Here is a 443859-nt window from a genome sequence, read left to right as displayed (position 1 = left end):
CAAGGGGACGCAGAACAAGATCATCGCCGACAAGCTGCATCTTTCCGAAAACACCGTGAAGGTTCACGTCCGCAACATCTATAAGAAGATGAACGTCCGCAACCGCACGGAAGCGGCTTCCCGCTTTTTCAACGAGCATCCCGTCGGCGAAGACGACATGTCGGGCGCTCGCTGGCGCAACTGACGCAATGCCCTGCGGCGGCGCGCCTTCTTCAGAGGCGCAAAGGAATGATTCCTTAGATCGAAGTCGATTTGAGGAATCCTGTAGCAGGCTCAGGTCGAGGGACGCGCAAAGCAGCGCGACTTTTGTCCAAAGCCGCTCGGAGAACAGATATAGGGCGCAGAGCCGTGATAGCTTACGACGCCGACCGTTGCCGCAGCCGGACGATCGGCGCGGCTGGCGGGATAGGCGTAGGCCTTCGTAACGCGCGGCGCTTCGGCCACCACGATCTTCTTTTTCGCGATCACGGCGACATCGTCGTCAACGGCCGAGCATGACATCGGCCCGAGCGCGAGAAGCACTGTTCCCCATACGCACACGGCCAAGCGGAGGCGCCGGCCCTTCAGTCGCGTGTCATCTTGATTTTTCAACATACAGAACCCCTCGCACATGGCGTTTCCGGATGCAAGACCGGGGCGCCCCGTCCAGCGCGGCCGACCCTCTCCTCACCTTCGTATATTAGCTTCGTTGAGTGAAGCTGGAGATGAGGACAGAAGGTCTTATAGCAGAAGATCGTTCGGAATGATTAATCATTTGTTACTTTAAAGAATAGTTACGTAATTACTTTGGGTATTTGTAATTTTTAAAGTTGACCGCGGTAACAAACGTCTTATCATTTTAATAGTAAATCAGTTGTGCGAAGAATAACTCAAAAGTTATTCATGCTTTGGGTAGTCGGTAAAATGAATATCCAGGGCGGATAAAGGGGAATTGAGCGCATAACTAAATCAAAAAGACTAATATATGGGAAGGGGTTTGTAATGCGTAGTTTCGTTCCCAGCGAGGGTCATTCTGAAATATCGAGAGTACCGGTGCGTCAGGGGGTACGTACGGTCCTCGTGAATGGCGGGGCCGGCTTCCTCGGTTCCCATCTCTGCGAGAGGCTCCTGCAGCGCGGTCACCGCGTCATATGCCTCGACAATTTTTCCACTGGCCGCCGTTCGAATGTCGATCACCTTCTGTCGAACGCCCGCTTCCACATCGTCGATCACGATGTTCGCCAGCCCTTCGATATCGAAGCATCGCTCATCTTCAACTTCGCTTCTCCTGCTTCTCCACCCGATTATCAGCGGGACCCCGTGGGAACGCTGCTGACCAATGTGCTCGGCGCCGTCAACACCTTGGATTGCGCGCGAAAGTCCGGCGCGACCGTCGTTCAGTCGTCGACCTCCGAGGTCTACGGCGACCCGAACCAGAGTCCCCAGCGCGAATCCTATTGCGGCAATGTCAACCAGATCGGGCCGCGCGGCTGCTACGACGAAGGCAAGCGCAGCGCCGAAACCCTGTTCTTCGATTATCACAGGACTTATGGCGTCGACATCAAGGTCGGCCGCATCTTCAACACCTATGGGCCGCGCATGCGTCAGGACGACGGCCGGGTGGTCTCCAACTTCATCGTCCAGGCCCTGCGCAATGCCGACCTGACGATCTATGGCGATGGCGAGCAGACCCGTTCTTTCTGCTATGTCGACGACCTCATCGAGGGTTTCCTCCGGTTTTCGGCCGCCGGCAGCGCATGCATCGGCCCGATCAACCTCGGAAACCCGCTCGAGATCACTGTTCGCCGGCTGGCGGAAATCATCCTGGATCTGACGAACTCGCGCTCCAGGATCGTCCACCTGCCCAGGGTCATCGACGACCCTCGCCAGCGGCGGCCGGATATTTCCCGAGCCATGACCGAGCTGGACTGGCAGCCCCGCGTCGGTCTCGAAATCGGCCTGGCGCGCACCGTCGACTATTTCGACGGGTTGCTTGCCAGTGAAGAGAAGGCGGAGGCGATATGAGATGCCCCGCTACATTCTCGTCACCGGCGGCGCCGGTTTCATAGGCAGTCATATCTGCAAGGCGCTGTCGCGCGCCGGCATGGTCCCCGTGACCTACGACAATCTCTCGACGGGGCATGCCGACAGCGTCCGCTGGGGGCCGCTCATTCGCGCCGAACTCGCCGATGCCGCCGCGCTGCGCCGCACGATGGCGGAGTTTTCTCCGGATTGCGTCATCCATTGCGGCGCCAACGCCTATGTCGGCGAATCCGTCGACATGCCCAGGAAATATTACCGCAACAATGTCGTCGGCAGCCTGACGCTGCTCGAAGCCTGCCTCGACCAGGATATCGAGAGGATCGTCTTTTCGAGCAGCTGCGCCACCTATGGCGTTCCGGCCACGCTGCCGATCCGCGAGGAAAGCCTGCAGCAGCCGGTGAACCCCTATGGCCGCACCAAGCTGATCTTCGAGATGGCGCTCGAGGATTTCGCTGCCGCCTATGGCATCCGTTTCGCCGCGCTGCGTTATTTCAACGCGGCCGGTGCCGATCCGGACGGGGAGCTTTCCGAGCGTCATTTCCCGGAAACTCATCTCATCCCTCGCGCCCTTCTCGCTGCCGCCGGCAAGCTGGAGAGGCTCGATATCTTCGGCACCGACTACGCGACCGAGGACGGGACCTGTGTCCGCGACTATGTCCATGTCAGTGATCTCGCGCAGGCGCATCTGGCCGCCGTCAATCATCTGATGGCGGGCGGCAGCTCGCTCAGCGTCAATCTCGGCTCCGGCCGCGGCACTTCGGTCCGGGAGATTCTCGAAGCGATCCATCGCACGACCGGCCGTGAAGTTCCCGTCCGCTATCGCTCCCGCCGCGTCGGCGATCCGCCGATCCTCTTTGCCAATACCGCAAGAGCGCAGGCGGAACTCGGCTTCGTGCCGGCTCTTTCGGACATCGATACGATCATCCGCACGGCCGGGCCGACCTTCGGGCTGGAGGTGGGGGCATGAGCGATATCTTGCACATCGGCCATGGCATCAAAACCGCCAAGGCCGCCGCCACGGATATGTTCGATCCCGTCTTTACGGGCTGGAAACGCGCCGCTTATGGCTTCGGCATCCTCTGCTGGCTCGCCTCGCTTGGCTATTTCTGGATCTGGTGGTGCCAGTCCGCCCATATCATTTCCTGGACGGCCTTCGTGCTCATCACATCAGTCCTTGCCTGGATCACGCTCGTGCCGGCTTATTTCATCCTGATCTTTGTCGATGCGAGGACGGTCAGCCCGCTGGCGCGGCTGCCGCAGGGGCGGGTAGCGATGGTGGTCACCAAGGCGCCGTCCGAGCCCTTCGCCGTCGTCCGCACGACGCTTCAGGCGATGCTCAATCAGGTCGGCGTCGATTTCGATGTCTGGCTGGCCGACGAGGACCCTTCTGAGGAAACCAGGCGCTGGTGCGGGGAGCATGGCGTGCTCATCTCCACCCGGAAGGGGGTGGCGGAATACCACCGCACGAGCTGGCCGCGCCGGACGCGCTGCAAGGAAGGCAACCTCGCCTATTTCTACGACCATTTCGGCTATGCGCGCTACGATTTCGTCGCCCAGTTCGATGCCGATCACGTGCCGACTCCGACCTATCTCCGGGAAATACTGCGCCCCTTCGCCGATCCTGAGATCGGTTATGTCTCCGCGCCCAGCATCTGCGACGCCAATGCGAGGACAAGCTGGGCGGCGCGCGGCAGGCTCTATGCAGAGGCGAGCCTGCACGGGTCGCTGCAGACGGGGTATAATAATGGCTGGGCGCCCCTCTGCATCGGCTCTCATTATGCGGTTCGCACATCGGCCCTTCGCCAGATCGGCGGCCTCGGCCCCGAGCTTGCGGAAGATCATTCGACGACGCTCATGATGAATGCCGGCGGCTGGCGCGGCGTGCATGCCGTCGATGCGATCGCCCATGGCGACGGCCCGGCCAATTTCGCCGATCTGGTCGTCCAGGAATTCCAGTGGTCGCGCAGCCTGGTCACCATCCTGCTGCAATATTCCCGCCACTATGTCCCACGTCTGCCCTGGCGGTTGAGATTCCAGTTCGTGTTCTCGCAGCTCTGGTATCCGCTCTTCTCAGCCTTCATGGCCGTGATGTTCCTGCTGCCTGTTGCCGCCTTGCTGACGGGCCATGGTTTCGTCGACGTGACCTATCCGGATTTCCTGCTGCATTTCGTGCCGATATCGATCGTGCTGACACTGTTTGCCTTCTTCTGGCGCGCGACAGGAACCTTCAGGCCGAACAATGCCAAGCTGTTCGGCTGGGAGGGCCTGGCCTTCATCTTTCTGCGCTGGCCCTGGTCGCTCGCCGGCAGCCTTGCCGCCGTTCGCGATCATATCTCCGGCTCCTTCGTCGATTTCCGCATCACGCCGAAGGGAAAGCAGCAGCAGCGTTGCCTGCCGCTGCGCGTCATCGCGCCCTATATCGGGCTCGCCGGCCTTTGCGCCGTAGCCATGTCGCTCGCCGGCGAGGCCGCCGCCGCCCAGGGCTTTTACGTTTTCGCCGCGATGAACCTTTCGATCTATCTGGCGCTGACGGTGCTGATCGTCGTGCGCCACGCGATCGAAAACGATCTGTCGATGCTGCCGCAATCGCGCGGCTTGTGGTTCGCCACCGCCATGGGACTTTCGATCTGCGTTACCGGCGGCATGCAGGTCGGCAATCATGGCCTGCGCAGCCTCGAGGCGCTTTCCCACGGCCAGACGATCGTCAGTTTCAGTCAAACGCAATTTGCCGTGGCCGGGGCCGGCCTCGGCGGCGGCAAGACCAGGATCGTGAAGTTCCGGCTCAAATGGAATGGGTTCGGAAACACGGGACGGGCCGAACAGGGTGTGTGAGCCGGCGGAACCGGCGGGTGTCGAGAAGGAGAATGTAATGAGTATCGGATCGAGACTATATGGCGCAGCTCTTGCGCTCAGCCTGTGCCTGCCGCTGGCGGCACATGGCGCCGAGGCAGCCGGGAAGAAGACGCCGGCGCCGACGCCGCTCAGCGCCTTTGAGCTCTATCGGATCTATGGCGACAGGACCTGGGTCTGGAACACCGGCGGCGGCCGCTTTTTCGACGATGGCCGGCGGTTCGTCGCCTGGACCGACGACAAGGGCAAACAGTCCTTCGCCGAAGGCAAGTGGGTGGTCGACGATCTCGGCCAGCTCTGCATGCGCGCCACCTGGACCAACGCCGAGGGTGCGGCCCGCGCCAGCACCTGTTTCGGCCACCGCAAGGTCGGCAACACGATCTATCAGCGGCGCCAGCCGGACGGCAACTGGTACATTTTCCGTCATGCATCGGTCCAGCAGGACGACGAGTTCCGCAAGCTCGTTCCCATCGATACCGTCAGCGCGAAAGCGCGTGACCTGAAGCAGGTCCTGGCGAACCAGGAAGTAGCCCGAAAAGGAGGGTGAGCCATGAAGAAGCTGATGAACAAAAACCTCTCGACCGCCGCGATCGCGCTGCTTTTCTTATGCGTTGCGGATCTGCCGGGCCGAAGCGAGGTGCAATATGCGGGCATTGCCCCGAACCCGGCGGCGAACGTGCGCACGATCCTCGACAAACGCCCCGTCCTTCATGGCGACGGCATCAAGTTCGGCGCCTACGATCCGCACGGCGATTTCGGCGGGCAGTCGAATGTCTCGACCGAAGCCCTGTTCCTGCCGTGGGAGGACGTCGACCTGGAGACGCTGCGCGTCGCCGACGCCTATGCGCTGGCCAGGGGCCGCAACCTGCTGATCACGGTGGAGCCGTGGTCCTGGGACGTCGAGTGGCGGCTGAGTTCGGCCCAGCTTCGCGCAAAGGTTCTGCGCGGCGACTACGATGTCAACATGCGGGCGATCGCGCAGATGATATCCCAGCTGAAAAGCCCGGTGATCGTCCGCTGGGGGCAGGAGATGGAAGACAAATCCGGCCGGTTTTCCTGGGCCGGCTGGAGCCCGCAGGACTACATCGCGGCCTACAGGCGGATGATGGACATCGTCCGCGAGGAAGCGCCCGGTACCCAGGTCATGTGGTCGCCGAAGGGTGAGCCTGGCCTGCAGGACTACTATCCCGGCGACGATTATGTGGATCTCGTCGGACTCTCGGTCTTCGGGCTGGAGCGCTACGATGAGCTCGCTTACAGCAAGCATCGGACATTCTCCGAAGCGCTGAAGCAGGGCTATGATCTCGTCGCCGGCTACGGAAAGCCGATCTGGGTGGCGGAACTCGGCTACCAGGGCGGCGACGCCTATATGAAGCCCTGGATGGAAACCGCGACGCTGAAGCAGAGCGCCTTCCCGAACCTGCAGGAAGTCGTCTATTTCAACGACCGCGACGTGCATGCCTGGCCGTTCGATCTCGGCCGGCCCGACTGGCGTGTGGTCGAAAGCCTGGCGGCCAACTGATCATCGCTCAAAACGGAAAGGCCCGCCGGGGTTTTGCGGGCCTCTCCTCTCATATCAGGTAACCGATCATCCTTTGATCGTTGCCTTACCCTCTTCGACGAGCCGGGTCGCCGCCTCGGCGGGCGAGGTCCGTTCGAAGGCGAGTTCGTCGCAGATCGGGCGCAGCACCCGCTGGTCGAACTGGGTCGCGCCCATCGGCACCGGCGGCGGATATTCGCCGACCTGATCCTTGAGCAGGTTGACGTATTTGACCGTTTCCTGCTCCGTCGGGTTGAGCTGCGGCAGGATGGCTTCACGCACCGTCGGCGACATCGGAACGCCGCGCTCGACGCCGAGAATCTTGCCGGCCTCGACATCGTTGACGAAGAAATCGATGAATTTCGCGGCCGCTTCACCGTTCTTCGTCGTGGCGCCGACGCTCCAGATCAGCGCCGGACGATAATAGTGGCCGGAGGGGCCGCCCTTCTTCTCGCGCGGCAGCATGGTGATGCCGAGCTTGTTCTTGATGATCAGCTGATAGCCGACCATTTGGTTGGAATAGGCCATGCCGATCACCGATTTGCCGAGACCGAGGCAATTGGTGTCGATGGTGTTCTGATCGAGCGTCTGCACGTCGGCGGCAACCGTGCCGCCCGCCTTGCGCAGCTTCTCCCAATAGTCGAACCATTCCGTCGCATCGTCAGCCGTGAAGCCGAGACCGACGCTTTCCCTGGCGAAGAGGCTTTTGCCGCGCTGGCGCAGCCAGGCGTCGAACACATAGGCGTAGCGCGCCGCATAGGGGCCGCCGCCCTTGCCGGAGGACTTGGCGAGTTCTACCGCAAGCTTGGCATATTCGTCCCATGTCAGGTCGGGTGTCGGCAGGGGAATGCCTGCCTTTTCGAATTCGACCGTGTCGAAGAACATTGAAAACGAGTTGAGACCGAGGCCGACCCCATAGAGTTTGCCGTCGATCGTGGTCAGTTTCAGCATGTCGGCGCCGAAGCTGTCGACCTTCAGCGTGGAAGGGACGAATTCATCGAGCGGCAGGCAGGCGCCGCGCTTCGAATAGTCGGAGATCGTCCCTGGCTCGAGCTGCAAAATATCCGGGATCGCGCGGCCGGCCATCTGTGTTGCGAGCTTCGTCCAGTAGCCGTCGCCCGAAAGCGATTCACCGACGATCGTGACGCCTGATGTCTTCGATTGATAGAGCTTGGCGACATCGAGCGTGCGCTTGGCGCGGTCGTTTGATCCCCACCACATGGCGCGCAGCTGGGCGTCCTCGGCAAAGGCCGGAACGGCGCTTCCCGCGCCGAAGGCAAGGCCGGCGGCCGCACCGGCTGAACCCATCAGGAATGAACGGCGAGTGACCTGCATGATATCCTCCTTGTTCCCAATATGCCCTCTGCCATCCTCCAACGGCGTGCCGGGGCATTTCGGCGGATAGAGTACGCAAAAATATTTCTAATGCAAGAAATAATGAATATCTTGCAAATTTGCATTATTTGCATAATGCTGGCCCCATGAACGATCAGAAAATCAGACGGCCGCGTCAGGCCGATATCGCCACGCTCGCCGGCGTCTCCGTCTCCACGGTATCACGCGTGCTTGCCAATGAACCCGGCATCAGCGAAGCAGTCCGCCGCCACATCTTGCAGGTGGCGGCCGAGCACGGCTATCCGATCAAATCCACCAGTGAAGCCGTTGCCGGCGGGCTGGCGCTGATTGCCAGCGACGGCGTCACGGGCGGGCTCAGCGTCTTCTACGAAGCGATCGTCGAGGGCTTGCGCGCCGGGGCTGCCGAGGCGGGCATGCCCTTCGAAATCCGGCTGGTCCGCGAGGATCGCACAACGCCGGACGCCGTGCGCGAAGCCATGCAGTCCGCCGGCACCGAGGGCCTGTTTCTCGTCGGCATCGATCCGAACGAAAGGCTGCGCGACTGGCTGAAAACCAGCGCGACGCCGACCGTTCTCGTCAACGGCACCGATCCCCAAATGCAGTTCGACGGCGTTTCTCCGGCTAACTTCTTCGGCGCCTATGAGGCGACCGGCCGGCTGACGAAAGCCGGCCATCGCCGGATACTGCATCTGACCGCCTCCCACCGACATACGATCCGCGAGCGTATCCGTGGTTTCGAAGCGGCGATCGCCGCCGTGCCGGGCGCCGAGGGCCGGCTCGTGCCCCTGGTTCTTCAGGGGAGCCCGAGCCGCGAGGCGCATGAGCGCACGGCGGCGATCCTTGCCGAGCATGCCGGCTTCACCGCCGCCTTCTGCATGAATGATTTCATCGCCGTCGGCGTGCTCGAGGCCGCCACCGAGGCCGGCCTGCGCGTGCCGGAGGACTTCGCGATCGTCGGCTTCGACGATCTGCCCTGCGCATTGATGACCAATCCGCGGCTTTCCACCATGCGCGTCGACCGCGCCGCTCTTGGGCGCGAGGCCGTCTCACTGATGCTGTCCCGGTTCCGCAGCAGGACGGCCGCGGCGCGCCACATCTGCCAGGCGGTCGTTCCCGTTCCAGGGGGAACCGTTCCGAATGCCGAACCCGTGAGAGATGCCGATGACCTATGATCCCGCCAGCGCCAACCCGCTTGCCGGCAATCCGCTGGAAACCCGCGCCGATATGAGCCGGGCCCTGCTTTCGCTCTTCGATCCGCTGCTTGCCAGTTTCTCCGAGGGAAATGCCCGCGTCAGGCTCAATGGCGCCGCCGCCCATTTCGACCGTGCGGCGGCCGATCTCGAAGGCTTCGCCCGTCCGCTCTGGGGATTGGCGCCGTTCGGCGCCGGCGGCGGAGACTTTGCCCATTGGCATCGTTTCGCCGAAGGCCTCGCAAACGGCACCGATCCCGCCCATCCCGAATATTGGGGAACGGTCAATGGCCGCGACCAGCGGATGGTCGAGCTCGCCGCTCTCGGGTTTGCCCTGGCGCTGGTGCCGGAAAAGATCTGGGAACCGCTCGATGCACGCGCTCGCGGCAATGTCGTCGCCTATCTCAAGCATGCCAGGCAGTTCGACTATGCCGACAACAACTGGAAATTCTTCCGCATCTTCGTCGATATCGCTCTGGATCGCCTCGGCGCCGATTTCGACCGCGGCCTGACGCGGCAATATCTGCAGGAGCTCGAAGGCTTCTATATCGGCGACGGCTGGTATCGCGACGGAAACGTGCGCCGCGTCGATCACTACATTCCCTTCGCCATACATTTCTACGGGCTGATCTATTCGAAGCTCGTCGACGACGATTATGCGGAACGCTACCGCGAGCGTGCGATCCTCTTCGCTCGGGATTTCCGCCACTGGTTTGCCGCCGACGGCGCGACGATCCCTTTCGGCCGCAGCCTGACCTATCGCTTCGCCTGCGCCGGCTTCTGGTCGGCACTCGCCTTTGCCGATGTCGAGGCTCTGCCCTGGGGCGAGGTCAAGCATCTCTGCCTGCAGCATCTGCGCTGGTGGAGGGACAAGCCGATTGCCGATCGCGACGGCGTTCTGTCGATCGGTTTCGGCTACCCGAACCTGTTGATGTCGGAGAGCTACAATTCCGCCGGCTCGCCCTATTGGGCCTTGAAGGCGTTCCTGCCGCTCGCAATCGCCGGGGATCATCCCTTCTGGACCGCCAGCGAGAAGGCGCCGGCGCCGGCGCCCGAGGTCGTTCCCCAGCATCATCCCGGCATGGTTCTGATGCGGGCGGGTGGCGACATCGTGGCGCTGTCATCAGGCCAGGAAAACCTGCAGATGCGTTTCGGCACTGAGAAATACGCAAAATTCGCATATTCGGCCCGTTACGGCTTCAGCGTCGAGTCCGATGAACGCGGCTTTGCGCTGGCCGCCTTCGATTCGATGCTGGCCTTCAGCGATGACGGCCTGCACTACCGCGTGCGTGAAACGAATGAGGAGGCCCGGCTCGCGGGTGATGTGCTTCATTCGAAATGGTCGCCCTTCCCCGATACCGAAGTCGAAACTTGGCTCGTACCCGCTGCCCCCTGGCATATCCGCCTCCACCGGATCAGGTCGGGCCGGCCGTTGCGGATTGCCGAAGGCGGCTTTGCCATCGGCCGCCGCGACTTCGAGCAAGATAGGCTGTCGGCCTCGGAGGGGGCAGCCTATGCGATCGGCGCAGCCGATTTTACCGGCATTCTCGATCTCGGCTCTTCGGTCAAACGTGCCGGACTTGCCCAAAAGGCCCAGCCCAACACCAATGTGATCGTCGCCAAGACCATCGTGCCGCAACTGCGCGGTCAGATTCCGGCCGGTGAAACCATCCTGGTGACGGCGGTGCTGGCGCTCGACGATCCCGCCGCCGTTTCATCCGCCTGGACGCGGCCGCCGAAAGCGCCTGATATTGCGGCGCTGGAGGCCCTGGTGCGGGAAAAGGGCGCGACCGTCAGCGCCATCGAAGCGCCGGGTCAGATGCCATGAGCCGTCCGGCAATCGTCCTTGCCATGGAGCCGTCGCGCACGGAGCATGTCCTGCCCGATCAGATCCTGCGCCGGCTCGATGCTATCGGCCGCCTGCTCGATCCAGAGCCGCTGCAGCGGTTGGACGACGCGCGGGCAAGACGCCTGCTTTCAGAAGCGGAGATCCTGATCACCGGCTGGGGCGCGCCCTATGTCGGGCCTGAGATTCCGGTTGCCGCGCCACGGCTTCGGCTCGTCGTCCATGCGGCCGGCACGGTCAAGGGTATCATCGACGAGGCCATCTTCGAAGCCGGCATAGCGGTCAGCCACGCGGCCGAGGCCAACTCCGTGCCCGTTGCCGAATTCACGCTTGCCGCTATCCTCTTCGCCGGCAAACGCGCCTTCCGTTTCCGCGATCTCTATGTCGCCGACCGCAACCGCGACCGGACCTATCCGATGCAGCGCGAAGCGATCGGCAATTATGGCCGCACCCTCGGCATCGTCGGCGCCTCGCGCATCGGTAGGCGGGTGATCGAACTCCTGAAGCCCTTCGATTACAGGCTACTGCTGTTCGATCCCATGCTCGATGCCGCCGAGGCGGCCGGACTTGGGGCGGAAAAGGTCGATCTCGACGAATTGATGGGCCGAGCCGATATCGTTTCCCTGCACGCGCCGTCACTGCCGTCGACGCAGCATATGATCGATGCGCGAAGACTGTCGCTGATGAAGGACGGGGCAACGCTGATCAATACCGCGCGCGGCATCCTCATCGATGAAACCGCCCTGCTTTCGGAGCTGAAGACCGGCCGCATCGACGCGGTCATCGATGTGACCGATCCGGAAATTCCAGACGCGGGTTCGGTCTTCTACGATCTGCCCAATGTTTTCCTGACGCCGCACATTGCCGGCGCCATCGGTCTGGAACGGGCGCGTCTCGGCGCGATGGCGGCGGATGAGGTCGAGCGTTTTGTGACCGGCCGGCCGCTGCTCTACCAGATCAGCCGCGAAAATCTCGAAAACATCGCTTGAGGCGTCGCGCCGGCGCTGCGGTCAGCGTGACGTCCGCAACGAATTGGGCGAACCGTCATTGGCAAGCTCGGGCATCAGATCGGCGATATCGACCACCTTGCCGGTGCGCGAACTCGTCAGCGCGGCGATGCCGCAGAGCACGGACATGGCGCCCGCCCGCGTGCCGGCGCGCTGGCCGAGCCGGTCCTCCATATCGGGCTTGAAGATCATGTTGCGCATCCGGTCGTCGCCGCCGTAATGGCCGCCGGTGAAATGCGGCACGACGATGCGCTCCACGGCCTCCCTGCCGTTCGGGAAATTGCGGATGAGCAGGATCGTATCCTGCTTCGGCTCTTCCCAGGGCTGAGCCTCGTACTGGCGGATTTCGATACGGCCCTTCGTTCCGTTGAAGGCGAGATGATGGCCCTCGATCGGCTGGAAGGTATTCAGCGAATAGGAGACATGGACATTGTTTCGGTAGCGGATGGAAACGACCATCGTATCGGGAATGTCGATGTCTTCGCGGAAAACGCAGCCATCGCGGAAATAGCCGTCGATTTCAGAGGGGTCTTCGTAGAGCTGATCGAGGAAGGGATCTTTTTCGAGATCGAGATAATAGTCGCATTCATGCGTATGCGGACAGAGCTTGCAGCGGGGGCCGCGGAACGGGCCCTTGCGGCCGTAATTCTGCAGATCGGCGAAAGAGGTGACGGCCTCGGGATCGCTGTCGAGATACCAGTTCAGCAGATCGAAATGGTGGGTGGCCTTGTGGACGAACAGGCTGCCGGAATTTTCGGTATAGGCATGCCAACGGCGGAAATAGTCGGCGCCGTGTTTGGTGTTGAGATACCAGTGGAAATCGACCGAGGTCACGCGGCCGATCTCGCCGGCGTTCAGGAGTTCCTTGATCTTGGCGGCCGTCGGCGCGTAGCGATAGTTGAAGGAGACGTCGACCCGGCGGCCGGTGCGCTTTTCGGCGTCGAGAATCCGGCGAATTTTCTCGATCGAGGTGGTCATCGGCTTTTCAGTGATGACGTCGATGCCGGATTCCAGCGCCCGCACGATGATATCGTCATGCGTATGGTCGGGCGTGCAGACGATGGCGAGATCCGGCTTCTGCTCGGCGAGCATGGAGTCGATATTGTCGTAAAGCGGCGCATTGCTGCCGATCATGTTGCGGGCGCGCTCGCCGCGCAGCGCGTTCTTTTCGACGATGGCGGTGAGGTCGACATGTTCGCGCCAGCCGGCAAGCAGGTCCTTGCCCCACATGGTAGTGCCGCGGTTTCCGGTGCCGATCAGGGCAAAACGGCGTTTCTCCATCGGATGATCTCCTTCACACGTGATGAAACAAATACTGAAAATCAGATCTGGCAGCAGCTTCGGAAGCGCTCGACGCAGGTGGCGATTACCTCGTCGGCCGGACGCTTCCACCAGTTTTCGGCCGAAAAGATCTCCACCTCCTGCGCGCCGTGGAACCCGGCAGCCTCGATCATCCGTCTTATGCCTTTGAGGTCGATGACGCCATCGCCCATCATGCCGCGGTCGAGCAGCATGTCCTTGGTCGGTGCCAGCCAGTCGCAGATGTGATGGGCGAAGATGCGTTTCATCCGGCCGGCGCGGGCGATCTGCCCGGCAAGATCGGGATCCCACCAGACATGATAGACGTCGATCGCAACGCCGACATCCTCGCCGAGCGGTTCGCACATATCCAGCGCCTGGCCGAGCGTGTTCACGCAGGCCCGGTCGGCGGCATACATCGGATGCAGCGGCTCGATCGCGAGTTTCACGCCGGCAGCCTGCGCATGCGGCAGCACGGCGGCAATGCCGTCGAACACCATCTGGCGGGCCGCGACGATATCCTTCGAAGCACCCGGCAAACCGCCGACGACGAGCACGAGGCAATCGGCGGAAAACGCCGCTGCCTCGTCGATCGCGCGTCTGTTGTCGTCGAGGTTCTTCTGCCAGTCGCTTTCGGTTGCCGCCGGAAAGAAGCCGCCGCGGCAAAGCCCTGTCAGCTTGATGCCGTTCGACTTGACGATGCGCACCGCCTCGTCGAGACCGGCCTTGGCGACCTGGTCGCGCCAGGGCGCGATCGATGTGATGCCATGCTTCAGGCAGATATCGACGGCCTCGGCAAAGCCGCATTGCTCGCGGATCGTCGCCAGATTGATCGAAAGTCCTTCGACCTGCATGTCATTTCCTCCCGTGTCCGCCGGTGCTCAGTGAACGCCGTGGACGGCAAGCACCTGTTTCATGCGATCGGTCGCGAGTTCCGGATCGGCCAGAACGCGGGCCTTGTCGGCCAGCCGGAAGAGTTCGGCCAGATGGGACAGCGAGCGGGTGCTCTGCTGGCCGCCGACCATGGTGAAATGGTCCTGCAACCCGTTGAGATAGGCGAGGAAGACGACGCCGGTCTTGTAGAAGCGGGTCGGCGCTTTGAAGATGTGGCGGGACAAGGGAACGGTCGGCTCGAGCAGGTCGAAGAATTCGTGATTGCTCTTGCGTCCGAGCGCGTCGAGCGCGGCCGAAGCTGCCGGCGCGATGGCGTCGAAGATGCCGAGCAGCGCGTCCGAATGGCCCTCTTCGTCGCCGGCGATCAGTTCGGCATAGTTGAAGTCGTCGCCGGTATACATGCGCACCGCTTTCGGCAGTTGCCGGCGCATGGTCACTTCCTTCTCCTTGGAAAGCAGCGAAATCTTGATGCCGTCGACCTTCGTGCTATTCGCTTCGATCACCTGCAGACACGTTTCCATGGCCTTGAGGTGGTCGCCGTTGCCCCAGTATCCCTCGAGCGCCGGGTCGAACATTTCTCCCAGCCAGTGGATGATGACGGGTTCCCTGACCTGGCGAAGGATGCGGTCATAGACCCTGATATAGTCGTCCGGCCCCTTGGCCGCGACGGCAAGCGCCCGGCTTGCCATCAGGATGATGCGGCCGCCGGCCGCCTCCACCGTTTCGATCTGCTCTTCATAGGCCCTGATGATCGTGTCGACGGTCACGTCGGGACCAGGCGACAGATGATCGGTGCCGGCGCCGCAGGCGATCAGCGCGTCCTTGCGCCCGGCCGCCTCTGCAAGTGCCCGGCGGATCAGGTCGCGCGCCTCCGGCCAGCCGAGGCCCATGCCGCGCTGCGCCGTATCCATCGCTTCGGCGACGCCGAGGCCGAGATCCCAGAGCCGGTGCCGGAAGGCGAGCGTTCGCTCCCAGTCGATCGCCGGCGTCAGCCAGGGATCGTTGTCGGCGAGCGGATCGGCGACCACATGGGCGGCGGCAAAGGCGATGCGCGGAAAACTCTTGGCGTCGCGTTTCTTCAGTTCGATCGGCGTGCCGGCAAGCGTGTAGGGAACGATCTTGCCGTCGAGGGGAAGATTGATCGTCGTCACGGCTTAAAACTCCAACGTGGGAACGTCGAGCCAGCGGCGCTCGGCCCAGGATTTCAACCCGAGTTCGGCAAGCTGCACGCCCTTGGCGCCGGCTTCCAGCCCATAGGGCCACGGCGCATCTTCGACGACATGACGGATGAACATTTCCCACTGCGCCTTGAAGCCGTTGTCGAAGGCTTGCGTATCCGGCACCTCGTCCCAGGTCTTGTAGAAGTCGATGGTCTGCGGCTGGTCGGGGTTCCAGACCGGCTTCGGCGTGTTGACGCGGTGCTGGCTCCAGCATTTCGTCAGGCCGGCGACGGCCGAGCCATGCGTGCCGTCGACCTGGAAGGTGACGAGGTCGTCGCGGCGCACGCGCACCGCCCAGGAGGAATTGATCTGCGCGATCGCGCCGCCTTCCAACTCGAAAGTCGCATAGGCCGCATCGTCGGTGTCACAGTCATAAGGCTTGCCCTGCTCGTCGATGCGGCGCGGAATATGCGTGGCGCCCAGGCAGGAAACGGACTTTACTTCGCCGAACAGGTTGTCGAGCACGTAGCGCCAGTGGCACAGCATATCGAGGATGATGCCGCCGCCGTCGCCCTTGCGGTAGTTCCAGGAGGGGCGCTGGGCCGGTACGCCCCAATCGCCTTCGAAGACCCAGTAGCCGAATTCGCCGCGCACCGAGAGGATCTTGCCGAAGAAGCCGGAATCCCTGAGCAGCGCCAGCTTGCGCAGGCCGGGCAGGAAGAGCTTGTCCTGCACGACGCCGTGCTTCAGCCCGGAGCGGCGCGCCTTGCGGGCGAGATCGATCGCCACCTGCAGGTCGTCGGAAATCGGCTTCTCGCAATAGACGTGCTTGCCGGCGTCGAGCGCCTTGGACAGAAGCTCGGCGCGCATCAGCGTCGTGCCGGCGTCGAAGAAAATCGTATCGTCGGGATTGGCGAGAGCGGCGTCGAGATCGGTCGACCAGCGCTTGATGTCATGCTTCTTCGCCAGCTCTTCCATCTTGGCGCCGTTCCGGCCGACGATGATCGGGTCGATCTCGAGTTTCTCGCCCGATTTCAGCGTGATGCCGCCCTGGTCGCGGAAGGCCAGGATGGAGCGCACCAGATGCTGGTTGTAACCCATGCGGCCGGTGACGCCGTGCAAGATGATCCCCAAGCGTGCCATTTTTTCCTCCCTGCAATCTTTTGCGGCGGGAGTGGGCATCCAGGCCCGGCCCTCCCAAGCCGGTAACTAAACAGTTACTTGATGGCAGAAGAGCGGCGAGCCTGTCAATAGTCAAATCCTGCTTTCTCTGTTCAGCGCTTGATCGAGGCGAGCGTGACGTGGACGATATGCCTTTCCCAGGCATTGAGATGGGCCGGCTCGATCAGGTCGCGGCCGAAGATCGTCGAGAGCGTGTACTGGTTGGAAAGATAGAAATAGCCGAGCGAGGCGATTGTCAGATAGACCTGCAGGGGATCGGCGGTCTCGATGAAAACACCCTGTTTCTTTCCCTGCTCCAGCACTTCGGAAAGCTCGCCGATCAGATGCGAATGCAACTCCTTGAGCCGGATGGACTGGCGCAGCCAGCGGGCGCGGTGCAGGTTTTCCGTTCCGAGCAGGCTCAGGAACTCCGGATGCTGGAGGAAATAACGCCAAGTGAAGAGCGCCAGTTCCCCGATGCCTTCCTCCGGGCTGTGATCGCCGATATGCAGCGCCCGCTCGGCCGTACGGATGCCGACATAGGCCTCTTCGAGCACCTTGAGGTAAAGCTGCTCCTTGTCGCCGAAATAGTGGTAGAGCATGCGCTTGTTGGTGCCGGCGCGCTCGGCGATGGCGTCGACACGAGCCCCGCCCATGCCGTTTTCGGCAAACTCCCGGGTCGCCGCTTCCAGGATCGCGGCGCGTGTCCGCTCCGGATCGCGTTGGCTCGTCCGCTCCTGAGATGGGCGCCGAGGCCGTTTCCTTTCCGCATTCCCCCCGCTGTCGTTCATCGCTCCACCCTCCGTCTTCACGTGTTGCGCTCATAAGCCTTCGGTGCGAAATTGTAAAAACCGAATTTGAAGGCCGGCTCGCGAGCCGACACACCGCTTGACACGCTTGCCGCTTTGCTCGTAGCTTGTAACCAATTAGTTATTTGCGCAAGCAAAACTAGTTTGGAAGCGTGTGGAGGCGCTTCCCTTTGGAGGAGGAAAAAATGACTCTACGTGTAAGCAGACGTAATTTCGTTGCGGGAAGCGCGGCACTTCTGTCGCTCTCTGCGCTCGGAACCAGCGCCTTGGCACAGGAAACGCGCCTGCGTCTCCTGTGGTGGGGTTCGCAGCCGCGCGCCGACCGCACCAACAAGGTGTCGGAACTTTACAAGACGAAGAATGCCGGCACCGCCATCACCGGCGAGTTTCTCGGATGGGCCGATTACTGGCCGCGACTTGCAACCCAGGTCGCCGGCCGCAACGCGCCGGATATCATCCAGATGGACTACCGTTATATCGTCGAATATGCCCGGCGCGGCGCCCTCGCTCCGTTGGAATCCTATATTCCGTCGAAGCTGCAGCTCGAGGATTTCGATCCAGCGCAGATCGAAGGCGGCAAGGTCGATGGCCATCTCTATGGTGTCAGCCTCGGCGCCAACTCGGCCGCAACCGTTTTGAATACCGTGGCCTTCCAGGAAGCCGGCATCGATATGCCGACGCAGAAGACGACGTGGGAAGAATTCGGCAAGATCGGTGCCGAGATGACCAAGGCCGGTAAGCGCAAGGGTTATTTCGGCTTTGCCGACGGCAGCGGTGTCGAACCGGCCCTTGAAAACTACCTCCGCCAACGCGGCAAGGCGCTCTACACAGCGGACTCCAAGATCGCTTTCGGTCCTGAGGAAGCTATCGAATGGTTCGATATGTGGGCTAAGTTCCGCGAAGCTGGAGCTTGCGTCACTCCTGATATCCAAGCTCTGTATAAGGATACGATCGATACCAGCCCGCTCACGGTCGGCAAGGCTGCCTGCGATTATGCACACAGCAACCAATTCGTCGGCTATCAGGCCATGGTCAAGGACAAGCTGGCCCTGACCAACTACATGCGCATCGCCCCGGACTCGAAGGGCGGCCATTACCGCAAGCCGTCGATGTTCTTCTCCGTCTCGGCACAGTCGAAGGTGATGGATCAGGCGGTCGACTACGTCAACTTCTTCGTCAAGAATCCGGATGCCGCGGTGATCCTCGACGTCGAGCGCGGTATTCCTGAATCAAAGGCAATGCGCGACGTCGTCGCCACCAAGCTCGACGAAACCGGCAAGGTGCCGCTTGACTATGTTGCCGGTCTCGGTGATCTCGCAGGCCCGCTGCCGCCCCCGCCACCGACCGGCGCAGGCGAAGGCACTCTCATTCTGCGTAACATCGCCGAGCAGGTCGCCTTCGGACAGATATCTCCTTCCGATGGCGGCAAACAGCTTGTCGACGAAATTACGCAAGTTCTCGCACGAGGCTGATCCCGTATGAGCAATGCGATGCGCACGCCCGCAGGGGCCATCACCGTGGAAAGATATCAGGGGGCCGTGGCCGAAGGACGCTTCCGGCGTCTCTGGAATGCCAATGCTCCCGGCTATCTCTTCCTGCTGCCATGGCTCGTCGGCTTTTTCGGGCTGACGCTCGGGCCGGCCCTGATTTCGCTCTACCTCTCCTTCACCGACTACGACATGCTCCAGTCGCCGCGGTGGATAGGAATGGCGAATTACGTGCGCATCGCCACGGCGGATGCGAAATTCTCGGCCGCCATGCACGTCACCCTGACCTATGTCGTCTTCTCGGTGCCGTTCAAGCTGACCTTCGCCCTGCTGGTCGCCATGGCGCTGAACCGCGGCCTGCGCGGCTTGACCGTCTATCGCGCTATCTTCTATCTGCCGTCGCTCCTCGGCGGCAGCGTTGCGATCGCCGTGCTCTGGCGTCAGCTTTTCGCCAGCGACGGCCTCGTCAATGCCGCGCTCTCGCATTTCGGCATCGAAGGCCCGAGCTGGATCTCGCATCCGAATTATTCGATCTACACGCTGGTGGCGCTGTCCGTCTGGCAGTTCGGCTCGCCGATGATCATCTTCCTCGCCGGCCTGCGCCAGATCCCGCAGGATATGTATGAGGCCGCGAGCCTCGACGGCGCCTCGAAATTCCGGCAGTTCTACAAGATCACGCTGCCGCTTCTGACACCGGTGATCTTCTTCAACGCTGTCGTGCAGACGATCGAAGCCTTCAAAGCCTTCACGCCGGCCTTCATCATATCAGGCGGCACCGGCGGCCCGATCAATTCGACGCTCTTCTACACGCTCTATCTCTATCAGGAGGCCTTCGGCAATTTCCGCATGGGCTACGCCTCGGCGCTCGCCTGGATCCTGGTGGTGATCATCGCGATCTTCACCGCCTTCTCCTTCCTGACCTCGCGTTACTGGGTGCACTACGATGACTGAGATGACCGCTTCCGTCACCGCGGCCCGGCCGCCATCGGACATTACCAAACGCAGCCTGCCGGCTTCGCTCCTCATCCACGCACTGCTGATCGCCGCCTCGCTTCTCATGCTCTATCCGCTTTTGTGGATGGTGTCGGCATCGGTCAGGCCGGAAAACGAGATCTTCTCGTCGACGTCGATCATTCCATCGTCGATCGACTTTTCTTCCTATCTGCGCGGCTGGACCGGGCTCGACGTCAGTTTCGGCCGGTTCTTCTGGAATTCGCTCGTCATTTCGCTGCTGGTGGTGACGGGCAATGTCGTCGCCTGCTCGCTGACGGCCTATGCCTTCGCGCGGCTGCGTTTCGCCGGCCGGAGCTTCTGGTTCGCGATCATGCTCGGCACGTTGATGATCCCCTATCACGTGACGCTGATCCCGCAATATGTGCTCTTCCTCGATCTCGGCTGGGTAAACACGATCCTGCCGCTCGTCGTGCCGAAGTTCCTGGCAAGCGACGCCTTCTTCATCTTCTTGATGGTGCAGTTCTTCCGCGGCATCCCGCGTGAACTCGACGAGGCGGCGATGATGGATGGTTGCAGCGCCTGGCGCATCTATTGGAAGATCATGCTGCCGCTGTCGCTGCCGGTGCTGGCGACCGCCGCTATCTTCTCCTTCATCTGGACCTGGGACGATTTCTTCGGTCCGCTGATCTATCTGAACGACATGAATACCTACACGATCCAGCTCGGCCTGCGCACCTTCGTGGATTCCACCAGCGCATCGGACTGGGGCGGCCTCTTCGCCATGTCGACCTTGACGCTCGTGCCGGTGTTCTTCTTCTTCCTGTTCTTCCAGCGCCTGCTGATCGAAGGCATCGCCACGACGGGCATGAAACGCTGATGGCGGCAATGGGAAAGAGTGACATGAGCATCAAGACGGTCGCGATCGTCGGCTGCGGCATCGGACGCTCCCACATCGTCGAAGGCTACTTGCCGCATTCCGACAAGTTCAAGGTCGCGGCGATCTGTGACCTCAACGAACAGCGCCTGGCTGCGGTTGGAGACGAGTTCGGCATCGAACGCCGCACCACCTCTTTTGCGGAGCTCTTGGCCGACGACACGATCGACATCATCGATATCTGCACCCCTCCCGGCATCCATCTGGAGCAGGTGGTCGCAGCCCTTGCCGCCGGCAAGCACGTCGTCTGCGAAAAGCCGCTGACGGGCTCGCTTGCCGGCGTCGATACGATCATGGAAGCGGAAAAGGGCGCCAAAGGCGTGCTGATGCCGATCTTCCAGTACCGCTACGGCGACGGCATCCAGAAGGCCAAGCGCATCATCGATGCCGGCATCGCCGGCAAGCCCTATACGGCGACTGTCGAAACCTTCTGGCTGCGCAAGCCCGAATATTACGCCGTGCCCTGGCGCGGCAAATGGGCGACGGAGCTCGGCGGCGTGCTCGTCACGCATGCGCTGCATCTGCACGACATGCTGATGCATCTGATGGGCCCGGCGGCAAGGGTCTTCGGCCGCGTCGCAACCCGCGTCAACGATATCGAGGTCGAGGACTGCGCTTCCGCCAGCCTGCTGATGGAAAACGGCGCCTTCGTCTCGCTGTCCTGCACGCTCGGTTCGCAGGAGCAGATCAGCCGGCTGAGGCTGCATTTCGAAAACGTCACCTTCGAAAGCACGCATGAGCCCTATACGCCGGGCAAGGACCCCTGGAAGATCATCGCCGCCAATGACGACGTGCGGGAAAAGATCGACCGGGTGGTCGGCGACTGGCGGCCGGTCGCGCCGCGCTTCACCACTCAGATGGGCGAGTTCCATGCCTTCCTCAGCGGTGAGGGGCCGCTGCCGGTGACGACGAGGGATGCGCGCCGCGCGCTGGAACTCGTCACCGCCATCTACCAGTCTTCCGACAGCGGCGCCGAAGTGCCGCTGCCGGTCGGTCCCGACAGTCCGAAATACGCCGATTGGCGCGCAAGAACGAAGTAACCTGTAAAAGAGAGGGTTTTGAGAAGATGGCAACCAGTGTCGTTCTTCAGAAGGTCGAGAAGCGCTACGGCTCGCTGGATGTGATCCATGGCATCGACCTGGCGATCGATCCCGGCGAATTCGTCGTTTTCGTCGGTCCCTCCGGCTGCGGAAAATCGACCCTTCTGCGCATGATCGCCGGTCTTGAGGAAATATCAGGCGGCGCGCTGCTGCTCGACAGCGAGCGCATGAACGAGGTGGCGCCGGCCAAGCGCGGCATCGCCATGGTCTTCCAGTCATATGCGCTCTATCCCCATATGTCCGTTTACAAGAACCTCGCCTTCGGGCTGGAGACCGCGGGTTACAAGAAGGCCGAGATCCAGCCGAAGGTGAAGCGCGCCGCCGAAATCCTGCAGATCGAGAAGCTTCTCGAACGCAAGCCGAAGGCGCTCTCCGGCGGCCAGCGCCAGCGCGTCGCGATCGGCCGCGCCATCGTGCGCGAGCCGCGCATCTTCCTGTTCGACGAGCCGCTGTCCAACCTCGATGCCGAACTGCGCGTGCAGATGCGCGTCGAGATTTCCCGCCTGCACCGGCAGCTCGGCAACACCATGATCTACGTCACCCATGACCAGGTCGAAGCCATGACGATGGCGGACAAGATCGTGGTGCTGAATTCCGGCCGCATCGAGCAGGTCGGCGCGCCCCTCGATCTCTACAACAATCCCGCCAACCGCTTCGTCGCCGGCTTCATCGGCAGCCCCAAGATGAATTTCCTCAAGGCCCGCATCGAGCGGTTGGGCGAGGCTGAAACCAGCATCAATGTCTGCGGCAATTCCGTTCACCTGCCGCGCCGGCTGCAGGGCGAGGCCGGCCAGGACGTCACTTTCGGTATCCGCCCCGAGCATCTTTCGCTAGCCGGCGGCGCCATCGCGCTTTCGACCGTCAATGTCGATCTCGTCGAAAATCTCGGCGGCGCCACCATGCTCTACACCACGACGCCGGACGGCCAGCTCCTGACCGTGGCGCTCGACGGCCAGCAGAAGGTCGAGCGCGGCACCAACGTCACGACCTTTTTCGATCCGGTCCGCTGCCACGTCTTCGATGCCTCGGGCAAGACGATCTGACAGCCCTGCTTGACAGCCGATCCTCCTCTGTCCCATCATTTCGGTGATGGGCGAGGGGGATAAGCATGACGCCTGAGGATAGGATTCATGCGCTTGGCATCTGGCAGGGCCCGATCGACATTTCGCCGATAACAGGCGGCATCACCAACAGGAATTATCTGGTCAGCGATGCGGTCGCGCGCTGCGTGGTCAGGCTCGGCACCGATATTCCGATCCACCACATCAGCCGGCAGAACGAGCTTGCCGCAAGTTATGCCGCCCATGCGGCGGGCATATCGCCCGCCGTCATCCATCATTCGCCCGGCGTACTGGTGCTCGAATATATCGAGGCGAGGGCGCTTTCGCCGGACGACATCAGGGCGCCGGAGATGCTTTCCCGCGTCATCCCGCTGGTGCGCGCCTGCCATCGCGATATCGCCCGGTATTTCCGCGGCCCGGCGATGATCTTCTGGGTCTTCCACGTCATCCGCGATTATGCCGCCAGCCTGAAGGCATCCGGAAGCGCCTATCTTTCCCTGCTGCCGGAACTGATCGATAGGGCCGAGATGCTGGAACAGGCGGCAGGACCTTTCGAGATCGCCTTCGGCCACAACGACCTGCTCGCCGCCAATTTTCTCGACGACGGCAAGCGGCTTTGGCTGATCGACTGGGATTATGCCGGCTTCAATACGCCGCTGTTCGATCTCGGCGGACTGGCGTCCAACAACGAGTTTCCGCAAGCGGCGGAGCGCGCCATGCTGGAAACCTATTTCGAGCGGCCGCTGACATCAGATCTTGTCAGGCGTTATGCCGCGATGAAATGTGCCTCGCTGCTGCGCGAGACGCTCTGGAGCATGATTTCGGAAATCCATTCCACCATCGATTTCGATTATGCCGCCTATACGGCCGAAAATCTCGCGCGCTTCGAGCGTGCTTATCAAGCCTTTGAACAGGATCGATAAATGACGAGACAATTACCGAAGACGGCAAAAGCCGTGGTCATCGGCGGCGGCATCATCGGCTGCTCGACAGCCTATCATCTCGGCAAGCTCGGCTGGACCGATACCGTGCTGCTCGAACGCAAGAAGCTGACCTCAGGCACCACCTTCCATGCCGCCGGCCTGGTCGGCCAGCTGCGCACCAGCGCCAACATCACCCAGCTGCTCGGTTACTCCGTCGATCTCTACAAGCGGCTGGAAGAGGAAACCGGCCTCGGCACCGGCTGGAAGATGAATGGCGGCCTGCGGCTTGCCTGCAACGAGGAGCGCTGGACGGAAGTCAAACGCCAGGCGACCACGGCCCAATCCTTCGGCCTCGAAATGCAGTTGCTGACGCCGCAGGAGGCTTTCGATCTCTGGCCGCTGATGACGATTGACGATCTCGTCGGCGCCGCCTTCCTTCCCACGGACGGTCAGGCCAACCCTTCCGACATCACCCAGGCGCTGGCGAAAGGCGCGCGAATGTCCGGTGTTTCGATCTTCGAGGATACCGAAGTCCTCGATCTCGAAATCGACAAGGGAAAGATCCGCGCCGTCATCACCGCTGAGGGGCGCATCGAATGCGAGCGCGTCGTCGTCTGTGCCGGCCAGTGGACGCGCGCCTTCGCCGCCCGTTTCGGTGTCAACGTGCCGCTGGTCTCCGTCGAGCATCAATACATCATCACCGAATCCTTCGGTGTGCCCTCTAACTTGCCGACGCTGCGCGATCCCGATCGCCTGACCTATTACAAGGAGGAGGTCGGCGGCATCGTCATGGGCGGTTACGAGCCGAACCCGATTGCCTGGGCGGAAAAAGGCATTCCCGAAGGTTTTCACTACACGCTGCTGGACAGCAATTTCGACCATTTCGAGCAGATCATGGAACAGGCGCTCGGGCGCGTTCCGGCGCTGGAGAATGTCGGCGTCAAGCAGCTCTTGAACGGCCCGGAAAGCTTCACGCCCGATGGCAATTTCATTCTCGGCGAGGCGCCGGAACTCAAGAATTTCTTCGTCGGCGCCGGCTTCAACGCCTTCGGCATCGCATCCGCCGGCGGCGCCGGCATGGCGCTTGCCGAATGGGTGACGAAGGGGGAGCCGCCCTACGATCTCTGGCCGGTCGACATCCGCCGCTTCGGACGCCCGCATTTCGATACCGACTGGGTGCGCACCCGCACGCTCGAAGCCTATGGCAAACATTACACGCTGGCCTTTCCCTTCGAGGAATATGCGAGCGGCCGCCCCTGCCGCAAGTCGCCGCTCTATGACCGGCTGAAGGCGCAGGGCGCCTGTTTCGGTGAAAAGCTCGGCTGGGAGCGGCCGAACTGGTTCGCCGATCTCTTCGCCAATGAGGAGCCGAAGGATATTTACAGCTACGCCAGACAGAACTGGTTCGAGGCGGTCGGCCGCGAGCACAAGGCGGTGCGTGAGGCGGCGGTCATCTTCGACCAGACCTCGTTCGCCAAATTCGTGCTGAAGGGCAGGGATGCCGAGGCGGCGCTTTCCTGGATCGCTTCCAACGACGTCGCAAAACCGGTGGGCTCGCTCATCTACACCCAGATGCTGAACGACAAGGGCGGCATCGAATGCGATCTGACCGTCGCCCGCATCGCCGAGGACGAATATTACATCGTCACCGGCACCGGTTTCGCCACCCATGATTTCAATTGGATCGCACGCAATATTCCGGCGGACATGCATGCCGAACTGGTCGACGTCACCTCAGCCTATTGCGTGTTGTCGCTGATGGGGCCGAACTCCCGCGCCGTGCTGGAAAGGGTGACGGGCAGCGATGTTTCGAACGCGGCATTCCCCTTCGGCCAGGTGAGAACCATCGGCATATCGGGCTGCCCGGTGCGGGCGCTGCGCATCACCTATGTCGGCGAACTTGGCTACGAACTGCACGTCCCCATCGAATATGCGACCACGGTCTATGACGTGCTGATGGCCGCTGGCGGCGAGCTCGGCCTCATCAATGCCGGCTACCGCGCCATCGAGAGCTGCCGTCTGGAAAAGGGCTATCGCGCCTGGGGCTCCGATATCGGCCCCGACCATACGCCTGTCGAAGCCGGCCTCGGCTGGGCGGTCAAGATGCGCAAGAACATTCCCTTCCGCGGCCGCGAGGCGATCGAGCGGCAGCTTGCGGGCGGCGTGAAGAAGCGCCTCGCCTGCTTCGTTCCCGATGATCCCGATACCGTGCTGCTCGGCCGCGAAACGATCTATCGCGACGGCAAACGTGTCGGCTGGCTCTCGAGCGGCGGCTTCGGTTATACGCTGGGCAAGGCGATCGGTTACGGCTATGTCCGCAACGCCCATGGCGTCACGGAGGACTTCGTCCTCTCTGGCTCCTATGAGCTTGATGTCGCGAGGGACCGCATTCCCTGCAAGGTGTCGCTGGCGCCGCTCTATGATCCCGAAATGGCGCGGGTGAAGGGCTGAATTCCGGTATGGCTGAGAAGAGCCCGGTAACCCGAACTCCCTCATTCCTGTGCTCGTCACAGGAATCCAGCCACCGCGCGTCTGCGCGGTGAATGACTACCTGCTACCTGGATAGAGTTACCCGCCCAAGGACTTGGGCGTACTGGATCCCTGTGACGAGCACAGGGATGACGGAGGAGAGGGTATGCCGTGTGGCACGCCCTTTCTTCTGCTGAAGAAAAGATTTCAAGCTCTCAAAACAGCGGCAACCGATCGTCCTGGATCAGAATCTCCAGCTTGTCCGATACATCCTGCGTCCACGCCCGATGTCCTGTCAAAGCTGACGGGAAAAGTCCCGGAAGGGTGAAAAGCGCGGCCGAGAGCGCCGGGCCGGTGCGGGGTACATCGGCGATGAGGGCGGCGATTTCCTGAGCGCGGGGATCGCGCAGTTCGTAGCGTTCGCCATTGCCGTGTTCGCCGATCGCATAGCGCATCCATGCCGCGACGGCGATCGCATAGGTCTCCGCACGGTCGCCATGGGCCAGCGCTTCGCATGCCGGCTCCAGCAGCCGCTGCGGCAGCTTTTGCGTGCCGTCCATGGCGATCTGGTAGGTGCGGTGCGCGATCGCCTTATTTGCAAAGCGTGCTATCAATTCATTGGCGTATTCATCGAGATCGATGCCCGGCACGGCGTCGAGCGTTCTCGCGGCCGCGTGCATGTGGCGGTAGGCCAGGGCGGCGAGGGCCGCATCGTCCATCACGTCACGGATGAATTCATAGCCGCCGATATAACCGAGATAGGCAAGCAGCGAATGGGCTCCGTTCAGCATCCTGAGCTTCATCTTTTCGTAAGCCGAGACGTCCTCGACCATCAGCGCGCCGCGCACCTTTTCCCAGGCCGGCCGGCCATTGACGAAATGATCTTCGATGACCCATTGCGTGAAAGGCTCCGTCTCGATCGCCGCCATGTCGCTGCGGCCGGTCAGCCGTTCGGCATCGGCATAGGTCGCTTCGGTGCTTGCGGGCGTGATGCGGTCGACCATCGTCGACGGGAAGGGCACATTCGTCTCGATCCAGCGATGCAGGTCGGCATCGATGCGGGAGGTGAATTCCAGCACGAGGCGCTTCAGCACCGCGCCGTTGCTCGGCAGGTTGTCGCAGCTGAGCGGCGTGAAGGGCGCGATACCCTTCTGCCGGCGGCGTGCGAGGCCCTCGACGAGATAGCCGATGACGCCGCGCGGCGCATGCCGGTTGGCGAGGTCGGCGACGATATCGGGATGTTTGAGGTCGAGGCCGCCCGTCGCGGGATCGAAACCATAGGCCTTTTCCGTCACCGTCATGCTGACGATACGGATGGCAGGGTCTTCGAGCCGCGCCAGCAGGCCGGCCGGATCGCGCGGCGCCACATGCGCCTTCAGGATCGAGCCGACCACCTCGGCCGCCGTGCCCGCGCTGTCGCGGATCAGCATCGTGTAGAGCCCGTTCTGGGCGGAGAGATTGTCCGCGACATCGGGCGTGCGCAGGCTCGCCACCTCGATGCCCCAGTCGCCGCCTGCGGCTGCGAGCGCAGCATCCGTGAAGGGCGCGAAATGGGCGCGGAAGAAGGCGCCCGGGCCGAGATGCAGGATACCGGCCTTCAGCGCATTCCGATCATAGGCGGGAAGCTTCGCCGTCGGCGCAAGGCCGGTCACGTTCTGCAGTCTGTCGCTCACAGCTTGTAGGCCTTCTTTGCATTGTCATAGGAGAGTTCGCGCGCGACGATCTCGGCTTCCTCTAGGGAAATCCGGTGCTCGGCGGCGAGCTGCGCCAGGAAGCGGCAGACTTCGCGCCGCCAGACGTCGTGGCGGGCAGGAATGGACAGCAGCGCGCGCGTATCGTCGTTGAACCCGGCGAGATTGGCAAAACCGGCCGTCTCCACCACCTGGTCGAGATAGCGGCGGATGCCGAGCGGGCTGTCATGGAACCACCAGGGCGGTCCGATCATCAGGCAGGGCCAATGGCCGGCCATCGGAGCGAGTTCCCGGGCATAGGTGGTTTCGTCGAGCGTAAAGAGCAGGATGCGCAAGCCCGGCGCATGGCCGTATCTGGAAAGCAGCGCATTCAGGCCGCCGACCCAGTCCGTGCGTGTCGGGATATCGGCGCCCATATTGGGGCCGCGGGTCGCAAAGAGCCCGCTGTCGGTATTGCGCCTCGATCCGGCATGGATCTGCATCACCATGCCGTCCTCTGCCGAAAGGCCGGCCATTTCGGTCATCATCTGGCCGCGGAAAAGCTCTGCGTCGGCAGCCGAAAGCGGTCCTTTCAGCGCCTTGTCGAGCAGCGCCTGCTTTTCGGCAAGCGGCAGGTCTGCGGTAAAGGCGGTGGGTACGCCGTGATCGGTCGCGGTCGCGCCGAACTGGCGGAAATAGGCGCGCCGGCGCCGATGCGCCTCGATCAGGCCGTCCCAGCGGGTCACGTCGGCGCCGGTGATCTCTCCGAACTTGACGAGATTGTCGCGGAAGCCGACGGCATCGGGATCGGTGACGCTGTCCGGCCGGTAGGTCGTGCGCACCTTGCCGATCCAGCCGTCCGCCGCCATCTTCTGGTGATGGACGAGCGGGTCGAGCGCGCCTTCGGTGGTCGCGATCGTTTCGATGCCGAATCGCTGATGCAGCGCCCGCGGGCGGAATTCGGGAAGGGCGAGCTGGGCGTTGATGTGGTCGTAGAGCGCGTCGGCATTGTCCGATGTCAGCGGCTCGGTGCAGCCGAGCACGGCCGACATCGCGTGGTCGACCCAGAGGCTCGAAGGCGTTCCACGGAAGAGGTGATAATGCGCGGCAAAGGCCCGCCAGATCGCTCGCCCCTCAGCCACCGGCTTACCGTCGAGCCTGGGAACGCCGAGCTCGTCCAATGTCACGCCGACGCTGTGCAGCATGCGGAAGAGATAGTGATCGGGAATGACCAACAGCGAGGCCGCATCTTCGAAGGGCTTATCGTCGGCAAACCATGAGGGTTCGGTATGCCCATGCGGGCTGACGATCGGAAGACCGCGCACCGTCTCGTAGAGGTCTCGCGCGATGGTCCGTATTGCCGGGTCGGCCGGAAAGAGCCGGTCCGGATGAAGAAAGCCGTTCCCTACATCCATCAGTATTCCTCCCTGATGGATAAGGGCCTATCCCACAACATCAGGCGCGGCAAGGTCTTTTAGTAACCAGATGGTGCATTTTGCGCGGGCCTCGAAAGCATTGACGCGGCGACCTATTTCCGGTTTGGGAGAATCATCTGTTCTGCCGTTCCGGCGAAGGAGGATCGATGTCCGAGGAGACGAACCGCATCACCCGGCTGGAGGAAATGCTGGCCCACCAGGCAAAGACGATCGAGGAGCTTTCCGATCAGCTCGCCGAGCAATGGAAAATCGTGGAGCAGATGCGCACCAAGCTCGATCGCTTGACCGAACGCTTCCTGTCGCTCGAGGAGCAGTCGCTGGAGGCTCCGGCGATCACCCGCCCGCCGCATTATTGACACGCGCAGGAATGCCGCCTGTTAAAATGCTGGAGCGTGCGTCCCGTGAGGGCTCGCGGCGTTCCTGCGGCCGGAAAGCGGTTTCGCATTTTGCGCCTTTGCGCTATAGCGCCAGGGGAAGCATTCGAACGAAAGACAGTCTCATGGCGGCCACCATACGTTATCACGAAGGCGATATCTCCGCGGCCGATGCCGCCCGTTATACCGGCGCGGTCGCGATCGACACCGAAACGCTCGGCCTGGTGCCGCGACGCGACCGGCTCTGCGTCGTCCAGCTGTCGCCGGGTGACGGCACCGCCGATGTCATCCGCATCGCTGCCGGCCAGAAAGAGGCCCCCAATCTCGTCACCCTGCTCGAAGATCCCACTCATCAGAAGATCTTCCATTACGGCCGCTTCGATATCGCCGTGCTCTTCCATACTTTCGGCGTCACGACGACGCCGGTCTTCTGCACCAAGATCGCCTCGCGGCTCAGCCGGACCTATACGGATCGGCACGGCCTCAAGGACAATCTCAAGGAGATGCTCGACGTCGATATTTCCAAGGCGCAGCAATCCTCCGACTGGGCGGCCGAGACGCTGTCTCCGGCGCAGCTCGAATATGCCGCTTCCGACGTGCTTTACCTGCACGCCCTGCGCGACAAGCTGACGGCACGGCTGATCCGCGACGGCCGGTTCGATCATGCCACGGCCTGCTTCGAATTCCTGCCGACCCGCGCCAAGCTCGACCTGCTCGGCTGGGAAGAGGCCGATATCTTCGCCCACAGCTGAGCGAATTGCCTTTCTGCCTGCTGACGATCGCCGTGGATGTGCCTGTCCACGGCTGTTAGCGTTTCGTTAAGGTGTCTTTATTAAAATTCATTTTAATTTTTATGCATTCGATGACGCCGGAATTGCGTCATGCGGACAGGAGGATCTGCGGGGATGCAAGGGACCGGATGAGCGCGGTCCTTTTATAGAGCCTGCTTTCATCGTCACTTTACGAAAGGGCATGCCATGTTGTCTCCCGTTCGTGCAGCGTCCAATGCAAGCTTTTCGTCCCAGGGTCAGACTGCGGCGATCGCCGCGGGCGGTCTCGGCCGATCGGTGATCGCGCCGGCACCCGTCAACGCCGTCGAAGCGGCTGACTTGAATTCCGCCATCGCCGGCAAGCTCAACATTCTGTTGCTTGCCGCGCGCGAGCGCATGGTCGATGCCCTGTTCGATGTCATCGATGCGGCCGGCCGCTCGATTTCGCTGGATCGCGGCGAGGACGAGACCAATCTTGCCTTTGCCTCCCGGCTTGCCGATGCGATACGGCAGCTGCCGGCCGCCAGGATCGACGCGGTCGAGCGCCAGCTGACCGCGCAGGGCCATAGCCTGCCGCTCCGGATGATCGCCGAAGCGCTGAAGAACCCGACAGGGCCGGAAGCCGCCCGCATCGTCGCCTATCTCGAGATCGTCCGCTACAAGGATCGCGATCTCGCCGCCCGCGCCGTCATGCGCTCCTATGGCCAGAACGATGCTTCGCCGATGCGTCCCGAAGCACGTCCCGAAATACAGCTGCACGAGGGCAGCCTGCCGGCCGCCACGCGTCAGCCGGCAGAGAAGGCGCCTGCGCCAGCCGATCCGCTGATCGAGGCCGAAATGAACGCGGCTGCCGAAGAAGCAGTCGTCGCCGAAGCCGTGGAAGCCGCCGATCCGGAAACGCCGCGGCCGGAAAACCGGGCTCAGTCCGCTCCGGTAACGGTAAGGGAAGCGGCCCCGGAGAAATCCGCGACCCGGGAGATCGAAACCCGCGAAGCTCTGCCGACGGAGACGACCGCGGCCGAGGAGATGACGGAAGCGCCTGCCGCCCAGCCGCGCACGACGTCGGAAAAGCTTGATCCCGTCATTCCCAGGAACTGGGCGGGAATTGTCGCCTCGATGACGGAAGAAGTCTCGGAGATGATCGCGACGATCATCCGCGAGCAGGATATCGAAGCCGTGGTGGAGGATGGTCCGGTCGAGGCGGCGGTGGAGATCGATGCGATCCTCGATGAAGCCGTCATCAGCGACGCGACCGAAACCTTGACGCGGCAGCCGGCGGAGCTTGCAATGCCCGATGCGCGCCAACCCGCAGCACCTCGCCCGCCGCAGATGGATATGGACATAGCGGCTGCGGCCGCCCGCCAGCCGAAAGACATCGCCGCACAGCCGGATCCGATGCCGATGCCCGCTCCGGCCGAGGCTCCCTATCTGCCGCTGCAGGCAAGAATGCCCGAGGGCCTTCCCTATGCCCCGCTGCCCTATCAATTCGCCAAGGATATGCCGGCGAATGAGACGGCCGGCGAAACGCACCACCAGCATCAGCATCATCGTGATGATGCTCCGGAGGATGAGCAGCAGGCGCAGTCCGGCGGTGAGGATGCCGAGCCCGATGGGGAAGAGACCGAGGCTCAGCCGGCACGCAGGACGCCGAGGATGATCGACGCCGAGCCGACGCCGCATCAGGCAAGCGCGGTCGCCGATCCTGTCTACGCGCTCTATCAGCGCATGGTCGGCTGGGAATAGCAGGTTTCATCGTCTGAAAATGAAGAACCCGCCGGATCGCTCCGGCGGGTTCTTCAATTCAGAGACGGTTGCGAGGCTTATTCGCCGCCGCGGTTCTTGAGCGCTGCGCCCAGGATGTCGCCGAGCGAGGCGCCCGAGTCGGACGAACCGAACTGAGCGACGGCTTCCTTCTCTTCCGCAATCTCCAGAGCCTTGATGGACAGCATGATCTTGCGGTCCTTCTTGGAGAAGTTGGTGACGCGGGCGTCGACGACCTGGCCGACCGAGAAGCGCTCAGGACGCTGCTCGTCGCGGTCGCGGGCGAGGTCGGCGCGACGGATGAAGGAAGTGATGTCCTCGTGGCTGACGAGCTTCACTTCGATGCCGCCGTCGTTGATGGCGATGACTTCGCACGAAACGACTGCGTTCTTGCGCAGGTCGCCGGAGGCAGCGGCTTCGCCGACAGCATCCTTGCCGAGCTGCTTGATGCCGAGCGAGATGCGTTCCTTCTCGACATCGACGTCGAGAACGACAGCCTTGACGACGTCACCCTTGTTGTACTCCTCGATGACCTGTTCGCCCGGACGGTTCCAGTCGAGGTCGGAGAGGTGCACCATGCCGTCGACATCGCCGTCGAGGCCGATGAACAGGCCGAATTCGGTCTTGTTCTTGACTTCGCCTTCGACTTCAGTGCCGGCCGGATGGCTGCGGGCGAATGCTGCCCACGGGTTTTCCAGCGTCTGCTTGAGGCCGAGCGAGATACGGCGCTTGGACGGATCGACTTCGAGAACGACGACTTCGACTTCCTGGCTCGTGGACAGGATCTTGCCGGGGTGAACGTTCTTCTTGGTCCAGGACATTTCCGAGATGTGGATCAGGCCTTCGATGCCCGGCTCCAGCTCGACGAACGCACCGTAATCGGTGATGTTGGTGACGGTACCGGAAATCTTCTTTCCTTCCGGATACTTGGCCTGGATGCCATCCCACGGATCGGACTCGAGCTGCTTCATGCCGAGCGAGATGCGGTGGGTTTCCTGGTTGATGCGGATGATCTGAACCTTGACCTGCTGGCCGATGTTCAGGATTTCCGACGGATGGTTCACACGGCGCCATGCCATGTCGGTGACGTGCAGCAGGCCGTCGATGCCGCCGAGGTCGACGAACGCACCGTAATCGGTGATGTTCTTGACGACGCCGTCGACAACCTGGCCTTCTTCGAGGTTCTGAACGATTTCAGAACGCTGCTCGGCACGGGATTCTTCCAGAACCGTACGGCGCGAAACCACGATGTTGCCGCGGCGCTTGTCCATCTTGAGGATTTCGAAGGGCTGCGGGTTGTGCATCAGCGGAGTGACGTCGCGGATCGGGCGGATGTCGACCTGCGAACGCGGCAGGAAGGCGATCGCACCGTCGAGGTCGACCGTGAAGCCGCCCTTGACCTGGTTGAAGATCACGCCTTCGACGCGCTCGCCGGCTTCGAACTTGGCTTCGAGCTTGATCCAGCTTTCTTCGCGGCGAGCCTTCTCGCGCGACAGAACGGCTTCACCAAGCGCGTTTTCGATGCGCTCGACATAGACTTCGACTTCGTCGCCGACCTTCAGCGAACCGTCCTTGGCGCGTGCGCCGAATTCCTTGAGCGCGATGCGGCCTTCGACCTTCAGGCCGACGTCGACAACGGCGACATCCTTTTCGATGCCCGTGACGATACCCTTGGTGACATAGCCTTCAGCCAGATCGTTCTTGGCAAAGGACTCTTCGAGAAGGGCCGCGAAATCCTCGCGAGAGGGAGTTGCTACTGACATAAAATCTCCTGCGTGGCCTTCGATAGCTTCAAGGCCCACGTATGCGCCGGTTGGTTCGTGTTGAATGGGCCTGAACCCAGTCCGCCCTCTTTCACGAAGGCAATCCGGCGCTTGGACGGAATTTCAGGCTTGCTTTGCATGAGCGTCCCGCGCACGAAGCGCGGAAAACCGCTTATTTAGGCATTTCGGCTCAAGGCGGCGTCGATGATCGACTTAGCGGCTTGAAACGCGGCCTCTATACTCATTTCCGACGTATCAAGCAAGTGCGCATCATCGGCTGGTTTCAAAGGGCTGTCGGCCCGCCCCATGTCCCGTTCGTCGCGTCGCTTGACGTCTTCGAAGATCGCATCGAAATCCGCCGTCCCCCCCTTGCCGAGGATCTCGTCGTAGCGGCGTCTGGCACGCACCTCCGGCGACGCCGTCACATAGAGCTTCACCGGCGCATCGGGGCAGACGACCGTGCCGATATCGCGTCCGTCGAGCACCGTTCCCGGCGTCTTTGCCGCAAAACGCCGCTGCGCTTCGACCAGCGCCCGGCGCACCGGCGGCATCACCGCGATCTTCGAGGCGGCTTCGCCGATCTCGTGCTTGGACAGCATATCGCGATCCAGCCCCGCCAATTCAACCTCCCGCGCGATCTTTTCCGCCACCGCCTCGTCGTCGAACGGCAGGCCGGCATCGAGCATCGCCTTGGCGGTGGCGCGATAGGTCAGGCCGGTATCGAGGTGATGAAAGCCGTACTGCTCGGCGATGCGGCGCGACAGCGTGCCCTTGCCGGCGGCTGCCGGCCCGTCGATGGCGATGGTGAAAGTCTTCGGTGTCATGCGATCAATCCCTGCGGCGGCTGGTCCGGGCGGTGGCGGGCTTTGGCCGGGACCGAGCGACATTCCAGCAATCCTCTGTAAATGCGGCGTATTTCCCGTCAACCATGACCTGGTCGGCGGCAATCTCGGCGCGGATTCTACCGCTGCCGCGGCTCGTTAACATGAACGTGTCGGCCGGTCATCCGCCGGCATGCGAAAAACCAGCGGCGCCGATCATAAAGTTTGGCTTTGACATGGGAAGCCGCAGCGATTAAGGGGACCGGCTTATAAATTCCGATGGAAAGCCGGCTTGAACGGCATTTGCCGAATCTTGGGTTCGGCCATTCTCACGAGGCTTATAGTGGCGAAAGCGGAACTTGGAACCAAGCGTACCGATCCGGAAACCGGCAAGAAATTCTACGATCTGAACCGGGATCCGATCGTCTCCCCTTATACCGGCAAGTCCTATCCTCTCTCCTTCTTCGAGGAAACCTCGGCGATCGCCGACGTTGCCGAGGAAGACGAGGTTGCGGAAGTCGATACCGAAAACACCGAAGTCGAACTGGTTTCGCTCGAGGACGCCGAGGATGGCGCGAGCGGCGACGACATCCCCGACATGGGCGATGACGACGTCGAAATCGAAGGCGATGACGACGACACCTTCCTCGAAGCCGACGAAGACGACGATGACGACGACATGAGCGACATCATCGGCGTGACCGGCGACGAAGACGAAGTCTGACGGCTGCATTTCGGCCCGGACGATAAAAATTCTCCCGGGCCGATTTTTTAGGCTTGCCATCTGCGAAAACCGCAAGTAATAAGCCGCCACTCCAGAGGAAACGCCCTCCGGAATATCCCAGGACCGGCCCACGCCGGACCACCCTTGATGGGGCTATAGCTCAGCTGGGAGAGCGCTTGCATGGCATGCAAGAGGTCAGCGGTTCGATCCCGCTTAGCTCCACCAAATCTCCCTCCGTTCCTTATTTCCCCACGATAACAATAAGATATTGGTAGGTGTGCTCGCGACAGGTACCCAAAGGAAGTACCCACTCGCCTTTAACCTGCAATGCGGAGCCTTTCGAATCGGCCTTGGAGAAAAATGATTCACCATACGCCAGCATAGAGCCGCAGTTTGGAATGCGATTCCTTGAAGGGTCAACCTTTCATGAGTACATATACGATGCGCTCGGGAGCCTGACATCTATGGCGTCGAGACTACTGTCTCGCCCGGCGTCTACTTTCTTTCTAGCCCAGCCCTGAAGCGGTCACGCGGGTGGTGCACGATGCCGTGACCAGATACGGTGCCGTCTGGCTTAGCCCTAATCCGAGGCTTGATAATCTTCGCAAGGTCCCCATCCTTCGTGGAGTACGCCCGGTGGATTGCTCCTGCCACAAAGTCAGCCAACTGGATTCCTATCGAGTGACATGAGTCCTGTAAGAGAAGACCCTCGATCAGCTTACTATAACCCGATACGTTGATTCCAGATTTCGCAATTAGTGTGTCATGGTGTGCTCGCAGGAGTCGGTCGTCATCACGTCCCCGATGATCTGCGATGATGATCCCTACGCTCTTGCCGTCTTGAAGAAAATACTGGAAGCGCTCAGTCAGTGGCTTGTATGCGAAATGATACAGTTCTCGTTGACTGCTCACCGAGGCATATTCAAACGCCGCCCCAATGTCTGTCACGCAGGCGATTATGGTAAGTGGGCTCTTCGCGATGATCCCCGCCAGTTCTAGGCTCAGCGCCTTCCTTTCCTCTGCGCTTTTGCCAAGCATGGGGTTATCGGACGAGGAGTTGTGGGGAGAGAAATAGCGCCACTTCAGTTCGCCCCTCAGCTTATGCCGAATGGCGAAGCCTCGGACGGCCTTGGCTATTCCGCTCCAGTCTTCGTCTCTGATGATAACAGCGCCCAGCGTGAAGTACGGCTGGTTAGGATTTGGCTTTGATGGCGGAGTTCCGCTTTCATCGATAAAGCATAGATGCATCTAACGCTTCGCCCGACTCAACAATCAACGCATTTTGGAGCTAGCGCCGCATCGAGTCCAGCCGTAGTGAGGGTGAACGGACAGTCACTCACCTAAGCACATCAAAGCGGCGGCGCGTCAAACCCTCGGTCACGGTCTCTCAAGGCCACGACCTTCTGGATGCTGCTGGGTTCCGGTGGAGTTGCGCCGTGTTCTGCGTCAGCTAATAGCTTTTCGATGCGCCCAATCGTTGTCTCCGCGTGCGGATAAAGGCCAGCAGCCGTGCTCCGCCACTCGTGCAGCTTCATGAGCCCAGCCTCCCAGTCCGTCCATGTGCTGGCGTTCTGTATCATCGGCTTGTAGCTCTCAGCCATGGCTTGAAGCTGCTTAGTCTCAGAAAGCATCTTCGCCAACCCCTCTCGGCAGCTGCGGATGACTTCAGGGTATTCGGGAAATGCCGCCGCGAGTCGTCGCTCAATGCCCGGCGTTGTGGAACTAAGGAGCTGGATTGTGCGCATGCATTCGGCATACGCCGCCCGGTTACAGCGACGCTTCCAAGCCTCTTCCGGTCGTCTATCTCTATCACGGCTTCGGCGACACGGTCGGCTCCTGGGTCGAGCAGGGCCGGGCGCCGCAGATCCTCGACAATCTTCTGGCGGAGCAGAAAATCGAGCCGATGATCGTCGTCATTCCGGACACCGAAACCGATGTGCCCGGTGCGATTCCCGAGGATTTCCCCGGCGCCGACCGTCGGAAGAATTTCTATCCCAAAAACGCTGAAGCCGCGGATCGCGAGCTTGTCGAAGACCTCATTCCCTACATGGAAAAACATTATCGGGTGCGCAACGATGCGGACGGGCGCGCGGTCGCGGGACTGTCGCAGGGCGGATATCAGGCGCTCGTTTCCGGTCTTTCACACCTCGGCACCTTCGGATGGATCGCGACATTCAGCGGGGTCAGCACGACCACGGTGCCGAACGAGGCGGTCGAGGCTGCGCTGAACGATCCCGACAGGATCAACAAGGCGCTGCGCGGCTTTACCGTGACGGTGGGAACGAAGGATCAGGTCACCGGCACTGATATAGCCGGCCTCAAGGCGATACTGGACGAAAGGAAGATCGCCCACGACTACCAGGACTATCCCGACCTCCAGCACGAAATGGATGTCTGGCGGCCGTCGCTGATAGCCTTCCTGGAGAAAGCCTTCAAGAAATAGAGGGGCTCGCTCGGCGCAACCTCAGGAGTGGCATGAAACAGGCGCGTCGCAGGAATCACGTTCGTTGCGACGCGCTGGAATTCATGCCGTCGCGCCAAAGCTCACGGCAGCCCGCAGACGCGTATCTCTGGGGCTTTCCCCAAAAGCGCTGCGGTAGATCGCTGAAAACCGACCCGGATGAAAGAAGCCCCAGGTCGTACAGATGTCACGCAGGGTTTGCTGGTTCAGGGGATCGCGCAGCTGGTCGTGAACGGCTTTCAGCCGGATCGTGCGCAGGTAGGCGCCTGGCGAGGTTCCCCGGAAGGTCTTGAAGCCGGTTTGCAGCGCGCGCAGTGAAATTCCGACGTCGTCGGCCACCATCGACATGGTGAAAGGCTCGGCGATGTTGGCGTGCATGTAATCGATCGCGCGTCGGACATGCCATGGGGCAACCGCGGATACTTTCTTCCTCTCGAAATGACCGGAAAGACGGTGCTGGGCGAAGCGGATCACCAGATCGGCCAGCGCCTCGCTCATCGTCGACAAGGCAAGCGGGGAGGAAAGGAGCGGCCCGCCATTGCGCATGCCCTGTATGATCGTCTGCGTCAGGTTGCCGATGAGCCGGCCTGCCGGGGTTGTGAGGTCCACGACGGGCTCGAGGTCGAGCGATTCGAGGGTCGGCGTTTCCAGGAGCGAAAACAGCGTCCGCCTCATCACCTTCCAATCTAGGAAAAGCACGTCCGAGCAATGCGGACCATGGACCACCCGATCGTCGGCCTCATGATTGTTGGCCATGAGAAGCCGCCCCGGTCCGCCGTTGACGCTCTTCTTGCCAACGGTCAGTTCAATGGATCCCGCGTGGGGAATGAAAAATGCAAGATGCTGCGGGCTCTCGTCGAGCGTCCGGATTTTCCAGGATGTCGGATAGACCGAGTGAAGCGATGTCAGCGGCCCGCCGGCTCTCAAGTCCCCCGCCCAGTTGAAGGCTCGCTCGTCACCCAGCGGCTTCGCACCGAAGACTCCGTAACTCGACGTGAAGGCCTGCACCATCGATTCGAAGTCGCTGCCTTCATGGGTCGGCACGAAGCCGTAGTCACGCTCGCGCCGCGAACTATTAGATCTTAACCATACCATACAGCTCGGCTCTTTCCGTTTTCCACAACCCGCCGGTCCAAACGCCCTCTTCTATCTCGGGCGGCATGGTTATATCCTTCCCTTCCAACGCTCAGAATCAGTCTCCCTTTCTCTTCCCCAAATGCTCATCCCGGCTGGCTCGGCCAATCTTGATGCGACAGGCAGGACCTCGGTTTGGCAGAAGCAAAGCACTTCCGACGAGTTTCACACCCCCAGTGTAAATCAAAATGATCCGAAAATGAAGTACGTCCCTCTAGACCATGTCGCACCGCATTTCCTGCGGGACGCTCAGCCTTTGCGGGTGGCCTCCCGCAATGAGCGGGATCTTTTGCGACTGATCTGGAAATCGCCCGGCATCGAACGCTCCGACCTGACCGAGCCGCTCGATCTCACCCAGCAATCGCTGCACAGGATCGTCGGACGGCTCCATGATCGGGGAATGCTCGTCTTGTCGCCATCGGAAAGCCGGCGCCCCGGGCCGCCGAGCCCGGAGCTCTCGCTCTGCAGGGATTGGTGCCTGACGCTCGGCATCTCCGTGAACGTCGGTTCGATCGGCCTCTGCCTCATGGGGTTCGGAGAACCTCTGGAGAATATGGAAATTGCCCAGTCGGGATCGTCGCTGGCCCTGGAGATGGAGCGGATCGAAGCGGCGGTCGAAGACCTTCTCGCCCGCCGCGGCGCCAAACGGCGCGACATTCTCGGCGTCGGTCTCGCGGTCGCCGGCCACCGCATGCTGGAAACGGCCTTCAATTGCCCGCTGCCGCTCGCGCATTGGTCATTGATCGATCTCGCGCCTCTGCTCGGAGAGCAGCTCGGTTTGCCGGTCTGGGCAGACAATGTGGCCAGGACCGCGGCTTTGGCGGAGGCGATTTTCGGTGTCGGCCGCGATGTCGCGGATTTCGCCTATATCGCTCATCTTCACGGATATGGCGGCGGCCTCGTTTCCGGCGGCATGCCGTTTCGCGGCAGCTTCGGCAATGCCGGCGAATATTCCGTTCTGTTCGGGCGTCAGGACTATGACGACCGTCCCGCGCTCAGCGTCTTGCTTCGCGACCTCCATGCCAGGGGCCGTCCCGATTTGACGCTGAAGGATCTGAAAAACGAAAATCTGGTGGAGTGGGACGGCGTTGCCGAGTGGGTCGACCGCGTCACGCCTGCGCACAACCGCACCATCAACGCGATCTGCGCGGTCTTCGACCCGGCATTGATCGTTCTTGGCGGCGAGCTTCCGCATTCGCTGGCAAGGATGCTCATCGAAAGGACCGAATTCAACAACTTGCCTCGCCACGGCGCGTTGCGCGATGTCCCGCGGCTGGCCGTGGCGGAGGTCATCGATGCGCCCGGTGCGATCGGCGCGGCCCTGATCCCCCTGTTCGAGACCGTTTTGTAGCGAGGCGGTGGTGCTCACCGCTCGGCGGTGATCGCCCCTTCGGCAATAAGAACCTCATGGGCGGCCTTGAAGGCCTCCAATCCGGCCGGGATTCCGGAATAGACGGTGGCGTGGAGAAGAATTTCCTTTATCTCCTCGACGCTCACGCCGTTTTGGAGTGCTCCCTTGACGTGCAGCTTCAGTTCCGAAGGTTTCGAGAGCGCCGTCAGCATCGCGAGATTGAGCATGGAGCGGGTCTTGCGGTCCAAGCCCTCGCGGGTCCAGGTGGAGCCCCAGCACCATTCCGTCGTCAGTCGCTGGAAGGCCATCATGAAGTCGTCGGCCCTCTCCATGCTTCTGTCGACATATTCGGCGCCGAGCACGGCGCGGCGCATTTCCAAACCCTTTTCGAAAAGCTCGTTTTCAGCCACGTTATTCTCCTGGATCGAGAGGTTTCGGAGGGGCAGGTTCAGTGGGGCGACGAGATAGTCAAGGAAAAACATCCGGGATCCGGCGGGCTTTAACTGCCGACGGCTCTATGCGGCGCATCTGGCCGAGGCGAGCCGCCTCGGCCAATAACAGGCGGGGCCAGTCTCAGCGGCCGTAGGTGACCTCGAGCGACGCTTTAGCGAGCGTATTGGCCCTGACATAGAAGCCGACCATGGCGCCAGGCGCCGTATCCGGCAGGGGAAGCTTGTCCACCGACAGAGCGTAGACGGTGAACTGATAATGGTGCGGCGCATCGCCGGCCGGCGGGCATGCGCCGCCATAGCCCGAGACGCCGAAGTCGGTGCGGCCTTCCACGGCGCCGTCCGGAAGCTTCTTGTCGCCGCTTGCGCCGGTGGCGATCTTCGAGGCGTTTGCCGGAATGTTGAACACCGACCAGTGCCACCAGCCCGAGCCAGTGGGAGCATCCGGATCGTAGGCCATGATGGCGAAGCTCTTGGTGCCCTCGGGAGCGCCGGACCAGGCGAGATCGGGCGAAACGTTCTTGCCCGAGCAGCCGAAGCCGCTGAAGACCTGCGCGTCGGCCATCGGCTTGCCCTGGGTCAAATCGGCGGAGGTGAGCTTCATTTCCGCCTGTGCGGCGGTGGCGCCGAGAAGGGACGTGGCGAGAAGTGCTGTTACGAAACGCATTTTGCTTTCCTGCGGTTGATGACGCCGCAGAGCTATCGTCACCGGGAAAGCACGTCTGCCCCGCTATGCTCAACTTCTGTCCCGATCCGCTCAAACGGCTCCGATCCGTTGCGCACATGGCGCGGACTGACGCCAAACCGCTCCTTGAACCGCGCCGCGAACTGGGATGGCGAGTCGTATCCGACTTCGAGCGCAACCTGCGCCATGGACAGCGTGGTCGTTTGAACGAGGGCAAGCGCCCGGTTCATCCTTGTATCGCTCAGGATTTCGCTGAAGCCGGTATTCTCTGCCGACAGCCTGCGCCTGAGCGTCGCTTCGCTCATGTTGAACGCGTGCGCCGCATGCCTGAGCGTCCAGCCGAAGGCCGGATCTGTTTCGATCATCTGCCTCAGCCGGTCCTCGAGCCGGGGGCTCCGGCTTTGGCCGAGCACCGCGCCTGACAGCGCAAACCAGGTGACGAGCTCCATCAGTCGGGCCTTGGCGATGGCGACGGGAAGCCTGTCCAGATTGCCGGGCTGACAGCAATAGTCGAACAAATCAGCCGCTTCCGCAGGCATGCCGGAAGCGCGCGCGGGAAGAGGTATCGATGGCACGGCAATCGTGCCCATGCGGGCATAGGCATCCTCGAACACTTGCCGGGGAACGGGAAGGGCGACGGTCTGATACTGCTGCGGCGCCTTTGGAATGTTGTCCATCGTCAGAGGCTGATAATCCGGCAGCAGCCCATAGGCGCCCGCCTCGAGCCGCAAAGGCTCGTCGTTCGCGGCGACGAGCTTCGTTCCCGATTGCACCTGTATCAGCAAGGGGCTCGTATTGACGAGGCGATAGAAACAGGCCCGTCCGCCCTGTCGGATTAAGGCTCCGGTTGGAATGGGAAAATCCTGCTCCATGCTTTCCCCCGCGATACGATGATGGCTCATAAGCTCCGTCTGCCAGATCGCGAGACCGAAGCCAAGATGGCGAAGACCACAAGGGTTGTTCCGGCGATCCGTGTAGAATCTTTCCTGTCAGTCCGCTCACCTTTGCCAATTCCTCAATGAGAGGATTTATCCTTGTCGGCGAATCTCAGCGATTCGGCTTCAGGACCATCAGCCAATGACCAGAGCAAGACGCCGCCGCATCATCCGTACCCGACGAACCGTAACCGGGGTCGCCCTCGTCGGAGCGATCTCCTTTCTTGCCGGCATGACGGATGCGACCGGTCTTCTGCTGACCGGCGATTTCGTCTCCTTCATGACGGGCAATACGACGCGGGCAGCGCTGGCCTTGAGCGACGGCAATCTGCATCACGCGGCGGTGCTGGTCTCGGCCATCCTCGTTTTCGTGCTCGGCAATGCGGCGGGCATCGTCGTTTCCCATGTCTCGCAGCGCCGTATTTTCGTGGTGCTCGGCTGCGTCGGCCTCGTTCTGGCGCTCGCTTCGATGCTGACCATGCGGGACATGCTGATGGTGCGGTTCTACATGATCGTTTTCGCCATGGGCATGGTGAATGCCGCCGTCGAGCATATCGAAGGCCTGCCGATCGGCCTGACCTATGTGACCGGCGCGCTGTCGCGGTTCGGCCGCGGCATCGGCCGCTGGATCATCGGCGACCGCCGCCTCGAATGGACGATCCAGATCGTGCCCTGGGGCGGCATGGTCCTCGGCGCGGTCAGCGGCGCCGTCCTGACCAGGCTGGTGGGCGCGCATGCGCTGTGGCTGGTTTCCCTCTTCGCCATGGCGCTGGCGCTTGCCGCCATGCTGATCCCGCGGCCGCTGCAGCGGCGCTTCAACCATAAGATCGCGCCGCATCGCTCGGCCGCCCCGCATGCGAAATAGAACCGTCGCATTCCTGTTACCGTCGAATCGGATAGGAAGGGCCGCTGCCCATCCGCTGCACGCTTTTGCGCGACATGCTTTAAGGAGTAGGTCTTGTTCGTCATTTCGAAGCTTGTCTGGATTTTTGCCCAGCCGCTGTCACTGGCCTTCTTTCTCGTCTTCTTGGCCTTCGTCGCCGGCCTTCTGCGCTGGCGCAGACTAAGCATCCTCGGTGCGATGGCTTCGGCCCTCATCCTCTTCGTCACGCTCTACACCACGGCCGGCAACCTTATGATGCAGGGTCTCGAGGAACGGTTTCCGAGGCCCGCCGGCGATCCGGATAGCCTGCAATGCATGATCGTGCTCGGCGGCGCTTTCGAAAACGAGGTCAACACGGCGCGCCATGGCATAGAGTTCAACGCCGCCGCCGACCGCTTCGTCGAAGCCCTGCGGCTCGCGCAGAAATTTCCGCAGTCGCGCATCCTGATCTCGGGAGGCGACGGCTCTCTCTCGGGTATCTACGAAGGCGACGCGGCGGCATCCGAGCGCTTCTTCCCGCTCTTCGGTGTCGGAAAGGATCGACTGATCGAGGAGCGGCAATCGCGCACCACCTTCGAAAACGCCGTCAACACCAAGGAATTCCTGGCGAGCCAGGGGCTTTCCAATTGCCTGCTGATCACCTCGGGGTTCCACATGCCGCGCTCCGTCGGTATTTTCCGCAAGCTCGGCATCGATATCGTGCCCTGGCCGACCGATTATCGCACCGACGGTCAGGTGAAGCTGGGCTTCGATTTCACCCAGCCGAACCTCAACGCGCAGAACGTGGCGACGGCGATCCGCGAATGGTACGGCTTGGTCGGCTATTACCTCGCCGGCCGGACTTCGGAGCTCTATCCCCGCTGAGCTACTTCTTTGAAATCGTAACGAATTTCGTGCCACGGACGCGCGCCGTCACGATGCAGGGATCGCCCTCGGTACGGTCGCAGAAACGCGGATGCATCTTCATTGCCAGCACCATGTTGCCGAAGCGCTGGACGAAGTCGTAGCCGTAGATCTGCGCCGTCGCGATCATGAAATAGCCGCCTTCGGCGACCTGCAGATAGAAGTTATAGGTGCAGCCGTCGTCGTTGCATTGCGGCCCTTTCTGCCCGTCGCAGGTCAGCTGGCCTTCGTTGACCACGGCGTCGATCAGCCCGTCATTGTTGATGTCCTGGCGGGTGATGAAGCCGTCGGCGAATTCGGCCGTCTTGCATTGCTCCTGGAAATGCTTCTTCTCGTAGATCTCCGGGTCGGAGATCAGCGATTGCTGGCCGAAGGCGGCAACGGGCATGACGAGCAGCAGGACGATGTTCAGGACGGCGAGCAGCAGCGTTTTCACGGCTTTCCTCTTTTGGATAAGGCTCCCAATGCATGTCGCCCAAAAGTGTACAGCGGTTTTGGGACAACGACATGCATCAAACAAAGACTTCAGCTTTATGGAACCGCCGCCTTGCGCCGCCCTTGCCGCCGTGGTTCTTTCGCTAAAATCTCTGCCGGTTCGGGGGACCGCATGTCTCTGCTCGTCTATCTCGATTATGCCGGCATTGCGCTGTTTGCCGCAACGGGTGCGCTCGCCGCCTCGCGCAAGCAGCTGGACCTGATCGGTTTTCTGTTTTTCGCCATGGTGACGGGAACGGGCGGCGGCACCGTGCGCGATATCGTGCTCGGCCGCGTGCCGGTCTTCTGGGTGCTGAACCCGGCCTATATCCTCGTCTGCTGCGTCATGGGCGTCATCGTTTTCTTCACCGCCCATCTGCTGGAATCGCGCTACCGCCTGCTGATCTGGCTGGATGCGATCGGCCTTGCCGCCTATTGCGTGCTCGGCGCCGCAAAGGGCCTCGCCGCCACCGGCTCGCCGACCATCGCGATCGTCACCGGCACGCTGACGGCGACTTTCGGCGGCATCCTTCGCGATCTGATGGCGAACGAGCCCTCGGTGCTGCTGAGGCCGGAAATCTATGTGACGGCGGCGCTGATCGGCGCCAGCGTCTTCACGCTCGCCAATGCGCTGGAAATGCAGCTCTATCTGGCATCCGCCTGCGGCGTCGCGGCGGCCTTTGCAGTGCGCGGCGGAGCCCTGTGGTTCGGCTGGACCTTCCCGACCTACAAGCACAAGCCCGGCCGGCATCCTGATGATGTCATGTGAGGCGGCTGTGTGTCAGCCTTGCTTCGCCCGCAGGCGGATCACCACGTCGACATGGGCGATCTCCATGCCGTCGGGCGGTTCCGGCAAATTGCCGATCGTCAGGTTGCTGACGGGAATATCGAGGACCTCGTTATGACCCTCGATGAAGAAATGGTGATGATCGGAAACATTGGTGTCGAAATAGGTCTTGGCGCTCTCGACCGCGAGAACGCGGATGAGGCCGGCTTCCGTGAACTGGTGCAGCGTGTTGTAGACGGTCGCCAGTGAAACCGGCACGCCGGCGGCAACCGCCTCCTCATGCAGTTCCTCGACGGTCAAATGCCGGTCGCCCTTGGCAAACAGGAGGTCGCCGAGCGCGACACGCTGGCGGGTGGGGCGCAGGCCCGCGCCGCGCAGCCTTACCTCTATTGCGATCGGGGGTGCACCCGTCATCAAGACCAACTCCGGTTATTCCTGCATAAAGCAATCAGGTTTCTCTTAGCGGTATAACTTTTGAACCGCGGCCTTTCAATAGTTCAATGGGGACAAGAGCCTGATAAACGCGGCAAAAACGGGCTTCTGACGCAAATAGGTCTGGTCGCGGCCCTAGCCTTCCTGTATGCGACCACCAAATATAGGCGAGAGCCTGGTCCGGTGCCATGAATGAAGCTGCCTTGCTCGTGCTTCATTTTCTGAAGAACTTGGACTACACGTTCACATCCATCGGCTTCACGCGGGGGGAAAAGAAACTTTATGACCACCAGACAGTCCAGCTTCTCGTACGAAGAACTCATCGCCTGCGCACATGGCGAGCTGTTCGGCCCCGGCAATGCGCAGCTGCCCCTGCCGCCCATGCTGATGGTTCACCGCATCACGGAGATTTCCGAAACGGGCGGTGCCTTCGACAAGGGTTATCTCAGAGCCGAATACGACGTACGTCCCGACGACTGGTATTTCCCCTGCCATTTCGAAGGCAACCCGATCATGCCGGGCTGCCTCGGCCTTGACGGCATGTGGCAGTTGACCGGCTTCTTCCTGGGCTGGCTCGGCGAGCAAGGCCGCGGCATGGCGCTTTCGACAGGCGAAGTGAAGTTCAAGGGCATGGTGCGCCCGCACACGAAGCTGATCGAATACGGCATCGACTTCAAGCGCGTCATGCGCGGCCGCCTGGTGCTCGGCACCGCCGACGGCTGGCTGAAGGCGGACGGCGAAACCATTTATCAGGCGGCCGACCTTCGCGTCGGCCTATCGAAAGAAAAGACGGCCTGAACCGCATTTTCAAGCGGCTGACGAAAACAACAAAGGTTTGATCAGATGAGACGGGTAGTTGTTACGGGTCTGGGTATCGTGTCCTCGATCGGAAACGACGCGGCCGAGGTCACCGAATCCTTGCGGCAGGCAAAGTCGGGTATTTCCTTCTCCAGCGATTTCGCCGAACACGGCTTCAAGTGCCAGGTTTGGGGCAGCCCCAAGCTGGGTGCTGCGGAACTGGCCGAACTGGTCGATCGCCGCGCCATGCGCTTCCTGTCGCAGGGCGGCGCCTGGAACCATGTGGCCATGAAACAGGCGCTTGCCGATTCCGGCCTGGAAGAGAAGGATTACGCTCAGAACGAGCGCGCCGGCATCATCATGGGCTCGGGGGGACCCTCCACCCGCACGCTCATCGAGGCTGCCGATATCACCGTGAAGAACAACAGCCCGAAGCGCATCGGCCCCTTCGCCGTGCCGAAGGCGATGTCCTCCACCGCATCCGCCACACTCGCCACCTGGTTCAAGATTCACGGCGTCAACTATTCGATCTCGTCGGCCTGCTCGACCTCGGCCCATTGCATCGGCAATGCCGCCGAAATGATCCAGTGGGGCAAGCAGGACCTGATGTTTGCCGGCGGCCACGAGGATCTCGACTGGACCATGTCCAATCTCTTCGACGCCATGGGCGCCATGTCCTCCAAGTACAACGACACGCCCGACAGCGCTTCGCGCGCTTATGACGCCAACCGTGACGGCTTCGTCATCGCCGGCGGCGCCGGCGTGCTGGTGCTCGAGGAGCTGGAGCGCGCCAAGGCGCGCGGCGCCAAGATCTATGCCGAAATCGTCGGCTACGGCGCAACCTCGGATGGCTACGACATGGTCGCGCCCTCGGGCGAAGGCGCCATCCGCTGCATGCGTCAGGCTCTTGCTACCGTGAAGGGTGACGTCGATTACATCAACACCCACGGCACCTCGACGCCGGTCGGCGACAGCAAGGAAATCGGTGCCATCCGCGAGGTCTTCGGATCGAAGATCCCGCATATCCAGTCGACCAAGTCGCTGACGGGCCATTCGCTCGGCGCTGCCGGCGTGCAGGAATCGATCTATTCCCTGCTGATGATGCAGCAAGGCTTCATCGGCGAAAGCGCCCATATCACCGAACTCGACCCGGAATTCGAAGGCGTGCCGATCGTGCGCAAGCGTATCGACGATGCGAAGATCGATATCGCTCTTTCCAACTCCTTCGGCTTCGGCGGGACGAACGCCACGCTCGTCTTCCAGCGCTATAACGGATAATAACATGACTGGAATCATGCAGGGTAAGCGCGGCCTCATCATGGGCGTCGCCAACAACCATTCGATTGCCTGGGGGATTTCGAAAGCTCTCGCCGCACAGGGCGCGGAACTCGCCTTCACCTATCAGGGCGATGCGCTCGGCAAGCGCGTCAAGCCGCTTGCCGCCGAGGTCGGCTCGGATTTCGTGCTGCCTTGCGACGTCGAGGACATTGCTTCCGTCGATACCGTTGTCGATGCGCTCGGCGAGCGCTGGGGCAAGCTCGATTTCATCGTCCATGCCATCGGCTTCTCCGACAAGAATGAACTGAAGGGCCTTTACGCCGATACGACGCGCGAGAATTTCAGCCGCACCATGGTCATTTCCTGTTTCTCCTTCACGGAGATCGCCAAGCGCTGCGCTCCGCTGATGGAAGACGGCGGCGCGATGCTGACCCTGACCTATAACGGCTCGACGCGCGTCATCCCGAATTACAACGTGATGGGCGTCGCCAAGGCGGCGCTCGAGGCTTCGGTGCGCTATCTCGCCGCCGATTACGGCCCGCGCGGCATCCGCGTCAACGGCATTTCCGCCGGCCCGATCCGCACGCTTGCCGGCGCCGGCATTTCGGATGCGCGCGCCATCCTCTCCTGGAACCAGCGCAACGCGCCGCTGCGCAAGACCGTGACCATCGACCAGGTCGGCGGTTCGGCGCTCTACCTGCTCTCCGACCTCTCCGCCGGCGTCACCGGCGAAATCCACTTCGTCGATGCCGGCTTCAACATCACTTCGATGCCGACGCTGGATACGCTGCGCAAGGCGGACGTGGAGTAAAGACTGTCCAGTTGAAACTCGAAGGCCGTGCGCAGATGATGCGCACGGCCTTTTTATTTCCATCGATGAGAAATCGGTGCAAGGCCTAAGCCTTACTTCTTCGCCCAGAGCACCTTGAAGCGTGCATTGCGGCAGGTTTCGCCGCTTTCTCGGAAATTTGCCGTCAGAACCGGCTCGTAGGGCAGCCCGCGATTGGCGACGAGCATCAGGCGGCCGCCGCCGCGAAGGGCGGATGCGGCGGCTTTGATCATCGCCTGGCCGAGCGAAGGTTCGGCCGCATGACCCTCGTGGAAGGGCGGGTTCATGATGACGAGGTCGTATTTGTCCTTGACCGGCTCGCCCGCCAGATCGTGCCAGAAGAAGCGCGCAGGCGCGTTCGGGCAGTTCTCCGCCAGATTGTCCCTGGCGGCCTCCAGGGCCGCGTGGTTGGCCTCATAGAGGTCAAGGCGGGCCAGTCCGCGCGATCTCTGCGCCATCTCGACGGAGAGATAGCCCCAGCCCGCGCCGAAATCGGCGACGTCGCCGGTGAAATCCTGCGGCAGGCGCGACGCGAGCAGTTCCGATCCGGCATCGATCCGGTCATGCGAGAACATGCCGGCGCTCGCATGGAAGCGCTCGTCGACGCGCACCGGCGCCTTCACCAGCTTGGAGGCGATGTCTCCAGCTTCTGCCGGCCGGCCGAACCAGAAGGCGACGCCGTGATATTTCGGCATGTGATCGATGGCGAGGCCGAAACCTTCCATACGCTTGCGCAGCGGCTGGATGCCGTCTTCCTTGGAGCCGGCGACGACGATCAGGCCGCCGGCCCGCGTGCGGGTGATCGCGGCGGCGATGTTAGCCTCGTTCTCGCCCTTGTGTTTGGTACAGAGCACCAGGGCGGCGTCATAGTCTTCGCCGTCGATCTCAGGTGTCGCTTCGATCCGCTGCGCCAGCAGCTGCCGATAGAGAGGACGGAAGCCCTGGACGGCGCTGAGCGAGGCGGCGAAGCCCTCCGGCAGTGCGAAGCCTGCCTCGGCGCCGAGGAAGAGCACGCGCTCGCCCTCGCCGGGCGCCTGGACTGTGCCGCTGGCAAAGGGATGGAACAGGGTCTTCAGCGTCTCGCGGCTCATGGATCTCGTCTCATTTAGAATAGAAAAAGGGCGCGGAAGATTCCCGCGCCCGGAATTAAGCCGCGCATAATCCTTTCCGAAAATCGATTGCGATTGTCGAGGTTATGCGCGGGAAGAGGCGGCTTATTCGGCCGCTTCTTCCTTCTTCTTCTCGTTCGGGATCTCCTGGCCGGTGGCCTGGTCGACGACCTTCATCGACAGGCGAACCTTGCCGCGTTCGTCGAAGCCGAGCAGCTTGACCCAGACCTTGTCGCCTTCCTTGACAACGTCCTGCGTCTTGGCAACGCGCTCGGAAGCGAGCTGAGAGATATGGACGAGGCCGTCGCGGGCACCGAAGAAGTTGACAAAGGCGCCGAAGTCGGCGGTCTTGACGACAGTGCCTTCGTAGATCTGGCCGATTTCAGGCTCGGCGACGATCGAGTGGATCCACTTGCGGGCCGCTTCGATCTCCTTGCCGGAAGAGGAGGCGATCTTGACGGTGCCGTCGTCTTCGATGTTGATCTTCGCGCCGGTCTTTTCGACGATTTCGCGGATGACCTTGCCGCCGGAGCCGATGACTTCACGGATCTTGTCGACCGGGATGTTCATGACTTCGATGCGCGGAGCGAATTCGCCGAGCTGGCCGCGGCTTTCGGTGATGGCCTTGGCCATTTCGCCGAGGATGTGGGCGCGACCACCCTTGGCCTGGCCGAGAGCGACCTTCATGATCTCTTCGGTGATGCCGGCGATCTTGATGTCCATCTGCAGCGAGGTGATGCCGTCGGCGGTGCCTGCGACCTTGAAGTCCATGTCGCCGAGATGATCTTCGTCACCGAGAATATCGGAGAGGACGGCGAAGCGTTCGCCTTCGAGGATCAGGCCCATGGCGATACCGGCAACCGGCTTTGCGAGCGGGACACCTGCATCCATCAGCGCCAGCGACGTGCCGCAGACGGTTGCCATCGAGGACGAGCCGTTGGATTCGGTGATCTCGGAAACGACGCGCAGCGTGTAGGGGAACTGCTCGGCCGACGGCAGCATCGGACGGATCGCACGCCATGCGAGCTTGCCGTGGCCGATCTCGCGGCGGCCCGGGGAGCCCATGCGGCCGGTTTCACCAACCGAGAAGGGAGGGAAGTTGTAATGGAGCAGGAAGCGCTCCTTGTACATGCCGGTCAGGCTGTCGACATACTGCTCGTCTTCGCCGGTGCCGAGCGTGGCAACCACGATCGCCTGCGTTTCGCCGCGCGTGAAGAGCGCCGAACCGTGCGTGCGCGGCAGAAGGCCGACTTCCGAAACGATCGGGCGAACGGTTTCAAGGTCGCGGCCGTCGATGCGGCTCTTGGTGTCGAGGATGTTCCAGCGGACGATCTTGGCCTGCAGGTGCTTGAAGATCGCGCCGACTTCTTCGGCCGTATACTTGGCTTCGCCTTCCTCGGGGAGGAAATGCGCCTTGACCTTTGCCTTGACGGCGTCGACGGCGGCGTAGCGGTCGGCCTTCTGGGTGATCTTGTAGGCTTCGCGGAGTTCGGCTTCGAAATGCTTCAGCATCTCGCCTTCGAGCTCGGAATAGTCTTCCGGCTGGAAGTCGCGCGGCTCCTTGGCGGCGACTTCGGCGAGCTTGATGATCGCGTCGAGCACCGGTTGGAAGCCCTTGTGGCCGAACATGACGGCGCCGAGCATGACGTCTTCGGGCAGTTCCTTGGCTTCGGACTCGACCATCAGCACGGCGTCGTAGGTGCCGGCGACGACGAGGTCGAGGCTCGACTCGTCCATCTCGTCGAGATGCGGGTTGAGAACATATTCGCCGTTGATGTAGCCGACGCGTGCGCCGCCGACCGGGCCCATGAAGGGAACGCCGGAAAGCGTCAGCGCCGCCGAAGAGGCGATCATGGACAGGATATCGGGATTGTTCTCGAGGTCGTGCTGGACGACGGTGACGACGACCTGCGTGTCGTTCTTGTAGCCTTCCGGGAAGAGCGGGCGGATCGGGCGGTCGATCAGGCGGGAAACGAGGGTCTCGTTTTCGCTCGGACGGCCTTCACGCTTGAAATAGCCGCCGGGGATTTTGCCGGCTGCGTAGGTCTTTTCCTGGTAGTTGACGGTGAGCGGAAAGAAGTCCTGGCCGGGCTTCGGCGCCTTGGCCGAGACGACGGTGGCGAGAACGACGGTCTCGCCGTAGGTGGCGAGAACCGCGCCGTCGGCCTGACGGGCGATCTTGCCGGTTTCGAGCTTCAGTGGGCGGCCGGCCCACTCGATTTCCACTGTATGTGTATCGAACATGTCTTGTCCTTTAATGCGGGAGCACGCGCCGTCGCCGATATCGAGGCGCAGCGCACAGTCGACCGCAATCAATGTGACGTATCACGGGCAAGACAACGGGAGGCTTTTCGTTCCAGGTCTCTCGGGACCTGCAGTTTCCCGGGAAAAACTGGCGTTTCCTTGGGAAAACCGGGCCAAAGCCTCGAGAAGCTCTGGCCGAAAGCATCCGGCAATCCTGCCCCATGACAGGTCAGCGGTTGGTTTGGCAGAACCGGCCCATCCGGGTCCGCCGGTCGTTCCACCGCTTGAGATAGGGCGCGGCCGGAACATTTCATCGGAACATCGTCCCGAAACAGATCCGGCGGACGCTCGAAAGCGCCCGCCGGACAATCTTAGCGGCGGATACCCAGGCTGTTGATCAGCTTGGAATAACGGCCTTCATCCTTCTTCTTGAGGTAATCAAGAAGCGAGCGGCGGCTCGAAACCATCGTCAGCAGGCCACGGCGGGAATGGTTATCCTTCTTGTGGTCCTTGAAGTGTTCGGTCAGGTTGTTGATGCGTTCGGTCAGGATCGCGACCTGAACCTCAGGAGAACCGGTGTCGCCTTCGGCGGTTGCGTATTCCTTGATCAGCGCAGCCTTGCGCTCAGCAGTAATCGACATCGGATGATCCTTTCTATGAGAGGAGATGAAGTCGCCAAAAGCCGGGATGCCGTCCAGCTTTGGCCGTGAATGCGAGCAGGCGGACCTGACGCTGGCGCTGCCTATAAACCAAATAAGCACCGATGGAAAGAGGGAGTCGTTCCTGGCGGTTCAACGGCCCGCCATGGCATCCCGGATCATTCCGTCATAGCCCTCCGGATCCTGCAGCATGGCGAAATGGCTGGTATTCCTAAGGATTACGAGTTTGGCGCCCGGAATCTGTTTTGCCATCATTTCCGTATGGTCGAGTTTGACGGCTTCATCGTGATCGCCGATCGCAAGCGTGACAGGAACCGTGATCCTTCCAAGATCGGCGGCCGTCCAGGCCGGCTGGGTCTCCCACATGTGGGAGATCTGGGTGACGAAGGCGTCGTACTCGTTCGGGGTCGGCGAAAGCTTCCGGTACTGATCGCCGGCGACATCGATGTAGGCTTTGAAGGTCTTGTTTTCCATGACGTCGGCCTTGACGCCGTCGGTCGTGACGTTTGCCGCCTGGGCAATGACGCGGGTCAGCTTCTCCGGATGTTTCATCGCCATGTCGATGCCGATGATGCCGCCGTCCGACCATCCCACAAGCGTCACCTTGCCGATCTTCAGATGGTCGAGAAGGGCGGCGTAATCCGAGGTCATCAGATCGTAGCCGAAAGGCTGCTGGCTGCGCGTCGAGCGGCCATGACCGCGGCTGTCGGCGACGATGACCAGATGATCCCTGGCGAAATCGGCGATCTGGTGACCCCAGACGTCGGCATTTCCAAGGCCGCCATGGATGAAGAGGATCGGCTCGCCCTCACCATATTCGGCGTAGTACATCTTGATGTCGTTCACATCGGCCACGCCGCTCACCTTTGGCGCGGGCATCGAAGGAAAGGCCGGAAGCTCGGCCCAGCGCTCGGCGGATCGAGCGCCGGCAGCGGTCAGGATCATCGAAAAGAACGTCAGCATTGCGAAAGCGGTTGCGCGCATGGTCATCCCCTTGTCGGGCCGCCATGGCCCCTCGGGCCGTTATGGCCCGAAAGGAAGATATCGCATCGCTACCGCCTGACAATCGTCAGTGGCAACGGACTCAGGCGAAAACCCTTTTCGGGCGAAATTCGCCCTGGCCGATTTCGCCGATCGCGATCAGCCTGCCGCGTGCCGTCGCATAGGCTTCGCTTTCGGCAATCGGCGCATCGCGGCCGCGCACCAGGATCGGATTGCCCATCTTCAGCCGGTGCGCCTGGTCGTCGTTGATGACGAGATGGGGCAGGGCGGACAACGCTTCGCAGGTGTCGATCAGCAGCGCGTCGAGGGCGGCGAGTCGTTCATCCATATCCTCGATCGCTTCCAGCGCCACGAGGTCCGCGAGCGGCACCATGGCTTCTTCCGCGAAGGGCGCGACGAAGGTGCGCCGCAGCCCCGAAATATGGCCGTAGCAGCCGAGTTCGCGGCCAAAATCACGGGCCAGCGCCCGGACATAAGTTCCCTTGCCGCATTCCACTTCGAAATGCGCGGTATTGGCGTCCGGGCAGGCAAGCAGGGTCAAGCGGAAAATCTCGACTTCGCGCGAGGGGATCTCGACGGCTTCGCCTTCGCGCGCCAGGTCGTAGGCGCGTTCACCCGCTATCTTGATGGCGGAAAACTGCGGCGGAACCTGGCTGATGGTGCCGATATATTTGGGCAGGATATCGCGGATCTGCTGTTCGCTCGGGCGCTCGTCCGAACTTTCAGTGACCTCGCCTTCGAGGTCGTCCGTCGCGCGCTCTTCGCCCCAGCTCACCGTGAACTCATAGATCTTGCGGCCGTCCATCACATAGGGAACGGTCTTCGTCGCATCGCCGAGCGCGATCGGCAGCATGCCGGAGGCGAGCGGATCGAGCGTGCCGGCATGACCGGCCTTCTGCGCCTTGTAGAGCCACTTGATCTTGGAAACGGCTTCGGTCGAGCCGAAATCCACCGGCTTGTCGAGGATCAGCCAGCCGGAAATCGGCCGGCCCTTGGGTTTGCGTGGTTTGGACATCAGTCTCTTCTGTTATTTCTCTTCATCATCGCCGTCGAGGTCGCGGCTCACCTCGGGCGAACGCAGCAGCTCGTCGATCTTCTTGTAGTTGTCGAAGCTGGTATCATCGCGGAAGCGCACTTCCGGCATGTATTTCATCTGCCGAAGCTGCGGCCCGAGTCTGCCGCGGATGAACTTGGCATGGCGGTTCAACGCGTCGATGACGATGCTGTGGTCGGAAACGCCGAGCGGCGTCACGTAAGCCGTGGCGATCTTCAGATCGGGCGACATGCGCACTTCCGAGATCGAGATCACGGTCGCCTCGATGACGTCGTCGCGCACCTCGCCGCGCTGCAGCACCTGGGTGATCGCAGCGCGAACCTGTTCGCCAACGCGCAGCATGCGCTGCGAAGGCGCGGAAGAAGTTGGTCTGGTCATTGTTATCTCTATTTGCCGATGCGGCTGGGAATCGAACCCGTCAAAGGAGAGCGTCCATGACTCTTTTGGCCGAAAAGGTCAAGCCGGCAGGTGCAAAAGCCATCCGCCGGGTGGCGGATGGCTTTTGCAAAGCTGCTGTGACGCCTGGGATCAGAGCGTACGCGTGATATGTTCGACGCGGAAGCACTCGATGACGTCGCCGACGCGCATGTCTTCGTAGTTCTCGAAGGCCATGCCGCATTCCTGGCCCATCGGCACTTCGGAGACTTCGTCCTTGAAGCGCTTGAGCGTCTTGAGCTTGCCTTCGTGAACGACGACGTCGTTGCGGATGAGGCGGACGCCCGCTCCACGCTCGACCTTGCCTTCGACGACGCGGCAACCGGCGACCTTGCCGACCTTGGTGATGTTGAACACTTCCAGGATCTCGGCATTGCCGATGAAGGTTTCGCGGCGTTCCGGAGACAGGAGGCCGGACATCGCTGCCTTCACGTCATCCACGAGATCGTAGATGATGTTGTAGTAGCGGATATCGAGGCCCTGGCGCTCGGCGAACTGACGTGCCTGCGCATTTGCACGAACGTTGAAGCCGATGATGGCCGCGTTCGAAGCTTCGGCGAGCGAAATATCCGTCTCGGTGATGCCGCCGGCGCCCGAATGGACGATGCGGGCACGAACCTCGTCGGTGCCGAGCTTTTCCAGCGCGCCGGCAATGGCTTCGATCGAGCCCTGCACGTCGCCCTTGATGACGAGCGGGAACTCCTTGATGCCGTTGCTCTGCATCTGCGTCATCATCTGTTCCAGCGAGCCGCGCTGTCCCGACTGACGGGCAGCCGCCTTGTCGCGGGCAAGCCGCTGACGGTATTCCGAGATTTCGCGGGCGCGGCTTTCGCTTTCGACGACGGCGAACTTGTCGCCGGCCTGCGGCGTTCCGGAAAGACCGAGAAGCTCGACCGGGGTCGCGGGACCGGCTTCCTTCACATGATCGCCCTTGTCGGTCACGAGCGCGCGCACGCGGCCCCAGACGTCGCCGGCGACGATGATCTGGCCGGGACGTAGCGTGCCCTTCTGGACGAGTACGGTCGCGACCGAGCCGCGGCCGCGGTCGAGCTGGGCTTCGATGACCGTGCCCTCTGCCGTCCGGTTCGGGTTGGCCTTGAGGTCGAGAATTTCCGCCTGCAGCAGGATCGCCTCGAGCAGCTTGTCGATGTTTTTGCCTGTCTTGGCCGAAACCTCGACGTCGAGCACTTCACCGCCCATGGATTCCACGAAGACTTCGTGCTGCAGCAGCTGGTTGCGGACCTTCTGCGCATCCGCCTCGTGCTTGTCGATCTTGTTGATCGCCACGATGATCGGAACACCGGCCGCCTTGGCGTGGTTGATCGATTCGATCGTCTGCGGCATCACGCTGTCGTCGGCCGCGACCACGAGGATCGCGATGTCGGTCGCCTGCGCGCCGCGGGCACGCATCGCCGTGAAGGCGGCGTGGCCGGGGGTGTCGATGAAGGTGATCTTCTGGCCGTTCTGCTCCACCTGATAGGCGCCGATATGCTGCGTGATGCCACCGGCTTCGCCGGCGACCACGTTGGCATGGCGGATAGCGTCGAGCAGCGAGGTCTTGCCGTGGTCGACGTGGCCCATGATGGTGACGACGGGCGGGCGCGAAACCAGTTCGCCCTCTTCGTCGGACACATTGAAGATGCCGAGTTCGACGTCGGATTCCGACACGCGCTTGACCGTATGGCCGAATTCGCCGGCGATGAGTTCGGCAAGGTCGGCGTCGATGACGTCGCCCGGCTTCATCATCTGGCCTTCCTTCATCAGGTACTTGATGACGTCGACGGCGCGTTCGGACATGCGCTGCGACAGTTCCTGAATGGTGATGGTCTCAGGCAGAACGACTTCGCGGGAGATCTTCTCGCGGGTTTCCTGCATCTGGCTGCGGCGGAACTTCTCCTGCCGGCGGCGCATTGCCGAAAGCGAACGGCTGCGGCCGGCGTCCTCACCGTCGACGTCGGCGGTGGTGATCGTCAACTTGCCGCGGCGGCGCTCGTCATCCGTCTTCGGACGCGTCGTTACCGGCTTTGCGGGCTCGGGACGGACGACACGGCCACGGGCCGGACCGCCGCGCGCGGCACCCCGATCGTCGTCGCCATCGTCATCGCGGCGGCCACGGACGCCGGCCGGTGCGGCAGCACCAGGGGCCGGACGGGCGCCGGCAGGCGCTGCGCCATCAGGCCGGCGGGCAGCCGGAGCCGATGATGCCGGACGCGGTGTGTTCGGACGGGCTTCGGCCACTGCTGGGGCCGGTGCGGCCGCGGCGGCTGCCGGTTCGGCGACAGCGGGTGCCTCCGCCTGGCGGGCAGCCTCTTCGGCGGCCCTGCGGGCGGCTTCTTCTGCTTCAGCCGCCTTGCGGATAGCCTCTTCGGCGGCGCGGCGCTTTTCTTCCTCGGCGCGGCGGATCGCATCCTGGGCGTCACGCGCCTGGGATTCGGCGAGCGCGCGGCGGCGGGCGTCCATCTCTTCCGGCGACAGGTGGTTCAGCACGACAGGGCGCGGACGATCGTTCGAGCGCGGCTGCTGATAGGACTGCTGCTGCGGACGTTGGTTGGTCTGGTTGCTGCCAGGCTGATGGACCCGCGGCGCCGGCGCCGGCTGCTGCGGACGTGCCTGTACGGGCGCGGGCGCCGGTTCGGCGGCGCGGACCGGGGCCACCGGGGCGGCAGGCGTGATCGGCTTTTCGTCTTCCGGGCGCATCGGGCGCCGCTTGCGGGTCTCGACGACGACCGCCTTGGTGCGACCGCGACCCATATCCTGGCGAACGGTGCCCTGGCTCATCCCCGATGGTTTCAGGGTAAGCGTCTTCTTGCCCGTTACGCTGAGTGTCTTGTCGTCATTGCTATCGGTCATTCGTTCCCGTTCCTTCGGACAGGGAGCGATGACTAGATCAGACCCTGTCGTTCAAATACTGTCGATCAATGAGAATGGGACCGGCCGATGCCGGTGACGCTCTCATTGCTTTTGCCGGCCAGCGCCGCCCGCTGCCCGGGACTGACCGCCAATACGGTACTGTTCGAGCATCTTTGCGCGCTTCACTACACCTTCACCCGCCTGCCCTGCAAGCACTGCGGCATGGATAAAAGCATTCTGGCCCATCAGGCCTTCCATTTCGCTCTCCGAGAAGAGACGGAAGGAAGGTATCTCCTCCTCGGTCTCCATTCCGAGGTGCCAGGCCTTGCGGGCCTGGTCGATTTTCCGGACGCCGTCGTCCGCTGCTTCAGTCGCGTGGAACACCGCAAGGGCTGCTCCGCTTCTCACCGCGGCATCCACTTTCGAGGAGCCGCTGATGAACTGGCCGGCTTTGCGCGCCATGTTCATCATCTGCATCAATTGCACCGAAAGCAGCCGGTCGACGCTCGCGCCGAGGTCTTCCGCCGCCTTCACGTCCGCTTTCAGGGCGCGGGCGAAGAGCTTCTTCGCCACCGCCTTGTCGACCAGGGACCGGTCGGCTTTCACCCAGCATCCGCGTCCCGGAAGCTCGCGCTTCAGGTCGGCGACGACGGTTCCATCGGGAGCCGCGACGAAGCGGATCAGCTCTTCCGGCGATCCGCTTTCCCGCGTCACGATGCACATGCGTCCGTTCACGTCATAACCTGCAAGATCGTCGTCCTCAGGGAGAGCGTCCGGCTCATGCGCGGTCATCATGCTTCTTGTTCGGCTTCGGTGACCTCTTCTTCGGTCCCCTTCGCCAGGTCCTCTTCCGTGATCCAGCCGGCTGCAAGGCGGGCCTGGACGATCATCTGTTCGGCCTCGACGCGCGAGACGTCGAACTTCGAGAACAGGCCTTCGAACTTCTTCGTTTCGCCGTTCTTGCGTTCCGTCCAGCCAACGAGATCATCGGCGGCGCAACCCGCGAAGTCTTCGATCGTCTTGATGCCGTCTTCGCCGAGCGCCACCATCATCTGGGCGGTCATGCCGTCGATCCCGCGCAGTTCGTCCTCGACGCCGAGCGCCTTGCGCTTCTCGTCCATCTCGGCTTCGAGACGCTCGAGGAATTCGCGGGCGCGCTGTTGGATTTCCTGCGCCGTCTCTTCGTCGAAACCGTCGATCGAGGAGATTTCGTCGAGGTCGACATAGGCGAGTTCCTCGACGGCGGCAAAGCCTTCCGAAGCCAGAACCTGGCCGACCATTTCGTCGACGTCGAGCGAGTCCATGAACAGGTTGGTGCGCTCGTTGAATTCCTTCTGGCGGCGCTCCGATTCCTCGGCTTCCGTCATGATGTCGATGTCCCAGCCGGTCAGCTGCGAGGCGAGGCGGACGTTCTGGCCGCGGCGGCCGATGGCAAGCGACAGCTGCTCGTCGGGAACGACGACTTCGATGCGCTCTGCATCCTCGTCGAGAACGACCTTGGCGACTTCAGCCGGCTGCAGGGCGTTGACGACGAAGGTCGCCGGGTCCTGGCTCCAGGGAATGATGTCGATCTTCTCGCCCTGGAGTTCGCCGACGACGGCCTGGACGCGCGAACCGCGCATACCGACGCAGGCGCCGACCGGATCGATCGAGCTATCGTTCGAGATCACCGCGATCTTGGCGCGCGAGCCCGGATCGCGGGCGACCGACTTCACCTGGATGATGCCGTCGTAGATTTCGGGCACTTCCATGGTGAAGAGCTTCACCATGAACTGCGGATGCGTGCGCGACAGGAAGATCTGCGGGCCGCGCTGCTCGCGGCGGACGTCATAGACATATGCGCGGACGCGATCGCCGTAGCGCACGTTCTCGCGCGGGATCATTTCGTCGCGGCGGATGATGCCTTCGCCGCGGCCGAGATCGACGATGACGTTGCCGTATTCGACGCGCTTGACGGTGCCGTTGACGATTTCGCCGACACGGTCCTTGAATTCGTCGAACTGGCGGTCGCGCTCGGCTTCACGCACCTTCTGCACGATCACCTGCTTGGCGGACTGTGCGGCGATGCGGCCGAAATCCATCGGCGGCAGCGGATCGGCGATGAAATCGCCGAGAGCGGCATCCGGGTTGCGGTCACGGGCGAGTTCCAGCGGGATCTGCGTCGAATAATCCTCGGCCTTGTCGACGACTTCGAGCAGGCGCTGCAGCCGGATTTCGCCGGTCTTCGGATTGATGTCGGCCCGGATGTTGGATTCGGTGCCGTAACGCGAGCGTGCCGCCTTCTGAATGGCATCGGCCATTGCGGCAAGCACGATCTCGCGGTCGATGACCTTTTCGCGCGCCACTGCATCTGCGATCTGCAGAAGTTCGAGCCGGTTCGCACTGACTGCCATTGTCTTGTTTCTCCGTCTTTACCCCGGGGTTCCCGTCCCTGGAGCGGTCTGTTGATCGGTTATTCCTGCTCGTCCGCTTCGTTCTGGTTGGCGGCCTGCGCTTTCGCCAGCTTGTCGGCGCGCAGCGCATCGCGGATCAGATCGTCGGTCAGAATGAGCTTCGCATCGCTGAGCGCCGTGAAGGGAATGGTGACCTTCTGCTCTTCCCCATAGGCAACCTGGTCACGCTCGAGCGTGAAACCATCTGCGTCTGCTTCGACGATCTTGCCGCGGAAGCGCTTGCGGTTGTCGATCATGATCGACGTCTCGCATTTTACCAGGTGACCTTGCCAGCGAACGAAATCGGATTTCCGCACCATCGGGCGGTCGATGCCGGGCGAAGACACTTCGAGATGATACTCTTTATCGATCGGATCTTCCACATCGAGGACCGGAGAAATCGCCATCGAGATCTCTTCGCAATCCTCGACCGTCATCGTGCCGTCGTTGCGCTCGGCCATGACCTGCATCGTCGCGCCGTTCTGGTTCAGCATGCGCACACGGATGAGCCGGAAGCCCAATCCGATGAGAACGGGTTCGATGATATCGGCAAGACGCTGGTCAAGCCCGGTTTCGGTAATCAGCCGCGGCTCAAGTTCGTTGTCTGCGTTCGTCATGTCCGACAAGCGGTGCGCTCCTCGCAATTTCAAGCTGTTCAGGCGATCGAGCTAATAAAAAAGAGCGGGTCCTTGCGGCCCACTCTTCATCAAGCGATCAAGAATTTGAGAGCCATATAGTCGGGTTTGTACGAAATTGCAAGGTCTGCGGCCAATTCCGCCAATTCGCTTCCGGCAAGGCGAACGAGCCTATGGCCAGCGAACGTCTTGCGCATATATTGCGGGGTGGGCGCAATGACAGAGCGGGAGGAAACGTGGCGTATACTTCGTCGACATTGGCGCCGTTGCGGCATGATACCTATCGCGCCATCTGGTTTGCCAGCCTCTCCTCGAATTTCGGCGGGCTGATCCAGGCGGTGGGTGCTGCCTGGATGATGACGACGATCACCGCCTCGGAGGATATGGTCGCGCTGGTGCAGACCTCGACGGCGCTGCCGATCATGCTGTTTTCCCTGATATCGGGCGCGCTCGCCGACAATTACGACCGCCGCCGGGTCATGCTGACGGCGCAGTGCATGATGCTCGTGGTGTCGGCCCTGCTGACGGCCTCGGCCCTTCTCGGCTGGATCACGCCCTGGCTGCTGCTCTTCTTCACCTTCCTGATCGGCTGCGGCACGGCGCTCAACAATCCCTCCTGGCAGGCCTCGGTCGGCGACATGGTGCCGCGCGCCGATCTGCCGGGCGCCGTTACGCTGAACAGTATGGGCTTCAACATCACCCGCAGCGTCGGCCCGGCGATCGGCGGCGCCATCGTGGCGGCGGCGGGCGCTGCCGCGGCCTTTGCGGTGAACAGCCTGAGTTACCTCCCATTGATCCATGCCCTGCTGCGCTGGCGGCCGAGCACGCCGGTTTCGACCCTGCCGCGCGAAGCGCTCGGCAGCGCCATCTTCGCCGGCCTGCGTTATGTCTCGATGTCGCCCAATCTCGAAAAGGTCCTCGTCAGGGGGCTGATCTTCGGCATCGGCGCGAGTTCCATCCTGGCGCTGCTGCCGATCGTCGCTATCGATCTGGTTGCCGGCGGCCCGCTGACCTACGGCTTCATGCTCGGCGCCTTCGGCATCGGCGCGATCGGCGGCGCGGTGCTGAATGCGAGGCTTCGCCAGCTGCTGTCCAGCGAGATCATCATCCGGCTCGCCTTTACCGGCTTCGCGCTGAGCGCCGTCATCGCCGCCTACAGCCCGAGCGCTGTCCTGACCTCCGCCGGCCTGCTCATATCAGGCGCCTGCTGGGTCTCCGCGCTTTCGCTCTTCAACACCATCGTCCAGCTGTCGACGCCGCGCTGGGTGGTCGGCCGGGCGCTGTCGCTCTATCAGACCGTCACCTTCGGCGGCATTGCCGGCGGCAGCTGGCTCTGGGGCGTTGCCGCCGATCGCTATGGCGTCGCCGATGCGCTGCTGATGTCGTCGGTCGTCATGCTGCTCGGCATTGCCATCGGCCTGCGTTTTTCCATGCCGGCCTTCGCCTCGCTCAATCTCGACCCGCTGAACCGCTTCACCGCGCCGGCCTTGAGCCTCGACATCACGCCGCGCAGCGGCCCGATCGTCATCCAGGTCGATTATGAGATCGCCGACGACGACCTTGCGGAATTCATGACGCTGATGGGGGAGCGCCGCCGCATCCGCATCCGCGACGGCGCCCGGCACTGGGCGCTGATGCGCGATCTCGAAAATCCCGGGCTCTGGACGGAAAGCTACCATACCCCCACCTGGGTCGAATATATAAGACACAACCAGCGGCGCACGCAGGCCGATGCCGAAAACATCGACAGGCTTCGCGCGCTCCACCGCGGCGAAGGCCCGCCGCATGTCCACCGTATGATCGAGCGCCAGGCCATCCCGCCAGGCGACGATGTCTTCCATAAAGCGCCGATCGATCTGCATCATTGAGGCTAGTCATGCACAGTTTCAGGCTCGCCCGCCAATCCGATCTCGCCGCCATCGTCCGGCTTCTGGCCGACGACGATCTCGGCGGCGGCAGGGAAATCGTCGCCGATACCGTCGATGCGCTTTATCTCTCTGCCTTTGCCGCGATCGAGGCGGATGCCAATCAGTTGCTGGCCGTCGCCATCGACGCGGCCGGCGAGGTCGTCGGCTGTCTGCAGCTGAGCTTCATTCCGGGTCTTTCCAGAACGGGCATGTGGCGCGGGCAGATCGAAAGCGTGCGTGTCGCAAGAGAGCTTCGCGGTTCGGGTCTCGGCGCGCAGTTCATCGAATGGGCGATCGCCCAATGTGTCGAGCGCGGCTGCGGCCTCGTGCAGCTGACATCGGACAAGACGCGGAAAGACTCGATCCGTTTCTACGAGAAGCTCGGTTTCGTCGCGAGCCATGAGGGCATGAAGCGCAGCCTGTGAAGCCGCCTACTTCAGCTTGCCCTTCATGGCGGCTTCCGGAAAGCAGGTCGGCTTCATGCCGTTTTTCGCCTGCCACTGGCCGATCGAACGCCGCGTCTTGTAGCCGGGCAGTCCGTCGGAACCGCCGACGTCATAACCCTGCCGCTCCAGCGCCTTCTGCATGGCGGCGACATCCGAGCGCAGCATCTTGCCGACGTCGCCCCATTGGCCCGCAAAGGCGCCGCCATTGAAGGCGATCCGGTCGGCTAGATTGCCGATATAGAGTGCGTAGAGGTCGGAGTTATTGTATTCCTTGATGATGTAGAAATTCGGCGTGACGATGAACTCAGGCCCGTCGCGGCCGGCCGGCACCAGCATCATTCCTTGAGCCTTCATTTCCGCCGACGGAAAGTCCTTGCCGGAGATACGCTCGATGCCGAGCGAGGCCCAATGCGACAGCGGCTTTGCCAGATCGGGTCCCTCCTGCGCGCAGGAGACCGCTTGAGGTATCGAGACCTCGAAGCCCCAATCGCGATCGCGCTGCCAGCCCTTCTTGACCAGATAGTTGGCGATCGAGGCGAGCGTATCCGGCACCGAGGTCCAGATATTGCGGTGGCCGTCGCCGTCGAAATCCACCGCATATTTCAGGTAGCTCGTCGGCATGAATTGCGGCTGGCCGAGCGCGCCGGCCCACGAGCCCTTGAACTCCGCTGGCGTGACGTCGCCACCGTCGAGAATATGCAGGGCCGCCACGAGCTCGGTGCGGAACATCTCCTTGCGCGTCGACATGAAGGCTTTGGTCGCCAGCACCTCGATTGCCGAATTCGGGATCTTCGCGGCCCCAAAGCCCGTCTCCCGGCCCCAGATGGCAAGCACGATCGAGCCCGGCACGCCATAGGTCTTCTCGATCCGCTTCAGCGTCGAGCCATATTGTGCGGCAAAGCCGCGCCCCGTTGCGGCAAGCTTTTTCAGCCGGTCCTCGTTGAAATAGGGACCGGGCGAGGAAAATTCCGCCTGCGTCTGTTTCTGCTCCTTCGGCGGCGGGAAACCGGGCGGGGCGAGGTCGGGCAGGTTCCAGTTCAGCGTGATGCCTGAGAAAGCGGCCTTGAAGGTTTTTTCGGAGATACCGCCCGCCTTTGCTTCGGGCCAGAGGTCCTTCTGCACCCAGCTTTCGAACTGCGCCTCGACATCGGCTTTTGATGGGGCTGCGTATGAGGGGAGGGGGAGGAGCGCGGCTGTTATGGCGAGTGCGAATATTCGCAGCATATGCAATCCCCTCATATCACCGTCCGCGCCCGCAGCGCCGCAGCAAGCGTGCCCTCATCGAGATAATCGAGTTCACCGCCGACAGGCACGCCATGCGCCAGCCGCGTGATCTTCACCTCGAGCCCCTGCAACTGGTCGGTGATGTAGTGCGCGGTCGTCTGCCCCTCGACGGTGGCGTTGACGGCGATGATCAACTCGCGGATGCCGCCTTCGCCGATCCGGTCGACCAGCCCGCGAATGTTGAGATCGTCAGGTCCGATCCCGTCGAGCGGCGACAGCGTGCCGCCGAGCACGTGATAGGCGGCGTTCATCGCGCCTGCCCGCTCCAGCGCCCAGAGATCCGAAACGTCCTCGACGACGATGATGACGGATTGATCGCGCTGCGCATCGGTGCAGACAGTGCAAGGGTCGACGGTATCGACATTGCCGCAGCGCGAGCAGATCTTCACTTTGTCATAGGCCTCGCCCATCGCACTCGACAGCGGGCCGAGCAATTGATCCTTCTTCTTGATCAGATGCAATGCCGCCCGGCGGGCCGAGCGCGGCCCGAGGCCCGGCACCTTCGCCAGAAGCTGGATGAGTTTTTCGATTTCGGGGCCGGTGACTCGTTTTGCCATGCGCTGTTCTTAACTGATATGGAACGAAAACGGAATCGCGGAAGGATCGGCCATCCCATGAAAATCCTGGCTCTTTGTATGGGCAACCCGGAAAGGCTGGCCGGCAAGAGCTACAAGACCGGCATCTTCAAGCGACCCGTCAATGGCCCCGTGATGATCGACGCGGAAGGACTGGTCGGCGATGCGATCTGCAACCGCAAGCACCATGGCGGGGTCGATCAGGCAGTGTATATCGAAGGATCGCTGACGCTCGACTGGTGGAGCAGTGAACTCGGCCGGCCTTATGAGCCCGGCACCTTCGGCGAAAACCTGGTCATCTCAAATCTCGACAATCGCGACGTCGCCGTCGGCGACCGGTTCATATCGGGCGATCTCATCCTCGAAGTCACCGCATGCCGCATTCCCTGCGCCACTTTTGCCGCCAGGATGAACGATCCGAAATTCGTCAAGCGCTACACCATGGCCGCCCGCCCCGGCATTTACTGCCGCGTCGTCAGGGGCGGTGTGGCCGAGGCCGGAACGGCGGTCGAGCATCAGCCCTTTTTAGGCGAAAAGGTGACGATGCCGGAGCTGATGAAAACATTCGGCCGGCAGCTTTCGGAGGCGGACCGGTCGCGATATCTCGCCGCTCCCATTCACTACAAGCTGCGGGCGCTGCTGGAAGCACAGTGTTAAGAGTGGCGTTCTGTATGTAGCGCAAGCTCGATAGCATCGGCTATCGGAGCCGCGGCCAAGATGAAGATCGATTGCCTGCTATCAAAACGGCAGCTTGAAGCCGGGCGGGATCGGCAGGCCGGCGGTGAGCGCTTTGGTCTTTTCGGCGGCGAGCGCCTCGGCCTTGTCCTTGGCGTCCTTGTGAGCGGCGACGATCAGGTCCTCGAGGATCTCGACATCGTCCTCCTTGAAGAGCGACGGGTCGATCTTCAGGCTCTTGAGTTCGCCCTTGCCCGAGACGATGACGGTGACGAGGCCGCCGCCCGCCTTGCCTTCGGCGGAGAGCTCGGCGATCTCCGCCTGCATCTGCTCCATCTTGGCCTGCATTTCCTTGACTTTGCCCATCATGCCCATGATGTCGCGCATCGTCTCGCTCCTTCTTGAAACCTTAGAATTCTATGTCGTCGCCCGGCAGGATGTCACCTTCCTCGGATTCGGCGACAGCCGGCGGCTTGACCTCACCTTCGTCTTCCGGTTCGGGCGCCCGCACGCGTACGTCGATGATTTTCGCGCCCGGGAAATGCGCCAGGATTGCCGCTACGTCAGGGTCCTGGCGCGCATCGCTGACGCGCTGCTCCTGCGCCTTAGCTTCCGCCTCCACCATCGTCGGCCCGCCTTCTTCGCGGCTGGTGCTGACAATCCAGTGGATTCCGGTCCATTCCTTGAGCTTGACGGCAAGCTCGTTGAGCAGCGTGTTCGGAGCGCCTTCGGTGAGGTTCACATCCAGCCGGCCGGGCTCAAGACGGACCGGCCGCACGAAGTTGCGCACCAGCGCCTTCAATTTGACGTCCCGCTTTTCGCCCGCGAGATCGACGATATCGGCAATGGAATTGACACGTACGAGCGGCTTCGGAGCCTCTGCGGGCCTGACCTCGGTGCGGCCGATATTCTGCGGCTCCGGATTGGGCACGGCGCGCAGCATGGCGGTCGGTCCTGAGGGCTGCGGCCGTGGTGTTGGCTCCGTCGCACGGGCCGCGACGCTGCTCTGATAGGGAACGCGTGTTCCGTTGCCGCCGCCATTGCCGGAAGGCGGGGAGGAGGGCCGCGACCCGGCATTGTCGCCGGAAAATTCGGCAAGCCGGCGCGCCGCATCCTCGGGCGCCGGCAGATGGGCCGCATGCGCAAGCCGGATCAGCACCATCTCGGCGGCACCCGCCGTCCGTGATGAACCTTCCGTTTCGGGAATGCCTTTCAGCAGCATCTGCCAGATGCGCGACAGCGTCGTCACCGCGACGCCCTTGGCGAATTCCGAGGCCTTCGTGCGCTCGATTTCGCTGAGCGAGGGGTCGTTCGCCGCATCCGGCACATATTTCAGCCGCGTCACCAGATGGGTGAAATCGGCAAGATCGGTCAGCACGACCACCGGATTGGCGCCCGCTTCGTACTGGCTCTGGAATTCGCCGAGGGCGGCGGCCACATCGCCCGCGACGATATGCTGGAAGAGATCGACGATCCGGGCGCGGTCGGCAAGGCCGAGCATGCCGCGCACGGCTTCGCTCTGGACCACGCCTGCGCCATGGGCGATCGCCTGGTCGAGCAGCGACAGGCCGTCGCGGGCAGAGCCTTCGGCGGCGCGCGCGATCATCGCCAGCGCGTCCGGCTCCGCCTCGATGCCTTCCTTGGCCGCGATCGTCGTGAACAGCCCGACGAGATCGGAGGCGCTGATGCGGCGCAGGTCGAAGCGCTGGCAGCGCGACAGCACCGTGATCGGCACCTTGCGGATTTCGGTGGTGGCGAAGATGAACTTCACATGCTCCGGCGGTTCTTCCAGCGTCTTCAACAGGCCGTTGAAAGCCTGCGTCGACAGCATGTGTACTTCGTCGATGATATAGACTTTATAGCGCGCCGAAACCGGACGGTAGCGCACCTGCTCGATGATCTCTCTTATATCGTCGATACCGGTGTGCGACGCGGCGTCCATCTCGATCACGTCGACATGCCGGCCTTCCATGATTGCCTGGCAATGTTCGCCGGGCACGCGCAGATCGATCGTCGGCTTGTCGATATCAGCCGTCTTGTAATTCAGCGCCCGCGCCAGAATGCGCGCCGTCGTCGTCTTGCCGACGCCGCGCACGCCGGTCAGCATATAGGCCTGTGCGATGCGGCCGGTCTCGAAGGCGTTGGTAAGCGTGCGGACCATCGGCTCCTGGCCGACCATCAGGTCCGTGAAATCCTTGGGGCGGTATTTGCGAGCCAGCACCCGGTATCCGGTGCCCGTCGAGGCGGCATCTTTTGACTGTCGCTCGGTGTCGCTCATCGCCCTGCTTGTCGCCCGGGATCGTCGGGCATTTCGTGAAGAGAAGGTGGGAGGCTGGCACGATGACCCGTGCCGGGCTCGTTAGGGCTGCTTCCTTCCGGACCTGACCCGGTTGGCGAGTGGCTCGTCCACCACCAACCTCCCGAGTGCACATATCGGCAATATCGTCATCAAAAGCAAGCCAACATCATAAAAAACTGCTAGTCGTAGGAAAAGACAGGAGGAATGCCCTTGAATGCCTTCGAGCTCGACCCCCGGCTGGAAAACGACAGCGTCAGCATCATGGTCACCGGTCTCTGTGATCTCAGATTGTCGAAGGACGCCCGCTGGCCCTGGCTCATTCTCGTGCCGCGCCGGGCCGGCATTACCGAAATTTTCGAGCTGACGCCACTCGATCAGGTGCTGCTCGCCTTCGAGACGGAACTCGCCGCCAAGGCATTGAAGGAGATCACCGGCGCGACAAAAATCAATGTCGGGGCTCTTGGCAATATCGTCCGCCAGCTTCATGTTCATGTCATTGCCCGCTTCGAAGGCGATGCCAACTGGCCGGGTCCCGTCTGGGGCTTCGGGCGCGCTGAGCCTTACGAGGACGGAAAGAGAGACGAGTTCACAGCGAAGCTGCGGGAAGCCCTTTCATCATGAGTCATTCGCTTTTCGATTCGGATGTGCCGCATCCGGAACCCAGCAACCTCACTGCCTTTGCCGCCAACGACCTCGATCGCGATTCCGAGCACCGCGATGAAAAATCGGTCGAAAAGGCGCTGGCCAGGGAAGGCACCCATATCTTCGCCTTCGCCAAAGACAAGCTGGTGCTGAAGCATGACGGCCAGGTGCTCGATCCGCTCTTCGCCCGCTACGAGCTGCAGGAGCTGCAGCCGGATTGGGACGAGACGGTGCTTTTAGGCTACCGCAAATCAGGCGAGCCGCGTCTTGCCGTTCCGGTCGGCGTCGATGTCGAGGACCTCGCCAGCCAATACAAGCCCGCCGATGGCCGTACCCTGTTTCGCGAGATGCTGATCGACGAGGTGCTGCTCGGCGAATTCGCCCAGGCCGCCAGCCTGATCCGCTGGAACGGCGACAACCGCTTCTGCGGCCGCTGCGGTTCGGCGATGGAGATCCATATCGGCGGCTACAAGCGTGTCTGCACCGCCTGCGAACACATGATTTTCCCGCGCACTGATCCCGTGGTCATCATGCTGACGGTCGACGAGACGCGCGACCTCTGCCTGCTCGGCCGCAGCCCGCATTTCGCGCCCGGCATGTATTCCTGTCTTGCCGGCTTCGTCGAACCCGGCGAGACCATCGAGAACGCCGTGCGCCGCGAAACGCTTGAAGAGTCAGGCATCCGCACCGGCCGCATCCGCTATCACGCCTCGCAGCCCTGGCCGATGCCGCATTCGCTGATGATCGGCTGTTATGCCGAGGCGAAATCCAGTGAAATCAAGCGCGACGAGACCGAATTGGAGGATTGTCGCTGGTTCACCCGCGCGGAAACGCTGGAGATGCTGGAACGCCCAGGCGCCAACGGCAAGGCTTCGCCGCCGAAAGGGGCGATTGCCCACCGCCTGATGCGCGACTGGGTGGAGTGGAAGCGTTAGTGCCATGCCCGTCGCCCGTTCGGAACGGCTGCTGACGCTGCTCCAGACGCTTCGGCGTTATCGCAGGCCGGTGACCGGCACCGTGCTTGCCCAGGAGACCGGCGTCAGCCTGCGCACGCTCTACCGCGATATTGCCAGCCTGCAGGCCCAGGGCGCGATGATCGAAGGCGAAGCCGGCATCGGTTATGTGCTGAAGCCCGGGTTCATGCTGCCGCCGATGATGTTTTCCGAAGAAGAACTTGAGGCCTTGGTGCTCGGTTCGCGCTGGGTGGCCCGCGCCGCAGAGCCGCGTCTTGCCGGCGCCGGCGCCGATGCGCTGGCCAAGATCGCCGCCGTGCTGCCGGCCGATATGCGTGAGACGATCGATTCGGCGACACTCTTCGTTGGCCGCAAGCGCCAGGACGAGGACAAGGCCGATGTTTCGGCCATTCGCAAGGCGATTCGTCTGGAGCGTGTGCTCGAACTGCACTATGGCGACGAGCAGGGCCGGATTTCCCGCCGCCGTGTCTGGCCTTTCGCGCTCGGCTATTTCGAGCATGTGCGCATCATCATGGCCTGGTGCGAGCTGCGCCAGGATTTCCGCCATTTCCGCACCGATCGCATCATCGATATGGCGGTCCATGAGACGCGGTATCCACGCCGCCGCACGGTGCTCCTGAAGGAGTGGCGCGAGACGCAGGACGTGCCGCTGGAGACCTGAAACGCTGCTGCCATAAACTGTCAGCAGACCGCGTTATTATCAGTCTCAATTCACTACAGCGCCGCGCTTCTTTGGACGCGCAAAGGACGCTGTAGCGTCCAGGTTCCGCTCATCGTGTCGATGCGCCAGGAAAGGAGCACTGATCATGGTAACGCCTCCAGTCATTCAGCATGCCGGCAATCGCTTTGCCTCCGATAGTTTTGCAGACATTATTTCGGCCGAAACCTTTGCAGACGCCCGGCAGTCGACGTACTCCGGCCTGTTGCATCTGGCCATGAGCCTTTTCCGGATCTCCGGGCAAAGCCACTCGAAACTCGATGTTGAAGCGGCCCCCGATTATCTGAAGCGCGACGTTGGCTTCATGGATGGGCGCAACCCGCGCCTCCAAGACCGGTTCCCGCTCTAAACATCTGATAGTCCAGCTCATCCACTTGACGAGAACGGGCGTTGCTTTCGCAGCGCCTTTTGTTTCCTGCTGCCACAAATTGGCAGCAGGAAGTATCTCGCACGCCCAACTTACAGCAACGGGAGAACCGAAATGACCAGCCCCAATCTGATAATCCTCTATGTCAAGGATCCGGCCGAAAGCGCCGGCTTTTACCGCAACATCCTGAACCGCGAACCGGCGGTGGAAGCGCCGAACTTCGTCGCCTTCCCGCTCGATGGCGGCTTCACCCTTGGTCTCTGGCGGCGCAGCAAGGTCGAGCCGCAGCCCTCCGCCATCGGCAACCGGGGCGAAGTGGCCTTCATGGTGGCGGGAGAAAATGCCGTTGCCAGGCAATATGAGGACTGGCGCCAGCGCGGCCTGCCGATCGCCCAGGAGTTGACCGAGCTCGACTTCGGCCCCACCTTCGTCGTGCTCGATCCCGATGGGCATCGGCTGCGCGTCTGTGAGCCGGATAAATAATATGCCGGAGGGCGAGGTCTGTTAAAGCAGGCCTCGCATCGCATGCCCCTTGTAGACGCCGAGGATGCGCACCTTCTCGGAGAAGAAACGCAGTTCCTCCAATGCCCGGCGTACGTTCGGATCGTTCGGATGGCCCTCGATATCGGCGTAGAACTGCGTCGCCACGAACTTTCCGCCGAGCTGGTAGCTTTCGAGCTTCGTCATGTTGATGTTGTTGGTGGCAAAGCCGCCGAGCGCCTTGTAGAGCGCGGCCGGAATGTTGCGAACGTTGAAGACGAAGGTGGTGACGACCTTTTCCTCAGCCGAGTTGCGCTGCGCCCATTCCTCGTCGCGGGACAGGATGACGAAACGGGTGACGTTGTTTTCCGTATCCTCGACATTCTCGGCGACGATCTCCAGTCCGTAGAGATCGGCCGCAAGGCGCGGAGCAAGTGCGGCCATCGAGCGATCGCCGGTTTCCTGCACGAGTTTTGCCGCTCCCGCCGTATCGCCGGCGATGACAGGCTTCCAGCCGTGAGCGCGCACGATCTTGCGGCACTGGCCGAGTGCGTGGATATGGCTGTGCACCGTGCGGATCTCGTCCTTGGTGACGCCTGGCAGCACCATCAGCTGGAAGCGGATCGGCATGAAATATTCGCCGATGATATGCAGCCGCGATTCGGGCAGCAGATGGTGGATATCGGCGACGCGTCCGGCAATCGTGTTCTCGATCGGGATCATCGCGATATCGGCATCACCATTGTCGACTGCCGTGAAGGCATCCTCGAAGGTCTGGCAGGGCAGCGGCTCCATGGTCGGAAACATGTCGCGGCAGGCCATGTCGGAATTGGCGCCGAATTCACCCTGGAAGGCGATCCTGTTGGTCTTGATGTTCATGGTGGTCTCGTCAGTTCGACTTTGCGGAGAGGATGCGCCGCGCTTTTTCGAGGTCGGCGGGAGTATCGACACCGAGCGGAACCGTGTCAACGATCTCGGCGTCGATGCGCATGCCGGCTTCGAGCGCCCGAAGTTGCTCCAGCGCCTCGCGCTTTTCGAGCGTCGAAGGACCGAGCGAAACGAACCGCTCCAGCGCCTCGCGCCGATAGGCATAGAGCCCGATATGATGGTAGAGCGGCCCCTTTCCGTAGGGCGCGGTCGTGCGGGTGAAATAGAGCGCGTGCAGACGGGTCTCGGAAACGGGCGAACCGACGATCTTGACGATGTGCGGCGCGGCCTTGTCTTCTTCATTGTCGATTTCGGTGGTCAGCGTGCCGATATCGACCGCCTCGTTCTCGAGAGGGCGCAAAGCCGCCCGCACGGTTTCCGGCTCGATCGTCGGCAGATCGCCCTGGACGTTGACGATGATTTTCGCCTTTTTGCCGGGATCGACCTTGGTCAGCGCTTCGTAGATCCGGTCGGAGCCCGATTGGTGATCGCCGCGCGTCATGACGACTTCGAAGCCGGCGGCGGCGATCGTATCGAATACCCGGGCGTCGTCGACGGCAACGACCACGCGGCCGATGGCGGCCTCCCGGGCGCGCATCGCCACCTGCACGATCATCGGCAGACCGCAAATATCGGCCAGCGGCTTGCCCGGAAGCCGGGTGGAGGCCATTCGCGCCGGGATCAATACGAGCACGTCGTCTAAATTTGAATCACTCATTGTTCGGGCCTTCTATTCCGGGCTGAAAAGTGTCAAAAAGTCTCACACGCAAGACCATTTAGACAGTTGCAACGATCCGTCAAAAGACATAGGTTCCGCGCGATTTCAAGATGGTCCGGTTTATGGTCTGCCGGCTGCAAGGGGAGCATTGCAGATGAATTCATACGTCAATACGGCCGTGGGGGCGCTGCTCGGAACGATTTTCGTTCTGATGTCGGTCTCTATCGCGTCCGAGGGGGTCTTCCATTCCGAAGCACCGGAGAAGGAAGGTTTCGCGATCGTTGCCGAAGAGGCGCCGGCTGCCGGTGGCGAAGCTGCGCCTGCCGCTGCCGTGCCGATCGCGCAATTGCTCGCTTCTGCAGATGCCAAGGCCGGTGAAGTAATCTTCAAGAAGTGTCAGGCCTGTCATGACGCCACCAAAGGGGGACCGAACAAGGTCGGTCCTAACCTCTTTGGTGTCGTAGATCGCCCGATCGCCTCGCATGAAGGCTTTGCCTATTCCGCTGCCATGAAGGATTTCTCCAAGGGCAGCAGCGAAAAGTGGACCTTCGAATTCCTCAACAAGTTCCTTCTGGCGCCGAAGAAGGACGTTCCCGGCACCGCAATGGGCTTTGCCGGTCTGCCGAAGGATCAGGATCGCGCCAACGTCATCCTCTACCTGCATACGCTGGCCGATTCGCCGGTGCCGTTGCCGGATCCGAACACCGCGACGCAGTAAGGCGGCAGCATACGCGCATGACATGGAAGCCCGGCCGCAAGCCGGGCTTTTTGTTATCGAGAAAGCTGCTCAGGCGCCGAGGAAATAGGCCCAGAGCGAGACGGTGACGGCCCCGAGCGCCGTCGTTACCGAAATCGTCGAGGCGGCGAGGCTGTGGCCGACGCCGAAGCGATTGGCGATCAGCCAGGCGTTGACGCCTGTCGGCACGGAGGAGGTCAGCACGATCGCCGCCGTCCATTCCGGGCTCAAGCCGAGGAGATGGCTTGCCGCCCAGACGCAGCCCGGCAGCAGCAGCAGCTTGCATGCCGAGGTGACGCTGGCGATGCCGAGATTGCCGGAGACGCCGTATTTCTCCAACGCCATGCCGAGCGAAATCAGCGCCGCCGGGCCGGCAATGCCGGCGATCTGGTTGACGACGGTCGCCAGCGTCGCCGTCATCGTAAGGCCGGAAAGGTGCACGGCCATGCCGGCCGCAAGCCCGATCACCAGCGGATTGCGTATGAGATTGATGGCGATCTGGCGAAGCACGAAGATCATGCTGCGGTCGCTTTTGCCGGCGATCTTCCGCTCCGCATGCTCCATCAGCACCGTGCCCGCGACCATCATGACGGGCAGGTGCACGGCGAGCAGGATCGACAGCGCCACCAGCCCCTCGTCGCCGACGGTGCGCTCGACGAGCGGCAGCCCGATGAAAACATTGTTGGCGAAGGCCGAGGACACCCCGGCCAGTACGCCGATCCGTTCGTCACGGCCGAAGAGGCGGGTGGCGGCGATGTGGCCGGCCGTCCAGGTGATGGCAACGCCGGAGAAATAGACGATCCAGAGCCGGAAAGGCGAGGCGCCGTGAAAATCCGCCTCGGCGATCGTGCGGAAGAGCAGAAGCGGCACGGCGATCTTGAAGACGAATTCGCTGAGCGCGTCGCCGACATTCGATGCCATCAAGCCGCTGCGGACGATCACCCAGCCGATGAGAATCAGGATGAAAATGGGAAGGACGTCGAGAATGATGGCTGACATGGGGGAGATTGCTCTGCGCGGGGGAGTATCCCACCTCTATCAGCAAACCGCCGGGATTGAAAAGGCAAAGGCGTCCGCAACTGCGTCACCCTCAAAGCAAAAAAAGCGGGCACTGCCCGCTTTTCCGCTCCGGCCTTGCCGGATATCCGAATCACGAAGCTGCCAGTTCATCCGTGGTCAGCATCGCGCCGGTAAGATCGAAGGGATCATCCCTCGTGCGCCCGGCTGCAACTGAAAGCTGCTCATGCCGGTCTTCCTGCGAGCATATCTAGATTTCGAAGATGACAGGGGCATGACGAATAAGCGGCACTTTTGCGAAGAAATAGATGCGCCATTCACCATTTATCCTTCCAAACCGCGGAAATTTCGCTAAGACCGAACCCCGGCTATCACAAATCCGGGACTCCCCATTTCATGACAAGATTCGATGTTCTGACAGTCGGCAACGCAATCGTGGATATCATCGCCCGTTGCAACGACCAGTTCCTCATTGACAACAAGATCACCAAGGCGGCGATGAATCTCATCGATGCCGACCGCGCCGAACTCTTGTATTCGCGCATGGGACCCGCACTCGAAGCCTCCGGCGGCAGCGCCGGCAACACGGCGGCGGGCGTCGCGAACCTCGGCGGCAAGGCCGCCTATTTCGGCAATGTCGCCGCCGATCAGCTCGGCGAAATCTTCACGCACGACATCCGCGCCCAGGGCGTCCACTACCAGACGAAGCCGAAAGGCACCTTCCCGCCGACCGCCCGTTCGATGATCTTCGTCACCGAGGATGGCGAACGCTCGATGAACACCTATCTCGGCGCCTGCGTCGAGCTCGGCCCCGAGGATGTCGAGGTCGATGTCGTGGCCGACGCCAAGGTCACCTATTTCGAAGGTTATCTCTGGGATCCGCCGCGCGCCAAGGAAGCGATTCTCGAATGCGCCCGCATCGCCCATGAAAACGGCCGCGAAATGTCGATGACGCTGTCCGACAGCTTCTGCGTCGGCCGCTATCGCAGTGAATTCCTCGATCTGATGCGTTCCGGCAAGGTCGATATCGTCTTCGCCAATCGCCAGGAGGCGCTCTCCCTTTACGAGACCGAAGATTTCGAAGAGGCGCTGAACAAGATCGCCGCCGATTGCAAGATCGCCGCGGTGACGATGAGCGAGGACGGCGCGGTCATCCTGAAGGGCAGCGAGCGTTATTATGTCGATGCGATCAGGATCAGGGAGGTTGTGGATACGACGGGCGCAGGCGATCTCTTCGCTTCGGGCTTCCTCTACGGCTATACGCAGGGACGGTCGCTGGAAGATTGCGGCAAGCTCGGTTGCCTGGCGGCCGGCATCGTCATCCAGCAGATCGGCCCGCGTCCGATGACCTCGCTCTCCGAGGCCGCCAAAGCGGCAGGGCTTATTTGAAGGCTTCGCCGGGATAGGCGCCCCAGATCTCCGACTGCGCCACCCAACCGGAGGCGCCGTCGGTTTCGGCACGGCACCAGTCGCCGTTGCATTCGCCGATCGTCAGCATCACGCCGGGTTCCAGCTTGGCGACGACCGAGGCGGAGGGCAGCGCCTCGCGGCGCAGATTGACGTAGACGCCCTTGCCTTTCGTCTTCATCCAGGGAGCGGCGATCGCTGCGCGCTGGCCCGACAGCAGCGACTGGTTGACCCAGCCCTCGGTGCCGTCGGCATCGCGGATGCGGCGCCAATTGTCATATTCCTGAATGATTTCCACCGGCAGGCCGGATTTCAGGTACATCCATGAAACGGCATAGTCCGTTCCGGGGCCGATGCGCAGGTTGACGCGCTTGGATTTCAGCGTGACGAAACGCGGCAGCGGCAGTCCGCTCGGTCCCTTGGCCGCCTGCGCATGGGCAAGTTCCACGGCGGCCATGGATGTGGTCAGAGCGATCGCGACGGCGAGGCAGGACTTCAGGACTTTGCTGCGCATGGAAGCTTCCGTTTGCTCGAATCCGCGGGCCAGGCCCAGCCTGCTCGCTGTCCGGGCACTGACATTCCCCGGCTGCACCACGAGTTTTGTTTGTCTTCGCGTGCGGGTCTGGTAGAAAATGCCCGGAATGGGAAAGTTATCCCCTTTCTTGGTTAAAGACCTCTGAACAAGGCACGACGGGCAGCCATGACAGCGAAGAAAAAACCGAAGGTCTACATCACCCGCAAGCTGCCGGATGCCGTCGAAACCCGCATGCGCGAGCTCTTCGACGCCGAGCTGAACATCGACGATACGCCGCGTTCCGTTCCCGAGCTGATCGCCGCCGTCAGGACGGCCGACGTGCTGGTGCCGACCGTCACCGACCGCATCGACGCGGCGCTGATCGAAGAGGCGGGGCCGCAGATGAAGCTGATTGCCAGCTTCTCCAACGGCACCGACCATATCGATGTCGAGGCGGCGGCGCGCAAAGGCATCACCGTCACCAACACGCCGAACGTCTTGACCGAAGACACGGCCGACATGACGATGGCGCTCATTCTCGCGGTGCCGCGCAGGCTCGGCGAAGGTGCGCGCGTGCTGACCGACAAGCCGGGCGAATGGGCCGGCTGGTCTCCCACCTGGATGCTCGGCCGGCGCATTCACGGCAAACGCATCGGCATCGTCGGCATGGGGCGCATCGGCACGGCGGTCGCCCGCCGCGCCAAGGCCTTCGGTCTTTCGATCCATTATCACAACCGCAAACGCGTCAATCCGGCGGTCGAGGACGAGCTTGAGGCGACCTATTGGGAAAGCCTCGACCAAATGCTCGCCCGCGTCGACATCGTTTCCGTCAACTGCCCGTCGACGCCGGCGACCTTCCACCTGATCTCGGCGCGCCGCCTGGCGCTGCTGCAGCCGACGGCCTATATCGTCAACACCGCTCGCGGCGACGTGGTCGATGAAGCCGCGCTGATCAAGTGCCTGAGGGAGGGCAAGATCGCCGGCGCCGGCCTCGACGTCTTCGAAAACGAGCCTGCCGTCAATCCGAAGCTCATCAAGCTCGCCAACGAGGGCAAGGTCGTGCTGCTGCCGCATATGAGCTCGGCGACGATCGAAGGCCGGATCGACATGGGCGACAAGGTCATCATCAATATCCGCACCTTCATCGACGGCCATAGACCGCCGAACCGGGTGCTGCCGGGCCGTTGACGCGCGTCAGCGAGCGAGGTTCTTCCGCATCTCGATGAAGGTCGTCCTGGCAAAACCGGGATGCGCCTTCTCGGCGGTTCTGGAAAATCCCCAGGCGGTAAAGACGGCGTGATTGTCGATAAGTTCGATGCGTGTCTCCAGCCGCAAGGCGGTAAGGCCGAGCCCTGCAGCGGTCTCCTCGGCGATTGCAAGCAGCCGCCTGCCGAGGCCCTTGCCTTGCACTGCGGGGAGAACGGCGAGCTTGCCGACATAGAGGCAATCGGCCTCCGGCCGCAGGAACAGGCAGCCGGTCAGCTTTCCCTCCTCGATGGCGACATGGCCGATCTCGGCCTCAGCCTTTGCGGCCAGCGTCTCCGCCGTCAGGCTGAGCGCCGATGACGGGGGATCGATCCGGCCGTTCATCGAAGCGAAGGCGGTCAGGATGAGGGCGAGCAGTTCGTCCCAGCACGTGAAACTCGGATCGAGGCGGATAATCCTCATTCAGCCTGCCTTGCGCGGCGGCGCTTATAGCGCACGGTTTCGAAACGGGCCGAGAGTGCGTCGTAAAGCAGCAGTCGCCCGATCAGCGGTTCGCCGGCGCCGGTAACGAGCTTGATTGCCTCCATCGCCATCATCGTCCCGATGACGCCGGTAAGCGCGCCGATGATGCCGGCTTCGGCGCAGCTGGGGATCAGACCCGCTGGAGGGGCTTCGGGAAACAGGTCGCGGTAACTCGGGTTGAGGGTCCCGTCCTCGGCCGTCTCATAAGGTTTCAGAACCGTCAGCGAACCGTCGAAACGGCCGACAGCGCCGGTGACGAGCGGGATATGGGCTTCCTCCGCCGCATCGGCCGCGGCATAACGCGTGTCGAAATTGTCGGAACCGTCGATCAGGAGATCGAAGCCGGACAGTTGGCGGCGGGCGATTTCCCGCGAGAAGCGTTCCTCGAAGCGGATGAGCCGGACATGCGGGTTGAGCCTGGCGATGGCAAGCGCTGCGCTCTCCGTCTTCAGTTCGCCGATCGTGCCGGAATCATGGATCACCTGGCGCTGCAGGTTCGAGAGCGACACCCTGTCGTCGTCGACGATGCCGAGCGTGCCGATGCCAGCCGCGGCCAGATATTGCAGGATCGGCGCACCGAGCCCGCCGGCGCCGATCACCAGTATGCGGGCGGCTTTGAGCTTCTGCTGGCCCGCGCCGCCGATCTCGGGGAGCAGGATATGGCGGTGATAGCGGGCGATTTCATCAGGGCTGAGCGGTTCCATGGCGCCGATCGTATCATGGCCCCCGATGCCCGGAAATGCCGTCCCGCTCATTCGAACACCCTTCCGTCGGCCACGGTGAAGACCTGCGCCCTGTCGCCGAGTGCCGAAAACATCGCGCGATCCGTGCCGGTCATGAAGGCTTGGCCGCCGAGCCCGTCGATGAGGTCGAACAGCGCGGCCCGGCGCCCCTCGTCGAGATGGGCTGCGATCTCGTCGAGCAACAGGATCGGCGCATGGCCGGTGAGATTGCCGACGAGCCGCGCATGCGCAAGCACGAGGCCGACAAGCAGCGCTTTCTGCTCGCCGGTGGAACACCGCTCCGCCTCCATCGCCTTTTCGCGGTGGTGGACGATGAGATCGGCCCGGTGCGGCCCTTCGAGCGTGCGCCCTGCGCCGGCGTCGCGGTAACGGCTCTCGGCAAGCATCGCCGCGTAATCGTCCTCGAGGTCGACCGAGGGACGCGAGAACTGACCGTCCATGAAGCCCGAGAGCTGCAGCGAGGCTGAAGGGAAGGGCGAGCTCTCCAGCGTTTCTTCGATGAGCCGGGTCAGGAGGCCGAGCATCTCCTGCCGGGCGAGCGCCATGGCGATGCCGAGGCTCGCCATCTGCTCCTCGATGCCTGCAAGCCAGGACGGATCGAAGCGGCCTTCGTCGAGCAATTTGTTGCGGCTGCGCATGGCGCGCTCGAAATCGCTGGCGCGCCGGCCGTGGGCGGGATCGAGCGACAGCACCAGCCGGTCGAGAAAGCGGCGCCGGTCTGAGGAGGCGCCGGTGAAGAGCCCATCCATCGCCGGCGTCAGCCAGAGAAGGCGCAGATGGTCGGTCAGCTCGTCGGCGGTCTTTGCCGGCGTGCCGTTGATGCGCAGCCTGCGGGCGGTGGTCTCCTCGCCTGTTTCGATGCCGGTGCCGATCTCGACTTCGCCCTCCATGCCGTCGAGCGCGGCGAAGATCGAAAAGCCGCCGGCCGCGCCGACGCGGGTAATATCGCCATAGGCCGCACGGCGCAGGCCGCGGCCGGGTGAAAGCAGCGAGACCGCCTCCATCAGATTGGTCTTGCCGGCGCCATTGTCTCCCGTCAGCACGACATGGCGGCCGTCAAGCGCAAGCGATGCCGCCGCATAATTGCGGAAGTTGCTCAGCTTTAGACGGGAAAGGGAAACCTTGTGCGGCATCGGATGTCCGGAATCGTTAAGCGTGACAGCTAAGCCGAAGCGGCGCCGATGGCAAGGCTCGCCGCTTCGCCGGCCTAGCTTGCCCATCCGCCGCGTCCCAATTTCCCAAAAAAATACAACCTGAGAGGATATGAGCCCGCGGCGCCAGGTCGATGCACCCGGCGGCGATGGTTACGGCCTGCGCGCCTTGATATCAGGAGTTTTGGCGCATTCGCCCGAGACGGCTGACGTAACGTAAAGTCCAGAAAAAGTCGGTTGAATTTTGCAACTTCCGGGTTGAGTTATCTTGCAAAAACGATATGGTGAACAAAAGGTTCATGTATAGAGAGTGGTGAAGTGCCAGATCCGGTCGATATCATCGTTGGTCGCAACATCAGACAGCTTCGCGCCATTCGTCGTGTTTCCCAGCTCGAACTCGGGGAAGCACTCGGACTGACTTTCCAGCAGATCCAGAAATATGAAAAAGGAACGAACCGGGTTTCCGCCAGCAAACTGCATCAGATTGCGGTTTTCCTCAGTGTCGAGATCTCCGCTCTCTTCGAGGGAACGGGCATATCGGAATTCGGCGGCCGTATCGAACTCAGCCCCGATGCCTATGCTCTCGCGCTGAGCTACGACAAGTTGAATTCGGCCGCAGGCAAGGAAGCGGTCAAGACCATCCTCACGCTGATGACCGGCGAAGCGGTCGAAAGCGCCGCCTGACTGCGCCGGAGCGGCTATAAAGATCACGACACGGTTTAGAGCATGTCGCGCAAAAGTGTGCGGCGGTTTTGCGATAACGACATGCTTAAAAACAAAGACCTAAAGCGCAAGGAGCGAATCTGAAAGATCGCGACGCGCTTTAGTGAATCTCGCACCCATGCAGCGCCGTCAGCAGATCGTCCTGCGTCTGATGGCCGGCATGATAGAGGTCGATCGCGATGCTGGCGATGGAAAGGCCCTGCTGGCTGCGAAGCTTGATGTTGCGCTCGGCGCACCATGTATAGATGGCGCCGGCGAGAACGTCGACATCTTCGGACTGAGAGGAAAAGGCTGGCGCCATGGTAGTTACCCCTATCTTGGTTGTTTCCGCTTGAGCGCGGCGCGTCCGTCGGGACGCGCTAACGGCGCTCTGTCACTTTGAATTGGCGCCTGATCCTTGCCGATATCGATTCCGGTTTTGGGGATTATTCGCTGACCGCAGAGACTGAATTCATTTGGAAAACTTGCAAGCGGCATCATCTGGCTGCGTTAACGCAAGTCGTGTTCCGTCCTGCCGCCGTGTCGATCTGGGACAAATTGCCCGGTGCGGACGGGAAGTGTCGCAGATTGGGACTCGGGAAACAAAAAAGCCGGAGACGTTCCCGTCCCCGGCTTTCGCGATTGCGTATCGATCGGCGGCTCAGCCTTCGAAGAATTCCTTCATCCGGGCAAAGAAGCCCGTCGATTCCGGATTGTTCTCCTTGGAGGAGATCTGCTCGAATTCCTGCAGCAATTCGCGCTGGCGCTTCGTCAGTTTTTGCGGCGTCTCGATCTGGATCTGGATGTAGAGGTCGCCCGTCTGCGCCGAACGCAGCACCGGCATGCCCTTGCTCTTGAGGCGGAACTGCTTGCCCGCCTGCGTGCCTTCCGGAACGCTCACGCGCGACTTGGTGCCGTCGAGTGTCGCCACGTCGAAGGTCCCGCCGAGCGCGGCCGTCGTCATCGAGATCGGTACCGCGCAATAGAGATCGGCCCCGTCGCGCTGGTAGAATTCGTGCGGCTTCACCGACAGGAAGATATAGAGGTCGCCCGCCGGCCCGCCGCGAGTGCCGGCCTCGCCTTCGCCCTGCAGGCGGATGCGCGTGCCGTCCTCGATGCCGGCAGGAATGTTGACCGAGAGCGAACGCTCTTCCGTCACCCGGCCCTGGCCGTGGCACTTCTGGCAGGGATCGGGAATGATCTGGCCGCGGCCGTGGCAGGTCGGGCAGGTCCGCTCGATCGAGAAGAAGCCCTGTGCGGCGCGCACGCGCCCCGTTCCCTGGCAGGTGCCGCAGTTCTTCGGCTGCGTGCCGGGCTTGGCGCCCGAACCCGAACAGACGTCACAGGTGATCGAGGTGGGAACGCGGATCTGCGCCGTCTTGCCGGAGAAAGCCTCTTCCAGCGTGATTTCCATGTTGTAGCGGAGATCGGCGCCGCGTTCGCGCCCGCCCGACGAGCGCTGGCGTGCACGCCCGCCGCCCATCATCTCGCCGAAAATATCCTCGAAGATATCCGAGAAGCCGCCGCCGGCAAATCCGCCGCCACCGCCGCCCATGCCGCCATGTTCGAAGGCCGCATGGCCGTAACGATCATAGGCCGCCCGCTTCTGCGGGTCCTTGAGCATCTCGTAGGCTTCGTTGATTTCCTTGAACTTCCGTTCGGCGTCCTTGTCATCCGGGTTCTTGTCCGGATGGTATTTCATCGCCAGTTTGCGGAAGGCGCTTTTCAGCTCTTTCTCGTCCGCCGACTTGGCTACACCCAGAGTTTCGTAAAAGTCCGCTTTTGCCATTAAGGATTAAACCCCGGAAATGGATTTCCGGCTGCCATGGTGAGCAGCCGGATCAGGTGTTGAAGCATAACCACGCCGTCGCGGATTACGCGGACTTCTTGCGGTCGTCGTCCTTGATTTCCTCGTAGTCGGCATCGACGACATTGTCGCCGTCTTCCGCCGAGGCATCGGCAGCAGCGCCGCCTTCGGCCTGCTGTGCTTCATAGATCGCCTGGCCGAGCTTCATCGACACTTCCATCAGGGTCTGGGTCTTGGCCTTGATGTCTTCGGCATCGGCTTCGGTTGCCTCCGTTGCGGACTTCAGAGCGGCAATCGCATCGGAAATCGCGGTACGGTCGGCTTCGGAAACCTTGTCGCCGTAATCCTTGAGCGACTTTTCCGTGGAGTGGATCAGGCTTTCGGCCTGGTTCTTGGCCTCCACGCCCTCGCGCCGCTTCTTGTCTTCGGCAGCGTGGGACTCGGCATCCTTCACCATCTTCTCGATGTCGGCGTCGGAGAGGCCGCCGGAAGCCTGGATGCGGATCTGCTGTTCCTTGCCGGTGCCCTTGTCCTTGGCCGAAACCTGCACGATGCCGTTGGCGTCGATGTCGAAGGTGACTTCGATCTGCGGAACACCGCGCGGCGACGGCGGCAGGCCGACGAGGTCGAACTGGCCGAGCAGCTTGTTGTCGGCAGCCATTTCGCGCTCGCCCTGCGAGACGCGGATGGTGACGGCCTGCTGGTTGTCTTCCGCGGTCGAGAAGGTCTGGCTCTTCTTCGTCGGGATCGTCGTGTTGCGCTCGATCAGGCGGGTGAAGACGCCGCCGAGGGTCTCGATGCCGAGCGACAGCGGGGTTACGTCGAGAAGCAGAACGTCCTTGACGTCGCCCTGGAGAACGCCGGCCTGGATGGCGGCGCCGAGAGCGACGACTTCATCCGGGTTGACACCCTTGTGCGGCTCCTTGCCGAACAGCTGCTTGACGACTTCCTGAACCTTCGGCATGCGGCTCATGCCGCCGACGAGAACCACTTCGTCGATTTCGGCAGCGGTGACGCCGGCATCCTTGAGAGCAGCCTTGCACGGCGCGATCGTGCGCTGGACGAGATCGTCGACCAGGCTTTCGAGCTTGGCGCGGGTCAGCTTCAGCGTCAGGTGCTTCGGGCCGGAGGCGTCGGCCGTGATGAACGGCAGGTTGATTTCGGTCTGCTGCGAAGAGGACAGCTCGATCTTTGCCTTTTCGGCAGCTTCCTTGAGGCGCTGCAGGGCGAGCTTGTCGTTCTTCAGGTCGATGCCGTTGTCCTTCTTGAACTCGGCAACGAGATATTCGACGAGACGCATGTCGAAGTCTTCACCGCCGAGGAAGGTATCGCCGTTGGTGGACTTCACTTCGAAGACGCCGTCGCCGATCTCGAGGATCGAAATATCGAAGGTGCCGCCGCCAAGGTCGTAGACGGCGATCGTCTTGCCGTCCTTCTTGTCGAGGCCGTAGGCGAGAGCGGCAGCGGTCGGTTCGTTGATGATGCGCAGCACTTCAAGGCCGGCGATGCGGCCGGCATCCTTGGTTGCCTGGCGCTGCGCGTCGTTGAAGTAGGCGGGAACGGTGATGACGGCCTTTTCGACCTTTTCGCCGAGATAGGATTCGGCGGTTTCCTTCATCTTCTGAAGGATCATCGCGGAAATCTGTGCGGGTGAGTAGCCCTTGCCATTGGCTTCGACCCAGGCGTCGCCATTGTCGCCCTTGACGATGGTGAAGGGAACGAGATGCTTGTCCTTCTCGACGGTCGGGTCTTCGTAGCGGCGGCCGATCAGGCGCTTCACCGCAAAGAGCGTGTTCGTCGGGTTGGTGACCGCCTGGCGCTTGGCCGGCTGTCCGACGAGGCGCTCGCCGTCATCGGAAAAAGCCACCATGGAAGGGGTCGTGCGCGCACCTTCCGCATTCTCGATGACCTTCGCGTCCTTGCCGTCCATGACTGCGACGCAGGAATTCGTCGTTCCAAGGTCGATACCAATTACTTTTGCCATGTCATTCTCTCCTTGAAGCAAGCTGTCGGAACCCCGAGAAGGCATTTCCCTGACAGCCCCTTACGGGATGGGTCTACTTGAGATTACGCAATCGTGATTGCGGTGATGCGGCGTATATAAGGAGCGGTTTTCTGGACTGCAAGGCGAGAAATGCCCCGGAATCCAGCAAAACGAATGTGTTGCATTCAATTTTGACGACAGCCGGGAAAGAGCTCTCCTCAGCGTGTCACGGGGATGCCGCAATGATCTCACTGGGATCTCACTGGCCCATGATCAGATCGAGCAGGGTCGTGCGCCGCGGCTGCACGGAAGAGGTCGTCTGCGGCGTCCCGACATCGCCGGGCGGTACGACGTTTCCATAGCCGGCCCCATCGCCTTCGGCAACGTCGGCAGGCGGAATCGGACCGTTTCCTGACGGCGCGGTTTGCTGCCGGACGGGCGCCTGCGGGTAGCGGGTGGCACTTTCGTCGCCGCCGAAGACGCCGGAAATGATGCCGCCGATCGTCGTTGACGACGGCTCTTCTGCCGTGACCGGCTGCCCGCCGTCGGGGGCCGCCTGCGCCATCGGCTGGCCGCTGTTCGGATCGGCGACCAATTGGCCGTTGCCGAAGAGCGGAGCCGGCGAAAGACCCTTGTGGGCGGCGACCATGAATTCCTTCCAGGCCTTGGCCGGAAGGCCGCCGCCGGTCACCTTCTTCATCGGCTTGCCGTCGTCATTGCCGAACCAGACGCCCGTCGTGAGGTTGCTGGTGAAGCCGACGAAAAGCGCGTCGCGCGAATTCTGCGTCGTGCCGGTCTTGCCGGCCGCCTGCCAGCCGGGAATCTTGGCGCTCTTGCCGGTGCCGTTGTCGATGACGCCCATCATCATCGCATCCATTTCGGCGGCGATCTGCTCGGAGAGCACCCGCGGCGGGCTGTCATAGGTATTTTCGTAGAGAACCTTGCCTTCTGCGGTCGTCACCCGCCGGATGACGTGCGGCGTCGCCTTGTAGCCGCCGTTCATGAAGGCGGCGTAGGAGGCGGTGAGCTCCATCAGCGAGACCTCTGACGTGCCGAGCGCAATCGAAGCGTTCGGCTGCAGCTCGCTTTCGATGCCGAGCCGGTGGGCGAGCTTGATCACCTGATCCGGCCCGTCATACATCACCAGCTGCGCGGCGACCGTGTTCAGCGACTTGGCGAGTGCGGTCGCAAGCGTGACTTCGCCATTGTATTTCTTCTCGTAATTCTCGGGCGTCCAGTCGCCGATGCGGATCGGCGCATCGTTGAACACCGAAAAAGGCGTCAGCCCTTTTTCCAGTGCCGCGGCATAGACGAAGGGCTTGAACGAGGAACCCGGCTGGCGCTTCGCCTTGACGGCGCGATTGAACTGGCTCGCCGCATAATCCCTGCCGCCGACGAGCGCGCGGATTGCGCCGGTGCCGTCGATCGACACGAGCGCTGCCTGCGAGGCATCGAGCTTGCCACCCTCCTTGTCGAGCACGTCGACCAGCGATTGCTCGGCCTTCTTTTCCAGCGACTTGTCGATGGTGGTATCGACGATGACGTCTTCCTTGACGTCGCCGATCAGGCCCGGCAATTGGTCCATTACCATGTCGGCGACATAGTGGCCGGCGCCCGACCAGTAGCTCTTGGCCGAAGCCGGGGTCTGCGACATCGCGGTCTTGACCTCGGAATCGGTGATGAAGCCCTGCTCGCGCATCGCTGCGAGCACGAGCTGGGCGCGCGCATTCGCCGCGTCCGCATCGCGGGCCGGCGAAAGTCGCGACGGCGCCTTGAGCAGGCCGGCCAGCACAGCTGCCTCGCCGAGGTTCACGTCACGCGCCGATTTGTTGAAGTAGCGGCGGGACGCCGCCTCGACGCCATAGGCGTTCGATCCGAAGAACACGCGGTTGAGATACATCGCAAGGATCTGGTCCTTGGTGTATTTCTGCTCCAGCCAGAGCGCGAGCAGCACCTCCTGCACCTTGCGTTCCAGCGTTCTCTCGGGAGAGAGGAAGAGGTTCTTGGCAAGCTGCTGCGTCAGCGTCGAGCCGCCCTGCACCATATGGCCGGCCGTGAAGTTGGTCACGATCGCTCGGCCGAGACCGAGCGGATCAACGCCGAAATGCGAATAGAAACGCCGGTCCTCGATGGCGATGACGGCTTCCGGAATATAGGGCGACATGTTTTCGAGCGACAGCGCTTCGCCGCCGGTGGCGCCGCGGTTGGCGATGACGCTGCCGTCGACGGCGGTGATCTTGACGTTCGGCGGCCGTTCCGGGATCGCCCATGTGCTGGCGCTCGGCATGCGCGAACCGTAATAGAGCACGAGCCCGGCGACGCCGATGCCGGCCCAGATGAACAGCACGACGCACCAGTAGATCACGCGGCGCATGAAGCCGAAAAGGCTGCCGCCTTCGCGCTCGCGCGGCTCACGTCGCCGTCGAGGGGCGGCTCGCTGCGGTGAAGGTTTGGAGCTTTTGCTCCGCGTCGATCTGCTGCCGATGACGCGGTCGTCGGCATCGAGCGAGAATTCGTCATCGTCGCGCGCCGGGCGGCCGCTGAAGGACGGTTCGATTCTGTCGCCTGATCTGCCTCTGCCTGCCATCGCCGACCGGTCGCATCCCCTGTTCGATCGCGAAGCCCAACTTCGCCCAACGGCGCACCTGCGGGCGACGTGATCATCCGAGTGAACTGTAATTGCGGCGATTTAACGGGGTGTTAAAGAAGATAAAGTGGCGGAAATTGCGCCTCTTCCCATCAATACTGGCGGGCCTCAAAGTCGTCAGGCGTCTCCGGGTCCTGCTTATATTCCCACTGGCCCAAATGGAAACGCCGCCAGATCTGGCCGGAAGGATTGAGGCTTGCTCCATCGGTGAGACGCACGGGAAGGATGGGGTTATATTTGTGCCAGACGGTAACGTCCTTGGCGGTTGCCCGAGGGCCGAAAAGCCCGAAAAAAGCCGGGTAGTCTTGCGTCATCAGGCTCCAGCCCCGAACGGATCGAGGATCAATCCGTAACGTCGTGAAAGTGCAATAAAGGATGTCGCAAGACAAGGGCATCACGATGCCCTCACATCAAATTGTCGTTGCGGCTCCCGTCATGCGCATGACGCTGCACCGCACATCTTTTCTCGATGCCGGCGGAACCAATAGTCTTGGTGGGTGTTTATGGGGAAGCGGGACAACCCCCTCACGTCCCGCGAATGATCGGCCGTCTCCCCTCAACACGCGCCGATCGACATCAGGCCCGGTGTGCCCCTCCAAGGGGTCGCCGGGCTTTTTCTTGAGGGCCCAAAGCGCGTCGCGATCTTTCAGATTCGCTTGCCGCACTTTAGGTTTTGGGTTTGCGCATGTCGTGAGCGCAAAACCGCCGCACACTTTTGCGCGACATGCTTCAGCCGCACACGATTCGAAAAGGGACGGCGCTGCCGCCATCCCCGATCAGGTTCATTCGTCGCAGGAGGGATCGCCGGGGCGGCAGTCTTCGAACGACCGATCTCCGCGATCCCGGTCTCTCCAATCGCCCCTCCGGGCGTCGTCGCCCCAGTTCCGATTGCGATCCTGGTCGCGCCAGTCCCGATCTCTGTCCCGGTTGTCTCGGTCACGATCGCGCTCCCGATTGTCGCGGTCGCGGTCGCGATAATAATAATCCGGACCGCGGCTCCACCGGTCACGCTCGCGATAGAAATCGCGGTTGCGATAGTAACGGTCCCAGTAGTTGTCGACACTGAAGCGGATGACGGGGATGCCGAGCGGACGGTAATATTGCGGACCGACATAGATCCGGCGCTGCTGATAGAGGGCCTGCACATATTGGCCGGAGACCCAGCCGCGGCCGCCATAGAATTCGACGTCGCACCAGTTGACTTCAGAAAGGCACCCGCGAATTTCGACCGAGGAGCCGGCGGGTATGACTGCGACGGCAGGATATCGGGTACTCGGACCCGCCCGCATGTTGACGTTCGCCGTCGAATAGCCCTCGGCCGCCTGCGCGATGACGGGAGCCAGCACGAACAGGCCGGCCACGGCGATTTTAGCAAACAGATTTTTCACGCTTTTCTCACTCCTCGCAGGCGCTTTCGGGCAGCGCCTGACTGCATTTGCCGGCCATAGGCCATTTGAAACGAAAGAAAAGGCCACCGCCCGCACACGCTCGCGGCGTCTTCATTCACCTTTTCTTTCAATGGCTTATACCTAGGGCTCGATGAACGCAGCTTGAACGGCGGACAATGCGCCGGGCGATCCCCACGTCTGAAGTGCCGTTAACGATTTGTTAACCTTTCGGGGGCAGTCTGGCTGCAAATACCCGCTTGCTCCTTGACCACGGATGAACTGGCACTGAGACGGGCGGATGACGAAAGGCCGGGTCGAACCGGCCTTTTTGTTGTCTGCGATTTAGCTGGCCTCACTTAGGCGGCAAGCGCCTCAAGGATCCGCACCCAGGAGCGGATGCCCTTGTGGTAGGAGACGAGCTCGTATTTTTCGTTCGGCGAGTGGATGCGGTCATCGCTGAGGCCGAAACCGACGAGCAGCGATTCCATGCCGAGCAGCTTCTGGAAATCCCCGACGATCGGGATCGAGCCGCCCATGCCGATGACGATGGCGGGCTTCGGCCACTCGTCGGAAAGCGCGCTCTTCGCCTTGGTCAGGACAGGCGAATCATAGGAAAGATGGATCGCCGGCGAGCCGCCGTGCGGATGGAATTCGACCGAGCAGTCGGCGGGGATCTTCGAGCTGATATAGGCGCGGAAGGCCTCGCGGATGGCGGCTGGGTCCTGCGTGCCGACGAGGCGGAACGAAACCTTCGCCGAAGCCTTGGCGGCGATCACCGTCTTGAAGCCTTCGCCGGTATAGCCGCCCCAGATGCCGTTGACCTCCGCGGTCGGCCGCGCCCAGGTGAGTTCCAATACCGAGCGGCCCTTTTCACCGGATGGAATGGAAAGGCCGACTTCGCCGAGAAAGCTCTCCGCCGTCTTGCCGAGCGTCTCCCACGACGCCTTGATGTTGTCGGGCGTTTCTTCGACGCCGTCGTAGAAGCCGTCGAGCGTGATGCGGCCCGTCTCGTCATGCAGGCCGGCGAGGGCCTCGACGAGAATATGGATCGGATTTGCCGCAGCACCGCCGAAGAGGCCGGAATGCAGGTCGCGGTCGGCAGCCGTCACGACCACTTCCTCGCCGACGAGGCCGCGCAGCGCGGCGGCGATCGCCGGCGTGTCGCGGTCCCACATGCCGGTATCGCAGACCAGCGCATAATCGGCCTTGAGTTCGGCGGCATTGGCTTCGAGGAAGGGCTTGAGCGACGGCGAGCCGGATTCCTCCTCGCCCTCGAAGAGAATGGTGATGCGGCAGGGAAGCGCGCCGTTGATCTCCTTATAGGCGCGGCAGGCCTCGACGAAGGTCATCAACTGGCCCTTGTCGTCCGATGTGCCGCGGCCGGTCAGGATCTTGCGGCCCTCGCCGACATCCTTGATCGACGGCTCGAAGGGATCGTTTTCCCAGAGTTCGATCGGATCGACCGGCTGAACGTCGTAATGGCCGTAGAAAAGAACGTGCGGCGCATCGGCGGAAGCGCCGGCATGGTGGGCGACGACCATCGGATGGCCGGGTGTGTCACGCACCGAAGCATCGAAGCCGAGCTCCTTGAGATAGGCGACCAGCCATTCGGCGGCTTTGCGGCATTCGGCCTTGAAGGCGGGATCGGTGGAAATTGACTGGATGCGCAGAAGCTCGAACAGCTTTTCAAGGCTCGATGGAAGATTCTGGTCGGCGCGTGCAAGCACCTGTTGTACATCGGTCATTTTCGACTCCTTTTTGAAATTCCGCGGGACGATAGACCAAACCGGGAAGGCAGGCGAGGCGGAAAAAGCAAAAATGAGCGGTGCGAAAGGCGCCCGGATCTGGATCGGCGTCAAGAAGATTTGCCGGATAATATAGAAGAGATTCCTAATTCAATTTACAGTTATTTAGAACAACCTAAATAACATGACCGAATTCAGCTGTTCGAGGGGAGGGGGACGGATGTTTTCGGTCATTACCTGTATTCGGGACAATCACGACTGGCGGCTGGTGCTTGCGGCCGCTGCGGTCTGCCTGGTCGGCGCGCTGGCGGCGATGCTGCCGCTTTCCCGCGCTCAAGAATGCGATGCCGGGCGGCGCAAGCTCTGGATCGGCGCCTCGGCTTTCGCCTTCGGCACCGGCGTATGGGCAACACACTTCATCGCGATGCTGGCCTATGACGGCGGCATGCCGATCACCTACCAAGTGGGCCTGACGGCGCTTTCCTTTCTCCTGTCGGTCGCCGGTTCATGGGCGGCGATCCTCGTCGCTTCGCAAAGCCGTGGCAGGTTTTCGCACCTCAGCGGCGGCGTCGTGATGGCGCTCGGCATCGCCACGATGCACCTGACGGGCATGCAGGCGATCGAGACACAGGCGGTCATCCGTTACGATCCCACTATGACGCTGAGTGCGGTTCTCGCGGGAGCATTGCTGTCGAGCGCCGCCTTCCACGCCTTCTTCCAGTTGAAGGGACTGAGGAGGCTCCTCGCCTCGTCCGTCACCTTCGTGCTTGCGATCTGCGCCCTCCACTTCATTTCGATGGCCAGTATCACGCTGGTGCCGGATCCGGGCAAAGAGGTTCCGGCAACGGTGCTCGATACCAGCCTGCTCGCCGCGATCGTCGTGGTGGCGGCGATGGCTCTCATTCTGATCGCGCTCGCGGTGGTCTTTATCGAAAGCCGCCTGACGGATCTGAGAGGACTCGCAAACGCCTCGCAGGAAGGATTGCTGATCCTGCGGGAGGGCAGGATCATCGATGCCAACGAACGCTTCCAGGGACTTTCCGGCTGGAAGCTTGCCGATCTCTCGGGCAAGGCGCCCTCGGCTGTCTTGACCGCCACCCAGGGGCAGAACAGATCCGGCGAGACGCTGCTCAACACCAGGAACGGCAAGGAGATCGCCGTCGAAGTGAATACGAGCAGGATCGTCTATCGCGGCCACAATTGCGACGTGCTGGCGGTGCGTGATCTCACAGAGCGCAGACAGGCCGAGGAGATGATCGAACACCTCGCCCACCACGACGTTCTCACCGATCTTCCCAACCGGTCGCTGTTCGACACCCGCATCCGCCAGGCGCTGCAGATGGCCGAACGAACGAACGGCGAGGTTGCCCTCTTCTATATCGATCTCGATCGCTTCAAGACCGTCAACGATATTTTCGGCCACGCCGAGGGCGACCGAATTCTCTGCAAGGTCGCCTCGATCCTGCGTCGCGTGGCGGATGAAAGCGATACGATCGCCCGCCTCGGCGGCGATGAATTTGCCATCATCCAGCCCGCCGGGCAGCAACCGGCGGCGGCGCAGAAGCTCGCCGCCGCGATCCTCGACGAATTCGCCGCCGAGATGGATACGGCACGCGATCCCACAGCCGTCGGCGTCAGCCTCGGCATTGCCCTCTATCCTGCCGATGGAAGCGATGCGGAAGAGATCTGCAACAATGCCGATGTCGCGCTCTATCGCGTCAAACACGGTGGCCGCGGCAAGGCCTGCTTCTTCGATGCGGAAATGGACGAGGCCACGCGAGCCCGCCGCCAGATCGAAAGCGAACTGCGCCACGCCATCACCCGCAATCAGATCCACGTCAGCTATCAGCCGATTCTGAATGCCCATAGCGGCGAGATCAGCGGCTACGAGGCCCTGATGCGCTGGAACCGGCCGGGCCATGGCATGAGCGAGCCGGATATCTTCATTCCGATCGCCGAGGAAAGCGGGTCGATCGTCCAACTCGGCGAATGGGTGCTGCGCGAGGCCTGCATGGAGGCCGCACGCTGGCCTCATCCGCTGACGATCGCCGTCAACGTTTCGCCCGTGCAATTCATGCTGCCGAACCTTTGCGACCGGATCGAGACAATCCTCAGGGAAACGGGGCTGGCGCCCGACAGGCTGGAAATCGAGATCACCGAGGCCACCCTCATCCGCGACCGTGATCAGGTGATGGCCACGCTGCAGCGTCTTCGCAGTCTGGGTGTCCATATCGTCATGGATGACTTCGGAACCGGTTTTTCCTCGCTTTCCAACCTGCGAACCTTCCCTTTCGACAAGATCAAGGTCGACCGCAGTTTCACCGGCATGCTGGAGCACGACGCGGCCGCGCGTTCGATCGTACGCGCGATCATCGGCCTCGGTCACAGTCTCGGCATGCCTGTCGTGACGGAGGGCGTCGAAACCGAGACGCAGCGCCAGATCGTCGTCGAAGAAGGCTGCGCGCAGGTACAGGGCTTTTTGCTCGGCAAGCCGGATATCGAGCCGAGCATGAAGCTCGCCGCCCGCGAAAGTTACCTGTCCTCGACTGATGAAGCTGACGCGCTGCCGATACAGCGACGGCGACCTAAACGTCTTGCCGGTGAATGAGATCGCTCAGAGCGCCTTGGCGTTTTCCAGAAGCCGGCGGATATATTCGAGCGTCAGCTCGCGCTCGAAAGCCCTGAAACCTTTGAACAGGGCAAGATCGGCCTCGCGCGCCGTCTCGATCGCCTCGGCCTCCATGGCGCGGGCCTTCGGCGTCAGGAAGATCAGTTGCGCCCGCTTGTCGGAGGGGTGCGGCCGGCGTTCGATCAGCCCGTCGCGGACCATGCGCGAAAGCGTATTGGCCATGGTCGCCTGTTCGATGTCGACCCGTTCGAGGAGCTGTTTCTGGGTCAGGCCGTCTTCGGCCCAGAGTTCCAGCAGAATGGGAAACTGGCCTGGTGAAAAACCGAGCCCGACCGCGCGCTGGTGCAGCGAGCGGGCGAAACCTTTCGCCAACTGGCTGGCAAGGTAGGCTCCCGAATCCATGCGGTTAAATCCCATGATTGCAAGTTGGCTCAAAAGCATGCCGGAGACAATCGGCATAACGAGATGCATGAAAACAAAGAGCTGAAGCGCGTTGCATGAATGAGGTTTGACGCGACGCTCTTTAGGATGATCCAAAACATATGGGCCGGGATCATAATTTCGAGTGCCCGCTAATAAAGATAAAGCCGCCATGGCCTGGAGGTTGGCCATGGCGGCTTGATAGTGAGGACAAAGGCCCGGAGAGGGGGATAAGGCCTTTGTCCAAGCCTGATGCGGCGGGGGACAAGCCGGTAATCAGACCCGCGGCGCAATCAAGCACCGGTGATAAGAATTTGTGGCTACGAATGTGGTTTTTCAAGGGACACGGAACGTTACAAATCGGTAACAGTTTGGTGAGCCGGAATCTCCGGTGTTCAGAGCGCCATAATCTCCTGGCATTCCGAACTTTATATGGACCTCGTCCTGTGCCCGCGCTATCCATGCACCCATGAAAAAAGGCGATCACCTCTTCCTAGTCGACGGTTCCGGATTCATCTTTCGGGCGTTCCATGCATTGCCGCCGCTGACGCGCAAGACCGACGGCCTGCCGGTCGGCGCCGTTTCCGGTTTCTGCAACATGCTGTGGAAGCTCTTGAGGGACGCGCGCAATACCGATGTCGGCGTGACGCCGACCCATCTTGCCGTCATCTTCGACTATTCCGCCAAGACCTTTCGCAAGGATCTCTACGACGCCTACAAGGCGAACCGCTCCGCGCCCCCGGAAGAGCTCGTTCCGCAATTCGGCCTCATAAGAGAGGCGACCCGCGCCTTCAACCTGCCGTGCATCGAGACCGAAGGCTTCGAGGCCGACGACATCATCGCGACCTACGCCCGCCTCGCGGAAGCGACCGGCGCCGATGTCACCATCGTCTCCTCCGACAAGGACCTGATGCAGCTCGTCACGCCTAATGTCCATATGTATGACAGCATGAAGGACAAGCAGATCGGCATTCCCGATGTCATCGAGAAATGGGGCGTGCCGCCGGAAAAGATGATCGACCTGCAGGCGATGACCGGCGATTCCGTCGACAACGTTCCCGGGATTCCCGGCATCGGCCCGAAAACCGCCGCCCAGCTCCTTGAGGAATATGGCGATCTCGACACGCTGCTCGAACGCGCCACCGAGATCAAACAGGTCAAGCGCCGCGAGACGATCCTCGCCAATATCGACATGGCCAGGCTCTCGCGCGAACTCGTGCGCCTGCGGCTCGATGTGCCGCTCGACCTCGATCTCGACGCGCTGGTGCTGGAGCCGCAGGATGGCCCGAAACTGATCGGCTTCCTCAAGGCGATGGAATTCACGACGCTGACGCGCCGCGTCGCCGAAGTCTGCGATTGTGATGCCAGCGCCATCGAGCCGGCGGTCATCCGCATCGAATGGGGTGAGGCGGCCCACGGCCCCGATCTCGATGCGGCGGAGCCCGAGCCCGTCGCCGGCGGCATCCCCGATGTCTCCGGTGAAGCCGTGCCGGTGCCGGCGCGTGCCAAGGCGAAGGCGGCCGTCGAAGGCGCCTTTTCACCTGCCGATCTCGCCAAGGCGCGCGCCGAGGCTTTCGCAGCGCTGCCCTTCGATCATTCGGCCTATGTCACGATCCGCGACCTCGCGACCCTCGATAGGTGGATTGCCGACGCGCGCGATACCGGCCTCGTCGCCTTCGATACCGAGACGACGTCGCTGGATGCGATGCAGGCCGAGCTTGTCGGCTTCTCGCTGGCGATCGCCGATAATGTGGCCGATCCCACCGGCACGAAGATCCGTGCCGCCTATGTGCCGCTCACCCATAAGAACGGTGTCGGCGATCTGCTCGGCGGCGGCCTTGCCGAAAACCAGATCCCGATGCGCGATGCCCTGCCGCGGCTGAAGGCGCTTCTGGAGGACGAATCGGTTCTCAAGATCGCCCAGAACCTGAAATACGATTACCTCCTGATGAAGCGCTACGGCATCGAGACGAAGAGTTTCGACGACACGATGCTGATTTCCTACGTGCTCGACGCCGGCACCGGCGCCCATGGCATGGACCCGCTCTCGGAAAAATTCCTCGGCCATACGCCGATCCCCTACAAGGAGGTGGCGGGCAGCGGCAAGGCGAACGTCACCTTCGATCTGGTCGCTATCGACCGCGCCACCCACTATGCCGCCGAGGATGCCGACGTGACGCTGCGCCTCTGGCTGGTGCTGAAGCCGCGGCTCGCCGCGGCGGGGCTGACCGGCGTCTACGAACGGCTGGAGCGGCCGCTGCTGCCGGTGCTGGCGCGCATGGAAGCGCGCGGCATCACCGTCGACCGGCAGATCCTGTCGCGCCTTTCCGGCGAGCTCGCCCAGGGGGCGGCGGCTCTGGAAGACGAGATCTATGTGCTCGCCGGCGAGCGTTTCAACATCGGTTCGCCGAAGCAGTTGGGCGACATCCTGTTCGGCAAGATGGGCCTTGCCGGCGGCAGCAAGACGAAAACCGGGCAATGGTCGACCTCCGCACAGGTGCTGGAGGATCTCGCCGCCGCCGGTTTCGAGCTGCCGCGCAAGATCGTCGACTGGCGCCAGCTCACCAAGCTGAAATCCACCTATACCGACGCGCTTCCGGGCTATGTCCACCCGGAGACCCGGCGCGTCCACACGTCCTATTCGCTGGCATCGACGACGACGGGGCGCCTGTCCTCTTCCGAGCCGAACCTGCAGAACATTCCGGTGCGCACCGCCGAAGGCCGCAAGATCCGCACCGCCTTCATCTCGACGCAGGGCCACAAGCTGATCTCGGCCGATTACAGCCAGATCGAACTGCGCGTGCTTGCCCATGTCGCCGAGATCCCGCAGCTGACCCGGGCCTTCGAGGACGGCGTCGACATTCATGCCATGACGGCGTCGGAAATGTTCGGCGTGCCGGTCGAAGGCATGCCGAGCGATGTGCGCCGCCGCGCCAAGGCGATCAATTTCGGCATCATCTACGGCATCTCCGCCTTCGGCCTTGCCAATCAGCTGTCGATCGAGCGTTCGGAAGCCGGCGACTACATCAAGAAATATTTCGAGCGTTTCCCCGGCATCCGCGACTATATGGAAAGCCGCAAGGCGATGGCGCGTGACAAGGGTTATGTCGAGACGATCTTCGGCCGGCGAATCAACTATCCGGAAATCCGCTCCTCCAATCCCTCCGTGCGCGCCTTCAACGAGCGTGCGGCGATCAATGCCCCGATCCAGGGCTCGGCTGCCGACGTCATCCGCCGGGCGATGATCAAGATGGAGCCGGCCTTGGCCGAATCAGGCCTTGCCGAGCGCGTTCGCATGCTGCTGCAGGTGCATGACGAACTCATCTTCGAAGTCGAGGACGAGGACGTCGAAAAGGCGATGCCGATCATCGTCTCGGTCATGGAAAACGCCACCATGCCGGCGCTCGAAATGCGCGTGCCTCTAAAGGTGGATGCGCGCGCCGCCACCAATTGGGACGAGGCGCATTAAGCGCCTCGTCAAAAAAGCGAAGATTTTTCCGCTTTACACAAGTCATTGAAATGCCAGTGAATTGTCCCTGGAGGGCGTATCGGAACGATACGGCTGGAAGGAACTTATTAACCTTCCTTTTCTATCCCGGTAGGGTCGTAATTTGCCAAGCATGAGTGAGTAGCGGACGCATGCGTTTTCCCAGAACCAATTTGACGGATGCCGCGGATTTTTCCAGCGGGCTTGAAACGGAAATTCAGGAGGAAATTGTAGGCGAAAAGCCGGCTGCGCCGATCTGGCAGAGCAACTTTTCCCTCGCGCCGAACGTTCGCTTCACCCGCACGCCGGAAACGCTGATCAGCAAGCGCCGCGCCCCGAACGAGCCTGCGCGCGACGATTCGCAGATTGCGCAGCAGGCGATACGGATAGAGCCGGTCGCCGTCGACGTGCCCTTCGATATCTACCTGCCTGAGGCCGACGAGATTCCCGCAGCCCCTGTCCAGATGGTCGAGCCGCAGCAGTCGCCGCTTACCGACCGGATCGTTGCGCCGAGCCTGCGCGCCGCGTCCGAGCTGTCTTCAATTTCGGATTTCGCCTTCTGGGAGGTCATGGCCTTCGAAGAAGCCGAGCCGGTCCGCGCGCCTGCGATCGTCCTGCCGAAGATCGAGACCACGCCCGAATCGATCACTTCGCTGTTCCGCGTCATGGAATGGCGTCCTGGCGCGCCGAGGCATGCCCCTGCCGCATCACGCCTGGCTCCGCCGGCCGTTGCAGCGCCCGCCCGGCCTGCCGTTCGTCCGCCAGCCGCGATATCCAGGACAAGGCCCGAGGCTGTTCCGGAGGCGCCCGTCGCCCCAGCACCTCAGGCCGTAGTCGTGCCCCAGGTCGTAATCGCGCCCCAGGCCGCAGTCGTGCCGCAGGCGGCCATCGAGCCTCCGCCCCCACCTGCGCCGAGGCCGACACCGCCCGTCGCCGCCGTGCTGCCGTCGCCGCGCTTGGCGAGGCCCGAAAAGGTCGATCCATCTGGCTATGAATTCCCGCCGCGTGCTCTGTTGCAGGAGCCGCCGGAACGTTTCGGCGAGATCATGTCGCAGGAGACGCTGGAGCAGAATGCCGGTCTTCTCGAAAGCGTGCTCGAGGATTTCGGCGTCAAGGGCGAGATCATCCATGTCCGCCCCGGTCCCGTCGTCACCCTCTATGAATTCGAGCCGGCGCCCGGCGTGAAGTCGTCGCGCGTCATCGGCCTTGCCGACGATATCGCCCGCTCGATGTCGGCGCTTTCGGCCCGTGTCGCCGTCGTTCCCGGCCGCAATGTCATCGGCATCGAATTGCCGAACGTGACGCGCGAAACCGTCTATTTCCGCGAGATGATCGAAAGCGACGATTTCGAAAAGAGCGGCTACAAGCTAGCGCTCGGCCTCGGCAAGACGATCGGCGGCGAGCCCGTCATCGCCGAGCTTGCCAAGATGCCGCATCTGCTCGTCGCCGGCACCACCGGCTCGGGCAAATCGGTCGCCATCAACACGATGATCCTGTCGCTGCTTTACCGCATGACACCGGAACAGTGCCGCCTGATCATGGTCGATCCGAAGATGCTCGAACTCTCCGTCTATGACGGCATTCCGCACCTGCTCACCCCCGTCGTCACCGATCCCAAGAAAGCCGTCATGGCGCTGAAATGGGCGGTGCGTGAAATGGAGGAGCGCTATCGCAAGATGTCGCGCCTCGGCGTGCGCAATATTGACGGTTACAACGGTCGCGTCTCCCAGGCCCGTGAAAAGGGCGAGACCATCCATATCATGGTCCAGGTCGGCTTCGACCGGCAGACCGGCGCGCCGGTCGAGGAGAGCCAGGAGCTGGATCTCGCGCCGATGCCCTATATCGTCGTCATCGTCGATGAGATGGCCGACCTGATGATGGTCGCCGGCAAGGATATCGAAGGCGCGATCCAGCGCCTCGCCCAGATGGCGCGTGCCGCCGGCATCCATCTGATCATGGCGACGCAGCGTCCCTCCGTCGACGTCATCACCGGCACGATCAAGGCGAACTTCCCCACCCGCATCTCCTTCCAGGTGACCTCGAAGATCGACAGCCGCACCATCCTCGGCGAACAGGGCGCCGAACAGTTGCTCGGCCAGGGCGACATGCTGCACATGCAGGGCGGCGGGCGTATTGCCCGCGTCCACGGCCCCTTCGTCTCGGATCTCGAAGTCGAGAAGGTCGTCGCCCATCTGAAGACGCAGGGCCGTCCGGAATATCTCGACACCGTCACCGCCGATGAGGAAGAAGAGACCGACGAGGAAGAGGGCGGCGCCGTTTTCGACAAGAGCGCGATGGGCGCGGAGGATGGCGACGAACTCTATCAGCAGGCGGTGAAGGTCGTCATGCGCGACAAGAAATGCTCCACCTCCTATATCCAGCGCCGCCTCGGTATCGGCTATAACAGAGCCGCCTCCCTGGTGGAGCGCATGGAGAAGGAAGGTCTCGTCGGCCCGGCGAACCATGTCGGCAAGCGCGAGATCGTATCGGGACGAAGCGAGGGCGATTGATCGAGACAGCCGGAGCGCGGGATGCACTTCGGCTCATCTTCTCAACGTGGCCAACTGTATCGTCTCGCTGACGAAGGCTGATTTTCCGCCGGTATAGAAATCCCAATCGCCGTCGGCCTCCGCAGCCAGCCGGCGTTTGAGATCGGCATAGGCCTTGGCCCTCTCGGGATGCTCCCTGAGATAATCGCGAAACAGAATGCGCTCCTGATGAGCACGATTGTCGGGACCGCAAAGATAGAGTCTGAACCCATAACCCTCGCGGTTTCGGGTAAAGACCCAGCGGCCGTCTCCATGAGGGTTGCCGTGGAAAACGAAATCGGCGGCTCGCACCATCTCGATCGTCGTCGGTAGAACGTCGTCGGATATCACGACCACATCGAGGTCGATCTTCGGCTTGGCCGCCAGGCCAAGCACCGACGTACTGCCGATATGATCGATGGAAAGCACGAGGTCGCCGAGCAGGATGGAGACTTCGGTGCCGATGTCGGCAAAGAGGCGCGGCCAGGACGGATCGTAGTCGACGACTTTGATGGCGCGCATGCGCTCCAGCCTCTTCAGTCAGCGCACCTCGGCCAGCAGTCCGTCGAGGATCGCGACCATCTTCTGTTCGGCCTCCTTGAGCGAGTCGCTATTGTCGAGCTCCGTCACGTCGTAATCGCCGCGCACCGTCAGCGGTCCGCGGGCGAGCCGCGCCATGATGTCCTCATGCGTCTCGCGTCCGCGCGCTTCCAGCCGGCCGGCCAGCACCTCTGGGCGGGCGGTGACGTTGATGACCTTCAGCCGGGGGAAGGCGGCCTGGAAGCGGTGAAGTGCGGAGCGCGAGCCGTTGGCGACGACGACATGGCCGCGTGACAGCGCCACCGAGACTTCGGCCGGAATGCCGTATTTCAGGCCGTGCGCTTCCCACCAGACGGCGAAGGAGCCTGATTGCTCCATGGCGGCAAAGCCTTCGAGGGAGACGGAAAGATGGTCTTCGCCGCCGGCGTCACGGTGACGGGTGATCACGCGGCGGGTGAAATGAACGTTGGCGCGGCCGGAAAAATGTCGGGCGGCAAGGTTCATCAGCGTGTCCTTGCCGGCGCCGCTCGGCCCGACGACGACGACCATGATGCCGCGTTCGGCTCCGGCTCCGGGATGGGGTTCGTGCGGCGTCATGCGACACGGCGTCCCTGGCGCCAGACGGAGCGTGTCACCGGCACGCCATGCGAGCGGTGGACGCGGACGAGATCGGCGCGCAGCCCGGTTGCGATCCGGCCGCGATCGTCGAGGCTGACGGCGCGGGCGGGCGTCGACGTCACCATCGCGATCGCTTTCGGCAGCGTGATGCTTTCCACCTCGTCGGCGAGGATGAAGGGCGCATGCAGCAGGCTGAGCGGCACGTAATCGGAGGAGAGCACGTCGAGCACGCCCATCTCGGCGAGATCGCGGGCGGCGATGTTGCCGGAGTGGGATTTGCCGCGCACGATGTTCGGTGCCCCCATCAGCACGCTCATGCCATGCTCGTGCGAGGCGCGGGCTGCGTCGAAGCTGGTCGGGAATTCGGCAAGGCGCACGCCGTTGTCGATCGCCTCGTCGACATGAGAAAGCGTCGCGTCGTCATGGCTTGCGACGGTGATGCCGCGCTCGGCGCAGACCTTGGCGATGGCGTTGCGGTGCGGCGTCGAATTGCGCGCCGATTCCGCCTGGCGCTTGGCGACGAAACGGGCGAAGACCTCGTCGCTCAGGCCCCGCTTCTTTTGGTAGTAGAAGATATATTGATCCATCGTCTGGAATTGCCGCTGGCCGGGCGCATGATCCATCAGCGAGACGAGCCGCACATGCGGGTCTTTTTCGAAATCGGCGAAATGTTCGAGCACGTTGTCCGCCGAGACTTCGCAGCGCAGGTGGATGAGGTGCTCGGCACGCAGCCTTCCCTCCTTCTCCGCCGCCTGGATGGCGTCGGCCATCTCACGCATCTCGCCATGTTCGAAGCCGCCGTCCTCGTCCGCGCCCATGCGCAGGCAGTCGAAGACCGTGGTGATGCCCGATGTGACGATCTGGGCGTCATGCGCCTGGACCGCGGCCGTCTTGTTCCAGCGGATGCCGGGGCGCGGCTGGTAGTGGCCTTCGAGATGGTCGGTATGCAATTCCACGAGGCCGGGAATGATGTAGTCGCCTTCAAAATCTTCGCCGGCTACCGAGTTGCCCTCGGAAATATCGGCGATCTTCCCGTCGCGAATGAGGATCGATCCCTTGAGAATATCGTCTTCGAGAACGATGCGGGCGTTGGAAAACACGGTCTCTTTGCTCATGGCGTCAGGTCTTTCAGCTTTTGGCGCCGGCTAGCGGCAGCCAGGAATGAACTTTGAACGGGGCGCCGCGCGTCTCCTCGGTGAAGACGGCAAGGCCGGAAATCAAGAGCGGCCGGCCGGTGAAACCGGCAAAACGCTCGGTCAGGATCGCTCTCATCACGTCGGCGCGCGTCTCCGGCACCTGGCCGCTCAGCGTCATGTGAAAGCCGAAGTCCTCCATGACGTAAGGATAACCCCAGCGCTGCAGGTTGGCGCGCTGGCTCTCGCTGAGCTTTTCCGGGTTGCGCCTGATGATATCGGCCTCGGAGAGCGCCGCGCGAAACGGCTCGAAGGACTTTACCACCTTCGCGGCGAAATCCTGAAGAGGTTGATGAAGAGAACCGGGAACAAGGGCGAAAAAGCGGCCGAGCTGGCCAAGCACGAGTTCGGGAATCTCGAAGGCCGGGGTGCGCGCGGCAAATTCCTCGGCAACGGTCATGAGATCTTTTTCGGTGACGGAGGCGGCGAGCGAAAACGGCGCCTTGATCGTAGCGTGAAAGCCGTAGCGTCGCGGGTCGGCGGTCAGCTCGAATTGCTCAGCCGCGCCGAGCGCCTCATGGTTCGGTGCAGGATAGGTCTCGCCCGTAAAGGCGTCACGTCCAAGCCAGAGCGAGGCCGCGCCGGTCAGGGGATGATCCTTCGGCGGCGAGAAATAGAGAGCGTAGCGCAAGGCTGTTATCCTGGGGATCGTCGAAACGGGGGAGCGCAATGTGCAGTGATTTGGCGGCGAACCGCAAGCAGGTTCCCGGCTAAAAGATTTCCGTGACAGAATGATGATGACGGCAGCGCCGCCATCGCCTTTCGACCGCTGGGTCAGTGCGCTTTCGTGCCCATCAGCCGGTGACGCAGCGCGTTCGAAGCCGTGTCGAACAGGAAGACGACGATCAGGATCAGAATGACCATATAGGCGACGTTTTCCCAGTTGGCGTTGGTGCGCATCGCCTCCCAGAGTTTGAGGCCGATGCCGCCCGCGCCGACGGCGCCGATGATGGTCGCGCCGCGTACGTTGGATTCCCACTGGTAGAGCGTCTGACTGACGATGACGGGAACGATCTGCGGCATAATGCCGTAACGATGGACGAGCACGGTCCGGGCGCCGGTCGATTGGATGCCTTCCCGTGGCTTGTTGTCGATATTCTCCAGCCCCTCGGAATAGAGCTTGCCGAGCGTGCCGGTCTCGGTGAGGAAGATCGCGCCGGAGCCGGCAAGCGGGCCGGGGCCGAAGGCCCGCGTCAGGAACAGCGCCCAGATCAGCATGTCGACCGAACGCAGGAAATCGAAGAAGCGTTTGAGAATCTGGTTCAGGAAGCGGTTCGGCGTGATGTTGCGCGCCGCCATGAAGGCGAGCGGGAAGGCGGCGAGCGAGCCGAGCAGCGTTCCGAGGAACGCCATGACGATCGTCTGGAAAAGCTTGGTCCAGACGTCGCCATGCTGCCATTCGGTGTTGTTCCAGATGTCGTCGAAGGCGAGCGACAGGTTGGACTGGTCGGGTTTGATGCGCGGGCCGGAGACGATGAGGCCGATGACCTCGCCGGCCGGCCTGTCGAAGAAGGACGATTGCGGGTCGAAGAGGAAATTCGCCCAGCCGATGAAACGCTTGCGGATCTTCACGCGGTCGGCGGAAATGCTGACGTCGCCGGCAAAGCCGAGATTTGCGAGCACGTTGTCGTCATAAACGGTCATCCAGCTCGGCGCCGGTCCGACGACCTTGGGCGCGCCGCTCGAAACGTCGACGGGAACGCTGATCCCGTGGGCGGTCACGATCGTCTGGCTTTTCGAAACGGTGATGCTCCGGCTCGTGCCGCTGATGGAAACGGTGATGCTGCCGTCCGGGTTGTTGACCAGCCAATCGGGATGCGGATTGTCGCCGAGCGGCGAGAAACGGGGATAACGCACCTCGATCGAGCCGTCGTCCTGGATACGAAATTCCGGCTGGACGTCGTAGCTTATCCATTGGCTGAGATAGATGCCGACGCGCTTCCAATGGGCCTCGGCGAAGAGCTTGGGCAGGTCGAAGAACCAGACGGCGTAGAGGCCGTAGAGCAGCGTCGCGATCAGGATCGTCAGCCCGCCGAAACGCTGGCGGAACGAGCGTTGGAAGTATTCCGGATAGCGCGCTTCTATCTCGTTCATGCGGTTGGCGTCGATCACCGTCATGGCGGCCTCAATGTTGCAGGAGGAAGGCGTGATCGCCGACGAGCCGGCGGCGCAGCCACGCGGAGAACTGGTCGACGGCGACGATCGTCACGAAGAGCAGGAGAACGAGCGCCATCGTCTTGGCGCCGAAGCCGCGCGAGATCGAAAGCTTCAGCTCCTCGCCGATACCGCCGCCGCCGACGGCGCCGATGATCGTCGAGGCGCGCACGTTGATCTCAAGGCGCAGCAGCGCATAGGAGGTGAAATTCGGCAGCACCTGCGGCAGGGCGGCGAAGCGCACGCGCTCCCACCAGTTGGCGCCGACGGCTTTCATGCCCTCATGCGGCTTCATGTCGATATTCTCGGCCACCTCGTAGAAGAGTTTGCCGAGCGCGCCGATCGTGTGCAGGGTGATGGCGATGATGGCGGCGACCGGTCCGATCGACAGGATCGCCGAAAACAGCCCGGCGATGACGATTTCGGGGAAGGCGCGCAGGAATTCCATCAGGCGCTTGGTGAAGACGCGCAGCGGCCATGAAGCCGTCAGGTTGCGCGCGGCAAAGAAGCTCAAGGGGACGGCAAAGACGAAGGCGATGATGGTCGAGATCAGCGCTACGTTGATCGTGACGATCATCAGCTCGAAATATTCGGGAATGTAGAAGGCGCCCCAGACGTAGACGCGGCCCTTGTCGAAATTGAATTCCTCGCCGCCCTTGTCGTTGACGCTCGCTATGTCGAACAGCGCGCGCCAGACATCGTTCCAATCCTTGGGGATGAGCCAGCTCAGGAAGTCGAAGAGATGCGGCAGGCGGTCGAAGAAATGGCCGGCATTGCTCTCGTCGGCAAAACGGACGGAGCTTACGAAAGCCGCAATGAGGATGACGAGGCCGAGTACGGTGTAGAAGCGGCGCCTGGCGACCATCTGGCCCCAGGCGGTGCCGATCTCCTGCGTGCTCTGCATGTGCGGCTGTGTATCGGCAATAGTCATGGACGCCCCGACCGGTAATAAAGATAAAGGGCGGCCGTTGCCGGCCGCCCCGTATTCGAAAGGCGATCAGCCGCCGATGGCAGCTTTGCGGACGTCGACGACGGCATTGTAGAAGTCGTGCTTGACCGGGGCGTAGCCCTGGTAGTCGCCGCCTTCGACAGCCGTGAAGCACTTGTGATCCTTTGCCGGCAGGGCCGTGAAGAAGGCCGCGAGCTTCGTCTGCCATTCTTCGCCGAGGGCGTTGCGAACGACGAGCGGGCCGTTCGGGATCAGCGGCGAACGCCAGACTTCGACGAGCTTGTTCGGATCGACGGCGCCCTTGTCGACTTCCTTGCGGAAGGTGCCGGAGGTGTAGCCGTCCTTGAAATCGCCGAGGCCAGACGAATCGTCGACGGCGATGTCGACCTTGCCGTCATAAGCGGCGAGCAGGTTGTTCTCGTGGCCGCCGTTGAACTGCGTCGAAGCGAAGAACTTGTCGTTCGGCATGCCCGTGTCCTTCGGGATCTGCGTCAGCGGAACGAGGTAGCCCGAGGTGGAGTCCGGATCGGCGTAGCCGAGCTTTTTGCCCTTGGCGTCCTTGATGGACTTGATGCCGGAGGACTTGAGAGCGAGACCGATCGAGTAGTAGCCGGTCGAACCGTCCTTCTGCTGCGTCGTCAGGATCGGCGTAACGGCCTTCGGGTCCTTGATGTAGACGGCCGCATAGCCGGAAGCGCCGAGTTCGGCGAAGTCGAGCGTGCCGCCGAGCAGGCCCTGGATGACGCCGTCATAATCGGCGGCCGGGAAGAGTGAAACCTTCTCGAAGCCGAATTCCTGCTTCAGGTGGTCGGCGAGGCAGGCATAGTTGCGCAGGCGGTCGGTTTCGTTTTCGCCGCCGAGGATGCCGATGCGGAATTCCTTGAGGTCCGCAGCGTTGGCGCCGCCGGCGAGCGCGAAGAGCGCCGTTGCCGCAAAGAGTGCTTTCTTCAACATGAGTTCTCTCCTATTGACCGGTATCTCCGGCCTTCCCGTTACGAAGAAGTGTGCCCTTGACGCGGGCGCTCGATCGCGGCCGCCTCGCTCAGAGGCCGGCCAGCGCCAGCGGCTGGACGCCGGCGGATGGATTGTCTGCCCGCTCGGGAGCGATATTGATCGACGTTGACGTCATCGTTTCGTCGATGCCGGCGCCGTCCTTGTCCGTCCCGTAGATTTCCTTCACCGCTTCGCCCGTCAGATCCGAGGGTCTGCCGTCGAAGACCACGCGGCCGTGGGCCATGCCGACGATGCGCTCACAATAGCTGCGGGCGGTATCGAGCGTGTGGAGGTTGGTGATGACGGTGATGCCCTCGCGCTCGTTGATATCGCGCAGCGCATCCATGACGATCTTGGCGTTCAGCGGATCGAGCGAGGCGATCGGCTCGTCGGCGAGCACCATCTTCGGGTTCTGCATCAGGGCGCGAGCGATCGCCACACGCTGCTGCTGGCCGCCGGAAAGCGTGCCGGCCGGCTGCAGGGCGGTCTGTTCGATGCCGAGGCGTTCGAGCGCTGCGATCGCATGCACGCGCTCTTCGCGGGTGAAGATGTTGAGCAGGCTGAGAAGCGTCGAGCGGTGATTGAGGCGGCCGAGCATGACATTTGTGAGAACGTCGAGACGCGGCACCAGATTGAACTGCTGGAAGATCATCGCGCAGTCGCGCTGCCAGTTCCGCAACGCTCCGCCGCGAAGCCTGGAGACTTCGATGCCGGCGAAATGAATGGAGCCGGAACTCGGCTCCTGCAGGCGGTTGATCATGCGCAGAAGCGTCGACTTGCCGGCGCCGGAGCGGCCGATGATGCCGACCATTTGGCCCTGGGGAATGGTGAGGGTCACGGAGTCGACGGCGAGCTTGTTTCCGAAACGACGTGTGACATCTTTCAGCTCGAACATCATGCTGGTCCCTTGCATTCCAAGCCTTGGTCCGCATCGCATTAGTCCCGCTTCATGAACCTCCAATGTCATATTTGTGTAAGTCGCGTCACAAATCCCGGCGCCGTGACGGGAGCATCTAGCCCTCGTAGCGCGCCAGAAAATCTTCCGCGCTCAGGTTGCGGAAATCCTGCAAAGCCAGGCGCAGACGATCATGCTCCCAGTCCCACCAGGCAAGCCTGTCCATGCGTTCACCGATCTCTTTCGGGAAGCGCTCTCGGATCAGCTTCGCCGGCACACCGCCGACGATCGTGTAGGGTGCGACGTCTTTCGACACCACGGCGCCGGCACCGATGACGGCGCCGTTGCCGACGCTGACGCCCGGCAGGATGGTCGCCCCGTGCCCGATCCAGACGTCGTGGCCGATCGTCACGCGGTTTGCGCGCCGCCAGGCGAAGAAGTCCGTCTCCATGTCGCCGTCCGGCCAGTAGTCGGCGGCGCGATAGGTGAAATGATGCAGTGTCGCGCGCCATGTCGGATGGTTGGTGGCGTTGATGCGCACGGCGGCGGCGATATTGACGAACTTGCCGATCGTCGCGCACCAGACGGCGCCATCCTGCATGATGTAGGAGTAGTCGCCGAACTCGGCCTCGCTGATGCGGCAGCGCTCGGAGACTTCCGTATAGCGCCCGAAGGTGGAGTGGCTGACATCAGCCGTTTCGTGGAAATAGGGCTCGGTGCCCAGCTTGCGGCTCATGCGGCGATCTTCCTCGGTGAGAACTGCTGGACGTCGAGGATGCGGTCGGCGACCGCCTCGCGAACCTCCTCGTCGTGGAAGATGCCGAGAAGGGCGACACCCGCCTTCTTCTTCTCCGCGATCATATCGACGACGACGGCGCGGTTTTTCGCGTCGAGTGAGGCTGTGGGTTCGTCGAGAAGCAGGATCGTATGCTCGGTGATGAAGCCGCGCGCAATGTTGACGCGCTGCTGCTCGCCGCCGGAGAAGGTGGCGGGCGGAAGCTGCCAGAGCGCTTCCGGCAGGTTGAGCCTGGCGAGCAGGGCGCCTGCCTTTTCCCGAGCCGCGACCGTTTCTTCGCCGCGCGCGACGAGCGGCTCGGCCACCACGTCGATCGCCGCCACGCGCGGCACGGTGCGCAGGAACTGGCTGACATAGCCGAGTGTATCGCGGCGCACATTGAGCACGGTGCGCGGATCGGCGGAAGCGAGGTCGACGATGCGCCCGTCGTGGCGAATGAGGATCTGGCCGGTGTCGACGGCATAATTGCCGTAGATCATCTTGAGCAGCGAACTCTTGCCGATGCCCGAGGGGCCGCCGAGCACGACGCATTCGCCAGCCGCGACCGAGAAGGCGACATCGGAGACGACGGGCAGCCTGATGCCGTCGCGCAGATGCATGGTGAAGCTCTTCGAGACTTCGGAAACGACGAGGGGTGTGGGCATGCTTTCTTCTTTCCTGGCTTTTTAACGAGGCTCAGACCTGCAGGATCGAGGAGACGAGCAGTTGCGTGTAGGGTTCGTGCGGATCGTCGAGCACGCGGTCGGTGAGACCTTGTTCGATGACGCAGCCGTCCTTCATCACCATCATCCGGTGCGAGAGCAGGCGGGCGACGGCAAGATCATGGGTGACGATGATCGCCGAGAGGCCGAGATCGTTGACGAGACCGCGCACGAGATCGAGCAGGCGCGCCTGCACCGAGACGTCGAGGCCGCCTGTGGGTTCGTCCATGAAGACGAGGCGCGGGCCGGTGACGAGATTGCGGGCGATCTGCAGGCGCTGGCGCATGCCGCCGGAAAAGGCGCGGGGCTGGTCGTCGATGCGGTCGGCGTCGATCTCGACGCGTTCGAGCCAGTCGATGGCGGTAGAGCGGATCTTGCCGTAGTGCCGGTCGCCGATCGCCATCAGCCGTTCACCGACATTGGCGCCCGCAGAGACGGTCATGCGCAGCCCGTCGGCCGGGTTCTGGTGCACGAAACCCCAGTCGGTGCGCATCAGGAAGCGGCGCTCTGCCTCGTTCATGCGGTAGAGGTCGCGGTAGCTACCGTCGCGCATATGGTATTCGACGCTGCCGGTGCTCGGCATCAGCCGGGTGGAGATACAGTTGAGCAGCGTCGTCTTGCCCGAACCGGATTCGCCGACGATGGCGAGCACTTCGCCCGGCCAGAGCTCGAAAGAGACGTTCCGGCAGCCGATGCGATTGCCGTAGAATTTCGAGAGGTCGTTGACTTTGAGAAGCGGTGTGTCGGTCATTCTGCAGCCTCCCGGGCCAGCATTTCGCCGGCATGTCCCTGTGCGCGGCGATCTTCGCAGTGGTCGGTATCGGAGCAGACGAACATGCGCCCGCCCTTGTCGTCGAGGATGACCTCATCGAGGTAGACCTCCTCCGCGCCGCAAAGGGCGCAAGGCTTGCCGAAACGCTGGATCTCGAAGGGATGGTCCTCAAAGTCCAGGCTGACGACATCGGTATGGGGCGGCACGGCATAGATACGCTTTTCGCGGCCGGCGCCGAAAAGCTGCAGCGCTTCCGACCTGTGCATCTTCGGATTATCGAATTTCGGCGTCGGCGAGGGGTCCATGACGTAGCGGCCATGCACCTTGACCGGATAGGCGTAGGTCGTGGCGATACGGCCGTTGCGGGCGATATCCTCGTAGAGCTTCACATGCATGAGGCCATATTCCTCGAGCGCATGCATCTTGCGTGTCTCGGTCTCGCGCGGTTCGAGGAAGCGCAGCGGTTCCGGAATCGGCACCTGGTAGACGAGCACCTGGCCTTCACCGAGTTTTTCCTCCGGGATGCGGTGGCGCGTCTGGATGATCGTCGCCTCGCTGGTGCGCGTCGTCACCGCGACATTGGCGACCTTCTGGAAGAAGGCGCGGATCGAAACGGCATTGGTCGTGTCGTCGGCGCCCTGGTCTATCACCTTCAGCACGTCGTCAGGCCCGATGATCGAGGCCGTCACCTGCACGCCGCCGGTGCCCCAGCCATAGGGCATCGGCATTTCTCTGCTGGCGAAGGGCACCTGGTAGCCAGGGATGGCGATCGCCTTCAGGATGGCGCGGCGGATCATCCGCTTGGTCTGTTCGTCGAGATAGGCGAAGTTGTAGCTGGCGAGATCGCTCATTCGGCGGCTTCCTTCATGTCTTCGCCGCTGCTGCGGGCGGCTTCGAATTCGCGGCGCATGCGGCGGACGAGATCGAGTTCGGCCTGGAAGTCCACATAATGCGGAAGCTTCAGGTGCTCGACGAAGCCCGTCGCCTGGACGTTGTCGGAATGGGAGATGACGAATTCCTCGTCCTGTGCCGGCGCGGTAATGTCCTCGCCGAGCTCTTCGGCGCGAAGCGCGCGATCGACAAGCGACATTGCCATCGCCTTGCGCTCGCTCTGGCCGAAGACCAGGCCGTAGCCGCGGGTAAACTGCGGCGGCGCCTTGGCCGAACCCTTGAACTGGTTGACCATCTGGCATTCGGTGACCTGGATGACGCCGAGCGAGACGGCGAAACCGAGCTCCGGCACGTCGAATTCCACTTCGACCTCGCCGATGCGGATTTCGCCGGTGAAGGGATGGTTGCGGCCGTAGCCGCGCTGGGTGGAATAACCGAGCGCCAGCAGGAAGCCCTCGTCGCCGCGGGAAAGCGCCTGCAGGCGCAGGTCGCGGGTCATCGGGAATTCCATCGGCTCGCGTGTGAGGTCGCCGATCTCGTGGTCTTCGGGCATGTCGCCGTCGGCCTCGATCAGGCCTTCTTCGCCGAGGATCTCGGAGACGCGCATGACACGGCCGGTCTCGGCCGGACGCTGGGCCGGCGCCTCCACCGCTTCGTCCTCAAGCAGCGAGGGATCGAGCAGCCGGTGGGTATAATCGAAGGTGGGGCCAAGCAGCTGGCCGCCCGGCAGATCCTTGTAAGTCGCCGAGATGCGGCGTTCGATCGTCATCGCGGCCGTATCGAGCGGCTTGGAATAACCGAAACGCGGCAGCGTCGTGCGGTAAGCGCGCAGCAGAAAGATCGCCTCGATCATGTCGCCGCGCGATTGACGGACGGCGAGTGCGGCGAGCGTGCGGTCGAAAAGCGAGGCCTCGGCCATGACGCGGTCGACGGCGAGGGCGAGCTGTTCGACGATCTGCTCGATGCCGATTGCCGGCACGGAGCGGTCGCCGCGCCGGCGGTCGGCAAGCAGCCGGTGGGCATTGGCGATGGCGGCCTCGCCACCTTTGACGGCAACATACATGAGCTCAGATCTCCGTTGCTGTGATTTTGGTGGTGCGCGGCAGGCAGACGAAGCGCTTGCCGGATGTCAGCACGATGTCGATGCCGCGCGGAAAGAGCACGCGGTTCTCGGTCCAGAGCCTGAGAAAGGTCTCCGGCAGGCCGGACGGCGCGATCTCCGTGACGCTCTGGATACCCGGACCCATCAGCGCCAGCCTGCGTCCGCCTTCGAGTTCGGGAAGTTCGATGACGACAGTCGTCGAGCGGTCGGGGTATTCCTGCGTGCCCGATGCGAAGAGGCCGAAGGAACAAAGCGCGGTGCCGGCTTCGATGAAGGCAAAGCGCGCATCCGCCTTTTCCTGGATCACCGGAGCGCCGGTGTGGAAGCCGAGCCACTCCGGCACGGCGGATTTCGCCAGTCCCGAGGTAAGCCAGACAGGCGTGTCGTGGTCGCAAAGGGTGAGTGCGATCGTGCCGGCGGCAATGCCGAGCGGCGCCGGCGGATCGATATCGGGCTCGACGCTCTGAATGGTGCCGGGGCGGGCCATGCCGTCCATCAGCATCTTGAAGACGCTCTGCGCATGGAAAACCGGGTCGGCAAAGCCGCCGGTCAAGGCTTCCGTCGTGAGGCCCATCAGTTGTCTCCCCGTACCATGGTGAAGAAATCGACGCGGGTCGCGGCCGTCTCGTCCGCCTTGCGGCGCTCGGTGGCGGCGATCCGTTCAGTGATCGGCGAAAGCAGCGCCTGTTCGACGAAGTGCCTTGTCGCATCCTCCTGCCAGAGCGCGTCGAAGATCGCCGCAAGACGGGCCTTCTCTCGGTCGGTGCCGAGCGCCTGCGCATGGCCGATGCAGCCGGACTCGAGCCGCATCGTCGCGCGCGTCACCGTCACCTCGCCGAGATTGAAGGGGGCTCCGCCGCCGCCGATGCGGCCGCGCACCATCACGAGCCCGGTTTCCGGCCCGCGCACCGGAAACGCCACGGGCTTTTGCGGCAATGCATCCCAGGCCGCCTGGAGTTCGCTGCGTTCCGCGCGCGCCAGCAGATCGGCGGCGCGTTTGCGCCCGGATACCGTCTGTGACGCAGCGTCTTTCCTGTCCGCTGATATCATCGCCGCTTTCCTCAAAATGTCTATTGATATATACAACCATACAAGCTATACCTAGCCTTAAATCGGTGTCGTGACAAGCGTGTGACATCCAGCGCATCGTGCGTCCCTCGGACGCGATGCGCAAAACTTGAAAAGACAGGGCAGGCTGAATGGCAGGGCTGAAGCAGGTGCAGAGGCAAACGGGCGTGGCGCTCTGGCGTCAGATCGCCGATCGCATTCGCGAGGCGATCGGCAACGGTGCCTATGATGAAACGGGAATGGTGCCGCCGGAAACGGTGCTGGCGCTGCAATTCGGCGTCAACCGGCATACGGTGCGCAGTGCGCTGGCGGCGCTGGCGCAGGAGGGAATCGTGCGCGCGGTACAGGGTCGCGGCACGCTGATCGAGCGCAAGGAGCGGCTGAATTTCCCGATCAGCCGGCGCACGCGCTTCACCGCCGGCATCGGCGATCAGGCGCGTGAGATGCGCGGTCTTCTGCTCGATGAGGCGCAGGAAGAGGCGAGCGCCGACGTCGCCCGCTGGCTGGGCCTGAAACAGGGCGAGCAGGTAATCCGGCTGGAAACCTTGCGCCATGCCGACAGGCGGCCGGTTTCAAAGGCGACGAGCTGGTTTCCCGCCGAACGCTTCGCCGGGATCGGCCAAGCCTACCGAAAGCACGAATCGATCACCAAGGCTTTCGCCGAACTCGGCCTGTCGGACTATATCAGGGCCACGACCGAGGTGACGGCCGCCCATGCGGGCACGGCGGATCTCGCCGACCTGGAACTCACCCCCGGCGCGATCCTGCTGATCGCCAAGGCGATGAATACCGATCTCGAAGGTGTACCGGTGCAATATTCCATCAGCCGCTTTGCGGCCGACCGGGTGCAATTCACCATCGAGAATTGAAGGCAGCCTTCCCCGTCGGGACAGGGAAGGCCACTGGATTCAATGTGCGCCGGACATGTCCCCGAGCACTTCCTTGGAAGCGACGGTGGAATCGGCCTTCAGCTTGTAAACCATCGGGACGCCGGTCGCGAGGTTGAGGGCAAGGATACCTTCCTTGCTCAGCTTGTCGAGCACCATGACCAGCGAGCGCAGCGAGTTGCCGTGCGCTGCGACCAGCACCTTCTCACCGCGCAGCACGCGCGGCAGGATCTCGGTGAGGTAGTAAGGCCAGACGCGGGCGCCGGTGTCGCGCAGGCTTTCCCCGCCCGGAGGCGGCACGTCGTAGGAACGGCGCCAGATATGCACCTGTTCCTCGCCCCATTTGGCGCGCGCATCGTCCTTGTTGAGGCCGGAGAGGTCGCCGTAGTCACGCTCGTTCAGCGCCTGGTCGCGGATCGTCTCGAGATCGGGCTGGCCGACCTTGTCGAGGATGAGCTTCAGCGTGTGCTGGGCGCGCACGAGTGCGGAGGTGTAGGCGACGTCGAATTTGATCCCGTATTCGGCAAGTGCGGCGCCGCCGGCCTTGGCTTCCTGGATGCCGAGCTCCGTCAGATCCGGGTCCTTCCAGCCGGTGAAGAGATTCTTCAGGTTCCAGTCGCTCTGGCCGTGGCGAACGAGGACGAGGGTACCGCTCATGAATATGCCTCCGATATGTCGTTATTGGGAAGAAAGCCCGAGCACGTCGAGCATGGAATAGAAACCCGGCTTCTTGTCGCGCGCCCAGAGTGCGGCCTTGATGGCGCCGCGCGCGAAGATCGAGCGGTCGGCGGCGCTGTGCGACAGTGTGACGATTTCGCCTTCTCCGGCGAAAAGCACGGAATGTTCGCCGATGACGGAGCCGCCGCGCAGCGTCGCAAAGCCGATCGTGCCCGCCTCGCGGGCGCCGGTATGGCCGTCGCGGACCCTCACCGATTTCGAGGCGAGATCGATATTGCGGCCTTTGGCTGCGGCCTCGCCTAGGAGAAGCGCGGTGCCGGACGGCGCATCCACTTTATGTTTGTGGTGCATTTCCAGGATTTCGATGTCCCAATCAACGGGATCGAGCGCCCGCGCCGCCTGCTCGGCCAGCACGCTGAGCAGATTGACGCCGAGGCTCATATTGCCCGACTTGACGATGCGGGCATGACGGGCCGCCGCAGCGATCCTGGCACTTTCGTCTGCCGAACAGCCGGTCGTGCCGACGACATGGACGATGCGGGCCTGCGCGGCGAGCCCGGAAAATTCCACGGTTGCGGCCGGCGAGGTGAAGTCGAGCACGCCTTCGGCATGCAAAAAGGCCTGGAGCGGATCGTCGCCGATGATGATGCCGGTCGGCCCAAGGCCGGCGATCTCGCCGGCATCCTTGCCGATGAAGGGCGAGCCGGTACGCTCGACCGCGGCATGCAGCGTCACGCCTTCCATGGAATGAATGAGCCGGATCAGCGTCTGGCCCATGCGCCCCGCTGCGCCGACCACCACCAGTTTCATCGCAGCATCGCTCATCTCGGTCTCTCGTATCAGGTCAGTTTGAATCCGAGGCCGAAGGCCTCTGCAGGTTGTTGAGGCGAGCGTAAAGACCGTCGCTCACCTTCGCAAGCGTCTCGTGATTGCCTTCCTCGACGACCCGGCCCTGCTGCATGACGACGATCTTGTCGGCGCGCACCACGGTCGAAAGCCGGTGGGCGATGACGACGACGGTGCGCCCGGTCATCGCCTCGTCGAGCGCTTTCTGCACGGCGGCCTCGGATTCGGTGTCGAGGGCCGACGTCGCCTCGTCGAGAAGCAGGATCGGCGCGTTGCGCACCAGCGCGCGCGCGATCGAGAGCCGCTGGCGCTGGCCGCCCGAAAGCGTCACGCCGTTTTCGCCGACCGGCGTATCGTAACCCTGCGGCTGAGCCGAGATGAAATCATGCGCATAGGCGAGCCGGGCCGCCGCCTCCACCTCGGCATCGGTCGCTTCCGGCCGGCCGTAGCGGATATTGTCGCGGATCGTGCCCTCGAACAGGTAGGGCTGCTGCGAGACGTAGGCGAGCTGCTGGCGCAGTGACTTCTTGGTGATGTGGGCGATATCCTGTCCGTCGATCAGGATCTCGCCTTCGCGCGGATCGTAGAAACGCGGAATGAGGCTGATGACGGTGGATTTGCCAGCGCCCGAGGGGCCGACGAGCGCCGTGGTCGCTCCGCCCTCGGCGACGAAGCTGACGCCGCTGAGCACGCTTTCATTGCCATAGGCGAAGGAAACATTGCGGAATTCGATGCGCGCCTGCGTCACCGTCAGCGGCTGGGCGTCCGGCAGGTCGCGCTGGCGCGGCTCCATGTCGAGCAATTCGTAGATCATCCGCGCATTGACGACGGCGCGTTCCATCTGCACCTGCAGGCGGGCGAGGCGCCGGGCCGGATCGTAGGCAAGCAGCAGCGCCGTCACGAAGGAGAAGAAGGCGCCCGGGGCCACATTGTAATAGATCGAACGATAGGCGGCATAGGCAAGCACGCTGGCGACGGCAAAACCCGCGAAGCTCTCCGTCAGCGGCGAGGTGCGCTCGGAAAGCCGGGCAATCCGGTTCGCCCGGTTTTCGGCGGCCGTGATGAGCTTGTTGACCTTGTTCTCCAGCTCATCTTCCATCGTGAAGGCTTTGACGATGGCAATGCCCTGGATCGTCTCCTGCATGGCCCCGAGCACGTGGCTGTTCAGATGCACGGCCTCGCGGGTCGCCGAGCGCAGCCGCTTGGAAACGTAACGCAGCGCGTAGAGCAGCGGCGGCGCCATGACGAACACGGCGAGGCTCAGCAGCGGGTCCTGGAGGACCATCACGCCGATCAGCGAAACGAAGGTCAGGAGATCGCGCACCGTCGAGGTGATCGTCAGGTTGAGCACGTCGCGGATGCCGCTGACGTTCTGGCTCACCTGCGCCGCGATATGGGCCGAGCGCGCCTCGCTGAAGAAGCCGACCGAAAGCGTCATGAGATGCGCATAGAGCCGGCGCTGGTAACGCGCGACGATATTGTTGCCGACCTTGGAAAGCGCCACGGCCTGGCCGTAGCTTGCAAAGCCGCGCAGCACGAAGGCGACGAAGATTGAAAGACAGATGATCCAGACGACGTCGGCGCGGCGGTTGGCGAAGGCCTCGTCGATGATCGCCCGCATGATCCAGGCGGTAAACGCCGTCGAAAGCGCCACCACGATGAGGCAGGCGATCGCGAAGACATAGCCCCAGAGATGGTCGCGGCCGTTTTCAGCGATGATGCGTTTCAGGATACCGGTCACGGTATCGCTGCTGACGCTCTGCGTTCTGCTTTCCCCGACTTCCAAATATCAAGCTTCCTGTCCGAGACTGAGCGCGTCGTTAACGTGGCGCGCACTTTCGCCGGCTCTATAAAGAGTTGGGACTGGTTTGGCTAGCGCCGCCAGCGGCGGCCTTCCGTCGATACGCCGAAATTGGCGGGCATGCGCGCATAGGAGGAAAGCCCGGCGAGCGCTGCCAGCGGATGCGTCACCACATAGGTCGGGATGGTGCGAAGCAGCGCGCTGTGCGGCGCCTTGTCCTCGAAGGCCTGCCGGAATTCCGGCTTCTTCAGCGCCGGGAGGATCTTCTGCGAGATGCCGCCGGACAGATAGACGCCGCCGCGCGCCATGAACACCATCGCCATGTCGCCGGCCACGCGGCCGAGATAGGTGGCAAACAGCGAAACGGTCTCGACGGCGGCCTTGTCGCTGCCGGCAAGCGCGTGCGAGGTGATGTCGGCCGGATCTTTCATCGTCGGCTGGATGCCGTCGACCACGCAGATGGCATTGTAGAGGTTGACGAGGCCGCGCCCGCACAGGATCTGCTCGGCCGAGACGCGGCCTTCGATCGTCTCGATATGCGGGAAGAGTTCATAGTCGCGTTTGCTGCGCGGCCCGAGATCGATGTGGCCGCCTTCGCCGGGAACCGGAATCCAGCTGTGCTGGGCGTGCACGAGTCCGCCGACGCCGAGGCCGGTGCCAGGCCCGAGCACGACGCGCGAGGCGATCATGTCGCCGGTGGCGCTGCCGATGCGTTCGCGGTTTTCATCCGAAAGGGCGGCGATCGCCAGCGCCTGCGCCTCGAAATCGTTGACGACGAGCACGTCCTCCATGCCGAGGCCTTCGATCATCGTTTTCGGCCGTACCACCCAGTCGCAGTTGGTCAGGGGAATCTCGTCGTCGTTGATCGGGCCGGCGACGGCGAGGATCGCCGAGCGCGGCTGGACCGCCGTCTTGTCGAGCACGCCCTTTTGGATCGCTTCGTCGATCGTGGCGAAATCCGCCGTGCGCACGTTCGGAAACTGCTTCGGCTCGGCATAGGCATCCGTCAGGATGGAGAAGCGGGCATTCGTGCCGCCGATGTCGCCGATGAGGATCGGAAAGGGAAGCGGAGCGGTGCTGTGGTTCGGTTTTGGCATGGCCGGTTCCGTGCTGATCAGGCTTCGAGTGTGGGAAGGAGCTTTATAGCGGTCGCGTGGTTGAGCGCCATCGGAATGTCGTAGACGATAGCGAGCCGCATCAGCGCCTTCACGTCGACATCATGCGGCATCGGCGTCAGCGGATCGACGAAGAAAATCAGGGCGTCGACCTCGCCGGTCGAGATCAGCGCGCCGATCTGCTGGTCGCCGCCGAGCGGCCCGCTTTTCAGTCTGGTGACGCTGAGGTCGGGAGCGGCATCGAGCACGCGTCCGCCTGTTGTGCCGGTAGCGACGATCTTCCAGCGGGAAAGGACGTCCCTGTTGGCGCGGGCGAATTCCGCCATATCGTCCTTCTTCTGGTCATGCGCAATCAATGCAAGGCATTTGCCGCCGGCCATGAAGCCAATCTCCGCCCGAACAATTCAATCGATTTGAACGCTTCTATACCAAGAATTTGCGATTTGAAAGACAGCCAGCCGGCGCCTCATTGGATCGTCGGCTTGTCGTTCGGAAGCGGCCCGACATCCGGCAGCATATCCTCCTCCGCGTCGGCGGCCGGTGCCGTGGCAGGGGATGCGACGAGCGCGCTCGCGGCGGAAGGCGCGCCATAGGTGGCGGCCTGCATGGAGGCGACGGAAGCGGCATCGAGCACGGCGGCGCAGGCCTTCGGCAGGTCGGAGACCATCACCTCGCGCGGTGGCTTTGGCGGCTTGGCGCCGGGCTTGGGCGGTTTCGCCGGCGCCCAGGGGGCCGGCGTAAACCAGTAGGCGAGCGACTTGTCGCAGCCGTCTCCCGAGGCGACCGGGGCTTGCGGCGTGCAGCCGGCAGCACCGGGCGGGCACTTCATGCGGATGTGGAAGTGCGAGTCGTGGCCGTATATCGGCCGAAGCTTGCCGAGGTTGGTGCGATCGCCCGTCCAGGTGTCGCACATCTTCTTCTTGATCGCCGGGTTGACGAAAATGCGCTCAACTTCGGGGTAGCTTGCCGCCAGCATCAAAAGCCGGGCGCGCGATTCCGTCCATACTTTGGGATTGACCGTGAGGAACTTGTTCTTCTGCAGCATGCTGGTGAAGGGTAGATCCTCGCGCTCCTTCGCCGTCATGCTGCGCGCGGGCATCGGGGTGAACCAGATATCGGCATCGAGGCCGATCTGATGCGAAGAGTGACCGTTGAGCATCGGCCCGCCGCGCGGCTGCGCGATATCGCCGACCAGGATGCCCGGCCAGCCGGCATATCTGACGGCATCCTGAGAAAACCGTTCCAAGAGCGCGATCATCGCCGGGTTGCCCCAGCGGCGGTTGCGCGAAAGCCGCATCGCCTGCCAGGTCGGCCCATCCGTCGGCAGCGCCATCGCGCCGGTCATGCAGCCTTTCGCATAGAAGCCGATCGGCTGCGCCGGCCCTTGCGTCGGCAGGCTGGCGCCGCCGAAAAGCGCCTTGGCGCTGCCCGGGCTCGGCGTCTTCTGCTCCGCGCCGACGTCGCCGGCCGCAAGGCTTGCGCCGATCGCGCCGGCGAGCGCCAGTTTGCCGAATGTCCTGAAAGCCTGAGCGAAGCCGAAAGCCATGCCGTTCCCTTGCGAAAGTGATTTGGTCCGAATCTATCGTGAAAAGTGATTTTGGTGAATCGATGTTTTGACGGGCGTGGGATCACCGCGCTGATGCGAGCCGAAAGGTCAAAATTCCGCGAGCCCGGTAAAAACCAAACTCTCTCCTGTTTTTCGCCGGTATTTTCCGTATTGTCGAATCCATCAATATTAAGGGGAAGTGTGAATGGCATTGTGGTCGAAGATCGGTCTGTTTCTGTCACTTGGCTGTGCTCTGGCGCCGTTGATGGCAACGGCTGAGGAGCAGCCGTTCCAGATCGGAAGCTCGGTCATCACGGAGATGAAGTACAAGCCGGGCTTTGCGCATTTCGATTATGTCAATCCCAATGCCCCGAAAGGTGGAGACCTGCGCCTTTCTGCCAGCGGCGCCTTCGACACCTTCAACCCGCTGCTTGCCAAGGGCCAGATCGCGGTTGGCCTGGCGCTCGTATACGACACACTGATGAAGGCGGCGGATGACGAGCTGCTTGTCTCCTACGGCCTGCTTGCCGAAGGGCTGTCCTTTCCCGCCGACGTCTCGAGCGCGACCTTTCGCCTGCGCAAGGAAGCGAAATGGCCGGATGGTCAGCCGGTAACGCCCGAGGACGTCATCTTCAGCCTTGATAAGAGCAAGGAACTCAATCCCGTCAACGCGAACTATTATCGCCACGTGGTAAAGGCCGAAAAGACCGGCGACCGCGATGTCACCTTCACCTTCGACGAAAAGAACAATCGGGAGCTCCCGAATATTCTCGGCCAGTTGGTGGTCGTGCCGAAACATTGGTGGGAGGGACAGGGACCGGACGGCAAGCCGCGCGACATCTCAAAGACGACGCTCGAGCCGGTCATGGGTTCGGGACCTTACAAGATCGCATCCTTTTCGCCCGGCGCGACGATCCGTTATGAACTGCGTGACGACTATTGGGGCAAAGACCTCAACGTGAATGTCGGCCAGAATAATTTCCGCAACGTCCTCTATACCTATTTCGGGGACCGGGACGTCGAGTTCGAAGCGTTTCGCGCCGGCAATAGCGACTACTGGCAGGAGACGACGGCTGCCCGCTGGGCGACGGGATATGATTTCCCCGCCATGAAGGAAGGACGCATCAAGAAGGAAGAGATTGCAAATCCGCTGCGATCCACCGGCATCATGCAGGCTCTCGTGCCGAATATGCGGCGCGACCTCTTTAAGGACGAGCGGGTCCGTGAGGCGCTGAACTACGGTTTCGACTTCGAGGAACTGAACCGCACGGTCGCTTTCAACAGCTACAAGCGCATCGACAGCTACTTCTGGAACACCGAACTCGCCTCCTCCGGCCTGCCGCAGGGGCGCGAGCTGGAAATACTGCAGGGCATGAAGGACAAGGTTCCGCCCGAGGTCTTCACGACGCCGTACACCAACCCCGTCGGCGGCGACCCTCAGAAAAGCCGCGACAACCTCCGCAAGGCGATTGCGCTGCTGAAAGAAGCGGGCTGGGAGATCAAGAACAATCGCATGGTCAATACCAAGACCGGCCAGCCGATGAGCTTCGAGATCCTGTTGTCGAGCCCGATGCTGGAGCGCTGGGCGGTGCCCTATGCCAATAATCTCAGGAAAATCGGCATAGATGCGCGGGTGCGCACGGTCGATGCATCGCAAGCTGTCAATCGCGAACGCAGCTTCGACTATGACATGATCTGGAATGTCTGGGCGCAGAGCATGAATCCTGGCAACGAACAGGGCGATTATTGGGGATCCGGTTCGGTCAACCAGCAGGGGTCCCACAATTATGCCGGCATTGCCAATCCGGCCGTCGACGAACTCATCCGCATGATCATCTTCGCGCCGAACCGCGATGAACAGGTCGCTGCGATCAAGGCGATGGACCGGGTATTGCTTGCAAACCACTACGTCATCCCGCTGTTCTATCGCGGTACGTACAACATCGTCTATTGGAACACGGTCACGCATCAACCCGAATTCCCCGCCTATAGCCTCGGCTTTCCGGAAACCTGGTGGTCGACCTCGGTGAAATGAGCGGGCTTGCATTGCAGGGGGCCTCGGCTCCAAATGGCACAAGCGAATCACGACAAGCCGGCAAGGCCGGCAAGGGAAGGCTGACGGATTGAGCGGCATTGGACTGGACGGCAGGCAGACGAGAAGAAGATTTCCGGAGGCTGAAGGCTGATGGGCGCCTATGTCATTCGCCGCCTGCTTCTGATGATCCCGACCATCGTCGGCATCATGGCGATTTCCTTCATCGTCATTCAATTCGCCCCGGGTGGTCCCGTCGAGCAGGTGATCGCCCAATTGACCGGCCAGGCCGATGGCGCTGACCAGCGCCTGTCGGGCGGCGGCGACCTGCTGGGTGATGGAGGAGGGGACGAAGGTTCGAAATATCGTGGCGCCCAGGGCCTTGATCCGGAGCTGATCGCAAAGCTCGAAAAGCAGTTCGGCTTTGACAAGCCGCCACTGACGCGTTTCGGCGAGATGATGTGGAATTACATCCGCTTCGATTTCGGCGAGAGCTTCTTCCGCAACACCTCCGTGCTCGACCTCATCAAGGAAAAACTGCCGGTCTCGATCTCGCTCGGCATCTGGATCCTGATCTTCTCCTACGCCATCTCCATTCCGCTCGGCATCCGCAAGGCGGTGAAGGACGGATCGACCTTCGACGTCTGGACATCAGGCGTCATCATCGTCGGTTACGCCGTCCCGAGCTTCCTCTTCGGCATTCTGCTGATCGTGCTGTTCGCCGGCGGCTCCTTTTACGACTGGTTTCCGCTGCGCGGCCTCGTCTCCGATAATTTCGACCAACTCGCCTGGTGGCAGAAGCCGCTCGATTATTTCTGGCATCTCACTTTGCCGCTGATCTCGCTTTCTCTCGCCGCCTTCGCGACGACGACGCTGCTGACCAAGAATTCCTTCATCGAGGAGATCAAGAAGCAATATGTCGTCACTGCGCGCGCCAAGGGCCTGAACGAGCGGCAGGTGCTCTACGGCCATGTCTTCCGCAACGCCATGCTGATCATCATCGCCGGTTTTCCCGGCGCGTTCATCTCCGCTTTCTTCACCGGCTCGCTGCTGATCGAGAACATCTTCTCGCTCGATGGCCTCGGCCGCCTCGGCTATCTCTCGGTCGTCAACCGGGATTACCCGATCGTCTTTGCGACCCTCTACATCTTCTCGCTGCTCGGCCTCGTCGTCAGCCTGGTCTCCGACCTGATCTACACCTGGATCGATCCGCGCATCGATTTCGAGCGGAGGGATGTCTGATGGACACCGCCGCAAATCCCGTCACCGCAACCCCCGTCAAGCCGCCGCGCAAGGGACTGCTGTCACCGACCAACATCCGCCGCTGGAAGAATTTCCGGGCGAACGGCCGTGGTTACTGGTCCTTGTGGCTGTTCCTGCTGCTCTTCGTGCTCAGCCTGTTTGCCGAGTTCCTCGCCAATGACCGGCCGATCATCGCCTCCTACAAGGGCGAGATCCTGTTTCCCGTGCTGATCGATTATCCCGAGGAAAAGTTCGGCGGCTTTCTCGCCGAAACCGACTACCGCTCCTCGGTGATATCGGATGAGATCAATGCCAATGGCTGGATGGTCTGGCCGCCGATCCGCTATTCCTACCGCTCGGTCAACTCCAACATCCCGCATTCGGCGCCGACCGCCCCCTTCTGGCTGATGACCAAGGAGGAGCGCTGCTCCGGTTATCCGCAAGGGGCGAACGATCCCGCCTGTACGCTCGGCAATCTCAACTGGCTCGGCACCGACGACCAGGCCCGCGACGTGCTGGCGCGCGTCATCTACGGCTTTCGCATATCGGTGCTCTTCGGCCTGGCGCTCACCATCTGCTCGGCGATCATCGGCGTCACGGCAGGCGCCGTGCAGGGCTATTTCGGCGGCTGGACCGATCTGCTGCTGCAGCGCTTCATCGAGATCTGGTCGTCGATGCCGGTGCTTTACATCCTCTTGATCATCGCCGCGATCCTGCCGCCGGGCTTCTTCGTGCTGCTCGGCATCATGCTGCTTTTTTCCTGGGTCGGCTTCGTCGGCGTCGTGCGCGCCGAGTTCCTGCGCGCCCGCAATTTCGAATATGTCCGGGCCGCCCGCGCACTCGGCGTCAACAACCGCACCATCATGTGGCGCCACCTTCTGCCGAACGCCATGGTGGCGACATTGACCTTCCTGCCCTTCATCCTTTCGGGCTCGATCACCACGCTGACTTCACTCGATTTCCTCGGCTTCGGCATGCCGCCGGGCTCCCCCTCGCTCGGCGAGATGATCGCCCAGGGCAAGTCCAACCTGCAGGCGCCTTGGCTCGGGCTGACGGCCTTCTTCGCCATGTCGATCATGCTGTCCCTTTTGATCTTCATCGGCGAAGCGGTGCGCGACGCCTTCGATCCGAGGAAGACGTTTCAATGAGTGATATGACAGAACCGCTCCTTTCCGTCCGCGATCTCTCGGTTGCCTTTCATCAGGGCGGCGAAACCTCGCTCGCCGTCGATCGCATCTCCTTCGATATCGCCAAGGGCGAAGTCGTGGCGCTCGTCGGCGAATCCGGTTCCGGCAAGTCGGTTTCGGCGAACTCGATCCTGCGGCTTCTGCCCTATCCCTCCGCGAGCCATCCCTCCGGCGAAATCCTGTTCAAGGGCAAGGATCTTCTGAAGGCGTCGGAGCGGGCGTTGCGGGAAGTGCGCGGCAACGACGTCACCATGATCTTCCAGGAGCCGATGACTTCGCTCAATCCGCTCCATACGATCGAAAAGCAGATTGCCGAGATTCTCGCCCTGCACCAGGGCATCTCCGGCCAAGCAGCGCGTGAGCGCGTACTGGAATTGTTGAACCAGGTCGGCATCCGCGAGCCGGAGAAGCGGTTGAAAGCCTATCCGCACGAACTGTCAGGCGGCCAGCGCCAGCGTGTCATGATCGCCATGGCGCTCGCCAACCGGCCGGAACTGCTGATCGCCGACGAGCCGACCACGGCGCTCGACGTCACCGTGCAGGCGCAGATCCTCGAACTGCTCAGGCAGTTGAAGACGGCGCACGGCATGTCGCTGCTGTTCATCACCCATGATCTCGGCATCGTGCGCAAATTCGCCGATCGTGTCTGCGTCATGACCAAGGGCAGGATCGTCGAAACGGGCACCGTCGCGGACGTCTTTGCCAACCCGAAGCACGAATATACCCGACACCTCCTCGCCTCCGAGCCGCGCGGCGAGCCGCCGGTTGCCGATCCCTCGAAACCGGTGGTGATGGAAGGTTCCGATATCCGCGTCTGGTTCCCGATCAAGGCGGGGCTGATGCGCCGCGTCGTCGATCACGTGAAGGCGGTGGACGGTATCGATCTTTCGCTGCGCGCCGGGCAGACGCTCGGCGTCGTCGGCGAATCCGGTTCCGGCAAGACCACGCTGGGTCTCGCGCTCACCCGGCTGATCTCCTCGCAAGGCAAGATCGCTTTTGTCGGCAAAGATATAGCAGGCTATTCGTTCAGCGAGATGCGGCCGCTGCGCAACCAGTTGCAGATCGTCTTCCAGGATCCCTACGGTTCGCTCAGCCCGCGCATGTCGGTCGGCGATATCATCGCCGAAGGGCTGAAGGTGCACGAGCGATCCCTGACGGCAGAGGAGCGCGATCAGCGCGTCTGCTGGGCGCTGGAGGAAGTCGGCCTCGATCCGCTGACCCGCTGGCGTTATCCGCACGAATTTTCCGGCGGCCAGCGTCAGCGCATCGCCATTGCCCGCGCCATGGTGCTGAAACCGCGCTTTGTCATGCTCGACGAGCCGACCTCCGCGCTCGACATGAGCGTCCAGGCCCAGGTGGTCGATCTCCTGCGCGACCTGCAGAAGAAGCACGACCTCGCCTATCTCTTCATCAGCCATGACCTGAAGGTGGTGAAGGCGCTCGCCAACGACGTCATCGTCATGCGTTTCGGCAAGGTAGTCGAGCAGGGCCCGTCCTCTGAAATCTTCCGCGCGCCGAAGGACGATTACACCAAGGCGCTCATGGCCGCCGCGTTCAACATCGAGGCGGTGCCGACGCCCGCCGTGAAGCAGTAAAGAAGATCATGTCCGCACGTCCTCCCGTTCTCGTCGACATCAAGTTCAACCCCGAAGGCGTCGCCCGCATCCTGAAGACGGCCTTTGCCGATCGCGGCAGCATCAATCTTGCCGATCCCGCCAATCGCGGGCGTGATCTCGGCGAAATGGAATACGCGCTTCTCTGGAAGCCGGACGCCGATCTTTTCCAGCGGGCGCCGAACCTCAAGGTGATCTTTTCGGGCGGCGCCGGCGTCGACCACATCATCGGCATGGACGGTCTGCCCGAAATCCCGATCGTCCGCTTCGTCGATCGCAGCCTGACGACCCGCATGAGCGAATGGGTCGTCATGCAGTGCCTGATGCATCTGCGCGGGCAATACGCCCATGACATCCACCAGCGCCGGCGCGAATGGGGGAAATCGATCGCGCCCGAGGCGGCGGAAGTCACGGTCGGCGTCATGGGCCTCGGCATTCTCGGCCAGGATGCGGTCGCCAAGCTGAAGGTGATGGGTTTCAACGTCATCGGCTGGTCGCGCACCCGCAAGGAGATCGACGGCGTCGAAACCTTCGACGCCGGCGAACTGGACGGCTTCCTCGCCAGAACCGATATCCTCGTCGGTCTTCTGCCGCTGACGCCGCAGACGACAGGCTTTTATGATAGCGGGCTATTTAAAAAGCTCCGCCGCGACGGCGCGCTGGGCCGGCCAGTCTTCATCAATGCCGGCCGCGGCAAGAGCCAGGTCGAGGCCGATATTGTCTCAGCCGTCCGCGACGGCACCCTCGGCGGCGCTTCCCTCGATGTCTTCGAGGTGGAGCCGCTTGCTTCGGACAGCCCGTTGTGGGAGCTGGAGAACGTCTTCATCACGCCGCACGATGCGGCCGTTTCCGAAGAGAACGCGCTGTTCCGTCATGTCGAGGCGCAGATTGCCCGTTTCGAGCGCGGCGAGCCGCTGCAATTCGTGGTCGACCGCGCCGTCGGCTACTGATCCTCCGGAACCTTCCAGACGGCCACCCGTTTCCTTTGCGGAATTCTTCGCGGCAGGAATTGTCGCCAGAACAGCGGAAGGAGACGATGATGGCGCATCAGACGGAAACACGCTGGGAAAAGTCCGATGGCAAGCTTCACAAGGAAGAACAGATCGCGCCGGTGAAGGCAAGGCAGGGGCGGATGGGCTATCGCATCCTGATGGTGCTGCTCGCCGCTTTGGTGCTTGCTTTCGTGGTCTGGATTCCCGTCGAGATCTGGGGCAACCGCGAGGCGGAGGAAGTGGCGCCGCAACAGCCCGGTCAGCAGCTCCAGTCGCAGCAGCCTGAGGCAGCGCCCGCGCCGAGCCTGCAGAACGGCAATGCGATTCCGACCGAGACGCAGAACACGACGCCAGCCGCTCCGAATGTCGCGCCGGCGCCTGCCCAACCTGCCCAATGAGCGTTCGGCCGATGACCTCTCGCATCCCGCCGGCGTGCCGCGGCGGGATGCTTATTGTTTTGTCTGGACTTTCTCTGCCGATTTTTCGATAAGAAGGCGCACGAGCCGGTTTCGTGCGCCCGGCCGGAGCTTAAGCACCTCGGAACTTGGCAGCGCCTGACCGGAGTGGACAGGGGCAGGAATCTCATGGCCAAGACGGATATCGCAAGACGCGTCTACAATCACGCTTGGAAACTCGATCCGATCATCCGCAGCCTGATCGATACCGACTTCTACAAGCTCCTGATGCTGCAGATGATCTGGAAGCTCTATCCCGATGTGAACGCTTCCTTCACGCTGATCAACCGCACCAAGCGCGTGCGCCTGGCCGAGGAGATCGACGAAGGGGAGTTGCGCGAACAGCTCGATCATGCCCGCACGCTCAGGCTCTCCAAGAAGGAGATGATCTGGCTTGCGGGTAACAGCTTCTACGGCCGCGCGCAGATCTTCGAGCCGGAATTCCTGGCCTGGCTTTCCAACTTCCAGCTCCCGGAATACGAGCTGTCGAAGAAAGACGGGCAATATGTCCTGGATTTCCATGGGTCCTGGAAGGAAACTACCATGTGGGAAATCCCGGCGCTCGCCATCGTCAACGAGCTGCGTTCGCGCTCGGCGATGAAGGCGCTCGGCCCCTTCACCCTCGATGTGCTTTATGCCCGCGCCAAGGCGAAGATGTGGTCCAAGGTCGAGCGGCTGAAGGAGTTGCCTGGCTTGCGCATCTCCGATTTCGGCACCCGCCGCCGCCACAGCTTCCTCTGGCAGCGCTGGTGCGTCGAGGCGCTGAAGGAAGGCATCGGCCCGGCCTTCACCGGCACCAGCAACGTATTGCTGGCGATGGATTCCGATCTCGAGGCCGTCGGCACCAATGCCCACGAGCTGCCGATGGTGGCGGCCGCGCTGGCGGAAACCGACGAGCAACTCCGCAACGCGCCCTACAAGATCCTGCGCGACTGGAACAAACTCTATGGCGGCAATCTTCTGATCGTCCTGCCGGATGCCTTCGGCACCGCCGCCTTCCTGCGCGACGCGCCGGAATGGGTGGCCGACTGGACCGGCTTCCGCCCGGACAGCGCGCCGCCGATCGAAGGCGGCGAGAAGATCATCGACTGGTGGAAGAAGATGGGCCGCGATCCGCGCCAGAAGCTCTTGATCTTTTCCGATGGCCTCGATGTCGACGCCATCATCGACACCTACCGGCATTTCGAAGGCCGCGTTCGCATGAGCTTCGGCTGGGGCACGAACCTGACGAATGATTTTGCCGGCTGCGCGCCGACCGAAATATCGGGCCTCAATCCGATCTCCGTCGTCTGCAAGGTCAGCGACGCCAACGGCCGACCGGCGGTAAAACTCTCCGACAACCCGCAGAAGGCGACCGGTGAACCGGCCGAAGTCGAACGCTACCTGAAATTCTTCGGCGCCGAAGATAGGGTCGATCAGACCGTCCTGGTATAGGCTCGAGGTGAGGTGCGGCCATCCCGGGGTACGTCGATATGCCCTGCCATGGCGTCCTCGATCGACCAGCCGAAGCGCCAGGCGTCGAACATCGAATACCATTCCTGGAAGTCGGTAATCGGCAGCACATCCGGTTTCGACATCGGATTGTCGGCTAGGCTGCGGCCACGAGCACGGTCGCGCACGCCGCGCTCCTGCATCTCAAGCAGATTCTCGAACATCATGACCCCGGCCTCCCGTTCCATGGGTTTATGCAATCATGCTAATGAAGCATTGTCGAGTCCGGATGTGAGCAATCCGGTTTTTCACAGGATTAGCCCCAATTCGCTATTTCGAAACGATTGCGGCTCCGCCTGGGATCGATTTGACGAAACGGATTGAGCGTGACGGGGAGGCCCGGCTTCCTGGCTGGGGTTCGCCCCCGAGCCTCCCGGCTGGCCGAATCTTCTGAAGGCCGGCAGCGCCGGCAAAGTGCCGCTTTCCGGCCATGTCGATCCAATTGTGATGGCCGCGATAGTTAACCAACGGTCAATATCCACCGGCTTCGTCTCAATCCGACGCAATTCACAGCGCGGCTGGCGGCTATCCCCTGGCTCAGGCCGCCAGTCTGCGAAACCGCGTCCTGATCCGGTCGAGATAATAATGGCCCGGGGACGGTGCCGCCGTCATCGCATGGGCTTCCGAGGAGGGAACGCCCTCGAACAGACGCTCCTCGCCGTTCTTGAAACAAATCCTCAGCCGCCCGTCGTCCTGGCTGAAATAAACGGATTTGATGATCTTCGACTTCACCGAAAGTTCTTCCACCTGTTTTACCTCTGCTTTTTTGTTTGACAGAACCTAAACCCAAACGTGCAAAGACGCGGTGAAGCGGCATGGTAAAAATTCAGGAATTTTCCATGTGTTATGGTGTCGACAAGATCCCTGCCTTGTTCACCACGCTCCGATGCTCTCGCTTCGCCTTCGGATAGCTTGCGAAAATTGACAAGGCTTGCCAAACCCTGCCATGCTGGCAGCCAGGAGGTCGATATGGCGACTATGAACGTGTCATTACCCGATCCCATGAAAGACTGGGTAGAAGCGCAAACCCGGACAGGCCGCTACGCCAATGCAAGCGATTATGTCCGTGACCTGATCCGCAGGGATCAAGAGCGGAACGACAAGATCGCCGCTATGCAACGCTTTGTTGATGAAGGCTTGAAGAGCGGCGTCGGGTCGCGGTCGAAAGACGATCTGTTTGAGGCGGCGCGTGCGCGCGTGGAAGCTTCTCGCGGCAAGTGACGATGGGCTTTCGCCTTACGGAAGAAGCGGAAGAAGACTTGGTCGGCATTGCCGAAACAGGCATGCGTCTGTTCGGCTCAGTGCAGGCACGGCGCTATCACAACGAACTTTATGCCATTTCGATCTGATTGCCGCCAACCCACGTATGGCGCCTGAACGGCATGAAATCTCTCCTCGCATGCGCATTCATCCGTTCGAGGCCCATCTCGTCGTCTATATGATCGAAGACGACGGGGGCATCCTGATTGTTCGTATTCGCCATGGGCACGAGGATTGGGCCGGCGACTCCTAAGCTTCACGGGGAGAAGGAAACTTTGCACGAAATGGCGGACAGGGTGGGATTCGAACCCACGGTACGCTTTCACGTACACACGCGTTCCAGGCGTGCGCCTTAAACCACTCGGCCACCTGTCCTTTTTTGGCGTTCGCGCCCGGAGAGGAGCAAATCGTCGGAACGGCGCGATATATACCGATGAATTTTTCCTGATCAACCCAAATCTAACAGTTTTTTGACTTCTTCAGATAAAACTCCGCTCGGCCCATCCCATTGTGCTTCACCTCATCGACGACTATGTAATTCTCAAGGTGGAGAATGGCGCGGGTTTGCCGGAATTGTCCGGCATGTCGAAGCGTCGGAGGGATTGATGCGTTTCCTGTTGCGTCTGGCGAGTCTTGTCGCGCTTGCGGCAGCCGTTATTGCCGGGACCATCGATTCGATACAGTCGGTTGCGGCCTCCGCCGTGGTGATGACGCCGATCTCCGACGCCTGGCAGGATGTGAGCCCGGCGACGCTGACCTCGCTGCAATCCTCTCTTTCCTACTACGTTCACCCGCGTTTCTATGCTTTCATCTTCCAATGGCTGATGCTGCAGCCGGCCTTTGCCGTTTTCCTGGTGATCGCGCTGCTTCTCTGGATGGTCGGCTATAAGAAGCCGCAGGTCTCCGGTCGCTTCATCGCATAGAAGGGCGTTTTGCCGGGACGATCCGATGAAAAAATCGGAGCATCGTCAGCGCCTTTCCAACCTCGACATCGACCGCCGGATTGGCTAGAAAATCTGCATTCCGCCGGACAAGATGTCCAAAAATCGGTCTCGAAGAACCGATTTTCGGCAATCGCCGCAAATCTTTACCAACCGAAAAATTTCTGGTGAATTTTTCCGTGAGCCATGCAAGGATGCGCGCAGCCAGGCCTCCGGGGGGAGGTCGGTGGTTCCGCAGACATGTCCGAAAAGGGCTTGCGGGAGGACCCCTAACAAATAGCAACAACAGGGCTGCACAATGAAAAAATCCCTTCTCACCCTCCTTGCCGTGGCTGCCATGTCGACGACGGCGCTTGCCGCCGATGTCAAGCCGGCGCTGGTTTACGGCACCGGCGGGAAGTTCGATAAGTCTTTCAACGAAGCGGCCTATAACGGCGCGGAGAAGTTCAAGGCCGAGACGGGCATCGCCTATCGTGACTTCGAGCCGACCGGCGACACCCAGGGCGAACAGGCCATCCGCAACTTCGCAAGCCGCGGTTTCAATCCTGTGGTTGCCGTTTCCTTCGCCTGGACCTCGGCGATCGAGAAGGTCGCGGCCGAATTCCCTGACACCAAGTTCATCATTGTCGACTCCGTCGTCGACAAGCCGAACGTCCGCTCCGTCGTCTACAAGGAAGAAGAAGGCTCCTATCTCGTCGGCATTCTCGCCGGCATGGCCTCCAAGACCGGCAAGGTCGGTTTCGTCGGCGGCATGGACATTCCGCTGATCCGGAAGTTCGAATGCGGCTATGAGCAGGGCGCGCGCGCCGCCAAGGCCGATATCGAAGTGTTCCAGAACATGACCGGTACCACGGGTGCCGCCTGGAACGACCCGGTTCGCGGCGGTGAACTCACCAAGAACCAGATCGACCAGGGCGCCGACGTGATTTACGCGGCAGCCGGCGCTACCGGCCTCGGCGTTCTGCAGACTGCCGCCGACAACAAGAAGCTTTCGATCGGCGTCGATTCCAACCAGAACCACCTGCACCCGGGCTCGGTCCTGACCTCGATGGTCAAGCGCGTCGATCTCGCCGTCTATAACGCCTATACCGACACCAAGAACGACAAGTTCACCGGTGGCGTCCAGGCGCTCGGCGTCAAGGAAGACGGCGTCGGCGCCGCGATCGACGACAACAACAAGTCGCTGATCACGCCGGAAATGCAGGCTGCCGTCGACAAGGCCAAGGCCGACATCATTGCAGGAACCGTCAAGGTTCACGATTATACCTCGGACAACGCGTGCCCGAAGTGATCCGCGCCCTGATGTAATCGACGATTGAGATCGGGCGTATGGCGGAGGGGATTTTCGCCATACGCCCTTTTCTTATTTGGAGCCTGCAGTGACAGATAAGCCCGCTATCGAGCTTGTCGGCATCGATAAGAAGTTCGGTGCCGTCCACGCCAACAAGGACATCAACCTCACCGTTGCCAAGGGGACGATCCACGGCATCATCGGTGAAAACGGCGCCGGCAAATCGACCCTGATGTCGATCATTTACGGTTTTTACCACGCCGACAGCGGTGAAATCCGCGTCAACGGCAATCCGGTCGCCATCCGCGACAGCCAGGCGGCGATCGCCACCGGCATCGGCATGGTGCACCAGCATTTCATGCTGGTCGATAATTTCACGGTGCTCGAGAACATCATGCTCGGCGCCGAAGGCGGTATGCTGCTTGCCCGAGGCGTCGCATCGGCCCGCGCCGAGCTCAAGCGCCTCGAAACCGAATACGGCCTGGAGGTCGATCCCGATGCGCTCATCGAAGAGCTGCCGGTCGGCCTGCAGCAGCGCGTCGAAATCCTGAAAGCCATGTATCGCGGCGCCGAGATCCTGATCCTCGACGAGCCCACGGGCGTGCTGACGCCGGCTGAAGCCGATCACCTTTTCCGCATCCTCAAGGTGCTGCGCGACCAGGGCAAGACGATCATTCTCATCACCCACAAGCTGCGCGAGATCATGGCGATCACCGATACGGTGTCGGTCATGCGCCGCGGCGAGATGGTCGCGACCCGCAAGACGGCGGAAACGACGGTGGAAGAGCTTGCCGAGCTGATGGTCGGCCGCCGCGTGCTGCTGCGCGTTCAGAAGGGTGAGGCGAACCCGGGGGCTGCGGTGCTTACGGTCCGCAACCTCACGGTCAAGGACAATCGCGGCGTCACCATGGTCGATAACGTCTCCTTCGACGTGCGCGCCGGCGAGATCGTCGGCATCGCCGGTGTCGCCGGCAACGGCCAGTCCGAATTGCTGGAAGCGATCGCCGGCATCCGCAAGCCCACTTCCGGCGAGATCCTTCTCGATGGCCAGACGATCGACAAGGCCGATCCCGCCCGCCTGCGCGAACTCGGCCTTGCTCATATCCCCGAGGACCGCCACCACATGGGGCTGGTGTTGAAGTTCGAGGAATACGAAAATTCCGTCCTCGGCTATCACCGCCGCCCGGGCTACAGCAAAGGCCCGCTGCTCGATCTCGAAGCCATCCGCAGGGACGCGATGGAGAAGATCGAAAAATACGACATCCGCCCGCCGAATCCGCGGCTGAAAACGGCGAATTTCTCCGGCGGCAATCAGCAGAAGATCGTCGTCGCCCGCGAAATCGAACGCGATCCGAAAATGCTGATCATCGGTCAGCCGACGCGCGGCGTCGATATCGGCGCCATCGAATTCATTCACCGCCGGATCATCGAGATGCGCGACGCGGGCAAGGCGATCCTGCTCGTCTCCGTCGAACTCGATGAGATCCGCGCCCTTTCAGACCGTATCCTTGTCATGTTCGCCGGCCATGTCGTCGGCGAGAAGACGCCCGATGCCGGTGAACAGACCCTCGGCCTGATGATGGCCGGCATTGCCGCGTGAGGCCTTTATGAGCACTGCTTCCGTTCCGTTGCCCAATTGGATCAGTTACGGCCTGATCCCGCTGTTGAACCTCCTCGTCGCTTTCCTGATATCGGGCTTCGTCGTCTGGCTGATCGGCGAGAGCCCGCTTGCCGCTCTTTCGCTGCTGATCGAAGGCGCCTTCGGCAGCGGCGAAGGCATTGGCTTCACGCTCTATTATGCGACGAGTTTCATCTTCACCGGCCTTTCCGTGGCGGTCGCCATCCATGCCGGCCTCTTCAACATCGGCTCCGAAGGGCAGGCCTACATCGGGGGTCTCGGCTGTGCGCTCGTAGCGCTGGCGCTCGACAAATACGTGCCCTGGTATGTGACGATGCCGATTGCGGTCATTGGGGCCGGTATTTTTGGTGCGGCCTGGGCTTTCATTCCCGCATTCCTTCAGGCCAAGCGCGGCAGCCATATCGTCATTACGACGATCATGTTCAACTACATCGCCGCCGCCCTCATGGTGTACTTGCTGGTGCACGTGCTGATCGTGCCGGGCAAGATGGCGCCGGAAACCCGCACCTTCCTCGAGGGCGGGCAGTTGCCGAAGCTTGGCTGGGTCATGAGCATCTTCGGCAGTAAGCTGGGTGCCGCACCCTTCAACGTCTCCTTCATCATCGCCCTTTTTGCCGCCTGGTTTGTCTGGATCCTCATCTGGCGCACCAAGCTTGGCTTCGAGATGCGAACGCTGGGCGTGAGTTCGACGGCTGCCGCCTATGCCGGCATTCCCTATGCGCGCATCGTCATCATCGCCATGCTGCTTTCCGGCGCGCTCGCCGGCATGATGGCGCTCAATCCGGTCATGGGTTCCTCCGCCCGTCTGCAGGTGGAGTTCGTCGGCGGCGCCGGCTTCGTCGGCATCGCGGTATCCCTCATGGGCCGCAATCATCCGCTCGGCATCATCTTCGCCGCGATCCTGTTCGGCGTCCTTTATCAGGGAGGCGATTGGATCTCTTTCGAAATGCCGAACATCACCCGTGAGATGATCCTCGTCATCCAGGGTCTGGTCATCCTGTTCGCCGGCGCGCTCGAATACATGTTCCGGCCAGCGATGGTCCGCGCCTATCAACAGTTCAAGCGAGCCTGAGGAGCGGACGATGGATTATTATGACATCTTCATCAGCGTTCTGAGCTCGACGATCCGGCTGTCGATCCCGCTGATCTTCACCGCGCTCGCCGGCCTGTTTTCGGAACGCGCCGGCATCTTCGATATCGGTCTCGAAGGAAAGATGCTGGGCTCGGCCTTCGCCGCCGCCTGCATCGCCTATCTCACCGGTTCGGCCTGGCTGGGCCTCGGCGCCGGCATCGTCTGCTCGGTGGCGCTCAGCCTGGTGCACGGTTTTGCCTCGATCACCAATCGCGGCAACCAGATCGTCTCAGGTGTGGCCATCAACTTCTTCATTGCCGGTATCACCATCGTGCTCGGCCAGGCCTGGTTCGGCCAGGGCGGCCGCACGCCGCAGCTGTCGGCGGATGCGCGCTTCGCGCCGATCATCCTGCCGGGAGCCGATGCCGCCCGCGATATACCGATCCTCGGGCCGCTCTACGCCAACGTCATTTCAGGCAACAATATCCTCACCTATCTCGCTTTCCTCGCCGTGCCCTTCTCCTGGTGGGTGCTTTACCGTACGCGCTTCGGCTTGCGGATGCGCGCGGTTGGCGAAAACCCGGGCGCGGTCGATACGGCAGGCATTTCGGTCGCCTGGCTGCGCTATCGCGCCGTCATGTGCGCCGGCATTCTCTGCGGCTTTTCCGGCACTTATCTTGCGATCGCCCAGTCCGCCGCCTTCATCAAGGACATGTCGGCCGGCAAGGGCTATATCGCGCTCGCCGCCCTCGTCTTCGCCAAGTGGAAGCCGGTGCCGGTGATGTTTGCCTGCCTGCTTTTCGGCTTCCTCGATGCGCTGGCGAACTTCATGCAGGGCAAGCAGGTGCCGCTGATCGGTGAAGTGCCGGTCCAGGTCTTCCAGGCGCTGCCCTATATCCTGACCTGCGTCCTGCTTGCCGGATTCATCGGTGTCGCAATCCCGCCGAAGGCCGGCGGCGTGCCTTATACGAAGGAGCGTTGATCATGTCTCACGACCTGTTCGAAGCCGCCCGCGGCGCCATGGCCTTTGCCCATGCGCCCTATTCGAAATTCCCGGTCGGCGCGGCGATCCGCGCCGAAGACGGCAAGGTCTATACCGGTGCCAACATCGAGAACCTGTCCTTTCCGCAAGGCTGGTGCGCCGAACCGACGGCGATCGGCGCCATGATCATGGGCGGGGCGAAGAAGATCGTGGAAATGGCCGTCATCGCGGAGAAGCTGCCGCTCTGCCCGCCCTGCGGCGGCTGCCGGCAAAAGATCTCCGAATTCGCCTCCAAGGACACCAAGATCTATCTCTGTGACGAAGCCGGCGTGAAGAAGACGATGACGATGGAAGAGCTTCTTCCCTTCAGCTTCGAGACGGAACTCGGATGAAGGCGACGGTCAGCCTGCTCGCCGCATTGCTTGGTGGCATCAAGCCGCGCCACGGTATCGTGCTCGGCTCCGGCCTCGGCTCGCTCGTCGGGGAGCTGGAGGGCGCCGTCCGCGTCCCCTACAAGGATCTGCCGGGCTTTCCCGTCAGCGCCGTCTCTGGCCATGCCGGTGAAGTCGTCGCCGGCCGGCTTGGCGGCGTGCCTGTCATCATGCTCTCCGGCCGCGTTCACTATTACGAAAAGGGCGATGCCGGCGCCATGCGCCTGCCGATAGAGGTGCTGAAGGCGCTCGGTGTCGAGATGCTGATCCTGACCAATTCGGCCGGGTCGCTGCGCGACGACATGCCGCCCGGTTCGGTGATGCAGATTACCGACCACATCAACTATTCCGGCATGAACCCGCTGATCGGCGAGGAAAGCGACCGCCGTTTCGTCGGCATGACGAATGCCTATGATGCCGGCCTTGCAGCGGCGATGCAGAAGGCTGCGGCAAAGCTCGAGATCGAGCTGGCGCAGGGTGTCTACATGTGGCTCTCCGGCCCGAGCTTCGAAACGCCGGCCGAAATCCGCATGGCGCGCATTCTCGGCGCCGATGCCGTCGGCATGTCGACGGTGCCCGAGGTCATCATTGCAAGAATGCTGGGTCTGAGGGTTGCAGCCGCTTCCGTTATCACCAACTATGGGGCAGGCATGACCGGCAATGAGCTCAGCCATGAGGAAACCAAGGACATGGCGCCCATCGGCGGCGCCCGTCTTGCCGCCATATTGAAAGACATGATTGCGGCTGGAGCAATTCCAGGAAAAGTGCGAAGCGGTTTTCCGTCCGGAATTGCGTAAAAACAAAAAGTTAGAGCGGTTCTGCGTTTCCGTGAAAACCTGAACCGCTCTAGAACAGGATGATTTTAGGCCGGGTCGGCCTAAAATCTGAATCTTGTTCTACATTAAATAGTGAGAGCATGATGTTGTCCGAAAACCGCTCACACTTTTCGGCATCATGCTCTAGAGGAAGTGAAAATGAATAGCCATTCCATCCGGGAAACGGCGGCTGTTGCCCTTTCCCTGCTCGATCTCACCAATCTGAAGGACGATTGCACGGAAGCCCAGATCGATGCGCTTTGTGCCCGCGCGCAGACGCCCTACGGCAACAGCGCCGCGATCTGCATCTGGCCGCGTTTCGTCGCCCATGCCCGCAATATTCTCGGCACCGCCCATGCCGTGCGCATCGCGACCGTCGTCAACTTCCCCTCCGGCGATATGGAGGTTGCCGATGTCGCCGCCGAAACACGCGAAGCCATCGCCGACGGCGCCGATGAAATCGATCTGGTCATTCCCTACCGCAAGCTGCTTGCCGGCAATGAAAAGGCAGTGACCGACATGGTGAGGGCCGTTCGCGCCGAGTGCGCCGGTCCCGTTCTCCTCAAGGTCATCATCGAGACAGGCGAGCTCAAGGATGCGGCCCTGATCCGCCGCGCCTCGGAACTCGCCATCGAAGCCGGTGCCGATTTCATCAAGACCTCCACAGGCAAGGTCGCCGTCAACGCGACGCTCGAAGCCGCCGACATCATGATCCGCTCCATTCGCGAAAGTGGGCGCAAGGTGGGCTTCAAGCCGGCAGGCGGCATCGGCTCGGTCGCCGATGCGGCGCTCTACCTGAGCCTTGCCGAAACCATCATGGCACCGGACTGGGCGATGCCGTCGACCTTCCGCTTCGGCGCCTCCAGCCTGCTCGACGATATACTGGCGGTTCTCGGCGGAGCACAGTCGGTATCGGCTGCGGCATCGAGCTATTGAAATGATCCCGCAGGAGATCATCCGGCGGAAGCGCAATGGCGAGGAGCTTAGCTCCGCCGATATCAGCTCCTTCATCGGCGCGCTCGCCGCCGGGCAGCTATCGGAAGGCCAGATCGGCGCCTTTGCCATGGCCGTCTGGTTCAAGGGCATGTCACGAGAGGAAATCGTCGCCCTGACGCTGGCGATGGCCAATTCCGGCGACCGGCTGGAATGGGCCGATATCGATCGTCCGATCGCCGATAAACATTCGACCGGAGGCGTCGGCGACAATGTTTCGCTGATGCTGGCGCCGATCGCCGCCGCCTGCGGCCTCGCCGTTCCGATGATATCGGGGCGCGGTCTCGGCCATACCGGCGGCACGCTGGATAAGCTCGAATCCATTCCAGGCTATACGATCACCCCGGATGCCGGCCTGTTCCGCAGGGCGGTGAAGGAGGCGGGGTGCGCCATCATCGGCCAGACCGGAGCCTTGGCGCCCGCCGATGGCAGGCTCTATGCCGTGCGTGATGTGACCGCCACGGTCGATTCCATTCCGCTGATCACGGCTTCCATCCTGTCGAAGAAGCTCGCGGCCGGGCTTCAGACGCTGGTGCTCGACGTCAAGGTCGGCAACGGCGCTTTCATGGCCGATCGCCATCAGGCGGAGATCCTGGCGCGCTCCTTGGTCGAAGTGGCTAATGGTGCAGGGGTGAAGACCTCGGCGCTGATCACCGACATGAATGAGCCCCTTGCCGATAGCGCCGGCAATGCCGTCGAAATGCGCAACTGCCTGGATTTCCTGGCAGGCAGGAAAGAGAATACGCGGCTCGATACCGTCGTTCTCGCCTTTGCCGCCGAAATGCTGGTGAAATCGGGAATTGCCGCTTCGCCCGACGAAGGTGAGCGGATGGCGCGTCAGGCTCTGTCGTCGGGAAAGGCGGCTGAGGTTTTTGCGCGCATGGTCTCCATGCTCGGCGGCCCCGGCGATCTGATCGAGAACCCCGATAAATACCTGGCCAGAGCCCCCGTCGAAAAGCCCGTCATGGCCGTCCGGTCGGGCTGGCTTGCTGCCTGCGACGCCCGCGGTATCGGCGTCAGCGTCATCGATCTCGGCGGTGGAAGACGCCATCCGGCGGACCGCATCGATCACCGTGTCGGCTTCTCCGAACTCCTGCCGCTCGGCACCCGCGTGAATGCCGGCGAGCCGATCGCCCTCGTTCATGCCGCCGACGAAGCCGCAGCCGAGCGGGCAGCCGCAGCACTCGCCGCGCATTACCGCATTAGTGAGGACGAGCCGGCGCTCGGCCCTGTCATTGCGGGCCTTGTCTGACGCAGATTATTGCTTGAGGCTGAGCGAGCCGTCGGCGACGGAATAGGAGGCGAGCTTCTGCAGGAAGCTCATGCCGACCAGCGTCGTCGTCAGGGCTTCATCCCTGAGGACGAAGGCTTCGACGTCGCGAACGCGAATGCCACCGATTTCAATCCGGTCGAGCGTCACATGCGCGGCCTTCGTCTGGCCGTTCGCGGTGTTCACGCCGTAGCGGAAATCGAGCTGGTTGGCCGTGAAACCGAGGCGTCGGGCAAGCGTCTCGTTGAGTGCGACATAGGTGGCGCCGGTGTCGATCAGACCCTGCACCGGCTTGCCGTTCATTTTGAAGCTGCCTGTATAGTGGCCCTGCGCATCTGCCTGCAGGCGGATCATATTGCTGCCGGAGACGGGCGCGGCTGCTGCGGGCTTGTCGCTGTCGGTCGAGACATAGTTGGCGGAGAGGGCTTCGGCAGGCTGCTGGCCGGCGCCGCCGAAGAAGGAAGGCACCTGTGTGGCGAGCACCGCGGCGATGCTGGCGAATATGACGGTACGCACGAGCATGAAACAGAAATCCTTCCTGTATAAACCCCGCTTCATGCGGGGCCTCATGCTTCAAGCTTGCTACGCCTCAAGTGCTGACAAGTTGCTAATATCGGCAGCAAAAAAGGCCCGGAGCGAACCGCCGGGCCTCGAAGTCTTTCGATTTGGTAAAGAAAACTGAAATTACTTGGTGCCGTACATGCGGTCGCCGGCGTCGCCGAGGCCGGGCACGATATAGCCCTTCTCGTTGAGATGGCTGTCGATCGCTGCGGTGAAGACGGGAACGTCGGGATGCGCCGCGCGGAAATTACGGATGCCTTCCGGAGCGGCAAGCAGGCAGAGGAAGCGGATATTGTGGGCGCCGCGCTCCTTGAGCTTGTCGATCGCCGCGATCGAGGAGTTGCCGGTTGCCAGCATCGGGTCGACGACGATGATCAGACGCTCGGCCACATCTTCCGGCGCCTTGAAATAATACTCGACCGGCTGCAGCGTTTCGTGATCGCGGTAGACGCCGATATGCGACACGCGGGCGGAAGGCACGAGATCGAGCATGCCTTCGAGCAGCCCGTTGCCGGCGCGCAGGATCGAGGCGAAGACCAGCTTCTTGCCTTCCAGGATCGGCGACTCGATCGTCTGCAGCGGCGTCTCGATCGTTTCCATCGTCAGTTCGAGATCGCGGGTCACTTCGTAACAGAGCAGCGTGGAAATTTCGCGCAGCAGCCGCCGGAAACTTCCCGTCGATGTCTCCTTGCGCCGCATGATGGTGAGCTTGTGCTGCACAAGCGGATGATCGATGACCGTGACGCCGTCCATGGGGAAGCCTTTCATTCTTTCTATCGAATGTTTCTTTCACGGAAATCGGCCCGACCGCAAGAGTGAAGCCGAATTTGCGCCGATCTTCCCCAGCCTCTCGCCTTACAGGCGGGCGAGCAGCGCCTTCCGCGTCTCGTCGTCGACGAAGGCCGCTTCGATTGCGGTGCGCGTCATGGCGTTGATTTCCGCGTCGTCGAAGCCGAAAACGTCGGCGGCAAGCTCGTATTCCCGCTTCAGCGACGTATGGAAGAAGGGCGGATCGTCCGAACTGATCGTCACCTGCACGCCGGCCTCCTTCAGCCGGCGCAGCGGATGCGAAACAAAGTCGGGAAAGACTTTGAGCGCGATATTGGAGCCCGGGCAGACCTCGAGCACGGTGCCGAGATCGGCAAGACGCTTCACCAGATCGAGATCCTCGATGGCGCGCACCCCATGGCCGATGCGCGAGGGGCGCACGGCATCGAGCGCATCGGCAACGCTGAAGGCGCCGCACACCTCGCCGGCATGAATGGTGAGCCCCAGACCGGCATCGCGGGCGATATCGAAAGCTCTGATATAATCGGCGACGCGGCCCATGCGTTCCTCGCCGGCAAGGTTGAAGCCGGTGATCAACGGATTGCCGGCCTTTGCCGCATATTCGGCCGCACCGATCACGCTCTCCGGGCCGAAATGCCGCTCGCCGGTCACGATCAGCCGGGCCTCGATGCCGCTCTTTTCCCGAGCGCGCCGGATGCCTTCGCAGACGCCTGCAATATAGGCATCGGCGCCGAGCCCGATCCGCTTGCCATGATCGGGTGACACGATGAGTTCGCTGTAGATCGTGTTGATGCCGGCGAGTTCGTCGAGATAGGTTTCGGTCAGAAGCGCATAGTCTTCCTCGGTCTTGTAGACCTCGGAAACCTTGTCGTAACACTGCAGGAAGCTTGCGAAATCATGCCAGACATAGGCGCCGTCACGAAGTTCTCCGCTGATGTCGACGCCGTATTTCCGCGCCTGCGCCTCGGTCAATGCAGGCGGCGCCGCACCCTCCAGATGGCAGTGCAGTTCGACCTTCTTCAAATGCGATGTCACAGAAAACTCCTTCCGTGCGGTCCGGCCGGAATGCCGAGATGCCGCGCAATGCTTTCGCCGATGTCGGCATAGGTGCGGCGCACGCCGATCGAACGCGATCGTATGCCGGGGCCGTAGGCAATGATCGGCACGCGTTCGCGCGTATGGTCCGTGCCGCGCCAGGTCGGATCGCAGCCATGGTCGGCGGTGAGCACGACGAGATCGCCTGACTTCAGCTTCTTGTGGACTTCCGGCAGGCGCGCGTCGAAGGCTTCGAGGGCGGCGGCATAACCCGGAACATCGCGGCGATGGCCGTAATTCATGTCGAAATCGACGAAATTGGTGAAGACGAGATCGCCGTCCTCAGCATCGTCGATTGCCGAAAGCGACGCATCCATCAGCGCTGCGTTGCCGTTCGCCTTGATGACCCTCGAAATGCCCTGATGGGCGAAGATATCGCCGATCTTTCCCACGGCATGCACATGTCGTCCATGCTGGACAAGCCGGTCGAGCAACGTCGGCTCCGGCGGCAGCACGGAGAAGTCGCGCCGGTTTCCGGTGCGCTCAAACGTCGAAGCCGATTGGCCAATGAAGGGCCGGGCGATGACGCGGCCGATATTGTAGGGATCGAGCAGTCCGCGGGCGACCCGGCAAAAGGTGAGCAGGCGTTCGAGGCCGAAATGCGCCTCATGCGCCGCAACCTGGAAGACCGAATCCGAGGAGGTGTAGCAGATCGGCTTGCCGGTACGGATATGCTCTTCGCCGAGCCGGGCGATGATATCCGTTCCCGAGGCATGGCAATTGCCGAGAATGCCGGGCACATCCCCTTCTCTGCACAACGTTTCTATGAGCTCCGGCGCAAAGGCGTCGCCCTCTGTCGGGAAATAGCCCCAATCGAAGTTGACGGGCGTTCCGGCGATCTCCCAATGGCCCGATGGCGTATCCTTGCCGCGGGAGATTTCGGTGGCGGCCCCATAGACGCCATAGGCCTTCTCCGGGAGAGGCATGCCGGCCGGAAACTGGCCGGACGCGGCCCGTGCGATATGCATCAGCCCGAGCTCGGACATATTTGGCAGGGAAAGCGGCCCGCTGCGCAGACCAGCACGATCTCCGGCTCCGGCTGCGCAGAATTCGGCGATATGGCCGAGCGTATCGGCGCCCTCGTCGCCATAGGCCGCAGCATCCGGCGCGCCGCCGACGCCGAAGGAATCCAGAACGAAAAGAAAGGCACGCGCCATTTTACACCCGAAAGAACCGATCGCCGACCCCTGAGAGATCGGGAGACGGCACAGGCTCAGCCATATAATGCCGCGGTCGGCTTGGCAAATTCGGGAAGAGGGGAAAAGGCTGCTCAGCAGTCGCCGCAGGGGATCGAGTCGCCTTGCCGCTGGCGATAGAAATAGCTCCGGCTGATGGTGATCGTCCGGACGCCATCCGGCATGAAGTTCGGCGCGAACAGGAACATCGTGTAGGGAATGCTGAGCTCGGTGCGGACTAGGAAGCTGTTTGCCGTCTTCATGTCCGAAGGCACGTCGGCCACGGTGGCGTTCTTGGCGTAGGGCACCGTCCCGTCCTGCGCCCAGGACCAGAGCACTTTCGCGTTGGCGCCGGCATCGATGGTAATCCCCGTGATCTTCAGCTTCAGCGACGTCGTGTTGTAGGGTACGAACATCGCGGTGGCGACCGACGGCATCTGCGCAAGCGCGCTCTTCGTGACCGATTGCTGCTGGGTGACGATATCGGCGATCGTTCCTGCGGCGCGGGTCACGCGCTTGCTGACGCTGAGGCCGATCGTAATCTCGAAAGCGCCGATATAGAGCATGACGAGCACGGGAAAGAGGATCGCGAATTCGATCGCGCCGGCGCCCTTGCGCTCTCGTGCCAGCCGTCGCGCCGTCAGTACAAGTCTGGTGAACGGATTGCGCAAGGCCATCATGGATACTGCTCGTTCTGGAAAGCCGTGGTCGCGACGATCAGATATTGCGTCGGCATCGAACCGTCCGACGGCCTTATCGTCGTAATGTAAGGCCGGACCAGATCGGTGATGATTTCCCAGCGATAATAGGCGCGCAGCATGTTGATGGTGCCGGCGCCGCCCGGCGTATATTTGAAGGCTGCGGTGTTGATGTCGGCATATTTGTCGGTAGAGAGCTTGGGGATCGTCGTCGGGATGGCCGAAAAACTGCTGAAGGTCTGTACATCCAGGTAGAGTTTGCTGGGTGTGGCGACCTCGGTCGCCGAGCAGCTGATCAGGATCGAGATCTCGTTGCAGAAAGCCTGGCGGAACTGTGCCTGGTTCATATCGGTCGTGCGGCCGAGATTGTAGGTGATCTGCCCGGTTCGCATCCGTCGGCCCATCGTATCGACGGCGTTGGAGACGAGTTCCTCGGCCGCGAAGGCGACGAATGTTTCGAGGATTGCGAAGATCACCATGAAATACGGAATGGCGAGCAGCGCGAATTCGATTGCCGCCGCGCCGTCGCGCGAACGGGCAAGCGAGCGCAATCGTGAGAAACGGAACGGCGCGAAGGCGCGCGGCTTATCCGTCTTCTGATCAATGACCGTCATTGCCTGGACCCGTGCGACATTTTACAGCCGTCACACTAAAGTCCGTTCGTTGATTTTCCGTTTCAGCCTGATACGACGATTTTAACGAATGGCCGAAGAAGCCTGAAGGTGAGCCAATCAGGGAGAGGCGGCGGCGGTAGCTTCCTGAGCATGCTGCTCGCAGTTCGGCGTGCAGGAAAGCACCGAGCGCTCCGTCTGCCGGTAGACGCGCACCGTATTGCCCTCGTCGATCGACACCAGGATGCGTTCGTCGAGGATCGCATTGCCGTCGGCATCGAGCAGGACGAGATTGGTGGTGCCGAAGCTGCGTCCCGTGAGCACGATGGTCTTGGCATCGGCCACGGTCGCATCGGCGACCTTGGCGTTGCCGACGATCACCTTGCTGACCGGGCGGTCGAGCTTCAGGACGCGCGCGTGATCCATATAGACCCGCAGCATGTCATCGTCTTCGGCCGAGGAAACGCCCGAAATACCGAAAACGGCGATCATGCCGGCAAAGAAAATGATTTTGCCGCTCGATGACATCTGGTCCTCTTTCACGATCACAGCGCAATACGCGTATAGAATGGAAAAAAATGGTGAACGAAGCCTTAAGCTCGATAGCCTATGTTTTGGAATGAAGCGAAGCGGTTCGGTTTGAGACGGTCACAATCGGTAGCTGTCACAAGAAGGTACGGCGATCGCTCCATTCCAGGACGATGGCACGGGCGTCGGTGCGGCATGGCGCGGGATATTCGTAGATATTTAGGGAAGCGGGTAAGAAAATGCTTACCTTACAAGGGCCTGTTGTCCCATTTACATATCGTTAACTCTCCTCCTTAAGCGGATGGAAACGCCCATTCGCTAGGTTGCAGTCATCCGATCAACGGCAACAGTTGGCGGACGTGCTGAACATCAACTGGAGTTAGGAGTAACCATGACCAAGCTTTTTAGCCGTTTTCTGAAGGACGAATCCGGCGCGACCGCAATCGAATACGGCCTGATCGCAGCCCTCATTTCCGTAGCGCTCATCGCCGGCGCAACGTCGCTTGGCAACAATATCGGCAATACGTTCAACGCCCTGAGCGGCCGGATGGACGACGCCGCTACCAGTGCGGCGAAGTAAGATAGACCCTATTAAGGGCATCTGACAATGTTGGCCGGATTGCTCCAGCCAAACTATAGAGCAGGCTCACAGGCTGAACGGCCGTGAGCCTTTTCGCATCTGAGTATGATCGGATATACGCATGATCGCAGCTGCAGTCTTCGTGATACTGCCACTCTGCCTGGCCATGGCGGCGTTTTCGGATCTGTTCACCATGACGATCCCGAATCGCATTTCCCTGATCCTCATCGCCTCCTTCTTCGTTCTCGCGCCGCTCTCCGGCCTTGGCCTGCAAGCGATCGGCATGCATCTTGCCGCGGGCGCCGTCGTCTTTACCGCCTGTTTTGCCCTTTTCGCCTTCAATGTGATGGGCGGCGGAGACGCCAAGCTGCTGAGCGCCACCGCGTTCTGGTTCGGCCTGAACGAATCTCTTCTTTTCCTGATGATCGATGTCGCCATCATCGGCGGCTTCATCACCTTGCTCATCCTGCTGGTGAGGGCGCGATCGAACACCATCCTCGCCATCGGCCTGCCGGTTCCGAACTCGGTCCTGCTCGCCAAGAAGATTCCCTATGGCATCGCCATCGCTATCGGCGGCTTCATGGCCTTTCCATCGTCGCCGCTCTTCCTCGCCGCGCTGGAAAGCCTGAAATGACGGCATTTTAAATGCCCGTTAACTTAAAATGTAAGCGTTCCATTAACCATAATTATACCAATTCCTGAGCATTCTGCAGGGCGAACATATCGTGCCCTGAGGAATGATCGATGAAACCGGCCCGCGTTATAATCCTAGGTGTCGCCGTGGTGGCAGCCGGCCTCGCCGGCTTGCTGGCGATGCGCATGGCGGGCAATCCCGATGTCGTCACCCAGGTCCAGTCGGTCGTCGAGAAGGAACCGACCGTCAACATCCTCGTATCGAGCGGCAACCTGCCGGTCGGCGCAAGGCTGGACGAGAAGTCGGTTCACTGGATGGCCTGGCCGCAGGACGGCGTTGTCCAGGGCCTGATCACCGAAGCTGACAAGCCGGATGCGATCAAGGATCTGCAGGGCGCCGTCGTGCGTCTTCCGATTTTCGAGGGTGAACCGATCCGGCCGGAAAAGGTCGCCGATTCCAACAGCCGCATCCTGTCTTCGCTGTTGCCGGCCGGCAAGCGCGCGGTGGCAACCGAGATCTCGGTGGCAACGGGCGCCGGCGGTTTCATTCTGCCGAACGACCGCGTCGACGTCATCATGGTCCGCAAAGGCACCGAAGCCAACAAGCTCATTACCGAAACCGTGCTGAGCAATGTCCGCGTTCTCGCCATCGACCAGCAGATCCAGGAAAAGGACGACGGCTCGAAGGCAGTGGTCGGCACGACCGCGACGCTCGAGCTGACCCCGGATCAGACCAAGGTTCTCGCCGTCGCCCAGCAGATGGCGGACCGGTTGTCGCTAGCGTTGCGCTCGGTCGCCGATGCGCAGGAGCAGGATACCAGCGCGGCGGACTATCTCCTGAGCGGCGATAACGGCAGTGCGATCATTCAGGTCATCAAATCAGGCGCCATCGTCACGGATGCCAGCGGCGCGGCGAAGGCGGAGTAAAAGGACGTGCAAATGGGCAATTCAACGCGGCGCGCCAGGCTTCTGCTGACAGGCGGTCTCTCGCTGGCAATCGGCGCCTCCGGCATGGCGCCGGCCCCCCTCGCGCCGCTTTTCGGTGCAGACGAGGCGCGTGCCGATTCCGACAGCCTGGTGCGTATCTCGCAGACCGGCCCCAATGCCCACCGCCGGCTGAAGCTCGGGCTCAACAAGGCCGTCGTCGTCGACCTGCCGGAGGATGCGCATGATATCCTCGTCTCCGATCCGACCATGGCCGATGCCGTGACCCGCACCTCGCGGCGCATCTACCTGTTCGGCAAGAAGGTCGGCCAGACGAATATCTTCGTCTTCGGCGGCGATGGGCAGGAGATCGTCAATCTCGATATCGAGATCGAGCGCGACGTTTCCGGTCTCGAAGTCAATCTCCGCCGCTTTATTCCCGATTCCAACATCAACGTCGAAATCGTCTCAGACAATATCGTGCTGACCGGCACCGTGCGCACCCCGCAGGCCGCGACGCAGGCGGCCGATCTGGCGCAGGTCTTCCTGAAGGGCGGCGAAGCGACGACACGAACCGAGACGGCATCCGGCACCGGCGGCGACAGCTCGGTGGCCCTCTTTGCCGAAGGCCGTCAGGCCTCGCAGGTCGTCAACCTGCTGCAGATCCAGGGCGAGGACCAGGTCACGCTCAAGGTGACCATCGCCGAGGTCCGTCGCGAGGTGCTGAAGCAGCTCGGCTTCGACAATCTCGTCTCCAATTCCTCCGGCATGACGGTCGCCCAACTCGGCACTCCCAACGCCGACGGTGCGACGGCGACGGTCGGCGGCGGCCTGGCGGCGCTCTTCAAGAGCTCGATCGGCAAATACGACATCTCCACCTATCTGAACGCGTTGGAACAGGCCAAGGTCGTCAAGACGCTCGCCGAACCGACGCTGACGGCGATATCGGGCCAGGCCGCGACCTTCAATTCCGGTGGCCAGCAGCTTTATTCCACGACCGACAATGACGGCAACGTCACCGTCGTACCGTTCAACTACGGTATCAACCTCGCCTTCAAGCCGGTCGTGCTGTCATCGGGCCGCATCAGCCTGGAGATCAAGACGAACGTCTCCGAACCGGTTTCCGGCAGCGGCAACGCCACCTACCAGCGCCGTTCGGCCGAGACCTCGGTGGAGCTGCCCTCGGGCGGTTCGATCGCGCTGGCCGGTCTCATCCGCGACAACGTTTCCCAGACGATGGGCGGCACGCCTGGCGTCTCGAAAATCCCGCTGCTCGGCACGCTCTTCCGCCAGAAGGGTTTCGAGCGTCAGGAAACCGAACTCGTCATCATCGCGACACCCTATCTGGTGCGCCCGGTGGCGCGTAACCAACTCAACCGGCCGGACGACAATTTCAGCCCTGAGAATGACGGTGCAACCTTCTTCCTCAACCGTGTGAACAAAGTCTATGGCCGCCGCGAGGCGCCCGTCGCCGATGCGCAGTTCCACGGCTCGATCGGGTTCATCTACAAATGAGCGGGGCGCGATCGGCAGCAATGGACGAGAACAGAGATCAGGCGATGGCCCATATGAATGCGACGACACCCCGCCTCGGAATCTCCAAGGCGCTTTTTGCCACCGCCGTCATTTCGGTGGCGGTCCTTTCCGGATGCGCCGGTCCGCACGACCAGCTGACGACGGGCGGCATTCCCGACGATTACCGCGCCCGCCATCCGATCATCGTGACGGAGGCGGAGCAGACGGTGGATATACCCGTCGCCTCGACCGACCGCCGCCTGACCATCGCCCAACGCGATCTCATCCGGGGCTTTGCCGCAAACTACATCTCACGCGCGTCGGGCCCCGTTTACGTCCTGTCGCCGGAAGGCTCGCCCAATTCGGCGGCGGCTCATCAGCTGCGCAACCAGGTCCGCGCCGAACTGGCGGCGAGGGGGATCGCAAGCTCGAAGATCGTCAACACCTCCTATGCCGCCGCCGGTGCCGGCGATGCGGCGCCGATCCGGCTGAGCTTTACCGGAACGACCGCGGTCACTACGCAGTGCGGCCAATGGCCGAAGGATATCTCGAACGATTTCACCAACCAGAATTATTATAATTTCGGCTGCGCCTCCCAGAACAACCTTGCCGCCCAGATTGCCAATCCGGAGGACCTGGTTGCACCTCGCGGCATGACGCCGATCGATGCACAGCGACGCAACAATGCCATCCAGGAATACCGGACGACGACGTCGACGATCGAAGACATCGGCGACAGCAGCAGCGGCTTCTGAGGCGGAACGGAACGATGAGCGCGATCGAATACGAAATCAGGAACCCCAGCGAGCTTCGCCACGCCGAAGAGGCGGTGCGCATGGCGGATCTGGAAAACATGCGGCCGCTGCCGCGCATCTCCGTTCACGCCTTCTGCGAGAGCGAGGCCCTGCAGCATGTCATGGAGCGCTGCGCCAACGATCGGCGCATGGCGAAGGTCAGCATGCGCATCACCAGCGGCGGCATAGCTGCCGCGGCCAATATGTTTTCCGGCGCTCCGACGCCGAACCTCATCATCCTGGAGACCAAAGCCAATTCCGGCAGCCTGCTTGGAGAACTCGCTCCGCTCGCCGCCGTCTGCGACCCGACGACGAAGGTCGTGATCGTCGGCTACTACAATGATATCGGTCTCTATCGCGAACTCATCCGCAACGGCATTTCCGAATATATGGTCCAGCCGGTCGCCATGCCCGATATCCTGACGGCGATGGCTTCGATCTTCGTCGATCCGGAGGCCGAGCCGCTCGGCCGCAGCATCGCCTTCATCGGCTCGAAAGGCGGCACCGGCGCCTCGACCGTTGCGCATAATTGCGCCTTCGGCATTTCCAATCTCTTCTCCACAGAGACGATCCTCGCCGATCTCGACCTGCCCTACGGCACGGCGAATATCGACTTCGACCAGGATCCGGCTCAGGGGATCGCCGAGGCGGTCTTCGCGCCGGATCGTCTCGACGAAGTCTTCCTCGACCGCCTGCTGACGAAATGCTCCGAGCATCTTTCGCTGCTTGCAGCACCCTCGCTGCTCGACCGCGCTTATGATTTCGACGGCCAGGCCTTCCAGCCGGTGCTCGACGTCCTGCAGCGCAGCGCGCCGGTCACGGTGCTCGATGTTCCGCATGCATGGTCGGAATGGACGCGCTCGGTGCTGTCGAGCGTCGACGAGGTGGTTTTGTGCGCGGTTCCCGATCTCGCCAATCTGCGCAACGCGAAGAACATGCTGGACGCGCTGCGCAAGATGCGGCCGAACGACAAGCCGCCGCATCTCGTCCTCAATCAGGTCGGCATGCCGAAGCGTCCGGAGATCTCGCCCTCGGACTTCTGCGAACCGCTGGAAATCGATCCGATCGCCATCATTCCCTTTGACATCAATCTTTTCGGCAACGCCGCCAACAGCGGCCGGATGATCTCGGAAGTCGATCCGAAATCGCCGACGGCGGAAACCTTTTCGCAGATATCGCATATCGTTACCGGCCGTGTCGCGATCAAGAAGGCGAAGAAGGGCGGGCTGATGGGCCTCCTGAAGCGTAAGTAGACGATGAGCAATTCCAGCAAAACTGCGCAGCGGAATTGCGTGAAAACAAAAAGATAGAGCAGATTGGATTAAGCGGCATGTTTGGAAAACGCGGAAACGAAGGTTTCGGAAAGGCCGGAGGCGCGATTGCTCCCCCGCCGCCGGCTCCGGCCGCCGCCCCCGCGGCCTCCTCTCCTGCCGTCCTGGTCGAACCTTCGCGCGAATCCGCGCGTCAGCAGGTGACGCCCCCGCCGATGCACGCGCCGCAGCGCAAGCGTCCTGTCCGCACCGACGAATATTACGACACCAAGGCGCAGGTCTTTTCTGCGCTGATCGACACGATCGATCTCTCGCAGCTTTCCAAGCTCGACGGCGAAAGCGCGCGCGAGGAAATCCGCGACATCGTCAACGACATCATCACCATCAAGAATTTCGCGATGTCGATCTCCGAGCAGGAAGAGCTGCTTGAGGATATCTGTAACGACGTCCTGGGCTATGGCCCGCTGGAACCGTTGCTGGCGCGCGACGATATCGCCGATATCATGGTCAACGGCGCCGGGCAGACCTTCATCGAAGTCGGCGGCAAGACGATCGAATCGGAGATCCGCTTCCGTGACAATGCGCAGCTTCTCTCCATCTGCCAGCGCATCGTCAGCCAGGTCGGCCGCCGTGTCGACGAGTCGAGCCCGATCTGCGACGCCCGCCTTCCGGACGGTTCGCGCGTCAACGTCATCGCGCCGCCGCTGTCGATCGACGGGCCGGCGCTCACCATCCGCAAATTCAAGAAGGACAAGCTGACGCTCGACCAGCTCGTCCGTTTCGGCGCGATCACGCCGGAAGGCGCCACCGTCCTGCAGGTCATCGGGCGCGTGCGCTGCAATGTCGTCATTTCAGGCGGCACGGGCTCGGGTAAGACGACGCTCCTGAACTGCCTGACCAATTACATCGACAGGGACGAACGCGTCATCACCTGCGAGGATACGGCCGAACTGCAGCTGCAGCAGCCGCATGTCGTGCGTTTGGAAACGCGCCCGCCGAATATCGAAGGCGAGGGCGAAATCACCATGCGCGACCTCGTCAAGAACTGTCTGCGTATGCGTCCCGAGCGCATCATCGTCGGCGAAGTGCGCGGACCTGAGGTCTTCGACCTCCTGCAGGCGATGAACACCGGTCACGATGGCTCGATGGGCACGATCCACGCCAACACGCCGCGCGAATGCCTGAGCCGTATCGAATCGATGATCGCCATGGGCGGCTTCACGCTGCCGGCAAAGACGGTGCGCGAGATCATCTCCAGCTCCGTCGACGTCATCATCCAGGCCGCGCGCCTTCGCGACGGTTCGCGCCGTATCACCCAGATCACCGAGGTGATCGGCATGGAAGGCGACGTCATCATCACCCAGGACCTGATGCGCTACGAGATCGAAGGCGAGGATGCGGGCGGCCGTCTGATCGGCCGGCACATGTCGACCGGCGTCGGCAAGCCGCATTTCTGGGATCGGGCCCGTTATTTCAACGAGGAAAAGCGCCTTGCCGCGGCCCTCGATGCGATGGAAGCGAAATCGAAGGAATAGGGTGATGTTCGGGTTCGATCCGGTAGTCCTGGCAATCGTCGTGCTCGCCGCCGTCTCGGCGGCGGCGGTCGCCTATGCCCTGATGTTTTCCCGGATCGAGGCCGATAAGAAATCGGCAAGCCGCATCAACCGCGTCAAATCGGCCGAAGTCGACAGGGCCAAGGTCAAGGCTGCCCGCGACCGGGTGCAGGAATTGTCGAAGCGCCGCAAGTCGGTGCAGGACAATCTGAAGGATCTGGAAAAGCGCCAGAACGAAAAGACCAAGAAGAACCTGTCGATGAAGTCTAGGCTGGTGCAGGCCGGCCTGGCGGTCACGGTGACGCAGTTCTATCTCTTCAGCGCCATCTTCGCCTCCGTGCTGCTGCTCATGGCTTTCGTCATCGGTGCGTCTTGGATGGTCATGGTCGGCATCGCCGTCGTGGCCGGGCTCGGCCTGCCGCGTTGGATCCTCGGCTTCCTCATCAAGCGCCGCCAGAACAAGTTCCTCAACGAGCTTCCGAATGCGCTCGACGTCATCACACGCTCGATCAAATCGGGCCTGCCGCTCAACGATGCGATCCGTCTCATTGCAACCGAAGGCACCGAGCCCGTTAAAAGTGAATTCCGGCGCGTGATCGAGGCGCAGCAGGTGGGGCTCAGCATTCCCGATGCCTGCGCCCGCATGACGATCCACATGCCGCTCCAGGAGGTCAACTTCTTCGCCATCGTCATCGCCATCCAGTCGCAGGCCGGCGGCAACCTGTCGGAGGCGATCGGCAACCTCTCCAAGGTTCTGCGCGACCGCAGGAAGATGAAGGCCAAGGTGTCGGCGCTTTCGATGGAAGCCAAGGCCTCCGCCGTCATCATCGGCGCTCTGCCCTTCATCGTCGCGACCCTCGTCTACCTCACGTCGCCGAATTACATGATGGTCCTTTTCACCGATCCGCGCGGCCATGTCATCATGGGTTTCTCGGCGATCTGGATGTCGATCGGCATCTTCGTCATGCGCAACATGGTCAATTTCGACATTTAGCGGGAGAAAAGCACCATGTCGCAGGATCTTGCCGCAACGCTGACCAATCCGGGCATGCTGATCGCCGTCTTCGTCGCGATCGCCGTCTTCGCCACTTTCTATACGATCGCCATCCCCTTCTTCGAGCGCGGCGATCTCAGCAAGCGCATGAAAGCCGTTTCGACCGAGCGCGAGCAGATCCGCGCCCGCGAACGTGCCCGCATGAACACGGAGCCCGGTGCCGGCAGGGCCTCGCTGAGGAGCCAGAACAACCGCCCGGTTCGCCAGATCGTCGAGCGCTTCAACCTGCGCAAGGCGCTCGTTGACGAAAATACGGTCAACAAGCTGCGGGCCGCCGGTTTTCGCTCGGAGAATGCGCTGAATACCTTCCTCGCGGCGCGTTTCCTGTTGCCATTCCTTTTCCTTGCCCTTGCCGCCTTCTGGGTCTTCGGCCTCGGCGGTCTTGCCGAACGCGGCATGCCCATGCGCATGCTCGCCGTCATCGGCATCGGATATCTCGGCTTTTACGCGCCGAACATCTACATCTCGAATCGCATGACCAAGCGTCAGCACTCGATCAAGCGCGCCTGGCCGGATGCGCTGGACCTGATGCTGATCTGCGTCGAATCAGGCATTTCGATCGAGGCCGCGATGCGTCGCGTGTCCGAAGAGCTCGGCGAGCAGTCGCCGCCGTTGGCCGAGGAAATGGTGCTGACCACCGCCGAACTCTCCTTTCTGCCGGATCGCCGTGTGGCGCTCGAAAATCTCGCCACACGCACGCAGATCGAGCTGGTGCGCTCTGTGACCCAGGCGCTGATCCAGGCGGATCGTTACGGCACGCCGGTTGCGCAGGCCCTGCGCGTCCTCGCCCAGGAAGGACGCGACGAGCGGATGAACGAAGCGGAAAAGAAGGCGGCCGCCCTGCCGCCGAAATTGACGGTGCCGATGATCCTTTTCTTCCTGCCGGTGCTGATCGCCGTCATTCTCGGTCCGGCCGGTATCCAGGTGGCCGACAAGTTCTGAGGGTTGCTCCGGCGCCGGAAAGCGGATGCCTTTCATCGCAGCCTCAACCGGCGTGACTGGCGCCGGCATAGCTGGTAAACGGAATGGAAGGCCATCGGGAAGTGCGGAAGCGACCGCCGCTTTCCCCAGCGTTATCGATCCCGAAAGAGAGGTTCCGATGTCTTCCGCGGGCGTTTTCATCAGCATCATGGCAGCCTTGATGGTCGGCGCGATGAGCCCCGGCCCGAGCTTCGTCGTCGTCTCCAGGATCGCCATTTCGCGTTCGCGGCTGGATGGACTCGCGGCCGCACTCGGCATGGGCGCCGGCGGCGTCGTTTTTGCTGCGCTGGCGCTTGCCGGTCTGACGGCGCTGCTGTCGCAGTTCGAATGGCTCTATGTGCTGCTGAAGGTCGCGGGCGGCGCCTATCTTCTCTATATCGCCGTAATATCTGGAAAGGAGCCGGAGAGCCGCTCGAGGTTTCCGATGCCGCCAATGACCATCGCGCACCTCTGCGCAGCTTCATGACGGCATTGCTGACGCAACTCAGCAACCCCAAGACCATCATCGTCTATGCCAGCCTCTTTGCGGCGCTTCTGCCGAGGACGGTGCCGCTCGATCTCATTGTGGCGCTGCCGGTCGGTGTCTTCGCGGTGGAGGCGGGGTGGTATTCGATCGTGGCGCTCGCCTTTTCGGCCCGCCACCCCAGGCGGCTCTATCTCCATGCCAAAGGCTGGATCGATCGGGCCGCCGGCGCCGTGATGGGCGGCCTTGGTCTGCGTCTCATTCTTTCGGGCTTGAGCGTCCGTTAAAGCGCGTCGCGATCTTTCAGATTCGCTCCTCGCGCTTTAGATCTTTGTTTTACGCATGTCGTTATCGCAAAGCCGCTGCACACTTTTGCGCGACATGCTCTAGAGGGCCCAGTCATTCGGCAAGTGATCCGCTCAGTTGGTATTGCCGCCATCCGCCGCACCCGGCGTCTTGTCCTTCGCCGCGAGCTTCTGCCAGGAGTTCTGCTGCGAGAGCATGCCTCTGAGATAGGCGACGTTGGCATCGGCCTGTTGCGGCGAGAGTTCGCGTCGCGCGATCTGCTCGGCTTCCGGGAAACGTCCCTGCAGCCCGACGACGAGGGCAAGGTTCTGCCTGACGCGGCTGTCGGCGGTCGGCTTGCTGGCGGCGGAGCGCAGATAGGTTTCGGCCGTGCGCAGGTCGCCGGTCAGCACATAGGACATGCCGAGATTGGAAAGGATGGAAGGCTCGTTCGGCTGGATGTCGAGCGCGTCGCGGTAGCGCTTTCTGGCGTCTGTCGCCCTGCCCATCTGGTCGAGGATCGCGCCTTGAGCCGAGATCAGCTTCCAGTCCGGACGGTCCGGCGTCTGGGCGCGGCCGATCGTGTCGAGCGCCTGCTCGAACTGGCCGGCCGCCGCCTGCGCCTTGCCGTAGGCGGCCAGCACGTTGCGGTCGCCGGGATTGGCAATCGCCACCTGCTGCATGACGGCGAGCGCCTGGGCATCGCGTCCGTTCATGCGCAGCAGATTGGCATAATTGACGCCGTTGACGGGATCGCGCGGGTTTTTTGCATAGGCCTGGCCGAGCCGGTCGGTCGCTAAGCGCAACTCGGTCGCGTCCATCTCCTCGACAGGCTTGGTGATCTTCGGCACCGATCCCGTCGTCATCCGGTCCTTGGTCGTCGAGCAACCGGCAAGCGCCAGGACGATCAGCGATGCCGCGGCGCCCTGCAGGATACGATTGGTGAATATGGTGGTGAGCGAGGCAGGCATGACGCGTTCCTGGATTCCGAAATCGGCGCCTGACCTCGAACGCGGAACAGGAAAGGTTTGACGCAATCTTCGCTCCAGCAATAGTCTGTTAACCCTAACAGACCGTTAAGGAACGATTCCTGACGACCGCCGAAGGACGATCATGGCCCCCTATCAGTTTATCGAGAGACCGACCCCTTTCAACACGAAGGGCGGTTCGACGCTGCCGATCTTTGCCGTCACCCCTGCCCATATCGAGACCGGTACGATCGACCCGATCGCGCTCGATTGGGCGCAGAAGGCGGGCTACAAGGCTGAAAGCGGATCGCTGCTGCTGATCCCGACGGCCGATGGCCATCTCGGCGGCGCGCTTTACGGCCTCGGCACCAATCCGTCCGAACAGCCCTACATCACCGGCAGGCTCGCCCGCGCATTGCCGGCCGGCGACTGGCACATCGAGACCGCGCCGCTGACGGCGAATCGCCTGGCCCTCGGCTTCGGGCTCGGCAGCTATCGTTTCGACCGCTACAAATCCGAAAAATCGCCGGCCGCGACGCTGATGATTCCGAGGGATGCCGATGCTGCCGATATCAAGCGCCAGCTCGCCGGCGTCTTTCTCGCCCGCGACCTCATCAACACGCCGACCAACGATATGGGACCGGAACAGCTCGAAGCCGCTTTCCGCGGCCTGGCTCAGCATTACAAGGCAGAACTATCGATTATTACGGGCGACGAGCTGCTCGAGCAAAACTTCCCTCTCGTCCATACCGTCGGCCGCGCCAGCGCCGATGCGCCGCGCCTTCTCGAACTGCGCTGGGGCAAGAAGGGCCATCGCAAGGTGACGCTCGTCGGCAAGGGCGTCTGCTTCGATACCGGCGGCCTCGACATCAAGCCCGCCGCCTCGATGCTGCTGATGAAGAAGGACATGGGTGGAGCTGCGAATGTCATGGGCCTTGCCCTGATGATCATGGACGCCAAGCTGAAGGTCGACCTGCGCGTCATCATCCCCGTCGTCGAAAACGCGATCTCGTCCAATGCTTTCCGTCCCGGCGACATCTATCGGAGCCGTAAAGGACTGACCGTCCAGATCGATAATACCGATGCCGAAGGCCGCCTGATCCTTGCCGATGCGCTCGCCTATGCCGACGAGGAGGAGCCCGACCTGCTGATCGACATGGCGACGCTGACGGGCGCTGCCCGCGTCGCGCTCGGCCCCGATCTTCCGCCCTTCTTCACCGACGACGCCAATCTGGCGCACGATCTCACCGAAGCGAGCCTCGAAACGGACGATCCGATCTGGCGTCTGCCGCTTTATGCCGGCTATGAAAAGGATGTCCGCACCAAATTCGCCGACCTCACCAATGCCCCGGCCGGCGGCATGGCGGGGGCGATCACCGCCGCGCTCTTCCTCAAGCGCTTCGTCAGCAAGACGAAGAGCTGGGCCCACTTCGACATTTACGGCTGGGCCCAGTCCGAGCGGCCGCATTCGCCGGGTGGTGGTGAGGCGCAGGCGATCCGCGCGCTCTTTCACCATATTCGCGAGAGCGTTCGCTAAGCCGATCATTAAAATTTTATTCACCCTGCCGGGCGGCAGTTCCTGCCGCCCCTTGCGTATGCGCAGCAACTGCCGGAAAATGAAACGCTAGCGTAACGATTTTCCGGAGGAGCCGTGCCGATCGAACTGACCGCCTCGCAGGCGCTGGGGCTCTGGCATGGCGTGGCGCTCGATCAGGTCCGCCACGACGACCGCGATTTGACGTTGCGCCAGATGGCGATCCTGCTGCATATTTATCTGGTGCCGCCGCCCCATACGGTACGCGGGCTTGCCGCCACGCTTGGCGTCACCAAGCCGGTCATCACGCGCGCCCTGGATACGATGGGTGAGATGGGTCTGGTCGACCGCGTGCGCGACGATGCCGACCGCCGCAACGTGATCATCAAGCGCACCGTCGGCGGAGCGCTTTACCTGGAAAAGCTCGGCGATCTCGTACGCGATCAGGGCCGCCGGCTGCCGATCTGAAAGGATGCCAATGACGATGCTCGACCGCCGCCTGCATGCCTACCGGCCTGATCTCGCGGAAGCGGGGCTCGAAGGCAAGGTGGAGGCATCGCGCTTCGTGAAAGGCGCTCCGGCGCGTGTTGCCGTCCCCGTCGTGGCCTTGCGGCCGGAACCGGATCTTGCGCGCGGCATCGATACTGAGTTGCTGCTGGGCGAAGACCTGACGGTTTTCGATCGTGCCGACGGCTGGTGCTGGGTGAAGGCCGCCTCCGATGGCTATGTCGGCTATCTCCCGGCGGAGGCGCTCTCGGAGGGCAAGCCGGCGCCGACCCATATCGTCACCGCACAGCGCAGCTTCGTCTATCCAGAACCCGAACTGCGCAAGCCTCACCAGGCCATTCTGTCGATGGGAAGCCGCGTTCATGTCATGGGTGAAGCGGAAGCGCGCGGCAATCACTATGTCGTGCTGGAGGACGGAACGGCGCTCTTTTCCAGGCACGTCCAGCCGATCGGCGCGCTTGATGGCGCTGATTATGTCGAAATCGTCGCCCGTTTCCTCGAAACACCCTATCTCTGGGGCGGCCGCTCCGGTCTCGGCATTGATTGTTCCGGTCTCGTCCAGCTCGCGATGCTGATGACGGGCAGACATGCGCCGCGCGATACCGACATGCAGGCGGCAGGCCTCGGTCAGCCGATCGACCGCTCCGAAATCCGCCGCGGCGATCTGGTGTTCTGGAAGGGGCACGTCGCCGTCTTCGAAGATCCGGAAACGATCCTTCACGCCAACGGCTACAGCATGACCGTCGCCCGCGAGAATTTCGAAGGTGCCGTCAAGCGCATCGGCTTGCTTTATGAGCAGCCGACCGGCTACCGCCGCCCGATTGCTGATTAGCGGCGTGTTTCGCGTGGATCGAGAAGATCGCGCAATCCGTCGCCGAGCATGTTGAAGCCGAGAACGGCAAGCGCGATGGCAAGGCCCGGCAGGATCGCCAGCCAGGGAGCCAGCGCCAGATAGGTTTGCGCATCGGCAAGCATCCGGCCCCATGTCGGCGCCGGCGGCGCCATGCCGAGCCCGAGGAAGCTGAGGCCGGCTTCGGTCAGGATTGCGAGCCCGAGTTGGATCGTCGCATGCACGATGATCTGGCTCAAGATGTTCGGCAGCACGTGACGCAGCGAAATGGTCAGGCGGGTGTTGCCGATCGCGCGGGCCGCCATGACATAATCGCGGCTCCAGGCCTGCAGCGAGGTCGCAAGCGTGATACGGGCAAAGACCGGGATCATGAAAACGCCGATCGCGGTGATGGCGGTGAACCGTCCGGGGCCGAGGAAGGCGCCGAGCACCATGGCGGAAAGGATCGGCGGCAACGCGAAGATGACGTCGCAGAGGCGCATCAGCAGCGCTTCGAAGGGGCCGCGGATCGCGGCCGCCGAAATGCCGGCGATTGAACCGAAGGTTCCGCCGATCGCAACCGCGGCAACCGCGATCGAAAGCGAGTTCCAGCACCCGGCCATCAGCATCGAAAGAACATCGCGGCCGAATTGATCCGTGCCGAGCACGCCGAAGGCAAGCGGCGGCTGCAGTTTATGGATGATCTGCATCTTCGCCGGCGGCAGCGGCGTCCAGACGAGAGACAACAATGCGATGGCGATCAGCACGCCGATGATCGTCGCTCCTGAAATGAGGTTCATTCGCCGGCTAAATTTGAAGGCCTGGCGGCGATGGATGCTGGCGGGGGATGTGATGGGCGCCATGCCTCAGGCCGCCTTTCTCATCCGGGGATCGATCGCGAGATAAGAAAGATCGACGATGAAATTCATGACGATGACCAGGACAGCAAAAAACAGCACGACGTCCTGCATCACGATGATATCGCGCTGGGAGAGTGCCTGAAGCGCAAGCCGCCCGAGGCCGGGCAGGTTGAAGACATTTTCCACCAGCACCGCGCCGGCGACGAGAAAGGTGAATTGCAGCCCGATCACGGTAAGGATCGGAATCAGCGCATTCGGCAGGATATGCCGCCAGAGCACGGCGCCGCGCGAAAGGCCCTTGGCCGCCGCGGTGCGGGCGAAATCCTCATGCATGGTCTCCAGCACCGCCGCGCGTGCCACGCGCGTCAACACGCCCGCCTGCGGCATCGCCAGCGCGACGGCCGGCATGACAAGCGCCTGCAATGCCGGCAGAAGGCCGGCGCTCCAGCCCGGGAAGCCGCCGGCGGGCATCAGCCCGAGCACGGTTGAAAACAGCATGATCAGCAGCAGCGCCACCCAGAAGGCGGGCACGGCGATGCTGACCTGCGAAAAGAGTGTTGCGACGGCGTCGAGGAGACCGCCCCGGCGCGAGGCCGCCAGTGCGCCGAGGGGCAGGGCGACCACTACCGAAAGCAGGATCGCCATCAGCGCCAGCGGCAACGTCACAGCAAGCCGCTCGAGGATCAGCCCCGCGACGGGCACGCCATAGGTGAGGGAATTGCCGAGATTGCCTGACAATACACCGATCAGCCATTGCCCGTAACGGAGGATGAGCGGCTGGTCGAGGCCGAGTTCATGCCGCAGCGCCGCCAGCGTCTCCGGGCTTGCGGAAGTGCCGAGCATGATCGAGGCGGGATCTCCCGGCAGAAGGTCCGTGACGGCGAAGATCAGCAGCGAGACGACGAGAAGCGTGATGAGGAGGCCAGCGAAGCGGCGGGCGAGGAGGGTGATCATGTCGGGCCGAGCAGTGCGGCAATCGAATGGAGCACACCCTCTCCTCCCTCATTCCTGTGCTTGTCACAGGAATCCAGCCACGGCGCGTCCGCGCCGTGAGTGACTCTATGATAGGGGAGGCGGTTTCCCGCGCCCAAGGACTTGGGCGCACTGGATTCCTGTGACATCCCTTGGGCGAAGCCCTGAGGGCACAGGAATGAGGGAAGGAGAGGGCTGCGCACCTTATCGGCCATCTGTATTCGGATCTCCAAAGCCTGCGCCATACCCACCAAGAACCTGCCGCTTATTCCTCCCAGGAAACCCCAGACAACACATTGGAAGGAATCGGCTCGTTCTCCCACAGCCCCTTCAACTTCCTGTCCCAGACGCCGAGTTTCGGCATGACGAAGAAGTAGAGCGCCGGCACGTCCTCGGCGAGGATCTTTTGTGCTTGTCCATAGATCGCATTCTGCGCATCCGGATCGGTCGTCTCCTGGACCTTCTTCATCAGTGCGTCGAAGTCTGCGTTCCTGTAATTGAAGTAATAGGGATCGCGGGCGTAGATATCGATGTCGAGCGGTTCGGCATGGGCGACGATGGTCATGTCGAAGTTGCGGTCCTTCATGATGTCCTGGACCCATTTCGCCGGAAATTCCGTCGGTTCGATATTCATCGTCACGCCGATTTCGGCAAACATCGCCTGCATCACCTGGGCACTGCGCGGCGCATAGGCCATTTGCGGCGTCTTGATGGTGAAGGTGAAGCCGTTGGGGTAGCCTGCCTCGGCAAGCAGGGCCTTCGCCTTCTCGACGTCGTAGGGAAGCACGCTGGTCATATCCCGATAGCCCGGATCGTTCGGCGTGTAGTGGCTGCCGATCGGCGTGCCGAGGCCCGACCATGCGCCGTCGATCACCGTCTTCCGGTCGATCGCCATCATCAGCGCCTGGCGGACGCGCTTGTCGTCGAAAGGCTTTTTGGCATTGTTCATGCCGGCGACGACCTTGAGTTCGGTATTGCCGACCTTGGTGGCGAGCCGCGCATCGCCGTCGAATGAGCTCATCAGTTCGGGAGCGGCAAATTCGGGGAAGGCATCGAGATCGCCGGACTTCAGCGCTGCGGCTTGGGCCTGCGGATCCGCGATGAAGCGAAAGATCACCTTGTCGAGCTTGGCGGCCGCGTCCTTGTTCCAGTAATCGGCATTCCTGGCGAGCTCGACCTTGTCGCCTTTCGCCCAGCCGGCGAATTTGAAGGGGCCGGTGCCGATCGGCGTCACCTTGTCGTCAGCCGCCGTCTTCGGCCCGACCATCACCGAGGCCGGCCAGCCGAGCCAGTAGATCAGGCTGCCGGTCGGCGCCGAGAGATGCAGGACCAGCGTCTCGGCATCGGGCGTGTCGATCGAGGCGATCGAGGCGAAGAAGCGTTTCTGCGGATTGACCGAATCCGGTCCGCGGGCGCGGTCCAGCGAAAACCTGGCGGCGGCGGCATCGAAGACCTCGCCGTCATGGAATTTGACGCCCGCCTGCAGCTTGAACGTATAGGTCAGGCCGTCTGGTGAAATCTGCCAGCTTTTTGCCAATTGCGGCTGAACCTTGCCGGCCTGGTCGATCGTCACGAGGCCCTCGAACACGTTCTGCCAAGTCACCTGGCCGATCGCCACCGGTGCCGCGATCGTCGGGTCGAGGCCGGTCGGCTCGACGCTCATGCCGAGATTGAGGGTGGTCTTCGCCGCTTCGGCCGGGGTCGCCGCAATCATGAGCGCCGCCGAAAGCACGGCACTGAGGGAAAGCTGCCTGATGAAACGCGCCGAAGGCATGAAGGAAAGCTTGATCATCATGTCCCTGTCTGGCCACGCTCACGGCGAAGGCCTTCGATGAATAGCGGTGCACACATTATGGAGATTTTTTACGCTCAGTGTAGCCGAAATAGCTACACAGCAAATCCGCTGCAAATGCAAGCGCCGGCGTTAGCCTTTGGTCTTCGCCCGGCGGCTCGTGCCTTCGCGCATGAAGTTTTCGATGAAGTCGACCAGTGTCGCCGCAGCAAAAGATAATTGCCGGTCCGGCGAGACACAGAGATCGACATGGGTGCGGATGCCGGTCTTGCCCGCAAGCGGGATCGCACGCAGCTGCCCAGCTTCGATCTCACGGCGAACGGCAAGCGCCGGGAGTAACGTGGCCGCGGCACCGCTGAGCACGAGCTCCTTCAGCATCTCGAGCGAGCTCGTGACGAAGACGGGATCGAGCTCCAGCCCTTCCTTCTCGATCAGCGCGTCGAAGGCCTGACGGAAGCCGAAGGAATGCTCGGGCAGCGCCAATGCGTAGTCGGCGAGCTTCCTCAAGGAGATATCGGCCTGGGCGGCGGCCGGATGCTGCGGCGTGACGATGAGATCATAGGCGATCTCCGACCGCAGCCGTATCTTCGTGCCCGAGAGCGGCGGTGAAAACAGCGTCACCGCGATATCCGCCGCGGCGCTGCTGACGGCGTCGACCGCCTGCCGTGCGCTGGTGATCGTCACGCTGAAGCGCAGCCGCGGGTACTTCAGGCTGAATTCCGCAAGCGCCGGCGCCAGCAGGCTGGTGACGGTGGCGCCATTGGCATAGATGCTGACATGGCCGCGCTGCAGCCCCTTCAGGTCCTCGATCAGCTGCTGCACATGATCGAGTTCGCGTAGCGTCCGCCCGGCGCGGGCGGCAAGCAGCTCACCTGCGGCCGTCAGCTTGACGCCGCGGAAGCTGCGCTCGACGAGCGGCGCGCCGAAATGCGTTTCGAGGTTTTCGATCTGCCGGCTGATCGCCGTCGGCGCGACGTTGAGGTTCTCGGCTGCCTGGCGCATGGAATTGGTCCTGACCAATTCGTCGAAATACATCAGCGCCCGGATCTGCATTCACGTCTCTCCGCCATTCGGCATATTCGGGATGCGACCTTATTCAATCAGCTTCCGTTCGGATAGCGGTCGCGCCACGCCTTCTGCGCGCCCTCGACCGGAAGGGCGCTCGCCTCATAGACGCCGCGGGCGATCGCCCGCGCCATGACGATAGTGGCAAGATGGCAAAGCTCCATCAGGCTCGCCATGTCGTCTCTCGGACGCCTCGCCGTCGAGGCGGCGAAGACGGTGTCGCCGTCAAGCGGCAGGTGCGCCGGCAAGAGCGCCCGGGCAAGGCCGTCGTGGCCGGCGAGCGAAAGCCGGTGCGCTTCCGCCTTCGTCAGCTGTGCGTCGGTCACCACCGCGCCGATCGTCGTCGCCGGTGTGCTCATCCCTTTGAGCCGCATCCGATGGTCGGCCAGCGCAGGCATGCCGAGGCCGCCGAATTCATCGTCTTTTTCGAAGGGCGCCGCCCAGAAATGCGGCCCGTCGCCGATCGTTGCCGAGCCGAGCGCATTGACGGCGACGATCGCCGCGATGCGATATCCGGTGCTGCTGACGGCGCTCGCCGAGCCGAGCCCGCCCTTGAAGGTTGCCGTCGTCGCCCCCGTGCCGGCGCCGGCGGTGCCGAGCGCGAAGACGCCCTTGGCCGCGGCCTTCAATGCGGTGTAACCCATCTCACGATAAGGGGAATGCAGGCCCCAATCCTTGTCGCCGCCGTTCAGCAGGTCCATCAGGATCGCTTGCGGCACGATCGGAATCTTGACCGGCCCGACTGCAAAGCCCCGGCCGAGTTCGCGCAGCCCGGCCTGCACGCCGCCGGCGGCATCCAGTCCGAAGGCGGAACCGCCCGAGAGCACGAAGGCATCCACGGCACTGACGGTCATGGACGGGTCGAGCAGGTCCGTGTCGCGCCCGCCCGGCGCGCCGCCGAGCACCGTGCCGGATGCGACGGCCGGTTCATCGAAAACGATGGCGGTGACGCCGGAGCCGAGCGCGAGGTCGGTCGCATGGCCGACGGAAACGCCTTCGATGTCGGTGATGAGGTTGAGAAGATCGGGCAAGGGCTGATCCTGGTGGTGCTAGAGCCTGTCGCGCAAAAGTGTTCAGCGGTTTTGCGACAACGACATGCGTCAAAACAAAGATCTAAAGCGCGCGAAGCGAATCTGAAAGATCGCGATGCGCTTTAGGTCGGCCGATAGGACTGCAATTGCCCTCAAAAGACAAGACCGGCCCCTTTGGCAGGACCGGTCACATCAGGAAAGCCGCGAAAGTCGGCGGCGGCCGCATGCCGTCAGGCATGAAGCGGCTTCGGATGACGGCGGGTCATCAGGTCGTGAATGGCCAGCCGCACCTCATCGGGTGAGCGGAACCGCTGCTCATCGAGGTCGTGAACGTGGAACTTCACGGCGATGAACTTCAACCGGTCTTCATCCGGGATGACGATCCCGACGGGGACGCCTGCATATTCGATAACTTGCTTCTTCATAGATAGAACTCCTGCCGCGCGAAATACGCAGCCATGGCGAATTGACTTGTCTGGTACCGTTGAAAGGAGGACGAACGTCACATTCGACAGTTCGGGCGGGAGAGGGCGCCCGGACGGTCATTGCCAAGCACGGAGCGCCCAAGGACATTGGCGAGAATATCGATGTCTATCATGTCTCGTTCCTTGTTGGCGTTGCGCTTGAATGGTCCCGAAAGAGCCCGGGACCGGTGAAGGCTGTCTTCAATATCTACTAACTTGGTAGAGATTACCCGATAGCCTGTCAGAAACATATTCCGAAACGTGTCAAAATATCGACGATCCGAAAAAATTAATTCCGCACCAGCCAAACTTACGGAAAGAAACATATCAGCTCTTCGTAAAATTCGCATGACAGAATCGCAATCGATCGATCGTCGCAGCAGAAATAGGAAGCCCATCTGATTCAGGCAATGGGCCTGATCATTAAAAATCGGAATGCCGCGAAATGACCGATTTGATGAACGCCAAAAGCCCTGTGTCACCAGCCTTCGTCGAGCACCTTTTCCAGCATGTCGGCGAAGAAATCCGCGCTTTCCATGCTGAGGCAGAGAGGCGGTTTGATCTTCAGCACATTTTGGTGATCGCCCGTCGGCTGCATGATGACGCCGAGTTCGAGAAGCCGGTCGCAGATCGCAGCCGTTTCTTCCGTCGCGGGCTCCAGCGTCGTTCTGTCGCGCACGAATTCGAGACCGAGATAAAGTCCGATGCCGTGTACGGCGCCGGCGATCGGATGGCGGTCGATCAGCGCGGCAAGCCGCCCCTTCAGATGATCGCCGACCGTTCGGGCGTTTTCCTGCAGCTCCTCCTCGGCCATGATGTCGAGCACCGCCATGCCGGCGGCGCAGCTGACCGGGCTGCCACCGGTCGAGGAAAAGAAACTGCCTTCCTTCTCCAGTGATTCGGCGATTTCGCGCGTGGTGATGACGGCGCCGAGCGGATGGCCGTTGCCCATGCCCTTGGCGATGGTGATGATATCGGGCGCTACCCCTTGCTGCTCGAAGCCCCAGAAATAATGGCCGAGCCTGGCATAACCGACCTGCACTTCGTCGGCGATGCAGAGGCCGCCGCGGGCGCGAACCTCAGCGTAGAGATCCCTGAGATAACCGTCCGGCAGCGGAATGCCGCCCGCATTGCCGTAGACCGATTCGCAGATGAAGCCCGCAAGGCCTTCGCCGCCGGCGTCGATCGCCTCGAGCACGGGCGCGACCGCGCCGAGATACCTTGCTGCCGTATCGGGGCCGCGGAAGGCGCCGCGATAGGTGTTCGGCGACACGACGGCGTGTACCCAGTCCGGCCGGGTGGTCAGCGCTTGCGGATTGTCGGCGATCGAGGTCGAGACGGCATCGCTCGCCGCCGACCAGCCGTGATAGGCCTCGAGCAGGCAGAGCATGTTGCGGGCGCCGCTATGGGCCTGCGCCAGCCGGATTGCCAGATCGTTCGCCTCCGAGCCGCTGTTGACGAGGAAGACCGTGTCGAGCCCGTCCGGGGCGAGCGCCACGAGACGTTCGGAAAACTCGGTGATCGCGGCATAGTGGAAGCGTGAATTGGTGTTGAGCCGCAGCCACTGGGAATTGATCGCCGCCGCGAATTTGGGGTGGCCGTGGCCAAGGATGGTGACGTTGTTGACCATGTCGAGATAGGCACGGCCCTCGATATCGAACAGATGCTCCTTCCAGCCGCGCTCGATCTGCGGCGGCGCCGCATAATAGTTCTTCTGCGGCTTTGCGAGATGAGCCTGCCGCCTGGCCAGCAGCTCCGCGTTTTCCAGACGCGGCGCATCCGCTTCCCGGCCGAGAAGCAGCGAAGGCGAAGGGCAGAGCACCGACCAGGCCGGAGCTTCGCGCGGCGCGGCAAAGAGCGGCGGTTCGAGGCCCGCGACGCTGCAAAGCTGCACGCGGAGCCCGCCGAGCGACGGCGCCTCTCCGAAAACCACGCCGAGCGGATCGCCGGCGGCTACCTCGGCTCCGTCCACGACCGCGGCGTCGAGCCCGTCGAGATGCAAGGTTACGTTTTCGCCGGCGAGCGTCAGATGCTGGTCCTTCCAGCCGATGCGGCCGGCAAAGGGTGCGGCAATCGCGCTTCCCGCGGCAAGGCATATGTCGACATGCAGGGCGCAGGTCGCCTGGCCCTTGGCGCTTCCGAGGCTCGCGCGCGACAGCCGGTATTCGCCGTAGCGTGTCGCCGCCGCGCCGTTTTCTGTCGCCGCGCGGGCGAGCAGCCGCCAGTCCATATCGGTGTTCAGCCAGTTGCCGGCGGAAAAATGCGGGCTTCGCACGCCGAGATCGACATAGGCGATGCCCTCGGGATCGATACCTGGCAGCAGCGGCAGCCATCCCGACGCTTCCGGGGCGGCGATATCCGCGCCGGCCGCCTTGAGGATCGCCGCTTCCATGAGTTCGAAGGGAACCGACATTGCCGTGTCGAAGATCGCCCATTCGCGCTTGAGATTGCCGCGCACATACTCATTCTCGGGATCGATCGAAATCTGCTGTTCGCTGCTGGCGACGAGGATGACCGCGCGTGCGACGATCAACGGCCAGAGCGCTTTCAGCTCTTCGTCAGTCAGCGGATAGATCGCCTGATAGGCGGTGACGGCGGGCAGGATATGAAAAGGATCGCCCTCCGCCTGATGCAGCAGCGAAGCGCAGGTGACGGCGAGATCGCCGACCAGCCAGCCGCGGATGATGTCGCCGAAATCGATCACCCCATCGGGGATCATGTGGCCGCGGACGTCTCGATGGCCGACGACATTGTCGCCGGTGACGTCGTGATGCACGGCCTGCAGCCGAAGCGACGGTGCCAGGGGCTGGAGGCGGCGAACAGCCATCACCATGGTCTTGGCGATCCGGTCGCGCGCGGCGCTGTCGGTGATGACGGAAAGCAGTTGCACGGCGACCGGGCCGGCACGCCTGAGATCCCATTGCAGGCTGCGGTCGAGGCCGGGATGACTGAAATCGGCAAGCGCCTCTGCCAGCCGCGCACAGAGCGCGCCGAGCGCGGCAACGGAGGCCGGCGCCAGATATGTCAGCTCCGTCAGCCCCTGGCCTTCCAGATATTCCAGCAGCCGGACCTGATAGACTTGTTCGCGCAGCGTGACGGTGACGATCTCCTGCCCGTCATTGGCGGCGATCACGTCAGGAACGCGCGGCGCGTCCTGCTTGCCTTTCAGGTGATGGATCGCCGCATTCTGCGCTTCGAGTTCGCGGGCCTCGTAGGCGGCATGGCAGATTTTCAGGACGTAGCGGCCGCCATCGGTATCGACGCGGTAGTTTCGGTCCTGCTGGCTGCCGAGTTCGGCAGCCACGCCGGAAAGGCCGTAATGGGCTAGCAGGATTTCTTCTGCGTCTGCGACGGTGACATCGGGACGCGGCAGCGCCATGCGATCAACAAGCACCTCGTCGGTCATGGCACCCCTCCCGCAGCATGATTCGATTACCTATTGAACGAGATAATCAAATACTTGCCGCTGGGAGGCAACGGGGGATCGCCTTTCGCCGGCAAAAGAGATGCAGGACTTCGCCTTTGCTCAACCCATGCGTTCGGAGGCGTAGCTTCCGGGGCTAGCCGGGAAGACGACCGTACGATTGCCGTTGATGAAGGTGCGGTGGTGGATATGGGCGTGGATGGCCCGCGCCAGCACCTGGCTTTCGACATCGCGGCCGATCGAGACATAGTCGTCGGGCGACTGCGCGTGGGTGATGCGGGCCGTGTCCTGCTCGATGATCGGGCCTTCGTCGAGGTCGGCTGTGACGTAATGGGCGGTTGCCCCGATCAGCTTCACGCCGCGCTGGTAAGCCTGCTTGTAAGGGTTGGCGCCCTTGAAGCTCGGCAGGAAGGAGTGGTGGATGTTGATGATCTTGCCCGACATCTGCTTGCAAAGCTGGTCGGAGAGGACCTGCATGTAGCGGGCGAGCACGATCAGCTCGGTGCCGGTCTGCTCGACGAGGTCGACGAGCTGGGCTTCGGCCTGCGGCTTGTTCTCCTTCGTCACCTTGATGTGGTGGAAGGGGATGTCGTGATTGACCACGACCTTCTGGTAGTCGAAATGGTTGGAGACGACGCCGACGATATCGATCGGCAGGGCGCCGATCTTCCAGCGGTAGAGCAGGTCGTTGAGACAATGGCCGAAACGCGACACCATCAGCAGCACCTTCATGCGGCTTTCGCTGTCGTGGAAATCATATTCCATCTTGAAGGGCGCGGCGACGGCAGCGAAATCCGCGCCGATCTCGGTGCCGGACAGGCCCTCTTCGGAAATGAAGCTGACGCGCATGAAGAACCTGCCGGTGTCGAGATCGTCGAACTGCGAGCTGTCGATGATGTTGCAGCCCTTCTCGGCCAGATAGCTCGAAATCGCCGCGACGATGCCGCGCGTCGACTTGCAGGATACCGTCAATACATAGCTTGTCATGTCTCTCTTCCCTCTTGGAGGCCGCAGCCCGTGCTTAGATCAAAGCCCGAACCGCGAATAGGCCGGCACGCTTTCATTCATGCGACAAATTGCAAGATAAACCATCACGTTCCTGCAAGTTCTCTCATCGCCGGCTCAGCTTAGGAGAAGTTGCTCGAAACGCTGTGCCGCCAGCGCCGCCCGGATGTGTATTCTCGCCTTCTATGACTGAAATTAGAGCATGTCGCTCAAAGCTGATGAGCAATTTGCGACATCGAGAGGCGGGAAACCAAGGATATGAACCGCGGCAACTGAATCCGAAGCATCTACGCTGGTGGACGGCTTACCGCCACTTTCCGGCGGGGCGTGGTGATTTCGTGGATGATTGCGCCCCCGATCGACGAGAGCACCAGCGAAAGGATCACGAAGAGCACCGGCTGCTTGAGGATGCCGATCGGCAGGCGGTCGGCGACGACCCTGAGAAAGGCGAGCGTGAAGGCGTGGGTGATGTAGATGCTGTAGGAGCAGTCGCCGAGATAGTTCAGCCAGCCGATGACGGGCAGACGGGAAAAGTCGATGGAAACAGCGCCGTAGATGATGAAGATCGCCGGGATGCCCCAGGCGTAGAACCGGCTCTCTGGCCGCATCAGGGCCTCGTTGACGAAGAGGAACGCAAAGCCGATCGCCAGCGCCGCCCAGGCCCAGCGGTTCGGCAGAAGGAGCTTCTGCCCGTAGAGCCAGCCGAGCACGACGCCGGCGAGAAACTCCAGCATGATCGGCTCGCCGTAGAACCGGGTGGCGGTTGTATCAGGCAGCATGCGGCAGGCGATCAGGATGACGGCAAAGACGGCAAACATCGCCGGGATGCGCCGGACTTCCGAGAGCGGCAGCAGCAGCGCGAAGACGAAGTAGAAGAACATTTCGTAATTCAGCGTCCAGCCCGGAATGACCACCGGCGTGATCGTGCCGGGATCGGCGGGATTGGTCCATGGCAGGAAAAACAGCGAGGCGATGAGATGCGGCAGATCGAACACCGTCGATTTCAGCAGTGAAGGGGCCAGCAGCGCCACGGCAGCCGAAAACAGCGTTGCCAGCCAATAGAGCGGAACGATCCTTTTGATGCGGCGGCGGGCGAAATCGACGGGGCTCATCGCCCGCCCGTTCGTCGTCAGCCACATCACGAAGCCGCTGAGCACGAAGAAGATGTCGACGCCGGTTTCACCGTAAAGAAAAGCCGTGGCGTCGATGGCGGGATTGACCTTGGCAAGCTGCAATATCGCATGGAAATAAACGACCATCAGCGCCGCGACGGCGCGCAGGTATTGAAGCTGGACAAGCATCTGATGTCTTGCTCCTCGGGCTCGCGCGATCGCCGGTTTCCACCGTGCCGCTGCGGTCAACTCAGTACATCTGCCGCACGACCCTGTCGGATGCGTGGGCTGTCGTGGAAGCGCATATATCCGACGACGAACCACAAGAGACCGGCGATCTTCATCGAGAAAACGGCGGTGCCCCCGATCATCATATTCAGAAAAATGAAAAGAGAAAGTGAATGGGCGCAACGCCGCTGCGCTGCGGTGCGCCCGGCGGGGAAGAGGCAGACGAACAGCCAGAGGGCGACGACGCCGAAGATCGTCGCCGCGTAGATCAGGTAGACATAGCCGCTGTCGGCGAACTCGGCGACCCTGTCGACCGAAAGCCCGAGAACTGCGAGCGGATCGAGCTCCATGATCTTCTTCATCGTCAGGTTGATGCGGCCGGTGAAATTGTCACCGGTGGCATTCGGTTTCAGCGTATAGACGACGAACCCGGCGGCGACGATCAGCGGCATCAGCGCCAGATTGAAATTCCGCGGGATCTTCGGAAAGACGAAATAGCCGGCGATGCAGGCAAAACAAAAGATCAGCATGGTGCGTGTGTCGTTCGTCACCAGGATCAGCACCGCCGTGCTGATGAAAAGCAGCCGGTCCCAGCGCCCCAATCTTTCCCACATGGAAATCAGGTAGATCGCGATCACGCCGCAGAAATTGGCAAGCGACACCTGTTCGAGGAAAATCGACGACGAGCGATGGTCGATGATGCCGAAGGAAAAGCGCTCGGGAAAACCGAGCGCGTTCTGGAACAGGCCCGTCTTGTTGTAGCTCAGCGGCAGCAGCCCGCGCGTATTGGCGAAATAATCGGACGGATGCACGATGCTGACATAGAACGGCACGCTGATGATCTCGAAGATCAGGAAGATCAGCACGGCGAGGCTTGCCCAGCGAAAGGCAAGCTTCATCGTTCTCTCGTTGCTCCAGCCGCCGAGCCCGGTAAAGCAGAAAATGATCAGCACGTTGCGGAAATGGTCGACGAACGGCATGCGGTTGAGCACGCTGACATAGATGGTTACGACAAGCGTGAACAGCAGGAACAGGAAAGCCGGCAGGTCCGTCTCGTAGATGCCTTTGTGCAGGATGTAGATGATGGCGCTTGCCAGGATCAGGCCTTCGCTGGCGGCGACATGCGTCATCGAGAGCGGCACGATGTTGTGATTGATGAAGGCGAGAATGCCGTTGTAGAGCACGGAGAGCAGGCCGAGCCAGAGCACGACATGATCGATGCGCGACGCCTCGCCGGCGGCATCGAGCCGGTTGCGGGCAACAATGCCGGTTAAAGGGAAACTCGCAGCCCTTTGGTCACTGACCGCCATGTTCAGTTCCCCACCGGCTTGACGGCCATGCAGGCGCCGGCACCGGCTTTGGCTTTCGCCGCCTCGGCGAGAAGCCGCATCTGCGGCCGCTCGGCGCCGCCCTGGCGCGGCTGGACGTTGAAGGGTTCGTCCGCCGGCCACCATTCGCCCGCGGCCCAATAGGACCAGCCGAGCCAGACGTCGCCATTCCCGGACATGGTGGCGTAAATCTCAGTCAGCCCGTCCATGCAGTCCTTGTCGGTGGAGGCGCCGAATTCTCCGAGAAAGCCGCGCTTGTGGTTGCGTTTCAGCCAGGCCGTGACCCCGGCGATCGCCTCGACCGCGGCGTCCGCACCTTCGCAGGTCGGGTGGGTTCCGGAGGAATCGACGTCGAGATACTGGTGGACCTCATAGGCGTAGAAGTCGAGCGGATCGCGCACGCCGAGCATGACCGTGCCGTTGGCGCCGCCGATCACGTCCTTCTCCCAGCTGTGAGCGCCGCTCCACGCCGTACCCGGCACCAAGATGAGATTGCGGGCGCCGACGGCGCGGATGCTGCGGATCGCCGCATTGGCGGCGGTGAGCCAGTCCGTCGCCTTGATGTCGTGCGGCTCGTTCATCAGGCCGAAGAGGACGCCGTCCTGATTGGCGAATTCGACTGCGAGCCTTGCCCAGAAATCGGCAAAGGCGGCATCCGTCGCCGGCGCGGTGCCGACCTGCACCTTGTCGTAATAGCCGAAATTATGCGGGTCGAGCAGCACGGCCATGCCGTGCTTGCGGATCAGGCCGACAGTATCCTTGATCCGCTTGAACTCGTCCTCGTCGAGCCGCCCGCCGAGCGCCGGTTGCAGCCGCTCCCAGCGAAAGGGCAGCCGGATGATCGTCATGCCCTTTTTGGCGAAATAGCGGATCGTCTCTTCGCTGGGATAGGTATAGTTCGTGCCGTAAGTGCCGCCGCGCTCGCCATATTCGCCGCCGGAAAGATTGACCCCGCGATAGCAGGGCGCGTCGGCCGCAAGGGCCGGCGAGGGGACGAGAGCGGCGGCAAGCAGCAGCGCTGTCAGATGTCGTCTCGCCTTCATCGCTACTCCTCGCAATCGCGTCAAATCGCAACATTGCGTCGCTGGAATTATTTTAACGGTCCGTTAGCTAAGAATTTCTAAAGTCTCGGCACCTCGGCTTCAGTCTTTCACGCTGGGCGGGACACGAGTGCGCGTATGAACCAGTATGACAGGAACAGGGTAAGCCGGCTCCCCGGCTGGCGCAGTTTTGAGCCGTCTCAGACTGCGCCTGAAGGCGTGCGCATGCGCAGCCCTGTCGTGCGCCCGGATGATTTCGTCCCTCCGCGGCCTGACCCCGCTCCTCCTGCCCCCCCTCCTGCCTTTGTGCCGCCGCCGGCAAGGGTTGCGCAAATCCGGCAATCCGAGCGTCCGGCGCCGCCATACTCAAAACAGCCTGTCGCCGACGTGCCGTCGAACGCTGCACCTGTGCCTGACGCGCCACTTCTCGATCTCCGCTCCAGTATCGCCGCGATCTGGAGCCGACGGCTGGTCGTGCTCGGTCTGGCTCTTCTCGGCGCCGTTGCCGGCGGGGCGGTGGCGCCGTTCATCGGACAGAAATTCACTGCCGTCAGCAGCCTCTATTTCGATCCGCGCCAGATCGGCCTTGCCGATGCGGGCGCCCAGTCTTCGGGTCCCTCGCCGGAAATGATCTCGACGCTGATCGACAGCCAGGTGCAGATCCTGACCTCGGGCAATGTGCTGCGCCGCGTCGTCGACGCCATGAAGCTTGATCAGGATCCGGAATTCACCGGCGGCCGCACCGATGGCGCCGCCGTGATCGGGACCCTGCAGAAGGCGCTTGTTATCACCCGCGAGGCCAGCACCTATGTCGTCTCGCTTGCCGCGACGACGAACGATCCGGAAAAATCCGCAAGGCTTGCCAACCAGGTCGTCACCTCGTTCACCGAGGAAGAAAACAGCGCCTCGAACGGCATCTACGAAAACACCTCCTCGACGCTCGACGGACGCCTCGACGATCTGCGCCGGAAGGTGCTGGAGGCCGAGCAGGCCGTCGAAACCTTCCGCGCCGACCACGACATGGCCGCGACCGAGGGCAATTTGATCTCCGATCAGCGGCTCGTCTCGTTGAATACGCTGCTGGTGACGGCGCAGGAAAAGACCATCCAGGCCAAGGCCCGCGCCGATGCCGTCGCCAATCTCCGCGTCGAGGATATCGTCGCCGGCAACCAGGCGGAAGGCGGCGTCACTTCGCCGCTGGTCAGCCTGCGCCAGCAATATGCCACCCAGGCGGCTGCCGTCGGCAGTCTTGAAAGCCAGATGGGCGCTCGTCATCCGCGCCTGCAGGCGGCCCGCTCCTCGCTCCAGAGCATATCAGGCGAAATCAAGGGCGAATTGCAGCGTCTCGCCACTTCGGCAAGAGGCGAATACGAGCAGGCCAAGGCCGCCGAAGACAGCGTCGCCAAGGAACTCGCCGTGCAGAAGGCGCTGCAGGCGAGTACCTCCGACAAGCAGGTGGAACTGAACGAATTGCAGCGCAAGGCGACGGCGGCACGCGATATCTACGAGACGGTTCTGAAGCGCTCCAGCCAGACGAGCGAAGAGCAGAACCTCAACCAGAGCAACATTCGCGTCATCTCGCCGGCCGAGCCGCCGGTCAAGGCCGATGGTCCGGGCAAGAAGATCCTGCTGGTCGCGGGCATCATCGGCGGTCTTCTTGCCGGTTTCGTCGTCGGTGCGGGTTTTGCGATCCTCGCCGGCCTCTTCGGCCACCCCGTCATCAGAAGTTATTTCAGGAAGCCGCCTGCTGCGGCGGCTTGATGCGGGCCGTCAGCTTTCCTACATCCGGGAGAGGCGATTTGTCGCCGGCAGGAGAGCTCCCATGCGGCTGTTGACGATGGTTCTGATATCGCTCGGCGTCCTGTCCAGCCTCGCCCCGGCGTCCGCTTTCGCCGTCGACTGGACGAAACCCGTCAAATCGGATGTCCAACCCCTCTACCCCTACAAGGGCCTTCCCGGCGTCAAGGCGCAGCCGGACAAGAAGGAAGAGGAATCCTATAATTGCCGCACCGAAACCGTCCAGGTCCGTCGCCGCTATGACGAGATCTTCCGCTCGGGCGGCATGCCGACGCTGATGTATGTCTGCGACCGCGACGGTTTCGTCACCATGGGCGAAAAGGTTCCGCTGCGCGGCCATTATCAGCCGGTGCGGTGAAGGCCGGAGCTCCTCAAAAGCGTCTGCGGATGCGATCCTCGAAACGCTCGACGGGAAGCTCCATCCTAAGATAGTCGAAGCCTGCATTTGCTTGCGATTGATCGACGACCGAATATTTGACCACGCCCTTTTCCTCGGTCCGCCGTAGCGGCAAGCTTTCGGTCGACGTAAAGCCCAGCCGATTGTAGAGGCCGATCGCTTTTTCATTATGGGAGAAAACATGCAGCTCGGCCGTCTTGGCCCCGAGCCCCGAAAACATCCACTCCAGCAATGTCTCACCGCAGTGGAACATCAGGTTACGGATATCGCTCATTCGGCCGCGGATGACATTGTCAAATTCGGCTGCGCCGGGCCGGATATTGCAAACGCCGAAATTGCCGAGCCGGCTGCCGTCGGGATCGCAAATGACGAATAGGATACGGTCGGCGGCGGGCAGCGAAATGCCTTCGAGCCAGCTGCGCGTGCGCTCCTCGGTGGCGGTAAACTGCGTGAGGAAGAACGGCATCGACTGGTTTCGCCACGCAGTCAGGTCACCGATAAGTCCGGGCTCGTCGAGCATCGACCTGTCGATGCATTGCAGATCGCCCAGGTGTATGCCGCTATCGTTCCTGATCGGGAGCCGGAGCCGTCTGGCCGGATCCGCATTGTTCTTCAGGCTGGCGATATCGACTTGCGACATGATGATTATTCCCGATTGTCCGCTCAAGGCTCGCGGCAGATGCAGTAGCCGTCCGGCGAGGAAGACGGCCCGAGTTTGCCGCTTAGGACCGGATCGACTTCGAAGCCGTGCTGTTGTGATAGATCCGCCCGGCCGCCACATCGAGCAGCGTTGCCGCCACTCGGTCGATATCGGCTTCGCTCATATCGTGGTAGCTCGGCAGGTTGATCGCGCGATCCGGAATGCCCCAGGCGTTCACGTTCTCGGGCCGATCCTCGAACATTGAGAGGCTGGAAAGGGGATAGAAGAAGACGCGCGCGTCGATATTGGCGGCCTCAAAAGCTTGTTGCATCATCTCGCGGGTAATGCCCGTCGACTGATGAAAGACCGCGGTAGGCATCCACGCGCCGTTGATCGTGCCGCTATATTCCGGATTCATCGAGATGCCGGGCAGGGTGGAAAGCCGGACCATGTAGGCAGCTAGTATTTCCCGTTTGCGGGCCACGAGCTCTTCGATGCGCTCGAGTTGTGCGCAGCCGATGGCCGCCTGGATGTTGGACATCTTATATTTGAAGCCGATCTCGTCGGGCCAGAACTGCTTGGTCTGGCCGCGTGCACGGCCGTGATTGCTCAGCGTCAACACGCGCTCATAGAGCGCGGCGTCGTTGGTGACGAACATGCCGCCTTCACCTGTTGTCAGGGTTTTGGTGCCGTGGAAGGAGAAGGTGCCGAAGGCGCCCATCGAGCCGGCGCGGCGGCCGTGGTAAACGGAGCCGATTGCTTCTGCCGCATCCTCGATGACAGGAATGCCGGTGCGCTTGCCGATGTCGAGCAGCGCATCCATGTCGCAGAGATTGCCGTAAATGTGGGTCGCGATGATCGCCTTGGTCTTCGGGGTGATGTGCCGCTCGACCTCGCGGGGATCGATGCACCAGGAATCCGGCAGCACGTCGACGAAGACCGGCTTGGCTCCCAGGTGGAAGATCGGTGAAACGGTGGCGACCCAGTTGGTGTCGGCAAGGATCACTTCGTCGCCGGCGCCAACGCCAAGTGCGGCCAAGCCCATGTGCATCGCGCCCGTGCAACTCGATGTGGCAATGGCAAAGTCGCTACCCAGGTGGGTTTTGAAGTCGCGTTCGAAGCGATTGATGTAGTCGTAACAACGTGCGCCCCATCCGGTCGCCGCCGCGTCCGTGGCGTAATCGGTTTCAAGCTGAGTGATGGAAGGCTTAGTGTAGAAGATCCTGTTTGTCATTCCGCTAATTTCTGTTCAATGGAAATCAAGACGCGGGCGCCCGCCACGACTCTCGTTTTTGAGACTGGCGCGAGGCTCACATTAGAATATGCCGGGCAAGGTCGTGCTCGTGGAACACGAGATTGGGTAGGTAGCCGAGTGCTACGAAATATTCTCGGTCTCTTTCGACGCTGACGAAGACGGCAGTGCATTCCAGCGGGCTGTCGCTGAGTTCCTTTGTCACCTTCACCCTTTCACTGAGCCCGAGTTCCCGCATTAGATTCTCGAGCGCGGTGATCTCGGTGAAACCGGCGAGAAGCAGCGTGTTGATCCCGATTGCCGCATTCACTTCGCTGACCAGCGTCTGGATGGCGACCATCAGGGGCAGCCTTTCACGGAAGGGGCGGATTTCTGGGTGGTCGAGCATCCCGCCCCATACGATGCGGGTATAGAGTTCATAGGCCTTGATGAAGTTCTTGCGCGCCGCCCAGAAGCGGAAAGCGACCGCCATGCGGTTGAGCGTGAAAATCTTGCACATCTCGTCATACTTGAGACGCGCCTCGGGCGTGAGGTTCAGCGCCCCGCGCTTGGCGCCTGTATAGAGGAAATATTCAAGCCCGCCACGATAGCGATCCCAGCTGGTCATGACATCGTTGGTGCCTTCCTGCTGGCGGTCGCGAACGATCGCTGAATTAGCGATGGAGCGGTAGAACGGCTGCTGCAGGAAGGCGATCGCACCCTGATCGAGGAAGTGCGCAAGGAATGGAAACGGGTAAAAGCAGAATTCTCGCGGGGTCCAGGCCGACCGCAGGGGCGACGAGCGATAGATCGCGATTTCCGGAAAAATGTGGCGCTCGAACATATACTGGAAGACTTCGCCAAAGCTGCCATGCGCGAACTTCCGATCCTCCTCGACATTATAGAATTTCGCGATGTCGTTTTTGGCGACTTCGTCGTAGAAGAACCAGGGCGCATGGGCGCAGGTTACTTCCGGATTGTTATCGAGATATCTGATGGTGTCAGCCACCGCATCGGCGATCAGGATGTCGTCGTCGGCGAGGTAGATGAGGTATTCGCCCCTACCGAGGCGCAGCGTGCTCGTGACGTTTGCCAGGGCGCCGGCATTACTTTCACGCTTGAAGTATCGGATCGGCAGCCCCCGGCCGATAAATTCCTCGACCACCTGCTGCGTGCCGTCCGTGGAAGCATTGTCGCAGATGACGATTTCGAAGGGGAAGTCGAACTTGTAGTCGTTCTCACAGTAGGTCAGCGAGTTTCTGAGAAAGGCTTCGCGATTATAAGTCGGGATGCAGATGCTGAGTTTGATGCCGCTCAAAGGCTTGTCTCCTGGCTATAGCTTTCAAGCGCGGCGTCGCGCTCGCTGATGACGCTCGGCATGAAGGGCCAGGCGATGGAAAAGGCGGGGTCGTCCCAGCGGACGCCGCGGGCGAGCTCCGGCACATAGACTTCCGACATCTGGTAGAAGAGCTCGCAGTCGTCCTCGAGCGTCAGGAAGCCGTGCGCGCAGCCGGCGGGAATGTAGAAGGCATTGTGTCGGGACGCATCGAGTTCGGCGGAGGCCCATTTGAGATAGGTCGGGGAATCCCGCCTCAGATCGAGCGCCACGTCGAAGACCCTGCCGCGCGTGGCGCGCACCAGTTTGATTTCCGGCCTGGGATCGGCCTGATAATGCATGCCGCGCAACGTACCGCGCTTGTGGTTTTGCGAGACGTTGCACTGCGGATAGATTGGAACGAGACCGTGGTCGGCAAAGCTCCTGGCATCGAAAGTCCGCGCGAACAGCCCTCGCTCGTCCGAGCGCGCGTCGACTTCCACGACAAAGGCACCCAAAACCGCGGTCGGAGCGAATCTCATCCGATCACCGTCAGTTCCGGTACGGCGACGGCGAAGCGGCCGCCCCAGTCGCCGACCCTGCCGTTGGCCGCAACGACTTCGTTTTTGATGTTCCACGGCAGGATGAGAATGTAGTCCGGCTTCGTCTCGTCCATCTTTTCCGGAGCGTAGATCGGCAGCTTGCTGCCTGGCAGGTAATGCCCCTGCTTGTGCGGGTTTCGGTCGACCACGTAGTCGATGAGGTCAGTGCCTACGCCGCAGAAGTTCAGGAGCGTATTGCCCTTGGCGGCGGCCCCGTAGGCGGCGACCGTCTTGCCGTCACGCTTGGCTTCCTTAAGGAAGGTCGGCAGTCCATCCTTGATCGGCGCCACGCGGTTTTGGAAGGCCTCGTAAGTTTCGACCTTGTCGAAGCCGGCGGCCGCTTCGTCGGCGCGCACTTTGGCGACGCCGGGGCCGGTCGGATGAGCGGTCGATGTCGTGCGGCATGCGAGCACGCGGAGGCTCCCCCCGTGGGTCGATAGTTCTTCCACGTCGAATACGGTAAGGCCGTGGGCCGCGAAGGCTTTCTCGACCGCCAGCAACGACAGATAATAGAAATGCTCGTGGTAGACGGTATCGAACTGGATGTTTTCCATCAGCCGCAGCAGATGCGGGAATTCGACGCTGACGACGCCATCCGGCTTCAGAACGTCGGAGAGCCCGCCGACGAAGTCGTTGATGTCAGGCACGTGCGCCAGCACGTTGTTGCCGATGACGATATCGGCGGCAAGGCCGCGGGAGACGAGATCGCCAGCCGTTTCCTTGCCGAAGAACCGCGCCTCCGTGGGAACACCGGTCTGCCGCGCCACCTCCGCGACGTTTTCGGCCGGTTCGATGCCGAGCACCGGCACGCCGGCCTCGACGAAATGCTTCAGCAGGTAGCCGTCATTGCTCGCCACCTCGATGACCTGCGATGTCTCGTTGAGGCCGAAACGCTTGCGCGCCATGATGGTGAACTGGCGGGCATGCTCCACCCAGCTGTCGCTGTAGGAAGAGAAATAAGCATAGTGGCTGAAGATGTCTTCCGGCGGCACGAAGGCGTCGGCTTGCACCAGCCAGCAATCGGAGCAGACGAAGGCGCGCAGCGGGTAGGAAGGTTCCGGCTGCTTCAGCTGTTCTTCCGTCAGATAGGCGTTGGCGAGCGGCGTCGAACCGAGATCGACGAAACGATGTTTCAAGGGAGCGCCGCAAAACCGGCAATTATGCGCTGTCATGATATTGCTTCCTCATAGGCCGCGATCTGGCTGAGCGAGAAGGCGCGCATGTCGGCTCCTTCGCGATTGGCCTTGTACCAGGCGGCTGTCCAGTCGATTGTCTGCTGCAGGCTCAGGCGCGGTCGCCAGCCGATGGCGGAAAGCGCCAAAGCCGAACTCAGTGTCAGAGCGGGCGCTTCCGGCAGATGCGTGCCCGGCGCTTGTCGCCAGACGTCGTTGACACCATGGGCGAGGCCAAGCGCATCGGCAAGCTCCGCAACGGTCGCGAAACTTTCCGGGTCGGGTCCGAAATTGAGCGCTTCGGGCAGCTTCTTTTCGTCTGCATGTGTCAGCGCCTCGGCAAAGGCGAGATAGCCGCCGAGCGGTTCCAGCACATGCTGCCATGGGCGGATCGCCTCGGGATAACGAAGCTGAATCGGCTGGTTGTTTTCGAAAGCGCGGATGAAATCCGGTATTAGCCGGTCCTTCGACCAGTCGCCGCCGCCGATGACATTGCCGGCGCGCACGGTCGCAACCCTGATGTCGCGCCCCTTGAAGAAGCTGTCGCGATAGCTCTGTACGACGAGTTCGGTACAGGCCTTGGAATTGGAGTAGGGATCCTTGCCGCCGAGCGTATCGCTTTCAACGAAGGGAACGCCGGTGCCGTTGTTGGCATAGACCTTGTCAGAGGTAACGACGAGAACCGTCTTGACGCAGGGCGCTTCTCGAACTGCTTCCAGAACGTTTGCAGTGCCCATCACATTGGTTGCGAAAGTCTCGGTCGGGTTTTCGTATGAGCGTCGTACCAGTGCTTGTGCAGCCAGGTGGATGACGATTTCTGGTTCGAAATTGATGAGACCTTGGCTGAACGCTGACGCGTCTCTGATATCGGCGATGTGATGGCTCTGCCCGCTCCAAGGCGAAAGCCGGACATAGAGGGAAGGAGTGGTTTCCGGTTCCAGCGAAACCGCCGCGACGTCCGCGCCGAGCTTTTCCAGCCACAGCGAAAGCCAGGATCCCTTGAACCCGGTATGCCCGGTCAGGAAAACGCGTCTGCCATTCCAGAAGTTCGTCAGGCCCATATTTTCCACGGTGCCTTTCCGGAGCTCCAGAGTTCTTCGAGCTGATGGCGTTCGCGAAGCGTGTCCATAGGCTGCCAGAAGCCGTCATGGCGGAAGGCTGCAAGCTGCTTGTTCGCCGCCAGCCATTCCAGCGGGCCGGCCTCCCAGATCGTGTCGTCTCCGTCGACGAGATCGAGGACGGAAGGATCGAGAACGAAGAAGCCGCCATTGATGCGCTGGCCATCGCCCTTCGGCTTCTCGACAAAGGCGGTGATCACGTCGTTCTCGATATTGGTGGCGCCGAAGCGCCCGGGCGGCGTCACCGCGCACATCGTCGCCTTGAGGCCGTGGCTGCGATGGAAGGCGACTTCGGCGGCAATGTCGATGTCGCCGACGCCGTCTCCATAGGTCATGCAGAAGGGTTCGCCCGGTGTCAGGTGGTCGCGAACGCGCCCGATACGGCCGCCGGTCATCGAGTTCACGCCGGTATCGACTACGGTCACGCGCCAGTTCGGGCGTTTGCCGCCGTGATAGTCGATGCTGTTGGCGCCGAGGTCGACGGTGATATCGCTATGATGCAGAACAAGGTTTACGAAGTATTCCTTGATCATATAGCCCTTGTAGCCGGCGCAGACGATGAAATCGTTGAGCCCGTGATGGGCGTAGATGTTCATGATGTGCCAGAGGATCGGCATGCCGCCGACTTCGACCAGAGGCTTGGGGCGAATACTGGTTTCCTCGGCAAGACGAGAGCCAAGGCCACCGGCGAGAATTACGACTTTCATCCCAAGCGAACTCCAGAGTGTCTAGTCAAGCTTCCGGCAATCCACCCGGGTGAGCCGTCCGGGCTCTCTGCAGGCGGAACGGCCGTATGCTCATCCCTGTCCTCGTATCCGATTTCGTTCTTGTGCGAGGCTTGCGGGGTTGCTGGCGAGGCGGCCTGAGCTTTTCGCCAGTCATGCGTCGAATAATGGGACCGTTTCAGCATCAGTCATCCATCCGTTGCCAGCATCTCTCAAAGAAGCGGCTCTGCCTGGCAACGAAACCGCCCCCACCGGTTGACGGCACGCTTCTTGCGTTGTTACTAATATTCTAACCCTTGGGGAGAAAGTGCCATGCAATGGAACACATCGGCGGATTTTGCGCCTCTTGTTCTCTTTCTCGGCGGCCGGCACAAGCGCAGGATCGTCAGGACGCTCCGCGATGCCGCCGAAGTTCTGATGGTGGACTGGCCATTTGAAGACGGAGAGGAGTACGTCGCGGCCGTCAAGGCCTGCGCCGATGCCGTCACCGGGCAGGGCGGCATGGACGAGTTGAGGGAATTGCTTCTCAGCGCCGCCAGGGAAGCCGGCATTGCGGTTTTGTCGGTTATATCAGACAGCAGAAAAACGACGCCTCACATGGCCGCGTGACAGGCGTTGGACCGGCGCTGACAAGCCTTCCGGCAGCGGCATCTCGGATGCTGGGCTTCCAGATAAACACGTCATCCTGGCCTCTGTTAAGAGAGCCAAATGCGTAGCTTTTGGAAAGGCTTGAATATTTGATCTTGGCAGGGATCAAAAGGAAATGGTGCCCAGAAGAGGACTCGAACCTCCACGCCTCGCGGCACAGGTACCTGAAACCTGCGCGTCTACCAATTCCGCCATCTGGGCGACGGAGAGCGATGTAAGGGGGCTGCTCCTGACTGTCAACTGGGTTTTTGAAGTTTTCCTGACAGTTGGCAAAAAACTGGGGTCACATCGGGAAGAGTGCCGCCGGGCGGGCATAGCGCTGTGGCCGGCACGCCCTATATAAAGGCAGCATCGAAAGGAATTGCGTCATGCCCGCTCTTCGCACCCTCCTGCTCGCCGGCTTTCTCGCCGTTCTTTCGCCCGCAATCGCGTCGGCTGATTCGCTCAAGGTGGGCAGACCAGGGCTGGGGCCGGTCAATACGGGATCGACGCTTTGCGATTTTCGCGGCTGCTTCGGTTTCGGGCCGCAGCAGTGGCATCGTCCCGCCTATGTCCAGCCGAACTACCGCCCGAGAGGCGCGGGGCCGACCTATTATCTGCCGGGAGCGGCCGGGCGGCCGCAACTGACCTATGATCCGCCGCCGGTGCGCCGCGTAGAGCCGAAGCAGGTGAACAAGCACATCGCCTGGTGCACCAATGAATACCGCTCCTACAATCCGCGGACGGATCACTTTCTCACCTATGAGGGCGTCTACAGGGTCTGCCGTTCCCCTTATCGGTGAATTGCCGCCGTCAGCTTTCGTGCGAGACGCGATCGACATGGCCGAGATCGCGGCCGGGCTCGATGATGTCGCGTACCCGCTGCTTCAATTCCTTCGGCCCGGGAAAGCCGCCATCGCGCTTGCGCTCCCAGATGAGGTCGCCGTTGACGCGGATTTCGAAATTGCCGCCTGTGCCGGGGATCAGCGCCACTTCGCCGAGACTGTCGGAAAAAGTGTGCAGCAACTCCTGCGCCATCCAGGCGGCGCGCAGCAGCCAGTTGCATTGGGTGCAGTAGAGGATAGAGACGCGGGCTTTTTCGGTCATGGCGGTTTCCTTTCGCTCAGCTTGGTTTAAGTCCTGCCGCGTGCCCGCGCAATCGGCTTCGCACAAGCGTCTTGCGCGCCGCCCGCCGGCATGGTCTCTTCCCTCCTATCGGCCATCTCGGGAAAAGCCCATGCGAGTCGCAGTCGTCGAAAACATGAGGAACACCGGCCTCGGCGCGCTTGCCAAGGCGCTTGATGAGGCGGGCGCGGAGATCGACTGGTTCCGGGTGTGGCAGGATGGCATTCTGCCACGCGACGTATCCGGCCACGACGCGCTCGTCGTTCTCGGCGGCGAGCAGAGCGCTCGGGATGACGAGACGCATCCCTATCTGCCGGAACTCGTGCGGCTAACGCGCCGCTTCGGCGATGCAGGCAAGGCCGTGCTCGGCATCTGCCTCGGCAGCCAGATCCTTGCCCGCGCCTATGGTGCCGACAATCTGCTGGGGGCCGCCCGCGAATTCGGCTGGCACAGCATCGGCGTCACCGGCGAAGGCAGGGCCGATCCGCTGCTGTCTGCTGTCGGCGGGGAATTCACCATCTTTCAATGGCACGCCGATACCTTTTCCCTGCCTGCAGGCGCCGTTCGTCTCGCGACGAGCCCTATCGCCGAGAACCAAGCCTTTCGCATCGGCCGCGCCGTCTATGGCACCCAATTCCATTTCGAGGCCGATAGAGTGGTGGTCGAGCAGTGGAAGGCGGAATTCCCCGACACGATCGAACGGATCGCGCCCGGCTGGCTGGAAGGCTATGCCGAGCTGGCTGCGCGGCATGCCGATGCCGCCGATGCCGCGGGCCTTGCCATAGCACGTGCCTGGGTCAGCCTCATCGAGCGGCAAGAGGCCAAAATGCTGTCACAGGCACCCGCTTGAGAGGGGATGCGATGACGGCAAGCGAACGCGAAAAGATGGCGACGGGTCAATGGTATTGCTGCCTTGATGACGAACTCGATCTTCTGCGCCAGCAGGCGCGTCGGGCGGTCCATGCGCACAATACCTTGCCGCCGGACGAGCGCGGCGGCGCAGCGCCCGTCCTGAGGGCGCTCTTTGCCGAGGCTGCGGACGATATCTTCATCGAAGCGCCGTTCCATTGCTCCTACGGCATCAATATCGCTCTCGGCGAGCGCGTCTATTTCAATTCCGGCTGCACCATCCTCGATTCCGGCAGCGTCGTGATCGGCAATCGCACCATGTTCGGGCCGGGCGTGCAGATCTATTGCGCCGAGCATCACAAGGATCTCACCCTTCGCCGCGCGGGCATCGAGATCGCCCGGCCGGTCGAGATCGGCAGCGACGTCTGGATCGGCGGCGGCGCCATCATCCTTGGCGGGGTGGCGATCGGCGATGGCGCGATCGTCGGCGCCGGTGCCGTCGTGACGAAGGACGTACCGGCGGGCGCGACCGTCGTCGGTAACCCGGCCCGCATCCGATAAGCCGGTGTGTCACCCGTCCCCAATAACCTTCCCATCTCGACAGTGAGAATCACTCCGCTAGATGAGAAAGCGAAACGGGAGGACATCATGAGCGAGCGAACTTTACCCATGGAAGGCGGCTGCCGTTGCGGTCGGGTACGGCTGAAGATCAGCGCGCCGCCGCTGCTTACCATGGCTTGCCATTGCACCGGCTGCCAGAAGATGACCGCGAGTGCCTATTCGCTGAGTGCCGCCATCCCCAGCGAAGGCTTCGAAGTCACCAAAGGCGAGCCCGTCATCGGCGGCCTGCATGGCGTCACCAAACACTATTTCTGCCCGCATTGCATGAGCTGGATGTTCACCCGGCCGGAAGGCATGGACTGGTTCGTCAACCTGCGTGTCACCATGCTCGACGACCCCAGCTGGTTCACGCCCTTCATCGAGACATGGACGAGCGAGAAGCTGTCATTTGCCGAGACAGGGGCGGTGTACAGCTACGAGGCGCTGCCAGAGATGGACGCCTACGAGGGGCTCGTGAAGGAGTATATGGGCAGGGGATAGGGCTCAGAAGCCCTGGAAGAAGAAGTCCATGGCACCGATGATGGCATCGCTTTTGCCGGATAAATCTGCGATAGCTTTTCCAATTTCCGAGGTCGGGACAGACGCCATGCGCTGGGTGGCCATGACATAGATTTCACCCTCGATGGAAAAGCGTGGATTCAGCCGTGAGATCGACCAACTCAGTTCCCGCACTGGATACAGCGGCACCATGACCCGCGACGGCAGATCGTCAAGCAGATTGGCTTGAAGATCGATAGCAAGGATATTTTCGTTTTTCAGCTGATGGGCGTGAAAGCGTGCCATCAAAATTGGCGGTACTTGGCGAGCGGCAGGCCGTGCTTTTCGACATATTCGTTTTCAAGTCGGATAGCCTCGGCGTTCTCGATACGCCAAAGCCGCTCGCGTTCCGCCTTTATCGCCTTGGCGATACCATCCTCCGCGGCCCGCGATAGGTTGATCTTGAGTTCGCGCGCCTGGGAAACGAGGCCTTCGTCAAGTGAAAGATTCACTGCTTTTCTGGCCTGATGACCCATAACGATCTCCTCGATCTTATGCGCAAATCATATGCGCATAAGATACCATTGAGAAGCGTTATTCGTCGCCCATTTTCAGCGCTGCGATGAAGGCTTCCTGCGGGATCTCCACCTTGCCGAACTGGCGCATGCGCTTCTTGCCGGCCTTCTGCTTGTCGAGCAGCTTGCGCTTGCGGGTGGCGTCGCCGCCGTAGCATTTCGCCGTCACGTCCTTGCGCAGGGCCGAGATCGTTTCGCGGGCAATCACGTTGCCGCCGATCGCCGCCTGGATCGGGATCTTGAACATGTGCTTCGGGATCAGCTCCTTGAGCTTCTCGCACATGTCGCGGCCGCGCTTTTCGGCGGCGGTGCGGTGCACCATCATCGAGAGAGCATCGACCGGCTCGCCGTTGACGAGGATCGACATCTTCACGAGGTTGCCCTCGCGGTGGTCGGTGAGCGTGTAATCGAAGGAGGCATAACCCTTCGAGATCGACTTCAGCCGGTCGTAGAAATCGAAGACGACTTCGTTGAGTGGCAGGTCGTAGGTCAGCATCGCGCGCGTGCCGACATAGGTGAGCTCGATCTGGATGCCGCGACGGTCCTGGCAGAGCTTCAGGATGCCGCCGAGGTAGTCGTCGGGTGTGAGGATCGTCGCGCGGATCCACGGCTCATGGATTTCGGAAATCTTGACGACATCGGGCATGTCGGCCGGATTGTGCAGTTCGCGCTCCGTGCCATCGGTCATGTACATCTTGTAGACGACGGAGGGGGCGGTGGCGATGAGGTCGAGATCGAACTCGCGTTCCAGCCGTTCCTGAATGATTTCGAGATGTAAGAGGCCGAGGAAGCCGCAGCGGAAGCCGAAGCCGAGGGCGGCCGACGATTCCATTTCGAAGGAGAAGGAGGCGTCGTTGAGGCGAAGCTTGCCCATGGCGGCGCGCAGATCCTCGAAATCGGCGGCATCAACCGGGAAGAGGCCGCAGAAGACCACCGGCTGCGCCGGCTTGAAGCCCGGCAGCGCCTGCGCCGTCGGCCGCTTGTCCTCGGTGATCGTATCGCCGACGCGGGTATCGGCCACTTCCTTGATCGAGGCTGTGATGAAGCCGATCTCGCCGGGGCCGAGGCTTTCGACATTGACCATCTTCGGCGTCAGCACGCCGACGCGCTCCACCTGGTATTTGGCATCCGTGCCCATCATGCGGATCGTCTGACCCTTGGTCAGCACGCCGTCGATGATGCGCACGAGAACCATGACGCCGAGATACGTGTCGTACCAGCTGTCGACGAGCAGCGCCTTCAGCGGCGCCTTTTCGCCGCCGGGGCTCTTCGGCGCCGGCAGCTTGTGGACGATCGCTTCCAGCACGTCGGGAATGCCGAGGCCTGTTTTGGCCGAGATCAGCACGGCCTCCGAGGCGTCGATGCCGATCACTTCCTCGATCTGTTCCTTGATCCGGTCGGGTTCGGCGGCCGGCAGATCGATCTTGTTGAGGACGGTGACGAGCTCGTGGTTGTTGTCGATCGCCTGGTAGACGTTGGCGAGCGTCTGCGCTTCCACGCCCTGAGAGGCGTCGACGACGAGCAGCGAGCCTTCGCAGGCCGACAGCGACCGCGAGACTTCATAGGCGAAGTCGACGTGGCCGGGCGTGTCGATCAGGTTGAGGATGTATTTCTCACCATTGTTCGCCTGGTAATGCAGGCGCACGGTCTGGGCCTTGATGGTGATGCCGCGCTCACGCTCGATATCCATATTGTCGAGCACCTGCTCGGACATTTCGCGCTCGGCAAGGCCGCCTGTCGTCTGGATCAGGCGGTCGGCCAGCGTCGATTTGCCGTGGTCGATATGGGCCACGATCGAGAAGTTGCGGATATGGGACAGCGGAGTGGTCGAATTGGTGCTCATGCGCGCCATATAGCAGCGCCGCCCCCTGCCGCAAAGCGGTAATTATCCCGCTGTTTACGCTATTTTGCGGGCCGGTCGAAGTCGTGTCAGACCGGCCACGCCTCCAGCCGCCAGGCCGAATCCCAGAACATCCATTCATATTGGGAGGCGCGCACGAAAACATCCATCATCTGAGTGCGTTCCGCCTCCGATGCGGCCCGGGCGGCGATATCGGTCAGCGCGATCACTTCGCGGGCGCCGGCGGCGAATTGCGGATCGCCATAGGTGTTGATCCAGGCCTGGAAAACATTGTCCTCGATAACAGGCCTGCTCTTGATGCCTTCGCCGACATGCCAGTAGATCCAGAAGCAGGGCAGAATGGCGGAAAGCGCAACGGCATAGGAGCTGTGATAGGCGGTCGCCAGAAGGAAATTCGTATAGGCGAAGCAGGCAGGCGAGGGCTCTGCGGCCGTCACATCCGTGCTCGAAATGCCGAACTGCGAGAGAAAGCCGGCATGCAGGCCCTGCTCGACGGTGATCGCCTTCTGCGCCGAGCCGAGGAAGCGCAGCACCTGTGCATTGTCGGGCGCCTTTGCCGCGACGATGGCCAGGCACCGGGCATAGTGCTTCAGATAGATCGCATCCTGCAGGATGTAGTGGCGGAAAACTTCCGGCGGCAGCGTGCCGTCCGAAAGCCGTTCCAGGAGCGGCAATCGCTCGATCTCGGCCATAACAGGCTTGATCCGGTCCCAGGCGGCGGCCGTGAAGCTTCCCGTGATTTCGCTGTTCTGCATGCTGCCGTCCATGATGTCCTCCGCTCTCCAGGCGCCGCTGCCATATATCGGCGGCGCGGCAGCGAAGGCAAGCGAGATGACACGTGGAGGCGACTTGATTCCATCATGAGATAATGTATTTCTCATATAGTAGAATCAGGAATCGGCGATGGAACAGGAACTCGAACAGGCGATCGGCAGCCGCATTCGCACATTGCGGCTGGAAAAGGGTCTGACCTTGGATGAGCTTGCCGAGGCGTCGGGCGTCAGCCGGGCGATGATCTCGCGCATCGAGCGCGCGGAGGCGAGTCCCACCGCCTCGTTGCTGGCAAGGGTCTGCGCAGCGCTCGGCCTGTCGCTGTCGGCCTTCTTCGCGGAGGAGGGGCAGCAGGCCTCGCCGCTCGCCCGCCGGCAGGAACAGCAGGTTTGGCGCGATCCGGAGACAGGTTATCTCAGGCGCGCGGTATCGGCGCCCGGCACGGCTTCCGCCGTCGATATCGTCGAAGTCGAATTTCCGCCCGGCGCCCGCGTCAGCTTCCCGCCGCATGCGGCATCCCATGACATGACGCAGCATGTCTGGCTGTTCGACGGCGAACTGGAGATGACGGCGGGCGAGACTGTTTACCGGCTGCGCCCCGGCGATTGCCTCTTCATGCCCGTCGGCGAGGGGCACTCCTTCCATAATCCCGGCAATGCGCCGGCGCGCTATTGCGTCGTGCTCGATCGCGGCGGCCGATAACGACATTCATTTCAGGAGAAGAACGTGCCCGATATTCGAATCCTTTCCGCCAAGGCGGCCCGCGCTGCCATTCCCGATCTTTCCGAGGTGCTGGCCGATTGCGTCGCGGGCGGCGCTTCGGTCGGCTTCATGCAGCCTTATGGAGCTGAAGATGCCGAGCTTTACTGGCGAGAGGTTGCCGATGCGGTCGCCGGCGGCAGCAGCCTGCTGCTGGTCGCCGAACTCGATGGCCGGATCGTCGGCACGGTGCAGGTGGGTGCCGCGCAAATGCCGAACCAGCCGCATCGCGGCGATCTGAAGAAGCTCCTCGTGCACCGCTCCGCCCGCGGGCGCGGCCTTGCCCGCCTATTGATGGAAGCAGCCGAGCGCGAGGCGGCCAAACGCGGCAAGACCCTGCTCGTGCTCGACACGGCAACCGGCAGCGATGCCGAGGCGATCTATCCGCGCCTGGGCTGGCAGCGCGTCGGCGTCATCCCCGATTATGCTCTGTGGCCCGAAGGCGGCTTCTGCGACACCACCCTGTTCTACAAGCGGCTCGCCTGATTGCCCCCGCGCAGCCTGTGCTCACTTTGCGAATATGGGAAGCGCGCCAGCCAGCGTCGCGCCCGCCGTCCATTGCGCCGCGTTCCAGCCGAACTGCCGCGCCGCTTCGACATTTTCCGCAATATCGTCGATGAAGGCGATGTCACCGGGCAGCACGCCCGCGCGCTCGGTTGCAAGCTTGAAGAAGTCCAGCGAAGGTTTCCTGTGCCCGAGGGCTGCGGAATAGAGGATGTCGTCGAAATGGTCGCCAAGGCCCAGCTTTTCCATCAGGTAACGTGCCCGCCTATGCTCCTGGTTGGTCGCCAAGAAGAGCGTGACACCGCTGTGTCGAAGCGCGACGAGTTCTTCCAGGAGACCGCTGTCGACGCGGGAATCGTTTTCGAACCAGTAATCGATCAGCGTCGCGGCGCTGAGATGAGGCGCGATTCTTGCCAACACCTGGGCGAGCCTCGGTTCCAGCGCCTCGCGGCCAACGATGATCTCACCCCAGTGAGTCTGGAAGAATTCCCGCTGCAGCAGTTCGAGACTAAGTCCCAGATCGCGTTCCAGAAATGTGAAGAGAGGAAGGCCGTCGGCCGGACGCCCATGAATGAGCACGCCATCGACATCGACCATCAACACTTTCATGCGGAAAAATTCCTCGTTCTCAAAACACCGGCGAAAGTGGCGTCATTCGTTTGGCCGATCAAGGACGCAGCACCGCTTTTTCATCGGGGCTGACCCGTGTACATCTCGACTTCCAACCAAGGACGAATCCGAAATGCGCGTCATCTATTCCGAAGATCATAAGCTGCGCGATGCCAGGACCGAGCTCTATGCCGGTCAGCTGGTGACGCCCTTCGAGGCGCCGTTTCGCGCCGAGTGGATTCTGGCGGCGGTCAAGGAAGCGGGTTTCCGGGAAGTCGTGGCGCCGGATGCCCATGGGCTCGAAACGGCGCGTAAGGTGCATGATCCCGCCTATCTCGATTTTCTCGCGACCGTCTGGGATCGCTGGGTCGCGGCCGGCTTCGAGGGTGAGGCGATCGCCAATTCCTTTCCGGTCCGCCGCACCAGCCAGCGCGTGCCCGACAATATCGTCGGCGCGATCGGCCATTATGCCAATGCGGCCGACACCTCCATCACCAAGGGTTCTTATGAAGCGGCGGTCGCCTCGATGCGCTGCGCGGTGTCAGGCGCCGATTGGCTGAATGCCGGCAACCGCTTCGCTTTCGCGCTCTGCCGCCCGCCCGGCCATCATGCCGGCATCGATCTCTTCGGCGGCTATTGCTTCATCAACAATTCCGGCGTCGCGGCCCAGCGTCTGCTCGATCACGGTGCGAAGAAGGTTGCCGTACTCGATGTCGATTTCCACCATGGCAACGGCACTCAGGATCTCTTCTATCACAGAGGCGATGTCTTCACCGCCTCACTGCACGGCGATCCGATGTTTGCCTTTCCCTATTTCCTCGGCCATGCCGATGAAGAAGGCGAAGGGGAGGGCGCCGGCGCCAACCGCAACTATCCGATGCCGCCCCATACGCCCTGGCAGGTCTGGTCTTCGGCGCTTGCCGATGCGCTTGCCCGCATCAAGGCCTTCGGCGCGGAAGCGATCGTCGTGGCGCTCGGCGTCGACACGTTCGAGCGCGATCCGATCTCCTTCTTCCAGCTGAAATCTGAAGACTTCATTCGCATGGGAGAGATGATCTCCGCCGCCGGCCTGCCCGTCGTCACCTGCATGGAGGGCGGCTATGGCGTGCCCGAGATCGGCCTCAACGTTGCGAACGTTCTCAAGGGCCTGGAAGCCTGATATCTTGATATGACTGACGAGACCGTTTCCTCCGATATCCCGACACCCCGTATGCTGAGTTGGGCGCGCAACTCCGCCATCTATCGGCTCGAGCGGCGGATGATGACGGAAAAACAGCTCTTTGACGCCATCACCCGCAAGGCGAAGGAGAAGTTCGAGGATATCAGCGCGGCGCAACTCAAGGCCGTGGCCGATTTCGCCGTCAAATTCGCCTATGACAACAAGGTGCTCGACGATGACGCCTATGCAGAGATCAGCACGCGCTCTGCCGTGCGCGGCGGTAAATCGAAGCGCGCCATCGCCCAGAAGCTTGCTGCCAAGGGTGTCGCGAGCGACAAGGTCGAGGCCGCGCTCGGAGAGGCTGATGATCTCTATGCCGCGGCGATATTCGCCCGCAAGCGCGCCTTCGGTCCCTTCCGACGGGTCGAGCTTGACGAAAAGCGGAAGGCCAAGGAGCTTTCGGCCTTCGCCCGCAACGGCTTTAGCTTCGACATCGGCAGGAAGGTTTTCGAGATGAGCTTCGAGGATGCTGAAGAGGTCATCTTTGCCGGCCGTCTCTGATATGCATCAAAGCTCTTTCTGCCTGGATCAGAAGTTTGAATTTGCCGCTCGCAAACCGTCTTCGTAAGAAGAGCGCACAATCGGGGGCGAGCATGGAAGAAAAAGTAAATGGCGGAGCGGGCACGCTGACCGCGGAGACGTCAATGGCATTCGGCGGCGTGGCGGCCGGCGGGCTGATGTGCCTCATGTCCATGTCGTCGATCCAGTTCGGCGCGGCGCTTTCCTCCTCGGCCATCGCCGCCTATGGACCGGCCGGCGCCTCCTGGCTGCGCCTCGCCGTCGCCGCCATCATTCTTGCCGTCTTCGTGCGGCCGCGTTTCGCCAGCTACACCAGGGCGCAATGGACGAGCGCTCTGGTTCTCGGCGCGACGACGGCGCTGATGACCATGAGCTTCTTCGCGGCGATCGAGCGTATTCCACTCGGCCTTGCCGTGGCGATCGATTTCCTCGGGCCGCTTTCGGTTGCGACCATCGGCTATGGCCTCAGCCGGCGTCTTATCTGGCCCCTCATTGCAGCACTTGGCGTTCTGGCGCTTGCTCATGACGGTGAAGGCTGGGTCGGCAATGTCGAGGGTATTCTCTTTGCGCTCGGCGCGGGAACCGGTTGGGCGATCTATATCGTCCTGACGAAAAAGATCGGCGCGAGCTTCAAGGGGTTGGAAGGGCTTTCCATGTCGCTGATGGTTGCCGCCTTGGTCGCGACGCCCTTCGGCTTCACCGGTGCCGTGCCGGCGCTCGACGGCTACGGCCTGATCGAAATGGCGGGGCTTGCCATTCTGGTGCCGCTGCTGCCCTACACGCTGGAACTCATCGCCTTGCGGCGCATGCCGACGGCCTCCTTCGGCATTCTCATGAGCCTCGAGCCCGCCATCGCCGCACTTGCCGGTTTCGTCATCCTGGCCCAGCCGATGACGCTGCTGCAAATGGCCGGAACTGCCTTGGTCGTCGCGGCAAGCGCCGGTGCGACCTTTTCCGCAAGGCAGTGATCAGCCTGCCTTTTTCGCAGGATCGTCGAGAGCGGGATTGTAAAAGAGCGATAGCGTCAGGCTTTTGGCGATCCGCTCGGCGGTCGCCATGAACCATGCCTTGGCTTCCGGCGATGGGGCGATATCGTCGAGCGTTGCGGCAAACAGCGACAGCCACTTCGGAAAGAGATCGGGTGTCAGGTTCTGAACGCCCGTATGCGCCTGCACCGGCTTGCCGCCATAGGCGCCGCTGCGGAAGGCAACCGCCGACCAGAAGCTCTTCATCTTCTGCATATGCTCCGGCCAGCGGCCGGACAGCCGCGCGTCGAACACCGGGCCGAGATCGGGATGTTCCAGCACGCGCCCGTAAAAAGTCTCGACCAGCCTGTCGATGAAGGCCTCGTCGATACCCATCGCCCGCATTTCGGCCTCCGCCCTTTCGCGGATCGCCGCGACATGGGCAGGCCGGCCCTGAATCTCATTGTCCATCATAAACCCCGGCGCCGCATGATGCGGCAGCCCTCATATAGGTCTTTATGACTGGAAGCCAAAGTCGTCGGTGCCGATTGCGGCAATCTGTCAGCCGGCATGCCCCACGCACTTGACCGTCATTGCCTGCTTCTCTAGATTTAGAATTATTCTAAATTATGGAGAAAGTGATGCTGGCGCGGTTTTTCAGATCCTCGAAACGATCGTTCGACTCGTTGTCCGAGCAGGAGATCCTCGCCCTGGCAATCGCCTCCGAGGAAGACGACGCCCGCATCTATCTCGCTTATGCCGACAGACTGCGAAAGGAATTTCCGGCCTCGGCCAAGGTCTTCGAGGATATGGCCGAGGTCGAGGATACGCATCGCAAGTCGCTGATCGAAATCCACCGGCAGCGTTTCGGCGAGCGCATCCCGCTGATCCGGCGCGAGCACGTGCAGGGCTTTTACGAGCGCAAGCCCGATTGGCTCCGGGCAAACCTCTCGCTGGATGCGATGCGGCAGGAAACCGAGGCGATGGAAGAGCAGGCCCATCGTTTCTACGTCGAGGCGGCAAAGCGCACCTCGGACGCCTCGACGCGTCAGCTTCTAGGCGATTTGGCGCTCGCCGAACAAGGGCACGAAGACATCGCCCGCATGCTTGGCGACAAACATACGCCCGAGGAAATCAAGCGCGACGAGGACGAGACGGCGCACCGGCAATTCGTGCTGACCTATGTGCAGCCGGGCCTCGCCGGCCTGATGGATGGCTCGGTCTCGACGCTGGCGCCGATCTTCGCCGCGGCCTTTGCGACGCAGGATACCTGGCAGACCTTCCTCGTCGGCCTTTCGGCCTCCGTCGGCGCCGGCATCTCGATGGGCTTTACGGAAGCTGCCCATGACGACGGCAAGATCTCCGGCCGCGGCTCGCCGGTCAAGCGCGGCCTTGCCTGCGGCATCATGACGGCGCTCGGCGGCCTCGGCCACGCGCTGCCCTACCTGATCCCGCATTTCTGGACCGCGACGATCACCGCCGCCGTCATCGTCTTCTTCGAACTCTGGGCGATCGCCTTCATCCAGAACCGCTACATGGAAACACCCTTCCTGCGCGCCGCCTTCCAGGTGGTGCTCGGCGGCAGCCTCGTCCTCGCCGCCGGTATTCTGATTGGGAATGGGTGAGGAGCGGTCGGCGAAGCCGAGCAATCGATCCAGTGAATCGATTGCAGCGACGAACGCCCTGAGCCCAAGCGAAGGGCCGGGAGACCGTGCGGCAAACCAATACCTTATCTCACGCGACGGTGCGGCAAAGCGATCAGCCCTCATCAGGGTTGGAAAGAGCGCAGCTGCATCCCCCAAAAGCAAAAGGCCGGCTTTCGCCGGCCTTTCCCCACGTCCCCCTCGAATTCTTATCGCAGAGCGCCGACCAGAACGTCACGGCCGTTCTCGATGGTGACCCAGCGGCCGGCATTGTAGCTCGACTGGCGCTTGACGAAGGAATAAGGCGTCCCGAACCACGGCTTCACGTCGGAAGCGAGGTTGTCGAGCACGAAATCGCCCTGGGCGGTGCGCAGCGTCAGCACGGCATGGCCTTCGCCGTCAGGCTTGCGCACGACGGTCATCAGCAGGTCGGCGGCCGAAAAGCCGCGCTGGATCAGCATGCGGCGCTTCAGCAGCGCGAAGTCCTCGCAGTCGCCGGCGGTGGTCGGATAGGCCCAGACTTCGTCCTTGCCGTAGATTTCCTTGTCGGTCATCGGGGTGATCGTGCGGTTGACCGTGGCGTTGACCGAGCGCACCACCTCCCACTTCGCCGCGGTCATTTCGACCGGGCCGGAATTGCGGTTCGGCCCGCATTCATTGCGGTGAATCTGGCAGAAATCGTAATGGCCGATCGGCTGGGAGGTGGCGTTGCCCGTAACCATGGAGGCATTTCTGGTTGGAGCCGGGATGGCAGCCGTCGCCATCGCAAACACGGCCATCATGGCCACGAAGATACCCTTGATCCGCACGCCCGCTCTTCCTCGCATCGCCCCTTAATTATTAACAAAGTGTTAATGGAGAGGGCCGAGAAGAGTCAATCGTTACTTCTTAGGAGGGCCTGCCAACTCGCCGACATGGTTAAAATGCAACGGGACCGGGAACTTACTTCGGGATGATCGGCGCCGCCGCTCAAGCAGGCTTTTCCATACTTGCCGATGAACGGAGGATGCCTTTGACGGCGCTGACGAGAAGCGCGATATCGCCGGGACGGGAAAGACGGTGGTCGCCGTCGCGGACGAGGGTCAAGACAACGTCGTCGGCGGGAAGATGCTCGACGAGCTTCATCGCATGCGCATGCGGCACGTCGGGGTCCTTCATGCCCTGGAGGATATGCACCGGGCAGCCCGTCTCGATGATGCCGTCGAGCACCCGGTTCTCCCGGCCGTCCTCGATCAGCGCCCTGGTATAGATGTTCGGTTCCGGGCTGTATTGCGAGCGCTCTTCGAAATAGCCGCGCTCGGCAAGCGACTTGCGCTCCTTTGCCGTCAGGTTCGGCTCGATCAGCTCGGAGGTGAAGTCGGGCGCCGGCGCGATCAGCACCATCCCGGCGAGCTTTGGGCCGCCCTGCCGTGCAAGCTCCTGCGCCAGCCTCAGCGCGATCCAGCCGCCCATCGAGGAGCCGACGAGAATGACCCGGGCGGGCGCGGCATGGCGGAGAACGGCAAGCGCCTCTTCGAGCCAGCGTGAGATCGTTCCGTCGCGGAAACTGCCGCCGGAAAGCCCGTGGCCGGAATAATCCAACCGGATGCAGGCGAGGCCGAGTTCCGCCGCCAGCCCGTCGAGCTCCACCGCTTTTGTGCCGCTCATGTCGGAACGGTAGCCGGATAGCCAAACGAGCGCCGGTGCGTCATCGCCGCCCTGCGCCGGGCGGACGATGAAGGCGATCTCACGCGCCGCCTCGCCCTCGCCGACGGCCAGGAACTGCGGCTGGGCATTGGGAATCTGATCTGACATCGGCGAAACTCCTTTTATTTTGGCCTATAAAACAGATTCTTGACAGGCTGACAGCAGGTGATTTTTCCGCTAAAGGATGATATTGACTCCGTTGCAGCGATGACGAGACACGTTGGTGCACCCTCACCGGGAGCGCGCGGCTGCAACATTCCGAAACAACGCGAGGAGAATACGACCATTCGCAGACCTTTTAAGACCGATGCGCCCGTGAAGGACGGTCCGCGCTCGAACCGTGAAATCCGCATCCCCAAAGTTCAGCTGATCGCGGCTGACGGACAGAATATGGGCATCGTGCCTACCGACCAGGCCTTGAGAATGGCGGAAGAAGCCGGCCTCGATCTCGTCGAAATTTCCCCCAATGCCGAACCGCCGGTGTGCAAGATCCTCGATCTGGGCAAGCTGAAATATGCCAACCAGAAGAAGGCTGCCGAGGCGCGTAAGAAGCAGAAGATCGTCGAAGTCAAAGAAATCAAGATGCGCCCGAACATCGACACCCATGATTATGAGGTGAAGATGAAGGCGATGGGCCGCTTCTTCGACGAAGGCGACAAGGTCAAGGTGACGCTGAAATTCCGTGGCCGTGAAATGGCCCACCAGGAACTCGGCATGAAGCTTCTGCAGCAGGTCAAGGCGGATACGACCGAGATCGCCAAGGTGGAGGCCGAGCCCAAGCTCGAAGGCCGCCAGATGATGATGGTGCTGGCGCCGAAGTAAGCGCCAGATACTTTTTCGCCCCAAGGCCGTCCGCAAGGGCGGCTTTTGTGCTTTCGGCTACCGTATTTTCGGCGCGCCGAAGATTCCTCCGCGGCCCCGTTGCACTTTCATGACGCTGCGGTTATAAGCGCGCGTCCGAACTGACCGGCAGGGCATGCCGTGGCAGTTTCGAATGCTTGTGGGACGGTTCGTCGCCGTTCCCGCAGATCAACAACAAACGCTCCCGCACCTTGTTGCGACGGCCGGAGAACCGGACTTCGCGAGGAGGGCTTTTTGATGAAGCGCGCAGGGAGGACAGAAGGAGTAGCAAAATGCCCAAGATGAAGACGAAGTCCTCTGCCAAGAAGCGGTTCAAGATCACCGCAACCGGCAAGGTCAAGGCGGCTGCCGCTGGCAAGCGCCATGGCATGATCAAGCGCTCGAACAAGTTCATTCGCGATGCACGCGGCACCATGGTTCTCGCGGAACCCGATGGCCGCAAGGTCGTGAAGAACTATCTGCCGAACGGTCTCTGAGACTATTCCGGTAACGCGTTAGATTAAGGAGATCATGAAATGGCACGTGTAAAAAGAGGCGTCGCTGCCCACGCCAAGCACAAGAAGGTTCTGAAGCAGGCCAAGGGCTTCTATGGCCGTCGCAAGAACACCATCCGTACCGCCAAGGCTGCCGTCGATCGCGCCAAGCAGTACGCATACCGCGACCGCAAGGTCAACAAGCGCAACTTCCGCGCCCTCTGGATCCAGCGTATCAACGCTGCCGTCCGCGAATTCGGCCTGACCTATGGCCGCTTCATCGACGGCCTGAACAAGGCTGGCATCGAAGTCGACCGCAAGGTTCTCTCCGACATGGCGATCCATGAGCCGGAAGCATTCGGTGCGCTGGTTGCTGCCGCCAAGAAGGCCCTTGAATACCTCAAGGAAACCGGCACGGCTAACGAGTTTGAAGGCGCGGTTCGTTAACCAGCGCTTCCCAAGCTTTGAAGTTATGATTTTGGGAAACCCGCGCTGGTTTGGGCTAGTGCGGGTTTTTCTTTCTTTATATTCCTTGCGCCGGTCGGCGCCACCTGCCTCCCGATCCCCCGCCTGATACTGGACGGAAAGAAGTGACAATGTCAGATATCGACCAGCTCAACTCATCGCTGCTCGCGGAAATCGCTGCTGCCAATGACGAGGCAGCCCTGGAAGCCGTGCGCGTGTCCGCTCTCGGCAAGAAGGGCTCCGTCTCGGAGCTCCTGAAGACGCTCGGCGCCATGACGCCGGAGGAACGCCAGACCCGGGGTGCGGCGATCAACGCCCTGAAGAATGCGGTGACGGACGCCATTGCCGAGCGCAAGTCGGTACTGAAAGTTGCGGCTGTCAATGCGCGGCTGAAGGCCGAGACAGTCGACGTCAGCCTGCCGGTGCGCTCCTCGCCCGCCGAGCGCGGCCGCATCCATCCGATCAGCCAGATCGTCGACGAGATCACCGCGATCTTCGCCGACATGGGTTTCTCGATCGCCGAAGGTCCCGATATCGAGACCGACTACTACAATTTCACCGCGCTGAACTTCCCGGAAGGCCATCCGGCCCGCGAGATGCACGACACCTTCTTCTTCAATCCGGATGAGAATGGTGAGCGCAAGGTGCTGCGCACGCACACCTCGCCCGTGCAGGTGCGCACCATGGAGACGCAGAAGCCGCCGATCCGCATCATCATCCCCGGCAAGACCTACCGTCAGGATTCGGACGCCACGCATTCGCCGATGTTCCATCAGGTCGAGGGCCTGGTCATCGACAAAAAGGCCAATGTCGCCAACATCCGCTGGGTGCTCGAGGAGTTCTGCAAGACCTTCTTCGAGGTCGACAGCGTAACGATGCGCTTCCGCCCGTCTTTCTTCCCCTTCACCGAGCCCTCCTTCGAGGTCGATATCCAGTGCGACCGCTCCGGCCCGATCGTCAAGTTCGGCGAAGGCACCGACTGGATGGAGATCCTCGGCTGCGGCATGGTCCACCCGAACGTGCTGCGCTACGGCGGCCTCGATCCGGACGAATATCAGGGTTTTGCCTGGGGCATGGGGCTCGATCGCATCGCCATGCTGAAATACGGCATGCCCGACCTGCGCGACTTCTTCAACGCCGACGTCCGCTGGATGACGCACTACGGTTTCCGCCCGCTCGACATGCCGACGCTGTTCGGCGGCCTCAGCGTTTGAACGGAGAATTGAGACGATGAAATTCACGCTCTCCTGGCTGAAAGAGCATCTGGAAACGGATGCCACCCTTGATGAAATCTGCGCGCGCCTCACCGAGATCGGGCTTGAGGTAGAGGATGTCGACGACAAGGCGGCCTTCAAACCTTTCGTCATCGCGCGGGTTGTCTCGGCGGAAAAACATCCCCAGGCCGATCGCCTGAAGGTGCTGATGGTCGATACCGGTGCCGGTGCGCCGGTCCAGGTCGTCTGCGGCGCCCCGAATGCGCGCGCCGGCCTCGTCGGCGCCTTCGCCGCACCCGGAACCTATGTTCCCGGCATCGACGTGACGCTTGCCGTCGGCAATATCCGCGGCGTCGAAAGCCGCGGCATGATGTGCTCCGAAAAGGAGCTTGAGATATCCGACAATCACGATGGCATCATCGATCTGCCTGATGATGCGCCGGTCGGCACGAGCTATGCGACTTATGCCCATCTTGATGACCCGGTCATCGAGATCAATCTGACGCCCAACCGTCCGGACTGCACCTCGATCCACGGCATCGCCCGCGATCTCGCCGCCTCCGGTCTCGGCACGCTGAAGACGCGGCCCGCGCCCTCCTTCGCCGTCGAAGGCGAGACGCCGGTCAAGCTGACGCTCGATCTCGACGATCCCAGGCTCTGCCCCGGCTTCAGCCTGCGTCTCGTGCGCGGTGTGAAGAACGGCCCGAGCCCGCGCTGGATGCAGCAGCGGCTTCTCGCCATCGGCCTGCGCCCCATCAATGCGCTGGTCGATATCACCAACTACATGACCTTCGACCAGGGCCGGCCGATGCACGTCTTCGACGCCGCCAAGGTCAAGGGCAACCTGACGGTGCGCCGCGCCAAAGAAGGCGAGACCGTACTGGCGCTCGACCAGCGCGAATACAAGCTCGGCCCGAGCAACGTCGTCATATCCGATGAGGATGGCGTTGAATCGATCGGTGGCATCATGGGCGGAGAACATTCCGGCTGCGACGAGAACACCGTCGACGTTCTGATCGAATCCGCTCTCTGGGACCCGATGAACATCGCCAAATCGGGCCGCAGCCTCGGCATCATCACCGATGCCCGCTACCGTTTCGAACGCGGCGTCGATCCGGAATATATGGTTCCCGGCCTCGAGCGCACGACGGAACTGGTGCTGGAACTCTGCGGCGGCACGGCTGCCAAGGCTGAGGTCGTCGGCTACAAGGGTTATGAACCGAAGATCGTCGATTTCCCCTATTCCGAGATCAAGCGCCTGACCGGCCTCGACGTTTCGAATGAGGAAAGCAGCACGATCCTGACGCGCCTCGGCTTTACGGTTTCCGGTTCCGGCGAGCGTGTCTCCGTCGCCGTTCCCTCATGGCGCCCCGATGTCGACGGCAAGGCCGATCTCGTCGAGGAGGTCATGCGCATCCACGGCGTCGACAATATCAAGCCGGCGCCGCTCGAAAGCCATGCGGCCGTCAACGGTAAGATCCTGACGACGCTGCAGATCCGCACCCGCTCGGCCAAGCGCGCGCTTGCCTCGCGCGGCATGCTGGAGGCCGTCACCTGGTCCTTCATTCCGGAAGATCAGGCAAAGCTCTTCGGCGGCGGTTCGCCCGCCCTCAAGCTTGCCAATCCGATCGCTGCCGAAATGTCGGATATGCGACCCTCGCTGCTGCCGGGCCTGCTGACGGCTGCCCAGCGCAATGCCGACAAGGGTTATGGCGACGTGGCGATCTTCGAAGTCTCGGGCACCTATGAGAACGACCGGCCGGAAGGCCAGCGCCGCGTCGCCGGCGGCATCCGCCGCGGCACGGCCTCGCTATCAGGCGCGGGCCGCGCGTGGTCGAATACCGCCAAGGGCGGCGGCAAGCCGGTCGACGTCTTCGACGCCAAGGCCGATGCGCTCGCCGTCATCGAAGCCTGCGGCCTGCCGATGGGCAATATCCAGATCGAGCAGGGTGGTCCCGAATGGTATCATCCCGGCCGCTCCGGCACGATCAAGATGGGACCGAAAGTCGTGCTCGGCTATTTCGGCGAGTTTCATCCGCTGACGCTGGAAGCCCTCGATGTCTCCGGCGCGCTCTGCGGTTTCGAAGTCTATCTCGATGCCATGGCGGAGCCGAAGAAGAAGGCGACCCGCACCAAGCCGGCGCTCGATCTCTCGCCCTTCCAGGCAGTCAAGCGCGACTTCGCCTTCGTCGTCGACAAGACGGTGGAAGCCGGCGCCATCATCAAGGCTGCGACCGGCGCCGACCGCAAGCTCATCACCGGCGTCAACGTCTTCGATATCTTCGAGGGCGCTTCGGTCGGCGAAGGCAGGAAATCGGTGGCGATCGAGGTTCAGATCCAGCCGGTCGAGCGCACGCTGACGGATGAGGATTTCGAGGCGCTGACCCAGAAGATCGTCGCAAGCGTGACGAAATTCACCGGCGGCGTCCTCAGAAGCTGAGCCCCATCCGCCCACAATACAATGGACCGGTCGCGTAAGCGGCCCGTCTTTTCATGTGTGCAGATGATAGAGCTTGCTGACGATCACCCATCGTCCTTCGATCTTCAGCAGCGAGAGATAGTCGGTGAAGCGCATGCCGGCAAAATCGTCGGTGACCTTGACGCTTGCCGCGTCGCCTTCGACATCGACGTTCTGGATATCCATGAAAGGCTGGGTGCCGGGCGGGGCCGGCTCCTCAGCCAGGATCGCGGCGATGAACTCGTCCCGCGTCAGCCATTCCACATCATTCTGGTAATAGCCGATGATCGAGCTTTTCGGGTGGAAAGCCTTTTTCAAGGCTGCCGCATTGGCGAAGGCCATGCCTTCGACATAGAGGTGAACCGTCTGTTCGACTGCCTGCCTGTCCGACATGTTTCCATCCCGTTCTTAGAGATGGCGTTAGATAGTTTCGCCGGCCGCGAAGGCAAGCCCGGCCTGTCGCAACCGGCCGGGCTCGTCAGTCTCAAATGTTCGTCATCGCGAGCGAGGCATCCGAATAGCGCTTGCCGGCCACTTCACCGGCAGGGATCGCTTCATCGAGCTGATTGAGCTCCTCCGCGCTGAGCGAGATATCGGCAGCGGCGACGTTTTGTTCGAGGTGGTGAAGCTTGCGCGCGCCCGGGATCGGCACGATGTCATCGCCCTGGCCCAGCACCCAGGCCAGCGCCAGCTGCGCCGCCGTCACGCCTTTTGTGGCGGCAAGCTGTTCGAGCGTTGCGACAAGCGCCGCATTGGCGTCGAAATTCTCAGCCTGGAAACGCGGCACCTGCCGGCGGAAATCGTCGGCGGCAAGATCCTCCGGCTTGCGGATCGCCCCGGTCAGGAAGCCGCGGCCGAGCGGGCTGTAGGGCACGAAGCCGATACCGAGTTCGCGGCAGGTGGCAAGCACATCCTCTTCGGGATCGCGCGTCCACAGCGAATATTCACTCTGCAGTGCCGCGATCGGATGGACCGCATGCGCGCGGCGGATGGTGGCGCTGCCGGCTTCCGAGAGGCCGAGGGCGCGAACCTTCCCTTCCCTGACCAGTTCGGCCATCACGCCGACCGTTTCCTCGATCGGCACGTTGGGGTCGACCCGGTGCTGATAGAGCAGGTCGATGGTCTCGATGCTCAATCGTTTCAGCGAGGCCTCAGTGACTTCACGCACATGTTCGGGGCGGCTGTCGACGCCGGCGATCGCGGCGGCACCCATCTGGCTGGTATCGATCTTGAAGCCGAACTTGGTGGCGATCACCACGCGGTCGCGGAAGGGCTTCAGCGCCTTGCCGAGAAGAACCTCATTGGTGAAGGGACCATAGACCTCGGCCGTGTCGAAGAAGGTGACGCCGAGATCGACGGCGCGCTGCAGCGTGCGAACCGATTCCGCCTCATCGCTGGCGCCATAGGCAAAGCTCATGCCCATGCAGCCAAGGCCGACGGCCGAGACCGTGAGATCGTTTCCGAGTTTTCGGATTTTCATGATGCGCTCCTTTTCTGAGCTGACGTCGAATCGCTTGGGAGATCATTGCGGTACGGGCAGACTATATCGGCGCCGCATCAATCAGAAAACGCATGCAGTTTCTAACAGGCTGTTCTATCATTTCGACCAATGAACAGAACACAGCTCGCTCAACTCGCCGTTCTCGCCGCCGTCGCGGAACATCGCAGCTTCCGGGCCGCAGCCAAGGAACTGCTCGTCGCGCCGTCGGCGGTCAGCCATGCCATATCGAGCCTGGAGGAAAGTCTTGGTGTCAGGCTTCTGGCGCGCACGACCCGCAGCGTCGCGCCGACCGAGGAAGGCCGGCTGCTTCTCGAAAGATTGCGCCCGGCGCTCGAGGAGATCGGCATCGCGCTGGAGGCGGTCAACGATACGCGCGGCAAGCCGGCCGGAAACCTGCGCATCACAGCGCCGCGGTTCGCCTCCGATATCCTGCTCGCCCCGCGCCTTGGCGACTTTCTCAACCTCTATCCCGATATCACGCTGGAAATCGCCAATGAGGATGGCTTCACCGATATCGTCAAGGAGGGTTTCGACGCGGGCATCCGGCTGGAGGAGAGCCTGGAGGCCGATATGATTGCCGTCAGGATCTCGCCCAAGCTGACGACGGTGATCGCAGCCTCGCCGGAATATTTCGAGCGCTATCCGAAGCCGGAGCATCCGCGCGATCTCGTCCGCCACCGCTGCATCAAGCGGCGCTTCACCAACGGCTCGATCTATCGCTGGGAATTCGAGAAGGACGGGCAGGAACTTGTCGTCGCGGTCGACGGGCCATTGATCGTCAGCGAGGATCGGCTGGCTCTTCTTGCGGCGGTGAATGGTGCCGGACTTGCCTATCTCTTCGACATGCGGGTGCACACCGAACTGGCGGCCGGCAGGCTCGTGCGGGTTCTGGAGGATTGGTGCGCGCCCTATCCCGGGCCGTTCGTCTATTATCCGAGCCGGCGGCAGATGCGGCCGGCGCTGCGCGCCTTCATCGATTTCTTCCGATATGCCGAGAGGGATACGGGCGGCAGCTAAAGGCTCGCCGCCTGTTCCCGTAGTTGCGTCAGGCGGCTTTCGCCTTCTGGTTTGCCGCGGTGGTGGCGAGCTGGGAGAGGGTCTTGTCGGTCGCCGTCTCTTCCTGCAGCGTCTGGTCGAGCAAAGCGACGACGTCCTTCAGGCCGAGTGTCGCGGCCCAGGTTTTCAGCGTGCCGTAGCGGGCAATTTCATAATGTTCGACCGCCTGGGCCGCCGAAATCAGACCGGCGTCCAACGCCGGCGTGCCCTTGAATTCTTCCATGATCTCTTCGCCTTCGGCGATGATGCCCTGGATCGCCTCGCAGGTCTTGCCCTGGGCGCGCTTGCCGATCTTCTCGAAAACCTGCTGCAGGCGCTCGACCTGAGCTTCGGTTTCCTCCAGATGCTTCTGGAAACCCGCCTTCAGTTCGGAGGACTGGGCGGCGCGCGCCATCTTCGGCAGGGCGCGCAGAATCTGTCGTTCGGCGAAATAAATATCCTTCAGCGTGTCGTAGAAGAGATCTTCCAACGTCTTTTCCTTGGCCATGTTCTCGATCCTTGTTTTGGGAAAGGCCGCTAATGCGGGACACCATAAGAAGCGAACTTTGCCCAAATTGTTCCCGATCGATTTCGGGTGGACTGGAAATCTGCTCCGGGCGATGATTCCTGTTATTCGAGGAGGGCAACAAGCCGATGCGAAAACCAGGTTCGATGAAAGGTCTGGAGGATCTCGGCCGCGTGCGGCTGTCGCAAAACTTCTTTTTCCGCGATTTCCTCCATTCCGAAATCGCCGATTTCTATCGCATCTCCAACATCCCCGAGGATCCCGATCTTGCGATCGAGGCGGGCAAGAGGCTCTGCGAGGAACTGCTGGAGCCGTTGGAGGCGACGTTCGGGCGTCTGCACATTCGTTCCGGCTATCGCTCTCCTGCGGTCAACAGGTTCGGCAACGAGAACAAGCTGAACTGTTCGACCAATGCCGCCACCGCGGCGCATCACATTTGGGACATGCGGGACTTTGACGGCTGCATGGGCGCGGCAGTCTGCATCGTCGTTCCGTGGATGGTCGACCGCTACCATGACGAAAGCGACTGGCAGCGGCTCGCCTGGTGGATTCACGACCACCTGCCGTACGCCTCGCTCTGCTTCTTCCCCAAGCTCTGGGCCTTCAACATCCAGTGGCATGAAAGGCCGAAGCGGGTGATCCAGAGTTATATCAGCCCGCGCGGCATCTTGACCAAACCGGGCATGGCGAACTGGGAAGGCGACCATTCCGAATGGTATGAGGGTTTTCCGCTATTTAAAGCGCGTCGGATCGAACCTGATCGATGCGACGCGCTTTAACTCTTTGTTTTTATGCATGTCGTTATCCCGGAACCGCTGCACACTTCCGGGCAACATGCACTAGAGACTGATGCGGTAGCGGATATGGCCATCGCTTTCGACATAGCTGTCGTAGAGCGCCCGTGCCGTTTTATTCTGCTCGCTCGTATGCCAGTAAAGCCGCGACCACCCCTTCGCCTTACCGAGCGCGACGAGATCGTCGATCAGAGCCCGTCCGATGCCTTTTCCCCGTGCATCGGCGTCGACGAACAGGTCTTCGAGATAGCAGTCCCGGGTGCGAATCCAGGTTCCCTCATGGGTAAGATAGAGCGCAAAACCCATCACCCGGCCATCGACCTCGGCGACCAGCATCGCGATCTCCGACGCCGGATCGAAGACCCGGCGCCATGTCTGATCGGTGATATCGGTATCGACCGTGACGTCGTAGAAGGCAAGGTAATCAGCCCAGAGTTCCCGCCAGCGGGCTTCGTCTTCCGGGCGGGCATCGCGGATCGTCACGGTCATGGGCTTTCCTCTCTCAGGCGCCGGCTTCGTCGAGCAGCGCGATCGCTTCATGAGAAAGCGCAAGTGTCGCCGATTTCACCAGGCTTTCAAGCTGCGATAGGCTGGTCGCGCTGGCGATCGGCGCCGTCACGCCTTGCTTGCGTAGGAGCCAGGCGAGCGAGATTTCCGCGGGCTTGGCGCCGGTCTCGGCCGAAACCTCGTCGAGCGCGGCGAGGATACGCAGGCCTTTGGCGTCAAAATACTGCGAAACCCGGCCTTCCCGGGCGCGGCCCGCCGTATCGGCCTTATTGCGGTATTTGCCTGTGAGGAAACCGGCGGCGAGGCTGAAATAGGTGATGACGCCGATATCTTCCCTGATGCAGAGCTCGGCAATCGGCCCCTCAAAGCTGGCGCGCGCATAGAGATTATATTCCGGCTGCAGCACGTCGTATCGCGGCAGGCCGGCCTTCTCGGCGGCGTCGAAGGAAGCCTGGAGCAGCGCCGCATCGTAGTTCGAGCAGCCGATGGCGCGGATCTTGCCCTGCTGCTTCAGCTTGGCGAAGGCGCCGAGCGTTTCCTCATGCGGCGTATCGGCATCCGGCCAGTGCGAGAGATAGAGGTCGATATGGTCAGTCTGCAGCCGGCGCAGCGAATCCTCGACCGCTTTCAGGATATAAGGCTCCTTCAGCGTCTTTCCCTGTCCCATGTCCGAGCCGACCTTGGTGACGATGACGGCCTTGTCGCGGGATATTCTCGATTGCTTCAGCCAGCGCCCGATGATTTCCTCGGAATCGCCGCCCTTGTTGCCGGGAACCCATGCGGAATAGACATCGGCCGTATCGATGGTGTTGAGCCCCGCATCGAAGAAGGCGTCGAGAATGGCGAAAGATGTTTTCTCGTCGGCCGTCCAGCCGAAGACATTGCCGCCGAAGACGATCGGCGAAATCGAGAGACCTGTTTTTCCAAGCCGGCGCATTTCCATGACGCTCTCCAAAATGACTGACATGTTTGAAATCGCGGATACGGCAGAACGCCGTCCCGGAGCATGATGCCGAAAAGTGTGAGCGGTTTTCGGAGGACATCATGCTCTGACTATCTGAACTAACCTAGTGCGATCCGGGCGTGAGGGAAACCAAACTTCCGTGATTTCCGGTCGCGCCATTGCGCCGCAGCTAGGGCCTGAATAAGGTTCGCGGACATCAGCTTTGGGAGATTGATCATGTTGCGCTTCGGTATCATTTCAACGGCGAAGATCGGCCGCGACAATGTCGTTCCAGCAATCCAGGACGCCGAAAACTGCGTCGTCACGGCGATTGCGAGCCGCGATCTCACGCGCGCAAGAGAGATGGCGGACCGCTTCTCCGTACCGCACGCCTTCGGCTCCTACGAAGAGATGCTCGCCTCCGACGTCATCGACGCGGTCTATATCCCGTTGCCGACCTCGCAGCATATCGAATGGTCGATCAAGGCGGCCGATGCCGGCAAGCATGTGCTCTGCGAAAAGCCCTTGGCGCTGAAAGCAGCCGATATCGACGAGGTGATCGCCGCCCGCGACCGCAACCGGGTGGTGGTAACGGAAGCCTACATGGTCACCTATTCCCCGGTCTGGCAGAAGGTGCGTTCGCTGATCGAGGAGGGTGCGATCGGCTCGCTCCGGCATGTCCAGGGCGCCTTCACCTATTTCAACCGCGACCCTGCCAACATGCGCAACGTTCCCGAACTCGGCGGCGGCGGCCTTCCCGATATCGGCGTCTACCCCGTCATGAGCACACGCTTTTCTACCGGCAAGGAGCCGCTCTGGATTCAGGCGATCACCGAGCGCGACCCGGATTTCGGCACGGATATCTATTCGAGCGTCAAGGCCGATTTCGGCGATTTCGAGCTGAGCTTCTATGTCTCGACACAGATGGCCAACCGCCAGATCATGGTCTTCCACGGCACCGAAGGCTACATCGAGGTAAAGTCGCCGTTCAACGCCAATCGCTGGGGACCGGAGGAGATCGAGCTTGCCGACCGCAGCCACAACGAGTCGCGCATTTTCCGCTTCCAGGACAGCCGTCAATACCGGCGTGAGGTCGAGGCCTTCGCCCGGGCCGTGAAGAACGGCAAGGAAGAGATCGTCACGCTCGAAAATTCGAAGCTGAACCAGAAGGTGATCGACGCGATCTACCGCGCCAGCGAGAAGGACGGCTGGGAGGCCGTCTGATCATTCGGCGCGGAAGACGAAGCGCGAATAGCCGAAGAAGCTGAGGACCATCGAGGCGATGCTGGCCATCACCAACGCCGCAAGCGGCTGAAGCCCCGGCAGCGAAAGCAGCAGAGCGGAATAAAGCCCGTAATTGACGAGCGCCGCTGTGACGCCGACAGAGCCGTAGCGGAAGCCTTCTGCGGCGAGCGAGCGGCCGGAGCGATCGAAGGTGAAGTTGCGGTTGAAAGCCCAGGTCGCCGCCATTGCGAGGGCGATCGCGATGATCCGCGCGAGAAAAGGCCCGAGCGGTGTCAACTCCAGCAGTGCCGACAGCACGCCAGCATCGACGAGAAAGCCGATGCCGCCGGCAATCACGAAGCGGATGACCTTCTTCATGCCGCATCCGCCTTGTCGCGGCCCGGGCGGGACACGGGCGCTGCCTCGTTATCCGGCAGTTTGACCGCGCTTGGTGTCTCCAGGCTCATATAGTGGATACGCAGCTGTTCGGCGCGGGCGCGGGCGACGGAATCGAGAATGACGCCGGCGGTGAACAGCATGAAGGAGATCATCATCAGCGCCATCGACAGCACCCAGGTCGGCATGCGGCTGACGAGGCCCGTGTCGAAATATTCCGCCAGCACCGGCGTCATGAAGCCAAGGCTTGCCAGCATGAAGGCGGCGCTGATCGTGCTGAAGAAGGCGAAGGGCCGCGTTTCCTTCATCAGCATCGCGAACATCCAGAGGATTTTGCCGCCGTCGCGGAACGTCGAAAGCTTGGAGTGCGAGCCTTCCGGGCGGCGGCCGTAATCGAGTTCCAGTTCGCTGACCGGCAGCTTCAGCCGGGAAGCGTGCACGGACATCTCGGTTTCGATCTCGAAGCCGCCCGATACGGCCGGGAAGCTCTTGACGAAACGGCGCGAGAAGGCGCGATAACCGGAAAAGATATCGGTGAAGTCGGGGCCGAAGATCGTCCGGTAGAGCACGTTGAAAAGCCGGTTGCCGAGCGCATGGCCCTGACGGCCGGCATCGGCGTGCACGCCGCGCCGCGTTCCCACAACCATGTCGGCGCGCTCCGTCAGAAGCGTGCGCACCAATTCTTCCGCATCCTCGGGCGCATAGGTCCCGTCGCCATCGGCCATGATGTAGATGTCGGCCTCGATGTCGGCGAACATGCGGCGCACCACATGGCCCTTGCCCTGCCGCCGCTCGCGCACGACATGCGCGCCGGCAAGCATCGCCTGCAGCGCGGTCCCGTCGGTGGAATTGTTGTCGTAGACGTGGATCGCAGCATCCGGCAGCATCGCCCGGAAGCCTTGCACGACAGGGCCGATCGTCGCCGCCTCGTTATAGCAGGGAAGTAGGACGGCGATATTGAGATTACCGGGATGCGATCGGGCCATGACTTTACTCGTTACACAGAAGCGTACCGAGCCTAAACCACCCGGCGTTAATAAGACCCTATGACGCAGGCAAAATCGGAGCTGCCGGAACGAACTTTACACTTTCTTGATCGGCAGCCGCTAAGGTTCGGCCATATGGAAACGAACTGCTAACCACAATGAATGCTGTGCAGCCGATCGCCAATGCATCATCTCCGACTGAAGCCCGTCGCAGCGGGGTCCGTGGCCTGCTGACGCGCCTGTGGCCGGTCGTCATCACCTACAGCGTCATCCTTGCGGCCGTCATCGTCGTCACGCGGCTTTCCGGCGCCACCGATTACGTCGGCCCCGACAACGACGATGGCATGCGTCTCGTGGAGGTTCGCGATTTTCTCGCGGGGCAGGGCTGGTTCGATCTGATGCAATACCGTCTTGGTCTCGGCGGCGGGACGCTGATGCACTGGTCACGGCTGATCGACCTGCCGATCGCCTCGCTGATCTGGTTCTTCAGCCTGTTTACGCCGCGTGAGACGGCCGAGGCGCTGGCGCTCGGCATCTGGCCCGTCTCGCTGATCCTGCCCGCCATGCTGGCCATGGCCGTTGCCGGCCGGCGTATCGGTGGTGTCGCCGGCATGCATATCAGCCTCGGCATGACCTGCGCTGTGATCTATACCGGCAGCCGTTTCGCGCCGGGCGCCATCGATCACCACAATGCCCAGCTGGCGCTGGTGGCGACGATGACGGCGATGCTGCTCGATCCGCAGCGTCGCGGCTGGAGTTATGCGGTGGCCGGCATCGCCGCAGCCGTCGCCATTGCCATCGGCGCCGAGACGACGCCTTTCGTCGCCGCCGTCTGCCTGACCGTCGCCCTGCTCTGGGCATGGGAGGGACCGGATTTCGCCGTCGCCGCTCAGTCCTTCGGGCTGGCGCTGGCGCTTGCGATCAGCATTCTGTTCTTCGCGACGGTGCCGCCGCGGCTCTATTCCATGGTCACCTGCGACAATCTCTCGCTCGGTTATTACAGCCTGGCGGCGATCGGCGGCGGCCTTTTGCTGTTTTCTTCGGTTTTTGCGAGCCGCCTTACCCGCCCCATGCGCTTTCTGGCCCTGGCCGTCGTCGGCGCCGGTGTTCTCGGCTCGGCGATCGTGATCGCGCCGCAATGCCTGAGCGATCCGCTGGCCGGTCTCGATCCCATGCTGGTCGAGCTCTGGCTGAGAAACGTTTCCGAGGCGAAATCGGTCTTCTCTCTGGCGCGCACTGAGCCCTACGACGTCGGCGCCTTTTATGCGGCAGGTCTCTTCGGTCTCGCCGTCTGCATCTTCCGTATCGTCCGGCGCGACCGCACACAGGTCCATCTGATTCTGTTTTTCCTGCTCGCCATCAGCTGGGCGATCGCACTGGTGCAGGTGCGCGGTTCGCCCTTTTCCAACCTCATCTCCATTCTGCCGCTTGCCCTGCTGATCATCGATATCAGGCGCATTTCCAACAGTGACAGCGAGAATGTCGCCGCTGCCCTCGTCTATGTGATGACCGTGCTTGCAAGCGTCCCCGCCGCCTGGGCGGTCGGTGGCGGGCTTCTCGCGCTGCAGTTCGACAAAGACGGGCAGAAAAAGCCGGCGGCTCCGGCAAAGGAACATTCCTGTACATCGCAAGAGGCGCTGGCGCCGCTTGCCGGGCTTCCCGTCGGCCTCGTCTCCGCGCCGGCGGAAATGGGCGTCTCCATTCTGCGTTTCACTGAGAATCGGGTTCTCGCAGCCCCTTATCATCGCGATCAGGGCGGCATGCTGACGGAATTGCATATCGGCATGGCAGAGCCGCAGGAGGCCGAGTCTTTTTTGAGGGGGGCGGGCGTTACAACACTCGCCTTCTGCCCCAACGATCCGCAGACCCGACAACTCGCCAAGCTGAAACCGGATGGGCTCTACGCGCAGCTCGGCAAAGGTCATGTTCCGCCCTATCTCGAGGCGCTGCCGAAGGCGGCGGATGCAGGCGTGCAGTTCTTCCGCTATCGGCCTGCGGCGAATTGACGCTGGCGGTCGTCAGTGAGAGGTGCGCAGTGCACGAAGGCGCTCGCTGGCATAGAGCCCGAGCACGAAGAGGATGAGGCCGCCATTGTAGCCGAGAATGGCATAAAGAAGCGCCAGAAGTGAAACCGGACCGGGAGAGAATATCGCCGCCAGCGCGAAGGTCATCCCGATCAGCGCGGCGACCAACGCGATCACGCCAGCCGAGCGCAATTGCCCGGCGCTAAGGCCCAATGCTGCAGCTGTGAGAATAATCATTTGAGCACCTTCCCAGAGAGAACGTGGGGAAGCATAGGAAGCGCCAACTAACAAAGATTTACCGGCGAGATTTGCCGAAAAGCCTTTGCATTGCGGTGGTTAGCAATCCCTTTCGGATGAAACGCATAGTCTAACTATGTGTTCCCCGACAAAATGGATTTTTCCCGATTTTGTTGCCATGCATGAAACTGCAACGAGAGCGTGTACGGAACGTGTGGGGCGAATGCTGCCCGGCGGGTGATGTCAACAGCCGGGAAAACGGGGCTCGGGGGCGGTCGCGACCTTCCCGTTTCCCGCGGATGGTCATAGAAAGAAGGGATGAGCAACGTCTTCGACAGCGATTCGCCGACCAACCTTGCCGAATATTCGGTTTCGGAGCTTTCCGGCTCGATCAAGCGCACCGTCGAAACGGCTTTCGACCAGGTGCGCGTGCGCGGCGAAATATCAGGCTATCGCGGGCCCCACTCTTCGGGCCACGCCTATTTCTCGCTGAAGGATGATCGTGCGCGCATCGATGCGGTCATCTGGAAGGGCACTTTCTCGCGCCTGAAGTTCCGCCCGGAAGAGGGCATGGAAGTCATCGCCACCGGCAAGGTCACCACCTTTCCCGGCTCCTCGAAATATCAGATCGTCATCGAGACGCTGGAGCCGGCGGGCGCCGGCGCGCTGATGGCGCTGATCGAGGAGCGCAAGCGCAGGCTCGGCGCCGAAGGCCTGTTCGATGCCGCCCGCAAGAAGCGGCTGCCTTTCATGCCCAAGGTGATCGGCGTCGTCACGTCGCCGACCGGCGCCGTCATCCGCGACATCCTGCACCGCATCTCCGATCGTTTCCCGGTGCATGTGCTCGTCTGGCCGGTCAAGGTTCAGGGGGAGGGATCAGGCGAGGAGGTGGCGAACGCCATTCGCGGTTTCAATGCGCTAGAGCCGGCCGGCGCCATCCCGCGTCCTGATGTGCTGATCGTCGCGCGTGGCGGCGGCAGTCTTGAGGATCTCTGGAGCTTCAACGACGAAATCGTCGTGCGCGCAGCCGCCGAGAGCCGAATTCCATTGATCTCCGCCGTCGGCCACGAGACCGACTGGACGCTGATCGATTATGCCGCCGATGTGCGTGCCCCGACGCCGACGGGCGCTGCCGAAATGGCGGTGCCCGTCAAGGCAGAGCTGGAAGCGCAGGCGGCTGCTCTTGCCGCGCGCCTGCAAGGCTGCATGAACCGTCAGATGGATCAGCGCCGCCAATCCGTCCGTGCCCTGATGCGGGCACTGCCGTCGCTCGATCAGCTTCTCGCTCTGCCCCGCCGTCGTTTCGACGAGGCCGCCGCCGGCCTCGGCCGCGGACTGGAGCTCACCACCATCAACAAGCGTCGCGGCTTCGAACGCGTCGCCTCGCATCTGCGCCCTGACGTGCTCTCCAACCGCATCGCCGAGCGCCGCCAGCTCCTGAACGAGCGCATGGCGCGGGCTGAACGCACCGTCGAGCGCCTGCTCGACCGTTCGAAGTCCCGCATCGATCGCGCCGAAGCCATCCTCTCCTCGCTGCCGGCGCGGCTGAAGACCCAGACCGACCGCGGTCGCGAGCGGCTCGGCAACCTTTCGCGCCACGCCGATACGGCGATCCGCCACCAGCTGACGCGCGCCCGCGCCGAGCTTTCCGCGCAGGACCGTGTGCTGCAGTCGCTCTCCTACAAGAACGTGCTGAAGCGCGGCTATGCCGTCATTCGCGACGAGGATGACAGGCCGGTCTCGCAAGCTTCAGCACTCTCCGCCGGCATGGGAATCGCCATCGAATTCGCCGATGGCCGTGTCGGCGCCATGACCACGGAAGGCGGCGCCCCGCCCGCCGGCGGCAAGAAGCGCAGCACAAAACCCGCAGACCCGGCGAAGCAGGGAAGCCTGTTCTAACAATGCGAATCCTGCTGGTGCTTGCCCATCCGTTGCCGGAAAGCTTTGCCGCCTCGGTGGCACGCACGGCTCACGAGACACTGGAAGCTTCCGGCCATGTCGTCGATCTCATCGATCTGTATGCTGAGGATTTCGACCCGCGCCTCACCGAAGCCGAGCGCCGCGGTTACTTCGATACGCCTTACGACACGTCAGCCGTTGCCGATATCGTTGCCCGCCTGAAGGCGGCTGAAGGTCTCGTCCTCGTATTTCCGCAATGGTGGTTCAATTTCCCGGCCATCCTGAAAGGGTTCTTCGACCGCATCTTCGCGCCCGGCGTGGCCTTCACCCATGATGCCGCCGGCGGCCGCATCGTGCCTCAGCTCACCAATATCAGGCTCCTATATGCGCTGACGACGACGGGCTCGCCCTGGTGGCTCGTGCATCTCTATATGGGCGATCCCGTTCGCCGGCTGCTGAAGCGCGGCATTGCCGCTTTCTGCTCGAAGAAGCTCGTCTTCCGCATGCTGAGCCTGCACGACATGGACCGGGCGACGGAGGCCAGGCGCAAGGCGCATATAGAGCGAGTCCGCGAGGCGCTTTCTGTCGTCTGACCTATTCGAAATCGGCCAGGAACTTCTTGAGCAGCCGGTCGAACTCGGCCTTGTCTTCGGCCGTCAGATTGCGCGTCAGCCGCTGCTGGTTGGCGACATGGGCGCCGACCGCCTCTTCGACGGTCGCAAGCCCCTTATCCGTCAGCGCGATCAGCACGCTGCGCCTGTCCTGCGGATTGACGATGCGCTCGACGAAACCCGCCTTTTCCAACTGGTCGATCCGGTTCGTCATCGTGCCGGAGCTGACCATCGTCATCTCCAGAAGCTCGCCCGGCGAAAGCCGGTGCGGCGCGCCGGAGCGGCGAAGCGTGGCCAGCACGTCGAAAGACGAGGTGGAAAGCCCGTGCTTCATGAGCACGGCTTCGACTTCACGGCCGAGATGGGTGCCGAGGCGCTTCAGGCGCCCGAGGATGCCCATCGGCTCGACGTCGAGATCCGGCCGCTCGCGCCGCCATTGCGCCAGAATCCGGTCGACGTGATCTTGCTTCTCTTCACCCATACGACATCGATATCAGCAGATATCTTGACGTCAAGATAAGATACGCTATGTTGAATTTATCTTGATATAGAGATTCTTGAGATGAAGACAAATTCGCGCTATTTCGTCGACGTGTTCGTGACTGCCGTCGCGCCCGCCATCTGGGGCAGCACCTATTTCGTCACGACCTCCTTTCTGCCGCAGGGTTATCCGCTGTCCGTCGCCATGTTGCGCGCTCTGCCGGCGGGTCTGCTTCTGCTGCTCATTGTTCGGAAGTTGCCGACGGGCATCTGGTGGGGCCGCGCCTTCATTCTCGGCGCGCTGAACTTCTCGTTCTTCTGGGCGATGCTCTTCCTCTCGGCCTATCGCCTGCCGGGCGGCGTGGCGGCGACGGTCGGTGCCGTGCAGCCGCTGATCGTCATCGCGCTGTCGCGCCTCTTCCTCGGCAAGCCGATCCGCTTCCTCGCCGTCATCGCCGGCCTGATCGGCATGGCGGGCGTCGCGCTTCTGGTTCTGACGCCGAATGCGGCGCTCGATCCGATCGGCGTCGCCGCCGGTCTCGCCGGCGCCGTCTCCATGGCTTTCGGCACGGTGCTGAGCCGCCATTGGCAGCCGCCCGTTTCCAGCCTGACCTTCACATCATGGCAATTGACCGCGGGCGGCATCCTGCTCGTGCCCGTCGCCTTGCTGCTGGAGCCGGCGCTCCCGGCGCCGACGGCAGCCAATATTCTCGGCATCGCCTGGCTTGGCCTCATCGGCGCGGCCTTTACCTATCTGCTCTGGTTTCGCGGCCTCTCTCGCATCGAGCCTTCGGCCGCGGCTTCGCTCGGCTTCCTGAGCCCGGTCGTCGCGACCCTTCTCGGCTGGCTGGCGCTCGGCCAGAGCCTGACGCCGGCGCAGATTGCCGGCTTCGCCATGGTGCTCGCCAGCGTCTGGCTCAGTCAGCGCGCGATGATGCCGGTCAGGCCCACTCGCCCTGACGCATCACCGCAACCCGCGATCCATCGGGCTTGACGCCGTCGATATCGACCTTGTCGGAGCCGATCATCCAGTCGATATGAATCAGGCTGGAATTGCCGCCCTGCGCCTTGATCTGCTCCTGGCTCAGTTTTGCCCCATCGAGGAAGCACTTCGAATAGCATTGGCCGAGCGCGATGTGGCACGAGGCGTTTTCGTCGAACAGCGTGTTGTAGAAGAGGATGCCGCTCGCCGAGATCGGCGAGGAATGCGGTACGAGCGCCACTTCGCCGAGCCGGCGCGCGCCCTCGTCGGTGTCGAGCACCTTGTTCAGCACCTCTTCGCCGCGCGAGGCCTTGGCCTCGACGATGCGTCCGCCCTCGAAGCGCACCTGGATGTTGTCGATCAGCGTGCCCTGGTGCGAAAGCGGCTTGGTGCTCGAAACATGGCCTTCGACGCGCAGCGCATGCGGCGTGGTGAAGACTTCCTCGGTCGGGATGTTCGGATTGCAGGTGATGCCGTTCTTGGCGGTGGATGCGCCGCCATGCCATTCATGCCCGTCGGCAAGGCCGACCGTCAGGTCCGTGCCCGGTCCCTTGAAATGCAGCGAGGCGAAGCGCTCGCCGTTCAGCCAGGCGGAGCGCTTGGCGAGATTGGCATTGTGTTCGGCCCAGGCGGCGACGGGATCGCTGACATCGACGCGCGAGGCGGCAAAGATCGCCTTGGCGAGCTTGGCGATCGCGATCGGTTCCGGGTCGTCGGGAAAGACAACCTTGGCCCAGGACGGGTTGGGATAGGAGACGATGTTCCAGTTGATGTCGAAATTCGAGATTTTTTCGAGCGCCGGCTTGTAAGCCGTCGACATGGCGCGGTTGGCGCGGCCGACCTTGCCGGCATCCTGCTCGGCAAGCAGCATCGGATTGTCGCCCGAGACCGCAAGACGGGCCGCCCCGTTGGCATAGGCCTTGGCCATGCCCTCGTAGAGCCAATCGGAGGCGCGGTCGAAGCTCTCGTCGCTGCCGTATTGATAGCGCGCCAGCGTCGTTTCCTCGTCGGAATAGAAGGTGCTGACCAGCCCGGCGCCGGCCTGATAGGCGTGTTTGGTGATGAAGCGGACGAGCGGCAGCGCCACGACAGGGGCGGTGATCACCAGGTCCTGACCCTTCTGCAGCTGCAAACCGACCTTGACGGCGACTTCTGCAAGCTTTTCCAGCTTGACGGGATCAACGGTGTTCTGGCTCTGGGGCATGAAAGTCATGGGTGTAACCTGCCTTCTGTCATCGATGCTCGGAGGCTGGAAGACTTAGACCCGTTTGCGGCGAAAATGAAGCGCATCACTACCGAATTGAAGGCGCTCGGACGCATGCCCGGCCGCTTCGCGCGCCTCAAGCAGCGGCCGGTCGCCTGAGCAGGATCGAGTTATGCTTCTCGAGGAACTCCGTCAGCCGCTGCGGATAGTCTTCGCTGACGGCGTCCCTGACGCTTGCCCGCTCGGACAGCGCCTTGCGCCAGCGCTTGACCCGCTCGAGCCCGTCGAAGATGCGGCTGTCGCCGAGCGTATCGAAGAGATCGAAATAGCGGAAGACCGGCGCGAAGACGGCATCGACGAGGCTGAATCGGCTGCCGGCGAAATAGGGGCCGTCCGCCAGTGCATCCTCGATCGTCGCGAATTTGGCGGCGAGCGCCTTACGCTTGGCCTCCAGCTGCGCCGCATCCTGCGCCGTCTCATAACCCCAGAGATCGGACAGCACGGACGAGCCGAACTCCATCCACCCGCGATGGCGGGCACGGGTCAGCGGATCGGCCGGATGCAGGGCGGCACCCGCCTGCGTTTCCTCCAGATATTCGCAGATGACACTGCTTTCGAACAGCACCTCTTCGCGGCCATCGTCTTCTTCTATCCGGAGCAGCGGCACTTTGCCGAGCGGCGAGATCTTCAGGAACCAGTCCGGCTTGTCGGCAAGATCGATGTTGACGCGCTCGAAGGGTACACCCTTTTCGAGAAGCGCGATCGCGGCGCGCTGCACATAGGGGCAGAGGTGATGGCTGATGAGGGTAAGCCTGCTCATGGAAGTCTCCTGGATGTTGCGGAAAAGATCGGCCGTCTCATATTGCATGCAAATGCATCTAATATCGCTTGCGGAGAAATTCAAGATAGATGTAATTGCATTTATGTCTGAGGATATGCACGAACCGAGTGAAGCCGCCGTCTCCGCCTGGACACGCATCATGCGCGCCCGCGAGCGGCTGCTCGGCGCCATCGAAGCCGATTTGAAAGCGGCCGGCATGCCGCCGCTCGCCTGGTACGACGTGCTGTGGGAACTGGCGCGCTCGGAAGAGGGCAGGCTGCGCCCCTATGAGATCGAGGAGCGCACATTGCTGGCGCAGTATAATCTCTCCCGCCTGCTCGACCGGCTGGAAAGAGAAGGTCTGGTCCGCCGCGAGGTCTTCGCAGACGATGGACGCGGCCGCTGGGTGGTGATCACCGATGCCGGCTGCCAGCTTCGCGAGCGCATGTGGGCTATCTATGGCAAAGCGATCGAGACCCATATCGGCAGTCGGCTTGCCGAAAGCGAGGCGAGAGCGATTGCCGGTCTGCTCGACCGCTTCTTATAGGCCCAGGAGGATCAGGCGATCAGCGGCGCGGCGACGGCCTTCAGCGCCTTCAACGCATCCTTCGGATCGAGCCGCACCTGCAGCCCGCGTTGCCCGCCATTGATATAGACGAGCGGCTCTGCAAGGGCCGCCTCCTCGATCGCCGTCGGCACCGTCTTCTTCTGGCCGAAGGGGCTGATGCCGCCGACATGATAACCTGTCAGCCGCTCGGCATCGGCAGGCTTCATCATATTGGCCGACTTGCCGTGAAAGGCGTTTGCGAGCTTCTTCATGCTGACTTCGCGATCCGACGGCACGACGACGCAGACCGGTTTGCCGTCCACCTCCGCCATCAGCGTCTTCAGAACTCGGTGCGGGGCCTCGCCCAAGGCTTCCGCCGCCTGCAGCCCGACGCGCTCGGCGCCGGGGTCGTACTCATAGCTATGGATGGTGAAGGCGATGCCTGCCTGGGAAAGAGCCTGCGTCGCACGGGTGATCTTGGACATTGTCAGCGCTCGAAAGCACCGGCGTAGATGTCCGGCTTGAAGCCGATCAGCAGCTTGCCCTTCGCCTCCAGCACCGGCCGCTTGATCATCGACGGCTGGTCGAGCATCAGCGCGATCGCTTTTTCCCGGGTCAGGTTCTCGCGCTCGGCATCGGGAAGCTTGCGGAAGGTCGTGCCGGCGCGGTTGAGCACCGTATCGAGACCGGCTTCGTCGATCCAGGCTTCGAGATGGCCGCGGTCGATGCCGAGCGCCTTATAATCGTGAAACTCATAGGCGACGTCGTGTTCTTCCAGCCAGCCGCGGGCCTTCTTCATCGTGTCGCAATTCTTGATGCCATAGATGGTGACGGCCATGCCGATCGATCTCCCTGTGATGACAGCGAGATAGCATGCACGATGGCCGGCGCAAACGCCGTGCGGCGTTTTATCCCTTGATCCTTGCCCCACATTCATCCGGGAAGAGACGCTCAATTCTCCAGCGTGCCGGCTTTACGTGAGGCTTTGCTCGGATTGTCGCAGGCGATCTTCATCAGGTCGCCGCGCCGCCGCACCAGCCTGTCGGACGTTCGGGTCAGGATCAGCCCGTCCTGCGGTGCATGCAAGTCGATGCTGCCGCTAGGCTGACCCGGCCGGGTGACGATCGTCGCCAGAAGATCGCCTGCGGCAATCCGCTCGCCGATGCTGCGATGGAAGAGTACGGCTCCGCCTTCGGGTGCGCGGATGATCTCGACATTGTCGAGCGGCACGGCCGGACCGGCAAATGCGGCTGCCGGTGCCATTGCGCCGCTGACGATCCCTCGTGCGCCAAGGAAACGCCAGAGCCCGCCCGCATCCTTTTTCGCCAGTACCGGATCGACATCGCGCTTGCCGCGCAGTTCGACGGTGACGGAGAGTTTGCCTGGCAGCCAGGATCGGCGTTCGCCGGGGATTTGATATTTCCAGGCAAAGCCGACGGCCTCCTCGAAGGCGGAGCTTTCGCCGTCCGAAAGCAGCACGGCCTTCATGTCGAGCGCGGCGGCAAGATCGGCCGCTTCCGGCCAGAAGGCCTCGTCGATATAGGCATATTGCAGGGATTCGTCGTCGCAATGCAGATCGAGGACCAGATCGGCCCCGAGCGCCATATGCAGGAGCTGCCGCTTCAACCTGTCGATAGCCGGATAATCATCGACGTCCTCGACCAGTTCGGCCCGATCGGCAATGGAGATCAGCGGGAAATCACGGTTGAAATTGGTGCGGGAGCCGAGGTCGAAACGGCCCTGCAGCTCGCCGAAATGCGATTGCGCCGCGCCGATCGGATTGGCCTGCGGTACGATGGTGATATCGCCTGCGATCTTACCTTCGCTTTCCGCCTGCCGCAGCCGCTCGCAGAGGAAATGCAGGAGCGCCGTGCCCGGCAATTCGCCGGCATGGAGAGCGGCCTGGATATAGGTCTTCGGCGCTTTCGGATCGCGGCCGGTAAACCGCAGCACCGGCAGCCGCCACTCCGTACCCGGCGTATCGCCTGGGATGATGATCTCTGAAACGTCCATGCTGTCTTGGCTCCCGTCTGTATCTCGAACAGGTTTTCCGAGTTTTATGCGCGGACATTGGAGAAGCGCAAGCTCAGCCAAGCAGCGGCCAGCGATCGATGATGCGGTATTCGGTTTTTCCGAGAAGGCTGTGGATCAGCAGGAATTCATCCGCCGTCCATGAAACCGGCCCGTCGAGGGTCGTCGCCGGCACGGCCTTGCGGTCATAGAGTAGCGTCATATGCGGCGTGAAATTTCGGCTGATATTATGTGGCAATCCCGTGTTGTGCATGCCGACGCCCAGCTGGACATGCAGCCGCGTGAGCGGTTTCAGCCCGCCTTCACAGCAAAGGACGAGCGGGCGCGCCTTGCCCTCCCGCCTGAAGCTCATGATCCTGTCGAAACTGATCGCGATCGGCGCGCTCTCCACCGTGGCGCCCGCCTGGCGCGCCGCGAAAATTACATCCTCCGGCAGGTCCTCATAGTCGCCGACGCCGATAACGCTCACGTGCAGCGTCGAAAGCCGCGGTTCCGCGGAAAGGGAGAAGGTTTTGCCATAGTCACCGGCGATCGAAGCCACCCGCTCCTCGATGCTCGCGGGAGGACGGAGAGCGAAGAACAGCCGGTGTCCGCCGCCGCCCCGCCGCTGAGGCTGGTTTTGGCCATGGCCGAAGTCGAAGGAAATCTGGTTCATGGGCTGTCAGGCCGTCATCACCCGCTTCATCGTTGGAGAGGAACGACGAAGGATATCCCGAGAGGATGGGATATCAAGAACAAAAAAAGAACGATATCTGCAAGAAACGGGTTGAAACAGCGCCCGTCCCATATGATTTTGGTGGTAATCGAAAACGCGGAGGCTGTGTCATGGCCCAAGCAGTGCACCACTATCTCATCTTCGAAACCGCAGGCGGTTTCTGCGGCATCGCCTGGAGCGACGCCGGCATTGTCCGTTTCCAACTGCCGACCAAAACCGCGGAAGCGACCGAGCGGTTGCTGCTGCGCCGTCTGCCGGATGCCGAACCCGGCGCGCCGACGCCCGGCGTGATCGAGACGATCGCCGCCGTGCAGCGTTATTTCCAGGGAGAAGAGACGGATTTTTCCGGCGTCGAGCTCGATCTTGCCGGCCAGGACGCCTTCTTCAAGGATATTTATGCGGCGGCGCGGCGCGTCGGCTGGGGCAGCACGACCACCTATGGCGCGCTGGCGAGAGAACTCGGTGCCGGGCCGGAAGCCGCCCGCGACGTCGGCCAGGCGATGGCGAAGAACCCAGTCGCTCTCATCATCCCCTGTCATCGCGTGCTCGCCGCCGGCGGCAAGATCGGCGGCTTCTCCGCCCCCGGCGGTTCGTCGTCCAAGGCCCGCATGCTGGAGCTCGAAGGCGTCCAGCTCGGCCCGCCGCCTGCTCAACAATCGCTCCTCTTTTAGAAGACGAAACGAGCTTGCCGCCAGCTCAATAGGGGCTGGCGGTCGGCCGGATGATGATCTCGCTGACATCGACGTCATCGGGCTGCGCGAGATGCAGGCACGTCCGGGCGGCCTGCTAAGGATCACCGTTTCCTTGATTGCCGAAAGCTTCCTCTCCGGCACATTGCTGGCCGGCTTCATGGAAGCCTGCCCTGAAATCAAGCTCGCTATCACCGTCACCGACGACGAATTCGATATTGTCGGCAGCCGCTAAAGCTGCGTGCGCTGGTCGATTATATCAGGAGGACTGCCCGTCGTTAGCTGTGCCGCCGATCACCTGATCCCGCCCCGCAGGCTATCGGCAAGCGCGGAAAGAGCATTGGCGATTTGCGCCGCGGTTTCGGGCGGCGGCAGCGGTATCTTCAGGCTCCGCGCGCCTGTGGCCGAATCACGCTCGACCCAGGGGTGCGCCGCTGCATCGGAATCGTTGGCCGCAGTCAGCGCGGCAACGACCTGCACGCCGATCTGGGCCAGCGCTTGCCACGGATCGGAAGCGGCATCGGGCGGCGGCGCTCCGGCGGCTTCGGTTCGTACGGCCGCTTTTGCCGCCGCGGCGGGCTCGGCATCCGCTTGGAGATCGTCCGCGGACACAGCATCGTCAGCGACGGCGAAGTTCGACACTTCCTCGGCCGGCGTCACGGTTTCGCCTTCGCCCATGTTCCCGGTGACGTTCTCCACTTCCTTCATGAAGCGGTTGAGGCGCGAGCCGCCGAGCGAAATCTCACCAAGGCCGCCGTCGAGAATTCCGGCGGACAGAGAGCGCTTGAACGCCAGAACCGAAAGCATGCCCTCTTCGATGGTGCCCTTCGAGACGAAATTGATGACCTGCACCGGTCGCGCCTGGCCTATGCGATGGATGCGGGCGATGCGTTGCTCAAGAATAGCCGGGTTCCACGGCAGATCCATGTTCACGAGCGTCGATGCATTCTGCAGATTGAGCCCCGTGCTGCCGGCATCGGTGGACAGGAAGACGCGGCAGGCCGGGTCGTTGCGAAACTGCTCGAGCAGCGCCGGACGTTTTTCCGACGGAACGCCGCCATGGAGACTGACATAGCCGATTCCGCGCGCTTCGAGGCGGCGGATGACGATATCGTGGGTGCGGGTCCATTGGGAGAATACGACCGCCTTGGCTTCGGGATCGGCGAACAGTTCATCCAGCAGCGCCGCCAGTTCGTCTGCCTTGACGCCGTGGTCGGTCTCCTGGTCCAGGAGATAGGTGCTGTTGCACGACATCCGCATGTTCTGCAGCGCACAGGTCAGCCGGCGTTGATCCTTGTCCGAAAGGAATTTCGTCTTGTGCCAGCGCTGGACGATTCTCGCCACGACATCAGCGTTTTCCTGGTGGCAAAGCATCTGACCTTCGGTCATCGGCACCAGGAAATTTTGGTCGGTTCGGCTCGGCAGTTGCCGCAGCACCTCGGATTTGCGCCGGCGGATCATGATGGGCGCCAGTGTCTGGCCGATCTTTTCCAGCCCCGTATAGCCGATGACGCGTCCGCTTTCGTCCTTGACCTGATGTTCGTGCAGCAGCTTCCAGGTTGGCCCCAAACGGTGCTGATCGACGAACTGGACGATGGAAACCAGCTCTTCCAGCTTGTTCTCCAGGGGCGTTCCGCTCAGAACGATCGCGTAGGCGCTGTCGATGCTTTTCAAGGCGCGCGCCGCAATGGTGTTCCAGTTTTTTACCCGCTGCGCTTCATCGACAATGACCAGATCAGGCGCCCAGGCGGTGATCAGGTCGAGATCGGGTTTGAGCTTTTCGTAGTTCGTGATTTTGCAGAAATCGTCCAGAGCGAAGTCCTTCTGCCGCTCCGCCCGGCCACCGTTGATGACGCGGGCCGCATTCTCGCCGCCTCGGCCCGAAAAACGCGCAATTTCGCTTTGCCACTGGTATTTGAGCGAAGTCGGGCAGATCACCAGCACTCTCGATACGCCGAAATGCCGCGCCAGGATTTCCGTAGCGGCGATCGCCTGTATTGTCTTGCCCAGCCCCATGTCGTCGCCGATCAGCGCCCGCCCGGCCCGCGTCGCAAACAGCGCGCCTTCGGCCTGATAGGGATAGAGCGGCACCGACAGGAGCGTCTGCAGTCCGGGGTCGGCGGCACCTTGCGGAAAAAGTTGGTCGAGCTTCGAGGCTCGCCGTTCTGCATCCCTTTTTCCCGCGATGAAGTCGAGCGCATCGTCGTAGGCGCGGAACTCATGGTCGCTGCCGGACGCCGTGGCCATGAAAAGCTCCAGTTCGCCGAAGCGGCCGTCCGGAAGCATGCCGTCGCGCTCGGCGTCGAACAGGGCCGCCGCGGCTTGCCTCACAGCCTGCGGGCATTGGGTTCCGGCCCGGAAATGGATGCGCCTCTGGCCGTCATTGCGCAGGTAGAGTTCGGAAAATGCCGGCTGATAGCCCCGCGCAAACGCCGTCTTGGCGCCGCGCTTCTTCTCCAGCCGGGAAAGCGTGAATTCGATGTGCTTGCAGGTGCCCAGTTCGCTGGTGGAGTAGTCGGGGCACGAACAGAAATTGCCGCCGGGGCCTCGACCACGAATCGCGACGCGGTAGCTGGAATTCGAAACGGGATTGCTGACCTTGAACTCGGAGAAAAACGGCTCGCCGGTCAGATTCTCGAGTCCGAAAGCCTGCCCCCGGCCGAATTGGCGGCGCAGGCCGCGCTGCCAGTCCACCGGCGACAGATCGGCGGGCGCGTGGGTACGCGACAGCTTGGGTTCCTGGTTCGACTTGGCCGCCGCTTTCACGTTTCCGGGCTTGGATTTCATCGAAGCACATCCATTCAGAAGAGTTTTCCGCGTAACATTCTTCCAGGCTTACCCCGTGGTATCGGCGAGTTCCTTTGCCGTAGGGTAAACCGTCGCCGCAGAAGAATTATCGAGATTCGAAGCCGGATGCATCCGCTCTTCCGAAAAATATACGCAGCTCCGACCGGCGGTAGGATGCGGTCCATGGCTATCGGCTCAATGCTGCCGCCGGCAGGTCTGGTGAATTGATTTTAGGCTTCCCGGACAGTCTCATAGCCCGCCGCTTGGGCGGATCTTATGAAGCCGCGGTCAAAGGTAACGAACGCGTCGCAGTGAGCCGCCTTGGCAAGATGGAGGGCATCGGCAAAATCCATTCCCTTCTCGGCGAGATCGAACGCGACGGCAACGCCTGTTGGTTCTTCAATCGTCACCCTAGCCAGTCCGCCAAAAGCGCGAAGTGCGCGGGCAACGTCCGAGCGGCCGTACCCATAGGCGCTGCGCAGCACCCATTCGACTTCCAGCATCACCGTAACGGCGACAAAAACCGGTTGTCCGTCGATGATCTCACGTGCGCGAGGAGACTGTTCCGGATGATCGCCCGTCAAGTATCGGACGATGAGATTGGTATCAATCGCGATCATGGCGGCGGCGGGCTTCAGCTAGGATGGCGGCTTCCATGTCTTCCAGGGTTTTCGGCTCGCCGCCGAAGGGAAGCATGCCGAATACGTCGTCCGGCCGTGTCGGCGCGAAAGCAGAGGCTTGCCTCAGCAGCACCCCTTCCGGGGTTTCCTCGACAATCAGACGAGTGCCGGCTTCCCACTCCCGCCGTTGGCGCACGGTTTTGGGAAGAATGACCTGTCCCTTGGTGGAAACAGTGGTGATGAGGTTTTCAGCGCGCGCCATCAGCTTGAGTTCCGCAGGTAAGACAAAGGTAAGATAGTTGTACTGGCTGCTTTATTCAAGATGCCCCATATGACATGGTGAGCCGTCAGCACCTGGCGGTGCGGTCGTTGGACGTTTCCCGCCGGCCCGTGCACACATCAAGATTGGTCGAGCGCTGAGCGTCGTCGGCACCACCGACAATCTGGAGCCGGCTGCGCTCTATCTTTATCGCGACTGGCTTCCAGTAAGCGGCGAGGAAGCACGCGGCTTCCTGATTTATTGCCGGCGCCTCAGTTTCTTCCCGGAAGTACCGGAGCATGAGGCAGTGGCGGAGCTGTTTCTGCCGCTGAAATAGCGGCCCTCACTCCCACTCGATCGTGCCCGGGGGCTTCGACGTGACGTCGTAGACCACGCGGTTGATGCCGCGCACCTCGTTGATGATGCGCGTGGCAGCGCGGCCGAGGAATTCCATGTCGTAGTGGTAGAAATCCGCGGTCATGCCGTCGACCGACGTGACGGCGCGGAGCGCACAGACGAATTCGTAAGTGCGTCCGTCGCCCATGACGCCGACGGTCTGGACGGGAAGCAGCACGGCGAAAGCCTGCCAGATGGCGTCGTAGAGGCCGGCCTTGCGGATTTCGTCGAGATAGATCGCATCGGCTTCGCGCAGGATCTCGAGCTTTTCGCGGGTGATGCCGCCGGGGCAGCGGATGGCGAGGCCCGGACCCGGGAAGGGATGGCGGCCGATGAAGCTGTCGGGCAGGCCGAGTTCGCGGCCGAGCGCGCGCACCTCATCCTTGAAGAGTTCGCGCAGCGGCTCGACGAGCTGCATCTTCATGCGCTCCGGCAGGCCGCCGACATTGTGGTGCGATTTGATCGTCACCGACGGGCCGCCGGTGAAGGAAACGCTCTCGATCACGTCGGGATAGAGCGTACCCTGGCCGAGGAAATCGGCGCCGCCGAGTTTCTTCGCCTCTTCCTCGAAAGTTTCGATGAAGAGCCGGCCGATGATCTTGCGCTTGGTTTCCGGGTCGGAAACGCCTTCGAGTTCGCCGATGAAGCGGTCGGAGGCATCGACGTGCAGCAGATGCAGATTGTAGTGCTCGCGGAACATGGCGACGACGTTGGCCGCCTCGTCCTTGCGCATCAGCCCGTGGTCGACGAGGATGCAGGTCAACTGGTCGCCGACGGCCTCGTGGATCAGCAGAGCGGCGACGGAGCTGTCGACGCCGCCCGAAAGCGCGCAGATGACGCGCTTGTCGCCCACCTGCTTGCGGATCTCGTCGACCGCCTTCTGGCGATAGGCCGACATCGACCAGTCGCCCTTGATGCCGGCGATGTTGTGAATGAAGTTGCCGATCAGCTTGGCGCCGTCTGGCGTATGCACGACCTCGGGGTGGAACTGCACGCCGTAATATTTGCGCTTCTCGTCGGCGATGAAGGCGTAGGGCGCGTTGGAGGAGGTGGCGACCACCTCGAACCCATCAGGCAGCGCCGTGACGCGGTCGCCATGGCTCATCCAGACCTGATGGCGCGAGCCGGAGGACCAGAGGCCCTCGAACAGCTGGCAATCCTTGTCGACATCGAGGAAGGCGCGGCCGAATTCGCGGTGATGGCCGCTCTCGACCTTGCCGCCGAGCTGCATGCACATCGTCTGCTGGCCGTAGCAGATGCCGAAGACCGGCAGGCCGCTGTCGAAGATGATCTGGGGCGCCCGCGGCGACCCTTCATCGACTGTGGAAGCCGGGCTGCCGGAGAGGATCACGGCTTTCGGCTGCAGGCGTTTGAAGCCTTCTTCGGCCGATTGGAAGGGAACGATCTCGCAATAGACGCCGGCCTCGCGCACGCGCCGCGCGATGAGCTGGGTCACCTGGCTGCCGAAATCGACGATGAGAACGGAGTCGGGATGTGCTGTCTGGGTCATGGCGAGGCTTTAAAGAAAAGCGCTTCGCCTTGCAATCCGGGAAATCGGCGGCATCGGCTTTTTATTGTTCCGATTGTCCCCGCACGTCTTTTAAGACGCGCATCGGCGCCGTCAGGCTCAGAACCAGAACACGCCGTCTTCCAGCGCCGTGAACAGGCTGTCGACGCCGTAGGAGAGCTTGCGGTCGACGATGTGCAGATATTCGGTCCAGCCCGAAATGTGCTGCAACTCGACGACGCCGTCGGAAATGCCGCGGAGCCCGATCAGCGGCAGCTTGTAGCCTTGGCAGGCGCGCAGCACCGCATAGGTTTCCATGTCGACCATGTCGGCGTCGATGCCGCTATAGGCGGCACCCGAAATGACGTTGCCGCCTGTGGAAAGGCTGGCTTCCGGAATGCCGGGAATGCGCAGCGGCAGCTCCAGCGTCACGGGCAGGTCCAGGAAGGGCGTCTGGCCTTTTTCGAAGCCGAGCGGCGAGGCGTCCATGTCGCGATAGGAAACCGAAGTCACCTGATAGATTTCGGTCTGTTCGAGCTTGGCCGAGCCGGCTGAGCCGAGCGAGACGACGAGATCGGGCAGATCGTCTGCGGCATCGAGCCGCGCCAGGGCTCTGGTCAGCGCGACCGCCGCTTCCACCGGGCCGACGCCGGTCATCAAGGGTTCGATGCGCGAACGCAGGAAGGGGCCGTATTCGGCTTCCGCCGCCATCACGAAAAGGATGGATTTTCCCGCGACCGACTTCAGTTCGAACTTCATCCGGTAATTCCCTCTCTACCGCGAATGACCATCATCGTTCCGGTCATGGAGGCGATGAGCTTCGCCGGCCCGTCGCCGATCGCGTAGCCTCGTCCGTCGGCGACGATGATGGTCGAGCCGGGCTTGGTGATTTCCCCGCGAAACAGGAAGCGATCGCCCCGCCCCGGCGACATGAGATTGACCTTGAACTCGATCGTCAGGATCGAGGCTTCCGGGTCGATGAGGCTGTAGGCCGCAAAGCCGCAGGCCGAATCGAGTGCTGCGGAAATGATGCCGGCATGCAGGATGCCGTGCTGCTGTGTCAGTTTGACGTCGAAGGGAAGCTCGATCTCGACGACGCCGTGCTCGACGCGCGTCAATTCCGCGCCGATCGTCTGCATCGCCGCCTGGCGCGCAAAATTACGGCGGATTCGCGCGCGGAAATCGCCCCTGTCAGTCTCGCTCATGGCTACCCCTCTCGAAGCCGCGAAAGTGGCATGACACGCCGGATTCGACAAGCTGGACATCGCCGAAATCGATCTCGGCGGCGATGGAAACGTCAGGGCGTGTCGCCGGGGCCACCTTTCGCCGTGCCGCCGTTGCGCAAGCCTGCATCGTCGGCCGATCGGCTTCGTGCAATGCGATTGCAGCTTCGCGCGGAACGCGTATTCTCGCAGCCGATCCCGATGATGGAGCGCCAGCGGCATGACGACGATATCGCAATCGGTCCGGAATTTCGAGGACTGGCTGGCCGGCGAACTCGGCGACGATCTCGTCAAGAAGGATCTGCGCGAGAAGCACAAGAAGATGCGCAGCAACGAGTTCGTCTTCCTGCGCGCCACCTATTGGCGCTGGTGCGAAACTATCCTCGATATCTGCCCGAAGCTTGCGAGCGCGCCCCAGGTGCTCGCGGTCGGCGATACGCATCTGGAAAATTTCGGCACCTGGCGCGATGTCGAGGGCCGGCTCGTCTGGGGCCTCAATGATTTCGACGATGCGGCGGTGATGCCCTATGCGCTGGATCTCGTTCGTCTGGCGGCAAGCGCCATCCTGGCGCGCGGCGACAACGGCCCGTCCGTCCGCAGGATCGGCGAACTGATCCTGAGTGGTTATCGCAGGGGCATTGAAAATCCGCTGCCCGTCATCCTCGAGCGCGACTATAAATGGTTGCGGAAGGCGTTGATGCTGCCGAATTCGGAACGCCGGGAATTCTGGGAGAAATATGAGGTGCTGCGTCCCGGCAAGAAGCCGGCGCCTCCAGCCTATGTCAAGGCGCTCACCGGTGCGCTGCCGCCCGGATCAGGTCCCTTCGTGGCGAAGCCGCGGAGCGCCGGCACCGGAAGCCTCGGCCGGCCGCGCTTCGTCGCCTATGCCGAATGGCAGGGCGGGCCCGTGCTGCGCGAGGCGAAGGCGCTGGTGCCGTCGGCTTGGTCGCTTTGCCATGGGCCGCGGGATGGGACGATCCATGCGGGCAAGATCGCCGGCGGCCGGATGCGCTCGGCCGATCCCCACTATCAAGTCTCCGGGCGTATTCTCCTGCGCCGGCTCTCGCCGAACAGCCGCAAGATCGAAATCGACAAGCACCCGGAAATCCTCCTTGCACCGACGATGCTCGAGCTGATGGGCTTCGAGATCGCCAACTGCCATTCCGATGATCCGGCGGCGGCTGCGGCGATCCTGGACGATCTGCGGGGGCGCGGAAGCGAATGGCTGCATGAGGCGGCAAGGGCCGCGGCGACAGCGATCAGCGCCGAGCAGAAGGCTTATGAACGCAGGCGTTGAGAGATCCGGACGATGTGCTGATCCCAGGCGACGTCGCTGCGGGTCGACCGGAAATCGCCGTCATAGGAGGAGACGGCAAAGCCCTCTCTTGCCGGCGCAATGCCGGCGGCATCCGGAACGATGGTCACGGCCAGTACCTTGCCCGTCCTGGCATCGATCGTCACCGAGGCGCCGCCTTTCGGCGAGGTGACGCCGACGAGGCCTTCGCTGCGATTGACGGCGATCGCGCCGACGTAGTTGGCAAGCCTGCGCGTCGTCTCTTCCGGCAGGTCGATGAAGGAGAGGTCCTCGCCCTTGGCGAAATGGCCGACAAGCGGCGGCAGATCGTTGCGGTGGCCTTCATACTGGCACGCGAACCAGATGCGGCCATCGCCGCCGAGGTCGACATGGCGGGTGGAGAGCGCCGACCATTCCGCCGGCAGCATGTGTTTTTCGACCAGCGCACCGGTCGCCGCATCGATCAGGACGAGAGACGGCTGCATCGCCCCGAGATTGAGCTTGGTGCGGCCGAAATCCGGATGGGTTTCGATGCCGCCATTGGCGACGATGAGAAGGCGCCCGTCATCGGAAACCGTCATGTCGTGCGGGCCGATACCGTAAGTCTCGAATTCGCCGATGCGGGTGAAGCGGTCGGTGGCGTCGTAGAGCCCGATCATGCCGCGATTGCCGTCGAAGTCGTTCTCGCTGGCGTAAAGCAGGCGGCCGTCGGGAGAGAAGGCGCCGTGACCGTAGAAATGCCGGTCTTCCCTGGAGCTGATGACGATCGGCTCGCCCTTATTCCGAGGGTCGAAGATCATCGCATAGGTGCCGGGCCGGCGCGCGAAGGCGACGGTCTTGCCGGTGGCCGCACTGAAGGCCATGCCGTGAGCCCGCGCCGGAAGCGCCACTTGGTCGATGATCTCGCCGCCCTCCGTCACGGTCGCGACGGCAAAGGAGCCGTCGGCTGCGCGAATGCCCGAGGCATAGACCGCATCGGCCCGTTCGAGAGCCATCAGCGACTTGGGCGCCAAGGCTGCAAGAAAGCCCATTCCTGCCGCCTTGACGAAGCTGCGTCGGTCGATCGCGGCACTTCTCCACATCGCATCAGTCTCCGTCGGAAAAGGAAAAGCCGGCCGAAAGCCCAACGGCCGCACCGTAATCGTCGCTGATCTTGGTGATCAAATTACGGCTCTCGGCCAGCAGCGTGTCGAGCTTGGCCTTCTCGGCATCGCTGGTTGCGACTTCGATATCGGGATTGAGCTTCGGAACGTTCTCGAGCAGCGATTTGAAATTCTCGTCGATCGATGCGGCGACCGCCTGCTTGTCCGGCGGCAGGAGCTCGGCCATGCCGGCCTTCTGCCAGAGCGTGCGCAGGCCCTCCAGATTGGCGGCCATCGACTTCCAGGTGTTTTTCGACCGCCAATAGATCGCCATGCGCGGGCGCGGCGCGGTGTCCTTGCCCTTGTAGAACTGCTCCAGCCGCTGGTCGCGGACATTCTCCGCGCCATGGACGAGAATGCCGAGCAGGGCGGTGACGGCTTCCTTGTTGTCCATGAAATCGTCGCTCTGCGGGCCGGGATGTTTCCAGCTCGCCTGCACCCCGTCGGGCTTTTCCCAGGCGGCGACGACTTCGCCGGCCTCGCGCTGGATATTGCCGGCGATCGCCGCGCCGTAAAGGCAGCGGAAGCCGCCCTTCTGCTTGACGAGATCGTCGGAGCCGTTGCCGTAAAGCACATATTCCAGCGCCGTCAGGCCCTGGAGCGCGACACTCTTGCCGGCGATCGCATCGACCGTCGCATCCTTCGGATCGGCCTTGGCGATCAGCGCCTGCACCTGCTTGAGGCCGACGCCCTTGCGGTCGGGATAGAACAGGATGTGTTCGAAGAGATTGTCCTGGATGACGGGGCCGGTCTGGACGATCTCGATGATCGACCAGTAGCGGATCGTATCATCGAAGGCGGATTTCGCTTTGTCGAGCGTCTGCTGCGTGCCGCCGTCGCAAAGGTCCTTCATCGCCGTCGTCAGCCGGGCGGCCGATTGCTGCATGTTGCGATAGCCGGGACGGATCACTTCGTCGACGGCGCGCTGCATGACGGCGGGAACGGCATCCTCGTTCAGCCCTGCCGGAGGAGCGGCGGTCTGGGCGGCGGCCGATGTGGCGAAGCCGATCAGAGTGAGGCAGAGCAGGGGGTGCCAAAGGCGCATCAAAGTGACTCCAGGAATGTAATCAGGGCCTCCCTGTCGTCTTTCGACAGGGAGGAGAAAGCGTTGCGGGCTTTTTCAGCTTCGCCGCCATGCCAGAGGATCGCCTCGGTGACATCCCGCGCACGGCCGTCATGCAGGAAAAAGCTGTGTCCGCTGACAGTCCGGGTCAGTCCTATACCCCATAGCGGTGGCGTGCGCCATTCACGTCCGCTTGCAAGGCCGACCTGTTGCCCGTCGGCTAGGCCGTCGCCCATGTCGTGCAGGAGAAAATCGGAATAAGGCCAGATCAGCTGGAAGGACTGCGCCTTGTCAGGCGTATCCCGGCGGGTGACGAATTTCGGCACATGGCAGAAAATACAGCCGGTTTCGTAAAAGATCCGCTTGCCCCGCAGCGTCTCGGGAAAGCTTGCCTTGCGTCGCGCCGGAACGGCCAGGTTTTCCGAATAGAAGGTCACGAGGTCGAGAATGGGCCCGGGCGCTTCTTCTGCGCCCAGCCGTTTCTGGACGCCGGTCGGCATAGCAAGGCACTTTTCTTCCGGCTTGGTGCAGTCGCCATGCGCATCCGGCTGATCGGGCGTCGAGATGCCGATATCGTTGGCGAAGGCATCCGCGCTCTGATCGCGCACCGTGGCGTTCTGTGCCTTCCAGCCGAAACGGCCGAGCGCGATCTTGCCGTTGCGATGGTCGCGTACGATCGCCGCCTTGCCCGAAATGCCGTCGCCGTCTGCATCATCGGGGTCGGCGTGAGCCAGGATATCGGCTTCCGGGATGGCTCCGATCAGTCCGAGGCCGATCATCGCCGGCGCCATGCGCGCCGAAATGGTCGTCGCCGCATCAAGCGGCCCGTAGGCGAGGTTCACCGCCGCATAGTGCGGCCGGCGAAGCGATATCGTTTCACCATCGCCGAGGGTGACCGGCTCTTCGTCATAGCGGATCGCCATACTGCCTTCGGCGGCAAGGCCGGGAACGGCAAGATCCTGCAATTGATGGCCATAGACCGGGTCGGGAAAGTTGACGACGTCGGCATTCGCGATCGCTTTCTCCTCTTCCGGCGTTCTGGCCGCGCGCGAAAGCCGCAGGAACATCGAAGTAGAGCTCGGGCCGCCCTCCGGCGGTTTGCCCCGGCCGTCATTGACATGGCAGCTCATGCAGGAGCGGGCGTTGAAGAGCGGCCCGAGACCATCGGAGGCCTGCGTCGAGGAGGGAGCGGAAACCCAGAGCTTGCGGAAAAGCGCATTGCCGAGCTTGAAATTCTGCTCTTCCTCGAAGGGAATGTTGGCCGAAATATGCGAGAAACTGTCCTCGGTGACGGGATCGACCGAGGTCGCGGCACCCGCCTGCATCGCTTCGTATTGTTCGGCCTTGGAAAAATCCTTAGTCGGCCGCGTGACGTCGGCGACGCGGTTGAGATCGGATTCGGTGAGGTCCGTGCGTTTCGTCGGCAGATCGAACCCGGCGGCGATGGCTGCGGGTGCGCCTGCGAGGGCGGCAAAGACCGCGATGCGGATAGATAGATGAAGTTTTGCGAGACAATTCCTGTGCTTGTCACAGGAATCCAGTGCGCCCAAATCTTTGGGCGCGGAAGACTCCCCTTTGACCGAGTCATTCACGGCGCCGACGCGCCGTGGCTGGATTCCTGTGCCAAGCACAGGAATGAGGGAAGTAGGAAACGGCATTTCAGAGTCCGGGCCGCCTCGGCTTTCGAAGCGGCCCGCCTTTTGCTTATTTGAAGACGGCGTTAGGATTATCCAAGCTGTCGGAACCTTCAAGCTGAACCGTGCCGAGATCGAGTGCGGCAATAACGCGCTGGACCGATTTCGTCTGGTCGATCAGTCCGTCGATGGCGGCCTGGACGACGGCGTTGCCTTCCTTGTTGCCTTCGGCGATCATCTGATCGTACTTCTCGACCGTCTCGCCGCGCTTGGCCATGGCGTTCATGGCATCGAGCGTCTTGTTGAGCTTGCCTTCCGTCTCGGCATCGAGCGCCTTGTCCTTGGCGGCAACGAGATCGTGCAGCGACGGGCCGCTGAGCTTGGTGCCGTCGACGCGGGTGTAGTTGCCGGTATAGGCGGCGGCGATGCCGATCGCGTCGTTGAGATGCGAGTTGTAGGTATTGTCGGAGAAGCAATCATGCTCCTCCTCCGGATCATGCAGCAGCAGGCCGAGCTTCATGCGCTCGCCGGCAAGCTCGCCATAGGAGAGTGAACCCATGCCCGTCAGAATGGCGACGAGACCGGCCTTCGGGTCGGTTTCGACGTTCTTGGTCGCAGCCCCGTCCGGCTTCCAGTTGTCGGTCATTTCCTGCAGGTCGGAAACGAGCAGGGTGGAGGCGGACTTCAGATATTCGGCGCGGCGGTCGCAATTGCCGTGCGTGCAGTTCTTGAGGTCGTAATCCGTCGCGGGGCGGTTGCCGGCGCCGGGACCGGTGCCGTTCAGATCCTGGCCCCAGAGCAGGAATTCGATGGCGTGATAGCCGGTCGCGACGTTGGCTTCGATGCCGCCGGCTTCCTGCAGCGTGCCGGAGAGGAATTCCGGCGTCAGCTTGGAGGCGTCGATATCCTTGCCATCGATCTTGATCGTCTTGTTGGCGATGACATTCGCCACGTAGAGCGAGTTTTCGTCGCTCTCGCTGCCGTAGGAGGCATCGACATAGTCGATCAGGCCTTCGTCGAGAGGCCATGCATTGACCTTGCCTTCCCAGTCGTCGACAATCGGATTGCCGAAGCGGTAGACTTCCGTCTGCTGGTAAGGAACGCGCGCCTTGATCCAGGCATCCCTGGCGGCCTTGAGCGTCTCGTCGGTCGGCGCCTTGAGGAAGGCATCGATGGCGGCGTCGAGCGCCTTTGCCGTCGTCAGCGAATCCTCGTATTTGGCGTGCGCCACGTCGGCATAGTGTTTCACCACGGCGGCAGCATCGATCTCGGCCTGCGCGGGAAGGGCGAGCAGGGCTGCGGGGGCAATCGCCAGCACGGCTGCGCGGAATTTGCGGTTAAGCTTCATGATCCTCTCCTGTGACGGATATTCCGTCTAATGGGGCTCCGTCTCTTCGCGCAAAAGCAAACTGGTGTCAAATGCTCTAGTTTGGAATGATTTTAAGGATGCGGAGGTGCTTCCAAACCGCCCGTTTGAAAGGCGTCAGCCCGGAAAATCAGCGGCAATTGCGTGGACGGTTCCGGCATCGCCGAACCCCGTCATCCCTTCCGCTGCATGCGGCAGAAGAAGAAGCCGTCGGTATCCGTGGAAGCGGGCGTCAGCGTCACCGTCAGGCCGTCGGAAGAGCGCGGGCGCGGGGCATCCTTGCCGAACAGTCCATCCCAGGCGGGCAGGGCGCTGACGATCTGGAAGCCGGGGTTGTCGGCTGTGAAACGGCGCACCTGCTCCTCGTTTTCCCGAGGCAGCACCGAGCAGGTGACGTAGATCAGTTCGCCGCCCGGTTTGACGAAGCCGCTTGCCTGCGCCAGCGCATCCTCCTGCTGGGCAGTGCGTTCGTCGAGGTTCTTTGCGGTCAGCCGCCATTTGGTATCGGGCCGCCGCCGCCACGTGCCGGTGCCGGTGCAGGGTGCATCGACGAGCACCTTGTCGCAGCGGCCGGCAAGGCCGGAAAGCCCTTTGACGTCGTCATGCACCTGGACATTGCGAGTGCCCGCGCGCTTCAGCCGCTCGATGATCGGCGCCAGCCGCTTGCGGTCGGCGTCGTAGGCATGAACCTGACCTTTGTTCTGCATGGCGGCCGCCATGGCGAGGGTCTTGCCGCCGCCGCCGGCGCAGTAATCGAGGATCTGTTCGCCGTCGCGCGCCAGCACCAGATCGGCGACGATCTGCGATCCCTCGTCCTGAACTTCGAACCAGCCTTTCTGGAACGAAAGCTCGGCTGTCACGTTGGGAAGACGCGAGGCGCCTTCGCCTGCGGCAATCCGGATGCCGTAGCGGGCGATCTTCGCCGCATGCGCGCCGGCTCTTTCGAGCGCCTTGACGGCCTTGTCGCGGGAGGCTTTCAGGATGTTGGCGCGCAGGTCGAGCGTCGGGCGGGCGGCAAGCGCCTGTGCCTCGGCGAGCCAATTGGCGGCAAAGGCCTGTTCGAAGGAGGATTGAACCCATTCTGGAATATCGCCGCGGATATGCGGCGGCGCATCGTCGAGCGAGCGGCTTGCGAAAGCGGCGGCGGCATCGGCCGGAAGCGGCGGCGGCGCAAACTTGTCGTCGGCCAGTTCGGCGGCGAGGCTGTCAGGTGTAAAACCCCACTGGCGGAACATGACGGCGTAGGCAATGGCCGAGGCACTGTCGTCATCCATGAGCCAGGCATGGGAAAGCCGCATGCGCAGGGCGTCGTAGACGATATTGCCGATTGCGGCGCGGTCGCCGGAGCCGGCGAAGCGATGCGCAAGGCCCCAGTCCTTCAGCGCGTCGGCGACGGGTCGCTTGCGGGCATCGATGTCCGCGAGCACAGAAATCGCCCCTTCGAGGCGGCCGCCCAAACGCATTCACATGTCTCCTGTTGCCGTGGCGTGTGAACGATCCGCGCGCAGACTTGATGGGCGCGGGGCGGATTGTGCACAAGTCTCAACCGCGTGGTAACCGCGATTGGCGGCAAGAGCAAGCGCCGCTGGCGGCGCAGCCTTCAGCCTCAGCTGACGACCTGGTAGCAGACCTTCGCAGTGCCCGAGCTCACCATGCCGATATTCTGCGCGGCGGCCCGCGACAGGTCGAGCACGCGTCCCCGGATGAACGGACCGCGATCGTTGATGCGAACGACGACGGTGCGGCCATTGTTGCGGTTGGTGACCTTCACCTTGGTGCCGAATGCGAGCGAGCGGTGCGCGGCAGTCAAGATGGCAGGGTTCATACGTTCTCCGGAAGCAGTTTTGGAGCGAAGTGCGTACCATGAAGCACCACCGCAACCATTTGCAGCAAAACCTTCCGCCGGAAGCAAGGAAGAACAGGCTGCAATAGTCGCGGCAGCGACAATAGAACGGCAGATTTTCTTCAAAACGGAGTATCCCTCAACTATTGAACTCACGCCCTTGCAGGCGGCGGGGCTTAAATCCGTCGAAAAATGGCGAAAAAGTGCCGTGAACGATCACGGAATGTTACATAGTGTAATATTTGTGAGGCCATTGATAAAATATGAGAATTTGCCACGTGTGGCAGGGTGTGGAAAAAACGCAATGAAATCAGCTAAAATTCAAATGATTTTTCCGAGGAAGTTTTAAACTTCAGGGCCTTCACAAAAATCACGAAATATTTTTTCTGCGTCTGCCATATTTGCTGCCACATTTGGGCAAATTCAGAGGCCGTTAACCATGTTTTGCGGCGAGAATTGTTCTGATAAATGCAGAAAGTAGGAATTTCCTACTCATTTTGGGTGATAACCCCGGCCGCAAGCGGCGGCCCTGATCTAACCGCGCCAGCGTCCGTCCTGCCACAATTGCGCAAGCGACATCGGGTAGGTGGGGAAGGAAAATTCGAAGCCGGCGGCCTTCAATTTCGCATTCGAAACCCGTTTGTTCTCACCATAGAAAGAGCGGGCCATCGGCGTCAGTTCGGCGGTTTCGAAAGCCTGTTCCGGCGGCGGCTCGACGCCCATCAGGCGCGCCGCCTCGACGATCACGTCCTGCGGCGGGCCCGGCCGATCGTCGGTGACATTATAGATGCCGCCGAGGCCATGGTCCGAGAGATAACGGGTCGCCGCGCCGATATCCTCGACACGGATGCGGTTGAAAACCTGGTCCTTCTTGATCAGGCGCCGCGCCGTGCCCTTTTCCAGATTGCAGAAGGCATTGCGGCCCGGCCCGTAAATGCCGGAGAGGCGCAGCACGGCCGCCGGCACGCCGCACTTCACGCCCATTGCCAGCCAGCCCTCTTCCGCCTCCAGCCGCTCCTTCGAGCGTCCGGAAACGGGCACGCAGGGCGTTTCCTCGTTGATCCAGGCCCCCTTGTGATCGCCATAGACGCCGACGGTGGAGAGGTATCCGATCCATTCGAGCCTCGGCAGCAGGCCTGCGCCGTCTTCGCCGAGCAGCCGCAGCAGAGGATCGGCCTTTCCAGGCGCAATCGACTGCACGAGATGGGTGACATCGGCCAAAGCCTGGACGAGACCCTCTTCCATGGTCTCGCCATCGAACAGGAATGCTTCGATACCGGCGCGGCGGAGCGCTTCCGTCTTCTCTGCCGAGCGGGTCGTGCCCGACACGCGCACGCCATCGCCGGCGAAAGCCTCGGCGATTGCCGTGCCGGAAAAACCGCAGCCAAAGATCATCACATGCATCAGCCCACTCCTGCCAGCCGCCATTCGTTCAGTACGTCGTCATCTCTCTCGCCGGCCCTTTGTGCGGCAAAGGCCGAGAATTCGCCAGCCTCCATCAGCCGCGAAAGCGCCCAAACCGCCATCCCTCGCACCACCGGCGAGGCATCGTCCGCGAGCATGCGACATTGTGGGATCAGTGTCTTCTCGCTGGAATTGCCGGCGGCGATCAGCACGTTGCGGATGAAGCGGTCGCGGCCGATCCGCTTCACCGGCGAGCCGCTGAAGAAGGCGCGGAAAGCCGGATCGTCGAGCGTCAGCAGAAAGGCGATCGACGGTTCCTGCAGATCTTCTCTCGCCTTCAGCTTCATTTCGGAGGCGGCACTTGCGAACTTGTTCCAGGGACAGGCGGCAAGACAGTCGTCGCAGCCATAGATGCGGTTGCCGAAGAGCACCCGCAGGTCGGGATCGATCGGTCCCCTGTGCTCGATGCTGAGATAGGAGATGCAGCGCCGCGCGTCGATCTGGTAAGGCGCCGGAAAGGCGGCGGTCGGGCAGGCGTCGAGACAGGCGCGGCAGGAACCGCAATGATCGATCTCCGGCGCGTCGACGGCAAGGTCGGCGGTGGTGAACATCGAGCCGAGAAACAGCCAGGAGCCGTGCGTGCGGCTGACGAGATTGGTGTGTTTGCCCTGCCAGCCGAGGCCGGCCGCCGCCGCCAGCGGTTTTTCCATGACGGGCGCGGTATCGACGAAGACCTTCACATCGGCGCCCGCCCGTGCCGCAAAGCGCGTGGCGATCTCCTTCAGCCGGCCCTTGATGACGTCATGATAATCGCGATTGCGGGCATAGACTGAAATCGCCGCCTTATCAGGCTTGCCGAGGATGCCGCGCGGATCTTCCTCCGGCCCGTAGTTGAGGCCGAAGACGACGACGGATCGCACCTCGCTCCAGAGCGTGCGGGGGTCGCCGCGCCGGTCGCGCGTCTCCGCCATCCAGTCCATCGTCCCGTGACGCCCGGCATCGATGAACTGGCCGAGACGCTCTTTTGCTTCGGGGATGGCATCCGGGCGCGTGATACGGCAGAGATCGAAGCCCTTGGCGGCGGATTCCGCCCTGACGAAGTCGGTCAAATTGTCGCGGCGCCGCCGATCTTTGTCGTGGTTGTCAGCTTCGGGCATGAAGAGCCCTCGTCAGAAATCCAGATCCGCATAATGCGAAACGGGGGTCAGGCCGCGCACGCGCTCCGTCAGCATCGGCCGGAAGGAGGGGCGCGATTTCAGCCTCTGATACCATTCCTTGACGACAGGCGCATCCGCCCAATCGATCTCACCGAGATAATCGAGGATCGAAATCGAGGCGGCGGCGGCAAGATCGGCATAGCTCATCCGCTCGCCAGCCAGCCACTGGCGTGAGCCGGCGAGCCAGGTGAGATAGCGCATATGCTGGCGGATATTCGCGCGGGCCGTGCGCAGAATCTTCGAATCCGGCGCTCCGCCGCCCTGGTCGGCCGTCATCTGCAACTTGTAGACGCGCTCGCGGGCGAGCGGCTTCGTCACGTCGTTTTCCATCTTCTGCATGAACCACTCGCTCAGCCGGCGGATTTCTGCCCGCTGGAAAGGGTCCTCGGCGAGCAGCCGCCGGTCGCGCTTCAGGACGCCGTGCGTCTCGTCCAGATATTCGGAAATGACGGTCGCGCCGCAAAGCGCGCGCATGCTGTCGTCGACATAGACCGGCAGTGTGCCGGCGGGATTGAGCGCCAGGAAATCCCGGCGCTTCTCCCAGGTCTGCTCTTCGATCAGATCCGCCTGATAGCCGTATTCCGCCAGGATCAGCCGGACGAAGCGAGATGCGGATGACATGGGATGGTGATAAAGCGTGGGCATCGATACTCGTGCTTTATGATTGCTGTTACAGGACTGTGCGGCAGCTCATTTATAGCGCCCTAGTCATGACTCATTGGTTGAAGCTATAGGAGCTTGGCCGGGGCAATACAAGCGAATCGGATCTCACGCCATCTGAGAGGGGATAAAACACGCTTCTTGTGCACGAGGATAGAGGCCGCGCCTGATCGGCTCAAGCGCAGCCTGGAGCATTTCCAGCCGGAGATGCTCGGTCCGAACGACCTTTAAACCGGAGACAATTTATGGACTATATCAATGCTATTATCCTCGGTATCGTCGAGGGGATTACCGAGTTTCTGCCGATCTCGAGCACCGGCCACCTCATCATTGCGGAGCAATGGCTGGGTCACCGGTCGGACATGTTCAATATCGTCATCCAGGCAGGCGCCATCCTCGCCGTGACCATCATCTATTGGCGTCGTCTGGTGGATCTGGTGCTCGGCTGGCGAGAGCCGGCAAACCGCGATTATGCCGCCAAGCTGATCGTCGCCTTTCTCATCACCGCGATCCTGGGCCTTGTCGTCAAGAGGCTCGGCTATGAGCTTCCCGAGACCGCCACGCCGATCGCCTGGGCGCTCATCATCGGCGGTATCTGGATGATCTTCGCCGAATGGGCCGCGGCGCGCAGGCCGCCTCACAAGGAGATCACCTGGCTCGTCGCCATTCTGGTCGGCATCGCCCAGATCGTCGCCGGCATCTTTCCGGGAACGTCGCGCTCCGGCGCCACGATTTTCGTCGCCATGCTGGCGGGCACGGGCAATCGCGCTGCCGCGACCGAATTCGCTTTCCTCGTCGGCATTCCCACGATGTATGCCGCGAGCGGTTATGAGTTGCTGAAGGCCTTCAAGGACGGCGGAGCGGCAGGCGAAGACTGGACGGCGCTCGGCATAGCCTTCGTCGCCTCCACGGTCGTTGCTTTCATCGCCGTCAAATGGCTGCTTGCCTATATCAGGAGCAACCGGTTCACGCTCTTCGCAATTTACCGGATCATTCTCGGCGTCCTGCTGCTCGGCTTGGCTGCCGGCGGCCTGATTCCCTGAGATATCGGTCTCGCATTGCATTCGCGCAACTCCCGGGCGCGAATGCAAGGTGCCCTATCGGGGATAACGATCCTGCGAAGCTACGTGCGCCTTTTGATCATGGATCTAGGTCCGCACGATCAACGCCATGGTTCGATATCCGTATGGGCAAAGTCGTTGCCTTTGAAGAGGAGGGGCAGAGATAGGCTCTTCGCCAGCGCGTAGGCGGCACAATCGGCAAGATTGAGTTTGGCTTTCGAATGAATTCCCCTGCCGAATTGTCCGAAAGCTATGGCCGCCAATCGCGCCTGCTCTCGATCGAATGCAGCGATCTCTACCTGCGCTTCGTCCAGATAGATCCAGAACTGATTAACCGCCGCCTCGCCGCGGCGAGAGCGGAGGACCACAGCGGTTTCATAGACATTCAGCGCCGACATGACCAATCGCTCGGCGTTGGCGATCGCGCCTGCATAAGTCGCCGCGTCGGCTTCTTTCTCGAAGATGGCGATCAGCGCAGACGTGTCGATGACGATCATATTGCGTTCAAATCGTCCATGATTTCTTGCGGGCTGCGAGGATCGAGCACGGGCATGGCGGCAATCCTCTCTCCGAAGGCGAGCATCTCCTCGGCGGTCATCCGGTGCTTCGGCTTGTCGAGCACTCCGAAGGTGATGGCTTCACGCTCGATCGCGACGCGAACGACGTCTTCGGCGCTTCGCCCCGTGCGATCGGCGACGAGCCGTGCGAGGCGTTCGGTCTCTTGTGGCACCTGCAACATCTTTTCAACCTCTCAAAAGCCAATCGAGCACAGCTATTTTGAAAGTGTAATACAAGAGATGGTTTTGCAATGACCTAAGCGGCGCACGTCCGCGCCGTTTTTGATGCTGGCCGGACGGCACTTGCATTTCAAGCGTCTCAATCAGGCGCTCGGGTTGACTAATGTCTTTGATAAATGCCGGTCTCAAGACCGGCTTTTCGTCAATGGATGATCGAAGCCGTCGAGCAAGGATCGACGCCGTAAGCCGGCGAGCAGTCGCCCTTCAACGCCGCGACCGAACCGGGCGCAACGAAGGAGCCTGCAAGGATAACCAGCGCCGCACACGCAAACAGGAGCGCGATTGACTTGCCCATCGAGAAATGCCTTTCACAGTGATTGCCGCACGCTTTTCGCAGGCGTTGAGTCCGTTCGAGGACGCGCGGGTTTGGTAGTCAGTGGAATGACAAATAGCAATAAACGTTCCTGCTAAATTTGGCGTTAATTCCACAAATTTTCCGATGCGTCTTTTATGCAACGCCGCTCAATATGGCCGCAGGGAAACATTCCAAACTTGCGCAGGCGCTGCGTGACGGGACGACGGCAAAACGCCGCCCGCGGTATCCGCGGACGACGCTGTCAATTCTTCGGGAAAGATGATCAGGCGGCCTTGCCGGAATCCGTATACTGGCCGTGCGGCCGGTACTGCACGAGATAGGAGGCAAGCACCGATGCCGGCATGGTGGGCGTGATGCCGAGCCCCTTCAGCGTGCGGCCTTCGGCCTCGGCTTCCTTGGAGACGATGTTGTCGTGCTTGAGCAGGCGCACCTGGTCCGGCGTGATCGGCGGCGTTATGAACGGGACCAGCGAGGCGATGCTGCCGATCAGCGACGCGATGCCGAAGGGCAGGGAGACGAGCGGGTTCTTGCGGCTCGTCACCTTCAGCATCATCTCGAGACATTCGCGGAAGCTCAGCACCTCAGGCCCGCCGAGTTCATAGATCCTGCCGCCGGCCACCTTGCCGTCGACCGCGCGGGCAACGGCCTCGGCGATATCCTCGACGTAAACGGGCTGGAATTTCGTCTTGCCGCCGCCGACCAGCGGCAGGACCGGCGACATGCGCGCCATGTTGGCAAACTTGTTGAAGAAGCTGTCCTCCGGTCCGAAGACGATCGACGGGCGGAAGATCACCGCATCGGGCTTGACGGAGAGGATGGCCGCTTCCGCGCGGCCCTTGGTGCGGCCATAATCGGAATCGGAATTCGCATTGGCGCCGAGCGCCGAAATATGGGTGAGCGTGGCGCCGGCGCCACGCGCCGCTTCGGCAACCGCGCGACCGCCGAATTCCTGCACCGCGTCGAAGGTGTTGCGGCCGGTCTCATGCAGGATGCCGACGCAGTTGACGACGTGGCTCGCACCGTCGACGGCGCGGTCGATCGAGCTGCGGTAGCGCAGGTTCGCCTGAACGAAGGAAATCTGGCCGACATTGCCAAGCGGCTGCAGGAAGCCGGCGAGATCGGGACGGCGCACGGCGACGCGGATGCGATATCCGCGCTTGGCGAGCGCGCGAACCACGTGCCTGCCCACGAAGCCGGACCCTCCGAACACGGTGACGAGCGGCGGCAGGTTGGCAAGGGTCATGGCAGGCTCCTCGAAAGGCTTTTGGGGTGCTTTATCGGCCCCCGTCTTAGCCGAATCCCGGCGTGACGGGAAGGCCCATCGCGCCGTCAGTTTTGCAGGTGCGAAGTGGTTCAGATGCCCTCGACGACGACCATTTCCGCGTCCGCCGCTTCCTGGCGGATTTTCGCGGCGATCTGGTATTCGGGTGAATTGTAGCAGTCGACCGCATGCTGCATCGAGGGAAATTCGATCACGACGTTGCGGGCGCGGGCCTTGCCCTCGAGCTCGGTGATCGCGCCGCCGCGCGCCAGGAAATTCGCGCCGTATTTTTCGAAGGCGAGCTTCGCCGCCGCCACGTAATCCTTGTAGCGCTCGGCATCGCGAACGTCGACGCGGGCAATCCAGTATCCCTTGGCCATGGTCTTCTCCCTTTGCGATTGAATTAGCGGTTTGCCGGCCAGAGGGCGCTGACCATCTCATTGAGGACGGCGCGGGCGGCCTCCCTCGGATCGGGCGCCTTGACGATCGGCCGGGCAACGACGAGATGCGTGGCTCCCGCCTTCAGTGCGTCGAAAGGCGTCATCACCCGCTTCTGGTCGCCCTTGTCGCTGCCGGTCGGGCGGATGCCTGGGGTGACGATCGCCATGTCGGGTCCGACGATATCGCTTACTTCGGCTGCTTCCGCCGCCGAACAGACGATGCCGCCCATCCCGGCCGCGCGCGCCTGGCCGGCGCGGCGCAGCACCAGGCTGTGCGGATCCTGATTGTAGCCGGCGTCGGCAAGATCGTCGGCATCCATCGAGGTGAGCACGGTCACGCCGAGCAGGCAGAGGCCGGAGCCGGCAGCCGCCTCGACCGCCGCCTTCATGGCTTTGGGATAGGCGTGCAGCGTCAGCATCGACATGCCCATCTTGGCGATGTTCTCGACGCCGGACGCGACCGTGTTGTCGATGTCGAGTAGCTTCATGTCGAGAAAGATCTTCTTCCCGCTGGCGGCAAGGTCGCGGGCGAATTCCAGGCCGCCGGCAAAAACGAGCTGGTAGCCGATCTTGTAGAAGAGAACGTCGTCGCCGAGCGTGGAAACCAGTCGTTCCGCCTCGCCGATCGTTGGAACATCCAGGCCGACGATCAGCCGCTCGCGTGCGTCCATTTCAAGTCACTCCCGCCAGTCTTCGATGGGCGTCCAGTCGCATGATAAGCGGCGATCCGCAAGGCCGAAAGCATAGAGATTACCGCCACCGGCCGGCTGGTCGCGGTCGCGGCCGATCGGCCGGCCCGACAGATGGCATTTGAGCAGCGTGCCGACACCGCCATGGCCGACGAAGGCGATGGGTGCTGTCGCATCATGCATGGCAAGAACGGCATTGACAGCCCCGACGATGCGGGCCTGCGCGTCGATGGCACGCTCCCAGCCTTTGAAGCTTTCCTTGGGATGGGCAAAGAACCAGTCGGCGGCTTCCTCGAATTGCGGCGGCGGCAGGAAGCCGGTGGCCGAGCGGTCGTTCTCGTGCATGCCGTGAACGATCTCGATGCTGATGCCGGATGCTTTCGCCAGAATTTCGGCTGTTTCGATCGCCTTCGTCTCGTCGCTGGAGACGATGCGCCGCAACTGTCCGGCCCAGCCGCTCTCGGCGGCTTTGCGGGCGCGCGCCGCGCCGACATCGGAAAGCCCCCATTTCGGCACGGGCACGTTTGCGTCGATCTTGACCTGCGGATGGGTGATATAGATCCCGAACATCTCAGCCGCGCCGGTAGATCCAGAGCTGCGCCGGTGGAATGTTGCGCACCACGAAGTCGAAATGCTGAATGTGGTAGCGGTCGGGATTGGCGGCGATCGGCGAAATCGCGCCGTAGGATATCTGCACCACCGGCCGGCCGGCCGGCAGCCGGTCGAGCAGGCTTTCGAGCAGCGAGACGCGCATCGCCATCGGGAAGTTCAGAAGCGGAATGCAAGAGATGACGCAATCGAACGTCTGGTCGCCGAAGGCGCCGAGCGTGGTCTTGAGATCGAAGGCATCGCCGTTGATGAAGTGCACGCCCGGATAGGTGCGCAGCAGATGCTGGTGGAAATCCGTCGAATATTCAATCGCGACCAGATTGTCCGGCTTCACGCCGCGTCCGAGAATGGCTTTGGTGATAGCGCCCGTGCCCGGTCCGAGTTCGAGCACCGGCAGGCCGGAATTGAGGTTGATGACGCTTGCCATGCGTTTGGCGGTGATCGAGGAGGTCGGCACGATAGAGCCTACCGTCTTCGGCCCCTGCATCATGCCCCGGAAGAAGCGGATTTCTTCATCGAATTTCTTCCCGAGATGTTCCCTCACCTTGACCCTTAAGCGCATTCTCCACCCATCCGCATGTTGATCGACTGTCTTAATATGCTCTTTGTCGCTGTCGGGACAAGAATTTTCGCAACGAAGACACCGGCATCAACAGCTCATGCCGCCTTCCGCTCGGATCGAGGCATGAGATCCGCAAGCCTGTCGCTGAGATGATCGGCGTCGACGGGCGCGCGCAGCTTTTTGTCGGTGTTATCGAAATAAAGATAGACGTCTCGGCCCTTGGCTCGCGCCGGCAGCGGCTCCAGCACCCGCGTCGCGTTGTCGGGTTCTCTGCCCTTCGCCCAGGCGCGGATGCGTTCGGCCCATAGGTCGAGTGCCTCATCCTCGTAGCCGCTGATGTAAAGCTGTTCGGAACCATGCAGCCGGCAATAGATGAAGTCGGCGGTGATGTCCATCAACAGCGGCCATTGCACCGTGTCGGCGCAGACCAAGGCGGCGTTATGTCGCCTCAATATCTCGATGAAGGCGGCTGAGCGGAAGCTGTCGTTGCGGATTTCGAGCGCATGGCGGATCGGCTGATGTCCGTCGCTTTCGAGCCAGGCATGTTTGAGCCGCTCATCATGCCGTCTGGCAAGAGCTGTCGCCGCATCGTGGTCATGCGGCAGCAGCGACAGGAAACTTTCGAAACGATCGGGATCGAAGGCCATGTTCGGCGGGAATTGCCAGAGGATCGGCCCAAGCTTGGGGCCGAGCCGCAGCAGCCCGGAAGCGAAGAAGTTGGCAAGCGGCGCCTCGATCTCCCTCAGCCGCCGCATATGGGTGATGAAGCGCGGCCCCTTGACCGCAAAGACGAAGTCGTCAGGCGTTTCGTCCCGCCAGCGGCCGAAGCTTTCGGGCTTCTGCAATCCGTAGAAGGTGCCGTTGATCTCGATCGAACGGAAGTGCCGGGCGGCGTAGGCAAGCTCCTGCTTCTGCGGCAGGCCTTTCGGATAGAATTGGCCGCGCCAGGGCGCATAGGTCCAGCCTGAAATGCCGATGCGCACCGCTCCCGTCTTCTTCATCCTGGCATCCTCCGGTTTGACTGGAGGAAAACCGGAAACGGGCGCCTTCGTTCCCGTCAGACGCGCATCGGCATCAGCACGTAGAGCGCATCGTCGCCGGCCGTGTCGCGGATCAGTGTCGGCGAGCCGGCATCGGCCAGCAGGAAGATCGCTTCCTCGCCGGAAAGCTGCGCGGTGATGTCGAGCAGGTATTTGGCGTTGAAGCCGATTTCCATCGAATCCGTATCGTAGCCGACGACGACTTCTTCAGTCGCGCTGCCGGAATCCGGATTGTTGACGGTCAGCATCAGCTGCCCTTCGGAAAGCGCGAGCTTCACGGCGCGGCCGCGCTCGGAAGAGATTGTGGAAACGCGGTCGACGGCCTGGGCGAAGGTCGTGCAGTCGACGCGCATTTCCTTGTCGTTGCCCGTCGGGATGACGCGCTGATAATCCGGGAAGGTGCCGTCGATCAGTTTCGAGGTCAGCACGATCGAGCCGATCGTCATGCGGATCTTGGCATCGGACACTTCGACGGTCACGACGGCCTCGGGATTGTCGACCAGTTTCTGCAGCTCTCCCACGGTCTTGCGCGGAATGATGATGCCGGGCATGCCCTCGGAGCCGGAGGGCGCGTCGACATCGGCGCGCGCCAGGCGGTGGCCGTCGGTCGCGACCGCCCTGAGCTTCAGGTCGCCCTTGCTCTCGATCGTGTGGAAGAAGATGCCGTTGAGATAATAACGCGTCTCTTCGGTCGAGATCGCAAACTGCGTGCGGTCGATCAGCATCTTCAGATCGGTCGCCTTCAGCTTGAAGGAATGCGTGAAGGTGCCGGCGGTCAGATCAGGGAAGTCCGATTCCGGCAGGCACTGCAGCGAGAATTTCGAACGGCCGGACTGCACGGTCATCGAGCCGCCGTCAGTGCTGGTGGCAAGCAGCACTTCCGAACCGTCGGGCAGCTTGCGCACGATGTCGTAGAGAAGATGCGCGGGAACGGTGGTGGCGCCGGGCTGTTCGACGCTGGCAGGCGTCGCCTCGGTGATTTCGAGATCGAGATCGGTCGCCTTCATATCGAGGTTCTGGCCGTCGGCCTTGAGCAATACGTTGGACAGGATCGGGATCGTGTTGCGACGTTCGACCACGCGATGGACGTGGTTCAGCGATTTCAACAGGTTTGACCGCTCAATAGTAATACGCATGGGATGCTACCGCTTTCGACCGTGACTGTCCGGGCGCATCGAGCACCCGAAGAATGCTTTCCCGACTTTAGGCCGGGAGTGGACGGGCAAAATGGCAGACTTCAGCATCGGTTTGCAAGAGGCATGGACGGCTCCAAGCCCGCATTTGCGGTTTTCCGGAGCAATCCTCACAGAAATCCGAACCCTTGCCGAAGCAGTGCCGCTCGCCCATAAAGGCCGATGAACCGGCAGGGCGCCGGCGGGACGGAAAGCAAATGGCATGAATGAGGAAACGACAGCGGAAACCGCCGGCCGGCGAAGCTTCCGCCTGCACAATGCAACGGTGCCGGCGCGGCCGCTGGAGCCGGCGCTTTATCTGGTCGCGACCCCCATCGGCAATCTCGGCGACATCACGCTGCGCGCGTTGGAAACGCTGGCCGGCGCCGATGTGCTCGCCTGCGAGGACACGCGCGTCACCCGTGTCCTGCTCGATCGCTACGGCATCCAGAACCGCCCTTTCGCCTATCACGAGCATAATGCCGACGAAGCGGGGCCGCGGCTCCTGCAGGCGCTGGAGGCGGGCCGGTCGGTGGCGCTGGTTTCCGATGCCGGCACGCCGCTCGTCTCCGATCCCGGCTATCGGCTGGCGCAGCAGGCGATCACGGCGGGCTATCGCGTCATTCCCATCCCCGGAGCGTCGGCGCCGCTTGCAGCGCTTGTCGGTTCCGGCCTGCCGAATGACGCCTTTCTTTTCGCCGGTTTCCTGCCGGTCAAGGACAAGGCCCGCCGCGACCGCCTCGGTGAACTTGCGACCGCACCGGCGACGCTGATCTTCTTTGAATCGCCGCATCGCATCGGCGCGACCCTTCTCGCCGCCGCCGATGTGCTGGGGGCCGCCCGGCCCGCCTCCGTCTGCCGCGAGCTGACCAAGACCTATGAGGAGTTTCGCCGCGGCACGCTGGCCGAGCTTGCCGCGCATTATCAGCAGGTGGAAAACGTCAAGGGCGAGATCGTCCTCGTCGTCGGCCCGCCGCAGCCGGCCGAAACGCCTGAAGCCGATGTCGAAGCCATGCTCGCCGACCTCTCGAAAACGATGCCGACGGCAAGGGCTGCGACCGAGGCGGCCCGGCTCACCGGCCTGCCGCGCAAGGCGCTCTACCAGCGCCTGCTGGAGATGAAGGGCGCCGATGGCCGATAAGGATCTCGCCGCCATCAGAAGGAAGGCGCTGCGGCGCGGCCGCATGTCGGAATATGTCGCGGCCGTCTTCCTGATGCTGAAGGGATATCGCATCCTGGCGCTTCGCCACCGCACCAGGCTCGGCGAGATCGATATCGTTGCCCGCAAGGGCAATCTCGCCGTCTTCGTCGAGGTCAAGGCCCGCCATGGCGAGGCGGCGGCCGTCGACGCCGTCTCCATCGCCTCGCAGAAGCGCATACGGGCGGCAAGCGATCTCTGGCTTGCCCGCCAGACCGATCATGCTCGTCTTTCCCAACGCTACGATATCGTGGCGATCACGCCCGGCCGGCTGCCGCGGCACTTTCCCGACGCATTCTGACCTCTTTCGACCCACCGGCTTTCCCGATCCTTAAAATTTTAATGCCGGCGTGAACGGGCTCCTTACGACTCTCTGCTATCCCCCGCCTTGGTAGGGATAAAAATCGGGGGTTGTTACGTGGCCTGGAAGATGATGCTTGCAAGCGCGGCCGCCATGGCTGCGCGCTCTGTGCCTTATGTTGCGCTGAAGCCGGCCGGAAAATCTTTCATCGCGCATGCAAGCGACATGCTGCCGCTGAAGCCGACGCCGATCAACCCGGACTGGATCGTCAGCGGCAACCCCGAGGCCCGCACGGCCGAACATTCGCGCGGCCATGACGAGGCGTCTCTGACGGCGATCTGGGACTGCACGGCGGGCGAATTCCGCTGGTATTTCGGTTGGGACGAGACCGTGATGATCCTCGAAGGCGAGGTCCACATCACCGCCGAGGACGGCACGGAGCGAACCCTTGCCGTCGGCGACGTCGCCTTTTTCGCAGGCGGAACCTGGGCGAGCTGGCGGGTCGACAACTATGTCCGCAAGGTCGCCTTCCTGCGCAAGCCTTTCCCGAAGCCCTTGGCGATCGCCTATCGTCTCCGCAACATGCTGCGCAACGGCGGCAACCAGGGCATCGCCGCCTGAATTCGCTGCCGGTGTCGTTCATTCCCAGCTAATCGGGCTGCGGCGGGGCGGTCGTTTCGCCGTTTAGAAACTCGCAGTCGAACAGGATCGGTTTGTCGAGCTCGGGTGCCGTCCGCTTGTTTAAGAGGACGGCCACCGCCGCCGCGGCCACCTCCTGAATCGGCTGCTTCACCGTCGTCAGCCGCGGCGTCGTCATGCTTGCGAGCGGGATGCCGTCGAAGCCGACGACGGAAAGGGCGGCAGGGATCGGGATTCCCAAATCATGCGCCGCCCGCATGCAGCCGATCGCCTGCTGGTCCGAGCTTGCAAAGATTGCCGTCGGCCGCTCGTTGCGCGCGCGCGCCAGAAGATAATTGCCCGCCGAACGGCCGCTCTCATAGTCGAACGCCGCCTCGGCAATCAGCGGCGATGCCCCCAATTCCGTGCCGCCGCCCGTCTGTTCCATCGCATCGAGATAGCCCCTGAGGCGATCGTTGGCGGGAACGGAGTGTTTGGGCCCCGAAATGAAGCCGATACGGCGATGCCCGAGCTTCAGAAGATGTTCGACGCCGAGGCGAACGCCGTTGCGGTGATCGGCGGCAATGCCGGAATATCCCGGCATGAGACGGTCGACGACGACGATCGGCAATCCTTTTGGCAGCTTGAGCGTATGGAAATCGTTGCTGGGAACGAGAATGATGCCGTCCACCTTCCGGCTCGTCAGCTGTCTGATACGGTCGGCCTCCTTGGCCGCGTGATCAAACGACGTCATGACGATGATGTTGTAGCCGTGATTTGCCGCCGCTTGTTCCGCGGATTGGACGAGTTCGGAGAAGAACGGATTGGTCAGATCCGGAATGACGATGCCGATGAGGCGGCTGACCTTGCTGCGCATGCTTCTGGCGGAAGGATCGGGCATATAGCCGAGCTCTTTGATGATGCCGTCGACGCGCGCCCGCAATTCCTTCGTGACCGAGGGATGATCGTTCAAAACCCTCGAGACCGTCCCGGTGGAAACGCCCGCAAGCTTGGCAACGTCTCTAATCCCGACTTTCGACATAACGGAAACATTTGCCCTTCAATAGCGCCTTCGGAAGACGCCCGGGGCGCCTGATCGGCTTCCAGCTAATCGTTCTCGCGGCTCCGGTCAAAGTCCGCATTCATTCGACCCCTCGATGGAACCGGTTCATCGCAATATTTGTAAAATACCTCGAACATGTCAATTCCGGGCAAAGTTTGGCCTCCGATCGGCGACTTGACAATTTTCGAGGGCGTGCTACCCAGATGATGTTGGAAACGGTTCATTACCGAGGGCAACTCAGATGGAGCTGAGCCCAGAGCCGTTCGGGAGGAAAAAATGTCCAAATCTATGAAGCGTGAATCCGTCTTGGCCAGTGCGCCGCGCCGTGCCGCATTGAAGCTCGGCCTCGCCGGTACCCTGGTGCTTGCGCTGTCCTGCGGCGTATCGCCCGCCTTTGCGGCCGAAAAGCCGAAGGTCGGCCTGATCATGAAGTCTCTGTCCAATGAGTTCTTCAAGCAGATGAAGGCCGGCGCCGACAAATATGCGGCCGAGAACAAGGACAAGTTCGATTTCAAGGCCGTCGGCATGAAGGACGAGCGTGATTTCGCCGCGCAGGTCGATGCCGTCGAAAACTTCGTCACCCAGAAATACGACATCATCGTCGTGGCGCCCGCCGATTCCAAGGCGATGGCGACCCCGCTGGCAAAAGCTGTGAAGGCCGGCGTCAAGGTCATCAACATCGACGTGCCGCTCGATGCCGATGCCAAGAAGAAGGCCGGGATCGATCTCGCTTTCTTCGGGCCTGACAACAAGGAAGGCGCAAAGCTCGCGGGCGATGCGCTGGCCAAGGATCTTGGCCCCGGCGCCAAGGTCGTCATCCTCGAGGGCAACCCCGAGGCCGACAATGCCAAGGAGCGCAAGGAAGGCTTCATGGATTCCGTCAAGACGGGCAAGCTCGAGCTTCTCGACAGCAAGACCGCCCATTGGGAGACGGAAGAAGCCAACACCGTCATGACGAATTTCCTGACGAAGTATAAGGATATTCAAGGCGTCATGGCCGCCAACGACTCCATGGCGCTGGGCGTCGTCAAGGCTCTCGATGCCGCTGGCCAGGCCGGCAAGATCAAGGTTGTCGGCTTCGACAACATTCCGCCGGTGCAGCCGCTGATCAAGGATGGCAAGATGCTTGCCACCGTCGAGCAGTATGGCGCACAGATGGCGGTCATGGGCATCGACTATGGTATGCGTGAACTTGCCGGCGAGAAATTCACCGGCTGGGTCAAGACCGACGTCAAGCTCGTCACGTCAGCCGATCTCAAATAATCGGGATTGCCGACTGCAAGGTAAAGGAGGCGCCGGCCGATGGCTGGCGCCAACCGCTCCCGATGAGGCCTGCTTTCGGCCTCGGGACGTGCGCCGCGTGTCCCTTTACGCATAAACGGCGCTGCAACATTCCGAATTGAACAGACCATGCATGAGGCCGACGTGTCAGACGCACCAGATGACGACATCCTGAAGCTGGAAGGAATCGGCAAGCGCTTCCCCGGCGTCGTGGCGCTCAAGGATGTTTCCATGCGGATCGGCCGCGGCAAGGGGCACGTTCTTCTCGGTGAAAACGGCGCGGGAAAATCGACCCTGATCAATTTGCTCGGCGGCGTCTTCCGGCCGGATGACGGCCACATCCTGTTTGATGGCGAGCAATATCATCCGTCCTCGCCCCTGGAGGCGTTCAGGGCCGGCATCCGCGTCATTCACCAGGAGCTGCATCCGCTTTCCAACCTGACGGTCGCGGAAAACCTGCTCTTCGAGCATCTGCCGCGCCGATATGGACTGGTGAACTACAAGGCGATGAACAAGAGGGCCTCCGAACTCCTGGAAGAGGTTGGCCTCGATGTCGCGCCGACGACGCTGGCGAGCCGCCTCAGCGTCGCGCAGCTTCAGCTCGTCGAGATCGCCAAGGCGCTTTGCTACGAAAGCAAGCTTCTCGTTCTCGATGAACCGACGGCAACCCTGACCTCCAAGGAGGTCGACCGCCTCTTCGAAATTCTCAAGCGCCTGAAGAACCGAGGCGTCACCACGCTCTACATCTCCCACCGGCTGGAGGAGATCTTCGAAGTCGGCGACGATGTGACGGTGCTGCGCGACGGCCAGCACGTGATCACCCGCCCGCTGTCGGGACTTGCCATCCCTGACATCGTCGAGCTCATGGTCGGCCGTAAGCTTTCCGATCACGGCGTCTTCCGCAGCGACAGCGCCGTATCCGGCGAGGCGCTCGGCGTTTCCCGCCTGAAGGTGACGCGCAACAGCCCGGAACTGTCCTTCTCCGTGGCAAAGGGAGAAATCGTCGGCATTGCCGGCCTCGTCGGCAGCGGCCGGACGGAGGCGGTTCGCGCCATATTCGGCGCGGACGCCAAGGCAGCCGGCGAAATCCGCCTGAACGGCGAACCGGTCGAGATCAATTCGCCCAAGGATGCCGTTGCGGCCGGGCTGTGTCTCGCGACCGAAGACCGCAAGATGCAGGGCCTGATGCTCGACATGAGCTGCGCCGAAAACGCCACCATCACCGATCTCGCCAAGATCTCCCGCAATGGCCTGATCAGCGGCAAGGCGGAGGATGGTCACGCCGAGCGCCTGGTGCGCGAGCTCAGGATCAAGACCCCGTCCATCCGCCAGGCCGTCAGGACGTTTTCCGGCGGCAACCAGCAGAAGGTCGTCATCGCCAAATGGCTGTTTCGCGGTCCCAAGGTCCTGATTTTCGATGAACCCACCCGCGGCATCGACGTCGGCGCCAAGGCCGAGATCTATGAGCTTCTGTGGAAGTTCGCGGCCGAGGGCAAGGGTGTCCTCGTCGTGTCTTCCGATCTGCCGGAGCTCATCGGCATCTGCCATCGCATCATCGTCTTCTCCGACGGCAAGATATCAGGTGAAATAGTCCGGGAAGATTTCGACGAGAGCAGGATCCTTTCGCTCGCCTACAAGGAGTACAGCCGTGTCCGCCAGCATTGAAAAACAGACCGAGGCGAAAGAGATGGGCTTCTGGGACAAGCTCATCCGCATCTCGATGAAGGAAGCGGGCGTCGCCATTGCCCTCATCCTGATCCTGGCGTTTTTCTCGGCGACGGCGCCCTATTTCGCCACGCCGGAGAACTTTCTGAAGATCTTCGTGCAGATCGCCATCAACACCGTGCTTGCCGCCGGCATGACCTTCGTCATCCTCGTCGGCGGCATCGATCTTTCGGTCGGCTCGCTGCTTGCCCTTTGCACGGTGATCGGCGCGACGATCATGATCAATCCGGCGCTTTCGCCATGGCAGGCAATCGTTCTCGCCTGCCTCGCGTCGATGGGCACGGGTGCCGCCCTTGGCGCCATCAACGGCTGGATCTGCGAGAAGTGGAAGCTGCCGTCCTTCATCGTCACTCTCGGCATGCTGAACGTCGCGAGCGGCCTGGCGCGCGTGGTCAGCGATAACTCCACGATCACCGGCCTGCCGCAGCCTTTCGTCGATTTCGGCAACCTGATCTTCTGGGGCATCTTCCCCTCGATCTTCCTGATTGCCATCGTCGTCGTCCTCATCGGCTGGTTCGTGCTGCGCTATACCGTCTTCGGCCGTTTCGTCTTCGCGATCGGCACCAATGAAGAGGCCGTGCGGCTGTCAGGCCATGCGCCGAAAAAATACAAGATCGCGGTCTTCACGATCTCCGGCTTGACCGCCGGCATCGCAGCCATGGTCTATCTGCTCCGCCTCAATGTCGGCAGCCCGGTCGCCGGCATCGGCTACGAGCTGAATGCCATCGCCGCCGTCATCATCGGCGGCACCAGCCTCTCCGGCGGCAAGGGCTCGATCATCGGCACGCTGGTGGGTGCCTGCATTCTGCAGGTGCTGTCGACGGGATTGCAGCTGCTCGGTGCCGACGACAACATCAAGCCGATCGTCATAGGTGCGGTCATCGTGCTCGCCGTCATTCTCGACAGCTATCGCGGCCGGCTGATGCGCATCCTCGAAACGCGTTGATCCGCAGATGCGAGCATGGATAACGGCCGATCGGAAGCCCCGATTGGCCGTTGCGTTTGATATCTCGCCGACCTACATCTGTCCGGCATTCAGCGAGGGACGGAAATGGCCAAGATCACCAATGTAGCGGTCCAGATGGACCATGTCGCCGGCATTAATATCGCAGGCGATTCCACCTTCGCCATGAGCCTGGAAGCCCAGGCGCGCGGCTACAGGCTGTTCCACTATACGCCCGAGCGGCTGAGCTTCCGTGACGGCAAGCTCTTTGCCACCGTCGAGCCGATGGTGCTGCGCGACGTCAAGGGCGATCACTTCGAGCTTGGCGCGCCGGAGCGCGTCGATCTCTCGACCATGGATGTCGTGCTGCTGCGCCAGGATCCGCCCTTCGACATGGCCTATATCACCTCGACGCATCTGCTCGAGCGCATCCACCCGAAGACGCTCGTCGTCAACGATCCGGCCTGGGTGCGCAATTCGCCGGAGAAGATCTTCGTCACCGAATTTTCCGACCTGATGCCGAAGACGCTGATCACCAAGGACCCGGCCGAAATCCGCCGCTTCCGCGACGAGATGGGCGATATCATCCTGAAGCCGCTTTACGGCAATGGCGGCGCCGGCGTCTTCCACTCGACCCGCGACGACCGCAACCTTTCCTCGCTGCTCGAAATGTTCGGCCAGCTCTTCCGCGAGCCCTTCATCGCCCAGCAATATCTGCCCGACGTGCGCAAGGGCGACAAGCGCATCATCCTGGTCGACGGCGAATTCGCCGGCGCGATCAACCGCGTACCGGCCGAGCACGACAGCCGCTCCAACATGCATGTCGGCGGCCGCGCCGAGGCGACCGAGCTGACGCCGCGCGAAAAGGAGATCTGCGCCCGCATCGGCCCGGCGTTGCGCGAGCGCGGCTTCCTGCTCGTCGGCATCGATGTGATCGGCGATTACATGACCGAGATCAACGTCACTTCGCCGACGGGTATCCGCGAGGTCAGGAAGTTCGGCGGCGCCGATATCGCAGCCTTGCTTTGGGATGCGATCGAGCGCAAGCGCGGCTGAGATCGCGGCCTTTACCCGCCCGCTTCGCTGCCGTGGCCGGATACAACCGCGTCACGGCGACTGCTCCGAATATGTTCTTTTATCGTTCTTGTTTTATTCCATTTTCCATGCAAGATTGCAACCGCTGGCCTTAAGGCCGCAGGGCGGTAAGTAAAAGTTTGCAGGGGCAAGGGGTAGGCGGATGGTCGCGCGCGTCAGTACGGTCGCATTTCAGGGTATCGAAGGCGTGCCGGTCGAGGTCCAGGTCATGATCGCGCCCGGCAAGGTGGGAATGCAGATCGTTGGCCTGCCCGACAAGGCGGTGGCCGAAAGCCGCGAGCGCGTGCAGGCCGCCCTTCACGCCTCCGGCCTGGCGCTGCCGGCCAAGCGGGTGACCGTCAATCTGGCGCCCGCCGATTTGCCGAAAGAGGGCTCGCATTTCGATCTCCCGATCGCACTCGCGCTGATGGCGGCCCTCGGCGCCATACCCGCCGATGCGCTGTCGGATTTTGTCGTCGTCGGCGAGCTCAATCTCGATGGAACGATCGCCGCCATTGCTGGCGCGCTGCCGGCCGCCATCGGCGCCAATGCGCTCGGCAAGGGGCTGATCTGCCCGGCCGAAAGCGGCGCGGAAGCCGCCTGGGCGGGTGCCGATGTCGATATTCTCGCGCCCCGCAGCCTGATCGCCCTTGCCAATCATTTCCGCGGCACGCAGGTACTGTCTAGGCCGGAGCCGTCGATCCGCGCCAATGCCGCCAACCTGCCTGATCTTGCCGAGATCAAGGGCCAGGAAAGCGCCAAGCGCGCCCTCGAAGTCGCGGCCGCCGGCGGTCATAATCTTCTGATGGTCGGTCCTCCCGGTTCCGGCAAGTCGATGCTGGCATCCCGGTTGCCATCGATCCTGCCGCCGCTTTCGCCCGCCGAGTTGCTGGAAGTTTCGATGGTCCATTCCATCGCCGGCCAGCTCACCGGCGGCAAGCTTTCCGACCGCCGTCCCTTCCGCACCCCGCATCATTCCGCCACCATGGCTGCCCTTGTCGGCGGCGGGTTGCGCGCCCGTCCGGGCGAGGCTTCGCTTGCTCATCATGGCGTGCTTTTCCTCGATGAGTTTCCCGAATTCACGCCGCAGGCGCTCGATGCGCTGCGCCAGCCGCTCGAAGGCGGGGAATGCGTCATCGCGCGGGCCAATCACCGCGTCTCCTATCCCGCCAAATTCCAGCTGATCGCGGCGATGAACCCCTGCCGCTGCGGCATGGCGGGCGAGCCCGGCCATACCTGCGCCCGCGGCCCGCGCTGCATGAGCGATTACCAGGCCCGTATCTCCGGCCCGCTGATGGACCGCATCGATATCCGCATCGACGTGCCCGCCGTCTCCGCCGCCGATCTCATCCGCCCGATGGCGGCCGAAGCCAGCGCCGACGTCGCCCGCCGCGTCGCCCGCGCCCGCGAAGTCCAGCAGGAGCGCTTCGAAAGCGCCGGTGCAAAGGGCATCGGCACCAACGCCCGCTGCTCCACTGCGATGATCGAAAAACTCGCCGAACCCGACGCCGGCGGCCTGCAACTGCTGCGCGACGCCGCCGAGAAAATGAAATTCTCCGCCCGCGGCTACCACCGCGTCCTCAAGGTCGCCCGCACGCTTGCCGATCTTGATGATAAGCCGACGGTTGGCCGTATGCATTTGGCTGAGGCGATCTCCTATCGTATTGCAGGAGAGAGATTGACGGCTGCGGCGTGAGAGAAAGCGGCGCTGAAGCGCCTACCCGCCAAGGCCTGAAGTTTTCAGCGCTGCCGAGAGAGTGCCCGTTGCTGGCGCCGCCAGCAATGCGAGTGATTGTCAATCTTACGCGTCGATCAGTCGGAGCAGGGTTCGCATGATTAAGCGGTGGCGGCATTGCTAGGCGCCAATAAATATTAGGTTGTCAACTTTTGGCTCAGAGACGAAATAAACCTGTCAAAGTCGTGGCTGCCTGCCACCTGTGTGGTGAAGTAAAGAAGCTTTGCGACGCTCATTTGTTTCCAAACGGCTTGCGCAAGTTCGTTACCGATGACCCGAGAAATCCTGCATTTCACTTTCTCGATGTGAACCATCGAGAAAACGATAGAGAGCGCAATACTCTCTTCTTCGATCCCGGTATATTGTGCTCGGATTGCGACAGAGCACTGGGGCCATATGACGCGGCATTAATCAAGTTTGTGGAGGCGTGGATTGGGTGCCATTACCGACAGCTGCAAGAGCCGCCCTCCGAAAAATACCGAGGAATTTGGTTGCCCTTTGATGCAGCAAAGCTGCGGCTGGCTATCCTGATCTGCATATACCGGTTCGTTATCTCTCCGCGACACCCAAAAATTGCTCTCGATCCATATCGTCATGCCCTGCTTGAAGCGAGCATTCATGCACTGGGGAGGTTCGGTCGTGATCCTACTGGTGTAATGATCCTCGGGTATTATCGGCACTGGATGACTGACGGCTCATTGAGCATTGATGTTACGGAGATAGGTAGACCTCATCCGGCGGGGCACGACGATGGCTTCGTTATCGAATTGTTTGGGCTCTCGATCTTCGTAGATATGACAGGTGCTCGTAGCTTTCCTCGCCAGTTTTACCTTGGCGAAGATCGAAGCGAGGGCGACAAGGTGCACATGCATATAACGTCCGTCGAGAACGGCACTGCGACCTTCAAGCACTTCCTTGATGTGCTGAAGTTTGGTGGCTTTCAGCGACTCCTTGGTAAATAGCCCGAGTGACCGGTAGAGGGGCTTTCAATCCACGACGCCAATGCGAAGCAGTAGCCAAGAGGAGCAGATCGCACAAGAAAACAAGTTACGATAGGTGATTTCGTATGCGATGAGCGCCTGACCGCCGCGGCCCAACAAGACGGGGCGCCGAAGCGCCCCGATATCTGGAAAGATGAATGACCGGGACCATTCCCAGCCAGCATCCCGCCTCAGTTCCCCAGCCCCTCAAACAGCGCGGTCGACAAATACCGCTCCGCAAAGGACGGGATGATGATGACGATATTCTTCCCTGCATTCTCCGGCCGGCTGCCGACCTTGATCGCAGCCGTTAGCGCCGCACCCGAGGAAATCCCCACCGGCACGCCTTCGAGCCGTGCGATGAGGCGCGCCTGCTGAAAGGCTTCGTCATTGGTCACGGTGACGACTTCGTCATAGATGCCGGTGTCGAGGATCTTCGGCGCGAAGCCGGCGCCGATACCCTGGATCTTGTGCGGGCCGGGGTTGCCGCCGGAGAGGATGGGTGAATCGGCAGGCTCGACGGCGATGATCTGGATCTCGGGTTTGCGGCTTTTCAGCACCTGGCCGACGCCGGTGATCGTGCCGCCGGTGCCGATGCCGGAGACGACGATATCGACGGTGCCGTCCGTATCGTTCCAGATTTCCTCGGCCGTCGTCTGGCGGTGGATCTCGGGGTTCGCGGGATTTTCGAACTGCTGCGGGATGATCGCGTCGGGAAGGGAGGCGGCCAGCTCTTCGGCCTTGGCGATGGCGCCCTTCATGCCCTTCGGGCCTTCGGTCAGCACCAGTTCGGCGCCGAGCAGCACCAGCATCTTACGGCGCTCGACCGACATCGTCTCCGGCATGGTGAGGATCAGTCGGTAGCCCTTGGCGGCGGCTGCGAAGGCGAGTGCGATGCCCGTATTGCCCGACGTCGGCTCGATCAGCACCGTTTTGCCAGGCGTGATCTTGCCCTGTGCTTCGAGGCTTTCTATCATCGCCACGCCGATGCGGTCTTTCACGGAAGCGATCGGGTTGAAGAATTCGAGCTTGCCGATCAGGTTTGCCACGACGCCCTTTTCCCGCGCCAGCTTGTCGAAGCGCACGAGCGGCGTGTTGCCGATGGTTTCGGTGATCGAGGAATAGATGCGGCCGCGGCCGGGCTTGTGCGACATGGTGCTCTCCCTTTGCAATACGGTTCTGAAATCGGGAGGAGAATAGGGTCAAAAGCCGAATGAGGCCAGACCGCGTTCACGTCAGGGGCGCGGGCTGCGGAGAAAAAAACCTTTGAAAACCGTTTCTTGCCGAATGTTTATTTCAGGCCGCCCGCGTGGCGATGAAGGCGGCCGTGCCGGCGAGGATGCCGGCCGCCACCCGGTTCAGCGCCTGCAAGGCGCGCGGCTTCTTGAGCATCGTGCGGGCGCGTGAGGCAAGCAGCATATAGGGCACGAGCACGACGATCAGCACCACGAAGGTCGCGGCAAGCAGCATCGCATAATCGCCGAGCCCGATATTGCCGATATCGATCAGCGTCGGCGCCAGGGCGACGTAAAAGAGCATCGTCTTCGGATTGCCGAGTGTCACCAGCAGGCCGGAAAGGAAGGACATGCCGATATTGGTGGATTTTCCCGCCGCAATGTCATGCGGCAGCAGTCCCGCCGTCCAGAGTTTCCAGGCGATATAGCCGAGATAGAGGGCGCCGGCGATCTTGATGGCGATGAACACCTCGACGAAGGTCTGCGCCACGAAGGCAAGGCCGAGAATGACCGCCGTGAGATAGATCATGTCGCCGAGCACCAGGCCGAGGCCCATGAAGAAGGTCTCGCGAAAATTCGAGCCAAGCGCGCGGGCGACGATCGCCGTGATCCCCGGTCCGGGAATGGCTGCGGCGATGAACAGCGCTCCGGCATAGGCAAGCAAGGCGGTCAGGCTCATCTTCATATCCACGAGGTTCGCGTGGATTTCTCTATAAGCAGGCGTCGTGGCATTCATCAATGCCGTGGCGCTGATCGGTCCATAACCATCAGGAATGGGTTGGCGGAACCAAATTCGATGCGACATGCCTGGCTCAGTTCTGAAGCGCCCGGGGCCGCAGCCAGCGTGGCGTCCAGCCGAGATTCATGCCGGCGGCGGCAAGCAGGATGGTGGCGGCGCCTAATATCTGGATCGGCTGCAGCGTGTGGCCGAAAGCCAGCCGGTCGACGACGATCGCGGCGATCGGATAGAGGAAGGAGAGGGCGCCTGTGAGATGCGTCGGCAGCCTCTGGATCGCGCCATAGAGCAGCACATACATCAGCCCGGTATGGACGACGCCGATGGTAATGAGGATCGCCCAGCCCCCCATATCGGCAGGCGGATGGGAAAAATCGGTCATCGGCGCCAGCATCAGCATTCCGGTCGCAACCTGGATGAGCGCGATCAGGTGCGGCGGCGTGCCTTTCAGCCATTTCGCCGCCAGCGCCGCGAGTGCGTAGAAGAAGGCCGCACCAAGCGCCATCAGGATGCCGAGGCCGTAGCCGTCGAACGCATCGCCGCCCGCACCGGGCTTCGCCTGCACGATCGCCGTCATCCCGGCGAAGGCGAGCGCCAGCCAGAACAGCTTGGCGGCGGTGATCTTCTCGCCGAGAAAAAGCGCGCCGAGCACGAGCAGCATGAAGGGCTGGGTATTGTAGACGGTCGTGGCGACCGAGATCGTCGCATGCGAATAGGAGGCGAAGAGCAGCAGCCAGTTGACCACGATGGCGACGCCGCCGAAGACGGCGATGCCGAAGATGCGCAGCGTGATGATGCCGGGCCGCAGCAGCCCGAGAACTCCGCAGATCACAAGCAGCGTGAGCGCGCCGAACAGGCAGCGCCAGAAGACCACGCCGCTGACCGGCTGGCCGGACATGACGACGAACCAGCCGATCGTCCCCGAGATCAGCATCGCCGCCGTCATTTCCGCTGAGCCTCTTTTAATGTCGCTGCCCATGATTGCCTCCGTTTTCGACGATAGGAGAATATTGCGAGGGAAGCCGTTTTTATATAATAATGAAAAGGTAGATTGGCTTTCATGCCTAATAATAATATGAAAAGTGATCAGAATGACTAATGATGCGCAATCACTCGATGAGGTCGATCAGGCCATTCTGGAGGCGCTGGCCGGCAATGCGCGGATCTCGCTGAAGGAATTGGCGCAGGAGGCAGGCCTCTCCTCGCCGAGTGCCGCCGAGCGCCTGCGGCGGCTGGAGGAGCGCGGCGTCATCAAGGCCTTCACTATCGATCTCGATCCCGCCGCCGTCGGTTATCCCCTGCAGGCGATCGTGCGGGTGCGCCCGCTGCCGGGACAGCTGCATATCGTCGAGCGCATCATCCAGGACATTCCCGAAATCGTCGAATGCGACAAGGTGACAGGCGAGGATTGCTTCATCGCCCGCCTGGTCGTCCGCTCCATGGGGGAACTGGACGGCATTCTGGACAGGGTCGCGGAAAAGGCGGAGACCAACACCTCGATGATCAAGTCGTCGCCCGTCAAACGCCGCCTGCCGCCGCTTTCACGGAAAATGTAGGAGCTGGCTGAGCCGGGCCTTAAAAATCCGCCATCGGCGAGAGCATTGCCGGAAAATCCACGCTGGTGTCGCCAAGGCCGCGCACCATCAGCACGGTCCCGCTCTCGAAGGGGAGCGGAACACCGTCCCAATCGAGCCTGTCCGGGCGGAAAAACACGTCGATGAAGGTCGGGGCGACCTCCAATCCTCCGAGGATCATCGCAAGCGGCGGTATCTCCGTTGCAACGACATCGATGAGGCCGAAGCGTCCCGACCCGTCCGTCTTCCAGGCGATTGCCGCCTGCTTATCTTGCAGAAAACTGATCCGCACATCGGGATCAAGGCGGGTATTGATCAGGAACATCGCCGCATTGTTCGACACAGCCAGCGAATTCGAAACCGGGCTCCGTCCTTTCAGCAGCGATTGCAGAAGAGCAAGATCGTCAGGATCGGTCGGTGTAAGCAGTCGCGCAGGCCGCAGCGCGGAAGAGGCCGCTGGTGCTATGCCCTCGTATCGATGCAATGGTATCGAGCGAAAACCATAAGGTTCGTAAAGCGACGGCTTGTCGGTATAGAGGATGACGGCTTCGAAACCTTGCCGGTCGCACCAGTCGAGCGCTTTTACCGTCAGGTCGCGGTAGAGCCCGCGGCCGCGCCATGGCGGACGCACCGCGCCGGATTGCAGCCCGGCGGCATGGACGTTCCGGCCGTTGATGACGAAGGGCAGCGCGAAGGCCGAGATATTGGCGGCAAGCTCGCCTTTGGCATCGAACCAGCCGAAGGGCATGCTGGTGGGATCGGGGCCGCCAAGCTGTTTCAGCGGCCCGATATCGATGCCGAAAATATCCTGAAGCAGGCGAACCAGCGCCGACCAGCCGGCGGGATCGGCGAAATAATCCTGACGAAAGCTCAGGCCCGCGCTGTCGAGGCGCTTCGTCATCACACGCCAGTGGAGCCGAAGCCGCCTGCGCCGCGCGCGGTTTCGCTGGCCTCTGTGATCTCGGCCACCCGCGCCTGGGTCACTGGCGCGATCACCATCTGGGCGATGCGCATGCCGCGCTCGATGATGAAGGCTTCCTCGCCGAGATTGGCGAGCAGCACCTTCACCTCGCCGCGATAGTCGCTGTCGACGGTGCCCGGCGAATTCAGGCAGGTGATGCCGTGCTTGAAGGCAAGGCCGGAGCGCGGCCGCACCTGGCCTTCGAACCCTTCGGGGATTTCGAAGATGAAGCCGGTCGGCACCAGCGCCCGTTTGCCGGGCAGCAGTGTCAGCGGAGCCGCGTCGTCGACGGCGGCGCGCAGGTCCATGCCGGCCGCGCCCTTGCTCTCATAGGCGGGCAGGTCGAGGCCCGCGCCATTGGCCAGGCGGATGAGGTTCAGCGTCGGGCTGAGGTCGTGATGAATGGTCATGGCCCATTACTTTGCGTCTCGAAGGGCGAGGTCAATTGCATTGCCGGGGTTTAATCGCTAGATACGCCGCAATTCCACAGGATTCACATCATGGCCGAAAGCCTCGCCGAGGCGGTCTCCCGCCGCCGCACATTCGCTATTATCGCCCATCCGGACGCGGGCAAGACGACGCTCACGGAAAAGCTGCTGCTGTTCGGCGGCGCCATTCAGCTTGCCGGCGAAGTCAAGGCGAAGAAGGATCGCATGCAGACGCGCTCCGACTGGATGAAGATCGAGCGCGAGCGCGGCATCTCCGTCGTCACCTCGGTGATGACCTTCGAATATAACGACAATGTCTTCAACATCCTCGATACTCCAGGCCACGAGGATTTCGCCGACGACACCTACCGCACGCTGACGGCCGTCGATGCCGCCGTCATGGTCATCGATGCCGCCAAGGGCATCGAGCCGCGCACGCTGAAGCTCTTCGAAGTCTGCCGCATGCGCGACATCCCGATCATCACCTTCATCAACAAGATGGATAGGGAAAGCCGCGATCCCTTCGAAATCCTCGATGAGGTGGAAGAGAAGCTGGCGCTGGATACGGCGCCGATCACCTGGCCGATCGGCCGCTCGAAGACCTTCTGCGGCTCCTATCACCTGGCGAACAGCACCGCCCGCGGTTCCGATACCGAGGTGGAGACCACGCCGGTCAACGGTCCGCGGGCAATCGCGGACAGGCTGCCGGAAAACGAGCGCCAGGCCTTCGTCGACGAGACGGAGCTTGCGATCGAGGCCTGCCGTCCTTTCGACCGTCAATCCTTCCTCGAAGGTCATATGACGCCTGTTTTCTTCGGCTCGGCGCTGCGCAATTACGGCGTTCGCGATCTCATCAACGCGCTTGGGGAATTTGCGCCGCCGCCGCGCGACCAGGTCGCCGATACCAGGACCGTGCATGCGACCGACGACAAGATGACGGCCTTCGTCTTCAAGATCCAGGCGAACATGGACCCGAACCATCGCGACCGTATCGCCTTTGCCCGCATCTGCTCCGGCAAGCTCGAGCGCGGCATGAAGGCGAGGCTTGCCCGCACCGGCAAGCAGCTCGGCCTGACGGCGCCGCAATTCTTCTTCGCTTCGCAGCGCCAGCTCGCCGATACCGCCTATGCCGGCGATGTCGTCGGCATTCCCAATCACGGGACGCTCAGGATCGGCGATACGCTGACCGAAGGTGAATCGCTGGTCTTCCAGGGCGTGCCGAACTTCTCGCCGGAAATCCTGCGCCGCGTACGCCTCGAAGATGCGATGAAGGCGAAGAAGCTCAAGGAAGCCCTGCAGCAGATGGCCGAGGAAGGCGTCGTCCAGCTCTTCTCGCCGGAAGACGGCTCGCCGGCGATTGTCGGTGTCGTCGGCGCCCTGCAGCTCGACGTGCTGAAGGAACGGCTGATGGCCGAATACGGCCTGCCTGTTTCCTTCGAAATGTCGCGCTTCTCCGTCTGCCGCTGGATCTCGTCCGATCAGCCGGCCGATCTCGACAAATTCCTCACCGTCAAGCGAGGCGATATCGCCCGCGATCTCGACGGCGACCCGGTCTTCCTCGCCCAGGACGCATTCTCGCTGCGTTACGAGGCGGAGCGCTATCCGGCGATCAAGATGGTCGCGATCAAGGAATATCACGCCGCCAAGGCGGCGTGAGCCCAGGGCAATTATCCGCGCGCCCTCTCTCCAGCCTCATCCTGAGGTGCTGATCGTTGTGCTGCCTGAAATAAGCCTAGCGGCCTGCCGCAGCGCCCAAGCGCCCTCGTCCCGCTAATCCGCTCCGTCAAACCGCGGCAGTGGCTCGATATTCTCGACCCAGGGCAGGGCCGATCGGCACCATATTTGTTTTCTGGGCGTCAGCTCCCGACGCTGATCGATGCCGCCGAGGCGGATGCCGATCGCACCGCCTTCCGCGTCCGTGCGGTAGAGCGGCGATCCGCAGTTCGGGCAGAAGAATTGCCGGCTGAGACCGCCGCTGTCGCCGTATTTCGTATAGCTTTTCGGCTCACCGGCGATGAGACCGAAACTTCCCGGCCGCGCCGGCGCGGTGACGCGATAGGCGGACCCCGTCAGCCGCTGGCAATCGGTGCAGTGGCAGATCGATATCCGCTCCGGTTCGATCTCCGCCTGATAGCGGATCGCCCCGCAATGGCATCCTCCCGTTATGTGCATCGGCAATTCCTCAGTCCGCCGGTTGCGCGGCCGGGCGTGCGGCATAGAAGGCCTTGGCGTCCGCGGTGAAGGCGGCCCGCTGATCGGCTTTCGTGTAGAACATATGCCCGCCGCGATAGAGTTCCAGACTGACGCGGCCGGCGGCAAGCGACGGCGGCAGATGGTCGACCACATAGCGGCTGACGCTGTAAGGCGTCACCAGGTCGCTGTAGCCATGGGCGATCAGGAGATGGAATGCCGTGTTCGAGGCGAGCAGCTGCCTGACGTCGTCGGTGGCGCTCGCCTGGAAGCGCGATCCGCCGCCATGGCCGCCGCCCCATTCCCAGCGCCGGCTGATATCGCTGTCGAGCAGCGTATAGGTCATTTCGGTCTTGAAGCCGAGTTCGTTGCGGGCATAGTCGGCGAAGGCGCCGCCATAGGCGCGGGTGAAACCGTCGAGAATGGCATCGTCGCCGCGGTCGTAATCCGATTCCGGATAGGGATCGGGTGCGGCAAAGGACGCGTCGTATGAGCTCATCACCTCGCCGCTCCCCGCATCCGAATGCTTGACGAAGGAATTGCCAAGGAAGCCGCGGTTGCGGGCGACGATATCCTGGGGAATGCCGGTCAGCCGGGAAATCCTGCCGTAGAAGGCGTCGGCTTCGGCGCCCTCCGGCGGCGGACCGGCGAGCGTCGTCAGATAGTCGCCGAGCGCAAAGGTCTCGGCTTCGCGCTGCTTTCCTTCGTCAAAGGCCTTCTCCCGGTCGAGCCTGGCCGCGGCCAGCGACGGTAGTTCGAGTGCCGCCCCGAGCGCGAACTGATCGGCATTGAACATCAACTGCCCCTCGAGCAGGGGCGAAAGCATGACGGCGCCGGCGACGACGATGCCCTGGCTTTCCTGCAGTACCGAGGCAACCTTGGCTGCGCGAAAGCCGCCATAACTTTCGCCGAGCAGATATTTCGGCGAGTTGGATCGGTTGTTGTGGGCGATATAAAGCGCGATTGCCTTGGCGATGCTCTGGGCATCGGCATTGACGCTGTAATAGTTGGAGGCATCGTCCCCCTTGACAGTCCGGCTCCAGCCGGTGCCGATCGGATCGATCAGCACGAGATCGGTGAAATCGAGCCAGCTTTGCGGGTTATCGACGAGTTGCGCATGGGCGCCGTCGCGCCCCTCCGCCCCGAAATCCAGCACTTTCGGCCCGACCAGCCCGAGATGCAGGAAGGCGGAAGCCGCTCCCGGCCCGCCGTTGAAGGCAAAGGTCAGCGGCCGGTTGGGTCCTCCGTCCTTTTGGACATAGGCGGTATAGAAGATCGCGCCGGTCTGCGCGCCGTCCTGGCCGAAAAGATCGAGCGTGCCGGCGGTGGCGGTATAGGCGATCTTCCGGGCGCCGACCGTCAGCTCGTGCTCAGTGACGGAATCGGCCGGCAGCAGCTTCAGCACACCGTCGCGTGCGCTGCGCTCGACATTCGCCTGGCGTTCGCCGCCTTCCTGCGCCAGGGAAAGGGCAGGGGCGAGAGACGCCGCTAGTGCGGCCAGCAGAAGGAGGGGTCGTATGCGCAAGATATGGCCTCCGGCGTGCGAATGCAGGCGGAGATAGCGTAACATCGGCCGGAGACCACGGGCATCAAGAGATGGTGATGGACCGGTGAGCGCGAGGGCGGCTCAGACTTTCTCGACGGCGCGCACATTCACCTCCAGCGCCCGGCCGGCTTTCCAGCCGTTGATCGCGGCCCCGAGCCCAAGTGCGATGAAGAGAACCGCGCACCAGGAAAAGCTTCCGGTCCAGCCGCGAATGAGGCCGACGACGAGCGGGCCGATGGCCGCAAGGAGATAACCGACGCATTGCGCCATGCCGGAGAGATGGGCGGCGACATCGGGATCGCGCGAGCGCAGCACGATGGTCGTCATGGCCGCCGCGATCAGTCCGCCCTGGCCGATGCCTTGCAGCACCGCCCACAGCCAGACGGTCGAAAGCGGTGCGAAAAGCAGCCCGAGCAGGGCGGTAACGGCGACGCCGCAGAGGCCGGCATTGATCAGCCGCTGGTCCCGGCCGCGCACGGCGATATGCGGCACGACGAGGCAGGAGGCCGCCTGTACCATCACCGAGAGCGAAACGATCGCCCCGGCGGTGACACCGTCGAGCCCGCGTTCGCGCAAGATGGGAACGAGCCAGCCGAAGACGCAGTAGGCCAGCGCCGATTGCAGCCCCATGAACAGCGTGACCTGCCAGGCCAGGCGGTCCCGCCAGAGGCCTTCGATGCGAAAGCCGTTTCGCCTTGCCTGGGCGCGGCTGCGAAGGACCTGCGGCAGCCAGATGAGGCCGACGATCAGAGCCGGTAGCGCCCAGGCGGTGAGCGCGCCCGCGAGGGAGCCGCCGAGCATATGTTCGATCGGCAGCGTCAGCCCGGCCGCACTCGCCGCACCTGCACAGAGCGCCATCGTGTAGAAGCCGGTCATCAGCGCGGCGCGGGTGGGGAAGTCCCGTTTCACCAGCCCCGGCAGCAGCACGTTGCCGACGGCGATGCAGGCGCCCGCAAGCGCGGTGCCGAGGAAGAGCAGCGGCACGGAGGACAGCCCGCGCAAACCGGTGCCGAGCGCAAGCAGAAGAACAACGCCGAGCAACGTGCGTTCGGTCCCGATGCGCTGGGCAAGACGAGGCGCAAGCGGCGAGAAGGCGCCCAGGCAGACGACCGGAAGCGTCGTCAGCAGGCTGGCGCCAAGTGCGCTCAGCCCGAGTTCGGAGCGGATCTCCGGCAAGAGCGCCGAGGCGCTGGAGAAGACCGGACGCAGATTGAAAGCGATCAGCACGAGGCTCGCGCCGAGCAGGAACCGATCCGCGCCACTCTGCACCGGCGTTGCATGTGGCGAGGGAAGGCTGCCGGCCTCGGCGTCGATCAGCAATTCGTCGGCCGCCTCCAGCGTGATGGCGGCATCGTTGGAAGGCGTGTTCATGACAGGATCATCCGATCGAGCGCGGCAAGAACGGGCGCCATGAAGCGGCGCACAGCCGCATCCGCCTTGTTCGGATCGCCAGTTTCGATCGCGTCGACGATATCGGCATGCGCCTGCATGTCAGGTTCGGGAATGTCCTTGCCGAGCGTCGCCGCGATGGTGTCAGCGATCGAGGCCGAGAAAAAGTCGTAGATCTCGATCATCGCCCGGTTGCCGGAGGCGGCGATGACCGCCTTGTGGAAGGCGAGGTCCCGTTCGATGAAGGCGGCTTCATCGCCGCCGGCGTAACTGCCGCGTTCCTTCAGCAGCCTGCGGAGATCGGCAATCACCTCCGGCGTCTTGCGCATCGCCGTCAGCCGGGCAGCTTCGACATCGAGCGCGCAGCGCGCTTCGAACTGATCGCGCAGGCTGGCGCGCCGCGCCATCGTCAGCGGCCGGGCGGCATCGCTCGTCGAGCGCACATAGGTTCCCGAGCCTTGCCGGGTTTCGAGATAACCCTGGGAGACGAGCACTCGCACCGCCTCGCGCACCGTGCCGCGGCTGACGGAAAGCATGGCCGACAGCGAGGCCTCGTTCGGCAGCTTGTCGCCGACCGCCCAGCGTTTGCCGAGAATGTCGCTGCGGATCGCCTCGATGGCCTCGTCGGCGAGGTTGGTCTTGCTGAGCGCCTGCATCTTCTACTCATAAAGTCATCTGATGACTTTATGAGTAGAAGAATTTGGATTCGCCGTCAACGCTCGAAATTCAGGCAATAAAAAAGGGCCGCCTCAGCGACCCTTTCCATGAGTTTGGCCTCGAACTGGCCTGGACTGTCGATGCAGCCCCAGGAAGGCGGGTCTTAGAGCGAGGGCTGCCTCGCTTTCATCACCTCTTCCATGCCCGTTACGAGGTCCGAAATCTCATTAGACATTGGATCACCTTCCTTTCGTTCTGTTGCCGATGGATTGAAGGTAGAGCGATTCTTCCGAGATGCAAGCAGAAATGCTTCCAACCGCTCGCCGTGGTCTCGGCGTCCCGTTCACAAAAGAACACAGCGTTTTGCCGAATTTGAAGCTGTTATCGGTCACGAATCCGTCATGATCCGTTTGCAAACCGGCCAAGCGTTAAGCTCTTGTTAGCCGCAGCGTTCGACAATTTCAGTATTCCCGCCGAGCGGCGGGTTCGGGAGCAAGCAAGCCATGTGTCGCTGGGCAGCCTATCGCGGAGATCCCCTCTATCTCGAGGAGCTGGTATCCTCGCCCGCCCATTCGCTGATCGAGCAGTCCCACTGCGCCACCCGCGCCAAGACGGCGACGAACGGCGATGGCTTCGGCATTGCCTGGTACGGCGACAGGCCCGAACCCGGCCGCTACCGTGACATCCTGCCGGCATGGTCGGATTGCAACCTGAAGAGCCTGGCGCGGCAGATCCGTTCGCCGCTCTTCCTCGCCCATGTCCGCGCCGCGACCGGCGGCGGCACGCGGCGCGACAACTGCCATCCCTTCACCCATGAAAACTGGTCTTTCATGCACAACGGCCAGGTCTCGGGCTTCGAACGGCTGCGCCGGCCGATGGAGGCGATGCTCGACGACGAGCTGTTCAACGCCCGCGGCGGCACGACCGATTCCGAGCTGATGTTCCTGCTGGCACTGCAGTTCGGCCTGCGCGAGACGCCGATCGCCGCGATGGCTGAGATGGTCGGCTTCGTCGAGGATCTGGCCGAAAGCACTCTCGGCTCCATCCTGCTGCGCTTCACCGCCGCCTTCTCCGACGGCAAATCGCTCTATGCGATCCGCTATGCCACGGACCGCAAGGCGCCGACGCTCTATGCCTCTCCTGTCGGCGCCGGTCATTGCCTCGTCTCCGAGCCGTTGAACGACGATGTCGATGCCTGGGCCGAAATTCCGGATGGCAGCGCCGTTACCATCGGCAGGAACGGCATCGAGGTTACCGATTTCCGGCCGGGGAAACGCAACGCGGCAAAGCCGCAGCGCGTGGCTATATCAGCCTGAGCTTCTCGGCGATCAGCGCCGCCAATCGTTCAGCAACCTCTTCCTTGGCGAGATCAGGCCATTGCTCGACGCCGTCGTGGCGGATGAGTTTGACGCTGTTGCGGCTGCCGCCCATGATGCCGGTCGCGGGAGAGACGTCATTGGCGACGATCATATCGGCACCCTTCCTCTCGAGCTTCGCCTTTGCATTGCTTTCGACGTCCTGGGTCTCGGCGGCAAAGCCGATGACCAGCTTCGGCCGCATCGTGTGATGGCCGACAGTCTTCAGGATGTCGGGGTTCTCGGTCAGTGCCAGCGTCGGAATGGATTCGCCCGGATGTTTTTTCAGCTTCTGGTCGGCGGCCGAGGCCACGCGCCAGTCCGCCACCGCCGCCACCATCACGGCGATGTCGGCCGGCAGCGCCGCCAGCACGGCGTCGCGCATCTCTTCCGCGCGCTCGACATGCACGACGTTGACGCCGACCGGATCGGGGATCGTTACCGGCCCGGATACGAGCGTCACATCGGCTCCGAGCTTGGCAAGGGCTGCGGCGATCGCATGTCCCTGCCGGCCGGAGGAACGATTGGCGATGTAGCGCACTGGATCGATCGGCTCATGCGTCGGTCCCGATGTGACGATCGCCTTTCGCCCGGCAAGCGGCTTGTGCCGGCCGCCCTCGAAGACAGCTTCGGCGGCAGCCACGATCTCCAGCGGTTCCGCCATTCGGCCGAGCCCGGCTTCCCCGCCTTCGGCCATTTCACCGGCCATCGGCCCGACGAAATGGACGTCGTCCGCCCTGAGCGTCGCCGCGTTGCGTCGTGTCGCCGGATGAGCCCACATTCTGGGATTCATCGCCGGGGCGGCGAGCACCGGCTTGTCCGTCGCCAGAAGCAGGGTCGAGGCGAGATCGTCGGCAAGCCCGTTCGCCATCTTCGCCATCAGATCGGCGGTGGCAGGAGCAATCAGCACCAGGTCGCAATCGCGCGCCAGCCTGATATGGCCGATATCCTGTTCGTCCTGGCGCGAAAACAGATCGACAAAGACATGGTCCGCCGCCAGCGCGCCGACCGCAAGCGGCGTGACGAACTCCTGCGCGCCCTTGGTCATGACGGGACGAACGCTCGCGCCGCGCTCGCGCAGCCGGCGGATGAGATCGAGGCTCTTATAAGCCGCGATGCCGCCCGAGATGATGAGGAGGATGCGTTTACCGCTGAGAGCCATGGCTTTCTACCCGTCGGTTTTTTACCGGTCCCCGACCCTAAGCCTTTGGCGGAGAACATGCAATCGCGTACGGCGTTCCTATTCGAAGCCTGCGAAGTCATTCATGGATGAGCAGGCTCATCAGGTTCTCCGTGACCGGCGAGCGATGCGTCTTCAGCATCGCCAGCGCCAGCCGCGCGACCGCCGGCGGTCCTTCGATCGGCCGGTAGGTGACGCCTTCGAGCCGGATCTGCGAAATCGAGGCCGGCACGATCGACACGCCGAGATCGGCCGCCACCAGATTGACCACGGATGAAATCTGCGGTGCCTCCTGCGCCACGGTCAGTTCGAATCCCGCCCTGCGGCAGGCAAGCACGACGTCGTCGTAAAGGCTCAAGCCCACGAGGCGGGGAAAGAGGATGAAGGGTTCGTTCGCGAGCGCCGAAAGCGGCAGGGCCGAATGCCGGGCCAGCGGGTGGCTGGCGGGCAGGGTGATCACCATCGGCTCATCAGCCAGCCGCCGCAGCCTGATGCCGGCGGGGTCGTCGAGGCCGGGGCGCATGAAGGTCGCGTCCAGCTCACCGCCTTCCAGCTTCTGCATCAGCGCCAGCGTATTCATTTCGGTCAGCGCCAGCCGCACCTCCGGCCAGTGCGCCCGGAAACGGCGGATCGTCGTGCTGACGATCGGATTGAAGGCGGAGGAGGCGGTGAAACCGAGCGACAGGCGCCCGGTCTCGCCGCGATTGGCTCTTTGGGCGGCAAGCTTCGCCTTTTCCGCTGCCGCCACCGCCGCTTTCGCCTCGCCGAGGAATGCAGTCCCCGCCGCCGTCAACTCGGCGCCATGCGGTACGCGATGAAACAGCGCAGCGCCCACTTCCGTCTCCAGGTCGCGGATCTGCTGGCTGAGCGGCGGCTGCCCGATGCCGAGCTTGCCGGCGGCCCGGGTGAAATTGCCTTCTTCCGCCACTGCCAGGAAATATCTGAGGTGCCGCAACTCCATCGTCATCTCCAAAACCTATCGAGATCGCCAGTTTGATATATTGGACAAATGGGGCTGTGTTGACTAGATCGGAAGCGGAAGGATGACGATATGCCGATGTCAGCGCATGCAGTGAAGACCTCCGAGACGGCCGCAGTGCCAGGGCAGAAGCTCTACCTCACGCGCGGCACCGGCGCCTATCGCCGCGCCAGCCTGGCGCTCTTCCTCTCCGGCTTTTCCACCTTTTCGCTGCTCTATTGCGTCCAGCCGCTGCTGCCGATCTTCTCACAGGAATTCTCCGTCAGCCCAGCCGAAAGCTCGCTGTCGCTGTCGCTTTCCACCGGCTTCCTGGCGCTCGCCATCGTCTGCGCCGCCGCCGTTTCGGAGGGGCTTGGCCGCCGCAGCCTGATGTCGATTTCACTGGTTGGCGCAGCCCTGCTGACGATCGCCACGGCCTTTGCGCCGGACTGGCACCTGCTGCTCGTCATCCGCGCCCTGCAGGGCCTTGTTCTCGGCGGCGTGCCCGCCGTCGCCATGGCCTATCTTGCCGAGGAGATCGATCCGCGCGGCCTCGGCGCTACCATGGGCCTTTATGTCGGCGGCACGGCCTTCGGCGGCATGTCCGGCCGTGTGCTGACAGGCATCTTCGCCGAATATCTCACCTGGCGGCCGGCGCTCTTCCTGATCGGCGCCATTGGCCTTGCCGCGGCGATCGGCTTCATCGCCCTCCTGCCGCCATCAAGGAATTTCGTCCGCCGGCCGGGCTTCGACCTGCGTTTTCATGTGAGAGCCTGGCTCGGCCATCTCGGAAATCCGGCGCTGCCCTTCATCTTCGCAATCGCCTTCCTGGCGATGGGCTCTTTCGTGACGATTTACAATTATGCCGGTTTCCGCCTCGTGGCCCCTCCTTATGGTCTCAATCAGACGGAGCTCGGCCTGATCTTCACCGTTTATCTTTTCGGCATCGGCGCCGCCTCGATCGGCGGCCTGCTGGGCGACCGGATCGGTCACTTTCCGGTACTTCTCTTCGGCCTCGCGCTGACGGCAACTGGTAGCGCATTGACGCTCTTCGCCTCGCTGCCATCGATCATTCTCGGTATCATCGTGCTGACCACAGGCTTCTTCATGAGCCATTCCATCGCCAGCGGCCTTGTCGGCAAGCTTGCCCTTGGCAACAAGGGGCACGCTTCATCCATCTACATGCTGGCCTATTACGTCGGCTCCAGCCTCATGGGTTCGGCCGGCGGCTGGTTCTGGGCAATCAAAGGCTGGGCAGCTGTCGTCCTCTTCACCCTTGCCATGCTGGCGCTGGCCTTCATGTCAGCCTGTGTCGCGCAACGCTTCGCGAGGAGAAGGGCATGAGGCGACATTCGCGTTGAGCAGGTATTTCATTGGAAGAAATCGATTCGATTCACTCCCGCTGAGCAGGCTGCTCGGCCGCTGCCGCAAAGTCGGGATCAACAGGCCCGGTCACGTCAGCAAGCCATTCCCAATCTTCAGAAATCGGCTCGAGAATGATCGCACGCCCCTGGCGCCGGATGGCGACGGTATCGCCATCGAAGCGGAATTCCTTCGGCAAGCGGACGGCCTGAGAGCGCCCGGGACCAGAAGATCTTTGCTGTTTCCATGTCATGGCTCCGATGCGATATGACAATTGTTGCAGCAATTCTTGATTCAGTTCAACCGAGCCTGAGATAGGGCACGTCCTTCTTCGCCACCTCATCTAGCGCATCCTCGTAACCCGCATCGGCGTAACGCATGACGCCAAGCGCCGTGTCGTTGGTCAGCGCATGGTCGAGCCGTTCGTCGGCGGCGTCGGTGCCGTCGGCGACGACGGTGACGCCGCAGCTCGTCATGTAGCCGGCATAGCCGCCGCCGCCGGAATGGACGACGACGAGATCGGCCATCGAGGAGCAGAGCATCATCGCGTCGATCAGCGGCCAGTCGGCAATCGCATCGGAGCCGTCCTTCATCCGCTCGGTCATGATATTGGGATGCGCCATGGCGCCGGCATCGAGATGGTCGCGGGAAAAGGCGATGGGACCTTTGAGTTCGCCGCTCGCCACCAGCGTATTGACGCGCCGGGCGAGCGCGGTGCGTTCGCCATGGCCGAGCCAGGCGATGCGCGCCGGCAATCCTTCGAAGGGGACGTGCTCGCGCGCCAGCCGGATCCAGTTGGTGATGATCTTGTTGTCGGGGAACATCTCGAGCAGCAGGTCGTCGATGCGGGCGATATCGCTCTCTTCGCCCGACAGCGCCATCCAGCGGAACGGCCCGATCGCCCGGGCAAAGAGAGGCCTCAGATAGGCTTCGGTGAAGATGGGGATGTCGAAGGCGTTAGTGACGCCGCCCTCTTTCGCTTGCGTGCGGATGAGGTTGCCGTTGTCGAAGACTTCGGCCCCCTTCTTCTGGAATTCCAGCATCGCCGTCACATGCTCGACGATCGAAGCACGGCTGGCTGCCATGAGCTGGCCCTGCCCATCGTCGCGCAGGCCTTTGACCTGATCGAGGCTCATGCCCTTCGGTACATAGCCGTAGACGAGGTCGTGCGCCGAGGTCTGATCGGTGACGATATCTGGCACGATGCCGCGCCGGACGATTTCGGGATAGATCTCCGCCGCATTTCCGACGAGCCCGATGGACAGGGCGCGCTTTTCCTTCACCGCCGCATCGATCATTTCAAGCGCGGCATCGAGATCCGGCGCGATTTCCTGGAGATAGCCGATCTGCTGGCGCTTGCGAGCGCGCTCCGGATCGATGTCGACGCAGAGGATTGCCGCGCCCGCCATGCGGCCGGCAAGCGGCTGCGCCCCGCCCATGCCGCCGAGACCGGCCGTCAGCACGAACCGGCCGTGGAGATCGCCGCCGAAGCGACGCTCGGCGATGCGCATGAAAATCTCATAAGTGCCCTGGATGACACCCTGGCTGCCGATATATTGCCATGCCCCGGCCGTCAGCCCACCCCAGCAGATCAGCCCCTTGCGCTGCAGTTCGTAGAACACTTCGGCCTTTGCCCATTGCCCGACGAGATTGCAGTTCGCCATGATGACCAGCGGTGCCTTGGCATGCGTGCGCACCAATCCGATCGGCTTGCCGGACTGGATGAGCAGCGTCTGGTCCTCTTCCATCTCGATCAGCGCCTTGACGATGCCCCTGTGCGCCGCCCAGTTGCGGGCCGCCCTCCCGAGCGCGGCATAGACCACGAGATTGTCGGGATCTTCGCCGACCGAGAGCACGTTTTCCAGAAGCCGCAGCAGCGCCTCCTGTCGCCAGCCTTTGGCACGCAGCTCCGGTCCGCCGGGAATGGGAAATTTCGGATGGCGTGGATTGGCCTTCGGCATCGTGGTTCCTCGCTTGGTTCTCTGTTTCCCTTCTTCCCAGCGGGGAGAAGGGAAAATAGCTACTTGGTCACTTGCCCGGCAGCGATTCCACATAGGCGATCGCGGCATCGAGCAGACGCCGTCTCAGCGCATCGTCGCCGTAAACCTCGGCATTGGCCCGCACCCAGCCGTGCATCACCCGCTCGCCCATCAGCATCTGGATGACGCCGGGCAGCGCGAGCGCCCAGTCGTCATTGCCCTTGCCGAGGCGGACCAGCAGGCCGTCGCTGCGCGCACCGCAGAGAAGATTGCCGTTCAGCAGGAAGGCCCAGCCGCCGAACATGGATTTTTCGGCAAGGCCCGGCCGGTCGCCGAGTTCCTCGCGCAGCAGTTCTTCGAGGCCGGGATCGCGCGCCATGGCTCAGGCCCTCGCCGCCAGCGCATAACGCGCGATCTCGATTCCCATCGCTTTTTCGACGACGGGATAGACGGTCGGGTCGAGCACGCTTGAAGACAGCGGAATGATATCCATCGGCACATGCAGGATGAAGACATGCATGCCTTCCCGAAGCTGGCCGACGCTGAGCGGCTCGCCTTCGTCGGAAAGCGTGGTGATCACGGCGGGGAAGGTCGCAAGCCGCGCGCCATCCGCATCGTCCACGGCCATGTATTCGTTCATCACATGCAGCGTCACCGACTTCCCGCCCGAGCCGACGGTGACGGTGCCGATGTCGAAGGCTTCCTTGGTATAGACGACGTCTTTGCGGGTAATGACGCCTTCACTGAGGATATGCCCTCCCGTCGTCTTGCAGATCGCATCGATGATGGCTGCTCCGCCGCGTTTCTCCGCCGCGATGATCGCTTCGCCGAGGGAAAGCGCCATCGAGATGCCGCCGAGTGCGGCATGGCTGCGCACATAGGAGGCCCTGAGCGGATTGCGGCAGCTGGCGATGAAACCGCCGGACTGATCGGCAGCGGCGCGTAGCACCGGCGAGATCTTCGCGGTCGCGCCCTTGACCACCAGCTCGATATAGCGGTTCTCGGCCCTGTTGCCGCCGACCGCGGTCTGGATCATCTGCTCGGGTGAAGCAGCCATGCCGATCGAACCCATGTCGCCCGTCGGATGCGCACGGATATCGCCGACGGCGTCGACCACCTTGGTGCCGAGGATTGCCGACGGCAGCCAGCCGTTCAGCGTCGAGGACTTGCCATTCTGGCCGATGATCAGGCCGGAGAGTTTTTCGCCGAGCGCCTCCTGCAGGAGCTGGACGGCCTTCACATAGTCGATGCCCTGCATTTCCCAGGGCGTCGTGGAGGCCGGCGCGCCGATCGCGGCAGCCGTGGCGATCCAGTCCTCGTCCTTCAGTTCCTCGATCGAGACCAGTTCCGGCTTGCCGACATTGACGGCCGCATAACCGAGCATGCGCCCATGATCGGCCCAGCCGCCGCCGCCGGCGGCATAGACGGAGCCGCCTTTGACGGCGGCTTCCACGTCCTTCTCAACCAGTATGCGTCCCATCGGCGGCCTCCTGCTTCGAGTTTTTGTCCATCTCGCGCACCGCTTGGAAAAGAACGGCGGCGCCGAGCGCGATATCGTCATTATCAGCCCATTCGTCGGCGCAATGGCTGCGGCCCTCGCGGCACGGCACGAAGATCATCGCCGCCGGCGCCACCTTGGCGATCCAAGCCGTATCGTGTCCGGCGCCGGAGGCCATGCGCCGGTATTTTGCGCCGACGCGTTCACAGGCGGTCTCCAGCGTCGAAAGCAGGCCGGCATCGCCCGGTGTCGGCTGATTGTCGGAAACCCGGTTCGGTGTCCCGATGGTCACGCCGTAGGCTGTTGCCAGTTTTTCGACATGGCCGTCGAGCCAGCGGCAGAAGGCATCCATGTCGGCGCGGATTTCCGCGCGGCCGTCGATCAGGAGCACGGCCTTCGAGGGAACGACGTTGGCCGCATTCGGTTCGATCCTGAATTCGCCGACCGTCGCTGCGAAATGTCTCGGCGTCTTGGCAAGCTCGGCGGCGGCGTTGCGGATGTCGAGCACCAGCTGCGATGCCGCCACAAGGGCATCCGCCCGCCGGTCCATCGGTGTCGTACCGGCGTGGTCGGCGCGGCCTTCGACAGTGATCTCGATCCGGGTGATGCCCGATATCGCGGTGACGATACCGATATCCTCCCCTTCGGCTTCGAGCACCGGTCCCTGCTCGATATGAAGCTCGAGAAAGCCCGCTATATCAGGCCTCTTCTGCTGCATCAGCACGTCGGGCTCGCCGCCTACCTGGGCGACGCCCCCAGCAAGGTCGAGGTCGCCGCTGACGCGTGAAAGCCAGGCTTCCGGCAATTGCCCAGTCATGCCGCGGCTGCCGATGCAGGAGACGCCGAAGATGCTGACTTCCTCGGCGAGGAAATCGACGATCTCGAGGTCGTGGTCGAGTTCGATAGCCTGATCGCCAAGCGCACGCGCCACCTCCAGAGCCGAGATGACGCCGGCAATGCCGTCGAAGCGGCCGCCGTCCGGCACCGTGTCGGAATGTGAACCGAGCATGATCGTGCCGAGCCAGGGTTTGCGGCCCGTGCGCCGGCCGATCAGGTTGCCGGCGGCATCGATCCGTGTTTCCAGTCCCGCCGCCTTCATCCGCGCTTCGATATAGGCGCGTCCTTCGAGGAAGAGCGGCGAGAAGGCGCGCCGTGTCCAGGGATGCCCGGGTTCGGTAAGCCCGGCCAGCGCCTCTATGTCCTCAGCGATCCGGCCGGCATTGACGGGCAGATTGCGGCTCATGTGGCAGCTCCCGCGATCACCTGGCGCGGCCGCGGCCGCACGAACCGCCCGGCGCCGGGCTTGGCCAGCACCTTCCCGCCCTCCGCGATCTTTTCGCCACGCAGATAGGTGGCCGAGACCGTCCAGGGCAGGCGGATGCCGTTGTAAGGGCTCCAGCCGACGACATTGTTGCCGCTTGCGGACGCGTCATAGACGCTTTCGTGCGGCTCCAGCACGGTGATATCGGCGTCCTTGCCTGGTGTCAGCGCGCCCTTGATATGATCGAGCCGGAAATGCTTCGCCGGATTTTCCGCCATCAGTCGGGCCGCCCATGTCAACGGAATACCGCGTTCGAAGGCGCCTTTCACGAAAAGCGGCACCATCACCTCGAGGCCGGGAACGCCGGAGGCGTTGGCGAGCATGTCGGGATTGGTCTTGCGGTTTTCCGACCAGCTGACGTGATCGGTCGAGACCAGCCAGACGTCGCCTTCGGCCACCTTCCGCCAGAGCTTCTCCACCTCGGCGCGCGGCCGCAGGGGCGGATTGATCTTCGCCTTGCCGCCGAGGCGCTTCACGTCGTTTTCCTCGTCGAGCGTGAGGTAGTGAATGCAGCATTCGACCGTCGCGGCAAAACCGTCGCGGCGATAGGAACGCGCGATATCGTAGCCGCGCCCGAGCGAGCAGTGCACCACATGCGAGGGGCAGCCTGTATTGGCGCCGGTCTCGAAGATCGTATGCATCGCCAGAAGCTCGGTAATCGCAGGCCGCGACAGGCCGTGCGCCCGCCAGTCGGTGATGCCGCTCGCCTTCACCTGCTCCATGTAGCTGCGCACCGCCTCGTCGTCCTCATTATGCACGCCCGCCGTCAGCCCCGTCGGCGCGATGGCCGCGAAGCAGGCGTCGAGCAGGGCGGGCGGAATGCGCGGAAAACGCTTGGGATCGGTGCCGAAGGTCGAGAATTTGAAGGCGGCAACGCCGGCTTCGACCATTTCGCGGATACGCGCCGGGCCTTCTTCCGGGTCGATGGTGCCGTAAAGCGCGAAGTCGACGCGCGCCTGAGGGCTCGCATGGTCGACCTTCCGCTTCACCGCCGCCGCCGAGCAGACGAGATTGCCCTCGTCATAGGGCATGTCGACGATCGTGGTAACGCCGCCGGCTGCCGCCGAGCGCGTCGACCAGATGAAATCCTCCTGGTCCTTCTGGGAGAGCGAATGCACCTGCGCGTCGATCGCGCCCGGAAGGATCAGAGCCTTTCCGAGCAGATGCCGTTCGTGGGCCGAGGGCGGCACGCCGAGGCCGAGTTCGGCGATTTTGCCATCGCGCACGGCGACATAGCCCTCGTCGAGAATGCGGTCCGGCAGCACCACCGTGCCCTGCAGAACGAGATCGAAGTCCATGCCGGTTCCTCCTCTGAAATCAGATCGCCACCGGTTCCTGGCGTGTCAGCCGCTCCTCGATCCGTTCCAGCGAGCTGAGCGCGAAGAAATCGTCGAAGGAAGCGATCGGAACCTGCTCCGTCAGCTTCGAGAGGAAGGCGTCCGAGCCGAGTTCCTCTTCGATGGCCTCCACCTCCGCCGAAAGCGGCCGGTCGACCGTATAGAAATCAGCATGTTTGCGCACGACCTCATAGAGCATGGCCGCGACACCTCTCGGCTCGTCGCCCAGAATGTCGATCGCCTGGGCGGAGAGCAGCGCTTCCAGCGCGGCGAGGCGCTTCAATGCCCGCATCTGCCGATCGAAGCGCTCTATGACGAGCGGCAGGAAGGCAGCTTCGTCCTCCAGCCCGGCCGCGACGACAAGCGACTGGGCGGAAACCGGATTGGACATCGACAGCACCCGCGAAAAGATCTCGCCGGCGAGCTTGATGATCGGCCCGAAACCGGTGGCGATCCGTCCCGGCGGCACCAGGTTGACCGGCAAGTCGCGCCGCTGGCCGTTGCCGAGAATAACGCAGCGGTTGAAGGCGTTGCGCGCCGCATGCGCCATGCAGAGTGCGGCCGATTCGAGCAGGATCGTCACGTCGAGCGGAAGAGAACCGCCCGATGTCATCACCCGGCCCTCGACGACGACCGGATTATCGTCCGAGCGCCCGGTGGCGGCAAGGATCTTGTGGCCTGTTGAAAGCAGGTTTTCGATCACTGCGCCGAACACCTGGGCGATCATGCGCAGGCTGAGCGGGTCCTGCACATGCGTGGCAACAGGCCAGTTCCAGTCGTCGGAGGCATTGCAGAGCCAGGCGCCGATCAGCGCCTCGCGCGCCGTGCCGACATGGCGAACCGCCTTCCAGGGATCGCGCGACGCGCCGAGCGCGCCTGATGCCATCATGCCGGTCGAAAGCAGAACGCGGATCGAGGCGGCGGCGCTGCGCGTCGTCTCCGCCGCTGCGGCAAAGCTCACCGCATTGACGCTGAGCGAGGCGAGGCTGTCGCGCGGCGCCATCCGCACCGGTTCCAGCCCCGCCGCCCGGAAGGCGTCAGCCGCCTGCATCCGGTTGCCGCGATAGATCGCTTCGCCGACGCCGGTCAGCACCGCGCCGATCTGCCCCATGAGGCCGATATCGGCGCAGCCGATCGAGCCCGTGCGGCGCACGACCGGAACGAGGTCGGCTTCGAGCATTCTCATATAGGCCTGCACCAGTTCCGGCGTGCAGCCGACCTGGCCGGTCAGCGCCGTATTGACGCGGATCGCCATGGCGTTGCGCACGACATTGCAGGAAAAGGGCGTGCCGGTGCCGAAATGATGGGCGCGCACGAGGCCGAGATTGAAGGTGTCGAGTTCGTCGGCCGACCACTCCACGTCCTTCATCGCGCCGACGCCCGTCGTCGAGCCGTAGACAGGCATGCCGGACGCGATCGCATCCTCGACGACCTCGCGGGCGATGGCGATGCGGGCCATGCCGGTCGGCGAAGCCGAAATGACCGCCTTGCCCGCACCGATCGTCACCATCTCGGCAAAACCGAGCGGTCGTCCGGAAAGTTCGATGCCGGGGCGTTCGTGCTGCATGTGCCTATCTCCTTGAAAATGAGACTAAGCGAGCCATCCGTCACATGGGATATCCCAAATGCCGAACACAGCATGTTTTTGCGAACGGATCAGCTCAGCATCCAGGCAATATAGAGAAGCGTCAATGCTATGACCCAGAGCGCAAACCTGGCGGAGCGGTTGTGCCGTGCCTCGGCCTTGCCGATTGCATCCGCCGTCTGCTCGTCGAAACGTAAGCCGTGTTCGCTCATATGCAGAAGCTGATGGTGGAATTTTTCGGTCTTCGCCGCGATCTCGGGCACGGCTTCGGCAAGCTTCACCGCCGCCTTCAGCCCGTCCTTGAGATCGGTGGCGATCCGCTTCGGCCCGAGATTGTTGCGAATCCAGTCACCGACGACGGGCTCGGAGGCCTTCCACATGTTGAAGCGCGGGTTGAGCATGCGCGACACGCCCTCGACCACGACCATCGTTTTCTGCAGCATCACCAGTTCCGGCCGGGTGGCCATGTCGAAGAGTTCGGTCACTTCGAAGAGCAGCGTCAGCAGCTTGCCCATCGAGATCGTCTCGGCCGGCTGTCCGTGGATCGGCTCGCCGATCGCCCGGATCGCCTGGGCAAAGCTCTCGACATTGTGGTGGCCGGGCACATAGCCCGCCTCGAAATGCACTTCTGCCACGCGGATATAATCGCGGGTGATGAAGCCGTAGAGGATTTCGGCGAGGAACCGCCGTTCCTTCTTGCCCAGCCGCCCGACGATGCCCATGTCGACGGCGACGATCATGCCGCCCGCATCGACGAAGAGATTGCCCGGATGCATGTCGGCATGGAAGAAGCCGTCGCGCAGCGTGTGGCGCAGGAATGACTGGATCAGCGTGTCGGCGAGCAGGTTGAGATCGTGGCCGGCCGCGCGCAGGCCCTCGACGTCGGACATTCTCGTGCCGTCGATCCACTCCATGGTGATGACGTCGCGCCCAGTGCGCTCCCAATCGACCTTCGGCACACGGAAGCCCGGGTCCTTCTCGGTATTCTCGGCGATTTCGGAAAGGGCCGCGGCCTCAAGGCGAAGATCCATCTCCACCTTCGTCGTCTGCTCCAGCGTCTTCGTCACCTCGACGGGGCGCAGCCGCCGGCTGAAGGGCAGGAAACGCTCCTGCATATGGGCAACGAGATACATCGCCTCGATGTCGTGGGCGAAGCGCTGGCGCACGCCGGGCCGGACGATCTTGACGGCGACCTTCTTCCGGCCTTCGGCCGTTTCGACTTCCGCCGGATGCACCTGCGCGATCGAGGCGGCGGCGATCGGATCGCCGAAGCTCGCATAGAGTTCGCCGATCGGCCGCCCGAGCGAACCTTCGATATTGGCCTTGGCGGCGGCCACCGGGAAGAAGGCCATCCGGTCCTGAAGCTGCGACAGGTCGTTGGCGAATTCGACGCCGACGACGTCGGGCCGCGTCGCCAGGAACTGGCCGATCTTCACATAGGAGGGACCGAGCCGTTCGACGGCCTGCGCCAATCGGTCGCTGCGCTTCTGATGCCGCGCCTTGCCCCGCTCGAAAATCGTGGCGAAGGATTTGGCGAGCGCGATCGGCGGCGGTAGGCCTTCGGAAGGAAGAGCTGACACGACGCCCTCGCGCACGAGCACCCAGCCGACGCGCCAAAGGCGGAAATAGGCTCCGAAAGTGCTCATGCGGGCTGGCCTGCTTGCGAAGGCGCGGCCAATCTCTCCCTCATTCCTGTGCTTGTCACAGGAATCCAGCCACCGCGCGTCGGCGCGGTGAATGACTTAAACAGCATTAATGAGTCTCCTGCGCCCAAGGACTTGGGCGCGCTGGATTCCTGTGACGAGCACAGGAATGAGGGGGAGCGTGTAGCCTTCCTCATGCCTCAGAGCTTCCAGCCGGAATGGAGCGCGGCGATGCCGCCGGTATAATTGGTGTAGGTGACGCGCGAGAAGCCGGCCTGGCGGATCATCGCCGCGAAATTCTCCTGGTTTGGGAATTTTCGGATCGATTCCACCAGATACTGGTAGGGTTCGGCATCGCCGGTGATCGCCTTGCCGAATTGCGGAATGGCATTGAAGGACCAGGCGTCGTAGATCTTGTCGAGAAGCGGCATTTCGACTTCGGAAAATTCCAAGACCAGCAGCCGTCCGCCGCGCTTCAGCACGCGATAGGCCTCCGACAGCGCCACATCGATCCGGGGCACGTTGCGGATGCCGAAGGCGATCGTATAGGCATCGAAACTGCCGGCTTCGAAGGGCAGTTCCTCGGCATTCGCCTCGACGAAGGTGAGATTGCCGGAAAGCTTCTTCTTTTCCGCCCGCTCGGCGCCGACGCCGAGCATCGAGCCGTTGATGTCGAGCACGGTCGCATGCGCCTGCTTACCCGAGGCCTCGACGATGCGGAAGGCGATGTCGCCGGTGCCGCCGGCAACGTCGAGCACCTTGTAGCCCGGCTCCTTGCGCGGATTGAGCGCCGAGATCATCGCATCCTTCCAGGCGCGGTGCATGCCCATGGACATGACGTCGTTCATGATGTCGTAGCGCTTGGCGACCTTGTGGAACACCTCGTTGACGAGGCCCTGTTTCTCGCCGCCCGCCACCTCGCGGAAGCCGTAGGAGGTCTCCATGCCGCCATCGGCGGAAGTGCGGCTTTCTGACATCAGGCTGCTCCGTTCCTTGCAGATCGGCACGGCGGCCATAGCGAAAGACCGCGCGCGACGTTATCACTGGACCGCACTCTCCGCGGCACACTGGCGCTATAGCGCACATCGTCCTCGGTTGAAACACGTTAGATATAGATGGGTTAAGATGCCGGAATTGCCAGAAGTCGAAACGGTCAAACGGGGCCTCACGCCGGCGATGGAGGGCGCTCGCATCGCAAGGCTGGAGCTGCGCCGTGGGGATCTGCGCTTTCCTTTTCCTGACGCTTTGGCGGAGAAAGTGTCCGGCCGCACCATCGTCGGTCTCGGCCGCCGCGCCAAATATCTGCTGGTCGATCTCGATGACGGCAACACGCTGATTTCTCATCTCGGCATGTCCGGCTCTTTCCGTATTGAGGAGGGCGCCGGCTCCGATACACCGGGGCAATTCCACCATGCCCGCTCGAAGGATGAGAAGCACGATCACGTCGTCTTCCATCTGGAAAGCTCCGGCGGCTCAAGGCGCGTGATCTACAACGACCCGCGCCGTTTCGGCTTCATGGATATGGCAAGACGTGCCGATCTCGCCGCCCATCCCTTCTTTCGCGATCTCGGGCCGGAGCCGACGGGGAACGAACTCGGGGCGGCCTACCTCGCCGAACGTTTCCGCGACAAGGCGCAGCCGCTGAAGAGCGCGCTCCTCGACCAGAAGAACATTGCCGGCCTCGGCAATATATATGTGTGCGAAGCGCTGTGGCGCTCGCATCTTTCGCCCATCCGCGCCGCCGGCACGCTGGTCACGGCAGGCGGCAAGCCGAAGGAGACGCTGAACCTGCTCGTCGCCTCGATCCGCGAGGTCATCGCCGATGCGATCGCCGCCGGCGGGTCGTCGCTGCGCGACCATATCCAGGCTGACGGGTCGCTCGGCTATTTCCAGCATTCCTTCTCCGTCTATGATCGTGAAGGCCAGGCTTGCGGCACGCCGGGCTGCGGCGGTACGGTCGCCCGCATCGTGCAGGCCGGCCGCTCGACCTTCTATTGCGCCGCCTGCCAGAAGTAACAGTGAGAACCCGGGAGAACAGCATGGCCTATGAGACCCTGATCGTCGAAACCCGAGGCAATGTCGGCCTCGTCACGCTGAACCGCCCGCAGGCGCTGAACGCGCTGAACTCCACCGTGCTGAGGGAACTGAAGGAGGCCTATACCGCTTTTCACGCCGATGAGGCGATCGGCGCCATCGTCCTCACCGGTTCCGAGCGCGCCTTCGCTGCCGGGGCCGACATCAAGGAGATGCAGTCGCTCGAGTTTGCCGATATGTATAAGAGTGACTTCATCAGCGGCTGGGACGACATCGCCAGGGCGCGTAAGCCGGTGATCGCAGCCGTCAGCGGTTTTGCGCTCGGCGGTGGCTGCGAGCTCGCCATGATGTGCGACTTCATCATTGCCTCGGAGACGGCGAAATTCGGCCAGCCGGAAATCACTCTTGGCGTCATTCCCGGCATGGGCGGCTCGCAGCGGCTGACGCGCGCCGTCGGCAAGGCGAAGGCGATGGATCTCGTGCTGACCGGCCGCATGATGGATGCCGCCGAGGCGGAGCGATCGGGACTCGTTTCGCGTGTGGTGGCGCCCGAGCGTCTGATCGAAGAAGCGCTGGCGGCGGCCGAAAAGATCGCGTCGCTTTCCCGGCCCTCGGTCCTGATGGCCAAGGAGGCGGTCAACCGCGCCTTCGAAGTGACCCTGGAGGAGGGGCTGCGGTTCGAACGCCGTCTGTTCCACAGTCTCTTTGCCATGGAGGATCAGAAAGAAGGCATGGCGGCCTTCGTCGAGAAGCGCAAACCCGCTTTTAAGCACCGTTGAGCGCTTTTAGGCGCTTCCGGCTGGAAAGCTTGAAAATCCGCGTTGACGTGGGCCGGCTTTAGAGTTATATGCCCGCCCACGGTTCGGAAAGCCGGTCTGGTTTTCCGCGATTGCTCCCGCATTGCTGGATTTGGTGGCCGCAGGGCCCGCGGTAATGGCGGAGTTTGTTCGAATTCTTGAGAGAGGCATCCATGGCCAATACAACTTCGGCGAAAAAAGCGACCCGCAAGATCGCCCGCCGTACCGACGTCAATAAGGCTCGTCGCTCGCGCGTTCGTACTTTCGTTCGCCAGGTCGAAGAGGCTATCGCATCCGGTGACGCCGACAAGGCGAAGGCCGCTTTCCTGGCCGCTCAGCCGGAACTGGCCCGCGCCGCCAGCAAGGGCGTTCTTCACTCCAACACGGCATCGCGTAAGGTCTCGCGCTTGGCCGCTCGTGTGAAGGCTCTGTCGGTCACGGCGACCGCGTAATATCCTCTGTAATATTTCGTTAACGACCTCCTCGTTATGATTAGCCCGGTAATTTTACCGGGCTTTTTCGATTCCGCTTGCAACCCCTTGGATGGTTAATTACGCGACTGTTTCGTGTCAGCACCATGACAGGAAAAGTTGTTTAAAAACAATAGCTTGCGCAAGGATGCTTTTGCACTGCGCGACTCTGCCCCGAGCTTCCGGGACCATCGGCGAGTCAAGAAGATTTTTATTTTTTTTCTTTCCATGCGTGTCAAAATAGCCCGAAAGGGGAATCTCCTTGATTCAAAAGCGATTCTTTTTTGACGCTGGTGTGACGCCCGAAAACGCCGGGCGGAGTCAATGCCTGCATCTTAATTTTGCGTAAAATTCATCGTTGATATTGCCTTTTGATCCTGCCTAAATGACTTCCAACAAAGGGCGCGGACATCACCTGCAGAGGCTCGGTCTTAACTGCCACGTCGGCAGGGCGATAAGTTTGTGTCATTTGTTACGGAGCCTCAGGCTTCCGTTTTTTCAAGCACTTGACGGATTTGGGCCGTAACGTGGCTGTTACGGAACGGGGATGTTTTGTGTCTTCAGCGGCCACACGTTTAAGGCGAGGCTGCCGGAGAGGGTTAAAGTAATATTGCGTTCGGGCTGGTCGGCCGAAAACGAGGATTGACCGCCAGCCTGGCACGGAAGCCGATGAAGGTTGCCGCATGAACGCGGTACCTGCAACGGTGTTCTATGCCGTGTTTGAGTGAACCGGCAGGCGAGTGGCTTCATGAGGATGCCGCCAGCCCGCCAAAGCGGGGAATGATCGGGCGGCTGTTAGCGGATGCCGCCCGGTGGAATTGAAAGGCGGCATTATGCAGATGAATACGATGACGACGGGCGGGCTCGACAATGGGGATGCGGCACCGCAGGCGTTCGGCTCCATTCGCCTGGAAGTGGGAGAAGCGAAGGCGGAAGTGAAGCAGAGCATCTTGTTTGAGCGCGTCAGTGCGCGCTTGAAGGCACAGGTCGGTCCTGACGTTTATGCCAGCTGGTTTGCAAGGCTGAAGCTGCATTCGGTATCGAAGAGCGTGGTTCGCCTTTCGGTTCCCACGACTTTCCTGAAGTCGTGGATCAACAATCGTTATCTCGATCTCATCACCGGCCTGTTTCAGGCCGAAGACCCGGAAATTCTCAAGATCGAAATTCTGGTGCGCACGGCAACGCGCAGCGGCATGAAGGCCGCCGACGAGGTGGCCCAGCCCGAGCCCGCCGCTCCCGCTCAGATGCGCCGTCCGGTCAGCGCCCAGCCGGCCGGTCAGGCCGTGCAGCAGGCTGTCTCGGCCGTCGCTGCGGCAAGGCCCGCAAGCCTCGGTTCGCCGCTTTTCGGCTCGCCGCTCGATAGCCGCTTCACTTTCGAGACCTTCGTCGAAGGCAGTTCGAACCGGGTTGCCCTTGCGGCGGCAAAGACGATCGCGGAGGCTGGTTCCGGCGCGGTGCGCTTCAATCCGCTCTTCATCCATTCGACGGTCGGTCTCGGCAAGACCCATTTGCTGCAGGCGATCGCCAATGCGGCGGTCCAGAACCCGCGGGCTCTGCGCGTCGTCTATCTGACGGCCGAATATTTCATGTGGCGCTTCGCCACCGCGATCCGCGACAATGATGCGCTGACGCTGAAGGATTCGCTGCGCAACATCGACCTCTTGATCATCGACGACATGCAGTTCCTGCAGGGCAAGATGATCCAGCATGAATTCTGCCATCTGCTCAACATGCTGCTCGACAGCGCCAAGCAGGTCGTCGTCGCCGCTGACCGTGCGCCGTGGGAGCTGGAGTCGCTCGATCCCCGCGTCCGCTCGCGCCTGCAGGGCGGTGTGGCGATCGAACTCGACGCGCCTGACTATGAGATGCGTCTCGAAATCCTCAAGCGTCGCCTTGCCGCGGCCCGCCTCGAAGATCCGTCGCTCGAAATCCCGGCCGATCTGATGCAGCATGTCGCCCGGAACGTCACGGCCAGCGGCCGCGAGCTGGAAGGCGCTTTCAACCAGCTGATCTTCCGTCGCTCCTTCGAGCCGAATCTGTCGATCGAGCGCGTGGACGAACTGCTTGCCCATCTCGTCGGCTCCGGCGAGCCGCGCCGTGTGCGCATCGAGGATATCCAGCGCATCGTCGCAAGGCATTACAACGTCTCGCGCCAGGAACTGGTCTCGAACCGCCGCACCCGCGTCATCGTCAAGCCGCGCCAGATCGCCATGTATCTGTCGAAGACGCTGACGCCGCGCTCCTTTCCTGAGATCGGCCGCCGTTTCGGCGGGCGCGATCACACGACCGTGCTGCATGCCGTGCGCAAGATCGAGGAGCTGATTTCCGGAGACACCAAGCTTTCGCACGAAATCGAGCTTCTGAAGCGGTTGATCAACGAATAATCGGTGGACCTATCGGGAAATTCGGCGGCTGGAAGCGATTCCAGCCGTTTTCTTTTATAAGCTTTTTATTTTATACCTCCGGTGCATCAGACGCATGTCAACGCCGAGCGATCTCGGCCGGCATGCGGCCGATGAAGACGGAAGCGCCGAAGAGAGCGCGTGGGAGGTAATGAATGAGTTTTGAAAAGATCGCCGTTCTCGGCCTGGGCAAGGTCGGACGGCTGGCGGCAACGCTTTTGCATGAAGGCGGCTTCGAAGTGATCGGGGTCGATGCGCAATTGCCCCCGGGCGAGCTTCCCTTCAAATGCCGCACCGGCGATATTTCCGATCCCGTAGTGATCGGTGAGCTGCTCTCGAATGTCGAGGCGGTGCTGTCCTGCCTGCCCTATCACCTGAACATCGAACTGGCGCGGGCCGCCCATCTTGCCGGCATCCATTATTTCGACCTGACGGAAGATGTTCCCACCACCAATTTCATCATCGAACTGTCGAAGACGGCTCGGGGCCTGATGGCGCCGCAATGCGGCCTGGCGCCCGGCTTCGTCGGCATCGTCGGGGCGAGCCTGGCCGACGGCTTCGACCGCTGCCGCTCCATCCGCATGCGCGTCGGCGCCCTGCCGCAGCATCCTACGGGCCTTCTCGGCTATGCCTTCAACTGGTCGCCGGAAGGGGTCGTCAACGAATATCTGAACGATTGCGAGGTCATTGAAGGCGGGGTGCGCAAGCTCGTCTCGCCGATGGAGTGGCACGAGACCATCTATGTCGGCGGCGTCAAACTCGAAGCCTTCACGACTTCGGGCGGCCTCGGTACCATGTGCGACACCATGCTCGATAAGGTCGAAAATCTCGACTACAAGACCATGCGTTATCCCGGCCATATGGAGCTGATGAACTTCTTCTTCCATGAGCTCCTGATGCGCGACAAGCGCAAGCTGGCCGGCGAGATCCTCACCAACGCCAAGCCGCCTGTCGAAGACGATGTCGTCTACGTCCATGTCGCCGCCGAAGGCACCGAGAATGGCAGCCTGCGCCGCAAGGAGTTCGTGCGCGCCTATTACCCGATCGAGATCGCCGGCGCGCGCCGCACGGCGATTGCCTGGACGACGTCGGCCTCCGTCGTCGCCGTCATCGAGATGGTCCGCGACGGCCTGCTGCCGGCGACCGGCTTCCTGCACCAGGAGCACATTCCGCTGGAGATGTTCCTGAAGACGCCGACCGGCAGCCTGTTCAAGGCGGGTGCGACCAGCCACGGCTGAGAAATGCCTTCCGGCGCGGACGGCGATGTCGCTGCCGCGCCGGGATCAGCCTCGTTGGATGTCAGCAGGCGAGGTCGGCGACGACGGAATCGAGGATCAGCATGCCTGATGGTGTGCAGCGCAGGCGTGAATTGCCGATCCGCTCGATGAACTTGTGTTCGAGCAGGAATTCTTCGCGTTTCGGGTCGAGATCGCGGCCCGAAAGCTGCTGCCAGCGGGCGAGGTCGACGCCTTCCCTGAGCCGCAGTCCCATCAGCAGCAGCTCGTCGGACTGCTCCTCGTAGCCGAGCCGCTCCTCGTCGAGAATGCCGTGGCCGTCGCGCTCGACCATGTCGAGCCAGGCTTCCGGCCTGCGTTCGGTGGCGGTCGCGATCTTCTCCGGGCCACGCGTCAGCCGGCCATGCGCGCCCGGGCCGATGCCGGCATAATCGCCGTAACGCCAATAGGTCAGATTGTGCCGGCTTTCGGCGCCCGGCCGGGCATGGTTGGAGACCTCGTAGGCGGGCATGCCCTCGCGCGCCGTGATCTCCTGCGTCGCTTCGTAGAGCACGGCCGATTGCTCGCCATCTGGCACGATCAGCTTGCCTGCCTTGTGCAGGCCGTAGAAGGGGGTGCCTTCCTCGATAGTCAGCTGGTAGAGCGAAAGATGATCGACCGCATAGGAGATCGCCTCTTTCAGTTCCTTTTCCCATTCCTCGACCGTTTGGTCCGGGCGGGCATAGATGAGGTCGAAGGACATGCGCGGGAAGATGTCGCGCGCCAGCCGGATTGCCTTCAGCGCGTCGGCCACGTCATGCAGCCGGCCGAGGAATTTCAGATCGCGGTCGTTCAGCGCCTGCACGCCGAGCGAGACGCGGTTGACGCCGGCGGCCCGATAGCCGCGGAATCGTTCGGCTTCGACGCTCGAAGGGTTCGCTTCCATGGTAATTTCGATACCGGCGGGCACATGCCAGTGCCGGGCGATGCCGTCGAGAATGGCATCGACCGTTTCCGGCTTCATCAGCGAGGGCGTGCCGCCGCCGAGGAAGATGCTCGTCACGGTCTTCGGCCCGCTCATTGCCCGGACCGCAGCCGTCTCCTTCAGGAAGGCGGCCGTAAAGCGCTCCTGATCCACCGGCTGGTGCCGCACATGGCTGTTGAAGTCGCAATAGGGGCACTTCGCCGCGCAGAAGGGCCAATGCACGTAGACGCCGAAGCCGGGCTCGCCGGTATCGGGCAAAAGCGCCGCATCGCGCGAGAGGCTTGGCGTACCGAAATTGCCCACGAACAGACCCTATGCCTCCAGGCAGGTTTCGACGAAGAGCTTGAAGGCACGCGCCCGGTGCGACAGCGCCTGCGGCTTGCCGACGTTCCAGCCGTGTTTTTCCTCGCCGCTCATCTCGCCGAAGGTGACGCCGTAGCCCTCGGGCTGGAAGACCGGGTCATAGCCGAAGCCCTGCGTGCCGCGCGGCGGCCAGACGACATTGCCTTCCACTTCGCCGCGGAAGAGTTCGGTATGCCCGTCCGGCCAGGCAAGGCAGAGCACGCTGACGAAACGCGCCCCGCGCTGCTCCGGCGTCGTCGCGCCCGCATCCTGCAGCGCCTTTTCCACCTTGGCCATCGCCATGTCGAAATCGCGCGTGCCGTCGGCTTTCTCCGCCCAATTGGCGGTATAGACGCCGGGATCGCCGCCGAGCGCATCGACCACCAGCCCGGAATCGTCAGACAGCGCCGGCATGCCGGCGGCATTGGCGGAAGCCACCGCCTTGATCGTCGCATTCTCCTCGAAGCTCGTGCCGGTCTCGTCGGGCTCGACGAAATTCAGTTCGGCCGCCGATTTGGCGGTGAAGCCGAGCGGCCCGATCAGTTCCTGGATCTCACGGATCTTGCCGGCATTGTGGCTGGCGACGACGATGGTCTTCGTTTCGAGCTTGCGCATTCAGATATCCTGTTCGATGCCCCAGATTTTAGCCTCCGCGCATTCCAGGCTGTTGCCGGCTGGATCGCGGAAATAGATCGAGCGGCCGCCATTCGGCCAATGCACTTCGGATTCGATCGCAACGCCCGCCGATTTCAGCCGTCCGGCCATGGCATCGATATTGCGGCCCGATACCCTGAAGCAGGCATGGCCTTGCCCGCTCGTGCCGTGCGGCGGCACCTGTAGCGCGCCGGCCGCCGGCGGCTTCACCGTTTCCTCGGGGTTGAAGATCAGGAGAACGCCGGATCCACAGCGGAAGAAGACATGCCGGTTGTCGGCGCGAGTGATCTTTTCAAGCCCGAGAACATTCTCGTAGAACGCCTCGGCCTGGTCGAGATCCCGCGCATAAAGCGCCGTTTCCAACATGCCTTCCAGCATGGTGTTCATCCCGCGATGGCCTCTTTCTGCAAGGCGACGAGTTCGCCGATGCCGTTCTTGGCAAGATGCAGCAGCGACGTGAATTCCTCTTCGCTGAAAGGCGTGCCTTCGGCCGTGCCCTGGATCTCGACGATCCCGCCGGCGCCGGTCATGACGAAGTTCGCATCGGTCTCGGCCGAGGAATCCTCGAGGTAATCGAGATCGACCACCGGCTGGTTGGCGAAAATACCGCAGGAAATGGCGGCGACATGATCCTTCAGGACCCGGTCGACCTTGATCATGTTGCGGCTTTCCATCCATTTCAGGCAGTCGTAAAGCGCGATCCAGCCGCCGGTGATGGAAGCCGTCCGTGTGCCGCCATCGGCCTGGATGACGTCGCAATCCAGCGTGATCTGCTTTTCGCCGAGCGCCTGCAGATCGACGACGGCGCGCAGCGAGCGGCCGATCAGCCGCTGGATTTCCTGCGTGCGGCCGCCCTGCTTGCCGGCCGCGGCCTCGCGCTTCATCCGCTCGCCGGTCGCCCGCGGCAGCATGCCGTATTCGGCCGTGACCCAGCCCTTGCCGGTATTGCGCAGCCATGGCGGCGTCTTGTCTTCGAGGCTTGCCGTGCAGAGCACATGCGTATCGCCGAATTTCACCAGGCAGGAGCCTTCCGCATGCTTGGAAAAATTGCGCTCGAACGAGACCTTGCGCATCTGGTCGGTTTTTCTGCCTGAAGGCCGCATTATTATCTCCTGGAGTTGCTGACCGCTTCTACGATTGGCCGCGCCCATTTGCAAATTCCCTTTTGCCACGGGGGCGAGTTTGACTATATTTTCGGAAGTATCATCAGCGTGGGTTCGAGAGGTTCATGGGCATCAGGTCGACGTCGGTTTCGGATGCCGTTGCTGCGCTGGACGAGCGTTCCAGGGAAATTTTCCGCCGCATCGTAGAAGGCTATCTGGAAAGCGGCGAGCCGCTCGGCTCGCGCAATCTGTCGCGTCTGCTGCCGATGTCGCTCTCGCCGGCCTCGGTGCGCAACGTCATGAGCGATCTCGAAGAGCTCGGCCTGATCTATTCGCCGCATGTCAGCGCCGGCCGGCTGCCGACCCAGATCGGCCTTCGCTTCTTCGTCGACGCCTTCATGCAGGTGGGCGATCTCTCCGCCGAGGATCGCGCCAGTATCGACCGCCAGGTGCGGGTCGAAAGCGGCGGCAATCCGCTTGAATCGATGATGAACGAAGCAAGCCGCATGCTGTCGGGCATTTCGCGCGGCGCGGGTCTCGTCATCACCTCGAAAAGCGACCCGGTGCTGAAACATGTCGAGTTCATCCGGCTGGAGCCGACGAAGGCGCTTGCCGTGCTCGTCGGCGATCACGATCAGGTGGAAAACCGTATCATCGAGCTGCCGGCGGGCGTCACCTCCTCACAGCTGACGGAAGCGGCGAATTTCCTCAATGCTCACATGTCCGGCCAGACCTTGCCGGAACTTCGCAAGCAATTGAGCCGGTTGAAGGATGACGTCCGTCACGAACTCGATGCCTTGTCGCGCGATCTCGTCGAGCGCGGCATCGCCGTCTGGGCCGGCAGCCCGGACGAGGGAAAGCCCGCCCAGCTCATCCTCCGCGGCCGCGCAAACCTGCTCGAAGGCCTTGCCGGTGCCGAGGATCTCGACCGGCTGCGCCTGCTGTTCGACGATCTCGAAAAGAAGGACAGCCTGATCGAAATTCTCAATCTGGCTGAGAGCGGTTCGGGTGTGCGCATCTTCATCGGCTCGGAAAACAAGCTCTTCTCTCTGTCCGGCTCGTCGCTCATCGTTGCGCCCTATCGTGACGAGGACGATCGGATCGTCGGCGCCGTCGGTGTCATCGGCCCGACGCGGCTCAATTATTCCCGCATCGTGCCGATGGTGGATTACACCGCCCAGCTCGTCTCCCGCCTGTCGCGCAATCCGCTGTGACGCTCTCTTGTTGAAGGCGCGGAATTTTCGCTTCTTTGTCACGCAGACTTGATTTTTTTCGGTCAAACCTCGATATCGGGCGCATCTGAAGACACCAACCGGAGACCGTCATGACCGATGACACGACGAAACACGGACCTGACGCAACTGCGGCCGATGCCGCAGCCGACACCGCCGCCAACGTCGAGACTGATACCGTGCAGCAGCAGGAGGCCAGCCAGCCGGACCCGCTGGAGCTCCTGAAAGCCGAGAATACCGAGCTGCGCGACCGCTATCTGCGCCTTGCCGCCGAGATGGACAATCTGCGACGCCGCACCGAGCGCGAGGTCAAGGATGCCAAATCCTATTCCGTCGCCGGTTTTGCGCGCGACATGCTCGCCGTTTCCGACAATCTGCGCCGGGCGCTGGATGCCATCTCTCCTGAAGCCAAGGCAACGGCCGATGCCGGCCTCACCACGCTGATCGAAGGTGTGGAGATGACCGAGCGCGCCATGCTCTCGGCCCTCGAGCGCCATGGCGTTCGCAAGCTGGAGCCGGTCGGCCAGAAGTTCGATCCGAATTTCCATCAAGCGATGTTCGAAGTGCCGAATCCCGAGGTGCCGAACAACACGGTCGTCCAGGTCGTGCAGGCAGGCTTCACCATCGGCGAACGCGTGCTGCGTCCTGCCATGGTCGGCGTCGCCAAGGGCGGCCCGAAGCCGGCCGAAGCCGAAGCCAATTCCGTCTTCGACGAAAAAGACGCCTGAGTCTGCTTCCTCCTCACTTCAAGAGGAGGAAGCCAAAGATCAGATGCGGGCGAAGCGTTCGATCAGCAGGTCGAAGAAGCCGTCCGCATCGACGAAGCGCATCACCTTCGCATTGCGCTTGCGCTCGGTCACATGCCACCAGTCGACGACGGTCATGCCGACGGTGAGTTCGGACTGGACTTCGATCTCGACATTGCAGTCCCGGCCCTGGAACAGCTCCGGCTTCAGCAGATAGGCGATAACGGTCGGGTCGTGCAGCGGTCCGCCGTCGGAGCCGTATTTCTCGATATCGAAGCGCTCGAAGAATTCCAGCATCTCGACCATGGCCTTAGCAGGCGCCGTGCCGATCTCGGCCATGCGCTTTACCCGGTCTTTTCGGGTCAGCAGCTGGTGCGTCACGTCAAGCGGCATCATCACGATCGGAACGCCAGAGCGGAAGACGATATCGGCCGCCTCCGGATCGACATAGATGTTGAATTCGGCAGCAGGAGTGATGTTGCCGCCCTCGAAGAAGCCGCCACCCATCATCACCAGCTCACGGATGCGGGGGATGATGTCGGGCGCTTTCTCAAAGGCCATGCCGATATTGGTGAGCGGCCCGAGCGTGCAGAGCGTCACCGCACCCTCCGGCTCGCGGCGCAGCGTCTCGATGATGAAATCGACGGAATGGCCGGGCTGCAGCGCCATCGTCGGCTCGTTGAGAACAGGACCGTCAAGGCCGGTCTTGCCGTGCACATGTTCGGCTGTCACCAGCTTGCGGGCGATCGGCTTGTCGGCGCCGGCGAAAACCTTCGTTTCCGGCCGGCCGCAGAGCTCGCAGACGATGCGCGCATTGCGGCTGGTGAACGAGAGCGGCACATTGCCGGCGACGGTCGTGATCCCCAGCACATCGAGTTCGTCCAGGCTGCCGAAGGCGAGCATGATGGCGGCCGCGTCGTCCTGGCCCGGATCCGTGTCGATGATGATCTTTCTTGCGCTTGCCATTCCGCTCGTTCCATCCTCGTGGGTGCGCGTCTCTGCATGCACCAATTTCTTCATTTCCCGTCACAGATCGGCACATCTTGTTCCGGCATGTTTTGATGCGAGGCAGCCGTCGCTTTGTCAAGCAAGGAGAAGGCTGCCGGCCCAGCTTAAAATCGAGGAGGCGACGCCGACGGGTCGCCTGCGCCTTGCAGCGCCGGGGTCCTGTCCCCATATTAGCACCATCCGGATGCTGCCTATGAGGTCCGGGATGGTCGCTTGCGTCAAGGACTTGAAAAGAGATGAGCCGTATTACCCCTTTCGCCAGCCCGCTGCTTCTGGGCTTCGATGCCATGGAAAAGACGCTGGAGCGCATTTCCAAGGCGAGCGACGGATACCCGCCCTATAATATCGAACGCATCGCCGCCGATAGCGGCGCGCCGGAGCGCCTGCGCATCACGCTCGCCGTGGCAGGCTTCAGCGAGGAGGAGCTCGACGTTTCCACGGAGGAAAACCAGCTTGTCATCCGCGGCCGCCAGGCGGAGCAGGGCGAGCGCGACTATCTCTATCGCGGCATTGCCTCCCGCCAGTTTCAGCGGACCTTCGTTCTTGCCGACGGTATGCAGGTGCTCGGCGCCGGCCTGAAGAACGGTCTGCTCTCCGTCGATCTAATTCGTCCGGAACCCGCCCGCATGGTCAAGAAAATTAACATTTCGGTCTCACAGTAGCACAACGGTTTATCGAACCGTTGGTCCCTTCTCCCGGAGGAACAGGAATGTTGATGAAAGAAGCCACGTCTCGTCTGACCAAGTCCGAGCTTGCCCATATCGGCAACGGCGAGGTCGCCTATATCAGAAAAATGCGCACCGAAGAGGTCGCCAAGTGCTTCCCCGAGGCGCCGGATATCGATCCGAACGTCGATCTCTGGGCACTTTTCGGCGCCGACGGCACGCCGATCCTCTTGACGGACAACCGCTCCAGCACCTTCTTCAAGGCTGCCGAGGATGAACTCAAGACGGTCAGCCTGCACTGACCGTCAAATAGGGTCTGTCGCGTTCCACCGTTGTTTCGGTGCGCGTCCCTGCATTCGGCTCCGCCGCCGGGCTTGCTGCGGGTGGTGTGTTATACAGTAATATACGCCCGTTCCCTCCCTGTTTGATGCATACTCCTTCGGTCCTGATCGGTGTCGATCGGGATGCAGGGAGGGGCAAATTGCTGAAACGAGATCTTTAACGGGTGTCCGCACCGCAGCGATGCTCGCGCGTATGATCCTGTCTTGCTTGCGTCCCACCTGAATCAGGAACCTTCCGAGAAGGGACTCGGAGGATGTTCAGAGGAGTCAGGCAATGGTCAGATTGAAACCTCTGTTTACCGCTCTGCTGGCTACGATGTTTCTCGCAACTCTGCCGGATTTATCGTGGAGCACAGAACAGGCACAACAACGGCGCGCCGGGCGTGACGTCAAACAAGACACGCGGCAGGGCGCACGCAGTACAAAACAGGCTTGTCGCGCCGCCAACGAAAAGAGCAATGCCTCATGCCGGCAGGACAAGCGCCAAACCAAGCAAAGCGGTCGCCAGACCGCGCGCGACCTCAAATACTGAACAATAGTCCTTTGGGCTCGGCGCGAGAGCGGCCGGTATTCAGGATTTGGGATTCTGCCGTTCACGCTTACCGAGATTCAGCCGCGTCGCCCTTGTAGCCGAGTGCGAGACGGCGCGGCATCTTCCCGAAGACTCGAGTGCGCCGATCGTATATCGAGGGAACCGAAATGGGGTGGAATCGGCTCTACAGTCTGAAGAGCTACGTCAAGTCGTCGCTGTGGCTCGTGCCGTTCATAGCCTTGCTCCTCTACATCTTGGCAATTCGCGTCGTCTATTTATTTGAACGGTGGCTGATCTGGATCGAGCCGTGGCCGTGGGGCGCGGCCGGTTCCCAAAGGCTGCTCGAGACGATCATTACCATGACGCTGACATTCGTCGTCTTTACCTTCGGCTCTCTGCTGGTCGCAATCCAGATCGCAGGCGGCCAGCTGACGCCTCGTATCATCGCGACGACGTTGCTGCGCGATAACGCCATCCGTTTCACGGTAGGGCTTTTCATATTCACCCTGTTGTTTGCGACGGGCGCTTTGGCAAGGCTCGAAACCGATGTTCACCATGCCGTCGTCGGGATCGCGGGTCTCCTGGGTTTTCTGTCCATCGCCGCTTTCCTCTATCTGATCGACTATGCCGCCCGATTGCTACGGCCTGTGAGCATCATCTCGCGTGTCAGCGAGGAAGGTCGCGCCGTCATCGAGGACGTCTACCCCGCAATGGCGACAGACGAAACCGATGCCGCCCCCTCCAACCTTCGACCGGGCAACGAGCCGGACAAAGTCATCGTCTACAAGGGACGACCTGCCATCATCGTGGCTGTCAATAAAAACGCCCTGCTGATGCAGGCCGAGAAAACACAGTCCGTCGTCGAACTGGTTCCGCGGATCGGTGATTTTGTCGCTCCCGGCGAGCCGCTTTTTCGGTTGTATGGCACTCTGCTGCCGGAAGAAGACATCCTGAAAAAGATGATCGCTTTCGGGCCTGAACGCACCCTCGAACAAGACGCGACCTTCGCCTTCAGGATCATTGTGGATATCGCGATCAAGGCGCTTTCCAAGGCGATAAACGATCCGACGACTGCGGTGCTTGCGATTGACCAACTACAACGTTTGTTGTGTTTTGTCGGGAAGCGCAGCCTGCGTGGAGAGGCGATCTTCAACCCGTCCGGAGAATTGCGGGTCATTTGCAGAACGCCGAACTGGGACGATTTCGTCAAATTGACCTTCAGTGAAATCAGGCTTTACGGCACTGAAAATTTTCAAATCGCCCGCCGCCTCCGAGCCGTGCTGGAATACGGGCTGCAGGTATTGCCCGAGTTCCGGCGACCTGCTCTTGAAATGGAGATGGCTCTGCTGGATCGGCGGCTCGCCGAGATATACGACTTTCCGGAGGATCTGGAGCTCGCCAAAATGGCCGATACTCAAGGTCTGGGCGGGTCAAAATCCTCCATGCTCAATTCGCAACAGCGACCGGCAAAAGCGGAATGGGAGCCGCTGCAACGAGGTTAAAACAATCTCGCTTCAGTCGCAGCGGTGTCTGACAGCTTGCCCCGAGGCTCAGATCTTCCTGAACGTCAGATAGGCCGAAGACCGGCCCTCGCGCCGCGCCTTCGCCTCGTATCGCGTGCTCGGCCAGCCCTCGTAGGGCGTCAGCCAGTCAGCCGCATTTTCGGCCAGCCAGTCGAAGCCGCCATGGCCGCGGCATTTGATGAGTGTCCAGTTCACATAGGTGTCGATGTCGGAGGCGAAGCAGAAAAGGCCGCCGGGCTTCAGCACGCGATGAAAGCGGTCGAGATTGGTTTTCGAGACGAAGCGCCGCTTCCAGTGCTTCCGCTTCGGCCAGGGATCGGGATAGAGCAGATCGATCTGGTCGAGAGAGGCGTCCGGCAGCCAGTCGAGCAGTTGCGTTGCGTCGTCATTATAGACGCGGATGTTGCGCGCGCCCGTCTCGCCGACACGCGACAGCAGTTTCTGCATGGAATTGACGAAGGGTTCGACGCCGATGAAGCCGGTCGAAGGTCTCTCGAGCGCGCGGTGGATCAGGTGTTCGCCGCCGCCGAAACCGATTTCCAGCCGCAAGGTTTCGACCGGAATCGGAAAAAGAGATGTCAGCGGCTCGCAGGGAGCCGCCGAGAGATCGACGAGGAATGCCGGCAGCAGGCTGTTGAGAGTTTCGGCCTGCTGTTCACGCAGGGCCTTTCCCTTGCGGCGACCGAAAAAGGCTTCGGTCGCCCGGCCCCGGCGTTCCATATCCGTCATGCAGCAGCCTTGGTCTTGACGGCTTCCTTGAGTGCCTTCACGAGGTCCGTGCGCTCCCAGGAGAACGAGCCGTCGCGGCCGGCCTTGCGGCCGAAATGGCCGTAGGCCGAGGTCTTGGCATAGATCGGCTTGTTGAGGTCGAGGTGACGGCGGATGCCCGACGGCGACAGGTCCATGTTCTCACGGATCGCGGCTTCGATCTGGTCTTCCGAAACGCCCTTGCCGGTGCCGTGCAGGTCGACATAGATCGACAGCGGCTGAGCGACGCCGATCGCGTAGGAGAGCTGGATCGTGCAGCGGTCGGCGAGGCCGGCGGCGACGACGTTCTTGGCGAGGTAGCGGGCGGCATAGGCGGCCGAACGGTCGACCTTGGTCGTGTCCTTGCCGGAGAATGCACCGCCGCCATGCGGAGCCGCACCGCCGTAGGTGTCGACGATGATCTTGCGGCCGGTGAGGCCTGCGTCGCCGTCCGGTCCGCCGATGACGAACTTGCCGGTCGGGTTGATGTACCACTTGCAGTCTTCAGCGATCTTCAGTTCGCCGAGCGCTTCGCGGATATAGGGCTCGACGACCGCGCGGACCTTCTTGGAATCCCAGCTGTCGTCGAGATGCTGGGTCGAGAGCACGATCGATGTCGCTTCCGACGGCTTGCCGTCGACGTAACGCACGGTCACCTGGCTCTTGGCGTCGGGGCCGAGCTTGGCGACTTCGCCGTCGCCCTTCTTGCGGGCGGCTGCGAGCAGCTGCAGGATCTTGTGGGAATAATAGATCGGAGCCGGCATCAGGTCCGGCGTTTCCTTGCAGGCGTAACCGAACATGATGCCCTGGTCGCCGGCGCCTTCGTCACCCTGCTGGTCGGCGGCGCTGTCGACGCCCTGCGCGATGTCGGCAGACTGCGAATGAAGCAGCACGTCGATCTTGGCCTTCTTCCAGTGGAAGCCGTCCTGCTCGTAGCCGATATCCTTGATGGCGCGGCGGGCGGCAGCCTTGAACTTCGACGGATTGATGACGTCCTTGCCGTCCTTGTCCTTCTTCATCAGGCTCGGCGGCAGGCGGACTTCGCCGGCGATGACGACGCGGTTGGTCGTTGCCAGCGTTTCGCAGGCAATGCGCACACCCCAGGGATTGACGCCGGTCTTGGCCGCTTCGCGGTAGACCAGATCGACGATCTCGTCGGAGATGCGGTCACACACCTTGTCCGGATGACCTTCGGCAACAGATTCGCTGGTAAAGAGATAATTCGCGCGCATTCCGGGATTCCCCTCAAAGAACAAAAGCTAGCTAGTAGGTACTCAGTTCAGGCGCTGATGACAAGCGCAGAAGGACATAAATATATCTTTATATCTGCGGCAAAGTGACAAATTTTGCCCCAAAACAGCAAAAAAGGCGGCCTTTCGACCGCCTTTCCGAATTCGTGAATAGCGATGGCTCAGTCGGAGTCGGCTTCGGCGGCCAGCGCCTTTACCAGCTCCACGACCTTGCGGCGAACCTTCGGATCGGAAATCTTGACGAAGGCGCGGTTGAGCTGCAGGCCCTCCGAGGAGGAGAGGAAATCGACGACGTAATTCGAGCTGGAGGCTTCGGCCATGCCGCTGATGCTGCCGGAATGTTCACCCGGGGCATCTTCGAAGAAGAAGGACACCGGAACGTTCAGGATGCTCGAAATGTTCTGCAGGCGGCTGGCGCCGACGCGGTTCGTGCCTTTTTCGTATTTCTGAATCTGCTGGAAGGTGATGCCCAGACTCTCGCCAAGCTTTTCCTGGCTCATGCCCAGCATCGTGCGGCGAAGGCGAATACGGCTGCCGACATGGATGTCGATCGGATTCGGCTTCTTCTTGTTCTCAATCATGGTCGTGCCCTAGCTACGAATTTCAACCTGTTTCTAACCGGCATGCCCCTGATCCATCCCAAAACGCCACGTTGTAAGCGGCGGGAACCCACCGATTAACATACGTTAAGAACGCCGATTGACACCACTATGCAATTTTAGGGGTTTTTGGTCAATTCAACCCCGAAATAAAACCTGCGCGTGAAATTAGCGCAATCAAAATCAACAGGGCCTCAGTCAACCAGAAGTATGTTTGACGGGGGAATGTTGTCCCGAACCCATTACCGAGCCCATCAACAGTTGCATCAATAAAGCCTGTCTCACCAAGATCCAGGCCCGCGATAATTTCCCCATGGGCGTTCACCAGCGCTGAAATGCCGTTATTGGCATCGCGAATCAGCGGCAGGCCGGTCTCGATTGCCCGAACGCGGGCCTGCTGGAAATGCTGATAGGGGCCGGGCGTGATACCGAACCAGGCATCGTTGGTGATATTGAGCAGTGCGTTGGCGTCTTTTATGTCGCCGGTCATCTCGCCAGGGAAAATGATCTCGTAGCAGATCAGCGGGTAGAGATTGAGGCCGCCGGGCAGCGCCAGCAGATGCCGGGTGGCGGCAGCCGAAAATCCTCCGGGTATTTCGACGACGTTCTGGATGCCGAATTCGGTGAGCAGGTCCTCGAAAGGCAGATATTCGCCGAAGGGCACCAGATGCACCTTGTCGGAGGCGGCGATGATCTGGCCGCGCCCGTCGATCACGTAGATGGAATTATAGTAGCGCACCGGCGTGCCCGGCCCCATCTCCTCGGCGCGCACCGCGCCGGCGATCAGGATCTGGTTGTCGTCGAGCGTGTCGGCAATACGCGTCAGCGCATCCTGGTTGTCGGTCAGGATGAAGGGGATGGAGGTTTCCGGCCAGACGATGATATCAGGCTTGCGCCCGCCATTCCTGGGCGCTTCGGCCGAAAGCTTCAGATGCGTTTCGAAAATCGCATTGCGATCGGCGTCATTGTCCATCTTCGCGGCTTGGTCGATGGCCGGCTGCACCAGCCGCACCACCGGCCGCTTGTCCTCCGGCAGGGCTTCCGGCCGCGGCGCCAGATAGAGAGCATAGGCGCCGTAACCGAGATGGCTGGCAAACAGCAGGACGCCAAGTGCGAGTCCGGCCTTCGCGCCCTGCCGCGTGCCGATGAGGGCAGGCGCTGAAAAGACGAAGACGGCAAGCGCCGTTACCCCCATCGCGCCGACCACATGCGCCGACTGCATCATCAGCGGAACGGGCATCATGCCGTAGCCGATGGCATTCCAGGGAAAGCCGGTGAGAACAGTGCTGCGAAGCCATTCGACGAAGCCGAAGGCCGCCGCAAGTGCGGCGATCCGCCCCAGGCCGTCCGACCAGAAGATGCGGGCAAACGCGGTCGCCAGCCCATAGAAGATCGCCAGACAGGCCGGCAGCCCGAGGGTGGCGAGGGGCAGCGCCCAGGCGAATCCTTCCTCATCGACCAGTAGCGCATGGCCGAGCCACCAGAGGCCGGCGACGAAATAGCCGAAGCCGAACAGCCAGCCGACGGTGAAGGCCGGCCACAGCCTGCCGATCAGGCCGCTTTCAGGCGTAGCCGCCGCCCCGTCGATCAGCCAGACGAGCAGCGTGAAGGAAACGAACATCGCCGCGAAAAAGCCGAAGGGCGGCAGCGCCAGCACGGCGAAGGCCCCGGCGGCAACGGCCAGCAATGACCGTTTGAACCCCCAGACGAGGATAACCCTGTCCGCAAGCCGCTCCATGCGCACTCCCATCAAGCTGCGAATCAACCCGTTCGCAGTCTTTCAAAAAAGCGGCTCTTTGTCGTGTGAATGCATGTCACCCGGAAACGTGCATCGGTTCCGGGATGACGACATGCACAAAAATAAGAGGCTAAGGCGCATCGCATGAAGCGAATTCGATGCGATGCGCTTTAGTTGGCGGTCGATTCGGCCGGGCGGTCGTCGCCGGCCTCCGAGCCGGGAGCGATATCGCCGTCGGCCTTGGCGCGGCGGCGGATGGCGTGGCGCTTGCGGGTGATGCGCAGCCGTTTGATGCGGCGCGGATCGGCATCGAGAATGTGGAATTCGAAATTCGGAAGCGCCTGGACGACTTCGCCGCGCACCGGGATGCGGCCGAGGGCGGAGAAGATCAGGCCGCCCAGCGTATCGACTTCGTCGACCTGCTCGCTGATGTCGAAATCCGGCCCGATCGCTTCGGCGATCTCTTCCAGTTCGACGCGGGCGTCGGCGACGAAGACGTCTTCGGCGACGCGCTTGAACATCACCTCTTCGTCGTCATGTTCGTCGTCGATGTCGCCGACCACCATTTCGACGATGTCCTCATGCGAGGCGAGCCCGTCGGTGCCGCCATATTCGTCGATGACGAGCGCCATCTGTGTGCGGTTCACCTGCATGCGGCGAAGCAGGTCGGACGCCAGCATCGACGGCGGCACGAACAGGATCTTGCGGATGATGCCGGCCTCGGCCAGCGTCTTCTGCAGATCGACGCGGGCGAGATCGAAATTCGGCTTGGCCGAACGCGTCGGCTTCTGGATGTTCTCCGGCGCGACCTCGATGGCCGGCGCGGCGGCAGATTTGGCCGGTCCGCGGCGCTTGTTGCGCGCCTGCTTGGCGACATAGGAGAGCAGGTCGCGGATATGCACCATGCCGCGCGGATCGTCGAGCGTATCGGCATAGACGGGCATGCGCGAGCGGCCGGATTCCTCGAAGAGGATCATCAGTTCGCCGATGGTGATGTTCTGGTCCACCGCCTCGATGTCGGCGCGCGGCACCATCACGTCGGCGACGCGTACCTCGCGAAAACGCAGGATGTTGTGCAGCATCGCCCGCTCGTCGGGCGAAAAGGCGTCGTCATCAGCCGCATCGGTCATCAGCGCGTCGGCGAGATCCTCGCGCAGCCGCGAGCCCTGCTGGGGGCGGAGAATGCGCGCGGCGCGCGACCAGAAGGATTGGGATCGGCCGGATGGCCGACTACTACTGCCTGCCTCGTCCGAAGAAGAGGATGGCTCGGAGTCCTTGGCGTCTGCCGCCGGCTTCGTCGTAAAGTCGCTCATGGTTCCATTTTAAGGTCTTGACCCTCGTAGGGATCAGATAGGCCGAGCTGCGCCAAAATGCGAGTCTCCAGCCCCTCCATAATTTCGGCTTCGTCACTATTCATATGATCGTAGCCGAGCAGATGCAAGAAACCATGGACGAGAAGATGCGTCAGATGGTCGTCGAAACTCTTTTCGAGCTCCTTCGCTTCCCGCTCCACCGTTTCCCTGGCAATGATGATGTCGCCGAGCATCGGACCGGGCATCTTGCCGGGCTTGACGGGAAAGGCCGGAAAGGAGAGCACGTTGGTCGCCTTGTCCTTGCCGCGCCATTCGGCATTGATGTCCTGGATCGAGGCGTCGTCGGTAAAGACCAGCGAAACCTCGGGCGGCATCGTCGGAAAGGGCTGCTTCTCGCTGTCGCTGAGATAGACCGCGGCGGCGCCGAGCACGCGCTGGCAAAAGGACAGCAGCGCCTCCTCGGTGGGCCAGCCGATATCCTCGATGTTGATCTGGATGTCGAGTTCGGGCATCAGTCCTGCCGGCTGGCTTCTTCGGTTTCGACGGCATAGGTGGAATCATAAGCCCTGACGATGCGCCCGACCAGCGGATGGCGCACGACGTCGGTGTCCTTGAAGCGCACGATCGAGATGCCCTCGACGCCGTTCAGAAGCTGCAGGGCCTCGACGAGGCCGGACTTGACGCCGCGCGGCAGGTCGATCTGGCTCGGGTCGCCGGTGACGATCATGCGCGCATTTTCGCCGAGGCGGGTCAGGAACATCTTCATCTGCATCGACGTCGTGTTCTGCGCTTCGTCGAGGATGATCGCGGCATTGGCGAGCGTGCGGCCGCGCATGAAGGCGAGCGGCGCGATTTCGATGACGCCGGCGGTGATCGCCCGGTCGACCTTGTCGGCGGGGATCATGTCGTAGAGCGCATCATAGAGCGGGCGCAGATAGGGATCGACCTTTTCCTTCATATCGCCGGGCAGGAAGCCGAGACGCTCGCCGGCTTCGACGGCTGGACGCGACAGGATGATCTTTTCGACCGCGCCGCGCTCCAGGAGCTGGGCGGCATGCGCAACCGCGAGATAGGTCTTGCCGGTGCCGGCCGGGCCGACGCCGAAGACCAGCTCGGCACGCTCCAGCGCCCGCATATAGGCGTCCTGCGTCGGCGTGCGGGCGATGATGGTTTTCTTGCGCGTAGAAATCTGCGCCATGGTCAGCTTGGCCTTGCGCTCCATCGTGGGAAGGCTGAGCTGATCGTCGGCGGCGACCGCCATGCGAATTGCGCCCTCAACGTCGGATCGTTCCACGCTGCCGCCTTTCTGGAGCTTTTCATAGAGATAGTCGAGCGTGCGCCGCGCCTGGTTGGTGGTCACGACATCGCCCGATATGACGACGGAATTGCCGCGCGCCCGCGCATCGATATTGAGCCGTTCCTCGAGCAGCTTGAGGTTCTGGTCGAATTGACCGAAGAGCTCGCTGGCGAACCGGTTGTTCTCGAACGTCAGGACGAAGTGATTGGTATCGCTCGGCGTGCGGGGGTGGCGCGGTGAAGAAGAAACCAATTCTTGTCCGTTCAAGCGGTCGGGCTCCTTGGGTTAGACCGCAGCCTCTGCGCGTTCGGCAAACAGGCTGTTGGTTCCGGTTCCGGTGATTCGCACTTTGATAATGTCACCGATTTGCGATGCTTTTGCATCAACATTCACTGATTGAAGCCAGGGAGAACGTCCGATCAGCTGGCCGGGCATGCGGCCGGGCTTTTCGAGCAGCAGATCGATCTCCTTGCCGATGCAGGATTCGGCAAATTCCTGCTGCTGCTTCAGGAGAAGCGCTTGCAGGCGTTCCAGCCGTTCTGCCTTGGTTTCTTCCGGCACCTGGTCCTTCAGTTCCGCGCCGGGTGTGCCCGGCCGAGTCGAGTATTTGAACGAGAAGGCCTGCGCATAGCGCACCTCCTCCACAAGCCTGAGTGTATCCTCAAAATCCGCGTCTGTCTCCCCCGGAAAGCCGGTAATGAAATCGCCTGACAGCGCGATGTCGGGCCGCACCGTGCGGATGCGCTCGATTAGGCTGAGATATTCGGCGGCCGTATGGCGCCGATTCATGGCTTTCAGGATGCGGTCCGAACCCGATTGCACCGGCAGGTGCAGGTAGGGCATCAGCGCCCGGAGGTCGCGATGGGCCTCGATCAGCCGGTCGTCCATGTCGCGCGGATGGCTCGTGGTATAGCGCAGCCGCGCAAGCCCAGGGATCTCGGCAAGGCGGTAGAGCAGGTCGCCGAGGCTCCATGCCTCGCCGCGGGGGCCTGCGCCGTGCCAGGCATTGACGTTCTGCCCGAGCAGGGTGATTTCGCGCACGCCGCCTTCGACGAGCTTTTCGGCCTCCTCGACGATCTGGGAGACCGGACGCGACACTTCCGAGCCGCGCGTATAGGGCACGACGCAGAAGGTGCAGAACTTGTCGCAGCCCTCCTGCACCGTCAGGAAGGCGGTGACGCCGCGGGCGCGGATCTTGCGGCTCTCGGCGATCGGCAGATGCTCGAACTTGTCCTCGATCGCATATTCGGTATCGACGACGCGGCGGCCCTCTTTGGCCTGGCGCAATGCCTCCGGCAGGCGGTGATAGGTCTGCGGGCCGATGACGACGTCGACGGCCGGCGCGCGGCGCAAAATCTCCTCGCCTTCGGCCTGGGCGACGCAGCCGGCAACGCCGATCATCATCTCCCGGCCGTCCGCCGCCCGCTTCTTTTTCATCTCGCGCAGCCGCCCCAGCGCCGAATAGACCTTCTCGGCCGCCTTTTCCCTTATATGGCAGGTGTTGAGGAGAACGAGGTCCGCCTCTTCCATATCTTCCGTCGGCTCGTAACCGTCACGGGCGAGCGCATCGCTCATGCGCGTGGAATCGTAGACGTTCATCTGGCAGCCATAGGTCTTGATGAAGACCTTGCGGCTGTTGCTGCCATCGCGGAGAGAAATCTCCGGGGCCTGAAGAGTAGCGCTGTCCTGTGTCATGGCGCGCTATTTAGTGGTTTTTGCCGCTTGAGAAAAGGGACTCTCGTCTCAGCCCACATCGCGGCCGCGCAGGCTGGTGTTGAGAAGGCTGCGGATACGGGCGGCGATCGTCGCGCTGACGTCCTTGCGGTTGGTCTTGTCGCTGTATTCGATCGCCTCTCCGAAGGAGACTTCGGCATCGATCGCGCCGCATTTCACGATATCGATGAGATGCGGCAGAAGCTCGATATCGCCGGGCCAGGCGGCGAGCGGACGGTGATAGCGGCCCATGGCGATACCATGAACCCTGGTATAGGCGATCGAAACCGGCTGGACCATGACCATGCCGGTCGGCGAATAGGGCACGGCCATCGCCGCCGCGCCGAAGAGGGATGACTTGACCTCCAGCAGGCGATTGCCGTCAGAGGTCGTGCCCTCGGGAAACAGCACCACGATTTCGCCGTCGGCCATGCGGCCGGCGATCTCGCTTGCCTGGTCGCCGGTGCGGCGCTTTTCCTCGCGCACCACGAAGACGCTCTTTTGCAGCTTGGCGAGCGTGCCGAAGATCGGCCAGTCACGCACCTCTATCTTGGCGATGAAGGCGACGTCGGCGACGGCCGACATCACCATGATATCCATCCAGGAGGAATGATTGGAGCAGAGCATCAGCGGCCGGCGGTTTTCCAGTCCGCCGGTCACGCGGATGCGGATGCCGAGACAAGAGCAGATGATGCGATGCCAGACGCGCGGAAGCCAGCGGCGCAGACGCCAGTCGAAACGCAGGGCAAGTACCTGCAGCGGCATGAGCACGATGCTGACGAAGAGAATGACGACCGCGGCGAGGGCGATGCGCAGCCAGGCGATCAAATGCGATTCTCCGGGGCTGCCATGGCTTCAGTGATCTTCGTTCTTCAGCGGAATGCCGTAGAGCTCCAGGCGGTGGTCGACCAGCCGGAAGCCGTGCTCGCGGGCAATCCGCTCCTGCAGCGCCTCGATCTCCGGCGAACGGAATTCGATGACGGTGCCGTTCTTCAGGTCGATGAGGTGGTCGTGATGCTCTTCCGGCACCGTTTCATAGCGCGAGCGTCCGTCGCGGAAGTCGTGGCGGGCGATGATGCCGGCATCTTCGAACAGCTTGACGGTGCGGTAGACGGTCGAAATCGAAATCTTCGCATCGACCTTCACCGAGCGGCGGTAAAGTTCTTCGACGTCGGGGTGGTCCTGCGAGTCTTCGAGGATGCGCGCGATCACGCGGCGCTGCTCGGTCATGCGCATGCCGCGTTCGGTGCAAAGCTCCTCAAGGGTCTTGGCTACATCGGTCATGGCCCGCCTTTAGAGATATTCGTCTTTCGACAATGCCGCACGGCGTTTGCGCCGGCCTGCATATTGTCTCGCTGCAAGGGAACTACCGAAGAACGCGCTTCATGACAAGCGCCGTGGAAAGGGCGCCGTTCTCCTGCTTGTAGTAACCCTGGCGCTCGCCGACCTTTTCGAAACCGAGCTTGCGATAGAGGCCGAGCGCTGCCGTATTGCCGTTGTCGACTTCGAGAAACATGCTCTCGCCGCCGCGCGCCCGCGCTTCCCGCATGGCCGCCTGCATCAGCCGCCAGCCGAGGCCGGAGCGGGCGGCCTTCGCCTGCACGGCGATCGTCAGGATCTCCGCCTCGCCGGCGACCTCACGCGCGAGGATGAAGCCCGGGAGCGGCTTCCGCAGGATGGCATTGGTCTGGCGCGCGACGAAGCCGAACACGGTCTCCTGCGAAAGCAGGCTGTGGAATTCGCCGTCGCCCCAGGGACGGGCGAAGCGTTCGCCGTGCAAGGCGGCGACGTCGCGGCAATCCTCGCGCTCCATGGCGATGATTTCGAATTCGGGCTTCAGCGTCAGATAGGCTTCCAGCATCGTCATACTCGTCGCGCAATCGCATACCCGGCCTGCGGTTTGGCATCGGGTCCGCGCAGATAAAGGGGCTTCGGCTTTCCGGCATCGGGGGAGGCGGCAGCGCCGAGGCGCGCCACAAGGGAGATCGGGAATTTGTTGGCGTGGTCGCCGTCGGCATCGGGCCGGAGAAGCGGCGTCGCCGAACCGGTGATCTCACCGTCGAAGCCGGCGGCGAAAGCCTGTGCTTGCTCCACACTCAACGCCCGGGGTTCGTCGAGCGGAGAGCCGTCGGCTGCAAAGGGCTGAAGGTAGATTTCGTCCCGCTTGGCGTCCATTGCCGCAAGCACGGCGCGGTGAGGCGTCTTCTCACGCTGGGCGGATGCCATGACTTCGAGCGTGGTGATGCCGACGGCAGGCACATTGAGGGAGAGCGCAAAACCGCGGGCTGCGGCAACGCCGACGCGGATACCGGTAAAGGAGCCGGGGCCGATGGTGACGGCAAGGCGCTCGACGTCCGAAAGCGTCAATCCCGCCTGATCCAGCGCGCGGTCGACGATACCAATCAGATGTTCAGCATGCCCCTTGCCGATCATGTCCGATGCCTCCCCCAGCATCGTATTCCTGCCGCTGTCATAGACAGCGGCAGCGCAATCCACACCTGCCGTGTCGAGCGCCAGAACGATCATGCCATCAATTTCCGAATAAACTATTGTCGCCTATTCATAAATCCGCCCGGCCGAACTCTAGATGAACGGCCGGTGCAAATTCGGGCTTTTTAAGCGGCAATCACTTCCTGCACTTCCGGAACGAAATGGCGCAGCAGGTTCTGGACGCCGTGCTTCAGCGTTGCCGTCGAAGACGGGCAGCCGGAGCAGGAACCCTTCATGTTCAGATAGACCTTGCCGTCCTTGAAGCCGCGGAAGGTGATGTCGCCGCCGTCCTGGGCAACGGCCGGGCGCACGCGGGTCTCCAGAAGCTCCTTGATGGTCAGCACGATCGACTCATCGCCCTCGTCGAAGAATTCCTCACCCGCATCGGCATCTTCGGAGAGGATGGAAGCATCGCCCATCACGGGCTTGCCGGACATGAAATGCTCCATGATCGAGCCAAGGATAGCCGGCTTAAGATGCTGCCATTCGGCATTGTCCTTGGAGACGGAAATGAAGTCGTAGCCGAAATAGACGCCGGTCACACCGGGAATGTCGAACAGGCGCGCGGCAAGCGGCGAGGCCTCCGCCTCTTCGGCGCTGCGGAATTCGGCCGTGCCGTTTTCCATCACAACCTTGCCCGGCAGGAATTTCTGCGTGGCGGGATTGGGCGTCGCTTCGGTCTGAATAAACATCTGGTTCTCCATGCGGCGGGCTCGTGACCTCGGCCGTCTTTAGAATTCTTCAAAAGAAGATAAGCCCAATAGGGGCTCTAATCAAGAGACTTGTACTCAAGAAATACTCTCAGCAGAGAGCGTCGATTTCCTCGTTCGTCAGCGTATCCGGCAGCACGGTGACCGGGATCGGGAAGGCGGCCGCACGGCCGGCGACCGACGAAACCAATGGGCCGGGACCTTCCTTCGCCGAGCCGGCGGCGAGAACCAGGATCGCCACATCGCGGTCTTCCTCGATCACGGTGTTGATCTGTTCGGCCGCACTGCCTTCACGAATGACGACCTCAGGCTCGATGCCGATCGTTTCGCGCACGATCTGGGCGATCTTGGCGACAACAGCCTCGGCTTCCTCGCGCGCTTCGGCCCGCATGATCTCCTCGACGCCGAGCCATTGCTGGAAATCGCCCTCGGGGATCACGTAAAGCAGCACGAGGCCGCCATTGGAATTCTTCGCGCGCCGGCCGGCATAATGAACGGCGCGCTGGCATTCGGGTGTACCGTCGATGACCGCCATGAATTTGCGGCGATGACCTTCGAGCCGTGAGAGTCGCTTCGATACCATGGCGCGGACTCTGACACCCGAAGCGGAAAATTTGCAAGCCCCAGTTTTTGCTCCCCGCTCAGGGAGAGCTCCCCGAGCGAGAAGAGCAGGCTGCCTAGTACGAGAAGGGAAGGCTGCCTAGTAAAGGAAGCCGATGACGTCGCGCACTTGGCTCATCGTTACCTCGGCGCGTGCTCTCGCACGCTCGCCGCCCTTGCGCAGGATGGCGTCGATGTGGCTGGTATCGTCCATCAGCCGGCGCATCTCGCCGGTGATCGGCGCGAGCACGTGGATCGCCAGGTCGACCAGAGCCGGCTTGAAGACGGAGAATTGCTGGCCGCCGAATTCGGCAAGCACGTCCGCCTTCGACTTGTCGGCGAGCGCGGCATAGATCGCCACCAGATTGTCGGCCTCGGGACGGCCCTGCAGCCCGTCGATTTCGCTCGGCAAACCGTCCGGATCGGTCTTGGCCTTGCGGATCTTCTTCGAGATTGCCTCCTCGTCATCCATCAGATTGATGCGCGAGAGGTCGGACGGGTCCGATTTCGACATTTTCTTGGTGCCGTCGCGCAGCGACATGACGCGCGGCGCCGGCCCGCCGATCAGCGGTTCGACCATCGGGAAATAGGCATGCACCGGCTCGTCGCCGACGGTGATGTCGACGCCGTAGCCGCTCTTGCGGATATGTTCGGCGTAGTCGAGGTTGAACTTCATCGCGATGTCGCGGGCAAGCTCCAGGTGCTGCTTCTGGTCCTCGCCGACAGGCACGTGGGTGGCGCGATAGACGAGAATGTCGGCGGCCATCAGGCTCGGATAGGCGTAGAGGCCGAGCGAGGCCTGCTCGCGGTCCTTGCCGGCCTTGTCCTTGAACTGCGTCATGCGGTTCATCCAGCCGATGCGGGCGACGCAGTTGAAGATCCAGGCGAGTTCCGCATGCTGCGGCACGGCCGACTGATTGAAGACGATATGTTTTTCCGGATCGATGCCGGCGGCGATGAAGGCGGCGGCGATCGAGCGCGTCTGGCTCGGCATGTCCTCGTGCACCAGCTGGGCGGTGAGCGCATGCATGTCGACGACGCAGTAGATGCAGTCATTGCCTTCCTGCAGCGCCACGAAACGGCGGATCGCGCCGAGATAGTTGCCGAGATGCAGATTGCCGGTCGGCTGCACGCCGGAGAATACGAGTTTCTTGAATTCGCTCATGTCGTCCTCAATAGGCTGGTGGAGGGCCTACAGCGCCGCGCGTCTTTTCAGACGCGCAAAGGACGCTGTAACACTTCAATTATGCAGCGGGCTTTTTTCGCCTGTGTTGCTAACGCCGCGGCTTATGCACGGCCAACCCGTCGCAAGCAAGGGGTTCAGGCTGCGGCATGCTGGATCAGATCGAAGGTGTTGCCATAGGGATCCGCAAAGACCGCGACCGTGCCATAAACCTCATGTCGCGGCTCTTCCAGAAAGCGTACGCCGGCCGCAAGCATCGCGGCATGATCGCGCGCGAAATCGTCGGTCTTTAGGAAGAAGCCCACACGGCCGCCGGTCTGATTGCCGATCGCCGCCCGCTGCGCATCGTTTGCAGCCTGCGCCAGCAGAAAGGCGGCGCCATCCTCGCCTCTGGGCTTGACGACCACCCAGCGCTTGCCCTCCGGCTGCCGCTCGTCCTGCAGGCAACTAAAGCCGAGGGCGTCGCAATAGAAGGCCTTGGCGCGCTCGTAATCGTCGACGACAAGGGTGATGAGGAAGAGAGACTGAATTGCCATGTTGACCTCCTGTTTGGACGTTTATTCCATTTCAGAACAACTCTGTGCCAGATTTTAAGCCAAATTGATCAGGTTGCTTAGTTATAATTGAGTATAAAATTTCACAGAAAAGCTTTTATTGAACTGAAAATCCTCGATCGCGTTGCCGGCCCGACGGGCTGACGGGACAACCGATTGGAGGGACCATGCGGAACGCCAGTTTGCTCGCCATGGCAGGCCTTTTCGCCTTACAATCAGCAACCGGTGCGGCCGGTCAAGACACCAAGCGGCCGGCCGTTCATCTTGCAAAGCATGAGGCGCGCCTCGCCTATACCGTCCAGACCGTCAGCGTCCGCGCCGGTTGTTTCCCCGAACGCTTGAGAGCGGTCCTGTCGCATATCGCCGCGAAAACAGGACGCCGCCCGATGATAACGTCCGGTCACAGGCCGCGTCCCCGCCGTCACGGCTCCCTGCATGGAAAATGCCTGGCGGCTGATATCAGGATACCGGGCCTCTCGGAGCGCACCATCATCGCCGCGGCGAAAAGCGCCCCCGGCATCGGCGGCATCGGCAGCTATTGCAACGGCATCGTCCATGTCGACGTCGGGCCGCAGAGGCGATGGGTTGATTGCTAGAGTTTACGCGTCCTTTGCCGGAACCGGCTTGCGGTTCAGGTTGCGCCTTATCATGCCGAGATCGGCTCCGCCGATCAGGAAGGCGACGGCGAAATAGACCAGCATGGAAATCGCAATCAGCAGCCCGAGGGTGCCGATCTTGGTCAGAAGCGGCGCGCCTGATGCAAGCCAGGGGGCAAAGTACTGCTTGAGGAAGACGATGGCCGCACCCATCACCGCGGCGGCGACGACCAGCAGCGCGGTGCGCTTTGCCAGCGCCCATTCCCATGTCAGATGGCCGCGGCGCAGGAGCGTGGTGAACAGCAGCACGGTGCTGATCCAGCCGGCGGTGGCTTCGGCAACGGCGATGCCGGGCGCGCCCATATAGGGGAAGAGGGTCAGCGCGGTGGCGCAGTTGGTGGCAACCGCGATCGCCGAAAAGCGCATCGGCGTCTTGGTGTCCTCGCGGGCATAGAAGCCGGGCTGCAATGCCTTGATGAGCACGAAGGCAGGCAGGCCGATGCCGTAAATGGCAAGGATCGAGCCGACGACGAGGGTGTTTTCCTGATGGAAGGCGCCGCGCTCATAGAGCACGCGGATGATTTCGTCGGAGAGAATCCACAGCGCGAAGGCGGCCGGGATGGTCAGAAACAGCACGAATTCGATCGAGCGGTTCTGCAGGTTTCCGGCTTCGCGCAGGTTGCCGCCCTTCAGCGCCCGGGCAAGCTCCGGCAGAAGCACCACGCCGACGGCCACACCGACGACGCCGAGCGGCAGTTGGTAGATGCGGTCGGCATATTGCAGCGCTGCGATCGCGCCGTCGCGGGAGGAGGCGATCGCCTGGCCGATCAGCTGGTTGATCTGGGTGATGCCGCCGGTCACGGCGGCCGGCACCGCAAGGATCAGCAGCCGCTTGACATTCGCAGTCATCTTCGGGAAGCGGAAGCCGATGCTCATGCCGGCCGCCAGCACGCCGACATAGACGACGGCGAGCTGCAGGATACCGGCGGCAAGAACACCCCAGGAGAGATACCAGGCGGTCGCCAGCGGATCGGCGCCGGTATAGAGCGAATAAAACAGCGCTCCGATCATCACCACGTTGAGGAAGACGGGGGCGATGGCGGCGGCGAAGAAATGATGCAGCGAATTCAGCATGCCGCTCATCATCGCCGTCAGCGACATGCACATGAGATAGGGAAACATCACGGCCGCCATGCGGATCGTGATCGAGAATTTCTCGGGATCGTCGGCGAAACCCGGCGCAATGACGAAGCGCACCAGGAGCGGCATGGAGAGCTCCATCACGATGGTGATGAGGAGCAGCACCGAAAACAAAACGCCGAAGACTTCTTCCGAAAAGCGCTTGGCCCCATCCGTGCCGTTCGCCTCTATCTCCTTGGCGAAGAGCGGCACGAAGGCGGCGTTGAAGGCGCCTTCGGCAAACAGCCGGCGGAAGAGGTTGGGAAAACGGAAGGCGGCGTAGAACACGTCGGCCATCGGCCCGGTGCCGAGCGCCGCCGCCATCAGCGTTTCACGGGCGAAGCCGAAGATGCGGCTGCCGAGGGTTGCGCCGCCGACGGTCGCGAATTTCTTGACGAGGCTCATGCGTATAGGCTCATGCGGGAGAACCGGCTTTCTTGTCGGTGGAGGTCGATGTCCGGGCGGTGGCGGCGGGCGCGATGATGCCGGAGGGCATGCGCTCGCGCAGCTCGTCCTCCTCCTCGGCCATGACGGCCTTCATCCGGGCGGTGATGTTGGCGCGCTTGCTGTCGCCTGAAATCTTCTGTCCCACAAGATCGGTGACGTAGAAGGTGTCGATCACCTTTTCGCCGAAGGTGGTGATGCGGGCCGACTGGATGTCGAGCGACAGATCCGAGAGCACGGCTGTTATCTCCGACAAGAGGCCCGGCCGGTCGAGGCATTCCACCTCGATGACGGTGAACTTGTTCGACAGGCTGTTGGTGATGTTGACCGACGGCGGAATGACGAAGGCCTTGCTTTTCTTGCGATTGCGCGCGCGCGTGGCGATCACCTCGGGCAGGCGCTTGCGGCCGGACAGCACGTCCTCGATCATCCGTCCGATCGTGGCGGCGCGGCGCAATTCATCGGCATCGTCGGCAAATTCGCGGCTGACATGGATCGTGTCGAGCGCTCGCCCGTCCGATGTCGTGAAGATCTGCGCATCGACGATGTTGGCGCCGGCTGCCGCACAAGCGCCGGCGATGACCGCAAGCAGCCTGGGATGGTCGGGCGACAGCACGGTGATTTCGGTAATCGCGTGGAAACTGTCGGTGCGCACCGTCGTGGCAAGCGCCTGGCCCGCCTTGTCGGCCTGGCGGATGAAATGGGCGTGGCGGACCTGGTCTTCGAGCGGCACGGAGAGCAGGTAGGGCTGGTAGTGCAGCTTGGTATAGGTGTTGCGGTCCTTCTGGCTCCAGTCGGCGAGGGCGGCATGCAGCGCCTCGGCGGCGGCATTGGCCCGCTCCTTGCGGGAAACCTCCGAAAAGCCGCCGGCGAGCAGCAGCTCGGTTTCGTAATAGAGCGTGCGCAGAAGCTGGCCCTTCCAGCCGTTCCACACGCCGGGGCCGACGGCGCGGATATCGCAGATCGTCAGGATCAGGAGCATCTTCAGCCGGTCGAGCGACTGCACGCGGTCGGCGAAATCGGTGATCGTCTTGCGGTCGGTCAGGTCGCGGGTCTGCGCCACCATCGACATGGTCAGATGTTCCTCGATCAGCCAGACGACGATCTCGGTCTGCTTCTGCGACAGGCCGAAGCGGGCGCAGAGTTTGCGGGCGACGCGGGCGCCGGCGATCGAGTGATCCTCCAGCCGGCCCTTGGCGATGTCGTGGAGGAGAACGGCGACGTAAAGCGCCTCACGGTCCTCGATGTTGGATATCAGCTTGTTGGCGAGCGGATGCAGGTCCTCCGAGCGCGACTTGTCGATCTCGGAGAGAACGTCGACCGTGCGGATCAGATGTTCGTCGACCGTATAGTGGTGATACATGTTGAACTGCATCATCGCGACGATCTTGCCGAATTCGGGGATGAAGCGGCCGAGCACGCCGGCCTCGTTCATACGGCGCAGGATCAGCGCCGGATCGCGCTTCGAGGTCAGGATCGACATGAAGAGGCGGTTCGCCTCGTCGTTTTCCCGTAGGCTGTTGTCGATCAGCGCGAGCGAACGGGTGACGCGCTTCAGCGCATCCGGATGGAATTCCAGCCCGTTGATGTCGGCAACGTGAAAGAGCCTGAGGATGCTGACCGGATCGCGCTTGAAGACGTCGGCGTCGGCGAGCGCAATACGGCCGCGGTCTTCGACGAATTCGACGCTGCCTGCGATCTTACGATTGCGGTGGGTGAAGCGGCTGATGACGCCGGTGAGGCCGGGGATCGACTTCGCCTGCTGGTCTTCGAGCGCGGCGCACAGGATGCGCGTGAGATCACCGACATCCTTGGCGACGAGGAAATAGTGCTTCATGAAACGCTCGACGGCCGAAAGGCCGGGGCGGGTATGATAGCCGAAGGCTTCGGCGATCTCGCGCTGGATATCGAAGGACAGGCGCTCTTCGGCCTTGCCGGTGAGGAAGTGCATATGGCAGCGCACGGCCCAGAGAAAATCGTCGGCTTTCTCGAGCAGCCGGTATTCGTGCTTCGACAGCACCCCGAGCTTGACCAGCTCCGCCTGGTCGCGCACGTGATAATAATATTTCGAGATCCAGAACAGCGTGTGCAGGTCGCGAAGCCCGCCCTTGCCTTCCTTGACGTTCGGTTCGACGAGATAACGCGTGTCGCCCGCCTTGCGGTGGCGTTCATCACGCTCGGCAAGTTTGGCGGCGATGAATTCCGGGCCGGTGCCGGTGACGATTTCCTTGTCGAAGCGCGCTTCGAGCTCGGTCTCCAGCCGTTGCAGGCCGCAGATGTAGCGCATCTCCAGGATAGCGGTGCGGATCGTCATGTCGGACTTGGAAAGCGCGATGCATTCGTCCACCGTGCGGGTGGCATGGCCGACCTTGAAGCCCATGTCCCAGAGCACGTAGAGCATGAATTCGACCGCCTTGTGCGTCTCTTCCGCCGGCCTCGGCAGAAAGAGGAAGAGCAGGTCGATATCGGAGCCCGGCGCCAGCGTGTCCCGGCCGTAGCCGCCGACGGCGGTGACCGCGAACTTGTCCTTCTGCTGCGGAAAGATATGGGTGGTGGCGAAATCGTAGAGGACGGTGATGATCTGATCCTGCAGCCAGGAAATCCGGTAGGCGCAATTGAGCCCGCCGCCGTCGGCCATCAGCGCCGCGCGCGCCTTCTGCCGGCCTTCCACACTCGCCTTCTTCAGCACCGCGAGAAGATCGGCGCGCATGACATCGGGCCGGTTGCGATTGGCTTCGGCGACGGCGTGGCACTGCTTCTGCAGCAGTTCGGCGTCGAGGATCTGGGAGAAATCGAGGTCGCGCATCGCTGCCACAGGGGCGGTTTCCTGTTCATGCCGGGCTGCCGGTTCAGGGCTTTCCGCTTGTTTCATCTGCATGCGCTATAGCCTCTTTGCCCGTGGATGACACGGGCCTGGATACTGCAAGAACCTTTAAATTTGGCGAAATGGTGTTGCCATGCTGCAATGCGGGACGCTTTGACGCAAGACGCTGGGTTGGGAAAGCCCACCGGCGTTTCCGAAAAGCCTCAAGCGGCGGTCTGCGCATGCAGCGAGTACAGCACTTGCCGGGTCTCGCCCAGGATCTCCTCCAGCGTTTGCCTGTCGCATTCGCGATAACCCGCCTTGGCGATCGAGGTCGCGAGTTCGCAGATCATAGCGCAAGAGCGTGTGATTTTCAGCAATCCGATCGGCGAGGTCCAGCCGCGCGCATTGCGGTCCTCGTCGGCGCGCCGCATCGTGTCGAGCATGGAGCAGATGAGCGAGAGGCGCTCAGTTTCACGAACGAGCTTCTCCATGAACATGGGCAGCGCTCCTATTTCAGCTTCTTCTTGAGGTCGTAAAGCGCGTCCATCGCCTCGCGCGGCGTCATGTCGTCGAGGCTCATGGCCCTCAACGCCTCCTCGACCTTGGACGGGCCGCGGGCGGTGTCCTCGCGGCGCACCGCCACCTGGAAAAGCGGCAGGTCGTCGATCAGCTGGCTCGCCGGGTTCTTGCGATCGGCATCTTCCAGGCGGGTGAGCACGTCTCGCGCGCGCGCCACGACCGAGGCCGGAAGCCCAGCAAGGCGGGCGACCTGGATGCCGTAGGAGCGGTCCGCCGCACCCGGCCCGACCTCGTGCAGGAAGATGACGTCGCCGTCCCATTCCTTGACGCGCATCGTGGCGTTCGATAGCCGGCCAAGCTTTTCCGAAAGCACGGTCAGTTCGTGGAAATGCGTGGCGAAGAGGCCGCGGCAGCGATTGGCCTCGTGCAGATGCTCGACGGCTGCCCAAGCGATCGACAGGCCGTCGAAGGTCGCGGTGCCGCGGCCGATTTCGTCGAGGATGACGAGCGAACGATCGCTCGCCTGGTTGAGGATCGCCGCCGTTTCCACCATCTCCACCATGAAGGTGGAGCGCCCCCGCGCCAGATCGTCCGATGCGCCGACGCGCGAGAAGAGCCGGTCGACGATGCCGATATGAGCTGACGTCGCCGGCACGAAGGAGCCCATCTGCGCCATGATCGATATCAGCGCGTTCTGGCGCAGGAAGGTCGACTTACCGCCCATATTAGGGCCGGTCAGCAGCCAGATCGCGCCGTCCTTGTCGCCCGTTTTCGGCGAAAGATCGCAATTGTTGGCAACGAAGGGGCCGCCCGCCTGGCGCCGCAGCGCCTGCTCGACGACGGGGTGGCGCCCGCCTTCGATCGCGAACATCTTCGAGCCGTCGACCTGTGGGCGGCAATAGGCCTGTTCCTCCGCGAGCAGCGCCAGACCCGCGGCGACGTCGATGACGGCAAGCGCCCGCGCGCCTGCCTTGATCGCCTCGGCTTCAGCCACGACGGCCGCCGTCATCCTGTCGAAGGCTTCGAGTTCGATCGCAAGCGCCCGGTCGGCGGCGTTGGCGATGCGGCTTTCGAGATCGGCAAGCTCGGTCGTGGTGAAGCGCATGGCGCTCGCCATCGTCTGGCGATGGATGAAACGGGCCTTCGCTTCGGTCGTGTCCGTCATCGGTCCGGCATTGCCGGCGGTCACTTCGATGAAATAGCCGAGAATATTGTTGTGCTTGATCTTCAGCGACCGGATGCCGGTTTCCTCGGCATATTGCAGTTGCAGGCCTGCGATGACGCGGCGGGACTGGTCGCGCAGCGCCCGGACTTCGTCGAGCTCGGCATTGGCGCCATCGCGCAGGAAGCTGCCGTCGCGTTTCAGCAGCGGCAATTCCTCGGCGAGCGTCTCGGCCAGCAGGTTTTCCAGGCTTGCGGGCAGGGCTTTCAGGCCGGACAGCGCCTCGCCGAGTTCTTCCGGCAGCATCGCGTTTCCGAGCAAATCCGCAAGGCCTCTCGCGGCTTGCAGGCCCTGGCGGATTGCCGAGAGGTCGCGCGGTCCGCCGCGGTCGAGCGCAAGGCGGGAGAGTGCGCGGGGCATGTCGGGCACGTGTTTGAAGGTGTCGCGCAGATTGCCGCAGAGCGAAGGTTCGTCGATCAGGAAGCCGATCGAATCGAGCCGCGCATTGATGCGGGCGGGATCGGTGAGCGGCGACATCAGCCGCTCGGCAAGAAGACGCGCCCCGCCGCCGGTGACGGTGCGGTCGATCGCTTTGAGCAGCGAACCGTTGCGATCGCCCGACAGCGTGCGGGCAAGTTCCAGATTGGCGCGGGTGGCGGGATCGATGAAGAGCGTCGAGGCAGCACTCTCCCGCTCCGGCTTTCCGAGCGGCGGCCGCTCGGCGATCTGCGTCTTCTCGACATAGGCGACGGCTGCTGCCGCCGCTGCGAGTTCGGCGCGCGAGAAGGTGCCGAAGCCGTCGAGTGTCGCGACGCCGAAATACCGCGCGATCCGGCCTTCGGCGCTGGCGCTGTCGAAGAGCACGGCCGGCTGCGGCACGGCTGTCCGGCCGAGCACGTCGAAGACGGGCTTGAGTTCGGGATCGTGGAAGATCGTATCGGGAAGAATGAGTTCGCGCGGATCGATGCGCAGGATATCGGCAAGCAGGCGCGAGGCTTCGGTCTCGGCCAGCCGGAAGACGCCCGTGGAAATATCGATCCAGGCGAGCGCCAGCAAGGGCTGGGCCGCACCGCGAATGCGGGTCAGCGCCATCAGATAGTTGGATTCCGAGGGCGAAAGCAGCTTCTCTTCGGTGATCGTGCCGGGTGTGACCAAGCGGACGACGTCGCGCTTGACGACGGATTTGCCGCCGCGCTTCTTGGCTTCGGCCGGATCCTCGATCTGCTCGCAGACGGCGACACGGAATCCGAGCGCAATCAGCTTCTGCAGATAGTCGTCGGCCGCATGCACGGGAACGCCGCACATCGGGATATCCTGGCCCATGTGCTGGCCGCGTTTCGTCAGCGTGATGCCGAGTGCGCGGGCGGCTTCGAGCGCATCCTCGAAGAACAGCTCGTAGAAATCGCCCATGCGATAGAACAGAAGCGAATCCGGATTGTTCGCCTTGATCTCGATATATTGCTCCATCATCGGCGTCGCCGAGGCACGGCTTTCCGCCGTGGCGAGCTCGGCAGCCGAAAAGGCTTCATTCCCGGTATCTATTCGTGCGTTCACGGAGGTGCAGTTTTTCCCAAAAAAACAGGTGCCAACCCTATCCGCGCGCCGCTATAGATGACAACTGCATTTGAGGAAGAGCGAAGCGTCGCCCACAGGACGTTGGAGGATTTATGCCCGATATCGATAAGAAAGACCGGCCGGTGACCTCTGTGACCGACCAGGAGGCGCTCGAATTTCACGCCATGGGCCGCCCCGGCAAGCTGGAGATCAACCCGACCAAACCGATGGCGACTCAGCGGGACCTCTCGCTCGCCTACTCGCCGGGTGTCGCCGTTCCGGTCAAGGCGATCGCCGCCGATCCGCAGACGGCCTATGATTATACCGCGCGCGGCAACATGGTCGCCGTCATATCGAACGGCACTGCCATTCTCGGCCTCGGCAATCTCGGCGCGCTCGCCTCCAAGCCGGTCATGGAAGGCAAGTCGGTGCTGTTCAAGCGCTTCGCCGACGTCGATTCCATCGACCTCGAGATCGATACGGAAAATGTCGACGAGTTCATCAACTGCGTGCGCTTCCTCGGCCCTTCTTTCGGCGGCATCAATCTCGAGGATATCAAGGCGCCGGATTGTTTCGTCATCGAAAGCCGGCTGCGCGAGCTGATGGACATCCCGGTCTTCCACGACGACCAGCACGGAACGGCGATCATCGCCGCTGCCGGCCTGATCAACGCGCTGGAGCTGACCGGCCGCGACCTGAAGACGACGAAGCTCGTCTGCAATGGGGCCGGCGCTGCGGCGATCGCCTGCGTCGAGCTCATCAAGGCGATGGGTTTTGCGCCTGAGAATGTCATCCTCTGCGACACCAAGGGCGTCATCTATCAGGGCCGTACCGAGGGCATGAACCAGTGGAAATCGGCGCATGCGGCCAAGACCGATACGCGCACGCTGGCAGAAGCAATGAAGGGCGCCGACGTCATTTTCGGCCTGTCGCAGAAGGGTGCCTTCTCGGCCGAGATGATCCGCTCGATGGCGGACCGGCCGATCATTTTCGCCATGGCCAATCCCGATCCCGAAATCACGCCGGAAGAGGTGGCCCGCATCCGCGATGACGCCATCATGGCGACCGGCCGTTCGGACTATCCGAACCAGGTCAACAACGTCCTCGGCTTTCCCTATATTTTCCGCGGCGCTCTCGATGTCCGCGCTTCCACCATCAACGACGCGATGAAGATCGCCGCCGTCAAGGCGCTGGCAAACCTTGCCCGCGAGGACGTTCCGGATGACGTGGTCGCCGCCTATCAGGGCAACCGGCCGCGTTTCGGCGCGCAATACATCATTCCCGTTCCTTTCGATCCGCGACTGATCTCGGCGATCCCGGTGGCGGTCGCAGAAGCCGCGATCGAGAGCGGCGTCGCCCGCAAGGTCATCACCGACATGGCGGGTTACGCCCGCGAGCTTTCGGCGCGCCGCGATCCGATCGCCTCGACGCTCGCCAGCCTCTACGAGCGCGTTCGCCGCCGCCCGAAGCGGATCGTCTTTGCCGAAGCCGAAGAAGAACAGGTCCTGCGCGCGGCGCTCTCCTACGCCAACCAGCAGCTCGGCACCGCCATCCTGCTCGGTCGCGAGGACCTGATCCGGGCGACGGCCGAACGCGCCGGCATCGATCTCAACCGGTCGGGCCTGGAAATCGTCAATGCCCGCATCTCGACCCGCGTCGAGGCCTATATCGACTATCTCTATGCCAGGCTGCAGCGCAAAGGTTATCTCCATCGCGATGCCCAGCGCCTGATCCACAACGACCGCAACCACTTCGCCGCCACCATGGTGGCGCTCGGCGATGCCGACGGCATGGTGACGGGCATCACCCGCAACTATTCCACGGCGCTCGAAGACGTGCGCCGCTGCATCGACGAGAAGCCCGGCCACCGCGTCATCGGCGTGTCGCTGGCGCTTTGCCGCGGCCGCACGGTCTTCGTTGCCGATACGGCGGTGCACGACATGCCGACGGCCGAGGAGCTTGCCGATATCGCCGAGGAAGCCGCCGGCCTCGCGCGCCGCATGGGTTATCCGCCGCGTGTCGCCCTGCTTGCCTATTCCACCTTCGGCCATCCCTCGGGCGAACGTTCCGAGCGGGTGCGCGAGGCGGTGAAGATCCTCGATCGACGCCGCGTCGATTTCGAATATGACGGCGAGATGGCGGCCGATGTCGCGCTGAACCGCAAGGTGATGGAGCAATATCCCTTCTGCCGTCTTTCCGGCCCGGCCAACGTGCTCGTCATGCCGGCCTTCCACTCGGCCTCGATCTCGACCAAGATGCTGCAGGAACTCGGCGGCTCCACCGTGATCGGCCCGATCCTCGTCGGTCTGGACAAACCGGTGCAGATCACCTCGATGGGCGCCAAGGACAGCGATATCGTCAACATGGCGGCGATCGCCGCCTATGGCGGCTCGTAAATCTTATCCTTTCCTAGGAGCGGCATTCTGTGCCCGGCCGACAGCGGATCGGCCGGGCACAGGTTTTTTCTGGATGACTCCGCAGGTCTCGGCTCGCCCGCCTCAGGAGTTCAGGGCACTATCCATAAGTCATACTTTTGATACGGTAGCCTTTTATGCGCGGCATGAATTGCCCGCCCGGACTTTGGAAAAGCGATGGGCAATTGACGGTTTCGCTGCTCAATTGTTTAATATTTCATCAGCGGGTTGGTTTCCATGACAGAAGACGCATCCCTCGATTTCACCGCCCGATTTCAGGGGGCAACTTTCGACGATATGGTCGAGGCCCTGACCAAGGGGTTTGGGTCGCTCGACGCATGGCGCACTGGCCGGGAGAAACCGCTCGACTGGAAGGTCGGGTTTTGGGGCGATGAACGGTTGTCGCTGGTCAGTAACCAGGATTCCGGCGACTGGGGTGCAAGAACGGGGCATGGAACGCCGGAAACTCTGGCAATCGTCGTTCCGCGTATGGGTGCCCTCAATGTAGGGTTTGGTCGCACGGTGGTCGAAGCGACGCCCGGGCGGCTGCTGTTGATGAACAATCTCGAGTCGGAATGGGTTTCCATCCAGGCAGCGCCTCACCGGTCGGACACGCTCAGCCTGAACTGGACAATCCTAACCCAGGCCTTTGCCGCCATACTGGAGAGACCCCCGATCGGGCCAATGGAGCTGGCGCCCATCCTCGATTTTTCCACGGCAACGGGACAGTTGGTCGCCAATCTCGTGCAGACGATCGTCATCGGCATGCGCAACAACGGGCCGCTCGCTCACTCGCCCATCGCCATGGCGAATCTCAGCCAGGCGCTTGCCGATCTCGTGGTGCGCCTGGTTCCTCATAAGCTCTCGCATCTGCTCGACAAGAAAATCCATCTGATAGCGCCGCAGCATGTCCGTCGAGCCATTGAATTCATGCATGCGAACATCGCCCAGCCGTTCACGATGCTGAGTGTCGCGGAGGCGGCAAACGTCTCCATCCGCGCTCTTGAAGTCGGTTTTCGCGACTTCAAGGGAACGACACCGGCAGCCTATCTGCGGACGATCCGCTTGCAGGCCGCCCGAGAGGATCTGCGCGATCCTTCGAACCGACAGCCGTTGCGGGACATCTGCTTGAAGTGGGGGTTCTTTCACTTTGGCCGTTTTTCGGCAATCTATCGGGCGGCGTATGGAGAGAACCCGTCGGACACGAGAAGGCGATCTGGACGGCCCCTCCCGGGGTAATATGTATCAGCTTGCGAAGCGGCCGGCGTCGGCGCCGTAATAATTCAGGTAGCGGTCGGAAATGCTGGAGATCGGCAGCACGATCAGCACATCGGTCGTGTTGAAGGCATGATCGATGACCGCGCTGGAGCCGACCATTGCGCCGAGGCGCAGATAACCCTTGATGAGCGGCGGCAGCGCCATTAGTGCCCGCTTGGGATTGACGGCCTCGACCGGCATCAGATCCATGTTGCGGGCGAGATGCGGCAGGGCGCCGACGGCCCACTCGTTCTTAGCCAGCACAGTATGGTAGAGGAAGGACAGCGCCAGCGCATGGCTTTCGAGATAGACGCCGGGGAAGGAGGCGCAGCCGAACATGGCGCTCATGCCATGCTTCAGCGCATAGGCCCAGTTGCCCTGCCACAGAAGCTCGACGGTGCGCTTGGTGCGGTATTCCGGCAGCACGCAGGACCGCCCGAGTTCCATGAAGCGCTTGTCCGGATGCTTGGCGAGCAGGCTCTCGATTTCGAATTCGGAAGCCGAGTAAAAACCGCCATTGGCAAGGGCGACATCCTGGCGCAGCAGCCGGTAGGTGCCGACGATCTGGTCTTCCGGATCGCCTTCGAGCGAGCGGTCGAGAACGAGAAGATGGTCGCAGAAGGCATCGTAGGCATCGAAATCGCGTTCGCGGCGCATGGCTTCCGGCGGCAGCTGCGCTTTCATTTCGTCGACGAAGACGCGGTAGCGCACGGCCTGCGCCGCATCGATCTCGCGCGCCGTGCGGGCGAGACGGGTTTCGAGGTTGCCGATGCGGCCGAGGATATCGCCTTCCGTCGGCGCAGCAGCCGTCGAGGGCCGAGCAGCCTCCGCGGTGGTGTCACGATTCAGGATGTCGATGGAGGACATGGCGATTCTCCCGTTGCCGGCTTATCGACGCCATAAAACACTTCTCTACGACAGGAAAGTGACATATTGCATTTCCCGGCGCAAGAAGCGTCCCGGTCCCGCGGCGCCTTACCGCGCCTCTGCCCGACGGGCGGAAAGTGCTGCGACCGCCTGAACTTCCGTCAGCAGCCGCACCGGGTCGACCGGCTTCACCATGACGCGGTTGGCGCCGTTGAGCAGAACCTGGCGGCGTGATTCGTCGCTCTTGTCGGCGGTCAGCACGATCACCGGCACCGGGGCAAGGTCGAGCCTCCGTTCATGGCCGCGCAGGCGCCCCAGCATGTCGATGCCGTTGCCGCCAGGCATCGAGAGATCGCTGATGATGATGTCGGGCCGGTCGCTTGCGTCGCAGAGCGCGCAATCGAGCAGCGTCTCGAAATCCTCGACATGGCGCACCTTATGCCCGCCCTTTTCGAGCATGACGCGCACCAGCATGGCATTGATCGGATCGTCCTCGCCGAGCAGGATGCTGAGCCCGTTGCGCGCAACCATCGTCTCCGCCAGCGAAAGGCCGAAGCCCGGCTGGTTGTCGTTCAGCGCGTCGCGCTTCTCCATCCCCCGCATGCGCCCGCGCAGCACGTCGATCAGCGACTGTTCGCGCAGCGGCCGGATCAGCCAGGCGTCGAAGAGATCGAGCGGATGAGCGCTACGCTCCTCCGGATTGACGAGCAGGACCTTGCGCAGGCCAAGTGTGGCGATTTCGGCGCGGTCGGCCAGGTGAGCGGAAAATTCCGCCGACATGCGATGGTCGACGATGATATCGGTCGGTCCCCGGCTGCCATTGGCCATGCCGAGCAGTGTCGCACGCGCCGTCTCGCCGTCGCTGACGAGATGGCAGAGGCCGCCGAGCGCGGTAATCGTTTCGGCAATCGCAGCGCGCGCGGCCCCGGCAGGCGCCAGCAGCACGACGCTGTTGCCGGCAAGCAGTGTGTTGCGCCGGTCGGGCCGCTCGCTGCCGATGTCGACGGGGAAGCGGATGGTGAATTCGCTGCCCCTGCCTTTTTCGCTGGCGACCGTCAGCGCGCCGCCGAATTCGCGCATGATGCGGGCCGAGATGGCAAGGCCGAGCCCGGTGCCGCTGCTCTTCTCCGCAACGGTCCCGCCTTGCTCGAACTCGCCGAAGACGCGCGCCAGCTCCTCCGCCGTCATGCCCGGACCGGTATCGGCCACGGTGATCAGCAGATTGCCGGCGTCGAGCGAGACGCGGATGAAGACGCCGCCGGCTTGGGTGAACTTCACCGCATTGCCGATGACGTTGAAGAGCACCTGACGCAGGCGCGCCGGGTCGAAGCTCATATTTTCGGGCACGTCGGACGATACCGTGGCGCCGATCTCGATGCCCTTTTCATGCGCCCGGTGGGCGAGCATTTCGACGACGCTTTCAAGGAGCTTGCGCACGGATTCCGAGCGCGGATGCAGCTCGAAGCGGCCGACCTCGATGGTGGAGAAGTCGAGCAGGTCCTCGACGAGCTGCGTCAGCGCGTGACCGGACTGGCGGATGTTCGCGAGATAGTTCTGTTGCTCCTGCGTCAGCCGGGTTTCGGCGATCAGATGCGTCATGCCGAGAATGCCCGAAAGCGGCGTGCGTACCTCGTGGCTGACGGTGGCAAGCAGCCTGGATTTGGCGGCGCTGTTATATTCGGCCTTCTGCCGGGCTTCCTCGCGCGCCTGCGCCACGAGGCGCTCCTCGGTCACATCCCGGGCGACGCTTTGCAGCAGCAGCCGGCCGTTTGCCGGATCGCGGGTGACGACGTCGCGCCAGAGGAAGATGCGTTGACCTTCCGGTGTCGAGATCTCGACATCGTAGCAGTGCGGAACCGGGCCGGGGCGGAAGGCAATCCCCATCTCCTCGCAGGTCCGTCCTTCCGGACGCGGCCGCCCGGTCAGGCGGCGAAACGTATCGTTGGCGGAAATGATGCGCCGGTCCATGGTGCGGCTGACCGTGATGTCGCCGAGTACATCGTGCACGTCGGCGAAGAGTTTTGCGCCATCGTTCCAGTCCGGCAGGGGGTTGATCCTACGTTGCCCGGCCCGGCGGCGCCGGACCATCAGGACGGCATAACTGGCGATGACGGCAAGACCGAGAACGACAAGGCCGCCCGAAAGGAGCAGCGGGTCGCCGGCATGGCCGAGCAGCATCAGGATCGTCGCGGCAAGAAGGCCGGCCCCGCCCAGCCAATAGAACAGCAGAACCCTTGCAGGAGTAGGCCCCTTCTCCTCGTCGCCGGCTTGCGGAGATTGCGATGCGCGCGACAGTGAAGGAAGGCCCTCCAGCCGCGTGTCATGCGGCTTGGCGGCGGCCCCGCCGAAAGCGGCGGACAATCTTTCCTGCAACTGTCCCAGACTCTGCATGGTACCGGGATAACATGAGGCCTCTTCCGAATGCCTTCAGGAATTCGATAAGATTTTAGCGGCTCGCCTTTTTCGGCAGCAGCAGTTCATCGAGAATGACGCAGCCCGCGCCGATGGTGATGAAGCTGTCGGCGAGGTTGAAGACCGCGAAAGACCAGCTTTCGGTGTGGAAAAGGATGTAATCGATCACGTGGCCATAGGCGAAACGGTCGACGAGATTGCCGATCGCGCCTGCGATGATCAGCGCATAACCGAGATGTGCGAGCCAGCGGTCTTTGTCGGTGCGGTACCAAAGCCAGATGACGAAAGCGACGATGATGAGCCGCATGCCGACGATGAACCAGCCATCCATGCCCGACAGCATCGAAAAGGCGACGCCGAGATTGTAGGTGCGGTAGAGCGCCAGCATCGGAATGACGGGAACGGCTTCCTGCAGCGGCAGGTAGTGATCGACGGCGATCTTGACGACCTGGTCAATGAGAACGGCGATGACGATAAAGAAGAGGATCGGCGCCGGCCTTGAAAAGAGCGCGGGACGTGCATGCGTCTGTTCGGTCATTTGACCTCGGCAAGTGAGAGGAGATGGCGGCGCGCCTCGAAAAGCATGACGGCGGTGGCGATGGCGAGGTTCAGGGAATCGGCGCGGCCCTGCTGCGGAATGCGCGCAAGCGCATCGGCTTCTTTGGCCAATTGGTCCGGCAGACCGGACTGCTCATTGCCCATCAGCAGCACGACCGGCTTTTTCCTGTAATCGATCGTGCGGTAGTCGACCGCGCCGGCAAGATGCGTCGCGACGATGGAAACGCCGGCCGATTTCCGCCAGGCGATGAATTCCTCCGGCGTCGCCCGCGCGACCGGAACTGCGAACACCGACCCCATGGTGGCGCGCACCGTTTCGAGCGAGAAGGGATCGGTTGCTTCTCCGACCAGGATGACGCCGGAAGCGCCGGCCGCATCGGCGGTGCGGATGATGGTGCCGAGATTGCCGGGGTCGCGCACGCGGTCGAGCGCCACCCATGTCTCGCCGTCTTTCGGCCGGATATCCTTCAGCGGCTTCCAGCGTTGATCGAAGATGCCGACGACCATTTGCGGATTGTCGCGGCGGGTGATCGAGGCAATCACCTTCTCGCTGACTTCGAGCACGAGCCCGCCGGCGGCGACCGTCCTTGCCGCCATCTGCTCGACCAGCGGCTTGCCCTTGGCGGCCTTGGCATAGACGAGCGTGCGGATCGTCCAGCCGAGTTCGATCGCGTCGATGACGAGCTTCAGTCCCTCGGCCAGGAAAGTGCCGCTTTCCTCCCGCGACTTCTTGTTCGTCAGCGCCTTGATGTCCTTGATGATCGGATTGGCGAGCGAGGTGACTTCCTTCACCTGGCCGACCCTGCGCGGTCCCTGATCGTGGAAGTCTTTGCTCATTTCGGCACCCAGCGGGAAAAGAGGGAGGTGGAAAGCGCGCGGCCCTGCGTTCTGCCGTCGGTGCCCGCCTCGCGGATGACAAGCTCGCCGGATTCGACCACGCCGCCGGCGCCGCGCATCGTTTCGCGCATCAGCTCGTGGATCGAATAGAAGCTGGCGCGGATCGAATAGGCCGTCAGCACCAGGCCGGCAGCCTTCGGCGACAGGATCTCGCGGCAGATGTCGAGCATCAGCGGCAGATGCTCGAAGAGATGCCAGACTTCGCCGTTCGGGCCGCGGCCGAATTTCGGCGGATCGGTGAGGATGATGTCGTACTGGCTGCCGCGGCGCTCCTCGCGCAGGATGAATTTCATCGCATCCTCGCAGATCCAGCGGATCGGCAGCTTTTCCATACGCCCGAGCGCCTGGTTCTCGCGCGCCCAGCCGATCGCCTTCTTCGAGGCGTCGACATGGGTGACTTCGGCGCCGGCTGCCGCGGCAACCAGCGAGGCGACGCCGGTATAGCCGAAGAGGTTCAGCACCTTCAGCGGCCTGCCTGCCTTTTCGACCTGCTCTTTCATCCAGTTCCAGTGCACGATCTGCTCGGGAAAGACACCGACGTGACGGAAGGAGGTGAAGCGGCCGAGGAAATCGACGCCGAGCAGGTTGAGCGGCCAGGTCTCGCCGAGCGCCTCCTTCGGGAAGCGCCAGCGGCCGGTGCCTTCCTCGTCGGTATCGCCGGTGAAGACGGCATCGACCTTTTCCCAGATGTGGGAGGGCAGCGAGGGCTGCCACAGCGCCTGCCCCTCCGGGCGGATGATGCGATAGGGGCCGTATTGCTCCAGCTTCTGGCCGTTGCCGCTGTCGATCAGATGGAAGTCGCCGGCCCCGAGCGATTCGAGGATGACGGGCACGCGTTCGGCCGGACGCTCGCCGCTGCGCGTCATCAGAGGGCGCGAGACCACGGCCGGCGCCGCGGTCTCGCGAACCGTTTCGCGGGCGGCCGCGGGCCGCTGGACGGGCTTCGGCGATCGGCCAGCCCGATCGTCCCTGCGGCTTTCACCAGCGGGACCCGATGTCTTCTTCTGGCCCGGCCGGCGTTCTCTTTGTTTCAACGTGCTCTTCCGCATCTCTGTCGGGGTTTTTCGTCCTCTAGCCTAGAAGACCGCGCCGGATCAACTGCGCGCCGACCAAGCCCGAACAGGTTCTCCCGGAGCGGCGTTCATTTCAAGCCCTCGGATGCATGCATGCGAAGCCAGCTTTCCGCCGCAAAAAGGGCCGCGACATGCATCGACTGCATGATGACGGCGCCTGACCGCAGGTCGGCAAGGATATCGCCCAGGTCGGCAAACAGCATGTCGACTTTCTCCTCGGGGTCGAACCGGGGTTCGCCTGTTCTGTTCAAGCCAAGCGCCAGCCAGCTCGTGACGATGTTGCTGTGGTTGGCGGCGTTCGGATAAGAGGTGAGCAGCTTGACGAAGGTGGAAGCTTCATGGCCGGTCTCTTCCCGCAGTTCACGCCGCGCGGCCGCCATCGCCGCATCGCCGGCCTCGATGTCAGCGGGTTCGACGCCACCGGCGACGAGACCGAGTATGATCTCACCGCAGCCATGCCGGTATTCCCGCGTCAGCAGAACGCGCCCGTCGGGCATCAATGGGATAACGTTGATCCAGTCGGGATAATCGAGCACATGAAATGGGGCGACGACGGTCCCCTCGGCGGTAACGCAATCATCGCTGCGAAGCCGGATCCAGCGATCCTCATAGGTGATGCGGCTGGCCGTCACGCTCCATGGCTTCAATTCATGACTCATCGTAGTCCCTTGCTCCGGATGGAGGCTGCCAGATAACATTCCTCTTCGCCGTGGCAAAGCGTCTTGCCGCTGGGATAAGATAGGCGAATCGGAGATGGGGCTATCGAATGGATTTCACCGGCGAAGAACGCATCGCTGCGCCCCGGGACGCCGTCTGGGCTGCGCTCAACGACCCTGAGATCATGCGCGGCTGCATTCCCGGTTGCCAAAATATCGAGCGGCTGTCGCCCGATACCTTCGAAGCGACGATCAAGGTCAAGTTCAGCCTGCTCTCCGCCACCTTCCACGGCCTGCTGATACTCTCCGACGTCGATGCGCCGAGACGTTATACGCTGTCGGCCGAAGGCAAGGGCGGTCTTGCCGGCTTCGCCAGGGGCAGCGCTGACGTCGTGCTCGAGGAGGCCGGCGCAGAGACGGTCCTGCATTACCGGGCCAGGGCCGAACTCGGCGGCAAGCTCGCTCAGCTCGGAGGGCGCCTGCTCGATTCGACCTCGCAGCGGCTGGCCGAGGGTTTCTTTTCGGATTTCAATGCCGCCGTCGTCGCGAAAATGGCGGCTGATTGAACCGCCGAACGCGCATGCCATGGGCTTGGCGCGGGTAGGGGCTTGGTTTAAGCCGGAATCATGACATGGACCATCAGGCCGCCGCAGGCGGAAGACCAGGAAGCGCTCGCGGAGATCTATCTGTCCGTGCGGCGGGAAACATTCGTCTGGGTCGATCCCGGCAAGTTCCACCGCGAGGATTTCGCCGCCCATACCAATGGCGAGACGATCTTCGTCTGCGAGCATGAGGGTGGCAGCGTAGCAGGCTTCCTCTCGCTCTGGCCGGCGGATGATTTCATTCACATGCTGTATATCCGCCCGGAATATCAGGGCAGCGGTGCCGGCACGGCGCTGCTGCGGGCGCTGCCGGAATGGCCGCGCCATAAGTACCGGCTGAAATGCCTGGTGAAGAACCGGCGGGCGAAGGCCTTCTACCTCTCCCATGGTTTCCAGGTTACCGGCAATGGTGCGTCGCCGGAAGGCGATTATGAGGAACTGAGCTTCTTGCCGGCCTGACGGACCGTCAAATCTGGCGGCCGAAATGCTTACCGCGACGGCAGCTGCCCGGCAATTTCCTCGGCGCGGCTCTTGTGGCGATCGGCTTCGCTCTGCCAGCGGATCGCTTCCTTCGCCTCGGTGCGGGCGCGCTTGCGGTGTTTGCCCTGGCCGAACCAGGTCGCGGCCGAGCCGATCAGCATGCCTGCTATCAGCGCGATGAACAGGAAGACGAAGAAGGGCGCGGAAACCGCAAGCACCTGATCTTCGGGCCTGAACGGATTGAAGGCGAGCGTGACGCTCTGCCGGTTGGCGACGCAGAAGACGATGAGGATGACGCCGAGCGGCAGCAGAATCAAAAGGTTGACGATTTTCTTGGCCATTTGAAATCTCCACATGCCGGATTGCACCGGTCTTTTCGGGCCGGTGCGCTAGCAGAATAGGAAAACGGCCTTCAAGTTCAAGTGCGGTTTCGCCGCAGGCGGCTCGCCGCTCAATCCTCTTCGTCGGCCTGGCCCGGGTTGAGCCGCTCGCGCAGCTCCTTGCCGGTTTTGAAGAAGGGAACCCACTTCTCCTCGACGAAGACCGTATCGCCCGTCCGCGGGTTGCGGCCGGAGCGGGAAGGGCGGTTCTTGACGGAAAACGCGCCGAAGCCGCGCAATTCGACACGGTTGCCCGCAGCCAGTGCATCGGTGATCTCGTCGAGAACCGCGTTGACGATATTCTCGACGTCGCGATGATAGAGATGCGGGTTGCGTGCCGCAACAATCTGCACCAATTCGGACTTGATCACAGTCGCCCCCTTAAATTATTGATTTCTTATCAATCGCGGCCAACCTGCCAAACTGAAAGCAGCCCGTCAAGAAGCAACTTTGGGGGCAGGATTCCATTCAGATCCTGGGATTTCGCGAGATCATCATAACCGAAGATCGCAATCAACCGTGAAACAGCCCCAGCGAGCAGAAAGGGCGTATTGCTCTTCTTGTCCCAGTCCACCATCGGCAGATCGGCGTCGATGCCGCGCGATGTCAGGTAGGCCCGGATTTCCGCTTCGCCGCCGATCGTATCGACGAGTTTCACCTTCAGCGCCTGCCGGCCGGTATAGATCGTGCCGTCGGCCAGTTTCAGCACCTCGTCCCGCGGCAGCTTGCGCCGGTCGGCGACCAGATCGACGAACCAGTTGTAGCTGTCGACCACCATGTTGCGGATCATCGTCTTTGCCTCCTCGCTCGCCTCGTGGAAGGGAGAGGGCTCGGCCTTCAGCGGCGAGGATTTGATCTCCTGCAGCGATACGCCGATCTTGTCGAGCAGCGGCTGGATCTGCGGATATTGGAAGATGACGCCGATCGAGCCGGTGATCGAGCTGTCGCCGGCAATGATCGTATCGCCGGCGGTGGCGATCATGTAGCCGGCGGAGGCGGCAAGCGTGCGCACGTCGGAGACAACAGGCTTCTTGGCCGCAATCGCCCGGATCGCCTTGAAGATTTTTTCGCCGCCATAGGTCGTGCCGCCCGGCGAGGAAATGGAAATCACCACCGCCTTCACCTGATTGTCGGTCTCGATCTTCTTCAAACGCTCCAGAAGCTCGTCGTCGTCGACGATCAGCCCCGATATCGTCACATGGGCGACATGCGGACGCACCGTCCCGGCATCGCCGAGAGCGAAACGGTAGAAAGCGAAGCCGAGCGCCACGATCAGGGCCACCGCAATGAGGCGCCAGAAGCCGAGCTTGCGGCGCAGCCGCCGGCGATCGGCAATGATCGAACTGTCCATGAAAACCTCCAGCGCTGGGCTCCGGCCTTCGGCATGCCGCCGATGGACCGGTGAAATAGGGTGGCAGCGGCACGTACGAATGCCACTTTTTGATGTTTTTCCGTTTTGTTGCTTGTTGCAGAAAAAATTCCATATTGGCAAGCCAATGTAATAATGCGAAACGAACTGTGATTGGCGGCCGGCTTTGTTACGAAGGCGCGGCGATCACCGCACATGGACGAGGCATATGCTCGATACCCTGAAGAACAACGGAAGCGCCGCTTTTGCGGGGTCCGGCAAGACCCCCTATGGCGATGCGTTGTTCCATTCCGCCCGCGTGCGGCGGCTGAAGGTCCTGCTGCCGGCGGCAGCCCTCATCGTGTCGTTGGCTTTCATCGCGGTGTCGGTGATCCGCACCTATCTGCCCGAGAACATCAAGATCGAAGGCGCCAAGATCGAAAACGGCAAGGTCGTGATGGAAAAGCCGGCGATATCCGGGCGCAATTCCGACGGAATCAATTATTCCATGCTCGCCGAGAGGGCGCTGCAGGATATCCGCGATCCCGATCTCATCACGCTCGAAACCATCAAGGCCGCCGTGCCGATGAATGACGGCCTGATCGCCCGTGTCGTCGCCTCGACCGCCGACTACAATCGCGCCACGGACAACCTGCACATGACCGCTCCCTTCACCCTGGTGCTGAGCAGCGGCCTCAACGCGAAATTCCAGTCCGCCCATCTCGACATCAAGGGCGGCAACATGCGGAGTGACGACCCCGTCACCATTACCAAGGACAATGCCTCCATTGTTGCGAAGACGCTTCAGATAACCGATAAGGGGCGCGTGATCACATTCGAGGGGAATGTTCGCATGAATGTCGATCCAACCACCATCCATAAACAGGGCACTTAACCAGCCGGGTCACCATGACAAAAGATTGTCGCATCTCCACTTGCAAGACTGGCATTGCACTCATTGCCGGCGCATTTGCCCTTATTCTGACGGCTTCGGGCGCGGGTGCGCAGTCGACGACGATGTCGGGCATGAAGCTTTCCAACGACCAGCCGATCCAGATCGAAAGCGACAAGCTTGAGATCCACGATCAGGAGCACACGGCTCTGTTCACCGGCAACGTCAAGGTCGTGCAGGGAACGACGACGATGCAGTCGGGCAAGATGACCGTCTATTACAAGGACAAGGCTGCAAAGCCGGGCGCGGCTCCGGCTCAGCCCGAGACAAAGGCGCAGCAGTCTGGCTCGCTTGCATCGGGAAGTGCCGACATCGACAAGATCCTGGTGACGGACAAGGTCTACCTGGTTTCGGGTACGCAGACGGCGACCGCCGATGACGGCAATTTCGACATGGCCTCGCAGACATTCATCCTGACAGCGGATGAGGGAAACAAGGTCATCCTGTCGGATGGGCCGAACGTCTTCACCGGCTGCAAGCTGACCGTTCACATGCAAACCGGTCAGGCGGAGCTTGAAAGCTGCGGCGGGCGTGTCCAAATTCAGCTCGATCCGAAATCGCAGCAGAATCCGCAGCAGCAGAAGCAGAACTGAAACCGGCCTCCCACGTGAAATTATCATCGCTATCCACCATGTTCGGCAAGCCCGAGCCGCAAGCCGCGGGCGCCGCCGACAAGAGTCGCTATCAGGGAACGCTGATCGCACGTGGTCTGACGAAGACCTATGCGACGCGCCGCGTCGTCAACGGCGTCTCGCTGGTGGTGCGCCGTGGCGAGGCAGTCGGCCTGCTCGGTCCGAACGGCGCCGGCAAGACCACCTGTTTTTACATGATCACCGGCCTCGTGCCGGTGGATGAAGGCACGATCGAGATCGACGGAAACGAAGTCACGACCATGCCGATGTACCGCCGCTCGCGCCTCGGCGTCGGTTATCTGCCGCAGGAAGCCTCGATCTTCCGCGGCCTGACGGTGGAGGAAAACATCCGCGCCGTCCTCGAAGTGCATGTGAAGGACAAGGCCGAGCGCGAGCATAAGCTGAACGAGCTTCTGGAGGAGTTCCATATCCAGAAGCTGCGCAAGAGTGCCGCCGTCGCCCTGTCGGGCGGTGAGCGCCGCCGCCTCGAAATTGCCCGCGCTCTTGCCACCGATCCGACCTTCATGCTGCTCGACGAGCCCTTCGCCGGCGTCGATCCGATCTCGGTCGCCGACATCCAGAACCTCGTCCACCACCTGACGGCCCGCGGCATCGGCGTTCTCATCACCGACCATAATGTGCGCGAAACGCTCGGCCTCATCGACCGCGCCTATATCATCCATGCCGGTGAGGTGCTGACCCACGGCCGGGCGAACGACATCGTCAACAATCCGGAAGTGCGCCGGCTCTATCTCGGCGACAATTTCAGCCTCTGACGGCGGAATGCGCAGAAATTCACCATGCCGGCACAGTTCCGCTTGACCAAATCCAATAAAAAAGCAATTTTTGGGCCAAGTTGGATTTCCGTGGCCTGAAGCGTTGACCGGACGCGGTTTCCCAAGGAATCGTGGGGAGTTTCGCGTCCGTCATGGCACTGTCCGCCAATCTTTTCCTGCGCCAGAACCAGTCATTGGTGATGACACCGCAACTGATGCAATCCATCCAGTTGCTGCAGATGACGCATTTTGAACTCACTCAGTTCATCGCCCAGGAAGTGGAAAAGAACCCGCTGCTCGAATTCCCGTCAAATGACGGCGAGGCGGGCAGCGAACGCGGCGAAGCCGAGGATGGGGACTATGGCCATCAGCCGGAAGACGCCGCGTCGGACGACGGTTACGACAATCGTGCCGAGGCGCTTTCCAGCGACTGGTACGACAATGGCGGCAGCGCCAGCACGAGCCGGCTGACCGAAGAGCTCGACGCCAACTATACCAATGTCTTTCCCGATGACGGCGCGCCGCAGCGCCTCGATGCGCCGGAACTCGTCAGCCAGTGGAAATCGATGCCGGGCAGCGGAGAGGCCGCCGATTACGACCTCGATGATTTCGTCGCCGGCCAGGTATCGCTACGCGATCACCTCGCCCAGCAGATCCCCTTCGTCCTGCCCGACATGGCCGATCGGCTGATCGCGCAGAACTTCATCGATCAGCTCGATGACGCCGGTTATCTGCAGGCCGATATGGCCGAGGCCGGCGAGAGGCTGGGCACGAGCCTCGCGCAGGCCGAGCGCGTGCTCACCGCCCTGCAGACGCTCGATCCGCCGGGTGTTTTCGCCCGCAGCCTCTCGGAATGCCTGGCGATCCAGCTCAGGCAGAAGGACCGGTACGACCCCGCCATGCAGGCGCTGGTCGAAAACCTCGAACTTCTGGCCCGGCGTGATTTCGCCACGCTGAAGCGGCTCTGCGGCGTCGACGAGGAAGACCTTCTCGACATGCTTGCCGAGATCCGCCAGCTCAATCCGAAGCCCGGCAGCGGTTTCGAGGCGGGTGTTTCCGAAGCGATCATGCCCGACGTCGTCGTCAGGCCCTCTTCGGACGCCGGCTGGCTGGTCGAGCTCAATCCGGATACGCTGCCGCGCGTGCTGGTCAACCAGTCCTATTTTTCCCGCGTGACCAAAAATGGAGAGGATCACGCCTTCCTCTCCGAATGCCTGCAGAGCGCCAATTGGCTGACACGCAGCCTCGATCAGCGGGCAAAGACCATCATGAAGGTGGCAAGCGAGATCGTGCGCCAGCAGGACGCCTTTCTGCTGCACGGCGTCGACCATCTGCGCCCGCTGAACCTGAAGACGGTCGCCGAGGCGATCAAGATGCATGAATCCACCGTCAGCCGCGTCACGTCGAACAAATACATGCTGACGCCGCGCGGCCTCTTCGAGCTCAAATATTTCTTCACGGTTTCGATCAGCGCCGTCGAGGGCGGCGACGGCCATTCGGCCGAAGCCGTGCGTCACAAGATTCGCGCGCTGATCATGCAGGAGAGCCCGGACGCGGTGCTCTCCGACGACGACATCGTCGACATGCTGAAGAAGGGCGGCATCGATCTCGCCCGCCGAACGGTTGCCAAATACAGGGAGGCGATGAACATTGCCTCCTCGGTGCAGCGGCGCCGCGAAAAGCGGGCGCTCGCCAAGGTCTCAGGCTTCTGAGGCGATCATGCTTCGGCCTTGATCGAGGTATCCTGCGGCAGGCCCCCCGCTATCTCCCGTAAATCCCAACCGACATCATATCGGGTGCCGCCGCTCTGTGTTTGCCTTGAGTCGCTGAGGCGGGCTTTTGGTCCTATTGACTTTTCCACGGCCTCCGTCTAGAAGCCCGCCGCAATCGATGCCCGTGAACGGCATTTGGAGTTATCCCCATCATCCAAAGGGTACCAAGGACACGCAGGCTTGCGCCGATCTTGCTTGAGATTGCGCGAAGTGCTTGGATGAACCTGAGGCTTGGCGTAAACTGATACCCGCAAACGACCATAAGAAGGGAAACTCCATGAGTGTGCGTGTATCCGGGAAACATATGGAAATTGGTGAATCGTTCCGTCAAAAGATCGAGGACCAAATTGGTATGGCCATCACGAAATACTTCGACGGGGGGTATTCCGGCCAAGTGACCGTGGTGAAGGCAAGTTCCCGTTTCTCCGCGGACTGCAAGCTCCATCTCGACAGTGGCGTGGTGCTGCATGCGGCCGGCGAAGCGACCGATCCCCAGCTTGCTTTCGATGCCGCTTCCGAGCGCATCGAAAAGCGTTTGCGCCGCTACAAACGCAAGCTGAAGGACCATCATGCCGGAAACCATCTGAATGGTTTTGCAGAAGTCTCCTACACGGTCATGGATTCCGTTCCTGATCACGAAGATGAAATTCCAGACGATTTCGCCCCGGCGATCGTCGCTGAAAGCACGAAGCAGCTGAAGACCATGTCGGTCGCCACCGCCGTGATGGCGCTCGACATGACCGACGAGCCGCTTCTCCTGTTCCGCAGCCCCGGCAAGGAACATCTGAACATCGTTTACCGTCGGCACGACGGAAATATTGGCTGGATCGATTCGGCCAATATCAAAGGCTGAGATCAGGGCGGTGAGCGGCGGTACTGCCGCCGCTCCTTCATCTGATCCCGGCGACAGAAGGAAAAAGAAATGGCATTGGCAGATTTGCTCCATCAGGATGCGATCATTCCCGCCCTCAGAGTAAATTCCAAGAAACAATTGCTTCAGGAGTTGGCAGCAAGAGCCTCCAGGATCACCGGGCTTTCCGAGCGGGAGATCTTCGACGTCATCCTGCAGCGCGAGCGCCTGGGTTCGACGGGCGTCGGCAACGGCATCGCCATTCCCCACGGCAAGCTGGTGAACATCCATTCGATCGTCGGCATCTTCGCCCGTCTGGAGCAGCCGGTCGATTTCGAGGCGCTGGATGACCAGCCGGTCGATCTCGTATTCCTGCTGCTTGCCCCGGAGGGCGCCGGCGCCGATCATCTCAAAGCGCTCTCGCGCATCGCCCGCGTCCTGCGTGACCACGATCTGGTCGCAAAACTGCGCGCAACCGATTCCGCCTCGGCGATTTACGCTTTCCTCAACGAAGAGCAGACCTCGAACGCCGCCTGAGCGGCATCGATCCCTGAATCAAAAAAGGCGCCTGATTTCTCGGGCGCCTTTTTCGTTTATCAAAGCTCGACGTTCAGAACTCTTCCCAGCTATCCTGCGCCACGGCAGCCGAGCCATGCGATACGGTCGCGGGGCGGCGGGTCGCCGGGGCGGCAGCGTGACGGATCTGCGGGGAGGGCGCAGCCGGCGCACGCATCTGCCGCGCCACGGAAGCGAGCGCAGTGGCGTTGCCGGAACCCGAAACCCTGAAGCGGGTGGCAAGCGCCTTCAGCGTCTGCGCCTCGTCGTTGAGCGCCACGCTTGCCGCGGTCGCTTCTTCCACCATCGCCGCATTCTGCTGCGTCACCTGGTCCATCTGGTTCATGGCCTGGTTGATTTCCTTCAGGCCGACCGCCTGTTCGCTGGCTGACGCCGAAATCTGCCGGATGAGGCTGTTGATGCCCATCACCTGCTCGGCGATCTTGTGCAGCGTGCCGCCGGCGCGGCCGACGAGATCGACGCCCTCCTTGACCTGGACGGCCGAGGTGTTGATCAGCGTCTTGATCTCCTTGGCGGCATTGGCCGAACGTTGCGCGAGCTCGCGCACCTCCTGGGCGACGACGGCAAAGCCTTTACCGGCTTCGCCGGCGCGGGCGGCTTCGACGCCGGCATTGAGCGCCAGCAGGTTCGTCTGGAAGGCGATCTCGTCGATGACGCCGATGATCCGCGAAACCTCCGTCGACGATTGTTCGATCCCGTGCATCGAGGCGATCGCCTTCTGCACCACTTCGCCCGATTTCTCGGCATCCTCACAGGCGAAATTGACGTTCTCGGCGGCCGTGCGCGCATTCTCGGCGCTGGAATCGACCTGTGCGGTGAGCTCGTTCAGCGCTGCCGCCGTCTCTTCCAGGCTCGCCGCCTGCTGTTCGGTGCGCTTGGCAAGGTCGGAAGCGCTGTTGCTGATCTCGCCGGTGCCGGAGCCGATATTGGCGACGCTGAAGGTCAGCGTGTTGATGGTCTCTTCGAGGCTCGCAAGAGCGGCGTTGAAATCCTGTTTCAGCTTGCCGTATTCGCCGGGAAATTCTTCGGTGATGCGGTAACCCAGATTGCCGTGAGACAATTCGGAGAGGCCGGCGCCGACGATCGAGACGATATGACGCTGCAGCGATACCGATTGCTGACGTTCCGATTCCGAACGGCTGCGTTCCGTCTCGGCGGCTTGCCGCTGGTCGGCGGCCTCGTTTTCGAGGCGCTTGGAGTCGGCGAGCTTGAAGCGGAAGCCTTCGAGCGCCTTGGCGACCGAACCGACCTCGTCGCTGCGGTCCTGGGCGGCGACGGGCTTGGCATATTCACCGTCGCTGAGCACCTTGACGCTGGCGACAAGGCTGCCGAGAGGCCGCTGCACGAATGAGCGTACGGCAAAATAGAGCGCGAGCATCACCGCGCCGAGCACGATCAGGCCGGTGGCGACCATCATGTAGGTCTGGTCCTGTACCGGCGCGTTGATCACCGTATGCGGGACGTCGACGAGCACGACCCAGGTGGCGTTGACGCCGGGAACCTCGAACGGATAGACGACGCGGTCGAAGGGATCGAGGCCGTCATAGGTGAGGTTCCTGACAAGGCCGGCTTGCTTGTTCGACAGCGCCGCCTTGACGACGTCGGCGCCCTCACCGTCATATTGCTTGGTGATCAGGTCGGGGATCGGCGCGACGATCCAGTTGCCGGCCTGCGACAGCAGCGTGACGCGGCCGGAGCCGAAAGGATGCAGCGCCTGCAGCTTGTCGGTCAGCGATTTCAGCGAAATGTCGACGCCGCCGACGCCGATCATCTTGCCGCCTGATATGACGGGATAAGCAATTGATGTCAGCAGCGTGGGTACGTCGGTCCCTTCGGCGAGGTAGGGCGTCGTGATCGCGCCCTTGCCGCTGTCGGCAGCAAGCTTCCACCATTCGGCGGTATAATCATTGTCGAAAGTCGAATACTGGACGCCGCCATCCTTGGTCTTCGACCAGTAGGGCGTGAAGGCGCCGTTCTTGTTGGTGCCCTCGTCGTTGTTATTGGCGATTTCGGTGGTCTTGCCGTCGAGCGCGCCGAGCTGCTCGCAGAACCAGCTGCCGAAGGCGAAGGCGTTCTGTTCGAGATTGGCTTTCAGTACGTTGATCATGCCCTTACGATCCAGCGACTTGCCTTCATGGGCGCGGCCGATGACGCCTGACATGCTGCGTGCGGCGCTGGCGAGTTCGCCGACATTGGCGGCGATTTCGCTGGCGATCGATTTTGCCTCGAGGTTGGCCTGGTCCATCGTCAGCGTCTGGACGCGATCCCGGGTCTGGCCGATGAGGAAAAAGTTCGAAACGGCGAGAACAAGCGCGATGGCGATGCCGGTGATGACGATGAGCTTCGCCGCAAGCGATTTCATGCGAAAAATGAACATGGGATTCCTCGGGCAAGGATGCGCCGAACGGGCATTCTTCGGCACAGGAGCGAAGGCTCGCTCCGTCATGGAGCAGCCATGTGGGTGGTCAACCAAAGGCAACAGATGCCGGCGACCGCCAGCAACATCGCCAGAGATCTCTTAAATTTAAATGAAACTTTAGTGGCTTACTTAAGCAAAACCGCAAGAATCCCCCCTGAATTTAAAGGGCATTGCTGGCGGTTTCGCAAAGGGGCGCGGTTTATATCCTGTCTACGACTTCTTCGCTGAGCGGGATCGAAGGCTGTGCCCCTGATTTGAGGCATGCCAGCGAACCGGCGACCGCCGCGCGGCGCAACGCCGAGGCAAAATCGAGGCCTTCGTCGAGGCTCGCAGCGAAATAGCCGCAGAAGGTATCTCCCGCGCCGACCGTATCGACGGGTTCGATCACCAGCCCCTGCGCCCTTGAGATCGCGCCGTCGCGGATGGCGATGACTCCGTCGCCGCCGAGCGTCACGATCAGGGTCTGGCCGGTTTCCTGATGCAGGCGGGTGAGCGCCGCCTCACGCGCGCCGGCATCCAGGCCGTTCTGCCCGGCGAGCCGCTCGAACTCGGTCTCGTTGGCAATGACGATATCGGCCAGGCGGCCGAGACGCGGCGCATCGGGGATCAGCGGCGCGAGGTTGAGAATGCTGGTGATGCCTTTGACGCGGGCTGCCGACAAGGCGCGCTCCACGGCCGGGACCGGCACTTCGAGCTGCAGCATCAGGATATCGCCTTCGCTCATGCGGGCGACCGCCGCTTCGGCATCGGCTGGCGTGACGAGCCCGTTGGCGCCCGGAACGACGGCGATCATGTTTTCTCCGTCGCCGCCGACGAGGATCAGCGCCGTGCCGGTGGGACCATCGACATGCCTGATGAGAGAAAGGTCGGTTCCCGCATCATCGAGCAGGGCAAGCGCGTCCGCGGCGAAGGCATCCTTGCCGACGGCGCCGGCCATATGCACGTAGCGGCCGGCGCGGCGTGCTGCCAGCGCCTGGTTGGCGCCCTTGCCGCCGGCGGCCGTGGCAAAGCCGTTGCCGGCCACCGTCTCGCCGGGCTTCGGCAGGCGCTCGGTCGTGGCGATGAGGTCCATGTTGATGGACCCGAAAACTGTGATCATCAGGCTGTCCCGTCTTTTGGAGCATGCGGACGACATCATGCTCCTGCTATTTCATGAGGGGCAGACACTGCCCGAAGCGGTCACTCCTCGTCAACCACCCGGAGCTTCAGAAGACCGGTGCGGCTTTCCACCGATTTGGCCGCGGGTTCGCTGTCGCGGGCGGGCTTGCCGTCGCCGCCCGCCTCGAATTCCAGCGCTTCGATCTTGGCGCCGCGCTTGGTCAGCTTGTCGGCTGACGTGACCACCATGTCGATATCCTTCTGCGCCATGGCGAAATGGCCCTGCAGCTTGCGCACACGCTCGTCGAGGCGGCCGAGATCGTCCATCAGGATCGCCACTTCGCCCTGGATCAGATGCGCTTGCGCGCGCATGCGCTGATCCTTGAGCACGGCCTGGATGACCTGGATCGACAGCATCAGCAGCGACGGCGAGACGATGACGATGCGTGAGCGATGCGCCTTCTGCACCACCGGCTCGAAGTTTTCGTGGATCTCGGCGAAGATCGATTCGGAGGGCACGAAGAGAAAGGCCGTCTCCTGGGTCTCTCCCTGGATCAGATATTTCTCGGAAATGTCCCGGATATGGACGTCCATATCGCGGCGAAACTGCTGGTTTGCGATCTTGCCGGCCTCGGGGCTGGCCGCGTCGCGGATCGCGTTCCAGGCTTCGAGCGGAAATTTCGCGTCGATGACCAATGCCGGCGCGTCGTTCGGCATGCGGATCGTGCAGTCCGGCCGCGAGCCGTTGGAGAGCGTCGGCTGGAAAGTATAGGCGCCCATCGGCAGGCCGTCAGCGATGATCGTTTCCATGCGCGACTGGCCGAAGGCGCCGCGCGTCTGCTTGTTGGAAAGAATGGCCTGCAGCCCGACGACATCCTTGGCGAGTGTCTGGATATTGTTCTGCGCGGCATCGATGACCGCCAGCCGCTCCTGCAGCCGCTGCAGGTTCTCATGCGTCGATTTCGTCTGCTCGGTAATCGTCGAGCTGACGCGCTGCGACATGCCGTCGAGACGCTGGTTGATCGCCTGGTTGAGCTCGCTCTGCCGCGCGCCGAAAACTTCGGCCATTGCCGTGATGCGGCCCTGCATCTCCGCCTGGATCTTCAGAAGTTCGGCCATGCGCGCCTCGCCTTCCGCCGCACGGAAGTTCGCCTCCTCCGCCTGCTCGCGGCGAAGACCGGCGCTGCGCAGAAGAAGGACGACCACCAGCACGGCGAGGGCTGCGAAAACCCCGCCGACGAGCGCCAGCATGGCCGGGCTGATCGAGGCAAGGGAAAGGGTGAGCGATTCGGAATGACTGGTCATGCCGCAACCATAACAGAAGAAACGGCGAGATATAGATCAAAGCGTGAACGGAATGGGCGGTCCCCAATATCTTCGCAAGCCGCTGTTCTTCCTCGTTCGTAAAAAGAAATCGCGGGCTAATTTAACGAATGCTCTATTCGCCAAAACTGTCGCGCGCGGCCCGAGGGCCATTCCGTCGTCGCTACCCGCCGAGCGGCGTGACGCGAATATGGCGAAATTCCGGGCGGGGAAGCAAAAAAGCGCGCTCCCCGCCTGCCGGATAATTCCATAGTCGGAAAAGATGGGTTATGGGAACGCCATGACCATTAAGCCACTCATCATTCTTCCCGACCCCGTCCTCCGCCAGATATCCAAGCCGATCGAGCGGGTGGATACCGACCTGCAGCGCCTTGCCGACGACATGCTGGAAACCATGTACGACGCGCCGGGGATCGGCCTTGCCGCAATCCAGATCGGCGTACCGCGCCGCATGCTCGTCATCGACGTGTCGCGTGAAGGCGAAGAAAAACAGCCGCAGGTCTTCATCAATCCCGAGATCATCAAATCCTCCGACGAGCGTTCCGTCTACGAGGAGGGGTGCCTGTCGATTCCGGACTATTATGCCGAGGTCGAGCGTCCGGCCGTCGTTTCGGTGAGATATCTCGACCGGAACGGCAAGGAACAGACGGTGGAAGCCGACGGCTTGCTCGCCACCTGCCTCCAGCACGAAATCGACCACCTGAACGGCGTGCTCTTCATCGATTATATCTCGCGGCTGAAGCGGGAGATGGTGATCAAGAAATTCACCAAGGCGGCGAAGTCCAAGGCGCTCTGACGGCGCATTGAAAATACGCTGGCAAGGCATTATGATATCATTGATATCATAATTGAGGCGTCGCATGGGCGATCTGCTGATCAGAAATATTTCCGACGCAATGAAGCGAGATATTGCGGAGGCGGCGCAGCGCAGCGGAAACAGCCTTTCCGATGAGGCCAAGGAGCTTTTACGGGAAGCGCTTCAACGAAAAACTGAAGCGAAACCCGAGACTGTGTCGGCGTATGAAGCGATACGCGCCGCATTCGTAAGCGAAGGCGCAGTGGATGACGAATTTGCTGCAATCATGGAAGAAATAGAGGCGGCGCGGAAAAAAGACTTCGGGCGACCATTCGAGGATTTCGAATGATCGTTCTCGATACGAATGTGGTGTCGGAGTTCGCCAGGCCATTGCCGAATGAAAATGTGAAAGCCTGGATATTGCGGCAGGATGGCTCGCGAATCTGGCTTTGCACGGTCGGGTTGATGGAGCAGATTTACGGAGCCGAGAGGGTTCTCTTAAAGACAGGATCGGACCGCTTCTTTCGTGCTGTCGAGAATTTGGTGAAAGGCCAATTCCGTGATCGTATTGTTGGCTGGGATTTGGAAACGGCTATGGCGACCGGTCGCTTGCGAGCGAAACGCGAAAGCATAGGGCGGCCGATTTCGGTCCAGGACGCCATGATTGCCGCCATCTGCCTTTCAAACGGCGCGACGCTCGCCACCCACAACACCAGAGATTTCGAGGGGCTTGATCTCAAGCTCGTAAACCCGTTTGAAGACGGTTGATCCTCAATTGGCGAGATAGAATGTCTCTTCGCATCATCTTCATGGGAACGCCCGAGTTCTCGGTTCCGACCCTGCGCCTGCTTGTCGAGGCGGGCCACAGGATTGTTGCCGTCTATACGCAGCCGCCGCGGCCGGGCGGACGGCGCGGGCTCGATCTGCAGAAATCGCCCGTGCATCAGGCGGCCGAATTGCTCGGTCTCCCGGTCTTCACGCCGGTCAATTTCAAAGACCCGGAGGAGCGCGAGAGGTTTGCCGCCTTCAATGCCGACGTCGGCGTCGTCGTCGCTTACGGGTTGCTGTTGCCGGAGGCGATTTTGAACGGCACCCGGGATGGCTGCTATAACGGCCATGCCTCGCTGCTGCCGCGCTGGCGAGGTGCCGCGCCCATCCAGCGGGCGATCATGGCCGGTGACGAGAAGACCGGCATGATGGTGATGAAGATGGACAAGGGGCTGGATACCGGCGCCGTCGCGCTGACCCGCGAAGTCGAAATCGGCTCGAACATGACGGCGGGCGAATTGCACGACCGGCTGATGCTCGTGGGCGCCAAGGCGATGGCGGAAGCCATGGTGAAGCTGGAGATGAACGACCTGCCACTGACGCCGCAACTGCAAGAGGGCGTGCTTTACGCCGCCAAGATCGACAAGGCCGAGACGCGCATTGAGTTTGCCGGAAATGCGAGGGATGTGCACAATCATATCCGTGGCCTCGCGCCGTTTCCCGGCGCATGGTTCGAGCTTGAGATCGGCGGCAAGCCGGAACGGGTGAAGGTGCTGGGCTCGGAACTGGCGCAAGGGCAGGGCGCGGCCGGAGAGCTGCTGACGGATGATCTCGTGGTCGCCTGCGGCTCGGGCGCGGTGCGGCTGACGCGGCTGCAGAAGGCGGGCGGCAAGCCGCTCGCGGCGGCCGATTTTCTCAGGGGCACGCCGCTTGCGGCGGGCACGAGGCTCTCCTGATGCCGCGTTACCGCATGACCGTCGAATATGACGGCGGCCCCTATGTCGGCTGGCAGCGGCAGGAGAATGGTCCTTCCGTACAGGGCGCGATCGAAGCCGCCGTGCTGTCGCTGAGTGGCGAGACTGTGTCGGTCCGCGGCGCCGGACGCACCGATTCCGGCGTTCACGCCATGGGGCAGGTCATTCACGTCGATCTTTCTAAGGACTGGTCGCCCTATAAGCTGCAGAATGCCTTGAACGCGCATCTGAGGCTCGCCGGCGAGCGCGTCTCCATTCTCGATGTCGAGGCGGTTCCCGAATTCTTCGATGCTCGTTTTTCCGCGCTCAGGCGTCACTACCTCTACCGCATCGTCAGCCGGCGGGCGCCGCTGGCGCTCGAAGCCGGCAAGGCGTGGTGGGTGCCGAAGACGCTCGACCATGAGGTCATGCATGCCGCCGCCCAGAGGCTTGTCGGCAGGCACGATTTCTCCACCTTCCGTTCCGCCCATTGCCAGGCGAACAGCCCGGTGCGCACGCTCGACCGGCTGGATGTGACGCGCAACGGCGAACTGATCGAGATCCGCGCCACGGCCCAGAGTTTCCTCCATAATCAGATCCGCTCCTTCGCCGGCACGCTGAAGCTCGCCGGCGAAGGCAAATGGACACCCGACGATGTCCAGGCCGCGCTCGAGGCGCAGGACCGCAAGGCGTGTGGCCCGGTGGCCCCGCCCGAAGGGCTCTATTTCATGCAGGTGGATTATCCCGAGGTGATCACCGACCGGCGAAGGCCGATCGACGAAAACGACGACGATCTGTCGTAATGCCTCCGCCGCGGAGGCGGATCAGGCGGGATAGATGCCGAGGAAGTGCTGGAGATATTCAGAAAGGATCATCGGTGGCACTAGCAGCACCAGCGTCAGCGCGCCGACCATCAGCGCGTGGCCGTAACAGATCATCCGCAGAATGCGCGCCAGCACGAAGACCTGCGCCAGCATGCAGGCGAGCAGCAGCAGCGACACCAGGCCGACCGTTCCAGGCAGGAAGAAGACCAGCGCCAGCAGCAGCCCGTTGATATAGGAAAGCGGCACGCCGAGCCAGTTGACGCTGACGACGAGGGGCGCGAAGCGCTCGCCCATGCGGAAGGCAAGCAGAAGCAGCCCGGCAAAGACCAGCGGCACGAACCAGTTGGCGATTTCGACGAGGCTGAGCCTGATATAGAAGGCGAAGTCGACATCGGTTTCCGGAGGCATCGTCCGCAGGAAGACCTGCCGCCACCAGAGCCAGGAAATGCCCATCGGCGGCAGGCACCAGGCCATTGCCCAGAACGAGCGGTTGACGCCGCGATCCGATAGGTCGAGGAAGCGGAAGCCGCGCGGATCCAGCCGGATCAGCAGCCAGAGGCCCGCCAGATAATATTGGACTTCCCTAAGACCCGGCATTGGCGAACCAGCGTGCGATGAAGGTCTCGTAGATCGCCGTCAGCGTTTCCAGATCCGCGACGGCGACACGCTCGTCGACCATGTGCATCGTCTGGCCGACGAGGCCGAATTCGACGACCGGGCAGTAATCCTTGATGAAGCGCGCATCCGACGTGCCGCCGGTGGTCGAAAGCTTGGGCGACCGGCCGGTCACGTTCTCGACGGCAGAAGACAGCGAGGCAATCAGCGCATTGTTGCGCGTGAGGAAGACATGGCTCGGCCGGTCGGCCCAGGCGATGTCGTACTTCACGGGCTCCCGGCCCGCCCGCAATGCGCCGTCGCGCGCGGCGGCGTCGAGGCGGCGCAGGATCTCGGCCCTGAGCGTTTCGACGGTCCAGCTGTCGTTGAAGCGGATGTTGAAGCTTGCCGATGCCTTTGCCGGAATGACGTTGGTCGCGGGATTGCCGACATCGATGGTGGTCACCTCGAGGTTCGACGGCTGGAAATCGTCGGTGCCGCCGTCGAAGGGCGGGTCCATCAGTGCCTGCGTCAATTGCAGAATGCCGCGCACCGGATTGTCGGCGAGATGCGGATAGGCCGCGTGGCCCTGCACGCCATGCACGGTAATCTTGCCCGACAGCGAGCCGCGCCGGCCGATCTTGATCATGTCGCCGAGACTGTCCGGATTGGTCGGCTCGCCGACGAGGCAGGCATCCCAGCGCTCCCCGCGCTCGGCCGCCCATTGCAGGAGCTTGATCGTGCCGTTGATCGCCGGGCCTTCCTCGTCGCCGGTGATGAGGAAGGAAACCGAGCCTGCGGGCGGCCCGTTCTTTTCGATATGGCGGGCGACGGCGGCGACGAAACAGGCGATGCCGCCCTTCATGTCGACGGCGCCGCGGCCGAAGAGCTCGCCCTTTGCAATCTCGGCGGCAAAAGGCGGATGCGTCCAGGCCGCCTCGTCGCCGACCGGCACGACATCGGTATGGCCGGCAAACATCAGGTGGGGGCCGTCGCTGCCGAGGCGGGCATAGAGGTTCTCGATATCGGGCGTTCCCTCTTCGCTCGCTTTCACTTTGTCGGTTTTGAAGCCGAGCGGCGCAAGCATCGCCTCCAGCGCCGTCAGCGCGCCGCCTTCGGCGGGCGTCACGGAGGGGCAGCGAATCAGTGTCTGGAGATTGGCGACGGGATCGGTAGCGGTCATGGCGGTCGAACTATCCGGCGGGAATGGCAAAGACATGGCAAGGCGAGGCCGCCTCACGTAAAAAGACGCCGCCTGTTTACCGGATCAATGTCCAGCTGTCATCAATCCCGGAGCAGTTCGTTGATACCGGTCTTGGAACGGGTCTGCTCATCGACGCGCTTGACGATGACCGCGCAATAGAGATGCGGGGCCGGCTTGCCGTTGCCCATGGTCGCATTGCCCGATGGCATCGAGCCGGCGACGACGACGGAGTAGGGCGGCACTTCGCCATAGGTCACTTCGCCCGTGGCGCGGTCGACGATCTTGGTCGACTTGCCGATATAGACGCCCATGCCGAGCACGGAGCCCTCACGGATGATGCAGCCCTCGACCACTTCGGAGCGGGCGCCGATAAAGCAATTGTCCTCGATGATCGTCGGGCCGGCTTGCATCGGTTCCAGCACGCCGCCGATGCCGACGCCGCCGGACAGATGCACATGCTTGCCGATCTGCGCGCAGGAGCCGACCGTTGCCCAGGTGTCGACCATCGTGCCCTCGCCGACATAGGCGCCGAGATTGACGAAGGACGGCATAAGGATCGCATTCGGCGCGATATAGGCCGAGCGGCGCACGACGCAGTTCGGCACGGCGCGGAAGCCCGCGGCGCGGAACTGGTTCTCGCCCCAATTCTCGAATTTCGAAGGCACCTTGTCCCACCAGGTTGAATTGCCCGAGCCGCCCTTGACCACCTCCATGTCGTTGAGGCGGAAGGACAGCAGCACGGCCTTCTTCAGCCACTGGTTGACCGTCCAGGCGCCATCGGCGCCGCGCGTCGCCACACGGACCTTGCCGGCGTCGAGCAGGTCGAGCGCCGCCTCGACCGCATCGCGGACCTCGCCCTTCGTCGACGTGTTCACATTGTCGCGATTGTCGAAGGCGGCTTCGATGGTCTTTTCGAGGGATGCGAGGTCGGTGGCGCTCATGAGAATTCCTTAAACTTCGATCTTTATCGTGGAGACGGCAAGGTCTCCGGAATTGCGATTGGCGGGATTGGGTCCTGCTCTACAGCATGCGTCCGTAGAATGGAATGATTTTTCGGGCAAGTTCACCTGGATTCAAGGCGTTATAGCGACATATCCGGTCTCACGGCCGGCAATACTGAAAGGCATTTCGATATGGCGAAGGGACGAAACGGCGGTTCTAGGCGCAAGGATGGCGTATGGGATCCGCTGAAGAGCAGCTCGACCGACAGGCAGCGCGCCGAAGCCGTGCCGAAGACGCCGCAGACGATGTCTCCGGCCTATCGCCTTGCTTATGTCGACGAGGACTTCCTCTGCCGCGAGGAGCTGCGGCCGATCCGCCTGCAGCTGGAACTGCTGAAGACGGAGATGATGCTGACCGAACGCGGCATCAGGTCGACCGTCGTCATGTTCGGCGGCGCCCGCATTCCCGCCCCTGGCCAGAGCGCCTGGGCGGCGCGCAACGATATCCAGCGCGCCAATCTGGAGGCTGCGTCCGTCTATTATGACGAGGCGCGCAAATTCGCCCGGCTCTGCTCGAAATATGCGGCGACTTTCGGTTTCCAGGAATATGTCATCGTCACCGGCGGCGGCCCCGGCGTGATGGAGGCCGGCAATCGCGGTGCGACCGACGAGGGTGCGCCGTCCATCGGCCTCAACATCGTGCTGCCGCACGAGCAGGCGCCGAACGCCTACGTGACGCCGGAGCTCAGCTTCAACTTTCACTATTTCGCCATCCGCAAGATGCATTTCATGGTGCGCGCCAAGGCGATCGCGGTCTTTCCCGGCGGCTTCGGAACGCTCGACGAATTCTTCGAATGCCTGACGCTGATCCAGACCGGGCGTATGGAGCGCTTGCCGCTGATCCTCTTCGGCGAAGCGTTCTGGAAGAGCATCATCAATTTCGACGCATTGGCCGAATTCGGGACGATCGCGCCCGACGACGTCAAACTGATCAGTTTCGTCGAGACGGCCGAAGCGGCGTGGAAGATCGTGCAGGATTTTTACGAACGCCGCGAGTAAGGCCTGGGCGCAGCATTTCGATCGTATGAGAGATAAGGATCTCGTTCCCCGCCGGAGCGGGGAAGAGCGGAGGCAATGGTTCGTCCGGCCTTACAGGAACGGCCGGTCCGGCATGTCGTCGATCGAGATGACGCCGTCCTTGTTGCGGTCCATCCGTGCAAACAGCTTGTCCATGGCGGTTTCGGCTTCCTGTTTGGAAATCTGGCCGTTCTCGTCGGTGTCGATCCGGTGCAACATGATCGAGGCATTCATGATGTTGCCGCCATGGCGCATCCAGTGATGCCCGCCGCGACCATCATGATCATCGCGGGGCGACCGCCCCTGATCGCTGTTGTCAGATGTCTCGGGCGCTGCATTCAGATCGCTGTTTTCGCCGGCATTCTGCTTGCGCTGGTCGCGCATCGCCTTCATCTCAGCCTGCCGATACTGACGGATTTCGCCTGGCGTGAGCGACCCGTCATTGTTGGTGTCGATCGTGGCGAAGATCTTGTCGACGCCTTCCGTCGCCTCGTCCTTGGAAACCTTGCCGTCCTTGTTCGTGTCGAACTGCTTCAGCATGCGGACATAGGTGATGTCGAGGAAGGCGTCGCGGCCCGGACCGCCCTTGCCGGCATGGTGGCGTGGCCCGTCTCCGGGGGCGGCGAAGCTTGCTCCGGCTGCAGCGCCGAAAACGAGGGCGGAGGAAAGTGCTGCCAGTATCAGCTTATTGCGGTACATCGTATTTCCCTTTCGTAAGGTGTCCCCTCACGAAAGAAGATATGAAAGCGAGGCCGGAAGACCCAGTTAAACATCTGTAAGCTGGGTGAAACTTTCGTAAGGTGAGCCGTCAGCGGCCAACCTTGCCGAGGAAGGCGGCGAGATCGTCTGTGACGAAGTCGATGTGATCTTCCTCACCGCTGGTTTTTTCCCACCATTCGACGACCGTTTCTTCCAGATTGCGCGGCACGAGCAGTACGGTCTGCATGCCGAGCGCTTTCGGCACGGTCAGATTGCGCGGCAGATCCTCGAACATCGCCGCCTTGCTCGTTTCGACGCGTTTCAGCGCCGTAAACTTGTCATAGGTCGCCTGCGCCGGTTTCGGCACGTAGTCGGCGGCGACGATATCGAAGATGTCGTCGAAATGCTCGAGGATGCCGAGCGCGCCTGCCGTCATCTCGGCATGCTTGACGCTGCCGTTGGTAAAGATGAATTTGCGCCCCGGCAGCGCCTTGATCGCCTCGCCGAGTTCCGGCTGCGGCGTCAGCGCCGAATAGTCGATCGCATGCGCCTTTTCGAGGAAGTCGTTCGGATCGATGCCATGATGGATCATCAGGCCCTGCAGCGTCGTGCCGTGGTCGAGATAATACTGCTTCTGCAGCTTGCGCGCTTCCTCCCGCTCCATCTGCAAGAGCGCCGCGACATAGGCGGTCATGTTCTTGTCGATCTGCGCGAAGAGATTGACGTGATGGGGATAGAGCGTGTTGTCGAGGTCGAACACCCAGTCGGTGACGTGTTCGAAATCGGCTCTTTCAGGCGTACGGTCGATCTTTGTCATGGCGCCCTTATGGCACAGGCACGACCGTAGGGAAATCGACAAGAAAAAATAGACGCCCGATTTTCGGCGGACGCGGCAGGCGCGCGGTGCTAGAAAGTCCGCATGCTTTTCGAACGCCCCGATGATGATACGCTCTATGATGCCCTGATCGCGCGCAGCGCCGATTACGAGGGCCAGGCCTATGTCGGCGTGAAGACGACGGGCATCTTCTGCCGTCTGACCTGCCCGGCGCGCAAGCCGAAGCGGGAAAACACGATCTTTTTCGATACGATCGCCGCCTGCATGCATTCCGGCTTTCGCCCCTGCCGGCGCTGCAGGCCGCTTGAGCAGCCGGGCAGGGAACCCGTCGTAGACGAGTTGCTGGCGCGGCTCGACAGCGAGCCTGATATCCGCTGGACCGAGGAGGAACTCGTCCGCAGAGGTCATGATCCCTCGACCGTGCGGCGAGCCTTCAAGCGGGCACTCGGCATGACCTTCCATGACATCGTCCGTTACCGGCGTCTCGGTGAGGCTGCCCGGCAACTGGCGGATGGGGCGCGCGTCATCGATGCGCAGATCGAGGCCGGCTACGAATCTCCGAGCGGTTTTCGGGCTGCTTTTCAGCGGCTCGTCGGCAAGGCGCCGGCGCTGTCGCAGAACCGCGAACTGCTCTTTGCCGACTGGTTCGACACGCCGCTCGGCCCGATGGTCGCGGTCGCCGACCGGGCACATCTGCATCTTCTCGAGTTTCATGACCGTAAGGCGCTGCCGACCGAGCTCGAAGCGCTGCAGAAGCGTGTCCGTTCCTCGGTCGCGATCGGCCGCACGCCTGTCATCGACCAGATCGAGACGGAGATCCGGGATTATTTCGAAGGCCGGCTCACCGTCTTCAAAACGCCGCTGGCGCTTGGCGGCACGCCTTTCGAGAAGCATGTCTGGGCAAAGCTCATGGATATTCCCGCCGGTCAGACGCGCGCCTATGGCGATCTGGCAAGGGAGATGGAGAGGCCGGAGGTCGTGCGTGCCGTCGGCCGCGCCAACGGCGCCAACCAGCTCGCCATCATCGTGCCCTGCCATCGTATCCTCGGGGCGGATGGCTCTTTGACCGGCTATGGCGGCGGGCTCTGGCGCAAGCAATGGCTGCTGCGGCATGAAGAGAAGATCAACGCGCAGGCAAAGATGGAGGAGAGTGCATGAACCAGAATGAAAAAGCCAAGGCGTTCCACGCATTGCACCGGAAGGGCGATCCGATCGTCCTCTATAATATCTGGGATGCGGGCACGGCGAAGGCCGTTGCCGATGCCGGGGCCAAGGCGCTTGCGACGGGGAGCTGGTCGGTTGCGGCAGCCCAGGGTTATGCCGATGGCGAGAAGCTGCCGATGCCGGCGCTGGTCGAGACGGTGAAATCCATCACCAATGTCATCGATCTCCCGCTTTCGGTCGATTTCGAAGGGGCTTATTCGGCGGAGCCTGCAGGTGCCGCCGCCAATGTCGCCAAGCTGGTGGAGGTCGGCGCGATCGGCATCAATTTCGAGGATCGGGTCGTCGACGGCAGCGGGCTCCATCCGGTCGAACGGCAGGCGGCGCGCATCCGCGCCATTCGCGAGATGGCGGAAGGAAAGGACATTCCATTTTTCATCAACGCCCGCACCGACCTCTTCCTTGCCGAGAGCGATCTCTCCAAACATGCCGGCCTGGTGGACGAAGCGATCGAGCGGGGCAGGGCCTATGCGGAGGCCGGCGGCAGCGGCTTCTTCGTTCCGGGCTTGATCGATCCTGCATTGATCGAAAAGATCTGCGCGGCATCGCCGCTGCCCGTCAATATTATGATGAGGCCGGGCGCTCCCGATGTGAAAACGCTGGCAAAGCTTGGCGTCGGCCGCGTCAGCTATGGTCCGGGGCCGTACCGGTCGATGATGGAAAAGCTGAAGCAGGAGGCTACGGCGGTCTATAGCCAACTTTGAGGCCGCGCCCGCAAAGTAGATGCGCCCTTCCTATCGGTGAAGGGCGCAGCCTTTGATCAGGGAACGATCAGTGTGCCGATGCCGTGCTCGGTGAAGATTTCGAGCAGGACGGAATGGGCGGTCTTGCCGTTCAGGATGACGACGCCCTGGACGCCGGCCCTGATCGCATCGATGCAGGTTTCGACCTTGGGAATCATGCCGCCCGAGATGGTGCCGTCGGCGATCAGCGCATGCGCTTCGGCGACCGAGAGTTCCTTGATGAGCTGGCCGTTCTTGTCGAGAACGCCGGGCACATCCGTCAGGAACAGCAGACGCGTGGCGTTCAGCGCACCGGCAATGGCGCCGGCAAAGGTATCGGCGTTGATATTGTAGGTCGCGCCGTCGCGGCCCGGCGCCACCGGCGCGATGACCGGAATCATCTCCGAGCGGGCGAGAAGGTCGAGCAGCGTGCGGTCGACCTCGACCACTTCGCCGACGAAGCCGAGATCGAGCACGCGCTCGATGTTCGAATCCGGATCCTTCACGGTCTTGCGCGCCTTTTCGGCGAAGACCATGTTGCCGTCCTTGCCGCAAAGGCCGATCGCCCATTCGCCGGTCTGGTTGATGAGCGCGACGATCTCCTTGTTGATCGAGCCCGCGAGCACCATCTCGACGATCTCGACCGTCTTCTGATCGGTGACGCGAAGCCCGCCCTCGAATTTCGATTCGATGCCCATCTTGTTCAGCATGGCGCCGATCTGCGGCCCGCCGCCATGAACGACGATCGGGTTGACGCCCGACTGCTTCAGCAGTGCGATGTCGCTGGCAAAGGCCTTGCCGAGCTCGGGATTGCCCATCGCGTGCCCGCCATATTTCACGACGATCGTCTTGTTTTCATAGCGCTGCATGAAGGGCAGCGCCTGTGCGAGAAGACGTGCCTGGATTTCGCTTTCGGACTCGTTCATGGGGACCCCGCAGAATTGATCGCGGCCTTTTATCCCAAGTTTCTGACAGAGGGAATAATCCAGCACGCAATAGTTTTTCGTATGTGGCGCTGAACCGGAGCACTTCGCTCTTCGGCTCGTTGCGAGCACGATATGAGGAACGGCATGCAAGGCAATGAGATCGCAGACCTAATCGGCCGCGTCGCGCTCGGCGACCGCAGGGCCTTCGTTGCCCTCTACAACCAGACCGGACCGAAACTTTTCGCGATCTGCCTGCGTATCTTGAATGATCGCCCGGAGGCCGAGGAAGCCCTGCAGGAAGTCTATATCAGCATCTGGCAGCGGGCGGCGAGCTTCTCGGCGGCTTCGGGTTCGCCCTCCGTCTGGCTGGCGGCGATTGCACGCAATCGCGCGATCGACGTGCTGCGGGCGCGCAAGCCGATCGCCGACGAACTGGACAGCGCCTACGATCTTGCCGATGCCGCACCCGACCCGGAAAGACAGACAGCCATAAAGGATGAAGGAAGGCGGATTGACACCTGCATGGAAGAGTTGGAAGCTGATCGGGCGGTCGCGGTGAAACGGGCTTATGTCGAAGGGCTGAGCTATCAGGAACTGGCCGATCAGTTTGGTGTTCCGCTGAACACGATGCGGACCTGGCTCAGGCGCAGCCTCTTGAAACTGAGAGAGTGCATGGAACGATGACATCGCCCGACAAAAGCAAGGGAAACCGCTCCCGTGACGAGGTTCTCGCCGGCGAATATGTGCTCGGCGTCCTGTCGCTCCCGGATCGTCGGGTGGTGGAAGAGCGGATGCGTCACGATCGGACCTTCGCTGCGATCGTCAGCCGCTGGGAAACCAACCTTTCCGCCTTCAACGACGAATATGAGGGCGTCGCCCCGAGCCGCGAGACCTTCAAGCAGATCGAGGCGCGCCTTTTCGGCGAGGGCGAAAAGAGCCCATCCTTCTCGCAAGGGCTCTGGAATTCCGCCGTCTTCTGGCGCTCGCTGGCTTTTGCCTGCATCGTCGTCGCCGTCAGCGCCGTCATCTTCGCCTCCGGCGTGGTGCCGCAGCCGGAGGGACCGACGCCTCTGGTGGCCGAGCTTTCGGGCGAAAACAACGCGATCAATCTGCGCGCCGCCTACGAAACCCAGAGCGGCCGGCTGAAGATCGTGCCGGTCGCTGCCGGCAAGCCGGAGGAGAAATCGCTGGAGCTCTGGCTGTTGCAGGGCAGCGGCATGCCGAAATCGCTCGGCATCTTCCAGCCGGGCGCAGGTGGAGAGCTCGTCATTCCGGCCGAACTGCGCGGTCGGATAGCCGACGGCGCCACTCTTGCCGTCAGCCTCGAACCCTTCGGCGGCTCTCCGACGGGACAGGCGACCGGCCCTGTCATCGCAAGCGGTAAAGTGCGCCGCCCATAAATCATTTCTCCCTCTGAAACTCTTCTGCGCGGACCTCCGTAGTTCGTAATGTCCGGACGACGCTGAGGCATGAAGCCGGCGGATGGTCCCGGCCTGCATAATTCCTTAAATCGGAAATCGATTTAAGGACAAATTATGCAGCAACTCAAAGTGTTGCAGCGTCCTTTGCGCGTCTGAAAGACGCGCGGCGCTGCATGGGAGAAAACCATGATCAAGTCCGTATTGCGCGGCTTCGCGCTCGCCACCGCTCTGTCGGCAGTCGCCTTTGCTGCCTCGAAAAACCCGATGGTCGGCGGCGCGGCGATGTTCGACAGCAAGAACATCATCGAAAACGCCATGAATTCCAAGGATCACACGACGCTGGTCGCAGCCGTCAAGGCCGCCGGCCTGGTCGGCACGCTCGAGGGCAAAGGCCCCTTCACCGTGTTTGCGCCGACGAACGAAGCCTTCGCTGCCCTGCCGAAAGGCACGGTCGACACGCTGCTGAAGCCGGCAAACAAGGCCACGCTCACCAAGGTGCTGACCTGCCATGTCGTTGCGGCCGATGCGATGGCCAAGACCGTGGCCAAGATGATCAAGGATGACGGCGGCGAGCACGACATCAAGACCGTCGGCGGCTGCGTGCTGAAAGCCAGGGAAAACATGGGCAAGATCACGCTGACCGATGAAAACGGCGATGTCGCCCATGTGACGATCGCCGACGTCAAGCAGTCGAACGGCGTCATCCACGTCGTCGACAAGGTGCTGCTGCCGAAGATGTAAGGCTTAGAGCATGTCGCGCAAAAGTGTGCGGCGGTTTGCGATAACGACATGCGTAAAAACAAAAGACCGAAAGCGCGAGGAGCGAATCTGAAAGATCGCGACGCGCTTTAGTATCGGCAGGTGCAGGGGCGCTCTTCGGGCGCCCCTTTTATTTCCAGTGGGCGATACCGACGGTTTCGGCGATCGCCTGGCGCAGATCATCCAACCCGTCGCCCTTTTCGGACGAGGTGGACAGCACCGCGGGATAGGCGGCGGGGCGCTTGCGGATCTTGTCCGCCGTTTCGGCAAGCAGCTTCGGCACGGCCGGCGCCTTGATCTTGTCCGTCTTGGTCAGCACAACCTGATAGGAGACGGCGGCCTTGTCGAGCAGGGTCAGCACGTCCTCGTCGTTCTTCTTGATACCGTGGCGGCTGTCGATCAGCACATAGACGCGCTTCAGTGTCGCGCGGCCGCGCAGATAATCGAAGACGAGCTTGGTCCACTTATCGACCTGCTCCTTCGGCGCCTGCGCATAACCATAGCCCGGCATGTCGACGATCGCCATGGGCGGCAGGTCGCTGCCCTCGCCGGAATAGCCGTCCGGAACGAAATAATTGAGTTCCTGCGTGCGCCCCGGCGTGTTCGAGGTGCGCGCAAGGCCTTTCTGCCCGACCAGCGCGTTGATCAGCGACGATTTGCCGACATTCGAGCGCCCGGCAAAGGCCACTTCCAACGGCCCTTCCGGCGGGAGGAAGTTGAGCGACGGTACGCCGCGGATGAAGATCCAGGGGTGGCCGAAGAGCGGCTTTTCGGTTTCGGGCATGCGGGGCTCAGTAATCCTCGGGTTCGATTTCCTACCGGGCTTCGTGGTTTTGCAGGCAGATGTCAAGCTTCGGGAGCCGTTTGCGGACTGGCTGAAAACGAAAAGCCCCGCCGGAGCGGGGCTTAGGAGCGTCATTTCGATGGCGCCGCCTTTCGTCGGAAGAGGCCCTTCAGATTGTCGAAGAGTTCAACCTTGACGCCGTGGCGCTTCATGATCACCGACTGCTGCAGCACCGAGAGCGTGTTGTTCCAGGCCCAGTAGATGACGAGGCCGGCCGGGAAGCTTGCCAGCATGAAGGTGAACACCAGCGGCATCCAGTTGAAGATCATCGCCTGCGTCGGATCGGGCGGCGTCGGGTTCATGCGCATTTGCACGAACATGGTAATGCCCATGACCAGCGGCCAGACACCGAGATGCAGGATGGTCGGCGCCTCGAAGGGCAGCAGGCCGAACAGATTGACGATCGTCGTCGGATCGGGCGCCGAAAGGTCCTGGATCCAGCCGAAGAACGGCGCATGCCGCATCTCGATGGTGATGTAGATCACCTTGTAGAGCGAGAAGAAGATCGGGATCTGCAGCGCCACCGGCCAGCAGCCGGCGATCGGGTTGATCTTCTCTTCCTTGTAAAGCTGCATCATCGCCTGCTGCAGCCCCATGCGGTCGTCGCCGAATTTCGCCTTCAGCTCCTCCATCTTCGGCTGCATGCGCTTCATGTTCGCCATAGAGGCATACTGCTTGCTGGCGAGCGGGAAGAACAACAGCTTGACGACGATGGTGGTGCACAGGATCGCCACGCCGAAATTACCGAAGTAGCGGAAGAAGAAGTCCATCAGCTTGAACATCGGCTTGGTGATGAAATAGAACCAGCCCCAGTCGATCAGCCGGTCGAACTTCGGGATCGAATAGGAAGCCTCGTAGCCGTCGATGACGGGCACTTCCTTGGCGCCGGCGAAGACGAGGTTCTTCAGTTCGATCGATTGGCCGGGCGCAACGGTGAAGGCGTCGTCCTTGTAGTCGGCCTGATAGCGCGGCTGACCGTCGGCGAAATGCGAGAAGTGCGCTTCATAAGCGGAACTCTGCGGCGGAACGATCGTCGCGGCCCAGTATTTGTCGGTGATGCCGAGCCAGCCGCCGGTGGACTTTGCAGGGGCCACGGCTTCCTTTTCGACGGCGCTGTATTTGGTTTCGATGAGGCCGTCGTCGCCGATGACGCCGATGAAGCCTTCATGCAGAACGTAGACCGACGGCGTCGTCGGCTTGTTGTAGCGCGTCACGCGGCCGTAGGAGGAGAGCGAGGCGGCGGCCTGTCCGGTGTTCTCGATCTTGTCGGCGACGCTGAACATGTAGCGGTCGTCGACGGAGATGGTCCGGGTAAACGTCAGGCCCTTGTCGTTGGTGTAGGACAGCGTCACCGGCGTCTTTTCGGTGAGCTTGGCGCCCTCGGGCGCCGTCCAGAGCGTCGTGGGGCCGGGAACGGCGCCTGTCGCCTCGCTGCCGATATAGCCGAGTTCGGTGAAATAGCCGTCCTTGGTTTCCGCCGGGCTGAACAGTGTGATGATCGGGCTCGAGTCGTCGACGGTCTCGTGATAGCCCTTGAGCTTCAGGTCGTCGAGGCGGGCGCCGGCAAGGTTGATCGAGCCGGAAAGCGCGGGCGTATCGATGGCAATGCGCGGCGTTTTTGCGAGCGCCTGCTCGAGCGTCGCCGTCGCGACCGCCTGGCCGGAAGGTGCCTGGCCGGAAGGTGCTGCACCGCTCGTCTGGGCCGGCGCCTGGCCGCCTGCGGCGGGCTGCTGAGCCTGCTCGGTCTGCTGCTGCGCCTTCTGGGCTTCCTGTGCCTTCCGCTGGGCCTCGATGCGCGGATTCATGTAAAGAAACTGCCAGCCGAGGACGATCAGCACCGAGAGAGCGATCGCAATGAAGTAATTGCGGTTGTTTTCCATCATACGTTCCTGGGGCGTCCGTCTCCGGAGCGCCGGTGTTTCGGCCTGGTTTCCACGCGGGATTTCAGTTCCGCGGCCAATTCTTTGAAGGACGCCTCAAGCACGTCCCTGCGCGCGACAACCACATAGTCGTGTCCGGGCTGCATTGCAAACCCTGCATGAAGCCGCACCGCCTCTTTCAGGCGCCGCCGCATGCGGTTCCGTTCGACCGCGTTGCCGTGTTTTTTGGTGACTGTAAAACCGACGCGCGCCTGGCTGTCGGGTTCCCTCCGGTCGAGGACTTCGAGGAGGAAGAGGCCGCCGCGGCGTTTTTCGCCTTCGCGCACGGCAAGAAACTGCGGGCGGCTCTTCAGCCGCCCGACAGTGTTTTTCTGTTCTTTGGTCGTCAATTCGCCCGCCATCTCTTCTCGGGCAACCCGGCCTTAGGCCGAGAGACGCTTGCGGCCCTGCGCGCGGCGGGCAGCGATGACCTTGCGGCCACCCTTCGTAGACATGCGCGCACGGAAGCCGTGGCGACGCTTGCGGACAAGCTTGGATGGTTGGTAGGTACGCTTCATTTATTTAAACACCGCGGAGTGCGGCCCTTCTTGAATTTGCATATGCAAGGAGCGTTGTTTTTCGAACGGGCGAGGTCATGAAAGACCTTGAATGACCGGACGTGCGGCGGCTTATACGGATGAAGCCTGGGAAAGTCAATTATACCAGCCGATTTCCCGCGGGCCGCCGGTCATGCCGCAATTTTTCGCACGCCGGTGTTAAGAAATGGCGGCGGCCCGAGATGGTTGCAGCCCTTGTTGCTCTTCCAGGTTTACCTCCTGCCGCCGCGCCATTTTGCCGGGTGAATGAGCGTCGGCAGGTGTCTGGATGGACGGAATTTCGTCGTCGCAATCGTAAACATTGAAGACAACTTTAATAAATTTAGCCGATGTTGGGCGCGTCGGCCGGAGATTTGCTTTCCGGGCCCGTGTCGGAGCTAGGGGGCATTGCATTGAAGATCCGCGCCAAAATCAATCTGCTGGTTTCTGTGATGGGCGCGGTGGCGCTTCTGATCGGCGCAACGGCATTGTCCGCCATGCACGAATACAGTCGCAATCTTACGGCCTACGAAGAGGCCGCCGCCCGGGCCTATGCCGGCGAGCGCCTCAACCGTTTCGTCACGGCCGTGGTCATGGAATCGCGCGGCATCTATGCGGCCAAGACGATCAAGGATACGCCGAACTTTGCCAAGGGCCTGATGGCCGGCCTCGACGAGATCGATAAGGTCATCGCGGGCTGGACGCCGCTCGTTCCCGACAGCGAGAAGGAGACTTTCGCCAAGCTCGTCGCCCGTGCGGCCGAATTCCGCACCTTCCGCACCGAAACGGCCCGCCTCGGCACCGAGGTCGGCCCCGAGGCAGCCAGCCAACAGGGCAATAACGACGCCAACCGCGCCAATCGCAAGGCATTTCAGGCCGAGATCGATGCGGTCGTTACCACCGACAAGGCAGCGCTCGAAGCCGTCAACGCCGAGATCGAGAGCTTCCGGTCTTGGATCCTGATGCTGGTCCTCAGCATCACCGGCATCGGCATCGCGGTCGGCATCGGCATGGGCTTTTATATCGGCACCAGCCATCTGAGCCGCCCGATCAAGCGCGTCACGCATGCGATCAAGGAGGTTGCGGACGGCAATTTCGAAGCTGACGTTCCTTTCGCCGGCCGCCAGGACGAAATCGGCGAGATGGCCGCGGCGGTTGCGGTCTTCAAGCAGAATGGCCTTGCCGTCAAGCGCTTGAACGCTCAGGAAGCCGCGATGCGCGCCAAGAGCGACGATCTGCAGTCCAGCATGTCCGTCGTCGTCGCTGCCGCTGCCGCAGGCGATTTCGGCCACCGCATCAGCAAGGATTACGAGGACGAGAACCTCAACCGGTTCGCCGGCAACATCAACACGCTGCTGTCGAGCGTCGATGCCGGCATCGGCGAGACCCGCCGTGTCATCGCAAGCCTTGCCGAAGGCGACCTCACCCAGACGATGAACGGCAGCTTCCAGGGCGCCTTCGCCGAGTTGCAGCAGAACGTCAACAATACCTTCGTGACGCTGCAGGCGACGATGCGTGAAGTGCGCGACACGACGGAAGCGATGAACGGCAATACGGCAGAGCTGCGCAATGCGAGCGACGACCTGTCAAAGCGCACCGAGCAGCAGGCTGCCGCCCTCGAAGAGACCTCGGCGGCCCTCGATGAGATCACCGCCGTCGTCCAGAATTCCACCGAGCGGGCGCATGAGGCGACCATCATGGTGTCCGAAGCCAAGGAGAATGCCGGCCGCTCCGGCGTCGTCGTGCGCAATGCCGTCGAGGCCATGGGCCGCATCGAGCAGGCCTCGCGCGAAATCAGCCAGATCATCAACGTCATCGACGAGATCGCCTTCCAGACCAACCTGCTGGCGCTCAACGCCGGCGTGGAAGCCGCGCGCGCCGGCGAGGCCGGCAAGGGCTTCGCGGTGGTGGCGCAGGAAGTGCGCGAGCTTGCCCAGCGCTCGGCGACCGCCGCCAAGGACATCAAGGCGCTGATCACCAAGTCGGGCGACGAAGTGCAGATCGGCGTCAAGCTCGTCCAGGCGACCGGCGAGGCGCTTTCGGAGATCGGCACCCGCGTCATCGCCATCAACGATCATATCCATTCGATCGCGACGGCCGCCCGCGAACAGTCGACCGGCCTCAAGGAAGTCAACACCGCCGTCAACCAGATGGACCAGGTCACGCAGCAGAACGCCGCGATGGTGGAGGAAACATCCGCCGCCACCCATAGGCTTTCGGCCGAAGCCAACGGGCTGGTGCACCTCATTGCGCGCTTCAAGCTGTCGAATGCGGCCGCACCCGTCACGCTTGCCCGCACCGAGGCGCACAAGCCCGTCGCTTCGCCCGCCCGCCGGGCGATCGGCAAGGTCGCCCGCGCCTTCGGCGGCAATGCCGCTGCGGCCGAACAGAGCTGGGAAGAATTCTGATCTCTTCGGAATATGTGTCGTTGAACGCCGCCTCCGGGCGGCGTTTTTTTGTGACGACTTGCCGCTGCTCGCAAAGATTTGAAAGCGGAGCATCTTGGTCTAATATAGAGCTCCAACGGTAAGGGCGGCCGCGCCGCCGATCGGGCGAGACGAAAATGCCGGTTCAAGATCAGGGCGATAATCCTTCGGCGGAAATCCCGGCGGCCGGCGAGGCTGCCAAGGGGCGCTGCCCTTCCGCCGGTCTGTTCGGCGGATTGTCCGGCAAGCTGCTCTGGCTCACCGTCTTCTTCATCATGCTCGCCGAAATCCTGATCTTCTTTCCCTCGGTGGCCAGCATGCGTCTGCGCTGGCTGCAGGACAGGCTGAACACGGCCGCCGCAGCCGCCATCGTCATCGACGGGCTGCAGCCGATCGAGCTGCCGCGCGCCCTGCAGAAGGAGACGCTGGAAGCAACCGGCACGAAGGCGATCGTGCTGCGCAAGGACGGCACCTCGCGGCTGCTGGCGACGACGGATATGCCGACCTCGGTCGACGAAGCCTACGATCTGACCGACGTGCCGCCGCTGACGGCGATAGGCGATGCGCTCGATACGCTGATCTTCGGCGGCAACCGGTTGATCCGCGTCTACGGCCCCGTCGGCGAAACCAGCACCGGCGTCGAGGTGGTGATGAAGGAAAAGCCGCTGCGCAGGGCGATGTTCTACTATTCGCGCAACGTGCTGCTGCTGTCGGTGCTGATCTCGCTCTTCACGGCGACGCTGATCTTCTTTGCGATCAACCGCATCCTCATCGGCCCGATCCGCCGGCTGACCGGCAGCATGCAGCAATTCTCCTCCGATCCGGAAAATCCGGCCCATATCTATATCGGCGACGGCGGCCGCGACGAGCTGGCGGTCGCCGGCCGCAACCTCACCTCGATGCAGATGGAGCTGCAGAAGACGCTGAAGCAGCAGAAGAACCTCGCCGCTCTCGGGCTTGCTGTTTCCAAGATCAATCACGACATGCGCAATATCCTGGCGTCGGCGCAGCTGATGTCGGACCGGCTGGTCGATGTCGACGATCCGATGGTCAAGAGCTTCGCTCCGAAGCTGCTGCGCACCATCGACCGCGCCGTCGGTTACACGACCGAGGTGCTGTCCTACGGCAAGGCGAGCGAATCGGCGCCGCGCCGCCGCCACGTTCGTCTTCTAGAGCTGACCCAGGACGTCAAGGACATGCTCGCGATCGATCCGCAGAGCGGCATCGAATTCACGGAGCAGATCGGCGTCGACCTCGAGGTCGATGCCGACGGCGAGCAGCTTTTCCGCGTCATTCACAATCTCTGCCGCAACGCGCTGCAGGCGCTGACGTCGCCGGGCGAGGGCGGCCCGGGTTCCATCAGGCGCATCACCGTCGCCGCTCAGCGCGTCGGCAGCGTCGTCAGCATCACGGTTGATGATACCGGCCCCGGCATGCCGCTGAAGGCGCGCCAGAACCTCTTTGCCGCCTTCCGCGGCTCCGCCCGCTCCGGCGGCACCGGCCTCGGCCTCACCATCGCCCGCGAACTGGTGCTCGCCCATGGCGGCACGATCGCCCTTGTGGAAAAACCGACGGTCGGCACGCAGTTCCGCATCGAGATCCCCGATCGCCCGGTTTCGCTGGAGGATTACCGCAGCCGCGCCCACCTGGAAAAGTGAGACGGATTCGCAAGCCGCCGGCCGCTGGCAGACAAACACGCGATTTTTTCAGAAATGCTCTTGCAATGTCCGAAAGGACCCTTTAGAGAACCGCCCACGCAAGCGGCACGGCCGCTTCTGCAAGCGCACCCGTAGCTCAGCTGGATAGAGCACCAGACTACGAATCTGGGGGTCAGGAGTTCGAATCTCTTCGGGTGCGCCATTCTCTTTTATCAGTGTCGATTGCCATGCAATTTGCCGTTAGGGCAACATTATTGACCGATCTCCGGTGATCACTCCTCTTCCCACATTCGAGCCACGCCTTGGCGGCGGTCATCATCGACGGGAAATCCCCACTCATTATCGTGATGGTGCATGAATTCTGGAGTAGCGGCACACCAGCGGCAAACACGGTTGCCCGTCTGGACCTGAGATCGTCTCGGTCACCTGCTCTCACGGCTTGAGAAAGGCCAGGCGGTCATCCGTGCGGCCGGGCGCAATCTCGAGAATGTCAGCGGTGACGACATCTTCTGCAACGAAAGGGTCTTCTTGAATACGCGTTTCGAGATCGGCGCGGGATGTGTTGTGAGCGAGAACCACTCCGCCCGCGCTTGGCTGAACGCTTCCTGTCAGCAGGAAAATGCCCTCATCGAAGCCTTGCTTGATCCAGCTATTGTGTCCTTCCATCAAGGCAGGCGCTTTGGCTTTGTTGGCAGAGAATTTGAGTGTGACGACGAACATGGTGCTCCTCAGGAATTCTAGAGTAATTCCGCTTTTCTTCGAATCACGGAATTGCTCTATCTATTTGTTTTCACGCAATTCCGGACGCAAAACCGCTGCACACTTTTGCTGGAATTACTCTAGACGGAAACGGTGTTTGGACGAGAGATTGGATCGGGTTGCTGCGCTGCCAGCCACTGGTCCATGTCTTCCACCTCACGGCGGACGAACGCCTCGTCGCGGAAAGCGGTCGCGAGCGCCGCGACGCCCTGGCTCCGCATCAAGATGTGCATGCCGAGCCCATCGGCGTCGGTTTCACGGCCAAGTGCCGCAAACTGACACGACAGCCAATCCCGAAACAAAGTGAAAAGCTTGGCCGCATCGTTCTTGGCAATGTGATCGAGCTTGGCGAGTTCGTTGCAAAGCGTGCCGACCGGGCAGCCATACGCCATGATCTTCGCCTGGTTCACGATGAGGATATGGATGAAGCTACGGATACGTTCGGCGGCGGTTCCAGCCCCGGCCTCCCATGCGTCGAGCATCTCCTTGGTCTTTGAAAGGCGATGTTCGATCACGGCACCGAGAATCTCGTCCTTCGTCCTGAAATGATAATAAAAGTTGCCCCGCGAAAGGCCGACGACTGCCGCGATGTCGGCGAAGGACGTAGCCTCGAAGCCTTTCTCATAAAAGAGCCGGTCGGCAGCCTCGATAATTTGCAGTCGTGTGATCGCTGCCCCCAAGTGTTGGTTCCTTCATTTTCGTCAACGCGCTTCTCGGCGCCGTAGGACGACTGCCCTAATGAAGTTTCTAGGACAATCGACCTAGGGAAGTCAAGGGCAGGGCTCTCCAGGCAGTGGCAACCCTCATTCCCTGGCCGATCGAGCAGGGGGTATGTGGCCGGTTGCAATCTCCAGAGGCAGCCTATACCGTCGCAGCACGTTGCCATTTCGACATTGAACGATGATCATTTTTCTCCGTATCTTCTGCGCCGTATTGTGGCGTTCGATTTTGGTGTTGGTGCTCAACACTCTAGTCACTTACTGGCTGTCTCATCTGGCCGGCTCGCTGCTCGTACAGACCGATTTTTTGGTCAAGGCGCGGCTCTCGCTCTGGTTCTTGCCTGCCGGGATCATCTTTGCGGTGCTTGCTGCGCGGGTCGGAAATGCCGATAGCGTGCTGCTGGAAAAAAGATCGCCGATGTCGTTTGCTCAATGGGGGCAAACTTACGGCTCCCTGGCGGGGTGCGCGTTTCTGATCGTGATGATCACCTGCGTTGCGGCGCTCGTCGCGGAAACCGATGTTTGGCTTGGTCTGCGCACCCTGCTGCCGCTCCCCATGTTTCTGCTTTTCTGGATCGCGGTGTCTGTTTGGCAGGCGAAATCGCTCAGCGTCCACGCCAGGAACAATGAGCGGCTTTCTCCACCAGCCTAGCTTCGCGCAACCTTCCTCATGTATTGGCGGGTCGATGATCTCAGAGGCGCTTCAGCCGGAGGAATGCATGGCGGTGGGAATTTTTCGGGCCTTGGGTGTCGTGGCCATGATGACGGCTCTTGCCGGCTGCATCGACCATGCCAACGAGCCCGTGCTCTTGGCCATTGGTGTGCCGGTCAATCCGCCCGCGGTCGCGAACAGCATCTGCGTGACCGACGGCAACGCCATGTATAACGAGGCGAAGAGGCAATATGAGCTGCGCGCCCAACTGACGGGATATGCTCAAGCCGACGCGCTGGAAGCGGAAACGATCGCGCGCGCCGCGGCCCACAGGCAATATGTGGCCTGCATCTCCGGCCAGGGCTACCGGACATTATACGCGAATTGAGAACGCAGAATTCACGTTTTGGGGCAAGCCTGCCTGAAGGCTCTTCGAACGCTTCTTCCAATCGCGACTTTTCACGTTTTTGAGCGATTCAATCACGCCGGATCGCTTGCAATCACGAGTTTTGGAAGTTGCGCCGAATGGCGGAACCCGGCAGGCCGGGAAGGCATTTTCCTGACATAAATCCACGAAGGAGGGTTTATCATGAAAATGTCCAGTCTTGTTTTCTCCACTGCCTCGATCTGTGCCGTTCTTGCTCTCGCGCCGGCCCTTCCGGCCCAGGCAGCGCCCGCCCAATTGGCTTCGGCGCCTGCCGTCGTCGACGTAAAAATGGTGCAGAATGAAGCGCATGCCGGCATTTGGCACGGCTATCGAGGCTTCCGTACCGAACATCCCGGAACCCGCCGCCATTCCGACGGCTATTGGTATCCGCTTGCCGCATTCAGCGTCGAGGCCGGCACCACGGGCTCCATCGTCCGCCTGCCGGTGAACAGGCCGGCACCTCCGACAATGTGCAACCCTACGTTTTCGGGATCGATCGGTCCCGGCAGCATGCCCTGCGATAACGGCTATTGAGCCGGCAAATGAAAGAGGCGGCGAGGAGCCGCCTTTTTCATTGTCGAGGCGCCGCTCACATGTTTGTGACCTCCCTGGAGACGCCGTGGAATGTGACAAATCCGCTTCCTAACTCGTCGGCGTAAATTCCGTAAATCCTCCCAAGGAGACGACAATGACCACTATCTTCAAGAGCGGCCTGACGGCCGTTGCCTTCGGCGCAATCCTCGGCCTCTCGGCTTTCTCGGCCGGGGCGGCTCCCCTTCAGTCGAGCGCGGTCGAACAGCCTGCTGCCGAGCGTCCGCTTGCCCAGGAGGGCGCCAGGATTCAGCACGACAGGAGCACGACCGGTTCGATCGGTCAGCGCGGCTCGGACAATGCGGGATCGCCCACGCCTTACATGATGAACCCGAAGAAGCCGCTGAACATGGATTGCAAACTCGGCTTCAACCCGACCAGCAGTTCCAGCTGCAACTACTGAGGACGTTGCGGCGTTTCTCTGAAGGCGGTCTCAGGACCGCCTTTTTCGCTCCTCGAAGGTGGGGAGTTCTGCGTCCAGGCAAACACCCGTCAGCCGTTCCGAAACATCCCACAGCCTGCGCCAGACCGCCCTCTCACGCCCGGCCGGAGCGATCTTTGCGCGTGACGGCGAACCTTTCATTTCATAAAAACCGTCCGGACCGTACATGACGCCGCCCTCCGCCTGGGTTGCCGTCGCTGCAAACAAGGTGGGAAGCGCACCCGCCGCCGCCGATTGCGAGGCGACCGGGCCCAGCTGCTCGCTGAGCCGCTGGATGAGGACGGGGCCTTCCTTGCCCATTCGAGGCCCGGCGCTCTGCAGGCCGGTCATGGCAAAACCCGGATGCGCGGCGTTGCTCTTCAGGTGCCAGCCGCGGCGGCGCGCGAGATCGTCGAGCTCCAGCGCCAGCATCAGCGTCGCAAGTTTCGATTGGCAATAGGCGACCCACGGCCGGTAGTGCCGCTCGGATTGCAGGTCGTCGAAATTGATCCTGCCGGAGCGATGCGCCAGGCTGCTGACGGTGACGACGCGCGGCGCGGGCGCGGCGAGCACGATCGGCAGCAACCGCAAGGTCAGCGCGAAATGGCCGAAATAATTGGCGCCGAGCTGCATCTCGAACCCGTCCTCCGTCATATATCGCGTCGGGATCGCCATGACGCCGGCGTTGTTGATCAGAAGATCGATCTGCGGCGCAGTAGCGGCAATGCGCTCGGCGCAATTGGCGACCGAGGCAAGGCTTGCGAGGTCGAGGGGTTCGAAGCGGATTTCCGCCCGCGGATGGGCGGCACGGATCTCGGCAACCACCGCCGCGCCCTTCTCCACATTGCGCGACGCGATGATGACGCGGGCGCCGGCTCCGGCCACGGCCTTGGCCGTCTCGTAGCCGAGGCCGCTGGTGGCGCCGGTGATGATGGCGGTACGGCCGGATTGATCCGGTATCTGATCGGTGGTCCAACTGCTCATCTCAGTGTTCCTCATTCGAAGCCGCAGATGCCGTCGCGCCATTTTTCGTCGTGTGCACCAACATAAATATTGCACTAAATGCAAAAATACAATAGATACAAAAATGCGCTGATTGCCTTTTGCGGGAGCGCATGGGAGATATCTATGCAGAGCGATTGTCGGTTTGCCTTGGAATTGCCATGCTCGGCGCGATGGTCGCATTCATAATCAATCGAATTTCAGACGGGTGGGATAATCATGATCGCAAAGACCGCATGCTCGGATTTCCTGCATTTTTTCCGCTCCTGGGTGAGTAACCCGCTTCGGGTCGCCGCCATCGCGCCGTCGGGCGATTCACTTGCCAGGATCATGACCAGCGAAATCGCGGCGCTGGACGGGCCGATCATCGAGCTTGGTCCGGGGACGGGCGTTTTCACCCGGGCGCTTCTGGCGCGCGGCGTCAGCGAATCCGATCTGACGCTGATCGAATACGGCCCGGAATTCATCGGCGCCCTGCAGGCCCGTTTTCCGGCCGCGCGCGTCCTGCAGATGGATGCCGCCCATCTCGCCCAGGCCGACCTCTACGAGGGCGAGCCGGTTGGCGCCGTCGTCAGCGGCCTGCCGCTGCTGTCCATGTCGCCGCTCAAGATCGCTTCGATCCTTGCCGCCGCCTTCACCTATATGCGGCCGGGCGGGGCCGTCTATCAGTTTACCTATGGCCCGCGCTGCCCGGTGCCGCGGCCGATCCTCGATCGCCTGGGCCTGAAGGCCGTGCGCATCGGCGGCACGGTGCGTAACCTGCCGCCGGCCTCCGTCTACAGAATTTCCCGCCGCAAGCCGCTGGAGCTCTCGCGCGAGCGCCTGAGATATCGTAGCAGCGAAACCGAGATAGAGGATATCGCCGCCTTTTCCGACGAAGCGGGCGGCTGAACACATGATGCCGGGCAGGAATGGCTGAGAGCAAGCGGACGCAATCGACGGAAGGCAGGCGGGAGCGCAAACGGCGGCAGACGCGCGAGCGCATTGAGCAGGCCGCCATGACCCTCTTCCTGGAGCGTGGCTTCGACGCCACGACGATCGAGGATATCACCGAGGCAGCCGACGTCTCCAAGCGCAGCTTCTTCGATTATTTCCCGTCCAAGGAAGAGGTCGTTTTCGCCTGGCAGGATTCCTTTGCCGATCGCCTGATGGCGGCGGTCGCGGCAAGGCCCGCGGAAGAATCTTCCATCGAGGCGGTGGAGGCGGCAATGATCGCAACCTTCATCGCGTCCATAGACGAGAGCAGCCTGGCGATTCATGAACTCATTCTCTCCACTCCCGCGCTGAAGGCCCGTGATCAGCTGAAATATGCCAGGCTCGAACAGAAGCTTGCCGAGGCGCTGCTTCTGCGCAAGAAAAACGTTCCCGGCGAGGCCCCCCGCATGCGCGTCCTTGCGGCGATCGTGATCGGCGCGATGCGCGTCGGTAGTGAACGCTGGCAGCAGCGCCCGCCGGGCGCCTCGCTGCAGGATTTCGCCCGTGAGACCGTTGCCGGGCTTTGGAAGATACTGGCGGAATTCGGCGACGAGGCGAAGACCAGGCTTTGACGCAGGTCATCCGACGATCGGCATGATCGCCCAGTCGTTCACCCAGATGAGACGAAGGCGCTCCCGAGCCGAGTTCAATTTTCCGCGCCATCACTGTTATCCGGTCGGCTCCATCCTATATCTGCAAGCGTCGCAGCCGCCACATTCCCAACATCACCTCGATGGGCGGTCATCACCATGCCGGCATCGCTTTTCACTACGGCAGCAAACTCGAAACTTGCGTTTCTCAAAAGCGTGCCTTCGCCGACGATTTTGAATGATTTCATTGATCAAGAGAGGAAAGATCATGTCCAGTCATAACGCAGCCAAGTCGGGCACCTTCAGGATCGGCGGCGATATCGAGATTAATCGTCTCGGTTTCGGCGCCATGCGCGTCACCGGAGAAGGCATCTGGGGCGAGCCGGCCGACCATGCCGAGTCCATCCGAACGCTGAAGCGCCTGCCGGAACTCGGCGTCAACTTCATCGATACGGCCGATTCCTACGGTCCGGATGTCTCCGAATGGCTGATCAAGGAGGCCCTGCATCCCTATGGCGCCAAGTCCGTCGTCGCCACCAAGGGCGGGCTGACCCGCCACGGCCCCAATATCTGGCTGCCGGTCGGCCGGCCCGAATATCTCATCCAGCAGGCGCATAAGAGCCTGCGCAATCTCGGGGTTGAGCAGATCGATCTCTGGCAGCTTCACCGCATCGACCCGAAGGTGCCGGCCAAGGAGCAATTCGACGCGATCAAATCGCTGCTCGATGCCGGCCTCATCCGCCACGCGGGTCTGAGCGAAGTGTCGGTTGCCGACATCGAGGCGGCCTCGAAGCATTTCAAGGTCGCAACGGTCCAGAACCGCTACAATCTCGTCGATCGCACCAGCGAGGACGTGCTTGATTACTGCGCCAAGCACAATATCGGCTTCATCCCGTGGTATCCGCTCGCCGCCGGCGATCTCGCCAAGCCGGGCTCGCTGCTCGATACGATCGCCAGGAAGCACAATGCCGCGCCGAGCCAGATCGCGCTCGCCTGGGTGCTGAAGCGCAGCCCGGTCATGCTGCCGATCCCCGGTACCTCGAAGGTCAAACACCTCGAGGAAAATGTCGCGGCGGTTGAGATCACGCTGTCGGAAGAGGAATTCTCGGCACTGGACGCTGAGGGTCGGAAGGTCTTCAAGGCGGCTTGAGGGGCAATGCAAGCTTGCGGCTGCTGTTGCGTTTGTGCGTGTCAATTGCCCCTCACCCTAACCCTCTCCCCGCTTGCGGGGCGAGGGGACGTGCCCTGCGAGAGGTCGGTGGGGAACGGAAAGGGTGCGGCATGGTCCCTTCGCCCCGTTTACGGGGGTCCGAAGGACGGGTCGAGACCCGTGGCTCGCCCCGGTCGGTGCCGGCAGGCGGATGAGGGGCTACCCCGCTGCCGCATCTTTCGGCAAACTTTGACCATCCGGTCAAAGATGCTGCAAAATGAGGCGTCGACTTGGCATTTTGAGGGCAAGCATTGCGCGCAGTGCATTGCTGCATTGCGGTAATTTCGCTATTCCCGATCAGATGAATGGGGTATCACTATCTTCGTAAGCAGCGCACTCCTCCTCCCAAGCGCTCTTACATCGGACTGACAACACTCCTCCTCCCAGTTGTCAGTCAGGATCAAGAGCCTGGCGCACCTCCTCCCGCGCCAGGCTCTTTTCTTTTTCCGCTCAAGCTTTCCATCTCATCCGGTTTGACTCGGCAAGCGTCGTCGGACTATTTGAACGGGCGCCTCCTGTCCGGTGCGCGCACCGGTTGGAGTTTGGCCATGATCGGCAAATGGCGCGCCTCGCATGCGGCCCTGACAGGTCTTCTCGTTGCAGCAATGGCGCTCGCCGGCTGCGGCGGCAGGCCGGTTGGTGTCATGCAGGCTGCCGGCAGCGTGCCGCCGGGCACCTCGAAGGTCGACCTTCTCGTCGCGACGACGCGTGCCGCCGACGACAATCCCGCCGTGCTCTTCTCCGGCGAACGCGGCACCGGCTTGGCCGTCAACGCCGTCGATGTCTCCATTCCGCCGGACGCCAATCGCAAGGTCGGCCAGGTGCAATGGCCGAAGCGCCTGCCGGCCGATCCGCTGCGCGACTTCGTCACCGTTTCCGTCGATCCGCTGGAAGGCGAGCGGGCGGGCGAGACCTGGTTGAAGACGCATATGCCGAAGAGCCGGCGCGTGCTCGTTTTCGTGCACGGTTTCAACAATCGCTACGAAGACGCCGTCTACCGCTTTGCGCAGATCGTCCATGATTCGCATGCCGACGTTGCGCCTGTCGTCTTCACCTGGCCTTCGCGCGCCAGCATCTTCGATTACAATTACGACAAGGAAAGCACCAATTATTCCCGCGACGCGCTGGAGGAATTGTTGACCCGCACCGCCGCCAATCCCGCCGTCAGCGACGTGACCATCATGGCCCATTCGATGGGCACGTGGCTGACCGTCGAAGCGCTCCGGCAGATGGCGATCCGCAACGGTCACGTCGCTTCCAAGATCAACAATGTCATCCTCGCCTCGCCCGATCTCGATGTCGACGTCTTCGGCCGCCAGTTCGCAAGCCTCGGCAAGGACCGGCCGCATTTCACCATCTTCGTCTCCCAGGATGACCGCGCTCTGGCCCTGTCGCGGCGCATCTCCGGCAATGTCGATCGCCTCGGCCAGATCGATCCCTCCGCCGAGCCCTACCGCAGCAAGCTCGAGGCGGCCGGCATCACCGTGCTCGATCTCACCAAGCTCAAGGGCGGCGATCGCCTGAACCACGGCAAATTCGCCGAAAGCCCGGAAGTGGTGAAGCTGATCGGCGACCGGCTGATTGCCGGCCAGACCATTACCGATTCGAATGTCGGCCTCGGCGAAGCCGTCGGCGCTGTGGCGATGGGGGCTGCCCAGACCGCCGGAAGCGCCGTCAGCGTCGCGGTCAGCACGCCGATTGCGATCTTCGATCCGCGCACCCGGCGCAACTACGACGCTCAGCTGAAACGTCTCGGCCAATCGATGAACAATACCGTCGGCTCGGTTGGCGACAGCGTCGGTGCGGGCCTGCCCGAAAGCCAGTAAAAATCCGTAGGCATCGCCGCCGATGTGATATATCAGTCTCGCTGCGGCAATCTGCTGCCGTGCGATGGGTTGATGACATGGCGGATGAGACGAAGAAGACGGTGGCCGTCGTCGGTGCGGGCGTGATCGGCGCGTCGATCGCTTTCGAGTTGCAGCGGCGCGGCCTGCAGGTGACGCTGATCGATAAGGGTGAGCCGGGGCGCGGCACCTCCTTCGGCAATATGGCGAGCATTGCGCTCGATTTTGCCGCCAGTTCCGGCCCTTCGACATGGAGGAAGATTCCCGGCTGGCTGCTCGATCCCGAAGGGCCGGTCTGGCTCAGGCCCTCCTATGCGGCAAAGATGCTGCCCTGGTTCCTGCGCTTCCTCGCCGCCGGCCGGCCTTCGCGCCTGAGGGAAATTGAGGATGCCGGTATGAGCCTGTCTCACCGGGCGCTCGGCGATTTCAGGGAGATGCTGCAGGCGATCGGCGCGCCCGAATTGATGACGGAGGAGGGGTGCCTGGCGATCTACGAGACGGAGGCGGAATTCGCCGCCGATCGCGCCCGTCTCGCCATGATGCAGCGCTATGGTCTCGAATTCGAGGTGTTGAGCAACGGCGCCATCCAATATTACGAGCCGGCGCTGTCGCCGGCTATCGCCAAAGCCGTGCTGCTTCCGGACAACAAGTCGATCCGCGACCCCTATCAGCTCGTCGTGAAGCTCGCCGATGCCGCCAAGGCCGCCGGCGCGACTTTCGTCTCCGGCGCCGTCCGGAATATCGAGCGCAGGGGCGACGGCACCGCCGTCGTTCTCCTGGAGGATAATCGCCGTCTTGAAGTCGGTTCCGTCGTGCTCGCCGCCGGCGTCCACACCCGTTTCCTTGCCGCAAAGCTCGGGGAGCCGATCCCGCTCGAAACCGAGCGCGGTTATCACACCCAGATCATGAAGCCCGGCATATCGATGCGTTACTCGGTGATCTGGCCGCATCGCGCCTTCATGGTGACGCCGACGGCGGGCGGCATCCGCGTCGGCGGCAATGTCGAACTTGCCGGTCTCGACGCCGCGCCCGATTTCCGCCGTCCGCGGGTGCTGGTGCGCCATGCCCAGCGTGCGCTTCCCGGCCTGAAAGCGGAAGAGACGACGGAATGGATGGGGCATCGTCCGGCGCTGCCCGATACGATCCCGGTCATTTCTCCCTCGTCGAAAATGCCAGGCGTTTTCTATGCGACCGGCCATGGCCATCTCGGCTTGACCTATGCGGCAACGACAGCGCGGCTGATTGCCGATATGGTGAGCGGAGCGAAGCCCGCGGTCGATATCACCCCGTTCCGCATAGACCGGTACTAAACAACCCGCGTTGATGGCCCCACCCGTCACCCCTGAACTGGAGTTTTCGATATGAGATGGAAGCGCACGATCCAGTTGCTGGATGTTCATGCCGAAGGTGAAATCGGCCGCGTCGCAATCGGTGGCGTTCCGAAAATCCCTGGCGACAGCATCGCCGCGCAGCTGCATTGGCTGAACACCGATCCGAAGGGCGACGAGCTTCGCCGCTTCCTTTGCCTCGAGCCGCGCGGCGCGCCCATCGGCTCCGTCAACCTGCTGCTGCCGGCGCGCCACCCGGAAGCCGACGCCGCCTTCATCATCCTGCAGCCGGATCAGGCGCATGCAAGCTCCGGCTCGAACTCGATCTGCGTGACCACGGCGCTGCTCGAATCCGGCATCGTCGAGATGAAGGAGCCCGAGACGGTCGTGACCCTGGAAACCGCGGCCGGCCTCGTCAAGGCGGTGGCGACCTGCCGCGATGGGCGCTGCGAGAAGGTCAGGCTCACCATGGTGCCTTCCTTCGTGCATGAGCTCGACGTCGAGATCGACACGCCGCATTGGGGGAAGATCAAGGCCGATATCTGCTACGGCGGCATCTTCTATGCGCTCGTCGATGTCGGCCAGATCAACCTGACGATCGAAAAGGCCAATGCTGCCGGTCTCGTCCAGGCCGGCATGATCCTGAAAGAGCTGATCAACCGCGACATCAAGGTCGTCCACCCCGAAATCCCGGCCATCTCGGGCGTCGCCTACGTCATGTTCCGCGATACCGAGGCGGACGGCACGGTGCGCACCTGCACTACCATGTGGCCGGGCCGCGCCGACCGCTCGCCCTGCGGCACCGGCAATTCCGCCAATCTCGCCACCCTCTATGCCCGCGGCAAGGCCAAGGTCGGCGATAGCTTCACTTCGAAATCGATCATCGGCTCGGAATTCGAGGTCGGCCTGCAGGCAGTGGCCGAGGTCGCCGGTCGCCCGGCGGTCATCCCCACCATCACCGGCCGCGGCTTCACCTTCGGCCTGACCCAGGTCGCGCTCGACCCCTTCGACCCGCATCCCGGCGGCTTTGCGCTGACCGATGTCTGGGGCCCGTCGGCCGGGGAGATCTGACCGCTTGCCAGCGAAGAGTTTTGCCTGAGATTGCCGCTCCCGGCGAACCTTCTCCGCCGTGCCGTCAGCGGAGTTGCGATATTCTGGCGCTGACTTGGTCTGCGGCAAGCCTCTCGGCTGGCGCCGGCCTGCCGAGCAGATAACCTTGGCCGATGTCGCAGCCCAGATCCTGAAGCCGCTGACGCTGGCTCTCCTCTTCGATGCCTTCGGCCGTTATCGTCACGCCAAGTCCGGCACCGAGAGCGATGATGGCTTTGATCACCTTGTCCTGCTTTTCATCGGTTTCGAACGAAGCGACGAAACTCCTGTCGATCTTGATCTTGTCGAACCGATAGCTGGAGAGCTGGGAGAGGCTGGAATAGCCTGTTCCGAAGTCGTCGAGCGCGATCCTGACCCCCGCGTTCACCAGGTCGTCGAGGACGATTCGAGCGGTGACAGCGTCTTGGATGATGGCGCTCTCCGTCACTTCCAGCTCGATCCTGTGCGCGGGCAGACCGACGTCACCCAAAATCTTGAGAATTCTGAGCCCCAGCAACCGGTCGCTCAGCTGGATCGGAGACAGGTTGAACGACAGAACCAGATCGCTCGGCCAGGAAAGCGCATCGGTACAGGCATGACGAAGCAACTGGTCCGTCAGGTCGACGATCAGGCCGGCCTCCTCCGCCACTGGAATGAATTCGCTCGGCGGGATGAATTCGCCGGAAGCCGTCCTCCAGCGGGCGAGCGCCTCGAAGCCGATAATCTTATTCGTCTTCAGGTCCACGAGAGGCTGATAGTAGGGAACGATTTCAGCGTTCTTGATGGCGGCTCTTAAATCCGCTTCCACGCGAATCCGTTTTGCCAGCTCGTCCTGCATCGAGGAGACGAAGGGCTTCACCAGGTTGCGCCCCTGCTTTTTCGCCACATACATCGCGCAGTCCGAATGTCGAATGGCCTGGCTTAGGTCATCGCCGTTTTCCGGACAAAGTGCGAAGCCGACACTGGCGCCGAGATCGACGGCGACGCCGTTGAATGTGACGGGCTTGCTGATCACGCTAACGATGCGCTCTCCCAAAGCGACGAAATCAACATTGCCGGTGCGACGCGCCAAAACGACGAATTCGTCACCGCCAAGGCGGAAAACGCGATCTCGGGGAAAGAGGGAAGAGAGCCGCTGAGCAACGGCCTTCAGCACCGCGTCACCGTGATCGTGCCCGAGGAGATCGTTGATCTTCTTGAAGCCGTCGAGATCGATACTGAATGCAGCATAGGCTTCCTGTGTCCTCTGGTCGCTCATCGCCTGCGCGCAGACGGAGTCCAGGAACCTGCGGTTAGGCAGCTCGGTAAGCGTATCGTGACATGCAATCCAGTCCACGTTCTTTTCGGCCTGCAGCCTGCGATTGACCTCTCTCGAAAGATCGCTGATCCTCAGCGCGGAATAAATGAGTCCCAGGAATCCGGAGATGTTCAGCGCCAGGAGCGCGTGGTCCAGCGGATAGTCGTCATGGTTGTCGATGAACTCATCCAGCCGCTCATGCCAATGAAGCCCCCATGACAGGCAGAAGAGAAGCAGGAAGATCGCGAGCCAGGCAATGACCTCGATCTGGGGTCTTGTAGGTTGGATGCGAGACATAAACAGCTCCTGTTGTGTGAAGAGCCATCATGGCCAGTTCGGAGGACCGCATCGTCCCGACATATTCAATCGACAACCTTCGTCGCCGAACGCCGGCATCGGCGTCCTCCTGGACCATGGCCGAAGACCGCCGCAATTCATTCGGGCGGAGTTAAGTGCATCGGGCTGCCCAGCATCGGCAATCCCAATATCTTTGTGATCGCCGAAGGTTAATGGCGAGTTGCGGTGGCGGCGATATAGCGCGCTTCGCTGCGTGCAACGGATATGTTTCCCGTAAATCGGATGGTGGCCGCGGACGAAAGTCGACGAACTGATAAGCGCGCTGAGGTCTGCCGGCCAACCGGTTTCAAAGTTCCGCCTCTCGCAACAGCGCGTTCAGACGGGTTGCCCATTCCTTGTTGCCATCTCTGAATGGACCGAGCGCATCGCCGGCAGTCTCGGGAAGATCGCGTGCAGCGGCACCAAAGCGGTGCGCCTGCTCACGGTGTCCCGCGGCCGCGTGGCAGCATGCCTGGATGCGCAGCAGTGCCGGCCAGTCGGGTCGCGCCTTCAGCGCTGTGCGCCCAGTCTCGAGCGCGCCCTCGATGTCACCGGAAAAGAGCAGCGCGAGCATCAGTAGGCTGAACCAGACCCTGTTCTGCGGATCGTTCGGATTGAGTTCGAGACCGCGCGCCAGGGGCTTGCGCGCGCCGGCAGCATCGCCCGAGAAAAGACGAGCCATGCCGAGGACGAGATGCCCCAGGGCGAAGCTCGAACCGAGTTCGATGGAGCGTTCCGCTGCCAGGATCGCCTGCTCGGCCCTGCCCGTATAGGCCGACACGATCGCCAGCGCATAGTGCGAGTAGGGGTTGCGCGCGTCGAGGTAGATCGCCCGCAGCGCCGCATCCAGGCCTTCCTTCCCGTCCGCGGTGGAATTTTCCGTCCATCCGTAGGCGATGAGGCCTGCATTGACCCGCGCCCGCCAGATCTGCGCCTCTGGAAGCATGGGGTCGAGTTCCGCCGCCTGGCGGAAAAATTGCCTGGCGAGAAGGTGGGTCGGCTGCGATACCTTGTGGAAATGGAATGTGCCTTGCCGCACGAGATCCCAGGCCGTGATGTTGCCCGTGTGCGGAGCGACCGGAAGCCCATGGCGCAACAGCAGCTCGGGTTCGACCGCTGCGGCGATCCGCTCGGCGATGGCGTCCTGCACCGCAAAGACCTCGTCCAGCTGAAGATCGTAATGTTCGGACCAGACGGTGGCGCCTTTCATTGCGTCGGCGAGGTGCACCGATATCCGGATTCGTTCGCCCGTATGCCGTATGGCTCCGTCGACCAGGAAATCGACGCCAAGTTCGCTCGCGACGGCCTGCGGGTCTCTCGAACCATTTCTCCTGGTGAAACTCGCCCCGCGCGACGCGACTCGGAACCATCTGAATTGGGCGAGCGCCATGATCAGGTCATCGGCGATACCCTCGACCAGATACTGTCTCTCGGTATCGCCGCCGAGGTTTTCGAACGGGAGGACGGCAATTCCCGGATTGGATCTGGCCCGCGCGTGCCATCCGCCATCGGCTCTGTCGGTCAGGCTCTCCACTGGGCCCAAAAATCTGTATCCGACCCGTGGGACCGTGACGATCCAGCCGCTGCCGTCCTGCGCGGGGCCGAGCAGTTTGCGAAGGGCAGCAATCTGAACGGAAAGATTGCTTTCCTCGACGGTCAGTCCCGGCCACACGGCATCCATCAGGGCTGACTTTGAAACCACACCTCCCTCTGCCGCAAGCAGAGCGGCAAGCAGCGAAGCGCCGCGGGCGCCGATGGCGACAGGCCTGCTGTCGCGGAGCAGACATCCGTTCTCGGCAGTGAACTCGAAGTGGCCGAATGCGAGGTGTTGGGCGTTCATGATGCGAGAATGATACGCCGATTTCGTAGCTTTTCGGAATTTTTCGGCCTCGCTTCAGGACTCGCGCCGGCCGAGCGCGCAGAGTCCGCTCTATTGCAGCAGTCGAAGGAGTGTAAGCGATGACGAACCAAGCAATGCAGCCGAAGCCTGATGCATTTATCGCTAAGGTCGTTCGCGGCAGCGGCAGCCATGTCGCCAAGCAGGGATCGGTCTATCGCTCGGGCGTCTCGGCAGAAAGTGCCGGATCAACCATACTGTGGCTTGGCATGATTTCCCTTCCCGCAGGCAGACGAACCAGCGCCCATCGTCATGAGGGGCACGAGACGGCCCTTTTAATGACGGCAGGCCAGGAAATCGAGATCTGGTCCGGCGCAGCGCTCGAACGGCGCGAAACCGTCCGGCCGGGCGACTACCTGTTGATTCCGGCCGGCGTTCCGCACGTGGCCGTCAACCGCAGTAGCGAAGACGCCGAGTTCCTCGGTGCGCGTAACGATCCCGCGGCCAATGAGAGCGTCGTTCTGATGCCGGAGCTCGACGCGACCGTCCCCTGAGGCATGTCGCCCGGAACTGTGCAGTGGTTCCAGGTTGCAGGCCGGCGCCCCGTTTGGCGCGCCATACTCTGATCACACTGGGAGGTGCATGATGACTATCATCGAGCAACGTCTGGCCGAAATGGGCCTGGAATTGCCCGAGCCTTTGAAGGTTCGCGACGGGCTGCGCATGCCGTTCGCTTGGGTTCGCCTGCGCGGCACCCGCGCTTACATTTCGGGTCACGTCGCGTGTAACCGCGATGGAACACTGGCAAATCCCCTTGGCAAGGTGGGTGCCGAGGTTTCGCCGGAGGAGGGTTACGCCTCGGCGCGGCTCGTCGCGCTGGCCCATCTTGCCAGTCTCAAGCGGGCCATCGGAGACCTCGATCGGGTGACCGCTTGGCTGCGCGTCTTCGCCATGGTGAATGTCGCTCCGGGCTTCAACGAGACGCCGCTCGTTACCAACGGCTATTCCGATCTGATTCTGGAACTGTATGGTCCCGACGTTGGCGCCCATGCACGCTCCTCAATCGGCATGGTCATCCCATTGAATGCGCCCGTGAACTGCGAAGCGGAAGTCGAAATCGATGGTGACTGAAACGCCCGACCCTTCAGTAGACAAACGGATCGACGTCGGCCGCCTGCGCGCCTGCCTCCTTCGGGTAGATCACCCCCTTGCGCAGGATGATGTTGGCATAGAGTCTGGGCTCGCTGGTCTGGATCACCGCATGGGCGGCCCGCACCCGGCCGTAAAAGTCTTGGCCGAGGAGCGGTACGACCTGCCGGTGCGGCTCGTGGCGGGCGCAGCAGTCGATCATCTCCTCGTGCACGGGATCGAGCCTGTCGCGCTCCGCCTTGACGGTGGAGCGGAAGATCGCTTCGGGTACGAAATCGTCGATCGGCAATACGCTGAGCACGGCGTTCAGAACCGGGATGAGGCGGTGGCCGTCGAGGCGGATCAGCCGGCGGGCGTGTTCGACGCCCGGATAATTGCCGTCGACGATGGCGATCTCGTCGCCATGGCCCATGGCGCGAAGCGTGAAAAGCAATTCCGGGCTCAGAAGCGGATCAAGTCCCTTCAGCATGGTCAACCTCCTTGAAGAGTACGTTTTGGTCTGTGAGGTAACGCGCGAAGATCGGCAGGCTTGCGCCGCCGATGGCGCGTGCCTGGGCGCCGACCATGCCTTCGATGATATCGGGCATGACGACGCCCTGCAGGTCGAGCTTGGCGGCTTCCGTGATCGTCGCCTGCACGACGCGGCTGCGCACCCAGTTGGGAAAGCCGCCGTCGATCACCGCTGCGCTGAAATCGACGATCGAGGCGGCGGCCACGATCGCCTGCGCCAGTGCCTTGGCGCTGTCCTGTATCCAGGTCTCCATCGGCTCGCCGAAATCCACCCAGTCGTCGGCGGAATACCAGAGCGGCTGCGGATCGACACCGCGCTCGCGCAGCATGTTTTCGAGCACGAAGATCGAGGCGATTTCGAGCAGCTGCATCGTCTCGCCGTTCTTGCCGCGCACTGGCAGCGGGCCGATCGCGCCCGCCGTGCCGGTGCGGCCGGAAAAGATCGCCGAATTCAAGACGATGCCGCCGCCGATGAAGGAACCGATGAAGAAATAGACGAAATCGGGATAGGACGGCCCGACGCCGAAGACGAGTTCGGCGCCGCAGGCGCTGGTCGCGTCGTTCTGCAGGAAGACGGGATGGGAAACGCGCGCGGCGATTTCCGCCTGCAGGTCGACTTCTCGCCACACCTCCATGGCGCCCGGCGGCGCGCCCACCTCCTCGGCCCAGTTCCAGAGCTCGAAAGGCGCGGCGATGCCGAGGCCGGCAATGCGGCCGCGCTGCTTCTCGTCGAGCCGGCCTTCCAGTTCCTGAATGCCCGACGTGACGAAAGCGAGGATTTCCTGGGGCAGCGGATAGGCATAGGTCTGGTGCAGCTGCATGCGGATGCGGCCGACGAAATCCATCAGCACCAGGTCGGCGCTGCGGCGGCCCATCTTCAGGCCGAAGGAATAGACGGCGTCGGGATTGAGGTGCATCGGGATCGACGGCTGGCCGACGCGGCCGCGGATCGGCGCCCCGCGCAGAAGCAGCCCTTCCTTTTCCAGGACCCGCATGATGACGGAGACGGTCTGCGCCGAAAGCCCGGTCCGGCGCGCGATATCGGCTTTCGAAAGCCCGCCGTAGAGACGCACCAGCGACAGCACGAGCCGCTCGTTATAGGCCCGCACCCTGACCTGGTTCGCACCCCCGGCCGGACTGAGAATTGGTGGCGGGACCGGTATGTTTTCCGGTCCATCCAAGGACGACATGGCCGCTCCTCCCGATCGTTGGCCTATGCCTGATTTTCGCCGAGCATGCCACATCGAATTAATAATTCAATTGGATTTATTTATTGACAAGCGGATTTCTTTTCGCTCTTAATTGCCATCGTCAAGGGCACGGGACGGCTTTGAAGCCTCCGAGTGCCGTCTGTAAATTCCGGTCCCGCAGGGGCGGCGCCGGCAAACTCTGGGAGGAGTTCCATGAAGAAATCAGTTCTCGCTTTCGGCGCGCTCGCGCTCGGTGTCGCTTTCTCCGCTCCGGCGATGGCGGCAGACGTTTCCGCCTGCCTCATCACCAAGACCGACACCAACCCCTTCTTCGTCAAGATGAAGGAAGGTGCGACGGCCAAGGCCAAGGAACTCGGCGTCTCGCTGAAGTCCTACGCCGGCAAGATCGACGGTGACAGCGAAAGCCAGGTTGCGGCGATCGAAAGCTGCATTGCCGACGGCGCAAAGGGCATCCTGCTGACGGCTTCGGACACCAAGGGCATCGTGCCTGCGGTCAAGAAGGCCCGCGACGCCGGCCTGCTGGTCATCGCGCTCGACACGCCGCTCGAGCCGGCCGATGCCGCCGACGCCACCTTCGCCACCGACAACCTGCTCGCCGGCAAGCTGATCGGCCAGTGGGCCAAGGAAACCCTCGGCGACAAGGCCGCGGATGCCAAGGTCGGCTTCCTCGACCTGACGCCGTCGCAGCCGACGGTCGACGTTCTGCGCGACCAGGGCTTCATGATCGGCTTCGGCATCGACCCGAAGAACCCGGACAAGATCGGCGACGAAGACGACAAGCGCATCGTCGGCCATGACGTGACCAACGGCAATGAAGAAGGCGGCCGCAAGGCCATGGAAAACCTTCTGCAGAAAGACCCCGGCATCAACGTCATTCACACGATCAACGAACCGGCCGCTGTCGGCGCCTATCAGGCGCTGAAGGCCGTCGGCATGGAAAAGAACGTGCTGATCGTCTCGGTCGACGGCGGTTGCCCGGGCGTCAAGTCGGTCAAGGAAGGCGTCATCGGCGCCACCTCGCAGCAGTATCCGCTGCTGATGGCGTCGCTCGGCATCGAGGCGATCAAGAAGTTCGCCGACTCGGGTGAAAAGCCGAAGCCGACCGAAGGCAAGTCCTTCTTCGACACCGGCGTCTCGCTCGTCACCGACAAGCCGGTTTCCGGCGTAAAGTCGATCGACACCAAGGAAGGCACGGATAAGTGCTGGGGCTGAGCCCTGTCTGATTGAAAGAGAAACGGCCGGGGCTTGATCCCCGGCCGTTTTGGACGGACGATGTGCCGTCGCCCCACCGGCTAAAGCAATGAACGGATGAACAGGGTGACGGCCTCCGCGCGGGTTCGGCGCGCGGATGCGGAGGAGGAACCATGACCGGAGCACAGGAATTCGAACGCGTCCTCGACGGCAGCGACAAGAACGTCGCCTCCTTCGAGCACCAGGATGTCTCGCTGATCAAGCGGGCACAGCATTTTCTGCACTCGACGCCGGCCGCCGTGCCGCTGATCGTATTGGTACTATCGATCATCATCTTCGGGATCGCGATCGGCGGACGGTTCTTCTCGTCATACACATTGACGCTGATCCTGCAGCAGATCGCCATCGTCGGCATTCTCGGCGCCGCCCAGACGCTCGTCATCCTGACCGCCGGCATCGATCTTTCGATCGGCGTCATCATGGTGATCTCAGCCGTCATCATGGGCAATGTCGCGATTACATACGGCATTCCGACACCGGTTGCGGTTCTCGTAGGCCTTGTCGTCGGCGGTCTGTGCGGCTTGCTGAACGGCGCCCTCGTCGCCTTCATGAAACTGCCGCCCTTCATCGTCACGCTCGGCACCTGGAACATCGTCATGGCGACGAATTTCATCTATTCCGCCAATGAGACGATCCGCGACACCGACGTCGACGAACAGGCGCCGCTGCTGCATCTTTTCGCCGCGAGCTTCAGGCTCGGCAGCGCCGTGCTGACGCTCGGCGTCATCGCCATGGTGCTGCTCGTCCTCCTGCTCTGGTACGTGCTCAATCACACCGCCTGGGGCCGGCATGTCTATGCGGTCGGCGACGATCCGGAAGCGGCCAAGCTCTCCGGCATCCAGACCAAGAAGGTGCTGCTCACCGTCTATACGATCTCGGGCGTCATCGCCGCCTTCGCCGCCTGGGTCTCGATCGGCCGCAACGGCTCGATCTCGCCCTCCTCGGCGGTGACTGATTATAACCTCCAGGCGATCACCGCGACTGTCATCGGCGGCATCTCGCTCTTCGGCGGCCGCGGCTCCATTCTCGGCACGCTCTTCGGCGCAATGATCGTCGGCGTCGTGTCGATGGGCCTCAACATGCTCGGCGCCGATCCGCAATGGAAAGTCCTTTTGACGGGCGTGCTGATCATCGCCGCCGTCGCCATCGACCAGTGGATCAGAAAGGTTTCGGTGTAATCATGGCTCGCGAACCCCTTCTCACCGCCCGCGGTCTGGTCAAGCGTTATGGCCGCGTGACCGCGCTCGACAATGCCGATTTCGACCTCTACCCCGGTGAAATCCTTGCCGTCATCGGCGATAACGGCGCCGGCAAGTCCTCGCTGATCAAGGCGATCTCGGGCGCCGTCACCCCGGACGAGGGCGTGATCACGCTCGAAGGCAAGCAGGTGCAGTTCCGCTCGCCGATGGAAGCGCGCGAGGCCGGCATCGAAACCGTCTATCAGAACCTCGCTCTGTCGCCGGCGCTGTCGATCGCCGACAACATGTTCCTCGGCCGCGAGATCCGCAAACCCGGTCCGCTCGGTTCGCTGTTCCGCATGCTCGACCGGCCGGCCATGGAAAAGCTGGCGCGCAACAAGCTGACCGAACTCGGCCTGATGACCATCCAGAACATCAACCAGGCGGTGGAGACGCTCTCGGGCGGCCAGCGCCAGGGTGTGGCCGTCGCCCGCGCCGCCGCCTTCGGCTCGAAGGTCATCATCATGGACGAACCGACGGCGGCCCTCGGCGTCAAGGAAAGCCGGCGCGTGCTGGAACTGATCCTCGACGTGCGCGCTCGCGGCCTGCCGATCGTGCTGATTTCCCACAACATGCCGCATGTCTTCGAGGTGGCCGACCGCATCCATATCCACCGTCTCGGCCGGCGCCTCACGGTGATCGATCCGAAGGAATACACCATGTCGGACGCCGTCGCCTTCATGACCGGCGCCAAGGCGGTGCCGACGGAGCCAGTCGCTGCATGACGGCGAGCGTCGACGAAATTGCCGGCGAGGTTCTAAACCGCGCCGGTGATGCCAAACGTTTCCTGATCGCCATCGCCGGGCCGCCCGGCGCCGGCAAATCGACCATGGCCGACAATCTCGCCGACGCCCTGAAGGCGAAGGGCGAGAGCGTCGCGGTGCTGCCGATGGATGGTTTCCACATGGACAACGCGATTCTCATCGAACGCGGCCTGCTTGCCCGCAAGGGCATTCCGGAAACCTTTGATGTCCGCGGCTTCCTCGATATCGTCCGCGCCGTTCGCCCCGCAGATCAGGAAGTTCTCGTGCCCGTCTTCGACCGCTCGCGCGAGCTTGCGATCGCCTCTGCCCGCCCGATCGATCCGAAGGACCGCTTCATCATCATCGAAGGCAATTATCTGCTCTTCACCCAGGGCAAATGGGCCGAACTCGACGGCATCTTCGATTACACCATCATGCTCGCCCCGCCGATCGAGGTACTGGAAGAGCGCCTTTGGGATCGCTGGCGCGGTTATAGGCTGACCGAGGAGGAGGCGAGCGCCAAGGTCTACGGCAACGACCTGCCGAATGGCCGGCTGATCCTCGAAAACCGCCGCCCCGCCGATGTCACGCTGGAGATCGCGCTGGCGTGATGCCGCGGCGATTGTCTTAATATGATGGATGGTGGTATCAGGCCGCAGACGCATCGCTTCGGAGGTCTGCCATGCAATCGATCACCATCCGCCGCCCTGACGACTGGCACCTGCATCTGCGCGACGGCGCCATGCTGGAAGGCGTGATCGCCGATACGAGCCGCACCTTCGCCCGCGCCATCATCATGCCCAATCTCGTGCCGCCCGTCGTCACGACCGCGGATGCGAAAGCCTATCGCGAGCGCATCCTCAAGGCGCTGCCGGAGGGCCATAGCTTCCAGCCGCTGATGACGCTTTATCTCACCGAGCATACCAGCCCCGACGATGTGGAAGAGGGCGCCAGAAGCGGCCTCATCACCGCCGTCAAGCTTTATCCCGCCGGCGCCACCACCAATTCGCATGGCGGCGTGCGCGACATGGAAAAGGCGATGCCGGTGCTGGAGCGCATGGCTGAGATTGGCCTGCCGCTCTGTGTCCATGGCGAGGTGACGACGCCCGACGTCGATATCTTCGACCGCGAGGCCGTCTTCATCGAGACCGTGCTCGATCCGCTGCGCAAGCGCCTGCCCGAGCTGAAGGTGACGATGGAGCATGTGACGACATCGGATGGTATCGATTACATCAAGGCCGCCAAATCAAATCTCGCCGGCTCGATCACCACCCATCATCTGATCATCAACCGTAACGCCATCCTCGTCGGCGGCATCCGCCCGCATTACTACTGCCTGCCGGTCGCCAAGCGCGAAAATCACCGGCTAGCTCTGCGCGCGGCGGCCACCAGCGGCGACGCCCGCTTCTTCCTCGGCACCGATTCCGCCCCGCATGTCGATCCGCTGAAGGAATGTGCCTGCGGCTGCGCCGGCATCTACACCTCGATCAATACGATGAGCTGCCTTGCTCATGTTTTCGAGGAGGAGGGCGCTCTGGACAGGCTCGAAGCCTTCACATCGCTGAACGGGCCGGCCTGGTACGGGCTTGCGCCGAACGACGAACGCATGACGCTGTCAAGGCAAGCCGAGCCGGTTGTTTTTCCCGCGAAGATAGAAACCGGCGCGGGTCCGGTGACGGTTTTCGATCCCATGTTTCCGCTGCACTGGCGGGCTCAGCTCTGAATTTTGCCTCGGCGCATTCAATTTTAAATAGATTTTTGCCCAAAACCCCAGCTTCGGTGTTAAATCCGTAACATTTGCTTTGTGCAGTGCATGATTTTTTAACGGAATGCGTAAGACATTCCTGATCACCGACAGATGAGCTGTGAACATTATCCGGCGCGGCGGTAGCCGCGGAGATTGAAGCATGATGCTTGATTACAACTCCCTCCTGCTGGCGCTGGGTGTTTCGGCGGCATGTCTGGCCGTGACGCTGATGGGCAGTTGGCTCGCCCGCCGAGCCGAAACGGTGTTGCTGACCGCGACCATCGGTCTCGTCCTCGTCGTCAGCGGCATTTTCGTCTACAGCGCCTATGTGAATACGCCGGACAAGTGGCTTGGCGTGGCCAATTTCGTGCTGTTCCAAGCCGGTTTCGCCGCCATCTGGGGTGCCGGTCATCAGTTCTGCACCGGTCGCCTGTCCTTCGCTTCCATTTTCCTGCGCGCGCTCGCGGCGATGGCCTTCTCGGTTCCGCCGATGATATCGGGTTACGACGGCCTGGCCTTCATGGCTGAGAACCTCGCCATCGCCTTCCTGCTCTTTGCCACCGCGCGCCAATATTGGCTCGCCCGCGCCGAGGCGCCGGCGCCGATCCTCGGCATCACGGCGCTTTATACGCTGACGGCGATTTCCTTCGTGCTTTGCTCCGCCGTGTTGATCTCCGACGGAAAGCTGGTGCTTGGCAAAGCTCCCAACAACTGGGCGGAGGATCTGAGCCTTGCCGTTTGCATCGCCGGCATGACCGGGATCGGCGCGCTGTCGCTGGCGCTGCATCAGTGGCGGCTCGCCGCCCGCCATCGTCTAGAGGCGATCACCGATCCGCTGACCGGCCTGCTCAACCGTCGTGCCCTCTTCGACGAATACGGCACGCGCCCGATGGGCACGACCACCGCCGTCATCGTCTTCGATATCGATCATTTCAAATCCGTCAACGACCGCTTCGGCCATGCCGCCGGCGACCATGTTCTCAAGGTTTTTGCCGCCGAACTGTCAGCCCATTGCCGCGCAGGAGATACCGCAGCCCGGCTCGGCGGCGAAGAGTTCGCGCTGGTGATGAAGGAAATCATGCCCGGCCGGGCGGAACTCGCGGCCGAGCGTATTCGCCGCGCCTTCGAGGCTCGTGAAATCCCGGTCGACGGCGAGACGCTGAAATGTACGGTCAGCGTCGGTGTCGCCCCCGGCCGCTCGAATGCGTTGGATTTCGACGCCATGTTGAGTGCCGCCGACAAGGCGCTCTACGCCGCCAAGCGCGGCGGCCGCAATCGGGTGGAGCTTGCCGGCCACCTGCAGGCGGTTCCGGTCGAGGCATCGCGCACGGCGTCTTGATTCCGGACCGGCGCCCTCATAATATTGTCCTCGGCCGGATGCGGCCAGCCGCCCCGCGACGTTTCGGCGTTATGGTGAATGCATCCAGAAACATCCTTCACATCCCTTGCCGTTTGGCGATCGATGGCGAACGGGTCAGCAGACGCGGGCACTGATCGTCCTGTTTGCCGCCAACGGAAGGATGACATCATGCGCGATTTTCGCGATGCCAAGCTCATGGCAAAGACTTTGCGGCAGGCCCTTGCAGACCGCGATATTTCGCTGACCCACAGCGAGGCGCTCGAAATCGTCGCCCGGCAGTTCGGGTTCGATCAATGGAACATCCTCTCGGCGAAGATCGATACGGCCGGTGCTGCCCGCTCCACAGTGGGCATCGAGCCGCCGATGCCGATCTTCCGCATCTTCTCCGTCGAAAAGGCCATGGAATTCTATTGCGGCTTCCTTGGCTTCAATCTCGATTGGGAACACCGCTTCGGCGACAATTTCCCCCTCTATTGCCAGGTCTCGCGGGACGGCATGGCGCTGCACTTGAGCGAACATTCCGGGGATGCGAGCCCCGGCGCCAAGGCTTTCGTCCGCGTCGCGAACGTGCGCGCCTACCACGCCGAGCTTTCAGGCAAGGACTACCGCTATATGAAGCCCGGCGTGGAGGACGCGCCCTGGGGGCTCGAGATGACCGTCATAGATCCTTTCAGCAATCGCGTTGTCTTTTGCGAGCAGAAGTGACCGCGCGGCGCAGGGCGTTGCTCCTCCACCTTTTCACAGGATCATCAACGCGCGGACGAAGGCCACCGAGGCGAGCAGCGAGGCGATCGTCCTCACATGGTTCCACCACGTCCAGTCCCTGAGATAGCTGGTCCAGAGCGCGGTCGCTTCCGTCCCGCCGCCGCTGACTTTTGCCAGCGCATCGTTCATCGGCACGTTGAAGACGATGGTGGATATGAACGAGGCGAGGACATAAAGCGCGGCGCCCGCCAGCATCAGCAAGGATGCTCCGCTCCGCCAGTCGATCACCGCCAGCACGGCGATGACGAGGCAGAGGATCGCCGTCGGCACGAAGAGGCCCATGAAGGGCGAGCGGACGATCGTCACGTTGATCGAGTTCATGGCAGCGATGGCCTGTTCCACCGGGATGCGCGAAAAGGCAGTCATGATGAAGGTCGAGAAGGCGAAGAAGATGCCGGCGACGAGGCCGCTGCCGATCGCGGCGGCCACGAGGGAAAGGATGAGGACGATCTGCATGTCGAAGCTCCTTCCAGGGACAAAATAAGAGAAAGTCTCTTATTTGCAAAATGAGATAATCTCTCTTATTTTGTTTGTCAACCGCCAAGGAGCAGACGATGTCGGAACAATCAGCCGCAACGCGCCGGCGATCGCCCCAGCCTATCGGCCAGCCGCGCCGCATTCCGAGCCAGCAGCGCGGACGTGAGCGCTTCGAAAAGATCCTCGCCGTCGCGGCGGAACTGATCGAAAGCAATGGCAGCGATGGCTTGAAGATGAGCGAGATCGTCGAAAAGGCCGGCCTTTCCTTCGGCGCCCTCTATCAGTATTTCCCCGACAAGACTTCGATCATCCGGACATTGGCCGAGCGCTTCAACGAGCAAGGCAGGCGGTGCGTGGAAGAGGAGCTGGCGAAGGTGACGGACGCCAAAAATCTGCGCATCGCGCTCTGCGTCATCGCGGATGAATATTATGCTTTCTTCCGCCGCGAACCCGTGATGCGCGATATCTGGCATGCGACCCACACGGACAAGCTTCTTCAGGAGGTCGATGCCGAGGACATGGAATTCCATGCGCGGGCCCTGCTTTCGGTGCTACAACGACTGTGGTCGGCGCGGACCGAAACCGAGCTTCTGGCCATTGCCCGGCTGACGATGCAGTTGCTGGCAGCCGCGGTTCGCTACGCGGTTTCGCTCGACGAGGAAGAAGGTGCGCGGGCGATCGCGCTCTTCAAGAGGATGCAGGTTGCCGATATCGACCGGTTGCTCGGCTGACGGCTGTCTTCCGTCTGGAAACCGGCCGCTCTTGCTGCTATTGCCGCTTTAACGTCAGCCGAAGGAGAGAGCCGCATGATCCAGACCACATTCCCCGACCGCGCTATCATGGCGGAACTGCTGGCAAAGATGCTCTGGGAGATCAAGGCGGTGCACTTCAACGCCGAAACGCCCTATAAATATGCCTCCGGCATCATGAGCCCCGTCTATATCGACTGCCGCAAGCTCCTGTCCTTCCCGCGCGTCCGCTCGACGGTGATGGATTTTGCCGCCAGCACGCTCCTGCGCGATGCCGGCTTCGAGCAGTTCGATTGCATCGCCGGCGGCGAAACCGCGGGCATTCCCTTCGCCGCACTGCTTGCCGATCGTCTCGGCCTGCCGATGATCTATGTCCGCAAGAAGCCGAAGGGCCATGGCCGCAACGCGCAGATCGAGGGCGAGATGAAGGAAGGTTCGCGCGTCCTTGTCATCGAGGATCTGACGACGGCCGGCGGCAGCATGTTCACCTTCATCGATGCCGTTCGCGCTGCCGGCGGCATCGTCGATCATGGCATCGCGCTGTTCTTCTACGGCATTTTCCCGGAAGCCCACCATCGCTTCGCCAATGGCAAGGTCCGGCTCCATTATATCGCCACCTGGCGCGAAGTTCTCGCGATCGCCAAGCAGCAGAAGCTCTTCGACGAGAAGACGCTGTCGGAAGTCGAGGCCTTCCTCGATGCGCCGCTCGCCTGGTCGGCGAGGAATGGTGGTGTCAGTGAGCTTTCGCTCTAGCCTTTTGACAAAAGCTCGCTTAATCGATTGAAGAACGCGTAGATCCTGTTGGGAGGAATTCGATGATTTTGTGCTGCGGCGAAGCCTTGATCGACATGCTGCCGAGGGACACGACCCTTGGTGAAAAGGGCTTTGCGCCCTATGCCGGCGGTGCGATCTTCAACACCGCCATCGCGCTCGGCCGCCTCGGCATCCCCACCGCCTTCTTCACCGGTATCGCCGACGACATGATGGGCGAAATCCTGCTTGCGACGCTGAAGGCGAGCAACGTCGATTACAGCCCATGCGCCATCACCCCGCGCCCTTCGACGATCGCCTTCGTCAAGCTGGTCAACGGCCAGGCGACCTATGCCTTCTACGATGAAGGCACGGCAGGCCGGATGATCACCGAAGCCGACCTGCCGGCGCTTGGTGACGATTGCGAAGCGCTGCATTTCGGCGCCATCAGCCTGATCCCAAGCCCCTGCGGCGAAACCTACGAAGCACTGCTCGACCGCGAAGCCGCCCGGCGCGTCATCTCGCTCGATCCGAACATCCGCCCCGGCTTCATCAAGGACAAGCAGGCGCATATGGCGCGCATCAGGCGTATGGCCGCAAAATCCGACATCATCAAATTCTCCGACGAGGATCTCGAATGGTTCGGCCTTTCAGGCGACCATGACACACTCGCGGCCCACTGGCTCGCCCATGGCGCCAAGCTCGTCGTCATCACCAAGGGCGCCGAAGGCGCCTCCGGCTATACCAGGGATCGCAAGGTAACGGTGCCGAGCGAGCGCGTTGCCGTCGTCGATACGGTCGGCGCCGGCGATACCTTCGACGCCGGCGTGCTGGCCTCGCTGAAGATGGATAATCTGCTGACCAAGCAACAGGTCGCCTCACTCGACGAGAAGGCGGTACGCAACGCCCTGACGCTCGGCGCCAAAGCCGCCGCCGTCACCGTGTCCCGCGCCGGCGCCAACCCGCCCTGGGCGCGGGAGATTGGGCTTTAGCGCTTAAGCCGCCTCATCGTCCTGACGTCTGGACGCCGATCGATCAGGCGGCTGTCTGCGGAAGCTCGGCATCGACCACCAGGTCGTGCAAGAAGTCTTTGCACCAAAGCGAGACATCGTGAGAGAGCAGATGTTCCATCATCATGCTCCAGCGGTCGCGGCGCTCTTCGAGGGACATCGCAAGGCCCCTGGCAAGCGCATTGGCAGTGCCTTCGACGTCGTAGGGGTTGACCAGCAATGCGCCCTTCAACTCTCGTGCTGCGCCGGCGAAGCGCGATAGCACCAAGACGCCCGGACGATCAGGGTTCTGGGCGGCGACATATTCCTTGGCGACGAGGTTCATGCCGTCGCGTAGCGGCGTCACCAGCCCGATCGTCGCCAGGCGGTAGAGGCCGGCGAGCACGCTGCGGCTGACCGATCGGTTGACATAGCGGATCGGCACCCAGTCGACCGTCCCGACGGCGCCGTTCACGCGGCCTGCCTGTTCGGCGACCATCTTCTGCATATGCTCGTATTCGGGGACTTCCGATCGCGATTTCGGCGTTACCTGTAGATAGGTGACCTTGTTCTGGTAGGCAGGATTGCCAGTGAGAAAGCGTTCGAACGCTTCCAGCCGCTGAATGATGCCTTTCGAATAATCGAGGCGATCGACCCCGATGATCATGTCCCGCCCTTCAATGCTGCGCCGGGTCTTCTGCACCATGACATTGTCTGCGGCTCTCTCGGCGAATTCGGCGAAGGCCGAGGTTTCGATCCCGATCGGATAGGCGCCGGCCTTGAAGATCCGCCCGTGGGAATCGAACAATCCATTTCCAAGGTCGTCGCCAATGCCTTCCCGTCTGAGATAGCCGGCGAAGTTCTGGAGATCGTAGTCGGTCTGGAAGCCGACGAGATCGTAATGGGAGAGGCCGCGCATGATTTCTTCATGAACGGGCATCGTGACGAGAATGTCGGCCGGCGGCCAGGGAATGTGCAGGAAGAAGCCGATGCGGTTCTTCAGCCCCATTTGCCGCAGTTCCGCCGCCAGCGGAATGAGGTGGTAGTCATGAACCCAGATGATGTCGTCCGGCTCGATCATCGGCGCCAGCCGGTGCGCGAAGAAGCGGTTGACCCGGAAATAGCCGGCCATTTCCTTTCGGCCATATTCGGCGAGATCAAGACGGTAGTGACAGATGGGCCAAAGAACACGGTTTGCAAATCCGCGATAATATTCCTCGACATCGGTGTCGGTGAGATCGGTCAGCGCATAGGTGATGTTGCCCTTCTGCAATTGCGACAGCGGGCCGGGCTCCCTGTCTCCGCTCGACTCTCCCGACCATCCCATCCAAATGCCGCCGCGCTCCTGCAGGGCTGCCTGCAACGCGACGGCCAGCCCGCCGGCAGGAGCGCTCCCATCCTTGGCCGGCATGGGAACACGATTGGAAACGACGATTAGACGGCTCATGAGCTTCCTTTGGTGAAGATGGGAGCATATCCAGATGCCGGCGGCCCGGTGCATACGCCGGCGGAAACAATGAAACAGAGCGTCATCCCCCCGGCTTGATAGGCCAGTTCGCGGGAAGTGCCCTGCGCACAGATTTTGCTTGAATCTAGGGCGATTCCGGCGGATTGAAAGAATTCTTTCTACAATTTTCTATTAGAAGAACGTTCAATCCGGCTTTCGTGCCAAGAGCCGCAGTCTCGCGACTCCCCTTCTCCCCAGCGGGGAGAAGGTGCCCGTAGGGCGGATGAGGGGGCCGCCGACGCCGGTCTTTCCGATAAGGTCACCGGCGCCAACCGTGACGGCATCGCTCGATCGTGTGCCCCCGGCGTGGCGGGACAGGTTGAATGTGAGAGGTGTGCCGTGTGGCCCCCTCATCCGCCTGCCGGCACCTTCTCCCGATGGGGCGAAGGGACAAGCCGCGACCTCTCCGTTCCCGGCTCCCTCTCGCAAGGGTGAGGGCAATCTCGATCGCCTATTTCGCAAGCTTTGCCAGCGCCGTAACCAGGCCCTGGGTGGAGGAATCATGGCTCGCAGCGCTCTCCTTGCCCTCGACGACAGGCAGCAGGCCCGTCGCCAGTTCCTTGCCGAGCTCGACGCCCCACTGGTCGAAGGAGTTGATGCGGAAGAGCACGCCTTCGACGAAGACGCGATGTTCGTAAAGCGCGATCAGGCGGCCGAGCGCATAAGGCGTCAGCTTGTCGTAGACGAAGGTGATCGACGGACGGTTGCCCTGGAAGACGCGGTGCGGCGCGATGAAATCGGCCTTCTTGTCGTCCATGCCCTTGTCGGTCAGCTGCTTCTTGGCTTCCGCGAAGGTGCGGCCCTTCATCAGCGCTTCCGACTGGGCAAGCACGTTGGAGATCAGCAGCTGGTGCTGGTGGCGCAGTTCCGGCTCGAAGGCATTGGCGGCGATCATGAATTCGGCCGGGATGATGCTCGTGCCCTGGTGGATCAGCTGATAGAAGGCGTGCTGGCCGTTGGTGCCGGGCTCGCCCCAGACGACCGGGCCGGAATTGCCTTCGACCGGCGTGCCGTCGATGGTGACGCCCTTGCCGTTCGATTCCATGTCGAGCTGCTGCAGATAGGCCGGGAAGCGCGACAGGCGCTGGTCGTAAGGCAGGATGGCGCGGGTGGGATAGCCCAGCACATTGCGATGGTAGAAGCCGATCAGGCCGAGCAGCATCGGCAGGTTTTCGGTAATTGGCGCCTTACGGAAGTGATTATCGACGGCATGGGCGCCGTCGAGGAATTTACCGAAATTCTCCGGGCCAATGGCGATCATCAGCGGCAGGCCGATCGCCGACCAGATCGAATAGCGGCCGCCGACCCAATCCCAGAAACCGAAGACGCGGGCGCTGTCGATGCCGAAAGCGGCAACCTTGTCGAGCGCCGTGGAGACGGCGGCGAAGTGATGCTGCACGGCCGCTTCGCCGAGCGCCTTGGCGATGAAGTTACGCGCCGTTTGCGCATTGGTCATCGTCTCCACGGTCGTGAAGGTCTTGGAAGCCACGATGAACAGCGTCGTCTCGGGCTGAACGAGCTTCAGGATATCGGCGATATGCGCGCCGTCGATGTTGGAGACGAAATGGGCGCGCGGACCGTCATGGAAGGGCGCCAGCGCCAGCGTCGCCATAACAGGGCCGAGATCAGAGCCGCCGATGCCGATATTGATGACATCGGTGATCGCCTTGCCGGTCGCGCCCTTCAGCGTGCCCGAGCGGATATCGTCGGCAAACCTACCCATGGCGGCGAGCACCGCGTTGACATCGGGCATGACATCCTTGCCGTCGACCAGGACAGGCGTGTTGGAGCGGTTGCGCAGCGCCGTGTGCAGGACGGCACGGTCCTCGGTGAAATTGATCGCCTTGCCGGAGAACATTTCCTCGCGCTTCTTCTCGACGCCGCCTTCTTCGGCAAGCTTCACCAGGAGCTTGAGGATGTCTTCGTTCACCGCCGTCTTGGAGTAATCCATCAACAGGTCGTCAAGCGAGACGGAGAAACGCGAAAAGCGCTGCGGATCGGCGGCGAAGGCGGCGCGGAGATCGGTCGCCTTGGTGGCATCAGCGGTGCTTTTCAGCTGTTCGACGATGGCGTTCATGGGAGGCTCCTTTGGAAGCGGAAAGGGTTGCGGAAACTATTCGCTTTATCGGGCGCAAATCAAGTTCAGCTGCCGCTCCAATATGAAAAAAGCCACCCGCGGCAAGCGGATGGCCCTTATTTTCATAAAGCTGTCAAATTCAGCCGCGCAGGTCCTTGCGCAGGATCTTGCCGACTGGCGACTTCGGCAGTTCGGTGCGGAATTCGATGAAGCGCGGACGTTTGTAGTTGGTGAGATTGGCCGTGCAATGGGCCTTCACATCGGCTTCCGTCAGGTTCGGGTCCTTCTTGACCACGAAGAGCTTCACCGCTTCGCCCGAATGCCCGTCCGGCACGCCGATGGCGGCGGCTTCGAGGATGCCTGCATGCATCGCGGCGACTTCCTCGATCTCGTTTGGATAGACATTGAAGCCCGAAACCAGGATCATGTCCTTCTTGCGGTCGACGATCTTGGTGTAGCCGCGTTCGTCCATGAAACCCATGTCGCCCGAGCGGAAATAGCCGTCATCGGTCATCACCCGCGCCGTTTCCTCCGGCTTCTGCCAGTAACCGGCCATCACCTGCGGTCCGCGGATGCAGATCTCGCCGATTTCGCCGAGCGGCAGCGATTGGCCGTTCTCGTCGCGAATGTCGAGCTCGGTGGAAGGGATGGGCAGGCCAATCGAGCCGGTGAACTCAGGCGAATCGAAGCGGTTGGCCGTCGCGACAGGTGACGTCTCGGAAAGGCCGTAGCCCTCGGTTATCGCCGTGCCGGTGATATTAAGCCAGCGTTCGGCGACCGGGCGCTGCACGGCCATGCCGCCGCCGATCGACATGATGAGCGGGGAAAAATCGAGCTTGGCGAAATCGGCATTGTTCATCAGCGCATTGAACAGCGTGTTGAGGCCGGGAAAGATATGCACGTTCGATTTGCCGAATTCCTTGACGAGACCCGGAATATCGCGCGGATTGGCGATCAGGATGTTGTGGGCGCCGAGCGACATGCCCATCAGCGAATTCACGGTCAGCGCGAAGATGTGGTAGAGCGGCAGCGCGCAGAGGAAGTTCAGCACCTCGGGCTGCTTTTTGCGCTCGAAGGCCGATCGCAGCCAGAGCGACAGCTGCAGCTTGTTGGCAAGCAGGTTCTGATGCGTCAGCACCGCGCCCTTGGCAATGCCCGTCGTGCCGCCGGTATATTGCAGGAAGGCGATGTCGCTGTCTGCAAGCGCAACCGGCTGGAGCTTTTTTGCGGCACCCTCGCGCAGAACCTGGCCGAAGCTCTTGTGCTGAGGGATTGACCAGGAGGGAACGAGCTTCTTCACCTTGCGCACGACGAAATTGACGATCAGACCCTTCGGTCCCAGCATCTCTCCGAGCGAGGTGACGACGACATGGCGCAGGTCGGTCTTGTTGAGAACCTGTTCGACGGTGCGGGCGAAGTTCTCCAGCACGAAGATCGCCTTGGCGCCGGAATCTTTCAGCTGGTGTTCGAGTTCGCGCGGCGTGTAGAGCGGATTGACGTTCACGACGGTAAGGCCGGCGCGCAGGATGCCGTAGGTCGCGACCGGGTTCTGCAGCACGTTCGGCATCATCACTGCCACGCGGTCGCCCTTCTCGAGGCCGAGGCTTTGCAGCCAGGCGGCGACCTTGCGCGTCTGGCTTTCCAGTTCGCGGTAGCTCATCGCCTTGCCCATGCTGGAAAAGGCGGTGCGGTCGGCGTAACGCGCACAGGATTTTTCGAGCAGCTCCGCAAGCGAGGAATGTTCCAGCGGCGGAAGCTCGGCTGGAACATTATCCGGATAGGTGGCAAGCCAGGGCTTTTCCGGCTTGGCTCCGTTCGGATGGGCGGAAATGCTGTTCATCGTGTTCTCTCTCCCTTGCGGCCGCCGCGCCGGCTTCAGCCGAGAATCGACTGGAAGGATCCTCCGTCTTCCAGTCCGGCAGCTTATGCCATTGCCTGAATGGTTCAAGCCGAGATTGAGGCTATACTAACCTTGACGTAAACGTCAACATTCGTGGCTCGCATGACGGTGATAAAGACGGGAACTTTGAGTCCGCCATGACGTTGATCTTCCATACCCAATCCGAGGAACACCAAAAGGAGATCGACAATGTTGAATCAGGATACTGACGCCAGCCGCCGCGACCCGAATGTAAAGGATACGCATTCGCTGATCGCCAGCGACCGCGTCGAAGGCACGCGTGTTTATGGCGCCGACGGCAGGCATATCGGCTCGATCGAGCGCCTGATCATCGGCAAGCGCGATGGCCGCGTCGCCTATGCCGTTCTGAGCTTCGGCGGCTTCCTCGGCATCGGTCACGATCACTATCCGTTGCCCTGGGAAAAGCTGAACTACGACACCCAGCTGGACGGCTACCGCATCGACCTGACGAAGGAGCAGATCGAAGGTGCACCGAGCTATTCGGACGATGACGACACCTGGTACAACGATAATGGCCGCCGGGTCTATGACTACTACGGCGTGCCGCCCTACTGGATGTAATCTCGTCCGATGGACCGAACTGGAAGGGCCCCGTGGGTGCGGGGCCTTTTTGGTGTTTGTGCGGTGGCTGCGTATTATCCCCTGTGCCTCATAATTGCCCCTCACCCTAACCCTCTCCCCGTTCTGACGGGGCGAGGGGACGTGCCTTGCGAGAGGTTGAGTGAGGGACGGAAAGATCACGGCATATCCCCTTCTCCCCGCGAGCGGGGGTCCGAAGGACGGGTCGAGACCCGTGGCTCGACCCCGGTCGGTGCCGGCAGGCGGATGAGGGGCTTTTCAGCGGCCTGCCACAAGATCATTGGCCGATCGCAGCACCGTGCCGACCACAATGCCATTTGCCAGAATTATCTCCGCCGTCCGCACGACAAACACATGGCTTTCGCCCGGCAACAGCGTCACCAGCATCGAATCGACGACAGCATCCGGAGCCAGCCGATCCGCCATCAGGCAGAGATCCTTGAGGAAATTCTGCGCCGTCACCTTGACCGCGTAACCGCCGTCGATCGCAGTCACATCGATGCTGATCCGCGGCGCTTGCAGGGCGAGGTCGATATCCTCGACGGAATAGTGGAAGGCGCGCCTGTCCAACATCTCGACGAGAACAAACTCATCCCTAGGTAAGCCTGCGCTGACGATATCCCCAGGCAACGGAAATTCCTTCGCCTCGAAGCGGTCGCAGAGCAGTCGCCAGAATTCGAATTCTGCGAGCACGGTGCCGTCGAGTTTCATGCGCCTGCCGCGGATCTTCGCCCGCCAGAACAGCGTCCTTTCGTTGACCGCCACTGCCGCAAGCCCATCGCTGCGTGGCTGGATCGTCAAGAGGCGCGGATCATAGGCCGCCTTCAGCGCATACCAGAGCGGCTTGCGGCGCCCGGCCGAATCGAGCGCTGCCCAGGAGGTCACCGGCCAGCAATCGTTAAACTGCCAGACCACGGCGCCCTTGCAGATAGCCCGGTGCGAGCGCATGTGCTCGATGCCGAACCGGATGGCGCGGGCCTGGTTGAGCTGGGTGGCGAAGTGCCAGTCGTCCATCGTCTTCGGTTCCGGCAGATGGCCGGCGAGACCGCGGATCAGCTTGTCATTGCCCTGCGTCGCCTTCTGATGGTGGAAGACGCCGTTCGATTGCGGCGTCAGCGGCTTGTCGTGCACGCTTTCTTCGATGGTCGCCCAATTGGCCGGCGCCTGCCAGCCGAATTCGGAGCAGAAGCGCGGGATGTAATTGCGGTAGACCTCGTAGCCGACGTCGTTCCACACGTCCCAGATATGTTTGCAGCCATGTGCATCGGCATTCGGCGCGATCTCCATCGAGCCGGAATAGGGGCTGCCGGGATAATAGGGCCGATCCGGATCGAGTTCGGCGCAAAGTTTCGGCAGCAGGTCGAGATAATAGCCGAGCCCCCAGCTTTCGCCCGCCTTGATGATCGGCCGCCAGCCCCATTCGTCGAAGCCCCAGATATTCTCGTTGTTGCCGTTCCAGAGGACCAGGCTGGCATGCGGCATCAGCCGCACGACATTGTCGCGCACCTCGGCCTCGACTTCGCTTCGAAGCGGTTCCTCCTCAGGATAGGCGGCGCAGGCAAAGAGGAAATCCTGCCAGACCAGCATGCCCATGCGGTCACAGGCCTCGTAGAATTCGTCGCGCTCGAAGATGCCGCCGCCCCAGACGCGCAGCATATGGATATTGGCGGCCTTGGCCTCTTCGATTCTTGCAACGTAACGCTCGGCCGTCACGCGCGAGGGGAAACAATCATCGGGAATCCAGTTCGCTCCGCAGATGAAGAGCGGCACGTCGTTGATGATAAAGGTAAAGGCCGAGCCGTGCGCGTCGGCCGAAGTATCGAGCCTCAACGAGCGGAAACCGAGCTCGCGCTCAAAACGATCGAGCAGATCGCCGCTGGCATCGTCTCTCAGCTCAAGCGTCAGGGGGTAGAGCGGCTGCGCCCCAAGATGATGCGGCCACCATAGCTGCGGTGAGGGCAGGTTAAGCTCGAACGAAACCTCATTTTCTCCGGCGCCGACCGCCACCGTCGTCGTCACGCCGCCGATCGCGGCGACCAGACGGAACGGTGCGTCATCGCCATGCCGCGCCAGTTTCGCATGCACCTTCACCAGCCCGTCGCCGCCGGCAAGACTGGCGGATACCCGTGTTTCGGCAAACCGCGCCCGATCCCAGCTTTCCAGCGCGACATGCTTCCAGAGGCCCGCCGTCACCAGCGTCGGACCCCAGTCCCAGCCGAAATTGCAGGCCATCTTGCGCATCAGATTGCCCGGTCCCGGATAATTGTTGGGGCGGTAGCCGTAATGTTTCTCCATCTCCGCTCCATAGGCATAGGCGGAGCCGAAGGTGACGCAGAGTTCGTTGACGCCGGCTTTCAAGAGCCCCGACACATCGAAACGGTAGGTACGGTGCATGTTGAAGGTGCGGCCGATCTCCTGGCCGTTGAGGACGATGGTCGCGATCGTATCGAGCCCGTGGAAGACGAGTTCCCGCACCTTGCCATCGGCAGGCATCGCCTCGAAACAGCAGCGATAGGTCCAGTCCGTCCTGCCGATCCAGTCATTGGTGATCTCGTTGACGTCGATATAGGGATCGGGGATCAGCCTGACGGCGAGGAGGTCGAGATGCACGCATCCCGGCACTGCCGCGGGGATCGTATCAGGCAGGCCGGGCCTTCCTGTGTCGTTACAGGTGAGCGTCCAGCCGGAATTGAGCTCGGTCTTTTCGATCATGAAGAGTCCTTAGAGAAACCGGCCGTGGCGCTGAAGCACTTCGATCTTGTAGCCGTCGGGGTCGCTGATGAAGAAGAACAGCCCGAAGAGCTTGCCGTCGCGGTTGAGCTCCACGAGTTGGCCGGGCTTCAGCCCCAGTTTCGACAGGCGCTCGCGCTCGACGGCGACTTCTTCGACGGAGACGGCGAGATGCCCATAGGCGTTGCCGGGCTCGTAGGGCTCGGTCCGGCCTTTATTGACCGTCAGCTCCAGTTCGAAGCCGGTCTCGGCATTGCTCATATAGATCAGCGTGAAGGTGTCGAAATCGACGCGGTCGGCGACCGAAAGACCGAATGCCTTGCTATAGAATTCGACGGAGCGCGCCTCGTCGAGAACACGGATCATGGAGTGGATCATCTTCGCCAAGGCGGCCTCCCATTGCTTCGATCACCGCAGCCTTGGTAGCGGTCATCTCACGCCGCGCGCAAGCCGATTCTTCGCGTGATCGCCGCTTCGATCAGGCCCATGGCGTCATAGATCAGCACGGCCATCAGACCGACGATCAGGCCGCCCTGCAGGATGAAGGCGGTATTGTCCGATATCAGCCCGGCGATGATGACTTCGCCGAGGCCCTTTGCCGCAACCGTCGAGCCGATCGTCGCCGTGCCGATGTTGATGACGGTCGCGACCTTCAGCCCTTCGAGGATCAGCGGCAGGGCAAGCGGCAGCTCGACGCGGAAGAGCCGCTGCGCGCCGTTCATGCCCATGCCATCGGCGGCGTCGAGCACCTGCGGCGAGACCTGCTTCAAGCCGGCGACGGTGTTTTCGAAGATCGGCAGCAGGCCGTAGAGGAAGAGCGCAATCAGCGTCGGCATGGCGCCGAAGCCGGTGGCGGGAACGGCGAGCGCCAGCACCGCGACAGGTGGAAAAGTCTGCCCGGCATTGGCGATGGCGCGCGACAGCGGCAGAAAATCAGTACCACTTTCCCGCGTGACGAAGATGCCGCCGAGAACGGCGAGCACGACGCTGCAGGCGATCGATCCGATGACGAGCTCGAGATGGCCGACGGCGAGCGAGACAAGGCTGTTCTGCGTATAGACGGCGGGCGCATTGTTGCTCGTCAGCGGTACGAGCAGGAAAGAAAGCCACTCCGTCCTGAACAGCAGGATGAGCAGCAGGGCAAGTGCGGCCAGCCGGAAAAGATTGGCGACGACGAGTTTCATGCCTTGCGGCCCAGTTCGAGAAGCCGCGTCATCGAGATAGATCCCACGGGCGCCTTCTCGGCATCCTGTACGGTCGCCTCGTCGACCCCCTGCCAGATCATTTCAGCCAGCGCATCGCGCAGGCTGAGCGACTGCGGCAGCGCATAGGAAAGACCGCTCTTTGCCGGCTCCATGCTCTCCTTCAGCGGCAGCAGCGACATCAGCTTCAGCGCCCGGTCGGAGGTGCCGGTCAATTGCTGGACGAAGGGATCGGCGGGTTCGGTCAGGATCTTTTCCGGCGTCGAGCATTGCAGCAATCGGCCCTGGCTCATCACCGCGATCTGATTGCCGAGATGGAAGGCCTCGTCCATGTCGTGGGTGACGAGGATGATGGTGGTGCCGAACTGCTTCTGGATCGCCAGGAGGTCGTCCTGCGCCTTGCCGCGGATGACGGGGTCGAGCGCGCCGAAGGGCTCGTCCATCAACAGCAATTCCGGCTCGGCCGCCAACGCCCGGGCGACGCCGACGCGCTGCTGCTGGCCGCCGGAAAGCTGATGCGGATATTTGTCGGCGAAATCAGCCGGATCGAGGTTGAAGAGCCCGAGCAGTTCCTCCACCCGCCGGGTGATGCGGGCGGAATCCCAGTCGAGCAACTGCGGCACGGTGGCGATATTCTGCGCCACCGTCCGGTGCGGGAAGAGGCCGTGTCCCTGGATGGCATAGCCGATCCGGCGGCGAAGCTCGGTCACCTCGACGTCCATCACATTCTGGCCGCCGACGAAGATCTCGCCTTCGGTGATCGGCACCAGTCGGTTGATCATCCGCATCAGTGTCGATTTGCCCGAACCCGATGTGCCGACGATGACGGTGATCTCGCCCTTCTCGACGCTCATCGAGACCTTGTCGACGACGGTTGCCGTACCATAGCGCTTGGTGACGTTCCTGATCTCGATCATGCTCATGCGGCAGGTCCCCGGATGCTGTCGATGACCGCATCGAGGATGACGGCCGATGAGAAGGCGAAGAAGACGGTCGGCACGGCGCCGAGCAGGACGAGGTCCATCGCCGTCTGGCCGAGCCCCTGGAAGATGAAGATGCCGAAGCCGCCGCCGCCGATCAGCGCGGCGATCGTCACCATGCCGATCGCCTGTACCAGCACGATGCGGATGCCGGTGAGGATGACGGGAAAGGCGAGCGGCATGTCGATGCCGGTGAGGATCTGCCGGCGTGTCAGCCCCATGCCGGCCGCGGCATCGCGCACCGAGGGGTCGACGCCCTGCAGGCCGACGACGGTGTTGGCGACGATCGGCAGCAGCGAATAAAGCACCAGCGCGATCAGCGCCGGCGCCGTGCCGATGCCGCGAATTCCGATAGCGGCCGCGAGCGGCACATGGGTGGCGAGATAGCCGAGCGGCAGCATCAACAGGCCGAAGAGCGCCAGGCTCGGGATCGTCTGGATCAGGCTGAGGCCCTGCAGCACGACCGCGCGCAGCTTCGGCACCCAGAAGCAGAGGATGCCGAGCGGCAGGCCGAGAACGATAGCGATCGCAAGCGATCCGAGTGCCAGCAGCAGATGCGAGAATGCCTCCGTGCGGAACTGCGCCGCCCGCGTCGAGAATTCCTTCATGATCGAAAGGCTGTCGACCAGGCCGGAGGAAAGGAAAGCAAAGAGCAGCGCCGTGTAACCCGCCAGCGCCGCGACCCGCATCCAGGGCGCCAGCCGGATCTTGACCAGCGCATCGGATATGATGAGGCCGATCACCGCGAAGAGCATCCAGAAACCGCCGCCGGGCGTCATGCGCGCCACGGTGCTGCCGGGCGGCGTCGCCGCGGTCGAGACCAGGCCGATTGCGGCGACCAGCGCGGCGAGGCAGAGGGTGGCGACGGTAAGCCGGGCCATGGCATTGGCGAGGAACAGCGTGGCAATGGCCGTCAGAAAGAGAAGGATGGTGAGAACGATGACGGAAGGCTGGGGAAGAAGCTGCGTCAGCAGCATCGGCTTGCCGGCGGCGATGCGGTTCGCCTTGACATAGATGAAGGGCATCAGTGCCGTCGCTGCAATGCCGCCGGCCACCAGAACCACGCCGAGCCGGTCCAGTCTGCGGACCGCTGAGGTTTCTTCCATCGATCCAACCCTGTCTGGCCTATCGGCAAAGGCAGGCTCCGCCCGCGATCGGGCGGAGCGATAAGCGACTACTTCAGGAAGCCTTTTTCCTTGAGATAGGCTTCAGCGACGGATTTTGCCGGCTCGCCGTCGACCTGGATCTTGGCGTTGAGCTTGCGCAGCTCGTCGGCGCTCAGGCTCTTGAAGATCGGCGAGAGGATTTCCTCGATCTTCGGATTGGCCTTCAGGACTTCCTCGCGGATGATCGGCGTCGGCGCATAGACCTGCTGCACGTTCTTGTCGTCTTCGAGAACGGTGAGCTCGGCCGCCTGGATCGCGCCGTCGGTGCCGTAGACCATGGCGGTGTTGACGCCGTTGGTCTGGTCGGCCGCGGCCTTGATCGTCGCCGCCGTATCGCCGCCGGAGAGAACGACCATCTGGTCGGGCTTCAGCTGGAAGCCGTAGGTCGTCTGGAAGGCGGGAAGCGCGCCGGCCGAATTGACGAATTCGGCCGAAGCGGCAAGCTTGGCTTCACCGCCGCCGGCAACCCATTTGCCGAAGTCCGTCAGGCTCTTCAGCTTGTTCGGCTCGGCGACGTCGTTGCGCACGGCGAGCGCCCAGGTGTTGTTGGCGGGCGACGGTGTCAGCCAGACGATCTTGTTGGCGTCGTAATCGAGCTTCTTCGCCAGTTCGTATCCCTGGTCGATGTTCTTCCAGGCCGCGTCGTCGGCCTTGTTGAAGAAGAAGCCGGCATTGCCGGTATATTCCGGATAGATGTCGATTTCGCCTGCGGTGATCGCCTTGCGCACGACCGGCGTCGCGCCGAGCGCGATACGGTCCTGCGTCTTGATGCCGTTGGCTTCGAGCGCGAGCGCGATGACGTTGCCGAGCAGCGTGCCTTCCGTGTCGATCTTCGACGAGACGACGACGTCTGCGGCCTGAACCGCGCCCGCCGCGAAGGCGGAGAGCGAAACGGCAAGTGCGAGTTTCTTCAGCATGGAATATCCCCTTTTGAACACCGTTGATGAGGCCCAAGCCCTTGGCGGGAGGCTTGCGCGCAGGAAATCCGCCCGACATAGCGGCCAAACCGCCATCATGCCGGAATTGCGTGCGTCATGGAAATAGCGTGCCTGTCCGAAAAATCGATGCAAGCGCCCTCCAGTATTTGCGGTCGCGTCGGTGATTATGGCGGCGAACACATCTCCGCGCGCGGAAATGCATTCCCTTTTCCAAAGTCGGCGCGATTTGTTTTTGTCCCCTTGCGTGTTTCCACGATGGTCCGGTGCTCGTTGCGGGAATTCCGCCGCCCGGATTTTTTATGCTTCAAACGATAGAACGCCGATTCCGGGGCGGGGATATCTTTTTTGGCGATCATATCGTCCGGTTTTTCCAGCGCTTTCGGAGCGGGTTCTTTGCATCTCGGTGCCCTTTTCATCGCCAGCCATGTCCTGAAATCCGGTTCGGTCCGCGAGACCGCGCGCCGCTTCCAGCTGTCGCCCTCCACCGTCTCGACGGCGATCCGCCACCTCGAGACCGAACTGGCGATGAAGCTGACGGAGCGCTCTTCGGGTGAGCTCGCAACGCTGCTTGCCAGCGACAGGGTGCTGGAAGGGCTGGGGCCGATCACGACCGCGACCGGTGAACTCGCTCAACTGGCGGGGCATGATGCCGCGGCCGCCGAGAACGAAAGCTGGGCATCGCGCATTCCCATCAAGATCGTCACGATGGAGCGCTTTCTCGAAGTCGCCGACCAAGGCAGCATCAATCGCGCCGCTCGTCGCCTTCGCCTTGGTCAGCCGCAGCTTTCGCTCCAGCTCGCCAATCTTGAAAAATTTCTCGGCCATCGCCTCTTCGAGCGGCAGGCGCAGGGCTCGGTGCTGACGGAGGAGGGCAGGCGCGCCTATCAGCTCTTCATCACGATCAGCCAGGCATGGAACGATCTGAAATCTTCGGCCGACGAACGCTATCGGCGCACGGCCCGGTCGCTGCGCATCGGCTCGATCATTCCGACAGGTTCGGAAAGCTGGGTGGCGCGCTGCCTGGGATCGCTGGTTTCGGAATGGAATGCGCGCCGCAGCAACAATGCCATCTCATTGGTCTCGATGACCGCCGACGACCTGCGCGAAGCGCTGAAAAGCGGCCGCATCGATGTCGCGATCCTGGATTCGGTCTTCGGGCTGGAAAATTTCCGCCATCGCGAATTGCTGCGGACCGATATGGTAGTGATCGCGCCGCCCGACAGCACCGAGACAACAGTCGCCGATCTCGTCGCCGGTTATGCGATTTGCATGCCGAGCCCACGCACCGGCCTCGGCCACGCGGCCATGGCCTTCAGCGACGAGCGCGCGCCGAACCGGCGCTTCCGCAATCGGGATATCACTGCGGCGGATTCGCTGCCCGTGATCGTCGACCTCGTCGCCAATCACGGCTACGTTTCTTTCCTCGGCCGGGTCAGCGCCATGCCGATCGCCGGCAAGGTGCGCATCGTCGATCTCGACGAATACCTGCCGATGTCCTATCACGTGGCCTTCAACCATCGCAAAGCCGCCGCCGATGCCAGCGCCGTCATCATCGAGGCGGCGGCGAGAATTACGTCGGAACCTGCCATGCAAACCGACAGAGTCAGGGAGAGCGCAGCATGACGATCCTGCTGGAAGTGTGCGTCGACAGCGCCGAGGGCCTTGCCGCCGCGATTGCCGGCGGCGCCGGCCGCATCGAACTCTGCTCGGCGCTGGAACTCGGCGGCCTGACGCCGCTGCCGAGCCTGATGCGGATCGCCGCCAGAGCGCCCATTCCAATCTATGCGATGATCCGCCCGCACGCCGGCCCCTTCATCTTCGGCAGGGCGGACGAAGAAGCGATGATGCTCGATATCGATGCCACGCGCGCCGCCGGCCTCGCCGGCGTCGTCATCGGCGCCAACCGCCCGGATGGCACGCTCGACATGTCGTTGATCCACCGCCTGAAGACGCATGCTGCGGGCATGGGCTCGACGCTGCATCGCGCTTTCGACCTGGTGCCGGATGCCGATCAGGCGCTCGAACAGGCGGTCGAACTCGGTTGCGAACGCATCCTCACCTCCGGCTGCGCGCTGAAGGCGCAGGATGGGATTGAAACGCTGAAACGCCTTTCGGCCAAGGCCGCCGGCCGCATTTCGATCATGCCCGGCAGCGGCATCCGCCCCGCCAATGTCGGAGAGATTTTGAAGGCCACCGGCGCCCGCGAGGTGCATGGCTCCTGCAGCTCGCCCGTCGAAAGCGCCGACCCGCGCGCAGTGGCGTTTGGTTTCGAGGCGAAAAGTACGAACAAGACGGATGTCGCTGTGGTCAGGGAGGTGTGTAGGGCGATCGAGGCGGTGGCTTAAACTCACCCTCTGGTCCCGTAAACGGGACCAAGGACAAGCCGCAGCCTCTCGATTCCCTCTTCTCCCCGGACAGCCCTGCCGCTGAGGAGAAGAGGATATGCCGCACCGTCTTCGTTTCTCACGTCCCCTTGTAAGAGGATCCTGTGGCGGGCCAGGAATTACCCTACCCACCAATCCTAATGACGGCCTTGATCAACCCACTCTTTTCATGCGCCCAGCGGGCGAGATCGCGCGGTGCATCGGCAAGCACCGTGCGGTGGGTGATGAGCTTGTCGACCGGCACCAGCCCCTTGGCGATCGAATCCGCCACATGTTCGAAATCGACGCGGGTGGCGTTGCGGCTGCCGATCAGCATCATCTCGCGCTTGTGGAATTCCGGGTCGGAGAAGCGGATATCGTCCTTGACGACGCTGACGAGCACCAACGCGCCACCATGGGCGACGAAGGAGAAAGCCTTTTCCATCGACGGGCCGTAGCCCGTTGCATCGAAGACGACATCGAAACCGTCGCCATTGGTTTTTTCCCGCACGGCATCCGCGGTTCCTTCATCGGCGACGATGCCCGACGTGAAGCCGAAGCGTTCGGCTGCCATCTGCAGCCGCTCCGCGCTGGTATCGAGCAAGGTCACCTCATGGCCCGCAATGCGCGAGAAGATCGCCGCTCCAAGCCCGATCGGCCCCGCGCCGATGACGAGCGAGCGGGCGCCTGCGCCGGTGAGCGAGCGGCGCACCGCATGGGCGCCGATCGCCAGAAATTCCGTCGTGGCCGCCGCCTCCAGGCTTAGGCCCCGGGCGGGATAGAGATTGTCCGCCGGAACCGAAATCTCCTCACAGAAGGCGCCGTCGGTGTGGACGCCGAGCACCTTGATATTAGTGCAGCAATTCGGCTTGCCCTTGATGCAGGCGACACATTGGCCGCAGGAGAGATAGGGATTGACAATGACGGGGGTGCCGGCCGCAAGCGTCACGCCGTCCCCGGCCTCGATCACCGTCGCCGAGATCTCATGTCCCATCACCCGGGGATATTCGAGGAAAGGATGCTTGCCCTCGAAGATATGATAATCCGTGCCGCAGATGCCGACATGGCTGACGGCCAGCCGCACCCAGCCGGGCGCCGGTGAAGCGGGGGATGGACGTTCGACGATGTCGAGCACGCCGGGCTCCCGGCAAACAACTGCTTTCATGACGGATCTCGCATTCCTGGAAATGAGGAAGCCGGCCTTTTGGACCGGCTTTATCTCTTTGTCGCTCAATTGCTCTTTCGGCGGCGCAGCTGGTCGAAGAAGACGATCACGATGATCAGCAGGCCGGTGATGATGCGCTGCCAGAAGGAGTTGACGTTCAAAAGGTTGGCGCCGTTGTTGATGGTGGCGAGAATGAAGGCGCCGATCAGCGGGCCATGCACCGAGCCGACCGCGCCGAAGAGGCTGGTGCCGCCGATGACGGAGGAGGCGATCGCCTGCAGTTCCCAGCCGTCGGCCTGTGTCGCATTGCCGATCGCGATGCGCGAGGCGAGCAGCACGCCGACGAAGGCGGCAAAACCGGCGGACAGGATATAGGCGAGGTAGATCATGCCCTTGACGTTGACGCCGGAAAGGCGCGCGGCTTCCGCATTCGAGCCGACCGCGAAGAGATAGCGGCCCCAGCGGCTGAGATGAAGGAAAATGAAGGATGGAATCGCCACCAGGATGACCATCCAGAACAGGCTCGGAATACCCAGGAAATCGGCCCGCGCGAAGTTGCTGAAGCTCTCATCGGTGATGCTGATCGTCGAGCCGTTGGTGATCAGGAGGCCGATGCCGCGCAGCGACGTCAGCGTTGCCAGGGTGATGATGAACGGCGGCAGGCCCATATGCACGATACCGAAGCCGTGGAAGGCGCCGATCGCGACGCCGATGGCGAGCGTCAGCACGATTGCGCCCCAGAGCGGCACGCCCGCCTGCAGGAGCCAGGCGATGATGACCGTGCAGAAGCCGACGATCGCGCCGACCGACAGGTCGATGCCGGCGGTGATGATGACGAAGGTCTGGCCGAGTGCCAGGATCGCCGTCATCGCGCCCTGGCGCAGCAGGTTGGAAATGTTGAGTGGCGTCCAGAAGCTGTCCGTCCGGAGGGCCAGCACGAGCCAGAGGAAGAGGAGCAGGCCGAGCAGAGTCAGGCCGAACAGGATGTTCATTTTCCGGCGCGGTGGCGGCGCGGCGATTTCGGTGGGGGTGGTCGTCATCAGTTCTCTCCCTCTTAGTCTTTTGCGCTCAGACGCCGATCGCTTCGCTGAGCACTTGTTCATGCGTCGCCGCGTGGAAATCATGGCTCGCGACGATCTTGCCGCCGCGGAAGACATGCAGCCGGTCGGCCAGTTCGTAGACCTCGGGCAGGTAGGAGGAGATCAGGATGATGCCCGCCCCCTCCTTCAGAAGCTTGGCGAAGAGCCGGTAGATCTCAGCCTTGGTGCCGACGTCGACGCCGACGGTCGGCTCGTCGAAGATGAACAGTCTCGCTCCGTGGCTCAGCCACTTGCCGATGACGACCTTCTGCTGGTTTCCGCCCGACATGCTGGAGACGGGAACGCGCCGACTCGGCGTCTTGATACTGAGATCGCGGATCTGCTTGTCGGCATTCGCCGATTCACGCGCGTGGTTGATGACAGGCCCGTGGCTGAGGCGTCCGAATACCGGCAGGTTGATGTTGAGGCCGATCGACTGATTGAGGCAGAGCCCCTGATCGCGCCGGCTTTCGGGCGCCAGCGCAATGCCGAGTTCCATCGCCGTGCGTTCGTTTCTGATGTGGACAGGTTTGCCCATCCACTGAACATCGCCTGATGTTGTCGGCTGGCGCCCGTAGAGGCCGAGGGCGAATTCGCTGCGTCCGGCACCGATCAGGCCGTAGAGCCCGACGATCTGTCCTGCCTTGACGCTCAGTGACACATCTTCGAAGCCTGGGCCGGAGAGGCCGCGGACCTCGACGATCGTCTCGCCGATGGCAATCTCCTCCTTGTGGTAGATCTGTTCGATCGAGCGATTGATCATCAGCGCGATCAGCTCGGCCTCGTTGGTCTCGCCGATCGGGCGCGTGCCGACATGCGTGCCGTCGCGCAGCACCGAGACACGGTCGGCAAGCTCGAAGACTTCTTCCATGCGATGGCTGATATAGACGATGGTGACGCCTTCGCCCTGCAGGCGGCGGATCAGCTTGAAGAGCTGTGCCGATTCCTGTCGGGTGAGATAGGCTGTGGGCTCGTCGAAAATCAGGAACTGTGTGCCGCGCATGGCCGCGCGCGCGGTCGCCACCAGTTGCTGCTGGCCGATCGTCAGCGAGCTCAGCAGTGCGCCTGCCGGCAGGCCGAAGCCGAGATCGTCGAGCACGGCCTGCCCCATCTTTTCCATCTGCTTCTTGCGCATCAGGCCGTAGCGGTTGACCTCGTCCCCGAGGAAGAGGTTGGCGGCAACCGTCAGATGCGGGCAGAGCACGACTTCCTGATGCACGGCGTTGATGCCGCGGGCGATCGCTTCGTTCGGTGTCGAGAGCCCCACCGGATGGCCGCACCAGAGCACCTCGCCCGCCGTGCGGGTGATGACGCCGGTGAGCAGCTTGATGAGGGTGGATTTGCCGGCGCCGTTTTCGCCGACGATGGCGTGGATTTCCCCCGCCAGGAAGGTCAGCGTCGCCGGTTTCAGCGCCTGGACATGACCGTAATTCTTCTGCAGGCCTCTGAGTTCGAGGATGGGCGATCCGGTGGGAATCCGATTGGCCTCTTTCAGCGTGGCGCTGTCATCATGGCGATGACTGACCTCTTCCAGTCCGATCATGGACCTCTCCTCCTCTTGTCGCCTCTGCTCTCCACCCTCAGGAAACATACCATGGATGGAAAAGACCGCGCCGGTTTTTGAAGCCGGCGCGGCCGTCTGTCGTTTTACTTGATCTTCGGGTTCAGGAGCGCGTCGATCTTCGGATCGGCCATATTCGCCTTGGTGACGAGGTTGGCGCCGGTATCGACATTTTCCGGAACCTTCTCGCCCTTGGAGACGGCGAGCGCGGTCTTCACGCCGTCATAGCCCATGCGATAGGGGTCCTGAACGACGAGGCCGGCGATCGCGCCGTCCTTGAGGAAGCCGACCGTCTTGTCGTCGCTGTCGAAGCCGATGACTTTGATCTTGTCGCCGAGCTTGTTTTCGGCGATCGCCTGGCCGACGCCCTGCGCCAGGATCAGGTTCGAGGCGAAGACGCCGACGAGCTTCGGGTTGGCCGTGATCAGGTCGGTCATCATGTTGAGGCCGGTCGTCGCCTGGCCGTCACCGTATTTGTCGGCGATGACCTTGAGGCCCGGATATTTGGTCTTCACCTGATCCAGGAAGCCTTCGCGGCGCTGTTCCAGCGAGCCGACGCCGGGAAGGTTGGTGAGGATGACGATTTCGCCTTCTTCCTTGCCCGTCATCTCCTTGATGGCGGCGGCAAGGCCGTCGGCGGCGATGCGGCCACCCTGGACGTTGTCGGTCGTCAGGAACGACTTGAATGCCTTGGAGTCGGCGCCCGAGTCGATGCCGATGATCGGAACGGACTTGGCGGCTTCATCGATCGGCTTGCCGAGCGCCTTGAATTCGGTCGGCGAGATGACGATGGCGGCGGGTTTGCCGGCGACGGCGTTTTCCAGAATGCTGATCTGGCCGTTGACGTCGGATTCGGCCTGTGCGCCGAGTTCCGGTACGTTGACGCCGAGATCCTTGCCGGCCTTGCGGGCGCCCGCCAGAACGATCTGCCAGTAGAAGGACGTCGTGTCCTTGACGATGATCGGGATCGTCACGTCGGCGGCGAAGGATGTGGCCGGCATCGCCGTGGCGATGACGGCGGCACCCGCGAGCGCGGTAAAGGCGCGGCGGGACAGAAGGGATTTCACGATGCTCATAAGGGTTCTCCTCTCAGGGTGCGTTCTCCTCCAAATAAACCGGACCGCTGAACGCTGGCGGAGGGTTTTTATCGATAAAAAACATTTGCAGGGAGAAGCTAGCCGAGGCGCAATCAAATTGCAAGAGTGCCGATCGCGCTTTTTTACTCCGGAAAACTCCTCTCAAGCTACTGATTTTATTTCAATACAACGATAGCCTAAAATAGCTATCAGGTCAGGTCGACCTCGTGCGGATGCACGACGCCCTTTTTCAAAATCAGGTTGCCGTACAGCCGGAATTCGCTCGTCGCGACGATATAGGCGGCCTTGCGGGCCATCGCGTAGAAGGCAAAGCGCTCCACCGGCACGATCCGGAAATCGCCGGCGCGCTTCGAAATGATCTGCTGGAACTCCGCGCACACTTCTGGCACCGCGGCAGGGTCGCCGACCACCTCCATGCGCCATGCCGTTTCCGGCACGAAGGTGTCGAGCGGCATATGCGTGAGGATCGCTTCCGCCATGGCCGTGGCGCTCACGCCGTCGGCGCGAATGACGGGCGGACCCATCGAACCGGAGGGAAAATTGGCGTCCGATATGACGATGTCGTCGCCATGCCCCATGGTCTTCAGGGCATGGAGCAGGTCGGGACCGAGCAGCGGGTGAATACCCCTAAGCATATTGTCTCCTCAGACCCGGACCGCTTCGCTGCCGAGTGGCGGCGCGACCAGAGTATAGGGTTCGAATTCGGCATAAATATCGTCGGGAAGCCGCGGCTCGATGATCTCCATGTTGCGCGTCAGGCTCGAGGGCTTCGCCGTGCCGATCAGCACGGAAGCGACGATCGGATCGCGCAGCGGAAACTGCATGGCGGGCGCCGCAAGCGGCACGCCATGGCGCTTGGCGATCGCTTCCATCGCACCGACCTTGGCGAGCACGTCGTCATCTGCCGGCATATAATCGAAATGCGACCCCGGCACCGGGCCGGTGGCGAGAATGCCGGAGTTGAAGACGCCGCCGACGACGAGCGACGTGCCCTTCTGCCGGCAGAGCGGCAGGAGCTCCTCCTCCGCCGAACGGTCGAGCAGCGTATAGCGTCCGGCCAGCAGGATGCAGTCGAGATCGGCATGGCGCAAAACGTCGAGGCAGACGGGGACTTCATTGACGCCGAGGCCGAAGGCGGAGATCGCCCCGGACGCGCGCAACTCCTCCAGCGCCTTTACGCCGGAATCGAGGAACTGCTTCAGATAGACCGCGTTCTTGGCCGCGCCGTGCGTATAGCCGCCGATGTCGTGCACGTAGAGAATGTCGATGCGGTTGAGGCCGAGGCGCGCATAGCTGAACTCGACCGAGCGCATGATGCCGTCATAGGAATAATCGTAATCCGCATCGAAGGAGAGCGGATTGACATAGCCGTATTCGGGCACGGTACCGGTCGGCACCGGCCTCAGCAGCCGGCCGACCTTGGTGGAAAGCACGTAACTTCCATCCGGCTTGTCGCGCAGGAAGTCGCCCATGCGCCGTTCGGCAAGGCCAAGCCCATACCAGGGAGCGACGTCGAAATAGCGGATGCCGCTGTCCCAGGCGGCCTGCAGCGTTTCCATCGCCTGCTCGCGCGGGCATGCGCGGTAGAGACCGCCGAGCGGCGCCGCGCCGTAGCTGATTTCGGTCACGTCAAGCTTGGTCTTGCCGATCCGTCTCGTCCGCATCGTTCCTCCTCGCGAAGCCTTTAATGTCTACTTAGAGCGTCGCGCCGAGATGCCAGGGCACGAATTCGTTATCGCCGTAGCCGAAGATCTCGCTCTTCGTCTTCTTGCCGGAGGCCGTGTCGACGATGAGGTCGAAGATCTCGCGGCCCTTGCCGCTGATCGTCGCGTCGCCCGTGGCGATCGTGCCGCAATCGATGTCCATGTCCTCTTCCATCGAGGCATAGAGCGCCGAATTGCTGGAAAGTTTGAGCGACGGCGCCGGGCGACAGCCGAAGCAGCTGCCGCGGCCAGTTGTAAACGCGATCATGTTCGCTCCGCCCGCCACCTGGCCGGTCGCCGAGACCGGGTCGTAGCCTGGCGTGTCCATGAAGACGAGGCCGGGGGCCGTCACCCGTTCGGCATAACCATAGACCGCCGTCAGCGGCGAACGCCCGCCCTTGGCGACGGCGCCGAGCGACTTTTCCAGGATGGTGGTGAGCCCACCGCGCTTGTTGCCGGGGGAGGGGTTGTTGTCGAGCGAGGCGCCGTGGAGCGCGACATAGTCCTCCCACCAAGCGATCTTCTCGTCGAGCTTCTTTGCCACCTCGTCGCTGACGGCGCGGCTGCGCAGCAGGTGCTCCGCGCCGTAGATTTCCGAGGTTTCCGACAGGATCGCCGTGCCGCCGGCAGCCGCCAGCAGATCGGCGGCGACGCCGAGCGCCGGATTGGCGGTGATGCCGGAAAAGCCGTCCGAGCCGCCGCATTGCAGGCCGATGATGATCTCGCCGATCGACATCGGCACGCGCTTTTCCCTGCCCACGTCGGCGGCGATTTCGCGCAGCACGCCCATGGCGCGCTCGACCGCGCGGCGCGAGCCGCCGGCATCCTGAATGTTGAAGTGGCGCTTGGAGGCGCCCGCGCCGCTCTGGCCGTAGAGCGTCAGCTGATTGACCTCGCAGCCCAAGCCGATCATCAGCACGCCGCCGAAATTCACATGCCTGGTGTAGCCGGCAAGGGTCCGGTGCAGCACGTTCATGCCGTCGCCGGTCGAGCTCATGCCGCAGCCCTGGTCGTGCACGATCGGCACGAAGCCGTCGATGCCTTCGTAATGCGGCAGGATCGTCCGGTTCGCCTCGTCGGCGATGGCCCGGCAGACCGTGGTGGAACAGTTCACGCTGGCGATGATGCCGATATAGTTGCGCGTTGCCGCCCGCCCGTCTGCGCGGCGGTAGCCCATGAAGGTGCGCGCCTTGTCCTGAGGTGTCGCCGTTTCCGGCGCCGAATTGGCGGTTGCCGCCAGCCGGTCGTTTTCGAAATGCAGGTTGTGGCTGTGCACATGGTCGCCTGCCTTGACCTCGGCCGTCGTGCGGCCGATCGCCTGTCCGTATTTCACGACAGGGGACCCAAGCGGAATATCGGCAATCGCCACCTTATGGCCGGGGTCGATCTTCTGGCGGGCCTCTGTGCCGGCAACCGTCGAACCCTGTGCGATGGCTGCCGTTGCGACCGCGACATTGTCTCCGGCCGAGAGGATGATCCAAGGCTGCTTGTCCAATCTCTTCTCCCTTGAGCATGCTGCCGAAAAGCCTGAGCGGCTTTCGAACGGCATCATGCTCCTGCTCCAAGGAAGCGCCCGCTGCATCGGCGATTGCGCATTGATTTTGTTTTTTATCTACAATAAACATTTTCAAGTCAACGGGAATATTGATCCTGTGGACGAGGGAGGCAATGCGCCGCAGGCGGCCGGAAATGAGATAAAGGTCGTCCGGACGAGCCCTGGGTTCGGCCCCGTCCCGCTTTCCGAGCGGGTATGGTCGTTGCGCATTCGGGCGGAAAAGCGGGGGTCTGATGGCAAGGCAGAACACGGTCTTCAAGGAAGCGTATAATCGCTACGCTGCCGCGCTGCGCACCGATACCGCGCTCCCCTCGGAGCCGGAGATCGCCGCCCAGCTCGGCGTCAGCCGCTCGACCGCGCGCGCCATCCTGACCCGCCTTAGCGACGAAGGCATCATCCGCTGGAACAAGCGCCAGAAGACCGTGCTGCGCCAGCCGACCGACCGCGACCTCTTCCCCTCCGAAGAGACGGATTCACTGCATGACATCATCGAGCGCAGTTTCATGCGGCGCATCCTTGCCGATGACGCGGCACCCGGCATGCAGATCAACGAGCTGGAGCTTGCCCGCGAGATCGGCACCGGCACGACGAGCGTGCGGGAATTCCTGATCCGTTTCTCCCGCTTCGGCCTCATCGAAAAGCGGCCGAACAGCCATTGGACGCTCAAAGGGTTCACCCGCGAATTCGCGCTCGAGCTTGCCGACGTGCGCGAAATGTTCGAGCTGCATTCCGCCGCCGAATTCGGCAGGCTTTCCCGCGACAACCAGGCCTGGGCTGATCTTGCCGCCATGCGCGAGGAACATGTCGCGATGCTTGATGACATCAACCAGCGCTTTAAGGATTTCTCCGTCCTCGACGAGCGCTTCCACCTCTTGATCCACCGCGCCTCGAAGAACCGCTTCATCGCCGATTTCTACGATGCGATCGCCATCATCTTCCACTATCACTACCAATGGAACAAGGCGGCAGCCCGCGAGCGCAACGAGCGGGCGATCCACGAACATCTGGATTATATCGCAGCGCTTGAATCCGGCGACCAGTCGGCCATCGAAAAGGCCTGCCGCGTGCATCTGCGCTCCGCGCGACAAACACTGCTGCAATCTTTGCCGCAGAATACGGCGGAAAACGCTTGATGGCGTAAGTGAATACTTACAATTAGGGTATGCCGTTTGGCCCCCTCATCCGGCCCTGCGGGCCACCTTCTCCCCGCTGGGGAGAAGGGAAAGCAAGGTGCGCCGACACTGCGCAAACGAACCCGCCTCTTCGGAAGCACTCGATCCAACGGGGTCTCCCTCTTCTCCCCAGCGGGGAGAAGGTGGCCCGCAGGGTCGGATGAGGGGGCCACACGGTTACACGCTTGCGGCACATCAGCGCTGTCAATCCACCTTCCGCTGCTCGGGAAGCTGTCCGTAAGCCGTCAGAATAGCCCTGATGAGGCCGGGGAAGCGTTCGTCCAGTTCCGCGCAGCGGGTTTGGTTGCGCATCTCCACACCCTGGCGCTCGCTTCGGATCAGCCCGGATTCACGCAGCACCTTGAAGTGGTTCGAGAGCGATGACTTTGGAATGGTGCGGTCGCCGAGATCGGCAAGCGCAGAACAGGTTCCGCCACAGCCGGCGCCGGCAAGCCAGGCGAAAATTGCGGCCCGTTCCGGATCGGCAAGCGCATACAGGATCGCTTCAGGCTGGATGTCCTCTATCGCTGGGTGAAAGAGCGGTCTCATGAATTTTCATATAGCGGCCCTTGACATCAAGATCAACAGTTCCGAATTTCTGAACTACGGAACAAGGCCGTCAATTTCGGCGGCAGTCCGGATCAGAAGGAATGGAAGATGGCGAAGCTCGCAGGAAAGGTGGCTGTCGTAACCGGGGCCTCCAAAGGGATCGGCGCCGCGATTGCCAAGGCGCTCGCGGCCGAAGGTGCGCAAGTCGTGGTCAATTACGCCTCCAGCAAGGCCGGAGCGGATGCGGTGGTCGAGGCGATCAGCGCCGCCGGCGGCAAAGCCATCGCGGTACAGGGCGATGTCTCGAAGGCCGAACAGGCGCAGGGCCTGGTCGATGCCGCAGTCAAGGAGTTCGGCAAGCTCGACGTGCTGGTCAACAACTCGGGCGTCTATGAATTCGCGCCGATCGAGCAGGTGACTGAGGAACAGTATCGCCGCATCTTCGACGTGAACGTTCTGGGCGTGCTGCTGACCACTCAAGCGGCGGTCAAGCATCTCCGTGAAGGCGGCAGCGTCATCAACATCTCGTCGGTGGTCACCAGCCTGGCTCCGCCGGACTCTTCAGTCTATACCGGCACGAAGGGCGCCGTGGAAGGCATCAACAGCGTGCTTGCCAAGGAACTGGGCCCGCGCAAGATCCGGGTCAACGCGATCCTCCCGGGGATCGTCGAGACCGAGGGCACGCACACCGCCGGCGTCATCGGCTCGGATTTCGAGCAGACACTGGTGGCCCAGACTCCGCTCGGCCGCACCGGCCAGCCGGACGATATCGCCGGTGTCGCGGTCTTCCTCGCTTCCGATGATGCCCGCTGGCTGACCGGCGAGCGATTGGCTGCCAGCGGCGGTTTTCGCTGATAGCTGTCATGGTGCGTGCTCCTTCATGGAGCACGTGACCGTTTCCGCGCTTCGGAAAGCCAAACTGCTAAGGCGCGTCGCGATCTTTCAGATTCGCTCTTCGCGCTTTAGGTCTTTGTTTTACGCATGTCGTTTTCGCAAAACCGCTGCACACTTTTGCGCGACATGCTTTAATGCGAGGCCGCCTCGCTCGCCACAGCCGGCTCCTCGCGTTTCCGGCCATGGCCGACCGGGATCAGCCAGGTGGTGAAGAAGGTCAGCACGGCGACGACGACCACGCCCCAGAAGCACCAGTGCAAGGCGGCGTCGAAGACTGCGCGGGTCGCCGGATCGGCGGCAAGTTCGGAGAGCCCGGTCGGCTGGTTCAGCGCCTCATGCAGGCCGGCCGCCGCTTCTCCGGTCGCATAATGGCTGATGCCGGCGTTCAGGATCGCGCCGAGCACGGTGGCGCCGAGTGTATTGCCGAGGCTGCGGGCGAAGATGATCGAGGCGGTGGCGCTGCCGCGCATCGACCATTCGACACTGTCCTGCACCAGCACGATGCTGGTGAGGCTGATGAGGCCCATGCCGAAGCCCATGAAGAAGGAGCCGGTGCCGGCAAGGACAGGAGAGCTTTCCGGCGTCAGGAACAGCAGGAAACAGGCACCGAAGGGAAACAGCAGGCTGCCGGCGCGCAAGGTGCGGCGAATGCCGAATGCCCTGTAGAATCGGCTGGAGAGCATCACCGCCATCGGCCAGCCGACGACGAGCATGGTGAGCGTGAAGCCCGCGACGAGTGGCGAGCGGCCAAGCACGCCCTGCACATAGAGCGGCAGAATTGTCGAAAGCCCGATCAGCGCCATGCCCGCCAGCAGCGTCATCGCATTGCTGGTGGCGATCAGCCGGCGGCTCCAGAGCGCGATCGAAATGATCGGCTCAGGCGCTCGCTTCTCCTGGCCGAGAAACAGAAGCCCCGCGACCACGAAGACGGCGAAAAGCGTGAGCAGGATCCAGGCGCTCGCATCCGTTTCGGTCAGCATGATGAGCAGCGCGACGATCGAGATCGAAAACAGCACGGCGCCGAGATAATCGATCTCAGCCTGCTTGTGCGCCACGTCCTCCTTCAGGAACACCATGAAGGCGAAGATGGAGACGATGCCGATCGGCAGGTTGATCCAGAAGATCCAGGCCCAGGAGATGTTGTCGACGATGATGCCGCCGGCGAGCGGCCCGACGACGGCCGAGGTCGCCCAGACGGTTGCCATGAAGCCCTGCACCCGCCCGCGCTCTTCGAGCGTGAAGAGGTCTCCGATAATGGTCATCGTCACCGGCTGGATCGCGCCGGCGCCCAGCCCCTGCAGCAGCCGGAAAAGCACCAGCGACATCATCGACCAGGCAAAGCCGCAAAGAGCCGAGCCGACGAGGAAGATCAGGATGCCGCCGATCAGCACCGGCTTGCGCCCGAAAATATCGGAAAGCTTGCCGTAGATGACGGTCGTCGTCGACTGCGCCAGCAGGAAGGCGGAAAACACCCAGCTGTAATAGGAAAAACCGCCGAGCTGCCCGACGATGCGCGGCATGGCGGTCGCCACGATCGTCGCCTCGATCGCCACCATGAAGGTCGCAAGCATGATGGTGGCGACGACAAGCATGCGGTTGGAGCGATGCGCTGCATTCGACATGACGATCCTCTTCGGGTGCTCCGCAGGGCCGGAAAATATCGGCAGGCTGGCTGGATGGGCGGCGATGCGCCGTTTGCGGAGGGATGGCAATTCTTTTACGGCCTGGACGCCGGCCGGTAAAGCAGTTCTCGTGGCAGCGTTTGTTTTTCTCCGCAACGGCGGCGGAAACAAAGGCCCGGCGCGCAAACCCGCTCCGGGCCTTCATCCGGTCAGTAGGCGGAAGGTCGCCCATCCTCACTGCTGGCATGCCTCGCTGAGCGAACCGGTCCCCGCGGTGCAGCCCGGCACCTGCTGCAGATCCGGATTGACCCCGCCGGGATTGATCGTGCTGCGGCCGCTGTCGAGATCGACGCCGCCAGTGCCGGTCGTGCTGCCGGTGGTACCGGGATCGGCGCCGACGGAACCGCTGCCAACCGACCCCGAACCGCCGGCGCCGGTCGAGCCCGAGCCGGAATTCCCCGATCCGCCGATGACGGGCGCTACCGAGAGCCGCCCGCTGGAATTGGCGCCGCCGGCCGTCTGCGCCATGGCCGAGCCGGCAAGGCCGATTGAAAGGAGGGATATAACGATGAGTTTACGGAACATGATGGTCTCCATCCTTGTTGCCTCGAGGGGAGAACCTGTTCCGGGGCGGCATGTTCCTATTACGGATGCGATTTAATCGTCGTTTGATTGAAACTGTAATCCGCCTAGCTGAAAAAGGAGCACGACGAGGATACGCAATGCTCGGCTACGGGAGATGGGAGATGACCGCAAGAGGAGCACGTCAATGTTATTGCCCGGTCAGGCCAGTGATGGGACAAGCCTATGTCTCTATATGCGTCTGCGCTCCACGGTTCGCGGAAGTACCTAAGGCGTTGGTCAATTGCTCTGGAAGGGCCTTACCGGAGTGGGAGCAACCGTGACGCTAGAAGCCTTCATCGCAGCAGACTTTTCTTTCGCCGCTTGAATATCTCTTTCCCGCTGCTCTCGCAACGTCGCTTCCTCGATCACCTGTTTTTGCAGAAGCATAATGTCATAGTCGCGCCAAATTACATAACCCATCCAAACCGTTGACGCCCCGAGACTGAATATGAACCACGACACAATGCCAACCTGCATCTCGCGTGACAGTGATGTCGCCTGTTGAGGGCCTAGCGCGACCAAGCAGACAAGCGTCGCTATTGAACAACCAGAGAAGCCGAGGCCCACGACATAATCACCGGCTATAGCTACCATGCGTTCGGCAATACGGTTCCGCTCCTCTCCAGTCAGAGATTTCCAGTCGATCGTTGGCATGCCGCGATTCAGACGGACAAAAATTGCCGCAGCCATAATCGATAACACTACGCTGATCGGCTGGAATGTCGGGAAAAGTCGCGAAATGTTAAGCTGCCACCCCGCTAAGGCGGCGACGATTACAACAATCAAGAAGAATGGCAGCAGCTTTCGCATCAGGCCTCAATCATACCATCCTGAACAAATCGTGAGTAGACCACCTGCAACTGATCAGCAACGTTGTTGAACTCCAGTAGAGAGGCACCCTCCGTAACCAAAGCGAACGGCATGGTGGTCCGTAAAATTGCGTCTCCATCCGAAATCCTCCCGTTGCGGCCTTCGATCTGAATAGTTCCATCAGTTAGATCATCCAGCCCAGCGGTGAGTTCTTTAAGCTTCATTTTAGATGCCTCGGTCCGGCGGCCTCGCACTTTCACAGAGGCATCGACGGACAGGTATTCTTGGGGCCCCAAACTATCTACCAACGACTTGGTTTTCTCCTCCCCAAGTATTGCGCGGATAATCGGGACGGCTTGCGAAAAGGCAACAAACCTGTCGGCAATTTTTTTGGTGGTAGAAACTTCCTTCATCTGATCCTCTACCACGTTTGCGACAAACTGCGGGGCTGAGCCGCCTTTTACCCGGAACGCCTTGATATCACCTATGTTGCTTGGCACGGCTGCTTTGTTGAACTCGGCCTGAAAATCGATCTCCGCGCCAGCGGGATAACCTGCGTTTTTCCCAATCAAGAGCCAATTGAAGTATTTCTGCATCAACCTTTGCGACATCGAGTTTGTCTTCACAAAAAACAAATGGTTCCCGATCGCCAACCAATATGCCATTCCCCTGACGAACTGCGATCCGCTTGGAGCCTCGCTCTCGTGCAGGTCGTAGATCTCAGCAACCGTGACCTGCGACAAAGATACCGTCGAAGGGTTGTGCGCTAGCAACGCCTGCATGCTCTTAGTGTCAACCATGCACATCTCGCCGAAAACCGCACTTGTGAGATCGGCCACTCGATTTAGTATGATTTGCTGTTGCATGCCCTCTGGGTCGCTAAAGACCCGATCAAAAACCCTGTTCCATAAAGAAATGTTATTCGCATCCGTCTCACCAAGAGAGCCGCGACATGCCGCTTCAAACGTTGCCTCTAGTTTGTCTGCTCCACAACTCACTACTTTTCGATAATGGACCATATGATACGCGGTAGCCAAATCTTCCTCCCACTGTTTCATTGGCAATAGACGAAAATTTCTAGCTAAAGGCGAGTCAAATCTTTGCTTGTTCCTTGCAAGGGCTAAGTAGTGGGGGAGATACAGCCAACATGTATTGGCGGCAATTTCTAGACCCTGGCACTCACAGAAGGATGTCCCAGCGTATGGAATGTGTTCACAACGGAACGAGCAGCTTGAAAAATGGTGCCGCTTACGTGACTCGAACACGTGACCCCATCATTACGAATGATGTGCTCTACCGACTGAGCTAAAGCGGCATTTGGCGGCCGAAGCGTGCGGCCTGCGATTTGCATGGCGCTGATACAGGCATTGTTTGAAGATTTCAAGCGCCCTGTCATGCCTTTGGCAAAAAAGAGGGGGATGGCGCTCAGAGCGCCAGCCGCGCGCGGGCGGCCTTGTATTCGGCCTCCAGCCGGTCGACGAGGTTTGCGACCGGTTCGACGGCCTTGATGGCGCTGATGCCCTGGCCGCTGCCCCAGATGTCCTTCCAGGCCTTGGCGCCGCCGGTCGCCTGTTCGAAATCCATCTTGGAGGGGTCGGCTGCGGGCAGGTTGTCGGGGTCCATGCCGGCGGCGACGATCGAGGGCTTGAGATAGTTGCCGTGCACGCCGGTGAAATAGTTGGAATAGACGATGTCGGCGGCGGCCCCTTCGACGATCGCCTGCTTGTAGGCCTCGCTGGCGCGCGCCTCTTCGGTGGCGATGAAGGGCGTGCCGATATAGGCCATGTCGGCGCCCATCGCCTGTGCGGCGAGGATCGCGCCGCCGGTGGAGATCGCGCCGGCCAGCAGGAGCGGCCCGTCGAACCATTCGCGGATTTCCTGGATCAGCGCGAAGGGCGAAAGCGTGCCGGCATGGCCGCCGGCACCGGCCGCCACCGCAATCAGCCCGTCCGCGCCCTTGCGGATCGCCGAATGGGCGTGGCGGTTGTTGATAATGTCGTGCAGCACGATGCCGCCATAGGAATGCACGGCGGCGTTGACCTCCGGCACGGCGCCGAGCGAGGAGATGACGATCGGCACCTTGTATTTGACGCAGAGCGAGAGGTCATGCTCGAGCCGCTTGTTCGACATGTGCACGATCTGGTTGACGGCAAAGGGCGCCGCCGGCTTTTCCGGATGGGCGGCGTCGTGGCGGGCGAGTTCTTCGGTGATCTCGGCCAGCCATTCGTCGAGCTGGCTCTCCGGCCGGGCGTTCAGCGCCGGGAAGGCGCCGACGACGCCCGCCTTGCATTGCGCCAGCGTCAGCACGGGATGCGAGACGATGAAGAGCGGCGAGCCGATGACCGGCAGTCTCAGTTTGTCCTTGAGAATTGGGGGCAGGGTCATGGTTCACCGCTCGATTGACGTTTACGAAAACGTCAATCTCATAACAGAGATGAAAAGGCGATTAAAGAGCGGCTGCCACGCCTTCGTCGATTTCAGCCCGAATATATATTTGCGAGACGACGAAGAAAGCGAGGCCCGCAAGCCGTGAAAGCTGTCCATTATCGCGGCCGATCGATCGCCGCCCCGCCCGCAAGGCTTGCGGTTTGCCGCGCTTGCCGTTACCGAATTTTGACAGGCAAAGGCAGAGATTACAGTCGAATGCCGGCTTCAAGGTGAAGGACTTGATGTGAGCGGATTAGAAACGGCCATCAGAACGGCGCTCGAGAACTCCGAGCGCGACAATCCGGAGGTTCGAGCGCGGATCTATCAGTCCGCCCGCCAGGCGCTCGAAGCCGGCCTGCGCAAGCAGGACATCACCGATGCCGAGGTCGTGGCCCATCACCGTCATCGCCTGGAAAGCACCATCCACGCCATCGAAAGCGAGGAGCGCGACCGCCTTCACCCCCGGCAGAGACCGCCTGAGGTGCCGGTGCCGCCGGTCGTGGAAATGCCGGCGCCTCCGGTTCACAGAGGTGATGTGGCCGATATCGACAGCCTCATCGACAGTCCCGTGGCCGCAGGCGAAGTGCGCGCCCCCGAGGTCGTCATGCGCCACGCCGACGAAGCGAGCCTCGACGGCGTGCATGCCGGCAATGCCGATCATCTCTCCGCCGCCCCCGTCGCAGAGGAGCGCCTTGGCCGCGGCGAGCGCGCCACCGAGATGGATTTCCGGCCGGAACGGGCCGCGGGCCGGCGCAAGCCGCGCAAGTTCTTTTCGAGGCTCCTCGTCTGGTGCGTGCTGCTGGCCTTCATCGGCATCGGCGCCTGGTGGGCCTATACGTCGGGCCTGCTGTTGACGGCGGCCGAGCGCGACACCAGCGTCGCCAATCCGCCGGCAAGCACCCAGCCCGAGGACTTCACCGGCAATGACGACAGCGCCAACGACGACAGCGCGGGGAACGGCACGGCCTCCCACACGGATCAGCCGGTGACCATCGATCCGCAGAACAGTTTTTCGGCGGATTGGATCGAGGTGTTCAAGCCCGCCGATGCGGACAAGATCCAAAGCGGCTCCCGGGCGCGCACCGAAAACATCACCGAGAACGATGGTCCCGCCATCCGCTTGATTTCCGAAAGCGGTGCCGCCGACGGCAATGTCACGATCAGCGTGCCTGCCTCCGTGCTGCAGCAGCTTGCCGGCAAATCCTCGACGATCGCCCTGACGCTGCAATCCACCACCGACGAGCCGACCCAGGTCAGCGTCGAGTGCAATTTCCAGACGCTCGGCAATTGCGCCCGCCACCGCTTCACCGTCACCCGGGAAAAATCGGATGCGCTGCTGCAGGTGCGGTTCGACCGCTCGCTCGCGCCGAATTCACCGGGAACGCTTGTTATCAACAGCGATCTCGACGGCAAGGCGCGCGGCATCAATCTCTTCGCCATCCGTATCCTGCCGGGGCAGTGATGCGGTCCCCAGCAGGGCGCCGGCTGATTTCGGAAAGCCCTATTTCAGAAATCCAGGCCCGGAGCCGATGATCTCCTTGTCGACCTCGCCGAGCGCTTTTTTGTCCTTGCCGTCGTAGTCCATCCTGTTCAGCATGTGGCGGATCAGCTCCAGGCGCGCCCGCCGCTTGTCATTGGCGCGGATCACCGTCCAGGGCGCGAAATCCGTATGGGTTTCCTTCAGCATCCGGTCGCGCTTCTCGCTGTAGTCGTCCCATTTCGTCAGCGCCGCGATATCCATCGAAGACAGTTTCCAGACCTTCAGCGGATCGTGGCGGCGGTCGTGGAAGCGGTTGAGCTGCATCTCGCGGCCGATGTCGAGATAGAATTTGAAGAAGAAGATGCCCTCATGGGCAATGATCTTTTCGAGCTGCGGCGCCTGCTTGAGGAAATCCTCATATTGCTGCGGCGTGCAGAAGCCCATGACCGGTTCGACGCCGGCGCGGTTGTACCAGGAGCGGTCGAAGAGCACGAATTCGCCCGCTGTCGGAAACTGCGCGACATAGCGCTGGAAATACCACTGCCCCTGTTCGCGCTCCGTCGGCTTGGTCAGCGCCACGACCCGCGCAAGGCGTGGGTTCATATTCTCCGAGGAAGCCGAGATCGCCCCGCCCTTGCCGGCCGCGTCGCGTCCCTCGAACAGCGCCATCACCCGCTTGCCGGTCGCCTGCAGCCAGAATTGCACCTTGACGAGTTCCACCTGCAGCTTTTCCAGCTGCTCCACATAGTCCTCTTCCTTGAGCTTCTTCTTGTAGGGAAAGTCGCCTGATTCAAGCGCATGTTCCTCCACCCAGTCCGGCAGAGCGGGATCGTCGACATCGAAGATGCGTTTCGTTCCCCGGATATTCAGCTCCACGGCCCTGTTTTCGACGTCCTCGTCCATTTGCTCCTCCTGCGCCTGATCGTTTCCCTTGCTGCAGGCGAACATATTTGCCGTTGGAAATCAAATCTTTCGCCGCGGACGCCATTTCCGGTGGTTTTCGGCTGCGGCCTTTGGCATCGGAGAGGCCGGCTGAAAATTTCTGTCATGATTTGCCGCTATCAGGCAGAGTTCAATATAAAGACAACGAATCGACGCCGCGAGGGCCCTTGCAAGACGAAACATCGTGGACAACGAGCCTGCTGGCGCGCATCCGGCGCGAACGGCCGGTGCTGCTTGCGGCTATCCTCAGCGCTCTCGTCGCCATCGCCGCCGGCATGAACAAATGGGCCGTGCTCGTCCTGCTTCTCGCCATGATCCTGACCGCGCTCTTCAACGAGGCGCCGGTGATCAAGGCCGAGCTCATCGAGCCCGTAGAGATCGAGCCGGAAGCGCCGGCGAGCCATTTGCCTGATGTTTCCGCCACGCTCGCCAGCCTCGATATCCCTGTCATGGTGCTGTCGGGCGACGCGTCGGTGCTCTTCCAGAACCGCGCCGCCGAAAAGGCCTTCGGCGAGGTGGCGCTCGGCGCTCATATATCGGCCCGCCTGCGCTCGCCCGGCGTGCTCGACATGGTGCGCGAAACCATCGCCACCAATGCGCCGAACCAGATAGAGCATTCCGAGCGGCTGCCTTCCGAGCGCGTCTATATCGTGCGCAGCGCCCCCGTCGAATTCGGAACCGAGGAGGAGACGCGCGAGCGCTATTTCATCCTGTCTTTCCGCGATATTTCAGAAGTCCGCCGCATCGACCGCATGCGGTCGGATTTCGTCGCCAATGCCAGCCACGAGCTGCGCACGCCGCTCGCTTCGCTGCGCGGCTTCATCGAGACCATCCAGGGACCGGCGAAGAACGATCAGAAGGCGCAGGCGCGCTTCCTCAACATCATGCTCGATCAGACGACGCGGATGAGCCGGCTGGTCGACGACCTGCTGTCGCTCTCCCGCCTGGAGCTGAAATCGCACATCGCGCCTGACGAGAAGGTCGATCTGGTGCCGCTCCTCGGCCATGTCAGGGATTCGCTGGTGCCGCTCGCAAGGGAGGTCGGCGTCGAGATCAACCTGCACCTGCCCGATGGCAAGGTCGAGGTGCTGGGTGATCGCGACGAGCTCGTCCAGGTCTTCGAGAACCTGATGGAGAATGCCTGCAAATACGGCCAGGAGGGCGAAATCGTCGATGTTTGGCTGAAGAACGGCGCCGGCCAGCCGGTGGAGGTCAGCATCGTTGACAAGGGGCCGGGCATCCCGGCCGAGCACGTGCCGCGCCTGACGGAACGCTTCTATCGCGTCAGCATCGAGGACAGCCGATCGAAAAAAGGCACCGGCCTCGGCCTCGCCATCGTCAAGCATATCCTCACCCGCCACCGCGCCCGGCTGATCGTCAAGTCGGAGGTGGGCAAGGGCACGGATTTTACGGTGCGGTTCTGATATGGCCTATGAGAGGTCTGCGAGGAACGGAGAGGCTGCCGCATAGTCCCTTCTCCCCAGCGGGGGTCCGAAGGACGGGTCGAGACCGGCGGCTCGACCCCTGGGTGCCCGAAGGGTCGGATGAGGGGGGCACACACGGACATCCTTTAAGTCATTCACCCATTCAGCACGCCGATGGTCGAGATGCTACCAACGCGGTCTAAATTCGCATGAGGATCATTGGAAAGACCTGTGTCATTGGCCCCCTCATCCGCCCTACGGGCACCCCGGGGTCGAGCCGCCGGTCTCGACCCGTCCTTCGGACCCCCGCTGGGGGAGAAGAGGGCGTCGAGAGGTCGCGGCATGTCTCTTTGCCCCGTTCGCGAGCGTCCGGCAACCTGAGGACTGTTTATATCCAATTTGCAATGCCAGGTCGAGAGGCGATCCAAATGTTGCGGTTCGCAGACATGTTTAAGCGGATTCCGTAAAATTTATCATTAAAAAACAAATATTTAACATGTCACAAATGTTTCACCGATCTGACATAAAAGGACAGTGCTTACAGCGCTAGGAGAGTCTCGCCGATGAACAAAGGCACTGCGAGGGCCTCTCTAAAGGCCGCACTCACACAAGCCCAATGCGGGAGATTTCTAATGAACACCTTCAAGCTCACCGTTGCCGCGCTCGCTGCAACCGCCGCTTTCGCTGGCGCTGCCGTCGCCCGCGACCAGATTCAGGTTGCTGGTTCGTCCACCGTCCTGCCTTACGCAAAGATCGTAGCCGAGTCCTTTGGCGAGACCTTCACCAACTTCAAGACGCCGGTCGTCGAATCCGGCGGCACGGGCGCTGGTCTGAAGGAATTCTGCAAGGGCGTTGGCGAAGACACCATCGACATTGCAAACGCTTCGCGTCCGATCAACAAGAATGAAGCCGAAGCCTGCAAGGCAGCCGGCGTAACAGACATCCAGGAAGTCAAGATCGGTTATGACGGCATCGTCTTCGCAACCGACTCTTCCAACCCCGACGTCGCTTACGTCCCGGCTGACATCTACAAGGCGCTGGCTGCTCAGGTCGTCGTCGACGGCAAGCTCGTTGCCAACCCCTACAAGAAGTGGTCGGAAGTCAACCCGAAGCTCCCGGCTGTTGATATCGCTGCCTACATCCCGGGCGAAAAGCACGGCACCCGCGAAGTCTTCGAACAGAACGTCCTGGCTGCCGGCTGCAAGGCTTCAGGCGCCGTCGACGTGATCGCCAAGGAAATCTCCGACAAGGCCGCCCAGGGCAAGGCTTGCGTCGCAGTCCGCAAGGACGGCGCTGCAGTCGACATCGACGGCGACTATCCGGAAACGCTGGCTCGCATCGCCGCCAACAAGACCGGCGTCGGCGTATTCGGCCTTTCCTTCTATGAAAACAACGCCGACAAGCTCAAGGTCGCAACTGTGAACGGCATCGTTCCGTCCACCGAGACGATCTCCAACGGCACCTACCCGGTTTCCCGCCCGCTGTTCTTCTACGTCAAGAAGGCACATCTCGGCGCCGTTCCGGGCCTGAAGGAATATGTCAACTTCTTCGTATCCGACCAGATGATCGGCCCCGAGGGTCCGCTCGCCGAATACGGCCTGGTTGCCGCTCCGGATGCCGAGCGCGAAGCGATCCGCAAGGACGTCGAAGCCGGTAAGGCCATGTAATGACTTTGCCGGCGCGGTGCTTCAAGCCCGCGCCGGCATTGCCTTGCGCCCCGGAGTGCCGGGAGGCGCAAGTTGGAATTCCTTCTCCAATGATTGGAAGCCGAAGGCAGGCTGATGTAGCCGCCGGGCTTTTTTGGGGGCTTTGGGCCTGGGGACGTAAAGAATGAGCACATCCGTCATACTTTTGTGCCTTGTGGTGATCGGTGCCGCCGCCTATCTGGTCGCGCGCAGCCGTGCCACGGCGCTTGCCGGAGGCAGGTCCTCCGCATTGCATTCACGGCCGGCCTATTACGGCGCCTATGCCGCGATCTGGGCCGTTCTTCCCGCCCTCATCGTTCTCTGCGTCTGGCTCTCCGTCAGCCCCGGCATCATCCAGTCCTCGGTTCGCGGCGCTTTCCCTGATGACGTCAAGGCGCAAGCCTCGGTCGAACAGGATCTGAGCTATTCGATGGTGGCGACGGTCGCACGCGGCTTGACGATGCTGACCTCCGATGAAGTCGCGGCAACCGCCAGCGATCCGGCCGCCCTGCAGGCCAAGCTCAGCGAAAAGGGCGTGCCGCTCGCCGGTCAGCCGCAGCCTTACATGGTCGAAGCCGCCAAGACGCTCAATTCCATGAGCGCGACGAGCCGCATCGCCATGACCGCGGTGGTCTTCGTTCTCGCCGTTGCCGGCGCATTTTACGCTCTCCGCGCCATCGCGCCCCGCTTCCGCGCCCGCAACCGGGTCGAGCGCGTCATGCTGTGGGGCCTGTTGCTCGCCTCCTCGATCGCCATCCTGACGACGATCGGCATCGTATTGTCCATGCTCTCCGAAGCAGCGCGCTTCTTTGCGGTCATTCCCGCCGGCGAATTCTTCTTCGGCACCGTCTGGGATCCGCGCTTTGCCGGCGCCGGCAGCTCGTCCTTCGGCCAGTTCGGCCTCATCCCGCTGCTGCTCGGCACGCTCTATATCGGCCTGGTGGCCATGCTCGTCGCCGTGCCGGTCGGCCTTTTCGCCGCCATCTACATGGCCGAATACGCCTCGCCGAAGCTGCGCGGGGTCGCCAAGCCGCTTCTCGAAGTGCTCGCCGGCATTCCGACGATCGTCTACGGTTTCTTCGCGCTCGTCACTGTCGGCCCATTCCTGCGCGATTTCTCCGCGCAGATCAGCGGCCTGCTCTCCGGCAACTACACCAACTTCATCCAGGCGCAGAGCGTTCTGACGGCCGGCATCGTCATGGGCATCATGCTGATCCCCTACGTGTCCTCGCTGTCGGACGACATCATCACCGCCGTGCCGCGGGCGCTGCGTGACGGTTCGCTCGGTCTTGGTGCCACACGCTCCGAAACCATCAAGAAGGTGGTGCTGCCGGCTGCTCTTCCCGGCATCGTCGGCGCGCTGCTGATGACCGCCTCGCGCGCCATCGGCGAAACCATGATCGTCGTCTTGGCCGCCGGTGTCGCCGCCCGCATCCAGATCAATCCCTTCGAGCCGATGACGACCGTGACCGTCAAGATCGTCAATCAGCTGACTGGCGACCTCGAGTTCACCTCGCCGCAGACACTGGTTGCCTTCGCCCTCGGCATCACGCTGTTCTGCATCACGCTTTGCCTCAACATCTATGCGCTCTACATCGTGCGCAAATACCGGGAGCAGTACGAATGACGAATATTGTTTCTCCCGTCGCAGGAACCGTCTCCAGGGCGCCTGCCCGCCGCGATATCGGCATCAAGCGCCGCTACGCCGCCGAGCGCCGGTTCCAGGCCTATGGCATCGCCGCCATTGCTTTCGGCCTGATCTTCCTCTTCATCCTGCTCTGGACGGTGATCGGCAAAGGCTACACTGCCTTCCAGCAGACGGCGATCACCCTGCCGATCGAATTCGCCGAGAAGACGATCGACCCGAACAACAAGCGCGCGACCGACCCGTCGGTGCTGGTCGCCGCCAACTATCCGGTTCTCCTGCGCGACGCGATCGTCAAGCAGCTGAACATCAACGCATCGAGCCGCCCCGACGTGCGCGATGCAACGGCCATGCTCTCCAAGGGCGCGCCGATCCAGCTGCGCGACATGGTCGTCGCCGATCCGTCGATCATCGGCAAAACGGTCAATGTCACCGTGCTCGCCGACGCCAATGTCGACAGCGCCAACAAGGGCCAGATCGATCTTTCGGTCGACGAGAAGAACCGCAAGGTCAACGACAAGCAGGTCGGCTGGATGAACGAGCTGAAGGCGAGCGGGGCTCTGTCCAAGCAGTTCAACACCGGCCTCTTCGTCAACGGCAATTCCAGCCGTCCGGAGGCCGCAGGCCTTGGCGTCGCCCTCATCGGCTCGCTCTACCTGATGCTGATCGTCCTGGTGCTCTCCCTGCCGATCGGCGTTGCCGCCTCGATCTATCTCGAGGAGTTCGCGCCGAAGAACAAGCTGACGGACCTGATCGAGGTCAACATCAACAACCTCGCCGCCGTTCCCTCGATCGTCTACGGTCTGCTCGGTCTTTCCGTCTTCATCAACTTCATCGGCCTGCCGCGCTCGGCCTCTCTGGTCGGCGGCCTGGTTCTGACGCTGATGACCCTGCCGACGATCATCATCGCGACGCGCGCAGCACTCCGCGCCGTGCCGCCGTCGATCCGCGCCGCAGCCCTCGGCCTCGGCGCTTCGAAGATGCAGATGGTGTTCCACCATGTCCTGCCGCTTGCCATGCCCGGCATCCTCACCGGCACGATCATCGGCCTGGCGCACGCGCTCGGCGAAACCGCGCCGCTGCTGCTCATCGGCATGGTCGCCTTCGTCGCCAATGCGCCTGCCACACCGCTCGATCCCTCGACGGCCCTGCCCGTGCAGGTCTATATGTGGGCGAACGAGGCGGAACGCGCCTTCGTGGAGCGTACTTCGGGTGCCATCATCGTCCTGCTCCTGTTCCTGATCGTCATGAACATGGGCGCCATCCTCTTGCGTCGTCGCTTCGAGCGCCGCTGGTAAACGGAGTTAAACATCATGAACATGTTGACGGAAGCTGCAGTTGAAAAGGCGCTGGATCAGAAGATGAGCAACGTCCCGTATAAGATGATCGGACAGGATGTCTCGGTTTACTACGGCGAGAAGCGTGCGCTTTTCGATGTGAACCTGAACATTCGCGAAAACACCGTAACAGCCCTGATCGGCCCCTCCGGCTGTGGCAAGTCGACCTTCCTGCGGAGCCTCAACCGCATGAACGATACGATCGACGGCTGCCGCGTCACCGGCAAGATCACGCTCGACAGCGACGATATCTATGATCCCGATATCGACGTCGTCGAACTTCGCGCCCGCGTCGGCATGGTTTTCCAGAAGCCGAACCCGTTCCCGAAGTCGATCTATGAAAACGTCTCCTACGGCCCGCGCATCCACGGTCTTGCCAAGTCGAAGGCCGATCTCGACCAGATCGTCGAAACCAGCCTGCAGCGCGCCGGCCTCTGGAACGAGGTCAAGGACCGCGTGCATGAATCCGGCACCGGCCTTTCCGGCGGTCAGCAGCAGCGTCTTTGCATCGCCCGCGCCGTCGCCGTCAGCCCCGAAGTCATCCTGATGGACGAGCCCTGCTCGGCGCTCGACCCGATCGCCACCGCCAAGGTCGAGGAGTTGATCCACGAGCTGCGCGAGAACTACACGATCGTCATCGTCACCCACTCCATGCAGCAGGCCGCTCGCGTTTCGCAGCGCACCGCCATGTTCCACCTCGGCAACCTCGTCGAGGAGAACGATACCGACAAGATGTTCACCAATCCGGACGATCCGCGCACCCAGGACTACATCATGGGCCGTTTCGGCTGATTCTGGCGACATCGCGTCTTCCCGTTATTCGAGGATAAAGCCCATGGCATCGACACATATTTTTTCTGCCTATGATGATGATCTGAAGTTCCTGTCCAGGCGGATTTCCGAAATGGGCGGGCTGGCCGAGCAGATGGTCAGCGAATCCGTTCGCGCACTGGTCAACGGCGATACCGCGCTCGCGCAGAAGGTCATCTCGGACGACGTGATCCTCGATCACATGGAACGCGAGATCGGTGACAAGGCGATCGTCACCATCGCCCGCCGCCAGCCGATGGCCTCGGACCTGCGCGAGATCATGGGTTCGATCCGGATCGCCGGCGATCTCGAACGCGTCGGCGACCTCGGCAAGAACACCGCCAAGCGCGTCATCGCCGTCCAGGCGACGGGCGTTCCCCGCAAGCTCGCCCGCGGCCTCGAGCATCTGTCGGAACTCGCGCTCGTCCAGCTCAAGGAAGTGCTCGACGTCTACACGACGCGCGCTGCCGACAAGGCGAAGTCGATCCGCGAACGCGACAACGAGATCGACGCCATGTACACCTCGCTGTTCCGCGAACTCCTGACTTACATGATGGAAGACCCGCGCAACATCACCAGCTGCACGCATCTTCTCTTCTGCGCCAAGAACATCGAGCGTATCGGCGACCATGCCACGAACATCGCCGAGACGATCTACTACATGGCGACAGGCGCACAGCCGGAAGGCGACCGTCCGAAGGACGACAGCGCCAACACCGTCGGCGCGGTGACGGAATAACCGTCCCGGACCGCCATTTGCGCGCCCGCAGGGGCGCGCAAAGAGGTCGCAGCCACATCTGAATTTGCGCAGGATCCTGCTTAAATCGCCCCCGGTTTAAGGATCGTGCGCGAGGAGACCGAGACGCATGATCCCGAGAGTTGCAGTTGTTGAAGATGAAGAAGCCCTCAGTGTGCTTCTTCGTTATAACCTCGAAGCGGAAGGTTTCGAGGTCGATACCATCCTTCGCGGCGACGAGGCCGAAATCAGGCTTCAGGAGCGCACGCCCGATCTTCTCATCCTCGACTGGATGCTGCCCGGCGTCTCCGGCATCGAGCTTTGCCGGCGCCTGCGCATGCGCCCGGAAACCGAGCGCCTGCCGATCATCATGCTGACGGCGCGCGGCGAAGAGAGCGAGCGCGTCCGCGGGCTCTCGACAGGCGCCGACGATTACGTCGTCAAGCCCTTCTCGACCCCCGAGCTCGTCGCCCGCGTCAAGGCGATGCTGCGCCGCGCCCGCCCGGAGGTTCTGTCCACGGTGCTGAAATGCGGCGATATCGAGCTTGATCGCGAAACCCATCGCGTCCATCGCAAGAGCCGCGAAGTCCGCCTCGGCCCCACCGAATTCCGCCTGCTGGAATTCCTGATGTCGTCGCCGGGCCGGGTCTTCTCCCGCTCGCAGCTTCTCGACGGCGTCTGGGGCCACGATATCTACGTCGACGAGCGCACCGTCGACGTCCATGTCGGCCGCCTGCGCAAGGCGCTGAATTTCTCCAACATGCAGGACGTCATCCGCACCGTCCGCGGCGCGGGTTATTCGATGGAAGCCTGAGCCCCGTAAGCGGGGTAAGGGGATTTCCCGGCAACAAACCGGATGCCCAAGCGCCTCAATCCGATGAATAAAAAAACGGGCCGTTCGGCCCGTTTCTCATATCTAGCAATGCCAGTCTGCTCAGCTGACCCGTGCGGTCGCCCTGCGGCGCTCGTTGATCGGCTGATAGGCGAGCTTCTGGTGATAGCTGCAATAGGGCGAATTGTCGGGGGATTCGCAGCCGCAGAAGTGGAAGTCTTCCTTCAGCGGGTCGCCGACCGGCCATTTGCAGGTGCGTTCGGTCAGTTCCGTCAGGCCGAGGCGGCGGGAAATCGGCACCACCACGTTGCCCTTCGGCACGTATTCCATTTCCTCGACCGCTTCGATCTCGATCTCTTCCTTCAGCATCGTCGCGCCCTGCTGGCGGGTGACGGTGCGGGTGGTGATCCGCGAGGCGTAGTTCGGGGCGCGCGGCGCCGACGTATTGCGCTTCGGCGTACGCGCCGCGGTGGCCGTGCCGCCCGCTTTGGCGCGGCCCGGAAGGCTCAGCCGATGCACCTTGCCGATGACGGCATTTCTGCTGACCCCGCCAAGCTGCGCCGCGATCTGGCTGGCGCTCAGTCCTTCGGACCATAGCTTCTTGAGTTTCTCGACCCGCTCGTCTGTCCAGTTCATGCCCTGTCTCCACCTTTTGCGTTGGTGATGGCAGAATCCCTCACCGTTGTCCCGGAAGCCTCCGAAACAAGAAACGCCTGATCAATTTTGGTGACTAGTTCCGCCGCATGCAGTCTAGTAATTGAACTTTAACCTAGTGTGAGGCTGACTCCCTGACAAGAGTCGCGGGAATCCGGATGAATCGAATTCGGAGTTTTCCCCAACTTGCTTCCCCCGCGTGTCATTTCTGCAATAATGCCTGTTGAAGGTCGAAAATGCCGCTGTACAAGCTTGCTGCATGCGCTAAGGCCGCAGTTTTGTTGACATTGCAGCGCGAAAAGGAAATAGTACCGCTCGCCGCCGAAAGGCGGCATTTTTGATTTTTCGGGCCTGGTTTTCTTAGCCGGAGTCCGAGGCTCTGTAATTGTGAACGGGAGACCCGCGCCATGGCTGAAGCCGCGCCGCTTTATGACACCTATTCTCGTGCCCCGCTGCGGTTCGAGCGAGGCGAGGGCGTGTGGCTGATCACCGAAAGCGGCGAGCGTTATCTCGATTTCGGCGCCGGCGTCGCCGTCACCTCCGTCGGCCACGGCAATCCCCATGTTGTGGGCGCGCTGAAGGAGCAGGCCGACAAAGTCTGGCACCTCTCCAACATCTATGAAATTCCGGGCCAGGAACGCCTGGCAAAACGCCTGACTGACGTAACCTTCGCGGAGAAGGTGTTCTTCACCAATTCAGGCGCGGAGGCGCTCGAATGCGCCATCAAGACGGCGCGCCGCTACCAGTTTTCCAAGGGTCATCCCGAGCGCTTCCATATCATCACCTTCGAAGGCGCCTTCCACGGCCGCACGATCGCGACGATCGCCGCCGGCGGCCAGGAGAAATATCTCGAAGGCTTCGGCCCCAAGGCGCCCGGTTTCGATCAGGTGGCTTTCGGCGATATCGAGGCGGTCCGCGCCGCCATCACCGATGCGACGGCCGCAATCCTCATCGAGCCGGTACAGGGCGAGGGCGGTGTGCGTCCGGCCACTCCTGAGTTCATGAAGGCGCTTCGCCAGATCTGCGATGAAAACGGCCTGCTGCTGATCCTCGACGAGGTCCAGACCGGCGTCGGCCGCACCGGCAGGCTCTTCGCCCATGAATGGTCCGGCGTGACGCCCGATATCATGGCCGTTGCCAAGGGCATCGGCGGCGGCTTCCCGCTCGGCGCCTGCCTTGCCACCGCCGAAGCCGCTTCCGGCATGAAGGCCGGTACGCACGGTTCGACCTATGGCGGCAACCCGCTTGCCATGGCCGTCGGCAGCGCCGTGCTCGACGTCATTCTCGCCGATGGCTTCCTCCAGCAGGTGCGCGACGTGGCGCTCGTCTTCCGCCAGGGGCTGGCTTCCCTCAAGGATCGTTATCCCGATGTGATCGAGGATATCAGAGGTGAGGGGCTTTTGCTCGGCATCAAGGCTGCCGTTCCCTCCGCCGAACTGCTGCAGGCGATCCGGGAAGCGCATCTGCTTGGCGTCCCCGCCGGCGACAACGTCATCCGCCTTATTCCTCCTCTCGTCGTCACCGCCGAGGAGGCCCGCGAGGGCCTTGCACGCATCGAGCGCGCCGCCGAAAGCGTTCGCGCTTCCAAGGTGAAGAAGACGGCTTGAAGGGATTGCCGCCTCCGGGCGCACGACAGGTAAGAACACGATATGGCTCCTAAACATTTCCTCGATCTTTCGGCGGTCACTACAGCCGATCTCAGAACCATCATGAACGATGCGCTCGCCCGCAAGCAGGCCTTCAAGGCCGGCAAGGGCGACAAGCCGCTCGCCGGCAAGATGCTGGCGATGATCTTTGAAAAGCCGTCGACCCGCACCCGCGTCTCCTTCGATGTCGGCATGCGCCAGCTCGGCGGCGAGACGCTGTTCCTCTCCGGCACCGAAATGCAGCTCGGCCGCGCCGAGACGATCGGCGATACCGCCAAGGTGCTGTCGCGTTATGTCGATGCGATCATGATCCGCACCACCGAGCATTCGCGCCTGCTGGAGCTTGCCGAACATGCGACCGTGCCTGTCATCAATGCGCTGACGGACGACACCCATCCCTGCCAGATCATGGCCGATATCATGACCTTTGAAGAGCACCGCGGGCCGATCAAGGGCAAGACCATCGCCTGGACCGGCGACGGCAACAATGTGCTGCATTCGCTGGTCGAAGGGGCCGCGCGTTTCGGCTATCGCATGAACATGGCCGTACCCCTTGGTTCGGAGCCCAAGGATCACTATCTGAACTGGGCCCGCAATGAGGGCGCCGAAATCATGCTCTGCCATGATGCCGACCGTGCGGTCGCCGGCGTCGATTGCGTGGTGACCGATACCTGGGTCTCCATGAATCAGGAACATCGGGCCCGGGGTCACAATGTCTTCCAGCCTTATCAGGTCAATGCGGCCTTGATGGCGAAGGCCGGCAATGATGCATTGTTCATGCATTGCCTGCCCGCCCATCGCGGCGAGGAAGTGACGGATGACGTGATCGACGGCCCGCAATCCGTGGTCTTCGATGAGGCGGAAAACCGTCTTCATGCACAGAAATCGATTCTTGCTTGGTGCCTGGGCGCGATCTGAACCATAATCGGATGTCGTGAGTCAAAAGCTCGCGACCGCGCGAGCGCCGGGCACTCTGGCCGTCGCTCTGAAAATAAGGAGTGAAAGCCATGGCAGAAGCTGCAGCCGTTCTTGGCCAGTTTGATTTCGCCGGCGATGATCATGTCGTCCCCTTCCAGGTCGAGGGTCTGGATGTGCGCGGCCGCGCCGTCCAGCTCGGCCCGATGCTCGATGCCATCCTCGAGCGCCATCATTATCCCGCACCCGTCGCCCGGCTGCTGGCTGAAGTCGTCGTGCTGACGGTGCTGCTCGGCACCTCGCTGAAATTCGAGGGCAAATTCACGGTGCAGACCAAGGGCGATGGCCCGGTCGATCTTCTCGTCGCCGATTTCTCGACGCCGGAAAATGTCCGCGCTTATGCCCGCTTCGATCAGGCCCTGCTCAACAAGGCGATTGCCGCGGGCGAAACCGAGCCGGAGCAGTTGCTCGGCAAGGGCGTGCTCGCTTTCACCATCGACCAGGGCAAATTCGGCCAGCCCTACCAGGGCATCGTCGCGCTCGACGGTACCTCGCTCGAGGATATCGCCGGCGTCTATTTTCGCCAGTCGGAGCAGATCCCGACGCGCGTGCGCCTTGCGGCGGCCGAGCTTTTCGATCGTGACGATGCCGGCAAGCCGCGCCATCGCTGGCGGGCAGGGGGGCTTGTCGCCCAATTCCTGCCGGAGGCCCCGGAACGCATGCGCCAGCCGGATCTCCACGGCGGCGACGGCGATCCCGGCGACCGTCCGCACGGCGAGGATGACGCCTGGGCCGAAGCCCGCTCGCTGGTCGAGACGATCGACGCCGATGAACTCACCGATCCCCAGGTCGGGACCGAGCGGCTCTTGTTCCGCCTGTTCCACGAGCGCGGCGTGCGTGTCTACGAACCCCGCGCCGTCTTCGACCGCTGCAGCTGTTCGCGCGAAAAGATCGGCGGCGTGCTGAAGGGCTTTTCGGCCGAGGAGATCGAGGCAAGCCAGGAAAACGGCGAAATCGCGGTAACCTGCGAATTCTGCTCGACCACCTATCGCTACCCTGTGGATGAGGTTGCGCCGCAGCTCGGTTAACATTGTTAAGTTGAGACGCAGAATGTGTAATAGAAGAAAGTAGCGACGATACTGCACGGTGATTCGATTTTTAGTAGTCACCGTGCGCCTATATTTCAGGTGCTGGCCTATGAAAGCGGGATGGGCATATATGAAGTTTTTATGTTTCGCACTCGTATTGGTGGCTGCGATACCGCAAATAAGCTTAGCCGATGATGACATATTTCAATGGAAGAAAGTAGGTGGCTGGAGCGTGGCCGTTGATAGGACGGTGGGCAACGGTTGCTTTGTTGTGACTAGCTTTGAGGATGGTACGGTCTTTCGCCTTGGCTTTAGTTTTACTAAGAAGGAAAATCCTTTTTACATCTTAATTGGAAATGCAAACTGGAAGTCCCTGGAGAGCGGCAAGCAATATCCTGTTGAATTTTCTTTGGATCGGTCCGAATGGACGGCTGATGCGACCGCCGTAGAGTATAAAGACTTTAAGGGGTTGTGGATCGATTTTGACGATGTCGGCTTGGTCGATGAATTCGCTCGTAAATTGAATTTTCGCGCTACTTTTAACGGTAAAGAGATCGCTGCTTTTAGGCTGAAGAATTCTGTCGCAGCTGCGGACGAGATGCTCGCCTGCCAAAAGGCGGTAAACGCTACAATTGCTAAACGGCCAGAGCCGCCAAAATCAAAAGATCCGTTTGAAGGAAAGCCAGATACTAAAGCGAAGTCGGATCCCTTTGAGCTTTAGAAATTGCTGATGGGTGATGACTTCCGGAACCCCACACGCCCCGACAGGATGCGCCAAGAATGCTATATTACTTTGGCTATGGCTCAGTTGAGGACGCGTAACAGCCCCGGCGAATCCAGCGAGAAGGCGGGTATGTCGACATCGAACACCTCGCCTTCATCCGTTTCCATCTGATAATGGCCGAACATCAGGCCTGAGGGCGTGTCGAGCGGGCAGCCGGAGGAATATTCGTAGGTGTCGCCGGGGCTGAGCCGCGGCTGCTCGCCGACGACCCCGGGACCGGTCACTTCGTCCACCTGGCCGTTCTGATCGGTGATGTTCCAGTAGCGGTTGACCAGGCGAACGGCGACGCCGGAATTGTTGCTGATGACAATCCGGTAACCCCAGACATAGCGATCGTCTTCCGGATCGGATTGCTCCTCCAGATAGAACGGTTCGACCACGACTTCGATATCTCTTGTGAGGGCGCGATACATGCCTTGCACCATAGTCAAGATATGTTACCCGTATCTTATAAGAGGCCCCTTCCGTCAAGAAACGGAACGTTGATCAGCGATGAAACAGCTATGATCGAATGGTTTTCGATCGTTAAGCCTAACTGTCGGTGTTAATTTTACTTCGCAACGTCACCGAGGGCGAACTTGTTCCCCGGCGTTGCGGCCGAACCTGGGTGAGGCCCGGCCGCGATGTCGTCGGTTAGAGCATGTCGCGCAAAAGTGTGGGGCGGTTTTGCGATAACGACATGCTTAAAAACAAAGACCGAAAGCGCAAGGAGCGAATCTGAAAGATCGCGACGCGCTTTAGCCCGAGACCTTAGAAAGCGCCCGCGCGA

At 62.2% G+C, this 443859-nt stretch carries 440 protein-coding genes, 5 tRNA genes, 1 other RNA gene and 5 pseudogenes (2 of these 451 running past the window's edge); 197 read left to right on the top strand and 254 right to left on the bottom strand.

Annotated features, from left to right (window positions below; translation table 11 throughout):
- Positions 1-184 carry the final stretch of a helix-turn-helix transcriptional regulator gene (locus tag QD408_RS02510; protein ID WP_088683075.1) on the top strand. The gene continues 602 nt to the left of window position 1, outside the view, so the window shows 184 of its 786 coding nt (coding positions 603-786); its start codon lies off the left edge, out of view; its stop codon occupies positions 182-184.
- 89 nt (positions 185-273) lie between these two features.
- Here QD408_RS02510 and QD408_RS02505 read toward each other — a convergent pair whose 3' ends face one another.
- On the bottom strand, positions 274-594 hold the full coding sequence (locus QD408_RS02505) for a hypothetical protein (protein WP_414138238.1): 321 nt from the start codon (positions 592-594) through the stop codon (positions 274-276).
- 387 nt (positions 595-981) lie between these two features.
- Between QD408_RS02505 and QD408_RS02500 the strand changes: the two genes are divergently transcribed.
- From QD408_RS02500 to QD408_RS02480, 5 genes are read left to right on the top strand one after another with little or no spacing between them, the layout of a single operon-like run.
- Entirely contained in the window at positions 982-2004 is a 1023-nt protein-coding gene (locus QD408_RS02500; RefSeq protein WP_088683077.1) for a UDP-glucuronic acid decarboxylase family protein, read from the top strand.
- A 1-nt stretch (position 2005) separates the two neighbouring features.
- Positions 2006-2989 carry a UDP-glucose 4-epimerase GalE gene (gene galE / locus QD408_RS02495; protein WP_414138223.1) on the top strand — a complete coding sequence of 328 codons (984 nt, stop codon included), beginning with the start codon at positions 2006-2008 and terminating at the stop codon, positions 2987-2989.
- Positions 2986-4854: a glycosyltransferase family 2 protein gene (locus QD408_RS02490; protein ID WP_414138222.1), complete on the top strand. Its 1869-nt coding sequence runs from the start codon at positions 2986-2988 to the stop codon at positions 4852-4854. The genes galE and QD408_RS02490 overlap by 4 nt, the downstream gene beginning before the upstream one ends.
- Positions 4855-4891: 37 nt before the next feature.
- Positions 4892-5419, top strand: a complete 528-nt coding sequence (locus QD408_RS02485; RefSeq protein ID WP_088683080.1) for a DUF995 domain-containing protein — start codon at positions 4892-4894, stop codon at positions 5417-5419.
- A 3-nt stretch (positions 5420-5422) separates the two neighbouring features.
- Positions 5423-6394 carry a glycoside hydrolase family 26 protein gene (locus QD408_RS02480; protein WP_088683081.1) on the top strand — a complete coding sequence of 324 codons (972 nt, stop codon included), beginning with the start codon at positions 5423-5425 and terminating at the stop codon, positions 6392-6394.
- Between the two features lie 66 nt (positions 6395-6460).
- On the opposite strand, the gene QD408_RS02475 is transcribed toward QD408_RS02480, so the two are convergent.
- The gene (locus QD408_RS02475) at positions 6461-7747 is read right to left on the bottom strand and encodes an ABC transporter substrate-binding protein (RefSeq protein WP_088683082.1); all 1287 of its coding nucleotides are present in this window, start codon (positions 7745-7747) and stop codon (positions 6461-6463) included.
- Between the two features lie 146 nt (positions 7748-7893).
- Between QD408_RS02475 and QD408_RS02470 the strand changes: the two genes are divergently transcribed.
- The 3 genes from QD408_RS02470 to QD408_RS02460 are packed head-to-tail and all read left to right on the top strand — an operon-like array spanning position 7894 to position 11793.
- A complete protein-coding gene (locus tag QD408_RS02470) occupies positions 7894-8940 on the top strand; it encodes a LacI family DNA-binding transcriptional regulator (RefSeq protein WP_414138221.1) in 1047 nt (348 codons plus the stop codon).
- Complete coding sequence (locus QD408_RS02465) at positions 8930-10786, top strand: DUF2264 domain-containing protein (RefSeq protein ID WP_414138220.1); 1857 nt, start codon at positions 8930-8932, stop codon at positions 10784-10786. The genes QD408_RS02470 and QD408_RS02465 overlap by 11 nt, the downstream gene beginning before the upstream one ends.
- A complete protein-coding gene (locus tag QD408_RS02460; RefSeq protein ID WP_414138219.1) occupies positions 10783-11793 on the top strand; it encodes a hydroxyacid dehydrogenase in 1011 nt (336 codons plus the stop codon). Before QD408_RS02465 ends, QD408_RS02460 begins: the two co-directional genes overlap by 4 nt.
- Before the next feature lie 21 nt (positions 11794-11814).
- On the opposite strand, the gene QD408_RS02455 is transcribed toward QD408_RS02460, so the two are convergent.
- The 5 genes from QD408_RS02455 to QD408_RS02435 all read right to left on the bottom strand — a co-directional run bounded on the left by QD408_RS02455 (position 11815) and on the right by QD408_RS02435 (position 17116).
- Positions 11815-13092: a Gfo/Idh/MocA family protein gene (locus QD408_RS02455; RefSeq protein ID WP_414138218.1), complete on the bottom strand. Its 1278-nt coding sequence runs from the start codon at positions 13090-13092 to the stop codon at positions 11815-11817.
- Positions 13093-13133: 41 nt separating this feature from the next.
- Positions 13134-13964: a sugar phosphate isomerase/epimerase family protein gene (locus QD408_RS02450; RefSeq protein ID WP_088683087.1), complete on the bottom strand. Its 831-nt coding sequence runs from the start codon at positions 13962-13964 to the stop codon at positions 13134-13136.
- Between the two features lie 27 nt (positions 13965-13991).
- A complete protein-coding gene (locus QD408_RS02445; RefSeq protein WP_088683088.1) occupies positions 13992-15155 on the bottom strand; it encodes a dihydrodipicolinate synthase family protein in 1164 nt (387 codons plus the stop codon).
- Between the two features lie 3 nt (positions 15156-15158).
- Positions 15159-16307 (bottom strand): Gfo/Idh/MocA family protein, encoded by a 1149-nt coding sequence (locus tag QD408_RS02440; protein ID WP_088683089.1) that lies wholly within the window; start codon positions 16305-16307, stop codon positions 15159-15161.
- Between the two features lie 131 nt (positions 16308-16438).
- On the bottom strand, positions 16439-17116 hold the full coding sequence (locus QD408_RS02435; RefSeq protein ID WP_088683090.1) for a TetR/AcrR family transcriptional regulator: 678 nt from the start codon (positions 17114-17116) through the stop codon (positions 16439-16441).
- Positions 17117-17319: 203 nt separating this feature from the next.
- On the opposite strand from QD408_RS02435, the gene QD408_RS02430 reads away from it, so the two are divergent.
- From QD408_RS02430 to QD408_RS02400, 7 genes are all read left to right on the top strand, one after another.
- Complete coding sequence (locus tag QD408_RS02430) at positions 17320-18606, top strand: ABC transporter substrate-binding protein (RefSeq protein ID WP_088683091.1); 1287 nt, start codon at positions 17320-17322, stop codon at positions 18604-18606.
- A 6-nt stretch (positions 18607-18612) separates the two neighbouring features.
- Positions 18613-19572 carry a carbohydrate ABC transporter permease gene (locus tag QD408_RS02425; protein ID WP_190237463.1) on the top strand — a complete coding sequence of 320 codons (960 nt, stop codon included), beginning with the start codon at positions 18613-18615 and terminating at the stop codon, positions 19570-19572.
- Positions 19565-20452, top strand: coding sequence for a carbohydrate ABC transporter permease (locus QD408_RS02420; RefSeq protein WP_088683092.1), 888 nt, complete (start codon positions 19565-19567; stop codon positions 20450-20452). The genes QD408_RS02425 and QD408_RS02420 overlap by 8 nt, the downstream gene beginning before the upstream one ends.
- Positions 20452-21549 carry a Gfo/Idh/MocA family protein gene (locus QD408_RS02415; RefSeq protein ID WP_190237464.1) on the top strand — a complete coding sequence of 366 codons (1098 nt, stop codon included), beginning with the start codon at positions 20452-20454 and terminating at the stop codon, positions 21547-21549. The genes QD408_RS02420 and QD408_RS02415 overlap by 1 nt, the downstream gene beginning before the upstream one ends.
- 26 nt (positions 21550-21575) lie before the next feature.
- A complete protein-coding gene (locus QD408_RS02410) occupies positions 21576-22652 on the top strand; it encodes an ABC transporter ATP-binding protein (RefSeq protein ID WP_088683094.1) in 1077 nt (358 codons plus the stop codon).
- Positions 22653-22717: 65 nt separating this feature from the next.
- Positions 22718-23593 carry a phosphotransferase gene (locus QD408_RS02405; protein ID WP_414138217.1) on the top strand — a complete coding sequence of 292 codons (876 nt, stop codon included), beginning with the start codon at positions 22718-22720 and terminating at the stop codon, positions 23591-23593.
- The gene (locus tag QD408_RS02400) at positions 23594-26044 is read left to right on the top strand and encodes a GcvT family protein (RefSeq protein WP_414138216.1); all 2451 of its coding nucleotides are present in this window, start codon (positions 23594-23596) and stop codon (positions 26042-26044) included.
- Between the two features lie 233 nt (positions 26045-26277).
- On the opposite strand, the gene QD408_RS02395 is transcribed toward QD408_RS02400, so the two are convergent.
- Positions 26278-27735, bottom strand: coding sequence for a mannitol dehydrogenase family protein (locus tag QD408_RS02395; RefSeq protein WP_414138215.1), 1458 nt, complete (start codon positions 27733-27735; stop codon positions 26278-26280).
- Positions 27732-29147, bottom strand: coding sequence for a glucuronate isomerase (uxaC, locus tag QD408_RS02390; RefSeq protein ID WP_414138214.1), 1416 nt, complete (start codon positions 29145-29147; stop codon positions 27732-27734). The genes QD408_RS02395 and uxaC overlap by 4 nt, the downstream gene beginning before the upstream one ends.
- Positions 29148-29314: 167 nt before the next feature.
- On the opposite strand from uxaC, the gene QD408_RS02385 reads away from it, so the two are divergent.
- The 3 genes from QD408_RS02385 (at position 29315) to QD408_RS02375 (ending at position 32055) form a co-directional block, all read left to right on the top strand.
- The gene (locus QD408_RS02385) at positions 29315-29524 is read left to right on the top strand and encodes a SlyX family protein (protein ID WP_414138213.1); all 210 of its coding nucleotides are present in this window, start codon (positions 29315-29317) and stop codon (positions 29522-29524) included.
- Positions 29525-29667: 143 nt separating this feature from the next.
- Positions 29668-30294, top strand: a complete 627-nt coding sequence (locus QD408_RS02380) for a ribonuclease D (protein ID WP_414138212.1) — start codon at positions 29668-29670, stop codon at positions 30292-30294.
- Between the two features lie 225 nt (positions 30295-30519).
- On the top strand, positions 30520-32055 hold the full coding sequence (locus QD408_RS02375; protein ID WP_414138211.1) for a hypothetical protein: 1536 nt from the start codon (positions 30520-30522) through the stop codon (positions 32053-32055).
- A 77-nt stretch (positions 32056-32132) separates the two neighbouring features.
- On the opposite strand, the gene rpsA is transcribed toward QD408_RS02375, so the two are convergent.
- Positions 32133-33836 (bottom strand): 30S ribosomal protein S1, encoded by a 1704-nt coding sequence (gene rpsA / locus QD408_RS02370; protein ID WP_088683102.1) that lies wholly within the window; start codon positions 33834-33836, stop codon positions 32133-32135.
- Between the two features lie 176 nt (positions 33837-34012).
- Positions 34013-34660: a (d)CMP kinase gene (gene cmk / locus QD408_RS02365; RefSeq protein WP_414138210.1), complete on the bottom strand. Its 648-nt coding sequence runs from the start codon at positions 34658-34660 to the stop codon at positions 34013-34015.
- Positions 34661-35000: 340 nt separating this feature from the next.
- Here cmk and QD408_RS02360 point away from each other — a divergent pair, with 340 nt between their 5' ends.
- Positions 35001-35381, top strand: coding sequence for a TIGR02300 family protein (locus tag QD408_RS02360; protein ID WP_088683128.1), 381 nt, complete (start codon positions 35001-35003; stop codon positions 35379-35381).
- A 149-nt stretch (positions 35382-35530) separates the two neighbouring features.
- Positions 35531-35606, top strand: a tRNA-Ala gene (locus tag QD408_RS02355).
- Positions 35607-35876: 270 nt separating this feature from the next.
- On the opposite strand, the gene QD408_RS02350 is transcribed toward QD408_RS02355, so the two are convergent.
- Positions 35877-36629 carry a DUF3800 domain-containing protein gene (locus QD408_RS02350; RefSeq protein ID WP_414138209.1) on the bottom strand — a complete coding sequence of 251 codons (753 nt, stop codon included), beginning with the start codon at positions 36627-36629 and terminating at the stop codon, positions 35877-35879.
- Between the two features lie 487 nt (positions 36630-37116).
- On the opposite strand from QD408_RS02350, the gene QD408_RS02345 reads away from it, so the two are divergent.
- On the top strand, positions 37117-37824 hold the full coding sequence (locus QD408_RS02345; protein ID WP_414138208.1) for an alpha/beta hydrolase: 708 nt from the start codon (positions 37117-37119) through the stop codon (positions 37822-37824).
- An 81-nt stretch (positions 37825-37905) separates the two neighbouring features.
- Here QD408_RS02345 and QD408_RS02340 read toward each other — a convergent pair whose 3' ends face one another.
- Positions 37906-38937, bottom strand: coding sequence for an AraC family transcriptional regulator (locus tag QD408_RS02340; protein WP_414138207.1), 1032 nt, complete (start codon positions 38935-38937; stop codon positions 37906-37908).
- Between the two features lie 238 nt (positions 38938-39175).
- On the opposite strand from QD408_RS02340, the gene QD408_RS02335 reads away from it, so the two are divergent.
- Positions 39176-40327 carry an ROK family transcriptional regulator gene (locus QD408_RS02335; RefSeq protein WP_088683109.1) on the top strand — a complete coding sequence of 384 codons (1152 nt, stop codon included), beginning with the start codon at positions 39176-39178 and terminating at the stop codon, positions 40325-40327.
- A 14-nt stretch (positions 40328-40341) separates the two neighbouring features.
- Here the strand turns inward: QD408_RS02335 and QD408_RS02330 are convergent, their stop codons facing one another.
- From QD408_RS02330 to QD408_RS02320, 3 genes are all read right to left on the bottom strand, one after another.
- On the bottom strand, positions 40342-40701 hold the full coding sequence (locus tag QD408_RS02330) for a carboxymuconolactone decarboxylase family protein (protein ID WP_245313582.1): 360 nt from the start codon (positions 40699-40701) through the stop codon (positions 40342-40344).
- A 199-nt stretch (positions 40702-40900) separates the two neighbouring features.
- On the bottom strand, positions 40901-41443 hold the full coding sequence (locus QD408_RS02325) for a YbhB/YbcL family Raf kinase inhibitor-like protein (protein ID WP_414138206.1): 543 nt from the start codon (positions 41441-41443) through the stop codon (positions 40901-40903).
- Between the two features lie 38 nt (positions 41444-41481).
- A complete protein-coding gene (locus tag QD408_RS02320; RefSeq protein WP_414138237.1) occupies positions 41482-42333 on the bottom strand; it encodes a helix-turn-helix transcriptional regulator in 852 nt (283 codons plus the stop codon).
- A 205-nt stretch (positions 42334-42538) separates the two neighbouring features.
- On the opposite strand from QD408_RS02320, the gene QD408_RS02315 reads away from it, so the two are divergent.
- On the top strand, positions 42539-43261 hold the full coding sequence (locus QD408_RS02315; protein ID WP_414138205.1) for a YoaK family protein: 723 nt from the start codon (positions 42539-42541) through the stop codon (positions 43259-43261).
- Positions 43262-43354: 93 nt separating this feature from the next.
- Entirely contained in the window at positions 43355-44143 is a 789-nt protein-coding gene (locus tag QD408_RS02310; protein WP_414138204.1) for a YdcF family protein, read from the top strand.
- Between the two features lies 1 nt (position 44144).
- Here the strand turns inward: QD408_RS02310 and QD408_RS02305 are convergent, their stop codons facing one another.
- Entirely contained in the window at positions 44145-44618 is a 474-nt protein-coding gene (locus QD408_RS02305) for a hypothetical protein (protein ID WP_414138203.1), read from the bottom strand.
- Between the two features lie 171 nt (positions 44619-44789).
- On the opposite strand from QD408_RS02305, the gene QD408_RS02300 reads away from it, so the two are divergent.
- Positions 44790-45425, top strand: a complete 636-nt coding sequence (locus tag QD408_RS02300; RefSeq protein WP_088683116.1) for a trimeric intracellular cation channel family protein — start codon at positions 44790-44792, stop codon at positions 45423-45425.
- A 12-nt stretch (positions 45426-45437) separates the two neighbouring features.
- Here the strand turns inward: QD408_RS02300 and irrA are convergent, their stop codons facing one another.
- Entirely contained in the window at positions 45438-45857 is a 420-nt protein-coding gene (gene irrA, locus QD408_RS02295; RefSeq protein ID WP_088683129.1) for an iron response transcriptional regulator IrrA, read from the bottom strand.
- Between the two features lie 300 nt (positions 45858-46157).
- On the opposite strand from irrA, the gene fabA reads away from it, so the two are divergent.
- Genes fabA through fabI form a run of 3 tightly spaced genes read left to right on the top strand, consistent with a single transcriptional unit; the run spans position 46158 to position 48762 of the window.
- Positions 46158-46673, top strand: a complete 516-nt coding sequence (gene fabA / locus QD408_RS02290; RefSeq protein WP_088683117.1) for a 3-hydroxyacyl-[acyl-carrier-protein] dehydratase FabA — start codon at positions 46158-46160, stop codon at positions 46671-46673.
- A 45-nt stretch (positions 46674-46718) separates the two neighbouring features.
- On the top strand, positions 46719-47951 hold the full coding sequence (gene fabB, locus QD408_RS02285; RefSeq protein ID WP_088683118.1) for a beta-ketoacyl-ACP synthase I: 1233 nt from the start codon (positions 46719-46721) through the stop codon (positions 47949-47951).
- A gap of 4 nt (positions 47952-47955) precedes the next feature.
- Positions 47956-48762 (top strand): enoyl-ACP reductase FabI, encoded by an 807-nt coding sequence (fabI, locus tag QD408_RS02280; protein WP_414138202.1) that lies wholly within the window; start codon positions 47956-47958, stop codon positions 48760-48762.
- A gap of 92 nt (positions 48763-48854) precedes the next feature.
- On the opposite strand, the gene QD408_RS02275 is transcribed toward fabI, so the two are convergent.
- The 10 genes from QD408_RS02275 to rimP form a co-directional block, all read right to left on the bottom strand.
- Complete coding sequence (locus QD408_RS02275; protein WP_414138201.1) at positions 48855-49871, bottom strand: class I SAM-dependent methyltransferase; 1017 nt, start codon at positions 49869-49871, stop codon at positions 48855-48857.
- Between the two features lie 123 nt (positions 49872-49994).
- Positions 49995-52133: a polyribonucleotide nucleotidyltransferase gene (gene pnp / locus QD408_RS02270; RefSeq protein WP_414138200.1), complete on the bottom strand. Its 2139-nt coding sequence runs from the start codon at positions 52131-52133 to the stop codon at positions 49995-49997.
- 371 nt (positions 52134-52504) lie between these two features.
- Positions 52505-52774, bottom strand: a complete 270-nt coding sequence (rpsO, locus tag QD408_RS02265) for a 30S ribosomal protein S15 (protein WP_009997779.1) — start codon at positions 52772-52774, stop codon at positions 52505-52507.
- 150 nt (positions 52775-52924) lie between these two features.
- A complete protein-coding gene (locus QD408_RS02260) occupies positions 52925-53776 on the bottom strand; it encodes an alpha/beta fold hydrolase (RefSeq protein WP_414138199.1) in 852 nt (283 codons plus the stop codon).
- A gap of 100 nt (positions 53777-53876) precedes the next feature.
- Entirely contained in the window at positions 53877-54809 is a 933-nt protein-coding gene (gene truB, locus QD408_RS02255) for a tRNA pseudouridine(55) synthase TruB (RefSeq protein WP_414138198.1), read from the bottom strand.
- 12 nt (positions 54810-54821) lie between these two features.
- Positions 54822-55226 carry a 30S ribosome-binding factor RbfA gene (gene rbfA, locus QD408_RS02250; RefSeq protein ID WP_088683123.1) on the bottom strand — a complete coding sequence of 135 codons (405 nt, stop codon included), beginning with the start codon at positions 55224-55226 and terminating at the stop codon, positions 54822-54824.
- A 150-nt stretch (positions 55227-55376) separates the two neighbouring features.
- Positions 55377-58133, bottom strand: a complete 2757-nt coding sequence (gene infB / locus QD408_RS02245; RefSeq protein WP_414138197.1) for a translation initiation factor IF-2 — start codon at positions 58131-58133, stop codon at positions 55377-55379.
- A gap of 102 nt (positions 58134-58235) precedes the next feature.
- Positions 58236-58928 (bottom strand): RNA-binding protein, encoded by a 693-nt coding sequence (locus QD408_RS02240; RefSeq protein ID WP_190237466.1) that lies wholly within the window; start codon positions 58926-58928, stop codon positions 58236-58238.
- Positions 58925-60526 carry a transcription termination factor NusA gene (gene nusA / locus QD408_RS02235; RefSeq protein WP_088683125.1) on the bottom strand — a complete coding sequence of 534 codons (1602 nt, stop codon included), beginning with the start codon at positions 60524-60526 and terminating at the stop codon, positions 58925-58927. Before nusA ends, QD408_RS02240 begins: the two co-directional genes overlap by 4 nt.
- A gap of 59 nt (positions 60527-60585) precedes the next feature.
- Positions 60586-61191: a ribosome maturation factor RimP gene (rimP, locus tag QD408_RS02230; protein WP_088683126.1), complete on the bottom strand. Its 606-nt coding sequence runs from the start codon at positions 61189-61191 to the stop codon at positions 60586-60588.
- A gap of 245 nt (positions 61192-61436) precedes the next feature.
- Here rimP and QD408_RS02225 point away from each other — a divergent pair, with 245 nt between their 5' ends.
- The gene (locus QD408_RS02225) at positions 61437-63068 is read left to right on the top strand and encodes an MFS transporter (protein WP_414138196.1); all 1632 of its coding nucleotides are present in this window, start codon (positions 61437-61439) and stop codon (positions 63066-63068) included.
- An 8-nt stretch (positions 63069-63076) separates the two neighbouring features.
- On the top strand, positions 63077-63532 hold the full coding sequence (locus tag QD408_RS02220) for a GNAT family N-acetyltransferase (protein WP_414138195.1): 456 nt from the start codon (positions 63077-63079) through the stop codon (positions 63530-63532).
- 6 nt (positions 63533-63538) lie between these two features.
- Here the strand turns inward: QD408_RS02220 and QD408_RS02215 are convergent, their stop codons facing one another.
- Both QD408_RS02215 and recR read right to left on the bottom strand, forming a co-directional pair.
- The gene (locus tag QD408_RS02215) at positions 63539-64777 is read right to left on the bottom strand and encodes a lytic murein transglycosylase (protein ID WP_414138194.1); all 1239 of its coding nucleotides are present in this window, start codon (positions 64775-64777) and stop codon (positions 63539-63541) included.
- Between the two features lie 11 nt (positions 64778-64788).
- Positions 64789-65394, bottom strand: coding sequence for a recombination mediator RecR (gene recR / locus QD408_RS02210; protein ID WP_088683915.1), 606 nt, complete (start codon positions 65392-65394; stop codon positions 64789-64791).
- Positions 65395-65412: 18 nt separating this feature from the next.
- Here recR and QD408_RS02205 point away from each other — a divergent pair, with 18 nt between their 5' ends.
- Positions 65413-66069 (top strand): MOSC domain-containing protein, encoded by a 657-nt coding sequence (locus QD408_RS02205; protein ID WP_414138193.1) that lies wholly within the window; start codon positions 65413-65415, stop codon positions 66067-66069.
- Positions 66070-66150: 81 nt separating this feature from the next.
- Here QD408_RS02205 and QD408_RS02200 read toward each other — a convergent pair whose 3' ends face one another.
- The 3 genes from QD408_RS02200 to ffs all read right to left on the bottom strand — a co-directional run bounded on the left by QD408_RS02200 (position 66151) and on the right by ffs (position 68508).
- Entirely contained in the window at positions 66151-66474 is a 324-nt protein-coding gene (locus QD408_RS02200; RefSeq protein ID WP_414138192.1) for a YbaB/EbfC family nucleoid-associated protein, read from the bottom strand.
- Between the two features lie 22 nt (positions 66475-66496).
- Positions 66497-68365, bottom strand: coding sequence for a DNA polymerase III subunit gamma/tau (locus QD408_RS02195; RefSeq protein WP_414138191.1), 1869 nt, complete (start codon positions 68363-68365; stop codon positions 66497-66499).
- 46 nt (positions 68366-68411) lie between these two features.
- Positions 68412-68508, bottom strand: an RNA gene (gene ffs / locus QD408_RS02190) — signal recognition particle sRNA small type.
- Positions 68509-68596: 88 nt separating this feature from the next.
- On the opposite strand from ffs, the gene QD408_RS02185 reads away from it, so the two are divergent.
- The 5 genes from QD408_RS02185 to QD408_RS02165 all read left to right on the top strand — a co-directional run bounded on the left by QD408_RS02185 (position 68597) and on the right by QD408_RS02165 (position 71570).
- Positions 68597-69007: an HIT domain-containing protein gene (locus QD408_RS02185; protein WP_088683920.1), complete on the top strand. Its 411-nt coding sequence runs from the start codon at positions 68597-68599 to the stop codon at positions 69005-69007.
- Positions 69004-69963, top strand: coding sequence for an NAD(+) diphosphatase (gene nudC, locus QD408_RS02180; protein WP_088683911.1), 960 nt, complete (start codon positions 69004-69006; stop codon positions 69961-69963). The genes QD408_RS02185 and nudC overlap by 4 nt, the downstream gene beginning before the upstream one ends.
- A 4-nt stretch (positions 69964-69967) precedes the next feature.
- Positions 69968-70663 carry a helix-turn-helix transcriptional regulator gene (locus tag QD408_RS02175; protein WP_088683910.1) on the top strand — a complete coding sequence of 232 codons (696 nt, stop codon included), beginning with the start codon at positions 69968-69970 and terminating at the stop codon, positions 70661-70663.
- Between the two features lie 145 nt (positions 70664-70808).
- Positions 70809-71069: a hypothetical protein gene (locus tag QD408_RS02170; protein WP_414138190.1), complete on the top strand. Its 261-nt coding sequence runs from the start codon at positions 70809-70811 to the stop codon at positions 71067-71069.
- Positions 71070-71201: 132 nt separating this feature from the next.
- Positions 71202-71570 carry a VOC family protein gene (locus QD408_RS02165; protein ID WP_088683908.1) on the top strand — a complete coding sequence of 123 codons (369 nt, stop codon included), beginning with the start codon at positions 71202-71204 and terminating at the stop codon, positions 71568-71570.
- A 21-nt stretch (positions 71571-71591) separates the two neighbouring features.
- On the opposite strand, the gene QD408_RS02160 is transcribed toward QD408_RS02165, so the two are convergent.
- Positions 71592-72446, bottom strand: a complete 855-nt coding sequence (locus QD408_RS02160; RefSeq protein ID WP_414138189.1) for a prephenate dehydratase — start codon at positions 72444-72446, stop codon at positions 71592-71594.
- Between the two features lie 10 nt (positions 72447-72456).
- Complete coding sequence (locus tag QD408_RS02155; protein ID WP_414138188.1) at positions 72457-73212, bottom strand: 3-deoxy-manno-octulosonate cytidylyltransferase; 756 nt, start codon at positions 73210-73212, stop codon at positions 72457-72459.
- A 154-nt stretch (positions 73213-73366) separates the two neighbouring features.
- Between QD408_RS02155 and QD408_RS02150 the strand changes: the two genes are divergently transcribed.
- Positions 73367-73930 (top strand): c-type cytochrome, encoded by a 564-nt coding sequence (locus QD408_RS02150; protein WP_088683905.1) that lies wholly within the window; start codon positions 73367-73369, stop codon positions 73928-73930.
- 69 nt (positions 73931-73999) lie between these two features.
- Here the strand turns inward: QD408_RS02150 and QD408_RS02145 are convergent, their stop codons facing one another.
- A complete protein-coding gene (locus QD408_RS02145; RefSeq protein ID WP_088683904.1) occupies positions 74000-74947 on the bottom strand; it encodes an AEC family transporter in 948 nt (315 codons plus the stop codon).
- Positions 74948-75361: 414 nt separating this feature from the next.
- Here QD408_RS02145 and QD408_RS02140 point away from each other — a divergent pair, with 414 nt between their 5' ends.
- The gene (locus tag QD408_RS02140) at positions 75362-76354 is read left to right on the top strand and encodes an adenosine kinase (RefSeq protein WP_414138187.1); all 993 of its coding nucleotides are present in this window, start codon (positions 75362-75364) and stop codon (positions 76352-76354) included.
- On the opposite strand, the gene QD408_RS02135 is transcribed toward QD408_RS02140, so the two are convergent.
- Entirely contained in the window at positions 76347-76886 is a 540-nt protein-coding gene (locus QD408_RS02135; protein WP_414138186.1) for an SH3 domain-containing protein, read from the bottom strand. The genes QD408_RS02140 and QD408_RS02135 overlap by 8 nt on opposite strands.
- Before the next feature lie 186 nt (positions 76887-77072).
- Here QD408_RS02135 and QD408_RS02130 point away from each other — a divergent pair, with 186 nt between their 5' ends.
- On the top strand, positions 77073-78074 hold the full coding sequence (locus tag QD408_RS02130; protein ID WP_088683901.1) for a 2-hydroxyacid dehydrogenase: 1002 nt from the start codon (positions 77073-77075) through the stop codon (positions 78072-78074).
- Positions 78075-78080: 6 nt separating this feature from the next.
- Here QD408_RS02130 and QD408_RS02125 read toward each other — a convergent pair whose 3' ends face one another.
- Genes QD408_RS02125 through recF form a run of 3 tightly spaced genes read right to left on the bottom strand, consistent with a single transcriptional unit; the run spans position 78081 to position 80490 of the window.
- The gene (locus tag QD408_RS02125) at positions 78081-78554 is read right to left on the bottom strand and encodes a GNAT family N-acetyltransferase (protein ID WP_414138185.1); all 474 of its coding nucleotides are present in this window, start codon (positions 78552-78554) and stop codon (positions 78081-78083) included.
- Positions 78551-79369, bottom strand: coding sequence for a molybdopterin-synthase adenylyltransferase MoeB (locus tag QD408_RS02120; protein WP_414138184.1), 819 nt, complete (start codon positions 79367-79369; stop codon positions 78551-78553). Before QD408_RS02120 ends, QD408_RS02125 begins: the two co-directional genes overlap by 4 nt.
- The gene (gene recF / locus QD408_RS02115; RefSeq protein ID WP_414138183.1) at positions 79366-80490 is read right to left on the bottom strand and encodes a DNA replication/repair protein RecF; all 1125 of its coding nucleotides are present in this window, start codon (positions 80488-80490) and stop codon (positions 79366-79368) included. Before recF ends, QD408_RS02120 begins: the two co-directional genes overlap by 4 nt.
- Before the next feature lie 336 nt (positions 80491-80826).
- On the opposite strand from recF, the gene QD408_RS02110 reads away from it, so the two are divergent.
- Complete coding sequence (locus tag QD408_RS02110) at positions 80827-81192, top strand: helix-turn-helix domain-containing protein (RefSeq protein WP_414138182.1); 366 nt, start codon at positions 80827-80829, stop codon at positions 81190-81192.
- Positions 81193-81331: 139 nt separating this feature from the next.
- On the opposite strand, the gene QD408_RS02105 is transcribed toward QD408_RS02110, so the two are convergent.
- From QD408_RS02105 to QD408_RS02075, 7 genes are all read right to left on the bottom strand, one after another.
- The gene (locus QD408_RS02105; protein ID WP_085776534.1) at positions 81332-81532 is read right to left on the bottom strand and encodes a hypothetical protein; all 201 of its coding nucleotides are present in this window, start codon (positions 81530-81532) and stop codon (positions 81332-81334) included.
- A 339-nt stretch (positions 81533-81871) separates the two neighbouring features.
- Entirely contained in the window at positions 81872-82999 is a 1128-nt protein-coding gene (gene dnaJ / locus QD408_RS02100) for a molecular chaperone DnaJ (RefSeq protein ID WP_088683896.1), read from the bottom strand.
- Between the two features lie 85 nt (positions 83000-83084).
- The gene (gene dnaK / locus QD408_RS02095) at positions 83085-85001 is read right to left on the bottom strand and encodes a molecular chaperone DnaK (protein WP_088683895.1); all 1917 of its coding nucleotides are present in this window, start codon (positions 84999-85001) and stop codon (positions 83085-83087) included.
- A 259-nt stretch (positions 85002-85260) separates the two neighbouring features.
- Positions 85261-87588, bottom strand: coding sequence for a transglycosylase domain-containing protein (locus QD408_RS02090; RefSeq protein WP_414138181.1), 2328 nt, complete (start codon positions 87586-87588; stop codon positions 85261-85263).
- Positions 87589-87740: 152 nt separating this feature from the next.
- A complete protein-coding gene (locus tag QD408_RS02085) occupies positions 87741-87962 on the bottom strand; it encodes a hypothetical protein (RefSeq protein WP_414138180.1) in 222 nt (73 codons plus the stop codon).
- Positions 87963-88430: 468 nt separating this feature from the next.
- Complete coding sequence (locus tag QD408_RS02080; protein WP_414138179.1) at positions 88431-89036, bottom strand: SH3 domain-containing protein; 606 nt, start codon at positions 89034-89036, stop codon at positions 88431-88433.
- Positions 89037-89392: 356 nt separating this feature from the next.
- Complete coding sequence (locus QD408_RS02075; protein ID WP_088684594.1) at positions 89393-90781, bottom strand: dipeptidase; 1389 nt, start codon at positions 90779-90781, stop codon at positions 89393-89395.
- 220 nt (positions 90782-91001) lie between these two features.
- On the opposite strand from QD408_RS02075, the gene QD408_RS02070 reads away from it, so the two are divergent.
- A complete protein-coding gene (locus QD408_RS02070; RefSeq protein ID WP_414138178.1) occupies positions 91002-93389 on the top strand; it encodes an EAL domain-containing protein in 2388 nt (795 codons plus the stop codon).
- A gap of 6 nt (positions 93390-93395) precedes the next feature.
- Here QD408_RS02070 and QD408_RS02065 read toward each other — a convergent pair whose 3' ends face one another.
- The gene (locus QD408_RS02065; RefSeq protein WP_088684595.1) at positions 93396-93812 is read right to left on the bottom strand and encodes a MarR family winged helix-turn-helix transcriptional regulator; all 417 of its coding nucleotides are present in this window, start codon (positions 93810-93812) and stop codon (positions 93396-93398) included.
- A gap of 487 nt (positions 93813-94299) precedes the next feature.
- Between QD408_RS02065 and polA the strand changes: the two genes are divergently transcribed.
- On the top strand, positions 94300-97299 hold the full coding sequence (gene polA / locus QD408_RS02060) for a DNA polymerase I (protein ID WP_414138177.1): 3000 nt from the start codon (positions 94300-94302) through the stop codon (positions 97297-97299).
- A 170-nt stretch (positions 97300-97469) separates the two neighbouring features.
- The gene (locus tag QD408_RS02055; RefSeq protein WP_414138176.1) at positions 97470-99827 is read left to right on the top strand and encodes a DNA translocase FtsK; all 2358 of its coding nucleotides are present in this window, start codon (positions 97470-97472) and stop codon (positions 99825-99827) included.
- A gap of 33 nt (positions 99828-99860) precedes the next feature.
- Here QD408_RS02055 and QD408_RS02050 read toward each other — a convergent pair whose 3' ends face one another.
- From QD408_RS02050 to phnG, 15 genes are all read right to left on the bottom strand, one after another.
- The gene (locus tag QD408_RS02050) at positions 99861-100367 is read right to left on the bottom strand and encodes a GrpB family protein (RefSeq protein ID WP_414138175.1); all 507 of its coding nucleotides are present in this window, start codon (positions 100365-100367) and stop codon (positions 99861-99863) included.
- 18 nt (positions 100368-100385) lie between these two features.
- On the bottom strand, positions 100386-100982 hold the full coding sequence (gene phnN / locus QD408_RS02045; protein ID WP_414138174.1) for a phosphonate metabolism protein/1,5-bisphosphokinase (PRPP-forming) PhnN: 597 nt from the start codon (positions 100980-100982) through the stop codon (positions 100386-100388).
- A complete protein-coding gene (locus QD408_RS02040) occupies positions 100979-102118 on the bottom strand; it encodes an alpha-D-ribose 1-methylphosphonate 5-triphosphate diphosphatase (RefSeq protein WP_414138173.1) in 1140 nt (379 codons plus the stop codon). Before QD408_RS02040 ends, phnN begins: the two co-directional genes overlap by 4 nt.
- 13 nt (positions 102119-102131) lie before the next feature.
- On the bottom strand, positions 102132-102827 hold the full coding sequence (locus tag QD408_RS02035; protein WP_414138172.1) for a DUF1045 domain-containing protein: 696 nt from the start codon (positions 102825-102827) through the stop codon (positions 102132-102134).
- 143 nt (positions 102828-102970) lie between these two features.
- Positions 102971-104314: a phosphonate ABC transporter, permease protein PhnE gene (gene phnE, locus QD408_RS02030; protein WP_414138171.1), complete on the bottom strand. Its 1344-nt coding sequence runs from the start codon at positions 104312-104314 to the stop codon at positions 102971-102973.
- A 7-nt stretch (positions 104315-104321) separates the two neighbouring features.
- Positions 104322-105281 carry a phosphonate ABC transporter, permease protein PhnE gene (phnE, locus tag QD408_RS02025; protein ID WP_414138170.1) on the bottom strand — a complete coding sequence of 320 codons (960 nt, stop codon included), beginning with the start codon at positions 105279-105281 and terminating at the stop codon, positions 104322-104324.
- 66 nt (positions 105282-105347) lie between these two features.
- A complete protein-coding gene (phnD, locus tag QD408_RS02020; protein WP_088684311.1) occupies positions 105348-106253 on the bottom strand; it encodes a phosphonate ABC transporter substrate-binding protein in 906 nt (301 codons plus the stop codon).
- An 88-nt stretch (positions 106254-106341) separates the two neighbouring features.
- Positions 106342-107187 carry a phosphonate ABC transporter ATP-binding protein gene (gene phnC, locus QD408_RS02015; protein WP_088684596.1) on the bottom strand — a complete coding sequence of 282 codons (846 nt, stop codon included), beginning with the start codon at positions 107185-107187 and terminating at the stop codon, positions 106342-106344.
- Between the two features lie 118 nt (positions 107188-107305).
- Positions 107306-107923, bottom strand: coding sequence for a DapH/DapD/GlmU-related protein (locus QD408_RS02010; protein ID WP_088684312.1), 618 nt, complete (start codon positions 107921-107923; stop codon positions 107306-107308).
- On the bottom strand, positions 107920-108627 hold the full coding sequence (gene phnL / locus QD408_RS02005) for a phosphonate C-P lyase system protein PhnL (protein WP_414138169.1): 708 nt from the start codon (positions 108625-108627) through the stop codon (positions 107920-107922). Before phnL ends, QD408_RS02010 begins: the two co-directional genes overlap by 4 nt.
- 31 nt (positions 108628-108658) lie before the next feature.
- Positions 108659-109435, bottom strand: a complete 777-nt coding sequence (phnK, locus tag QD408_RS02000; protein ID WP_414138168.1) for a phosphonate C-P lyase system protein PhnK — start codon at positions 109433-109435, stop codon at positions 108659-108661.
- Positions 109432-110307, bottom strand: a complete 876-nt coding sequence (locus QD408_RS01995; RefSeq protein ID WP_414138167.1) for an alpha-D-ribose 1-methylphosphonate 5-phosphate C-P-lyase PhnJ — start codon at positions 110305-110307, stop codon at positions 109432-109434. Before QD408_RS01995 ends, phnK begins: the two co-directional genes overlap by 4 nt.
- On the bottom strand, positions 110304-111410 hold the full coding sequence (locus tag QD408_RS01990) for a carbon-phosphorus lyase complex subunit PhnI (RefSeq protein ID WP_414138166.1): 1107 nt from the start codon (positions 111408-111410) through the stop codon (positions 110304-110306). Before QD408_RS01990 ends, QD408_RS01995 begins: the two co-directional genes overlap by 4 nt.
- 4 nt (positions 111411-111414) lie before the next feature.
- A complete protein-coding gene (gene phnH, locus QD408_RS01985) occupies positions 111415-112023 on the bottom strand; it encodes a phosphonate C-P lyase system protein PhnH (RefSeq protein WP_414138165.1) in 609 nt (202 codons plus the stop codon).
- On the bottom strand, positions 112023-112499 hold the full coding sequence (phnG, locus tag QD408_RS01980; RefSeq protein ID WP_414138164.1) for a phosphonate C-P lyase system protein PhnG: 477 nt from the start codon (positions 112497-112499) through the stop codon (positions 112023-112025). The genes phnH and phnG overlap by 1 nt, the downstream gene beginning before the upstream one ends.
- A 149-nt stretch (positions 112500-112648) precedes the next feature.
- Between phnG and phnF the strand changes: the two genes are divergently transcribed.
- On the top strand, positions 112649-113386 hold the full coding sequence (gene phnF / locus QD408_RS01975; RefSeq protein ID WP_414138163.1) for a phosphonate metabolism transcriptional regulator PhnF: 738 nt from the start codon (positions 112649-112651) through the stop codon (positions 113384-113386).
- 39 nt (positions 113387-113425) lie between these two features.
- Here phnF and QD408_RS01970 read toward each other — a convergent pair whose 3' ends face one another.
- The 6 genes from QD408_RS01970 to mepA all read right to left on the bottom strand — a co-directional run bounded on the left by QD408_RS01970 (position 113426) and on the right by mepA (position 119390).
- Positions 113426-114061, bottom strand: a complete 636-nt coding sequence (locus QD408_RS01970; protein WP_414138162.1) for a 2,3-bisphosphoglycerate-dependent phosphoglycerate mutase — start codon at positions 114059-114061, stop codon at positions 113426-113428.
- Positions 114062-114082: 21 nt separating this feature from the next.
- Positions 114083-114907, bottom strand: a complete 825-nt coding sequence (gene dapB / locus QD408_RS01965; protein WP_414138161.1) for a 4-hydroxy-tetrahydrodipicolinate reductase — start codon at positions 114905-114907, stop codon at positions 114083-114085.
- Positions 114908-114926: 19 nt separating this feature from the next.
- Positions 114927-116714: an ABC transporter ATP-binding protein gene (locus QD408_RS01960; RefSeq protein ID WP_414138160.1), complete on the bottom strand. Its 1788-nt coding sequence runs from the start codon at positions 116712-116714 to the stop codon at positions 114927-114929.
- A gap of 86 nt (positions 116715-116800) precedes the next feature.
- Positions 116801-117826, bottom strand: coding sequence for a glucokinase (locus QD408_RS01955; protein WP_088684323.1), 1026 nt, complete (start codon positions 117824-117826; stop codon positions 116801-116803).
- 17 nt (positions 117827-117843) lie between these two features.
- The gene (locus QD408_RS01950; RefSeq protein WP_088684324.1) at positions 117844-118224 is read right to left on the bottom strand and encodes a methylglyoxal synthase; all 381 of its coding nucleotides are present in this window, start codon (positions 118222-118224) and stop codon (positions 117844-117846) included.
- A gap of 86 nt (positions 118225-118310) precedes the next feature.
- Entirely contained in the window at positions 118311-119390 is a 1080-nt protein-coding gene (mepA, locus tag QD408_RS01945) for a penicillin-insensitive murein endopeptidase (protein WP_088684325.1), read from the bottom strand.
- 205 nt (positions 119391-119595) lie between these two features.
- Between mepA and QD408_RS01940 the strand changes: the two genes are divergently transcribed.
- The 7 genes from QD408_RS01940 (at position 119596) to pncB (ending at position 128345) form a co-directional block, all read left to right on the top strand.
- Positions 119596-121425 (top strand): extracellular solute-binding protein, encoded by a 1830-nt coding sequence (locus tag QD408_RS01940; protein ID WP_414138159.1) that lies wholly within the window; start codon positions 119596-119598, stop codon positions 121423-121425.
- A 150-nt stretch (positions 121426-121575) separates the two neighbouring features.
- Positions 121576-122664, top strand: a complete 1089-nt coding sequence (locus QD408_RS01935) for a microcin C ABC transporter permease YejB (RefSeq protein ID WP_414138158.1) — start codon at positions 121576-121578, stop codon at positions 122662-122664.
- Entirely contained in the window at positions 122664-123812 is a 1149-nt protein-coding gene (locus QD408_RS01930; RefSeq protein WP_088684328.1) for an ABC transporter permease, read from the top strand. The genes QD408_RS01935 and QD408_RS01930 overlap by 1 nt, the downstream gene beginning before the upstream one ends.
- Positions 123809-125446 (top strand): ABC transporter ATP-binding protein, encoded by a 1638-nt coding sequence (locus tag QD408_RS01925; RefSeq protein WP_414138157.1) that lies wholly within the window; start codon positions 123809-123811, stop codon positions 125444-125446. The genes QD408_RS01930 and QD408_RS01925 overlap by 4 nt, the downstream gene beginning before the upstream one ends.
- An 8-nt stretch (positions 125447-125454) precedes the next feature.
- On the top strand, positions 125455-126414 hold the full coding sequence (locus QD408_RS01920) for a 2-hydroxyacid dehydrogenase (RefSeq protein WP_414138156.1): 960 nt from the start codon (positions 125455-125457) through the stop codon (positions 126412-126414).
- Positions 126415-126500: 86 nt separating this feature from the next.
- Positions 126501-126854, top strand: coding sequence for a hypothetical protein (locus QD408_RS01915; protein ID WP_414138155.1), 354 nt, complete (start codon positions 126501-126503; stop codon positions 126852-126854).
- 186 nt (positions 126855-127040) lie between these two features.
- A complete protein-coding gene (gene pncB / locus QD408_RS01910) occupies positions 127041-128345 on the top strand; it encodes a nicotinate phosphoribosyltransferase (RefSeq protein ID WP_088684331.1) in 1305 nt (434 codons plus the stop codon).
- Here the strand turns inward: pncB and QD408_RS01905 are convergent.
- Together QD408_RS01905 and QD408_RS01900 are read right to left on the bottom strand one after the other, a co-directional pair.
- Complete coding sequence (locus tag QD408_RS01905; protein WP_088684598.1) at positions 128327-128566, bottom strand: CrpP-related protein; 240 nt, start codon at positions 128564-128566, stop codon at positions 128327-128329. The two genes, pncB and QD408_RS01905, sit on opposite strands and share 19 nt — an antisense overlap.
- A gap of 373 nt (positions 128567-128939) precedes the next feature.
- On the bottom strand, positions 128940-129149 hold the full coding sequence (locus QD408_RS01900) for a KTSC domain-containing protein (RefSeq protein ID WP_028758181.1): 210 nt from the start codon (positions 129147-129149) through the stop codon (positions 128940-128942).
- A gap of 222 nt (positions 129150-129371) precedes the next feature.
- Between QD408_RS01900 and QD408_RS01895 the strand changes: the two genes are divergently transcribed.
- Together QD408_RS01895 and QD408_RS01890 are read left to right on the top strand one after the other, a co-directional pair.
- The gene (locus tag QD408_RS01895; RefSeq protein ID WP_414138154.1) at positions 129372-129623 is read left to right on the top strand and encodes a type II toxin-antitoxin system ParD family antitoxin; all 252 of its coding nucleotides are present in this window, start codon (positions 129372-129374) and stop codon (positions 129621-129623) included.
- Between the two features lie 2 nt (positions 129624-129625).
- Positions 129626-129915: pseudogene (locus QD408_RS01890) on the top strand (type II toxin-antitoxin system RelE/ParE family toxin).
- A 32-nt stretch (positions 129916-129947) separates the two neighbouring features.
- Here the strand turns inward: QD408_RS01890 and QD408_RS01885 are convergent.
- A tRNA-Ser gene (locus tag QD408_RS01885) sits at positions 129948-130037 on the bottom strand.
- Positions 130038-130267: 230 nt separating this feature from the next.
- Here QD408_RS01885 and QD408_RS01880 point away from each other — a divergent pair.
- The 9 genes from QD408_RS01880 to deoA all read left to right on the top strand — a co-directional run bounded on the left by QD408_RS01880 (position 130268) and on the right by deoA (position 139078).
- A complete protein-coding gene (locus QD408_RS01880) occupies positions 130268-130585 on the top strand; it encodes a hypothetical protein (protein ID WP_088684334.1) in 318 nt (105 codons plus the stop codon).
- Positions 130586-130901: 316 nt separating this feature from the next.
- The gene (locus QD408_RS01875; RefSeq protein WP_004673552.1) at positions 130902-131894 is read left to right on the top strand and encodes a BMP family lipoprotein; all 993 of its coding nucleotides are present in this window, start codon (positions 130902-130904) and stop codon (positions 131892-131894) included.
- A gap of 88 nt (positions 131895-131982) precedes the next feature.
- Entirely contained in the window at positions 131983-133494 is a 1512-nt protein-coding gene (locus QD408_RS01870; protein ID WP_414138153.1) for an ABC transporter ATP-binding protein, read from the top strand.
- A gap of 7 nt (positions 133495-133501) precedes the next feature.
- Positions 133502-134605, top strand: a complete 1104-nt coding sequence (locus QD408_RS01865; protein WP_088684336.1) for an ABC transporter permease — start codon at positions 133502-133504, stop codon at positions 134603-134605.
- 10 nt (positions 134606-134615) lie between these two features.
- A complete protein-coding gene (locus tag QD408_RS01860; RefSeq protein WP_414138152.1) occupies positions 134616-135587 on the top strand; it encodes an ABC transporter permease in 972 nt (323 codons plus the stop codon).
- 2 nt (positions 135588-135589) lie between these two features.
- Positions 135590-135979: a cytidine deaminase gene (locus QD408_RS01855; RefSeq protein ID WP_007827313.1), complete on the top strand. Its 390-nt coding sequence runs from the start codon at positions 135590-135592 to the stop codon at positions 135977-135979.
- Positions 135976-136815, top strand: coding sequence for a purine-nucleoside phosphorylase (locus QD408_RS01850; protein WP_414138151.1), 840 nt, complete (start codon positions 135976-135978; stop codon positions 136813-136815). Before QD408_RS01855 ends, QD408_RS01850 begins: the two co-directional genes overlap by 4 nt.
- A gap of 177 nt (positions 136816-136992) precedes the next feature.
- The gene (gene deoC, locus QD408_RS01845; protein WP_088684339.1) at positions 136993-137769 is read left to right on the top strand and encodes a deoxyribose-phosphate aldolase; all 777 of its coding nucleotides are present in this window, start codon (positions 136993-136995) and stop codon (positions 137767-137769) included.
- A 1-nt stretch (position 137770) separates the two neighbouring features.
- Complete coding sequence (gene deoA / locus QD408_RS01840) at positions 137771-139078, top strand: thymidine phosphorylase (protein WP_414138150.1); 1308 nt, start codon at positions 137771-137773, stop codon at positions 139076-139078.
- A 6-nt stretch (positions 139079-139084) separates the two neighbouring features.
- On the opposite strand, the gene QD408_RS01835 is transcribed toward deoA, so the two are convergent.
- From QD408_RS01835 to QD408_RS01805, 7 genes are all read right to left on the bottom strand, one after another.
- Positions 139085-139654, bottom strand: coding sequence for a TIGR02281 family clan AA aspartic protease (locus QD408_RS01835; RefSeq protein WP_414138149.1), 570 nt, complete (start codon positions 139652-139654; stop codon positions 139085-139087).
- Between the two features lie 126 nt (positions 139655-139780).
- Complete coding sequence (gene upp, locus QD408_RS01830; protein WP_004674949.1) at positions 139781-140410, bottom strand: uracil phosphoribosyltransferase; 630 nt, start codon at positions 140408-140410, stop codon at positions 139781-139783.
- Positions 140411-140512: 102 nt separating this feature from the next.
- On the bottom strand, positions 140513-141481 hold the full coding sequence (locus tag QD408_RS01825; protein ID WP_414138148.1) for an adenosine deaminase: 969 nt from the start codon (positions 141479-141481) through the stop codon (positions 140513-140515).
- Complete coding sequence (locus tag QD408_RS01820; protein WP_414138147.1) at positions 141478-142698, bottom strand: phosphopentomutase; 1221 nt, start codon at positions 142696-142698, stop codon at positions 141478-141480. The genes QD408_RS01825 and QD408_RS01820 overlap by 4 nt, the downstream gene beginning before the upstream one ends.
- A 113-nt stretch (positions 142699-142811) precedes the next feature.
- On the bottom strand, positions 142812-143393 hold the full coding sequence (locus QD408_RS01815) for a TadE/TadG family type IV pilus assembly protein (RefSeq protein WP_414138236.1): 582 nt from the start codon (positions 143391-143393) through the stop codon (positions 142812-142814).
- Positions 143393-144028 carry a TadE/TadG family type IV pilus assembly protein gene (locus QD408_RS01810; protein WP_088684344.1) on the bottom strand — a complete coding sequence of 212 codons (636 nt, stop codon included), beginning with the start codon at positions 144026-144028 and terminating at the stop codon, positions 143393-143395. Before QD408_RS01810 ends, QD408_RS01815 begins: the two co-directional genes overlap by 1 nt.
- A 117-nt stretch (positions 144029-144145) precedes the next feature.
- On the bottom strand, positions 144146-144553 hold the full coding sequence (locus QD408_RS01805) for a pilus assembly protein N-terminal domain-containing protein (RefSeq protein WP_088684345.1): 408 nt from the start codon (positions 144551-144553) through the stop codon (positions 144146-144148).
- Between the two features lie 391 nt (positions 144554-144944).
- Between QD408_RS01805 and QD408_RS01800 the strand changes: the two genes are divergently transcribed.
- The 10 genes and pseudogenes from QD408_RS01800 to QD408_RS01755 all read left to right on the top strand — a co-directional run bounded on the left by QD408_RS01800 (position 144945) and on the right by QD408_RS01755 (position 154608).
- Positions 144945-145133 (top strand): Flp family type IVb pilin, encoded by a 189-nt coding sequence (locus QD408_RS01800; protein ID WP_414138146.1) that lies wholly within the window; start codon positions 144945-144947, stop codon positions 145131-145133.
- Between the two features lie 121 nt (positions 145134-145254).
- Positions 145255-145767 (top strand): prepilin peptidase, encoded by a 513-nt coding sequence (locus tag QD408_RS01795; RefSeq protein WP_414138145.1) that lies wholly within the window; start codon positions 145255-145257, stop codon positions 145765-145767.
- Positions 145768-145877: 110 nt separating this feature from the next.
- On the top strand, positions 145878-146693 hold the full coding sequence (gene cpaB / locus QD408_RS01790) for a Flp pilus assembly protein CpaB (RefSeq protein ID WP_414138144.1): 816 nt from the start codon (positions 145878-145880) through the stop codon (positions 146691-146693).
- Positions 146694-146705: 12 nt separating this feature from the next.
- Entirely contained in the window at positions 146706-148205 is a 1500-nt protein-coding gene (locus QD408_RS01785; protein ID WP_414138143.1) for a type II and III secretion system protein family protein, read from the top strand.
- A complete protein-coding gene (locus QD408_RS01780) occupies positions 148202-148960 on the top strand; it encodes a CpaD family pilus assembly protein (protein ID WP_414138142.1) in 759 nt (252 codons plus the stop codon). The genes QD408_RS01785 and QD408_RS01780 overlap by 4 nt, the downstream gene beginning before the upstream one ends.
- Positions 148961-148974: 14 nt before the next feature.
- Positions 148975-150252, top strand: coding sequence for an AAA family ATPase (locus tag QD408_RS01775; RefSeq protein WP_088684351.1), 1278 nt, complete (start codon positions 148975-148977; stop codon positions 150250-150252).
- A 77-nt stretch (positions 150253-150329) separates the two neighbouring features.
- Positions 150330-151805, top strand: coding sequence for a CpaF family protein (locus tag QD408_RS01770; protein ID WP_088684352.1), 1476 nt, complete (start codon positions 150330-150332; stop codon positions 151803-151805).
- Between the two features lie 4 nt (positions 151806-151809).
- Positions 151810-152817 carry a type II secretion system F family protein gene (locus tag QD408_RS01765; RefSeq protein WP_414138141.1) on the top strand — a complete coding sequence of 336 codons (1008 nt, stop codon included), beginning with the start codon at positions 151810-151812 and terminating at the stop codon, positions 152815-152817.
- Between the two features lie 15 nt (positions 152818-152832).
- Positions 152833-153819 (top strand): type II secretion system F family protein, encoded by a 987-nt coding sequence (locus QD408_RS01760; protein ID WP_414138140.1) that lies wholly within the window; start codon positions 152833-152835, stop codon positions 153817-153819.
- A 157-nt stretch (positions 153820-153976) separates the two neighbouring features.
- A pseudogene (locus QD408_RS01755) lies at positions 153977-154608 on the top strand (LysE family translocator).
- 132 nt (positions 154609-154740) lie between these two features.
- Here the strand turns inward: QD408_RS01755 and QD408_RS01750 are convergent.
- Positions 154741-155577 (bottom strand): tetratricopeptide repeat protein, encoded by an 837-nt coding sequence (locus tag QD408_RS01750; RefSeq protein WP_414138139.1) that lies wholly within the window; start codon positions 155575-155577, stop codon positions 154741-154743.
- Positions 155578-155719: 142 nt separating this feature from the next.
- Between QD408_RS01750 and QD408_RS01745 the strand changes: the two genes are divergently transcribed.
- The 3 genes from QD408_RS01745 (at position 155720) to QD408_RS01735 (ending at position 158447) form a co-directional block, all read left to right on the top strand.
- On the top strand, positions 155720-157111 hold the full coding sequence (locus tag QD408_RS01745; protein ID WP_414138138.1) for a leucyl aminopeptidase family protein: 1392 nt from the start codon (positions 155720-155722) through the stop codon (positions 157109-157111).
- A gap of 114 nt (positions 157112-157225) precedes the next feature.
- Positions 157226-157576, top strand: coding sequence for a MarR family transcriptional regulator (locus QD408_RS01740; RefSeq protein ID WP_088676486.1), 351 nt, complete (start codon positions 157226-157228; stop codon positions 157574-157576).
- A 10-nt stretch (positions 157577-157586) separates the two neighbouring features.
- A complete protein-coding gene (locus tag QD408_RS01735) occupies positions 157587-158447 on the top strand; it encodes an NlpC/P60 family protein (RefSeq protein WP_414138137.1) in 861 nt (286 codons plus the stop codon).
- On the opposite strand, the gene QD408_RS01730 is transcribed toward QD408_RS01735, so the two are convergent.
- The 12 genes from QD408_RS01730 to QD408_RS01675 form a co-directional block, all read right to left on the bottom strand.
- Positions 158444-159307 carry an ABC transporter permease gene (locus tag QD408_RS01730; RefSeq protein ID WP_414138136.1) on the bottom strand — a complete coding sequence of 288 codons (864 nt, stop codon included), beginning with the start codon at positions 159305-159307 and terminating at the stop codon, positions 158444-158446. The genes QD408_RS01735 and QD408_RS01730 overlap by 4 nt on opposite strands.
- A gap of 3 nt (positions 159308-159310) precedes the next feature.
- Entirely contained in the window at positions 159311-160258 is a 948-nt protein-coding gene (locus QD408_RS01725) for an ABC transporter permease (protein WP_414138135.1), read from the bottom strand.
- A 283-nt stretch (positions 160259-160541) separates the two neighbouring features.
- On the bottom strand, positions 160542-162068 hold the full coding sequence (locus tag QD408_RS01720; RefSeq protein ID WP_414138235.1) for an ABC transporter substrate-binding protein: 1527 nt from the start codon (positions 162066-162068) through the stop codon (positions 160542-160544).
- Between the two features lie 132 nt (positions 162069-162200).
- Entirely contained in the window at positions 162201-163121 is a 921-nt protein-coding gene (locus tag QD408_RS01715; protein WP_414138134.1) for a LysR family transcriptional regulator, read from the bottom strand.
- A 47-nt stretch (positions 163122-163168) separates the two neighbouring features.
- Positions 163169-164164 (bottom strand): P1 family peptidase, encoded by a 996-nt coding sequence (locus QD408_RS01710; RefSeq protein ID WP_414138133.1) that lies wholly within the window; start codon positions 164162-164164, stop codon positions 163169-163171.
- 230 nt (positions 164165-164394) lie between these two features.
- Positions 164395-164589, bottom strand: coding sequence for a hypothetical protein (locus QD408_RS01705; RefSeq protein ID WP_008525170.1), 195 nt, complete (start codon positions 164587-164589; stop codon positions 164395-164397).
- A 77-nt stretch (positions 164590-164666) separates the two neighbouring features.
- Entirely contained in the window at positions 164667-165110 is a 444-nt protein-coding gene (locus tag QD408_RS01700) for a hypothetical protein (RefSeq protein WP_414138132.1), read from the bottom strand.
- Positions 165107-168034: an aminotransferase gene (locus tag QD408_RS01695; protein WP_088684363.1), complete on the bottom strand. Its 2928-nt coding sequence runs from the start codon at positions 168032-168034 to the stop codon at positions 165107-165109. Before QD408_RS01695 ends, QD408_RS01700 begins: the two co-directional genes overlap by 4 nt.
- Positions 168035-168154: 120 nt before the next feature.
- Positions 168155-169039 (bottom strand): formyltetrahydrofolate deformylase, encoded by an 885-nt coding sequence (gene purU / locus QD408_RS01690; protein ID WP_088684364.1) that lies wholly within the window; start codon positions 169037-169039, stop codon positions 168155-168157.
- Between the two features lie 305 nt (positions 169040-169344).
- Entirely contained in the window at positions 169345-170358 is a 1014-nt protein-coding gene (locus tag QD408_RS01685) for an acyltransferase family protein (RefSeq protein WP_088684365.1), read from the bottom strand.
- Positions 170359-170414: 56 nt separating this feature from the next.
- Positions 170415-171707, bottom strand: coding sequence for a hypothetical protein (locus QD408_RS01680; protein ID WP_414138131.1), 1293 nt, complete (start codon positions 171705-171707; stop codon positions 170415-170417).
- A 2-nt stretch (positions 171708-171709) separates the two neighbouring features.
- Positions 171710-172768, bottom strand: a complete 1059-nt coding sequence (locus QD408_RS01675; protein ID WP_414138130.1) for a glycoside hydrolase family 5 protein — start codon at positions 172766-172768, stop codon at positions 171710-171712.
- 135 nt (positions 172769-172903) lie between these two features.
- Here QD408_RS01675 and QD408_RS01670 point away from each other — a divergent pair, with 135 nt between their 5' ends.
- Positions 172904-174526, top strand: coding sequence for a GumC family protein (locus tag QD408_RS01670; protein WP_414138129.1), 1623 nt, complete (start codon positions 172904-172906; stop codon positions 174524-174526).
- Between the two features lie 61 nt (positions 174527-174587).
- The gene (locus QD408_RS01665; protein WP_414138128.1) at positions 174588-174920 is read left to right on the top strand and encodes a hypothetical protein; all 333 of its coding nucleotides are present in this window, start codon (positions 174588-174590) and stop codon (positions 174918-174920) included.
- A 13-nt stretch (positions 174921-174933) separates the two neighbouring features.
- On the opposite strand, the gene QD408_RS01660 is transcribed toward QD408_RS01665, so the two are convergent.
- The 7 genes from QD408_RS01660 to rfbF all read right to left on the bottom strand — a co-directional run bounded on the left by QD408_RS01660 (position 174934) and on the right by rfbF (position 181744).
- Positions 174934-175599, bottom strand: a complete 666-nt coding sequence (locus QD408_RS01660) for a GNAT family N-acetyltransferase (RefSeq protein ID WP_414138127.1) — start codon at positions 175597-175599, stop codon at positions 174934-174936.
- 82 nt (positions 175600-175681) lie between these two features.
- Positions 175682-176833, bottom strand: a complete 1152-nt coding sequence (locus QD408_RS01655) for a DegT/DnrJ/EryC1/StrS family aminotransferase (protein ID WP_414138126.1) — start codon at positions 176831-176833, stop codon at positions 175682-175684.
- Between the two features lie 76 nt (positions 176834-176909).
- Positions 176910-178148, bottom strand: a complete 1239-nt coding sequence (locus QD408_RS01650; protein WP_414138125.1) for a glycosyltransferase family 2 protein — start codon at positions 178146-178148, stop codon at positions 176910-176912.
- A complete protein-coding gene (gene rfbC / locus QD408_RS01645; protein WP_414138124.1) occupies positions 178145-178687 on the bottom strand; it encodes a dTDP-4-dehydrorhamnose 3,5-epimerase in 543 nt (180 codons plus the stop codon). Before rfbC ends, QD408_RS01650 begins: the two co-directional genes overlap by 4 nt.
- Positions 178684-179919 carry a methyltransferase domain-containing protein gene (locus QD408_RS01640; protein WP_414138123.1) on the bottom strand — a complete coding sequence of 412 codons (1236 nt, stop codon included), beginning with the start codon at positions 179917-179919 and terminating at the stop codon, positions 178684-178686. Before QD408_RS01640 ends, rfbC begins: the two co-directional genes overlap by 4 nt.
- Positions 179916-180980 carry a CDP-glucose 4,6-dehydratase gene (gene rfbG, locus QD408_RS01635; RefSeq protein ID WP_088684375.1) on the bottom strand — a complete coding sequence of 355 codons (1065 nt, stop codon included), beginning with the start codon at positions 180978-180980 and terminating at the stop codon, positions 179916-179918. The genes QD408_RS01640 and rfbG overlap by 4 nt, the downstream gene beginning before the upstream one ends.
- Positions 180971-181744, bottom strand: coding sequence for a glucose-1-phosphate cytidylyltransferase (gene rfbF / locus QD408_RS01630; RefSeq protein ID WP_088684376.1), 774 nt, complete (start codon positions 181742-181744; stop codon positions 180971-180973). The genes rfbG and rfbF overlap by 10 nt, the downstream gene beginning before the upstream one ends.
- 330 nt (positions 181745-182074) lie before the next feature.
- Between rfbF and QD408_RS01625 the strand changes: the two genes are divergently transcribed.
- The gene (locus tag QD408_RS01625; RefSeq protein WP_088684377.1) at positions 182075-182371 is read left to right on the top strand and encodes a DUF982 domain-containing protein; all 297 of its coding nucleotides are present in this window, start codon (positions 182075-182077) and stop codon (positions 182369-182371) included.
- A gap of 155 nt (positions 182372-182526) precedes the next feature.
- Here the strand turns inward: QD408_RS01625 and QD408_RS01620 are convergent.
- Positions 182527-182611 (bottom strand) — tRNA-Leu (locus QD408_RS01620).
- 167 nt (positions 182612-182778) lie between these two features.
- Between QD408_RS01620 and QD408_RS01615 the strand changes: the two genes are divergently transcribed.
- Positions 182779-183192 carry a BA14K family protein gene (locus QD408_RS01615; RefSeq protein ID WP_414138122.1) on the top strand — a complete coding sequence of 138 codons (414 nt, stop codon included), beginning with the start codon at positions 182779-182781 and terminating at the stop codon, positions 183190-183192.
- 10 nt (positions 183193-183202) lie between these two features.
- Here QD408_RS01615 and QD408_RS01610 read toward each other — a convergent pair whose 3' ends face one another.
- Positions 183203-183496, bottom strand: coding sequence for a SelT/SelW/SelH family protein (locus QD408_RS01610; RefSeq protein ID WP_414138121.1), 294 nt, complete (start codon positions 183494-183496; stop codon positions 183203-183205).
- A gap of 130 nt (positions 183497-183626) precedes the next feature.
- Here QD408_RS01610 and QD408_RS01605 point away from each other — a divergent pair, with 130 nt between their 5' ends.
- The 3 genes from QD408_RS01605 (at position 183627) to QD408_RS01595 (ending at position 185464) form a co-directional block, all read left to right on the top strand.
- Positions 183627-184364: a type 1 glutamine amidotransferase gene (locus QD408_RS01605; protein ID WP_414138120.1), complete on the top strand. Its 738-nt coding sequence runs from the start codon at positions 183627-183629 to the stop codon at positions 184362-184364.
- 11 nt (positions 184365-184375) lie between these two features.
- Positions 184376-184924: a sugar O-acetyltransferase gene (locus QD408_RS01600; protein ID WP_414138119.1), complete on the top strand. Its 549-nt coding sequence runs from the start codon at positions 184376-184378 to the stop codon at positions 184922-184924.
- Between the two features lie 87 nt (positions 184925-185011).
- Positions 185012-185464, top strand: a complete 453-nt coding sequence (locus QD408_RS01595) for a GFA family protein (protein ID WP_414138118.1) — start codon at positions 185012-185014, stop codon at positions 185462-185464.
- 3 nt (positions 185465-185467) lie between these two features.
- Here QD408_RS01595 and QD408_RS01590 read toward each other — a convergent pair whose 3' ends face one another.
- The 4 genes from QD408_RS01590 to tenA all read right to left on the bottom strand — a co-directional run bounded on the left by QD408_RS01590 (position 185468) and on the right by tenA (position 188664).
- Entirely contained in the window at positions 185468-185767 is a 300-nt protein-coding gene (locus tag QD408_RS01590) for a CcdB family protein (protein WP_414138117.1), read from the bottom strand.
- On the bottom strand, positions 185767-185997 hold the full coding sequence (locus QD408_RS01585; protein ID WP_088684386.1) for a type II toxin-antitoxin system CcdA family antitoxin: 231 nt from the start codon (positions 185995-185997) through the stop codon (positions 185767-185769). The genes QD408_RS01590 and QD408_RS01585 overlap by 1 nt, the downstream gene beginning before the upstream one ends.
- Before the next feature lie 58 nt (positions 185998-186055).
- On the bottom strand, positions 186056-187888 hold the full coding sequence (lepA, locus tag QD408_RS01580; protein ID WP_414138116.1) for a translation elongation factor 4: 1833 nt from the start codon (positions 187886-187888) through the stop codon (positions 186056-186058).
- A gap of 77 nt (positions 187889-187965) precedes the next feature.
- Positions 187966-188664: a thiaminase II gene (gene tenA / locus QD408_RS01575; RefSeq protein ID WP_414138115.1), complete on the bottom strand. Its 699-nt coding sequence runs from the start codon at positions 188662-188664 to the stop codon at positions 187966-187968.
- A 136-nt stretch (positions 188665-188800) separates the two neighbouring features.
- Between tenA and QD408_RS01570 the strand changes: the two genes are divergently transcribed.
- Together QD408_RS01570 and QD408_RS01565 are read left to right on the top strand one after the other, a co-directional pair.
- Entirely contained in the window at positions 188801-189370 is a 570-nt protein-coding gene (locus tag QD408_RS01570; RefSeq protein ID WP_414138114.1) for a helix-turn-helix domain-containing protein, read from the top strand.
- A gap of 24 nt (positions 189371-189394) precedes the next feature.
- Positions 189395-189913 carry an N-acetyltransferase family protein gene (locus QD408_RS01565; RefSeq protein ID WP_414138113.1) on the top strand — a complete coding sequence of 173 codons (519 nt, stop codon included), beginning with the start codon at positions 189395-189397 and terminating at the stop codon, positions 189911-189913.
- 21 nt (positions 189914-189934) lie between these two features.
- On the opposite strand, the gene QD408_RS01560 is transcribed toward QD408_RS01565, so the two are convergent.
- On the bottom strand, positions 189935-190540 hold the full coding sequence (locus tag QD408_RS01560; RefSeq protein ID WP_414138112.1) for an HAD-IA family hydrolase: 606 nt from the start codon (positions 190538-190540) through the stop codon (positions 189935-189937).
- Positions 190541-190673: 133 nt separating this feature from the next.
- On the opposite strand from QD408_RS01560, the gene QD408_RS01555 reads away from it, so the two are divergent.
- The 3 genes from QD408_RS01555 (at position 190674) to QD408_RS01545 (ending at position 193246) form a co-directional block, all read left to right on the top strand.
- Positions 190674-191699 carry a histone deacetylase family protein gene (locus tag QD408_RS01555; protein WP_414138111.1) on the top strand — a complete coding sequence of 342 codons (1026 nt, stop codon included), beginning with the start codon at positions 190674-190676 and terminating at the stop codon, positions 191697-191699.
- A 9-nt stretch (positions 191700-191708) separates the two neighbouring features.
- Positions 191709-192260, top strand: a complete 552-nt coding sequence (gene recX / locus QD408_RS01550; RefSeq protein ID WP_414138110.1) for a recombination regulator RecX — start codon at positions 191709-191711, stop codon at positions 192258-192260.
- A gap of 92 nt (positions 192261-192352) precedes the next feature.
- Positions 192353-193246 (top strand): EamA family transporter, encoded by an 894-nt coding sequence (locus QD408_RS01545; RefSeq protein ID WP_414138109.1) that lies wholly within the window; start codon positions 192353-192355, stop codon positions 193244-193246.
- Here QD408_RS01545 and QD408_RS01540 read toward each other — a convergent pair whose 3' ends face one another.
- Positions 193247-193714 (bottom strand): group III truncated hemoglobin, encoded by a 468-nt coding sequence (locus tag QD408_RS01540; RefSeq protein WP_414138108.1) that lies wholly within the window; start codon positions 193712-193714, stop codon positions 193247-193249.
- A gap of 170 nt (positions 193715-193884) precedes the next feature.
- Between QD408_RS01540 and mbfA the strand changes: the two genes are divergently transcribed.
- A complete protein-coding gene (mbfA, locus tag QD408_RS01535; protein WP_088684395.1) occupies positions 193885-194868 on the top strand; it encodes an iron exporter MbfA in 984 nt (327 codons plus the stop codon).
- Positions 194869-195095: 227 nt separating this feature from the next.
- Here the strand turns inward: mbfA and QD408_RS01530 are convergent, their stop codons facing one another.
- Positions 195096-195695: a transglutaminase-like cysteine peptidase gene (locus QD408_RS01530; RefSeq protein WP_414138107.1), complete on the bottom strand. Its 600-nt coding sequence runs from the start codon at positions 195693-195695 to the stop codon at positions 195096-195098.
- Positions 195696-195855: 160 nt separating this feature from the next.
- A complete protein-coding gene (locus QD408_RS01525; protein WP_414138106.1) occupies positions 195856-196680 on the bottom strand; it encodes an alpha/beta hydrolase in 825 nt (274 codons plus the stop codon).
- 177 nt (positions 196681-196857) lie between these two features.
- On the opposite strand from QD408_RS01525, the gene infC reads away from it, so the two are divergent.
- The 5 genes from infC to pheT all read left to right on the top strand — a co-directional run bounded on the left by infC (position 196858) and on the right by pheT (position 202025).
- Complete coding sequence (gene infC / locus QD408_RS01520; protein WP_077991295.1) at positions 196858-197394, top strand: translation initiation factor IF-3; 537 nt, start codon at positions 196858-196860, stop codon at positions 197392-197394.
- 311 nt (positions 197395-197705) lie between these two features.
- Complete coding sequence (gene rpmI / locus QD408_RS01515; protein ID WP_007813308.1) at positions 197706-197909, top strand: 50S ribosomal protein L35; 204 nt, start codon at positions 197706-197708, stop codon at positions 197907-197909.
- Between the two features lie 39 nt (positions 197910-197948).
- On the top strand, positions 197949-198353 hold the full coding sequence (gene rplT, locus QD408_RS01510; RefSeq protein ID WP_064693455.1) for a 50S ribosomal protein L20: 405 nt from the start codon (positions 197949-197951) through the stop codon (positions 198351-198353).
- A gap of 149 nt (positions 198354-198502) precedes the next feature.
- Positions 198503-199585, top strand: a complete 1083-nt coding sequence (gene pheS / locus QD408_RS01505; protein WP_088684398.1) for a phenylalanine--tRNA ligase subunit alpha — start codon at positions 198503-198505, stop codon at positions 199583-199585.
- 16 nt (positions 199586-199601) lie between these two features.
- On the top strand, positions 199602-202025 hold the full coding sequence (gene pheT, locus QD408_RS01500; RefSeq protein WP_414138105.1) for a phenylalanine--tRNA ligase subunit beta: 2424 nt from the start codon (positions 199602-199604) through the stop codon (positions 202023-202025).
- 51 nt (positions 202026-202076) lie between these two features.
- Here pheT and QD408_RS01495 read toward each other — a convergent pair whose 3' ends face one another.
- Together QD408_RS01495 and QD408_RS01490 are read right to left on the bottom strand one after the other, a co-directional pair.
- On the bottom strand, positions 202077-202436 hold the full coding sequence (locus tag QD408_RS01495) for a nuclear transport factor 2 family protein (protein ID WP_088684400.1): 360 nt from the start codon (positions 202434-202436) through the stop codon (positions 202077-202079).
- 91 nt (positions 202437-202527) lie between these two features.
- Positions 202528-203523 (bottom strand): aldo/keto reductase, encoded by a 996-nt coding sequence (locus tag QD408_RS01490; RefSeq protein WP_088684401.1) that lies wholly within the window; start codon positions 203521-203523, stop codon positions 202528-202530.
- Between the two features lie 129 nt (positions 203524-203652).
- Here QD408_RS01490 and QD408_RS01485 point away from each other — a divergent pair, with 129 nt between their 5' ends.
- Positions 203653-204561 carry a LysR family transcriptional regulator gene (locus QD408_RS01485; RefSeq protein ID WP_414138104.1) on the top strand — a complete coding sequence of 303 codons (909 nt, stop codon included), beginning with the start codon at positions 203653-203655 and terminating at the stop codon, positions 204559-204561.
- Between the two features lie 28 nt (positions 204562-204589).
- Here the strand turns inward: QD408_RS01485 and QD408_RS01480 are convergent, their stop codons facing one another.
- Positions 204590-205087: a ferritin-like domain-containing protein gene (locus QD408_RS01480; RefSeq protein ID WP_088684403.1), complete on the bottom strand. Its 498-nt coding sequence runs from the start codon at positions 205085-205087 to the stop codon at positions 204590-204592.
- Between the two features lie 146 nt (positions 205088-205233).
- Here QD408_RS01480 and QD408_RS01475 point away from each other — a divergent pair, with 146 nt between their 5' ends.
- The gene (locus QD408_RS01475; RefSeq protein WP_414138103.1) at positions 205234-205884 is read left to right on the top strand and encodes a hypothetical protein; all 651 of its coding nucleotides are present in this window, start codon (positions 205234-205236) and stop codon (positions 205882-205884) included.
- Positions 205885-205944: 60 nt separating this feature from the next.
- Here QD408_RS01475 and QD408_RS01470 read toward each other — a convergent pair whose 3' ends face one another.
- Entirely contained in the window at positions 205945-206388 is a 444-nt protein-coding gene (locus QD408_RS01470; RefSeq protein ID WP_414138102.1) for an N-acetyltransferase family protein, read from the bottom strand.
- Positions 206389-206401: 13 nt separating this feature from the next.
- Positions 206402-207349, bottom strand: a complete 948-nt coding sequence (locus QD408_RS01465) for an aldo/keto reductase (RefSeq protein WP_414138234.1) — start codon at positions 207347-207349, stop codon at positions 206402-206404.
- A 237-nt stretch (positions 207350-207586) separates the two neighbouring features.
- On the opposite strand from QD408_RS01465, the gene QD408_RS01460 reads away from it, so the two are divergent.
- Entirely contained in the window at positions 207587-208573 is a 987-nt protein-coding gene (locus QD408_RS01460) for a Gfo/Idh/MocA family protein (RefSeq protein WP_088684407.1), read from the top strand.
- Here QD408_RS01460 and QD408_RS01455 read toward each other — a convergent pair whose 3' ends face one another.
- Positions 208574-208951 carry a GtrA family protein gene (locus QD408_RS01455; RefSeq protein WP_414138101.1) on the bottom strand — a complete coding sequence of 126 codons (378 nt, stop codon included), beginning with the start codon at positions 208949-208951 and terminating at the stop codon, positions 208574-208576. It lies immediately after the preceding gene.
- A complete protein-coding gene (locus QD408_RS01450; protein WP_414138100.1) occupies positions 208948-209955 on the bottom strand; it encodes a glycosyltransferase in 1008 nt (335 codons plus the stop codon). The genes QD408_RS01455 and QD408_RS01450 overlap by 4 nt, the downstream gene beginning before the upstream one ends.
- Before the next feature lie 158 nt (positions 209956-210113).
- Between QD408_RS01450 and QD408_RS01445 the strand changes: the two genes are divergently transcribed.
- A complete protein-coding gene (locus QD408_RS01445) occupies positions 210114-211961 on the top strand; it encodes a hypothetical protein (RefSeq protein WP_414138099.1) in 1848 nt (615 codons plus the stop codon).
- Between the two features lie 12 nt (positions 211962-211973).
- Here the strand turns inward: QD408_RS01445 and QD408_RS01440 are convergent, their stop codons facing one another.
- A complete protein-coding gene (locus tag QD408_RS01440) occupies positions 211974-212216 on the bottom strand; it encodes a hypothetical protein (protein ID WP_088684411.1) in 243 nt (80 codons plus the stop codon).
- A 318-nt stretch (positions 212217-212534) separates the two neighbouring features.
- Between QD408_RS01440 and xseA the strand changes: the two genes are divergently transcribed.
- On the top strand, positions 212535-214115 hold the full coding sequence (gene xseA / locus QD408_RS01435; protein WP_414138098.1) for an exodeoxyribonuclease VII large subunit: 1581 nt from the start codon (positions 212535-212537) through the stop codon (positions 214113-214115).
- A 2-nt stretch (positions 214116-214117) separates the two neighbouring features.
- A complete protein-coding gene (locus QD408_RS01430; RefSeq protein WP_414138097.1) occupies positions 214118-214708 on the top strand; it encodes an NAD(P)H-dependent oxidoreductase in 591 nt (196 codons plus the stop codon).
- 1 nt (position 214709) lies between these two features.
- Here QD408_RS01430 and QD408_RS01425 read toward each other — a convergent pair whose 3' ends face one another.
- The gene (locus tag QD408_RS01425; protein ID WP_088684413.1) at positions 214710-215207 is read right to left on the bottom strand and encodes a MarR family winged helix-turn-helix transcriptional regulator; all 498 of its coding nucleotides are present in this window, start codon (positions 215205-215207) and stop codon (positions 214710-214712) included.
- 81 nt (positions 215208-215288) lie between these two features.
- Here QD408_RS01425 and QD408_RS01420 point away from each other — a divergent pair, with 81 nt between their 5' ends.
- On the top strand, positions 215289-216200 hold the full coding sequence (locus QD408_RS01420) for an EamA family transporter (protein ID WP_414138096.1): 912 nt from the start codon (positions 215289-215291) through the stop codon (positions 216198-216200).
- Here the strand turns inward: QD408_RS01420 and QD408_RS01415 are convergent.
- Both QD408_RS01415 and QD408_RS01410 read right to left on the bottom strand, forming a co-directional pair.
- A complete protein-coding gene (locus QD408_RS01415) occupies positions 216148-217401 on the bottom strand; it encodes an aminopeptidase (RefSeq protein ID WP_414138095.1) in 1254 nt (417 codons plus the stop codon). The genes QD408_RS01420 and QD408_RS01415 overlap by 53 nt on opposite strands.
- Positions 217402-217528: 127 nt before the next feature.
- Positions 217529-218212 carry a glutathione S-transferase family protein gene (locus tag QD408_RS01410; protein ID WP_414138094.1) on the bottom strand — a complete coding sequence of 228 codons (684 nt, stop codon included), beginning with the start codon at positions 218210-218212 and terminating at the stop codon, positions 217529-217531.
- A gap of 103 nt (positions 218213-218315) precedes the next feature.
- Here QD408_RS01410 and QD408_RS01405 point away from each other — a divergent pair, with 103 nt between their 5' ends.
- A complete protein-coding gene (locus tag QD408_RS01405; protein WP_414138093.1) occupies positions 218316-218759 on the top strand; it encodes a MarR family winged helix-turn-helix transcriptional regulator in 444 nt (147 codons plus the stop codon).
- An 11-nt stretch (positions 218760-218770) separates the two neighbouring features.
- On the opposite strand, the gene ybaK is transcribed toward QD408_RS01405, so the two are convergent.
- From ybaK to QD408_RS01385, 4 genes are all read right to left on the bottom strand, one after another.
- The gene (gene ybaK, locus QD408_RS01400) at positions 218771-219244 is read right to left on the bottom strand and encodes a Cys-tRNA(Pro) deacylase (protein WP_414138092.1); all 474 of its coding nucleotides are present in this window, start codon (positions 219242-219244) and stop codon (positions 218771-218773) included.
- 2 nt (positions 219245-219246) lie between these two features.
- On the bottom strand, positions 219247-219597 hold the full coding sequence (locus tag QD408_RS01395; protein ID WP_414138091.1) for an ArsC family reductase: 351 nt from the start codon (positions 219595-219597) through the stop codon (positions 219247-219249).
- Positions 219598-219710: 113 nt separating this feature from the next.
- Complete coding sequence (locus QD408_RS01390) at positions 219711-220772, bottom strand: succinylglutamate desuccinylase/aspartoacylase family protein (protein WP_414138090.1); 1062 nt, start codon at positions 220770-220772, stop codon at positions 219711-219713.
- Between the two features lie 73 nt (positions 220773-220845).
- Positions 220846-221445, bottom strand: coding sequence for a 2'-5' RNA ligase family protein (locus tag QD408_RS01385; RefSeq protein ID WP_414138089.1), 600 nt, complete (start codon positions 221443-221445; stop codon positions 220846-220848).
- A 170-nt stretch (positions 221446-221615) separates the two neighbouring features.
- Between QD408_RS01385 and QD408_RS01380 the strand changes: the two genes are divergently transcribed.
- Both QD408_RS01380 and QD408_RS01375 read left to right on the top strand, forming a co-directional pair.
- On the top strand, positions 221616-222176 hold the full coding sequence (locus QD408_RS01380; RefSeq protein WP_414138088.1) for a methylated-DNA--[protein]-cysteine S-methyltransferase: 561 nt from the start codon (positions 221616-221618) through the stop codon (positions 222174-222176).
- 82 nt (positions 222177-222258) lie between these two features.
- Positions 222259-222417: pseudogene (locus QD408_RS01375) on the top strand (LysR family transcriptional regulator); the annotation flags it as partial.
- Between the two features lie 71 nt (positions 222418-222488).
- Here the strand turns inward: QD408_RS01375 and QD408_RS01370 are convergent.
- The 3 genes from QD408_RS01370 to QD408_RS01360 form a co-directional block, all read right to left on the bottom strand.
- Positions 222489-224981 carry a DEAD/DEAH box helicase gene (locus tag QD408_RS01370; protein ID WP_414138087.1) on the bottom strand — a complete coding sequence of 831 codons (2493 nt, stop codon included), beginning with the start codon at positions 224979-224981 and terminating at the stop codon, positions 222489-222491.
- A 230-nt stretch (positions 224982-225211) separates the two neighbouring features.
- Positions 225212-225601, bottom strand: a complete 390-nt coding sequence (locus QD408_RS01365) for a type II toxin-antitoxin system VapC family toxin (protein WP_088684424.1) — start codon at positions 225599-225601, stop codon at positions 225212-225214.
- Positions 225588-225863, bottom strand: coding sequence for an AbrB/MazE/SpoVT family DNA-binding domain-containing protein (locus QD408_RS01360; protein WP_414138086.1), 276 nt, complete (start codon positions 225861-225863; stop codon positions 225588-225590). Before QD408_RS01360 ends, QD408_RS01365 begins: the two co-directional genes overlap by 14 nt.
- A gap of 154 nt (positions 225864-226017) precedes the next feature.
- Between QD408_RS01360 and QD408_RS01355 the strand changes: the two are divergent.
- Positions 226018-226197 (top strand): annotated as a pseudogene (locus QD408_RS01355) (GyrI-like domain-containing protein); the annotation flags it as partial.
- Between the two features lie 6 nt (positions 226198-226203).
- Here the strand turns inward: QD408_RS01355 and guaA are convergent.
- The 3 genes from guaA to QD408_RS01340 all read right to left on the bottom strand — a co-directional run bounded on the left by guaA (position 226204) and on the right by QD408_RS01340 (position 228968).
- On the bottom strand, positions 226204-227766 hold the full coding sequence (gene guaA / locus QD408_RS01350) for a glutamine-hydrolyzing GMP synthase (RefSeq protein ID WP_039617411.1): 1563 nt from the start codon (positions 227764-227766) through the stop codon (positions 226204-226206).
- A 117-nt stretch (positions 227767-227883) separates the two neighbouring features.
- Positions 227884-228522 (bottom strand): 5'-methylthioadenosine/S-adenosylhomocysteine nucleosidase, encoded by a 639-nt coding sequence (locus tag QD408_RS01345; RefSeq protein ID WP_088684427.1) that lies wholly within the window; start codon positions 228520-228522, stop codon positions 227884-227886.
- Entirely contained in the window at positions 228519-228968 is a 450-nt protein-coding gene (locus QD408_RS01340; protein ID WP_088684428.1) for a PaaI family thioesterase, read from the bottom strand. The genes QD408_RS01345 and QD408_RS01340 overlap by 4 nt, the downstream gene beginning before the upstream one ends.
- Before the next feature lie 238 nt (positions 228969-229206).
- Here QD408_RS01340 and QD408_RS01335 point away from each other — a divergent pair, with 238 nt between their 5' ends.
- Positions 229207-230283, top strand: a complete 1077-nt coding sequence (locus tag QD408_RS01335) for a DUF2252 family protein (protein ID WP_414138085.1) — start codon at positions 229207-229209, stop codon at positions 230281-230283.
- Here QD408_RS01335 and QD408_RS01330 read toward each other — a convergent pair.
- The 6 genes from QD408_RS01330 to QD408_RS01305 all read right to left on the bottom strand — a co-directional run bounded on the left by QD408_RS01330 (position 230265) and on the right by QD408_RS01305 (position 237415).
- A complete protein-coding gene (locus QD408_RS01330; RefSeq protein ID WP_414138084.1) occupies positions 230265-231362 on the bottom strand; it encodes a DUF1513 domain-containing protein in 1098 nt (365 codons plus the stop codon). The genes QD408_RS01335 and QD408_RS01330 overlap by 19 nt on opposite strands.
- Positions 231363-231366: 4 nt before the next feature.
- Positions 231367-232467, bottom strand: a complete 1101-nt coding sequence (locus tag QD408_RS01325; protein ID WP_088684431.1) for an imelysin family protein — start codon at positions 232465-232467, stop codon at positions 231367-231369.
- Positions 232467-234143, bottom strand: a complete 1677-nt coding sequence (locus tag QD408_RS01320; RefSeq protein WP_414138083.1) for a di-heme oxidoredictase family protein — start codon at positions 234141-234143, stop codon at positions 232467-232469. Before QD408_RS01320 ends, QD408_RS01325 begins: the two co-directional genes overlap by 1 nt.
- Before the next feature lie 46 nt (positions 234144-234189).
- The gene (locus QD408_RS01315; RefSeq protein ID WP_414138082.1) at positions 234190-235467 is read right to left on the bottom strand and encodes an imelysin family protein; all 1278 of its coding nucleotides are present in this window, start codon (positions 235465-235467) and stop codon (positions 234190-234192) included.
- Between the two features lie 191 nt (positions 235468-235658).
- On the bottom strand, positions 235659-236948 hold the full coding sequence (locus QD408_RS01310) for an RsmB/NOP family class I SAM-dependent RNA methyltransferase (RefSeq protein WP_414138081.1): 1290 nt from the start codon (positions 236946-236948) through the stop codon (positions 235659-235661).
- 143 nt (positions 236949-237091) lie between these two features.
- Positions 237092-237415, bottom strand: a complete 324-nt coding sequence (locus QD408_RS01305) for a septal ring lytic transglycosylase RlpA family protein (RefSeq protein ID WP_245313618.1) — start codon at positions 237413-237415, stop codon at positions 237092-237094.
- Between QD408_RS01305 and QD408_RS01300 the strand changes: the two genes are divergently transcribed.
- Positions 237297-237677: a hypothetical protein gene (locus QD408_RS01300; RefSeq protein ID WP_414138239.1), complete on the top strand. Its 381-nt coding sequence runs from the start codon at positions 237297-237299 to the stop codon at positions 237675-237677. The genes QD408_RS01305 and QD408_RS01300 overlap by 119 nt on opposite strands.
- 185 nt (positions 237678-237862) lie before the next feature.
- Here the strand turns inward: QD408_RS01300 and QD408_RS01295 are convergent, their stop codons facing one another.
- Genes QD408_RS01295 through QD408_RS01285 form a run of 3 tightly spaced genes read right to left on the bottom strand, consistent with a single transcriptional unit; the run spans position 237863 to position 240594 of the window.
- Positions 237863-238732, bottom strand: coding sequence for an SDR family oxidoreductase (locus QD408_RS01295; protein WP_414138080.1), 870 nt, complete (start codon positions 238730-238732; stop codon positions 237863-237865).
- Positions 238732-239889, bottom strand: a complete 1158-nt coding sequence (queG, locus tag QD408_RS01290) for a tRNA epoxyqueuosine(34) reductase QueG (RefSeq protein WP_414138079.1) — start codon at positions 239887-239889, stop codon at positions 238732-238734. Before queG ends, QD408_RS01295 begins: the two co-directional genes overlap by 1 nt.
- 12 nt (positions 239890-239901) lie before the next feature.
- A complete protein-coding gene (locus QD408_RS01285) occupies positions 239902-240594 on the bottom strand; it encodes a glutathione S-transferase family protein (protein ID WP_088684437.1) in 693 nt (230 codons plus the stop codon).
- Positions 240595-240854: 260 nt separating this feature from the next.
- Here QD408_RS01285 and QD408_RS01280 point away from each other — a divergent pair, with 260 nt between their 5' ends.
- Complete coding sequence (locus QD408_RS01280; RefSeq protein WP_088684438.1) at positions 240855-241652, top strand: undecaprenyl-diphosphate phosphatase; 798 nt, start codon at positions 240855-240857, stop codon at positions 241650-241652.
- A gap of 119 nt (positions 241653-241771) precedes the next feature.
- On the opposite strand, the gene QD408_RS01275 is transcribed toward QD408_RS01280, so the two are convergent.
- The 10 genes from QD408_RS01275 to dnaN form a co-directional block, all read right to left on the bottom strand.
- Positions 241772-242167: a type II toxin-antitoxin system VapC family toxin gene (locus QD408_RS01275; RefSeq protein WP_088684439.1), complete on the bottom strand. Its 396-nt coding sequence runs from the start codon at positions 242165-242167 to the stop codon at positions 241772-241774.
- Positions 242164-242409 carry a type II toxin-antitoxin system VapB family antitoxin gene (locus QD408_RS01270; protein WP_088684440.1) on the bottom strand — a complete coding sequence of 82 codons (246 nt, stop codon included), beginning with the start codon at positions 242407-242409 and terminating at the stop codon, positions 242164-242166. Before QD408_RS01270 ends, QD408_RS01275 begins: the two co-directional genes overlap by 4 nt.
- Positions 242410-242609: 200 nt before the next feature.
- Complete coding sequence (locus QD408_RS01265; protein WP_088684441.1) at positions 242610-242762, bottom strand: hypothetical protein; 153 nt, start codon at positions 242760-242762, stop codon at positions 242610-242612.
- 283 nt (positions 242763-243045) lie between these two features.
- Positions 243046-244026, bottom strand: coding sequence for a complex I NDUFA9 subunit family protein (locus QD408_RS01260; RefSeq protein WP_414138078.1), 981 nt, complete (start codon positions 244024-244026; stop codon positions 243046-243048).
- A gap of 110 nt (positions 244027-244136) precedes the next feature.
- Positions 244137-244424, bottom strand: coding sequence for a DUF1330 domain-containing protein (locus QD408_RS01255; RefSeq protein ID WP_088684443.1), 288 nt, complete (start codon positions 244422-244424; stop codon positions 244137-244139).
- 23 nt (positions 244425-244447) lie between these two features.
- Positions 244448-245155, bottom strand: coding sequence for an orotidine-5'-phosphate decarboxylase (pyrF, locus tag QD408_RS01250; RefSeq protein WP_088684444.1), 708 nt, complete (start codon positions 245153-245155; stop codon positions 244448-244450).
- Positions 245156-245161: 6 nt separating this feature from the next.
- Positions 245162-245743 (bottom strand): histidine phosphatase family protein, encoded by a 582-nt coding sequence (locus tag QD408_RS01245; RefSeq protein WP_414138077.1) that lies wholly within the window; start codon positions 245741-245743, stop codon positions 245162-245164.
- Between the two features lies 1 nt (position 245744).
- Complete coding sequence (gene pmtA, locus QD408_RS01240) at positions 245745-246344, bottom strand: phospholipid N-methyltransferase PmtA (protein ID WP_414138076.1); 600 nt, start codon at positions 246342-246344, stop codon at positions 245745-245747.
- Between the two features lie 95 nt (positions 246345-246439).
- A complete protein-coding gene (locus QD408_RS01235; protein WP_414138075.1) occupies positions 246440-247345 on the bottom strand; it encodes a DUF72 domain-containing protein in 906 nt (301 codons plus the stop codon).
- A 56-nt stretch (positions 247346-247401) separates the two neighbouring features.
- Positions 247402-248520 carry a DNA polymerase III subunit beta gene (gene dnaN / locus QD408_RS01230; RefSeq protein WP_414138074.1) on the bottom strand — a complete coding sequence of 373 codons (1119 nt, stop codon included), beginning with the start codon at positions 248518-248520 and terminating at the stop codon, positions 247402-247404.
- A gap of 259 nt (positions 248521-248779) precedes the next feature.
- Between dnaN and rsmI the strand changes: the two genes are divergently transcribed.
- From rsmI to QD408_RS01215, 3 genes are all read left to right on the top strand, one after another.
- On the top strand, positions 248780-249697 hold the full coding sequence (gene rsmI / locus QD408_RS01225) for a 16S rRNA (cytidine(1402)-2'-O)-methyltransferase (RefSeq protein WP_414138073.1): 918 nt from the start codon (positions 248780-248782) through the stop codon (positions 249695-249697).
- Entirely contained in the window at positions 249687-250055 is a 369-nt protein-coding gene (locus QD408_RS01220; RefSeq protein WP_414138072.1) for a YraN family protein, read from the top strand. The genes rsmI and QD408_RS01220 overlap by 11 nt, the downstream gene beginning before the upstream one ends.
- A 117-nt stretch (positions 250056-250172) precedes the next feature.
- On the top strand, positions 250173-250676 hold the full coding sequence (locus QD408_RS01215; RefSeq protein ID WP_245313617.1) for a cupin domain-containing protein: 504 nt from the start codon (positions 250173-250175) through the stop codon (positions 250674-250676).
- Positions 250677-250704: 28 nt separating this feature from the next.
- Here the strand turns inward: QD408_RS01215 and QD408_RS01210 are convergent, their stop codons facing one another.
- Positions 250705-251715: a LacI family DNA-binding transcriptional regulator gene (locus tag QD408_RS01210; protein WP_088684451.1), complete on the bottom strand. Its 1011-nt coding sequence runs from the start codon at positions 251713-251715 to the stop codon at positions 250705-250707.
- A gap of 297 nt (positions 251716-252012) precedes the next feature.
- On the opposite strand from QD408_RS01210, the gene QD408_RS01205 reads away from it, so the two are divergent.
- From QD408_RS01205 to QD408_RS01180, 6 genes are all read left to right on the top strand, one after another.
- Positions 252013-252999, top strand: coding sequence for a sugar ABC transporter substrate-binding protein (locus QD408_RS01205; RefSeq protein ID WP_088684452.1), 987 nt, complete (start codon positions 252013-252015; stop codon positions 252997-252999).
- Between the two features lie 147 nt (positions 253000-253146).
- A complete protein-coding gene (locus QD408_RS01200; RefSeq protein WP_414138071.1) occupies positions 253147-254682 on the top strand; it encodes a sugar ABC transporter ATP-binding protein in 1536 nt (511 codons plus the stop codon).
- The gene (locus tag QD408_RS01195) at positions 254666-255688 is read left to right on the top strand and encodes an ABC transporter permease (protein WP_414138070.1); all 1023 of its coding nucleotides are present in this window, start codon (positions 254666-254668) and stop codon (positions 255686-255688) included. Before QD408_RS01200 ends, QD408_RS01195 begins: the two co-directional genes overlap by 17 nt.
- A 105-nt stretch (positions 255689-255793) precedes the next feature.
- Positions 255794-256741: a glutathione synthase gene (gene gshB / locus QD408_RS01190; RefSeq protein ID WP_088684455.1), complete on the top strand. Its 948-nt coding sequence runs from the start codon at positions 255794-255796 to the stop codon at positions 256739-256741.
- Between the two features lie 181 nt (positions 256742-256922).
- Entirely contained in the window at positions 256923-258455 is a 1533-nt protein-coding gene (locus QD408_RS01185) for a YifB family Mg chelatase-like AAA ATPase (protein ID WP_414138069.1), read from the top strand.
- Positions 258456-258646: 191 nt separating this feature from the next.
- Positions 258647-259456, top strand: coding sequence for a hypothetical protein (locus QD408_RS01180; RefSeq protein ID WP_141105665.1), 810 nt, complete (start codon positions 258647-258649; stop codon positions 259454-259456).
- A gap of 209 nt (positions 259457-259665) precedes the next feature.
- Here the strand turns inward: QD408_RS01180 and cysK are convergent, their stop codons facing one another.
- From cysK to QD408_RS01165, 3 genes are all read right to left on the bottom strand, one after another.
- Positions 259666-260628: a cysteine synthase A gene (gene cysK / locus QD408_RS01175; protein ID WP_088684458.1), complete on the bottom strand. Its 963-nt coding sequence runs from the start codon at positions 260626-260628 to the stop codon at positions 259666-259668.
- A gap of 142 nt (positions 260629-260770) precedes the next feature.
- Positions 260771-261388: a LysE family translocator gene (locus tag QD408_RS01170; protein WP_414138233.1), complete on the bottom strand. Its 618-nt coding sequence runs from the start codon at positions 261386-261388 to the stop codon at positions 260771-260773.
- Between the two features lie 133 nt (positions 261389-261521).
- Positions 261522-262424, bottom strand: coding sequence for a DMT family transporter (locus QD408_RS01165; protein WP_414138068.1), 903 nt, complete (start codon positions 262422-262424; stop codon positions 261522-261524).
- Positions 262425-262536: 112 nt separating this feature from the next.
- On the opposite strand from QD408_RS01165, the gene QD408_RS01160 reads away from it, so the two are divergent.
- Entirely contained in the window at positions 262537-263001 is a 465-nt protein-coding gene (locus QD408_RS01160; RefSeq protein WP_088684460.1) for an Lrp/AsnC family transcriptional regulator, read from the top strand.
- 19 nt (positions 263002-263020) lie between these two features.
- Here QD408_RS01160 and QD408_RS01155 read toward each other — a convergent pair whose 3' ends face one another.
- Positions 263021-263920 carry a GNAT family N-acetyltransferase gene (locus tag QD408_RS01155; RefSeq protein WP_414138067.1) on the bottom strand — a complete coding sequence of 300 codons (900 nt, stop codon included), beginning with the start codon at positions 263918-263920 and terminating at the stop codon, positions 263021-263023.
- Positions 263920-264390, bottom strand: a complete 471-nt coding sequence (gene dut / locus QD408_RS01150; protein ID WP_414138066.1) for a dUTP diphosphatase — start codon at positions 264388-264390, stop codon at positions 263920-263922. The genes QD408_RS01155 and dut overlap by 1 nt, the downstream gene beginning before the upstream one ends.
- Before the next feature lie 90 nt (positions 264391-264480).
- On the opposite strand from dut, the gene QD408_RS01145 reads away from it, so the two are divergent.
- The gene (locus QD408_RS01145; protein ID WP_414138065.1) at positions 264481-266064 is read left to right on the top strand and encodes a peptide chain release factor 3; all 1584 of its coding nucleotides are present in this window, start codon (positions 264481-264483) and stop codon (positions 266062-266064) included.
- 114 nt (positions 266065-266178) lie between these two features.
- Here QD408_RS01145 and QD408_RS01140 read toward each other — a convergent pair whose 3' ends face one another.
- The 4 genes from QD408_RS01140 to QD408_RS01125 all read right to left on the bottom strand — a co-directional run bounded on the left by QD408_RS01140 (position 266179) and on the right by QD408_RS01125 (position 270189).
- Positions 266179-266580: a GFA family protein gene (locus tag QD408_RS01140; RefSeq protein WP_414138064.1), complete on the bottom strand. Its 402-nt coding sequence runs from the start codon at positions 266578-266580 to the stop codon at positions 266179-266181.
- Positions 266581-266590: 10 nt separating this feature from the next.
- Entirely contained in the window at positions 266591-268123 is a 1533-nt protein-coding gene (locus QD408_RS01135; protein WP_414138063.1) for a S10 family peptidase, read from the bottom strand.
- Between the two features lie 102 nt (positions 268124-268225).
- Positions 268226-269515: a CynX/NimT family MFS transporter gene (locus QD408_RS01130; protein ID WP_414138062.1), complete on the bottom strand. Its 1290-nt coding sequence runs from the start codon at positions 269513-269515 to the stop codon at positions 268226-268228.
- Entirely contained in the window at positions 269512-270189 is a 678-nt protein-coding gene (locus QD408_RS01125; protein ID WP_414138061.1) for a FadR/GntR family transcriptional regulator, read from the bottom strand. The genes QD408_RS01130 and QD408_RS01125 overlap by 4 nt, the downstream gene beginning before the upstream one ends.
- Before the next feature lie 504 nt (positions 270190-270693).
- On the opposite strand from QD408_RS01125, the gene QD408_RS01120 reads away from it, so the two are divergent.
- The gene (locus QD408_RS01120) at positions 270694-271506 is read left to right on the top strand and encodes a class II glutamine amidotransferase (RefSeq protein ID WP_414138060.1); all 813 of its coding nucleotides are present in this window, start codon (positions 270694-270696) and stop codon (positions 271504-271506) included.
- Here the strand turns inward: QD408_RS01120 and coaBC are convergent.
- Together coaBC and QD408_RS01110 are read right to left on the bottom strand one after the other, a co-directional pair.
- Positions 271493-272707, bottom strand: coding sequence for a bifunctional phosphopantothenoylcysteine decarboxylase/phosphopantothenate--cysteine ligase CoaBC (gene coaBC, locus QD408_RS01115; RefSeq protein ID WP_414138059.1), 1215 nt, complete (start codon positions 272705-272707; stop codon positions 271493-271495). The genes QD408_RS01120 and coaBC overlap by 14 nt on opposite strands.
- A 97-nt stretch (positions 272708-272804) precedes the next feature.
- Entirely contained in the window at positions 272805-273686 is an 882-nt protein-coding gene (locus QD408_RS01110) for a LysR family transcriptional regulator (RefSeq protein ID WP_414138058.1), read from the bottom strand.
- 90 nt (positions 273687-273776) lie between these two features.
- On the opposite strand from QD408_RS01110, the gene QD408_RS01105 reads away from it, so the two are divergent.
- Positions 273777-275027: an MFS transporter gene (locus QD408_RS01105; protein ID WP_414138057.1), complete on the top strand. Its 1251-nt coding sequence runs from the start codon at positions 273777-273779 to the stop codon at positions 275025-275027.
- Between the two features lie 26 nt (positions 275028-275053).
- Here QD408_RS01105 and QD408_RS01100 read toward each other — a convergent pair.
- The 9 genes and pseudogenes from QD408_RS01100 to ubiE form a co-directional block, all read right to left on the bottom strand.
- Positions 275054-275293, bottom strand: a pseudogene (locus QD408_RS01100) (antitoxin).
- A gap of 51 nt (positions 275294-275344) precedes the next feature.
- Positions 275345-277006: a urocanate hydratase gene (locus QD408_RS01095; RefSeq protein WP_414138056.1), complete on the bottom strand. Its 1662-nt coding sequence runs from the start codon at positions 277004-277006 to the stop codon at positions 275345-275347.
- Between the two features lie 67 nt (positions 277007-277073).
- Positions 277074-277403 carry a TfoX/Sxy family protein gene (locus QD408_RS01090; RefSeq protein WP_414138055.1) on the bottom strand — a complete coding sequence of 110 codons (330 nt, stop codon included), beginning with the start codon at positions 277401-277403 and terminating at the stop codon, positions 277074-277076.
- Positions 277404-277406: 3 nt separating this feature from the next.
- The gene (locus QD408_RS01085) at positions 277407-278504 is read right to left on the bottom strand and encodes a DUF917 domain-containing protein (protein WP_414138054.1); all 1098 of its coding nucleotides are present in this window, start codon (positions 278502-278504) and stop codon (positions 277407-277409) included.
- A complete protein-coding gene (locus tag QD408_RS01080) occupies positions 278485-279765 on the bottom strand; it encodes a Zn-dependent hydrolase (protein ID WP_414138053.1) in 1281 nt (426 codons plus the stop codon). The genes QD408_RS01085 and QD408_RS01080 overlap by 20 nt, the downstream gene beginning before the upstream one ends.
- Positions 279762-281141: a dihydroorotase gene (locus QD408_RS01075; protein WP_414138052.1), complete on the bottom strand. Its 1380-nt coding sequence runs from the start codon at positions 281139-281141 to the stop codon at positions 279762-279764. The genes QD408_RS01080 and QD408_RS01075 overlap by 4 nt, the downstream gene beginning before the upstream one ends.
- Positions 281142-281160: 19 nt before the next feature.
- A complete protein-coding gene (locus tag QD408_RS01070) occupies positions 281161-282747 on the bottom strand; it encodes an aromatic amino acid lyase (RefSeq protein ID WP_088684476.1) in 1587 nt (528 codons plus the stop codon).
- 89 nt (positions 282748-282836) lie between these two features.
- Positions 282837-284411: a 2-polyprenylphenol 6-hydroxylase gene (gene ubiB, locus QD408_RS01065; RefSeq protein ID WP_414138051.1), complete on the bottom strand. Its 1575-nt coding sequence runs from the start codon at positions 284409-284411 to the stop codon at positions 282837-282839.
- A gap of 197 nt (positions 284412-284608) precedes the next feature.
- Positions 284609-285385: a bifunctional demethylmenaquinone methyltransferase/2-methoxy-6-polyprenyl-1,4-benzoquinol methylase UbiE gene (gene ubiE / locus QD408_RS01060; RefSeq protein WP_414138050.1), complete on the bottom strand. Its 777-nt coding sequence runs from the start codon at positions 285383-285385 to the stop codon at positions 284609-284611.
- Between the two features lie 148 nt (positions 285386-285533).
- Between ubiE and mutM the strand changes: the two genes are divergently transcribed.
- From mutM to QD408_RS01035, 5 genes are all read left to right on the top strand, one after another.
- The gene (gene mutM / locus QD408_RS01055) at positions 285534-286424 is read left to right on the top strand and encodes a bifunctional DNA-formamidopyrimidine glycosylase/DNA-(apurinic or apyrimidinic site) lyase (protein WP_414138049.1); all 891 of its coding nucleotides are present in this window, start codon (positions 285534-285536) and stop codon (positions 286422-286424) included.
- Between the two features lie 23 nt (positions 286425-286447).
- On the top strand, positions 286448-287221 hold the full coding sequence (locus QD408_RS01050; RefSeq protein ID WP_414138048.1) for an enoyl-CoA hydratase: 774 nt from the start codon (positions 286448-286450) through the stop codon (positions 287219-287221).
- A 191-nt stretch (positions 287222-287412) separates the two neighbouring features.
- On the top strand, positions 287413-287691 hold the full coding sequence (gene rpsT, locus QD408_RS01045) for a 30S ribosomal protein S20 (RefSeq protein WP_064693542.1): 279 nt from the start codon (positions 287413-287415) through the stop codon (positions 287689-287691).
- 851 nt (positions 287692-288542) lie between these two features.
- Positions 288543-290093: a chromosomal replication initiator protein DnaA gene (gene dnaA, locus QD408_RS01040; RefSeq protein WP_088684480.1), complete on the top strand. Its 1551-nt coding sequence runs from the start codon at positions 288543-288545 to the stop codon at positions 290091-290093.
- Between the two features lie 173 nt (positions 290094-290266).
- Positions 290267-291349, top strand: a complete 1083-nt coding sequence (locus QD408_RS01035) for a saccharopine dehydrogenase family protein (protein WP_088684481.1) — start codon at positions 290267-290269, stop codon at positions 291347-291349.
- Positions 291350-291410: 61 nt separating this feature from the next.
- Here the strand turns inward: QD408_RS01035 and hemW are convergent, their stop codons facing one another.
- Genes hemW through rph form a run of 4 tightly spaced genes read right to left on the bottom strand, consistent with a single transcriptional unit; the run spans position 291411 to position 294409 of the window.
- On the bottom strand, positions 291411-292613 hold the full coding sequence (gene hemW, locus QD408_RS01030; RefSeq protein ID WP_088684482.1) for a radical SAM family heme chaperone HemW: 1203 nt from the start codon (positions 292611-292613) through the stop codon (positions 291411-291413).
- 9 nt (positions 292614-292622) lie between these two features.
- Positions 292623-293267, bottom strand: a complete 645-nt coding sequence (gene rdgB / locus QD408_RS01025; protein ID WP_088684483.1) for an RdgB/HAM1 family non-canonical purine NTP pyrophosphatase — start codon at positions 293265-293267, stop codon at positions 292623-292625.
- Positions 293268-293693: a VOC family protein gene (locus QD408_RS01020; protein ID WP_414138047.1), complete on the bottom strand. Its 426-nt coding sequence runs from the start codon at positions 293691-293693 to the stop codon at positions 293268-293270. It abuts the gene before it with no gap.
- Positions 293690-294409: a ribonuclease PH gene (gene rph / locus QD408_RS01015; RefSeq protein WP_088684485.1), complete on the bottom strand. Its 720-nt coding sequence runs from the start codon at positions 294407-294409 to the stop codon at positions 293690-293692. Before rph ends, QD408_RS01020 begins: the two co-directional genes overlap by 4 nt.
- Positions 294410-294534: 125 nt before the next feature.
- Between rph and hrcA the strand changes: the two genes are divergently transcribed.
- Together hrcA and grpE are read left to right on the top strand one after the other, a co-directional pair.
- Entirely contained in the window at positions 294535-295623 is a 1089-nt protein-coding gene (hrcA, locus tag QD408_RS01010) for a heat-inducible transcriptional repressor HrcA (RefSeq protein WP_414138046.1), read from the top strand.
- Between the two features lie 110 nt (positions 295624-295733).
- Positions 295734-296369, top strand: coding sequence for a nucleotide exchange factor GrpE (grpE, locus tag QD408_RS01005; RefSeq protein WP_414138045.1), 636 nt, complete (start codon positions 295734-295736; stop codon positions 296367-296369).
- Between the two features lie 39 nt (positions 296370-296408).
- Here grpE and QD408_RS01000 read toward each other — a convergent pair whose 3' ends face one another.
- Positions 296409-297353, bottom strand: a complete 945-nt coding sequence (locus QD408_RS01000; protein ID WP_414138044.1) for a nucleoside hydrolase — start codon at positions 297351-297353, stop codon at positions 296409-296411.
- Between the two features lie 278 nt (positions 297354-297631).
- Between QD408_RS01000 and QD408_RS00995 the strand changes: the two genes are divergently transcribed.
- From QD408_RS00995 to QD408_RS00980, 4 genes are all read left to right on the top strand, one after another.
- Positions 297632-298057 (top strand): Hsp20 family protein, encoded by a 426-nt coding sequence (locus QD408_RS00995; protein WP_097591261.1) that lies wholly within the window; start codon positions 297632-297634, stop codon positions 298055-298057.
- 47 nt (positions 298058-298104) lie between these two features.
- Positions 298105-298362: a DUF1150 family protein gene (locus QD408_RS00990; protein WP_088684489.1), complete on the top strand. Its 258-nt coding sequence runs from the start codon at positions 298105-298107 to the stop codon at positions 298360-298362.
- 313 nt (positions 298363-298675) lie between these two features.
- Positions 298676-298933, top strand: coding sequence for a hypothetical protein (locus QD408_RS00985; RefSeq protein WP_414138043.1), 258 nt, complete (start codon positions 298676-298678; stop codon positions 298931-298933).
- 167 nt (positions 298934-299100) lie between these two features.
- Entirely contained in the window at positions 299101-300435 is a 1335-nt protein-coding gene (locus tag QD408_RS00980; protein ID WP_414138042.1) for a DUF2254 domain-containing protein, read from the top strand.
- A 48-nt stretch (positions 300436-300483) separates the two neighbouring features.
- Here the strand turns inward: QD408_RS00980 and trmB are convergent, their stop codons facing one another.
- From trmB to QD408_RS00900, 16 genes are all read right to left on the bottom strand, one after another.
- Complete coding sequence (trmB, locus tag QD408_RS00975; RefSeq protein WP_414138041.1) at positions 300484-301185, bottom strand: tRNA (guanine(46)-N(7))-methyltransferase TrmB; 702 nt, start codon at positions 301183-301185, stop codon at positions 300484-300486.
- Positions 301182-302435 carry a methionine adenosyltransferase gene (metK, locus tag QD408_RS00970; protein WP_088684493.1) on the bottom strand — a complete coding sequence of 418 codons (1254 nt, stop codon included), beginning with the start codon at positions 302433-302435 and terminating at the stop codon, positions 301182-301184. The genes trmB and metK overlap by 4 nt, the downstream gene beginning before the upstream one ends.
- Before the next feature lie 179 nt (positions 302436-302614).
- Positions 302615-303034, bottom strand: coding sequence for a helix-turn-helix domain-containing protein (locus QD408_RS00965; RefSeq protein WP_088684494.1), 420 nt, complete (start codon positions 303032-303034; stop codon positions 302615-302617).
- A gap of 151 nt (positions 303035-303185) precedes the next feature.
- The gene (gene lnt, locus QD408_RS00960) at positions 303186-304790 is read right to left on the bottom strand and encodes an apolipoprotein N-acyltransferase (RefSeq protein WP_088684495.1); all 1605 of its coding nucleotides are present in this window, start codon (positions 304788-304790) and stop codon (positions 303186-303188) included.
- Between the two features lie 170 nt (positions 304791-304960).
- Positions 304961-306103, bottom strand: a complete 1143-nt coding sequence (locus QD408_RS00955) for a hemolysin family protein (RefSeq protein WP_414138040.1) — start codon at positions 306101-306103, stop codon at positions 304961-304963.
- A complete protein-coding gene (gene ybeY / locus QD408_RS00950; protein ID WP_088684497.1) occupies positions 306100-306615 on the bottom strand; it encodes an rRNA maturation RNase YbeY in 516 nt (171 codons plus the stop codon). Before ybeY ends, QD408_RS00955 begins: the two co-directional genes overlap by 4 nt.
- Entirely contained in the window at positions 306615-307667 is a 1053-nt protein-coding gene (locus QD408_RS00945) for a PhoH family protein (protein WP_088684498.1), read from the bottom strand. Before QD408_RS00945 ends, ybeY begins: the two co-directional genes overlap by 1 nt.
- An 18-nt stretch (positions 307668-307685) precedes the next feature.
- Positions 307686-309095: a tRNA (N6-isopentenyl adenosine(37)-C2)-methylthiotransferase MiaB gene (gene miaB / locus QD408_RS00940; RefSeq protein ID WP_414138039.1), complete on the bottom strand. Its 1410-nt coding sequence runs from the start codon at positions 309093-309095 to the stop codon at positions 307686-307688.
- Between the two features lie 48 nt (positions 309096-309143).
- A complete protein-coding gene (locus QD408_RS00935; protein ID WP_088684500.1) occupies positions 309144-309941 on the bottom strand; it encodes a lysophospholipid acyltransferase family protein in 798 nt (265 codons plus the stop codon).
- A gap of 27 nt (positions 309942-309968) precedes the next feature.
- Positions 309969-310397, bottom strand: a complete 429-nt coding sequence (locus QD408_RS00930; protein WP_088684501.1) for a Fur family transcriptional regulator — start codon at positions 310395-310397, stop codon at positions 309969-309971.
- 82 nt (positions 310398-310479) lie between these two features.
- Positions 310480-310980: a GNAT family N-acetyltransferase gene (locus tag QD408_RS00925; RefSeq protein WP_414138038.1), complete on the bottom strand. Its 501-nt coding sequence runs from the start codon at positions 310978-310980 to the stop codon at positions 310480-310482.
- The gene (tsaB, locus tag QD408_RS00920) at positions 310977-311639 is read right to left on the bottom strand and encodes a tRNA (adenosine(37)-N6)-threonylcarbamoyltransferase complex dimerization subunit type 1 TsaB (RefSeq protein WP_414138037.1); all 663 of its coding nucleotides are present in this window, start codon (positions 311637-311639) and stop codon (positions 310977-310979) included. Before tsaB ends, QD408_RS00925 begins: the two co-directional genes overlap by 4 nt.
- A gap of 89 nt (positions 311640-311728) precedes the next feature.
- The gene (locus QD408_RS00915) at positions 311729-312295 is read right to left on the bottom strand and encodes a NifU family protein (RefSeq protein ID WP_088684504.1); all 567 of its coding nucleotides are present in this window, start codon (positions 312293-312295) and stop codon (positions 311729-311731) included.
- Positions 312296-312404: 109 nt separating this feature from the next.
- On the bottom strand, positions 312405-312896 hold the full coding sequence (locus QD408_RS00910; RefSeq protein WP_414138036.1) for a universal stress protein: 492 nt from the start codon (positions 312894-312896) through the stop codon (positions 312405-312407).
- Between the two features lie 117 nt (positions 312897-313013).
- The gene (gene trpS / locus QD408_RS00905) at positions 313014-314078 is read right to left on the bottom strand and encodes a tryptophan--tRNA ligase (protein ID WP_088684506.1); all 1065 of its coding nucleotides are present in this window, start codon (positions 314076-314078) and stop codon (positions 313014-313016) included.
- Positions 314079-314233: 155 nt separating this feature from the next.
- A complete protein-coding gene (locus tag QD408_RS00900) occupies positions 314234-314632 on the bottom strand; it encodes a VOC family protein (RefSeq protein ID WP_414138035.1) in 399 nt (132 codons plus the stop codon).
- 185 nt (positions 314633-314817) lie between these two features.
- On the opposite strand from QD408_RS00900, the gene QD408_RS00895 reads away from it, so the two are divergent.
- A complete protein-coding gene (locus QD408_RS00895; protein WP_414138034.1) occupies positions 314818-315246 on the top strand; it encodes a YcbK family protein in 429 nt (142 codons plus the stop codon).
- Positions 315247-315249: 3 nt separating this feature from the next.
- On the opposite strand, the gene murJ is transcribed toward QD408_RS00895, so the two are convergent.
- The 4 genes from murJ to mutS all read right to left on the bottom strand — a co-directional run bounded on the left by murJ (position 315250) and on the right by mutS (position 322910).
- The gene (gene murJ / locus QD408_RS00890) at positions 315250-316830 is read right to left on the bottom strand and encodes a murein biosynthesis integral membrane protein MurJ (protein ID WP_414138033.1); all 1581 of its coding nucleotides are present in this window, start codon (positions 316828-316830) and stop codon (positions 315250-315252) included.
- Between the two features lie 10 nt (positions 316831-316840).
- On the bottom strand, positions 316841-319747 hold the full coding sequence (locus QD408_RS00885; RefSeq protein WP_414138032.1) for a [protein-PII] uridylyltransferase: 2907 nt from the start codon (positions 319745-319747) through the stop codon (positions 316841-316843).
- 149 nt (positions 319748-319896) lie between these two features.
- Positions 319897-320172, bottom strand: coding sequence for a hypothetical protein (locus QD408_RS00880; RefSeq protein ID WP_088684511.1), 276 nt, complete (start codon positions 320170-320172; stop codon positions 319897-319899).
- Positions 320173-320183: 11 nt separating this feature from the next.
- The gene (gene mutS / locus QD408_RS00875) at positions 320184-322910 is read right to left on the bottom strand and encodes a DNA mismatch repair protein MutS (protein WP_414138031.1); all 2727 of its coding nucleotides are present in this window, start codon (positions 322908-322910) and stop codon (positions 320184-320186) included.
- A gap of 113 nt (positions 322911-323023) precedes the next feature.
- Here mutS and QD408_RS00870 point away from each other — a divergent pair, with 113 nt between their 5' ends.
- On the top strand, positions 323024-325306 hold the full coding sequence (locus tag QD408_RS00870) for an NADP-dependent malic enzyme (RefSeq protein WP_414138030.1): 2283 nt from the start codon (positions 323024-323026) through the stop codon (positions 325304-325306).
- A gap of 255 nt (positions 325307-325561) precedes the next feature.
- A complete protein-coding gene (locus QD408_RS00865; protein ID WP_414138029.1) occupies positions 325562-326563 on the top strand; it encodes a helix-turn-helix transcriptional regulator in 1002 nt (333 codons plus the stop codon).
- A gap of 6 nt (positions 326564-326569) precedes the next feature.
- On the opposite strand, the gene QD408_RS00860 is transcribed toward QD408_RS00865, so the two are convergent.
- From QD408_RS00860 to QD408_RS00835, 6 genes are all read right to left on the bottom strand, one after another.
- On the bottom strand, positions 326570-327448 hold the full coding sequence (locus QD408_RS00860; protein ID WP_414138028.1) for a GNAT family N-acetyltransferase: 879 nt from the start codon (positions 327446-327448) through the stop codon (positions 326570-326572).
- Positions 327449-327556: 108 nt separating this feature from the next.
- Positions 327557-329839 (bottom strand): ATP-binding protein, encoded by a 2283-nt coding sequence (locus QD408_RS00855; RefSeq protein ID WP_414138027.1) that lies wholly within the window; start codon positions 329837-329839, stop codon positions 327557-327559.
- A gap of 55 nt (positions 329840-329894) precedes the next feature.
- Complete coding sequence (lspA, locus tag QD408_RS00850) at positions 329895-330398, bottom strand: signal peptidase II (RefSeq protein ID WP_414138026.1); 504 nt, start codon at positions 330396-330398, stop codon at positions 329895-329897.
- On the bottom strand, positions 330395-331255 hold the full coding sequence (locus QD408_RS00845) for a TrmH family RNA methyltransferase (RefSeq protein ID WP_088684518.1): 861 nt from the start codon (positions 331253-331255) through the stop codon (positions 330395-330397). Before QD408_RS00845 ends, lspA begins: the two co-directional genes overlap by 4 nt.
- Positions 331252-332349, bottom strand: a complete 1098-nt coding sequence (locus QD408_RS00840; RefSeq protein ID WP_414138025.1) for a class I SAM-dependent methyltransferase — start codon at positions 332347-332349, stop codon at positions 331252-331254. Before QD408_RS00840 ends, QD408_RS00845 begins: the two co-directional genes overlap by 4 nt.
- A gap of 107 nt (positions 332350-332456) precedes the next feature.
- Entirely contained in the window at positions 332457-333047 is a 591-nt protein-coding gene (locus QD408_RS00835) for an NUDIX hydrolase (protein WP_414138024.1), read from the bottom strand.
- A gap of 107 nt (positions 333048-333154) precedes the next feature.
- Here QD408_RS00835 and QD408_RS00830 point away from each other — a divergent pair, with 107 nt between their 5' ends.
- Both QD408_RS00830 and QD408_RS00825 read left to right on the top strand, forming a co-directional pair.
- A complete protein-coding gene (locus QD408_RS00830; protein ID WP_414138023.1) occupies positions 333155-333610 on the top strand; it encodes an SRPBCC family protein in 456 nt (151 codons plus the stop codon).
- A 60-nt stretch (positions 333611-333670) separates the two neighbouring features.
- The gene (locus QD408_RS00825; RefSeq protein ID WP_414138022.1) at positions 333671-334105 is read left to right on the top strand and encodes an N-acetyltransferase family protein; all 435 of its coding nucleotides are present in this window, start codon (positions 333671-333673) and stop codon (positions 334103-334105) included.
- Between the two features lie 29 nt (positions 334106-334134).
- Here the strand turns inward: QD408_RS00825 and QD408_RS00820 are convergent, their stop codons facing one another.
- From QD408_RS00820 to sppA, 3 genes are all read right to left on the bottom strand, one after another.
- The gene (locus tag QD408_RS00820) at positions 334135-334467 is read right to left on the bottom strand and encodes a DUF1049 domain-containing protein (protein WP_414138021.1); all 333 of its coding nucleotides are present in this window, start codon (positions 334465-334467) and stop codon (positions 334135-334137) included.
- 110 nt (positions 334468-334577) lie between these two features.
- A complete protein-coding gene (locus QD408_RS00815) occupies positions 334578-334877 on the bottom strand; it encodes an integration host factor subunit beta (protein WP_003544934.1) in 300 nt (99 codons plus the stop codon).
- A 29-nt stretch (positions 334878-334906) separates the two neighbouring features.
- A complete protein-coding gene (gene sppA, locus QD408_RS00810) occupies positions 334907-335857 on the bottom strand; it encodes a signal peptide peptidase SppA (RefSeq protein WP_414138020.1) in 951 nt (316 codons plus the stop codon).
- A gap of 226 nt (positions 335858-336083) precedes the next feature.
- Here sppA and lptC point away from each other — a divergent pair, with 226 nt between their 5' ends.
- From lptC to ptsN, 6 genes are all read left to right on the top strand, one after another.
- A complete protein-coding gene (lptC, locus tag QD408_RS00805) occupies positions 336084-336749 on the top strand; it encodes an LPS export ABC transporter periplasmic protein LptC (RefSeq protein ID WP_088684525.1) in 666 nt (221 codons plus the stop codon).
- Positions 336750-336763: 14 nt separating this feature from the next.
- Positions 336764-337399 carry an LptA/OstA family protein gene (locus QD408_RS00800; RefSeq protein WP_088684526.1) on the top strand — a complete coding sequence of 212 codons (636 nt, stop codon included), beginning with the start codon at positions 336764-336766 and terminating at the stop codon, positions 337397-337399.
- A gap of 38 nt (positions 337400-337437) precedes the next feature.
- Complete coding sequence (lptB, locus tag QD408_RS00795) at positions 337438-338214, top strand: LPS export ABC transporter ATP-binding protein (RefSeq protein WP_088684527.1); 777 nt, start codon at positions 337438-337440, stop codon at positions 338212-338214.
- Positions 338215-338366: 152 nt separating this feature from the next.
- Complete coding sequence (gene rpoN / locus QD408_RS00790) at positions 338367-339926, top strand: RNA polymerase factor sigma-54 (RefSeq protein WP_414138019.1); 1560 nt, start codon at positions 338367-338369, stop codon at positions 339924-339926.
- 337 nt (positions 339927-340263) lie between these two features.
- A complete protein-coding gene (hpf, locus tag QD408_RS00785) occupies positions 340264-340839 on the top strand; it encodes a ribosome hibernation-promoting factor, HPF/YfiA family (protein WP_004674094.1) in 576 nt (191 codons plus the stop codon).
- 69 nt (positions 340840-340908) lie between these two features.
- Positions 340909-341373: a PTS IIA-like nitrogen regulatory protein PtsN gene (gene ptsN / locus QD408_RS00780; RefSeq protein ID WP_065281989.1), complete on the top strand. Its 465-nt coding sequence runs from the start codon at positions 340909-340911 to the stop codon at positions 341371-341373.
- A gap of 73 nt (positions 341374-341446) precedes the next feature.
- Here the strand turns inward: ptsN and QD408_RS00775 are convergent, their stop codons facing one another.
- From QD408_RS00775 to QD408_RS00765, 3 genes are all read right to left on the bottom strand, one after another.
- Positions 341447-343789 carry a methyl-accepting chemotaxis protein gene (locus QD408_RS00775; RefSeq protein ID WP_414138018.1) on the bottom strand — a complete coding sequence of 781 codons (2343 nt, stop codon included), beginning with the start codon at positions 343787-343789 and terminating at the stop codon, positions 341447-341449.
- A 241-nt stretch (positions 343790-344030) separates the two neighbouring features.
- Positions 344031-344930: a ribokinase gene (locus QD408_RS00770; protein WP_414138017.1), complete on the bottom strand. Its 900-nt coding sequence runs from the start codon at positions 344928-344930 to the stop codon at positions 344031-344033.
- Positions 344931-345010: 80 nt separating this feature from the next.
- Positions 345011-346234, bottom strand: a complete 1224-nt coding sequence (locus QD408_RS00765; RefSeq protein ID WP_414138016.1) for a DNA recombination protein RmuC — start codon at positions 346232-346234, stop codon at positions 345011-345013.
- Between the two features lie 298 nt (positions 346235-346532).
- Between QD408_RS00765 and def the strand changes: the two genes are divergently transcribed.
- From def to truA, 5 genes are all read left to right on the top strand, one after another.
- A complete protein-coding gene (gene def / locus QD408_RS00760; RefSeq protein ID WP_414138015.1) occupies positions 346533-347048 on the top strand; it encodes a peptide deformylase in 516 nt (171 codons plus the stop codon).
- A gap of 64 nt (positions 347049-347112) precedes the next feature.
- The gene (locus tag QD408_RS00755) at positions 347113-347397 is read left to right on the top strand and encodes a FitA-like ribbon-helix-helix domain-containing protein (protein WP_088684531.1); all 285 of its coding nucleotides are present in this window, start codon (positions 347113-347115) and stop codon (positions 347395-347397) included.
- The gene (locus QD408_RS00750) at positions 347394-347816 is read left to right on the top strand and encodes a type II toxin-antitoxin system VapC family toxin (RefSeq protein WP_414138014.1); all 423 of its coding nucleotides are present in this window, start codon (positions 347394-347396) and stop codon (positions 347814-347816) included. Before QD408_RS00755 ends, QD408_RS00750 begins: the two co-directional genes overlap by 4 nt.
- A 20-nt stretch (positions 347817-347836) precedes the next feature.
- On the top strand, positions 347837-348772 hold the full coding sequence (gene fmt, locus QD408_RS00745; protein ID WP_414138013.1) for a methionyl-tRNA formyltransferase: 936 nt from the start codon (positions 347837-347839) through the stop codon (positions 348770-348772).
- Entirely contained in the window at positions 348772-349572 is an 801-nt protein-coding gene (truA, locus tag QD408_RS00740; protein ID WP_414138012.1) for a tRNA pseudouridine(38-40) synthase TruA, read from the top strand. The genes fmt and truA overlap by 1 nt, the downstream gene beginning before the upstream one ends.
- 21 nt (positions 349573-349593) lie before the next feature.
- Here truA and QD408_RS00735 read toward each other — a convergent pair whose 3' ends face one another.
- The 3 genes from QD408_RS00735 to dapD form a co-directional block, all read right to left on the bottom strand.
- Positions 349594-350190, bottom strand: coding sequence for a hypothetical protein (locus QD408_RS00735; RefSeq protein ID WP_088684535.1), 597 nt, complete (start codon positions 350188-350190; stop codon positions 349594-349596).
- Positions 350177-351370 (bottom strand): succinyl-diaminopimelate desuccinylase, encoded by a 1194-nt coding sequence (gene dapE / locus QD408_RS00730; RefSeq protein ID WP_414138011.1) that lies wholly within the window; start codon positions 351368-351370, stop codon positions 350177-350179. The genes QD408_RS00735 and dapE overlap by 14 nt, the downstream gene beginning before the upstream one ends.
- Before the next feature lie 101 nt (positions 351371-351471).
- Positions 351472-352332, bottom strand: coding sequence for a 2,3,4,5-tetrahydropyridine-2,6-dicarboxylate N-succinyltransferase (dapD, locus tag QD408_RS00725; RefSeq protein ID WP_414138010.1), 861 nt, complete (start codon positions 352330-352332; stop codon positions 351472-351474).
- A 192-nt stretch (positions 352333-352524) separates the two neighbouring features.
- Here dapD and QD408_RS00720 point away from each other — a divergent pair, with 192 nt between their 5' ends.
- Complete coding sequence (locus tag QD408_RS00720) at positions 352525-353391, top strand: LOG family protein (RefSeq protein ID WP_088684538.1); 867 nt, start codon at positions 352525-352527, stop codon at positions 353389-353391.
- 90 nt (positions 353392-353481) lie between these two features.
- Here QD408_RS00720 and QD408_RS00715 read toward each other — a convergent pair whose 3' ends face one another.
- Together QD408_RS00715 and QD408_RS00710 are read right to left on the bottom strand one after the other, a co-directional pair.
- A complete protein-coding gene (locus tag QD408_RS00715) occupies positions 353482-354108 on the bottom strand; it encodes a calcium-binding protein (RefSeq protein ID WP_414138009.1) in 627 nt (208 codons plus the stop codon).
- A 109-nt stretch (positions 354109-354217) separates the two neighbouring features.
- Entirely contained in the window at positions 354218-354925 is a 708-nt protein-coding gene (locus QD408_RS00710; RefSeq protein ID WP_088684540.1) for a pyrimidine 5'-nucleotidase, read from the bottom strand.
- 102 nt (positions 354926-355027) lie between these two features.
- Here QD408_RS00710 and QD408_RS00705 point away from each other — a divergent pair, with 102 nt between their 5' ends.
- On the top strand, positions 355028-356101 hold the full coding sequence (locus tag QD408_RS00705; RefSeq protein WP_414138008.1) for a bifunctional transcriptional activator/DNA repair enzyme AdaA: 1074 nt from the start codon (positions 355028-355030) through the stop codon (positions 356099-356101).
- Positions 356098-356868 carry an isocitrate lyase/PEP mutase family protein gene (locus QD408_RS00700; protein ID WP_414138007.1) on the top strand — a complete coding sequence of 257 codons (771 nt, stop codon included), beginning with the start codon at positions 356098-356100 and terminating at the stop codon, positions 356866-356868. Before QD408_RS00705 ends, QD408_RS00700 begins: the two co-directional genes overlap by 4 nt.
- Before the next feature lie 56 nt (positions 356869-356924).
- On the opposite strand, the gene argB is transcribed toward QD408_RS00700, so the two are convergent.
- A complete protein-coding gene (gene argB, locus QD408_RS00695; RefSeq protein ID WP_088684543.1) occupies positions 356925-357812 on the bottom strand; it encodes an acetylglutamate kinase in 888 nt (295 codons plus the stop codon).
- A 144-nt stretch (positions 357813-357956) separates the two neighbouring features.
- Between argB and QD408_RS00690 the strand changes: the two genes are divergently transcribed.
- The 3 genes from QD408_RS00690 (at position 357957) to QD408_RS00680 (ending at position 359974) form a co-directional block, all read left to right on the top strand.
- Positions 357957-358496, top strand: coding sequence for a sigma-70 family RNA polymerase sigma factor (locus QD408_RS00690; RefSeq protein WP_088684544.1), 540 nt, complete (start codon positions 357957-357959; stop codon positions 358494-358496).
- The gene (locus QD408_RS00685) at positions 358493-359212 is read left to right on the top strand and encodes an anti-sigma factor domain-containing protein (RefSeq protein WP_414138006.1); all 720 of its coding nucleotides are present in this window, start codon (positions 358493-358495) and stop codon (positions 359210-359212) included. The genes QD408_RS00690 and QD408_RS00685 overlap by 4 nt, the downstream gene beginning before the upstream one ends.
- Positions 359213-359419: 207 nt before the next feature.
- Positions 359420-359974 carry a fasciclin domain-containing protein gene (locus QD408_RS00680; RefSeq protein WP_414138005.1) on the top strand — a complete coding sequence of 185 codons (555 nt, stop codon included), beginning with the start codon at positions 359420-359422 and terminating at the stop codon, positions 359972-359974.
- 148 nt (positions 359975-360122) lie between these two features.
- On the opposite strand, the gene yihA is transcribed toward QD408_RS00680, so the two are convergent.
- From yihA to rpmH, 4 genes are all read right to left on the bottom strand, one after another.
- Entirely contained in the window at positions 360123-360776 is a 654-nt protein-coding gene (gene yihA, locus QD408_RS00675) for a ribosome biogenesis GTP-binding protein YihA/YsxC (RefSeq protein WP_088684547.1), read from the bottom strand.
- Positions 360777-360907: 131 nt separating this feature from the next.
- Positions 360908-362716 carry a membrane protein insertase YidC gene (gene yidC, locus QD408_RS00670; protein WP_088684548.1) on the bottom strand — a complete coding sequence of 603 codons (1809 nt, stop codon included), beginning with the start codon at positions 362714-362716 and terminating at the stop codon, positions 360908-360910.
- A complete protein-coding gene (gene rnpA, locus QD408_RS00665; RefSeq protein ID WP_088684549.1) occupies positions 362716-363117 on the bottom strand; it encodes a ribonuclease P protein component in 402 nt (133 codons plus the stop codon). Before rnpA ends, yidC begins: the two co-directional genes overlap by 1 nt.
- Before the next feature lie 21 nt (positions 363118-363138).
- A complete protein-coding gene (rpmH, locus tag QD408_RS00660) occupies positions 363139-363273 on the bottom strand; it encodes a 50S ribosomal protein L34 (RefSeq protein ID WP_008524438.1) in 135 nt (44 codons plus the stop codon).
- 431 nt (positions 363274-363704) lie between these two features.
- Between rpmH and QD408_RS00655 the strand changes: the two genes are divergently transcribed.
- The 3 genes from QD408_RS00655 (at position 363705) to QD408_RS00645 (ending at position 367577) form a co-directional block, all read left to right on the top strand.
- Positions 363705-365699: a methyl-accepting chemotaxis protein gene (locus tag QD408_RS00655; protein ID WP_088684550.1), complete on the top strand. Its 1995-nt coding sequence runs from the start codon at positions 363705-363707 to the stop codon at positions 365697-365699.
- Between the two features lie 155 nt (positions 365700-365854).
- Entirely contained in the window at positions 365855-367375 is a 1521-nt protein-coding gene (locus QD408_RS00650) for an ATP-binding protein (protein WP_088684551.1), read from the top strand.
- Between the two features lie 125 nt (positions 367376-367500).
- A tRNA-Arg gene (locus QD408_RS00645) sits at positions 367501-367577 on the top strand.
- Positions 367578-367807: 230 nt separating this feature from the next.
- On the opposite strand, the gene QD408_RS00640 is transcribed toward QD408_RS00645, so the two are convergent.
- On the bottom strand, positions 367808-368095 hold the full coding sequence (locus tag QD408_RS00640; RefSeq protein ID WP_088684552.1) for a YciI family protein: 288 nt from the start codon (positions 368093-368095) through the stop codon (positions 367808-367810).
- 119 nt (positions 368096-368214) lie between these two features.
- The gene (locus QD408_RS00635) at positions 368215-368814 is read right to left on the bottom strand and encodes a TetR/AcrR family transcriptional regulator (RefSeq protein WP_414138004.1); all 600 of its coding nucleotides are present in this window, start codon (positions 368812-368814) and stop codon (positions 368215-368217) included.
- A 220-nt stretch (positions 368815-369034) separates the two neighbouring features.
- Here QD408_RS00635 and QD408_RS00630 point away from each other — a divergent pair, with 220 nt between their 5' ends.
- From QD408_RS00630 to QD408_RS00615, 4 genes are all read left to right on the top strand, one after another.
- Complete coding sequence (locus QD408_RS00630; RefSeq protein ID WP_088684554.1) at positions 369035-369505, top strand: hypothetical protein; 471 nt, start codon at positions 369035-369037, stop codon at positions 369503-369505.
- 67 nt (positions 369506-369572) lie between these two features.
- Positions 369573-369893: a hypothetical protein gene (locus QD408_RS00625; protein WP_414138003.1), complete on the top strand. Its 321-nt coding sequence runs from the start codon at positions 369573-369575 to the stop codon at positions 369891-369893.
- Between the two features lie 201 nt (positions 369894-370094).
- Positions 370095-370466 carry a cell surface protein gene (locus QD408_RS00620; protein WP_088684556.1) on the top strand — a complete coding sequence of 124 codons (372 nt, stop codon included), beginning with the start codon at positions 370095-370097 and terminating at the stop codon, positions 370464-370466.
- 154 nt (positions 370467-370620) lie between these two features.
- Positions 370621-370926, top strand: coding sequence for a hypothetical protein (locus tag QD408_RS00615; RefSeq protein ID WP_088684557.1), 306 nt, complete (start codon positions 370621-370623; stop codon positions 370924-370926).
- Positions 370927-370956: 30 nt separating this feature from the next.
- Here the strand turns inward: QD408_RS00615 and QD408_RS00610 are convergent, their stop codons facing one another.
- On the bottom strand, positions 370957-371928 hold the full coding sequence (locus QD408_RS00610) for an SDR family oxidoreductase (RefSeq protein ID WP_088684558.1): 972 nt from the start codon (positions 371926-371928) through the stop codon (positions 370957-370959).
- A 237-nt stretch (positions 371929-372165) separates the two neighbouring features.
- On the opposite strand from QD408_RS00610, the gene QD408_RS00605 reads away from it, so the two are divergent.
- The gene (locus QD408_RS00605; RefSeq protein ID WP_088684559.1) at positions 372166-372837 is read left to right on the top strand and encodes a class I SAM-dependent methyltransferase; all 672 of its coding nucleotides are present in this window, start codon (positions 372166-372168) and stop codon (positions 372835-372837) included.
- A 20-nt stretch (positions 372838-372857) separates the two neighbouring features.
- Positions 372858-373493, top strand: coding sequence for a TetR family transcriptional regulator (locus QD408_RS00600; RefSeq protein ID WP_088684560.1), 636 nt, complete (start codon positions 372858-372860; stop codon positions 373491-373493).
- Positions 373494-373567: 74 nt separating this feature from the next.
- Here the strand turns inward: QD408_RS00600 and QD408_RS00595 are convergent, their stop codons facing one another.
- Positions 373568-373759 (bottom strand): hypothetical protein, encoded by a 192-nt coding sequence (locus QD408_RS00595; RefSeq protein WP_141105666.1) that lies wholly within the window; start codon positions 373757-373759, stop codon positions 373568-373570.
- A 20-nt stretch (positions 373760-373779) separates the two neighbouring features.
- Between QD408_RS00595 and QD408_RS00590 the strand changes: the two genes are divergently transcribed.
- The 4 genes from QD408_RS00590 to QD408_RS00575 all read left to right on the top strand — a co-directional run bounded on the left by QD408_RS00590 (position 373780) and on the right by QD408_RS00575 (position 378964).
- Positions 373780-374661, top strand: coding sequence for an aldo/keto reductase (locus tag QD408_RS00590; protein ID WP_088684561.1), 882 nt, complete (start codon positions 373780-373782; stop codon positions 374659-374661).
- 608 nt (positions 374662-375269) lie between these two features.
- Positions 375270-376547: an alpha/beta hydrolase gene (locus tag QD408_RS00585; RefSeq protein WP_414138002.1), complete on the top strand. Its 1278-nt coding sequence runs from the start codon at positions 375270-375272 to the stop codon at positions 376545-376547.
- A 77-nt stretch (positions 376548-376624) separates the two neighbouring features.
- Complete coding sequence (locus QD408_RS00580; RefSeq protein ID WP_414138001.1) at positions 376625-377875, top strand: NAD(P)/FAD-dependent oxidoreductase; 1251 nt, start codon at positions 376625-376627, stop codon at positions 377873-377875.
- 51 nt (positions 377876-377926) lie between these two features.
- Positions 377927-378964, top strand: a complete 1038-nt coding sequence (locus QD408_RS00575) for a 4-hydroxyproline epimerase (RefSeq protein WP_414138000.1) — start codon at positions 377927-377929, stop codon at positions 378962-378964.
- A 64-nt stretch (positions 378965-379028) separates the two neighbouring features.
- Here QD408_RS00575 and QD408_RS00570 read toward each other — a convergent pair whose 3' ends face one another.
- Together QD408_RS00570 and QD408_RS00565 are read right to left on the bottom strand one after the other, a co-directional pair.
- Positions 379029-380576 (bottom strand): putative bifunctional diguanylate cyclase/phosphodiesterase, encoded by a 1548-nt coding sequence (locus QD408_RS00570; protein ID WP_414137999.1) that lies wholly within the window; start codon positions 380574-380576, stop codon positions 379029-379031.
- A 346-nt stretch (positions 380577-380922) separates the two neighbouring features.
- Positions 380923-382455, bottom strand: coding sequence for a winged helix-turn-helix domain-containing tetratricopeptide repeat protein (locus tag QD408_RS00565; RefSeq protein ID WP_414137998.1), 1533 nt, complete (start codon positions 382453-382455; stop codon positions 380923-380925).
- A 119-nt stretch (positions 382456-382574) separates the two neighbouring features.
- Here QD408_RS00565 and QD408_RS00560 point away from each other — a divergent pair, with 119 nt between their 5' ends.
- Together QD408_RS00560 and QD408_RS00555 are read left to right on the top strand one after the other, a co-directional pair.
- Positions 382575-383006, top strand: a complete 432-nt coding sequence (locus tag QD408_RS00560; RefSeq protein WP_088684567.1) for a cupin domain-containing protein — start codon at positions 382575-382577, stop codon at positions 383004-383006.
- A gap of 91 nt (positions 383007-383097) precedes the next feature.
- A complete protein-coding gene (locus QD408_RS00555) occupies positions 383098-383583 on the top strand; it encodes a RidA family protein (RefSeq protein ID WP_414137997.1) in 486 nt (161 codons plus the stop codon).
- Positions 383584-383596: 13 nt separating this feature from the next.
- On the opposite strand, the gene QD408_RS00550 is transcribed toward QD408_RS00555, so the two are convergent.
- Positions 383597-384070 (bottom strand): RbsD/FucU family protein, encoded by a 474-nt coding sequence (locus QD408_RS00550; protein WP_414137996.1) that lies wholly within the window; start codon positions 384068-384070, stop codon positions 383597-383599.
- Positions 384054-385301, bottom strand: a complete 1248-nt coding sequence (locus QD408_RS00545; protein WP_414137995.1) for an ROK family transcriptional regulator — start codon at positions 385299-385301, stop codon at positions 384054-384056. The genes QD408_RS00550 and QD408_RS00545 overlap by 17 nt, the downstream gene beginning before the upstream one ends.
- Positions 385302-385514: 213 nt before the next feature.
- Between QD408_RS00545 and QD408_RS00540 the strand changes: the two genes are divergently transcribed.
- From QD408_RS00540 to QD408_RS00510, 7 genes are all read left to right on the top strand, one after another.
- A complete protein-coding gene (locus tag QD408_RS00540) occupies positions 385515-386534 on the top strand; it encodes a sugar ABC transporter substrate-binding protein (RefSeq protein ID WP_088676967.1) in 1020 nt (339 codons plus the stop codon).
- Positions 386535-386686: 152 nt separating this feature from the next.
- The gene (locus tag QD408_RS00535) at positions 386687-387751 is read left to right on the top strand and encodes an ABC transporter permease (RefSeq protein ID WP_088684571.1); all 1065 of its coding nucleotides are present in this window, start codon (positions 386687-386689) and stop codon (positions 387749-387751) included.
- Between the two features lie 2 nt (positions 387752-387753).
- Positions 387754-388536 carry an ATP-binding cassette domain-containing protein gene (locus QD408_RS00530; RefSeq protein ID WP_088684572.1) on the top strand — a complete coding sequence of 261 codons (783 nt, stop codon included), beginning with the start codon at positions 387754-387756 and terminating at the stop codon, positions 388534-388536.
- Positions 388533-389165, top strand: coding sequence for a nucleoside triphosphate hydrolase (locus tag QD408_RS00525; RefSeq protein ID WP_414137994.1), 633 nt, complete (start codon positions 388533-388535; stop codon positions 389163-389165). The genes QD408_RS00530 and QD408_RS00525 overlap by 4 nt, the downstream gene beginning before the upstream one ends.
- A gap of 71 nt (positions 389166-389236) precedes the next feature.
- Positions 389237-390277, top strand: a complete 1041-nt coding sequence (gene pyrC, locus QD408_RS00520; RefSeq protein ID WP_414137993.1) for a dihydroorotase — start codon at positions 389237-389239, stop codon at positions 390275-390277.
- A gap of 184 nt (positions 390278-390461) precedes the next feature.
- Positions 390462-391640 (top strand): GGDEF domain-containing protein, encoded by a 1179-nt coding sequence (locus QD408_RS00515; RefSeq protein WP_414137992.1) that lies wholly within the window; start codon positions 390462-390464, stop codon positions 391638-391640.
- A gap of 189 nt (positions 391641-391829) precedes the next feature.
- Positions 391830-392366 (top strand): glyoxalase superfamily protein, encoded by a 537-nt coding sequence (locus QD408_RS00510; RefSeq protein ID WP_414137991.1) that lies wholly within the window; start codon positions 391830-391832, stop codon positions 392364-392366.
- A 33-nt stretch (positions 392367-392399) separates the two neighbouring features.
- Here the strand turns inward: QD408_RS00510 and QD408_RS00505 are convergent, their stop codons facing one another.
- Positions 392400-392882 (bottom strand): DUF1772 domain-containing protein, encoded by a 483-nt coding sequence (locus QD408_RS00505; RefSeq protein WP_414137990.1) that lies wholly within the window; start codon positions 392880-392882, stop codon positions 392400-392402.
- Between the two features lie 98 nt (positions 392883-392980).
- Between QD408_RS00505 and QD408_RS00500 the strand changes: the two genes are divergently transcribed.
- The 3 genes from QD408_RS00500 to QD408_RS00490 all read left to right on the top strand — a co-directional run bounded on the left by QD408_RS00500 (position 392981) and on the right by QD408_RS00490 (position 395394).
- Complete coding sequence (locus QD408_RS00500; RefSeq protein WP_414137989.1) at positions 392981-393634, top strand: TetR family transcriptional regulator; 654 nt, start codon at positions 392981-392983, stop codon at positions 393632-393634.
- Between the two features lie 75 nt (positions 393635-393709).
- Positions 393710-394405, top strand: a complete 696-nt coding sequence (locus QD408_RS00495) for an orotate phosphoribosyltransferase (RefSeq protein WP_088684579.1) — start codon at positions 393710-393712, stop codon at positions 394403-394405.
- A gap of 62 nt (positions 394406-394467) precedes the next feature.
- Positions 394468-395394 (top strand): carbohydrate kinase family protein, encoded by a 927-nt coding sequence (locus QD408_RS00490; protein WP_088684580.1) that lies wholly within the window; start codon positions 394468-394470, stop codon positions 395392-395394.
- A gap of 43 nt (positions 395395-395437) precedes the next feature.
- Here QD408_RS00490 and otsA read toward each other — a convergent pair whose 3' ends face one another.
- The 3 genes from otsA to QD408_RS00475 all read right to left on the bottom strand — a co-directional run bounded on the left by otsA (position 395438) and on the right by QD408_RS00475 (position 400815).
- Entirely contained in the window at positions 395438-396838 is a 1401-nt protein-coding gene (gene otsA, locus QD408_RS00485; RefSeq protein ID WP_414137988.1) for an alpha,alpha-trehalose-phosphate synthase (UDP-forming), read from the bottom strand.
- A gap of 511 nt (positions 396839-397349) precedes the next feature.
- Positions 397350-398975 (bottom strand): glucose-6-phosphate isomerase, encoded by a 1626-nt coding sequence (pgi, locus tag QD408_RS00480; RefSeq protein ID WP_088684583.1) that lies wholly within the window; start codon positions 398973-398975, stop codon positions 397350-397352.
- Between the two features lie 139 nt (positions 398976-399114).
- Positions 399115-400815, bottom strand: coding sequence for a long-chain fatty acid--CoA ligase (locus tag QD408_RS00475; protein WP_414137987.1), 1701 nt, complete (start codon positions 400813-400815; stop codon positions 399115-399117).
- 249 nt (positions 400816-401064) lie between these two features.
- On the opposite strand from QD408_RS00475, the gene QD408_RS00470 reads away from it, so the two are divergent.
- Positions 401065-401457 (top strand): PRC-barrel domain-containing protein, encoded by a 393-nt coding sequence (locus QD408_RS00470; RefSeq protein ID WP_088684585.1) that lies wholly within the window; start codon positions 401065-401067, stop codon positions 401455-401457.
- 276 nt (positions 401458-401733) lie between these two features.
- On the opposite strand, the gene QD408_RS00465 is transcribed toward QD408_RS00470, so the two are convergent.
- From QD408_RS00465 to QD408_RS00435, 7 genes are all read right to left on the bottom strand, one after another.
- Positions 401734-404187 (bottom strand): glycoside hydrolase family 2 protein, encoded by a 2454-nt coding sequence (locus QD408_RS00465; protein ID WP_414137986.1) that lies wholly within the window; start codon positions 404185-404187, stop codon positions 401734-401736.
- A gap of 9 nt (positions 404188-404196) precedes the next feature.
- Positions 404197-404592 carry a VOC family protein gene (locus QD408_RS00460; RefSeq protein WP_088684587.1) on the bottom strand — a complete coding sequence of 132 codons (396 nt, stop codon included), beginning with the start codon at positions 404590-404592 and terminating at the stop codon, positions 404197-404199.
- A gap of 47 nt (positions 404593-404639) precedes the next feature.
- The gene (locus tag QD408_RS00455) at positions 404640-405389 is read right to left on the bottom strand and encodes an ABC transporter permease (protein ID WP_414137985.1); all 750 of its coding nucleotides are present in this window, start codon (positions 405387-405389) and stop codon (positions 404640-404642) included.
- Positions 405386-406330 (bottom strand): ABC transporter ATP-binding protein, encoded by a 945-nt coding sequence (locus tag QD408_RS00450; protein ID WP_088684589.1) that lies wholly within the window; start codon positions 406328-406330, stop codon positions 405386-405388. Before QD408_RS00450 ends, QD408_RS00455 begins: the two co-directional genes overlap by 4 nt.
- Positions 406327-407493 (bottom strand): ABC transporter permease, encoded by a 1167-nt coding sequence (locus tag QD408_RS00445; protein WP_414137984.1) that lies wholly within the window; start codon positions 407491-407493, stop codon positions 406327-406329. The genes QD408_RS00450 and QD408_RS00445 overlap by 4 nt, the downstream gene beginning before the upstream one ends.
- Before the next feature lie 68 nt (positions 407494-407561).
- The gene (locus QD408_RS00440; protein ID WP_088684591.1) at positions 407562-408470 is read right to left on the bottom strand and encodes an ABC transporter substrate-binding protein; all 909 of its coding nucleotides are present in this window, start codon (positions 408468-408470) and stop codon (positions 407562-407564) included.
- Between the two features lie 185 nt (positions 408471-408655).
- Positions 408656-408847: an acetyltransferase gene (locus tag QD408_RS00435; protein ID WP_414137983.1), complete on the bottom strand. Its 192-nt coding sequence runs from the start codon at positions 408845-408847 to the stop codon at positions 408656-408658.
- A gap of 37 nt (positions 408848-408884) precedes the next feature.
- Here QD408_RS00435 and QD408_RS00430 point away from each other — a divergent pair, with 37 nt between their 5' ends.
- Positions 408885-410114 (top strand): LysR family transcriptional regulator, encoded by a 1230-nt coding sequence (locus QD408_RS00430; protein ID WP_414138232.1) that lies wholly within the window; start codon positions 408885-408887, stop codon positions 410112-410114.
- A complete protein-coding gene (locus QD408_RS00425) occupies positions 410111-410836 on the top strand; it encodes a copper homeostasis protein CutC (RefSeq protein WP_414137982.1) in 726 nt (241 codons plus the stop codon). Before QD408_RS00430 ends, QD408_RS00425 begins: the two co-directional genes overlap by 4 nt.
- A 163-nt stretch (positions 410837-410999) precedes the next feature.
- Here the strand turns inward: QD408_RS00425 and QD408_RS00420 are convergent, their stop codons facing one another.
- The 7 genes from QD408_RS00420 to QD408_RS00390 all read right to left on the bottom strand — a co-directional run bounded on the left by QD408_RS00420 (position 411000) and on the right by QD408_RS00390 (position 418954).
- Positions 411000-412019, bottom strand: a complete 1020-nt coding sequence (locus QD408_RS00420; protein ID WP_414137981.1) for a zinc-binding alcohol dehydrogenase family protein — start codon at positions 412017-412019, stop codon at positions 411000-411002.
- A 65-nt stretch (positions 412020-412084) separates the two neighbouring features.
- The gene (locus QD408_RS00415; protein ID WP_088683967.1) at positions 412085-413059 is read right to left on the bottom strand and encodes an ABC transporter permease; all 975 of its coding nucleotides are present in this window, start codon (positions 413057-413059) and stop codon (positions 412085-412087) included.
- 28 nt (positions 413060-413087) lie between these two features.
- A complete protein-coding gene (locus tag QD408_RS00410) occupies positions 413088-414641 on the bottom strand; it encodes a sugar ABC transporter ATP-binding protein (protein ID WP_088683966.1) in 1554 nt (517 codons plus the stop codon).
- A gap of 104 nt (positions 414642-414745) precedes the next feature.
- Positions 414746-415735, bottom strand: a complete 990-nt coding sequence (locus QD408_RS00405; RefSeq protein WP_088683965.1) for an ABC transporter substrate-binding protein — start codon at positions 415733-415735, stop codon at positions 414746-414748.
- 209 nt (positions 415736-415944) lie between these two features.
- A complete protein-coding gene (locus tag QD408_RS00400; protein WP_414137980.1) occupies positions 415945-416391 on the bottom strand; it encodes an RbsD/FucU family protein in 447 nt (148 codons plus the stop codon).
- A 9-nt stretch (positions 416392-416400) separates the two neighbouring features.
- Positions 416401-417420, bottom strand: coding sequence for an aldo/keto reductase (locus tag QD408_RS00395; protein WP_414137979.1), 1020 nt, complete (start codon positions 417418-417420; stop codon positions 416401-416403).
- Positions 417421-417451: 31 nt separating this feature from the next.
- Entirely contained in the window at positions 417452-418954 is a 1503-nt protein-coding gene (locus tag QD408_RS00390; protein ID WP_088683962.1) for a UxaA family hydrolase, read from the bottom strand.
- Here QD408_RS00390 and QD408_RS00385 point away from each other — a divergent pair.
- Both QD408_RS00385 and QD408_RS00380 read left to right on the top strand, forming a co-directional pair.
- Positions 418947-419285 (top strand): hypothetical protein, encoded by a 339-nt coding sequence (locus QD408_RS00385; RefSeq protein ID WP_414137978.1) that lies wholly within the window; start codon positions 418947-418949, stop codon positions 419283-419285. The two genes, QD408_RS00390 and QD408_RS00385, sit on opposite strands and share 8 nt — an antisense overlap.
- Positions 419248-420147, top strand: a complete 900-nt coding sequence (locus QD408_RS00380) for a GntR family transcriptional regulator (RefSeq protein ID WP_414137977.1) — start codon at positions 419248-419250, stop codon at positions 420145-420147. Before QD408_RS00385 ends, QD408_RS00380 begins: the two co-directional genes overlap by 38 nt.
- A 243-nt stretch (positions 420148-420390) precedes the next feature.
- Here QD408_RS00380 and QD408_RS00375 read toward each other — a convergent pair whose 3' ends face one another.
- Positions 420391-420735 carry an ArsR/SmtB family transcription factor gene (locus tag QD408_RS00375; protein ID WP_414137976.1) on the bottom strand — a complete coding sequence of 115 codons (345 nt, stop codon included), beginning with the start codon at positions 420733-420735 and terminating at the stop codon, positions 420391-420393.
- A gap of 108 nt (positions 420736-420843) precedes the next feature.
- Here QD408_RS00375 and QD408_RS00370 point away from each other — a divergent pair, with 108 nt between their 5' ends.
- Positions 420844-421590 carry a glucose 1-dehydrogenase gene (locus tag QD408_RS00370; protein WP_088683958.1) on the top strand — a complete coding sequence of 249 codons (747 nt, stop codon included), beginning with the start codon at positions 420844-420846 and terminating at the stop codon, positions 421588-421590.
- Positions 421591-421760: 170 nt separating this feature from the next.
- Here QD408_RS00370 and QD408_RS00365 read toward each other — a convergent pair whose 3' ends face one another.
- The 6 genes from QD408_RS00365 to QD408_RS00340 form a co-directional block, all read right to left on the bottom strand.
- The gene (locus QD408_RS00365; protein ID WP_414137975.1) at positions 421761-423251 is read right to left on the bottom strand and encodes an MDR family MFS transporter; all 1491 of its coding nucleotides are present in this window, start codon (positions 423249-423251) and stop codon (positions 421761-421763) included.
- Positions 423252-423485: 234 nt separating this feature from the next.
- Positions 423486-423848, bottom strand: coding sequence for a hypothetical protein (locus tag QD408_RS00360; protein WP_414137974.1), 363 nt, complete (start codon positions 423846-423848; stop codon positions 423486-423488).
- Between the two features lie 264 nt (positions 423849-424112).
- A complete protein-coding gene (locus tag QD408_RS00355) occupies positions 424113-424685 on the bottom strand; it encodes a hypothetical protein (protein WP_414137973.1) in 573 nt (190 codons plus the stop codon).
- On the bottom strand, positions 424685-425722 hold the full coding sequence (locus QD408_RS00350; RefSeq protein ID WP_414137972.1) for a hypothetical protein: 1038 nt from the start codon (positions 425720-425722) through the stop codon (positions 424685-424687). Before QD408_RS00350 ends, QD408_RS00355 begins: the two co-directional genes overlap by 1 nt.
- A 202-nt stretch (positions 425723-425924) precedes the next feature.
- A tRNA-Thr gene (locus QD408_RS00345) sits at positions 425925-426000 on the bottom strand.
- Positions 426001-426110: 110 nt separating this feature from the next.
- Positions 426111-427070, bottom strand: a complete 960-nt coding sequence (locus QD408_RS00340) for an NAD(P)H-dependent flavin oxidoreductase (RefSeq protein WP_414137971.1) — start codon at positions 427068-427070, stop codon at positions 426111-426113.
- A gap of 286 nt (positions 427071-427356) precedes the next feature.
- Here QD408_RS00340 and QD408_RS00335 point away from each other — a divergent pair, with 286 nt between their 5' ends.
- Positions 427357-428574, top strand: coding sequence for a regulator (locus QD408_RS00335; RefSeq protein WP_414137970.1), 1218 nt, complete (start codon positions 427357-427359; stop codon positions 428572-428574).
- A 39-nt stretch (positions 428575-428613) separates the two neighbouring features.
- Here QD408_RS00335 and ppk2 read toward each other — a convergent pair whose 3' ends face one another.
- Positions 428614-429495 (bottom strand): polyphosphate kinase 2, encoded by an 882-nt coding sequence (ppk2, locus tag QD408_RS00330; protein WP_414137969.1) that lies wholly within the window; start codon positions 429493-429495, stop codon positions 428614-428616.
- A 239-nt stretch (positions 429496-429734) separates the two neighbouring features.
- Here ppk2 and phoR point away from each other — a divergent pair, with 239 nt between their 5' ends.
- The 7 genes from phoR (at position 429735) to phoB (ending at position 437985) form a co-directional block, all read left to right on the top strand.
- Positions 429735-430958, top strand: coding sequence for a phosphate regulon sensor histidine kinase PhoR (phoR, locus tag QD408_RS00325; RefSeq protein WP_414138231.1), 1224 nt, complete (start codon positions 429735-429737; stop codon positions 430956-430958).
- A 632-nt stretch (positions 430959-431590) separates the two neighbouring features.
- Positions 431591-432625, top strand: coding sequence for a substrate-binding domain-containing protein (locus QD408_RS00320; protein ID WP_088680328.1), 1035 nt, complete (start codon positions 431591-431593; stop codon positions 432623-432625).
- Between the two features lie 163 nt (positions 432626-432788).
- A complete protein-coding gene (gene pstC, locus QD408_RS00315) occupies positions 432789-434270 on the top strand; it encodes a phosphate ABC transporter permease subunit PstC (protein ID WP_088680329.1) in 1482 nt (493 codons plus the stop codon).
- Entirely contained in the window at positions 434267-435586 is a 1320-nt protein-coding gene (gene pstA / locus QD408_RS00310) for a phosphate ABC transporter permease PstA (RefSeq protein WP_414137968.1), read from the top strand. The genes pstC and pstA overlap by 4 nt, the downstream gene beginning before the upstream one ends.
- A gap of 15 nt (positions 435587-435601) precedes the next feature.
- A complete protein-coding gene (gene pstB, locus QD408_RS00305; protein WP_088676713.1) occupies positions 435602-436417 on the top strand; it encodes a phosphate ABC transporter ATP-binding protein PstB in 816 nt (271 codons plus the stop codon).
- A gap of 43 nt (positions 436418-436460) precedes the next feature.
- Entirely contained in the window at positions 436461-437174 is a 714-nt protein-coding gene (phoU, locus tag QD408_RS00300) for a phosphate signaling complex protein PhoU (RefSeq protein ID WP_088680331.1), read from the top strand.
- Positions 437175-437301: 127 nt separating this feature from the next.
- Entirely contained in the window at positions 437302-437985 is a 684-nt protein-coding gene (gene phoB / locus QD408_RS00295; RefSeq protein WP_003570612.1) for a phosphate regulon transcriptional regulator PhoB, read from the top strand.
- Positions 437986-438105: 120 nt separating this feature from the next.
- Here phoB and QD408_RS00290 read toward each other — a convergent pair whose 3' ends face one another.
- The gene (locus QD408_RS00290; protein WP_088680332.1) at positions 438106-438639 is read right to left on the bottom strand and encodes a GcrA family cell cycle regulator; all 534 of its coding nucleotides are present in this window, start codon (positions 438637-438639) and stop codon (positions 438106-438108) included.
- Positions 438640-439064: 425 nt separating this feature from the next.
- Here QD408_RS00290 and QD408_RS00285 point away from each other — a divergent pair, with 425 nt between their 5' ends.
- From QD408_RS00285 to QD408_RS00270, 4 genes are all read left to right on the top strand, one after another.
- The gene (locus QD408_RS00285) at positions 439065-440264 is read left to right on the top strand and encodes an aspartate aminotransferase family protein (protein WP_088680333.1); all 1200 of its coding nucleotides are present in this window, start codon (positions 439065-439067) and stop codon (positions 440262-440264) included.
- A gap of 42 nt (positions 440265-440306) precedes the next feature.
- Positions 440307-441221, top strand: coding sequence for an ornithine carbamoyltransferase (gene argF, locus QD408_RS00280; RefSeq protein ID WP_088680334.1), 915 nt, complete (start codon positions 440307-440309; stop codon positions 441219-441221).
- A gap of 89 nt (positions 441222-441310) precedes the next feature.
- The gene (locus tag QD408_RS00275) at positions 441311-442306 is read left to right on the top strand and encodes an Hsp33 family molecular chaperone (protein ID WP_088680335.1); all 996 of its coding nucleotides are present in this window, start codon (positions 441311-441313) and stop codon (positions 442304-442306) included.
- Between the two features lie 109 nt (positions 442307-442415).
- Entirely contained in the window at positions 442416-443027 is a 612-nt protein-coding gene (locus QD408_RS00270) for a hypothetical protein (protein ID WP_414137967.1), read from the top strand.
- 83 nt (positions 443028-443110) lie between these two features.
- Here the strand turns inward: QD408_RS00270 and apaG are convergent, their stop codons facing one another.
- Both apaG and QD408_RS00260 read right to left on the bottom strand, forming a co-directional pair.
- On the bottom strand, positions 443111-443503 hold the full coding sequence (gene apaG / locus QD408_RS00265) for a Co2+/Mg2+ efflux protein ApaG (protein WP_088680337.1): 393 nt from the start codon (positions 443501-443503) through the stop codon (positions 443111-443113).
- 324 nt (positions 443504-443827) lie between these two features.
- Positions 443828-443859 carry the final stretch of an O-succinylhomoserine sulfhydrylase gene (locus QD408_RS00260; RefSeq protein ID WP_088680338.1) on the bottom strand. The gene runs 1153 nt beyond the window's last position, so only the last 32 of its 1185 coding nucleotides appear in the window; the start codon falls outside the window, past its right edge; the stop codon is at positions 443828-443830.

This window comes from Rhizobium sp. BR 249 (assembly GCF_047445895.1).
GTDB lineage: Bacteria > Pseudomonadota > Alphaproteobacteria > Rhizobiales > Rhizobiaceae > Rhizobium.
Note: the sequence above shows the minus strand (reverse complement) of the source record. Positions and strands in the feature narration are given on the sequence as shown.

What these genes read in the sequence shown, in the direction of transcription:
- QD408_RS01820 (WP_414138147.1), bottom strand. Translation starts at nt 142,698, where the DNA reads ATGGCGCGTGCCTTTCTTTTCGTTCTGGATTCCTTCGGCGTCGGCGGC.
- QD408_RS01455 (WP_414138101.1), bottom strand. Translation starts at nt 208,951, where the DNA reads ATGAAGAAGGTCATCCGCTTCGTGATTGCCGGCGGCATCGGCTTTCTC.
- QD408_RS00620 (WP_088684556.1), top strand. Translation starts at nt 370,095, where the DNA reads ATGAAAATGTCCAGTCTTGTTTTCTCCACTGCCTCGATCTGTGCCGTT.
- xseA (WP_414138098.1), top strand. Translation starts at nt 212,535, where the DNA reads ATGAGCAACGTCTTCGACAGCGATTCGCCGACCAACCTTGCCGAATAT.
- QD408_RS01440 (WP_088684411.1), bottom strand. Translation starts at nt 212,216, where the DNA reads ATGATTATTCTCACAGCTGCAGCATTGGGCCTTAGCGCCGGGCAATTG.
- rpoN (WP_414138019.1), top strand. Translation starts at nt 338,367, where the DNA reads ATGGCACTGTCCGCCAATCTTTTCCTGCGCCAGAACCAGTCATTGGTG.
- QD408_RS02380 (WP_414138212.1), top strand. Translation starts at nt 29,668, where the DNA reads ATGGCGGCCACCATACGTTATCACGAAGGCGATATCTCCGCGGCCGAT.
- QD408_RS00340 (WP_414137971.1), bottom strand. Translation starts at nt 427,070, where the DNA reads ATGACCCTGCCCCCAATTCTCAAGGACAAACTGAGACTGCCGGTCATC.
- QD408_RS01210 (WP_088684451.1), bottom strand. Translation starts at nt 251,715, where the DNA reads ATGTCGAAAGTCGGGATTAGAGACGTTGCCAAGCTTGCGGGCGTTTCC.
- QD408_RS00600 (WP_088684560.1), top strand. Translation starts at nt 372,858, where the DNA reads ATGGCTGAGAGCAAGCGGACGCAATCGACGGAAGGCAGGCGGGAGCGC.
- QD408_RS00465 (WP_414137986.1), bottom strand. Translation starts at nt 404,187, where the DNA reads ATGATCGAAAAGACCGAGCTCAATTCCGGCTGGACGCTCACCTGTAAC.
- QD408_RS01325 (WP_088684431.1), bottom strand. Translation starts at nt 232,467, where the DNA reads ATGCGCCTTTGGCACCCCCTGCTCTGCCTCACTCTGATCGGCTTCGCC.
- QD408_RS01760 (WP_414138140.1), top strand. Translation starts at nt 152,833, where the DNA reads ATGTCGCAGGATCTTGCCGCAACGCTGACCAATCCGGGCATGCTGATC.
- fabI (WP_414138202.1), top strand. Translation starts at nt 47,956, where the DNA reads ATGACTGGAATCATGCAGGGTAAGCGCGGCCTCATCATGGGCGTCGCC.
- QD408_RS02410 (WP_088683094.1), top strand. Translation starts at nt 21,576, where the DNA reads ATGGCAACCAGTGTCGTTCTTCAGAAGGTCGAGAAGCGCTACGGCTCG.
- QD408_RS00720 (WP_088684538.1), top strand. Translation starts at nt 352,525, where the DNA reads ATGGCGAAGGGACGAAACGGCGGTTCTAGGCGCAAGGATGGCGTATGG.
- QD408_RS01385 (WP_414138089.1), bottom strand. Translation starts at nt 221,445, where the DNA reads ATGAACCAGATTTCCTTCGACTTCGGCCATGGCCAAAACCAGCCTCAG.
- QD408_RS01490 (WP_088684401.1), bottom strand. Translation starts at nt 203,523, where the DNA reads ATGAAAATCCGAAAACTCGGAAACGATCTCACGGTCTCGGCCGTCGGC.
- QD408_RS02430 (WP_088683091.1), top strand. Translation starts at nt 17,320, where the DNA reads ATGACTCTACGTGTAAGCAGACGTAATTTCGTTGCGGGAAGCGCGGCA.
- QD408_RS01280 (WP_088684438.1), top strand. Translation starts at nt 240,855, where the DNA reads ATGGACTATATCAATGCTATTATCCTCGGTATCGTCGAGGGGATTACC.
- QD408_RS01270 (WP_088684440.1), bottom strand. Translation starts at nt 242,409, where the DNA reads ATGTTGCAGGTGCCACAAGAGACCGAACGCCTCGCACGGCTCGTCGCC.
- QD408_RS00610 (WP_088684558.1), bottom strand. Translation starts at nt 371,928, where the DNA reads ATGAGCAGTTGGACCACCGATCAGATACCGGATCAATCCGGCCGTACC.
- QD408_RS01725 (WP_414138135.1), bottom strand. Translation starts at nt 160,258, where the DNA reads ATGATCACCCTCCTCGCCCGCCGCTTCGCTGGCCTCCTCATCACGCTT.
- deoC (WP_088684339.1), top strand. Translation starts at nt 136,993, where the DNA reads ATGAATAGCCATTCCATCCGGGAAACGGCGGCTGTTGCCCTTTCCCTG.
- QD408_RS00535 (WP_088684571.1), top strand. Translation starts at nt 386,687, where the DNA reads ATGACCGGAGCACAGGAATTCGAACGCGTCCTCGACGGCAGCGACAAG.
- QD408_RS01655 (WP_414138126.1), bottom strand. Translation starts at nt 176,833, where the DNA reads ATGACAAACAGGATCTTCTACACTAAGCCTTCCATCACTCAGCTTGAA.
- QD408_RS01625 (WP_088684377.1), top strand. Translation starts at nt 182,075, where the DNA reads ATGCAATGGAACACATCGGCGGATTTTGCGCCTCTTGTTCTCTTTCTC.
- QD408_RS02090 (WP_414138181.1), bottom strand. Translation starts at nt 87,588, where the DNA reads ATGGCAGGCAGAGGCAGATCAGGCGACAGAATCGAACCGTCCTTCAGC.
- QD408_RS01480 (WP_088684403.1), bottom strand. Translation starts at nt 205,087, where the DNA reads ATGGCCAAGGAAAAGACGTTGGAAGATCTCTTCTACGACACGCTGAAG.
- QD408_RS00985 (WP_414138043.1), top strand. Translation starts at nt 298,676, where the DNA reads ATGGTCAGATTGAAACCTCTGTTTACCGCTCTGCTGGCTACGATGTTT.
- pnp (WP_414138200.1), bottom strand. Translation starts at nt 52,133, where the DNA reads ATGTTCGATACACATACAGTGGAAATCGAGTGGGCCGGCCGCCCACTG.
- QD408_RS01090 (WP_414138055.1), bottom strand. Translation starts at nt 277,403, where the DNA reads ATGGCGCGCGATCCCGGCCTCGAAGAACTGCTGCGCGAGGAACTCGGC.
- QD408_RS01205 (WP_088684452.1), top strand. Translation starts at nt 252,013, where the DNA reads ATGTCCAAATCTATGAAGCGTGAATCCGTCTTGGCCAGTGCGCCGCGC.
- truA (WP_414138012.1), top strand. Translation starts at nt 348,772, where the DNA reads ATGCCGCGTTACCGCATGACCGTCGAATATGACGGCGGCCCCTATGTC.
- pncB (WP_088684331.1), top strand. Translation starts at nt 127,041, where the DNA reads ATGGCCAAGACGGATATCGCAAGACGCGTCTACAATCACGCTTGGAAA.
- QD408_RS00995 (WP_097591261.1), top strand. Translation starts at nt 297,632, where the DNA reads ATGAGCCGTATTACCCCTTTCGCCAGCCCGCTGCTTCTGGGCTTCGAT.
- QD408_RS00700 (WP_414138007.1), top strand. Translation starts at nt 356,098, where the DNA reads ATGAACCAGAATGAAAAAGCCAAGGCGTTCCACGCATTGCACCGGAAG.
- rnpA (WP_088684549.1), bottom strand. Translation starts at nt 363,117, where the DNA reads ATGGCGGGCGAATTGACGACCAAAGAACAGAAAAACACTGTCGGGCGG.
- QD408_RS02010 (WP_088684312.1), bottom strand. Translation starts at nt 107,923, where the DNA reads ATGAGCCGCAAGCTGGGCACCGAGCCCTATTTCCACGAAACGGCTGAT.
- QD408_RS01835 (WP_414138149.1), bottom strand. Translation starts at nt 139,654, where the DNA reads ATGAAGCGGGGTTTATACAGGAAGGATTTCTGTTTCATGCTCGTGCGT.
- QD408_RS01420 (WP_414138096.1), top strand. Translation starts at nt 215,289, where the DNA reads ATGAAGACAAATTCGCGCTATTTCGTCGACGTGTTCGTGACTGCCGTC.
- QD408_RS01780 (WP_414138142.1), top strand. Translation starts at nt 148,202, where the DNA reads ATGAGCGGGGCGCGATCGGCAGCAATGGACGAGAACAGAGATCAGGCG.
- rpsO (WP_009997779.1), bottom strand. Translation starts at nt 52,774, where the DNA reads ATGTCGATTACTGCTGAGCGCAAGGCTGCGCTGATCAAGGAATACGCA.
- QD408_RS01485 (WP_414138104.1), top strand. Translation starts at nt 203,653, where the DNA reads ATGAACAGAACACAGCTCGCTCAACTCGCCGTTCTCGCCGCCGTCGCG.
- QD408_RS01310 (WP_414138081.1), bottom strand. Translation starts at nt 236,948, where the DNA reads ATGCGTTTGGGCGGCCGCCTCGAAGGGGCGATTTCTGTGCTCGCGGAC.
- QD408_RS01990 (WP_414138166.1), bottom strand. Translation starts at nt 111,410, where the DNA reads ATGTATGTTGCCGTCAAAGGTGGCGAGGCCGCCATCGCCAATGCCCAC.
- QD408_RS02150 (WP_088683905.1), top strand. Translation starts at nt 73,367, where the DNA reads ATGAATTCATACGTCAATACGGCCGTGGGGGCGCTGCTCGGAACGATT.
- QD408_RS01815 (WP_414138236.1), bottom strand. Translation starts at nt 143,393, where the DNA reads ATGGCCTTGCGCAATCCGTTCACCAGACTTGTACTGACGGCGCGACGG.
- QD408_RS00415 (WP_088683967.1), bottom strand. Translation starts at nt 413,059, where the DNA reads ATGACGACCACCCCCACCGAAATCGCCGCGCCGCCACCGCGCCGGAAA.
- QD408_RS00450 (WP_088684589.1), bottom strand. Translation starts at nt 406,330, where the DNA reads ATGAGCATGATCGAGATCAGGAACGTCACCAAGCGCTATGGTACGGCA.
- QD408_RS02460 (WP_414138219.1), top strand. Translation starts at nt 10,783, where the DNA reads ATGAGCCGTCCGGCAATCGTCCTTGCCATGGAGCCGTCGCGCACGGAG.
- QD408_RS01450 (WP_414138100.1), bottom strand. Translation starts at nt 209,955, where the DNA reads ATGGCCCGATCGCATCCCGGTAATCTCAATATCGCCGTCCTACTTCCC.
- QD408_RS00570 (WP_414137999.1), bottom strand. Translation starts at nt 380,576, where the DNA reads ATGTCTCGCATCCAACCTACAAGACCCCAGATCGAGGTCATTGCCTGG.
- QD408_RS01260 (WP_414138078.1), bottom strand. Translation starts at nt 244,026, where the DNA reads ATGACCCTTGCCAACCTGCCGCCGCTCGTCACCGTGTTCGGAGGGTCC.
- rpsA (WP_088683102.1), bottom strand. Translation starts at nt 33,836, where the DNA reads ATGTCAGTAGCAACTCCCTCTCGCGAGGATTTCGCGGCCCTTCTCGAA.
- phnN (WP_414138174.1), bottom strand. Translation starts at nt 100,982, where the DNA reads ATGACGCCGCACGAACCCCATCCCGGAGCCGGAGCCGAACGCGGCATC.
- QD408_RS01595 (WP_414138118.1), top strand. Translation starts at nt 185,012, where the DNA reads ATGAGCGAGCGAACTTTACCCATGGAAGGCGGCTGCCGTTGCGGTCGG.
- QD408_RS00560 (WP_088684567.1), top strand. Translation starts at nt 382,575, where the DNA reads ATGACGAACCAAGCAATGCAGCCGAAGCCTGATGCATTTATCGCTAAG.
- QD408_RS01275 (WP_088684439.1), bottom strand. Translation starts at nt 242,167, where the DNA reads ATGATCGTCATCGACACGTCTGCGCTGATCGCCATCTTCGAGAAAGAA.
- QD408_RS01120 (WP_414138060.1), top strand. Translation starts at nt 270,694, where the DNA reads ATGTGTCGCTGGGCAGCCTATCGCGGAGATCCCCTCTATCTCGAGGAG.
- QD408_RS01920 (WP_414138156.1), top strand. Translation starts at nt 125,455, where the DNA reads ATGTCCGCACGTCCTCCCGTTCTCGTCGACATCAAGTTCAACCCCGAA.
- argB (WP_088684543.1), bottom strand. Translation starts at nt 357,812, where the DNA reads ATGAACGAGTCCGAAAGCGAAATCCAGGCACGTCTTCTCGCACAGGCG.
- metK (WP_088684493.1), bottom strand. Translation starts at nt 302,435, where the DNA reads ATGCGCGCGAATTATCTCTTTACCAGCGAATCTGTTGCCGAAGGTCAT.
- QD408_RS01390 (WP_414138090.1), bottom strand. Translation starts at nt 220,772, where the DNA reads ATGGACGTTTCAGAGATCATCATCCCAGGCGATACGCCGGGTACGGAG.
- QD408_RS02155 (WP_414138188.1), bottom strand. Translation starts at nt 73,212, where the DNA reads ATGAGTGATTCAAATTTAGACGACGTGCTCGTATTGATCCCGGCGCGA.
- dapD (WP_414138010.1), bottom strand. Translation starts at nt 352,332, where the DNA reads ATGAGCGCCACCGACCTCGCATCCCTCGAAAAGACCATCGAAGCCGCC.
- purU (WP_088684364.1), bottom strand. Translation starts at nt 169,039, where the DNA reads ATGACAAGCTATGTATTGACGGTATCCTGCAAGTCGACGCGCGGCATC.
- QD408_RS01380 (WP_414138088.1), top strand. Translation starts at nt 221,616, where the DNA reads ATGGCCCAAGCAGTGCACCACTATCTCATCTTCGAAACCGCAGGCGGT.
- fmt (WP_414138013.1), top strand. Translation starts at nt 347,837, where the DNA reads ATGTCTCTTCGCATCATCTTCATGGGAACGCCCGAGTTCTCGGTTCCG.
- mbfA (WP_088684395.1), top strand. Translation starts at nt 193,885, where the DNA reads ATGCTGGCGCGGTTTTTCAGATCCTCGAAACGATCGTTCGACTCGTTG.
- QD408_RS01365 (WP_088684424.1), bottom strand. Translation starts at nt 225,601, where the DNA reads ATGATCGCGATTGATACCAATCTCATCGTCCGATACTTGACGGGCGAT.
- QD408_RS01070 (WP_088684476.1), bottom strand. Translation starts at nt 282,747, where the DNA reads ATGCAGCACGAACGCCCCGGCATCGAACTTTCCGGACGACCGCTCGGT.
- mutM (WP_414138049.1), top strand. Translation starts at nt 285,534, where the DNA reads ATGCCGGAATTGCCAGAAGTCGAAACGGTCAAACGGGGCCTCACGCCG.
- QD408_RS02300 (WP_088683116.1), top strand. Translation starts at nt 44,790, where the DNA reads ATGTCTCTGCTCGTCTATCTCGATTATGCCGGCATTGCGCTGTTTGCC.
- QD408_RS02420 (WP_088683092.1), top strand. Translation starts at nt 19,565, where the DNA reads ATGACTGAGATGACCGCTTCCGTCACCGCGGCCCGGCCGCCATCGGAC.
- QD408_RS00425 (WP_414137982.1), top strand. Translation starts at nt 410,111, where the DNA reads ATGACGATCCTGCTGGAAGTGTGCGTCGACAGCGCCGAGGGCCTTGCC.
- QD408_RS01495 (WP_088684400.1), bottom strand. Translation starts at nt 202,436, where the DNA reads ATGTCGGACAGGCAGGCAGTCGAACAGACGGTTCACCTCTATGTCGAA.
- argF (WP_088680334.1), top strand. Translation starts at nt 440,307, where the DNA reads ATGGCTCCTAAACATTTCCTCGATCTTTCGGCGGTCACTACAGCCGAT.
- QD408_RS02160 (WP_414138189.1), bottom strand. Translation starts at nt 72,446, where the DNA reads ATGAACATCAAGACCAACAGGATCGCCTTCCAGGGTGAATTCGGCGCC.
- QD408_RS01745 (WP_414138138.1), top strand. Translation starts at nt 155,720, where the DNA reads ATGGCCCCCTATCAGTTTATCGAGAGACCGACCCCTTTCAACACGAAG.
- QD408_RS00585 (WP_414138002.1), top strand. Translation starts at nt 375,270, where the DNA reads ATGATCGGCAAATGGCGCGCCTCGCATGCGGCCCTGACAGGTCTTCTC.
- QD408_RS00965 (WP_088684494.1), bottom strand. Translation starts at nt 303,034, where the DNA reads ATGATTGAGAACAAGAAGAAGCCGAATCCGATCGACATCCATGTCGGC.
- QD408_RS01300 (WP_414138239.1), top strand. Translation starts at nt 237,297, where the DNA reads ATGGCAGGGTTCATACGTTCTCCGGAAGCAGTTTTGGAGCGAAGTGCG.
- gshB (WP_088684455.1), top strand. Translation starts at nt 255,794, where the DNA reads ATGGCCAAGATCACCAATGTAGCGGTCCAGATGGACCATGTCGCCGGC.
- QD408_RS00830 (WP_414138023.1), top strand. Translation starts at nt 333,155, where the DNA reads ATGGATTTCACCGGCGAAGAACGCATCGCTGCGCCCCGGGACGCCGTC.
- pstA (WP_414137968.1), top strand. Translation starts at nt 434,267, where the DNA reads ATGACGAATATTGTTTCTCCCGTCGCAGGAACCGTCTCCAGGGCGCCT.
- ppk2 (WP_414137969.1), bottom strand. Translation starts at nt 429,495, where the DNA reads ATGGACGAGGACGTCGAAAACAGGGCCGTGGAGCTGAATATCCGGGGA.
- QD408_RS00290 (WP_088680332.1), bottom strand. Translation starts at nt 438,639, where the DNA reads ATGAACTGGACAGACGAGCGGGTCGAGAAACTCAAGAAGCTATGGTCC.
- QD408_RS01940 (WP_414138159.1), top strand. Translation starts at nt 119,596, where the DNA reads ATGGCATTGTGGTCGAAGATCGGTCTGTTTCTGTCACTTGGCTGTGCT.
- QD408_RS00365 (WP_414137975.1), bottom strand. Translation starts at nt 423,251, where the DNA reads ATGTCGAATGCAGCGCATCGCTCCAACCGCATGCTTGTCGTCGCCACC.
- QD408_RS01315 (WP_414138082.1), bottom strand. Translation starts at nt 235,467, where the DNA reads ATGAAGCTTAACCGCAAATTCCGCGCAGCCGTGCTGGCGATTGCCCCC.
- QD408_RS00505 (WP_414137990.1), bottom strand. Translation starts at nt 392,882, where the DNA reads ATGCAGATCGTCCTCATCCTTTCCCTCGTGGCCGCCGCGATCGGCAGC.
- QD408_RS00355 (WP_414137973.1), bottom strand. Translation starts at nt 424,685, where the DNA reads ATGCGAAAGCTGCTGCCATTCTTCTTGATTGTTGTAATCGTCGCCGCC.
- queG (WP_414138079.1), bottom strand. Translation starts at nt 239,889, where the DNA reads ATGCCCGAAGCTGACAACCACGACAAAGATCGGCGGCGCCGCGACAAT.
- QD408_RS00540 (WP_088676967.1), top strand. Translation starts at nt 385,515, where the DNA reads ATGAAGAAATCAGTTCTCGCTTTCGGCGCGCTCGCGCTCGGTGTCGCT.
- QD408_RS00640 (WP_088684552.1), bottom strand. Translation starts at nt 368,095, where the DNA reads ATGTTCGTCGTCACACTCAAATTCTCTGCCAACAAAGCCAAAGCGCCT.
- QD408_RS01915 (WP_414138155.1), top strand. Translation starts at nt 126,501, where the DNA reads ATGATGGCGCATCAGACGGAAACACGCTGGGAAAAGTCCGATGGCAAG.
- dnaA (WP_088684480.1), top strand. Translation starts at nt 288,543, where the DNA reads ATGCAGATGAATACGATGACGACGGGCGGGCTCGACAATGGGGATGCG.
- QD408_RS00690 (WP_088684544.1), top strand. Translation starts at nt 357,957, where the DNA reads ATGCAAGGCAATGAGATCGCAGACCTAATCGGCCGCGTCGCGCTCGGC.
- recX (WP_414138110.1), top strand. Translation starts at nt 191,709, where the DNA reads ATGACTGACGAGACCGTTTCCTCCGATATCCCGACACCCCGTATGCTG.
- ubiB (WP_414138051.1), bottom strand. Translation starts at nt 284,411, where the DNA reads ATGAGCACTTTCGGAGCCTATTTCCGCCTTTGGCGCGTCGGCTGGGTG.
- QD408_RS01850 (WP_414138151.1), top strand. Translation starts at nt 135,976, where the DNA reads ATGAAGGCGACGGTCAGCCTGCTCGCCGCATTGCTTGGTGGCATCAAG.
- miaB (WP_414138039.1), bottom strand. Translation starts at nt 309,095, where the DNA reads ATGACACAGGACAGCGCTACTCTTCAGGCCCCGGAGATTTCTCTCCGC.
- QD408_RS01875 (WP_004673552.1), top strand. Translation starts at nt 130,902, where the DNA reads ATGAAAAAATCCCTTCTCACCCTCCTTGCCGTGGCTGCCATGTCGACG.
- QD408_RS01160 (WP_088684460.1), top strand. Translation starts at nt 262,537, where the DNA reads ATGACTAATGATGCGCAATCACTCGATGAGGTCGATCAGGCCATTCTG.
- dapB (WP_414138161.1), bottom strand. Translation starts at nt 114,907, where the DNA reads ATGAGCGATGCTGCGATGAAACTGGTGGTGGTCGGCGCAGCGGGGCGC.
- dnaJ (WP_088683896.1), bottom strand. Translation starts at nt 82,999, where the DNA reads ATGGCAAAAGCGGACTTTTACGAAACTCTGGGTGTAGCCAAGTCGGCG.
- QD408_RS02205 (WP_414138193.1), top strand. Translation starts at nt 65,413, where the DNA reads ATGGAACGAAAACGGAATCGCGGAAGGATCGGCCATCCCATGAAAATC.
- QD408_RS02505 (WP_414138238.1), bottom strand. Translation starts at nt 594, where the DNA reads ATGTTGAAAAATCAAGATGACACGCGACTGAAGGGCCGGCGCCTCCGC.
- yidC (WP_088684548.1), bottom strand. Translation starts at nt 362,716, where the DNA reads ATGGAAAACAACCGCAATTACTTCATTGCGATCGCTCTCTCGGTGCTG.
- QD408_RS00835 (WP_414138024.1), bottom strand. Translation starts at nt 333,047, where the DNA reads ATGAGTCATGAATTGAAGCCATGGAGCGTGACGGCCAGCCGCATCACC.
- QD408_RS00680 (WP_414138005.1), top strand. Translation starts at nt 359,420, where the DNA reads ATGATCAAGTCCGTATTGCGCGGCTTCGCGCTCGCCACCGCTCTGTCG.
- QD408_RS00435 (WP_414137983.1), bottom strand. Translation starts at nt 408,847, where the DNA reads ATGATCGCCAAAAAAGATATCCCCGCCCCGGAATCGGCGTTCTATCGT.
- QD408_RS01905 (WP_088684598.1), bottom strand. Translation starts at nt 128,566, where the DNA reads ATGTTCGAGAATCTGCTTGAGATGCAGGAGCGCGGCGTGCGCGACCGT.
- QD408_RS01855 (WP_007827313.1), top strand. Translation starts at nt 135,590, where the DNA reads ATGTCTCACGACCTGTTCGAAGCCGCCCGCGGCGCCATGGCCTTTGCC.
- QD408_RS01075 (WP_414138052.1), bottom strand. Translation starts at nt 281,141, where the DNA reads ATGGACTTCGATCTCGTTCTGCAGGGCACGGTGGTGCTGCCGGACCGC.
- rpmI (WP_007813308.1), top strand. Translation starts at nt 197,706, where the DNA reads ATGCCCAAGATGAAGACGAAGTCCTCTGCCAAGAAGCGGTTCAAGATC.
- QD408_RS01155 (WP_414138067.1), bottom strand. Translation starts at nt 263,920, where the DNA reads ATGACGAAGCGCCTCGACAGCGCGGGCCTGAGCTTTCGTCAGGATTAT.
- QD408_RS01675 (WP_414138130.1), bottom strand. Translation starts at nt 172,768, where the DNA reads ATGAAGGCGAGACGACATCTGACAGCGCTGCTGCTTGCCGCCGCTCTC.
- QD408_RS00565 (WP_414137998.1), bottom strand. Translation starts at nt 382,455, where the DNA reads ATGAACGCCCAACACCTCGCATTCGGCCACTTCGAGTTCACTGCCGAG.
- QD408_RS00590 (WP_088684561.1), top strand. Translation starts at nt 373,780, where the DNA reads ATGTCCAGTCATAACGCAGCCAAGTCGGGCACCTTCAGGATCGGCGGC.
- rfbC (WP_414138124.1), bottom strand. Translation starts at nt 178,687, where the DNA reads ATGAGATTCGCTCCGACCGCGGTTTTGGGTGCCTTTGTCGTGGAAGTC.
- QD408_RS00980 (WP_414138042.1), top strand. Translation starts at nt 299,101, where the DNA reads ATGGGGTGGAATCGGCTCTACAGTCTGAAGAGCTACGTCAAGTCGTCG.
- QD408_RS02070 (WP_414138178.1), top strand. Translation starts at nt 91,002, where the DNA reads ATGTTTTCGGTCATTACCTGTATTCGGGACAATCACGACTGGCGGCTG.
- sppA (WP_414138020.1), bottom strand. Translation starts at nt 335,857, where the DNA reads ATGGACAGTTCGATCATTGCCGATCGCCGGCGGCTGCGCCGCAAGCTC.
- QD408_RS00500 (WP_414137989.1), top strand. Translation starts at nt 392,981, where the DNA reads ATGTCGGAACAATCAGCCGCAACGCGCCGGCGATCGCCCCAGCCTATC.
- QD408_RS01470 (WP_414138102.1), bottom strand. Translation starts at nt 206,388, where the DNA reads ATGACCGTGACGATCCGCGATGCCCGCCCGGAAGACGAAGCCCGCTGG.
- QD408_RS01445 (WP_414138099.1), top strand. Translation starts at nt 210,114, where the DNA reads ATGAATGCTGTGCAGCCGATCGCCAATGCATCATCTCCGACTGAAGCC.
- QD408_RS02105 (WP_085776534.1), bottom strand. Translation starts at nt 81,532, where the DNA reads ATGGCGCCAGCCTTTTCCTCTCAGTCCGAAGATGTCGACGTTCTCGCC.
- QD408_RS00715 (WP_414138009.1), bottom strand. Translation starts at nt 354,108, where the DNA reads ATGTACCGCAATAAGCTGATACTGGCAGCACTTTCCTCCGCCCTCGTT.
- fabB (WP_088683118.1), top strand. Translation starts at nt 46,719, where the DNA reads ATGAGACGGGTAGTTGTTACGGGTCTGGGTATCGTGTCCTCGATCGGA.
- QD408_RS01770 (WP_088684352.1), top strand. Translation starts at nt 150,330, where the DNA reads ATGTTTGGAAAACGCGGAAACGAAGGTTTCGGAAAGGCCGGAGGCGCG.
- QD408_RS02085 (WP_414138180.1), bottom strand. Translation starts at nt 87,962, where the DNA reads ATGACGCAAGACTACCCGGCTTTTTTCGGGCTTTTCGGCCCTCGGGCA.
- QD408_RS02350 (WP_414138209.1), bottom strand. Translation starts at nt 36,629, where the DNA reads ATGCATCTATGCTTTATCGATGAAAGCGGAACTCCGCCATCAAAGCCA.
- QD408_RS01895 (WP_414138154.1), top strand. Translation starts at nt 129,372, where the DNA reads ATGGCGACTATGAACGTGTCATTACCCGATCCCATGAAAGACTGGGTA.
- QD408_RS00855 (WP_414138027.1), bottom strand. Translation starts at nt 329,839, where the DNA reads ATGCAGAGTCTGGGACAGTTGCAGGAAAGATTGTCCGCCGCTTTCGGC.
- QD408_RS01265 (WP_088684441.1), bottom strand. Translation starts at nt 242,762, where the DNA reads ATGGGCAAGTCAATCGCGCTCCTGTTTGCGTGTGCGGCGCTGGTTATC.
- QD408_RS00615 (WP_088684557.1), top strand. Translation starts at nt 370,621, where the DNA reads ATGACCACTATCTTCAAGAGCGGCCTGACGGCCGTTGCCTTCGGCGCA.
- QD408_RS01775 (WP_088684351.1), top strand. Translation starts at nt 148,975, where the DNA reads ATGAGCGCGATCGAATACGAAATCAGGAACCCCAGCGAGCTTCGCCAC.
- QD408_RS00915 (WP_088684504.1), bottom strand. Translation starts at nt 312,295, where the DNA reads ATGTTTATTCAGACCGAAGCGACGCCCAATCCCGCCACGCAGAAATTC.
- QD408_RS00865 (WP_414138029.1), top strand. Translation starts at nt 325,562, where the DNA reads ATGACAGAAGACGCATCCCTCGATTTCACCGCCCGATTTCAGGGGGCA.
- QD408_RS00395 (WP_414137979.1), bottom strand. Translation starts at nt 417,420, where the DNA reads ATGCGGACGAGACGGATCGGCAAGACCAAGCTTGACGTGACCGAAATC.
- pmtA (WP_414138076.1), bottom strand. Translation starts at nt 246,344, where the DNA reads ATGCGCTTAAGGGTCAAGGTGAGGGAACATCTCGGGAAGAAATTCGAT.
- QD408_RS02220 (WP_414138195.1), top strand. Translation starts at nt 63,077, where the DNA reads ATGCACAGTTTCAGGCTCGCCCGCCAATCCGATCTCGCCGCCATCGTC.
- QD408_RS00575 (WP_414138000.1), top strand. Translation starts at nt 377,927, where the DNA reads ATGAGATGGAAGCGCACGATCCAGTTGCTGGATGTTCATGCCGAAGGT.
- QD408_RS02315 (WP_414138205.1), top strand. Translation starts at nt 42,539, where the DNA reads ATGACCAGAGCAAGACGCCGCCGCATCATCCGTACCCGACGAACCGTA.
- QD408_RS02055 (WP_414138176.1), top strand. Translation starts at nt 97,470, where the DNA reads ATGCGTTTTCCCAGAACCAATTTGACGGATGCCGCGGATTTTTCCAGC.
- pyrC (WP_414137993.1), top strand. Translation starts at nt 389,237, where the DNA reads ATGCAATCGATCACCATCCGCCGCCCTGACGACTGGCACCTGCATCTG.
- lptB (WP_088684527.1), top strand. Translation starts at nt 337,438, where the DNA reads ATGTTCGGCAAGCCCGAGCCGCAAGCCGCGGGCGCCGCCGACAAGAGT.
- phnE (WP_414138171.1), bottom strand. Translation starts at nt 104,314, where the DNA reads ATGACGGTGATCGACGCCAACCGCATGAACGAGATAGAAGCGCGCTAT.
- QD408_RS00770 (WP_414138017.1), bottom strand. Translation starts at nt 344,930, where the DNA reads ATGATCACAGTTTTCGGGTCCATCAACATGGACCTCATCGCCACGACC.
- QD408_RS00990 (WP_088684489.1), top strand. Translation starts at nt 298,105, where the DNA reads ATGTTGATGAAAGAAGCCACGTCTCGTCTGACCAAGTCCGAGCTTGCC.
- QD408_RS01880 (WP_088684334.1), top strand. Translation starts at nt 130,268, where the DNA reads ATGCGTTTCCTGTTGCGTCTGGCGAGTCTTGTCGCGCTTGCGGCAGCC.
- phoB (WP_003570612.1), top strand. Translation starts at nt 437,302, where the DNA reads ATGATCCCGAGAGTTGCAGTTGTTGAAGATGAAGAAGCCCTCAGTGTG.
- QD408_RS00750 (WP_414138014.1), top strand. Translation starts at nt 347,394, where the DNA reads ATGATCGTTCTCGATACGAATGTGGTGTCGGAGTTCGCCAGGCCATTG.
- QD408_RS02385 (WP_414138213.1), top strand. Translation starts at nt 29,315, where the DNA reads ATGTCCGAGGAGACGAACCGCATCACCCGGCTGGAGGAAATGCTGGCC.
- QD408_RS00515 (WP_414137992.1), top strand. Translation starts at nt 390,462, where the DNA reads ATGATGCTTGATTACAACTCCCTCCTGCTGGCGCTGGGTGTTTCGGCG.
- rpmH (WP_008524438.1), bottom strand. Translation starts at nt 363,273, where the DNA reads ATGAAGCGTACCTACCAACCATCCAAGCTTGTCCGCAAGCGTCGCCAC.
- def (WP_414138015.1), top strand. Translation starts at nt 346,533, where the DNA reads ATGACCATTAAGCCACTCATCATTCTTCCCGACCCCGTCCTCCGCCAG.
- dnaN (WP_414138074.1), bottom strand. Translation starts at nt 248,520, where the DNA reads ATGCGTATTACTATTGAGCGGTCAAACCTGTTGAAATCGCTGAACCAC.
- QD408_RS01035 (WP_088684481.1), top strand. Translation starts at nt 290,267, where the DNA reads ATGAGTTTTGAAAAGATCGCCGTTCTCGGCCTGGGCAAGGTCGGACGG.
- QD408_RS00510 (WP_414137991.1), top strand. Translation starts at nt 391,830, where the DNA reads ATGCGCGATTTTCGCGATGCCAAGCTCATGGCAAAGACTTTGCGGCAG.
- QD408_RS01410 (WP_414138094.1), bottom strand. Translation starts at nt 218,212, where the DNA reads ATGAGCAGGCTTACCCTCATCAGCCATCACCTCTGCCCCTATGTGCAG.
- polA (WP_414138177.1), top strand. Translation starts at nt 94,300, where the DNA reads ATGAAAAAAGGCGATCACCTCTTCCTAGTCGACGGTTCCGGATTCATC.
- ubiE (WP_414138050.1), bottom strand. Translation starts at nt 285,385, where the DNA reads ATGTCAGAAAGCCGCACTTCCGCCGATGGCGGCATGGAGACCTCCTAC.
- QD408_RS01200 (WP_414138071.1), top strand. Translation starts at nt 253,147, where the DNA reads ATGCATGAGGCCGACGTGTCAGACGCACCAGATGACGACATCCTGAAG.
- QD408_RS01670 (WP_414138129.1), top strand. Translation starts at nt 172,904, where the DNA reads ATGAACCAGTATGACAGGAACAGGGTAAGCCGGCTCCCCGGCTGGCGC.
- pstB (WP_088676713.1), top strand. Translation starts at nt 435,602, where the DNA reads ATGAACATGTTGACGGAAGCTGCAGTTGAAAAGGCGCTGGATCAGAAG.
- QD408_RS01080 (WP_414138053.1), bottom strand. Translation starts at nt 279,765, where the DNA reads ATGAGCCGCAATCTGCCCGTCAATGCCGGCCGGATCGCTGAGGACATA.
- QD408_RS01140 (WP_414138064.1), bottom strand. Translation starts at nt 266,580, where the DNA reads ATGCACATAACGGGAGGATGCCATTGCGGGGCGATCCGCTATCAGGCG.
- QD408_RS01360 (WP_414138086.1), bottom strand. Translation starts at nt 225,863, where the DNA reads ATGGCGCGCGCTGAAAACCTCATCACCACTGTTTCCACCAAGGGACAG.
- QD408_RS00270 (WP_414137967.1), top strand. Translation starts at nt 442,416, where the DNA reads ATGAAAGCGGGATGGGCATATATGAAGTTTTTATGTTTCGCACTCGTA.
- rsmI (WP_414138073.1), top strand. Translation starts at nt 248,780, where the DNA reads ATGAATGAGGAAACGACAGCGGAAACCGCCGGCCGGCGAAGCTTCCGC.
- QD408_RS02325 (WP_414138206.1), bottom strand. Translation starts at nt 41,443, where the DNA reads ATGCGTTTCGTAACAGCACTTCTCGCCACGTCCCTTCTCGGCGCCACC.
- hrcA (WP_414138046.1), top strand. Translation starts at nt 294,535, where the DNA reads ATGGGCATCAGGTCGACGTCGGTTTCGGATGCCGTTGCTGCGCTGGAC.
- QD408_RS01955 (WP_088684323.1), bottom strand. Translation starts at nt 117,826, where the DNA reads ATGCCAAAACCGAACCACAGCACCGCTCCGCTTCCCTTTCCGATCCTC.
- QD408_RS01285 (WP_088684437.1), bottom strand. Translation starts at nt 240,594, where the DNA reads ATGCCCACGCTTTATCACCATCCCATGTCATCCGCATCTCGCTTCGTC.
- phnC (WP_088684596.1), bottom strand. Translation starts at nt 107,187, where the DNA reads ATGTTCGAGCTGAAAGATGTCACACGTCGTTTCGGAAACAAGCTCGCC.
- QD408_RS01590 (WP_414138117.1), bottom strand. Translation starts at nt 185,767, where the DNA reads ATGGCACGCTTTCACGCCCATCAGCTGAAAAACGAAAATATCCTTGCT.
- QD408_RS01130 (WP_414138062.1), bottom strand. Translation starts at nt 269,515, where the DNA reads ATGAACACGCCTTCCAACGATGCCGCCATCACGCTGGAGGCGGCCGAC.
- ybaK (WP_414138092.1), bottom strand. Translation starts at nt 219,244, where the DNA reads ATGTCCAAGATCACCCGTGCGACGCAGGCTCTTTCCCAGGCAGGCATC.
- QD408_RS02450 (WP_088683087.1), bottom strand. Translation starts at nt 13,964, where the DNA reads ATGCAGGTCGAAGGACTTTCGATCAATCTGGCGACGATCCGCGAGCAA.
- QD408_RS01720 (WP_414138235.1), bottom strand. Translation starts at nt 162,068, where the DNA reads ATGATCAAGCTTTCCTTCATGCCTTCGGCGCGTTTCATCAGGCAGCTT.
- hpf (WP_004674094.1), top strand. Translation starts at nt 340,264, where the DNA reads ATGAGTGTGCGTGTATCCGGGAAACATATGGAAATTGGTGAATCGTTC.
- QD408_RS01245 (WP_414138077.1), bottom strand. Translation starts at nt 245,743, where the DNA reads ATGTTCGGGATCTATATCACCCATCCGCAGGTCAAGATCGACGCAAAC.
- cysK (WP_088684458.1), bottom strand. Translation starts at nt 260,628, where the DNA reads ATGTCGCACAAGCCCGGCCGCGGCCGCATCTATTCCTCGATCACCGAA.
- pheS (WP_088684398.1), top strand. Translation starts at nt 198,503, where the DNA reads ATGTCAGATATCGACCAGCTCAACTCATCGCTGCTCGCGGAAATCGCT.
- QD408_RS01585 (WP_088684386.1), bottom strand. Translation starts at nt 185,997, where the DNA reads ATGGGTCATCAGGCCAGAAAAGCAGTGAATCTTTCACTTGACGAAGGC.
- QD408_RS02200 (WP_414138192.1), bottom strand. Translation starts at nt 66,474, where the DNA reads ATGCGCGACATCATGGGCATGATGGGCAAAGTCAAGGAAATGCAGGCC.
- yihA (WP_088684547.1), bottom strand. Translation starts at nt 360,776, where the DNA reads ATGCCCGAAACCGAAAAGCCGCTCTTCGGCCACCCCTGGATCTTCATC.
- pyrF (WP_088684444.1), bottom strand. Translation starts at nt 245,155, where the DNA reads ATGGACGCACGCGAGCGGCTGATCGTCGGCCTGGATGTTCCAACGATC.
- QD408_RS01810 (WP_088684344.1), bottom strand. Translation starts at nt 144,028, where the DNA reads ATGACGGTCATTGATCAGAAGACGGATAAGCCGCGCGCCTTCGCGCCG.
- QD408_RS01235 (WP_414138075.1), bottom strand. Translation starts at nt 247,345, where the DNA reads ATGAAGAAGACGGGAGCGGTGCGCATCGGCATTTCAGGCTGGACCTAT.
- QD408_RS01555 (WP_414138111.1), top strand. Translation starts at nt 190,674, where the DNA reads ATGCGCGTCATCTATTCCGAAGATCATAAGCTGCGCGATGCCAGGACC.
- QD408_RS00885 (WP_414138032.1), bottom strand. Translation starts at nt 319,747, where the DNA reads ATGCAGATGAAACAAGCGGAAAGCCCTGAACCGGCAGCCCGGCATGAA.
- QD408_RS00930 (WP_088684501.1), bottom strand. Translation starts at nt 310,397, where the DNA reads ATGACCGATGTAGCCAAGACCCTTGAGGAGCTTTGCACCGAACGCGGC.
- mepA (WP_088684325.1), bottom strand. Translation starts at nt 119,390, where the DNA reads ATGGCTTTCGGCTTCGCTCAGGCTTTCAGGACATTCGGCAAACTGGCG.
- QD408_RS01640 (WP_414138123.1), bottom strand. Translation starts at nt 179,919, where the DNA reads ATGACAGCGCATAATTGCCGGTTTTGCGGCGCTCCCTTGAAACATCGT.
- QD408_RS02075 (WP_088684594.1), bottom strand. Translation starts at nt 90,781, where the DNA reads ATGACCGATGTACAACAGGTGCTTGCACGCGCCGACCAGAATCTTCCA.
- QD408_RS02120 (WP_414138184.1), bottom strand. Translation starts at nt 79,369, where the DNA reads ATGAGCGGGACGGCATTTCCGGGCATCGGGGGCCATGATACGATCGGC.
- QD408_RS02275 (WP_414138201.1), bottom strand. Translation starts at nt 49,871, where the DNA reads ATGAGCCGCGAGACGCTGAAGACCCTGTTCCATCCCTTTGCCAGCGGC.
- QD408_RS02065 (WP_088684595.1), bottom strand. Translation starts at nt 93,812, where the DNA reads ATGGATTCGGGAGCCTACCTTGCCAGCCAGTTGGCGAAAGGTTTCGCC.
- QD408_RS00285 (WP_088680333.1), top strand. Translation starts at nt 439,065, where the DNA reads ATGGCTGAAGCCGCGCCGCTTTATGACACCTATTCTCGTGCCCCGCTG.
- QD408_RS02490 (WP_414138222.1), top strand. Translation starts at nt 2,986, where the DNA reads ATGAGCGATATCTTGCACATCGGCCATGGCATCAAAACCGCCAAGGCC.
- recR (WP_088683915.1), bottom strand. Translation starts at nt 65,394, where the DNA reads ATGGCAAAACGAGTCACCGGCCCCGAAATCGAAAAACTCATCCAGCTT.
- QD408_RS01570 (WP_414138114.1), top strand. Translation starts at nt 188,801, where the DNA reads ATGGAACAGGAACTCGAACAGGCGATCGGCAGCCGCATTCGCACATTG.
- QD408_RS00595 (WP_141105666.1), bottom strand. Translation starts at nt 373,759, where the DNA reads ATGAAATCATTCAAAATCGTCGGCGAAGGCACGCTTTTGAGAAACGCA.
- QD408_RS00630 (WP_088684554.1), top strand. Translation starts at nt 369,035, where the DNA reads ATGATCATTTTTCTCCGTATCTTCTGCGCCGTATTGTGGCGTTCGATT.
- QD408_RS01295 (WP_414138080.1), bottom strand. Translation starts at nt 238,732, where the DNA reads ATGCATGTGATGATCTTTGGCTGCGGTTTTTCCGGCACGGCAATCGCC.
- infB (WP_414138197.1), bottom strand. Translation starts at nt 58,133, where the DNA reads ATGACCGATAGCAATGACGACAAGACACTCAGCGTAACGGGCAAGAAG.
- QD408_RS01255 (WP_088684443.1), bottom strand. Translation starts at nt 244,424, where the DNA reads ATGGCCAAGGGATACTGGATTGCCCGCGTCGACGTTCGCGATGCCGAG.
- QD408_RS00525 (WP_414137994.1), top strand. Translation starts at nt 388,533, where the DNA reads ATGACGGCGAGCGTCGACGAAATTGCCGGCGAGGTTCTAAACCGCGCC.
- QD408_RS00870 (WP_414138030.1), top strand. Translation starts at nt 323,024, where the DNA reads ATGCCCGATATCGATAAGAAAGACCGGCCGGTGACCTCTGTGACCGAC.
- QD408_RS01340 (WP_088684428.1), bottom strand. Translation starts at nt 228,968, where the DNA reads ATGAGCGAGACTGACAGGGGCGATTTCCGCGCGCGAATCCGCCGTAAT.
- QD408_RS00400 (WP_414137980.1), bottom strand. Translation starts at nt 416,391, where the DNA reads ATGCTTAGGGGTATTCACCCGCTGCTCGGTCCCGACCTGCTCCATGCC.
- QD408_RS02375 (WP_414138211.1), top strand. Translation starts at nt 30,520, where the DNA reads ATGTTGTCTCCCGTTCGTGCAGCGTCCAATGCAAGCTTTTCGTCCCAG.
- QD408_RS00360 (WP_414137974.1), bottom strand. Translation starts at nt 423,848, where the DNA reads ATGGAGACCATCATGTTCCGTAAACTCATCGTTATATCCCTCCTTTCA.
- QD408_RS00410 (WP_088683966.1), bottom strand. Translation starts at nt 414,641, where the DNA reads ATGATCGGACTGGAAGAGGTCAGTCATCGCCATGATGACAGCGCCACG.
- QD408_RS01220 (WP_414138072.1), top strand. Translation starts at nt 249,687, where the DNA reads ATGGCCGATAAGGATCTCGCCGCCATCAGAAGGAAGGCGCTGCGGCGC.
- rph (WP_088684485.1), bottom strand. Translation starts at nt 294,409, where the DNA reads ATGCGGCCTTCAGGCAGAAAAACCGACCAGATGCGCAAGGTCTCGTTC.
- lnt (WP_088684495.1), bottom strand. Translation starts at nt 304,790, where the DNA reads ATGGAGCGGCTTGCGGACAGGGTTATCCTCGTCTGGGGGTTCAAACGG.
- QD408_RS00550 (WP_414137996.1), bottom strand. Translation starts at nt 384,070, where the DNA reads ATGCTGAAGGGACTTGATCCGCTTCTGAGCCCGGAATTGCTTTTCACG.
- pheT (WP_414138105.1), top strand. Translation starts at nt 199,602, where the DNA reads ATGAAATTCACGCTCTCCTGGCTGAAAGAGCATCTGGAAACGGATGCC.
- QD408_RS01095 (WP_414138056.1), bottom strand. Translation starts at nt 277,006, where the DNA reads ATGCCGAAGGCCAATCCACGCCATCCGAAATTTCCCATTCCCGGCGGA.
- QD408_RS00900 (WP_414138035.1), bottom strand. Translation starts at nt 314,632, where the DNA reads ATGGCAATTCAGTCTCTCTTCCTCATCACCCTTGTCGTCGACGATTAC.
- trpS (WP_088684506.1), bottom strand. Translation starts at nt 314,078, where the DNA reads ATGAGCGAATTCAAGAAACTCGTATTCTCCGGCGTGCAGCCGACCGGC.
- QD408_RS01970 (WP_414138162.1), bottom strand. Translation starts at nt 114,061, where the DNA reads ATGAGCGGTACCCTCGTCCTCGTTCGCCACGGCCAGAGCGACTGGAAC.
- QD408_RS01935 (WP_414138158.1), top strand. Translation starts at nt 121,576, where the DNA reads ATGGGCGCCTATGTCATTCGCCGCCTGCTTCTGATGATCCCGACCATC.
- dut (WP_414138066.1), bottom strand. Translation starts at nt 264,390, where the DNA reads ATGACCATTCATCACGACCTCAGCCCGACGCTGAACCTCATCCGCCTG.
- QD408_RS00845 (WP_088684518.1), bottom strand. Translation starts at nt 331,255, where the DNA reads ATGAGCAAAGACTTCCACGATCAGGGACCGCGCAGGGTCGGCCAGGTG.
- QD408_RS02050 (WP_414138175.1), bottom strand. Translation starts at nt 100,367, where the DNA reads ATGCGCGCCATCAAAGTCGTCGACTACGATCCGTCCTGGCCGCGCCTC.
- QD408_RS01370 (WP_414138087.1), bottom strand. Translation starts at nt 224,981, where the DNA reads ATGAAATCCAAGCCCGGAAACGTGAAAGCGGCGGCCAAGTCGAACCAG.
- QD408_RS01805 (WP_088684345.1), bottom strand. Translation starts at nt 144,553, where the DNA reads ATGTCATCGAGCGGCAAAATCATTTTCTTTGCCGGCATGATCGCCGTT.
- lspA (WP_414138026.1), bottom strand. Translation starts at nt 330,398, where the DNA reads ATGACCGAACAGACGCATGCACGTCCCGCGCTCTTTTCAAGGCCGGCG.
- QD408_RS01105 (WP_414138057.1), top strand. Translation starts at nt 273,777, where the DNA reads ATGCCGATGTCAGCGCATGCAGTGAAGACCTCCGAGACGGCCGCAGTG.
- QD408_RS00880 (WP_088684511.1), bottom strand. Translation starts at nt 320,172, where the DNA reads ATGTTCATGGAGAAGCTCGTTCGTGAAACTGAGCGCCTCTCGCTCATC.
- phnE (WP_414138170.1), bottom strand. Translation starts at nt 105,281, where the DNA reads ATGACTATTGCCGATACACAGCCGCACATGCAGAGCACGCAGGAGATC.
- QD408_RS01865 (WP_088684336.1), top strand. Translation starts at nt 133,502, where the DNA reads ATGAGCACTGCTTCCGTTCCGTTGCCCAATTGGATCAGTTACGGCCTG.
- QD408_RS00910 (WP_414138036.1), bottom strand. Translation starts at nt 312,896, where the DNA reads ATGGTATCGAAGCGACTCTCACGGCTCGAAGGTCATCGCCGCAAATTC.
- QD408_RS01685 (WP_088684365.1), bottom strand. Translation starts at nt 170,358, where the DNA reads ATGCTTGTCCAGCTTCAATACCTGCGCGCCGTCGCGGCGCTGATGGTC.
- QD408_RS02320 (WP_414138237.1), bottom strand. Translation starts at nt 42,333, where the DNA reads ATGGAGCAGGATTTTCCCATTCCAACCGGAGCCTTAATCCGACAGGGC.
- QD408_RS01995 (WP_414138167.1), bottom strand. Translation starts at nt 110,307, where the DNA reads ATGAGCGATCTCGCCAGCTACAACTTCGCCTATCTCGACGAACAGACC.
- pstC (WP_088680329.1), top strand. Translation starts at nt 432,789, where the DNA reads ATGAGCACATCCGTCATACTTTTGTGCCTTGTGGTGATCGGTGCCGCC.
- rbfA (WP_088683123.1), bottom strand. Translation starts at nt 55,226, where the DNA reads ATGACCAGACCAACTTCTTCCGCGCCTTCGCAGCGCATGCTGCGCGTT.
- QD408_RS01610 (WP_414138121.1), bottom strand. Translation starts at nt 183,496, where the DNA reads ATGACCGAAAAAGCCCGCGTCTCTATCCTCTACTGCACCCAATGCAAC.
- QD408_RS00800 (WP_088684526.1), top strand. Translation starts at nt 336,764, where the DNA reads ATGACAAAAGATTGTCGCATCTCCACTTGCAAGACTGGCATTGCACTC.
- phoU (WP_088680331.1), top strand. Translation starts at nt 436,461, where the DNA reads ATGGCATCGACACATATTTTTTCTGCCTATGATGATGATCTGAAGTTC.
- QD408_RS01785 (WP_414138143.1), top strand. Translation starts at nt 146,706, where the DNA reads ATGGGCAATTCAACGCGGCGCGCCAGGCTTCTGCTGACAGGCGGTCTC.
- uxaC (WP_414138214.1), bottom strand. Translation starts at nt 29,147, where the DNA reads ATGGATGTAGGGAACGGCTTTCTTCATCCGGACCGGCTCTTTCCGGCC.
- QD408_RS02335 (WP_088683109.1), top strand. Translation starts at nt 39,176, where the DNA reads ATGAAGTACGTCCCTCTAGACCATGTCGCACCGCATTTCCTGCGGGAC.
- QD408_RS01405 (WP_414138093.1), top strand. Translation starts at nt 218,316, where the DNA reads ATGTCTGAGGATATGCACGAACCGAGTGAAGCCGCCGTCTCCGCCTGG.
- recF (WP_414138183.1), bottom strand. Translation starts at nt 80,490, where the DNA reads ATGCCGCACAAGGTTTCCCTTTCCCGTCTAAAGCTGAGCAACTTCCGC.
- QD408_RS00275 (WP_088680335.1), top strand. Translation starts at nt 441,311, where the DNA reads ATGGCAGAAGCTGCAGCCGTTCTTGGCCAGTTTGATTTCGCCGGCGAT.
- upp (WP_004674949.1), bottom strand. Translation starts at nt 140,410, where the DNA reads ATGGACGGCGTCACGGTCATCGATCATCCGCTTGTGCAGCACAAGCTC.
- nudC (WP_088683911.1), top strand. Translation starts at nt 69,004, where the DNA reads ATGAGTCATTCGCTTTTCGATTCGGATGTGCCGCATCCGGAACCCAGC.
- QD408_RS00490 (WP_088684580.1), top strand. Translation starts at nt 394,468, where the DNA reads ATGATTTTGTGCTGCGGCGAAGCCTTGATCGACATGCTGCCGAGGGAC.
- phnG (WP_414138164.1), bottom strand. Translation starts at nt 112,499, where the DNA reads ATGATATCAGCGGACAGGAAAGACGCTGCGTCACAGACGGTATCCGGG.
- QD408_RS00545 (WP_414137995.1), bottom strand. Translation starts at nt 385,301, where the DNA reads ATGTCGTCCTTGGATGGACCGGAAAACATACCGGTCCCGCCACCAATT.
- QD408_RS00755 (WP_088684531.1), top strand. Translation starts at nt 347,113, where the DNA reads ATGGGCGATCTGCTGATCAGAAATATTTCCGACGCAATGAAGCGAGAT.
- QD408_RS01795 (WP_414138145.1), top strand. Translation starts at nt 145,255, where the DNA reads ATGATCGCAGCTGCAGTCTTCGTGATACTGCCACTCTGCCTGGCCATG.
- QD408_RS02500 (WP_088683077.1), top strand. Translation starts at nt 982, where the DNA reads ATGCGTAGTTTCGTTCCCAGCGAGGGTCATTCTGAAATATCGAGAGTA.
- QD408_RS02260 (WP_414138199.1), bottom strand. Translation starts at nt 53,776, where the DNA reads ATGCGCGCAACCGCTTTCGCAATGCTGACGTTCTTTTCGATGATCCTG.
- QD408_RS02340 (WP_414138207.1), bottom strand. Translation starts at nt 38,937, where the DNA reads ATGGTATGGTTAAGATCTAATAGTTCGCGGCGCGAGCGTGACTACGGC.
- QD408_RS00775 (WP_414138018.1), bottom strand. Translation starts at nt 343,789, where the DNA reads ATGTTCATTTTTCGCATGAAATCGCTTGCGGCGAAGCTCATCGTCATC.
- QD408_RS01860 (WP_414138152.1), top strand. Translation starts at nt 134,616, where the DNA reads ATGGATTATTATGACATCTTCATCAGCGTTCTGAGCTCGACGATCCGG.
- cpaB (WP_414138144.1), top strand. Translation starts at nt 145,878, where the DNA reads ATGAAACCGGCCCGCGTTATAATCCTAGGTGTCGCCGTGGTGGCAGCC.
- QD408_RS01525 (WP_414138106.1), bottom strand. Translation starts at nt 196,680, where the DNA reads ATGTCAGATCAGATTCCCAATGCCCAGCCGCAGTTCCTGGCCGTCGGC.
- QD408_RS01395 (WP_414138091.1), bottom strand. Translation starts at nt 219,597, where the DNA reads ATGGCCGTCACCATCTATGGCATCAAGAATTGCGACACGATGAAGAAG.
- QD408_RS00735 (WP_088684535.1), bottom strand. Translation starts at nt 350,190, where the DNA reads ATGCCGGGTCTTAGGGAAGTCCAATATTATCTGGCGGGCCTCTGGCTG.
- phnD (WP_088684311.1), bottom strand. Translation starts at nt 106,253, where the DNA reads ATGTTGAAGAAAGCACTCTTTGCGGCAACGGCGCTCTTCGCGCTCGCC.
- QD408_RS01615 (WP_414138122.1), top strand. Translation starts at nt 182,779, where the DNA reads ATGCCCGCTCTTCGCACCCTCCTGCTCGCCGGCTTTCTCGCCGTTCTT.
- QD408_RS00470 (WP_088684585.1), top strand. Translation starts at nt 401,065, where the DNA reads ATGTTGAATCAGGATACTGACGCCAGCCGCCGCGACCCGAATGTAAAG.
- QD408_RS01185 (WP_414138069.1), top strand. Translation starts at nt 256,923, where the DNA reads ATGGTCGCGCGCGTCAGTACGGTCGCATTTCAGGGTATCGAAGGCGTG.
- QD408_RS01750 (WP_414138139.1), bottom strand. Translation starts at nt 155,577, where the DNA reads ATGCCTGCCTCGCTCACCACCATATTCACCAATCGTATCCTGCAGGGC.
- QD408_RS01765 (WP_414138141.1), top strand. Translation starts at nt 151,810, where the DNA reads ATGTTCGGGTTCGATCCGGTAGTCCTGGCAATCGTCGTGCTCGCCGCC.
- phnK (WP_414138168.1), bottom strand. Translation starts at nt 109,435, where the DNA reads ATGACCGACACACCGCTTCTCAAAGTCAACGACCTCTCGAAATTCTAC.
- QD408_RS01930 (WP_088684328.1), top strand. Translation starts at nt 122,664, where the DNA reads ATGGACACCGCCGCAAATCCCGTCACCGCAACCCCCGTCAAGCCGCCG.
- QD408_RS01050 (WP_414138048.1), top strand. Translation starts at nt 286,448, where the DNA reads ATGGCCTATGAGACCCTGATCGTCGAAACCCGAGGCAATGTCGGCCTC.
- ptsN (WP_065281989.1), top strand. Translation starts at nt 340,909, where the DNA reads ATGGCATTGGCAGATTTGCTCCATCAGGATGCGATCATTCCCGCCCTC.
- dnaK (WP_088683895.1), bottom strand. Translation starts at nt 85,001, where the DNA reads ATGGCAAAAGTAATTGGTATCGACCTTGGAACGACGAATTCCTGCGTC.
- rpsT (WP_064693542.1), top strand. Translation starts at nt 287,413, where the DNA reads ATGGCCAATACAACTTCGGCGAAAAAAGCGACCCGCAAGATCGCCCGC.
- QD408_RS02170 (WP_414138190.1), top strand. Translation starts at nt 70,809, where the DNA reads ATGGTAACGCCTCCAGTCATTCAGCATGCCGGCAATCGCTTTGCCTCC.
- QD408_RS00705 (WP_414138008.1), top strand. Translation starts at nt 355,028, where the DNA reads ATGCTTTTCGAACGCCCCGATGATGATACGCTCTATGATGCCCTGATC.
- QD408_RS02455 (WP_414138218.1), bottom strand. Translation starts at nt 13,092, where the DNA reads ATGGAGAAACGCCGTTTTGCCCTGATCGGCACCGGAAACCGCGGCACT.
- QD408_RS02040 (WP_414138173.1), bottom strand. Translation starts at nt 102,118, where the DNA reads ATGAGCAAAGAGACCGTGTTTTCCAACGCCCGCATCGTTCTCGAAGAC.
- QD408_RS02480 (WP_088683081.1), top strand. Translation starts at nt 5,423, where the DNA reads ATGAAGAAGCTGATGAACAAAAACCTCTCGACCGCCGCGATCGCGCTG.
- otsA (WP_414137988.1), bottom strand. Translation starts at nt 396,838, where the DNA reads ATGAGCCGTCTAATCGTCGTTTCCAATCGTGTTCCCATGCCGGCCAAG.
- deoA (WP_414138150.1), top strand. Translation starts at nt 137,771, where the DNA reads ATGATCCCGCAGGAGATCATCCGGCGGAAGCGCAATGGCGAGGAGCTT.
- QD408_RS01665 (WP_414138128.1), top strand. Translation starts at nt 174,588, where the DNA reads ATGCGGCTGTTGACGATGGTTCTGATATCGCTCGGCGTCCTGTCCAGC.
- QD408_RS00580 (WP_414138001.1), top strand. Translation starts at nt 376,625, where the DNA reads ATGGCGGATGAGACGAAGAAGACGGTGGCCGTCGTCGGTGCGGGCGTG.
- QD408_RS01335 (WP_414138085.1), top strand. Translation starts at nt 229,207, where the DNA reads ATGACGACGATATCGCAATCGGTCCGGAATTTCGAGGACTGGCTGGCC.
- QD408_RS02140 (WP_414138187.1), top strand. Translation starts at nt 75,362, where the DNA reads ATGACAAGATTCGATGTTCTGACAGTCGGCAACGCAATCGTGGATATC.
- QD408_RS01415 (WP_414138095.1), bottom strand. Translation starts at nt 217,401, where the DNA reads ATGACTTTCATGCCCCAGAGCCAGAACACCGTTGATCCCGTCAAGCTG.
- murJ (WP_414138033.1), bottom strand. Translation starts at nt 316,830, where the DNA reads ATGAGCCTCGTCAAGAAATTCGCGACCGTCGGCGGCGCAACCCTCGGC.
- QD408_RS02175 (WP_088683910.1), top strand. Translation starts at nt 69,968, where the DNA reads ATGCCCGTCGCCCGTTCGGAACGGCTGCTGACGCTGCTCCAGACGCTT.
- guaA (WP_039617411.1), bottom strand. Translation starts at nt 227,766, where the DNA reads ATGACCCAGACAGCACATCCCGACTCCGTTCTCATCGTCGATTTCGGC.
- ybeY (WP_088684497.1), bottom strand. Translation starts at nt 306,615, where the DNA reads ATGCCCGAACTCGACATCCAGATCAACATCGAGGATATCGGCTGGCCC.
- QD408_RS01705 (WP_008525170.1), bottom strand. Translation starts at nt 164,589, where the DNA reads ATGAAGAAGCAAGTTATCGAATATGCAGGCGTCCCCGTCGGGATCGTC.
- QD408_RS01170 (WP_414138233.1), bottom strand. Translation starts at nt 261,388, where the DNA reads ATGAGCCTGACCGCCTTGCTTGCCTATGCCGGAGCGCTGTTCATCGCC.
- QD408_RS00440 (WP_088684591.1), bottom strand. Translation starts at nt 408,470, where the DNA reads ATGCTGAAGAAACTCGCACTTGCCGTTTCGCTCTCCGCCTTCGCGGCG.
- QD408_RS02405 (WP_414138217.1), top strand. Translation starts at nt 22,718, where the DNA reads ATGACGCCTGAGGATAGGATTCATGCGCTTGGCATCTGGCAGGGCCCG.
- dapE (WP_414138011.1), bottom strand. Translation starts at nt 351,370, where the DNA reads ATGACCGCTACCGATCCCGTCGCCAATCTCCAGACACTGATTCGCTGC.
- tenA (WP_414138115.1), bottom strand. Translation starts at nt 188,664, where the DNA reads ATGGACGGCAGCATGCAGAACAGCGAAATCACGGGAAGCTTCACGGCC.
- QD408_RS02215 (WP_414138194.1), bottom strand. Translation starts at nt 64,777, where the DNA reads ATGCTGCGAATATTCGCACTCGCCATAACAGCCGCGCTCCTCCCCCTC.
- coaBC (WP_414138059.1), bottom strand. Translation starts at nt 272,707, where the DNA reads ATGGCTCTCAGCGGTAAACGCATCCTCCTCATCATCTCGGGCGGCATC.
- fabA (WP_088683117.1), top strand. Translation starts at nt 46,158, where the DNA reads ATGACCACCAGACAGTCCAGCTTCTCGTACGAAGAACTCATCGCCTGC.
- QD408_RS01000 (WP_414138044.1), bottom strand. Translation starts at nt 297,353, where the DNA reads ATGGCAAGCGCAAGAAAGATCATCATCGACACGGATCCGGGCCAGGAC.
- irrA (WP_088683129.1), bottom strand. Translation starts at nt 45,857, where the DNA reads ATGACGGGTGCACCCCCGATCGCAATAGAGGTAAGGCTGCGCGGCGCG.
- QD408_RS00420 (WP_414137981.1), bottom strand. Translation starts at nt 412,019, where the DNA reads ATGAAAGCAGTTGTTTGCCGGGAGCCCGGCGTGCTCGACATCGTCGAA.
- galE (WP_414138223.1), top strand. Translation starts at nt 2,006, where the DNA reads ATGCCCCGCTACATTCTCGTCACCGGCGGCGCCGGTTTCATAGGCAGT.
- rfbG (WP_088684375.1), bottom strand. Translation starts at nt 180,980, where the DNA reads ATGGGCCTGACGAACTTCTGGAATGGCAGACGCGTTTTCCTGACCGGG.
- QD408_RS00455 (WP_414137985.1), bottom strand. Translation starts at nt 405,389, where the DNA reads ATGAAACTCGTCGTCGCCAATCTTTTCCGGCTGGCCGCACTTGCCCTG.
- QD408_RS01460 (WP_088684407.1), top strand. Translation starts at nt 207,587, where the DNA reads ATGTTGCGCTTCGGTATCATTTCAACGGCGAAGATCGGCCGCGACAAT.
- QD408_RS02240 (WP_190237466.1), bottom strand. Translation starts at nt 58,928, where the DNA reads ATGATGACCGCGCATGAGCCGGACGCTCTCCCTGAGGACGACGATCTT.
- QD408_RS01925 (WP_414138157.1), top strand. Translation starts at nt 123,809, where the DNA reads ATGAGTGATATGACAGAACCGCTCCTTTCCGTCCGCGATCTCTCGGTT.
- rdgB (WP_088684483.1), bottom strand. Translation starts at nt 293,267, where the DNA reads ATGCGCAAGCTCGAAACGAAGACCATCGTCGTCGCCAGCCACAATGCC.
- QD408_RS01605 (WP_414138120.1), top strand. Translation starts at nt 183,627, where the DNA reads ATGCGAGTCGCAGTCGTCGAAAACATGAGGAACACCGGCCTCGGCGCG.
- QD408_RS00685 (WP_414138006.1), top strand. Translation starts at nt 358,493, where the DNA reads ATGACATCGCCCGACAAAAGCAAGGGAAACCGCTCCCGTGACGAGGTT.
- QD408_RS01085 (WP_414138054.1), bottom strand. Translation starts at nt 278,504, where the DNA reads ATGGGACGCATACTGGTTGAGAAGGACGTGGAAGCCGCCGTCAAAGGC.
- QD408_RS00860 (WP_414138028.1), bottom strand. Translation starts at nt 327,448, where the DNA reads ATGTCCTCCATCGACATCCTGAATCGTGACACCACCGCGGAGGCTGCT.
- QD408_RS02145 (WP_088683904.1), bottom strand. Translation starts at nt 74,947, where the DNA reads ATGTCAGCCATCATTCTCGACGTCCTTCCCATTTTCATCCTGATTCTC.
- QD408_RS01125 (WP_414138061.1), bottom strand. Translation starts at nt 270,189, where the DNA reads ATGCAGGCGCTCAGCAAGACCAACCTCGCCGACGAGGCCATCGAGGCG.
- QD408_RS02415 (WP_190237464.1), top strand. Translation starts at nt 20,452, where the DNA reads ATGGCGGCAATGGGAAAGAGTGACATGAGCATCAAGACGGTCGCGATC.
- grpE (WP_414138045.1), top strand. Translation starts at nt 295,734, where the DNA reads ATGACCGATGACACGACGAAACACGGACCTGACGCAACTGCGGCCGAT.
- QD408_RS00320 (WP_088680328.1), top strand. Translation starts at nt 431,591, where the DNA reads ATGAACACCTTCAAGCTCACCGTTGCCGCGCTCGCTGCAACCGCCGCT.
- lptC (WP_088684525.1), top strand. Translation starts at nt 336,084, where the DNA reads ATGCTCGATACCCTGAAGAACAACGGAAGCGCCGCTTTTGCGGGGTCC.
- QD408_RS01320 (WP_414138083.1), bottom strand. Translation starts at nt 234,143, where the DNA reads ATGCCGTTTCCTACTTCCCTCATTCCTGTGCTTGGCACAGGAATCCAG.
- QD408_RS00530 (WP_088684572.1), top strand. Translation starts at nt 387,754, where the DNA reads ATGGCTCGCGAACCCCTTCTCACCGCCCGCGGTCTGGTCAAGCGTTAT.
- QD408_RS01145 (WP_414138065.1), top strand. Translation starts at nt 264,481, where the DNA reads ATGGCCGAAAGCCTCGCCGAGGCGGTCTCCCGCCGCCGCACATTCGCT.
- QD408_RS01560 (WP_414138112.1), bottom strand. Translation starts at nt 190,540, where the DNA reads ATGAAAGTGTTGATGGTCGATGTCGATGGCGTGCTCATTCATGGGCGT.
- QD408_RS01110 (WP_414138058.1), bottom strand. Translation starts at nt 273,686, where the DNA reads ATGGAGTTGCGGCACCTCAGATATTTCCTGGCAGTGGCGGAAGAAGGC.
- rfbF (WP_088684376.1), bottom strand. Translation starts at nt 181,744, where the DNA reads ATGAAAGTCGTAATTCTCGCCGGTGGCCTTGGCTCTCGTCTTGCCGAG.
- lepA (WP_414138116.1), bottom strand. Translation starts at nt 187,888, where the DNA reads ATGGCGCGCATGAGCACCAATTCGACCACTCCGCTGTCCCATATCCGC.
- cmk (WP_414138210.1), bottom strand. Translation starts at nt 34,660, where the DNA reads ATGACACCGAAGACTTTCACCATCGCCATCGACGGGCCGGCAGCCGCC.
- pgi (WP_088684583.1), bottom strand. Translation starts at nt 398,975, where the DNA reads ATGAACGCCATCGTCGAACAGCTGAAAAGCACCGCTGATGCCACCAAG.
- QD408_RS00445 (WP_414137984.1), bottom strand. Translation starts at nt 407,493, where the DNA reads ATGGAAGAAACCTCAGCGGTCCGCAGACTGGACCGGCTCGGCGTGGTT.
- QD408_RS00625 (WP_414138003.1), top strand. Translation starts at nt 369,573, where the DNA reads ATGGCGGTGGGAATTTTTCGGGCCTTGGGTGTCGTGGCCATGATGACG.
- QD408_RS01950 (WP_088684324.1), bottom strand. Translation starts at nt 118,224, where the DNA reads ATGGCCGGCGGCAAATGCCTTGCATTGATTGCGCATGACCAGAAGAAG.
- phnL (WP_414138169.1), bottom strand. Translation starts at nt 108,627, where the DNA reads ATGCCCACACCCCTCGTCGTTTCCGAAGTCTCGAAGAGCTTCACCATG.
- QD408_RS01425 (WP_088684413.1), bottom strand. Translation starts at nt 215,207, where the DNA reads ATGGGTGAAGAGAAGCAAGATCACGTCGACCGGATTCTGGCGCAATGG.
- QD408_RS01600 (WP_414138119.1), top strand. Translation starts at nt 184,376, where the DNA reads ATGACGGCAAGCGAACGCGAAAAGATGGCGACGGGTCAATGGTATTGC.
- QD408_RS00955 (WP_414138040.1), bottom strand. Translation starts at nt 306,103, where the DNA reads ATGAGCGACTTTACGACGAAGCCGGCGGCAGACGCCAAGGACTCCGAG.
- QD408_RS01680 (WP_414138131.1), bottom strand. Translation starts at nt 171,707, where the DNA reads ATGGCGGTCAGTGACCAAAGGGCTGCGAGTTTCCCTTTAACCGGCATT.
- QD408_RS01730 (WP_414138136.1), bottom strand. Translation starts at nt 159,307, where the DNA reads ATGGCGCCCATCACATCCCCCGCCAGCATCCATCGCCGCCAGGCCTTC.
- QD408_RS00375 (WP_414137976.1), bottom strand. Translation starts at nt 420,735, where the DNA reads ATGAGACCGCTCTTTCACCCAGCGATAGAGGACATCCAGCCTGAAGCG.
- QD408_RS00710 (WP_088684540.1), bottom strand. Translation starts at nt 354,925, where the DNA reads ATGACAAAGATCGACCGTACGCCTGAAAGAGCCGATTTCGAACACGTC.
- QD408_RS02400 (WP_414138216.1), top strand. Translation starts at nt 23,594, where the DNA reads ATGACGAGACAATTACCGAAGACGGCAAAAGCCGTGGTCATCGGCGGC.
- QD408_RS02135 (WP_414138186.1), bottom strand. Translation starts at nt 76,886, where the DNA reads ATGCGCAGCAAAGTCCTGAAGTCCTGCCTCGCCGTCGCGATCGCTCTG.
- QD408_RS00380 (WP_414137977.1), top strand. Translation starts at nt 419,248, where the DNA reads ATGGCAAGGCAGAACACGGTCTTCAAGGAAGCGTATAATCGCTACGCT.
- QD408_RS01330 (WP_414138084.1), bottom strand. Translation starts at nt 231,362, where the DNA reads ATGTGGAGAAGTGCCGCGATCGACCGACGCAGCTTCGTCAAGGCGGCA.
- QD408_RS01020 (WP_414138047.1), bottom strand. Translation starts at nt 293,693, where the DNA reads ATGAACACCATGCTGGAAGGCATGTTGGAAACGGCGCTTTATGCGCGG.
- rplT (WP_064693455.1), top strand. Translation starts at nt 197,949, where the DNA reads ATGGCACGTGTAAAAAGAGGCGTCGCTGCCCACGCCAAGCACAAGAAG.
- QD408_RS02330 (WP_245313582.1), bottom strand. Translation starts at nt 40,701, where the DNA reads ATGCGCCGCGCCGTGCTCGGCGCCGAATATGTCGACAGAAGCATGGAG.
- QD408_RS01430 (WP_414138097.1), top strand. Translation starts at nt 214,118, where the DNA reads ATGCGAATCCTGCTGGTGCTTGCCCATCCGTTGCCGGAAAGCTTTGCC.
- trmB (WP_414138041.1), bottom strand. Translation starts at nt 301,185, where the DNA reads ATGACGGATATGGAACGCCGGGGCCGGGCGACCGAAGCCTTTTTCGGT.
- QD408_RS01715 (WP_414138134.1), bottom strand. Translation starts at nt 163,121, where the DNA reads ATGCAGATCCGGGCGCTGATGTATTTCGACGAATTGGTCAGGACCAAT.
- QD408_RS02195 (WP_414138191.1), bottom strand. Translation starts at nt 68,365, where the DNA reads ATGAGCGACACCGAGCGACAGTCAAAAGATGCCGCCTCGACGGGCACC.
- phnF (WP_414138163.1), top strand. Translation starts at nt 112,649, where the DNA reads ATGGCAGGGCTGAAGCAGGTGCAGAGGCAAACGGGCGTGGCGCTCTGG.
- QD408_RS01165 (WP_414138068.1), bottom strand. Translation starts at nt 262,424, where the DNA reads ATGGGCAGCGACATTAAAAGAGGCTCAGCGGAAATGACGGCGGCGATG.
- QD408_RS02425 (WP_190237463.1), top strand. Translation starts at nt 18,613, where the DNA reads ATGAGCAATGCGATGCGCACGCCCGCAGGGGCCATCACCGTGGAAAGA.
- QD408_RS01540 (WP_414138108.1), bottom strand. Translation starts at nt 193,714, where the DNA reads ATGGACAATGAGATTCAGGGCCGGCCTGCCCATGTCGCGGCGATCCGC.
- QD408_RS00405 (WP_088683965.1), bottom strand. Translation starts at nt 415,735, where the DNA reads ATGAGCATCGTGAAATCCCTTCTGTCCCGCCGCGCCTTTACCGCGCTC.
- QD408_RS01660 (WP_414138127.1), bottom strand. Translation starts at nt 175,599, where the DNA reads ATGTCGCAAGTCGATATCGCCAGCCTGAAGAACAATGCGGATCCGGCC.
- QD408_RS00495 (WP_088684579.1), top strand. Translation starts at nt 393,710, where the DNA reads ATGATCCAGACCACATTCCCCGACCGCGCTATCATGGCGGAACTGCTG.
- QD408_RS02475 (WP_088683082.1), bottom strand. Translation starts at nt 7,747, where the DNA reads ATGCAGGTCACTCGCCGTTCATTCCTGATGGGTTCAGCCGGTGCGGCC.
- QD408_RS02165 (WP_088683908.1), top strand. Translation starts at nt 71,202, where the DNA reads ATGACCAGCCCCAATCTGATAATCCTCTATGTCAAGGATCCGGCCGAA.
- QD408_RS02465 (WP_414138220.1), top strand. Translation starts at nt 8,930, where the DNA reads ATGACCTATGATCCCGCCAGCGCCAACCCGCTTGCCGGCAATCCGCTG.
- QD408_RS00555 (WP_414137997.1), top strand. Translation starts at nt 383,098, where the DNA reads ATGACTATCATCGAGCAACGTCTGGCCGAAATGGGCCTGGAATTGCCC.
- QD408_RS02130 (WP_088683901.1), top strand. Translation starts at nt 77,073, where the DNA reads ATGACAGCGAAGAAAAAACCGAAGGTCTACATCACCCGCAAGCTGCCG.
- apaG (WP_088680337.1), bottom strand. Translation starts at nt 443,503, where the DNA reads ATGTATCGCGCCCTCACAAGAGATATCGAAGTCGTGGTCGAACCGTTC.
- QD408_RS01695 (WP_088684363.1), bottom strand. Translation starts at nt 168,034, where the DNA reads ATGACCGACGAGGTGCTTGTTGATCGCATGGCGCTGCCGCGTCCCGAT.
- QD408_RS00925 (WP_414138038.1), bottom strand. Translation starts at nt 310,980, where the DNA reads ATGACGATGCTGGAAGCCTATCTGACGCTGAAGCCCGAATTCGAAATC.
- truB (WP_414138198.1), bottom strand. Translation starts at nt 54,809, where the DNA reads ATGTCCAAACCACGCAAACCCAAGGGCCGGCCGATTTCCGGCTGGCTG.
- QD408_RS02485 (WP_088683080.1), top strand. Translation starts at nt 4,892, where the DNA reads ATGAGTATCGGATCGAGACTATATGGCGCAGCTCTTGCGCTCAGCCTG.
- QD408_RS01465 (WP_414138234.1), bottom strand. Translation starts at nt 207,349, where the DNA reads ATGGAAATGCGCCGGCTTGGAAAAACAGGTCTCTCGATTTCGCCGATC.
- QD408_RS01545 (WP_414138109.1), top strand. Translation starts at nt 192,353, where the DNA reads ATGGAAGAAAAAGTAAATGGCGGAGCGGGCACGCTGACCGCGGAGACG.
- phnH (WP_414138165.1), bottom strand. Translation starts at nt 112,023, where the DNA reads ATGGGCCTCACGACGGAAGCCTTGACCGGCGGCTTTGCCGACCCGGTT.
- QD408_RS00475 (WP_414137987.1), bottom strand. Translation starts at nt 400,815, where the DNA reads ATGAACAGCATTTCCGCCCATCCGAACGGAGCCAAGCCGGAAAAGCCC.
- QD408_RS00605 (WP_088684559.1), top strand. Translation starts at nt 372,166, where the DNA reads ATGATCGCAAAGACCGCATGCTCGGATTTCCTGCATTTTTTCCGCTCC.
- QD408_RS01475 (WP_414138103.1), top strand. Translation starts at nt 205,234, where the DNA reads ATGCGAAAACCAGGTTCGATGAAAGGTCTGGAGGATCTCGGCCGCGTG.
- QD408_RS02125 (WP_414138185.1), bottom strand. Translation starts at nt 78,554, where the DNA reads ATGAGGATTATCCGCCTCGATCCGAGTTTCACGTGCTGGGACGAACTG.
- QD408_RS02440 (WP_088683089.1), bottom strand. Translation starts at nt 16,307, where the DNA reads ATGGCACGCTTGGGGATCATCTTGCACGGCGTCACCGGCCGCATGGGT.
- QD408_RS00820 (WP_414138021.1), bottom strand. Translation starts at nt 334,467, where the DNA reads ATGGCCAAGAAAATCGTCAACCTTTTGATTCTGCTGCCGCTCGGCGTC.
- tsaB (WP_414138037.1), bottom strand. Translation starts at nt 311,639, where the DNA reads ATGATCGTTCTGGCGCTCGACACGGCAGGTGTGGATTGCGCTGCCGCT.
- QD408_RS02435 (WP_088683090.1), bottom strand. Translation starts at nt 17,116, where the DNA reads ATGAACGACAGCGGGGGGAATGCGGAAAGGAAACGGCCTCGGCGCCCA.
- QD408_RS00765 (WP_414138016.1), bottom strand. Translation starts at nt 346,234, where the DNA reads ATGACCAGTCATTCCGAATCGCTCACCCTTTCCCTTGCCTCGATCAGC.
- QD408_RS00825 (WP_414138022.1), top strand. Translation starts at nt 333,671, where the DNA reads ATGACATGGACCATCAGGCCGCCGCAGGCGGAAGACCAGGAAGCGCTC.
- QD408_RS00650 (WP_088684551.1), top strand. Translation starts at nt 365,855, where the DNA reads ATGCCGGTTCAAGATCAGGGCGATAATCCTTCGGCGGAAATCCCGGCG.
- QD408_RS00895 (WP_414138034.1), top strand. Translation starts at nt 314,818, where the DNA reads ATGCGGAACGCCAGTTTGCTCGCCATGGCAGGCCTTTTCGCCTTACAA.
- QD408_RS00370 (WP_088683958.1), top strand. Translation starts at nt 420,844, where the DNA reads ATGGCGAAGCTCGCAGGAAAGGTGGCTGTCGTAACCGGGGCCTCCAAA.
- QD408_RS02470 (WP_414138221.1), top strand. Translation starts at nt 7,894, where the DNA reads ATGAACGATCAGAAAATCAGACGGCCGCGTCAGGCCGATATCGCCACG.
- nusA (WP_088683125.1), bottom strand. Translation starts at nt 60,526, where the DNA reads ATGGCAGTCAGTGCGAACCGGCTCGAACTTCTGCAGATCGCAGATGCA.
- QD408_RS01345 (WP_088684427.1), bottom strand. Translation starts at nt 228,522, where the DNA reads ATGAAGTTCGAACTGAAGTCGGTCGCGGGAAAATCCATCCTTTTCGTG.
- QD408_RS01735 (WP_414138137.1), top strand. Translation starts at nt 157,587, where the DNA reads ATGACGATGCTCGACCGCCGCCTGCATGCCTACCGGCCTGATCTCGCG.
- QD408_RS01800 (WP_414138146.1), top strand. Translation starts at nt 144,945, where the DNA reads ATGACCAAGCTTTTTAGCCGTTTTCTGAAGGACGAATCCGGCGCGACC.